Origin of the sequence: Burkholderia sp. BCC0097 (assembly GCF_902832985.1) — a bacterium.
GTDB classification, from domain to species: Bacteria; Pseudomonadota; Gammaproteobacteria; order Burkholderiales; family Burkholderiaceae; genus Burkholderia; species Burkholderia orbicola.
Map to the genome: position 1 here is coordinate 228,799 of NZ_CADFDM010000003.1, position 455,474 is coordinate 684,272.

At 66.1% G+C, this 455,474-nt stretch carries 426 protein-coding genes, 10 tRNA genes, 1 other RNA gene, 7 pseudogenes and 2 riboswitches (2 of these 446 only partly in view); of the genes and pseudogenes, 207 read left to right on the plus strand and 237 right to left on the minus strand.

Going from position 1 to position 455,474, the window contains the following annotated elements; translation table 11 throughout:
• The 3 genes in view from glp to HWX07_RS10640 are tightly spaced (at most 37 nt apart) and all read left to right on the plus strand, a layout consistent with a single transcriptional unit that may run on beyond the window.
• Positions 1-873 carry the 3' portion of a gephyrin-like molybdotransferase Glp gene (gene glp / locus HWX07_RS10630; protein WP_175876290.1) on the plus strand. 426 nt of this gene lie to the left of the window's left edge, so the window shows 873 of its 1,299 coding nt (coding positions 427-1,299); the start codon falls outside the window, past its left edge; it ends in the stop codon at positions 871-873.
• A 37-nt stretch (positions 874-910) separates the two neighbouring features.
• Positions 911-1,186 carry a hypothetical protein gene (locus HWX07_RS10635; protein ID WP_006476519.1) on the plus strand — a complete coding sequence of 92 codons (276 nt, stop codon included), beginning with the start codon at positions 911-913 and terminating at the stop codon, positions 1,184-1,186.
• On the plus strand, positions 1,183-1,668 hold the full coding sequence (locus tag HWX07_RS10640) for a GNAT family N-acetyltransferase (protein ID WP_175876291.1): 486 nt from the start codon (positions 1,183-1,185) through the stop codon (positions 1,666-1,668). Before HWX07_RS10635 ends, HWX07_RS10640 begins: the two co-directional genes overlap by 4 nt.
• 92 nt (positions 1,669-1,760) lie before the next feature.
• Here the strand turns inward: HWX07_RS10640 and rmuC are convergent, their stop codons facing one another.
• The 5 genes from rmuC to pncB form a co-directional block, all read right to left on the minus strand.
• Positions 1,761-3,236 (minus strand): DNA recombination protein RmuC, encoded by a 1,476-nt coding sequence (gene rmuC, locus HWX07_RS10645; RefSeq protein WP_175876292.1) that lies wholly within the window; start codon positions 3,234-3,236, stop codon positions 1,761-1,763.
• Positions 3,233-4,222, minus strand: a complete 990-nt coding sequence (locus HWX07_RS10650; RefSeq protein ID WP_012328142.1) for a D-glycerate dehydrogenase — start codon at positions 4,220-4,222, stop codon at positions 3,233-3,235. The genes rmuC and HWX07_RS10650 overlap by 4 nt, the downstream gene beginning before the upstream one ends.
• An 81-nt stretch (positions 4,223-4,303) precedes the next feature.
• Positions 4,304-5,734, minus strand: coding sequence for a sodium:proton antiporter (locus HWX07_RS10655; protein WP_175876293.1), 1,431 nt, complete (start codon positions 5,732-5,734; stop codon positions 4,304-4,306).
• A 43-nt stretch (positions 5,735-5,777) separates the two neighbouring features.
• Positions 5,778-6,440: a lactate utilization protein C gene (locus HWX07_RS10660; RefSeq protein WP_175807502.1), complete on the minus strand. Its 663-nt coding sequence runs from the start codon at positions 6,438-6,440 to the stop codon at positions 5,778-5,780.
• Between the two features lie 87 nt (positions 6,441-6,527).
• Positions 6,528-7,727, minus strand: coding sequence for a nicotinate phosphoribosyltransferase (pncB, locus tag HWX07_RS10665; RefSeq protein WP_027805402.1), 1,200 nt, complete (start codon positions 7,725-7,727; stop codon positions 6,528-6,530).
• A gap of 289 nt (positions 7,728-8,016) precedes the next feature.
• On the opposite strand from pncB, the gene fdxA reads away from it, so the two are divergent.
• From fdxA to HWX07_RS10705, 8 genes are all read left to right on the plus strand, one after another.
• A complete protein-coding gene (gene fdxA / locus HWX07_RS10670) occupies positions 8,017-8,340 on the plus strand; it encodes a ferredoxin FdxA (RefSeq protein WP_011544919.1) in 324 nt (107 codons plus the stop codon).
• A 102-nt stretch (positions 8,341-8,442) separates the two neighbouring features.
• Positions 8,443-8,518: transfer RNA gene (locus HWX07_RS10675), tRNA-Asn, on the plus strand.
• Between the two features lie 72 nt (positions 8,519-8,590).
• Positions 8,591-8,666: transfer RNA gene (locus HWX07_RS10680), tRNA-Asn, on the plus strand.
• A gap of 127 nt (positions 8,667-8,793) precedes the next feature.
• A complete protein-coding gene (locus HWX07_RS10685) occupies positions 8,794-9,279 on the plus strand; it encodes a CreA family protein (protein WP_175876294.1) in 486 nt (161 codons plus the stop codon).
• A gap of 61 nt (positions 9,280-9,340) precedes the next feature.
• The gene (locus HWX07_RS10690; protein ID WP_175876295.1) at positions 9,341-10,240 is read left to right on the plus strand and encodes an AraC family transcriptional regulator; all 900 of its coding nucleotides are present in this window, start codon (positions 9,341-9,343) and stop codon (positions 10,238-10,240) included.
• A gap of 127 nt (positions 10,241-10,367) precedes the next feature.
• Complete coding sequence (locus HWX07_RS10695) at positions 10,368-11,135, plus strand: AzlC family ABC transporter permease (protein WP_175876296.1); 768 nt, start codon at positions 10,368-10,370, stop codon at positions 11,133-11,135.
• Entirely contained in the window at positions 11,132-11,470 is a 339-nt protein-coding gene (locus tag HWX07_RS10700) for an AzlD domain-containing protein (protein WP_175876297.1), read from the plus strand. Before HWX07_RS10695 ends, HWX07_RS10700 begins: the two co-directional genes overlap by 4 nt.
• A gap of 160 nt (positions 11,471-11,630) precedes the next feature.
• On the plus strand, positions 11,631-12,407 hold the full coding sequence (locus HWX07_RS10705; RefSeq protein ID WP_175876298.1) for a DUF4088 family protein: 777 nt from the start codon (positions 11,631-11,633) through the stop codon (positions 12,405-12,407).
• 131 nt (positions 12,408-12,538) lie between these two features.
• Here the strand turns inward: HWX07_RS10705 and HWX07_RS10710 are convergent, their stop codons facing one another.
• Positions 12,539-12,940 carry a hypothetical protein gene (locus tag HWX07_RS10710; protein WP_175876299.1) on the minus strand — a complete coding sequence of 134 codons (402 nt, stop codon included), beginning with the start codon at positions 12,938-12,940 and terminating at the stop codon, positions 12,539-12,541.
• Between the two features lie 267 nt (positions 12,941-13,207).
• Here HWX07_RS10710 and HWX07_RS10715 point away from each other — a divergent pair, with 267 nt between their 5' ends.
• The 3 genes from HWX07_RS10715 to fumC all read left to right on the plus strand — a co-directional run bounded on the left by HWX07_RS10715 (position 13,208) and on the right by fumC (position 16,542).
• Entirely contained in the window at positions 13,208-13,426 is a 219-nt protein-coding gene (locus HWX07_RS10715; RefSeq protein ID WP_027783904.1) for an RNA-binding S4 domain-containing protein, read from the plus strand.
• Positions 13,427-13,564: 138 nt separating this feature from the next.
• Positions 13,565-14,953, plus strand: a complete 1,389-nt coding sequence (gene norM, locus HWX07_RS10720) for a multidrug efflux MATE transporter NorM (protein WP_175876300.1) — start codon at positions 13,565-13,567, stop codon at positions 14,951-14,953.
• A gap of 194 nt (positions 14,954-15,147) precedes the next feature.
• Complete coding sequence (gene fumC / locus HWX07_RS10725) at positions 15,148-16,542, plus strand: class II fumarate hydratase (RefSeq protein ID WP_175876301.1); 1,395 nt, start codon at positions 15,148-15,150, stop codon at positions 16,540-16,542.
• A 46-nt stretch (positions 16,543-16,588) separates the two neighbouring features.
• On the opposite strand, the gene HWX07_RS10730 is transcribed toward fumC, so the two are convergent.
• Together HWX07_RS10730 and HWX07_RS37165 are read right to left on the minus strand one after the other, a co-directional pair.
• A complete protein-coding gene (locus tag HWX07_RS10730; protein WP_011544912.1) occupies positions 16,589-17,101 on the minus strand; it encodes an acyl-CoA thioesterase in 513 nt (170 codons plus the stop codon).
• Positions 17,102-17,231: 130 nt separating this feature from the next.
• Positions 17,232-17,354 (minus strand): hypothetical protein, encoded by a 123-nt coding sequence (locus tag HWX07_RS37165; protein ID WP_279608436.1) that lies wholly within the window; start codon positions 17,352-17,354, stop codon positions 17,232-17,234.
• Positions 17,355-17,561: 207 nt separating this feature from the next.
• On the opposite strand from HWX07_RS37165, the gene HWX07_RS10735 reads away from it, so the two are divergent.
• Both HWX07_RS10735 and HWX07_RS10740 read left to right on the plus strand, forming a co-directional pair.
• Entirely contained in the window at positions 17,562-18,269 is a 708-nt protein-coding gene (locus HWX07_RS10735; protein WP_124463682.1) for a helix-turn-helix transcriptional regulator, read from the plus strand.
• 150 nt (positions 18,270-18,419) lie between these two features.
• Positions 18,420-20,870: a DUF6600 domain-containing protein gene (locus tag HWX07_RS10740; RefSeq protein ID WP_244129968.1), complete on the plus strand. Its 2,451-nt coding sequence runs from the start codon at positions 18,420-18,422 to the stop codon at positions 20,868-20,870.
• 99 nt (positions 20,871-20,969) lie between these two features.
• Here HWX07_RS10740 and HWX07_RS10745 read toward each other — a convergent pair whose 3' ends face one another.
• Together HWX07_RS10745 and HWX07_RS10750 are read right to left on the minus strand one after the other, a co-directional pair.
• Positions 20,970-21,941, minus strand: a complete 972-nt coding sequence (locus HWX07_RS10745) for a thymidylate synthase (protein ID WP_175876302.1) — start codon at positions 21,939-21,941, stop codon at positions 20,970-20,972.
• A 42-nt stretch (positions 21,942-21,983) separates the two neighbouring features.
• Positions 21,984-23,381, minus strand: a complete 1,398-nt coding sequence (locus HWX07_RS10750) for a sigma-54 dependent transcriptional regulator (protein ID WP_175876303.1) — start codon at positions 23,379-23,381, stop codon at positions 21,984-21,986.
• A 498-nt stretch (positions 23,382-23,879) separates the two neighbouring features.
• Here HWX07_RS10750 and HWX07_RS10755 point away from each other — a divergent pair, with 498 nt between their 5' ends.
• Both HWX07_RS10755 and HWX07_RS10760 read left to right on the plus strand, forming a co-directional pair.
• On the plus strand, positions 23,880-24,206 hold the full coding sequence (locus HWX07_RS10755) for a hypothetical protein (RefSeq protein WP_175876304.1): 327 nt from the start codon (positions 23,880-23,882) through the stop codon (positions 24,204-24,206).
• A gap of 317 nt (positions 24,207-24,523) precedes the next feature.
• A complete protein-coding gene (locus tag HWX07_RS10760) occupies positions 24,524-25,024 on the plus strand; it encodes a dihydrofolate reductase (protein WP_175876305.1) in 501 nt (166 codons plus the stop codon).
• Between the two features lie 85 nt (positions 25,025-25,109).
• Here the strand turns inward: HWX07_RS10760 and pmbA are convergent, their stop codons facing one another.
• Entirely contained in the window at positions 25,110-26,480 is a 1,371-nt protein-coding gene (gene pmbA / locus HWX07_RS10765) for a metalloprotease PmbA (RefSeq protein ID WP_006476538.1), read from the minus strand.
• Positions 26,481-26,607: 127 nt separating this feature from the next.
• On the opposite strand from pmbA, the gene yjgA reads away from it, so the two are divergent.
• Both yjgA and mog read left to right on the plus strand, forming a co-directional pair.
• The gene (gene yjgA / locus HWX07_RS10770) at positions 26,608-27,210 is read left to right on the plus strand and encodes a ribosome biogenesis factor YjgA (RefSeq protein ID WP_279608435.1); all 603 of its coding nucleotides are present in this window, start codon (positions 26,608-26,610) and stop codon (positions 27,208-27,210) included.
• Positions 27,194-27,802 (plus strand): molybdopterin adenylyltransferase, encoded by a 609-nt coding sequence (mog, locus tag HWX07_RS10775; protein ID WP_011544905.1) that lies wholly within the window; start codon positions 27,194-27,196, stop codon positions 27,800-27,802. Before yjgA ends, mog begins: the two co-directional genes overlap by 17 nt.
• A 34-nt stretch (positions 27,803-27,836) precedes the next feature.
• Here mog and orn read toward each other — a convergent pair whose 3' ends face one another.
• Positions 27,837-28,457, minus strand: coding sequence for an oligoribonuclease (gene orn, locus HWX07_RS10780; RefSeq protein WP_006476541.1), 621 nt, complete (start codon positions 28,455-28,457; stop codon positions 27,837-27,839).
• A 126-nt stretch (positions 28,458-28,583) separates the two neighbouring features.
• Here orn and HWX07_RS10785 point away from each other — a divergent pair, with 126 nt between their 5' ends.
• Genes HWX07_RS10785 through HWX07_RS10795 form a run of 3 tightly spaced genes read left to right on the plus strand, consistent with a single transcriptional unit; the run spans position 28,584 to position 31,159 of the window.
• On the plus strand, positions 28,584-29,843 hold the full coding sequence (locus HWX07_RS10785; RefSeq protein WP_175876306.1) for a M48 family metallopeptidase: 1,260 nt from the start codon (positions 28,584-28,586) through the stop codon (positions 29,841-29,843).
• Positions 29,840-30,781, plus strand: a complete 942-nt coding sequence (gene rsgA / locus HWX07_RS10790) for a ribosome small subunit-dependent GTPase A (RefSeq protein ID WP_175876307.1) — start codon at positions 29,840-29,842, stop codon at positions 30,779-30,781. The genes HWX07_RS10785 and rsgA overlap by 4 nt, the downstream gene beginning before the upstream one ends.
• Before the next feature lie 60 nt (positions 30,782-30,841).
• A complete protein-coding gene (locus HWX07_RS10795; protein WP_175876308.1) occupies positions 30,842-31,159 on the plus strand; it encodes a DUF2007 domain-containing protein in 318 nt (105 codons plus the stop codon).
• Between the two features lie 77 nt (positions 31,160-31,236).
• Here the strand turns inward: HWX07_RS10795 and HWX07_RS10800 are convergent, their stop codons facing one another.
• The 6 genes from HWX07_RS10800 to rpsP form a co-directional block, all read right to left on the minus strand.
• On the minus strand, positions 31,237-32,175 hold the full coding sequence (locus HWX07_RS10800; RefSeq protein ID WP_006476545.1) for a CobD/CbiB family protein: 939 nt from the start codon (positions 32,173-32,175) through the stop codon (positions 31,237-31,239).
• Between the two features lie 120 nt (positions 32,176-32,295).
• Entirely contained in the window at positions 32,296-32,982 is a 687-nt protein-coding gene (locus HWX07_RS10805; RefSeq protein WP_175807513.1) for a CoA pyrophosphatase, read from the minus strand.
• An 87-nt stretch (positions 32,983-33,069) separates the two neighbouring features.
• Positions 33,070-33,462, minus strand: a complete 393-nt coding sequence (gene rplS / locus HWX07_RS10810) for a 50S ribosomal protein L19 (protein WP_006486838.1) — start codon at positions 33,460-33,462, stop codon at positions 33,070-33,072.
• 133 nt (positions 33,463-33,595) lie between these two features.
• Positions 33,596-34,390, minus strand: coding sequence for a tRNA (guanosine(37)-N1)-methyltransferase TrmD (gene trmD / locus HWX07_RS10815; protein ID WP_006476548.1), 795 nt, complete (start codon positions 34,388-34,390; stop codon positions 33,596-33,598).
• Position 34,391: 1 nt separating this feature from the next.
• Entirely contained in the window at positions 34,392-35,069 is a 678-nt protein-coding gene (gene rimM, locus HWX07_RS10820; protein WP_011694218.1) for a ribosome maturation factor RimM, read from the minus strand.
• Positions 35,070-35,111: 42 nt separating this feature from the next.
• Positions 35,112-35,366 carry a 30S ribosomal protein S16 gene (gene rpsP, locus HWX07_RS10825; RefSeq protein WP_006476550.1) on the minus strand — a complete coding sequence of 85 codons (255 nt, stop codon included), beginning with the start codon at positions 35,364-35,366 and terminating at the stop codon, positions 35,112-35,114.
• Between the two features lie 152 nt (positions 35,367-35,518).
• Here rpsP and HWX07_RS10830 point away from each other — a divergent pair, with 152 nt between their 5' ends.
• Positions 35,519-36,658 (plus strand): PQQ-dependent sugar dehydrogenase, encoded by a 1,140-nt coding sequence (locus tag HWX07_RS10830; protein WP_175876309.1) that lies wholly within the window; start codon positions 35,519-35,521, stop codon positions 36,656-36,658.
• 111 nt (positions 36,659-36,769) lie between these two features.
• Positions 36,770-37,237 carry a TM2 domain-containing protein gene (locus HWX07_RS10835; RefSeq protein WP_023475835.1) on the plus strand — a complete coding sequence of 156 codons (468 nt, stop codon included), beginning with the start codon at positions 36,770-36,772 and terminating at the stop codon, positions 37,235-37,237.
• Positions 37,238-37,285: 48 nt separating this feature from the next.
• On the opposite strand, the gene HWX07_RS10840 is transcribed toward HWX07_RS10835, so the two are convergent.
• Together HWX07_RS10840 and HWX07_RS10845 are read right to left on the minus strand one after the other, a co-directional pair.
• Complete coding sequence (locus HWX07_RS10840) at positions 37,286-38,464, minus strand: PA0069 family radical SAM protein (RefSeq protein ID WP_175876310.1); 1,179 nt, start codon at positions 38,462-38,464, stop codon at positions 37,286-37,288.
• Positions 38,465-38,554: 90 nt separating this feature from the next.
• Entirely contained in the window at positions 38,555-39,043 is a 489-nt protein-coding gene (locus HWX07_RS10845; RefSeq protein WP_012492860.1) for an Lrp/AsnC ligand binding domain-containing protein, read from the minus strand.
• Between the two features lie 145 nt (positions 39,044-39,188).
• Between HWX07_RS10845 and HWX07_RS10850 the strand changes: the two genes are divergently transcribed.
• Complete coding sequence (locus HWX07_RS10850) at positions 39,189-40,475, plus strand: D-amino acid dehydrogenase (RefSeq protein WP_175807516.1); 1,287 nt, start codon at positions 39,189-39,191, stop codon at positions 40,473-40,475.
• 323 nt (positions 40,476-40,798) lie between these two features.
• On the opposite strand, the gene HWX07_RS10855 is transcribed toward HWX07_RS10850, so the two are convergent.
• From HWX07_RS10855 to HWX07_RS10875, 5 genes are all read right to left on the minus strand, one after another.
• Positions 40,799-41,734 (minus strand): electron transfer flavoprotein subunit alpha/FixB family protein, encoded by a 936-nt coding sequence (locus tag HWX07_RS10855; RefSeq protein WP_011544897.1) that lies wholly within the window; start codon positions 41,732-41,734, stop codon positions 40,799-40,801.
• Between the two features lie 16 nt (positions 41,735-41,750).
• Entirely contained in the window at positions 41,751-42,500 is a 750-nt protein-coding gene (locus tag HWX07_RS10860; protein WP_006496532.1) for an electron transfer flavoprotein subunit beta/FixA family protein, read from the minus strand.
• A gap of 229 nt (positions 42,501-42,729) precedes the next feature.
• Positions 42,730-43,524, minus strand: coding sequence for a MetQ/NlpA family ABC transporter substrate-binding protein (locus HWX07_RS10865; protein ID WP_175876311.1), 795 nt, complete (start codon positions 43,522-43,524; stop codon positions 42,730-42,732).
• 29 nt (positions 43,525-43,553) lie between these two features.
• Positions 43,554-44,207, minus strand: coding sequence for a methionine ABC transporter permease (locus HWX07_RS10870; RefSeq protein ID WP_006476559.1), 654 nt, complete (start codon positions 44,205-44,207; stop codon positions 43,554-43,556).
• The gene (locus HWX07_RS10875; protein ID WP_050011531.1) at positions 44,197-45,231 is read right to left on the minus strand and encodes a methionine ABC transporter ATP-binding protein; all 1,035 of its coding nucleotides are present in this window, start codon (positions 45,229-45,231) and stop codon (positions 44,197-44,199) included. The genes HWX07_RS10870 and HWX07_RS10875 overlap by 11 nt, the downstream gene beginning before the upstream one ends.
• A gap of 217 nt (positions 45,232-45,448) precedes the next feature.
• On the opposite strand from HWX07_RS10875, the gene HWX07_RS10880 reads away from it, so the two are divergent.
• Positions 45,449-46,357 (plus strand): alpha/beta hydrolase, encoded by a 909-nt coding sequence (locus HWX07_RS10880; protein ID WP_175876312.1) that lies wholly within the window; start codon positions 45,449-45,451, stop codon positions 46,355-46,357.
• Between the two features lie 37 nt (positions 46,358-46,394).
• On the opposite strand, the gene HWX07_RS10885 is transcribed toward HWX07_RS10880, so the two are convergent.
• Positions 46,395-47,318, minus strand: coding sequence for a histone deacetylase family protein (locus HWX07_RS10885; RefSeq protein ID WP_175876313.1), 924 nt, complete (start codon positions 47,316-47,318; stop codon positions 46,395-46,397).
• 43 nt (positions 47,319-47,361) lie between these two features.
• Between HWX07_RS10885 and mltB the strand changes: the two genes are divergently transcribed.
• Positions 47,362-48,705, plus strand: a complete 1,344-nt coding sequence (mltB, locus tag HWX07_RS10890; RefSeq protein ID WP_175876314.1) for a lytic murein transglycosylase B — start codon at positions 47,362-47,364, stop codon at positions 48,703-48,705.
• A gap of 76 nt (positions 48,706-48,781) precedes the next feature.
• Here mltB and cysM read toward each other — a convergent pair whose 3' ends face one another.
• The 16 genes from cysM to gyrA all read right to left on the minus strand — a co-directional run bounded on the left by cysM (position 48,782) and on the right by gyrA (position 66,538).
• On the minus strand, positions 48,782-49,684 hold the full coding sequence (gene cysM, locus HWX07_RS10895) for a cysteine synthase CysM (protein ID WP_006476564.1): 903 nt from the start codon (positions 49,682-49,684) through the stop codon (positions 48,782-48,784).
• Between the two features lie 213 nt (positions 49,685-49,897).
• Positions 49,898-50,245 (minus strand): helix-hairpin-helix domain-containing protein, encoded by a 348-nt coding sequence (locus tag HWX07_RS10900; RefSeq protein WP_175876315.1) that lies wholly within the window; start codon positions 50,243-50,245, stop codon positions 49,898-49,900.
• Between the two features lie 74 nt (positions 50,246-50,319).
• Positions 50,320-51,312: an ADP-glyceromanno-heptose 6-epimerase gene (gene rfaD, locus HWX07_RS10905; protein WP_175807522.1), complete on the minus strand. Its 993-nt coding sequence runs from the start codon at positions 51,310-51,312 to the stop codon at positions 50,320-50,322.
• A gap of 63 nt (positions 51,313-51,375) precedes the next feature.
• Complete coding sequence (rfaE1, locus tag HWX07_RS10910) at positions 51,376-52,326, minus strand: D-glycero-beta-D-manno-heptose-7-phosphate kinase (RefSeq protein ID WP_011694215.1); 951 nt, start codon at positions 52,324-52,326, stop codon at positions 51,376-51,378.
• Positions 52,327-52,333: 7 nt separating this feature from the next.
• Positions 52,334-53,734, minus strand: coding sequence for a UDP-glucose/GDP-mannose dehydrogenase family protein (locus HWX07_RS10915; RefSeq protein ID WP_175876316.1), 1,401 nt, complete (start codon positions 53,732-53,734; stop codon positions 52,334-52,336).
• 90 nt (positions 53,735-53,824) lie between these two features.
• Positions 53,825-54,997 carry a lipopolysaccharide assembly protein LapB gene (gene lapB, locus HWX07_RS10920; RefSeq protein WP_175807524.1) on the minus strand — a complete coding sequence of 391 codons (1,173 nt, stop codon included), beginning with the start codon at positions 54,995-54,997 and terminating at the stop codon, positions 53,825-53,827.
• A 53-nt stretch (positions 54,998-55,050) separates the two neighbouring features.
• Positions 55,051-55,344 (minus strand): LapA family protein, encoded by a 294-nt coding sequence (locus tag HWX07_RS10925; protein ID WP_012328123.1) that lies wholly within the window; start codon positions 55,342-55,344, stop codon positions 55,051-55,053.
• 221 nt (positions 55,345-55,565) lie between these two features.
• Complete coding sequence (locus HWX07_RS10930; protein ID WP_011544886.1) at positions 55,566-55,889, minus strand: integration host factor subunit beta; 324 nt, start codon at positions 55,887-55,889, stop codon at positions 55,566-55,568.
• A 22-nt stretch (positions 55,890-55,911) separates the two neighbouring features.
• A complete protein-coding gene (rpsA, locus tag HWX07_RS10935) occupies positions 55,912-57,642 on the minus strand; it encodes a 30S ribosomal protein S1 (protein ID WP_308054470.1) in 1,731 nt (576 codons plus the stop codon).
• A gap of 124 nt (positions 57,643-57,766) precedes the next feature.
• Positions 57,767-58,453, minus strand: coding sequence for a (d)CMP kinase (gene cmk / locus HWX07_RS10940; protein ID WP_006476573.1), 687 nt, complete (start codon positions 58,451-58,453; stop codon positions 57,767-57,769).
• A 13-nt stretch (positions 58,454-58,466) separates the two neighbouring features.
• On the minus strand, positions 58,467-59,771 hold the full coding sequence (gene aroA / locus HWX07_RS10945) for a 3-phosphoshikimate 1-carboxyvinyltransferase (protein ID WP_175876317.1): 1,305 nt from the start codon (positions 59,769-59,771) through the stop codon (positions 58,467-58,469).
• 13 nt (positions 59,772-59,784) lie between these two features.
• Entirely contained in the window at positions 59,785-60,711 is a 927-nt protein-coding gene (locus HWX07_RS10950) for a prephenate dehydrogenase/arogenate dehydrogenase family protein (RefSeq protein WP_175876318.1), read from the minus strand.
• A gap of 186 nt (positions 60,712-60,897) precedes the next feature.
• On the minus strand, positions 60,898-61,980 hold the full coding sequence (pheA, locus tag HWX07_RS10955) for a prephenate dehydratase (protein WP_175876319.1): 1,083 nt from the start codon (positions 61,978-61,980) through the stop codon (positions 60,898-60,900).
• Positions 61,981-62,013: 33 nt separating this feature from the next.
• Positions 62,014-63,096 (minus strand): 3-phosphoserine/phosphohydroxythreonine transaminase, encoded by a 1,083-nt coding sequence (serC, locus tag HWX07_RS10960; RefSeq protein ID WP_006496544.1) that lies wholly within the window; start codon positions 63,094-63,096, stop codon positions 62,014-62,016.
• 155 nt (positions 63,097-63,251) lie between these two features.
• A complete protein-coding gene (locus tag HWX07_RS10965; RefSeq protein ID WP_006486966.1) occupies positions 63,252-63,851 on the minus strand; it encodes a DUF2059 domain-containing protein in 600 nt (199 codons plus the stop codon).
• An 83-nt stretch (positions 63,852-63,934) separates the two neighbouring features.
• Positions 63,935-66,538 carry a DNA gyrase subunit A gene (gene gyrA / locus HWX07_RS10970; RefSeq protein WP_175876320.1) on the minus strand — a complete coding sequence of 868 codons (2,604 nt, stop codon included), beginning with the start codon at positions 66,536-66,538 and terminating at the stop codon, positions 63,935-63,937.
• A gap of 527 nt (positions 66,539-67,065) precedes the next feature.
• Between gyrA and ompA the strand changes: the two genes are divergently transcribed.
• From ompA to ssrA, 4 genes are all read left to right on the plus strand, one after another.
• The gene (gene ompA / locus HWX07_RS10975; protein WP_006476579.1) at positions 67,066-67,734 is read left to right on the plus strand and encodes an outer membrane protein OmpA; all 669 of its coding nucleotides are present in this window, start codon (positions 67,066-67,068) and stop codon (positions 67,732-67,734) included.
• Positions 67,735-67,886: 152 nt separating this feature from the next.
• Positions 67,887-68,585, plus strand: a complete 699-nt coding sequence (gene ubiG, locus HWX07_RS10980) for a bifunctional 2-polyprenyl-6-hydroxyphenol methylase/3-demethylubiquinol 3-O-methyltransferase UbiG (protein WP_023475819.1) — start codon at positions 67,887-67,889, stop codon at positions 68,583-68,585.
• Between the two features lie 13 nt (positions 68,586-68,598).
• Positions 68,599-69,312 carry a phosphoglycolate phosphatase gene (gene gph / locus HWX07_RS10985; RefSeq protein ID WP_175876321.1) on the plus strand — a complete coding sequence of 238 codons (714 nt, stop codon included), beginning with the start codon at positions 68,599-68,601 and terminating at the stop codon, positions 69,310-69,312.
• 17 nt (positions 69,313-69,329) lie between these two features.
• Positions 69,330-69,699: a transfer-messenger RNA gene (gene ssrA, locus HWX07_RS10990) on the plus strand.
• A 291-nt stretch (positions 69,700-69,990) separates the two neighbouring features.
• Here the strand turns inward: ssrA and HWX07_RS10995 are convergent.
• The 3 genes from HWX07_RS10995 to HWX07_RS11005 form a co-directional block, all read right to left on the minus strand.
• The gene (locus HWX07_RS10995; protein ID WP_011544878.1) at positions 69,991-70,344 is read right to left on the minus strand and encodes a DUF4148 domain-containing protein; all 354 of its coding nucleotides are present in this window, start codon (positions 70,342-70,344) and stop codon (positions 69,991-69,993) included.
• A gap of 355 nt (positions 70,345-70,699) precedes the next feature.
• Positions 70,700-70,969 (minus strand): hypothetical protein, encoded by a 270-nt coding sequence (locus HWX07_RS11000; protein WP_011544877.1) that lies wholly within the window; start codon positions 70,967-70,969, stop codon positions 70,700-70,702.
• Between the two features lie 101 nt (positions 70,970-71,070).
• The gene (locus tag HWX07_RS11005; RefSeq protein WP_175876322.1) at positions 71,071-72,177 is read right to left on the minus strand and encodes a substrate-binding domain-containing protein; all 1,107 of its coding nucleotides are present in this window, start codon (positions 72,175-72,177) and stop codon (positions 71,071-71,073) included.
• Between the two features lie 130 nt (positions 72,178-72,307).
• On the opposite strand from HWX07_RS11005, the gene HWX07_RS11010 reads away from it, so the two are divergent.
• From HWX07_RS11010 to HWX07_RS11025, 4 genes are read left to right on the plus strand one after another with little or no spacing between them, the layout of a single operon-like run.
• Complete coding sequence (locus HWX07_RS11010) at positions 72,308-72,808, plus strand: NAD(P)H-dependent oxidoreductase subunit E (protein ID WP_175876323.1); 501 nt, start codon at positions 72,308-72,310, stop codon at positions 72,806-72,808.
• On the plus strand, positions 72,805-74,382 hold the full coding sequence (locus HWX07_RS11015) for a formate dehydrogenase beta subunit (RefSeq protein ID WP_175876324.1): 1,578 nt from the start codon (positions 72,805-72,807) through the stop codon (positions 74,380-74,382). The genes HWX07_RS11010 and HWX07_RS11015 overlap by 4 nt, the downstream gene beginning before the upstream one ends.
• A gap of 17 nt (positions 74,383-74,399) precedes the next feature.
• Positions 74,400-77,351 (plus strand): formate dehydrogenase subunit alpha, encoded by a 2,952-nt coding sequence (fdhF, locus tag HWX07_RS11020; protein WP_175876325.1) that lies wholly within the window; start codon positions 74,400-74,402, stop codon positions 77,349-77,351.
• 7 nt (positions 77,352-77,358) lie between these two features.
• Positions 77,359-77,610, plus strand: a complete 252-nt coding sequence (locus tag HWX07_RS11025; protein ID WP_175876326.1) for a formate dehydrogenase subunit delta — start codon at positions 77,359-77,361, stop codon at positions 77,608-77,610.
• Between the two features lie 8 nt (positions 77,611-77,618).
• Here the strand turns inward: HWX07_RS11025 and HWX07_RS11030 are convergent, their stop codons facing one another.
• Positions 77,619-79,265: an FAD-dependent monooxygenase gene (locus tag HWX07_RS11030; RefSeq protein WP_175876327.1), complete on the minus strand. Its 1,647-nt coding sequence runs from the start codon at positions 79,263-79,265 to the stop codon at positions 77,619-77,621.
• A 58-nt stretch (positions 79,266-79,323) separates the two neighbouring features.
• Here HWX07_RS11030 and HWX07_RS11035 point away from each other — a divergent pair, with 58 nt between their 5' ends.
• Complete coding sequence (locus HWX07_RS11035) at positions 79,324-81,231, plus strand: tetratricopeptide repeat protein (protein WP_175876328.1); 1,908 nt, start codon at positions 79,324-79,326, stop codon at positions 81,229-81,231.
• An 80-nt stretch (positions 81,232-81,311) separates the two neighbouring features.
• Here the strand turns inward: HWX07_RS11035 and HWX07_RS11040 are convergent, their stop codons facing one another.
• Positions 81,312-82,607 carry an MFS transporter gene (locus HWX07_RS11040; RefSeq protein WP_012328115.1) on the minus strand — a complete coding sequence of 432 codons (1,296 nt, stop codon included), beginning with the start codon at positions 82,605-82,607 and terminating at the stop codon, positions 81,312-81,314.
• 292 nt (positions 82,608-82,899) lie between these two features.
• Between HWX07_RS11040 and HWX07_RS11045 the strand changes: the two genes are divergently transcribed.
• The gene (locus tag HWX07_RS11045; RefSeq protein ID WP_226209104.1) at positions 82,900-83,940 is read left to right on the plus strand and encodes a hypothetical protein; all 1,041 of its coding nucleotides are present in this window, start codon (positions 82,900-82,902) and stop codon (positions 83,938-83,940) included.
• Between the two features lie 78 nt (positions 83,941-84,018).
• Here HWX07_RS11045 and HWX07_RS11050 read toward each other — a convergent pair whose 3' ends face one another.
• Positions 84,019-84,717: a DUF2968 domain-containing protein gene (locus HWX07_RS11050; RefSeq protein ID WP_175876329.1), complete on the minus strand. Its 699-nt coding sequence runs from the start codon at positions 84,715-84,717 to the stop codon at positions 84,019-84,021.
• Between the two features lie 116 nt (positions 84,718-84,833).
• Positions 84,834-86,015: a type 1 glutamine amidotransferase gene (locus HWX07_RS11055; protein WP_175876330.1), complete on the minus strand. Its 1,182-nt coding sequence runs from the start codon at positions 86,013-86,015 to the stop codon at positions 84,834-84,836.
• A 281-nt stretch (positions 86,016-86,296) separates the two neighbouring features.
• Here HWX07_RS11055 and HWX07_RS11060 point away from each other — a divergent pair, with 281 nt between their 5' ends.
• The 7 genes from HWX07_RS11060 to HWX07_RS11090 all read left to right on the plus strand — a co-directional run bounded on the left by HWX07_RS11060 (position 86,297) and on the right by HWX07_RS11090 (position 94,420).
• A complete protein-coding gene (locus HWX07_RS11060) occupies positions 86,297-86,977 on the plus strand; it encodes a GntR family transcriptional regulator (RefSeq protein ID WP_027813414.1) in 681 nt (226 codons plus the stop codon).
• Between the two features lie 6 nt (positions 86,978-86,983).
• Entirely contained in the window at positions 86,984-88,360 is a 1,377-nt protein-coding gene (locus HWX07_RS11065) for an amidase (RefSeq protein ID WP_175876331.1), read from the plus strand.
• Positions 88,361-88,508: 148 nt separating this feature from the next.
• A complete protein-coding gene (locus HWX07_RS11070) occupies positions 88,509-89,021 on the plus strand; it encodes a disulfide bond formation protein B (RefSeq protein ID WP_011544863.1) in 513 nt (170 codons plus the stop codon).
• A 633-nt stretch (positions 89,022-89,654) separates the two neighbouring features.
• Positions 89,655-90,659, plus strand: a complete 1,005-nt coding sequence (gene xdhC, locus HWX07_RS11075) for a xanthine dehydrogenase accessory protein XdhC (protein ID WP_175876576.1) — start codon at positions 89,655-89,657, stop codon at positions 90,657-90,659.
• 18 nt (positions 90,660-90,677) lie between these two features.
• Positions 90,678-91,703, plus strand: coding sequence for an adenosine deaminase (locus HWX07_RS11080; protein ID WP_175876332.1), 1,026 nt, complete (start codon positions 90,678-90,680; stop codon positions 91,701-91,703).
• A 475-nt stretch (positions 91,704-92,178) separates the two neighbouring features.
• Positions 92,179-93,498 (plus strand): guanine deaminase, encoded by a 1,320-nt coding sequence (guaD, locus tag HWX07_RS11085; RefSeq protein WP_175876333.1) that lies wholly within the window; start codon positions 92,179-92,181, stop codon positions 93,496-93,498.
• 133 nt (positions 93,499-93,631) lie between these two features.
• Positions 93,632-93,769, plus strand: a riboswitch (yybP-ykoY riboswitch).
• 78 nt (positions 93,770-93,847) lie between these two features.
• Positions 93,848-94,420 (plus strand): TMEM165/GDT1 family protein, encoded by a 573-nt coding sequence (locus HWX07_RS11090; RefSeq protein WP_012328109.1) that lies wholly within the window; start codon positions 93,848-93,850, stop codon positions 94,418-94,420.
• A gap of 54 nt (positions 94,421-94,474) precedes the next feature.
• Here HWX07_RS11090 and HWX07_RS11095 read toward each other — a convergent pair whose 3' ends face one another.
• The gene (locus tag HWX07_RS11095; RefSeq protein WP_175876334.1) at positions 94,475-95,185 is read right to left on the minus strand and encodes a DUF4136 domain-containing protein; all 711 of its coding nucleotides are present in this window, start codon (positions 95,183-95,185) and stop codon (positions 94,475-94,477) included.
• Between the two features lie 187 nt (positions 95,186-95,372).
• Between HWX07_RS11095 and pepN the strand changes: the two genes are divergently transcribed.
• The 5 genes from pepN (at position 95,373) to HWX07_RS11120 (ending at position 100,533) form a co-directional block, all read left to right on the plus strand.
• Positions 95,373-98,066 (plus strand): aminopeptidase N, encoded by a 2,694-nt coding sequence (gene pepN, locus HWX07_RS11100; protein ID WP_175876335.1) that lies wholly within the window; start codon positions 95,373-95,375, stop codon positions 98,064-98,066.
• Positions 98,067-98,351: 285 nt separating this feature from the next.
• On the plus strand, positions 98,352-99,365 hold the full coding sequence (locus HWX07_RS11105; protein WP_175807527.1) for a class 1 fructose-bisphosphatase: 1,014 nt from the start codon (positions 98,352-98,354) through the stop codon (positions 99,363-99,365).
• Positions 99,366-99,571: 206 nt separating this feature from the next.
• Positions 99,572-99,647 (plus strand) — tRNA-Thr (locus HWX07_RS11110).
• Positions 99,648-99,787: 140 nt separating this feature from the next.
• The gene (locus tag HWX07_RS11115) at positions 99,788-100,150 is read left to right on the plus strand and encodes a hypothetical protein (protein ID WP_244129970.1); all 363 of its coding nucleotides are present in this window, start codon (positions 99,788-99,790) and stop codon (positions 100,148-100,150) included.
• Between the two features lie 128 nt (positions 100,151-100,278).
• Positions 100,279-100,533, plus strand: coding sequence for a GlsB/YeaQ/YmgE family stress response membrane protein (locus HWX07_RS11120; RefSeq protein WP_006476609.1), 255 nt, complete (start codon positions 100,279-100,281; stop codon positions 100,531-100,533).
• A gap of 79 nt (positions 100,534-100,612) precedes the next feature.
• Here the strand turns inward: HWX07_RS11120 and HWX07_RS11125 are convergent.
• The 3 genes and pseudogenes from HWX07_RS11125 to HWX07_RS11135 all read right to left on the minus strand — a co-directional run.
• Positions 100,613-100,756: pseudogene (locus HWX07_RS11125) on the minus strand (TlpA family protein disulfide reductase); the annotation flags it as partial.
• 5 nt (positions 100,757-100,761) lie between these two features.
• Complete coding sequence (locus HWX07_RS11130; RefSeq protein WP_175876336.1) at positions 100,762-103,035, minus strand: TonB-dependent receptor; 2,274 nt, start codon at positions 103,033-103,035, stop codon at positions 100,762-100,764.
• A 128-nt stretch (positions 103,036-103,163) separates the two neighbouring features.
• Positions 103,164-103,553 (minus strand): DUF2946 domain-containing protein, encoded by a 390-nt coding sequence (locus HWX07_RS11135; protein WP_175876337.1) that lies wholly within the window; start codon positions 103,551-103,553, stop codon positions 103,164-103,166.
• A gap of 239 nt (positions 103,554-103,792) precedes the next feature.
• On the opposite strand from HWX07_RS11135, the gene HWX07_RS11140 reads away from it, so the two are divergent.
• Entirely contained in the window at positions 103,793-103,897 is a 105-nt protein-coding gene (locus HWX07_RS11140) for a chorismate mutase (protein WP_162499609.1), read from the plus strand.
• Between the two features lie 223 nt (positions 103,898-104,120).
• Entirely contained in the window at positions 104,121-104,714 is a 594-nt protein-coding gene (locus HWX07_RS11145; protein ID WP_175876338.1) for a chorismate mutase, read from the plus strand.
• Between the two features lie 33 nt (positions 104,715-104,747).
• Here the strand turns inward: HWX07_RS11145 and HWX07_RS11150 are convergent, their stop codons facing one another.
• On the minus strand, positions 104,748-105,875 hold the full coding sequence (locus HWX07_RS11150) for an exonuclease domain-containing protein (protein WP_175876339.1): 1,128 nt from the start codon (positions 105,873-105,875) through the stop codon (positions 104,748-104,750).
• 141 nt (positions 105,876-106,016) lie between these two features.
• The gene (locus tag HWX07_RS11155; protein ID WP_006476615.1) at positions 106,017-106,220 is read right to left on the minus strand and encodes a cold-shock protein; all 204 of its coding nucleotides are present in this window, start codon (positions 106,218-106,220) and stop codon (positions 106,017-106,019) included.
• Positions 106,221-106,612: 392 nt separating this feature from the next.
• Here HWX07_RS11155 and HWX07_RS11160 point away from each other — a divergent pair, with 392 nt between their 5' ends.
• Together HWX07_RS11160 and HWX07_RS11165 are read left to right on the plus strand one after the other, a co-directional pair.
• Positions 106,613-106,879, plus strand: a complete 267-nt coding sequence (locus HWX07_RS11160) for a hypothetical protein (RefSeq protein WP_175876340.1) — start codon at positions 106,613-106,615, stop codon at positions 106,877-106,879.
• Positions 106,880-107,382: 503 nt separating this feature from the next.
• A complete protein-coding gene (locus tag HWX07_RS11165; protein WP_027808996.1) occupies positions 107,383-108,534 on the plus strand; it encodes a porin in 1,152 nt (383 codons plus the stop codon).
• A 94-nt stretch (positions 108,535-108,628) separates the two neighbouring features.
• Here the strand turns inward: HWX07_RS11165 and greB are convergent, their stop codons facing one another.
• Positions 108,629-109,192, minus strand: coding sequence for a transcription elongation factor GreB (greB, locus tag HWX07_RS11170; protein WP_006476618.1), 564 nt, complete (start codon positions 109,190-109,192; stop codon positions 108,629-108,631).
• A gap of 129 nt (positions 109,193-109,321) precedes the next feature.
• Here greB and HWX07_RS11175 point away from each other — a divergent pair.
• From HWX07_RS11175 to HWX07_RS11185, 3 genes are all read left to right on the plus strand, one after another.
• A tRNA-Arg gene (locus HWX07_RS11175) sits at positions 109,322-109,398 on the plus strand.
• Positions 109,399-109,464: 66 nt separating this feature from the next.
• A tRNA-Arg gene (locus tag HWX07_RS11180) sits at positions 109,465-109,541 on the plus strand.
• A gap of 61 nt (positions 109,542-109,602) precedes the next feature.
• A tRNA-Arg gene (locus tag HWX07_RS11185) sits at positions 109,603-109,679 on the plus strand.
• Positions 109,680-109,870: 191 nt separating this feature from the next.
• Here the strand turns inward: HWX07_RS11185 and HWX07_RS11190 are convergent.
• The 4 genes from HWX07_RS11190 to HWX07_RS11205 all read right to left on the minus strand — a co-directional run bounded on the left by HWX07_RS11190 (position 109,871) and on the right by HWX07_RS11205 (position 114,177).
• Positions 109,871-112,237 carry a bifunctional (p)ppGpp synthetase/guanosine-3',5'-bis(diphosphate) 3'-pyrophosphohydrolase gene (locus HWX07_RS11190; protein ID WP_006476619.1) on the minus strand — a complete coding sequence of 789 codons (2,367 nt, stop codon included), beginning with the start codon at positions 112,235-112,237 and terminating at the stop codon, positions 109,871-109,873.
• A 63-nt stretch (positions 112,238-112,300) separates the two neighbouring features.
• The gene (rpoZ, locus tag HWX07_RS11195; protein ID WP_006025620.1) at positions 112,301-112,504 is read right to left on the minus strand and encodes a DNA-directed RNA polymerase subunit omega; all 204 of its coding nucleotides are present in this window, start codon (positions 112,502-112,504) and stop codon (positions 112,301-112,303) included.
• Positions 112,505-112,562: 58 nt separating this feature from the next.
• The gene (gmk, locus tag HWX07_RS11200) at positions 112,563-113,246 is read right to left on the minus strand and encodes a guanylate kinase (protein ID WP_175876341.1); all 684 of its coding nucleotides are present in this window, start codon (positions 113,244-113,246) and stop codon (positions 112,563-112,565) included.
• A gap of 7 nt (positions 113,247-113,253) precedes the next feature.
• A complete protein-coding gene (locus tag HWX07_RS11205; RefSeq protein ID WP_012328100.1) occupies positions 113,254-114,177 on the minus strand; it encodes a YicC/YloC family endoribonuclease in 924 nt (307 codons plus the stop codon).
• Between the two features lie 173 nt (positions 114,178-114,350).
• On the opposite strand from HWX07_RS11205, the gene rph reads away from it, so the two are divergent.
• The 9 genes from rph (at position 114,351) to HWX07_RS11250 (ending at position 120,981) form a co-directional block, all read left to right on the plus strand.
• Positions 114,351-115,091 (plus strand): ribonuclease PH, encoded by a 741-nt coding sequence (gene rph, locus HWX07_RS11210; protein ID WP_175876342.1) that lies wholly within the window; start codon positions 114,351-114,353, stop codon positions 115,089-115,091.
• On the plus strand, positions 115,084-115,710 hold the full coding sequence (gene rdgB / locus HWX07_RS11215) for an RdgB/HAM1 family non-canonical purine NTP pyrophosphatase (RefSeq protein WP_175876343.1): 627 nt from the start codon (positions 115,084-115,086) through the stop codon (positions 115,708-115,710). Before rph ends, rdgB begins: the two co-directional genes overlap by 8 nt.
• A 34-nt stretch (positions 115,711-115,744) precedes the next feature.
• Entirely contained in the window at positions 115,745-116,959 is a 1,215-nt protein-coding gene (gene hemW, locus HWX07_RS11220; RefSeq protein ID WP_175876344.1) for a radical SAM family heme chaperone HemW, read from the plus strand.
• 44 nt (positions 116,960-117,003) lie between these two features.
• Positions 117,004-117,091 (plus strand) — tRNA-Ser (locus tag HWX07_RS11225).
• A gap of 141 nt (positions 117,092-117,232) precedes the next feature.
• Entirely contained in the window at positions 117,233-117,625 is a 393-nt protein-coding gene (locus HWX07_RS11230; RefSeq protein WP_175876345.1) for a hypothetical protein, read from the plus strand.
• A 369-nt stretch (positions 117,626-117,994) separates the two neighbouring features.
• Positions 117,995-118,288 carry a hypothetical protein gene (locus HWX07_RS11235; protein WP_175876346.1) on the plus strand — a complete coding sequence of 98 codons (294 nt, stop codon included), beginning with the start codon at positions 117,995-117,997 and terminating at the stop codon, positions 118,286-118,288.
• Between the two features lie 312 nt (positions 118,289-118,600).
• Positions 118,601-119,092 (plus strand): energy transducer TonB, encoded by a 492-nt coding sequence (locus HWX07_RS11240; RefSeq protein ID WP_175876347.1) that lies wholly within the window; start codon positions 118,601-118,603, stop codon positions 119,090-119,092.
• Between the two features lie 293 nt (positions 119,093-119,385).
• Positions 119,386-120,696, plus strand: a complete 1,311-nt coding sequence (locus HWX07_RS11245; RefSeq protein WP_023475198.1) for an MFS transporter — start codon at positions 119,386-119,388, stop codon at positions 120,694-120,696.
• Between the two features lie 105 nt (positions 120,697-120,801).
• Positions 120,802-120,981: a hypothetical protein gene (locus tag HWX07_RS11250; protein WP_006486620.1), complete on the plus strand. Its 180-nt coding sequence runs from the start codon at positions 120,802-120,804 to the stop codon at positions 120,979-120,981.
• Positions 120,982-121,000: 19 nt separating this feature from the next.
• Here the strand turns inward: HWX07_RS11250 and waaC (HWX07_RS11255) are convergent, their stop codons facing one another.
• Positions 121,001-121,999, minus strand: coding sequence for a lipopolysaccharide heptosyltransferase I (gene waaC, locus HWX07_RS11255; protein WP_175876348.1), 999 nt, complete (start codon positions 121,997-121,999; stop codon positions 121,001-121,003).
• A 190-nt stretch (positions 122,000-122,189) separates the two neighbouring features.
• On the opposite strand from waaC (HWX07_RS11255), the gene HWX07_RS11260 reads away from it, so the two are divergent.
• The gene (locus HWX07_RS11260; protein WP_175876349.1) at positions 122,190-123,725 is read left to right on the plus strand and encodes a chloride channel protein; all 1,536 of its coding nucleotides are present in this window, start codon (positions 122,190-122,192) and stop codon (positions 123,723-123,725) included.
• Positions 123,726-123,841: 116 nt separating this feature from the next.
• On the opposite strand, the gene HWX07_RS11265 is transcribed toward HWX07_RS11260, so the two are convergent.
• From HWX07_RS11265 to HWX07_RS11285, 5 genes are all read right to left on the minus strand, one after another.
• Positions 123,842-124,243: a YXWGXW repeat-containing protein gene (locus tag HWX07_RS11265; RefSeq protein ID WP_175876350.1), complete on the minus strand. Its 402-nt coding sequence runs from the start codon at positions 124,241-124,243 to the stop codon at positions 123,842-123,844.
• Positions 124,244-124,403: 160 nt separating this feature from the next.
• Positions 124,404-124,658: a cell division topological specificity factor MinE gene (minE, locus tag HWX07_RS11270; protein ID WP_006476634.1), complete on the minus strand. Its 255-nt coding sequence runs from the start codon at positions 124,656-124,658 to the stop codon at positions 124,404-124,406.
• A gap of 12 nt (positions 124,659-124,670) precedes the next feature.
• Positions 124,671-125,486, minus strand: a complete 816-nt coding sequence (gene minD, locus HWX07_RS11275; RefSeq protein ID WP_046545140.1) for a septum site-determining protein MinD — start codon at positions 125,484-125,486, stop codon at positions 124,671-124,673.
• A 59-nt stretch (positions 125,487-125,545) separates the two neighbouring features.
• Complete coding sequence (gene minC / locus HWX07_RS11280) at positions 125,546-126,331, minus strand: septum site-determining protein MinC (protein WP_012328092.1); 786 nt, start codon at positions 126,329-126,331, stop codon at positions 125,546-125,548.
• A gap of 170 nt (positions 126,332-126,501) precedes the next feature.
• On the minus strand, positions 126,502-127,125 hold the full coding sequence (locus HWX07_RS11285; protein ID WP_226108671.1) for a GNAT family N-acetyltransferase: 624 nt from the start codon (positions 127,123-127,125) through the stop codon (positions 126,502-126,504).
• A gap of 555 nt (positions 127,126-127,680) precedes the next feature.
• On the opposite strand from HWX07_RS11285, the gene HWX07_RS11290 reads away from it, so the two are divergent.
• Complete coding sequence (locus HWX07_RS11290; RefSeq protein WP_175876351.1) at positions 127,681-128,841, plus strand: alkane 1-monooxygenase; 1,161 nt, start codon at positions 127,681-127,683, stop codon at positions 128,839-128,841.
• Between the two features lie 253 nt (positions 128,842-129,094).
• Here HWX07_RS11290 and HWX07_RS11295 read toward each other — a convergent pair.
• Positions 129,095-129,185, minus strand: a tRNA-Ser gene (locus tag HWX07_RS11295).
• A gap of 116 nt (positions 129,186-129,301) precedes the next feature.
• Positions 129,302-130,603, minus strand: a complete 1,302-nt coding sequence (serS, locus tag HWX07_RS11300; protein WP_011544835.1) for a serine--tRNA ligase — start codon at positions 130,601-130,603, stop codon at positions 129,302-129,304.
• 248 nt (positions 130,604-130,851) lie between these two features.
• Here serS and HWX07_RS11305 point away from each other — a divergent pair, with 248 nt between their 5' ends.
• A complete protein-coding gene (locus tag HWX07_RS11305) occupies positions 130,852-131,121 on the plus strand; it encodes a DUF2164 domain-containing protein (RefSeq protein WP_124463746.1) in 270 nt (89 codons plus the stop codon).
• Positions 131,122-131,164: 43 nt separating this feature from the next.
• Here the strand turns inward: HWX07_RS11305 and HWX07_RS11310 are convergent, their stop codons facing one another.
• The 3 genes from HWX07_RS11310 to HWX07_RS11320 form a co-directional block, all read right to left on the minus strand.
• Complete coding sequence (locus HWX07_RS11310) at positions 131,165-132,475, minus strand: replication-associated recombination protein A (RefSeq protein WP_012328088.1); 1,311 nt, start codon at positions 132,473-132,475, stop codon at positions 131,165-131,167.
• Positions 132,476-132,670: 195 nt separating this feature from the next.
• Positions 132,671-133,360, minus strand: a complete 690-nt coding sequence (lolA, locus tag HWX07_RS11315) for an outer membrane lipoprotein chaperone LolA (RefSeq protein WP_175876352.1) — start codon at positions 133,358-133,360, stop codon at positions 132,671-132,673.
• A gap of 46 nt (positions 133,361-133,406) precedes the next feature.
• Positions 133,407-135,716 (minus strand): DNA translocase FtsK, encoded by a 2,310-nt coding sequence (locus tag HWX07_RS11320; RefSeq protein WP_012328086.1) that lies wholly within the window; start codon positions 135,714-135,716, stop codon positions 133,407-133,409.
• Positions 135,717-136,100: 384 nt separating this feature from the next.
• Here HWX07_RS11320 and trxB point away from each other — a divergent pair, with 384 nt between their 5' ends.
• The 3 genes from trxB to HWX07_RS11335 all read left to right on the plus strand — a co-directional run bounded on the left by trxB (position 136,101) and on the right by HWX07_RS11335 (position 138,589).
• Positions 136,101-137,063 (plus strand): thioredoxin-disulfide reductase, encoded by a 963-nt coding sequence (trxB, locus tag HWX07_RS11325; RefSeq protein WP_006476644.1) that lies wholly within the window; start codon positions 136,101-136,103, stop codon positions 137,061-137,063.
• A gap of 136 nt (positions 137,064-137,199) precedes the next feature.
• Positions 137,200-137,979 (plus strand): Smr/MutS family protein, encoded by a 780-nt coding sequence (locus HWX07_RS11330; protein ID WP_011544830.1) that lies wholly within the window; start codon positions 137,200-137,202, stop codon positions 137,977-137,979.
• Positions 137,966-138,589, plus strand: coding sequence for a trimeric intracellular cation channel family protein (locus HWX07_RS11335; RefSeq protein ID WP_011544829.1), 624 nt, complete (start codon positions 137,966-137,968; stop codon positions 138,587-138,589). The genes HWX07_RS11330 and HWX07_RS11335 overlap by 14 nt, the downstream gene beginning before the upstream one ends.
• 97 nt (positions 138,590-138,686) lie before the next feature.
• Here the strand turns inward: HWX07_RS11335 and ugpC are convergent, their stop codons facing one another.
• From ugpC to HWX07_RS11355, 4 genes are all read right to left on the minus strand, one after another.
• Positions 138,687-139,805 carry a sn-glycerol-3-phosphate ABC transporter ATP-binding protein UgpC gene (gene ugpC / locus HWX07_RS11340; RefSeq protein WP_006476647.1) on the minus strand — a complete coding sequence of 373 codons (1,119 nt, stop codon included), beginning with the start codon at positions 139,803-139,805 and terminating at the stop codon, positions 138,687-138,689.
• 112 nt (positions 139,806-139,917) lie between these two features.
• Complete coding sequence (locus HWX07_RS11345) at positions 139,918-140,775, minus strand: carbohydrate ABC transporter permease (protein ID WP_175876353.1); 858 nt, start codon at positions 140,773-140,775, stop codon at positions 139,918-139,920.
• Positions 140,765-141,703 carry a sugar ABC transporter permease gene (locus HWX07_RS11350; RefSeq protein ID WP_011544827.1) on the minus strand — a complete coding sequence of 313 codons (939 nt, stop codon included), beginning with the start codon at positions 141,701-141,703 and terminating at the stop codon, positions 140,765-140,767. Before HWX07_RS11350 ends, HWX07_RS11345 begins: the two co-directional genes overlap by 11 nt.
• Before the next feature lie 138 nt (positions 141,704-141,841).
• Positions 141,842-143,089 carry an ABC transporter substrate-binding protein gene (locus HWX07_RS11355; RefSeq protein ID WP_006476650.1) on the minus strand — a complete coding sequence of 416 codons (1,248 nt, stop codon included), beginning with the start codon at positions 143,087-143,089 and terminating at the stop codon, positions 141,842-141,844.
• A gap of 429 nt (positions 143,090-143,518) precedes the next feature.
• On the opposite strand from HWX07_RS11355, the gene zwf reads away from it, so the two are divergent.
• From zwf to HWX07_RS11390, 7 genes are all read left to right on the plus strand, one after another.
• Positions 143,519-144,988: a glucose-6-phosphate dehydrogenase gene (zwf, locus tag HWX07_RS11360; RefSeq protein ID WP_175876354.1), complete on the plus strand. Its 1,470-nt coding sequence runs from the start codon at positions 143,519-143,521 to the stop codon at positions 144,986-144,988.
• 88 nt (positions 144,989-145,076) lie between these two features.
• Positions 145,077-145,757: a 6-phosphogluconolactonase gene (gene pgl / locus HWX07_RS11365; RefSeq protein WP_175876355.1), complete on the plus strand. Its 681-nt coding sequence runs from the start codon at positions 145,077-145,079 to the stop codon at positions 145,755-145,757.
• The gene (locus HWX07_RS11370; protein WP_089439434.1) at positions 145,735-147,663 is read left to right on the plus strand and encodes a bifunctional transcriptional regulator/glucokinase; all 1,929 of its coding nucleotides are present in this window, start codon (positions 145,735-145,737) and stop codon (positions 147,661-147,663) included. Before pgl ends, HWX07_RS11370 begins: the two co-directional genes overlap by 23 nt.
• 315 nt (positions 147,664-147,978) lie before the next feature.
• Positions 147,979-148,206 carry a hypothetical protein gene (locus tag HWX07_RS11375; protein WP_175876356.1) on the plus strand — a complete coding sequence of 76 codons (228 nt, stop codon included), beginning with the start codon at positions 147,979-147,981 and terminating at the stop codon, positions 148,204-148,206.
• A 15-nt stretch (positions 148,207-148,221) separates the two neighbouring features.
• A complete protein-coding gene (locus HWX07_RS11380; protein ID WP_124699070.1) occupies positions 148,222-148,653 on the plus strand; it encodes an STM2901 family protein in 432 nt (143 codons plus the stop codon).
• Complete coding sequence (locus tag HWX07_RS11385) at positions 148,653-149,009, plus strand: DUF1493 family protein (protein WP_175876357.1); 357 nt, start codon at positions 148,653-148,655, stop codon at positions 149,007-149,009. The genes HWX07_RS11380 and HWX07_RS11385 overlap by 1 nt, the downstream gene beginning before the upstream one ends.
• A gap of 73 nt (positions 149,010-149,082) precedes the next feature.
• Positions 149,083-149,541: a type VI secretion system amidase immunity protein Tai4 gene (locus HWX07_RS11390; protein ID WP_175876358.1), complete on the plus strand. Its 459-nt coding sequence runs from the start codon at positions 149,083-149,085 to the stop codon at positions 149,539-149,541.
• A gap of 137 nt (positions 149,542-149,678) precedes the next feature.
• Here HWX07_RS11390 and HWX07_RS11395 read toward each other — a convergent pair whose 3' ends face one another.
• Positions 149,679-150,896: a Bcr/CflA family multidrug efflux MFS transporter gene (locus tag HWX07_RS11395; RefSeq protein ID WP_175876359.1), complete on the minus strand. Its 1,218-nt coding sequence runs from the start codon at positions 150,894-150,896 to the stop codon at positions 149,679-149,681.
• 245 nt (positions 150,897-151,141) lie between these two features.
• Here HWX07_RS11395 and HWX07_RS11400 point away from each other — a divergent pair, with 245 nt between their 5' ends.
• The 9 genes from HWX07_RS11400 (at position 151,142) to HWX07_RS11440 (ending at position 159,294) form a co-directional block, all read left to right on the plus strand.
• Entirely contained in the window at positions 151,142-151,594 is a 453-nt protein-coding gene (locus HWX07_RS11400) for a hypothetical protein (RefSeq protein WP_012328082.1), read from the plus strand.
• A gap of 181 nt (positions 151,595-151,775) precedes the next feature.
• A complete protein-coding gene (hemL, locus tag HWX07_RS11405; RefSeq protein WP_175876360.1) occupies positions 151,776-153,059 on the plus strand; it encodes a glutamate-1-semialdehyde 2,1-aminomutase in 1,284 nt (427 codons plus the stop codon).
• A 15-nt stretch (positions 153,060-153,074) separates the two neighbouring features.
• Positions 153,075-154,196: a bifunctional diaminohydroxyphosphoribosylaminopyrimidine deaminase/5-amino-6-(5-phosphoribosylamino)uracil reductase RibD gene (ribD, locus tag HWX07_RS11410; protein WP_175876361.1), complete on the plus strand. Its 1,122-nt coding sequence runs from the start codon at positions 153,075-153,077 to the stop codon at positions 154,194-154,196.
• A gap of 14 nt (positions 154,197-154,210) precedes the next feature.
• Positions 154,211-154,840, plus strand: a complete 630-nt coding sequence (locus HWX07_RS11415; protein ID WP_175876362.1) for a riboflavin synthase — start codon at positions 154,211-154,213, stop codon at positions 154,838-154,840.
• Positions 154,841-155,205: 365 nt separating this feature from the next.
• Complete coding sequence (locus tag HWX07_RS11420) at positions 155,206-155,724, plus strand: DUF1993 domain-containing protein (protein WP_175876363.1); 519 nt, start codon at positions 155,206-155,208, stop codon at positions 155,722-155,724.
• 157 nt (positions 155,725-155,881) lie between these two features.
• Positions 155,882-157,024, plus strand: a complete 1,143-nt coding sequence (ribBA, locus tag HWX07_RS11425) for a bifunctional 3,4-dihydroxy-2-butanone-4-phosphate synthase/GTP cyclohydrolase II (protein ID WP_006476660.1) — start codon at positions 155,882-155,884, stop codon at positions 157,022-157,024.
• A 53-nt stretch (positions 157,025-157,077) separates the two neighbouring features.
• Positions 157,078-157,593 carry a 6,7-dimethyl-8-ribityllumazine synthase gene (ribH, locus tag HWX07_RS11430; protein ID WP_006476661.1) on the plus strand — a complete coding sequence of 172 codons (516 nt, stop codon included), beginning with the start codon at positions 157,078-157,080 and terminating at the stop codon, positions 157,591-157,593.
• Entirely contained in the window at positions 157,590-158,027 is a 438-nt protein-coding gene (gene nusB / locus HWX07_RS11435) for a transcription antitermination factor NusB (RefSeq protein ID WP_006476662.1), read from the plus strand. The genes ribH and nusB overlap by 4 nt, the downstream gene beginning before the upstream one ends.
• A 70-nt stretch (positions 158,028-158,097) precedes the next feature.
• On the plus strand, positions 158,098-159,294 hold the full coding sequence (locus HWX07_RS11440) for a pyridoxal phosphate-dependent aminotransferase (protein ID WP_175876364.1): 1,197 nt from the start codon (positions 158,098-158,100) through the stop codon (positions 159,292-159,294).
• 113 nt (positions 159,295-159,407) lie between these two features.
• On the opposite strand, the gene HWX07_RS11445 is transcribed toward HWX07_RS11440, so the two are convergent.
• Positions 159,408-160,544 (minus strand): transglycosylase SLT domain-containing protein, encoded by a 1,137-nt coding sequence (locus HWX07_RS11445; protein ID WP_124463771.1) that lies wholly within the window; start codon positions 160,542-160,544, stop codon positions 159,408-159,410.
• A gap of 596 nt (positions 160,545-161,140) precedes the next feature.
• Here HWX07_RS11445 and HWX07_RS11450 point away from each other — a divergent pair.
• Both HWX07_RS11450 and HWX07_RS11455 read left to right on the plus strand, forming a co-directional pair.
• Positions 161,141-162,697: a UbiD family decarboxylase gene (locus HWX07_RS11450; RefSeq protein ID WP_175876365.1), complete on the plus strand. Its 1,557-nt coding sequence runs from the start codon at positions 161,141-161,143 to the stop codon at positions 162,695-162,697.
• A gap of 64 nt (positions 162,698-162,761) precedes the next feature.
• Complete coding sequence (locus tag HWX07_RS11455) at positions 162,762-163,430, plus strand: LysE family transporter (protein WP_175876366.1); 669 nt, start codon at positions 162,762-162,764, stop codon at positions 163,428-163,430.
• A gap of 121 nt (positions 163,431-163,551) precedes the next feature.
• Here the strand turns inward: HWX07_RS11455 and HWX07_RS11460 are convergent, their stop codons facing one another.
• On the minus strand, positions 163,552-163,848 hold the full coding sequence (locus HWX07_RS11460; protein WP_059836887.1) for a hypothetical protein: 297 nt from the start codon (positions 163,846-163,848) through the stop codon (positions 163,552-163,554).
• A gap of 508 nt (positions 163,849-164,356) precedes the next feature.
• Between HWX07_RS11460 and HWX07_RS11465 the strand changes: the two genes are divergently transcribed.
• Both HWX07_RS11465 and HWX07_RS11470 read left to right on the plus strand, forming a co-directional pair.
• Positions 164,357-165,286: a DUF2520 domain-containing protein gene (locus tag HWX07_RS11465; protein WP_175876367.1), complete on the plus strand. Its 930-nt coding sequence runs from the start codon at positions 164,357-164,359 to the stop codon at positions 165,284-165,286.
• 75 nt (positions 165,287-165,361) lie between these two features.
• Positions 165,362-165,925, plus strand: coding sequence for a YggT family protein (locus HWX07_RS11470; RefSeq protein WP_006488584.1), 564 nt, complete (start codon positions 165,362-165,364; stop codon positions 165,923-165,925).
• A gap of 13 nt (positions 165,926-165,938) precedes the next feature.
• Here HWX07_RS11470 and HWX07_RS11475 read toward each other — a convergent pair whose 3' ends face one another.
• From HWX07_RS11475 to HWX07_RS11495, 5 genes are all read right to left on the minus strand, one after another.
• Positions 165,939-166,289: a DUF190 domain-containing protein gene (locus HWX07_RS11475; protein WP_006476669.1), complete on the minus strand. Its 351-nt coding sequence runs from the start codon at positions 166,287-166,289 to the stop codon at positions 165,939-165,941.
• Between the two features lie 24 nt (positions 166,290-166,313).
• The gene (gene crcB, locus HWX07_RS11480) at positions 166,314-166,700 is read right to left on the minus strand and encodes a fluoride efflux transporter CrcB (protein ID WP_011544810.1); all 387 of its coding nucleotides are present in this window, start codon (positions 166,698-166,700) and stop codon (positions 166,314-166,316) included.
• Positions 166,701-166,887: 187 nt separating this feature from the next.
• The gene (locus tag HWX07_RS11485) at positions 166,888-167,757 is read right to left on the minus strand and encodes a Sir2 family NAD-dependent protein deacetylase (RefSeq protein WP_175876368.1); all 870 of its coding nucleotides are present in this window, start codon (positions 167,755-167,757) and stop codon (positions 166,888-166,890) included.
• Positions 167,758-167,940: 183 nt separating this feature from the next.
• On the minus strand, positions 167,941-168,321 hold the full coding sequence (locus tag HWX07_RS11490) for a DUF4406 domain-containing protein (protein WP_175876369.1): 381 nt from the start codon (positions 168,319-168,321) through the stop codon (positions 167,941-167,943).
• Positions 168,318-168,917 (minus strand): NUDIX domain-containing protein, encoded by a 600-nt coding sequence (locus HWX07_RS11495; RefSeq protein WP_175876370.1) that lies wholly within the window; start codon positions 168,915-168,917, stop codon positions 168,318-168,320. Before HWX07_RS11495 ends, HWX07_RS11490 begins: the two co-directional genes overlap by 4 nt.
• Positions 168,918-168,998: 81 nt before the next feature.
• On the opposite strand from HWX07_RS11495, the gene HWX07_RS11500 reads away from it, so the two are divergent.
• The 3 genes from HWX07_RS11500 (at position 168,999) to HWX07_RS11510 (ending at position 171,036) form a co-directional block, all read left to right on the plus strand.
• Positions 168,999-169,754: a DeoR/GlpR family DNA-binding transcription regulator gene (locus HWX07_RS11500; protein ID WP_175876371.1), complete on the plus strand. Its 756-nt coding sequence runs from the start codon at positions 168,999-169,001 to the stop codon at positions 169,752-169,754.
• 131 nt (positions 169,755-169,885) lie between these two features.
• Positions 169,886-170,497: a chromate transporter gene (locus tag HWX07_RS11505; RefSeq protein WP_175876372.1), complete on the plus strand. Its 612-nt coding sequence runs from the start codon at positions 169,886-169,888 to the stop codon at positions 170,495-170,497.
• Positions 170,494-171,036, plus strand: coding sequence for a chromate transporter (locus HWX07_RS11510; protein ID WP_077218809.1), 543 nt, complete (start codon positions 170,494-170,496; stop codon positions 171,034-171,036). Before HWX07_RS11505 ends, HWX07_RS11510 begins: the two co-directional genes overlap by 4 nt.
• Before the next feature lie 40 nt (positions 171,037-171,076).
• Here the strand turns inward: HWX07_RS11510 and scpB are convergent.
• A pseudogene (scpB, locus tag HWX07_RS11515) lies at positions 171,077-171,748 on the minus strand (methylmalonyl-CoA decarboxylase); the annotation flags it as partial.
• Positions 171,745-172,062 (minus strand): annotated as a pseudogene (locus HWX07_RS11520) (MFS transporter); the annotation flags it as partial. The pseudogenes scpB and HWX07_RS11520, both read right to left, overlap by 4 nt.
• Before the next feature lie 192 nt (positions 172,063-172,254).
• On the opposite strand from HWX07_RS11520, the gene HWX07_RS11525 reads away from it, so the two are divergent.
• Positions 172,255-173,175 carry a LysR substrate-binding domain-containing protein gene (locus tag HWX07_RS11525; RefSeq protein ID WP_012328063.1) on the plus strand — a complete coding sequence of 307 codons (921 nt, stop codon included), beginning with the start codon at positions 172,255-172,257 and terminating at the stop codon, positions 173,173-173,175.
• 77 nt (positions 173,176-173,252) lie between these two features.
• A pseudogene (locus tag HWX07_RS11530) lies at positions 173,253-173,836 on the plus strand (LysE family transporter).
• A gap of 3 nt (positions 173,837-173,839) precedes the next feature.
• Here HWX07_RS11530 and HWX07_RS11535 read toward each other — a convergent pair.
• Positions 173,840-175,006 carry an enolase C-terminal domain-like protein gene (locus tag HWX07_RS11535; RefSeq protein ID WP_175876373.1) on the minus strand — a complete coding sequence of 389 codons (1,167 nt, stop codon included), beginning with the start codon at positions 175,004-175,006 and terminating at the stop codon, positions 173,840-173,842.
• A 344-nt stretch (positions 175,007-175,350) separates the two neighbouring features.
• Positions 175,351-175,695 carry a cupin domain-containing protein gene (locus HWX07_RS11540; RefSeq protein WP_006496617.1) on the minus strand — a complete coding sequence of 115 codons (345 nt, stop codon included), beginning with the start codon at positions 175,693-175,695 and terminating at the stop codon, positions 175,351-175,353.
• A gap of 302 nt (positions 175,696-175,997) precedes the next feature.
• Here HWX07_RS11540 and HWX07_RS11545 point away from each other — a divergent pair.
• Both HWX07_RS11545 and HWX07_RS11550 read left to right on the plus strand, forming a co-directional pair.
• Positions 175,998-176,072 (plus strand) — tRNA-Gly (locus HWX07_RS11545).
• Between the two features lie 238 nt (positions 176,073-176,310).
• Complete coding sequence (locus HWX07_RS11550) at positions 176,311-178,167, plus strand: integrase arm-type DNA-binding domain-containing protein (RefSeq protein WP_004265627.1); 1,857 nt, start codon at positions 176,311-176,313, stop codon at positions 178,165-178,167.
• A gap of 32 nt (positions 178,168-178,199) precedes the next feature.
• Here the strand turns inward: HWX07_RS11550 and HWX07_RS11555 are convergent, their stop codons facing one another.
• The gene (locus tag HWX07_RS11555; protein WP_003454711.1) at positions 178,200-178,826 is read right to left on the minus strand and encodes a LysR substrate-binding domain-containing protein; all 627 of its coding nucleotides are present in this window, start codon (positions 178,824-178,826) and stop codon (positions 178,200-178,202) included.
• Positions 178,827-178,930: 104 nt separating this feature from the next.
• On the opposite strand from HWX07_RS11555, the gene HWX07_RS11560 reads away from it, so the two are divergent.
• On the plus strand, positions 178,931-179,236 hold the full coding sequence (locus HWX07_RS11560) for a helix-turn-helix transcriptional regulator (RefSeq protein ID WP_003454714.1): 306 nt from the start codon (positions 178,931-178,933) through the stop codon (positions 179,234-179,236).
• A gap of 26 nt (positions 179,237-179,262) precedes the next feature.
• Here HWX07_RS11560 and mobH read toward each other — a convergent pair whose 3' ends face one another.
• Complete coding sequence (gene mobH / locus HWX07_RS11565; RefSeq protein ID WP_031329115.1) at positions 179,263-181,110, minus strand: MobH family relaxase; 1,848 nt, start codon at positions 181,108-181,110, stop codon at positions 179,263-179,265.
• A 313-nt stretch (positions 181,111-181,423) separates the two neighbouring features.
• Here mobH and HWX07_RS11570 point away from each other — a divergent pair, with 313 nt between their 5' ends.
• From HWX07_RS11570 to HWX07_RS11580, 3 genes are all read left to right on the plus strand, one after another.
• On the plus strand, positions 181,424-181,741 hold the full coding sequence (locus HWX07_RS11570; protein WP_003454724.1) for a type II toxin-antitoxin system PrlF family antitoxin: 318 nt from the start codon (positions 181,424-181,426) through the stop codon (positions 181,739-181,741).
• Positions 181,741-182,205 carry a type II toxin-antitoxin system YhaV family toxin gene (locus tag HWX07_RS11575; RefSeq protein WP_003454727.1) on the plus strand — a complete coding sequence of 155 codons (465 nt, stop codon included), beginning with the start codon at positions 181,741-181,743 and terminating at the stop codon, positions 182,203-182,205. The genes HWX07_RS11570 and HWX07_RS11575 overlap by 1 nt, the downstream gene beginning before the upstream one ends.
• An 86-nt stretch (positions 182,206-182,291) precedes the next feature.
• A complete protein-coding gene (locus tag HWX07_RS11580) occupies positions 182,292-182,663 on the plus strand; it encodes a DUF3742 family protein (RefSeq protein WP_003454730.1) in 372 nt (123 codons plus the stop codon).
• 5 nt (positions 182,664-182,668) lie between these two features.
• Here the strand turns inward: HWX07_RS11580 and HWX07_RS11585 are convergent, their stop codons facing one another.
• The 21 genes from HWX07_RS11585 to HWX07_RS11685 form a co-directional block, all read right to left on the minus strand.
• On the minus strand, positions 182,669-184,186 hold the full coding sequence (locus tag HWX07_RS11585; RefSeq protein ID WP_003454733.1) for a conjugal transfer protein TraG N-terminal domain-containing protein: 1,518 nt from the start codon (positions 184,184-184,186) through the stop codon (positions 182,669-182,671).
• A gap of 15 nt (positions 184,187-184,201) precedes the next feature.
• Positions 184,202-184,555, minus strand: a complete 354-nt coding sequence (locus tag HWX07_RS11590; RefSeq protein WP_004265620.1) for a hypothetical protein — start codon at positions 184,553-184,555, stop codon at positions 184,202-184,204.
• Positions 184,552-185,955 carry an integrating conjugative element protein gene (locus HWX07_RS11595; protein ID WP_003454739.1) on the minus strand — a complete coding sequence of 468 codons (1,404 nt, stop codon included), beginning with the start codon at positions 185,953-185,955 and terminating at the stop codon, positions 184,552-184,554. Before HWX07_RS11595 ends, HWX07_RS11590 begins: the two co-directional genes overlap by 4 nt.
• 9 nt (positions 185,956-185,964) lie before the next feature.
• The gene (locus HWX07_RS11600; RefSeq protein ID WP_003454742.1) at positions 185,965-186,915 is read right to left on the minus strand and encodes a TIGR03756 family integrating conjugative element protein; all 951 of its coding nucleotides are present in this window, start codon (positions 186,913-186,915) and stop codon (positions 185,965-185,967) included.
• Positions 186,912-187,358 carry a TIGR03757 family integrating conjugative element protein gene (locus HWX07_RS11605; RefSeq protein ID WP_003454745.1) on the minus strand — a complete coding sequence of 149 codons (447 nt, stop codon included), beginning with the start codon at positions 187,356-187,358 and terminating at the stop codon, positions 186,912-186,914. Before HWX07_RS11605 ends, HWX07_RS11600 begins: the two co-directional genes overlap by 4 nt.
• A 156-nt stretch (positions 187,359-187,514) precedes the next feature.
• The gene (locus tag HWX07_RS11610) at positions 187,515-188,009 is read right to left on the minus strand and encodes a JAB domain-containing protein (RefSeq protein WP_004265610.1); all 495 of its coding nucleotides are present in this window, start codon (positions 188,007-188,009) and stop codon (positions 187,515-187,517) included.
• Between the two features lie 193 nt (positions 188,010-188,202).
• Positions 188,203-188,949, minus strand: coding sequence for a thioredoxin domain-containing protein (locus tag HWX07_RS11615; RefSeq protein ID WP_003454752.1), 747 nt, complete (start codon positions 188,947-188,949; stop codon positions 188,203-188,205).
• Positions 188,950-188,962: 13 nt separating this feature from the next.
• Positions 188,963-191,845, minus strand: coding sequence for a conjugative transfer ATPase (locus tag HWX07_RS11620; protein WP_004265608.1), 2,883 nt, complete (start codon positions 191,843-191,845; stop codon positions 188,963-188,965).
• Positions 191,845-192,279, minus strand: a complete 435-nt coding sequence (locus HWX07_RS11625) for a TIGR03751 family conjugal transfer lipoprotein (protein WP_004265606.1) — start codon at positions 192,277-192,279, stop codon at positions 191,845-191,847. The genes HWX07_RS11620 and HWX07_RS11625 overlap by 1 nt, the downstream gene beginning before the upstream one ends.
• On the minus strand, positions 192,260-193,729 hold the full coding sequence (locus HWX07_RS11630) for a TIGR03752 family integrating conjugative element protein (RefSeq protein ID WP_031329113.1): 1,470 nt from the start codon (positions 193,727-193,729) through the stop codon (positions 192,260-192,262). Before HWX07_RS11630 ends, HWX07_RS11625 begins: the two co-directional genes overlap by 20 nt.
• Positions 193,719-194,627 (minus strand): TIGR03749 family integrating conjugative element protein, encoded by a 909-nt coding sequence (locus HWX07_RS11635; protein WP_031329112.1) that lies wholly within the window; start codon positions 194,625-194,627, stop codon positions 193,719-193,721. Before HWX07_RS11635 ends, HWX07_RS11630 begins: the two co-directional genes overlap by 11 nt.
• An 8-nt stretch (positions 194,628-194,635) precedes the next feature.
• Complete coding sequence (locus tag HWX07_RS11640; RefSeq protein WP_003454780.1) at positions 194,636-195,328, minus strand: PFL_4703 family integrating conjugative element protein; 693 nt, start codon at positions 195,326-195,328, stop codon at positions 194,636-194,638.
• Positions 195,325-195,753, minus strand: a complete 429-nt coding sequence (locus HWX07_RS11645; protein ID WP_003454784.1) for a TIGR03750 family conjugal transfer protein — start codon at positions 195,751-195,753, stop codon at positions 195,325-195,327. The genes HWX07_RS11640 and HWX07_RS11645 overlap by 4 nt, the downstream gene beginning before the upstream one ends.
• Positions 195,754-195,765: 12 nt before the next feature.
• Positions 195,766-196,143 carry a TIGR03745 family integrating conjugative element membrane protein gene (locus tag HWX07_RS11650; RefSeq protein WP_003454787.1) on the minus strand — a complete coding sequence of 126 codons (378 nt, stop codon included), beginning with the start codon at positions 196,141-196,143 and terminating at the stop codon, positions 195,766-195,768.
• A gap of 21 nt (positions 196,144-196,164) precedes the next feature.
• Positions 196,165-196,404, minus strand: a complete 240-nt coding sequence (locus HWX07_RS11655; RefSeq protein ID WP_003454790.1) for a TIGR03758 family integrating conjugative element protein — start codon at positions 196,402-196,404, stop codon at positions 196,165-196,167.
• Positions 196,401-196,808: an RAQPRD family integrative conjugative element protein gene (locus HWX07_RS11660; RefSeq protein WP_004265602.1), complete on the minus strand. Its 408-nt coding sequence runs from the start codon at positions 196,806-196,808 to the stop codon at positions 196,401-196,403. Before HWX07_RS11660 ends, HWX07_RS11655 begins: the two co-directional genes overlap by 4 nt.
• A gap of 205 nt (positions 196,809-197,013) precedes the next feature.
• A complete protein-coding gene (locus HWX07_RS11665) occupies positions 197,014-197,490 on the minus strand; it encodes a Mov34/MPN/PAD-1 family protein (RefSeq protein WP_003454794.1) in 477 nt (158 codons plus the stop codon).
• Positions 197,478-199,106, minus strand: coding sequence for a ThiF family adenylyltransferase (locus HWX07_RS11670; RefSeq protein ID WP_003454796.1), 1,629 nt, complete (start codon positions 199,104-199,106; stop codon positions 197,478-197,480). Before HWX07_RS11670 ends, HWX07_RS11665 begins: the two co-directional genes overlap by 13 nt.
• Positions 199,103-200,245, minus strand: a complete 1,143-nt coding sequence (locus tag HWX07_RS11675; RefSeq protein WP_003454798.1) for a cyclic GMP-AMP synthase DncV-like nucleotidyltransferase — start codon at positions 200,243-200,245, stop codon at positions 199,103-199,105. The genes HWX07_RS11670 and HWX07_RS11675 overlap by 4 nt, the downstream gene beginning before the upstream one ends.
• The gene (locus HWX07_RS11680) at positions 200,239-201,240 is read right to left on the minus strand and encodes a CBASS cGAMP-activated phospholipase (protein WP_004265593.1); all 1,002 of its coding nucleotides are present in this window, start codon (positions 201,238-201,240) and stop codon (positions 200,239-200,241) included. Before HWX07_RS11680 ends, HWX07_RS11675 begins: the two co-directional genes overlap by 7 nt.
• A 5-nt stretch (positions 201,241-201,245) precedes the next feature.
• Positions 201,246-201,470, minus strand: coding sequence for a DUF2188 domain-containing protein (locus HWX07_RS11685; protein ID WP_003454802.1), 225 nt, complete (start codon positions 201,468-201,470; stop codon positions 201,246-201,248).
• A 276-nt stretch (positions 201,471-201,746) separates the two neighbouring features.
• Here HWX07_RS11685 and HWX07_RS11690 point away from each other — a divergent pair, with 276 nt between their 5' ends.
• Positions 201,747-202,133: a helix-turn-helix transcriptional regulator gene (locus HWX07_RS11690; RefSeq protein WP_003454804.1), complete on the plus strand. Its 387-nt coding sequence runs from the start codon at positions 201,747-201,749 to the stop codon at positions 202,131-202,133.
• A gap of 2 nt (positions 202,134-202,135) precedes the next feature.
• Positions 202,136-203,005 carry an ImmA/IrrE family metallo-endopeptidase gene (locus HWX07_RS11695; RefSeq protein WP_003454806.1) on the plus strand — a complete coding sequence of 290 codons (870 nt, stop codon included), beginning with the start codon at positions 202,136-202,138 and terminating at the stop codon, positions 203,003-203,005.
• A gap of 135 nt (positions 203,006-203,140) precedes the next feature.
• On the opposite strand, the gene HWX07_RS11700 is transcribed toward HWX07_RS11695, so the two are convergent.
• The 34 genes from HWX07_RS11700 to HWX07_RS11865 all read right to left on the minus strand — a co-directional run bounded on the left by HWX07_RS11700 (position 203,141) and on the right by HWX07_RS11865 (position 233,793).
• Positions 203,141-203,890 (minus strand): TIGR03747 family integrating conjugative element membrane protein, encoded by a 750-nt coding sequence (locus HWX07_RS11700; RefSeq protein WP_004265580.1) that lies wholly within the window; start codon positions 203,888-203,890, stop codon positions 203,141-203,143.
• Positions 203,887-206,046: a type IV conjugative transfer system coupling protein TraD gene (gene traD / locus HWX07_RS11705; protein WP_004265579.1), complete on the minus strand. Its 2,160-nt coding sequence runs from the start codon at positions 206,044-206,046 to the stop codon at positions 203,887-203,889. Before traD ends, HWX07_RS11700 begins: the two co-directional genes overlap by 4 nt.
• Before the next feature lie 20 nt (positions 206,047-206,066).
• Complete coding sequence (locus HWX07_RS11710) at positions 206,067-206,621, minus strand: integrating conjugative element protein (RefSeq protein ID WP_004265578.1); 555 nt, start codon at positions 206,619-206,621, stop codon at positions 206,067-206,069.
• Positions 206,618-207,202 carry a transglycosylase SLT domain-containing protein gene (locus HWX07_RS11715; protein WP_016451647.1) on the minus strand — a complete coding sequence of 195 codons (585 nt, stop codon included), beginning with the start codon at positions 207,200-207,202 and terminating at the stop codon, positions 206,618-206,620. The genes HWX07_RS11710 and HWX07_RS11715 overlap by 4 nt, the downstream gene beginning before the upstream one ends.
• The gene (locus tag HWX07_RS11720) at positions 207,187-207,918 is read right to left on the minus strand and encodes a TIGR03759 family integrating conjugative element protein (RefSeq protein WP_004265574.1); all 732 of its coding nucleotides are present in this window, start codon (positions 207,916-207,918) and stop codon (positions 207,187-207,189) included. The genes HWX07_RS11715 and HWX07_RS11720 overlap by 16 nt, the downstream gene beginning before the upstream one ends.
• A gap of 9 nt (positions 207,919-207,927) precedes the next feature.
• Positions 207,928-208,572, minus strand: a complete 645-nt coding sequence (locus tag HWX07_RS11725; RefSeq protein WP_004265569.1) for a hypothetical protein — start codon at positions 208,570-208,572, stop codon at positions 207,928-207,930.
• A complete protein-coding gene (locus tag HWX07_RS11730) occupies positions 208,569-209,180 on the minus strand; it encodes a PilL N-terminal domain-containing protein (protein ID WP_016451646.1) in 612 nt (203 codons plus the stop codon). The genes HWX07_RS11725 and HWX07_RS11730 overlap by 4 nt, the downstream gene beginning before the upstream one ends.
• 159 nt (positions 209,181-209,339) lie before the next feature.
• Complete coding sequence (locus HWX07_RS11735) at positions 209,340-211,622, minus strand: helicase-related protein (RefSeq protein WP_016451645.1); 2,283 nt, start codon at positions 211,620-211,622, stop codon at positions 209,340-209,342.
• 132 nt (positions 211,623-211,754) lie between these two features.
• A complete protein-coding gene (locus HWX07_RS11740; protein WP_004265560.1) occupies positions 211,755-212,870 on the minus strand; it encodes a DUF6094 domain-containing protein in 1,116 nt (371 codons plus the stop codon).
• A gap of 67 nt (positions 212,871-212,937) precedes the next feature.
• Positions 212,938-213,594 carry a hypothetical protein gene (locus HWX07_RS11745; protein ID WP_004265557.1) on the minus strand — a complete coding sequence of 219 codons (657 nt, stop codon included), beginning with the start codon at positions 213,592-213,594 and terminating at the stop codon, positions 212,938-212,940.
• Between the two features lie 500 nt (positions 213,595-214,094).
• Positions 214,095-214,922: a DUF932 domain-containing protein gene (locus tag HWX07_RS11750; RefSeq protein WP_004265548.1), complete on the minus strand. Its 828-nt coding sequence runs from the start codon at positions 214,920-214,922 to the stop codon at positions 214,095-214,097.
• Between the two features lie 137 nt (positions 214,923-215,059).
• Positions 215,060-215,329, minus strand: coding sequence for a hypothetical protein (locus HWX07_RS11755; RefSeq protein ID WP_054475729.1), 270 nt, complete (start codon positions 215,327-215,329; stop codon positions 215,060-215,062).
• A gap of 7 nt (positions 215,330-215,336) precedes the next feature.
• On the minus strand, positions 215,337-215,729 hold the full coding sequence (locus tag HWX07_RS11760; protein ID WP_003454873.1) for a hypothetical protein: 393 nt from the start codon (positions 215,727-215,729) through the stop codon (positions 215,337-215,339).
• Positions 215,730-215,830: 101 nt separating this feature from the next.
• Positions 215,831-216,460, minus strand: a complete 630-nt coding sequence (locus HWX07_RS11765) for a DUF3275 family protein (RefSeq protein WP_175876374.1) — start codon at positions 216,458-216,460, stop codon at positions 215,831-215,833.
• Positions 216,461-216,580: 120 nt separating this feature from the next.
• Positions 216,581-217,144, minus strand: a complete 564-nt coding sequence (locus tag HWX07_RS11770) for an STY4534 family ICE replication protein (protein ID WP_003454879.1) — start codon at positions 217,142-217,144, stop codon at positions 216,581-216,583.
• Positions 217,145-217,442: 298 nt separating this feature from the next.
• Positions 217,443-217,787: a hypothetical protein gene (locus tag HWX07_RS11775; RefSeq protein WP_003454883.1), complete on the minus strand. Its 345-nt coding sequence runs from the start codon at positions 217,785-217,787 to the stop codon at positions 217,443-217,445.
• A 143-nt stretch (positions 217,788-217,930) separates the two neighbouring features.
• The gene (locus HWX07_RS11780) at positions 217,931-218,296 is read right to left on the minus strand and encodes a DUF3085 domain-containing protein (RefSeq protein ID WP_003454886.1); all 366 of its coding nucleotides are present in this window, start codon (positions 218,294-218,296) and stop codon (positions 217,931-217,933) included.
• A gap of 75 nt (positions 218,297-218,371) precedes the next feature.
• The gene (locus HWX07_RS11785; RefSeq protein ID WP_003454887.1) at positions 218,372-219,169 is read right to left on the minus strand and encodes a hypothetical protein; all 798 of its coding nucleotides are present in this window, start codon (positions 219,167-219,169) and stop codon (positions 218,372-218,374) included.
• A 292-nt stretch (positions 219,170-219,461) separates the two neighbouring features.
• Positions 219,462-220,178: a hypothetical protein gene (locus HWX07_RS11790; protein ID WP_016451644.1), complete on the minus strand. Its 717-nt coding sequence runs from the start codon at positions 220,176-220,178 to the stop codon at positions 219,462-219,464.
• An 80-nt stretch (positions 220,179-220,258) separates the two neighbouring features.
• On the minus strand, positions 220,259-220,723 hold the full coding sequence (locus HWX07_RS11795) for a hypothetical protein (protein ID WP_004265538.1): 465 nt from the start codon (positions 220,721-220,723) through the stop codon (positions 220,259-220,261).
• 103 nt (positions 220,724-220,826) lie between these two features.
• Positions 220,827-221,219 carry a hypothetical protein gene (locus HWX07_RS11800; protein ID WP_003454890.1) on the minus strand — a complete coding sequence of 131 codons (393 nt, stop codon included), beginning with the start codon at positions 221,217-221,219 and terminating at the stop codon, positions 220,827-220,829.
• Positions 221,220-221,244: 25 nt separating this feature from the next.
• Positions 221,245-221,496: a hypothetical protein gene (locus HWX07_RS11805; protein WP_003454891.1), complete on the minus strand. Its 252-nt coding sequence runs from the start codon at positions 221,494-221,496 to the stop codon at positions 221,245-221,247.
• An 805-nt stretch (positions 221,497-222,301) separates the two neighbouring features.
• The gene (locus tag HWX07_RS11810; RefSeq protein ID WP_004265528.1) at positions 222,302-224,317 is read right to left on the minus strand and encodes a DNA topoisomerase III; all 2,016 of its coding nucleotides are present in this window, start codon (positions 224,315-224,317) and stop codon (positions 222,302-222,304) included.
• A gap of 277 nt (positions 224,318-224,594) precedes the next feature.
• Positions 224,595-225,044, minus strand: coding sequence for a single-stranded DNA-binding protein (locus HWX07_RS11815; protein WP_003454893.1), 450 nt, complete (start codon positions 225,042-225,044; stop codon positions 224,595-224,597).
• Positions 225,041-225,592, minus strand: coding sequence for a DUF3158 family protein (locus tag HWX07_RS11820; RefSeq protein ID WP_004265525.1), 552 nt, complete (start codon positions 225,590-225,592; stop codon positions 225,041-225,043). Before HWX07_RS11820 ends, HWX07_RS11815 begins: the two co-directional genes overlap by 4 nt.
• Positions 225,589-226,368, minus strand: a complete 780-nt coding sequence (locus tag HWX07_RS11825; RefSeq protein ID WP_004265522.1) for a PFL_4669 family integrating conjugative element protein — start codon at positions 226,366-226,368, stop codon at positions 225,589-225,591. The genes HWX07_RS11820 and HWX07_RS11825 overlap by 4 nt, the downstream gene beginning before the upstream one ends.
• 229 nt (positions 226,369-226,597) lie before the next feature.
• Positions 226,598-227,848, minus strand: coding sequence for an STY4528 family pathogenicity island replication protein (locus HWX07_RS11830; protein WP_040828142.1), 1,251 nt, complete (start codon positions 227,846-227,848; stop codon positions 226,598-226,600).
• A 3-nt stretch (positions 227,849-227,851) separates the two neighbouring features.
• Positions 227,852-228,412 (minus strand): DUF2857 domain-containing protein, encoded by a 561-nt coding sequence (locus tag HWX07_RS11835; RefSeq protein ID WP_003454899.1) that lies wholly within the window; start codon positions 228,410-228,412, stop codon positions 227,852-227,854.
• Positions 228,413-228,424: 12 nt separating this feature from the next.
• On the minus strand, positions 228,425-230,086 hold the full coding sequence (locus HWX07_RS11840; RefSeq protein ID WP_040828177.1) for a ParB family protein: 1,662 nt from the start codon (positions 230,084-230,086) through the stop codon (positions 228,425-228,427).
• Positions 230,079-230,336, minus strand: a complete 258-nt coding sequence (locus HWX07_RS11845) for a hypothetical protein (RefSeq protein WP_003454921.1) — start codon at positions 230,334-230,336, stop codon at positions 230,079-230,081. The genes HWX07_RS11840 and HWX07_RS11845 overlap by 8 nt, the downstream gene beginning before the upstream one ends.
• The gene (locus HWX07_RS11850; RefSeq protein ID WP_004265510.1) at positions 230,320-231,186 is read right to left on the minus strand and encodes a ParA family protein; all 867 of its coding nucleotides are present in this window, start codon (positions 231,184-231,186) and stop codon (positions 230,320-230,322) included. The genes HWX07_RS11845 and HWX07_RS11850 overlap by 17 nt, the downstream gene beginning before the upstream one ends.
• Positions 231,187-231,226: 40 nt before the next feature.
• On the minus strand, positions 231,227-231,445 hold the full coding sequence (locus tag HWX07_RS11855) for an AlpA family transcriptional regulator (protein ID WP_004265507.1): 219 nt from the start codon (positions 231,443-231,445) through the stop codon (positions 231,227-231,229).
• Positions 231,446-231,586: 141 nt separating this feature from the next.
• A complete protein-coding gene (locus HWX07_RS11860; protein WP_003454930.1) occupies positions 231,587-232,345 on the minus strand; it encodes a hypothetical protein in 759 nt (252 codons plus the stop codon).
• Between the two features lie 539 nt (positions 232,346-232,884).
• On the minus strand, positions 232,885-233,793 hold the full coding sequence (locus HWX07_RS11865) for a LysR family transcriptional regulator (RefSeq protein ID WP_012761385.1): 909 nt from the start codon (positions 233,791-233,793) through the stop codon (positions 232,885-232,887).
• A 139-nt stretch (positions 233,794-233,932) separates the two neighbouring features.
• Here HWX07_RS11865 and HWX07_RS11870 point away from each other — a divergent pair.
• Positions 233,933-234,362: pseudogene (locus HWX07_RS11870) on the plus strand (IS66 family transposase); the annotation flags it as partial.
• A gap of 135 nt (positions 234,363-234,497) precedes the next feature.
• Here HWX07_RS11870 and HWX07_RS11875 read toward each other — a convergent pair.
• Positions 234,498-234,758: a hypothetical protein gene (locus HWX07_RS11875; protein ID WP_157139402.1), complete on the minus strand. Its 261-nt coding sequence runs from the start codon at positions 234,756-234,758 to the stop codon at positions 234,498-234,500.
• A 283-nt stretch (positions 234,759-235,041) separates the two neighbouring features.
• On the opposite strand from HWX07_RS11875, the gene HWX07_RS11880 reads away from it, so the two are divergent.
• The 17 genes from HWX07_RS11880 to trmB all read left to right on the plus strand — a co-directional run bounded on the left by HWX07_RS11880 (position 235,042) and on the right by trmB (position 253,567).
• A complete protein-coding gene (locus tag HWX07_RS11880; RefSeq protein ID WP_082380429.1) occupies positions 235,042-235,323 on the plus strand; it encodes a helix-turn-helix domain-containing protein in 282 nt (93 codons plus the stop codon).
• A gap of 35 nt (positions 235,324-235,358) precedes the next feature.
• Positions 235,359-235,928 carry an Hsp20/alpha crystallin family protein gene (locus HWX07_RS11885; RefSeq protein WP_054475737.1) on the plus strand — a complete coding sequence of 190 codons (570 nt, stop codon included), beginning with the start codon at positions 235,359-235,361 and terminating at the stop codon, positions 235,926-235,928.
• Positions 235,929-236,020: 92 nt separating this feature from the next.
• Positions 236,021-238,870, plus strand: coding sequence for a heat shock survival AAA family ATPase ClpK (gene clpK, locus HWX07_RS11890; protein ID WP_128664145.1), 2,850 nt, complete (start codon positions 236,021-236,023; stop codon positions 238,868-238,870).
• Between the two features lie 17 nt (positions 238,871-238,887).
• Positions 238,888-240,318: a phospholipase D-like domain-containing protein gene (locus HWX07_RS11895; protein ID WP_054478921.1), complete on the plus strand. Its 1,431-nt coding sequence runs from the start codon at positions 238,888-238,890 to the stop codon at positions 240,316-240,318.
• 27 nt (positions 240,319-240,345) lie between these two features.
• Positions 240,346-242,163, plus strand: a complete 1,818-nt coding sequence (gene ftsH / locus HWX07_RS11900) for an ATP-dependent zinc metalloprotease FtsH (protein WP_128664146.1) — start codon at positions 240,346-240,348, stop codon at positions 242,161-242,163.
• A gap of 87 nt (positions 242,164-242,250) precedes the next feature.
• Positions 242,251-242,709: a small heat shock protein sHSP20-GI gene (gene hsp20-GI / locus HWX07_RS11905; protein WP_003454952.1), complete on the plus strand. Its 459-nt coding sequence runs from the start codon at positions 242,251-242,253 to the stop codon at positions 242,707-242,709.
• Between the two features lie 22 nt (positions 242,710-242,731).
• Positions 242,732-243,646, plus strand: coding sequence for a heat resistance protein YfdX1 (yfdX1, locus tag HWX07_RS11910; RefSeq protein ID WP_003454955.1), 915 nt, complete (start codon positions 242,732-242,734; stop codon positions 243,644-243,646).
• A gap of 102 nt (positions 243,647-243,748) precedes the next feature.
• Positions 243,749-244,636, plus strand: a complete 888-nt coding sequence (gene yfdX2, locus HWX07_RS11915) for a heat resistance protein YfdX2 (RefSeq protein ID WP_054478925.1) — start codon at positions 243,749-243,751, stop codon at positions 244,634-244,636.
• A gap of 96 nt (positions 244,637-244,732) precedes the next feature.
• Entirely contained in the window at positions 244,733-245,344 is a 612-nt protein-coding gene (gene hdeD-GI, locus HWX07_RS11920) for a heat resistance membrane protein HdeD-GI (protein WP_054478927.1), read from the plus strand.
• Between the two features lie 79 nt (positions 245,345-245,423).
• A complete protein-coding gene (locus HWX07_RS11925) occupies positions 245,424-246,569 on the plus strand; it encodes a hypothetical protein (protein ID WP_054478957.1) in 1,146 nt (381 codons plus the stop codon).
• Positions 246,559-246,999, plus strand: a complete 441-nt coding sequence (trx-GI, locus tag HWX07_RS11930; protein ID WP_023109331.1) for a heat resistance system thioredoxin Trx-GI — start codon at positions 246,559-246,561, stop codon at positions 246,997-246,999. Before HWX07_RS11925 ends, trx-GI begins: the two co-directional genes overlap by 11 nt.
• Positions 247,000-247,002: 3 nt before the next feature.
• The gene (kefB-GI, locus tag HWX07_RS11935; RefSeq protein WP_054478929.1) at positions 247,003-248,718 is read left to right on the plus strand and encodes a heat resistance system K+/H+ antiporter KefB-GI; all 1,716 of its coding nucleotides are present in this window, start codon (positions 247,003-247,005) and stop codon (positions 248,716-248,718) included.
• Positions 248,715-249,212, plus strand: a complete 498-nt coding sequence (psiE-GI, locus tag HWX07_RS11940; protein WP_012761374.1) for a heat resistance protein PsiE-GI — start codon at positions 248,715-248,717, stop codon at positions 249,210-249,212. The genes kefB-GI and psiE-GI overlap by 4 nt, the downstream gene beginning before the upstream one ends.
• Positions 249,190-250,155: a zinc metalloprotease HtpX gene (locus HWX07_RS11945; protein ID WP_054478931.1), complete on the plus strand. Its 966-nt coding sequence runs from the start codon at positions 249,190-249,192 to the stop codon at positions 250,153-250,155. Before psiE-GI ends, HWX07_RS11945 begins: the two co-directional genes overlap by 23 nt.
• Before the next feature lie 24 nt (positions 250,156-250,179).
• Entirely contained in the window at positions 250,180-251,331 is a 1,152-nt protein-coding gene (locus HWX07_RS11950) for a trypsin-like peptidase domain-containing protein (RefSeq protein ID WP_012761372.1), read from the plus strand.
• A gap of 232 nt (positions 251,332-251,563) precedes the next feature.
• Positions 251,564-252,472 carry a LysR family transcriptional regulator gene (locus HWX07_RS11955; RefSeq protein WP_054478959.1) on the plus strand — a complete coding sequence of 303 codons (909 nt, stop codon included), beginning with the start codon at positions 251,564-251,566 and terminating at the stop codon, positions 252,470-252,472.
• Between the two features lie 318 nt (positions 252,473-252,790).
• Entirely contained in the window at positions 252,791-253,567 is a 777-nt protein-coding gene (trmB, locus tag HWX07_RS11960) for a tRNA (guanosine(46)-N7)-methyltransferase TrmB (protein WP_175876375.1), read from the plus strand.
• 94 nt (positions 253,568-253,661) lie between these two features.
• Here trmB and HWX07_RS11965 read toward each other — a convergent pair whose 3' ends face one another.
• The 3 genes from HWX07_RS11965 to HWX07_RS11975 all read right to left on the minus strand — a co-directional run bounded on the left by HWX07_RS11965 (position 253,662) and on the right by HWX07_RS11975 (position 255,467).
• Positions 253,662-254,492, minus strand: coding sequence for an undecaprenyl-diphosphate phosphatase (locus HWX07_RS11965; protein ID WP_175876376.1), 831 nt, complete (start codon positions 254,490-254,492; stop codon positions 253,662-253,664).
• 79 nt (positions 254,493-254,571) lie between these two features.
• Complete coding sequence (locus tag HWX07_RS11970; RefSeq protein WP_175876377.1) at positions 254,572-255,153, minus strand: DUF1439 domain-containing protein; 582 nt, start codon at positions 255,151-255,153, stop codon at positions 254,572-254,574.
• Positions 255,150-255,467 (minus strand): YkgJ family cysteine cluster protein, encoded by a 318-nt coding sequence (locus tag HWX07_RS11975; protein ID WP_175876577.1) that lies wholly within the window; start codon positions 255,465-255,467, stop codon positions 255,150-255,152. The genes HWX07_RS11970 and HWX07_RS11975 overlap by 4 nt, the downstream gene beginning before the upstream one ends.
• Before the next feature lie 173 nt (positions 255,468-255,640).
• Between HWX07_RS11975 and hemN the strand changes: the two genes are divergently transcribed.
• The 16 genes from hemN to ureG all read left to right on the plus strand — a co-directional run bounded on the left by hemN (position 255,641) and on the right by ureG (position 270,309).
• Positions 255,641-257,032, plus strand: coding sequence for an oxygen-independent coproporphyrinogen III oxidase (hemN, locus tag HWX07_RS11980; protein ID WP_175876378.1), 1,392 nt, complete (start codon positions 255,641-255,643; stop codon positions 257,030-257,032).
• Positions 257,033-257,129: 97 nt separating this feature from the next.
• Positions 257,130-257,387: a hypothetical protein gene (locus tag HWX07_RS11985; protein WP_175876379.1), complete on the plus strand. Its 258-nt coding sequence runs from the start codon at positions 257,130-257,132 to the stop codon at positions 257,385-257,387.
• Between the two features lie 104 nt (positions 257,388-257,491).
• The gene (locus HWX07_RS11990; RefSeq protein WP_006476691.1) at positions 257,492-258,148 is read left to right on the plus strand and encodes a protein-L-isoaspartate O-methyltransferase; all 657 of its coding nucleotides are present in this window, start codon (positions 257,492-257,494) and stop codon (positions 258,146-258,148) included.
• A 14-nt stretch (positions 258,149-258,162) separates the two neighbouring features.
• On the plus strand, positions 258,163-258,486 hold the full coding sequence (locus HWX07_RS11995) for a rhodanese-like domain-containing protein (protein ID WP_006476692.1): 324 nt from the start codon (positions 258,163-258,165) through the stop codon (positions 258,484-258,486).
• 354 nt (positions 258,487-258,840) lie between these two features.
• Positions 258,841-260,148 carry an urea ABC transporter substrate-binding protein gene (gene urtA / locus HWX07_RS12000; protein WP_175876380.1) on the plus strand — a complete coding sequence of 436 codons (1,308 nt, stop codon included), beginning with the start codon at positions 258,841-258,843 and terminating at the stop codon, positions 260,146-260,148.
• A gap of 148 nt (positions 260,149-260,296) precedes the next feature.
• Positions 260,297-261,916, plus strand: a complete 1,620-nt coding sequence (gene urtB, locus HWX07_RS12005; protein ID WP_175876381.1) for an urea ABC transporter permease subunit UrtB — start codon at positions 260,297-260,299, stop codon at positions 261,914-261,916.
• A 1-nt stretch (position 261,917) separates the two neighbouring features.
• On the plus strand, positions 261,918-263,105 hold the full coding sequence (gene urtC, locus HWX07_RS12010) for an urea ABC transporter permease subunit UrtC (protein WP_175876382.1): 1,188 nt from the start codon (positions 261,918-261,920) through the stop codon (positions 263,103-263,105).
• Complete coding sequence (gene urtD, locus HWX07_RS12015) at positions 263,102-263,959, plus strand: urea ABC transporter ATP-binding protein UrtD (RefSeq protein ID WP_006476695.1); 858 nt, start codon at positions 263,102-263,104, stop codon at positions 263,957-263,959. The genes urtC and urtD overlap by 4 nt, the downstream gene beginning before the upstream one ends.
• 4 nt (positions 263,960-263,963) lie before the next feature.
• Positions 263,964-264,656, plus strand: coding sequence for an urea ABC transporter ATP-binding subunit UrtE (urtE, locus tag HWX07_RS12020; protein ID WP_175876383.1), 693 nt, complete (start codon positions 263,964-263,966; stop codon positions 264,654-264,656).
• A 185-nt stretch (positions 264,657-264,841) separates the two neighbouring features.
• Complete coding sequence (locus HWX07_RS12025; RefSeq protein ID WP_175876384.1) at positions 264,842-265,717, plus strand: urease accessory protein UreD; 876 nt, start codon at positions 264,842-264,844, stop codon at positions 265,715-265,717.
• A gap of 236 nt (positions 265,718-265,953) precedes the next feature.
• Complete coding sequence (ureA, locus tag HWX07_RS12030; RefSeq protein ID WP_006406310.1) at positions 265,954-266,256, plus strand: urease subunit gamma; 303 nt, start codon at positions 265,954-265,956, stop codon at positions 266,254-266,256.
• Positions 266,257-266,264: 8 nt separating this feature from the next.
• Entirely contained in the window at positions 266,265-266,570 is a 306-nt protein-coding gene (locus tag HWX07_RS12035) for an urease subunit beta (RefSeq protein ID WP_040126797.1), read from the plus strand.
• Between the two features lie 28 nt (positions 266,571-266,598).
• Complete coding sequence (gene ureC, locus HWX07_RS12040; protein WP_175876385.1) at positions 266,599-268,305, plus strand: urease subunit alpha; 1,707 nt, start codon at positions 266,599-266,601, stop codon at positions 268,303-268,305.
• 18 nt (positions 268,306-268,323) lie between these two features.
• Positions 268,324-268,980 carry an urease accessory protein UreE gene (gene ureE / locus HWX07_RS12045; protein WP_175876386.1) on the plus strand — a complete coding sequence of 219 codons (657 nt, stop codon included), beginning with the start codon at positions 268,324-268,326 and terminating at the stop codon, positions 268,978-268,980.
• A complete protein-coding gene (locus tag HWX07_RS12050) occupies positions 268,967-269,647 on the plus strand; it encodes an urease accessory UreF family protein (RefSeq protein ID WP_175876578.1) in 681 nt (226 codons plus the stop codon). The genes ureE and HWX07_RS12050 overlap by 14 nt, the downstream gene beginning before the upstream one ends.
• Positions 269,648-269,661: 14 nt before the next feature.
• Complete coding sequence (gene ureG, locus HWX07_RS12055) at positions 269,662-270,309, plus strand: urease accessory protein UreG (RefSeq protein WP_175876387.1); 648 nt, start codon at positions 269,662-269,664, stop codon at positions 270,307-270,309.
• Between the two features lie 63 nt (positions 270,310-270,372).
• On the opposite strand, the gene waaA is transcribed toward ureG, so the two are convergent.
• From waaA to HWX07_RS12075, 4 genes are all read right to left on the minus strand, one after another.
• Positions 270,373-271,734, minus strand: coding sequence for a lipid IV(A) 3-deoxy-D-manno-octulosonic acid transferase (gene waaA / locus HWX07_RS12060; protein WP_175876388.1), 1,362 nt, complete (start codon positions 271,732-271,734; stop codon positions 270,373-270,375).
• 37 nt (positions 271,735-271,771) lie between these two features.
• On the minus strand, positions 271,772-272,656 hold the full coding sequence (locus HWX07_RS12065; RefSeq protein ID WP_175876389.1) for a Kdo hydroxylase family protein: 885 nt from the start codon (positions 272,654-272,656) through the stop codon (positions 271,772-271,774).
• Between the two features lie 23 nt (positions 272,657-272,679).
• The gene (waaC, locus tag HWX07_RS12070; protein WP_006485129.1) at positions 272,680-273,675 is read right to left on the minus strand and encodes a lipopolysaccharide heptosyltransferase I; all 996 of its coding nucleotides are present in this window, start codon (positions 273,673-273,675) and stop codon (positions 272,680-272,682) included.
• Positions 273,676-273,847: 172 nt separating this feature from the next.
• Positions 273,848-275,242, minus strand: coding sequence for a phosphomannomutase/phosphoglucomutase (locus HWX07_RS12075; RefSeq protein ID WP_078040734.1), 1,395 nt, complete (start codon positions 275,240-275,242; stop codon positions 273,848-273,850).
• A 245-nt stretch (positions 275,243-275,487) separates the two neighbouring features.
• Between HWX07_RS12075 and HWX07_RS12080 the strand changes: the two genes are divergently transcribed.
• Genes HWX07_RS12080 through HWX07_RS12100 form a run of 5 tightly spaced genes read left to right on the plus strand, consistent with a single transcriptional unit; the run spans position 275,488 to position 280,926 of the window.
• Positions 275,488-276,744, plus strand: a complete 1,257-nt coding sequence (locus HWX07_RS12080; RefSeq protein WP_175876390.1) for an oligosaccharide flippase family protein — start codon at positions 275,488-275,490, stop codon at positions 276,742-276,744.
• The gene (locus HWX07_RS12085; RefSeq protein ID WP_175876391.1) at positions 276,741-277,565 is read left to right on the plus strand and encodes a glycosyltransferase; all 825 of its coding nucleotides are present in this window, start codon (positions 276,741-276,743) and stop codon (positions 277,563-277,565) included. The genes HWX07_RS12080 and HWX07_RS12085 overlap by 4 nt, the downstream gene beginning before the upstream one ends.
• 52 nt (positions 277,566-277,617) lie before the next feature.
• Positions 277,618-278,754: a glycosyltransferase family 4 protein gene (locus tag HWX07_RS12090; RefSeq protein ID WP_175876392.1), complete on the plus strand. Its 1,137-nt coding sequence runs from the start codon at positions 277,618-277,620 to the stop codon at positions 278,752-278,754.
• A gap of 15 nt (positions 278,755-278,769) precedes the next feature.
• Positions 278,770-279,792 (plus strand): UDP-glucose 4-epimerase GalE, encoded by a 1,023-nt coding sequence (galE, locus tag HWX07_RS12095; protein ID WP_175876393.1) that lies wholly within the window; start codon positions 278,770-278,772, stop codon positions 279,790-279,792.
• A gap of 27 nt (positions 279,793-279,819) precedes the next feature.
• A complete protein-coding gene (locus HWX07_RS12100) occupies positions 279,820-280,926 on the plus strand; it encodes a glycosyltransferase (protein ID WP_175876394.1) in 1,107 nt (368 codons plus the stop codon).
• A gap of 133 nt (positions 280,927-281,059) precedes the next feature.
• Here the strand turns inward: HWX07_RS12100 and HWX07_RS12105 are convergent, their stop codons facing one another.
• The 5 genes from HWX07_RS12105 to HWX07_RS12125 form a co-directional block, all read right to left on the minus strand.
• Positions 281,060-282,259, minus strand: a complete 1,200-nt coding sequence (locus HWX07_RS12105; RefSeq protein WP_175876395.1) for a M12 family metallopeptidase — start codon at positions 282,257-282,259, stop codon at positions 281,060-281,062.
• A gap of 586 nt (positions 282,260-282,845) precedes the next feature.
• On the minus strand, positions 282,846-284,729 hold the full coding sequence (locus tag HWX07_RS12110) for a nucleoside-diphosphate sugar epimerase/dehydratase (protein ID WP_175876396.1): 1,884 nt from the start codon (positions 284,727-284,729) through the stop codon (positions 282,846-282,848).
• A gap of 12 nt (positions 284,730-284,741) precedes the next feature.
• Positions 284,742-285,797: a glycosyltransferase family 4 protein gene (locus tag HWX07_RS12115; protein ID WP_175876397.1), complete on the minus strand. Its 1,056-nt coding sequence runs from the start codon at positions 285,795-285,797 to the stop codon at positions 284,742-284,744.
• Positions 285,767-286,732, minus strand: coding sequence for an SDR family oxidoreductase (locus HWX07_RS12120; protein WP_175876398.1), 966 nt, complete (start codon positions 286,730-286,732; stop codon positions 285,767-285,769). The genes HWX07_RS12115 and HWX07_RS12120 overlap by 31 nt, the downstream gene beginning before the upstream one ends.
• Complete coding sequence (locus HWX07_RS12125; RefSeq protein ID WP_244129976.1) at positions 286,729-287,550, minus strand: glycosyltransferase family 2 protein; 822 nt, start codon at positions 287,548-287,550, stop codon at positions 286,729-286,731. Before HWX07_RS12125 ends, HWX07_RS12120 begins: the two co-directional genes overlap by 4 nt.
• Positions 287,551-288,961: 1,411 nt before the next feature.
• Here HWX07_RS12125 and HWX07_RS12130 point away from each other — a divergent pair.
• A complete protein-coding gene (locus tag HWX07_RS12130) occupies positions 288,962-291,709 on the plus strand; it encodes a class I SAM-dependent methyltransferase (RefSeq protein ID WP_175876400.1) in 2,748 nt (915 codons plus the stop codon).
• 8 nt (positions 291,710-291,717) lie between these two features.
• Entirely contained in the window at positions 291,718-292,899 is a 1,182-nt protein-coding gene (locus HWX07_RS12135) for a glycosyltransferase (RefSeq protein ID WP_175876401.1), read from the plus strand.
• 322 nt (positions 292,900-293,221) lie between these two features.
• Here HWX07_RS12135 and HWX07_RS36945 read toward each other — a convergent pair.
• From HWX07_RS36945 to rfbB, 10 genes and pseudogenes are all read right to left on the minus strand, one after another.
• Positions 293,222-293,869: pseudogene (locus HWX07_RS36945) on the minus strand (IS3 family transposase); the annotation flags it as partial.
• Between the two features lie 19 nt (positions 293,870-293,888).
• The gene (locus HWX07_RS12150) at positions 293,889-294,611 is read right to left on the minus strand and encodes a methyltransferase domain-containing protein (RefSeq protein WP_175876404.1); all 723 of its coding nucleotides are present in this window, start codon (positions 294,609-294,611) and stop codon (positions 293,889-293,891) included.
• A gap of 292 nt (positions 294,612-294,903) precedes the next feature.
• The gene (locus HWX07_RS12155; RefSeq protein ID WP_175876405.1) at positions 294,904-295,905 is read right to left on the minus strand and encodes a glycosyltransferase family A protein; all 1,002 of its coding nucleotides are present in this window, start codon (positions 295,903-295,905) and stop codon (positions 294,904-294,906) included.
• A gap of 268 nt (positions 295,906-296,173) precedes the next feature.
• Positions 296,174-296,926, minus strand: coding sequence for an ABC transporter ATP-binding protein (locus HWX07_RS12160; RefSeq protein WP_175876406.1), 753 nt, complete (start codon positions 296,924-296,926; stop codon positions 296,174-296,176).
• Positions 296,927-296,936: 10 nt separating this feature from the next.
• Positions 296,937-297,719: an ABC transporter permease gene (locus HWX07_RS12165; RefSeq protein WP_175876407.1), complete on the minus strand. Its 783-nt coding sequence runs from the start codon at positions 297,717-297,719 to the stop codon at positions 296,937-296,939.
• Positions 297,720-297,762: 43 nt separating this feature from the next.
• The gene (locus tag HWX07_RS12170; protein ID WP_244129972.1) at positions 297,763-298,623 is read right to left on the minus strand and encodes a glycosyltransferase family 2 protein; all 861 of its coding nucleotides are present in this window, start codon (positions 298,621-298,623) and stop codon (positions 297,763-297,765) included.
• A 40-nt stretch (positions 298,624-298,663) separates the two neighbouring features.
• Positions 298,664-299,563 carry a dTDP-4-dehydrorhamnose reductase gene (gene rfbD / locus HWX07_RS12175; protein ID WP_175876409.1) on the minus strand — a complete coding sequence of 300 codons (900 nt, stop codon included), beginning with the start codon at positions 299,561-299,563 and terminating at the stop codon, positions 298,664-298,666.
• Entirely contained in the window at positions 299,556-300,107 is a 552-nt protein-coding gene (gene rfbC / locus HWX07_RS12180) for a dTDP-4-dehydrorhamnose 3,5-epimerase (RefSeq protein WP_011544743.1), read from the minus strand. The genes rfbD and rfbC overlap by 8 nt, the downstream gene beginning before the upstream one ends.
• Positions 300,092-300,985: a glucose-1-phosphate thymidylyltransferase RfbA gene (gene rfbA, locus HWX07_RS12185; RefSeq protein ID WP_175876410.1), complete on the minus strand. Its 894-nt coding sequence runs from the start codon at positions 300,983-300,985 to the stop codon at positions 300,092-300,094. The genes rfbC and rfbA overlap by 16 nt, the downstream gene beginning before the upstream one ends.
• Positions 300,986-300,996: 11 nt before the next feature.
• On the minus strand, positions 300,997-302,058 hold the full coding sequence (gene rfbB / locus HWX07_RS12190) for a dTDP-glucose 4,6-dehydratase (RefSeq protein ID WP_012328028.1): 1,062 nt from the start codon (positions 302,056-302,058) through the stop codon (positions 300,997-300,999).
• Between the two features lie 343 nt (positions 302,059-302,401).
• Between rfbB and HWX07_RS12195 the strand changes: the two genes are divergently transcribed.
• On the plus strand, positions 302,402-303,241 hold the full coding sequence (locus HWX07_RS12195) for a symmetrical bis(5'-nucleosyl)-tetraphosphatase (protein WP_175876411.1): 840 nt from the start codon (positions 302,402-302,404) through the stop codon (positions 303,239-303,241).
• A gap of 36 nt (positions 303,242-303,277) precedes the next feature.
• Here the strand turns inward: HWX07_RS12195 and HWX07_RS12200 are convergent, their stop codons facing one another.
• The 8 genes from HWX07_RS12200 to HWX07_RS12235 form a co-directional block, all read right to left on the minus strand.
• The gene (locus HWX07_RS12200; RefSeq protein ID WP_175876412.1) at positions 303,278-304,135 is read right to left on the minus strand and encodes a lysophospholipid acyltransferase family protein; all 858 of its coding nucleotides are present in this window, start codon (positions 304,133-304,135) and stop codon (positions 303,278-303,280) included.
• A 19-nt stretch (positions 304,136-304,154) separates the two neighbouring features.
• Positions 304,155-305,432, minus strand: a complete 1,278-nt coding sequence (locus HWX07_RS12205) for a dihydroorotase (RefSeq protein ID WP_175876413.1) — start codon at positions 305,430-305,432, stop codon at positions 304,155-304,157.
• Between the two features lie 61 nt (positions 305,433-305,493).
• Positions 305,494-306,525 (minus strand): aspartate carbamoyltransferase catalytic subunit, encoded by a 1,032-nt coding sequence (locus HWX07_RS12210; RefSeq protein WP_006476735.1) that lies wholly within the window; start codon positions 306,523-306,525, stop codon positions 305,494-305,496.
• A 73-nt stretch (positions 306,526-306,598) separates the two neighbouring features.
• Complete coding sequence (gene pyrR / locus HWX07_RS12215; RefSeq protein ID WP_175876414.1) at positions 306,599-307,123, minus strand: bifunctional pyr operon transcriptional regulator/uracil phosphoribosyltransferase PyrR; 525 nt, start codon at positions 307,121-307,123, stop codon at positions 306,599-306,601.
• Positions 307,110-307,559 carry a Holliday junction resolvase RuvX gene (gene ruvX / locus HWX07_RS12220; RefSeq protein ID WP_006476737.1) on the minus strand — a complete coding sequence of 150 codons (450 nt, stop codon included), beginning with the start codon at positions 307,557-307,559 and terminating at the stop codon, positions 307,110-307,112. The genes pyrR and ruvX overlap by 14 nt, the downstream gene beginning before the upstream one ends.
• The gene (locus HWX07_RS12225; protein ID WP_011544736.1) at positions 307,556-308,134 is read right to left on the minus strand and encodes a YqgE/AlgH family protein; all 579 of its coding nucleotides are present in this window, start codon (positions 308,132-308,134) and stop codon (positions 307,556-307,558) included. Before HWX07_RS12225 ends, ruvX begins: the two co-directional genes overlap by 4 nt.
• A gap of 182 nt (positions 308,135-308,316) precedes the next feature.
• Positions 308,317-309,618 (minus strand): hypothetical protein, encoded by a 1,302-nt coding sequence (locus tag HWX07_RS12230; protein ID WP_175876415.1) that lies wholly within the window; start codon positions 309,616-309,618, stop codon positions 308,317-308,319.
• Positions 309,619-309,722: 104 nt separating this feature from the next.
• Positions 309,723-309,893, minus strand: a complete 171-nt coding sequence (locus HWX07_RS12235) for a rubredoxin (RefSeq protein WP_004186709.1) — start codon at positions 309,891-309,893, stop codon at positions 309,723-309,725.
• A gap of 255 nt (positions 309,894-310,148) precedes the next feature.
• On the opposite strand from HWX07_RS12235, the gene HWX07_RS12240 reads away from it, so the two are divergent.
• Complete coding sequence (locus HWX07_RS12240; RefSeq protein WP_012328021.1) at positions 310,149-311,015, plus strand: hydroxymethylpyrimidine/phosphomethylpyrimidine kinase; 867 nt, start codon at positions 310,149-310,151, stop codon at positions 311,013-311,015.
• 145 nt (positions 311,016-311,160) lie between these two features.
• Here the strand turns inward: HWX07_RS12240 and groL are convergent, their stop codons facing one another.
• From groL to HWX07_RS12295, 11 genes are all read right to left on the minus strand, one after another.
• Complete coding sequence (gene groL / locus HWX07_RS12245; protein WP_012328020.1) at positions 311,161-312,801, minus strand: chaperonin GroEL; 1,641 nt, start codon at positions 312,799-312,801, stop codon at positions 311,161-311,163.
• A gap of 46 nt (positions 312,802-312,847) precedes the next feature.
• Positions 312,848-313,141, minus strand: coding sequence for a co-chaperone GroES (gene groES / locus HWX07_RS12250; protein ID WP_004186661.1), 294 nt, complete (start codon positions 313,139-313,141; stop codon positions 312,848-312,850).
• Positions 313,142-313,533: 392 nt separating this feature from the next.
• Complete coding sequence (locus tag HWX07_RS12255) at positions 313,534-314,046, minus strand: SRPBCC family protein (protein WP_175876416.1); 513 nt, start codon at positions 314,044-314,046, stop codon at positions 313,534-313,536.
• A 44-nt stretch (positions 314,047-314,090) separates the two neighbouring features.
• Positions 314,091-314,723, minus strand: a complete 633-nt coding sequence (locus HWX07_RS12260) for a DUF1571 domain-containing protein (RefSeq protein ID WP_175876417.1) — start codon at positions 314,721-314,723, stop codon at positions 314,091-314,093.
• The gene (locus tag HWX07_RS12265; RefSeq protein ID WP_175876418.1) at positions 314,720-315,142 is read right to left on the minus strand and encodes a quinol oxidase; all 423 of its coding nucleotides are present in this window, start codon (positions 315,140-315,142) and stop codon (positions 314,720-314,722) included. The genes HWX07_RS12260 and HWX07_RS12265 overlap by 4 nt, the downstream gene beginning before the upstream one ends.
• A 26-nt stretch (positions 315,143-315,168) precedes the next feature.
• Positions 315,169-315,951 (minus strand): anti-sigma factor, encoded by a 783-nt coding sequence (locus tag HWX07_RS12270; protein WP_175876419.1) that lies wholly within the window; start codon positions 315,949-315,951, stop codon positions 315,169-315,171.
• Entirely contained in the window at positions 315,948-316,463 is a 516-nt protein-coding gene (locus HWX07_RS12275; protein WP_011694183.1) for a sigma-70 family RNA polymerase sigma factor, read from the minus strand. The genes HWX07_RS12270 and HWX07_RS12275 overlap by 4 nt, the downstream gene beginning before the upstream one ends.
• Before the next feature lie 27 nt (positions 316,464-316,490).
• Complete coding sequence (locus tag HWX07_RS12280) at positions 316,491-316,850, minus strand: hypothetical protein (RefSeq protein WP_023475290.1); 360 nt, start codon at positions 316,848-316,850, stop codon at positions 316,491-316,493.
• A gap of 308 nt (positions 316,851-317,158) precedes the next feature.
• Positions 317,159-319,912: a hypothetical protein gene (locus HWX07_RS12285; protein ID WP_175876420.1), complete on the minus strand. Its 2,754-nt coding sequence runs from the start codon at positions 319,910-319,912 to the stop codon at positions 317,159-317,161.
• A gap of 510 nt (positions 319,913-320,422) precedes the next feature.
• The gene (locus HWX07_RS12290; RefSeq protein WP_175876421.1) at positions 320,423-321,667 is read right to left on the minus strand and encodes an FAD-binding oxidoreductase; all 1,245 of its coding nucleotides are present in this window, start codon (positions 321,665-321,667) and stop codon (positions 320,423-320,425) included.
• Positions 321,668-321,735: 68 nt separating this feature from the next.
• The gene (locus HWX07_RS12295; protein WP_175876422.1) at positions 321,736-322,515 is read right to left on the minus strand and encodes an ABC transporter substrate-binding protein; all 780 of its coding nucleotides are present in this window, start codon (positions 322,513-322,515) and stop codon (positions 321,736-321,738) included.
• Between the two features lie 379 nt (positions 322,516-322,894).
• On the opposite strand from HWX07_RS12295, the gene HWX07_RS12300 reads away from it, so the two are divergent.
• The 5 genes from HWX07_RS12300 to HWX07_RS12320 all read left to right on the plus strand — a co-directional run bounded on the left by HWX07_RS12300 (position 322,895) and on the right by HWX07_RS12320 (position 328,251).
• On the plus strand, positions 322,895-323,881 hold the full coding sequence (locus HWX07_RS12300; protein WP_175876423.1) for an ornithine cyclodeaminase family protein: 987 nt from the start codon (positions 322,895-322,897) through the stop codon (positions 323,879-323,881).
• A complete protein-coding gene (locus tag HWX07_RS12305; protein WP_175876424.1) occupies positions 323,878-324,672 on the plus strand; it encodes a PAS domain-containing protein in 795 nt (264 codons plus the stop codon). The genes HWX07_RS12300 and HWX07_RS12305 overlap by 4 nt, the downstream gene beginning before the upstream one ends.
• A 178-nt stretch (positions 324,673-324,850) precedes the next feature.
• Entirely contained in the window at positions 324,851-325,582 is a 732-nt protein-coding gene (locus tag HWX07_RS12310; protein WP_175876425.1) for a DsbA family oxidoreductase, read from the plus strand.
• 135 nt (positions 325,583-325,717) lie between these two features.
• A complete protein-coding gene (locus HWX07_RS12315; RefSeq protein WP_175876426.1) occupies positions 325,718-327,157 on the plus strand; it encodes a DHA2 family efflux MFS transporter permease subunit in 1,440 nt (479 codons plus the stop codon).
• Positions 327,158-327,462: 305 nt separating this feature from the next.
• Complete coding sequence (locus HWX07_RS12320; RefSeq protein ID WP_175876427.1) at positions 327,463-328,251, plus strand: sulfite exporter TauE/SafE family protein; 789 nt, start codon at positions 327,463-327,465, stop codon at positions 328,249-328,251.
• Between the two features lie 282 nt (positions 328,252-328,533).
• Here the strand turns inward: HWX07_RS12320 and HWX07_RS12325 are convergent, their stop codons facing one another.
• From HWX07_RS12325 to HWX07_RS12335, 3 genes are all read right to left on the minus strand, one after another.
• A complete protein-coding gene (locus HWX07_RS12325; protein ID WP_069232258.1) occupies positions 328,534-330,369 on the minus strand; it encodes a peptidase S1 in 1,836 nt (611 codons plus the stop codon).
• A 614-nt stretch (positions 330,370-330,983) separates the two neighbouring features.
• The gene (locus tag HWX07_RS12330) at positions 330,984-333,074 is read right to left on the minus strand and encodes a D-(-)-3-hydroxybutyrate oligomer hydrolase (protein ID WP_175876428.1); all 2,091 of its coding nucleotides are present in this window, start codon (positions 333,072-333,074) and stop codon (positions 330,984-330,986) included.
• Positions 333,075-333,212: 138 nt separating this feature from the next.
• On the minus strand, positions 333,213-333,578 hold the full coding sequence (locus tag HWX07_RS12335) for a BON domain-containing protein (protein ID WP_175876429.1): 366 nt from the start codon (positions 333,576-333,578) through the stop codon (positions 333,213-333,215).
• A gap of 432 nt (positions 333,579-334,010) precedes the next feature.
• On the opposite strand from HWX07_RS12335, the gene HWX07_RS12340 reads away from it, so the two are divergent.
• From HWX07_RS12340 to HWX07_RS12350, 3 genes are all read left to right on the plus strand, one after another.
• Positions 334,011-335,453 (plus strand): TAXI family TRAP transporter solute-binding subunit, encoded by a 1,443-nt coding sequence (locus HWX07_RS12340; RefSeq protein ID WP_175876430.1) that lies wholly within the window; start codon positions 334,011-334,013, stop codon positions 335,451-335,453.
• A 94-nt stretch (positions 335,454-335,547) separates the two neighbouring features.
• Positions 335,548-336,186 (plus strand): 2-hydroxychromene-2-carboxylate isomerase, encoded by a 639-nt coding sequence (locus HWX07_RS12345; RefSeq protein ID WP_175876431.1) that lies wholly within the window; start codon positions 335,548-335,550, stop codon positions 336,184-336,186.
• An 80-nt stretch (positions 336,187-336,266) separates the two neighbouring features.
• Positions 336,267-337,211, plus strand: coding sequence for a LysR family transcriptional regulator (locus HWX07_RS12350; protein ID WP_175876432.1), 945 nt, complete (start codon positions 336,267-336,269; stop codon positions 337,209-337,211).
• 61 nt (positions 337,212-337,272) lie between these two features.
• Here the strand turns inward: HWX07_RS12350 and HWX07_RS12355 are convergent, their stop codons facing one another.
• The 4 genes from HWX07_RS12355 to xdhA form a co-directional block, all read right to left on the minus strand.
• On the minus strand, positions 337,273-337,674 hold the full coding sequence (locus HWX07_RS12355) for a nuclear transport factor 2 family protein (protein WP_175876433.1): 402 nt from the start codon (positions 337,672-337,674) through the stop codon (positions 337,273-337,275).
• A gap of 135 nt (positions 337,675-337,809) precedes the next feature.
• A complete protein-coding gene (xdhC, locus tag HWX07_RS12360; RefSeq protein ID WP_175876434.1) occupies positions 337,810-338,478 on the minus strand; it encodes a xanthine dehydrogenase accessory protein XdhC in 669 nt (222 codons plus the stop codon).
• Between the two features lie 84 nt (positions 338,479-338,562).
• Positions 338,563-340,926, minus strand: coding sequence for a xanthine dehydrogenase molybdopterin binding subunit (gene xdhB, locus HWX07_RS12365; protein WP_175876435.1), 2,364 nt, complete (start codon positions 340,924-340,926; stop codon positions 338,563-338,565).
• Positions 340,927-340,944: 18 nt separating this feature from the next.
• The gene (xdhA, locus tag HWX07_RS12370; RefSeq protein ID WP_175808644.1) at positions 340,945-342,516 is read right to left on the minus strand and encodes a xanthine dehydrogenase small subunit; all 1,572 of its coding nucleotides are present in this window, start codon (positions 342,514-342,516) and stop codon (positions 340,945-340,947) included.
• 335 nt (positions 342,517-342,851) lie between these two features.
• Here xdhA and HWX07_RS12375 point away from each other — a divergent pair, with 335 nt between their 5' ends.
• Positions 342,852-344,066 carry an MFS transporter gene (locus HWX07_RS12375; protein ID WP_175876436.1) on the plus strand — a complete coding sequence of 405 codons (1,215 nt, stop codon included), beginning with the start codon at positions 342,852-342,854 and terminating at the stop codon, positions 344,064-344,066.
• Positions 344,067-344,112: 46 nt separating this feature from the next.
• On the opposite strand, the gene HWX07_RS12380 is transcribed toward HWX07_RS12375, so the two are convergent.
• The 3 genes from HWX07_RS12380 to HWX07_RS12390 all read right to left on the minus strand — a co-directional run bounded on the left by HWX07_RS12380 (position 344,113) and on the right by HWX07_RS12390 (position 346,422).
• A complete protein-coding gene (locus HWX07_RS12380; protein WP_175876437.1) occupies positions 344,113-344,742 on the minus strand; it encodes an RES family NAD+ phosphorylase in 630 nt (209 codons plus the stop codon).
• Between the two features lie 9 nt (positions 344,743-344,751).
• Positions 344,752-345,405: a hypothetical protein gene (locus tag HWX07_RS12385; RefSeq protein WP_175876438.1), complete on the minus strand. Its 654-nt coding sequence runs from the start codon at positions 345,403-345,405 to the stop codon at positions 344,752-344,754.
• Between the two features lie 126 nt (positions 345,406-345,531).
• Entirely contained in the window at positions 345,532-346,422 is an 891-nt protein-coding gene (locus tag HWX07_RS12390; RefSeq protein ID WP_175876439.1) for an EamA family transporter, read from the minus strand.
• 134 nt (positions 346,423-346,556) lie between these two features.
• On the opposite strand from HWX07_RS12390, the gene HWX07_RS12395 reads away from it, so the two are divergent.
• A complete protein-coding gene (locus HWX07_RS12395) occupies positions 346,557-347,492 on the plus strand; it encodes an AraC family transcriptional regulator (protein WP_124677448.1) in 936 nt (311 codons plus the stop codon).
• Between the two features lie 27 nt (positions 347,493-347,519).
• Here the strand turns inward: HWX07_RS12395 and HWX07_RS12400 are convergent, their stop codons facing one another.
• The gene (locus HWX07_RS12400) at positions 347,520-348,731 is read right to left on the minus strand and encodes an alanine--glyoxylate aminotransferase family protein (RefSeq protein ID WP_175876440.1); all 1,212 of its coding nucleotides are present in this window, start codon (positions 348,729-348,731) and stop codon (positions 347,520-347,522) included.
• Positions 348,732-349,503: 772 nt separating this feature from the next.
• Here HWX07_RS12400 and HWX07_RS12405 point away from each other — a divergent pair.
• From HWX07_RS12405 to HWX07_RS12425, 5 genes are all read left to right on the plus strand, one after another.
• A complete protein-coding gene (locus tag HWX07_RS12405) occupies positions 349,504-350,487 on the plus strand; it encodes a LysR family transcriptional regulator (RefSeq protein ID WP_175876441.1) in 984 nt (327 codons plus the stop codon).
• Positions 350,488-350,517: 30 nt separating this feature from the next.
• Positions 350,518-351,516, plus strand: a complete 999-nt coding sequence (locus tag HWX07_RS12410) for a 2-hydroxyacid dehydrogenase (protein ID WP_175876442.1) — start codon at positions 350,518-350,520, stop codon at positions 351,514-351,516.
• 172 nt (positions 351,517-351,688) lie between these two features.
• Positions 351,689-352,432 (plus strand): 5,6-dimethylbenzimidazole synthase, encoded by a 744-nt coding sequence (bluB, locus tag HWX07_RS12415; RefSeq protein ID WP_175876443.1) that lies wholly within the window; start codon positions 351,689-351,691, stop codon positions 352,430-352,432.
• 222 nt (positions 352,433-352,654) lie between these two features.
• Positions 352,655-353,824 carry an MFS transporter gene (locus HWX07_RS12420; RefSeq protein ID WP_175876444.1) on the plus strand — a complete coding sequence of 390 codons (1,170 nt, stop codon included), beginning with the start codon at positions 352,655-352,657 and terminating at the stop codon, positions 353,822-353,824.
• Positions 353,825-353,917: 93 nt separating this feature from the next.
• Positions 353,918-355,078, plus strand: coding sequence for an MFS transporter (locus HWX07_RS12425; RefSeq protein ID WP_175876445.1), 1,161 nt, complete (start codon positions 353,918-353,920; stop codon positions 355,076-355,078).
• A gap of 206 nt (positions 355,079-355,284) precedes the next feature.
• On the opposite strand, the gene fahA is transcribed toward HWX07_RS12425, so the two are convergent.
• From fahA to HWX07_RS12450, 5 genes are read right to left on the minus strand one after another with little or no spacing between them, the layout of a single operon-like run.
• A complete protein-coding gene (fahA, locus tag HWX07_RS12430; RefSeq protein ID WP_175876446.1) occupies positions 355,285-356,589 on the minus strand; it encodes a fumarylacetoacetase in 1,305 nt (434 codons plus the stop codon).
• Positions 356,586-357,920: a homogentisate 1,2-dioxygenase gene (gene hmgA / locus HWX07_RS12435; protein WP_175876447.1), complete on the minus strand. Its 1,335-nt coding sequence runs from the start codon at positions 357,918-357,920 to the stop codon at positions 356,586-356,588. Before hmgA ends, fahA begins: the two co-directional genes overlap by 4 nt.
• 15 nt (positions 357,921-357,935) lie before the next feature.
• Complete coding sequence (locus HWX07_RS12440) at positions 357,936-359,294, minus strand: MFS transporter (RefSeq protein WP_175876448.1); 1,359 nt, start codon at positions 359,292-359,294, stop codon at positions 357,936-357,938.
• Positions 359,291-359,521, minus strand: a complete 231-nt coding sequence (locus HWX07_RS12445; RefSeq protein WP_175876449.1) for a DUF2783 domain-containing protein — start codon at positions 359,519-359,521, stop codon at positions 359,291-359,293. The genes HWX07_RS12440 and HWX07_RS12445 overlap by 4 nt, the downstream gene beginning before the upstream one ends.
• A gap of 28 nt (positions 359,522-359,549) precedes the next feature.
• Complete coding sequence (locus HWX07_RS12450) at positions 359,550-361,211, minus strand: FAD-dependent oxidoreductase (RefSeq protein WP_175876450.1); 1,662 nt, start codon at positions 361,209-361,211, stop codon at positions 359,550-359,552.
• A gap of 356 nt (positions 361,212-361,567) precedes the next feature.
• Here HWX07_RS12450 and HWX07_RS12455 point away from each other — a divergent pair, with 356 nt between their 5' ends.
• Positions 361,568-362,371: an EAL domain-containing protein gene (locus HWX07_RS12455; RefSeq protein WP_006476784.1), complete on the plus strand. Its 804-nt coding sequence runs from the start codon at positions 361,568-361,570 to the stop codon at positions 362,369-362,371.
• Between the two features lie 190 nt (positions 362,372-362,561).
• On the opposite strand, the gene HWX07_RS12460 is transcribed toward HWX07_RS12455, so the two are convergent.
• Together HWX07_RS12460 and HWX07_RS12465 are read right to left on the minus strand one after the other, a co-directional pair.
• Positions 362,562-362,972 carry a GFA family protein gene (locus HWX07_RS12460; RefSeq protein ID WP_012327986.1) on the minus strand — a complete coding sequence of 137 codons (411 nt, stop codon included), beginning with the start codon at positions 362,970-362,972 and terminating at the stop codon, positions 362,562-362,564.
• A 151-nt stretch (positions 362,973-363,123) separates the two neighbouring features.
• Entirely contained in the window at positions 363,124-363,915 is a 792-nt protein-coding gene (locus tag HWX07_RS12465; RefSeq protein ID WP_027807486.1) for an IclR family transcriptional regulator, read from the minus strand.
• A 273-nt stretch (positions 363,916-364,188) separates the two neighbouring features.
• Here HWX07_RS12465 and HWX07_RS12470 point away from each other — a divergent pair, with 273 nt between their 5' ends.
• Entirely contained in the window at positions 364,189-365,376 is a 1,188-nt protein-coding gene (locus HWX07_RS12470; RefSeq protein ID WP_175808549.1) for an acyl-CoA dehydrogenase, read from the plus strand.
• Between the two features lie 117 nt (positions 365,377-365,493).
• Here the strand turns inward: HWX07_RS12470 and HWX07_RS12475 are convergent, their stop codons facing one another.
• The gene (locus HWX07_RS12475) at positions 365,494-366,132 is read right to left on the minus strand and encodes a peroxiredoxin (protein WP_006476788.1); all 639 of its coding nucleotides are present in this window, start codon (positions 366,130-366,132) and stop codon (positions 365,494-365,496) included.
• A gap of 318 nt (positions 366,133-366,450) precedes the next feature.
• Here HWX07_RS12475 and HWX07_RS12480 point away from each other — a divergent pair, with 318 nt between their 5' ends.
• The 3 genes from HWX07_RS12480 (at position 366,451) to HWX07_RS12490 (ending at position 367,748) form a co-directional block, all read left to right on the plus strand.
• Positions 366,451-366,753: a YqjD family protein gene (locus HWX07_RS12480; RefSeq protein ID WP_006494044.1), complete on the plus strand. Its 303-nt coding sequence runs from the start codon at positions 366,451-366,453 to the stop codon at positions 366,751-366,753.
• A 118-nt stretch (positions 366,754-366,871) separates the two neighbouring features.
• The gene (locus HWX07_RS12485) at positions 366,872-367,261 is read left to right on the plus strand and encodes a phage holin family protein (protein WP_069616657.1); all 390 of its coding nucleotides are present in this window, start codon (positions 366,872-366,874) and stop codon (positions 367,259-367,261) included.
• A gap of 43 nt (positions 367,262-367,304) precedes the next feature.
• Positions 367,305-367,748 carry a DUF3318 domain-containing protein gene (locus HWX07_RS12490; RefSeq protein ID WP_175876451.1) on the plus strand — a complete coding sequence of 148 codons (444 nt, stop codon included), beginning with the start codon at positions 367,305-367,307 and terminating at the stop codon, positions 367,746-367,748.
• 52 nt (positions 367,749-367,800) lie between these two features.
• Here the strand turns inward: HWX07_RS12490 and HWX07_RS12495 are convergent, their stop codons facing one another.
• The 7 genes from HWX07_RS12495 to glyA all read right to left on the minus strand — a co-directional run bounded on the left by HWX07_RS12495 (position 367,801) and on the right by glyA (position 372,592).
• Positions 367,801-368,247 (minus strand): type IV pilin protein, encoded by a 447-nt coding sequence (locus tag HWX07_RS12495; protein ID WP_175876452.1) that lies wholly within the window; start codon positions 368,245-368,247, stop codon positions 367,801-367,803.
• Positions 368,244-368,771 carry a pilus assembly protein gene (locus HWX07_RS12500; protein WP_175876453.1) on the minus strand — a complete coding sequence of 176 codons (528 nt, stop codon included), beginning with the start codon at positions 368,769-368,771 and terminating at the stop codon, positions 368,244-368,246. The genes HWX07_RS12495 and HWX07_RS12500 overlap by 4 nt, the downstream gene beginning before the upstream one ends.
• Before the next feature lie 143 nt (positions 368,772-368,914).
• Positions 368,915-369,748 carry a PilW family protein gene (locus HWX07_RS12505; protein ID WP_175876454.1) on the minus strand — a complete coding sequence of 278 codons (834 nt, stop codon included), beginning with the start codon at positions 369,746-369,748 and terminating at the stop codon, positions 368,915-368,917.
• Complete coding sequence (locus HWX07_RS12510) at positions 369,738-370,145, minus strand: hypothetical protein (RefSeq protein ID WP_175876455.1); 408 nt, start codon at positions 370,143-370,145, stop codon at positions 369,738-369,740. Before HWX07_RS12510 ends, HWX07_RS12505 begins: the two co-directional genes overlap by 11 nt.
• On the minus strand, positions 370,142-370,705 hold the full coding sequence (locus HWX07_RS12515) for a GspH/FimT family pseudopilin (protein WP_175876456.1): 564 nt from the start codon (positions 370,703-370,705) through the stop codon (positions 370,142-370,144). The genes HWX07_RS12510 and HWX07_RS12515 overlap by 4 nt, the downstream gene beginning before the upstream one ends.
• Positions 370,706-370,858: 153 nt before the next feature.
• Positions 370,859-371,338, minus strand: a complete 480-nt coding sequence (gene nrdR / locus HWX07_RS12520) for a transcriptional regulator NrdR (protein ID WP_011694173.1) — start codon at positions 371,336-371,338, stop codon at positions 370,859-370,861.
• Between the two features lie 6 nt (positions 371,339-371,344).
• A complete protein-coding gene (glyA, locus tag HWX07_RS12525) occupies positions 371,345-372,592 on the minus strand; it encodes a serine hydroxymethyltransferase (RefSeq protein WP_011544684.1) in 1,248 nt (415 codons plus the stop codon).
• 137 nt (positions 372,593-372,729) lie between these two features.
• Positions 372,730-372,830: riboswitch (ZMP/ZTP riboswitch) on the minus strand.
• Positions 372,831-373,010: 180 nt separating this feature from the next.
• On the opposite strand from glyA, the gene HWX07_RS12530 reads away from it, so the two are divergent.
• The 9 genes from HWX07_RS12530 to HWX07_RS12570 all read left to right on the plus strand — a co-directional run bounded on the left by HWX07_RS12530 (position 373,011) and on the right by HWX07_RS12570 (position 379,595).
• Positions 373,011-373,757, plus strand: a complete 747-nt coding sequence (locus tag HWX07_RS12530; RefSeq protein ID WP_175876457.1) for an SDR family NAD(P)-dependent oxidoreductase — start codon at positions 373,011-373,013, stop codon at positions 373,755-373,757.
• A 108-nt stretch (positions 373,758-373,865) separates the two neighbouring features.
• Positions 373,866-374,351: a tol-pal system-associated acyl-CoA thioesterase gene (gene ybgC, locus HWX07_RS12535; RefSeq protein WP_053525121.1), complete on the plus strand. Its 486-nt coding sequence runs from the start codon at positions 373,866-373,868 to the stop codon at positions 374,349-374,351.
• Positions 374,352-374,495: 144 nt separating this feature from the next.
• Complete coding sequence (gene tolQ, locus HWX07_RS12540) at positions 374,496-375,173, plus strand: protein TolQ (RefSeq protein ID WP_006476795.1); 678 nt, start codon at positions 374,496-374,498, stop codon at positions 375,171-375,173.
• A 10-nt stretch (positions 375,174-375,183) separates the two neighbouring features.
• Positions 375,184-375,633, plus strand: a complete 450-nt coding sequence (tolR, locus tag HWX07_RS12545; protein ID WP_006484943.1) for a protein TolR — start codon at positions 375,184-375,186, stop codon at positions 375,631-375,633.
• Positions 375,630-376,703, plus strand: coding sequence for a cell envelope integrity protein TolA (gene tolA / locus HWX07_RS12550; RefSeq protein ID WP_175876458.1), 1,074 nt, complete (start codon positions 375,630-375,632; stop codon positions 376,701-376,703). Before tolR ends, tolA begins: the two co-directional genes overlap by 4 nt.
• Positions 376,704-376,812: 109 nt before the next feature.
• Positions 376,813-378,108: a Tol-Pal system beta propeller repeat protein TolB gene (tolB, locus tag HWX07_RS12555; RefSeq protein WP_059574261.1), complete on the plus strand. Its 1,296-nt coding sequence runs from the start codon at positions 376,813-376,815 to the stop codon at positions 378,106-378,108.
• 17 nt (positions 378,109-378,125) lie between these two features.
• On the plus strand, positions 378,126-378,638 hold the full coding sequence (gene pal / locus HWX07_RS12560) for a peptidoglycan-associated lipoprotein Pal (RefSeq protein ID WP_006484980.1): 513 nt from the start codon (positions 378,126-378,128) through the stop codon (positions 378,636-378,638).
• Positions 378,639-378,657: 19 nt separating this feature from the next.
• Positions 378,658-379,407 carry a tol-pal system protein YbgF gene (gene ybgF, locus HWX07_RS12565; protein ID WP_175756266.1) on the plus strand — a complete coding sequence of 250 codons (750 nt, stop codon included), beginning with the start codon at positions 378,658-378,660 and terminating at the stop codon, positions 379,405-379,407.
• Positions 379,408-379,518: 111 nt separating this feature from the next.
• Positions 379,519-379,595: transfer RNA gene (locus tag HWX07_RS12570), tRNA-Lys, on the plus strand.
• Positions 379,596-379,927: 332 nt separating this feature from the next.
• On the opposite strand, the gene yiaA is transcribed toward HWX07_RS12570, so the two are convergent.
• Positions 379,928-380,371, minus strand: coding sequence for an inner membrane protein YiaA (gene yiaA, locus HWX07_RS12575; RefSeq protein ID WP_175683935.1), 444 nt, complete (start codon positions 380,369-380,371; stop codon positions 379,928-379,930).
• Between the two features lie 103 nt (positions 380,372-380,474).
• Positions 380,475-381,422 carry an AraC family transcriptional regulator gene (locus HWX07_RS12580; RefSeq protein ID WP_124633166.1) on the minus strand — a complete coding sequence of 316 codons (948 nt, stop codon included), beginning with the start codon at positions 381,420-381,422 and terminating at the stop codon, positions 380,475-380,477.
• Between the two features lie 129 nt (positions 381,423-381,551).
• On the opposite strand from HWX07_RS12580, the gene HWX07_RS12585 reads away from it, so the two are divergent.
• From HWX07_RS12585 to cysC, 3 genes are all read left to right on the plus strand, one after another.
• Positions 381,552-381,881 (plus strand): carboxymuconolactone decarboxylase family protein, encoded by a 330-nt coding sequence (locus HWX07_RS12585; RefSeq protein ID WP_006484989.1) that lies wholly within the window; start codon positions 381,552-381,554, stop codon positions 381,879-381,881.
• A gap of 201 nt (positions 381,882-382,082) precedes the next feature.
• Positions 382,083-382,916: a class II glutamine amidotransferase gene (locus tag HWX07_RS12590; RefSeq protein ID WP_011544669.1), complete on the plus strand. Its 834-nt coding sequence runs from the start codon at positions 382,083-382,085 to the stop codon at positions 382,914-382,916.
• Positions 382,917-383,650: 734 nt separating this feature from the next.
• Positions 383,651-384,214, plus strand: coding sequence for an adenylyl-sulfate kinase (cysC, locus tag HWX07_RS12595; RefSeq protein ID WP_054927404.1), 564 nt, complete (start codon positions 383,651-383,653; stop codon positions 384,212-384,214).
• Between the two features lie 119 nt (positions 384,215-384,333).
• Here cysC and HWX07_RS12600 read toward each other — a convergent pair whose 3' ends face one another.
• From HWX07_RS12600 to HWX07_RS12630, 7 genes are all read right to left on the minus strand, one after another.
• Positions 384,334-385,014, minus strand: coding sequence for a GNAT family N-acetyltransferase (locus HWX07_RS12600; RefSeq protein WP_175876459.1), 681 nt, complete (start codon positions 385,012-385,014; stop codon positions 384,334-384,336).
• The gene (locus HWX07_RS12605; protein ID WP_175876460.1) at positions 385,011-386,339 is read right to left on the minus strand and encodes an aminotransferase class I/II-fold pyridoxal phosphate-dependent enzyme; all 1,329 of its coding nucleotides are present in this window, start codon (positions 386,337-386,339) and stop codon (positions 385,011-385,013) included. Before HWX07_RS12605 ends, HWX07_RS12600 begins: the two co-directional genes overlap by 4 nt.
• Positions 386,340-386,403: 64 nt before the next feature.
• Positions 386,404-387,321 carry a UDP-3-O-acyl N-acetylglycosamine deacetylase gene (locus HWX07_RS12610; RefSeq protein WP_175876461.1) on the minus strand — a complete coding sequence of 306 codons (918 nt, stop codon included), beginning with the start codon at positions 387,319-387,321 and terminating at the stop codon, positions 386,404-386,406.
• On the minus strand, positions 387,318-394,955 hold the full coding sequence (locus HWX07_RS12615; protein WP_175876462.1) for a type I polyketide synthase: 7,638 nt from the start codon (positions 394,953-394,955) through the stop codon (positions 387,318-387,320). Before HWX07_RS12615 ends, HWX07_RS12610 begins: the two co-directional genes overlap by 4 nt.
• Positions 394,956-394,958: 3 nt before the next feature.
• On the minus strand, positions 394,959-396,470 hold the full coding sequence (locus tag HWX07_RS12620) for an LTA synthase family protein (protein ID WP_244129973.1): 1,512 nt from the start codon (positions 396,468-396,470) through the stop codon (positions 394,959-394,961).
• A 13-nt stretch (positions 396,471-396,483) separates the two neighbouring features.
• The gene (locus HWX07_RS12625; protein WP_012327962.1) at positions 396,484-397,269 is read right to left on the minus strand and encodes an SDR family NAD(P)-dependent oxidoreductase; all 786 of its coding nucleotides are present in this window, start codon (positions 397,267-397,269) and stop codon (positions 396,484-396,486) included.
• Entirely contained in the window at positions 397,262-398,470 is a 1,209-nt protein-coding gene (locus HWX07_RS12630) for a capsular biosynthesis protein (protein WP_012327961.1), read from the minus strand. The genes HWX07_RS12625 and HWX07_RS12630 overlap by 8 nt, the downstream gene beginning before the upstream one ends.
• Before the next feature lie 625 nt (positions 398,471-399,095).
• Here HWX07_RS12630 and HWX07_RS12635 point away from each other — a divergent pair.
• The 5 genes from HWX07_RS12635 (at position 399,096) to HWX07_RS12655 (ending at position 408,888) form a co-directional block, all read left to right on the plus strand.
• Entirely contained in the window at positions 399,096-400,262 is a 1,167-nt protein-coding gene (locus HWX07_RS12635; protein ID WP_041491945.1) for a capsule polysaccharide export protein, read from the plus strand.
• Positions 400,263-400,266: 4 nt separating this feature from the next.
• A complete protein-coding gene (locus HWX07_RS12640; protein WP_012327959.1) occupies positions 400,267-401,067 on the plus strand; it encodes an ABC transporter permease in 801 nt (266 codons plus the stop codon).
• Positions 401,067-401,735, plus strand: coding sequence for an ABC transporter ATP-binding protein (locus HWX07_RS12645; RefSeq protein ID WP_012327958.1), 669 nt, complete (start codon positions 401,067-401,069; stop codon positions 401,733-401,735). The genes HWX07_RS12640 and HWX07_RS12645 overlap by 1 nt, the downstream gene beginning before the upstream one ends.
• A gap of 157 nt (positions 401,736-401,892) precedes the next feature.
• Positions 401,893-406,893 carry a glycosyltransferase gene (locus HWX07_RS12650; protein WP_175876464.1) on the plus strand — a complete coding sequence of 1,667 codons (5,001 nt, stop codon included), beginning with the start codon at positions 401,893-401,895 and terminating at the stop codon, positions 406,891-406,893.
• A gap of 183 nt (positions 406,894-407,076) precedes the next feature.
• A complete protein-coding gene (locus HWX07_RS12655; protein WP_237666337.1) occupies positions 407,077-408,888 on the plus strand; it encodes an FkbM family methyltransferase in 1,812 nt (603 codons plus the stop codon).
• 21 nt (positions 408,889-408,909) lie between these two features.
• Here the strand turns inward: HWX07_RS12655 and HWX07_RS12660 are convergent, their stop codons facing one another.
• From HWX07_RS12660 to HWX07_RS12670, 3 genes are all read right to left on the minus strand, one after another.
• A complete protein-coding gene (locus HWX07_RS12660) occupies positions 408,910-410,286 on the minus strand; it encodes a hypothetical protein (protein ID WP_175876466.1) in 1,377 nt (458 codons plus the stop codon).
• Positions 410,287-410,346: 60 nt separating this feature from the next.
• Complete coding sequence (locus HWX07_RS12665; protein WP_175876467.1) at positions 410,347-411,654, minus strand: glycosyltransferase family 1 protein; 1,308 nt, start codon at positions 411,652-411,654, stop codon at positions 410,347-410,349.
• A 104-nt stretch (positions 411,655-411,758) separates the two neighbouring features.
• Positions 411,759-412,931, minus strand: a complete 1,173-nt coding sequence (locus HWX07_RS12670) for a polysaccharide biosynthesis/export family protein (protein ID WP_050780481.1) — start codon at positions 412,929-412,931, stop codon at positions 411,759-411,761.
• 129 nt (positions 412,932-413,060) lie between these two features.
• Between HWX07_RS12670 and HWX07_RS12675 the strand changes: the two genes are divergently transcribed.
• The 4 genes from HWX07_RS12675 to HWX07_RS12690 all read left to right on the plus strand — a co-directional run bounded on the left by HWX07_RS12675 (position 413,061) and on the right by HWX07_RS12690 (position 418,793).
• On the plus strand, positions 413,061-414,215 hold the full coding sequence (locus HWX07_RS12675; protein ID WP_156349288.1) for a glycosyltransferase family 1 protein: 1,155 nt from the start codon (positions 413,061-413,063) through the stop codon (positions 414,213-414,215).
• Positions 414,216-416,273, plus strand: coding sequence for a capsular biosynthesis protein (locus HWX07_RS12680; RefSeq protein ID WP_175876468.1), 2,058 nt, complete (start codon positions 414,216-414,218; stop codon positions 416,271-416,273).
• Between the two features lie 85 nt (positions 416,274-416,358).
• Positions 416,359-417,783, plus strand: coding sequence for a mannose-1-phosphate guanylyltransferase/mannose-6-phosphate isomerase (locus tag HWX07_RS12685; RefSeq protein WP_175876469.1), 1,425 nt, complete (start codon positions 416,359-416,361; stop codon positions 417,781-417,783).
• A 197-nt stretch (positions 417,784-417,980) separates the two neighbouring features.
• Positions 417,981-418,793 (plus strand): mechanosensitive ion channel family protein, encoded by an 813-nt coding sequence (locus tag HWX07_RS12690; protein ID WP_006497479.1) that lies wholly within the window; start codon positions 417,981-417,983, stop codon positions 418,791-418,793.
• An 85-nt stretch (positions 418,794-418,878) separates the two neighbouring features.
• Here HWX07_RS12690 and HWX07_RS12695 read toward each other — a convergent pair whose 3' ends face one another.
• The gene (locus HWX07_RS12695) at positions 418,879-419,562 is read right to left on the minus strand and encodes a DedA family protein (protein ID WP_174389351.1); all 684 of its coding nucleotides are present in this window, start codon (positions 419,560-419,562) and stop codon (positions 418,879-418,881) included.
• A 182-nt stretch (positions 419,563-419,744) separates the two neighbouring features.
• Between HWX07_RS12695 and mutL the strand changes: the two genes are divergently transcribed.
• Complete coding sequence (gene mutL / locus HWX07_RS12700; protein ID WP_175876470.1) at positions 419,745-421,748, plus strand: DNA mismatch repair endonuclease MutL; 2,004 nt, start codon at positions 419,745-419,747, stop codon at positions 421,746-421,748.
• Positions 421,745-422,719, plus strand: a complete 975-nt coding sequence (gene miaA / locus HWX07_RS12705; protein WP_175876471.1) for a tRNA (adenosine(37)-N6)-dimethylallyltransferase MiaA — start codon at positions 421,745-421,747, stop codon at positions 422,717-422,719. Before mutL ends, miaA begins: the two co-directional genes overlap by 4 nt.
• Positions 422,720-422,723: 4 nt before the next feature.
• Here miaA and tetR read toward each other — a convergent pair whose 3' ends face one another.
• Positions 422,724-423,356, minus strand: coding sequence for a tetracycline resistance transcriptional repressor TetR (tetR, locus tag HWX07_RS12710; RefSeq protein ID WP_175876472.1), 633 nt, complete (start codon positions 423,354-423,356; stop codon positions 422,724-422,726).
• Between the two features lie 55 nt (positions 423,357-423,411).
• Between tetR and tet the strand changes: the two genes are divergently transcribed.
• Complete coding sequence (gene tet, locus HWX07_RS12715; protein WP_175876473.1) at positions 423,412-424,611, plus strand: Tet(A)/Tet(B)/Tet(C) family tetracycline efflux MFS transporter; 1,200 nt, start codon at positions 423,412-423,414, stop codon at positions 424,609-424,611.
• Between the two features lie 99 nt (positions 424,612-424,710).
• Here tet and purM read toward each other — a convergent pair whose 3' ends face one another.
• Positions 424,711-425,766 carry a phosphoribosylformylglycinamidine cyclo-ligase gene (purM, locus tag HWX07_RS12720; RefSeq protein ID WP_069255850.1) on the minus strand — a complete coding sequence of 352 codons (1,056 nt, stop codon included), beginning with the start codon at positions 425,764-425,766 and terminating at the stop codon, positions 424,711-424,713.
• Between the two features lie 253 nt (positions 425,767-426,019).
• Here purM and hda point away from each other — a divergent pair, with 253 nt between their 5' ends.
• The 8 genes from hda (at position 426,020) to HWX07_RS12760 (ending at position 431,881) form a co-directional block, all read left to right on the plus strand.
• Positions 426,020-426,754, plus strand: a complete 735-nt coding sequence (gene hda, locus HWX07_RS12725; protein WP_012327945.1) for a DnaA regulatory inactivator Hda — start codon at positions 426,020-426,022, stop codon at positions 426,752-426,754.
• Between the two features lie 11 nt (positions 426,755-426,765).
• Positions 426,766-427,443: an HAD family hydrolase gene (locus HWX07_RS12730; RefSeq protein WP_175876474.1), complete on the plus strand. Its 678-nt coding sequence runs from the start codon at positions 426,766-426,768 to the stop codon at positions 427,441-427,443.
• A 5-nt stretch (positions 427,444-427,448) separates the two neighbouring features.
• On the plus strand, positions 427,449-428,993 hold the full coding sequence (gene pcnB / locus HWX07_RS12735; RefSeq protein WP_175876475.1) for a polynucleotide adenylyltransferase PcnB: 1,545 nt from the start codon (positions 427,449-427,451) through the stop codon (positions 428,991-428,993).
• Between the two features lie 35 nt (positions 428,994-429,028).
• Complete coding sequence (folK, locus tag HWX07_RS12740) at positions 429,029-429,571, plus strand: 2-amino-4-hydroxy-6-hydroxymethyldihydropteridine diphosphokinase (protein WP_006476832.1); 543 nt, start codon at positions 429,029-429,031, stop codon at positions 429,569-429,571.
• Positions 429,568-430,254, plus strand: a complete 687-nt coding sequence (locus tag HWX07_RS12745) for a deoxynucleoside kinase (RefSeq protein ID WP_175876476.1) — start codon at positions 429,568-429,570, stop codon at positions 430,252-430,254. Before folK ends, HWX07_RS12745 begins: the two co-directional genes overlap by 4 nt.
• Positions 430,255-430,297: 43 nt before the next feature.
• A complete protein-coding gene (panB, locus tag HWX07_RS12750) occupies positions 430,298-431,113 on the plus strand; it encodes a 3-methyl-2-oxobutanoate hydroxymethyltransferase (RefSeq protein WP_175876477.1) in 816 nt (271 codons plus the stop codon).
• A gap of 181 nt (positions 431,114-431,294) precedes the next feature.
• Positions 431,295-431,435, plus strand: a complete 141-nt coding sequence (locus HWX07_RS12755) for a BPSL0067 family protein (protein WP_244129974.1) — start codon at positions 431,295-431,297, stop codon at positions 431,433-431,435.
• Positions 431,432-431,881, plus strand: a complete 450-nt coding sequence (locus tag HWX07_RS12760; RefSeq protein WP_175876478.1) for an STY0301 family protein — start codon at positions 431,432-431,434, stop codon at positions 431,879-431,881. The genes HWX07_RS12755 and HWX07_RS12760 overlap by 4 nt, the downstream gene beginning before the upstream one ends.
• A 7-nt stretch (positions 431,882-431,888) precedes the next feature.
• Here HWX07_RS12760 and HWX07_RS12765 read toward each other — a convergent pair whose 3' ends face one another.
• The 5 genes from HWX07_RS12765 to grpE form a co-directional block, all read right to left on the minus strand.
• Positions 431,889-433,829, minus strand: coding sequence for a bifunctional anthranilate synthase component I family protein/class IV aminotransferase (locus HWX07_RS12765; protein WP_175876479.1), 1,941 nt, complete (start codon positions 433,827-433,829; stop codon positions 431,889-431,891).
• A gap of 4 nt (positions 433,830-433,833) precedes the next feature.
• A complete protein-coding gene (gene dnaJ / locus HWX07_RS12770; protein WP_175876480.1) occupies positions 433,834-434,970 on the minus strand; it encodes a molecular chaperone DnaJ in 1,137 nt (378 codons plus the stop codon).
• A 256-nt stretch (positions 434,971-435,226) separates the two neighbouring features.
• A complete protein-coding gene (gene dnaK / locus HWX07_RS12775; RefSeq protein ID WP_006476838.1) occupies positions 435,227-437,179 on the minus strand; it encodes a molecular chaperone DnaK in 1,953 nt (650 codons plus the stop codon).
• Positions 437,180-437,327: 148 nt separating this feature from the next.
• Entirely contained in the window at positions 437,328-437,786 is a 459-nt protein-coding gene (locus HWX07_RS12780; RefSeq protein WP_175876481.1) for a thioredoxin family protein, read from the minus strand.
• 10 nt (positions 437,787-437,796) lie between these two features.
• Complete coding sequence (gene grpE / locus HWX07_RS12785; protein ID WP_175876482.1) at positions 437,797-438,342, minus strand: nucleotide exchange factor GrpE; 546 nt, start codon at positions 438,340-438,342, stop codon at positions 437,797-437,799.
• 352 nt (positions 438,343-438,694) lie between these two features.
• Between grpE and HWX07_RS12790 the strand changes: the two genes are divergently transcribed.
• The gene (locus HWX07_RS12790; RefSeq protein ID WP_006476841.1) at positions 438,695-438,856 is read left to right on the plus strand and encodes a hypothetical protein; all 162 of its coding nucleotides are present in this window, start codon (positions 438,695-438,697) and stop codon (positions 438,854-438,856) included.
• On the opposite strand, the gene HWX07_RS12795 is transcribed toward HWX07_RS12790, so the two are convergent.
• The 3 genes from HWX07_RS12795 to hrcA form a co-directional block, all read right to left on the minus strand.
• Positions 438,828-439,235: an RNA-binding S4 domain-containing protein gene (locus tag HWX07_RS12795; RefSeq protein WP_027807182.1), complete on the minus strand. Its 408-nt coding sequence runs from the start codon at positions 439,233-439,235 to the stop codon at positions 438,828-438,830. The genes HWX07_RS12790 and HWX07_RS12795 overlap by 29 nt on opposite strands.
• Positions 439,236-439,319: 84 nt before the next feature.
• Positions 439,320-440,384 carry a ferrochelatase gene (hemH, locus tag HWX07_RS12800; RefSeq protein ID WP_175876483.1) on the minus strand — a complete coding sequence of 355 codons (1,065 nt, stop codon included), beginning with the start codon at positions 440,382-440,384 and terminating at the stop codon, positions 439,320-439,322.
• A gap of 140 nt (positions 440,385-440,524) precedes the next feature.
• Positions 440,525-441,547, minus strand: coding sequence for a heat-inducible transcriptional repressor HrcA (gene hrcA / locus HWX07_RS12805; RefSeq protein WP_011544637.1), 1,023 nt, complete (start codon positions 441,545-441,547; stop codon positions 440,525-440,527).
• 131 nt (positions 441,548-441,678) lie between these two features.
• Here hrcA and HWX07_RS12810 point away from each other — a divergent pair, with 131 nt between their 5' ends.
• On the plus strand, positions 441,679-442,581 hold the full coding sequence (locus HWX07_RS12810) for an NAD kinase (protein ID WP_011544636.1): 903 nt from the start codon (positions 441,679-441,681) through the stop codon (positions 442,579-442,581).
• Positions 442,582-442,600: 19 nt separating this feature from the next.
• Complete coding sequence (gene recN, locus HWX07_RS12815; protein WP_175876484.1) at positions 442,601-444,250, plus strand: DNA repair protein RecN; 1,650 nt, start codon at positions 442,601-442,603, stop codon at positions 444,248-444,250.
• Positions 444,251-444,402: 152 nt separating this feature from the next.
• Here the strand turns inward: recN and glnE are convergent, their stop codons facing one another.
• Positions 444,403-447,207 (minus strand): bifunctional [glutamate--ammonia ligase]-adenylyl-L-tyrosine phosphorylase/[glutamate--ammonia-ligase] adenylyltransferase, encoded by a 2,805-nt coding sequence (gene glnE, locus HWX07_RS12820; RefSeq protein ID WP_175876485.1) that lies wholly within the window; start codon positions 447,205-447,207, stop codon positions 444,403-444,405.
• A gap of 231 nt (positions 447,208-447,438) precedes the next feature.
• Between glnE and HWX07_RS12825 the strand changes: the two are divergent.
• From HWX07_RS12825 to tldD, 3 genes and pseudogenes are all read left to right on the plus strand, one after another.
• Positions 447,439-451,640 (plus strand): annotated as a pseudogene (locus HWX07_RS12825) (AsmA-like C-terminal region-containing protein).
• Between the two features lie 62 nt (positions 451,641-451,702).
• Positions 451,703-452,530, plus strand: a complete 828-nt coding sequence (locus tag HWX07_RS12830; protein WP_175876486.1) for a carbon-nitrogen hydrolase family protein — start codon at positions 451,703-451,705, stop codon at positions 452,528-452,530.
• Positions 452,531-452,614: 84 nt separating this feature from the next.
• Positions 452,615-454,081, plus strand: coding sequence for a metalloprotease TldD (tldD, locus tag HWX07_RS12835; protein ID WP_059574293.1), 1,467 nt, complete (start codon positions 452,615-452,617; stop codon positions 454,079-454,081).
• 110 nt (positions 454,082-454,191) lie between these two features.
• Here the strand turns inward: tldD and HWX07_RS12840 are convergent, their stop codons facing one another.
• The gene (locus HWX07_RS12840; RefSeq protein WP_175876487.1) at positions 454,192-454,437 is read right to left on the minus strand and encodes a hypothetical protein; all 246 of its coding nucleotides are present in this window, start codon (positions 454,435-454,437) and stop codon (positions 454,192-454,194) included.
• A gap of 41 nt (positions 454,438-454,478) precedes the next feature.
• On the opposite strand from HWX07_RS12840, the gene aroG reads away from it, so the two are divergent.
• A protein-coding gene (gene aroG / locus HWX07_RS12845) for a 3-deoxy-7-phosphoheptulonate synthase AroG (protein WP_006476851.1) crosses the window boundary here: on the plus strand, positions 454,479-455,474 show its 5' portion. The gene runs 78 nt beyond the window's last position; 996 of the gene's 1,074 nt are visible here — the first part of the coding sequence; the start codon lies at positions 454,479-454,481; its stop codon lies off the right edge, out of view.

Consider the following 455,474-nt stretch of genomic DNA (forward strand, 5'->3'; position numbering starts at 1 on the left):
GCCGCGCACGACGTCGCGCGCGGCGCGAATTGCCGCCGGGCCGGCGAGGATCTCGCGCGCGGCGCTTGTGCGCTCGCCGCAGGCCGCATCCTGAGGCCGTCCGATCTCGGCCTGCTCGCGTCGTTCGGCATCGCCGACGTCACGGTGCGCCGGCGCGTGCGCGTCGCCGTGTTCTCGACCGGCGACGAGTTGCGCGAGCCCGGCGAACCGCTCGGCCGCGGCGCGCTGTACGACAGCAATCGCGGGATGCTGATCGCGATGCTCGAACGGCTGCACGTCGACACGATCGATCTCGGGATCGTCCGGGACGACCCGGCCGCGCTCGAAGCCGCATTGCGCGCCGCCATCTCCGCGCAGGCCGATGCGGTCATCACGTCGGGCGGCGTGTCGGTCGGCGAGGCCGACTTCACGCGCGACGTGATGGCGCGGCTCGGCCACGTGACGTTCGCGAGTCTCGCGCTGCGGCCCGGCCGGCCGCTCGCGTGCGGCACGCTCGCACGCGCGGCCGACGGCGCCGGCCACGCGCTGTTCTTCGGCCTGCCCGGCAATCCTGTCGCGTCCGCCGTGACGTTCCTTGCGATCGTGCGCCCTGCGCTGCTCAAGCTGGCCGGCACGCAAACGCCGCCGCCGGCCATGTACACGGCGCTCAGTACGCAGCCGTTGAAGAAGCGTCCCGGCCGCACCGAATACCTGCGCGGCGTCGCGACGCGCGCCGCCGACGGCCAATGGCACGTCGCGCCGGCCGGATCGCAAAGCTCCGCGTCGTTGAGCGGTCTGGCCGCCGCCAACTGTTTCATCGTCCTGGGCCACGATACCGCGGCAGTCGACGCGGGCGCCCCGGTCGACGTCCTGCCGCTCGACGGCCTGATCTGAATTCCAATCGGTATATCTCTACGGGGGCAATCCGCACATGAAAAAACAAATCTCGTCGATCGCCGCGGGGCAGACCGCCAAGGCGCTGATCCTCGTCTACCTGACGTTCAGCGTGCCGATCGTGCTGCTCGGCATTCTGGTCGCGTATATCCGCTACGGGATGGTCGAGTTGAGCACGATCCTGAGCGCGCTGCTGCTGAACGCGATCCTCGGTTTCGTGCTGCTGTGGATCGCGTGCCATGCGTACAACTGGGTCGCATCGCGCTTCGGCGGCATCGAGATCGTGCTGTCCGATCCGCCGGAGGAAGCGTGAGCGGCACGACGCTGATCCGCGCGGCCGAATCCCGCGACGTCGGCGCGATCCTCGCGCTGATGCGCGAGCTGGCCGAGTTCGAGAAGCTCACGCATCTGTTCATCGCGACCGAAGCCGATCTCGCCGATGCGCTGTTCGGCGAGCACCCGGCTGCCGAAGCGCTGGTGGCCGAGCGCGCCGGCGCGATCGTCGCGTACGCGCTGTTCTTCCACAACTATTCGACGTTCCTCGGCCGCCGCGGGCTCTATCTCGAGGATCTGTACGTTCAGCCCTCGCAGCGCGGCACGGGCCTCGGCACCGCGATGCTGCGTCATCTCGCCGCACTCGCCGTCGAGCGCCGTTGCGCGCGCTTCGAATGGTCGGTCCTCGACTGGAACCAGCCGGCGATCGATTTCTACGAGAAGATGGGCGCGACCGTGCTGCCGGAGTGGCGCATCGTGCGCGTGACGGGCGACGCGCTGGACACGCTCGCCGCGCATTGAGCGCGAGCCGGCCGCGCCGGCGATCGCCGCAAAAAAGGAAACGGGCGCCGCGGCGCCCGTTTTTTCCGTCCGGCAGCTGCCGGCAACGCACATCACGCGTCGTCCGCATCGGCGCCTTCGGCCCCTTCCGCGCCAAGCAGCCCGGCCGCCGTGTCGCCCGGCAGTGCCTCGACCTGCTTGAGCTTGCGGCTCATCACGCGCGTGCGCTGCTCGGCGGACTCGATCGAACGCGTGACCGTCTCGAGCTGCGCCTTCGTACGCGCAAGCACGTCGCCGAACTTGCCGAACTCCGTCTTGACCGCGCCGAGCACCTGCCACACCTCGCTCGAGCGCTGCTCGATCGCGAGCGTGCGGAACCCCATCTGAAGGCTGTTCAGCAGCGCAGTAAGCGTGGTCGGCCCGGCGACCGTCACGCGATAGTCGCGCTGCAGCAGGTCGGTCAGCCCCGGGCGGCGCAGGATCTCCGCATAGAGCCCTTCGGTCGGCAGGAACAGCAGCGCGAAATCGGTCGTGTACGGCGGCGCGACGTACTTCTCGGCGATCGTGCGCGCTTCCATCCGCACCCTCGCCTCCAGCGCACGCGCCGCCTCCTCGACGGCCACCGCATCGGCGCGCTCCTGCGCGTCGATCAACCGCTCGTAGTCTTCGCGCGGGAATTTCGCGTCGATCGGCAGCCACACCGGCGGCGCATCGCGCATGCCGGCATCGCGGCCCGGCAGCCGGATCGCGAATTCGACGCGCTCGGTGCTCTTCGGCACCGTCGCGACATTCTTCGCGTACTGGTCGGCCGTCAGCATCTGTTCGAGCAGCGCTTCGAGCTGCACCTCGCCCCAGGTGCCGCGCGTCTTCACGTTGGTCAGCACCTTCTTCAGGTCGCCGACGCCGGCCGCGAGGGTCTGCATCTCGCCGAGCCCGCGATGCACCTGCTCGAGCCGGTCCGACACGAGCTTGAACGATTCGCCGAGCCGCTGCTCGAGCGTCGCGTGCAGCTTCTCGTCGACGGTGCGGCGCATCTCCTCGAGCTTCGCCGCGTTGTTCGTCTCGATTTCCTTCAGCCGCTGTTCGAGCGTCGCGCGTACTTCTCCGATCCGGCGATCGTTCGCCTCGGTCAGTTGCGTGAGCTGCCGGTGCAACGTGTCGCCGAACAACCGCAGCGCGCCCGTCTGCTCCTCGCGCGCCTGCTGGGCCTGGCGCTGCAGGCTCTCGCGCATCGCGTCGAACTGCTGCGCGTTGCCGGCGACGAGCTTGCCGAGCTGCTGCGCGAACCCCTCGATCTGGTTGTTCTGCACGGTCGCCACGCTCGTCAGTTGCGCGGCGAGCGTCTGCTGCAACTGGGCGAAGCTGCCGGCCAGCTCGGTACGCGAGCCGCGTGCGTTTTCGACGATCTCGCCACGCAGTTCGCGCTCGAGCCGCTCGACCGCGCGCGCCTGCGCATGTGCGGCATCCTCGATCTGATCGCCGAGCACGGCCGCATCGTCGTGGCGGCCGCCGCGCACGAGCGCGACGATCGCCACCGCGAGCGCGACGGCCAGCACGACGACCGCCGCCAGCAACAACGTCATCGTCATGCGCGCGGCTTCCCGATCACGTCAGGGTTGATCGGATTCGGCGGCTGCCCCGCACGCGGCCCCTCGCCGAGCGCGGCGATCAGGTTGTCGGCAGCGAGATTCGCCATCGCGCGACGGGTTTTTTCGGTCGCGCTCGCGATATGCGGCGTCAGCACGACGTTCGGCACCTCGAGCAGCGCCGGATGCACGCTCGGCTCGCCCTCGTACACGTCGAGGCCGGCTGCGGCGATCGTCCCGTCGCGCAGCGCGACGGCCAGCGCCGCATCGTCGACGATCCCGCCGCGCGCGATATTGGTCAGCGTCGCCGTGGGTTTCATCTTCGCGAGCTCGGCCGCGCCGATCGTGTGATGGTTCTCCTTCGTGTACGGCAGCACGAGCACGACATGATCGGCGCGCGCGAGCAGCGCATCCTTCGACACGTATTCGGCATTCAGCTCGGCCTCGATCTCGGGCGCGACCCGCGACCGGTTGTGATAGATCACCTGCATCCCGAAGCCGCGCGCGCGGCGCGCGAGCGCCTGGCCGATGCGACCCATCCCGATCACGCCGAGCGTCGAGCCGTGGATGTCGGTGCCGAGGAAGCCGTCGTACGCCCACTTCTGCCAGTGACCGGCGCGCAGCCAGTGTTCGGATTCGGCGATCCGGCGCGCGGCGGCCATCATCAGCGCCCAGCCGAAATCGGCGGTCGACTCGTTCAGCACGTCGGGCGTGTTGGTGCCGAGCACGTTCGCCGCGTTGAACGCGGCCATGTCGAAGTTGTTGTAGCCGACCGCCATGTTCGCGACGACCCGCAGGCGCGGCGCGGCCGCGAGCGTGGCCGCGCCGACCGGGTCGCCGGCCGTCAGCGCGCCGTCCTTGTCGGCCAGACGCGCGGCGAGCGCGTCGGGCGCGAGCGCGTCGCCGTCGTTCCAGTCGACGTCGAAATACTGCTTGAGCCGTTCGATCACGTCCGGAAAGATCGGACGCGCGACCAGGATCTTCTGCATCGCCATCTCCGCATGCCGCGGACGGATCGCGGCGCGCCATGCGCCGCCGGAGCCGCCCGCTTAAAGTTGAAAAACGTCAGCTTACGCCGTGAAGAAAAGCCACGACGTCAGCAGGAACACCGGTATCAGCACGACGAGCGCCCAGCCGAGGTACGCGAAGAAACTCGGCATCTTCACGCCGCGCGATTCGGCGATCGCCTTCACCATGAAATTCGGCGCGTTGCCGATATAGCTGTTCGCGCCCATGAACACCGCACCGGCGGAAATCGCGGCGAGTGTCGACGCGCCGGTCGTCATCAGCGTCCGCGCATCGCCGCCCGCGAGGTTGAAGAACACGAGATAGGTGGGCGCGTTGTCGAGGAACGACGACAGGATGCCCGTCGCCCAGAAGTACATCGCGTCGATCGGCTTGCCGTCGGGCCCGGTGACGAGATGGACGATCTGCGCGAACGCGCCGTCCGCACCCGCGCGCAGGATCACGATCACCGGCGCGATCGTCACGAAGATGCCCGCGAACAGCTTCGCGACTTCCTCGATCGGCGCCCAGTTGAACGCGTTGCCCTCGCGCGCGGAACGCGGCGTCAGCGCGAGCGACGCGAGCGTCACCACCACGAGCGCGACGTCGCGCACGAGATTCTGCAGCGCGACGTGCGTCCCCCACACGTCGAACGAGATGCCCGGCTTCCACACGCCGCTCATCAGCACGAGCGCGATCACGGCCGCCAGCAGCACGAAGTTGATCTTGCCGTCGATCGACAGCGCCGCGCCGTCGGGCGTCGGATCGAGCGCGGCCGGCCGCTCCTCGCCGCCCTTCCGGTAGAAGTACGTATCGAGCGCGAAGAACAGCGTCAGCAGCACCACGCAGATGAACAGCATCGGCAGCGCGAGATGCGTGGTCGTCCAGAAGAAGCTCACGCCGTTCAGGAAGCCGAGGAACAGCGGCGGATCGCCGAGCGGCGACAGCGAGCCGCCCGCGTTCGCGACGAGGAAGATGAAGAAGATCACGACGTGCACGACATGCTTGCGGTTGTCGTTGGCGCGCAGCAGCGGCCGGATCAGCAGCATCGCGGCGCCGGTCGTGCCCATCACGCTCGCTAGCAGCGTGCCGAGCGCGAGGATCGCGGTATTCAGCTTCGGCGAACCATGCAGGTTGCCGTTCACGCAGATGCCGCCCGCGACCGTGTAGAGCGCGGTGAGCAGCACGATGAACGGAATGTATTCCTCGAGCAGCGCATGCACGAGCGTGCCGAACGCGGTGCCGACGCCGAACGCGACCGCGAACGGCGCCAGGAATACGATCGCCCAGCCGGCGGCGATCTTGCCGAAGTGGTGATGCCAGAACACGGGGGCGACGAGCGGGAACAGCGCGATGGACAGCAGGATTCCCGCGAAAGGGATGCCCCAGAGCGCGGACAGCGTGGCACCGTCGAGCGTGGCGGCCGATGCGAGCGCGGGAGCGGCGCCAAGCGCGATTCCCGACGCCATGCCCGCCCAAGCGGCATGTCGTTTCATGCGGAACTTCCTTGTTCGAGTAGGGGTGAATGCAGCGGGCGCGTCAGGCGCCCCGTACGACGATCGCGTGCACGCGGTACGGGCCGTGCGCGCCCAGAATGATCGTTTGCTCGATATCGCCCGTGCGCGACGGGCCCGACACGAAATTGACCGCGCGCGGCAACTCGCCGCGCTCCGCGCGAATCAGTGCGAACGCGTCTTCATGACCGGCGACGATGCGTGACGCCGGCACGATCGCGATGTGGGTTTCCGGCAGCAGGCCGGCCGATGCGTAAGTGTCGGGGCCTGACAGCAACACCAGCGACCCCGTTTCGGCGGTCGCGCAAAAGCAGCCGGTCAGGCCGACGAGATCGCCGTCGCGCGGCTTGCGGCACTCGACCGACAGGCCGGCGCCGGCCCAGTCGAGATCGGCCAGCGTGCGCCATGCGACGGCCTGCGCCTGCAGACCATGAGCGGCAAGATAGCGGGCGGCGGCGGCGGGCACATCGGCCAGCGTCGCGACTTCGTCGACCGTGGTCGACAGGCGCCCCGCCTCGTCGACGAAAGCGGCGACGAGGTCGGCCGGCGCCGGCGGGCGCGGGCCCTCCGGATGACGGGCGAGATAGTCGGCGACGCCGTCGCGCTCCGCTGCATCGGGTTCGGCCGTGCGCCCCTGCGCCGCGCGGATGCGCGCGAGGATCTGGCGACGGGCAGCGGAAGTGTCCATGAACGGTCCTCGTGACGTTGGCGTGCAATACGTCGGATTATACCGGCCACCCCTGCCGCGACACACCTTCGGCCGAACGGCCGACTACTACTTCGACGCGTCTTCCTCGACCGGCTGCGCGATGCCGAACACTTGCCGCAGGTACGCGAGATACGCCTTGTCGTCGCACATGCTCTTGCCCGGCGAATCGGACAGCTTCGCGACCGGCTGGCCGTTGCAGCGAACCATCTTGATCACGATCTGCAGCGGCACGTAGCCGAGATCGTTGGTGAGGTTGGTACCGACGCCGAACGCGAGCTTGCAGCGGCCGCGGAACCGTTCGTACAGCTGCATGACCTTCGGGATGTCGAGCGCATCCGAGAACACGAGCACCTTGGTGCGCGGGTCGCACCGGTTCGCCTCGTAATGGCGCAGCATCCGCTCGCCCCACTCGAACGGATCACCCGAATCGTGGCGCGCGCCGTCGAACAGCTTGCAGAAATACATGTCGAAGTCGTTCAGGAACGCGTCCATCCCGTAGACGTCCGACAGCGCGATCCCGAGGTCGCCGCGATATTCCTTCGCCCACATCTCGAAGCCGTAGATCTGCGAGTCGCGCAACCGCGGGCCGAGCGCCTGGCACGCCTGCAGGTATTCGTGCGCCATCGTGCCGAGCGGCGTGATGTCGTGCTTCATCGCGTACAGCACGTTGCTCGTGCCCGCGAACTGCGGGCCGAGCCCGTCACGCAGCGTGAGCGCGACTTCCTCGTGCCAGACCTTCGAGAAGCGCCGGCGCGTGCCGTAGTCGGCGATCTTGCAGTCGGCGAATTCGGGCTTCGCGCCGAGCAGCTTGATCTTCTCGCGCAGCCGTTCGCGGCCTTCGCGATAGTCGGGCTCGCGCTGCGTGTTGCGGAAATAGACTTCGTTGACAATCGCGAGCACCGGGATCTCGAACAGGATCGTATGCAGCCACGGCCCCTCGATCACGATGTCGATTTCGCCGTTGCCCTTCGGCGACGGCGTGATCGAGATGTACTTCTCGTTCAGGTGGAACAGCGCGAGGAAGTCGACGAAGTCGCTCTTGATGAAGCGCATCCGCCGCAGGTAGTCGAGCTCGACGTCGGCAAAGCGCAGCGAGCACAGGCCGCGCACCTCGTCGCGAATCTCGTCGATGTACGGCACGAGATCGACGCCGGGCGTGCGGCACCGGAAGCGGTATTCGACGTTTGCAGCCGGGAAGTGATGCAGGACGACCTGCATCATCGTGAACTTGTAGAGATCCGTGTCGAGCAGCGAAGTGATGATCATGATGACGGCAGCGCCAATATCGTGACCGGGCCCCGGCGCACCGCGCGCCGCCCGGTCTGTCGGTCATGTTACCCGAATGCGGGCCGGACCATCGTGAAACCGCCCCGCCGCCTTGCCGCATCGTGCCGGCGCCCGACGTGCGCGTACCCGTCCTGCACATCCCATAAACTAATCACGAAACGATATAAGCCGGATAGCCGACCTCGTCATGCGGGTTTTGCGCTTCAGTTACAATGCCGCTTTTGGCGCAAACGCCACCCCATATATACCGCCAAGCAGGAGCGTTTTGATGACTCACGTTGTGACCGAAGGCTGCATCAAGTGCAAATACACGGATTGCGTGGATGTGTGCCCGGTGGATTGCTTCCGTGAAGGTCCCAACTTTCTCGCCATCGATCCGGACGAGTGCATCGACTGCGCCGTGTGCGTCGCCGAATGCCCGACCAATGCGATCTATGCCGAAGAAGACGTTCCGGGCGACCAGCAGCAGTTCACCGAGCTGAATGCCGAGCTGGCGAAGAACTGGCCGTCGATCACGAAGACCAAGCCGGCGCCGGCCGACGCGGACGAGTGGAAGGACGTGCAGGACAAGCTGCACCTGCTCGAGCGCTGATCGCGCGGCGGCCGCAAAAATTTTTATGCGCCGCGGCCCCAAAGTGTTGACAGGTTAGCGAACACTCCATACAATCTCGTTTCTCTGCTGTTGCTTGTTTGTTCCCCGATAGCTCAGTCGGTAGAGCGCCGGACTGTTAATCCGTAGGTCCCTGGTTCGAGCCCAGGTCGGGGAGCCAAAAACGCAAAAGCCCGTTGAAAGTGGACGGGTTTTTTGTTGGAAAACACAGCACGCAGATGTACCGATTTATTCCCCGATAGCTCAGTCGGTAGAGCGCCGGACTGTTAATCCGTAGGTCCCTGGTTCGAGCCCAGGTCGGGGAGCCAAATAGCGAAAGGCCCGTCATGCGACGGGCCTTTTGTTTTTCCGGCCACCGTTCCGCCTTTCTGCTTTTCGTGGCCCGGTCATGCGCATGCTAGAGTCTCTGTCCCGCATTCGCATCCGGTTCCGTCGATGAAGCATCGCCTCCTGCGCTCCGCGCCCCTCGCCCTCCTGCTCTCCGCCTTCGCCGCGGCACCGTTCACGCATGCGGAGGAAGTCGGCAGCGTCAACACCCATTTCCGCGTCACCGGCTCCGACCGCGTGGTCGTCGAGGCCTATGACGATCCGGTCGTGACCGGCGTGACCTGCTACGTGTCGCGCGCCCGCACCGGCGGGATCAAGGGCACGCTCGGCGTGGCCGAGGACCCCAGCGAAGCGTCGATTGCGTGCCGGCAGGTCGGCCCGATCAGCTTCAAGGAACCGGTCAAGCAGCAGGCCGACGTATTCAGCGAACGCATGTCGTTCATCTTCAAGACGCTGCACGTCGTGCGCGTGGTCGACAAGAAACGCAACACGATCGTCTACCTGACCTACAGCGACCGTATCGTCAGCGGCAGCCCGAAGAACGCCGTCACCGCGGTGCCGATGCCGGCCGGCACGACGATTCCGGTCAAGTAAGGCCGCACCGGCGGGGCGCGCGAGCGATACACTGTCGGTTCGACCGCTCCCGCGCCCGATCATGTCCGCCACCCGCCTCCCCGATTCCGCACGCTACTGGCGTACGCCGCTCGTGCCGGACGCGGATCTGCTCACGGCCACCTATCGCGATCACGCGTTCGCGCCCCACTGGCACGACGCGTACACGATCCCCGTGATTCTCGACGGCGCGGAACGCTTCACCTATCGCGGCGCCGGCCATGTCGCCGAAACGGGCACCGTGCCCGTCATCAATCCCGGCGAAGTGCATACGGGCTCGCGTGCCGCCGACGAAGGCTGGTGCTATCGCGTCAGCTACATGCCGGTCGAATTCATCCACGAACTCGCGAGTACCATCGCGGGCCGCCCGCAGGATGCGCCGTGGTTTGCCCCCGACGTGATCCGCGATGCCGATCTCGCCGCCCGGCTCACGCTCGCGCACCGGATGCTGGAAGCCGGCAGCGAGCGCGCGCTGTCGTCGCATGCGCCGGGGCAGCCGGCCGGCGATCCGGCGGCCGGCGCGCCGCGCATCTACGACCCGCTCGCCGCCGAAACCGCGATGCTCGACGCGCTGTCGACGCTGATCGTGCGCCACGCCGACGTGCGGCCGCAACCGGCGCCGCTCGCGGCCGACGAACCGCGCGTCGACGCGATGCGCGAGCGGCTCGCCGCCGACCTGACGTGCACGGTGACGCTCGACGACGTCGCGCAGACGGTCGGCCTGTCGCCATTTCACGCGGCGCGCCTGTTCACACGCACGACCGGCATGCCGCCGCATGCGTGGCGCAACCAGCTGAGGCTGCAGCGTGCGCTGGCGCCACTGCGCGCGGGCGTGCCCGTCGCCGATGTCGCCGCGGCCAGCGGCTTCGTCGACCAGAGCCACTTCACGCGGCATTTCAAACGGATGTTCGGCGTGCCGCCCGGGCGCTGGCAGGCAAGCTGACGCGAGGCTTCCTGTCGCCGGCAACCACGCTGCGACTCGCTCCGGCCTGCACTCGAGCCACGGCCTCGACCCGCCGAGCGCAAGAACATACAAGCCGGCTCGCCACCGCCCCGCTATCCTCCCGCTCATGGAGGAGCGCTTCTTGGACAAGACACCCGCATCGCCCCCGCGCCGCCCGCTCAACGAATGGCTCGACGGCGCGCGCGACACGATCCCGATGATGATCGGCGCCGCGCCGTTCGGCGTGATTTTCGGCACGCTCGTCGGCGGCGGCCCGCTCGCCGCCTGGCACGGCGCACTGATGTCGCTCGCCGTGTTCGCGGGCTCCGCGCAGTTCATCGCGCTCGGCCTGATCGCCGGCAGCGCGAGTTTCGCCGTCGTGCTCGCAACGACGCTGATCGTGAACCTGCGTCACCTGCTGTACAGCGCGACGCTCGCGCCCTATGTCGCCCACCTGCCGCTGCACTGGCGCGCGACGCTCGGCGCGTTGATGACCGACGAGGTATTCGCGGTCGCTTACGGCCACTACCGGCACTACCCGCCCGGTACGATCGGCCCTCACTACTTTTTCGGCTCCGGACTCGCGATGTACCTGAACTGGCAGGTCTGGACGCTCGCGGGCATCGGCTTCGGCGCGGCGTTCCCGGGCCTGCAGTCGCTCGGCCTCGATTTCGCGATGGCGGCGACCTTCATCGCGATCGTCGTCCCGCAGCTCGGCACGCTGCGCTACTTCGCGGCGGCCGCCACGGCCGGCACGCTCGCGTACTTCTGGCAGGGCTGGCCGTACAAGCTCGGGCTGCTCGGCGCGGTCGCCGCCGGCGTCGCGATCGGCGTCGTGCTCACGCTGCGGCACGATCGCACGCGCGCCAACGCTCGTTCGGAGGCCGCATCGTGAGCTACGCGCTGTTGATCCTCGGGATGGCCGTCATCACGTATGCGATCCGCTCGACGCTGTTCCTGTTCGGCGAGCGGCTGACGTTCCCGCCGCTCGTGCGAACCGCGCTCGCCTTCGTGCCGGTCACCGTGCTGACCGCGATCATCGTGCCGATGACCGTCTCGCCGCACGGCGGCACGGCCGAGCTGACCTGGCGCAATCCGCAGCTCGTCGGCGCACTCGCGGCCGTGCTCGTGTCGGCCGTGACCCGCCGCCCGCTCGTGACGATCGCGGCCGGGCTCATGGTGTTCTTCCTGTGGCAAGGGGTCGTCCTCCCGCACTGGCCGGCTACCTGAGCGCACGCTCCATCGCGCGCGCTCAAGTTTCCGCCCGGTGCGCCGATATAGGAGAGGAAGACCCGCCACCGGCCCCGGCGCGCACCGGTCAGTCGACGCTGCGCCCGCCCCGGTGCGCCGTGCCGGCGCCGGCTTGCGCGGGCCCCCATCGAGACGATTCATGGGCCAGATCACCCTTTCCCTCAAGGACGACACGCTCGAGTCCCTGCGCAAGGACTACGACGCGTTCGTCCGCGTGTCGCTGAAACTCGACCCGCAATTCGCGACGCCGTCGTTCGAGGATTTCCTGCGCGCCAAGCTGCTCGACAACATGGTGCCGCTCACCGAGCACGCGGTGCAGCGGATGCTGCAGGGCGGCCAGTACGCGTGGGCCAAGCGCACGCTCGACAAGGAATTCCCGGACGTCGTCGCGATCCTGATGCGGCAGGCCGGTGAATTCGGCTTCGGCTTCGCGTCGCGCTCCGAATGGACGCCCGACGAACTCGCGAAGGCATGCCGCGACTGGGCGAAGGCGATCGTCGCCGAAGCGCAGGGCGATGCGTCGCTGATCGACCCGCTCGCGTCACAGATCAAGGGCGCCGCGCAGGACATCCAGACGCTCGAGGAGCTGATGCAGACGCCTGCGTGGCGGCTCGCGGAATCGCTGCGACAGCGGATCTACGAGGCCAAGCTCGCGTGCGAGATGAGCGTCGGCAGCATTGCCCGCGACAAGCTCGGCGAACTGCGCGGGCTGCTGCGGCTCGGGCTCGCGCACGGCTCGTTCCAGAAGCAGGAAGCGCAGCAGATCATGGAATACCTGCGGCTGCTGAAGCCGGAGATCTTCGTCGAGGAACCGTACGACGTCTTCGCGCGGCTCGCCGCATGGCTGCGCAGCGTATTCACACCCGCTGCCGTGCGGCCGCCGCAGGGACAAGGACAAGGGCCGCGCCGGCCGTAAGCACGCGGCCCGCTGAACGCATCACCTCATGAAAATGGCCCGGTTCGCGCGAAGCGAGCCGGGCCGCCGGACGATCGCCCGTCGCGACACGCCCGCCGAAGACGAGCGTCGCGACAAGCGCCGGGCACCGCTTACTGCGTGGTGCCCTGGGCCGATGCACCGCCCTGCGCGCCGACCGATGCGCCGCCTTCGGTCGCCTCGTCGGCCTTCGCCTTGGCCGAACCGGCATGGCTCTTGGCCGACTTCGCCGCATGCTTCGTATGCTTCTTGGCCGAATGGACGGCCGACGACGTCGTATTCTTCGCGCCATCGGCTGCCGCGCCGACCGCATCGGTCGCACCGCCCGCCGCATTGCCCGACGCGTTCGCGCCGGCACCACCCTGCACGCCTGCACCGGCACCAGCGGCCGGCGTCTGCGCCTGCACGCCGGCACCGGCCGCGCCTTGCGCCGCCGTGCCCGTCTGGGCGAATGCGGCCGAAGTGGCGAACGCCGTCAGCGCGGCACCGATCAGCATCGTACGAATCTTGGACATGGCAATTCTCCTCAAGAAGTTGTGCGTCCGGTCCGCAGCGATGCGGTCCGTCGCGTTCCCCGCCGCAACACGCAGCAGGTACGACAGAAGACCCGCGGCCCGCGCGGCCGGTTCGCCAATCTCTCAGACTGTTACCCACCGTTTCATTTGCTGACGAATCGCTCACAGTCCTTTACAACGTGCGCCAGCCGCCCGCGCTCGCGTGCCGGCCCCTGGTGCCGTATGATGCGGAGCGTTTCCTCCCGCGCATCGCGCATCTTCCACGTCATGCCCAATCTGGATTTCACGCTGACCGGCGAATACGTCGAGCTGCACAACCTTCTCAAGATCACCGGCCTCGCGGACAGCGGCGGCACCGCGAAGCTGATCGTCGCGTCCGGCGCCGTTAAAGTGGACGGCGCGATCGAGCTGCGCAAGACCTGCAAGATCCGCGCGGGCCAGGTCGTGCTGCTCGGCGACACGCGCATCGCGGTACGCGAGGCGTAGCGCCCGCCGGGGTTCCCCCTGCCCGCGACATGGCCATCGGAGCACGCGTTCGACACGGTACGAATAAAGCCGTAAGCTAGCCGTCTCTCAAAATAAATACATATAGCGCGGGCCCGCACCCGCGCGAGCGCCCATTCCATGTCGCATTCCGGTCTTACGCGGACGGCCGCCGCGCCGCCGTCCCTGTCCAGTCATGCCGCCGATACCGCGCGCCTCGCCGCGCCGCTCGCGATCGCGCAACTCTCCCAGATGGCGATGAGCGTCACAGATACGGTGCTGCTCGGTTCGCTCGGCCCCGATTCGCTCGCGGCAGGCGGGCTCGGCGCGAATTTCTTCTTCGTGATCGTGACGATCCTGCAAGGCGTGCTGTCGTCGGTCAGCGTGAGCGTCGCGCACGCGCGCGGCGCGCAGGCCGAGGATCGCGTGCCGCACATCTACTGGACGGGCTTCGTGCTGTCCGTGCTGCTCGCGATTCCGGCGATCGTCGCGCTGTCGCTGGCCGAACCGATCCTGCTGATGTTCCACGAGCCGCCGCTGCTCGCGCATCACGTCGGCGAATACACGGGCATCCTGCGCTACGCGGCGCTCGGCAGCCTGATCGGCGTCGGGCTGATGCGCGCGTTCCTGCCCGCGATCGGCGCCGCGCGCCGGCTCCTGTGGGTGTCGATCGGCGGCGTCGGCGTCAACGGCGTGCTGAACTACGGGCTGATCCACGGCGCATTCGGGCTGCCGCGCCTCGGCTTTCTCGGCTCGGCCGTCGCAACGACGATCACGATCTGGCTCACCGCGCTCGCCCTCATCTGGCTGCTGCACGGCCGGCAGCGCTTCCGCCATTTCGTGACCGCCGCGCGCCCGAAGCTGCCCGTGATGGGCGAGCTGATCGGCATCGGCTGGCCGGTCGCGATCACGTACGGGGTCGAATCGACGCTGTTCCTCGCCACCGGCCTCACGGTCGGCGTGCTGGGCGCGACGTCGCTCGCCGCGCACCAGATCGCGCTGAACGTCGCGTCGGTGTCGTTCATGGTGCCGCTCGCGATCGGCCAGGCAGCCAACGTGCGCGTCGGCTACTGGATCGGCGCGGGCTCGCCCGTCGCCGCGCGACATGCGGGCTTCGTCGCGCTGGCGCTGGGCGTCGGCTTCATGTCGCTGTCGGGCCTCGTGATGATCGTCGCGCCGCACACGATCGTCGGCCTGTACCTGCATCTCGACGATCCGGCCAACGCGGCCACGGTGTCGCTCGCCGCGTCGCTGCTCGGCATCGCCGCGGTGTTCCAGATCGTCGACGGCATGCAGACCGTCGGGTCCGGGGCGCTGCGCGGCCTGAAGGACACGCGCATCCCGATGCTCGCCGCGACCCTCGGCTACTGGGGCATCGGCTTCCCGACCGGTTACTGGTTCGCGTTCCATGCGGGCATGGGCGCACGCGGCCTGTGGTGGGGGCTCGCGGCGGGCCTCGCGAGCGTCGCCGTGCTGATGGCATGGCGCTTTCACCGCAAGACCGCCTCGCTCATCGCGACGGCGCGCTAGGGGCTGGTCACGCTCGTCACGAGCTTGCGCCGCCCCCAGGCGCGACACGACGCAAAATCGCGACCGGCGCTATGCTTGTCGGTTGAACCCATCGAGACGCCGCGCAAGCGGCGCGCCTGCCTCACGATACGTCTGATTACGCCTGACGCCGCGCGACGACGCGCGGCCTTTCCCCTTTCCCGGAGGAGTGCATCATGAATGAAGCAGTTCGGATGGAACGCGACACGTTCGGCGAGATCGCCGTGCCGGCCGACCGGCTCTGGGGCGCGCAGACCGAGCGCTCGCTGCAGAATTTCCGGATCTCGACGGAGAAGCAGTCGCCCGAGCTGATCCACGCGCTCGCGATCGTCAAGCGCGCCGCGGCGGCCGTCAACCAGTCGCTCGGCGTGCTCGCCGACGACAAGGCACACGCGATCATCGAAGCCGCCGACGAGATCATCGCCGGCAAGCATCCGCGCGAATTCCCGCTGGCGGTGTGGCAGACCGGCTCCGGCACGCAGACCAACATGAACCTCAACGAGGTGATCGCGAATCGCGCGAGCGAGCTGATGGGCGGCGAGCGCGGCGAAGCGCGCAAGGTTCATCCGAACGACGACGTGAACCGCGGCCAGTCGTCGAACGACGTGTTCCCGACCGCGATGCACATCGCGGCCGCGTATGCGATCGTCAACCACCTGCTGCCGGCGCTGCGCACGCTGCGCGCGACGCTCGACGCGAAGTCGAAGGCGTTCGCCGACATCGTCAAGATCGGCCGCACGCACCTGCAGGACGCCACGCCGCTCACGCTCGGCCAGGAGTTCTCCGGCTACGTCGCGCAGCTCGACCAGGGCATCCGTCACGTCGAATCGGCGCTGCCGCACCTGTACGAGCTCGCGCTCGGCGGCACCGCGGTCGGCACGGGGCTGAACGCGCATCCGGAGTTCGCGGTGCGCGTGGCCGACGAGATCGGCCGGCTCGCGAAGCTGCCGTTCGTGACGGCGCCGAACAAGTTCGAGGTGATGGCGGCCGCCGACGCGCTGGTGTTCGCGCACGGCGCACTGAAGACGGTCGCGGCCAGCCTGATGAAGATCGCGAACGACGTGCGCTGGCTCGCGAGCGGGCCGCGCTGCGGACTCGGCGAGCTGTCGATTCCGGAAAACGAGCCGGGCAGCTCGATCATGCCGGGCAAGGTGAATCCGACGCAGTCGGAAGCCGTAACGATGCTGTGCTGCCAGGTGTTCGGCAACGACGTCGCGGTCAACGTCGGCGGCGCGAGCGGCAACTTCGAGCTGAACGTGTTCCGGCCGATGATCGCGCACAACGTGCTGCAGTCGGTGCGGCTGCTCGCCGACGGCGCGCAGAGCTTCAACGATCACTGCGCGGTGGGCATCGAGCCGAACCGCTCGCGCATCGACCTGTTGCTGAACGAATCGCTGATGCTCGTGACGGCGCTCAATCCGCACATCGGCTACGACAAATCCGCGCAGATCGCGAAGAAGGCGCACAAGGAAGGCACGACGCTGAAGGCGGCCGCGCTCGCGCTCGGCTACCTGACCGAGGCGGAATTCGATGCATGGGTGCGCCCCGAGCAGATGATCGGGACGCGATAAAGGCAGGATAGCGGGCGCGGCGCGTCGAGCGCGGCGCCCGTCGCGCTCAGACCGCGCCCTTCGCGACCTCTTCCGGCTTCATCTCGACGATCTTGTCGAGCGCGGCCCGCACGTCGGCCGCATATTTCGCGAGCACCTTCTGCTCGTCGGTCTCGGGCACGAACGGCGGCACCGGCACCGGGTTGCCGTTCTCGTCGACCGCGACGAACACGACGAGGCAGTCGGTCGTCTGGCGCAGCACGCCGCCCTTCGGATCGCCCGCGTGCACCGACACATGGATGTGCATGCTGGTCCGGCCCGTCGCGACGACGCGCGCCTTCAACTCGACCAGATTGCCGACCAGGATCGGGCGCTGGAAACGGATGTTGCCGACGCTGACCGTCACGCAATAGCGGCTCGACCAGACGGCCGCGCACGCATACGCGACCTCGTCGATCCACTTCATCAGCGCGCCGCCATGCACCTTGCCGCCGAAGTTCACGGACGAAGGCTCGGCAAGGAAGCGGAATACGGTTTCGGTGCGGTCGAGAGCGGCCGGCACGGGGGACGGTTGGGGCATTGTTGTGGCTCCAGGCGGCAGGGGCGCTGTGATCGGGCCATTATACGTTGCACTGCGGCAACGCGTCGCGGCAAGCCCCGCGTGGCGGGGCTCCGGCGGCCATGCCGGCTCGCGCGGGGCTCGGTGCCGGTCAGCGGCGCACCGTGATGCCCTGGTCGATCGTCCCGTACATCTCGATACTGCCGCCGCGCTCGCCGGTCGCACCCGCGCCACCCTGCGCACAGGCCGCGCAGAGGAATGCGGCCGCCAACATACAGAAAATCGTCTTCATCGTTGCATCGCATCACATGCGGCGGCCCGTTGCCGCCGCGTCCGGCCATTCTACGCGCGGCCCGCGACGGGCCGCGGTCCGTCCGGCCGCAGCGTCGAAACCGCTGCATCCGACATTTCATCCGGCAGCGAAACATCGAATGCGCGCACGGACTACACTGCCCGTCATCCCGCTCGACGAGACACGACGATGACTGACCAAGACGACCACCATTTCCCGGGCCTGAGCCGCATCGGCGCACTGATCGCCGACCCGGGCCGCGCCGCGATGCTGTGGGTGCTGATGGACGGCAGCGCGCGACCGGCCGGCGAACTGACGATGATCGCGGGGCTGTCACCGTCCGCGGCCAGCGCACACCTCGCGCGCCTGACCGAAGGCGGCCTGCTGGCCTTGGACGTACGCGGCCGGCATCGCTACTACCGCATTGCGTCGGCCGACATCGCGGCCTCGCTCGAAGCGCTGGCGAACGTCGCCCGCGCGGCCGCGCCGCACCGCCCGGTTCCACCGCCGTCGCGCGCGGTCCCGGCCGAATTGCGCTATGCACGTACCTGCTACGACCACATGGCCGGCGAACTCGCGGTACGCATCTTCGACGGCCTCACCGCGCGTGGCTGGCTGCTCGCCAATGGCGACGCGATCGAAACCACCGAGCTCGGCACGCAGGCGCTCGCGCAATGGGGCATCGACGTCGCGCAGCAGCGCGCGCGCCGACGCCGCTTCGCGTGCGGCTGTCTCGACTGGAGCGAACGGCGCTCGCATCTCGGCGGCGCCCTCGGCGCGGCGCTGCTCGACAGCTTCTGCGCACACGGCTGGATCGAACGCGCTGCCCGCCCGCGCGTGCTGCGCGTCACGGTGCCCGGGCAGCAGGTTTTCGACGCGTGGCTTACGTCGGCTTGACGCCGGCATTGCAGCTGCACGACAACGGCGCGCGATGGACAGGTTTTGTTACATCGCGTGCCATTCGACTTACAAAACACCGTGCCTTGAAACAGGCCAAGCGGATATCGTGAACTGGACGGCACGAATCGACGCGCCGCGATCACAACGATGACGCTCACCATGGCCTCCCTGTTCGCGCTCAAGCGCACCGCCCGCTACACGCTGCTTGCCTTCGCCGTACTGGCGGCGCTGCCGCCCGCCTTCGCGCAATCGGCCGATGCGCCGCCGAGCGCGGCCGCGGCAAGGCAACCGGGCGGCGATCCGCCCGGCCGCGTCGCGCGGCTCAATTACCTGTCGGGCGCCGTGACGACCGAACCGGCCGGCACCGATGGGTGGTCGTATGCGGCGGTGAACCGCCCGCTGACGACCGGCGACCAGCTGTGGAACGATGCCGGCGCGCGCTCGGAACTGCACATCGGCTCGACGGCGGTGCGGCTCGGCGAATCGACGAGCCTGTCGGTGCTGAACCTCGACGACACGACGACGCAATTGAAGGTGGGGCTCGGCACCGTGTCGACGCACGTGCGCGATCTGCCGGCCGGCGGATCGTACGAAATCGACACGCCGAACCTCGCGCTCGGCATCACCGGCCCCGGCGACTATCGCGTCGATGTCGCGCCGAACGGCGCGAGCACGACGGTTACGGTGCGCAGCGGCAGCGCGACCGTCTACGGCAGCAACGGCCAGTATCCGCTGTCGCCCGGCCAGCAGGTCGTGTTCACCGGCACCGACTTGCAGGTCGCGCAGCAATCGTCCGCACCGGGCCCCGACGCGCTCGACCAGTGGGCCGCCAACCGCGACGCGGCCGAAGCGCGCTCGGTGTCGGCCCGTTACGTGTCCCGCGACATTCCCGGCTACCAGGATCTAGACGCGAACGGCACGTGGCGCGAAACCCCGAATTACGGCGCGGTATGGGTGCCGAACGACACGCCGGCCGACTGGGCGCCGTACCACGACGGCCACTGGATCTGGCAGGCGCCGTGGGGCTGGACCTGGGTCGACGACGCGCCGTGGGGCTTCGCGCCGTATCACTACGGCCGCTGGGCGTACGTGGACGACAGCTGGGCCTGGGTGCCGGGCCCGATGGCAGTGAGCCAGCCGCCCGTCTATGCGCCGGCGCTCGTCGCGTTCGTGGGCGGCGGGGGCGGCGGCGGTTCCGACTGGAGCGTCGCGCTCACGGTCGGCGGCGTCGCCGCGGCCGGCTGCGCATGGTTCGCGCTCGGGCCGGGCGAGCCGTGGCATCCCGGCTGGGGCGGCTGGAGCCCGCACTACTACGACCGCGTCAACCGCAACATCGTGGTGAACAACGTCAACGTGAACAAGACCGTGAACGTGACGAACATCACCAATATCACCAACATCAACAAGACGTACGTGAACTTCCGCGCGCCGCACGCGATCACGGCCGTGCCGGCCTCCGCATTCGTGCACGGCCAGCCGGTCGCGCACTTCTCGCAGCACGTCGATCCGCAGCAATGGCGCAACGCGCACGTCACCCCGGGCACACCCGGCATCGCGCCGGTGCGCCAGAGCTTCACCGGCGGGCTGCGCAATGCCAGCTACCGTCCGCCGGCGGCGCTCGCGCAACACCCGTACGTCGCGACGCGTAATCCGGCCGTGCCGCCTGCGTATCGCGATCAGGCCGCCGCCCACCTCGCGCAGCAAGGCGGGCGCGTGCCGGGTGCCGGCGCACCCGTCGTCAAGACGAACGTGCCTGCCGACTATACGGCTCGCCCGGTCCGCGTTCCGGGCAAGCCCGGCGGCGGCGCCTGGGCGATGCACAACGTGCAGCTCGTGAATCCTCACGGCCCGGTCGTCCAGCCGCCCCGCGCGCCGCGCGAGGGCCAGCCGGCCGGCGTGCAGGCCGGACGGCCGGGCGCACCGGTGCCCGGCATGCCGAATGTCGCACGGCCGGCGAACGGCGAAACGCCCAACGCACCGCGTTTCGACAACGGCGGCACGCCGCGGGCGCCCGGCAACCCGATGCCGCATCAGGCGTTCGCGCCCGGCAACGGTGTTCCGCACCCGCCCGAAGCGAACAACGCCCCGCCGGGTAACGCGCACGCTGCCAACACGCCGTCGCCCGCGTGGATGCAGCCGCACACGCCGATGGAGCGTCAGCGCCCGGCTCCGCCCACCGCGCTGCACGCGGCAGGACAGAACGCGCTGCCGCCCGTGCGCAGCGCCGCGGTACCGCATCCGGATGGCGTGCCCGCACCGCAGGGCGTACAGCCCGGCGGCCGCAACGAAGCGCCTCGCACGCTGCCGCAACCGCAACCCGACCATACCGCGCAGATTCCGCAACCGCGTCCGGACTTCGCTCAACCCGCGCCGCATCGCGAAGTCGCGCCGCCGCGCGTGAACGAGTACCGTCCGCCGGCACCGGTCCTCCATGACGTGCCGCGTCCGCAGCCGCAGCCCGCACCCCGCATGGAGCCGCGCCCGTCGATGCCGGCCCCCCGGATGGAACCAAGGCCGCAGCCGGCGCCGCACGTCGAGGCGCCGCGTCCGGGCAACCCGCCGCCGCAGGGCGGCCACGAGGAGCGGCATCGCCAGTAAGTGCAGCAAACCTGAAACAAAAAGGCTCGACCGGTGTTCACCGGTCGAGCCTTTTCGCAGGGTACGGCTCGATGCAGCCGCGCGGCCCCGGCCGCGCGATCAGACCGCCATCGGCGCGGTCAACGGCTCATGGTGCCGGTAGCCGACGAGCGAGAAATCGGACGGCTCGACCTGCTCCAGCCATTCCGGCGCATAGACGCCCGTCTTCGCGTACTCGGGCACGCGCTCGGCAATCTCGAGCCGCGGGCTTTCGTACGGCTCGCGCGTGAGCTGCTGCTGCAGCATGTCGAGCTGGTTCTCGTAGATGTGCGCGTCGCCGATGAAATACGTGAACCAGCGCGGCGTGTAGCCCGTCAGCCGGCCGACGAGCGACAGCAGCGCGGCCCCTTCCGTCAGGTTGAACGGCGTGCCGAGGCCCACGTCGTTGCTGCGGATGTACAGACACAGCGAGATCTCGCGCTTCGTCGCGTTCGGCAGGAACTGGTACAACAAATGGCACGCGGGCAGCGCGATCTGGTCGAGCACGGCCGGATTCCACGCGTGAAACAGGATGCGGCGATCGGACGGGTTTTCCATGATCGTGTCCAGGCACTGGCGCAGCTGGTCGATCGCCTTGTACAGCAGCACCTTCGGTGCGCCGTCTTCGTCGAAACGCGTGACGATCCGGAAGCCGCGACGCGTCGCATCGGCGATCTGCGCGTCGGCGCTCGCATCGAGCACCTTGTAGCCCGGCCACTGGCGCCATTGCACGCCGTAGACGTCGCCCAGATCGTCGACGCCCTGGCGATACGGGTTCGCGAGCCACTGCGCGTTCTCGTTCGCGTTCGCATCCCAGACCTTGCAGCCGAGCGCGCGGAAATCGGCCGCGCTGCGCGACGCGCGCAGGAAGCCGACCAGCTCGCCGATCGCGGACTTGAACGCGAGCTTCTTGGTCGTCACGGCCGGGAAGCCTTGCTGCAGGTCGAAGCGCAGCATCGCGCCCGGCATGCTGATGGTGCGGATTCCCGTGCGGTTCTCCTGCCAGTTGCCGGTATCGAGAATGGTACGAACGAGATCGAGATACTGTTTCATGCGGGTTCCTTCGGCCGCGAGGGGCGACCGTACCCGCCAATTTTAGCAAGCGTGACGCGGAAGCTCCGGCAACGGTGCCGAAAACCCTCCCAGCGTGTCGCCGCGGTCGCGCATGCCGTGCGCGCACATCAGCCGGTAGAGCGTGACGCGCGACACACCGAGCTCACGCGCGGCATCGGCAAAACGGCCGCGATGGCGCAGCAGCGCCTGCTCGATCGCCTGCCGCTCGGCCGCCTCGCGCGCCTCCAGCAGCGACACCGGCGCGAGCATTGCATAGTCGTTCAGTTCGAGATCGGCCGCGGTGATCATCCGGCCTTCCGACATCACGATCGCGCGGCGCACGCGATTGATCAGCTCGCGCACGTTGCCCGGCCACGAATAGCCGTACAGCGACGCGACCGCGTCAGGCGAAAAACCGCGCAGGCGGCGATGCGCATCGCCCTTGAAGCGCTCGAGCATGTGACGCGCGAGCACCTCGATGTCCTTGCCGCGCGCGCGCAACGGCGGCTCCTCGATCTTCAGCACGCACAGCCGGTGAAACAGATCCTCGCGAAAGCGCCCTTCGCGCAGCGCCGCTTCCATGTCCACGTGCGTCGCGCAGATCACGCGTACGTCGACCGGCACCGACACGTGCGCGCCGAGCCGCTCGATCTTGCCTTCCTGCAGGAAGCGCAACAGGCTCGCCTGGCTTTCGAGCGGCAAATCGCCGATCTCGTCGAGAAACAGCGTGCCGCCGTTGGCGGCCTCGACGCGGCCGATCTTGCGCTGGTTCGCGCCGGTGAAAGCGCCGCGTTCATAGCCGAACAGCTCGGCCTGCAGCAGCGTCGACGGTATCGCCCCGCAATTGATCGCGACGAACGGCGCCTGCGCGCGCGACGAACGCTCGTGAATCGCGACCGCCGTCAACTCCTTGCCCGTGCCCGACTCGCCGGAGATGAACACCGGCGCATCGGTTGCCGCGACACGACGGATCGTCCGGAACAGCCCGAGCATCGCATCGCAGGTGCCGACCATCTCGCCTTCGCTGCGCCCGGCGCCGACGGGCGGCGCCACGGGATCGGTCAGGGCGACCATGCCGTGCGCATGACCGACGGTCTCGACGATCCGCGCCGTTTCGTACGGCATCGTCACGTAGTCGAAGCAATAGTCGCGAATGAGATGGCGCAGCGTCGCGTCCTGTAACTGGCCGCGCCGCGTCGCCGCGATCCAGCCGATGTGCTGGATGCTCAGGCAGGATTCGAGTTCGCGCAGGTCCGACGGCTTGAAACCCGGCGAGAAATCGAGCAGGCCGGCTGTGGCCACGCCGTGCTGCACGACGCGCCGCACATCGCGCACGGTCTCGGCGAGATCGACGCGCCAGCCGCATTCGTCGAAATGGCCGCGCAACGCGTCGTTCGGTTCGCGCGAATAGTAGATCACGTGCCGCTGATCGGCTCCCATATCCTCACCCCGTTCATCAACCGTCTAACGATTGCCGCACACGTAGGTCACGTGCAAAAGGATCGAATCGGGTCAGCCAGAGGTGGCTCGATTCGCCATGCCGATGCGCGGCAACGACAAGGCCTCGCATGATGGCGCTTATCTCGCGTCCAATAATTTTGATCAAGACAGCTAGGTTATAGGCACCGAATACGACAAACCCGTTTCAGTACCGACGGCGATGCGGCCCAATCGCTCGAGAGGTCGACGCAGGTCAATCATCTGCACATAGCGCATGCGCAGAAGGACTCCGTCATCAACACACGCGCCGATTTTCATCCTTGAAGCGTGTCGATTGAATCAGCAGTATTCCCGAGCCCCATCGTTTCAGGCCTGAAACATTTTCAGGCGTTTTCGGCCACCATTCGCAACACTCGAGCGCGAATCGTAATGACGGCAATGGTCCCGGTACGGTGGCATGTATTTCGCTGAATACGGAAACGACCGGAGACAGTCGCCATGCGAAAACATCTTTTACTTTCTTTCGTGCCGATGACGCTTGTGTTGTCGGCCGCCGGCCCGCCTGCACCGGCATGCGCGGATGAAGGCATGCAGCCGGATCGCACCGTGCTGCTTGCCGAAAGCACGCCGCGCGTCGCGCACGGCAACGGGTTCGGTATCGTGGCCGTGTCGGCGCCGCAACCGCTGCCCGCCGCCCAGGCCTCCGTGACGCTGTGGGACGAGCTCCCGCCGCCGCCCCTGTTGCCGATGCCGCTACCGGCGCCGCAATCGGGCGACCTCCGGCATGCGCTGGAAGGCAACGCGCGAGGCAATACGCATCCCTGAGTATATTCGCCGCCTCAATTCAATCAGGATGACATATTGAACTGACGATCCGGTCGAACGGGATGCCATCGAGCGGAATCGGTATCGCCGATCTCGCGACATAAAACGTTTTTGTGCTCCGTCCCCCGGCGGGCACTCTTTTTATTCGGACGGTCGTCGCGACGCGAGGCATCACGCGTCGCGACGCACGACGCACGACGCACCGCACAAGAAGCGCCGACGCCCGTGTGGATGCGGATGCCGGTGCGGGAAATCCGGTGCGCGCCACCGTTCCGGTAAAATCGGCCTCATTCCGTTCCCCCTCTTCCCCGACCTTCATGACGACGTTGACCCTGATCGTCGCGCGTGCCCGCAACGGCATCATCGGCCGCGACAACCAGTTGCCCTGGAAACTTCCGGAGGATCTCGCGTTCTTCAAGCGCACGACGATGGGCGCGCCGATCGTGATGGGCCGCAAGACCCACGAGTCGATCGGCCGGCCGCTGCCGGGTCGCCGCAATATCGTCGTCACGCGCGATGCCACGCGCCGTTTCGAAGGCTGCGACACGGTCACGTCGCTCGCCGATGCGCTGGCGCTTGCCGCGCGCGACGGCGTGCCCGAGGCATTCCTGATCGGCGGTGCGCAACTCTATGCGGAAGGTCTCATGCTCGCCGACAAACTGGTCGTCACCGAGATCGACGCCGATTTCGACGGCGACGCGTCGTTCCCCGCGCCCGACGTCGCACACTGGCAGGAAATCTCGCGCGACGCGCATCAGGCTGCTGCACCGAACACATTCGGCTATGCGTTCGTCGTCTACGAACGCAAGCGCGGCTGACATCTTCTTCGCACGATGAAAAAAGCCCGACCGGCTCGCGCCGGTCGGGCTTTGTCATTTCCTGGCGGCCTGCGCCGCGTGCGGCTTACTGCCCTGCGATCGTCATCTGCTCGATCAGCACCGAGCCGGTTTCCTTCGTGCCGCGCACGAGCGAATCCGCACCGATCGCGACGATATGGCGGAACATCTCCTGCAGCGTGCTGGCAACGGTGATTTCCTCGACCGGATACTGGATCACGCCGTTCTCCACCCAGAAGCCCGCCGCGCCGCGCGAATAATCCCCCGTCACGTAGTTCACGCCCTGCCCCATCAGCTCGGTCAGCAGCAGGCCCGTGCCGAGCTTCTTCAGCATCGCGTCGAAATCGTCGCCCGCCTGGGTATTCGAGCTGCGCAGCGCGAGGTTGTGCGAGCCGCCCGCGTTGCCGGTGGTTTGCGTGCCGAGCTTGCGTGCAGAATAGGTCGACAGGAAATAGCCTTCGACGACGCCGTCCTTCACGACGCTGCGCGCCCGCGTGCGCACGCCTTCCTCGTCGAACGGGGCGCTGCCCATCGCGCGCGGCACGTGCGGATCCTCGACGACCTGGATGTGCGGCGCGAACACCGGCTTGCCGAGACTGTCGACGAGGAACGACGTCTTGCGATACAGCGCGCCGCCGCTCACCGCCTGCACGAATGCGCCGAGCAGGCCGGCCGCGAGCGGCGCCTCGAACAGCACGGGCACCTTGCGCGTGTCGAGACGGCGCGCGCCCATCCGCGCAAGCGCGCGTTCGGCCGCGTAACGGCCCACCGCTTCGGGCGCGGCGAGATCGATCGCGCTGCGCTTCGACGAATACCAGTCGTCGCGCTGCATGTGACGGCCGCTACCCGCGATCGGCGCGCATGCGATGTAGTGGCGCGAGTACGGATAGCCGGCGAGGAAACCGCGCGACGTCGCCAGCACGAACTGCGAGTGCTGCGCCGACACGCTCGCGCCTTCCGAATTGCGGATCTGCGGGCTGACCGCGAACGCGGCGTCTTCCGCGCGACGGGCGAGCTCGACGGCCTCGTCGGCGCTCAGCGCCCACGGGTGGTACAAATCGAGGTCGCGCGGGTCGGTTTCGAGCAGCTCGGCTTCGGCGAGGCCGGCCGCTTCGTCCTCGGCCGTGAAGCGCGCGATGTTGTAAGCGGCCGCGACGGTATCCTTGATCGCGGCCGGCGAGAAGTCCGACGTGCTCGCGTTGCCGCGCTTCTTGCCGATGAACACGGTGACGCCGACCATCTTGTCGCGGTTGTGCTCGATCGTTTCGACTTCGCCGCGGCGCACCGACACCGACAGGCCGTCGCCCTCGGAGATTTCGGTCGCGGCGTCCGTCGCGCCGAGCGCCTTCGCATGGCGAAGGATGTCCGACGCGATTTCCTTGAGCTGGTCCTGCGTGTGCGGGAAATAGCGCGCTTGTACGTCGAGATTGGCTGCCATCGTCTTGGTATCCGGTGGCGGGCGGGCGCCCGCATGGTCAAAATGTTGCGTATCCCGCGATCATAGCAAGGTCCGGGGCCGGACACAGACAAGCTTGGGGTGTCCGCGCCGCGATACAATGCCGCCCATGACACGCAAAACCCGAATCCAGCCGATCGAACCTGCCGCCGAAGAAGACGACAACGGCTACGATCGCCCCAGCAAATCCCAGTTGAAGCGCGAAATGCACGAGCTGCAGGTGCTCGGCCAGGCGCTCGTCGACCTGCCGAAAGACGCACTGAAGCGCATGCCGATGCCCGAAAGTCTCGCGGACGCCGTGCGCGAGGCCCGCCGGATCACCGATCACGAAGGCAAGCGCCGCCAGCTTCAGTACGTCGGCCGCGTGATGCGCTCGCTGACCGACGACGAAACGGCCGCGCTGCGCACCGCGCTCGACGCGCAACGCGGCGTGAACAAGGCCGCCACCGCCCGCCTGCACTGGATCGAGCGCACGCGCGAGCAACTGCTCGCGAGCGACGACGCGCTGACCGAATTCCTGCGCCAGCATCCCGACGCCGACATCCAGGAAGGCCGCACGCTGATCCGCAACGCGCGCAAGGAAGCGCAGCAAGGCAAGCCGCCGCGCTATTTCCGCGAGCTGTTCCAGTGGATCAAGGCTGCGGGCGGCGCGTCCGACAGCGACGACGAAGCGGCCGACGACGCCGGAGACGACCATGACGACGAAGCGTAACCATCCGGACGAGCTCGTGGTCGGCCTCGTGTCGATCAGCGACCGCGCGAGTACGGGGGTCTACGAAGACAAGGGTATTCCGGCGCTGCAGGAATGGCTCGCCGGCACGCTGGTTTCGCCGTGGCGCGCCGAAACGCGCCTGATCCAGGACGACGCGCCGACGATCTCGGCCACGCTAACCGAACTCGTCGACGTCGCCGGCTGCGACCTCGTGCTGACGACGGGCGGCACCGGCCCCGCGCGCCGCGACGTGACGCCCGAGGCCACGCTCGCCGTGGCGACGAAGGAAATGCCGGGATTCGGCGAACAGATGCGGCAGATCAGCCTGAATTTCGTGCCGACCGCGATCCTGTCGCGGCAGGTCGCGGTGATCCGCGAAACGGCCGACCATGCGGCGCTGATCATCAACCTGCCCGGCCAGCCGAAGTCGATCCGGGAAACGCTGGAAGGGCTGCGCGATGCCGACGGCAAGTCGACCGTGCCCGGCATCTTCGCCGCGGTGCCGTACTGCATCGACCTGATCGGCGGCCCGTATATCGAGACCGACGCCGCGGTGGTCGCGGCGTTCCGGCCGAAAAGCGCGCGCCGCTGAGCGTTGGCCGAGCGTGGCGCGCGTGCCGGCCCGCTCAGGCGGCCGGCGCGGACTCGCCTGCCGACACCGACGCGGCCGGAATCAGGAAATGCTCGCGGTAGTACTTCAGCTCGTCGATCGACTCGTGGATGTCCGCGAGCGCCGTGTGCATCGCCCGCTTCTGGAAACCCTTGTAGATGGCCGGCTGCCAGCGGCGGCACAGCTCCTTGAGCGTGCTGACGTCGAGATTGCGGTAGTGGAAGAATCGCTCGAATTCCGGCATCCAGCGCGCCATGAAGCGGCGGTCCTGGCAAATCGAGTTGCCGCACATCGGCGACTTGCCGGGCGACACGTACTGCGCGAGAAACGCCTGCAACTGCGCGGCGGCTTCCGCCTCGGTCACGGTCGATGCGCGCACGCGGTCGATCAGGCCCGAGCGGCCGTGCGTCGACTTGTTCCAGTCGTCCATCTTCGCGAGCGTCTCGTCGCTCTGGTGGATCGCGAACACCGGGCCCTCGACAGCGATGTCGAGCGTGGAATTGGTCACGACGACCGCGATCTCGATGATGCGGTCGTTATCCGGGTCGAGGCCCGTCATCTCCATGTCGAGCCAGACGAGGTTCAACTCGTTGCGCACGAGCGCGGGCTGGCTGGCGGAAGCGGCGGTATCGGTCATGATTCATCCTGGAAAATGGCGGACCGGGCCTCGCCGATGCAGCGCCGCCCGGGCGGGCGGCATCGCATCAGCGGGGCCGGTCCGCAAGAACATATAATTCTCGCATAGAACCCTTTGGCGCCTTCGATGTCACCCTTTTCGTTCACCCTGCTGTTCGCGATCGCCGTACTCGCGATGGTCGTCACCAAGCTGTGGCTCGCGTCGCGGCAGATCCGCTTCGTCGCCGCGCACCGCAACGGCGTGCCCGCGCAGTTCAGCGCCACCATCCCGCTGACCGCCCACCAGCGCGCGGCCGACTACACGGTCGAGCGAACCCGGCTGACGATGCTCGAAATCGTCGTCAGCGCAGCCGTGCTGGTCGGCCTCACGCTGCTCGGCGGCGTCGGCGCTCTCGACACGCTGCTGACCGGCTGGCTCGGCCGCGGCTACGGGCAGCAGGTCGCGCTCGTCGCCGCCGTGCTCGTGATCACGGGCGTGATCGACGTGCCGTTCGAGTACTACCGCCAGTTCGGGATCGAGCAGCGCTTCGGCTTCAACCGGATGACGAAGCGGCTGTTCTTCACCGACATGCTGAAGAATTCGCTGCTCGGCGCCGTGCTCGGCCTGCCGCTGCTGTTCGTCGTGCTGTGGCTGATGAACCAGGCAGGCAGCCTGTGGTGGCTGTGGACCTGGATCGTGTGGGTCGCGTTCCAGATGCTCGTGCTGCTGATCTACCCGACCTTCATCGCGCCGCTTTTCAACAAGTTCGAGCCGCTGAAGGACGACGCGCTGCGCGTGCGCATCGAGTCGCTGATGAAGCGCTGCGGCTTCGCGGCGAAGGGGCTGTTCGTGATGGACGGCAGCCGCCGCTCCGCGCACGGCAACGCATACTTCACGGGCTTCGGCGCATCGAAGCGGATCGTGTTCTTCGACACGCTGCTCGCGCGCCTGTCCGGCCAGGAGATCGAAGCCGTGCTCGCGCACGAGCTCGGCCACTTCAAGCGCCGCCACGTGATGAAGCGAATGCTCGTGTCGTTCGTGCTGAGCCTCGTGCTGCTCGCGCTGCTCGGCTGGCTCGCGCAACGCACGTGGTTCTATACGGGGCTCGGCGTCACGCCGTCGCTCGACACCAGCAACGCGGGCGCCGCACTCATCCTGTTCTTCCTCGCGATTCCGGTATTCCTGTTCTTCGCGACGCCGTTCAGCAGCCTGACGTCGCGCAAGCACGAATTCGAGGCCGACGCGTTCGCGGCCAGCCAGACCGACGCGCAGGATCTCGTCAGCGCGCTCGTGAAACTCTACGAGGACAACGCGTCAACGCTGACGCCCGACCCCGTCTACACGGCCTTCTACTACTCGCATCCGCCCGCGTCGCAGCGGATCGACCGCCTGCTGCAGCACGCATGAGCCGGCCGACTTCCCGCAAGCAGGCCCCGCGCGCATCGGGCGCGCAACGGGCCGAAGGCCGCGTGATCGCGGCGCACGGCCGCCACTACATCGTCGCCCCCGACGACGGCGGCCCGATGCTGCAATGCTTCCCGCGCGGCAAGAAGAGTGACATCGCGGTCGGCGACCGCGTCGCGTACGAACTTGCGTCGGCCGACCAGGGCGTGATCGTGGAGATCGGCGAGCGGCGTAACCTGCTGTACCGCTCCGACCAGTTCAAGTCGAAGCTGTTCGCGGCAAACCTCGACCAGTTGCTGATCGTGCTCGCGACCGAGCCCTATTTCAGCGAGGATCTCCTCGGCCGTGCGCTGATCGCCGCCGAAGCGAACGAGCTGAAGCCGCTCGTCGTGCTGAACAAGATCGACGTCGAGGCCGCGCTGCCGGTCGCGCGCGAACGTCTCGCACCGTACCGCGCGCTCGGCTACGACGTACTCGAGCTGTCGGTCAAAGGCGCGCCGGACGACGCGCGCGCGCAGTTGATGCCGCACCTGGCCGGCCATTCGACGATCCTGCTCGGCCAGTCCGGGATGGGCAAATCGACACTCGTGAACCTGCTCGTGCCCGATGCCGAAGCCGCAACCCGCGAGATTTCGGCCGCGCTCAACAGCGGCCGTCACACGACGACGTTCACGCGCCTGTACCCGCTGGAAGGCGGCGGTGCGCTGATCGATTCGCCGGGCTTCCAGGAATTCGGCCTCTACCACCTGACCGAAGGCCGCCTCGAGCGTGCGTTTCCGGAATTCCGGCCGCTGCTCGCGGACTGCCGTTTCTATAATTGTCACCATCTGCACGAGCCCGGCTGCGCGATCCTCGAAGCCGTCGCCGACGGCCGCATCGCGCCGTCCCGGCACGCGCTGTACGCGCAACTCGTGCACGAGGCGAGCCAGATCGTCCGCTGACCGCGCGACGTGTGCGACGGCCGGCGTCAGGCGGGCCGACCTTCATCGACAGGAGCCGCGATGCGTTTCAAGGCACCCGACCTCGCGACCGCCCAGCATTGGGCCAACGTGCTCCAGGTGGCCGGCATCAGTTGCGAACTGCACAACTGCTACGCGACCGGCGCGCTCGGCGGCCTGCCCGCCGATGCGTGCACGCCCGAGCTGTGGCTCGACGACGAACGTGACGACGCGCTCGCCCGCCGGCTGCTCGATGCCGCGTCGCACGGCCCGTCGGCGGGCGCGGCGCCCTGGCGCTGCAGGCAATGCGGCGAAGCGCTCGAAGCGCAATTCACCGCGTGCTGGCAATGCGGCGCCGTGCGCGACCCGCTCGATGACTGAACGTACTATCCTGGCGCACAGCGAAAAGGCCGGCATCGAGCCGGCCTTTTCATTTCGTCGCGCGCTGCGCTAGCGCGTCACGATACCCAGACTGCCAGCGTCAGCATCAACAGCAGGATCATCCACAGAATCACCGCTCGCCACACGAGGCCGACCGCCGACTGCAGCGTGCGCGGCGTGCAATCGTCACCTACCGTCAACGGACCGCTGTCGCCGACCGCCAGCGCATCGAGGCTCGACGGTTCCGCGAGCGGCCCCGCGAGACGCGCGCCGAGCGCCCCGCTGCCGGCGGCCAGCAGTACGCCGTCGTTCGGGTCGGGCCACTGGCGCGTATGGTTGCGCCACGCGTAGATCGCATCCTCGAAATTGCCGACGATCGCGAAGCCGAGCGCCGTCAGTCGGGACGGAATCCAGTCGATCACGAAGAACGCGCGCTGCGCGAACGTCGAGAACGCGGCCGTGCGGTCCTCGCCCGGCGTCGACCAGCTGCGCGCGAGGTATTCGGAAATCCGGTACAGCACGGCGCCGGCCGGGCCGAGCGGCAGCACGTACCAGAAGAACACGCCGAAGACGTGGCGATGCGACGCGACGACCGCATGGATCAGCGTATGGCGGACGATTTCGCCGACCGGCATGTCGACCGTGTCGATACCCGTCCACTCGTGCAGGATTTCGCGCGCGCGCGGTACGTCGTCGTTGTTGAGCGCGAGATGGATATCGGTGAAGTAGTGGCTGAACTGACGGAAGCCGAGCGTGAAATACACGACGGCGACGTTCCACAGGAACGCGAGCACGAAGCTCACCTTGTACAGCAGGAAATAGATCAGCGCGACGATCAGCACCCACGGCAGCACGACCGCAAGCCATGCGAGGAGCCCGTGTTTCTGCTTGCCGGCGTCGAGGCCATGCGCAACGGTTTCCGCATGAAACTGGAACAGCGCGAACACCGGATTGCTCGGCGACAACGCGCGGACCTGTTCGATGATGAGAGCGAGGAGAACCGAAAAGAAAGTCATGCGTGGCGCCGTCTTCGGAGTTATGTCATTTTTTGCATAACGATAGCACAGCGTCAGCCGCGCATGGCTGCCAGTGCGGTGGCCCGACGGCAGCTCGCAAGCACCGGCCGGCACGCCCGCCTAGCCGGCGGCCAAGAAGCGATACAGATTGCGAAACATGGCGGCAGTTGCGCCCCAGATGAAGTAATGCCCGCCCGACTCGCCGTTCGGATAGGGCATGGCAAAAAAACGACGCTCGCCGCCTTCCCACCGGAACACGCGAACCTGATGGTTGGCGGGATTCATCACGAACGCGAGCGGCACTTCGAAAATCTCGGCGACTTCGAAGGTGTCGGCCTGCACGGTGAACGGCGGATGCACGAGGCCGACCACAGGCGTCACGCAGAAACCCGTGCCGGTCAGGTAGTCGGGCAGCACACCGAGAATTTCGACGCGTTCGGCGGCCAGCCCGATCTCTTCCTTCGCCTCGCGCAGCGCGGTGGCGGTCTCATCGCGGTCGAACGGCTCACGACGGCCGCCCGGAAAACTGATTTGCCCGGCGTGATCGTTCAAGTGATCGGCGCGCTGCGTCAGCAGCACGGTGAGGCCCGACTCGCGGACGACGAGCGGCACGAGAACAGCCGCGCTACGCGGGTCGACGCCCTCCTGCAGCCTCGCCTCGCCAGGCTCGACGCTCCATTCGAGCGTGCGCGTGAAACGTTCGCGCAGGCCGGACGGCGTCAGCAAGCGGGAATCGATGACAGGCAGGCCGGCACCGGTGCCTTCGACCGGCAAGACTTCGGGATCGATGATGGGGCGGCGATTCAATGGGGCTCTCGGGTTTGTGTCGTATCGAGCATATTGTCGCGCCAGAATGAAAAAAGCACCCGGTTGGGTGCTTTTTCCTTACAGCTCTTACTCTTGGGAAGCTGCTGCGGCGCGATCCTTCGACACCAGCTTTTCCTTGATACGAGCCGACTTGCCCGAACGCTCGCGCAGGTAGTACAGCTTCGCACGACGCACATCACCGCGACGCTTCACGACGATGCTTGCCAGCAGCGGCGAGTACGTCTGGAACGTACGCTCGACGCCTTCGCCCGACGAGATCTTGCGGACGATGAAGTTCGAGTTCAGACCACGATTGCGAATCGCGATCACGACGCCTTCGTAAGCCTGAACGCGCTTGCGGTTACCTTCAACCACGTTCACGTTCACGATCACCGTGTCGCCCGGGGCGAAATCGGGGATGGTCTTGCCGGCGAGCGCGCGCTCGATTTCTTCCTGCTCAAGTTTTGCGATCAGATTCATTACTGACTCCTTATGCCATCGTGTCGGCGTTGACACCCGCCTGCTTCCAGGCCTGGCCCCGATAGAGGATGGATTCACATCAGGCGCCGCACACGCATGTACGGCACCGCCAATTCCCGCTCGCGCAGCCGCCTCAGGAGGCGTCCTTCGCTTCGCGTGCGAGGTTCGCAAGCCAGGCCTCGTCGGCCCGGCTCAACAACTTTTCGCGGCGCGCCCGGACGATCAGGTCCGGCCGCTTCCGCAACGTATTCCTCAATGCTTCCTGGCGCCGCCACTTCTCGATCTCGGCATGATGCCCACCAAGCAGCACGTCCGGCACGCGCACGCCGTCGTATTCCTCGGGGCGCGTGTAGTGCGGACAATCGAGCAAACCATCGGCGAAGCTGTCCTGCACGGCCGACAACGAATCGTTCAGCACGCCGGGCAGCAACCGCACGACTGCATCCATCATCGCCATCGCCGGCAGCTCGCCGCCCGACAGCACGAAATCGCCGAGGCTGATTTCCTCGTCGACGCAACGGTCGAGCAGGCGCTGGTCGATCGCTTCGTAGCGACCGCACAGCACGACGACGCCGGGTTCCTGCGCCATCCGCACCGCGCGATCATGCGTGAGCGGCGCGCCTTGCGGCGACATCATCACGACGCGCGTGCTCGCGATGCCCTGCTCCGCCTGCGCCGCTTTGGCGGCGTCGATCGCGGCTTCGAGCGGCCTGGCCAGCATTACCATACCCGGGCCACCGCCGTACGGACGATCGTCGACCGTGCGGTAGTTGTCCGTCGTGAAATCACGCGGGTTCCAGGTGCGCAGCCCGAAGCGCCCCTGCTTGACGGCCCGGCTGGTGATTCCCCAGTCGGTCAGTGCGCGGAACATCTCGGGAAAGAGCGTGACGACGTCGAACTGCACCGCGCTCTCGGTTACCTGGTTCATTTCAGTAATCGGCTTCCCAGTCGACGACGATGCGACGCGCCGCCTGATCCACCGTTTTGACGTATACGCCGACGAACGGAATCAACCGCTCGTCGGTGGTCGGCTGACCGTCTTTGCCGGTTGCCGGATACTCGACACGCATGATCGAATGCACGCCGTTGTCGATCATCCCGCTCACCTTCCCGAGCGCCACCGATTGCTCGTTGACGACCTCGAGACCGATCAGGTCGACCCAATAGAATTCGTCCGCGGCCAGTGCCGGGAAATCTTCCCGGCGCACGAACACGCGAAAGCCGCGCATGGACAGCGCAGCATCGCGGTCGCTAACGCCCGCGGGTTGCGCAACGACAGTGTCGCTGTGCGTCTTCGACTGCATGATACGAACGGAAAGCCGCTCCGCACCGCGCTCCAGCCACCAGCGACGCGCGTTGAGCAGCGCGTCGCCGCCGCGACCGGCATCGGCATGCGTCGCCACCTTGACCCAGCCCTTCAGGCCGTAGGCGTCGACCACCGCTCCGACCTCGACGGCATCGTCGGGCCAGGCCTGCGTCGCTTCGGGACTACCTTGTTCGGCAGCCTGACCGGCGTTCGCGACCGAGTCGCGCTCGACCGGCTTGCGGACGAATGCGCCGAACGACGCACGCCCGCGCCTTGCATTACCGGAATCGTGACCCGCCATCAATGCACCTCACAGCCGGCACGACCGGCACACCGTGCCATGTTAGGCAGCCGGTTGCGCCTTTTGCGCTTCCTTCACGAGACGCTGGACGGTCGGCGACAGTTGCGCGCCAACGCCTTGCCAGTACGTCAGGCGATCCTGAGCGATACGCAGCGATTCGCCCTTCGTGGCGACCGGGTTGTAGAAGCCGACGCGCTCGATGAAGCGGCCGTCACGACGGTTGCGCGAATCGGTAGCAACGATGTTGTAGAACGGGCGCTTCTTCGAGCCGCCACGAGCCAGACGGATGATAACCATATGATGTCCTTCGGGAAAACCGGGTTCGAAACTACTGAAACACGCGATTATAGCCGGAAACCAGAGGCACAACAAACACTTACGCGTAAAAAACCGCAGACGGCCCGTCCGCCGGGCATACAATCGTCGTGTCCAGGACGTTCCCGACCGTCATGCCGCTCCTTCGCGCCGCCCCGATGCGCCGTGCCCAGCGCCAAGTCACGGCGCTGCTGGCCAGCCTTGCCTGCCTCGCGTCCGCATCGGCATTTGCCGCGCCGCTGCCGGTGAACGAACTCGTCGTACCGCCCGGCTTCCATATAGACGTGCTGACCGACGCCGTCCCGGCCGCGCGCGAAATGGCGTGGTCGCCACGCGGCATCCTGTATGTCGGCTCGCGGGACGGCCGCGTCCACGCGTTCGTCATGCACGAGGGCCGGATCAATGCGCACTATGTCGTCGCGTCCGGGCTCGACCTGCCCGTCGGCGTCGCCTATCGCGACGGCGCCCTCTATATATCCGCCGTCTCGCGCATCCTGCGCCTCGATCATATCGACGACCGGCTCGCAAAACCGCCCGCCCCCGTCGTCGTGACCGACGCACTGCCGACCGACCACCATCACGGCTGGAAATTCATCGCGTTCGGCCCCGACGGCAAGCTGTACGTGCCGACCGGCGCGCCGTGCAATGTCTGCCTCCCCGATCGCAATCGCTACGCGATCATTGCGCGGATGAATGCCGACGGCAGCGGACGCGAAGTGGTCGCCCGCGGCATACGCAATACGGTCGGCTTTGCATGGCACCCGGAGTCGGGCGAGCTGTGGTTCACCGACAACGGGCGCGACATGATGGGCGACGACGTACCGGACGACAAGCTGAACCGTGCGCCGCGCGCCGGCCTCGATTTCGGCTTTCCATACTGCCACGGCGGCGATACGCCCGACCCTGAATTCGGCAGCGCCGACGTCTGCCGCCGTTACGTGCCGCCCGTCCTGAAACTCGGCGCGCACGTCGCGGCGCTCGGGATGCGCTTCTACACCGGGCCGATGTTTCCGGCGTCGTATCGCAATAATGTCTTCATTGCCGAACACGGCTCGTGGAACCGCAGCACGAAGGTCGGCTACCGCGTGATGCGCGTGGTCGTCTCGGCGGACGGCCGCCACGCTCAGCAGACACCGTTCGTCACGGGGTGGCTGCGGCCCGACGGCACGGCATGGGGACGCCCGGCCGATGTATTGCCGCTGCCGGACGGATCGCTGCTCGTCAGCGACGATTACGCGGGCGCGATCTACCGCGTGACTTATGCGGCACCTTGACGCAGGCGAGGGGTGACCGGGCCCGACCGGGCATCGTAGAATGCGTGCCGGGCCGCGCGCCCGCGCCGGCCTGCCGGCCCCGCCCATGCCAACGACGATACGCCGCCATCCATGTCCAGCAGCACCGCATCGCCCCGCCGCTTCCGCTCCAAGACGCTCACCGCCGCCCTCGCGTTCCTGCTCGGGTCGATCGGGGCACACCGCTTCTATCTGTACGGCTTCCGCGACGTATACGGCTGGGCCCACTTGCTCGCCACGATCGTCGGCATCCCGGGCTTCCTGCTGCTCGCCGCAACCCAGCGCAGCGCCGGCCTTGGCTGGTGGCTCGCGGTACCTGGCGCCATCTCGCTGCTGGCGGCGTTCCTCGCCGCACTCGTCTACGGACTGCGCCCCGACGAAAAATGGGATGCGCAATTCAACGCGGACACCGGCAAGCACAGTCAGTCGGGCTGGACCGTGATCTTCGTCGTGATTTTCTCGTTGCTGATCGGCGCGTTCCTGTTGATGACCGCACTCGCGCTGTCGTTCCAGACATACTTCGAATCGCAGGTCGAAGCGGCCAAACAGATTTCGCAGTAAGCACGACCCATACCGTCGATACTGCACGCCGGCAACGTTGCCCGCCGGTCAGAACAGGTTCAACTGCATGTCGTCGCGCGACTTCGCGCCAGCTGCACGAACCGCAACACGCGGCGCCTGCACCGCGGCGGCCGGCGCACCGCTGAACCGCGACAGATCGAGAATGCCGTTCGTGCGTTCGTTCAACCCGAGCCGCTTGACCGCCTGACGGAAGCGCTGCCGCAACAGGTCGGCCCAGATCCCCTCCCCCTTCATCCGTTTCGAGAAATCCGAGTCGTAATCCTTGCCGCCGCGCATGTCGCGCACGCGGTTCATCACGCGCTCCGCACGATCGGGAAAATGCGCGGCAAGCCACTGCTTGAACAGCGGCGCGACCTCCCACGGCAACCTCAGGATGATGTAGCTCGCATGCGTCGCGCCGGCTTCCGCGCATGCCTCCAGCACGCGCTCCATGTCGGGCTCGGTCACGAACGGGATCACCGGTGCGATGCTCACGCCGACCGGCACGCCCGCATCGCGCAGCGCGCGGATCGTGCGCAACCGCCGCGACGGGGTGGCCGCGCGCGGCTCGAGCGTGCGCGCGAGTTCGGCATCGAGCGTCGTGATCGTGACCGCCGCCATCACCTGCCCGCGTTCGGCCATCGGCGCGAGCAGGTCGAGATCGCGCTCGATCAGCGACGATTTCGTGATCGCCGCGAACGGCAGCCCGCGATCGTGCATCACCTGGATCACGCTGCGCGTGATGCGCAGGTCGCGCTCGACCGGCTGGTACGCGTCGGTATTGACGCCGAGCGCGATCGGCTCCGGCACGTAGCGCTTGCGCGAAATCTCGCGCTCGAGCAGTTCGGCCGCGTTCACCTTCGCGTAGATGCGGCTTTCGAAATCGAGCCCCGGCGACAGGCCGAGATAACTGTGCGTCGGCCGCGCGAAGCAGTAGATACAACCGTGCTCGCAGCCGCGATACGGATTGAGCGACACGCTGAACGGAATATCGGGCGACTGGTTACGCGTCAGGATGCTCTTCGCCTGCTCCTCGAATACCTGCGTGCGCAGCGGCGCGGGGAAATCGGCATCGTCGGACGCGTGCGTCCAGCCGTCGTCCACCGCTTCGCGCAGCGCGATCTCATACCGCCCCTGCAGATTGTCGACCGCACCGCGCCCCTTGCGGGGCACGGGCGGCGCTATCGGAAATTCGTTGTCGGACCGATCGTCCATGTGCCCACCCATTCGCCTGCGCCCAATACTGTACATTTATACAGTATTGGGCGCAGCATGCCAAGGGCGGGATAAAGGGCCCGACGGCGAACCGCCGTCGCGTCACTCGCCGACGGCGATCGTCAACGTTTCCTTGATTTCCTCCATCACGACATAGCTCTTCGACTGCACGGCGCCGGGCAACTGCAGCAAGATGTCGCCCAGCAGTTTCCGGTAGTCGGCCATCTCGCCGATCCGCGCCTTGATCAGGTAGTCGAAATCGCCGGAGACGAGATGACATTCGAGCACCTCGTCGATCTTCATTACTTCCCGGCGGAATTGCTCGAACATGTTGCCGCCCTTGTGGCCGAGCGTGATCTCGACGAACACCAGCAGCGCGGCCCCCAACTGGCCCGGATCGACCCGCGCGTGATAGCCGGTGATCACGCCGTCGCGCTCCATGCGCCTCACGCGCTCGATGCACGGCGTGACGGTCAGTCCGACCTGTTCCGCGAGGTCTTTCATCGCCATCCGGCCGTCGTCCTGGAGCAGTTTCAGGATGCGCCGGTCGAGCTTGTCGAGCGAGCGTACGGGCTGACGTTGCGTTCTCATTTGTTTATGCTGAAAACCAGAAAAATACAATAACAAAAACTGCACATTCGACAATACCATAGCGCAAAAAACTAGATCAGCTAGAGGTTACACGGAGCCGCAGGTGCGCCCGGCCTCGACCTGATTCCTTCGATCTGGAGCAGCTATGCGAGTCGTCATTCTGGGCAGCGGTGTGGTGGGCGTGGCAAGCGCGTATTACCTTGCGCGCGCCGGCCATGAAGTCACGGTGATCGACCGGGAAGCCGGTCCGGCGCTGGAGACGAGCTTCGCGAACGCAGGCCAGATCTCGCCCGGCTATGCGGCGCCGTGGGCCGCGCCCGGCGTGCCGCTGAAGGCCGTCAAGTGGATGTTCGAGAAGCATGCGCCGCTCGCGATCCGCCTCGACGGCACGCGCTTCCAGCTCCAGTGGATGGTTCAAATGCTGCGCAACTGCACGGCCGAGCGCTATGCAATCAACAAGGGCCGGATGGTCCGTCTCGCCGAATACAGCCGCGACTGCCTGCAGGCGCTGCGCGCCGATACCGGCATCCAGTACGAAGGCCGCACGGGCGGCACGCTGCAGCTGTTCCGCACGCAACAGCAACTCGACGGCGCGGCGAAGGACATCGCCGTGCTGCAGGAAGCGAACGTGCCGTTCGAACTGCTGTCGCCGGCGGAACTGAAACATGCCGAGCCGGCGCTCGCCGCCGTCTCGCACAAGCTGACGGGCGGCCTGCGCCTGCCGGGCGACGAAACGGGCGATTGCCAGCTGTTCACGACGCGCCTCGCCGCGCTCGCCGAATCGCTCGGCGTCAAGTTCCGCTACAACACGCCGATCGATGCGCTCGCGATCGCGGGCGGCAAGATCGCAGGCGTGCAGTGCGGCAGCGAGACGGTGCGTGCCGACGCGTACGTCGTCGCGCTCGGCTCGTACTCGACCCGCTTCATCTCGAACCTGATGAAGATTCCCGTCTATCCGCTCAAGGGCTATTCGATCACCGCACCGATCGTCAACGAAGCCGCCGCGCCCGTGTCGACCGTGCTCGACGAGACCTACAAGATCGCGATCACGCGCTTCGACCAGCGCATCCGCGTCGGCGGCATGGCGGAAATCGTCGGCTTCGACAAGACGCTGCGCGCGGCGCGCCGCGAGACGCTCGAGATGTGCGTGAACGACCTGTTCCCGGGCGGCGGCGACACGTCGAAGGCCACGTTCTGGACGGGCCTGCGCCCGATGACGCCGGACGGCACGCCGATCGTCGGCCGCACGCCGGTGTCGAACCTGTTCCTGAACACCGGCCACGGCACGCTCGGCTGGACGATGTCGTGCGGCTCGGGCCAACTGCTCGCGGATCTGATCTCCGGGAAGAAGCCGGCGATCCAGGCCGATGACCTGTCGGTGCATCGTTACCTGAAGGACGCGCCCGGCCAGGCGCGCCCAGCCTACGCGTAAATCGGAACGGCCCGCGGCGATGCGGGCCCGTTGCATCAGCGAAAAAGGCGCCCTCGGGCGCTTTTTTCGTTTCGGCGACTGCGCGTGCGAGCGCCCGCTCGGCAGGAGGCTTCGGTCGACGTGTGCATGGCCCTCGTCGCGCGTCGGGCGAATCGACGCTACCGAACGGACGTACGTGCGCGACGATGCGTTCCGCACGGCACGGGGCGATCGCGGATCGTCCGGGCGAACGACGCGCGCGCCTCTTCAGCGACGACGCAACAAAAAGGGGCGCTCATCGCGCCCCTCGTGCTACATGCTTACCGCCGAAGCGTCACGCCGCGTCAGCCGAGCTCGGTCACGAGTTCCGGCACGAGCGAGAACAGATCGCCAACGAGGCCATAATCGGCCACGCTGAAGATCGGCGCTTCGGGATCCTTGTTGATCGCGACGATCACCTTCGAATCCTTCATGCCGGCCAGATGCTGGATCGCGCCCGAGATGCCGACCGCGATGTACAGCTGCGGTGCGACGATCTTGCCGGTCTGGCCGACCTGGTAGTCGTTCGGCACGTAGCCGGCGTCGACTGCCGCGCGCGATGCGCCGAGCGCTGCCGACAGCTTGTCGGCCAGCGGCTCCAGCACCTTCGTGTAGTTCTCGCCGCTGCCCAGACCGCGGCCGCCCGACACGATGATGCTCGCGCTGGTCAGTTCCGGACGGTCCAGCTTCGTCACTTCACGGCTAACGAACTGCGACTTGCCGGCGTCTGCCGCCGCTTCGATCTTGTCGACCGATGCGCTGCCGCCTTCCGCTGCCACCGGATCGAAACCCGTCGCACGCACCGTGATGACCTTGATCGGATCGCTCGACTGCACCGTCGCGATCGCGTTGCCCGCGTAGATCGGGCGCTCGAACGTGTCGGCCGAATCGACTGCCGTGATGTCCGAGATCTGCGCGACGTCCAGCTTCGCGGCGATGCGCGGCGCGATGTTCTTGCCGTAGGCCGTCGCCGGCGCGAGGATGTGCGAGTAGTCCTTCGCGATGTTCAGCGCGGTCGCCTCGACGTTTTCCGCCAGGCCTTCGGCCAGTTGCGGCGCGTCGGCCAGCAGCACCTTCGAGACACCTGCGATCTTCGCTGCCGCGTCGGCAGCCGCTTGCGCGTTGTGGCCCGCGACCAGCACGTGGATGTCGCCGCCAATCTTCGCAGCAGCAGCCACCGTGTTCAGCGTCGCGGCCTTGATCGACGCGTTGTCGTGTTCTGCAATCACCAGAATCGTCATTTCTTTCCGCTCCCTCTTACAGCACCTTGGCTTCGGTCTTCAGCTTCTCGACCAGCGTCTTCACGTCCGGCACCTTCACGCCGGCTGCGCGCTTCGGCGGCTCGACCACCTTCAGCGTCTTCAGACGCGGTGCGACGTCCACACCGAGGTCTTCCGGCTTCACGGTTTCCAGCGGCTTCTTCTTCGCCTTCATGATGTTCGGCAGCGTCACGTAGCGCGGCTCGTTCAGGCGCAGGTCGGTCGTCACGACCGCCGGCAGCGTCAGCGACAGCGTTTCCGCGCCGCCGTCGACTTCGCGTGCCACCGTTGCCTTGCCGTCGGCCACCGTCACCTTCGACGCGAACGTCGCTTGCGGGAGACCTGCCAGCGCAGCCAGCATCTGGCCCGTCTGGTTCGAATCGTCGTCGATCGCCTGCTTGCCGAGGATCACCAGCTGCGGCTGTTCCTTGTCGACCAGCGCCTTCAGGATCTTCGCGACGGCCAGCGGCTCGACGCTGTCGTTCGATTCGACGAGGATCGCGCGATCGGCGCCGATCGCGAGCGCCGTGCGCAGCGTCTCCTGCGCTTGCGTGACACCCACCGACACCGCGATCACTTCGGTCGCGACGCCTGCTTCCTTGAGGCGCACCGCTTCTTCAACGGCGATTTCGTCGAACGGGTTCATCGACATCTTCACGTTCGCGATGTCGACGCCCGTGTTGTCCGACTTCACGCGGACCTTCACGTTGTAATCGACCACTCTTTTCACTGGCACCAGGATTTTCATGCACACGCTCCAAAGTTACGAATACGACCAGAGGCCATTTTATAGTGAGGCCTCATGACTGCGCGGCCAGGCGGACCCAACCATCATGGTTGTCGAGGATACCGCTTCTTGGCGACGCGCCAATGATAGCGAACGGTCGTTCTATTTTAAAAGAGAAAAAACCCGGACGCAAAGCCCGGGTTTTCGATCATCGACTCTAATCCCGCCGGGCGTCCCGTGCTCCGCCCCGTTACCAGGCGGCGATGACCGCACCGCCGAACTTGCCTTCGATGAACTGCTTCACGTCGGCCGAGTGATAGGCCGCAATCAGCTTCGCGACCCACGGCTTGTTCCGGTCCGCCTCACGGATCGCAAGGATGTTCGCGTACGGGCCGTTCGGGCCCTCGATCGCGATCGCGTCCTGCTTCGGTTTCAACCCCGCTTCCATCGCGTAATTGGTGTTGATCGCGGCCGCGTCGACGTCGCCGAGCGAGTGCGGAATCTGCGCCGCGTCGAGTTCGACGATCTTCAGCTTGCGCGGATTGTCGACGATATCGAGCGGCGTCGCCTTCAGCCCTGCGTCCGCGCGCAGCTTCAGCAGCCCCTGCTTCTGCAGCAACAGCAGCGCGCGGCCGCCGTTGGTCGGATCGTTCGGCACCGCGACGCGCGCGCCCGGCTTCAGTTCGGCCAGCGACTTTACGCGCTTCGAGTAGATGCCCATCGGGAACGTGACGGTATCGGCGACCTTGATCAGCTTGTAGCCGCGATCCTTCACCTGCGCCTGCAGATACGGATCGTGCTGGTAGCTGTTCGCGTCGAGGTCGCCCGACGCGAGCGCGGCGTTCGGCTGCACGTAATCGGAGAATTCGACGATGCGGATCTCCAGGCCGTCCTTCGCCGCGACCTTCTTCACCACTTCCATGATCTGCGCGTGCGGGCCGCCCGTCACGCCGACCTTGATGGTTTCGGCCTGGGCATGCGCGCCCGCTAACAGCGCGGCCGCGCCCAGCGCCGCCGCGAATTTCAGCATGAAGCGTCGTTGCATCGTTTCTCCCCTGTCGGATCGGTTTGGTCTTATTTGTGGCTCAACCGGCGCACCAGCCAGTCGCCGAACGATTGCACGATCTGCACGAACACGATCAGGATCGCGACGACCGTCCACATCACTTCCGGCAGATAGCGCTGGTAACCGTAGCGGATACCGAGATCGCCGAGCCCGCCGCCGCCGATCGCGCCCGCCATCGCCGAATAGCCGACCAGCGACACGAACGTGATCGTCAGGCCCGCGACGATGCCCGGCAGCGATTCGGGCAACAACACCTTGAAGACGATCTGCGACGTGGTCGCGCCCATCGATTGCGCGGCCTCGATCAGCCCGCGGTCGACTTCGCGCAGCGCCGTTTCGACGAGACGCGCGATGAACGGCGCGGACGCGAGCGTCAGCGGCACGACCGCCGCGGCCGTGCCGATCGACGAACCGGTGACGAGCCGCGTGAACGGGATCACCGCGACCAGCAGGATGATGAACGGCGTCGAACGGACCGCGTTCACGATGCCGCCGAGCACGCGATTCACCGCGAGGTTCTGCAGCACGCCCTGGCGATCGGTCAGGTAGAGCAGCACGCCGAGCGGCAGGCCGACGAGCGCGCCGACCGCCCCGGAGATGCCGACCATGATCAGCGTCTCCCAGAACGACTGCACGAACATATCGAACATCTCACTCAACATACGAAAGCTCCTCTACCACCACACCTTGCTCGCGCAGGAACGCGAGCGCCTGCCCGACCTTGCCCGGCTCGCCGCCCGCGAGCACCGCGAGCGAACCGAATGCCTGCCCCTGGATCTCGTCGATCTGGCCATGCAGGATGTTGAAATCGAGTTCGTACCGGCGGATCGTCTCCGACAGGATCGGCTGGTCGACCCCCGAGCCCGTGAACGCGAGCCGCAGCAGATGCCCGCGGCCCGTCTTCAACCGCTCGGCCACGCGCGCCTTCAGCGCGGGCGGCAGTTCCTGCGCGATCACGTCGCCGATCAGCGCACGCGTCACTTCGTGATGCGGCTGCAGGAACACGTCGATCACGCGGCCTTCCTCGACCACGCGCCCCGCGTCGAGCACCGCGACGCGATCGCAGACCTGCTTGATCACTTCCATCTGGTGCGTGATCAGCACGATCGTCAGGCCGAGCTCGCGATTGATGCGTTTCAGCAGGTCCAGGATCGAGCGTGTGGTCTCGGGGTCGAGCGCGGACGTCGCTTCGTCCGACAGCAGCACCTTCGGCTGGCTCGCCAGCGCGCGGGCGATGCCGACGCGCTGCTTCTGCCCGCCGCTGATCTGCGCCGGATAGCGATCCTTCTGCGCGGACAGCCCGACCAGATCGAGCAGCGGCAGCACGGCGGCCTCGATGTCGGCACGGCTCGCGCCGGCCAGCTCCAGCGGCAGCGCGACGTTGTCGAACACCGTGCGCGACGACAGCAGGTTGAAGTGCTGGAAGATCATGCCGATCTCGCGGCGCGCTTCGCGCAGCGCGCCGGCCGACAGCAGCGTCAGATCGCGCCCGCCGACGACGACATTGCCTTCGGTCGGCCGCGTGAGCAGGTTGATGGTGCGCACGAGCGTGCTCTTGCCGGCGCCGCTTCGGCCGATGATGCCGAACACCTCGCCTTGCGGGATCGTCAGGTTGACGTTATGCAGCGCTTCAACCCAGCCGCCCGGGCCGGGGAAACGCTGCGAGAGATTGCGTAATTCGATCATGTAAACAAAACGGCGGCCGGCCGGCGAGATGGCCCGCCAGTCGGCCGCCGATGCATCTGGAATAGCCGGCGATTTTACCGCAAACCCCTCATTCCCCTTAATAATCGATTTCGATCTTTTCATAACCAGACGAAATTAGAGGGGCGCTGCTGGGCCTGCGCGGGAAGGCCGCGACTATGATCGCGAAACGCAGATCAACGAACAGGAGACCCGCCAGATGAGCGCCACCACCACACCGGCCGCCGCGCCCGCCCCCGCCGGATCGGCGCCCGCGCCGCGGATGGGCCGGCTGCGTACCGCGGACGGGGTCGAACTGGCGTCGTACCGCTGGCCGGCAAGCGACGGCACCGTGCCGCCGCGCGCGACGATCGCACTGGTGCACGGCCTAGCCGAGCACGCGGGCCGCTATGCCACGCTCGCCGGCCGGCTGAACGCGGCCGGCATCGACGTGCTGGCGGTCGATCTGCGCGGGCATGGCCAGTCGCCCGGCAAGCGCGTGTGGGTCCACCGTTTCGACGACTACCTGAACGATGCGGATGCGCTGGTCGCCGAAGCCGCGCGCGGCGCTGCGCCGCTGTTCCTGATGGGGCACAGCATGGGCGGCGCGGTCGCGGCGCTCTACGCGATCGAACGTGCGCCGGCTCGCGGCCACGCGCTGGCGGGCCTCGTGCTGTCGAGTCCGGCGCTTGCGCCCGGGCGCGACGTGCCGCGCTGGATGCTCGCGGTCAGCCGCATCATCAGCCGGGTGTGGCCCACTTTCCCCGCGATCAGGATCGATGCGGCCCTGCTGTCGCGCGATCCAGCCATCGTCGCGGCCAATCGCGCCGATCCGCTCGTGCATCACGGCGCGGTGCCCGCGCGCACCGGCGCGGAGATTCTCGACGCGATGGCGCGCATCGAGAGCGGCCGCGGCGCGCTGCGCGTGCCGGTGCTCGTCTATCACGGCACCGAGGACAAGCTGACCGAACCCGACGGCAGCCGCGCGTTCGGCGCGCGCGTCGGCTCGCCCGACCGTACGCTGACGCTGTACGAGGGCGGCTTCCACGAAACGATGAACGATCTCGAACGCGACCGCGTGATCGACGCGCTGATCGCGTGGATTCATGCGCGTGTGCCGGCGCGCTGAGCGCGCCGGGTCGGGGCCCGGGCCGGCCAACCGGGAATCAGATCCCAGCGAGCACGCGCAGGTGCGCGACGACGCTGCGACCGAGCGCGGACAGGTTGTAACCGCCCTCGAGGCAGCTGACGACGCGGTTCTGCGCATGCCGGCGCGCCACGTCGACGATCTGCGCGGTCAGCCATTCGAAGTCCGCCTCGACGAGGCCGAGATTGCCGATGTCGTCCTCGCGATGCGCATCGAAACCGGCCGACACGAACAGCATCTGCGGCTTGAACGCATCGAGGCGCGGCAGCCAGAACATGTCGACGGCTTCGCGGATCGCCATCCCGTTGCTGCGTGCGGGCATCGGCAGGTTGACCATGTTCGGCGCCTGGTGATCGACGCCCGAGAACGGATACAGCGGATGCTGGAAGAAGCTGCACATCAGCACGCGCTCGTCGTTCGCGAACGCCGCCTCGGTGCCGTTGCCGTGGTGCACGTCGAAATCGATGATCGCGACACGCTCGATGCCGTGTACGTCGAGTGCATGCCGCGCGGCGATCGCGACGTTGTTGAAGAAGCAGAAGCCCATCGCGCGCGCGGGTTCCGCATGGTGACCGGGTGGACGGACGCCGCAGAACGCATTCGCATAGCGCCCTTCGATCACCGCGTCGGTCGCCGCGATCGCGGCGCCGGCCGCGCGCAGCGCCGCGCGCCACGTGTCGCGATTCATCAGCGTATCGGGATCGATCTCGACGTGACCGTCGACCGGCGTCATGCTCCGAATGTAGTCGATGTGTGCCTGCGTATGCACGCGACCCAGCGCGACCTCGCTCGCGAATGGCGCGGTTTCGTGCACGATCAGGTCGTCGATGCGGCTCGCGATCAGTTGATCCTGAATCGCCGACAGGCGGGCCGGGCATTCCGGATGCCATTCCCCCATCTCGTGCAGCATGCAGTCGGGGTGCGTGTAGAAAGCGGTTGCCATAAGCTGTCGTCCGCGGCGCACGGTGCGCCGCAGGTCTCCGTCAATGATGTCCATCGTCTGCCGCGAATTCGCCGCTAACTTACCACAACGGGGGCCGCCTTCGGCCCGGAGCGCCGGATGCGTCGGGTATACTGCGCCGAACACAATCGCCCTGTCCGCCCGCTTCGACATGAATTCCAGCAAGCCCGTCGCCCTTCTTTCCGTGCTGTTCCGTGTTCGCGCTCCGCTCGTCGTCGCTGCCATCGCGGCGGCCCTCGGCACCGCGCCTGCCGTGGCACAGACGCAGCCGGCGAAGCCCGCCGGCACGCTCGTCGCCCAGGCCCAGCCGCAGCAGCCAACGCCGCAAGGCCAGACCTTCGAAGAGGAAATCGTTCCACAGCGTTACGCGAGCAACGCGAAGGTCGATGCCTTCATCGACGAGATGGTGAGCCGCAACGGCTTCGATTCGGCGAGCCTGCATGCGCTGTTCTCGCGCATCAGCTATTCGGCGACGGCCGTCAAGCTCGTGAAGCCGGCCCCGACGCCCTCGGTCAAGAACTGGCGCGTCTATCGCTCGCGCTTCATCGAGCCGATCCGCATCAACGCGGGCGTGAAGTTCTGGAAGGCGAACCGGGCGACGCTGCAGCGCGCGTCCGAACAGTTCGGCGTGCCGCCCGAGGTGATCGTCGGCATCATCGGCGTCGAAACCATCTATGGCCGCTACATGGGCAATTTCCGCGTGCTCGACGCGCTGACGACGCTCACGTTCGATTACCCGGACACGCCGAATCGCGACAGCCGTCAAGCCACCTTCCGCAAGAACCTCGAAGACTTCCTGGTCTGGACCCGCGACAACCAGCTCGACCCGACCACCGTGCTCGGCTCGTACACCGGCGCGATCGGGATTCCACAGTTCCTGCCGAGCAGCATCCGCGAATATGCGGTCGACTTCGACGGCACGGGTCACGTCGATCTGCGCAGCAGTCCTGTCGATGCGATCGGCAGCGTCGCGAATTACCTGAAGCAGCACGGCTGGGAAACCGACCGGCCGGTGGTCTGGCAGATCACGCCCGACACGGGCAGCCTGGGCATCGCACAGGCCGCCGCCGACGGCCAGCCCGAACCGCACTGGGCACTGTCGCAACTGCTGCGCGCCGGCATGACGCTGAACGAGCCGACGGTCAACATCACGACCGAAGCCGGCACGCCGGTGACGGTGGTCGACCTGCCGACGCCGGGGCGCGCGACCGAATACATGCTCGGCCTGAAGAACTTCTATGTGTTGACGCGCTACAACCGCAGCTTCTTCTACGCACTCACCGTCTACCAGCTCGGCGAAGCCGTGAAAGCGCAGATGGAAGCGAGCGGCGCGCTGCAACCCGCCGCTGACGACGCGCAGCCGCAGTAATCATCGGCCGCCCAAAGAAAAAACGCCGCAAAAGCGGCGTTTTTTTATCGATGCGCGCATCGCGCACCGATCTCGCTCAGGCGGGAAACACACCCGTGGACAGGTAACGGTCGCCACGATCGCAAACGATGAACACGATCGTCGCGTTCTCGACCTGGCGCGCGATGCGCATCGCGACTTCGCACGCGCCGCCCGACGAAATGCCCGCGAAGATGCCTTCGACCGCCGCGAGCCGGCGCGTCATCGTTTCCGACGCGGCCTGGCTCACGCTCTCGACGCGGTCGACGCGGCTGCGATCGAAGATGGTCGGCATGTAGGCTTCCGGCCACTTGCGGATGCCCGGAATACGCGAGCCGTCTTCCGGCTGCGCACCGACGATCTCGATCGCCGGATTCTGTTCCTTCAGGTAGCGCGACGTGCCCATGATCGTGCCCGTCGTGCCCATGGCGGACACGAAGTGCGTGATGCGCCCTTCGGTATCGCGCCAGATCTCCGGCCCCGTTGCTTCGTAGTGCGCGACGGGATTGTCGGGGTTGCCGAACTGGTCGAGGATCACGCCCTTGCCTTCACGCTGCATCTGCTCCGCGAGGTCGCGCGCCAGCTCCATCCCGCCCTTCACCGGCGTCAGGATGATTTCGGCGCCATAAGCCGCCATGCTCTGGCGGCGCTCGACCGACAGATCCTCCGGCATGATCAGCACCATCTTGTAGCCGCGGATCGCCGCGGCCATCGCGAGCGCGATGCCCGTGTTGCCGCTCGTTGCCTCGATCAGCGTATCGCCCGGCTTGATGCGCCCGCGCGCCTCGGCCTTGCTGATCATCGACAGCGCCGGGCGATCCTTCACGGAGCCGGCCGGATTGTTACCCTCGAGCTTCGCGAGCAGCACGTTGTTGCGCGCGCGAATCTCGTCGTCCGGCAGACGGACCAGTTGCACGAGCGGCGTATTGCCGATCGTGTCTTCGATAGTTTTGTAAGCCATGGATATACCGTGAGTGCGAGGCCGATCAATCGATCGATTGTAAACCAGCCCCGGCACCCGCGCCGGCAACCCCATTGCGACGATGGAATACGCGTGCCGCGCGGTTCGCGTTTCGCCCCGCACGCCGCCCCATGCAAAAAACCCGCGGCATGCCGCGGGAAGCCGTCGCAACGACGGCGACTGAAGGAGCGCTTGTGTCGGTTGCTTGACGCGTTATTTCTGCGCGGTGCGGGCCGGTGCGGCGGCAGGCTTCGCTGCCGCCGGTTTGGTTGCGGCCGACGGCGTGGCACCCTGGCCGGCCGCCGCACCGATCGTCAGCCCTTCCTGCTGAAGCCGCTCGACGGTATGCCCGCCCATGCCCTTCACGCGCGTGGCGAGATCGTCCGCATTCCTGAACGGACCGCGCGCGCCACGCTCGTCGAGAATCGCCTTGGCCCGCGCCGGGCCGATGCCCTTGATGCCGACGAGCGCATCCTCGTTCGCGGTGTTGACGTCGACGGCCGCCCAGGCCGACGCGACTGCACCGAGCATGACCGCTGCGGCAAACCATTTCCTGATCATGTGCTGGATCTCCGAAGAAAAACGGCCGGCGGCTGCCGACCGTGAGACCCAGTCTATCGATGCAACGCCTCGGTTTAAACCTGGCCGGATAGCCAACGCACGTAGCGGTCGACGCCTTCCTGCACGGTCAGGAACGGTGCGTCGTAGCCGGCCGCGCGCAGTTTCGTCTGGTCGGCCTGCGTGAAGCACTGGTACTTGCCGCGCAGCGCATCGGGGAACGGCACGTATTCGATCAACCCCTGCTCGACCTGCTGCGCGAGCGTCAGCGGCGCCTGGTTGTCGAGCGCGCGCAGCGTGTTCACGACCGTCGACGCGATATCGTTGAACGGCTGCGCGCGCCCCGTGCCGAGATTGAAGATGCCCGACTTCTCCGGATGATCGAAGAAGAACAGGTTCACCTTGGTCACGTCCTCGACCGACACGAAATCGCGCGTCTGCTCGCCCGGCGCATAACCGTTGTACTCGCCGAACAGCTTCACCTTGCCTTCCGCGCGGAACTGGTTGAAGTTGTGGAACGCGACCGACGCCATGCGACCCTTGTGCGTCTCGCGCGGGCCGTACACGTTGAAATAGCGGAAGCCCGCGATCTGGCTCTTCGCGCTCGGCAGCACGCGACGGATCACCTGGTCGAACAGGAACTTCGAATAACCGTACACGTTCAGCGGCGCCTCGACGTCGCGCTCCTCGACGAAACGCGTCGAGCCGCCGTAGATCGCGGCCGACGACGCATACAGGAACTGCGCGCCCTGCGCGAGGCAGGTATCGAGCACCGCGCGGCTGTAGCGGAAGTTGTTGTCCATCATGTAGCGGCCGTCGGTTTCCATCGTGTCCGAACAGGCGCCTTCATGAAATACCGCGCGTACCTTGCCGAAATCGCCGCGCGCGAAGCGTTCGACGAATTCGGTCTTGTCGAGATAGTCGTCGATCTCGCAGTCGACGAGATTGCGGAACTTGTCCGCGCGGGTCAGGTTGTCGACCGCGATGATGCGCGTCTCGCCGCGCTCGTTGAGCGCCTTGACGATGTTCGCGCCGATAAAACCGGCTGCGCCGGTGACGATGAGGGTCATGATCGTCCTGCCTGAAAAGTGCGAGCCACTCGTGCGGCGCGCTCGTCGCGCCGCCGAATGCGCTCAGTGAAACAGTTCGTCGTAATCCACCGTGGCCGTGCCGAGCTTGCCGACCACGATGCCTGCCGCGCGGTTCGCGAGCACCACGGCGTCGACGAGCGGCACACCGGCGCCGAGCATCGTCGCGACCGTCGCGATCACGGTGTCGCCCGCACCCGACACGTCGAACACTTCGCGCGCGAGCGCCGGCGCATGCAGTTCGCCACCCGCGGAAAAGAGCGTCATGCCCTCTTCCGAACGGGTGAGCAGCAGCGCGTCGATGCCGAGCTCCGCACGCAGATTCGCGACGCGCGCGCGCAGGTCGTCTTCCGATTTCCACTGTCCGACCACCTCGCGCAACTCCGCGCGATTCGGCGTGATCAGCGATGCGCCGCGATAGCGTGCCCAGTCGTCGCCCTTCGGGTCGACCAGCACCGCCTTGCCGGCCGCGCGCGCCTTCTCGATCATCGTCGTGACGTGCGTCAGGCCGCCTTTGGCGTAATCCGACATCAGCACGACGTCGTGCTGCGGCAATAGCGCATCGAAGCGCGCGAGCCCCGCGAGCAGCACCTCGTGCGTCGGCGTCGCCTCGAAGTCCACGCGCAGCAATTGCTGCTGGCGCGCGAGCACGCGCAGCTTGATCGTGGTCGGGAGTGCCGGGTCGCGCTCGAGATGCGGCGTCACGCCGCTGCTGCCGAGCAGCTCGACGATCCGCTCGCCCGGTTCGTCGCAACCGACGACGCACAGCAGGCCGGCCTGGCCGCCGAGCGTCACGGCATTGCGCGCGACGTTGGCCGCCCCACCGAGCCGCTCCTCCTGACGCTGCACGTGCACCACCGGTACCGGCGCTTCAGGCGAAATGCGATCGACGTTGCCGAACCAGTAACGGTCGAGCATCACGTCGCCGACGACGAGCACACGCGAGCGCGCGAGCTGCTCGCGCGGCACCGGAACGACTTCGCGAAGAGTATTCATCGTACGTTCAGCCACGGGAGGACGACTGGGGATCGACATACGGCCGGCCGATCGCGTAATAGTCGATGCCCAGCTCGGCCATCGCATCCGGCTCGTACAGGTTGCGCCCGTCGAAGATCACCGGCGCCTTCAGCTCGGCCTTCAGGCGCGTGAAATCGGGGCTGCGGAATTCCTTCCATTCGGTGACGATCACGAGTGCATCCGCGCCCGTGACCGCGGCGTCCTGCGTGTCGACGAGATGCAGCCGCGCCAGCGCGTGGGCATCGTCGCCGAAATCCAGCGCGAACACGCGCCGCGCTTCGTCGACCGCAACCGGATCGTAGGCGCGCACGGTCGCCCCGCGTTCGAGCAGCGCGGCGATCAGGCGGCGGCTCGGCGCCTCGCGCATGTCGTCGGTGTTCGGCTTGAACGCGAGGCCCCAGACCGCGAACTCGCGGCCCGTCAGGTCGGCGCCGAAGCGCTGCTCGATCTTGCCGATCAGCACGTCCTTCTGCGCATGGTTGGCGGCCTCGACGGCCTCCAGGATGCGCAGCGGCTGGCCGTTCTCGCCCGCGGTGCGGATCAGCGCCTGCACGTCCTTCGGGAAGCACGAGCCGCCGTAGCCGACGCCGGCGTACAGGAAGTGATAGCCGATGCGCGGATCGGAGCCGATTCCGCGGCGCACGGCCTCGATGTCGGCGCCGACCTTGTCGGCGAGATTCGACATCTCGTTCATGAACGAGATGCGCGTCGCGAGCATCGCGTTCGCCGCGTACTTCGCGAATTCGGCCGAACGCACGTCCATGTAGATCGTGCGCTCGTGGTTGCGGTTGAACGGTGCGTAAAGCTTCTTCATCTTCTCGCGCGCGATCGTGCCGGTTTCGTCGTCGTCGACGCCGATGATAATCCGGTCCGGGCGCATGAAATCCTCGACCGCCGCGCCTTCCTTCAGGAATTCCGGGTTCGACACGACCGAGAAGCGATGCGCGACGCTGCCCGCGAGCCCGCGTGCGGCAAGCGCCTCGTCGACCACGCCGTGCACGCGCCGCGCGGTGCCGACCGGCACCGTCGACTTGTCGACGATCACCTTGAAGCCCGTCATGTGGCGGCCGATGTTGCGGGCGGCCTCGAGCACGTATTGCAGGTCGGCCGAGCCGTCCTCGTCGGGCGGCGTGCCGACGGCGATGAACTGGATCTCGCCGTGCGCGACGCTCGCCTCGATGTCGGTCGAGAAACGCAGGCGCCCCGCCGTCCGGTTGCGCGCGATGATGTCCAGCAGCCCCGGTTCGTGAATCGGCGTCCCGCCGTTGTTCAGGATGTCGATCTTGCGCGGATCGACGTCGAGACAGAACACGTCGTGACCGATCTCCGCGAGGCAGGCGCCCGTAACGAGGCCGACATAGCCAGTGCCGATGATGGTGATTTTCATAGATGTTCCGGTACTTCCCGGTAATTGACTAACTTGGCCGCCGGGACTAGCCCGGCGGCAACCGCAGCGCGTTGGTGCCGCGTGCCGGGATCAGCCCGGCATCGCAGGTTCGACGCGGCGCGGCGCATAGGTTTCCCAGCCGCTGCATCCGGGGCACTGCCAGTAGAAGAGCCGTGCCCGGAAACCGCAATTCTGGCACGTATACCGTGGCAGATTTTTCGTGCGCTGCTTGATCAGCGCACGCATCATTTCAAGTTCCTTACGACGCGGTTCCTCGGCCGCCGCGATCTGCGCATCGAGCAGGTGCAGCATCCCCGACAGGTTCGGCGACTTTTCCATTTGCGTCCGCGCGAGCGTGTGCGCCGCATCCTGACCGCGCAACCCGGCGATATGCTGATAGGCGATGTCGAGCAGGTCGTTCGACGGATAACGATCGACGTACCCCATCAGCAGCTCGGCACCTTCGATGTTCTTGCCGAGCGCGACGTACGCCTTCATCAGCTTGTCGGCAACGAGCGGCAGATATGCCGGGTTCTGCCCTTCGACGCGCTTCCAGTGCTCGATCGCGGCCGCATGGTCGCCCGCCGCTTCCGCCGCGTCGCCGGATAGCACCGTCGCACGCACGTTCTGCGGATTCACGGTCAGCGCGAGGCGCAACTGTTCGGCCGCGGCAGCAGCATTCTTGCGCTGCAGCGCGTCCTGCGCGAGTTCGCAGTGAAACTGCGCAATTTCGATGCCGAGTGGCTTGTCGCTCATCGATTCGATGCGCTTCGCCGTATCGATCGACTTGTTCCAGTCCTTCTCGATCTCATATATCGTCAGCAGCGCCCGCTGCGCACCCAGTGCGTAGTCGCCGTCCGCGAGCTTGTGGAACGCCTCTTCGGCGCGATCCAGCAGGCCGGCTTTCAGGAAATCCTGGCCCAGTTCGTACAGCGCGTGGTCGCGCTCGTTGACCGGCAGGTCGGTGCGGCTCAGCAGGTTCTGGTGCACGCGGATCGCGCGGTCGGTCTCGCCGCGGCGGCGAAACAGGTTGCCGAGCGCGAAGTGCAGCTCGACCGTTTCGGGATCGAGCTTGGCCACCTCGATGAACGCATCGATCGCCTTGTCGGGTTGTTCGTTCAACAGAAAATTGAGGCCGCGAAAATACGAGCGCGGCAGGTTGGCACTCTCCGACAGGAGATTCTTCAGGTCATAGCGTGACGCCGCCCAACCGAGCGCGAACGCGACCGGAATCGCGAGCAACCACCAGAAATCCAGATCCATGCGAAATATCGAAGCAGAGACGAAAACCGCGCGATGATCGCGCGGCGTCCGTGTTAAATGACGGGCGGCATCGGCGGCTGGTCGATGACGGCAGGCGTTTCGCGCGCCGCACGCAGATCGCGCTTCAAACGCCCGTTCTCGAGACGCAGCCGGAAGATCGAAGGCAGCGCGGACAGCAGGCCGGCCAGCAGCCCCACGGCGAAGAATGCCAAGCCGATCAGGATCAGCGGCGCTTGCCATGCGTAGCCGGCAACGAAATTCAGCGTCGCGGTTTGTGTATTGGCCAGCGCAAGCACCAGCAGCAGGACGAACACCAATACCCGGATCAGCCAGACGATAAACTTCATGAAGCCCTCTCTTTGTTGAGGTTTGCCGCGGCGCGCGACTCCCCTTCGTCGCACCGAATCGACCCGTATTGTAAAGGAAGCGTTTCCGCGGCTGCGCACATCCTGTGCGCGGCGTTGCGCGTCGGTGGCCGGAAATGCCGCAGGAAATGAAAAAAGCGCCCGCAAGGGGCGCTTTTCTTTTCAGCCTTCGCCGGACAGGTTCCGGGCACACCGAACGACGCTCAACGGTCGTCGTCCGGATCGTCAGCCTTCAGCGGTTCACCGGCGCGGCCGTCGACGCGTTCCCGCAATTCCTTGCCAGGTTTGAAGTGCGGCACGAACTTCTCGGGCACCTGCACTTTCTCCCCCGACTTCGGGTTGCGTCCGACGCGCGCCGGGCGACGATTGAGGCCAAAGCTGCCGAAACCCCGAATTTCAATGCGATGCCCTTTCGCCAGGGCGTCGGACATCGCATCGAGCATCGTTTTCACCGCGAAATCCGCATCCTTGAGGACAAGTTGCGGAAATCGCGATGCCAGCTGCGCGACCAACTCGGATTTGGTCATACTTCAGCAGACCTCGTAAGGCTTACTGGTTCTGGCCGTCGAGCTTCGCCTTCAGCAGCGCGCCGAGGTTGGTCGTACCGGTCGCAGCAGCGCTGGAGTCCGACTGCAGGCCGCGGATCGCTTCCTGTTGTTCAGCCGAATCCTTCGCCTTGATCGACAGGTTGATGCCGCGCGACTTGCGATCGATGTTGATCACCATCGCGTTGACCTTGTCGCCTTCCTTCAGCACGTTGCGTGCATCTTCGACGCGATCCTGCGAGATTTCCGACGCACGCAGGTAGCCTTCGATGTCGCCCGTCAGCGTGACGACCGCACCCTTCGCATCGACCGTCTTCACGACGCCGTCGACGATCGAGCCCTTGTCGTTCATTGCAACGTAGTTGCTGAACGGGTCGCCTTCGAGCTGCTTGATGCCGAGCGAAATGCGCTCCTTCTCGACGTCGATACCGAGCACGATTGCCTCGACTTCGTCGCCCTTCTTGTACTTGCGAACGGCTTCTTCGCCGGTTTCGCTCCACGACAGGTCCGACAGGTGGACCAGGCCGTCGATGCCGCCCGGCAGACCGATGAACACGCCGAAGTCGGTGATCGACTTGATTGCGCCCGTGATCTTGTCGCCCTTCTTGAAGTTGCGGCTGAAGTCATCCCACGGATTCGGCTTGCACTGCTTCATGCCGAGGCTGATACGACGACGGTCTTCGTCGATCTCGAGGACCATGACTTCGACTTCGTCGCCCAGCTGGACAACCTTCGACGGCGCAACGTTCTTGTTGGTCCAGTCCATTTCCGACACGTGGACGAGGCCTTCGATGCCCGACTCCACTTCGACGAATGCGCCGTAGTCGGTGATGTTCGTGACCTTGCCGAACAGGCGCGTGCCCGACGGGTAACGGCGCGAGATGCCTTCCCACGGATCGTCGCCCAGTTGCTTGATGCCCAGCGAGACGCGGTTCTTCTCTTGGTCGAACTTGAGGATCTTCGCGGTGACTTCCTGGCCAACCGACAGGACTTCGCTCGGGTGACGCACACGACGCCATGCGATGTCGGTGATGTGCAGCAGGCCGTCGATGCCGCCGAGATCGACGAACGCGCCGTAGTCGGTGATGTTCTTGACCACGCCGTTGACGATCGCGCCTTCCTTCAGCGTCTCGAGCAGCTTCGCGCGCTCTTCGCCTTGCGTTGCTTCGATCACTGCACGACGCGACAGCACGACGTTGTTACGCTTGCGATCGAGCTTGATCACGCGGAACTCGAGCGTCTTGCCTTCGTACGGGGTCGTGTCCTTGACCGGACGCGTGTCGACCAGCGAACCCGGCAGGAACGCGCGGATGCCGTTGACCATCACGGTCATGCCGCCCTTCACCTTGCCGGTGATCGTGCCGGTGACGAGCTCGTTGTTGTCGAGCGCCTTTTCCAGCGACAGCCACGATGCAAGGCGCTTCGCCTTGTCACGCGACAGGATCGTGTCGCCGTAGCCGTTTTCGAGTGCGTCGATCGCGACGGACACGAAATCGCCCGACTGCACCTCAACCTCGCCCTGATCGTTCAGGAATTCCTCGATCGGAATGTAAGCCTCGGACTTCAGGCCTGCATTGACGACCACGAAGTTGTGGTCGACGCGCACGACTTCGGCGGAAATCACTTCGCCGGCGCGCATGTCTTGGCGGGTCAGCGACTCTTCGAACAGAGCCGCAAAGGATTCGGTATTCGGGGTGGAGGTTTGCAGGTCGGACATAAAAATCTGATTGTGCATGGCTCGCTGTGCCACGCCGGCCGGAATGGCAGGCTGAAAGGGCCAGATCGAGGACCACACGGGGTTAAGGGTTCGAAACACGCTCCGCGCTTGCGACGCGGAGCACCTACCGCTGCCCGCCTTCTCAGGCGGGCTGGCCGAGCGCCCGGTACCACTGCAGCACCTGGTCGACGGCTTCATCGACCGAAAGCGCCGACGTATCGAGCAGCTTGGCATCTGCCGCAGGCTTCAGCGGCGCGGCTGCGCGATTGCTGTCGCGCGCGTCACGTTCACGAAGATCCCGGAGCAAGTCATCTATATTAGCAGAAAAACCTTTTTGCATCAATTGCTTATGCCGTCTGGTCGCGCGTGCCTCGGCGCTGGCCGTCAGGAACACCTTCAGGACGGCGTCCGGGAAGATCACCGTGCCCATGTCGCGGCCGTCCGCCACGAGGCCCGGCGTCTTCCGGAACGCCCGCTGGCGCGCGACAAGCGCGGTGCGCACGGGGCCGTGCACGGCAATCGCCGACGCGCGGTTGCCGACCGCTTCGGCACGAATGTCGTTCGACACGTCGACGCCGTCGAGCTGGGCGCAACCTTCACGGAACGTGATGTGCAGATCGTCGATCAGCTTCACCAGCGCGTCGATGTCTTCCGCGGCAATGCCGTAGCGCACGCTCGCGAGCGCCGCGAGCCGGTACAGCGCACCGCTGTCGAGCAGGTGAAAGCCGAGGTGCGCGGCGACGAGCGCCGCGACGGTGCCCTTGCCGGAAGCGGTCGGGCCGTCGATCGTGATGACGGGAGTCGGGTGAAAGGGGCGGGTCGATTTCATCGGAACGGTCGGGTCAGGCCTTGGCGAGCGCGGCGAAGCGGTCGAAATAGTCGGGGAACGTCTTGCCGACGCACTTCGGATCGTTGATCCGCACGGGCACGCCGCCCAGGCTGACGAGCGAGAAGCACATCGCCATCCGGTGATCGTCGTACGTATCGATCGCCGCGTTCGGTGTGAGCTTCTCCGGCGGCGTGACGACGAGATAGTCGGGGCCTTCCTCGACGATCGCGCCGACCTTGCGCAACTCGGTCGCCATCGCGGCGATGCGGTCCGTCTCCTTCACGCGCCAGCTCGCGATGTTGCGCAGCGTGCTCGTGCCGTTCGCGAACAGCGCCGCGACCGCGATGGTCATCGCCGCGTCGGGAATCAGGTTGAAGTCCATGTCGATCGGCTCGAGCTTGCCGTGATCGTGGCCGATGCCGCGCACGTCGATCCAGTCGTCGCCCATCGTCACGTTCGCGCCCATCTGCATCAGCGCATTCGCGAAACCGACGTCACCCTGGATACTCGCCCGCCCCACGCCCTCGACCCGCAGCGGGCCGCCGCCGAGCGCGCCGGCCGCGAGGAAATACGACGCGGACGACGCGTCGCCCTCGACCATGATTCGCCCCGGCGAGCGGTAGCGAACGCCGGCCGGAACGACGAAGCGCTGCCAGCCGTCGCGCTCGACGGTCACGCCGAAGCGCGCCATCAGCCGGATCGTGATGTCGATGTACGGCTTCGAGATCAGTTCGCCGTCGACTTCGACGACGGTCTGGCCATCCTTCGCCTTCACGAGCGGCAGCGTCATCAGGAGCGCGGTGAGGAACTGGCTCGACACGTCGCCGCGCACGCGGATCGGTGCATCGACTGAAATCGTCGCAGGCTTGATCCGCAGCGGCGGGTAGCCTTCGTTCAGCTCGTAGTCGATCTGCGCGCCAATCTGGCGCAGGCCGTCGACGAGATCGCCGATCGGCCGCTCGTGCATGCGCGGCACGCCGTGCACGCGGTAGTCGCCGCCGTTCACCGCGAGCGCAGCCGTCAGCGGCCGAACGGCCGTGCCCGCGTTGCCGAGGAACAGGTCGGCCGTCTTCGCGGTGAACGCGCCGCGCGTGCCGGTGACGACACACGTGTCGCCGTCGCGCGCGAGCTTCACGCCGAGCTTGCCGAGTGCGTCGAGCATCACGCGCGTGTCGTCGGAGTCGAGCAGGTTGGTGATCGTCGTTTCGCCTTCGGCGAGCGCCGCGAGCAGCAGCACGCGGTTCGAAATGCTTTTCGAGCCGGGCAGGCGCACGGTGCCCGATGCGCTGGAGTACGGGCCGAGATCGAGGTAGTCCATGGGAATCGTCCTGTTATTTCTTGACCGGTTCGGCAGCGGGCGTGCCGCCGCGTTCCTGCCATGCCTTGCGTGCGGCGCGCGAGCGCGTGAATACGGCTTCGAGCGCCGCGCCGTCGCCGGCGTCGATCGCCGCGCGCAGCCGCGTGAGCACGCGCGTGTAGCCGTCGAGTTCGTCGAGCAGCGCCGCGCGGTTCGCGACGCACACGTCGCGCCACATTTCCGGGTTCGACGCCGCGATGCGCGTGAAATCACGGAAGCCGCCAGCCGCGTACGAGAATTTCAGTTCGGCGTCGGCCTCGCCGAGAATCTGCTCGACGAGCGCGAACGACAGCACGTGCGGCAGATGGCTGATCGACGCGAATACGCGATCGTGCTGTTCGGTGCTCATCGTGCGCACGTCGGCGCCGGTCGCGCGCCACATCGCGTCGATCCGGGCCACCACGTCGGGCGCGTTCTCCGGCAGCGGGCACAGCACGACGTTGCGGCCAACGTAGAGATCGGGCAACGCCGCCTCGACGCCGCTCGACTCGCGCCCCGCGATCGGATGACCCGGCACGAACTGCGCGATCCGCGCGCCGAGCGCGTCGCGCGCGGCCGCGACGACATCGGACTTGGTGCTGCCCGCATCGGTGACGATCGTCGCGCCGTCGAGCCACGGCGCGAGGCGCGCGAGCAACGGGCCCGTCTGCGCGACGGGCGCGGCCAGCAAGACGAGATCGGCGCCGGCAAGCGCGTCGCGCAACTGCGCGTCGTCGTCGAGCGCCGCCGCGCGATCGATCACGCCGAGCGACAGCGCGCGCTCGACCGACGTGCGCGAACGGCCCACGCCGACGATCTCGCCCGCGCCGCCCGGCGCGCGCTCGCGCAGCGCGCGGGCCAGCGATCCGCCGATCAGGCCGACGCCGAAGATGACCAGTTTGTTGAATGCAAAGCCTGACACGACAAGAGCCAAGTTACGCGCGCGAAACGACGCCCCGCACGCGGAATTCCAGATTTCGGGCAACGGGCCCGCACCCGGCGCAACCTGCACCGGATACCGCCCGAACCCGCCTTCGGCAGCGCCGACCGGCCTGCCCCGCCCGCCCGGCCACCACGCCTGCGCGAGCAGGCGACGGGCCGCCGCGCATCAGCGTGCGCGCGGATACGAACCGAGTACCTTCAGGAACGCGGCCTTCTGACCGAGTTCCGCCAGCGCGGCCGCCACCGCCGCATCGTCGCGATGCCCTTCGATGTCGATGTAGAAGTAGTACTCCCACGTGCCGACGCGCGCCGGACGCGATTCGAAGCGCGTCATCGACACGCCGTGTCGCGCGAGCGGCTCGAGGAGCTTGAACACGGCGCCCGGCTCGTTCTTCACCGACACGATCAGCGACGTCTGGTCGTGACCGCTCTGGCCAGCCGGCTGCTTGCCGACGATCACGAAGCGCGTGCGGTTGTGCGGATCGTCCTGGATCAGCGAGAACGCGATCTGCAGGCCGTAATGCGCGGCCGCGCGGTCGCCCGCGATCGCGGCGACGGTCGGATCGGCCGCCGCGAGGCGCGCGGCCTCCGCGTTGCTCGCCACGGCCTGCCGCTCGAGCTGCGGCGCATTCGCCGCGAGCCACTGCTGGCATTGCGCAAGCGCCTGCGCGTGCGCGCAGACGCGCTTCACGCCGTCGAGCGTGCCGCTCTGCGTGAGCAGGTTGTGATGGATCGGCAGCGCGAGCTCGCCGCTGATCACCAGTTGCGTCTGCAGCAGCAGGTCGAGCGTGCGCGATACGGCGCCTTCGGTCGAATTCTCGACCGGCGCGATGCCGAATGCCGACGCACCGGCCTCGACCGAGCGGAACACCTCGTCGATCGACGGGCAGGGCAGCCCTTCGATCGACTGGCCGAAATACTCGAACATTGCCTGTTCGCTATACGTGCCGACCGGCCCGAGGAACGCGACGTGGATCGTCTGCTCGAGCGCGCGGCTCGCCGCCATGATCTCGCGCCAGATGGCGCTGATGTGCTCGCTCGCGAGCGGCCCGGCACTCATGTCCTGCAGCCGCGCGATCACCTGCAGCTCGCGCTCCGGCCGGAACACCGGCGCGTTGAAATGCTTCTTGACCTCGCCCACCTCGAGCGCCACCGTGGCGCGCTGGTTCAGGAGCGCGATCAGCTGCGCGTCGATCGCGTCGATGCGGTCGCGCAGCGGTTTCAGGCGGGAATTCAGTTCGTCGTCCATGCGTTTTGCCGTGCTGTTTGAGCAGCGCCGCCGTCAGGCGCCGCGCTGCTCGAAGTCCTTCATGTACTCGACGAGCGCCTTCACGCCCTCGAGCGGCACCGCGTTGTAGATCGACGCCCGCATGCCGCCGACGGACTTGTGGCCCTTCAGCTGCAGCAGCCCGCGCGCCTTTGCGCCGGCAAGGAAGTCTTCGTTGCGCGTTTCGTCGGCCAGGAAAAACGGTACGTTCATCCGCGAACGTGCTGCCGGCTCGACCTTGTTCAGATAGAAGCTGCTCGCGTCGATCGTGTCGTAGAGCAGCTTCGATTTTTCGATGTTGCGGGCCTCGATCGCCTCGAGGCCGCCCTGCCGCTTCAGCCACTGGAACACGAGGCCCGCGATGTAGATCGCGTAGGTGGGCGGCGTGTTGTACAGCGAGTTGTTCGCGGCGATGGTCTTCCATTCGAATGCGGACGGGCAGATCGACAGCGCGCGATCGAGCAGATCCTCGCGCACGATCACGACCGTCACGCCGGCCATCCCGATGTTCTTCTGCGCGCCGCCGAACAGCACGCCGTACTTCGCGACGTCCATTGGGCGCGACAGAATGTGCGACGAGACATCGGCGACCAGCGGCACGTCGCCGAGATCGGGAATCTCGAACGTCTCGACGCCGTCGATCGTCTCGTTGGTGCACAGATGCACGTAGGCCGGATCGTCCGACAGCTGCCATTCGGCGCGCGCGGGTGCACGCGTGAAGCCGGCCTCGGTCTTGCCGCTCGCGGCCAGATGCGGCGTGCAGAACTTCTTCGCCTCGCCGAACGATTTCTGCGACCACGAACCCGTCACGACGAAGTCGGCCGTCTTGCGCGCGCCGAGCAGGTTCATCGGCACGATCGCGTTTTCCGCGATGCCGCCGCCCTGCAGGAACAGGATCCGGTGGCTCGCCGGCACGCCGAGCAGGTCGCGCAGGTCGGTCAGCGCGGCCTCGTGGATCGACATGAACTCCTTGCCGCGATGGCTCATCTCCATCACGCTCATGCCGCTGCCGTGCCAGTCGAGCATTTCGTCGGCGGCCTGCCGCAGCACTTCCTCGGGCATCGCCGCAGGGCCGGCGGAGAAATTAAAGACGCGCATCGTGAAAACCTCGGGAGGGACGCGACCGGCTTGCCGCCGGCAGAACGCGCCAGAAAAGAAATGGCCGCTTGCGCTCGCGCGCAAACGGCCATTATCGCACTGTCGTCAGGCTCCCGCCAAACCCGGCCGAACGGCCGGGGGCGCGCCCGGACGGCTTACTTGCCCGGCTTGACTGCTGCGACTTCCTTGTCAGCCTGCGTACGCGTTGCCTGGATCGCTTGCGGCATGTACTTCTGCATCAGGCCGTTGACCACGTCGCGACCGACCTGATCCTGAACCTGGATGAACTTGCGGCCCGTCGGGCTCTTGTAGAACGTCGTCAGATCCTTGATCTCCGACGTGCTGTAGTACTTCGCGTACGCGTCGTACTGAGCCGACATCGCGTCGCTCTGGAACTGTTGCGTACCGAACACCTTGCCCGCGCCGTCGACCAGCTTCGGCACCGCGTTCTTCTGCAGCGTCGGAACGGCAGCCTGCTTCTGCTTGTCGTTCAGCGTCTTGTTTTCCGACAGCGCGTCCGACAGGATGGCCGGCACGAGCTGCTTGGCCTGCATTTCGGCGCTGTTGCCGATTGCCGACACGAGCTTCGGCGCGTCGATCGCGTCGAGCAGATCCTTGATCGCTGCCTTCTTGTCGGCGTCGATCGGCGCAGCTGCCGCCGGAGCAGCCGGTGCGGAATTCGACAGCGCTTGCGCCATCGCGAACGTCGGCACCAGTGCAGCCAGCAGAACCAGTTGCTTGAATTGCTTTTGCATCATCACTCCCTTTTGGAAATATGAATGGTTGCTCGCCGGCCGCGGCGCTTTTCGCCCGCGGCGGCCAGAGTCTCATCCGTTCTTCAGGCTTCGCCGTCCGACGCCTCGTCGGCCTCGCCCTCTCCCTCTTCGGCCTCCGCGATCTGCTGCAGGCCAGAGAGCTTGGTGCCCTCATCGAGACTGATGAGTGTAACACCTTGCGTGGCGCGCCCCATCTCGCGAACCTCGGATACGCGGGTGCGAATCAACACGCCGGCCGTCGTGATCAGCATGATCTGATCCTCGGCGTCGACGAGCGTGGCAGCCACGACCTTGCCGTTGCGCTCGGACGTCTGGATCGCGATCATACCCTTCGTACCGCGGCCGTGGCGCGTGTACTCGGTGATCGGCGTGCGCTTGCCGTAGCCGTTTTCGGTCGCGGTGAGCACGGTCTGCTCCTCGCTGCCCGCGACCAGCATCGCGATGACCTGCTGCCCGTCCTCGAGCTGCATGCCGCGCACGCCGCGCGCCTCGCGCCCCATCGGACGCACGTCGTTCTCGTCGAAACGCACGGCCTTGCCGGCGTCCGAGAACAGCATCACGTCATGCGCGCCGTCGGTGATCGACGCACCGATCAGGTAGTCGCCCTCGTCGAGGCCGACCGCGATGATGCCCTTCTTCATCGGGCGGCTGAACGCTTCGAGCGGCGTCTTCTTCACGGTGCCGAGCGACGTCGCCATGAAGATGAACTTGTCGGCCGAGAATTCCTTGACCGGCAGCACGACGTTGATCTTCTCGCCTTCCTGCAGCGGGAACATGTTGACGATCGGGCGGCCGCGCGAGTTGCGCGAGCCCTGCGGCACTTCATAGACCTTGACCCAGTACACGCGGCCGCGGTTCGAGAAGCACAGGATGTAGTCGTGCGTGTTCGCGATGAAAAGCGTCTCGATCCAGTCGTCTTCCTTCATCTGCGTCGCCTGCTTGCCGCGACCGCCGCGCTTCTGCGCACGGTACTCGGACAGCGGCTGCGACTTCACGTAGCCCGCATGCGACATCGTGACGACCATGTCCTGCGGCGTGATCAGATCCTCGGTGTTCAGCTCGGTCGCGTTCAGCTCGATCTTCGAGCGGCGCGCATCGCCGAATTCGGCCTTCACCGAGGTCAGCTCGTCGCCGATCATCGTCGTGATCCGCTCGGGGCGCGCGAGGATGTCCAGCAGGTCGGCGATCTGTGCCATCACGTCGCGGTACTCGCCGATGATCTTGTCCTGCTCGAGGCCGGTCAGGCGCTGCAGACGCATCTGCAGGATTTCCTGCGCCTGCGTGTCGGACAGGCGGTACAGCCCGTCGGTCTGCATCCCGAATGCCGGGTTCAGGCCTTCCGGACGGTACGCGGAACGACCGCCGGCCGCCGCGTTTTCGCTCTCGGCACGCGTCAGCATCTCGCGCACGAGCGACGAATCCCACGGCTTCGCCATCAGTTCCTGCTTCGCGATCGGCGGCGTCGGCGCGGCCTTGATGATCGCGATGAACTCGTCGATGTTCGCGAGCGCGACCGCGAGACCTTCGAGCACGTGGCCGCGTTCGCGGGCCTTGCGCAGTTCGTAGATCGTGCGGCGCGTCAGCACTTCGCGTCGGTGCGACAGGAAGCACTGCAGGATTTCCTTCAGGTTCAGCAGCTTCGGCTGGCCGTCGACGAGCGCGACCATGTTCATGCCGAACGTGTCCTGCAGCTGCGTCGCCTTGTACAGGTTGTTCAGCACCACTTCCGGCACTTCGCCGCGCTTGAGTTCGATCACGACGCGCATGCCGCTCTTGTCGGACTCGTCGCGGATGTCGGAGATGCCTTCGAGCTTCTTCTCGTTGACGAGCTCGGCGATCCGCTCGAGCAGCGAGCGCTTGTTCACCTGGTACGGCAGTTCGTCGACGATGATCGCCATCCGCTGGCCGCGGTCGATCTCCTCGAAGTGCGTGGCCGCCCGCATCACGACGCGGCCGCGCCCAGTGCGGTAGCCGTCGCGCACGCCGGCAACGCCGTAGATGATGCCGGCCGTCGGGAAGTCCGGCGCCGGGATGATCTCGATCAGCTCGTCGATCGTCGCTTCCGGGTTGCCGAGCAGTTGCTGGCACGCGTCGACGACTTCGTTCAGGTTGTGCGGCGGGATGTTGGTCGCCATGCCGACCGCGATGCCCGACGAGCCATTGATCAGCAGGTTCGGAATGCGCGACGGCAGGACCGACGGCTGCATTTCGTTGCCGTCGTAGTTCGGCTCGAAATCGACCGTTTCCTTGTCGATGTCGGCAAGCAGCTCGTGACCGATCTTCGCCATGCGAATTTCGGTGTAACGCATTGCAGCGGCATTGTCGCCGTCGATCGAGCCGAAGTTGCCCTGCCCGTCGATCAGCATGTAGCGCAGCGAGAAGTCCTGCGCCATCCGCACGATCGTGTCGTAGACCGCGGTATCGCCGTGAGGGTGATATTTACCGATCACGTCACCGACGATACGCGCCGACTTCTTGTACGCGCGGTTCCAGTCGTTGTTCAGTTCGTGCATCGCGAACAACACACGCCGGTGCACGGGCTTCAGGCCATCGCGGACATCCGGGAGGGCACGTCCGACGATCACGCTCATCGCGTAATCGAGATACGAACGGCGCATTTCCTCCTCTAGGGAGGTGGGCAGGGTCTCTTTGGCGAATTGATCCATGTATCCGTATCGTTTCGGAGCGAAGACGGCGAACGCCTTTCGCGTGGGCGCTGCATGCGCAACGCAACGCGAGATTCTAACATGCGCCCATCAGCCGCCAATCCGCCTCCCCCTCTATATGTAAACAGCAAAAATCGCGGCCGCAGCGAATCGGCCGAAATCGCGTGCGACTCGACGTCGCAGGCAATCGCCTCTCCCGTGTTTCACGCGCACGAGTAAACAACTGCACGCATGCGCGCAATTTCGCCGCCCCGCTCTTGACAATCTCTAAAAGTTACGGCAGGACGGTGTTGCGCATGCACCACAAAGTTGAAGCGATCTTGGGGTGGGGAGGATTTTTTTTCGTAGGAAGGGAACGATATGGCAAAATGCCAACGCACTGAAAGTTAGACGCTGCTCGAAGTCTACACAGAGCGGTGCCGCGTTTTTTGTGCCGCACCAATGTTATACTTCGAGCAATGTATGACTTGTCACCGTCAACAGGCTCGCAGTAAACCTGCGGTAATCTCAATTTCGAGAGGAGAAATATGAATAAACTTTCAAAGCTCGCGTTCATTGCAGCTACCGCAGTTATGGCTGCATCCGCTTCGGCACAGTCGGTGCCGGCGTCGCGTCAAGCCGTCAACGACAACTGGGTGAACGGCACGGGCGAATGGGTGTGGATGAACGGCACGAACGAGCTCTGCTGGCGCGATGCGTTCTGGACGCCGGCCACCGCCAACGCGAAGTGCGATGGCGCACTGGTCGCCCAGGCACCGCAGCCGCCGGTCGCTCCGGTCGCTCCGGCCATCACGAGCCAGAAGATCACGTATCAAGCTGACGCACTGTTCGACTTCGACAAGGCAACGCTCAAGCCGCTGGGCAAGCAAAAGCTGGACGAACTGGCTTCGAAGATCGAAGGCATGAACACGGAAGTGGTCGTCGCAACGGGCTACACGGACCGCATCGGTTCGGACAAGTACAACGACCGTCTGTCGCTGCGCCGTGCGCAAGCCGTGAAGTCGTACCTGGTCAGCAAGGGTGTGCCGGCCAACAAGATCTACACGGAAGGCAAGGGCAAGCGCAACCCGGTTACGACTGGCTGCAACCAGAAGAACCGCAAGCAACTCATCGCCTGCCTCGCACCGGACCGCCGCGTGGAAGTCGAAGTGGTTGGTACGCAGCAAGTGCAGAAGACGACCGTTCCGGCAAACTAAGCCGCGGTTTTCGACTGCTTCAAAGCCCCGCTCCGGCGGGGCTTTTTCATTGACGCCCGTCCAGGCGCTCGCTGGCCTCGTCGTCCGCCCGCTTATATACTCGGGGCTGACGCACCGAAGCACCGCCCTCCTCTCGTAGCCCGTTTGCCGACATGACCAACGCCGATCCGCACGAACTCCAGAAATTCAGCGACCTCGCTCACCGATGGTGGGATCCGAATGCCGAATTCAAACCGCTGCACGACCTGAACCCGGTCCGGCTCGGCTGGATCGACGCGCATGCGCACCTGGCCGGCAAGCGCGCACTCGACATCGGCTGCGGCGGCGGCATCCTGTCCGAATCGATGGCCGGGCTCGGCGCCCAGGTGAAAGGCATCGACCTGTCGACCGAAGCGCTCGGCGTGGCCGATCTGCACAGCCTCGAAAGCGGCATTTCGGTCGAGTACGAGGCAATCGCCGCCGAAGCGATCGCCGCGCGCGAGCCGGGCACCTACGACGTCGTCACATGCATGGAAATGCTCGAGCACGTACCGTCTCCCGGCGACATCGTGGCCGCGTGCGCGACGCTCGTGAAACCGGGCGGCTGGGTGTTCTTCTCGACGCTGAACCGCAACCTGAAGTCCTACCTGTTCGCCGTGATCGGCGCGGAATACATCGCGCAAATGCTGCCGAAGGGCACGCACGATTACGCGCGCTTCATCCGCCCGTCGGAACTGGCCGGCTTCGTGCGCGCGACGGATCTGCACATCGTCGAGATCAAGGGCATCACGTACCACCCGATCGGCAAGCGCTTCGCGCTGTCGAACGACACCGACATCAACTACCTGGTCGCGTGCCGTCGCGGCGCGTGACCCTCCACCCGGCATGACGACTCCCCTTTCGACCGCGCGGATCGCAGACGAACCGCGCCTGTTGCACTGCGATGCGGTCCTGTTCGATCTGGATGGCACGCTCGCCGACACGGCGCCCGATCTCGCGGCAGCCGTCAACAAGATGCAGCGCGAGCGCGGCCTGCCCGAAACGTCGCTCGACGTGTTGCGGCCGCTGGCTTCGGCCGGCGCACGCGGCCTGCTCGGCGGCGCGTTCGGCATCGATCCTCACACGGCCGGTTACGAAGCGATGCGCGACGAGTTCCTGGCCAACTACGCGGCCGATCTGTGCGTGCATACGACGCTGTTCCCCGGCATCGGCGACGTGCTCGACGAACTCGAGGCGCGCGGCGTGCGCTGGGGCATCGTCACGAACAAGGCGATGCGGCTCACCGCACCGCTCGTCGAGTTGCTCGGCCTCGCGCCGCGCGCCGCCTGCGTCGTCGGGGGCGACACAACCCCGCACCCGAAGCCGCATCCGGCCCCGCTGCTCCATGCCGCCGGGCAACTGACACTCGCGCCCGAGCGTATCGTCTACGTGGGTGACGACCTGCGCGACATCCAAGCCGGCAGCGCCGCCGGCATGGCTACGGTCGCGGCCGCATACGGCTACTGCGGCGACGGTATCGCGCCGGCCGACTGGCAAGCCCAGCATCTCGTCGGCACGACGCAGGAACTGCGGCACCTGCTGCGCGATGTTGGGCTATAATGATCGATCTTATCCGCGGGGGCGACCTGGTTTCGACAGGGGTTGTGAAGCGGCTAGGGCATGTCGAGGACCCGTCACCTCGTTAATCAATGGGAAAATCGTAACTGCAAACGACGATACGTTCGCACTGGCAGCCTAAGGGCCGCCGTCCTCTGCCTAGTTCACTGACGGGCTAGTGTCGCAAGACCGGTAGCAATACCGCCAGAGGTCATTTACGTCAGTTAAGCCCTGTCGGCGTCGCGACGCCAGGGTCGAAAATCTAGCGAATCGCCGTAGTGCAGCGTGTTCGTCCGCGTCGCTGCGGTTAAATCAAAAGACTGGACTAAACATGTAGAACTAGTCGTGGAGCGCTTCTGGACGCGGGTTCGATTCCCGCCGCCTCCACCAAATACCCGCCAAACGTTCACCACGTTTCGCAAAGAAAACCCCGCCGAGCCTTGCTCCGCGGGGTTTTTTGTTGCCGGCGAAACGCACACGCCCCATCCCCTCCGAAAAAGCGCCCAGCCCCGGACGGGCCGGGCGGAATGCCGCCGGTCTCGCGGCGGCAGGAGGTGACGGATGTTCTGCCGCGCCAGCGCCATCATCGGTTGCGCCGAATGGCGGCCGGCCCGGGGGGGGCAGGCGTCGGGCACGACGCATCGCCGCGCCCGTGTTCGCCCATACCAGACGACGTGCGGCTTAGCTGCCGCGATACAGCGACTTCATTTCTTCCGCGCTGGCCGGCCGCACGCCCATGGCGCGCGAACCCGACGCCGAAGCGCCCTGTGCCTGCGCACCGTAGCCGCTGGCGTCGGCGCCTTGCGCTTGCGCCAGCGCGCTGCGCTGCTGCTCAGCGATGCGTGCCGTTGCGGCCTGGATCGCTTCCGGATAATGCGGATCTTCGCCGCGGGCGGTGTTGTAACCGGCCTGCTGGAGTTGAACCAGTTCGGCACGGACCTGCGCACGGGTGATCGTCGAACCCGACTGGGCGAACGACACGACCGGGGCAACGAGAGCAGCGGCAACGACAACGGCTTGAACGAGCGACTTCATGATGACCTACCTCCAGATTTGTCTGATTCGGCGGTGAACACCTTGATCAGCGCCGACAAACCGAAGTTTATGTAGGTGGATGCTTAAGAATAAGGCAGGTTTCAGGAAGACATCCTTCCTGATTTACGGGTTAACCCTAGATTCCTGTTGGAATGGCAACGCGGGCGATCGGCCGCTTCGTCCGTCCCCGCATTGCGAGAAGGCTCGCCGAAAAGCAGGAGCCCCGCGATGCGACGGGCTTCGCGGGGCTCGAATAAAGCGGGATCGGGGCAGAACGTGCGCAGCCGTCTGTCAGTCGATCAAATCACTGCGCAGAAGACCGCGCCCGTTCAGGCGCAGACGCGCCGCCTGCGCGTTACCGGGTATCCATCGGGCACTTCAGGTTGCAGCCGTTCGGGTCGCCCAGGTCACCCTTGCGGCGCAATGCCGACTTCTTGCCGCTCTGGTATTTCTCGGACGGCGCCGACGCCGCGAACGGCATCTGCGGATGTTCGTTCAGGCGGAACTGTTCGCTCAGGATCCCGCCGGGCACACCCGGGGAATTCTGCGCGAACGCAAGCGGCGAAGCGACGACCAGCAGCCCTGCGGTCAACGCTGCCGCGGCAAGGGGAACGGAAAATTTCATGGCGGGATGACGCCTGAACGGCGTGCTTGTTGGAACGTTGATCAAGCGGCAAGCGTAGCGCAAATCCCCCACTGCTGCAGCGCGGTCCGGTCGCGTCCTCGTTACCGGGAATTGCGGTCCGGCACGCTCGTGCCGTCGCTGCCGGCAAGCCCCGTCGCGATGGGTTCCAGCGCGCCGCACGCAGACGGATCGTAGCCGTCGAGATGCGCGACGCGCTCGACGAACCGCGCGTCGCGCAGCAGCGCCAGCACATCGGCGAGCGGCCGCACATCGAGCCGCGCACGTTCGCACGCGAAGTAATAATCCTCGTCGACGACCGGGATGAAGTCGAGCCCGAAGTGACGGGCGGCCGGCTCGACGCCGAAACCGAGATCGGCCATGCCGCTCGCGACGAACGCCGCGATCGCCGAATGCGTGAGTTCGGCCGACGCATAGCCGTCGATACGCTCCGGATCGATGCCGATCGCGCGCAACGCGAGATCCAGCAGCATGCGCGTGCCCGACCCCGGCTGGCGATTGACGAAGCGGATGTCGCTGCGCGCCAGATCCGCCAGCCCGCGCACCTGCTTCGGATTGCCGCGCGGGACGAACAACCCCTGCTGGCGGCGCGTCAGGTGGATCAGCACGTGGCGTGTGTCGTCCAGCCAGGGCCGGTAGATTTGCGCGCACTGCGCGCGAAACGCGCCGCGCGGCAAATGGAAGCCGGCGAGGTCGCATTCGCCGCGCGCGAGCGCCTGCACGGCCTCGACGCTCTCGCGATACTTGATGTCGACGGCCGCCTGCGCATCGACGAGCGCGGAGACCAGCGTCGCGACCGCATAACCATGCGACGCATGAATGCGCACGGCGCCGTCGCGCTGCGCGAGCCGCCGGTTCAACTCGCTGGCCACCTCGGCCGCGAGCGTGCGCAGGTTCCCGTCGAGGCGGCTGCGTGCCAGACGCTGCGCATCGACGACGGCCTGCCCGAGCGCCGACAACGTCGAACCCTTGCCGCGCGCGGTTTCGATCAACTCTCCGCCGATGCACGATTCCAACGCGCGGAGCATGCCCCACGCGTGCCGGTACGACAGCCCCTTGGCTTGCGCGGCCTGCGCGATGCTGCCCGTCCCGGCCACGAGTTCCAGCAGCGGAGCGACATCGGACAGACTGGCCGAGCGACCTTCCGTGTCGCGTACGGTCAGATACGCGTCGCATTCGATCCGAATCAATTATGTACTCCGATTTCCTATTGCGACCGCGAAATCTTCCGCTTATCGTTGGTCAAAATCAATCAGAACGAAGTCCCGCTGCGCACTATATGAATTGCGAGCGCATATGAGACTTTGGAGGAGCATAACGATGTCCCCGAATTCCCCTGCGCCCGACGCGCTCGTCGAGCGCCATGCGTGCGCCGGCCGGTCGCTCGTCGCGATCCTGCACGCGATCCAGGACGACGCGGGCTACGTGCCGCCGGGCTGCGTCGCGCCGCTCGCCAAAGCACTGAACCTGTCGCGCGCGGAAGTGCACGGCGTGCTCACCTACTACCACCACTTCCGCACCACGCCGCCCGCCCGCGTGACGATCCAGATGTGTCGCGCCGAAGCGTGCCGCAGCATGGGCTGCGAAACGCTCGCCGCCCATGCTGAAGCCCGCACCGGCTGCCGGTTCGACGCCGCGCACGGCGCTGCCGCCGCGGCCGGTACGCCGGACGCCGTCGCGCTCGAATCGGTCTACTGCCTCGGACTGTGCGCGCAATCGCCGTCGATGACGGTCAACGGCGTGCTCCACGCGAAGGTCACGCCGGAGAAGTTCGACGCGCTGCTGGCCGACGCGGTCGCCCACACGCCGGAGGCCGCATGACGACCCGCATCTACGTTCCGCGCGATTCGTCCGCGCTGGCGCTCGGCGCCGACGCGCTCGCCGCCGCGATCGTGGCCGAAGCCGAACGGCGCGGCGTCGCGGTCGAACTGATCCGCAACGGGTCGCGCGGACTGCTGTGGCTGGAGCCGCTCGTCGAGGTCGGGACGGCCGCGGGCCGCGTCGGCTATGCGAACCTGTCCGCCATCGACGTGCCGACCCTGTTCGACGCCAACTGGCTCGACGGCGGCACGCATCCGAGCAGTGTCGGCCTCGTCGACGCGTTGCCCTACCTCGCCCGTCAGCAGCGGCTCACGTTCGCGCGGATCGGCCTGACCGATCCGCTGTCGATCGACGACTATCTGCAACACGGCGGCCTCGCCGGCCTGAAGAACGCACTGGCGCTCGATGGCGACGCCGCCTGCGAAACGCTGATCGAATCGGGGCTGCGCGGCCGCGGCGGCGCGGCGTTCCCGGCCGGCATCAAATGGCGTACCGTGCGGCAAGCACGCGCCGCGCAGAAATACATCGTCTGCAACGCGGACGAAGGCGATTCGGGCACGTTCTCCGACCGCCTGATGATGGAATGCGATCCGTACTGCCTGATCGAAGGGATGATCATCGCGGGCGTCGCCACCGGCGCGACGGTCGGCTACATCTACGTGCGCAGCGAATACCCGCACGCGATCGCGACGCTCGAAGCCGCGATCGTTCGCGCGCGCGAAGCCGGCTGGCTCGGCGAGCACGTGCTCGGCTCCGCGCATGCGTTCGAGCTGCACGTCGCGAAAGGCGCGGGCTCGTACGTATGCGGCGAGGAAACGGCGCTGCTCGAATCGTTGGAGGGCAAGCGCGGCGTCGTGCGCGCGAAGCCGCCGCTGCCCGCGCTCGCGGGCCTGTTCGGCCAGCCGACCGTGATCAACAACGTGATCACGCTCGCGACGGCGCCCGTGATCTTCGCGCGCGGCGCGGCGTTCTATCGCGACTACGGGATGGGCCGCTCGCGCGGCACGCTGCCGTTCCAGCTGGCAGGCAACATCCGTCACGGCGGCCTCGTCGAGCTCGCGTTCGGCGTCACCCTGCGCGAACTGCTGTTCGACTTCGGCGGCGGCACGGCCAGCGGCCGGCCGGCACGCGCCGCGCAGGTCGGCGGCCCGCTCGGCACCTACCTGCCCGACCATCAGTGGGACGTGCCGCTCGACTACGAGGCGTACACGGCAATCGGCGCGGTCGTCGGCCACGGCGGCATCGTGCTGCACGACGACACGTCGAATCTCGCCGAGCTGGCCGAATACGCGATGAAGTTCTGCGCGATCGAATCGTGCGGCAAGTGCACGCCGTGCCGGATCGGCTCGACGCGCGGCGTCGAGACGATCGCGCGGATTCGCGACGGCGACACGTCGGAGCGGCAGGTCACGCTGTTGCGCGACCTGTGCGACACCATGCTCGCCGGCTCGCTGTGCGCGATGGGCGGCATGACGCCATACCCGGTGCTGTCCGCGCTCGACCATTTCCCCGAAGATTTCGGGCTCGCCGCCGGCAAGGATGCCGCGTCGGGCCCGGTCAAGGCTGCGGCCTGACCCAGAAGGAGCCCTGCATGTCCCTCGACACGAACAACGTCCGCCAAGGCGGCTGCGGCTCGGGCCAATGCGCGTGCAAGAGCGCCGCACAGGCGCGCGCATTCGATCCGTTCGACGACACCGACTACGGCACGCCGCAACGGCATGCCGACACCGACGTCACGCTCGAAATCGACGGCCAGCCGGTCACCGTGCCGGCCGGCACGTCGGTGATGCGCGCGGCGATCGAAGCCGGCGTCAACGTCCCGAAGCTCTGCGCGACCGATTCGCTCGAGCCGTTCGGCTCGTGCCGGCTGTGCCTCGTCGAGATCGAAGGCCGGCGCGGCTATCCGGCGTCGTGCACGACGCCCGCCGAAGCCGGCATGAAGGTGCGCACGCAGTCGGATCGGCTGCAGTCGCTGCGCCGCAACGTGATGGAGCTGTACATCTCCGACCACCCGCTCGACTGCCTCACCTGCCCGGCCAACGGCGACTGCGAGCTGCAGGACATGGCCGGCGTGGTCGGCCTGCGCGAAGTGCGCTACGGCTTCGATGGCGCGAATCATCTGAAGGACACGAAGGACGAATCGAACCCGTACTTCACGTACGATCCGTCGAAATGCATCGTCTGCAACCGCTGCGTGCGCGCGTGCGAGGAAACGCAGGGCACGTTCGCGCTGACGATCGCCGCGCGCGGTTTCGAATCGCGCGTGGCCGCCGGCGAAAGCGAATCGTTCATGGCATCGGAATGCGTGTCGTGCGGCGCGTGCGTGGCCGCCTGCCCGACGGCCACGCTGCAGGAAAAATCCGTCGTGCAGCTCGGGCAGGCCGAGCACTCGGTCGTCACGACCTGCGCGTACTGCGGCGTCGGTTGCTCGTTCAAGGCCGAGATGAAGGGCACGCAGGTCGTGCGCATGACACCGCACAAGAACGGCCTCGCGAACGAAGGCCACGCGTGCGTGAAGGGACGCTTCGCGTGGGGCTACGCGACGCACAAGGACCGCATCACGAAGCCGATGATCCGCGAGAAGATCACCGATCCGTGGCGCGAAGTGAGCTGGGACGAGGCGCTCACCTACGCGGCGACGCAATTCCGCAAGCTTCAGCAGAAGTACGGCCGCGATTCGATCGGCGGCATCACGTCGTCGCGCTGCACGAACGAGGAAACCTATCTCGTGCAGAAGCTCGTGCGCGCCGCGTTCGGCAACAACAACGTCGATACCTGCGCACGCGTGTGCCACTCGCCGACCGGCTATGGTCTGAAGACGACGCTCGGCGAATCGGCCGGCACGCAGACGTTCGCCTCGGTCGGGCAGGCCGACGTGATCGTCGTGATGGGCGCGAACCCGACCGACGGCCATCCGGTGTTCGGCTCGCGGCTGAAGCGGCGCATACGCGAAGGCGCGAAGCTGATCGTGATCGATCCGCGCCGCATCGACGTCGTCGACGGCCCGCACGTGAAGGCCACGCATCATCTGCAGTTGCGCCCGGGCACCAACGTCGCGATCGTCAATGCGCTGGCGCACGTGATCGTCACCGAAGGGCTGGTGGCCGATGCATTCGTCGCCGAGCGCTGCGACACGCGCGCGTTCGAGCAATGGCGCGACTTCGTCGCGCAGGCCGACAATTCGCCCGAGGCCACCGCCGACGTGACGGGCGTGCCGGCCGAGCGGGTGCGCGAGGCTGCGCGCCTCTACGCGACGGGCGGCAACGCGGCGATCTATTACGGCCTGGGCGTGACCGAACACGCACAGGGCTCGACCACGGTGATGGGCATCGCGAACCTCGCGATGGCGACCGGTAACGTCGGCCGCGAAGGCGTCGGCGTCAATCCGTTGCGCGGCCAGAACAACGTGCAGGGTTCGTGCGACATGGGCTCGTTCCCGCACGAACTGCCCGGCTACCGGCACATCAGCGATGCGGTCGTGCGCACGCAGTTCGAGCAGGCGTGGTCGGCTACGCTGCAGCCGGAGCCTGGGCTGCGCATCCCGAACATGTTCGACGCGGCGCTCGACGGCAGCTTCAAGGGGCTCTACTGCCAGGGCGAGGACATCGTCCAGTCGGACCCGAATACGCAGCACGTCGCGGCCGCGCTGTCGGCGATGGAATGCATCGTCGTGCAGGACATCTTCCTGAACGAAACCGCGAAATACGCGCACGTGCTGCTGCCGGGCTCGACGTTCCTCGAGAAGGACGGCACGTTCACGAACGCGGAGCGCCGTATCTCGCGCGTGCGCAAGGTGATGCCGCCGCTCGCGGGCTACGCGGACTGGGAAGTGACGCTGTTGCTGTCGCAGGCGCTCGGCTACGACATGCACTACACGCATCCGTCGGAAATCATGGACGAGATCGCCCGGCTCACGCCGACCTTCTCGGGCGTGTCGTACGCGAAGCTCGATGCACTCGGCAGCATCCAGTGGCCGTGCAACGAACACGCGCCGGAAGGCACGCCGACCATGCACATCGACGCGTTCGTGCGCGGCAAGGGCCGGTTCGTGATCACCAAGTTCATTCCGACGCCGGAGAAGGTCACGCAGCGCTATCCGCTGATCCTGACGACGGGGCGCATCCTGTCGCAATACAACGTCGGCGCGCAGACGCGCCGGACCGAGAACGTCCGGTGGCACGAAGAGGATCGCCTCGAGATCCATCCGCACGACGCGGAGGATCGGGGAATCCGCACCGGCGACTGGGTCGGCATCGAGTCGCGTGCCGGTCAGACCGTGTTGCGCGCGCTGGTGTCCGATCGCATGCAGCCGGGCGTCGTGTACACGACGTTCCACTTCCCAGAATCGGGCGCGAACGTGATCACGACGGAAAGCTCCGACTGGGCGACGAACTGCCCGGAATACAAGGTGACGGCCGTTCAGGTGATGCCGGTTGCGCAACCGTCCGACTGGCAACAAGCGTATGCGCGCTTCAACTCGGAGCAGCTCGAGCTGCTCGAGCGCCGCGCCGCTGAGCCGGCCGGCGTGACGACGGGCAAGTGAGACTGCGATGAACAACGAACACTTGATCGACATGGCCAACCAGATCGGCGCATTCTTCGAATCGATGCCCGATCGCGACGAAGCGCTGGCCGGGATCGCCGACCATATCCGGCGCTTCTGGGAGCCACGGATGCGCCGTGCGTTGCTTGCCGCGCTCGACGATCCATCGAGCGAAGCCGGGCAACGCGCGACGCCGATCGTGCGCGATGCGATCGCCGCGCATCGCGCGTCGCTCGTCCCGGCCGCGGCGCCCGCCTGACCGCGCGGCTACGCGGATACCGACATGCCCGCGAACCAGCTTTCGCAGTGGCGCAGCAGCGCGTTCGCGTCGGTCGCCGTGCGCCCGCGCGCGGCAACGTAGCCATCGGGCCGCAGCAGATAGAACGACGGGCGCGAGCGGCCGTATTCCTGCGCGAGCCCCGCCGTACCATCGCCTTCGGCATCGGCGACGCGCCACACGCGCACCGCTTCCGGCATGATCCGCTCAAGCCCCTGCACGAGCGCCTGCGCATCGGCCGGGATCGGCGGCACCTCGCCGGCGTCGGTATCCACCGGCTCTTCCAGCAGCAACAGCGTGAAGCAGGCCGGATCGTGAAGATCGTATAGCCGCGCCGTGCCGGGCGCGCGACCGAGCGGCCCGTCGACCACGTGCACGAGTGCGTCGGGCGCCCGCTCGCCCGCGCGCGGGGCGCCGTCGAGCACGCGCTCGAGCGTGAGCGGACTCTTCCGGTATTGCACGCCGAGTTCGCTGACCGTGCGCCTGACCACGTCGCGCATCGGCCCGAACGACGCCAGCAGCGGCACGACGTGATCGCGCAGCAGCTTCATCGCGCCGCGCTCGGCTTCGACGACCTGCGTGACGAAACCGGTCTGCCGCAATACGTCGCGCTCGATCGGGTGGCGCTCCACGTGATACGTGTCGAGCAACCGCTCGGGCGCGCCTGCCCCAAGGACGCGGGCGAGCTTCCAGCCCAGGTTGAACGCCTCCTGGATGCCGGTGTTCATGCCCTGTGCGCCGGCCGGGCTGTGGACATGCGCGGCGTCGCCCGCGAAGAACACGCGGCCGTGACGCAGCCGGTCGACCATCCGGCTGTGCAGGTGGAAATAGGACGACCACGCGAGATCGCACGGCGAGATCGATGCGCCGACGCGAGCGCGGATGATCGCGTCGCATTCGTCGAGCGACGGCGCCGGCGCGTCGGGCGACGCGTCACTGCGGGGCGGCCGGTCCGCGACGAGCCGGTAACGGCCGCCTCCCATCGGAAACAGGCCCGCGATGCCCGCGGGTGTCGTGAACAGGTGAATCTCTTCGTCCGGCCAGCCGGGTATCGCCGCGAAATCGGCCAGCAGGAAAGTCTGTTCGAACGCATGCCCGGCAAAGCCCAGGCCGAGCAGATGCCGGACAGTGCTGTGCGCGCCGTCGGCGGCAATCAGGTATGACGGGGCGAACGACTCGTCGCGGCCGTCGGCGCGGCGCAGCGTCACGTCGAGCGACGTGCCGCCCGCATCGCAGGCGGTCAGCGCCGTCCCGCGTTCGACGCTCACGCCCATGCCGGCCAGGTGCTCGGCGAGCAGCCGCTCGGTGATGCTCTGGTCGAGAAACATCAGATACGGATAGCGCGTTTGCAGCGGATCGAAATCGAGCCGTGCGATCACGCGGCCGTCGGCGTGCAGCTCGGCCGCATGCGCGCGATGACCGAGCGCGAGAAACGGCTCGACCGCGCGATGCTGCTCCAGCAGTTCGAGCGTGCGCGCCTGGATGCCGATCGCACGCGAAAACGGCGCGGGCGCGACGAGACGATCGATGATGCGCACCGGCACGCGGGCACGCGCGAGGCTCATCGCCGCGGCGAGGCCGGTGGGCCCCGCGCCGACGATCAGCACGGGCGGGATATCAGGCAGTGTGTCAGCCATGAGAACCTCGATGACACGCGACTCTGCAAGTCTACGCCGCTCCGCGTCACGGGGCCATATGCCAACCAGCCGATACGCGGCCCCGCCGCGCGGTGTGGGAAAATACGCGCTTTCCGCCAGTTTTCGCGTCATGGATTCCGCATTCGACCAGGCGTACGCCGCGCACCGTGCCGGCCGCCTCGCCGAGGCCGAGCACGGTTATCGCAACGCGCTCGCCTCCAACCCCGCCGATGCCGACGCGCTGCACCTGTTCGGCGTGCTGCGGCACCAGCAGGGCCAGCACGCCGAGGCGGCCGATCTCGTCGGCCGCGCCGTCGCGCTGCGTCCGGACGACGCCGCGCTGCACCTCAATCTCGGCAACGCGCTGAAAGCGCTCGGCCGGCTCGACGAAGCGATCGACCGCTTTCGCAACGCGCTGACGCTCGCGCCCGAATTTCCGCTCGCGCACTACAACCTCGGCAACGCGTATGCGGCACTGCAGCGTCACGACGATGCGATCGACGCCTTCGGCCGTGCGCTGCGGCTCACGCCCGACGACGCGTCGATCCACAACAATCTCGGCAACGCGCTGAACGCGCTCGGCCGCCACGACGATGCGCTCGCCGCGTTCGGTCGCGCGCTTGAACTCCGGCCCGGGCATGCGGGCGCGCATAACAACCTCGCGATGGCGCTGAGCGCGATGGGTCGCGCCGATGATGCGATCGCGCACTTCCAGGCCGCGATCGCCGCGCAGCCGCGGTTCGTCGCCGCGCATTTCAATCTCGGCAACACACTCGATGCGGTCGGCCGGCATGCCGAGGCAGCCGCGGCATTCGAAGCCGCGCTCGCGCTGCACCCGCCGTTTCCGCTCGCGCTGTTCGGGCTCGCGAATGCGCTCTGCGCGCAGGCGCGCCACCGCGACGCACTGCCCTACTACGAGCGCGCCGTCGGGCTCGATCCTTCGTTCGGGCTCGCATGGCTGAATCTCGGCAACGCGCATCACGCGCTCGGCGCGCACGAGATGGCGCTGCGCGCATTCGACCAGGCGCTGCGGGTCGCGCCCGATCTCACGCTCGCGCGGCTGCACCGTGCGGTCACGCTGCTGACGCTGCGCGACTTCACGCGCGGCCTGCCCGCCTACGAAGCGCGCCACGAGACGCCCGGCGCGACGCCGCTCGGCGCGCTGCCGCGCTGGCAGGGCGAGCCGATCGCGTCGCGCACGCTGCTGATCCGCGCGGAACAAGGGTTCGGCGACACGCTGCAGTTCGTTCGCTTCGTGCCGCTGGCCCGCGCACGCTGCGCGCGCGTCGTGCTCGAAGTCCAGCCGGAACTCGTCGCGCTGCTGACGCCGGCCGCGTCGCGCTGGCGCGTGACGCTCGTCCCGCAGGGCGCCGCGAAGCCGCCTGCCGCGGACGTCGCGTGCACGCTGATGAGCCTGCCGTTCCTGCTCGGGCTGCAGCCGGATGACATCGTCGGCTCGCGCTACCTCGACGCACCCGACGGCGCCCGCCGGCGCTTTCGCGGTTCGCTCGGCGGGCAATCGAAGCGCAAGTTGGGCCTGGCATGGTCGGGGCGTCGGCAGGCGCAGGAAAACCGCTCGATGCCGTTCGACGCGCTCGCGCCACTCCTCGCACTGCCGGACATCGACTGGATCGTGCTGCAGCCCGCCCTCGACGACGACGAACGGGCGCGCGTCGACGCGCATCCGCGCGTGCATCGTCTCGACGGCCGGCTGAACGACTTTGCCGATACGGCCGCGCTGATCGAGCGCCTGGACGGCGTCGTCACGATCGACACCGCGGTCGCGCACCTCGCGGGCGCGCTCGGCAAGCCGCTGTGGGTCATGCTGCCGTTCGCGGCCGACTGGCGCTGGTTCACCGGCGACGACTGCCCGTGGTATCCGCGAGCCAGGATCACCCGCCAGCCTGCGCCGGGCGCGTGGCTCGACGTGGCGGCCTCAGTGGCCGACATGCTGCGCGACGCATGACCGCAAGCGAAAAAAAGGGAGCGCATCGCGCTCCCTTTTCGATGTGATGCGCGGCCCGCCGCGCACCATGCCGGCCGCCGTCAGGCTGACTTGTACTGGTTGCGCGCATCGGCCGTGCGATACAGCACGAGCGTCGCGATCAGGCCGCAGATCGCGGCCACGCTCAGCCACAGCCCCGGCGCCGCCTTGTTGCCCGTCTGGTGGATCAGCAGCGTCGAGATCGCCGGCGTGAAGCCGCCGATCGTCGTGGCCAGGCTGTACGCGAGCGAGAAGCCGGCCGTACGCACGTCGGCCGGCATCACTTCGGTCAGCGCGACGACCATCGCGCCGTTGTACGACGCGTACAGGAACGACAGCCACAACTCGACCGCGAGCAGCCGCAGGAACGACGGATCGCCGACGAGCCACAGCACGGCCGGGTAAGCCGACACCAGCGTCAGCACGGTGAAGGCGATCAGCACCGGGCGGCGGCCGATGCGGTCGGACAGCGCACCGGACAGCGGCAACCACACGAGATTCGAGATCCCGACGCAAACGGTCACGACGAGCGCGTCGAGCGACGACAGGTGCAGCACTTCCTTGCCGAAGGTCGGCGTATAGGCGGTAATCATGTAGAACGACACCGTCGTCATGATCACCATCCCCATGCCGGCCACCACGACACCCCAGTTGTCGAGCATCGAGCGCATGATCTCGCCCATCGTCGGACGGTGACGCTTCGCAAGAAACTCGTCCGTCTCCTTCAGCGACCGGCGAATCAGGAACAGGAACGGCACGATCAGGCAGCCGATCAGGAATGGAATGCGCCAGCCCCACGCGGTCATTTCCTCGACCGGCAGCGTGCGGTTCAACACGACACCGACGAACGCGGCGAACACGACGGCCACTTGCTGGCTGCCCGACTGCCACGACGTATAGAACCCCTTGTGGCCCTTCGTCGCGATCTCCGACAGGTAGACCGACACGCCGCCGAGCTCGACGCCCGCCGAGAAGCCCTGCAACAACCGGCCGAGCAGCACGAGCACCGGCGCGAGTACGCCGATCGTCGCATAGCCCGGGATCGCGGCCACGGTGAGCGTGCCGATCGCCATCAGCCCGAGCGTCAGGATCAGGCCCTTGCGGCGGCCGTGATGGTCGATGTACGCGCCGAGCACGATCGCGCCGACCGGACGCATCAGGAAACCCGCGCCGAATACCGACAGCGACAGCATCAGCGACGCGAACGCGTTACCGCTCGGAAAGTACGTTTTCGCGATGGCCGACGCGTAATACCCGTAGACCATGAAGTCGTACATTTCCAGGAAGTTGCCGCTGACGACCCGGAAGACGGTGCGGACTTTCGATTCCTGCGCGATCGCAGGGGACGTTGTGGACATGTTTTCTCGCTCAGCTCGGGTGGCGCGAATACCGCACCGCATGAATCCAACGATGCGCGACGCGCAGGGTGAGCCCGCGCGCCCGGGCATCGCTGCCCGCCGGCGGCACGGCGCGTAACGACGCGCCACCGGCATGATTCGCGAATCATGCCACGCCAGGCCGACATTTGCCTTGTGGCGCCCCTTGGCGCCCCAGTCGTGGCCGTCGCGGCATCCGCCTCGTACAAGTCGCCCCGAAACGAGCACAAGAATCAGATTGATCTGATCGACCTGCCTTCGCCGGCTGACCACAATGTCACGATTTGCAACGACATTTCCGCGCCGCGCCGGCACGGTCGCCGATGTCGCACCGCGTACCCCTTTCATGATCCCATCGCCCCTCGTCCCGGTCGAAGGCGCGCTCGCCCGCCCTCGCATCAACCCGCTCGATCAGGTCCCGCCGTTTGGTCGCGAATGGCGATTTTTCGGTGCACTTGGCGCCGGGCCCCGCAGGGACTGCCTCGCGGCCCTGACGACGTCCTGCATCGATGTCGAGCGGCCGCACCATGCGTGCCAATGGCAGCCGCTATCCGTGGCGGCGACACTGCCGGCCTCGCCCGGATTGACTGTCACGCCGGCAGTCGTCCCCGGCCGGCGCTTGCGCCATCCGGCCGCCAGTCCTCGCGACCGGCGCGCGGTGTACGCCGCCTGCTGGAGCACCGGCGCCCTCGGCATCATCGGCTGGCTGATCGGCACGTACGACCCGCCCGCGGATTTCGGTCCCGCGTACGCGATTCAAGCGGCCGGCGGTGTGGCTGATCGCGTCACAACATCGACCGGCACCATCCATGTCGCCGCGACTCGACCGGCCACCTCGACGACCGCCATGCCGCAGCGCAAGGTCGCGGCGCCTGTCGCGAACACGACGAAAGCGCCGCCAGCCAAGCACCGCACCCCGCCTCGCCCCGCATCGCTTCACCCGCAAACGGCGCCCGACATGCGGCACGCCGCGCCTGCCTCGCCACGTCGGGCAACCGGCCAGCGCACGACGCAGGCACCGCCCCGCACGCCGGTCGTGCCACGGCTCGCCGCACATCCGCCGATCCAGCGTGCACCGCTCCAGCGCGCTGCGGCCAACACCGGCACAACCGATCGACTCGCTCCGCCGCGCACGGCAGACACGCGCGATACACGCGATGTGCTCGACGATCCGGCCACGCTGATCGCCATGGCGAACGCGCTGCGCGGCACGCAGCCGGCCCGCCCGGCGCACCCGAGCGCGGCCGGTTTCGACTGGACGTCGCAACTGTCGCACCGCCGCGTGACCGACGTGCCGGACGCGTTCGCGCACTGACGCCCGCGCAATAAAAAACCCGGCGAAGATCGCTTCGCCGGGTTTTCGTTCGTCTCGCTCCGTCCGTTCGACGAATCGTTACTTGTGCGCGGGCAGCCCCGTCTCGTTCTGTCTCTCGAGTTGCCGCACCTGCTCCTGCAGATCGCGCAACTGCAGCTGCGCTGCCCACTTCTCGACCTGCAGCGCCTGGGCCTGCTCCTGCGCCGACCGCTGCCGCTGCGCGACTTCGGCCTGCTGGCTGCGCGCGACGCTCAAGTCGGCCTGCAACTGCTGCGCACGATTCGCCTGCAGCGCGATCACGCGTTCGAGAAATGCCTTCTGCGCCTGCAGTTCGGTCCGACGGATCTCGATATCGGCGAGCTGCGCGGTCTGCTGGACGAAGTTCGCGTACACCATCTCCGCGCGATTCTTTTCCTGCGAGCGGATCACGCGCCACAGATTCTTGTCCTGAAACAGCGCGACGTAATACGTCATCTCGCGCGGATCGAACATCAGGCTCGCACCGTAGCTGCCGTTGTACGTCGTTCGCATCTCGACGATCCGGCCGTCGTGCAGCATCTGCGTCAGCTCGGCGACGTTGCCTTGTGCGGCGGCGTCCGTCTCGGCCGTGGCCGATGCCGCCGGCGACGCGCTGCCGCTCAGGCTCGTGACCGCCGGACGCGTACCGGCGACGGGGGCGGTCGCCTCGGCGGACCAGGCCGCGCCCGCTTGCGCGCAGGCAACCAGTGCAACGATCCACGTTGCGCATCGTGCAGGGGAAAAGTTTCGGAAAGCCAACGTCAGACTCCGGCGAACGAATCGGAACTCGCGATTATCGTTCAAAACGAAACGGCCGCATCTCGAATTAAACGGGATGCGGCCGGGGCTGCCTGTAATGCGAAAAATACGGCGTGCTACAGGCGCGTTTCGCGTGCCGCGCGCAGGAATGCATCGAGCAGCGGCGTGCAATCGAGCAGTTCCGAGCCGCCCGCGCGATGAAATTCCGGATGCCACTGCACGCCGACGACGAACGGCGAACGCCGATGGCGAATGCCTTCGATGATCCCGTCGCCGGCCGACACGGCCTCGATGTTCAGATCGCGGCCGAGATCGCGGATCGCCTGATGGTGAATCGAGTTGACGATCGCTTCGCTGCGCCCGGGGAACATGCTCGCGAGCGTCGACGAATCGGGAAAGCGGATCGCGTGACGATGCTGGTCGTAATGCTCGCTCACGTGCGCATTCGCGGTCGGCACATCGGTCGCGATGTCCTGGTACAGCGAGCCGCCGAACGCGACGTTGATCAGTTGGCAGCCGCGACACACGCCGAGCACGGGTTTGCCGGACTCGACGAATTCGTGCAGCAGCTCGAGCTCGTACATGTCGCGCACGCGATCGCCCGGCCACTCGGGGCGCGCATCCGACGCCGCGTAGGTCTGCGGCGATACGTCGGCGCCGCCTTGCAGCAGCAGGCCATCGAGATGCTTCGCGTAATCGCGCAGGCGGATGTTGCTCGGATGGATCATGCCTTGATGGCCGACCGTCGGAATCATGAACACGAGCACGTCGCGCGACATCACCCAGTGGGCGATCGATTCCTCGAGATACTGCAGCGTCTTGCCGCGCAGCCCCTTCGCGCCCGGCTCCGGATGGAAGATCCGCGCCGACACGCCGATGCGCAGCGTGCGCTGCGTGATGCGCTGGCCGGCACGGTCGAACAGCCGCCGCGCGCGGGCCGCGACGATCCGGCCGAACACCGACCACGGCGTGTCGCTCTGCTTCAGGTAGGCCGGCGGCGCATTCTGCGCGTTCGCGGGCGGCGGCCGAGGCGTGTCAAAATCGGGCGGCGCGCCGAAGCCGGGCGGCGGCGCGCCGGGCTTCGGCGGGGCGACCGGGGCGGAGCCATCGCTGACCGTGCCAGCCGCGCCCGGCTCGGATGCAGCCGTGACGGGCGACGCACCGTCATCGGCGACATTCTCCGCGGCGGCCTGCGTGGCCGGCGCATCGGGCGTTTTCGCCGGATCGGGGCGGGGGGAATCGGAAGAAGCGGAAGAGGTGCCGGGCAGACCGGCCGGGGAAGGCGTGTTTTCGCTCATGACGATGGTCTGATGCGTCGCTCGCGCGTAGGGATAGACGAGGATTCATTATGCTTCAGTGCACGATCGCACGGTAAACCTGCAACATCCTGTCGATATTGTTGCAAGTCGATGGCAAGGCGCGCCGCAGAGCGGCTGGCCTCACGCACCGGCGCTGCCCGTCTGACGTCACCCGCGCTGGACACCCGTGATATATCACAATAATATCCATAGGTCGCCCTACGCTTCCCGGGCATCCGCGCCATGATCGCGCCCCTTCCGACCCCGACGCCGCAACCGCCATGAGCACCCTGACCGACGTCACCCGCGATCGCCCAGCCGCGTCGCCGGCCAGCCTCGCCGACCGCGCGTACGCGCTGATCCAGCGGGACATCATCACGATGCGCCTGAAGCCGGGCGCCGCGCTCAACGAAGCCGACCTCGTCGCACGCACCGGAATCGGCCGCACGCCGGTGCACCAGGCCGTGCATCGGCTCGTGCTCGAAGGGCTGCTGTCCGTGATGCCGCGCAAGGGCTTGATGGTGCAGCCGCTCTCGCTCGACGACATCGTCGCGGTGATCGACGTACGGCGCATCAACGAAGCGCACTGCGCCGAACTCGCCGCGCGCCATGCGACGCCTGACGATCTCGCGCGCCTGGCCGCGCTGCTCGACGACGGGCAGGCCTGCGTCGACACGCACGACGTCGAGGGCATGATGGAGCTCGACCGCGCGTTTCATCAGACGATCGCCGCGGCCGCGCGCAACGCGGTGCTCGCCGACATCCTGCGGGCGCTGCACGAGCGCTCGCTGCGCTTCTGGTTCGTCACGCTGTCCGAACCGCACCATCTCGCCGACGTCCAGCACGAGCATCGCGCGCTGTTCGACCGGCTGTCCGCCCGCGACGCCGCCGGCGCGCGCGCGGCCGTCGAAGGCCATATCGATTCGTTCCGCTCCACGCTTCTTCAACATCTTCGCCCCTGAGCCGCCATGACCACTTTCACGCCGTTCCCCCCGCTCGCCCAGCTCGCCGCCGACCTCGCCGCCGGCCGGACCACGAGCCGCGCGCTCGTCGACACCGCGCTCGACCGGATCGCCGATCCGTCGGGCCAGGGCGCCGTCGTCTTCACCGAAGTCGACGCCGACAATGCCCGCGCGGCCGCCGACGCACACGACCGGCTGCGCGTCGCGGGCACCGTGCTGTCGCCGCTCGCGGGCATTCCGGTGTCGGTCAAGGACCTGTTCGACGTCGCGGGCCAGGTCACGCGCGCGGGGTCGCGGGTGCTCGACGGCGCGCCGGCCGCGCGCACCGATGCGGTTGCCGTCGCGCGGCTCAAGCGCGCGGGCGCGGTGCTGGTCGGCCGCACCAACATGAGCGAGTTCGCGTTCTCCGGGCTCGGGCTGAATCCGCACTTCGGCAACCCGCGCTCCCCGTATCACCGCGACGTGCCGGGCGACGCGCGGATTTCGGGCGGCTCGTCGTCGGGGGCGGCCGCGTCGGTCGCCGACGGAATGGCTGCGGTTGCGCTCGGCACCGACACCGGCGGCTCGATCCGTATCCCGGCCGCGCTGTGCGGGCTGACGGGCTTCAAGCCGACCGCGAGCCGAATTCCGACGCAAGGCGGCGTGCCGCTGTCGACGACGCTCGACTCGTTCGGCCCGATCGGCCTGACGGTCGCGTGCTGTGCGCTGGTCGACCGGATGCTCGCGGGGCTCGAGCCGCACGTGCCGGCCGCGCGGCCGCTCGAAGGCGTGCGGCTCGGCGTGCTGACGAACTACGTGACGGACGGCGTCGATGCCGACGTCGCGGCCGCGCTCGACACCGCGCTCAAGCATCTCGAAGCCGCCGGCGCGATCGTCACCGAAGTGCGCTTCCCCGCGCTCGACCGGCTGCCGGAGATCAACCGTTTCGGCTTCTCGCCGATCGAGGCGTACGCGTGGCATCGTCCGCTGCTCGCCACGCATCGCGACCAGTACGACCCGCGCGTGCTGACGCGCATCCTGAAGGGCGAACCGGCGAGCGCGGCCGACTATCTCGACCTGCTCGCCGCACGCGCCGCGATGCTCGACGAAGCCGCGCACACGGTCTGGTCGCGCTTCGATGCGCTCGTCGCGCCGACGGTGCCGGTCGTGCCGCCGCGCATCGCCGAACTCGAAACGGACGACGACGCGTTCACACGCACCAACGCGCTGATCCTGCGCAACCCGAGCGCGTTCAACTTCCTCGATGCATGCGGGCTGTCGCTGCCGTGCCATCCGCGCGACGCGGCGCCGGTCGGCCTGATGCTCGCGGCGGCGCCGCATCGCGACGACGCGCTGCTCGCGATCGGCCAGTCGGTCGAGGCCGTGCTGAACACGATCCGCTGACCGCGCCAGCCGACGGCAAGCGGAGCGGCGGCGTGCCGCGCCCGCGTGCGGCAGGGTGCCGCACGCGGGCTGTCAGTTTCGTGCCAGACCGTTCGCGCTAAAATCGCGCGATTGTTTTCCGGACCGACCGACGAGGAACCCCGCCGACATGAACGACTACACGCTTGCACTACGCCGCGAACGCCGCCTGCTGATGCTGCTCGGATGGGTGTGCATCGCCCTGCTGGCCGGCGCGCTGTACCTGCAGTACGTGAAGAACGAAGACCCGTGCCCGCTGTGCATCATCCAGCGCTACTTCTTCTGCGCGATCGGGATCTTCGCCTTCCTGGCCGCCGGGATCCGCAACTGGCGCGGCGTGTGGGTGCTCGAACTGCTGATCGCGATCGCCGCGGCCGGCGGTGTCGGCACGGCCGCACGGCACCTGTCGATCCAGATGAATCCGGGCTTCAGCTGCGGCTTCGACACGCTGCAGCCGATCGTCGACAGCCTGCCGCCCGCGCAGTGGTTCCCCGGCATGTTCAAGGTCGCCGGGCTGTGCGAGACCGTCTACCCGCCGATTTTCGGCATCCTGCTGCCCGGCTGGGCGCTGATCGGCTTCGCCGTAATCCTGGTCGCGGTCGTCGCGAGCCTCTGGCGTCATCGCCGCAAGCTGGCGAGCTGATCGGCCGGCCGTGTTGCCGGCCGCAAGGCCGGTGGCGCGGCTCGACCGAACGGGCCACGCGCCGCCGGCGGGCGAATCGTCACCCGGCTCCGGCCGACGCCCGCGCCGGCCCCGACCGGTCGCCGCACGTAAACACCTACCCTGCCGCCGCCCGGATTTCCGGGCCCGCGCGCATCGCGCGATCGCCGCGCCCCGCCCCGTCGCGCGTACGTTTCGGCACGATATGCATGCATCGGTACCCCGATCCCGCGCGGCCGGCCTATGATCGACATGATCGCCGCCTGATAGCCCGGATCACCGCCCGGCCATGTTCCCGCCGCGTGGCGGTGCTATCTTCGGGACTGGATGGCGATCTACGTGCGCGTGGCGAGGCGGTTTCACCGCTCCCTGCGTAACGCGCGCCCGATCCGCAATGTCGACTGGATTCATCATGACAACGCAAACCATCCGCATCCGTCACCCTCATGGCGTCCGCGCGTCCGGCGGCGCCGTTCGCGCACGCCGTCAGTCCGCGGCCGCCGCATGGCCTCGGCCGTGCAGCCGGCCGGCCCCGCTCCCGTCCATCGTCGTTGCCGCCGCGCCCGCCAGCCCGCGCCGCGCGTGGTGCCGCGTCGCCCCGAACAGAGCGTGCTGATGGAAGCCTGGCTCGGCGATCTGCAGCAACTGCTCGCGCACGGTGAAGCGGCCGTGCTCGTGACGGTCGCGCACACCGATGGCTCCGCGCCACGCGAAGCCGGCACCAAGATGCTGGTCACGCGCGACACGGCCCGCCATACGATCGGCGGCGGTCATCTGGAGTGGAAGGCGATCGAGATCGCGCGGCACCTGCTGAAGGACGGCGCGCACGTGCCGCACGCACGCCGGCTCGAGCGGCTCGCGCTCGGCCCGAGCCTCGGCCAGTGCTGCGGCGGCGCCGTGGTGCTCGCGTTCGAGCGGCTCGACGTCGGCGACCTCGGCTGGATCATGTCGCTCGCGAAGCGCGTGGCGGCCGGCGCCGCGACCGTGCGTAGCGTATCATTCGGCCCCTCGCCGGGCGCGCCGCTGTTGAGCGAGCCCGAATCGGAAGCCGCACGCGCCGACTGTCTGCTGTGGGAAACCGGCGGCGTATCGCTGATGACCGAAACGATCGCGCCGTATGCGTTCCCCGTCGTGCTGTTCGGCGCGGGGCACATCGGCACCGCGCTCGTGAAGGTGCTGGCGACGCTGCCGTGCCACGTGCGCTGGATCGACGGGCCCGATGCGGCGTTCCCGCCGGCCGATGCGCTCGCCGGCATCGGCAACCTCGCGATCGACGCGGCCGCTTCCCCGGCGGACGCGGTCGACGCGGCGCCGCCGCAGTCCTACTTCGTCGTGATGACGCACGACCACGCACTCGATTTCGTGCTGGCGGAGCGCATCCTGCGACGCGGCGACTATGCCTACTTCGGGATGACCGGCTCGCGCACGAAACGCGTGCAGTTCGATCATCGCCTCGCCGCGATCGGCATCGACCCGGCCCAGGTCGCGCGGATGCGCTGCCCGATCGGTGTCGAAGGCATCATCGACAAGGCGCCCGAAGTGATCGCGATCTCGGTGGCCGCGCAGTTGCTGCAGGCCGTCGAGGCGAATGCGTCCGCGCAGGCTTCCCCCACTTACTGACCGACCAAGAACGACGCCATGACCCCGACATTCAAGGACAAGATTGCCCGTGCGCCGAAAGCGGAGCTGCACATCCATATCGAAGGCTCGCTCGAGCCCGAGCTGATCTTCGCGCTCGCGCAGCGCAACGGCGTGAAGCTCGCGTACGACTCGATCGACGCGTTGCGCGCCGCGTACGCGTTCACCGACCTGCAATCGTTCCTCGACATCTACTACGCCGGCGCGAGCGTGCTGCTCACCGAGCAGGATTTCTACGACATGACGGCCGCGTACTGCGAGCGCGCGCTCGCCGACAACGTCGTCCACACCGAACTGTTCTTCGACCCGCAGACGCACACCGAGCGCGGCGTGCCGATCGAGACGGTCGTGGCGGGCATCGAGCGCGCACTCGCCGATGCCGAAGCGCGCGGGCTGTCGAGCAAATTGATCCTGTGTTTCCTGCGCCACCTGTCCGAAGAGGACGCGCTCGCGACGTTCGAATCCGCGTTGCCGCTGTTCGAACGCTATCGTCATCGCCTGATCGGCGTGGGGCTCGATTCGTCCGAGCTCGGCCATCCGCCGACGAAGTTCGCCCGCGTGTTCGAGAAGGCGCGCGCGCTGGGGCTGAAGCTCGTCGCGCACGCGGGCGAGGAAGGCCCGCCCGCCTACATCTACGAAGCGCTCGACGTGCTGAAGGTCGACCGGATCGACCACGGCGTGCGCAGCATCGAGGATGCGGCGCTCGTCGAGCGTCTCGCGAAAACGCGCACGGCGCTCACCGTCTGCCCGCTGTCGAACCTGAAGCTGTGCGTGTTCGACGACATGGCGAAGCACACGCTGAAGGCGCTGCTCGATCGCGGCGTGGCCGTGACGATCAATTCCGACGATCCGGCCTATTTCGGCGGCTACGTCAATGAAAACTACTTCGCGACGGCCGAAGGGCTGCAACTCACGGATGCCGAAGTCTACGCGGTGATCCGCAACGGCTTCGAGGCGTCGTTCATCGAACCGGCGCAGCGCGACGCACTGTACGCGCGCCTCGACGCGTACTGGCAAGCCGCGTGACGGCCCGCATCGAGGCACGCTGACAGATGAAACGCGGCAACGGCATCCGCTTCGCGATTCCCCGTTCGGCCTTGCGCCGGGCCGGCCGCCTGCGTGCATGCAGCGCGACGGCGCAGCCCGTCGTCGCCCGCACGCACCGGCCGTCGCGGCTTGCCGTGCCGTTCGCCGTCGCACCGGCTACGGGCATACCGGCTACGGGCATACCGGCTACGGGCATACCGGCTGCGGGCATACCGGCTGCGGGCATATCGGCTGCGGGCATACCGGCTGCGAGCGCAACGGTTGCAGGCGCAACGGCTGCGAGGTATGCGGACAACCACTCGCTGGCGGCTTCGGCCGCCAGATTCGCCCGCGCCATCGCCTCCGGCCGTGCCGCACGCCGCGTGCCGCCGCCGCTCGCGAAGCACCGTCCCGCCGCCGTGCGGCGTCGATCGCTTTCTTCTGTTCGCCTTACCTTGATGCAGGACCCTTCGTCATGACGCAAACCGCTTTCCGTTCCCAACTGCTGACCTTCAACGGCGACCCGGCGCAATCGAGCCAGGCCGCGAACTACGAGACCGACGGGCTCCTGATCGTCGACGACGGCAAGGTCGTCGCGGCCGGCCCGTATGCGCCGCTCGCCGCGACCCTTGCGCGCGACGCGGTGGTCCACGACCTGCGCGACAAGCTGATCGTGCCCGGCTTCATCGACACGCACATCCACTATCCGCAGACGGACATGATCGCGTCGCCGGCGCCGGGCCTGTTGCCGTGGCTCGACAAGTACACGTTCCCGACCGAACGCCAGTTCGGCGACCCCGAGCATGCGCGCGAAGTCGCCGACTTCTTCGTCGACGAACTGCTCGCGTGCGGCACGACGAGCGCGCTCGTCTACTGCACGGTGCACAAGCAGTCGGCCGATGCGCTGTTCGCGGCGAGCGACGCGCGCGACCTGCGGATGATCGCGGGCAAGGTGCTGATGGACCGCAACTGCCCCGAATTCCTGCGCGACACCGCGCAATCGGGCTATGACGACAGCGCCGAGCTGATCGACCGCTGGCACGGCAAGGGCCGCCAGATGTACGCGCTCACGCCGCGCTTCGCGCCGACGTCGACCGAAGCGCAGCTGGAAGCGTGCGGCGAACTCGCGCGCCGCCATCCGGACGTGTTCGTGCAAAGCCACGTCGCGGAAAACGTCGACGAAGTGAAATGGGTGGCCGAGCTGTTCCCTGGCCATCGCAGCTATCTCGACATCTACGACCGCTACGGGCTGCTGCGTCCGCGCGCGGTGTACGGTCACTGCATCCACCTCGACGACGAGGATCGCCGCCGGATGGCCGAGACGCGCACCGTCGTCGCGCACTGCCCGACCTCGAACTTCTTCCTCGGCAGCGGCCTGTTCGATTTCGACAAGGCCGGCGAACATGACGTGTCGGTCACGCTCGCGACCGACGTCGGTGGCGGCACGTCGTTCTCGATGCTGCAGACGATGAACGAGGCGCACAAGGTCGCGCGGCTGTCGGGCCATCACCTGACCGCCACGCGGATGTTCTGGCTCGCGACGGCCGGCGCCGCGCAAGCGCTCGACCTCGCCGACACGGTCGGCACGCTCAAGCCGCGCACCGAAGCCGACTTCGTCGTGCTCGATCCGCAGGCGACGCCGCTGCTCGCGCGCCGCACGAAGCGCGCGGATTCGCTCGAGGAACTGCTGTTCGCATTCGCGCTGCTCGGCGACGACCGCGCGGTGTACCGCACTTATGCGGCCGGCGAACTCGTGCACGAGCGCGGCGCCGCGCGCCGCCCGGCCGCCGCGTAACGTCCGCGGGTTGCCCGCGGGTCGTCCGGCATGTGCAGCCGCTTGGCCGCCGTGCATGCCGGCAATCGCAACCCTCCGGTGCCCGGCACGGCAGCCCGCCCGCTTTCCCGCGCGCAACGGGCCATGCTAGAATTCGCCGCTCATTGGGGAGTAGCCGCTCCGCTCGATGTCCCGCGCCCCCGGCGCGCATCGTGACGGAGGCGTCCGTCAACAGACTTGGCCGTTAGGCCATGGCGGACGCAGCCACGTTGGCCTGGCGAGACCGATGGTTCACTGCGCGCCGCATCAGGGCCCGGCGCGCGGCGGATCGTCGCTCGCACGCACAACAACGGCCCGTGGACCCCCATTCGTGTCTCAAGCCTTCCTGATCTCCACCGGCGCCGTCGCCCTCGCTGAAATCGGCGACAAGACCCAACTGCTTTCCCTCGTTCTGGCCGCGCGCTATCGCAAGCCGGTGCCGATCATTCTCGGCGTGCTCGTCGCGACGCTCGTCAACCACGGTTTCGCCGGCGCGCTCGGCGAATGGCTGGGCGTGCTCGTCACACCGTCGATCATGCGCTGGGCGCTCGCGTTCTCGTTCATCGCGATGGGGCTGTGGATTCTCGTACCGGACAAGCTCGACGAGGACGAAGCCAATGCGACCCGCTCGCGGCTCGGCGTGTTCGGCGCGACGCTCGTCGCCTTCTTCCTCGCGGAGATGGGCGACAAGACGCAGATCGCGACCGTCGCGCTGGCCGCCCGCTTCCAGGATTACATCGGCGTGGTGGCCGGCACGACGTTCGGGATGATGCTCGCGAACGTGCCGGCGATCCTGCTCGGCGACCGTTTCGCGCACCGTCTGCCGACGAAGCTCGTGCACGGGATTGCGGCCGTGCTGTTCGTCGTGCTCGGCGCGCTGGCGCTGCTGGGTGTCGGGGTCTGACGGAGAGGAAACAGGCCGGCGCGGCCGGGCAGCCGCGCCGAGAGGGATGCCGCTTTACTTCGCGACGGCCGCGCCCGAGGCAGGCGCCGCCGGCACCGCGCGCTCGTTGGCGGCCGGCGCCGCCGGCCCGCCGCGCTTGTCGACCGGCAACCGGACCGTGCGGACCGCGCCGTTCGACAACGGGAAATCGGCGAGCGCGCTGCGCGCGAGGAACGGCATCGCGTACAGCAGCGTGCCATTGTCGCCGGTCGTGCGCGCCGACACGTTGTAGACCTCCTTGCCCGTCGCGCGCTCGGTGATGCGGATGCCGAGCGTGTAGTCGAACACCTGGTAGGTCTGCGCGACATAGCCGGCCGGCATCGGCCCCCAGGGGCCCCACGGACCCCAGGGACTCCATGGCCCGCCCCGCCAGTACGGCCCGGGCCCCATGAACCACGGGTCATAGTAGACCGGCTGCGGCACCGTCACGAGATCGCTGCCGACCGCATAGGTCAGCCCGACGAGATAGCGTGCCTGCGACTGCGGCACCTGTCGGAACGCATACGCGGACAACTCGTTCGCGACGATCGGCTCGTAGGTCGACTGTTCGATGCTGTTCTTCTGCGCGTCCGTGCGCGTGAACGCATAGGTGCGGGTCGCGTCGCTACCGCTCCAGTCGGAGAAGGCCGTGACCTGGGTAGTCACGTAGCTGGTGCAACCCGTCAGCAGCGCGACGCACAGCGCCGCCGCCCAGCCCGCACCGCGAAAAATCCATTCGCGTTTCATGTTGATCCTCGTCGATCCGTCACCCGTTCGTCGCACCGCGCGAAGCACAACGGGATGCCGATAATACGCGGACTCCCGGAAGCGGTAAAAAGTTCGCGCGGCACGCAGCCGCAAGCCTTTGTACAATGGCCCGGTTCGCCTGGCCCGCGCGACGGGCCCGTCCCCCACTCCACCGATCTCGACGACCATGTCCGACAACGCCTCCTCCACCGTGATCCGCCGCGCCGACTACACGCCGCCGGCCTTCCTCATCGATTCCGTCGCCCTCGAATTCGATCTCGCGCCGGCCCGCACGATCGTCAGGAATACGATGCGCGTGCGCCGCAACCCGGATGCCGCGCCCGCGCCGCACCTGGAGCTGATGGGCGAGGCGCTCGAATTCCTCGACGCGCGGCTGGACGGCGCACCGCACGGCGCGGTGCGCGCGCACGAGCACGGCCTGACGGTCGAGAACGTGCCCGACGCGTTCGAGCTGACGCTCGAAAGCGCGTGCGCCCCCGACCAGAATACGACGCTGTCGGGCCTGTACGTGTCGAGCGGCAACTTCTTCACGCAGTGCGAAGCCGAAGGCTTTCGCCGCATCACCTACTTCCTCGACCGCCCCGACGTGATGGCGTCGTACACCGTCACGCTGCGCGCCGACAAGGCCGCGTACCCGGTGCTGCTGTCCAACGGCAACCTCGTCGATTCGGGCGACCTGCCCGACGGCCGCCACTTCGCGAAATGGGAAGACCCGTTCCGCAAGCCGAGCTACCTGTTCGCGCTGGTCGCGGGCAAGCTCGTCGCGATCGAGGAAACGATCACGACCGGCTCCGGCAAGGAAAAGCTGCTGCAGGTGTGGGTCGAACCGGCCGATCTCGACAAGACGCGTCACGCGATGGATTCGCTGATCCACTCGATCCGCTGGGACGAAAAGCGCTTCGGCCTCGAGCTCGATCTCGACCGCTTCATGATCGTCGCGGTCGGCGACTTCAACATGGGCGCGATGGAGAACAAGGGGCTCAACATCTTCAACACGAAGTACGTGCTGGCGAACCCAGAGACCGCGACCGATACCGATTTCGCGAACATCGAGTCGGTGGTCGGCCACGAGTACTTCCACAACTGGACCGGCAACCGCGTGACCTGCCGCGACTGGTTCCAGTTGAGCCTGAAGGAAGGCCTGACGGTGTTCCGCGACCAGGAATTCTCGGCCGACATGGCCGCGGGCGACGAGGTCGAATCGGCGGCCCGCGCGGTGAAGCGCATCGAGGACGTGCGCGTGCTGCGCCAGTTGCAGTTCGCCGAGGACGCCGGCCCGATGGCGCACCCGGTGCGCCCGGAGAGCTACGTCGAAATCAACAACTTCTACACGATGACCGTCTACGAGAAAGGCTCGGAAGTCGTGCGGATGTACCAGACGCTGTTCGGCCGCGACGGCTTCCGCAAGGGGATGGATCTCTACTTCAAGCGCCACGACGGCCATGCGGTGACCTGCGACGACTTCCGCCACGCAATGGCCGACGCGAACGGGCGGGACCTCGCGCAGTTCGAGCGCTGGTACAGCCAGGCCGGCACGCCGCGCGTGTCGGTGCGCACCGCGTACGACGCGGCCGCGCGCCGCTATACGGTCACCCTCGCGCAAGGCTACGGCGACGCGTCGCCGGCCGCGCGCGAAACGCAGCAAGGGCCGCTGCTGATCCCGTTCGCGATCGGCCTGATCGGCCGCGACGGCCGCGACCTGCCGCTGCGTCTGGACGGCGAAGCCGCCGCATCGGGCACGACGCGCGTGCTCGAATTCACCGACACCGAGCAGACCTTCACGTTCGTCGACGTGCCGGAAGCGCCGCTGCCGTCGCTGCTGCGCAACTTCTCGTCGCCGGTGATCGTCGAGTACGACTACAGCGACGACGATCTCGCGTTCCTGCTCGCGCACGACAGCGATCCGTTCAACCGCTGGGAGGCCGGCCAGCGCCTCGCGACGCGCGCGCTGCTGACGCTCGCCGCGCGTGCCGCCGCCAACGCGCCGCTCGCGCTCGGCGAAAACTTCGTCGCCGCGTTCCGCCGCGTGCTGACCGATGAAAGCCTGTCACCGGCATTCCGCGAACTCGCGCTGACGCTGCCGTCGGAAACCTACCTCGCCGACCAGATGGCCGAGGCCGATCCGGCCGCCGTGCATCGCGCGCGCCAGTTCGTACGTCGCCAGCTCGCGACCGCGCTGCGCGCCGACTGGCTCGCCGCGTACGAGCAGCACCAGACGCCCGGTGCCTACGAGCCGACACCGGAAGCTTCGGGCCGCCGCGCGCTGAAGAACCTCGCGCTCGCGTATCTCGCCGAACTCGAGGATCCGGCCGATGCCGTGCGCCTCGCCACCGCCCAGTACGACGCGGCGAACAACATGACCGATCGCGCGGCGGCGCTCGGCGCGCTGCTGTCCGCGGCCGCCGCGGGCGCGAACGAACCGGCCGAGAAGGCGCTCGACGATTTCTACCGTCGCTTCGAGAAGGAAGCGCTCGTGATCGACAAGTGGTTCGCGATGCAGGCGGCGCAACGCGGTACGCCCGCGCAGCCGACGCTCGCGAAGGTGCGCAAGCTGCTCGCCCACCCCGCGTTCAATCTGAAGAACCCGAACCGCGCGCGGTCGCTGATCTTCAGCTTCTGCGCGGCGAATCCGGCCCAATTTCACGCGGCCGACGGCTCGGGCTACGCGTTCTGGGCCGAACAGGTGCTCGCGCTCGACGCGATCAACCCGCAGGTCGCGGCACGCCTCGCACGCTCGCTCGAACTGTGGCGCCGCTTCACGCCGGCGCTGCGCGACCGGATGCGCGACGCGCTCGAACAGGTCGCCGCCGGCGCGAAATCGCGTGACGTGCGCGAGATCGTCGAGAAGGCGCTCGCGTAAGTCGCGCGTTCGACCTGTCGCGTCCGCACGCTCGAGCCGGTGCCGCGTCCCGCGGCGCCGGCTTTTTTATTGCACGAGCACGTGCTGTAACCGCACCCAATCGCGGGGTCGGACCGCTCGGGCGGCCTGCGCGACGACGCGCGCCGCCGCCCGGCGTCGCCGCCCGACCCCGCGCCGATTCGGCGGCCCGACCATGTAACCGGACGAAAAAAGCCGGCGGCACCGAAGGCGCGACGGGTAAAATTGCGGCCATTCAAGGATTCTTTTGGCCTTTCGGAGTCTGTCATGTCCATTGCCCGCCGCACCACGCTGTCGAAGTTCCTGATCGAACAGCAACGTGAGACCAACAACCTCCCCGCCGACCTGCGCCTGCTGATCGAAGTCGTCGCCCGCGCGTGCAAGGCGATCAGCTACAACGTGTCGAAGGGCGCGCTCGGCGACGCGCTCGGCACCGCCGGCAGCGAGAACGTCCAGGGCGAAGTGCAGAAGAAGCTCGACATCCTGTCGAACGAGATCCTGCTCGACGCGAACGAATGGGGCGGCAACCTCGCCGCGATGGCGTCGGAAGAAATGGAAACCTTCTTCCCGATCCCGGCGAACTACCCGCGCGGCGAATACCTGCTCGTGTTCGATCCGCTCGACGGCTCGTCGAACATCGACGTGAACGTGTCGATCGGCACGATCTTCTCGGTGCTGCGCTGCCCGGACGGCAAGCAGGCGACCGAGGAATCGTTCCTGCAGCCCGGCACCGAGCAGGTCGCGGCCGGCTATGCGGTGTACGGCCCGCAGACGGTGTTCGTGCTGACCACCGGCAACGGCGTGAACTGCTTCACGCTCGACCGCGAAGTCGGCTCGTGGGTACTCACGCAGAGCAACATGCAGATCCCCGCCGACACGCGCGAATACGCGATCAACGCATCGAACGCACGCCACTGGTACGACCCGGTCAAGCGCTACGTCGACGAGCTGAACGCCGGCAAGGACGGCCCGCGCGGCGACAACTTCAACATGCGCTGGATCGCGTCGATGGTGGCCGACGTGCACCGGATCCTGAATCGCGGCGGCATCTTCATGTACCCGGCCGACAAGCGCACGCCCGATCGTCCGGGCAAGCTGCGCCTGATGTACGAAGCGAACCCGATGTCGTTCATCGTCGAACAGGCGGGCGGCGCCGCGACGACCGGCACGCAGCGCATCATGGAAGTGCAGCCCACCGGCCTGCACCAGCGCGTGCCCGTGTTCCTCGGTTCGAAGAACGAAGTCGAGCGCGTGACCGGCTATCACGCCGAAGCAAAATAATTGCACTGCAGCACTGGACGAGGGTGCGAGACATCAGTACAATCGCGCCTTCGCGATGTGGCCCTAACGGGTCGCGTCGCAGTGAAGTGAAAGCGGAAAGTCCGCCGGATCGAAGGTTTCGCGAAGCAGCCGCAGCAAGCTGAAAAAAATTCGCAAAACCTATTGCCAAGATCGCGGATTTCACCATATAATTTCATTTCTCTGCTGCCGGTGTAGCTCAGTTGGTAGAGCAGCGCATTCGTAATGCGAAGGTCGTAGGTTCGACTCCTATCTCCGGCACCAAGATATAAAGGCCTGACAAGCATCGCTTGCCAGGCCTTTTCTCTTTTCCGGCGCCGAAATCCTGAAGTCGTTCGGCGACGCACTGCCCCATCACACCGTCCACGATCTTCGCGTCCGCGTTCGGCAACCGTACGCGCACGTTGTCCGTCGCGATCATCGTGGCGGCACATTGTCTGCTCAACCCCGCCGACACCTCCGCACGACATTTCCATTCATTCGCCCCTCATCGATCGTATCGACCACCCCTCGTGGTACGCGGTGGCACGACCAGCCGCGGCCATGACGACGATGGCCGACTGCTCGACGTGAACAGCGCACTCAACGGCATCCTCCATCTCGTGCGTCCCGACAGTCCCGTGCTCGACCACTGGCACGATGCACACGCCGGCGACATGGCCGTCACACTCGATCGCCTGCTCACCCTGCATAGCGCGCACATGAATCGTGCCGTACCCAGACAAATCCCCTGGAAAAACCGCTTAAGGGTGCATAACATTACTTAACGATCCTGACCCGTCTATCGCGTTACATTGCGTGGGCGGCGTGACGGCCGCATGCCGCTTTCAACCCGCTTGCGGCATGCGACAGCCGGTGCCCGGTCATTTCGACTCAACCCAAGGAGAGGACCACCATGACTCATGGCTTGATTATGTGGCTCATCATCGGCGCGATCGCCGGTTGGCTTGCCGGCTTGCTCGTGAAGGGCGGCGGCTTCGGGCTGATCGTCGACATCATCGTCGGGATCGTCGGCGCGGTGATCGGCGGCTGGCTTGCCGGACTGCTCGGCATCAGCATCGGCAGCGGCTTCATCGGCTCGGTGATCGTCGCGGTCATCGGCGCGGTGATCCTGCTGTTCGTGATCCGGCTATTCAGGCGAGCGGCCTGACGTTGCTCTCCACGCGCCTTCGGGCGCGTTTTCGCATCGGGCCGGCGCGCGGCCGGTTCGCCGCGCGCCACCGGCTCCGTCAGCGCTTCGCGTGCCGCAACCCGCCGTCGAGCACGTCGGCCTTCAGCAATCCGCTGCGCGCTTCATGCACACCATCGCGTCCGATCCACACGGTGCGCGACATCCCCCCTCGCCATCCCGCATCGAGCGCCTTCCGCAGCCTCGATTTCACAGCGACCATTTCAGTTCTCCATAGAACGTGCGGCCCGGATACGGGTGGAACGTGTAGTAGCGGCGGTCCGTCACGTTGTCGATGCCGGCCGACGCGGTCCAGTGACGATCGAAGCGGTAGCGCGCCTTCAGATCGACGACCGTGAACGAACTCGTGCCGCCGTAGACGTCCGGATTCACGTCGCTGTTGTCGAGCGTGTTGAACTGGCGGCCCGAGTAGCGCACGCCGACGCTCGCGAGCCAGTGCTCGTCGAAGCGATACGACGCGAGCAGGTTCGCGCGCATGCGAGGAATGCGCGGGAAACGCGAACCGACGTAGGCCGGGTTCGCGGCATCGGCAAGGATCTGCGCGTTGCTCGCCGATACGTTCGCGTCGAGATCGAGCCCGCGCACCCCGACGTTCTCGCCGCTGAACGCGAGTTCGGCGCCGCGCACGCGCACGCGGTCGACGTTCGAGATGTTGGTGACGGTGGTCGCGCCCGACACCGTCGTCTGGCTGTAGATCGAGTCGCGCAGATCGCTCTGGAACACGCTGGCGCGCACGACGCCGACGCCCATGTCGCGTTCGGCCGTGAAGTCCCAGTCGATCGCCTTCTCCGGCCGCAGATTCGGGTTGTTGTTGATGATCGCGTTGTTCGAAATCGTGCCCTGGAACAATTCACCGACCGTCGGGAACCGCGTGCCGGTCGCGAACGACAGCCGGAAGCGCCAGACCTCCGTGGCGTCCCACTGCAGCGCGATTTTCGGCGACAGCGCGTTCGCGCTCCGGTCCGCATAGCCGAGCGTCCCGTTTGCATTGCCGAGCGCGCCGCCGTACGCGTCCCAGCGCTCGTAGCGCAGCCCGAGCGTCGCGAGCCAGCGCGGCGTGAAACGCCACGCATCCTGTCCGAACAATGCCTGCGTGCGCGTGTCGCCGCGATAGACGCTCGCGAGCGACGTCGTCGGGCCGGCCAGCCAGTCGGCCGTGTTGTACGTGACGTTGCGCAGGAAGTAGTTGTCGTAGTGATAGCCGAACGTGAACGTATGACCCTTCACTGCCGGCGCCTCGGCCTTCAGGTCGAGCGTGCGCCAGCCGGTGCCGTCGCCCTGGAACAGCGTGCCCGCCCCACCCTGCACGGTCGAGGCCGCGCGCAGCACGTCGCGCGACACGTCGTACGCGGACACGACGCCCGACAGCCGCCAGCCGGAATCGAGCCGGCCGTTCAACCCGAGCGCGTACAGCCAGTTCTCCTGGTCGCCGCGCTGCGGCGCGAACGCGTTCGGCGCGACGGTCATGTTCTGACCGCCGATCGACACGTTGCCGCCGTAGACGGGATGGCCCGTCGCATCTCGCAGGAAGGTCTCGCCGTGCTGCCGGTAATGGTTCTCCCAATGCCCGAGCGTCAGCGTCGCATCGACGTGATCGGTGAACGCATAGCCCATCCGGACCGTCTCGTTGAGCTGTTCGGTCCTTTCGATCGTCTGCGCGCCGACGATGGTCCGCGGCTTGCCGTTGGGTCCGATGTCGGTCGCGGCGCCCGTCACGGGCACGGCGGCGCCCAGTTTCGGGTTGTAGGCCGAATTGGGGCTCGCGTACTGCATCGGCTGGCCGTTGTTTTCCAGCCGATCGAGCGATAGCGCGAACCAGAACCGGCCGACGCGGCTTGCGATCCGCGCGGTCTGGTGATTGCCGCCGAAGCTGTCGGCAAAGCCGTAGCCGTCGTGGTAGCGCTGGGTAAAGAACTGCGTCGACAGCGACGCCTCGAGCTGTTCCGGGCGGCGCGTGGTGAGCAGCACGGTCGAGCCGATCGAATTGCCCGGATACAGCGCGGAAAAGGGGCCATAGAGCACGTCGACGCGCGCGATGTCGTCGGGCGGAATCAGCGACCAGCGCGGCGGGTACGCATAGCTCGATCCGAGCAGGTTCGACAGCAGCACGCCGTCCGCATAGACGAGCCCACGCGCGCTCTGCAGTTCGTTGAAGTCGCGACCCGCGAATATGCTGTTGCGATCACCGATGTAGCGCTTGCGGACCATCAGGTTCGGCGCGTACTTCAGCGCGTCCTCGGTGGTGACGTTGGTGTGCGCATCGATCTGCTCGCGCGTGATCGACGTGACGACGCCCGGCGTATCCGGGTCGACCGGTCGCCGCTGCGCGGTCACGCTGACGGCGGTCAGCATATCGGCGGCCGGTGCGGCCGATGCCGCGTAAGCAGCCGGCCATGCGAAAGCGGCCGCGCAGGCGAGCGCGAGCCGGCCGCGCGAGGGCCGCGCGGCAAAGGTGAACGACATGAGTGAGTTCCTGAAAACGTGATCGGACGCCGCTGGACACAAGGGCGCAAGCCGCGCACGAACGGCGCGACGCGCGGACCGGGGCCGCGGGCGGCTCGCGCGCCACCGGGGCACGCGGACGACATCAGTCAGACCGGAACGTTTTCAGGCGGGGCGCGCGGCTGCGCGAGACGGATGCCCTTGCGGGGCACATCGGGAATGGCCGGCGCGGCCACTCGATACGCGAACGTGCGCACGAAGCCCGGCAGCGCGGGCAGGCTCGTGCCGAGCGCGACGTTGGCCGCGAAGCCGGGGCAGTACACGCAATGCGGGACGCCGGCATGGTCGAGCGACGACGTGTCGCCGTCGTCGCCCGCTTGCGCGAGCACGACCTGACGCGCGCCCGCTGCACTGCACAACTCGAGCGTGAGGGCGCCGGAGCCGCTCGATGCGAGACGCGCGTAGCCGACGACGGGCGACAGTACGTTCAGTACCAGCGCCAGCCATACGAGGCCGATCCATCGCGTCGTTCGTCTCATCGAGGTCCGGGAAAAAGTGCGCGCAAGTATAACAAGCGGCCCGATTGTTGCCGATCGCGCAGCGGCAATACCGGGCATCGCACCTCGCGTCGGAACGCATGTGCCGTTAATACAACAGAGACAAAATCTAACGATTCGCCGCTGGCATAAATTCGAGCGCGAGGTTGATAATCATTGAACCTGCTGGAGAAACGATCATGGACGAAAGACCAACTCGCATGCCACCGCCCGAGCAAGTGATGAGCCCGGATCCGGAACCCGTCGGCGTGGAATTCCTCGCCGAGTTGCCCGAGCACGTTCGGGCATTCTTCGACGAGCAGCACAAGCTGTACGCGCCGAAGTGAACGTCAGTCCGGTTCTGTAACCGCCACGTGTCGATCCTCGCTATCGTGCGGTTCCTCCGTGCGCTTCGAGCGCAATTCGCCTCGCACCCGGGCCGCAACAGCCTGACGGTGCCGGATCAGCACGCCTGCTGATTCTCCTGTCGCGACGCTACGCCGCGCGACTGTCTTCGTCTATTCTTCTGGTTTTCCACGTCCGGCCCGCCCGGCTCTCCCGATCGTTCCGATGAAGCAAGCCATTCGTGCCAGCCTCGCTGTCGCCGCGCTCGGCGTCGCCCTCCTTTCGTCGCCGCATAACGCCCGTGCAGACGGCGACGACACCGCCCTCACCAACGTCGTTGCGCTCGCGTCGCAGCGCCTCGCGCTCGCCGAACCCGTGGCGCGATGGAAATGGGCGAATCACAAGGCCATCGAGGACCGGCCGCGCGAAGCGGCCCTGCTCACCGAGGTCGAAAAACGTGCCGTCCAGGCCGGCGTCGATCCCGCGTTCGCCCGAACGTTCTTCGAGGATCAGATCACGGCAAGCAAGGACGTGCAGAACACACTGTTCGCGACCTGGCGCACGACGCGGCCGCCGGAAGGCGCGCCGCCCGATCTTGCGACCAGCACGCGGCCGGCACTCGACCGGCTGACGCAGAAGATGCTCTCCGGTCTCGCGCAGGTCGCCCCGCTTCGCGAGGCGCCCGATTGCCAGGCGCGGCTCGCACGCAGCATCGCGAACTGGAAGACACTCACGCGCTACGATTCCACGCAGACGCGGGCACTCGATACCGCGCTGTCGCATGTCTGCTCCGCCGGCGGAGCCAGCGCGATCGGTTGACACCGGTGCAGTGACGGAGGGCGGTCGCGGCGCTCAATCGGCCGGCGTGAGCGCCACGAGCGGAATTACCTGCAGGCCGCGCGCGAGATGCGTCTGCAGCAGGCGATGGGTGAACGGCTCGAACGTGCCGTCCGTCGCGTCGGCCACGAGCCGCGCGGCCGCATCGAGCGACTCCGCCGAACCGAGATAGCACCAGCGGTCGATTACATGGAACAAGCGGCGCTCGCCGTTCGCCTCGAACGCGACGGCGCCTTCGAACGGCCAGGGCGCCCCGCCCGCGCGGACGGCGTCGGCTGCGGGGCGCCGGTTGTACGACGGGCGCAACCGCGCGATCCATTGCGCTTCGGCAAGCATCGCCCCCAGCTCGTTGCCGGTCTCGCGCCATTCGACGCGCCGCACCTGCTGCGCGAGCCGCATTTCCTTCGACGAGCGGCGCTCGCCGGTCAGCAGCGCGCGCAGCCGCTGCCGCACGCGCACGCTGCGGCCGACATACAGCGCTTCGTCGCGCTCGCCGAACAGTGCATATGCGCCGCACCCTGCCGGCGCGGTATCCAGCCAGGCCTCGGTCAGATCGCCGCCCAGACGGAAGTGGCGCGTCGTCCGGGCGATCTGGTCGCGCAGCCGCTCGAGCGGCACGATGTCGTGCAACTGGCGCCAGAACTGCCAGAGCAGGTCGGCATCGGCCAGCGCGCGATGGCGGGCGGCCGGAACGAGCCCATGCCGTTCGATCAATGCATCCAGCCCATGCCGCGATTCGCGCGGAAACAGCGCACGCGACAGCCGCACCGTACAGAGCACATCGGGATTGAAGGCCAGCCCGGCGCGCTCGAATTCGGCGCGCAGGAAGCCGCGGTCGAAGCTCGCGTTGTGCGCGACGAACAGCTTGCCGTCGAGCCGCTCGAACAGTGCCGGCGCGAGCGACGCGAACGTCGGCGCGTCACGCACCATCGCGTCCGAAATGCCCGTCAGTTGCTGGATGAACGGCGGAATCGCCTGCCCCGGATTGACGAGGCTCGTCCACGTCGATACGCCGAGCGGTCCGATTTCGACCACGCCGATTTCGGTGATGCGATGATCGACGGATGAGCCGCCGGTGGTTTCAAGGTCGACGAAGACGAGCGGCTGTTCGCACGCGGGATCGGACGGACGGGAATCGGACATGAAAAGACTGGGAAACGATGCTGCCGTGAGTATGCACCGGCATGCGTGCTCGCGACCAGCCCGGACGGGGTCGTTCAGTCCCCGGAAAGCAAAAAGCCCCCGCGATGCGGGGGCCGGACGTGATCGGCAATGCGTGGCGCGTCAGACCGCCTGGATATTCGCTGCCTGCTTGCCTTTCGGCCCGACTTTGACGTCGAACGAGACACGCTGGTTTTCCTTCAGCGTCTTGAAGCCGTCCATCCGGATTTCGGAAAAGTGCGCAAACAAATCTTCACCACCATTGTCCGACGTAATAAAGCCAAAGCCTTTAGCATCGTTAAACCATTTCACGATACCGGTATCCATGTCTTCGTTCCCCACTCGATAAGATCAAAAAAGCTATTTTTATAGCCGTTACCCGAAATCCCGAAACATTGCGCCGGCACCCGCACCAGCACGCCGCCCGAGGACGGTGTGCTGACTTTATAAATTGGACAATCCGGGTGCGTCAAGAAAATTTTTAGCGACTCTTTTATCGAAAAGACGCTAATACCACTGGAATCGGTACACCATCGCCTTTGATTAATTGATTCGCATCAAAAACCTGTCAATATTACCGGGACCGGATCGCTAATAATGCAGGCCGTGAAATTCCTACCGGGGACAAATCGACTCGGTAAAATCCTCGGGTTTTTTCCGGGTTGCGGAAATCCGGGGACGTTGCGATCCTGAATCAACGCCGAATGAAGGAGAGGGTCATGTGGCTGGACGGAATCAAGCGCTTCGCGAGCCGGCTCGGACGCGTACGTCGCAAGTCCCGCGCCCTGGCCGAGTCCGCGCGCGAAGCGCCGTGCGATACCGAATTCGATACGACGTGGCACGGCGATCACTGGCAGAACCTGCTCGCATCTCCCCTGGATGCCCGTCACTACGTGATGGAAGACTGGACCTACACGCCGCCGCCGGTCGAAGCAGAAGATGCCGCGCCCGCGGGCAAGCGCAAGCGCCGCTCGCACACGCGGTAAGCGCACCGGGCAGCGGGGCAAAAAAAAAGCGCGACTGGGAAGTCGCGCCGACAAAGGTTTGGAGATCTTTTCCGTCAACGAAAAAGTCTGCTTCGGAAAGCAGAGATCGCAGTATAGCGAGAGAACTACCTTTCATTATCCATGCCCCACACAAACCTCTATTGCCGATGCGTCAATAATCGCTCTATGGCCGCTCCTGTCAGCTGCTGACCGCCTGTCGCACTTGCGCAACGCCCGTTACGTAGTCCTGATCGCCATTTCCCTTTTCCGCACTGCCGCAAACCCTTACCGGAAAAGGGTTTCCGCGATTTTTTCAATTTTTGCGGATTCCAAAATACACTATTTCTTAAAGCGTGAGCCGCGCCCGCTTCGCACCCTCCGTACACTGCGAATGACTTTCTGATAAGCGCACCGCCGCTCTGCCGGGCCGGCTACAGCGTCAAGCAAAACACGGCCAGTCCGCCGCAGGTTCGATCGACATCATCCTGTTTGGAGACAGATCCATGAAAAAAACCCTGATCGTCACCGCGTTGTCGGGTGTATTCGTTACCGCAGCCCATGCTCAAAGCAGCGTTACGCTGTACGGCCTGATCGATGCAGGCATCACCTACACGAACAATCAGGGTGGCCACAGCTCATGGTCGGAACGCAGCGGCCAGATCAACGGCAGCCGCTGGGGCCTGCGCGGCACGGAAGATCTCGGCGGTGGTCTGAAAGCAATCTTCGTGTTGGAAAACGGCTTCAACATCGCCAACGGCACGCTGGGCCAAAATGGCCGCGAATTCGGCCGGCAGGCGTTCGTCGGCCTGTCGCAAGACCAGTTTGGCTCCGTCACCCTCGGTCGCCAATACGATAGCGTCGTCGATTACATCGGGCCGCTGTCGCTGACCGGCACGCAATTCGGCGGCACCCAATTTGCCCACCCGTTCGACAACGACAACCTGAACAATTCGTTCCGGATCAATAACTCCGTCAAATATACGAGCGTTAATTTCGGCGGCCTGAAGTTCGGCGCGTTGTACGGCTTCTCGAACAGCAACCAGTTCTCGAACAACCGGGCATACAGCGCGGGGGTGTCGTACACCTACGCCGGCTTCAACATCGGCGCCGGCTACCTGCAGTTGAACAATGACATCTCGGGCCTCACGGCAGCTGCTGTCACCAACAGCGCCGGCGCGGTGGCAGGCGACAACACGTTCGTCGGCAAGCGTCAGCGCGTGTTCGGCGGCGGCCTGAACTATACGTTCGGCCCCGCAACGGCCGGCTTCGTATTCACGCAATCGCGTGTGAACCGGGCGCTCGGCATCTCCGCGGGCGCCTCGGGCGTGTCGAGCGGCCTGGGTCTCGACGGCACGTTCGCCCGCTTCAACAACTACGAAGTAAACGCGCGCTACGCGCTCACGCCGGCCTTGTCGCTGGCCGGGTCGTACACGTACACCGCGGGCTTCCTGGACGGCCGTCATCCGGGCTGGAATCAGTTCAACCTGCAGACCGACTATGCGCTGTCCAAGCGGACCGACGTATATGTGCAAGGCGTGTATCAGCGCGTCAGCACGGACGGCCTGGGTATCGGCGCCTATGTCAATGGCCTCGGTGGCGCCTCGTCGACCAACAAGCAGATCGCGGTGACCGCCGGCCTGCGCCATCGCTTCTGAGCAACCGGCAACGCCAAAGCCAACGCAACGTACACGCGAATAAAGAAGCGCCCCATCGGGGCGCTTTTTCTTGGCTGCGTCGCACCGCCGACGCTCAGGCATCACCCCGCGCCGGATACCGGACGTCGAGTATGTCGATCGGCTGCGGGCCGGCCGGCGTCATCAGCGTGACGGTATCGCCGATCTTCGCCTTGATCAGCGCACGCGCGACGGGAGAAATCCAGCTGACGCAGCCGCGATCGAGGTCGACCTCGTCGATCCCGACGATCGTCACCGTGTGATCCTCGCCGTCCGGCGTCTCGTAATCGACCGTCGCGCCGAAGAACACCTGGTCGACATTCTCCTGCCGGCTCGCGTCGACGACTTCGGCGAGGTCGAGTCGCTTCGTCAGGAAGCGGATGCGCCGATCGATCTCGCGAAGCCGCCGCTTGCCGTAGATGTAGTCGCCGTTCTCCGACCGGTCGCCGTTCGACGCCGCCCACGACACGAGCCGCACGACCTCGGGACGCTCGACGTCGATCAGGTTCAGCAGCTCATCCCGCAGCCGCTTGTGGCCGGCCGGCGTGATGTAGTTTTTCGCACCCGCCGGAATCGCGGGTTGAGCCTGGTCGAGATCGTCGTCGTCACCGTCCGACTCTTTGACAAACGCCTTGTTCATGATGCAGATTCAACGTGGATGACTGATCCCCCAAGGGTACACGAAGGGCGGCCGACCAAGGTCATGGCACCTAATTCGCGAATAAGGCTTCCCTTTTTATACGACTCTGCTATACTTCCGCTTCTGCGTGCGGCTGTAGCTCAGTTGGATAGAGTACTTGGCTACGAACCAAGGGGTCGTGGGTTCGAATCCTGCCAGCCGCGCCACTTTTTCGAGGGCCTTCCGAACCGAAGGCCCTTTCAGTTCGAAGCAGTAGAAGTTTGTTGTTGCGTGCGGCTGTAGCTCAGTTGGATAGAGTACTTGGCTACGAACCAAGGGGTCGTGGGTTCGAATCCTGCCAGCCGCGCCACTTTTTTGGGGGCCTTCCCATCGCAGAAGGTTCCGACAGTTGAAGCAGTACCGTTTTGCGTGCGGCTGTAGCTCAGTTGGATAGAGTACTTGGCTACGAACCAAGGGGTCGTGGGTTCGAATCCTGCCAGCCGCGCCACCTTAAAAGGGCTTTCCTTCGGGAAAGCCCTTTTTTCTTTTTGCGGCCGCCCTTCTCACTCGCACCATCGCCCGGACGCCTTCGGCAACGTGCCGGTAACGTCGCGCCCCCTTTCGTCGGCGTCAATGAAAACGGCGGCCATTGGCCGCCGTCCGTCGAGCATCGAATCCACCCGCCAGGGCACGTGAGCGTCAGTAGTCCTGCCGCTCCCGCTCGATACGCATGCCGCCGTCATGGCGCGCATGCGCACCGTCGTCGGTCGAGCGCTCGCGCATGATCCGCATCACGTCGGGATTGGTTCTCACGCGCCGCATCACGTTCGCGAGATGCACGCGGTCGCTGACCTGGATCACGAAGCGCAGCACCGTCGATTCGTGCGTCAGATCCTCGTCCATCGCGATATGGACGATGTTCGCGTCGGCCGACGTGATGTCCGCCGCGACGCGCGCGAAGATGCCCTTCGTGTTCTTCACCAGCGCCTTCACCGCGACATCGAACAGGCGGCCCGGCTGCGGCGCCCATTCGACGTCGATCCAGCGGCCCGGATCGCGGCGATGGATGCGCTGCGCGACACGGCAGTCCGTCGTATGAATCGCCATGCCCAGACCGATGCCGATGTAACCCATGATCGCGTCGCCCGGAATCGGCCGGCAGCAGGCGGACAACTGCACGGACATTCCTTCGGTGCCGGTGATCACGACCGGCGGCGCATGATGCGCGGGATGCCGCTCGGACTTCGGCAGATCGTCGTCCGCGTCGCGGCCGCTCATCAGCACCTCGATGCGCTTGGCCATCACTGCGGCGACGCGACGACCGAGGCCGATGTCCGCGAAGATTTCCTGACGGCTCTTGTTGCCCGTCCACTGCACGAGCTTCTCCCACACTTCCGGCTCGACGTCGGCCAGCGCGAGACCATAGCCCTTCAGGCTCTGGTCGACGAGCCGCTCGCCCAACTGCACGGACTCGTTCAGGCGCATCGTCTTCAGGTAGTGGCGGATCGCCGAGCGTGCCTTGCCGGTACGCACGAAGCCGAGCCATGCGGGGTTCGGTTTCGAATACGGCGCGGTGATCACCTCGACGATGTCGCCGCTCTTCAATTCGGTGCGCAGCGGCAGCAGTTCGTTGTTGATCTTCACGGCCACGCACTGGTTGCCGAGATCGCTGTGGATCGAATACGCGAAATCGAGCGCCGTCGCGCCGCGCGGCAGCGCCATGATCTTCGACTTCGGCGTGAACACGTAGACCGCGTCGGGGAACAGGTCGATCTTCACGTGCTCGAGGAATTCGCTCGAATCGCCCGCCTCGCTCTGGATGTCGAGCAGCGACTTCAGCCACTGGTGCGCGCGCTTCTGCACGTCGCTGAGATCCGCGCTGCCGTTCTTGTACAGCCAGTGCGCGGCGACCCCCGCCTCGGCGATCTCGTGCATCTTGCGCGTACGCACCTGGAACTCGATCGGCGCGCCGAACGGGCCGACGAGTGTCGTGTGCAGCGACTGATAGCCGTTGATCTTCGGGATCGCGATGTAATCCTTGAACTTGCCGGGCACCGGCTTGTACAGCGCGTGCAGCGCGCCGATGCACGTGTAGCAGTCGAGCGGGCTGTCGACGACCACACGGAAGCCGTACACGTCGAGCACCTGGGAGAACGACAGCTGCTTGTCGCGCATCTTGCGATAGACGCTGTAGATGGTCTTCTCGCGGCCGGTGATCTCGGCGTCGATCTTCGCGTCGGCCATCGCGCGCTGCGCGGCCTCGAGGATCTTGCTGATCACTTCGCGGCGATTGCCGCGCGCGGCCTTCACCGCCTTCTCGAGCGTCGCGTAGCGATGCGGGTTGAAGTTCGCGAAGCTCATGTCCTGCAGCTCGCGATACGTGTTGTTCAACCCGAGCCGGTGCGCGATCGGCGCGTAGATGTCGAGCGTTTCCCGCGCGACGCGGCGGCGCTTTTCCATCGGCACCGCGCCGAGCGTGCGCATGTTGTGCAGGCGGTCGGCGAGCTTGACGAGAATGACGCGCACGTCGCGTGCCATCGCGAGCAGCATCTTGCGGAAGTTTTCCGCCTGCGCTTCCTCGCGGCTGCGGAATTCCATCTTGTCGAGCTTCGACAGGCCGTCGACCAGTTCGGCGACCTTCGGGCCGAACCGCTCGGCCAGCTCGTTCTTGGTCACGCCCTGGTCTTCCATCACGTCGTGCAGCAACGCGGCCATCACGGCCTGCGCGTCGAGCTTCCAGCCGGCGCAGATTTCCGCGACGGCAACGGGATGGGTGATGTAGGGCTCGCCGCTCTGGCGATATTGACCGAGGTGGGCTTCGTCGCTGAAGTGGAACGCCGCCTTGACCTCTTTGATTTCGTCCGGAGCGAGATACTCGGCAAGCGCGGCCGTCAGTTTCGCGATCGAAACGACGCCGTGCTTGCGCGGCTGCTCCGGTGTGGCGGTCGGCCCGAACAGATGCCGGAAGGACTGTTCGAGGACCGCGTCGATGTACTGGCGCGCAGGCGACTGGGCCGTGGCTTCGGTGGTCGAATCCGCGGAGGCGGACGATGGGGTGGTGCTCATATTCGCCTCCAGGTCGAGTCGTTGCGCGCGTGGACTACATGGCTGGAACGGGCCGGATGCGCGTTACACCGGCACCTTCTTCAGCATCTCGACGCCGACCTGGCCGGCGGCGATTTCGCGCAGCGCGACGACGGTCGGCTTGTCGCGGCTTTCGATCTTCGGCGTATGGCCTTGCGCGAGCTGCCGCGCGCGATAGGTGGCGGCGAGCGCCAGTTCGAAGCGATTCGGGATTTGCTTCAGGCAGTCTTCGACGGTAATGCGAGCCATGTTGGTAATTCCTTCTGAATATAGTCCTTATTCTACCTTATGTCCCTCGTGCCCCGCGTCATTCCGCGTGGGGCAGATGGACACCGAGGTCGATGAACAGCTCCGTGTGTCGCGCGTACTGCGAAGCAAAACGCAGGCGCGTCGCCGCGACGATGCATTCGAGTTCCGCGAGCGCACGCTCGAAATTCTCGTTGATCACCACGTATTCCGCTTCCGACGCGTGCGCGATCTCGCTGCCGGCGGCCAGCAGGCGCCGCGTGATCACGTTCGGTTCGTCCTGGCCGCGCTTCTTCAGGCGCTCCTCGAGGGCATCGAGCGACGGCGGCAGGATGAAAATGCCGACCGCGTTGCGGAACTGCTTCTTCACCTGCAACGCACCCTGCCAGTCGATTTCGAGCAGCACGTCGTGGCCGTTCCTCATCTGCTCTTCGATCCAGACGCGCGACGTGCCGTAGTAATTGCCGTGCACTTCCGCGCTCTCGAGGAATTCGTGCGCCGCGTGACGCGCGCGGAAATCCTCGACGCTCGTGAAGTGGTAGTGCTGGCCGTCCTGCTCGCCCGGGCGCGGCTTGCGCGTCGTGTACGAGATCGACAGGCAGATGTCGCTGTCCTTCGACAGCAGCGCATTCACGAGCGTCGACTTGCCGGCGCCCGACGGCGCGACGACCATGAACAGGTTACCGGGATAGACGCCGCCATGCAGCGAATGCGACGCGTGGCCGTCGCGGGTGGAATCGGTCATGTTGCTTTTACTCCAGGTTTTGCACTTGCTCGCGCATCTGCTCGATCAGCAGCTTCAGCGCCATCGATGCGTCGGCGAGTTCCTTCGCCGCCGCCTTCGAGCCGAGCGTGTTCGCTTCGCGATTCAGTTCCTGCATCATGAAGTCGAGACGCTTGCCGACGCGGCCGCCCTTCTCGATCACGTGACGCGTTTCGTTCAGGTGCGCGGTGAGCCGCGACAGCTCTTCCGCGATGTCGATCCGGATCCCGTACATCGTCACTTCCTGACGGATGCGCTCCGCGGCTTCCTCGCGCGTGACGACCGTCGAGCCGCCTTCGGGCGCCGCGAGGCCGAGCGCTTCCTGCAGTCGCTCGACGATCTTCTGCTGATGCTTCGCGATCAGCTCCGGCACGAGCGGCGTGATGCGCGCGACGATCGCCTCCATCTCGGTGACGTTCGACAGCAGCATCGTCGCCAGTTGCGCGCCTTCGCGCGAGCGCACGACGACGAGTTCGCCGATCGCTTCCTTGCCGCAGGCGAGCACCGCGTCGCGGATCGCCTCGGCCGACACGCCGCTTTCGGCGAGCACGCCGGGCCAGCGCAGGACTTCACCCGCGCGCAGGCGGCCGACGCCCGGGAACGAATCGAGCACCGCGCGTTCCAGCTCGGCAAGCTGGCCGAGCGCCGACTGGTTCAGCGCGCCCGCGCCGATGCTCTGCTCGCCGCGCTGCAGGTTGATACGCACGTCGACCTTGCCGCGCGACAGCTTGTTCATCAGCATTTCGCGCAGCGCGGGTTCGCACGCACGCACGTCGTCCGGCATCCGGAAATTGAGATCGAGGAAGCGCGAGTTCACGGTGCGCAGTTCGACCGACACGCTGGTGCCGCCGTTGCCGGCAGCCGTCGCGAGTTCGCGCGTCGCGCTCGCGTAGCCCGTCATGCTGTAGATCATGGTTCGTCTCGCCGTCTGGTGCCCTCGCGGGCGGGGAATACATCGAGGCGCCCGGCGCATCGGAAGGCGCGGGGCGGGAAGCGCGCATTATCCCATTTTTGCGGACCACCCCGCCGGGCACGGCCGCCGTTCGGCGCTAAAATCGGGGTTTCCTCTCCTTCCGCGATTTCCCCATGACGTCTTCCGTTTCCCGCCCGAGCGGCCGCCGCGCCGACGAACTGCGCAAGGTCGCCCTCACGCGCCACTACACGAAACACGCCGAAGGCTCGGTGCTGGTCGAATTCGGCGACACCAAGGTGCTCTGCACCGCGAGCGTCGCCGAGCGCGTGCCCGAATTCCTGCGCGAGCGCGGGCAAGGCTGGCTGACCGCCGAATACGGGATGCTGCCGCGCGCGACCCACACGCGCAGCGACCGTGAGGCCGCACGCGGCAAGCAGACGGGCCGCACGCAGGAAATTCAGCGCCTGATCGGCCGCGCGCTGCGCGCGGTGTTCGATCTCGAAGCGCTCGGCCCGCGCACGATCCATATCGACTGCGACGTGATCCAGGCCGACGGCGGCACGCGCACGGCCAGCATCACCGGCGCGTTCGTCGCCGCGCACGACGCCGTGTCGACGCTGATCGCGGCCGGCAAGCTCGCACGCTCGCCGATCACCGACCACGTCGCCGCGATCTCGGTCGGCGTGTACGAAGGCGCGCCCGTGCTGGACCTCGACTACGCGGAAGATTCGCGCTGCGACACCGACATGAACGTCGTGATGACGGGCGCGGGCGGCTTCGTCGAAGTCCAGGGCACCGCCGAAGGCGTGCCGTTCTCGCGCGCCGAGATGAACGCGCTGCTCGACCTCGCGCAGGACGGGATCGCCGAGCTGGTGCAGTTGCAGAAAGAGGTCCTGGGTGCGAGCCATGCCTGAGGACCGTACCGTCGCGCCGCTGTCGCGCATCGTTCTCGCGTCGAACAACCCGGGCAAGCTGCGCGAATTCACCGCGCTGTTCTCGACGGTCGGCATCGAGATCGTCCCGCAGGGCGACCTCGCGGTGCCCGAGGCGGAAGAGCCGTTCGGCACGTTCATCGAGAACGCGCTGACCAAGGCACGCCACGCGTCGCGGCTCACCGGGCAGCCGGCGATCGCCGACGATTCCGGCCTGTGCGTGCGCGTGCTGCGCGGCGCGCCGGGCGTCTATTCGGCACGCTACGCGCAGCGCGCGGGCCGCGACAAGGGCGACGCGGCGAACAACGCGTATCTCGTCGAGCAACTGCGCGGCGTCGACGACCGGCGCGCGTACTACTGCTGCGTGCTCGCGCTCGTCCGCCATGCGGACGATCCGGAGCCGCTGTTCGCCGAAGGGCGCTGGGCCGGCGAGATCGTCGATACGCCGCGCGGCGAACACGGTTTCGGCTACGACCCGTATTTCTACCTGCCGTCGCTCGGCGCGACGGCCGCCGAACTCGAGCCGGCCGTGAAGAACACGCACAGCCATCGCGCGCTGGCGCTGAAGGCGTTGCTCGCGCGGCTCGCGGAGGAAGCATGAGTTTGCTCGATACCCATTCGCAGCGGGAGGTCGCATGAGCCAGGCCGCGGACACCGGCGCGCGCGTGGTCGCGACCTTCACGTCGCCCGGCCAGGTGCGTCTCACGTCGCTGCCGCCGCTCGCGCTGTACGTGCATTTCCCGTGGTGCGTGCGCAAGTGCCCGTACTGCGATTTCAACTCGCACGAATGGAAAGGCGAGCGGTTCCCGGAAGCCGACTATCTCGACGCGTTGCGCGCCGACCTCGAGCAGGCGCTGCCGCTCGTGTGGGGCCGGCAGGTGCATACCGTGTTCATCGGCGGCGGCACGCCGAGCCTGCTGTCGGCGGCCGGCCTCGACCGGATGCTGTCCGACGTGCGCGCGCTCTTGCCGCTCGACGCCGATGCCGAGATCACGCTCGAGGCGAATCCGGGCACGTTCGAAGCCGCGAAGTTCGCGCAGTTCCGCGCCAGCGGCGTAAACCGCCTGTCGGTGGGCATCCAGAGCTTCAACGAAGCACACCTGAAGGCGCTCGGACGGATTCACGACACCGCGCAGGCACGCGCGGCCGTCGAGATCGCCGCGAAGAACTTCGACAACTTCAACCTCGACCTGATGTTCGCATTGCCGAACCAGACGCTGGACGAATGCCACACCGACATCGAGACCGCGCTGTCGTTCGCGCCGCCGCACCTGTCGCTGTATCACCTGACGCTCGAGCCGAATACGCTGTTCGCGAAGTTCCCGCCCGTCGTTCCCGACGACGACGCGTCGGCCGACATGCAGGAATGGATCCATGCGCGCACGGCCGAAGCCGGCTACGGGCGCTACGAAGTATCCGCGTACGCGAAGCCGAATCATCAGTGCAAGCACAACCTGAATTACTGGCGCTTCGGCGACTATCTCGGGATCGGCGCGGGCGCCCATACGAAGCTGTCGTTCCCGAACCGGATCCTGCGGCAGGCGCGCTACAAGCATCCGGCGACCTTCATCGAGCAGGCGAAGGGCGGCACGGCCGTCCAGGAAGAGCGTGAAGTCGGCGCGCGCGACCTGCCGTTCGAATTCATGCTGAACACGCTGCGGCTCGTCGAGGGCTTTCCCGTGCACAGCTTCGCGGACCGCACGGGCCTGCCGATGAGCACGATCGAGCCGGCGCTGAAGGAAGCGGAACGGCGCGGGCTGATCACGCGCGATTTCACGCAAATCGCGCCGACGCCACTCGGCCAGCGTTTCCTCAACGACCTGCAGGAATTGTTCCTGCGCGACGACTGAACGCATGAACGCGGCGGCATTTCGGTTACAATGCCGCCTCGTGTGGAAGCGTGGCCGAGCGGTTTAAGGCACTGGTCTTGAAAACCAGCGACGGGAAACTGTCCGTGAGTTCGAATCTCACCGCTTCCGCCAGGAAGTTCGTCGAACCCCGTCCATTCGCAGAATGACGGGGTTTTTGTTTGTCCGCACACGTGCGCCTCGCACGTTCCGACGCGTCGCGCCGGATGCCGTTACAATCCCGCGCTCCGATTCGCGAAACGGGAAATCCACGTCATGAAGCCCTTCCTCGTCTCGTCGCTCGTCGCCGTGCTGGCCACCGTCAGCACGCATGCAGCGGCCGACACCGCCCCCGGCGGCGACGCCCAGGCGTCGTGCGCGATCGCCTACGTAACCGGCGTCGGCGGTTCGCCGCGCGGCCTGAGCGAATACCTCGCGAGCCCGTCGCCGTACAACTACCTGAAGGACAACGAGCTTCAGTGCAAGGTGGGCGACGACGGACGCACGTCGCACTGTACCGGCGTGACCTACCTGCGCAACGAACAGGTCAGCGTGTATGACGATTCCGATCCGGCGACGCTGACCGTCGTCGCGCGCGTGGAACTGGACCATGGCCAGAAGTATCCGGTGATCGTCGTCGTGCAGCGCAAGGACGCGCGCTGCAAGTAACGAAGTCGCGGTGCGACACGCGCCGTCGGTCGAGACGGAACGTGCGTTCACGCCGCGCCTCGCGCGACACCTCCGCAGTGGGCGCGGGCAGCAGCGCCCGGTCGATGCAAACCGGACGAGCACGTCAAGCAGCGCACCGGCGCCCGACGCGAAAAATACGATGATCCTCATTTCCGTCGCTCGCTCATGGAATCGGCGCCGGATCGACACGGTACGGGATACCCGCCGCCGCACACCGCCCCGGGACGCCTCCCGGCCCGCCCCGCCATCGCCTAGAATTCGTTCAACACGGCGACACGAACGCCGCCGCGTGTTCGATGTATTCGATGCCGCACGCGCCACCCCTGCGCGCGGCACACGGAGATCGCCATGACCGACCTGTCGACCGCGACGGAACCCGTCGATTACGAAGGTTTCGAGATCCATGTCGTGCCGGCCACGCTGCCAGGCAGCGACACGCGCTATACCTACACCGGCTACGTGTGCCATCCGGGCGTGAATCCGGCGCTGCCCGGCCATGCGGTGCCGTTTCACGCGGACGGCGAGGAAAGCTTCGCGAGCCTCGACGAGGCGACCCACGAAGCCATCCACATCGGCAAGAGCATCATCGACGGCACGCACCCCGACCTGTCGGTACTGTCGCTCGTCACGCACGGCTTCTGAACCAGCCGGCGCACATCGCCGGCGATTGCCCGGGAGGTGCGGTCGAGGTTGCCGCATCGGTGGACCGCTGCGCCAGCCGGACGATCGATCGCAGCGTGCCGTGGCTTTCAACCTTGCAACACGCGCGTCCGCCGCGGCCGCGGTCACATGTCGCGTCACATCCCGACGCACGTTGCACGTTGCTCGACGCGGCACCCGGTCGTCATCATCAGCGATCCCAGCGGCCGATCCAGCGCGCTATGCGTTTCTCCCCATATCGTCTCGCGTCGGTGCGCCTATCATTTTTTTATCGTCCCTGCCGGCCATTACCTCATGCGCCCCCTTCTCCGTCCGTGCGTCGCCCGGCTGCGTGTTGCCGCGCTGGCCGCCGTCGCCCTGCTTGCCGCGTGCACGATCACGCCGCCTTCGTCGCTACGCTCGGTCCTGACGATTCCGTCGGTCATACGCAGCGGCAACCTCGACCAGTATCGCGTCGAGGTCGCGCATCGTGTCGCCGAACGCAATCCGTCCGGCATGCTGCACGGCACACCGCAGGCCATGCTGCGTTCGCTCGTCGTCGTCGCCTTCACCGTCGATGGCAGTGGCCGCGTGGTCAACGCATCCGTCTATCGCAGCAACGGCGACAGCGAAGCAGAAGCGCTCGCGCTCGCATCGCTGCGCCGCTCGGCGCCGCTCCCCGCGCCGCCGTCGCGGCTGCTCGACGGCAACGGCCGGCTCGAACTGATGGAAGGCTGGCTCTTCAACGACGACGGCCACTTCCAGCTGCAAAGCACCGCCTCCGCGCAGGCGCAATCGATCGACTGACGCGCCGCCGCGGCCCGATTGCCGGTGAGCGGCGGCGCTGGCTATAATTTTCCGCACTCGCACGGCCATCACGCCGCGCGTGCGTTCGCACGCCCCACCCGGCAAGCGAGCCGACCACGCCGGCACCGGGCGGCGGCGACCTACCCGTCTCCATCGTCGACCGGCGGGTGACGTCTGCGCCACGCCGCCACCGCGTCATCCGCATCACTCATTTGCCCGGCCGCTCCCGGCAGGCCGTCGCCTGTCCGAGTGCACGCTCGGCCGAGCACCCCAACGACAAAACGGAGACATCCATGTCCGCATCCCCCCCGGCCGTTGCACACGCAACCGGTTCGGCAGGCGCCGTCAGCCACCGGCGCATCGTGTTCGCGAGCTTCATCGGCACCGCGATCGAGTTCTACGATTTCTACGTGTACGCGACGGCCGCCGCGCTCGTCATCGGCCCCGTATTCTTCCCGCACGGCTCCGCGACGGCGCAAGCGCTGTCGGCGTTCGTCACGTTCGGCATCGCCTTCATCGCGCGCCCGATCGGCTCGTTCCTGTTCGGACACTTCGGCGATCGCATCGGCCGCAAGTCGACGCTCGTCGCCTCGCTGCTCGTGATGGGCGTGTCCACCACCGCGATCGGCTTCGTGCCCGGCTACGACACGATCGGTGCGCTCGCGCCGGTGCTGCTGTGCGTGCTGCGCTTCGGGCAGGGGATCGGCCTCGGCGGCGAATGGGGCGGCGCGGCGCTGCTCGCGACCGAGCATGCGCCGCAGGGCAAGCGCGGCTGGTTCGGGATGTTCCCGCAACTGGGGCCGTCGGTTGGCTTCCTGATGTCGAACGGCCTGTTCTTCGCGCTCGCGCTGTCGCTGTCCGACGAGCAGTTCCGCAGCTGGGGCTGGCGCATCCCGTTCCTCGTCAGCGCGGTGCTCGTCGCGCTCGGCCTGTACGTGCGGCTCAAGATCACCGAAACGCCCGCGTTCCAGGCGGCCCTCGACCGCAACGAGCGCGTGCGCGTGCCGGTCGCGACGCTCGTCACGCAGCACTGGCGGCCGACGCTGCTCGGCGCGCTCGCGATGGTCGTCTGCTACACGCTGTTCTACATCTCGACGGTGTTCTCGCTGTCGTACGGCGTGTCGGCGCTGCATATTCCGCGCCAGAGCTTCCTCGGCCTGCTGTGTTTCGCGGTCGTCTTCATGGGGCTTGCGACGCCGCTGTCCGCATGGGCGTCGGACCGCTTCGGGCGCAAGCCGGTGCTGGTGGTCGGCGCGATCGCCGCGCTGTTGTCGGGGTTCGCGATGGAACCGCTGCTCGGCAGCGGCTCGATGCCGCTCGTCGCGCTGTTCCTGACGATCGAGCTGTTCCTGATGGGAGTGACGTTCGCGCCGATGGGCGCGCTGCTGCCGGAATTGTTCCCGACCAACGTCCGCTATACGGGCGCGGGCGTCGCGTACAACCTCGGCGGGATTCTCGGCGCGTCGATCGCACCGTATATCGCGCAACTGCTGGCCGCGCGCGGCGGGCTGTCGTGGGTGGGCGGCTATGTGTCGGTGGCGGCGGCGATCAGCCTGATCGGCGTCCTGCTGATGCGCGAAACGCGCGACGCGTCGCTCGTCTGACCCTCCGGGGCGACCCGGGTTGCAGGGCGGCGGGCGATGCCTATACTCGATCCTGGGCGCGCCGTCGCGCGCCCGGGGGACCCGCCCCGACAAGGAGCCGCCGCGATGAATATCCGCCTCGCCAATGCCGACCTCGTCCTGATCCTCGCGCTCGCACTGGGCGGCGCGCTACTGCTCGCGCTGCGGTTCCGGCCCAAGACCTGGCGCGGCCTCGTGTTCGAAGCGCTGCTGGCGAATCTGGCGGCCATCGCCGCCGTCGTCACGGTCGAGGCGTTGCTCGCGTGATCACGGCCGCCGCGCCGCGTCAGGCGGACAGCCGCGCCCGCAACGCCCCATAGGCAGGGCAGACCGCATCGATCGCGCCCAGCGCCTCGTCGACGGTCGGCATCGCGCCCGGCTCGCCGATCGACAGCGCATGCGGCGCGCCGCCGATGCCGCAATGGTGGCGCGACGTGGCGACGAAAATCATCACGGTCGGCCGCTGCAGTGCGTGCGCCATGTGCACGAACCCGGTATCGACGCCCACCACGAGCGCGGCCCGGCCAAGCGTCGCACCGAGCTCACGCACCGTCATCGCCGGTAACACGATCGCCCCCGGCGCACGCGCGGCGATATCCCGCGCGTCGTCGTGCTCGGCCGCCGATCCCCACGGCAGCAGCACGCGCACACCGCGCGCCGTCATCTCCGTGGCAAGCGCGGCCCAGTGCTCGGCCGGCCATTTCTTGTCGGGATTGGACGTCGCGTGGAACAGCAGCATGAACGGCCCGGCATCCGTCACGGCAGCCGGCAGGCTTGCATCCTGCGGGGCGACGATGCCGTACGTGGCAGTCCCTTCGGGCACGTAGCCGAGCGCTTCGCCGGCACTCACGCGCATCCCGTGCCATGCGTCGCAGTCCGGCCGCGGACCGAAGCGGTGCGAATACGCGAAGCGCGCGCCCGTTTCGCCGAGATCCTGCGTCTGGTAGCCGAAACGGCGCGCGGCACGCGCGAGCGACGCAATGATCGCGCTCTTGTAGACACCGTGCAGATCGATGACCGCGTCGTACCGGTGCGCGCGCAACGCCCTGATCGATGCCGAGATCGCCTTCAGGTCGCCGGCATTGCGCAGTTTCTTGAAGCGGCGCAGCGGCGCGCCCAGGACGGCGCTCACACCCGGATGCCAGCGTACGACCTCCGCGCACGATTCGTCCACGGCCCAGTCGACCGTCACGCCGGGGAACGCGCGATGCAGATCGGCGACGACGGGCAGCGTCTGGACGACGTCGCCGAGCGACGTCACTTTCACGATAAGGATGCGTTTCACGATTTGCGGGATTCTTGACTGGCCATCTTGGCATGCTAACGAGGTTGCTGTGCGCAGAAATTACGCCAACATTACATTTGCAACAAATTGCATCTCTTTGTGGATTTTTGTCGCTCACCAAGAACGTTTGACGCCCCCGCTGGCATCCCGTTCTTTTTATAATCCACTCTTTGCCCTCCGGCCCGAGCCAATGCCGCGCCCTGCCCTTCCCGCGCTGTTTCCCGCCCTCACCCGCCGCTCGCTGCGAATCTGGCGCCAATACGGTGTTTTCTGGCTCGGCGCGATCGTCGTCGGCCTCGCGGCCGTCCTGTACGCCCGCTTGATCGACTGGGGTTACGAGACGTTCCGCGCGATGCGCGATCACGCCGCCTGGCTGCCGCTGCTGTTGACGCCGGCGATCGCCGCGCTGTCGGCATGGATCACGCGGCGCTTTTTCCGTGGCGCCGAGGGCAGCGGCATCCCGCAGGTGATCGCGACACTGCATGCGCGCCCGAGCGCATTCGGCGCCCGGCTGCTGACGCTGCGCATCCTGTTCGGCAAGGTGCTGATCTCGTTCCTCGGCATCCTCGGCGGCTTCACGATCGGCCGCGAAGGGCCGACCGTGCAGGTCGGTGCGGCGCTGATGTTCAACCTGCGACGCTTCTACCCGCGCTCGAACGCGCAGATCGAACGCCAGCTCGTGCTGGCCGGCGCCGCGGCCGGGCTGTCGGCCGCATTCAACACGCCGCTCGCGGGCATCGTGTTCGCGATCGAGGAACTGACCCGCAGCTTCTCCGCGCGTGCCAGCGGCGTGCTGATCACCGCGATCATCCTCGCCGGCGTTGTCGCGCTCGGGCTGAACGGCAACTACACGTATTTCGGCACGATCAACGCCGGGCTCCATTTCCCGAAGCTGCTGGCGGTCGCGGTGCTGGTCACCGCGATCGTGACGGGCATCGCGGGCGGCCTGTTCTGCTGGTTGTTGCTGAATACGGGGCGCTGGCTGCCCGCGCAACTGCTGGGCCTGTATCGCGAGCGGCCGGTCGCGTTCGCCGCGCTGTGCGGCTTCACGATCGCCGTCGTCGGGCTCGTGTCCGGCGGCACGACGTTCGGCAGCGGCTATGCGGAGGCGCGCGGCCTGCTCGACGGCAGTCAGCAGTTGTCGGTGTTCTATCCGCTCCTGAAGATGGTGTCGATGGTCGCGTCGTACCTGCCGGGCATCCCGGGCGGGATCTTCGCGCCGTCGCTGTCGATCGGCGCCGGCTTCGGCAACGTGCTGCATGCCGTGTTCAGCAACATGAGCCTGCCGATGCTGATCGCGCTCGCGATGGTCGGCTATCTGGCCGCCGTCACGCAGGCGCCGATCACGTCGTTCGTGATCGTGATGGAAATGATCAACGGTCATGCGCTCGTGATTTCGCTGATGGCGACCGCGCTGGTATCGAGCCGCGTCTCGCGCTTTTTCGCGCCGCCGCTCTACGAAACGCTCGCGCAGCGCTATCTCGCGCCGGCCGCGGCAACCGCAGCGGCCGCTGCCAGCCACGCGACCGACGTGACCGAGCCCCAGGATGCAAACGCGGCCCCCGCCGATCCGCTCGACACGCTGCGCGACGAAGGCGGCGACGAGCCAGCCGCTGCGTCGGCGGCCGACGGCCCCGCGCATGCGCCGGGGCCGCACGATACCGGGCCGGCTGCGACCGACGCAAACGGCCCGGCGCAACAACACGGCCCGCGCGACGCTCAGTAGATCACGACGGGCGCTGGCCGGTAGTAGACCGGCCGCGCCGGCACGACGATGCATCCGGCCAGCGTGATCGCGACGAGCGCGATGGCGATTGCGGTTCTTTTCATCGCGCGTCTGCCTCAAGCCCAGTGGCCGCGCGTCCAGAACCAGTTCGGACCGCGCTGGTCCCAATGCCCCGGCACCCATTGCATGCCGACGCGCTCGGTTTCCCAGTGGCCGCCGATCCATACGTAGCGGCCATGGTCCCAGTGCCAGTGTCCGCGCTCCCACACGTAGCCCGAGCGCGTGGCCGGCACGACTTCATAGCGCACCGGCGGCGGCGCATTCGGCGCGACGACGACGATTTCCTCGGTGCGCACGGCGACCGGCTCCGCGACGACCATGCGCCCCTGCGGCACGATCACGGGCGTGCCGACGAGAATCTCGTCCGCATGCGCGGCAAATGGTGCGACGACGGCCGACAGGCCCGCGGCCAACAGCGCGAGCGAAACGATGCGACGTGAAACGGTAGAGACAGCCATCACAACCTCCTGGTTGAACAAGTGACGCGAGCGTATTCGTTCAATGCGGGAGGGTCGGTTGCGGCCGACAGGCACCGTGTTACGGCGTGCCCGAAAGTGCAACAGGGCGTAAGACGCGCACGGCGGCGGGTGCCGCCGTGCGGAGGGACACGCGCGAGCGTCAGGCTTGCGGAATCTCGATCTTCACTTCGAGGACTTCGAGATCGTCCTGGCGCTCGAGGCTCACGCGGATGTCATCGTCCGAAATATGGACGTACTTCGAGATGACCGCGACGAGCTCTTTCTGCAGCGCCGGCAGGTAATCGGCCGGCGGCCGGCCGCCGACCCGCTCGTGCGCGATGATGAGCTGCAGGCGCTCCTTCGCGACCGATGCGGACTTCTTCTTCTCGCCGAGGAGAAATGAAAGGATGGACATGGGCGGCCTCCGTTACTTGCTGCCGAAGAGGCGCTGCAGCAGGCCCGGCTTCTGGTAATCGGTGAAGCGCAGCGGCTTGTCCTCGCCGAGGAAACGGGCGACGACGTCCTTGTACGCTTCCGCGACGTCCGTGCCGTCGATATGCACGGCCGGCAAACCCTGGTTCGACGCGTGCAGCACGGCTTCCGATTCGGGCACCACGCCGATCAGCTTGATGCGCAGGATCTCGCTGATGTCCTCGAGCGACAGCATCTCGCCTTCGCTCACGCGCTTCGGGCTGTAACGCGTGATCAGCAGGTGTTCCTTGATCGGGTCCTTGCCTTCGGTCGCGCGCTTCGTCTTCGACGACAGGATGCCGAGAATGCGGTCCGAGTCGCGCACCGACGATACTTCCGGGTTCGTGACGATCAGCGCTTCATCCGCGAAGTACATCGCGTGCAGCGCGCCGGCTTCGATACCGGCCGGCGAATCGCAGACGATGTATTCGAAGTCCATCGCGACGAGATCGTTCAGCACCTTCTCGACGCCGTCGCGCGTCAGCGCATCCTTGTCGCGCGTCTGCGACGCCGGCAGGATGAACAGGTTCTCGCACTTCTTGTCCTTGATCAGCGCCTGGTTCAGGTTCGCTTCGCCCTGGATCACGTTCACGAGGTCATACACGACGCGACGCTCGCAGCCCATGATGAGATCGAGGTTGCGCAGGCCGACGTCGAAGTCGATCACGGCCGTCTTGTGGCCGCGCAGCGCGAGACCCGACGCGAAGCTCGCGCTCGTCGTCGTCTTGCCCACGCCGCCCTTGCCCGAGGTCACCACGATGATTTTTGCCATTTACCCAATACCCTGTGTTCGTCAATGAGAGCCGATCGATCCGGAGCGCACCGCGTGAATTACGTCAGGCGCAGCGGTTCGATCATCAGTTTTTCCTCTTCGAGCCGGATCTGTACCGATTTGCCCAGTACGTCGGCGGGCAGCGGGTTCTCGGTCGTTCGATAGATACCCGCGATCGAAATCAGTTCCGGTTCGAGACACGTGCAGAAAATGCGCGCGTCGTGATTGCCGTGCACGCCCGCGAGGGCGCGGCCGCGCAGCGGCGCGTAGATGTGGATATTGCCTTCCGCGATGATTTCCGCGCCGTGACTGACCGGCGCGAGCACCACGAGGTCTCCTTTCGCGTAAATCTGCTGCCCCGAACGCAACGGCCGGTCGATCACCAGCGTCTGGCCGCCGGCCTGCACGAGCGTCGGCGCGGGGTCCGACGACTGTTCGGGCGCCGCTGCGGCTGCCGGAGCGGCGGCGGTCTCGACGGCTGGCACGGCCGCCGGTTCCGCTTCGTCGGCAGGTTTCGCGGCCGGCGCGCGGCGATCGCGCGCCTCCAGCAACGGCAGGCCGGCTTCCCCCGCCCAACCCTGCGTTGCCAGCGCGACGACGCCCACCGGACGCATCCGCACGTCGTTCAGCATCTGGCGGATGTCCGCGAGCGCGACGCGTTCGCCGTCAGCCAGACGGCGGACGTCGATCGCGACGACATCGTCGGCGAAAAACTCGGGAGTCGCTTCGAAGCGCTTGACCAGTTCGGCACGCAACGCATCGAGATCGGTCGTCTTCACGGTGAACAGCAACGTATCGACCGATCCGCTGCGCAGCTCGAAGAATGGCGATTTTTTAAGCGACATGGACACTCTGCAAAAATTTTTTGCGTATTTTACAGGCGTCCACGCGTGCGGCCATTATTTTTGGGACTCGGGGTGGTGGCGGCCCGGGCGGACGGGCAACCGGCAGGCGGGCGGGCCAGCGGGCGATCGGGCTTTCATCGCGCCGCGCGGCTGGCGATATCGAGGGCGCGTCAGTGCTTCACCTGCGACACGAACAGCGATTTCATCGCGCCGGGCATCCGCGCGATCGGCGCATGTTCGCCGGTGTTGCCGAAACCCGCGCGCTCGTAAAAGCGGACCGCGTTGCGGTTCGCATCGGCGATCCACGCGTAGACGTCGGTGGCGCCGCGCTCGGCGAGCCATGCGGTGGCCGTCTCCAGCAGCAGCACGCCGCCGCGCAGGTGACGCACCGCATGCGCGACCCACAGTTCGCTGACGAACGCGCGCCGATCGGGCGTGTTGTCGAAATACGCGCCGATCATGCCGGCCGGATGGCCTTCGGTGTACAGCAGGAAAGTCGTCGACTCGTCGGACACGGCGCGCTGCGCGGCGATCGCCGACGCTGCGTCGGCTTCGACGGTCAGCAATTCGGCCTCCGGCGCTTCGCCGGGCGCGTAGGGCTCACGCAGCGATGCGGCGCGGAGTTCGCGATACACGCCGCCCTGATCGGCAGCGATACGACGAACGGTCAAGGTCGAACTCATGCAGGCACAGCCCCCTTCGGACAGCAAGCTATTAGCTTCAACCGAAAGCGGGGCATGAGTCAAATCGTAATTTTCAAACGCCGGCGCGGATCGAAAGGCGGCACAGGCCATCCGCCGCGACCCGCATCGATCGGTGTGCAGTTGCAGCATCGGTGCACGGACGCTGGCTGCCCGAGGGGGAACATACGGTCGTCATCGGACGGATCGTCTCGTTCTCCTTGCGATGCGTGGCCATCCGGTTTTGAGCCGCGTTGCATTGCTTCGCCGCGACCGTAATACTGCGTAATATAAGCACACAAAAAGCACGCTGCACCCCTGCTTTGCCGGGCGCTTTATTGCGATGCAACATTTGTTGCACCCCCTTCACGCCGGTGTGGACCGCCGCACGTCGAGCCATTCGTCTGACAAACGCCGCACCAGCCTGCCGGCCAATCCGCCTCGCCCGCATGTTTCAATCAGCACGCGTCGTCCCGCACCCGCGCGCATTGCGCGGGGCCCGTCGTTTGGAGCACCACGCCTAGCGCCGGGGTTTGGCAAGCGCGCGCACCGGTCGTATAACAGGCAGAACCGGACGACGATCCGGTGCCACCGCGCGCGTCGCGGACCACGAGGATTCGAACAAACTTGCATGCGGCCGCCCGCGGGCCGGCCGACTGGAGGGAGACAATGGCAATGACCAATGCACCGGCTTCGAGCTGGTCGGATGGCAAGCGTTATCTGTGGCTGCTCGGCGCGCTGACGATCACGCTGCCGATCCTCGCGGCACAGCTTGCGCTGTCGACGGGCCTTCACGTGTTCTGGTGGTTCGGCCCGTTGTTCGCGTTCGGCGTGATCCCGATCCTCGACACGCTGATCGGCGACGATCGCGACAATCCGCCCGAAGCCGTCGTGCCGCACCTCGAACGCGAACGCTATTACCGGTACATCGTTTATCTCGCGACTGTCGTCGAGTACGTCGCGTTCTTCATGTGCGTGTGGATCGTCGGCACGCACGCGCTCGCGTGGTACGACTACGTCGGCTTCGCGCTGTCGCTCGGCGCCGCGACGGGCATCTCGATCAATACTGCTCACGAGCTCGGCCACAAGACCGGCCGTTTCGAACGCTGGCTCGCGAAGATCACGCTGGCGCCGGTCGCGTACGGCCACTTCTACGTCGAGCACAATCGCGGCCATCACGTGCGCGTCGCGACCGCCGAGGATCCGGCGAGCGCGCGCTACGGCGAGTCGTTCTGGGCGTTCCTGCCACGCACGGTGACCGGCAGCATCCGCTCGGCGTGGCGGCTCGAAAAGGTCCGCCTCGAGCGGCTCGGACATTCGCCGTGGACCTGGCGCAACGAAGTGCTGCATGCGTGGGCAATGACCGCCGTCGTATGGGGCATCGCGATCGCGCTGGCCGGCAAGGTCGTGATCCCGTTCCTCGTGATCCAGGCCGTCTACGGCGCGTCGCTGCTCGAAGTGGTGAACTACGTCGAGCACTACGGGCTCGGCCGTCGCAAGCTGCCGAGCGGCCGCTACGAACGCTGCACGCCGCAGCATTCGTGGAACAGCAATCACGTCGTCACGAACCTGTTCCTGTACCAGTTGCAGCGACACGCCGACCATCACGCGAATCCGACGCGCTCCTACCAGGCGTTGCGCCACTTCGACGATGCGCCGCAATTGCCGGCCGGCTACGCGACGATGATCCTGTTCGCGTACGTGCCGCCGCTCTGGTATCGCGTGATGAACCCGCGCGTCGTCGCGCACTATCGCGGTGACATGGCGCAATCGAACATCAAGCCGTCGATTCGCGACAAGGTGCTCGCGCAGTATCCGGCGGCGGCGTGATGGTTCGGTGAGGGCTGCGTAGAAGCTGGTGGACGCCACTTGAAACGGTCGGCGTACCGGCTTCCGGTTTGGCACGCGTGCGCGGTGCGGCAGCCATGCAACAACTGTCAGGACTTCCGACGGCCGGTTCGTCACGGGGCGATGGTGTTCATCATGCAGCCACGCCGCATCGAAGATGCGACACGATCCGTGCGCGCCGACGACCCAAAACGAAAAACCCCTTGATCCTTCCGGATCAAGGGGCTTCGTATTTTGGCGGAGAGGGTGGGATTCGAACCCACGGTACGGGGAAACCGTACGCCTGATTTCGAGTCAGGTACATTCGACCACTCTGCCACCTCTCCTTCCTTACTGCATTTCGCGGCTGGTCGTTTCCGCGAGAAAAAGATTATAAGACGATCGCTTCGCGACTGACAAGCCCTTTCTGCAAATTTTTTGCGAGGGCGTCGAAAGACCCGCGTTACGACGCCTGTGCCGGCGCGTCGATCCGCTCCATGCCGCCCATGTACGGACGCAGCACTTCCGGCACCGTGACCGAGCCATCCGCGTTCTGGTAGTTCTCCAGCACCGCGACGAGCGTGCGGCCGACCGCCAGACCCGAGCCGTTCAGCGTATGCACGAGCTCCGGCTTGCCCTGCGCGTTGCGGAAGCGCGCCTGCATCCGGCGCGCCTGGAACGCCTCGGTGTTCGAGCAGCTCGAGATCTCGCGATAGGTGTTCTGCGCGGGCAGCCACACCTCGAGGTCGAACGTCTTCGCGGCCGAGAAGCCCATGTCGCCGGTGCATAGCGTGATCACGCGGTACGGCAGGCCGAGTTTCTGCAGGATCGCTTCCGCGTGGCCGACCATCTCGTCGAGCGCCGCGTACGACGTTTCCGGCGCGACGACCTGCACCATCTCGACCTTGTCGAACTGATGCTGACGGATCATCCCGCGCGTGTCGCGGCCGTACGAACCGGCTTCCGAGCGGAAGCACGGGGAATGCGCGGTGAGCTTGATCGGCAGCGCGGAAGCGTCGACGATCGACTCGCGCACGGTGTTCGTCAGCGAAATCTCGGACGTGGAGATCAGGTATTGCGTGACCGTGTTTTCCGCGCCGCCCTTCTCGACGCGGAACATGTCGTCCGCGAACTTCGGCAACTGGCCCGTGCCGTACAGAATCTCCGGGTTCACGATGTACGGCGTGTACGTTTCGGTATAGCCGTGCTGCTGCGTGTGCGTGTCGATCATGAACTGCGCGAGTGCGCGGTGCAGGCGCGCGATCGGGCCGCGCAGCATCGTGAAGCGCGCACCGGCGAGCTTCGCGCCCGTCTCGAAATCGAGGCCGAGCGGCGTGCCGACGTCGACGTGATCCTTCACTTCGAAGTCGAACTGGCGCGGCGTGCCCCAGCGGCGCGCCTCGACGTTGTCGGCTTCGTCCTTGCCGACCGGCACGCTCTCGTGCGCGACGTTCGGCATGCCCAGCATCAGGTCGGACAGGCGCGCCTGGATCTCGCCGAGCTTGGCTTCCGACGCCTTCATGTCGTCGCCGATCCCGCCAACCTCGGCCATCACGGCCGACGTGTCCTCGCCCTTGCCCTTCATCGCGCCGATCTGCTTCGACAGGCTGTTGCGGCGCGCCTGGAGCTCTTCGGTGTGGGTCTGGATCGCGCGGCGTTCCGCTTCGAGTGCGGAGAACGCGGCGACGTCGAGGGTGTAGCCGCGATCGGCGAGGCGCTTGGCGACGCCGTCGAGGTCTTTGCGCAGCAACTGGATGTCGAGCATGGGAGGACTTGGAAAATCGTTGTGTAAGACGGGAATTCTAACGCACCGCGCGCCTGCCACGGCACCGGCCGGATGGACAATGCCGCAAACGGGCGGCCATGGCAGTATCGCATTGGCGGTCCGCCGCATCGGTGACCGGCGAATTGCCGCGCGTCTGGCCATGACGGATCACGACACGACCGCGCCGGCTGGCAGCGACCGAATCAGGCGGAGCGCCGGCTCCGCGTCACAGCACACCTGGGAATCCGATGACCATCGAACTCGACAAGGACGTACGCGACCGCGCGATCGCGTCGCTGCAACGCTATTTCACAGAAAACATGGACGAGCCGATCGGCAACATCCAGGCCGGCGCGCTGCTGCATTTCTTCATCCAGGAAATCGCGCCGACCATCTACAACCTCGCGATCGCCGACGCGCAGGAACGCCTGCATGCGCGGGTGGCCGAACTCGACATCGAATGCCACGAAGAGCCGTTCGAATACTGGAAGCAACAGCCGTCGGGCCGCAAGCGCTGATGCATCCGGGGCTACGCGGATCGAACCGGCCTGCGGGGCGCCGTCAGTCCTTCTTGCCGGCCTCGCGATCGAGCTCGCGCAGCCATGCGAGCTTCTCGGCGATCTTCGATTCGAGCCCGCGCGGCACCGGCTGATACCAGCGCGGCTCGCGCATCCCGTCCGGCAGGTACGTCTCGCCGGCCGCATACGCGTTCGGCTCGTCGTGTGCGTAACGATAGGCGTGACCATAGCCGAGCTCCTTCATCAGCTTGGTCGGCGCGTTGCGCAGGTGGACGGGCACCTCGCGCGATTTGTCCTGCTTCACGAACGCCATCGCCTGGTTGAACGCGTTGTAGCCGGCGTTGCTCTTCGCCGCGCACGCGAGATAGATCACGGCCTGCCCGAGCGCGAGTTCGCCTTCCGGCGAGCCGAGGCGCTCGTAGGTTTCGGCCGCGTCGTTCGCCACCTGCAACGCGCGCGGGTCGGCCAGGCCGATGTCTTCCCAGGCCATCCGCACGATGCGCCGCGCGAGATACTTCGGGTCCGCGCCGCCGTCGATCATCCGGCAGAACCAGTACAGCGCGCCGTCCGGGCTCGAGCCGCGCACCGACTTGTGCAGCGCCGAAATCTGGTCGTAGAAGTTGTCGCCGCCCTTGTCGAAGCGCCGCGCGTTCAGCGTCATCGCATTGCTGACGAAATCGGCATCGATCGTCGCGACCCCGGCCGACGTCGCCGCCGTCTGCGCCTGTTCGAGCAGGTTCAGGAAGCGGCGCGCGTCGCCGTCCGCGTAGCCGACCAGCGTATCGATCGCCTTGTCGTCGAACGCGAGGCCGTCGAGCGCGATTTCCTGCGCGCGCTTGAGCAACTGGCGCATCTCGTCGTCGTTCAGCGACTTCAGCACGTACACCTGCGCACGCGACAGCAACGCCGAATTGACCTCGAAACTCGGGTTTTCGGTCGTCGCGCCGATGAAGGTCACGAGGCCCGACTCGACGAACGGCAGCAGCGCATCCTGCTGCCCCTTGTTGAAGCGGTGGATCTCGTCGACGAACAGGATCGTGTGGCGACCGGTGCGGTTCAGCGTGTCCTTCGCCTGCTCCATCGACTCGCGGATGTCCTTCACGCCGCCGAGCACCGCGGACAGCGCGATGAACTCGCAGTCGAACGCGAGCGCGGTGAGCCGCGCGAGCGTCGTCTTGCCGACGCCGGGCGGCCCCCACAGGATCATCGAATGCGGCTTGCCCGATTCGAACGCAAGCCGCAGCGGCTTGCCTTCGCCCAGCAAATGCGTCTGGCCGATCACCTCGGCGAGCGTTTTCGGCCGCAGCGCCTCGGCGAGCGGGCGGCGCGGCTCGACTTGAAACAGGTCGGACATGAACCCTCGCTCCACATCAAACGGTCGCGGCCGAACCGGCCGCCGGACCCGACATTATGACAGCCGCGCGAGCGCGCCGCCGGGCCCGGGGGTGCCCACGCCTGTTAGCCGCGTCTGCGTCTGTTGCACACGTCCCAAAACAACACGGGCCTGCCGTCGCCGGCAGGCCCGTGTCGGGAAAACGTGCAACGGAGATCAGCCGTTGATCACGTCCGCGCCCTTCGGCACGACGAACTTGAACGTATCGCCCTTCCGCGGCGGGTTCGTCTGGATGTTCGTGAAGGTCAGCAGCGTGACGTTGCCGAACACGTCGTGCAGTTCCATCGCGGCGAGCGTGCCGTTGCGAAAGCCGATGCCGATCCGCTGGAACTGCGTGTCCTGCGCCTTCGGCAGCATCTCGAGCCAGTCGATGCCGCCCTTCTCGCCCGCATCGCGCAGCGTGTAGTTCTTGTCGAGATCGTTGCTGCCGAACAGGATCGCGGCCGGGCTCGCGCCCAGCGCGCCGTTCAGCTTGCGCTCGGTGACCTGGTTCAGGTCGCGGTCGTACACGTAGAGCTTGTCGCCGTCGGCCTGCAGCACCTGCTGGTAAGGCTTCTGGTAGGTCCAGATGAACTTGCCGGGCCGCGCGAACACGAACGTGCCGCTTGAATTGTCGGTGGGCTTCGGCGCGGCCTGCGCGGCGCTCGCGCCCTTGGCCGGCGCCTTGACGATCTGCTGGGTGAAATCGCCCTTCGCCGAACGCACCTGCGACACGAAGGCCTTCAGTTGCTCGGTGCCGCCCGCGAACGCGTGCGTCGCCGCGAGCATCAGCGATGCGCCGGCGAGCGCCGCGCCGAGCCAGCGCCGCGTCGAACGAAGGGAAGGGACGAACGAATGTTGCTGCATATTGCGGTTTTCTCCCTGGGTGGCCGGCGCTGCGGGCGCCGCGGACTCATTCCGCGTCGCGCGCCGGCACAAGAATTTCGCGGTTGCCGCTCGACGACATCGCCGACACGAGCCCCGACTGCTCCATCTGCTCGAGCAGCCGCGCCGCGCGGTTGTAGCCGATTCGCAGATGGCGCTGCACGAGCGAGATCGACGCGCGGCGGTTCTTGATGACGATCTCGACCGCCTGGTCGTACAGCGGATCAGACTCGCCGCCGCCTTCGCCGGTTCCCGCGCCGGCCGAGCCCTCGTCGCCGTCGGCGGTGCCGCCTTCGAGCAGGCCCTCGACGTAGTTCGGCTCGCCCTGCTCCTTGAGCTTCTCGACGACGCGATGCACCTCGTCATCAGCGACGAACGCGCCGTGCACACGCACCGGCAACCCGGAGCCGGGCGGCAGGTAGAGCATGTCGCCCATCCCGAGCAGCGATTCGGCGCCCATCTGGTCGAGAATCGTGCGCGAGTCGATCTTCGACGACACCTGGAACGCGATCCGCGTCGGCACGTTCGCCTTGATCAGGCCCGTGATCACGTCGACCGACGGGCGTTGCGTCGCGAGGATCAGATGGATGCCGGCCGCACGCGCCTTCTGCGCGATCCGCGCGATCAGCTCCTCGACCTTCTTGCCGACGACCATCATCAGGTCGGCCAGCTCGTCGATCACGACGACGATGTTCGGCAGGCGGCCGAGCGGCTCCGGATCGTCCGGCGTCAGGCTGAACGGGTTCGGAATCTTCTCCTCGCGCTTCGCCGCCTCGTCGATCTTGTTGTTGTAGCCCGCGAGGTTGCGCACGCCGAGCTTGCTCATCAGCTTGTAGCGGCGCTCCATCTCCGCGACCGTCCAGTTCAGCGCATGGCCGGCCTGGCGCATGTCGGTGACGACCGGGCACAGCAGGTGCGGAATGCCTTCGTAGACGCTCATTTCGAGCATCTTCGGATCGATCAGGATCAGGCGCACCTGCTCGGCCGTGGCCTTGTACAGCAGCGACAGGATCATCGCGTTGATCCCGACCGACTTGCCCGAGCCGGTCGTACCGGCCACCAGCAGGTGCGGCATCTTCGCGAGATCCGCGCACACCGGCTTGCCGCCGATGTCCTTGCCGAGGCTCAGCGTCAGCGCCGACGACGCGGCTGCATACACCTCGGAGCCGATGATCTCGGACAGGTGCACCGTCTGGCGGCGCTGGTTCGGCAGCTCGAGCGCCATGTAGTTCTTGCCGGGGATCGTCTCGACCACGCGGATCGACACGAGCGACAGCGAGCGCGCGAGATCCTTCGCGAGATTGACGATCTGGCTGCCCTTCACGCCGGTGGCCGGCTCGATCTCGTAGCGCGTGACCACCGGGCCCGGATACGCGGCCACCACGCTCGCCTCGACGCCGAAGTCCTTCAGCTTCTTCTCGATCAGGCGCGACGTGAATTCGAGCGTATCGGCCGAAATCGCTTCCTGCGTCTTCGGCGCGGGGTCGAGCAGCGACACCGGCGGCAGCGTCGAATCGCCCGGCAGGTCGGTGAACAGCGGCACCTGGCGCTCGCGCTCGACGCGCTCGGACTTCGCCGGCGTGACGACCGGCGGCACGATCGTCACCGGTTCGTGATCCTCGATACGCACGCGCTCCTCTTCGACCTTGCCCTCGCGGCGCACCGCCGCGGCCTCGCCGAGCTTGCGGTCGCGCTCGGCCTCGCGGCGCAGCTTCGCGACGTTGACGGCGGACAGGATCGCGCCGCCGACACGCTCGGCGACCGACAGCCACGAGAAGCGGAAATACAGCGACAGGCCGATCGCGAGCGCGATCAGCAGCAGCAGCGTGCCGCCCGTGAAGCCGAACGCATGCGACATCGCGCCCGCGACGGCCTCGCCGACGACGCCGCCCGGCGCACGCGGCAACTGCACCTTCAGCGACCACATGCGCAGCGCCTCGATGCCGTCGCAGGCGAGCACGACCAGCACGAACGCAAAGATTTCGGTGAGCCAGCCGATCGGCCGCTCCGGTTCGTCGGGAATCGCCTCGTGGCGCGTGATGCGGCGGTAATTGACGGCGATGCGCCGCCCGAGCGGCACGATCAGCCAGTAGGCCGACAGGCCGAACAGCAGCAGGATGATGTCGGCTGTCCACGCGCCGACGCGGCCGGCCCAGTTCGAGATGTGATCGACCTGGGCGGCGTGCGTCCAGCTCGGATCGCGCCGGCTGTAGCTCAGCAGGGCCATCACCAGAAAGGCGCAGAGCGCGACCTGGAGAATCCAGCGGATCTCCGTGAGGAGCTTCGACATCCGGTGCGGCAACGCCTGTGCCGGGGCGGAATAAGGAGCTTTTGCCATGAATCCGTATAAAGAGGACGGGCCGTGCGCCCGCCTGTCGTTCGATCGCGCTTATTGTAAACGCTGCACCGGGCCACCAAGTGTAAATGACGGTTACATAACGGGGACGGGGCGCCGAACCGGCGCCGCCGGCCACCACAAGCCGGCCGGATGGCCTACACCCGCGACAACGCGCGTCGTCACCCGGCAGCGTGCGGTCCCGCGCGCTGGCCCGTACGGACGGCACGCCCCACGCTATCGGCGCGATTAAAACTCTCGTTCGGCAGCGCAGCAACGGGGCCTTTATAATGCGCGTCTGATACCCATCTATGACGGCATCCCGGTCAACCCGGATCGCACGGCGAGCCCTACCCCGCCCGCCGGCCGCCTTTTACGGATTCGCACATGTCCACGCCCAAACACGCCAAAGTCCTGATTCTCGGTTCCGGCCCCGCCGGCTACACGGCCGCCGTCTACGCGGCACGCGCCAACCTGTCCCCGGTGCTGATCACCGGCATCGCGCAGGGCGGCCAGCTGATGACCACGACCGACGTCGAAAACTGGCCGGCTGACGCGAAAGGCGTGCAAGGTCCGGAGCTGATGGCGCGCTTCCAGGAGCACGCGGAGCGCTTCAACACCGAAATCGTCTTCGACCACATCCACACCGCGAAACTGCACGAGCAGCCGATCCGCCTGATCGGCGACTCGGGCGAATACACGTGCGATTCGCTGATCATCGCGACCGGCGCGTCCGCGCAGTATCTCGGCCTGCCGTCCGAGGAAGCGTTCATGGGCAAGGGCGTGTCGGCCTGCGCGACCTGCGACGGTTTCTTCTATCGCAACCAGGAAGTCGCGGTGATCGGCGGCGGCAACACGGCCGTCGAGGAAGCGCTCTACCTCACCGGCATCGCGAAGAAGGTCACCGTGATCCACCGCCGCGACAAGTTCCGCGCGGAGCCGATCCTGATCGACCGCCTGCTGGAGAAGCAAAAGGAAGGCGTCGTCGACATCAAGTGGGATCACGTGCTCGACGAGGTGACGGGCGAGGAGTCGGGCGTCACGGGCCTGCGCATCAAGAACGTGAAGACCGGCGCGACGGAAGACCTGCTCGTACAGGGCGTGTTCGTCGCGATCGGCCACAAGCCGAACACCGACCTGTTCCAGGGCCAGCTGGAAATGAAGGACGGCTACATCCTGACGAAGAGCGGCCTGCAAGGCAACGCGACGTCGACGAGCGTGCCGGGCGTGTTCGCCGCGGGCGACGTGCAGGACAACGTGTACCGCCAGGCGATCACCAGCGCGGGCACGGGCTGCATGGCCGCGCTCGACGCGCAGCGCTACCTCGAAAGCCTGCACGACAAGAAGTAAGCCGGAAGCCTTTTCGCGGCGGGCGCTACAATGGCGTCCGCTGCCGCGAAGCAGGCTCGACCGGAAAGCCGCTGCCGCCGCGCAGCGGCTTTTTTTGTGCCCGCGCGCCCGAACGCGCCTGCCCCGTTACCGAATCATGGCGAAGAACCAGCCCCATCCGAGCGATCCCGCGAAGCGGAAGATCGCTGCCCGTCCCGTGACCCCGGCGCCCGAGGCGCCGCCGCCCGTGCCCGACGCGGCCGCGTTGCGCGGCCAGGGCCTCGCGGGCCTCGGCGCGTTGCGCAAGTCGCTGCAAGGCGAAGCCGACCGGCGCGAGCGCGCGCGCATCGAAACCGCGCAGGCCGAGCGCAAGGCGGAAGCCGACGCGAACCTGTTCCGCAACGAAATCGGCACGATCCGGCCGCTGAACGCGCCGCCGCGCGCGTCGTCGGGCCGCATGCCGCCCGACCCGGTGCCGAAACAGACGCAGCGCGACGAGGAAGCCGTGCTGAACGCGACGCTGTCCGACGAATTCGATCCCGAGACGCTGCTCGACAGCGACGACTCGCTGTATTACCACCGCCCCGGCATCAGCCGAGACGTCGTGCGCAAGCTGCGTAGCGGCGCGTGGATCGTGCAGGCGCAGATCGACCTGCACGGCATGCGGCGCGACGAGGCGCGCGATGCGCTCGCCGAATTCATCCGCGAAGCCGGCAAGAAAGGGCTGCGCTGCCTGCGCGTGATTCACGGCAAGGGGCTCGGCTCGATCGGCAAGGAACCGGTGCTGAAGGGCAAGGTGCGCGCGTGGCTCGTGCAGAAGGAAGAAGTGATCGCGTTCTGCGAGGCGCGCGGCCACGACGGCGGCGCGGGCGCGGTGCTCGTGCTGCTGCAGCCGCACGCGGCGCCGGCCGACCGGGGGCCGCGTGCCGCATCCTAGGCTGACGCTCGCGATCGCGATACTGGAGGCGATCGCCACGCTGGCCTTCGCGATTTCGGGGTTCATCGAGGCGCGCAAGAACCGCCTCGACTCGGTCGGCACGTTCGTCGTCGCGCTCGCGACCGCCTTCGGCGGCGGCACGCTGCGCGACATCCTGCTCGAGCGCCGGCCGTTCTACTGGGTCGTGCACGACGACTACGTGATCGCGATCTTCGTGCTCGCGCTGTTCGCACCGTTCGTGCTGCGGATGCTGTCGCGGCTGTCGGCCGAACGGCTGCTGCTGATCGCCGATGCGATCGGGCTCGGCATCTTCAGCATCTCGGGCACGTCGATCGCGCTCGACGCCGAGATGCCGCGCTTCATCGCGGTGATGATGGGCGTGATCACCGGCGTGGTCGGCGGGATCGTCCGCGACGTGCTGTGCAACGACATCCCGCTGATCCTGCGCGATTCGCGGCCGTACGCGACCTGCGCGTTCGTCGGCTGCTGGTTCTATCTGCTGCTCGTGTGGCTGCAGTTCGACTCGGTGTACAGCGTGCTGCTCGCGACCGGCTTCATCCTCGTCGCGCGGCTCGCGACGTTCAAGTTCGACGTGCGGTTGCCGCATTGACCGACGCATCCGCGGACGATGAGCCGCATCGCCGAAACGAAAAAGGGGCCGTTCATCGAAACGGCCCCTTTGTCTTTCGTTCAGCGCGAACGCCGCGTCACGCGATCCGCTCTTCCGACGCCGGATCGAACAGCACGGCCTTCGACACGTCAAACAGCAGCGACTGCGTCTGCCCCGGCTGCGGGTTCGCGGCCGGATGCACGCGGCTCACGATCCGCTTGCCGTTCACCTGCGCGAACACGTGCGTGTCCGGCCCGGTCGGCTCGGTGACGTCGACGCGCACGTCGATCGGCTGCAGGTTCGACGCCTCGCCGTTGTGCGCGTTGCGCGCGTCGGTGATGCGCTCCGGACGCAGGCCCAGGATCACCTCGCGGCCCACGTGCGACTTCAGCTTCGCCGCGTCGAACGGCAGGATCAGCGCGCTGCGCGCGAGCCCCGTGTCGATCTCGAGCGCGATTCCGCCGCCCTGCTCGACCAACTTGCCGTTGATGAAGTTCATCGGCGGCGCGCCGATGAAGCCCGCGACGAACAGGTTCGACGGCGAATCGTAGATGTCCTGCGGCGCGCCGAACTGCTGGACCACGCCGTCCTTCATCACCGCGATCCGGTCGCCGAGCGTCATCGCCTCGATCTGGTCGTGCGTCACGTAGACGATCGTCGTGCCGAGACGCTGGTGCAGCAGCTTGATTTCCGCGCGCATCTCGATGCGCAGCTTCGCGTCGAGGTTCGACAGCGGTTCGTCGAACAGGAACAGCGACGGATCGCGTGCGAGCGCGCGGCCCATCGCGACGCGCTGCCGCTGGCCGCCCGACAGCTGGCCCGGCTTGCGGTCGAGCAGGTGCTGGATCTGCAGCATCGCCGACACGCGGTCGACGATCTGCTGCTGCTCGCTCTTCGGCACCTTGCGGATGTTCAGCCCGAACGAGATGTTCTCGCGCACCGTCATCGACGGATACAGCGCATACGACTGGAACACCATCGCGATGTCGCGATCCTTGGGCGACAGGTCGTTGACGACCTTGCCGTCGATGCAGATCTCGCCGCTCGTGACCGTCTCGAGCCCGGCGATCATGTTGAGCAGCGTCGATTTCCCGCAGCCCGAGCCGCCGACCAGGATCAGGAACTGTCCGTCCTCGATCTCGATGTCGACACCCTTCAGGACCGGCACCCCGTTCGGGTAGGTCTTGTACACGTCACGGATGGAAAGGCTTGCCATGCTGTGAATCCTCTGTCTCGTCTCGCGCGGCGCACTCGGGCGCCGCGTCGGGTTCGTTTCGATGCGCCGCGCGTGGTGCGCGGCCGGTTCGTCGTATCGGATGAAGCCGCGCCTACCCCTTCACCGCGCCCGCCGTCAGCCCGCGCACGAAGTAGCGGCCGGCGACGATGTAGACGAGCAGCGTCGGCAGCGCGGCGATGATCGCGCCGGCCATGTCGACGTTGTATTCCTTCACGCCCGTCGACGTGTTGACGAGGTTGTTCAGCGCGACCGTGATCGGCATCGAATCGACGCCGGAGAACACGATCCCGAACAGGAAGTCGTTCCAGATCTGCGTGAACTGCCAGATCAGGCACACCATGAAGATCGGAAGCGACACCGGCAGCAGGATCTTCGTGAAGATCGTGAAGAAGCCCGCGCCGTCGATGCGCGCGGCCTTCACCAGTTCGGCCGGCACGCTCACGTAGAAGTTGCGGAAGAACATCGTCGTGAACGCGATCCCGTACACGACGTGCACGAACACGAGGCCCGGAATCGTGTTGGCGAGGCCGAGCATCCCCTGCAGGCGCGCCATCGGCAGCAGGATCACCTGGAACGGAATGAAGCAGCCGACCAGCATCATCGTGAACAGCGCGTCCGCGCCGCGAAAGCGCCAGTGCGTGAGCACGTAGCCGTTGAACGCGCCGATCAGCGACGAGATCAGCACGGCCGGAATCACCATCTGCAGCGAGTTCAGGAAGAACGGCTTCATCCCGTCGCAGCGCACGCCGGTACAGGCGCCGCTCCAGGCCTTCACCCACGGCTCGACGGTCCACGAGGTGGGCGGCGTCAGCAGGTTGCCGGTGCGCAGCTGGTCGAGATCCTTGAACGACGTCGACAGCATCACGTAGATCGGGAACAGGAAATACAGCGCGAACAGGATCAGCGCCGCATAGATCACTGCCCGGCTGATCGTCATCTTAGGCTGCATTGCGGGTGCTCCTCGATTCCATATACATCAGCGGCACCAGCACCGCGACCACGGTCGCGAGCATCATCACCGAGGACGCCGCGCCGAGCCCGAGCTGGCCGCGGTTGAACGAAAACGTGTACATGAACATGGCCGGCAGCGACGACGACGTGCCCGGGCCGCCCGCGGTCAGCGCGACGACGAGGTCGAAGGTCTTGATCGTGATGTGGCAAAGGATCAGCAGCACCGAGAAGAACACCGGGCGCATGCTCGGGATCACGATCTTGCGGTAGATGGTCGGCAGCGTCGCGCCGTCGACCTGCGCGGCCTTGAAGATCTCGCCGTCGACCCCGCGCAGTCCCGCGAGGAACAGCGCCATCACGAAGCCGGTCGACTGCCACACGGCCGCGATCACCACGCAGAAGATCGCCTTGTCCGGATCGTCGAGCCAGCCGAACGAGAAGCTCGTCCAGCCCCAGTCGTGCATCACCTTCTCGAGGCCGAGGCCCGGGTTCAGGATCCATTGCCATGCGGTGCCGGTGACGATGAACGACAGCGCCATCGGGTACAGGAAGATCGCGCGCAGCGCGCCTTCGTTGCGGATCCGCTGGTCGAGCAGGATCGCGAGGAACAGCCCGAGGCCGACGCAGATCGCGATGAACGGAATCCCGAACCAGCCGAGGTTCGCGGCGGAGGTCCACCACACGTCGTTCTGGAACAGGTCCGTGTAACGGCCGAAGCCGTCGAATTCGTAGTTGGGCAACAGCCGCGAGCGGGTCAGCGACAGATAGCCGGTAATCAGGATGAAGCCGTAGATGAACACCACGGCGATCGCGACGCTCGGCGCGAGCACGAGCTTCGGGATCCAGCGATCGGCGAAGGCCGACATCGGCGACGTACGCCGTGCGGCGGCAGCGCCGGATCCGTTTCCGCTAAGAGGGGCAGCCACTTGATTCGACTCCTGGAACGAGGGCGACGCAGGCCGGGCCGGCGCCGGGTACGGCACGGGCTCGCGGGCGAGCCCGTTTGCTGCACATGCAAAAACGCCCGGCCGATGAAGCGTGTCCGGCCGGGCGCCTGGCGCGCGTTACTTGACCTTCGCGGCCTTCGCGAGCGCGGCAACGGCGCTCTTCGAATCCTGCTGCGAGTTCATGAACTTCGTCACGACGTCGGTGATCGCGCCGGCGGTCGCGTCGCCTTGCGCCATGCCGTGCGCGAGCGACGGCACGAAGCCGCCCGACTTGATCGCGGTCTGCTCGTCGGCATACGACTTCTTCGCGCAGTCGTCGAACTTGTCCATCTTCACGCCGAGACGCACCGGCACCGAGCCCTTCAGCAGGCTGAACTGCTCCTGGAACTCGGGCGTCATGATCGTCTTCGCGAGCGCGAGCTGGCCCGGCGTCGCGTTCTTCTCGCCCTTCTGCTGGAAGAACACGAACGAATCGACGTTGAACGTGTACGAATTCGCGGTGCCCGGCACCGGGGCGCAGATGTAGTCCTTGCCCGCCTTCTTGCCGGCGTTCTCGAACTCGCCCTTCGCCCAGTCGCCCATGAACTGCATGCCGGCCTTGCCGTTGATGACCATCGCGGTCGCGAGGTTCCAGTCGCGGCCGTTACGGCCGGTGTCGAAGTAGCCCTGGATCTTGCGCACCGTGTCGAACACCGACAGCATCTGCGGCGACGTCAGCGTCGCCTGGTCGAGGTCGACCAGCGCCTTCTTGTAGAACGCCGGGCCCTGCGACAGCACGACGTCTTCCCACAGCGTCAGGTCCTGCCACGGCTGGCCGCCCATCGCGACCGGCTGGATGCCCGCGGCCTTCAGCTTGTCGGCCACCGCGAAGAATTCGGGCCAGGTGGTCGGCACCTTCGCGCCAACCTTGTCGAGCGCGGCCTTGTTGATGTACAGCCAGTTGACGCGGTGCACCGAGAACGGCGCGGCGACGGTATGGCCCTTGTATTTGATGATCTTGTCGATTTCCGGCGGCAGGTTCTGCTTCCAGTCGCCGGCGGCCGAATCGATGTTGACGAGCACGCCCTGATCGGCCCAGTCCTGGATCAGCGGGCCCTTGATCTGCGCGGCCGACGGGGAATCGCCGCTGATCACCTTGGTCTTCAGCGCGGTCATCGCCGCGGCGCCGGCGCCGCCCGCGACCGCGAAGTCCTTCCACACGTAGCCCTGCTTCTGCAAGTCGTCCTTCAGCACGCCGACGGCCTTCGACTCGCCGCCCGAGGTCCACCAGTGCAGCACGGTTACGTTCTCGGCTGCCTGCGCCGCCACGGCGCCAGCCATCAGGCCCGCGGCGCAGAGCGCGCCCATGATCGAGCGAACTTTCATTACTTATCTCCTCCAGACTGAATCAACTCGTGAGGTTCCCCGACGGGGAACCGGCTTCTTGATAAACGACGGGGAAATCGAGCCGCGGGACGCATGCAGCGTACGGGGCCGATGACCGGCCGGGCTCTTACAGAAAGCGTGAATCGAGATTCAACGGCGTGTCTCCTCTTTGTGTTTCTGGCCCACCGCGATGCCGCGGCGCGAGCCCGGGGGCGACGGCGCGCGATGATGCGCTCCGTCAATGTCCGATACCATTCGGCACAAGGCGCTCCCGAAGGCGAAGCTCGCGCAGTTCATCGACCGCACTTCTTTTTTTCTTCACCCAGGTGCTACCCCTTGCGGCGGATTGTAGTTAAACTACAATTCAGTGTCAAAAATATTTTTATCGCACTACGGATCGCTTCAAGCACCCCAACACGGCGGAGACACATGCATACCGATTCCAGCTTTACCTTCGTACTTTTCGGCGGCACCGGCGATTTGTCGATGCGCAAGATCCTGCCCGCGCTGTTCGAAGCGCACCGTGCGAACATGCTGGCGGACGGGGGGCGGATCGTGGCCGTCGCACGACACGAATCGGATCGGGCGGGCTATCTCGAATGGGTCGACACGCATGTGAAGCCGCATGCGGCGAAAGCGGCAGGCAACGCGTTCGACGACGCGGCATGGAAGTCGTTTCTCGACCGCATCGAGTACGTGAAGCTCGATCTCGGCCGTGCGGAGGACTACGTCGTGCTGCGCGACGCGATCGTATCGTTGCCCGGCATCCGCGTGTTCTATCTCGCCACCGGCCCGTCGCTGTTCGTGCCGATCTGCAAGGCGCTCGCGTCGGTCGGCCTGAACGAAGGCTCGCGCATCGTGCTCGAGAAGCCGCTCGGCTACGACCTGAAGTCGTCCAACGCGATCAACGACGCGGTCGGCGAGATCTTCGCGGAAGGCCAGATCTACCGGATCGACCACTACCTCGGCAAGGAGCCGGTACAGAACCTGCTGGCGCTGCGCTTCGGCAATGCGCTGTTCGAGCCGCTGTGGCGCCGCGAATGGGTCGAGAGCATCCAGATCACGATCGCGGAAGAGCTCGGCGTCGAGGCTCGCGGCGATTTCTACGACAACACGGGCGCGCTGCGCGACATGGTGCAGAACCACCTGCTGCAGCTGCTGTCGATCGTCGCGATGGAGCCGCCGCACTCGATGGATTCCGACTCGGTACGCGACGAGAAGCTGCGCGTGCTGCGCGCGCTGAAGCCGATCGATCCGCGCGACATCGGCAAGGTCGCGGTGCGCGGCCAGTATCATGCGGGCGTGATCAAGGGCGCGCAGGTGCCGGCCTACGCGACCGAGCCGGGCGTGAAGCCCGACAGCCAGACCGAAACCTTCGTCGCGCTGAAGGTCGAGATCGAGAACTGGCGCTGGGCCGGCGTGCCGTTCTTCCTGCGCACCGGCAAGCGTCTGGCCGACCGCGTCGCGGAGATCGTCGTCAACTTCCGCCCGGTGCCGCACTCGGCGCTCGGGCCGACCGCGCTGCGCCCCGGTGCGAACCGTCTCGTGATCCGGCTGCAGCCGAACGAGACGATCCGCCTGTACTGCCTCGCGAAGCAGCCGGGCGAAGGGATGAACCTCGCGAGCGTGCACCTCGACCTCGCGTTCGACCAGTTCTTCAAGGAAGGGCAGATGGAGGCGTACCAGCGCCTGCTGCTCGACGTGATCAACGGCCGGCTCGCCCTGTTCGTGCGTCGCGACGAGCAGGAAGCCGCGTGGCAATGGGTCGAGCCGATCCTGAACGAATGGGCGCGCACGCTCAAGCCGCCGAAGCCGTACGCGGCGGGCACGTGGGGGCCGGCCGCGTCGAGCGCGATGCTCGCGCAGCACGACACCTGCTGGCTCGAAGAAGAAAACTGATGCAAACCGTTGCGGCGTACGCCACCGTACGCGGCAACGCGCCTCACGATTCGTACGATTTGAACAGACAAAGCAGTCCGGAGGAGATGTGATCGAGATCCACGCTTTCGACACCCAGGAAGCGCAAAGCGAAGCGCTCGCGCGCGCCGTCGGCGATGCGCTGCGCGCGGCGCTCGCCGGCCCCGCGCGCCCGACGCTCGCGGTGTCCGGCGGCACCAGCCCGCGCCCGTTCCTGCACACGCTGTCGCACGCGGCGCTCGACTGGGCCGGCGTCGACGTCACGCTGGTCGACGACCGCTGGGTGCCGGACGACGACGCGGCCAGCAACGCGCAACTCGTGCGCGACACGCTGCTGCAGCACGCGGCGGCCCCTGCCCGCTTCCTGCCGCTCGTCGACACGCGTGTGTCGCTCGACGCGCAAGTCGCCGCGCTCAACGCGAACGCCGACTACCGCGTGCCGACCGTCGCCGTGCTCGGCATGGGCGAGGACGGCCACACCGCGTCGATTTTCGCCGACGCGCCCGAATGGGACCACGCGATCACGACGTCCGAGCGTTTCGTCGCCGTGCATCCGGGCGCGGCGCCCCATGCACGCGTGAGCTATTCGCTCGATGCGCTCAAGCGCGTCGATCGGCTGTTCCTGCTGATCGCGGGCGCCCGCAAGCGCGACGTGCTCGACGCGGCAGCCGCGTCGCTGCAGAAGAACGCGATTTCCCAACTGGCCAACGACAAGGGGACCCAGCTCGATGTCTACTGGTGCGCAAAGTAAGGCGGTCGTCGCGGGTCAGCATGCCGACGGCCCGCGCCTGCTCGCGGACGTCGGCGGCACCAACGCGCGCTTCGCGCTGGAAACCGGCCCCGGCGAGATCACGCAGATCCGCGTGTATCCCGGCGCCGACTATCCGACGATCACCGACGCGATCCGCAAGTATCTGAAGGATGTGAAGATCAGCCGCGTGAACCACGCGGCGATCGCGATCGCGAACCCGGTCGACGGCGACCAGGTCACGATGACCAACCACGACTGGAGCTTCTCGATCGAGGCGACGCGCCGCGCGCTCGGCTTCGACACGCTGCTGGTCGTCAACGACTTCACCGCGCTCGCGATGGCGCTGCCGGGCCTGACCGATGCGCAACGCGTGCAGGTTGGCGGCGGCGCGCGTCGCCAGAACAGCGTGATCGGCCTGCTCGGGCCCGGTACCGGGCTGGGCGTGTCGGGCCTGATTCCGGCCGATGACCGCTGGATCGCGCTCGGCAGCGAAGGCGGCCACGCATCGTTCGCGCCGCAGGACGAGCGCGAGGATCTGGTACTGCAGTACGCGCGCAAGAAGTTTCCGCACGTGTCGTTCGAACGCGTGTGCGCGGGCCCCGGCATGGAGATCATCTATCGCGCGCTCGCGGCGCGCGACAAGAAGCGCGTCGCCGCGACCGTCGACACGGTCGAGATCGTCGAGCGCGCGCATGCGGGCGACGCGCTCGCGCTCGAGACGGTCGAATGCTTCTGCGGGATTCTCGGCGCGTTCGCGGGCAGCGTCGCGCTGACGCTTGGCGCGCTAGGCGGCGTGTACATCGGCGGTGGCGTCGCGCTGAAGCTGGGCGAGCTGTTCACGCGCTCGTCGTTCCGCGCGCGCTTCGAGGCGAAGGGCCGCTTCACGCACTACCTCGAAAACATCCCGACCTACCTGATCACCGCCGAATATCCGGCGTTCCTCGGCGTATCGGCGATCCTCGCGGAGCAGTTGTCGAACCGTTCGGGCGGCGCGTCGTCGGCCGTGTTCGAGCGGATCCGACAGATGCGCGACGCGCTGACGCCGGCCGAGCGCCGCGTGGCCGATCTCGCGCTGAACCATCCGCGCTCGATCATCAACGATCCGATCGTCGACATCGCGCGCAAGGCCGACGTGAGCCAGCCGACCGTGATCCGGTTCTGCCGCTCGCTCGGGTGCCAGGGGCTGTCGGATTTCAAGCTGAAGCTCGCGACCGGCCTCACCGGCACGATCCCGATGAGCCACAGCCAGGTGCATCTCGGCGACACGGCCACCGACTTCGGCGCGAAGGTGCTCGACAACACGGTGTCCGCGATCCTGCAGCTGCGCGAGCACCTGAATTTCGAGCACGTCGAGAACGCGATCGAGATCCTGAACGGCGCGCGGCGCATCGAGTTCTACGGGCTGGGCAACTCGAACATCGTCGCGCAGGACGCGCACTACAAGTTCTTCCGCTTCGGAATCCCGACGATCGCGTACGGCGATCTCTACATGCAGGCCGCGTCGGCCGCGCTGCTCGGCAAGGGCGACGTGATCGTCGCGGTGTCGAAGTCGGGACGCGCGCCCGAGCTGCTGCGCGTGCTCGACGTCGCGATGCAGGCCGGTGCGAAGGTGATCGCGATCACGTCCAGCAACACGCCGCTCGCGAAGCGCGCGACCGTCGCGCTCGAGACCGACCACATCGAGATGCGCGAGTCGCAGTTGTCGATGATCTCGCGAATTCTGCATCTGCTGATGATCGACATCCTCGCGGTCGGCGTCGCGATCCGTCGCGCGTCGACCAACGGCGAATTGCCGGAGGCCGTCGCGCAGGCGCGCGCGCGGGCAAGCGACGACGAAACGGCCGACGTGCTCGACTGGCTGAGCCACGGTGCGTCGCCGGCGGCGAAGGACGTCGCGCGGGACTGACGCTTCGACGAAACACCGTCGATCCACGACACCCCGAACGCTGGATTCAGGCCCGGCGTTCGGGGTGTTTTGCATCAGCGGCACCGGCGCGAACCACAGCAGCCCGGCAGGCATCGATGACGGCACGTGACGTCATACGTTCGTACATCCCCACATTTTCGAACAAGTCCAATTGTCAGCAGTTGCTCAGGCTCGGTAACTTCCTTCACTCCGCGTGATGCCGCCATCCCGGTCCGACGCGAGAAATGACGCGTTTCTCACACAACCCCGATTGGCATCGACGGCATCACGTTCATCCAGTTTGCGGAGAGGGATATGACTAGACCTCGTTTTTCAGCCGCATGGGCAGCAGCAATGCGCATTTACGCGCCGATAAATTCCGCGGAGAAAGTTGCGCGAACGATTGGGGCCAACGTGGCCACCAATATCCAGCGATGGGACAAAGCAGAAGTGATCAAATTCCCGCCTTCGCTGGGAGGCAGCGCCCTGGACGATAGGCAGGGGACCGTTCTCTTCGAGATTTCAGCCTCGTCGATAGCCTGAGAGAGGAATACTATAATGAACAATACCTATGCCTTTGGTACACATCGAGATCTCACGCCGATGGAGCTGTTTTTCCTCGTCTTTATCGATGAGACATGCAAGGAACTTGGTGTTGACGATGTAGCAGCAGTGGTTGCCATTGTGGCCGGTCAAAATTGGATGCCAACACGAGCGAAGCCCTTTGGTACCACGCCGGGTACTTCTGTTGCGTCGATATTGAGTCGCAAGTATCTGGACTACGATTTGAAGAAGAAGATCCTCCCAACGCTGACCAATGCCAGCGTCAAGCGCTTGAAGTTCATTCTGGTAAGAAACATTGGGGTTTTCGTTGGGCGCGCGGTTCCTGTCGTTGGCTGGGTCATTGCTGCCAAGGATGTCACGATGATCAGCGTTCGTTCCGTGTCGCGCTATAACGCGCTTGTTAAGCCTGAGGACAAGGTGTTCTGATGAGCCAGTTTACATGGAACGAGTTTGAGGACTTTGTGAGAAAGGAGGCCGGTGTTAGTCCCAAAAAAATTCTCACAAAAAGTCATGCCATCGAAGGTGATTTGGATATCACTGGCGACGACGCGGTCGAATTTATGGAGCGCTTCTTCGATAAATTTCCGGTGCAAGTTGGAGATTTTGAGTTCAATCGCTACTTCTCAGGAGAGGGCTTTAGCTTGATTGAAGTGGCGCGGATGGCTTTCTCCAGAAAACGCCGAGAAAAATATGACAAAGTGCCGCTGACTCTAGGCATGCTCTATCAGGCTATTTTGGATGGAGAGTGGAGCAATCAGCGCTTGGAAAATCTGCCGCGTTGATTGCACCTCGCCAAATAGACCTGTTTATTTTTTAGGCGATGTGTTGGATCTGTGTCCACCTCTGGAGTCTGTCATGAGACAAAATCCGCTGGTCCGGGGTGTGATGTTCTGGGCCCTCATGTTCGCGGCACAACCGAGCCACGCCACGGATACGTCGTCGCCACAAACGGGCGCCCGAACCTACGCGCAGAACTACAAGGACATGGTGCTCGCCGAATGCATCGCGACCGCTTACCGGAATGAACCGTCCGCCGCGATGGACGCGGGAAGCAGCGCCAGTGCACTCATGGATTGGACCGACTTCGATTTGGAACGGAACCCCGACGCAGGCAAATCGCTGGTCAATCGTTTTCTTGCACGCGACTATCGCAATCCGATCGTCGAATCCGAAATCAAAGGCGCGCGGTTTGATTTTCTGAAATGCCTGGATCTGTATCACAGTCGGGAACTCGATGACCAAGTCAAACGGGTCGTGATCAACCCGAAGCGCAGCTATCGACTCGACAATCGCTCGTCAGACCGTTCAAGGTGATGCGGACGCGGAAATAACCCAATGCACGACTCGCGTCGCCGGCTGACCGGGTTACATCGGCATGGTGTTCGCTCGGGTTGCCGGTGGGGCGAATATCGTCGACATACTCGCGCCCTCCGTCAGTTCCGCCGCGCCGCTCAGGCGCCCGCCTTCACCGGCCGTCCATGCCAGCGCAGCACCAGATAGCGCCCAACGAAGCACAGCACGCCCGACACGCCGATCGTCACGCCCATCGCGAACGGCGTGCCGTCCGCGAGTGCGCCGATCGCGACGCTCGCCAGCGCGCCGAGCGCGAGCTGCATCGCGCCGAACACGGCCGCCGACGCGCCCGCGTTGTGCGGATAGCGATGCATCAGGTCGGTCGTGCAGTTCGCGGACAGGATCCCGACCACGCCGACGACGAAGAACAGGCACACGACGATCGACCACAGCCCGCCCAACCCGGTCAGCGCGACGAGCGCAACCGCGAGCGACGCGATGCAGCTCACGAGCGATGCAGCCGAGATGATGCGCAGCGAGCCGATGCGGCCGACGAGCCGCGTGTTCGCGAAGTTGCCGATCATGATCCCGACGACGTTCAGCCCGAACAGCAGCCCGTAGTGCTGCGGCGACACGTGGAAATACTCGATGTACACGAACGGCGTCGCGGTGATGTACGAGAACATCGACGCGAACGCCATCCCGCCGCACAGCATGTGCCCCCATGCGACGGGGTCGGACAGGATGCGCCCGTACGATGCGAACGACGCGAGCACGGCCGCGCTCTTGCGCCGCTCCTTCGGCCAGGTTTCGGGCACGCGCAGGTACGCGGTCGTCGCGCAGAGCGCGCCGAACACGGCCAGCACGACGAACACGCCGCGCCAGCCGGAAAAACGCAGGATCTGGCCGCCGATCAGCGGCGCGAGCAGCGGCCCGACCGCGGTGACGATCGCGACCATCGACAGCACCTTCGCCGCGTCGCTCGGCTCGTGCGCGTCGCGCGCGATCGCCCGTGCGAGCACCGACGCGGCGCCGGCGCCGAGCGCCTGCAAAAAGCGCACGACGATCAGCATGTCGATCGAACCCGCCACGAAACAGCCGATGCTCGCGAGCGTGAACAGCGCGATCCCGCCGAGCAGCACGGGGCGGCGGCCCCATGTGTCGGACAGCGGGCCGTACAGCAGCATGCCGATCGAGAAGCCGGCCATGAAGCTCGTCAGCGTGCGCTGCGCGGCGCCGGCACTGACGGAGAAGCCCGCGGCGATCGACGGCAGGCTCGGCAGGTACATGTCGGTGGCGATCGGCCCGCAGGCCGCGAGCGCGCCGAGCAACAGGATCAGCCGGGCATCGGGCCGGCGCCGGACGACGTGGGACATGGGTATCCGGAATGGGAGCCCGCGCGCATCGGGGCGCGCGTGGCGGTGAAGACGGGAAGCCGCACCGCAAGCGGCGCGTTCAGGCCCATGATTGTACGCGCAACTTTTTTGCGTGCCTCGGGCTGCATGGGCGGCGGGCAGGAACACGCCCACGCGCGTCGTGCGCCGAACCAGCGCGCGGGCGGATTCGATTAAGCTTGCTGCTTGCCTTTCTTGTCTGACCTATTCGACGTACGACCGACCCGATGACCGCTTTCCTGCTGATCTGGAGCCCCAAGAAATGGCCATGGCCCGAGTTGCCCGACGTCGCCGCGCGCGTGAAGGCCGGCGAGGCCGTGCATGACGTGTGGGGCTGCGGCTTCGCGCGCGGCATCCTGCCCGGCGACCGCGTGTTCCTGCACCGCGTCGCGAAGGAGCCCAAGGGCGTGTTCGGCTCCGGCTACGTGACGCGCGCGCCATACGAGGTGCCCGATCCGTCGACCAAGCGCGGCTACCGGCTGTGCATCGACTTCGTGTACGACTGGCTGGTCGACGCGCATCAGGACGTCGTGATCCCGCGTGACGCGCTGCGCGTGCATCCGTACTCGGTGCAGACGTGGGACGCGCAGAGTTCCGGCACGTCGATCAAGCCGATGGTCGAAGGTCCGCTCGAAAAGCGCTGGGCCGAGCTGACCGGCAAGCGCAAGCCGCCGCGCTAAGCGGAAACCGGGTCGAATCGGGGCAGCCTTTCTGTCCGGCCGATTCCCTCGGCGCGCCGAAAAGCCGCGGACCGGCCGGCGGGCTTGCCGCGCGTGTCTCCGGTACAATCAGACGATCGTTCCGCCCAGGCGCCGCGGCCCGTGCACAGGCCCCCGCGCCCTTCTCTCGCAGGTTTCGCTCATGTCCAACAATCAGATCCTCTTCGAACGCGCCCAGAAGACCATTCCGGGCGGCGTCAACTCGCCGGTGCGCGCATTCCGGTCGGTCGGCGGCACGCCGCGCTTCGTCGCGCGCGCGCAAGGCCCGTATTTCTGGGACGCCGACGGCAAGCAGTACATCGACTACATCGGCTCGTGGGGCCCGATGATCGTGGGCCACGTCCATCCGGAAGTGCTGTCGGCCGTGCAGAACGTGCTCGCCGACGGCTTCTCGTTCGGCGCGCCGACCGAAGCCGAGATCGAGATCGCCGAGGAAATCTGCAAGCTCGTGCCGTCGATCGAGCAGGTGCGGATGGTGTCGAGCGGCACCGAGGCGACGATGAGCGCGCTGCGTCTCGCGCGCGGCTTCACGGGCCGCAGCCGCATCGTGAAGTTCGAGGGCTGCTACCACGGCCACGCGGACAGCCTGCTGGTCAAGGCCGGCTCGGGCCTGCTGACGTTCGGCAACCCGACGTCGGCCGGCGTGCCCGCCGACATCGCGAAGCACACGACCGTCCTCGAATACAACAACGTCGCCGCGCTGGAAGAAGCGTTCGGCGCGTTCGGCGACGAGATCGCCGCGGTGATCGTCGAGCCGGTCGCCGGCAACATGAACCTCGTGCGCGGCACGCCCGAATTCCTGAACGCGCTGCGTGCGCTGTGCACGAAGCACGGCGCCGTGCTGATCTTCGACGAGGTGATGTGCGGGTTCCGCGTCGCGCTCGGCGGCGCGCAGGCACACTACGGGATCGCGGCCGATCTCACCTGCCTCGGCAAGGTGATCGGCGGCGGGATGCCGGCCGCCGCGTTCGGCGGCCGCCGCAACATCATGGCCCACCTCGCGCCGCTCGGCGGCGTCTACCAGGCCGGCACGCTGTCGGGCAACCCGATCGCGGTCGCCGCGGGCCTGAAGACGCTGCAACTGATCCAGGCGCCGGGCTTCTACGACGCGCTCACCGCGCAGACGAAGCGCCTCGCCGACGGCCTCGCGGCGGAAGCACGCGCGGCCGGCGTGCCGTTCGCGGCCGACTCGATCGGCGCGATGTTCGGCCTGTACTTCGCCGAGCGCGTGCCGACCAGCTTCGCGGAAGTCACGAAGAGCGACACCGAGCGCTTCAACCGCTTCTTCCACCTGATGCTCGACGAAGGCGTGTACTTCGCGCCGTCCGCGTACGAAGCCGGCTTCGTGTCGAGCGCGCACGACGATGCGGTGATCGACGCGACGCTTGCGGCCGCGCGCCGCGCGTTCGCGGCACTCGCCGCCTGACCCGGGGCCGCGCGCATGTTCTCGGATACCGATTTCGCCCACATGCAGCGCGCGCTCGCGCTCGCGGCGCGCGGCATGTACACGACCGCGCCGAATCCGCGCGTCGGCTGCGTGATCGTCAAGGACGGCGACGTGATCGGCGAAGGCTTCACGCAGCCGGCCGGCCAGGACCACGCGGAAGTCCAGGCGCTCAAGGACGCGCGCTCGCGCGGCTACGACGTCGCGGGCTCGACCGTCTACGTGACGCTCGAACCGTGCAGCCATTTCGGCCGCACGCCGCCGTGCGCGAACGCGCTGATCGATGCGCGCGTCGCGAAGGTCGTCGCCGCGATGGAAGACCCGAACCCGCAGGTGTCGGGGCGCGGCCTCGGTATGCTGCGCGACGCGGGTATCGACGTGCGCTGCGGGCTGCTCGCGCACGAAGCCGGCGAGCTGAACATCGGCTTCGTGTCGCGGATGACGCGCGGCCGCCCGTGGGTGCGGATGAAGACCGCCGCGTCGCTCGACGGCCGCACCGCGCTGCCCTCGGGCGAAAGCCAGTGGATCACCGGCGAGGCCGCGCGCCTCGACGGCCATGCGTGGCGCGCCCGGGCCTGTGCGATCCTCACCGGTATCGGTACCGTGCGCGAGGACAATCCGTTGCTGACCGTGCGCGGCATCGACACGCCGCGTCAGCCGCAACGCATCCTGGTGGACAGCCGCCTCGACCTGCCGCTCGACGCGCGGCTGCTCGAAGGCGCGCCGTTGCTGATCTTCTGCGGCCGGCTCGACGCCGCCGGCGAACTACGCGCGAACGTGCTGAAGTCGCGCGGCGCGGAAATCGTGCCGCTCGCGAATGCGCACGGCAAGGTCGACCTGCCCGCGATGTTGGCGGCGCTCGGCGCGCGCGGCGTCAACGAGCTGCACGTCGAGGCCGGCCACAAGCTGAACGGTTCGCTGCTGCGCGAGCGGTGCGTCGACGAATTGCTGGTGTATCTGGCGCCGAGCCTGCTGGGCGCCGACGCGGCCGGCATGTTCGATCTCGCCGCGCCGGCCAGCCTCGATGCGCGCACCCGGCTGTCGTTCCACGGTATCGAGCGGATCGGCGACGACCTGCGCATCCTCGCGCGTGTCGCGCCGCCCGACGCCGCTCACTGAACGGAATCGCCACGATGTTTACCGGAATTGTCGCGGCCGTCGGCCGCATCGAAACGATCGCCCCGCTCGGCACGTCCGCCGATGCCGGCGTGCGCTTGACCGTGCAGGCCGGCGGGCTCGATCTCGCCGATGTCGCGCTCGGCGACAGCATCGCGATCCAGGGCGCATGCATGACGGTGATCGAGAAGACCGACACCACGTTCGACGTCGACGTATCGCGCGAAAGCCTGAACCGGACGGTCGGCCTCGCGCAGCCCGGCGAAGTGAATCTCGAGAAGGCGCTGCGCGCGCATGACCGCCTCGGCGGGCATATCGTGTCGGGCCATGTGGATGGCCTCGGTACCGTGTCGCGCTTCGCACCGGTCGGCGAATCGCACGAACTGCGGATCGTCGCGCCGCGCGAACTCGGCCGTTATCTCGCGTACAAGGGGTCGATCACGGTGAACGGCGTCAGCCTGACCGTCAATACGGTCGACGATCGCGCGGACGGCTGCGAATTCTCGATCAACCTGATTCCGCATACGGTCGAAGTCACGACGCTGCGTCACGTGAAGGCCGGCGACAAGGTCAATCTCGAAGTCGACATGATCGCGCGATATGTGGAACGGATGCTGTCGGCGTCGCAGGGCGTTCATCAGGACTGAACAAGCAGATCCTCTGTATATGGAATGACGGCTGGCGATTCGGCATTGTTCGGTCGCCACGGCCCCCTCGCTCCTCCACTCACAGGCCGCCGTGCCGTGCCGATCGTGTGCGGTAACCGAGCTGGCGCCGCCGGGCATTGCTCGTGCCCTACTTCGTGCCGTGCCGCTACGGCGCCGGCCATCCGAAATGCCAGCATCGCGATCCCGTTCGCTCGATGGCCGTCGGGCCAGCCGGCACCTGGCCGAACGGCCAACGACGCGCACGGGGCATGCCGTCGCGCTAAGATGCGTCGACAGCGGTTTCCACGCCGCCACGTACGACGCGCCGCGTAGCGGCTGCCCTTCTTCCCACTGGAGTCGTCCCCATGTCCATCTCGATGTACCAGGCTTCGCTGCCCGTCCTGATCCGCGGCCTCACCAACCTGCAGCACATCCTCGGCAAGGCGCAGGCGCATGCGGCCGAAAAGCAGATCGATCCGTCGGTATTCGTCGGCGCACGCCTCTACCCGGACATGCTGCCGCTCGTCCGCCAGGTGTACATCGCGACCGATACGGCCAAGGGCTGCGCCGCGCGGCTCGCCGGCGCCGAGATCCCGAGCTACCCGGACGTCGAGCAGACCTTCGACGAGCTGCACGCGCGCATCCAGAAGACGATCGACTACCTGAAAAGCTTCGACGCCGCGCAGATCGACGGCAGCGAGACGCGCCAGATCGTGCTGAAGATGCGCGTCGGTCCGATCGAGTTCACCGGCCAGTCGTACCTGCTGAATTTCGTGCTGCCCAACTTCTTCTTCCACGTGACGACCGCATACGACATCCTGCGCCACAGCGGCGTCGAACTCGGCAAGCTGGACTACCTCGGCGGGCGCAACGAGCAAGCGTGACGCGCGGCCGGGCAACGCCCGGCCTGCAACCGTCCGCGCCCGCGCGCAGGCCGGCCGCAGCGCTTTCCGGAGCACGCGCCGGCCCCGTGCGGCCCGCGCCAGCCGAAACGCCGTCCGGCTGGCGTAAAATACGCACTTTCCTCTTTCTCGCCCCCTTATGACGCTCGCCTCCACGCTCGACATCATCGCCGAGCTGAAAGCCGGCCGGATGGTGATCCTGGTCGACGAAGAAGACCGCGAAAACGAGGGCGACCTCGTGATCGCCGCCGAATTCGTCACGCCGGAAGCGATCAACTTCATGGCCAAGTACGGCCGCGGCCTGGTTTGTCTGACGTTGACGCAGGAACGCTGCAAGCAGCTTCACCTGCCGCTGATGACCTACCGCAACGGCACGCAGTACGGCACCGCGTTCACGGTCAGCATCGAAGCGGCCGAAGGCGTGACGACCGGCATCTCGGCCGCCGACCGGGCGCACACGATCGCCACGGCGGTCGCGCACGACGTGCGCCCCGAGCACATCGTGCAGCCGGGCCACGTGTTCCCGATCATGGCGCAACCGGGCGGCGTGCTCGTGCGCGCGGGCCACACCGAGGCCGGCTGCGACTTCACCGCGCTCGCGGGCCTCACGCCGGCCGCGGTGATCTGCGAGATCATCAAGGACGACGGGACGATGGCGCGCCTGCCCGACCTGATCGAATTCGCGAAGGAACACAACCTGAAGATCGGCACGATCGCCGACCTGATCCAGTACCGCAGCCGCACCGAATCGATCATCGAGCGGATCGCCGAGCGCACGATGCAGACCGCGCACGGCACGTTCCGCGCGGTGCTGTACCGCGACCAGCCGAGCGGCTCGCCGCACATCGCGCTGGTGCGCGGCGCCCCGTCGCCCGACGTCGATACGCCGGTGCGCGTGCACGAGCCGCTGTCGGTGCTCGATCTGCTCGAGACGGGCATCTCGACCCACTCTTGGACGCTCGACGCCGCGATGCGCGACATCGCGGAACGCGATCTCGGCGTGATCGTGCTGCTCAACTGCGGCGATACGAAGGAACACCTGATCGACGTCTTCAAGGCGTTCGACGAGGAAGAAAGGGCTGCCGCGCTCAAGCGCCGGCCGGTCGATTTCAAGACGTTCGGCATCGGCGCGCAGATCCTGCGCGATGTCGGCGTCGGCAAGATGCAGGTGCTGTCGAATCCGCGCAAGCTGGGCAGCATGTCCGGCTACGGCCTCGAAGTCACGGGCTTCATTCCGATGCCCGGCGGCGAAGCCAAGTCCTGCCCGGCGTCCCACGCGTAACCCGCCACGGCGCTTTCGCCCTATAACCGTTCATCCACACCACGGACCAGATCATGGAAATCGGACAATACCAACCGAATCTCGAAGGCGACGGCCTGCGTATCGGCATCGTGCAATCGCGCTTCAACGAGCCCGTGTGCAACGGCCTCGCCGACGCGTGCGTCGAAGAACTGGAACGCCTCGGCGTCACCGGTGAAGACGTGCTGCTCGTGTCGGTGCCCGGCGCGCTGGAAATCCCGCTCGCGCTGCAAAAGCTCGCCGAAAGCGGCCAGTTCGACGCGCTGATCGCGCTCGGCGCGGTGATCCGCGGCGAGACCTACCATTTCGAACTCGTGTCGAACGAGAGCGGCGCGGGCATCACCCGCATCGGCCTCGACTTCAACCTGCCGATCGCCAACGCCGTCCTGACGACCGAAAACGACGAGCAGGCCGTCGCGCGCATGACCGAAAAGGGTCGTGACGCCGCGCGCGTCGCGGTCGAGATGGCCAACCTGACGATGGCGCTCGACCAACTCGGCGACGACGAGGACGAAGAGGAAGACGAAGACGACGAAGAGGAGCGCGCATGAAGAAGAGCGCCCGCCGACAATCGCGCGAGCTGGCGACGCAGGGCCTGTACCAGTGGCTGCTGTCGAACGCGCCCTCCGGCGAGATCGACGCGCAACTGCGCGGCGCGCTCGGTTACGACAAGGCTGACAAGGAACTGCTCGAAGCGATCCTGCACGGCGTGATCCGCGAGCACGCGACGCTCGTCGAAGCGCTGGCGCCGTCGCTCGATCGTCCGATCGATCAGCTGTCGCCGGTCGAACGCGCGGTGCTGCTGATCGCGACGTTCGAGCTCACGCACCATGTCGAAACGCCGTACCGCGTGATCATCAACGAAGCCGTCGAACTCGCGAAGACGTTCGGCGGCTCCGACGGCTACAAGTACGTGAACGGCGTACTCGACAAGCTGGCCGCGAAGCTGCGCCCCGCCGAAACGCAGGCGCGTCGCAACGGCTGACGCCGCCGGTTGGTCCACGGGCGCGCAAGCGCCCGTTTTTCATTCTTCTCTCCCTCCGCCCTGCCCGCCGATGAATACCACCGCCGATTCGCTCGTCACGCTCGCCGCACGCGTCGACGCGATCCAGCCCTTCTACGTGATGGAACTGATGAAGGAGGCACAGCGTCTCGAGTCCTTGGGGCGCGATGTTATCCACATGGGCATCGGCGAGCCGGATTTCACCGCGCCGGAGCCAGTTGTCGAGGCCGCCGCGGCCGCGCTGCGCCGCGGCGTCACGCAGTACACGAGCGCACTCGGCATCGCGCCGCTGCGCGAGGCGATCGCCTCGCACTATGCGCACGCGTACGGCCTCACGATCAGCCCGGAGCGGATCGTCGTCACGGCCGGCGCATCGGCCGCGCTGCTGCTCGCGTGCCTTGCGCTGGTCGGCCGCGACGACGAAGTGCTGATGCCCGACCCGTCGTACCCGTGCAACCGGCACTTCGTCGCGGCGGCCGAAGGTCGTCCGGTGCTCGTGCCGAGCGGCCCGGACGCGCGCTTCCAGCTCACCGAAAACGATGTCCGCACACGCTGGAACGAGCGCACGCGCGGCGTGCTGCTCGCGTCGCCGTCGAACCCGACCGGCACGTCGCTCGAACCGGACGAACTGAAGCGGATCGTCGAAGCGGTGCGCGCACGCGGCGGCTTCACGATCGTCGACGAGATCTACCAGGGGCTCAGCTACGACGTCGCGCCCGTGTCGGCACTGTCGTTCGGCGACGACGTGATCACCGTGAACAGCTTCTCGAAGTATTTCAGCATGACGGGCTGGCGGCTCGGCTGGCTCGTCGTGCCGCCCGCGCTCGTCGGCACGTTCGAGAAGCTCTCGCAGAACCTGTTCATCTGCCCGTCCGCACTCGCGCAACATGCGGCGCTCGCCTGCTTCGAACCCGCGACGCTCGACATCTACGAAACACGCCGGCTCGAATTCAAGCGCCGCCGCGATTTCATCGCGCCGGCGCTGGAGCGGCTCGGCTTCACCGTGCCGGTGATGCCGGACGGCGCGTTCTACGTCTATGCGCATTGCGGCGGCGTCGCGCACCCGGCGGCGGGCGACAGCGCCGCGCTCACGCAGGCGATGCTGCACGACGCTGGCGTGGTGCTGGTGCCTGGCATGGACTTCGGTGTCCATGCGCCGCGGGACTATATCCGCCTGTCCTATGCGACCGCCTACTCGCGGCTCGAAGAGGCGGTCGACCGGCTCGGGACGCTGTTCGGGCAGCACTGACACCGCGCCCGGCGCATCGGGCGCTTCACGCACCGCAAAAAGAAAAGGCACCCGAAGCGGGTGCCTTTCTCATGCCCAGTCGTGCCGGCCGAAGCCGCGCGGCGCCTGCGACGTTACGCGCCGAGCTCCGAATGATCGGCGTGCGACTGCTTCGCGGTATCGACGCTCGCGTCGTCCTGCGACGCGGCCTCCTTCGGCGCCGCCTTCACCGAGGTCGTGCCGTCGAGCGTCGCATGCACGCGCTTCGCGCCGCCGGCCGAGGCCGTCACGGCAGCAGCGGTGACGATCGGCTTCGCGGGTTGCGCGGGCGCCTGCGGTGCATTGATCGGCACGCTGCGGCCACGCGCGACGTCGCGCAGGCGGCCGCGCTCGGCCATCACCTTCGAGCCGTAGCCGTTGTCGTCGGGGTTCGTCGAGCCGTTGTACAGGCGCAGGCCGTTCGCGAGCGAGCCGCCGCGCGCAATGCAATCCTTCAGCACCAGTGCACCGACCTGCAGGTTCGCGAGCGGCTGCAGCGCGGTGTCGGTGCCGCCGAAATACTCGAACTTGTCGGAATGGACCTTCGACATGACCTGCATCAGCCCCTTCGCGCCGACGCCGCTTTCGGCATACGGGTTGAAGCCCGATTCGATCGCCATCACGGACAGCAGCAGCAGCGGATCCAGGCCGACGTCACGACCGGTCTGGAACGCGGCCTTGACGAGTTGGCCGAGCGGCTCCTGCGCGACGCGGTAACGGCGCGACAGATAAGTGGCAACGAGCGCCTGTTCGCGGTTCGACGCGAGCGCGCGGTCGTCGCGGGCATCGGCCGCCACGCGCTGAATCGGAATCAGCTTGGCCAGTGCGACCGGCGACGGGCCGGTGCGGGCAGGATCGGACGCATCGCCCTGCGCGCCTTGAGCGCCCTGGGCGGCGGTTTCCGGCGCGACATCGAGGCCGACCGCCAGCGCATCCGTTTCGGGACTATCTTCCTGCTGCGGCTGCGCACCGGCAGGCGCGAAGTTCGGCAGCGGATGGCCGGACAGCAGACGGGCCGGACCGGCCTGCACGGCCGCGGATACGACCGGCATCAGCTTCGCGGCAAGCGTGCCGCGGACGGTTGGCAGCAGCCACAGTGCAAGCGCAACCGCGACAGCGAAACAGCCGACAACGCTGAATAGATGGTGACTGACACGCGTCCCGCGACGCAGCAAGTTGCGCACGATTTGCGCATGCTGCTCAGTGGGACGCCACGATAACCAAGCGTTCATTCAGATCATCTCCCATGAACATGACTCGTGCGGCTCGCTCAGCTCGATGGCGAGACAGAAAACGCGCCGCGGAATCACGACGCCGCACGCCTTGGTTGGGACGCGCAAGCATCGGGGAAACGGTATAAGTACCGTTCGAGGCCACGGTGTAAGAGGGCCGGCGCCTTCGCACATTGGGCGAGGCGGGCATACGCGGTGGCACCCACGCAAAAAACCAGCGTCTGGTGGCGCTGGCTGGGACTACGACATAAGCCGTCGAAGACGCCGTGCAGGATTCGGCGGACGGTGACGCGCTGCGTCAAAGATCGGTGATTGGCGGCTCGAAGCCTTTTACCCTGCAGCCAATGTGAGCGGATTCTAGCAGGGTTTTATAGATCGTCAACACTATAAAAACTCAAATCTATAACAAAAAGTAATTTAAAACCCCTCTTCAGAACGCGAGCCCCGTGCCGTAGGGGGTTTGCGCGAGACCGACTTTTTCTCCGGCGGGCGGCCGCATGGCTGCCCGGGGTAAAATCGTCGGTCAATTCGGGGTCGCAGCCGGCCGCTGCCCCGCCCATCGCTGCCCGTTCATACGGGTGGCCCGGACCTTCTTCATGAAATACAAAGACTTACGCGATTTCATTCAGCGCCTCGAGGCGCTCGGCGAACTGCGGCGCGTCACGCAATCCGTGTCGCCCGTGCTCGAAATGACCGAGCTGTGCGACCGCGTGCTGCGCGCCGGCGGTCCCGCGCTGCTGTTCAACGCGCCGCCCGGCAATGCATTTCCGGTGCTCGGCAACCTGTTCGGCACGCCGCGCCGCGTCGCGCTCGGGATGGGCGTCGATGCGGGCGACGATGCCGCGCTCGGCTCGCTGCGCGATCTCGGACGCCTGCTGTCCGCGCTGAAGGAACCCGATCCGCCGAAGAGCCTGAAGGACGCCGGCAAGCTGCTGTCGCTCGCGAAGGCGGTGTGGGACATGGCGCCGAAGTCGGTGTCGTCGCCGCCGTGCCAGGAGATCGTCTGGGAGGGCGCCGACGTCGACCTGAACAAGCTGCCGATCCAGACCTGCTGGCCCGGCGATGCGGGGCCGCTCGTCACGTGGGGCCTGACGGTCACGCGCGGTCCGAACAAGTCGCGCCAGAACCTCGGCATCTACCGCCAGCAGCTGATCGGCCGCAACAAGCTGATCATGCGCTGGCTCGCGCATCGCGGCGGCGCGCTGGATTTCCGCGAATTCGCGCTGCAGAACCCCGGCAAGCCGTATCCGGTCGCGGTCGTGCTCGGCGCCGACCCGGCCACGACGCTCGGTGCGGTGACACCCGTGCCCGATTCGCTGTCCGAGTATCAGTTCGCCGGCCTGCTGCGCGGCAGCCGCACGGAACTCGCGAAGTGCCTGACGCCCGGCGTCGACACGCTGCAGGTGCCCGCGCGCGCGGAGATCGTGCTCGAAGGCTTCATTCATCCGCAGGAAGGCGCGCCTGCCCCCGCTCCGGCCGGCGCGCCGCCGCGACCGGCAGGCAACGCGGCGGCCGCGTACGAACACGCGCTCGAAGGGCCGTACGGCGACCACACCGGTTATTACAACGAGCAGGAGTGGTTTCCGGTGTTCACCGTCGAGCGCATCACGATGCGCCGCGACGCGATCTACCACTCGACCTACACGGGCAAGCCGCCCGACGAGCCCGCGGTGCTCGGCGTCGCACTGAACGAGGTGTTCGTGCCGCTGCTGCAGAAGCAGTTCACGGAAATCACCGATTTCTACCTGCCGCCCGAAGGCTGCAGCTACCGGATGGCCATCGTCCAGATGAAGAAGAGCTACGCGGGCCACGCGAAGCGCGTGATGTTCGGCGTGTGGAGCTTCCTGCGGCAGTTCATGTATACGAAGTTCATCGTGGTCGTCGACGAGGACGTGAACATCCGCGACTGGAAGGAAGTGATCTGGGCGATCACGACGCGCGTCGACCCCGTGCGCGACACGGTGATGGTCGACAGCACGCCGATCGACTATCTCGACTTCGCGTCGCCGGTGGCCGGACTCGGCTCGAAGATGGGGCTCGACGCGACCAACAAGTGGCCGGGCGAAACCAGCCGCGAATGGGGCCGCCCGATCGAGATGGACGCGGCCGTCAAGGCGCGCGTCGACCGGCTGTGGCAGGAGATCGGCCTCTGACGCCAGGCGGCCGGTGCCTGCCGGCCTGCGCATCGCAATCGCAATCGCCGCAAATACCCAGAAGATGAGCTTTCCGCCCGCCTCCATGCTGTCCGACGGATTCTTTCTGTCGCTATCGTTGTGTCTCGACATCGGCCTCGTGAACGTCGCGATGCTGTCGCTCACGCTATCGCACGGCTTCCGGCCGGGCTTCTGGCTCGGCGTCGGGTCGTGCGTCGGCGATCTCGTCTACGCGGCGCTCGCGCTCGCGGGAATGGCCGTGCTGCTGCAGTTCGAGCCCGTGCGCTGGATCGTGTGGATCGGCGGCGGCGCGGTGCTGCTGTTCCTCACGTGGAAGATGGCGCGCGAAGCGCTGGCGCCCGCCAAGGCGGCCGACGACAACGCGGACGATGCAGCGCCGCCGCGGGCGAGCGCACGGCGCAGTTTCGTGCGCGGGATGCTGCTCGCGATGTCGTCGCCGAGCGCGATCCTGTGGTTCGCCGCGGTCGGCGGCGCGCTGATCGCGAAAGCCGGTGCGACCACGCCGGCCACGGCGTCGGTGTTCCTGTCGGGCTTCTTCCTCGGCGGCCTCGCGTGGACGCTCTTCATGTGCACGCTCGCGAGCCAGGGCCGCAAGCGCGCGGGCGCCGGCCTGATGCGTGCGTGCCACATCGCGTCGGCGCTGCTGTTCGCGTATTTCTCGTACAGCGTGATCGTCGGCGGCTACCGCGACCTGATCGTGCACGCGGCGTAATCGCGGTCGCGCTGCCGCGCCGGCCACGGCGCCAAACAGCGGCCCCAATGAAAAACGGCGCAACGCCCCTCGCGGGACGTTGCGCCGTTTGGCCGCGCGCGGTCAGGCCGCGCGGGACGAATCAGCGACGCCAGTAGCCGTGATGGCCCCAGCCGCCGTAACCATGGCGCCAGTACGGGCGACCGTAGTAGCCCCCGACGACCACCGCGGGCGGCGGCGCATAGTAGGCCGGCGCCGGCGCGTAATAGACGGGCGGGGGCGGCGGCGCGTAATACACGGGCGGCGGCGGTGCATAGACGGGATACGCGGGTGCGACCGGGATACCGATGCCGACCCCGATCGACACGTGAGCCTGCGCGGCGCTTGCGGCGCCCAGGCCCAGCGCGGCGGCGGCGATGAACGGAACGAGCTTTTTCACTTCGATTCTCCTGCTGGAGCGGTATGTTAGGCGCTCCTGTCGGCAACGGCGGGCATGCACGTCGCATGCAAGCAATGTAGCGAAAACCCGCCCCGCGCGTATCGTGCATTTGTTGCAAATTGCAATTGCACGCGCCCGACACCGCCGTGCGGCGCGGCGTCCGGCCGGAGCGGCGAGCCTTGCAGGTCGCGCGATTCCGTCCGATGAGTCGGGTCGCAACAAAATGGGCGGTCAGTCTTACCGAATCGGCCGCGCGCAGCGGGCACGCTTGCGTAATGAACGATTACAAATTTGAGACAAGATGCCGACATTTCAAGCGGGATGCGAGGCACGGTGTTTGGGGTCCGATACTCCATCATGACTCGGCTGCGATGCCGAACTTCGACGCGTACACGGATCGCACCGTATACCGGTAATTCATACGTGCATCCGTCCCTGCGCCTTCCACGACACCGCCGTCATTCCTGCGATACTGGCGGTTGCTTCGTTTTCGCTTACATCCGCCGCCATGCCGCTTCCCGACATCCCCCGCCTCGGCTTTATCGGCGCCGGCCGCCTCGCGCGCTGTATTGCGCAGCGTTTCGCGCAGGCCGGCTTCCCGGTCGTCGCGATCGCGAGCCGCACGCCCGCGTCGGCCACCGGCCTCGCCGCACGCATCGACGGCTGCCGCGCGGTCGACACCCCGCAGCAGGTGGTCGACGCCGCCGACCTGATCTTCGTGACGACACCCGACGATCACCTCGCGTCGAGCGCTGCGGCGCTGCGCTTCGACGCATCGCGCGCCGCCGGCCAGGCCCTCGTCCATTGCAGCGGCGCGTCGGCGGTCGCGCTGCTCGATCCGGCGAAGCAGCAAGGCGTGGCCACCGGCGGCTTCCATCCGCTCTATCTGTTCGGCGGCACCGATGCCGACCTCGCGCGCATCGACGGCTGCTCGGTCACGATCGAAGCGGACGGTGCGCTGCACGCGACGCTGCTGCGACTTGCCGCCGCACTCGGCTGCCATCCGCTGTCGATTCCGGCCGGCGGCCGGATGCTGTATCACGCGGCCGCGCACTACGCGGCGAGCTTCGCGCTGTGCGGCCTGTCGGAAGCGGTCGAGCTGTGGCGCGGCCTGGGTTTCGACGAGGACGCCGCGCTGCGCGCGCTGTTGCCGATGCTCGCCGGCACGATCGAGACCGCCCGCGACAAGGGGCTCGCGAATGCGCTGGCCGGGCCGGTATCGCGCGGCGACACGGGCATCGTCGAGCGCCAGCTCGCGCTGCTCGAGGCACGGGGCGGCGATCATGCGGCGCTGTACGCGCTGCTGACGCGCCGCGCGGTCGCGCTCGCGGCGAAGCGCGCGACGCCGCCCGCGTCGTTGCCGGCGCTGGCCGAAGCCGTCGAAACCTCGCTCGCACGCGTGGCCGCGCCCCCCTCCCCGTCGCGAGACGAGGCGTGATAAGGTGTCGGCCGATGCGCCGCCAACCGGCGTTGGCGGCCGCACGCTACTGACTGTATAAAAAGGATGCCAACGATGTTCGGCGAGATCGCCCGTTTTCTGCTCAATACCGTCTTCACGCTATTCGGCGCCGCGCTGATCCTGCGCGTCTGGATGCAGGCCGTTCGCGTGCCGCCGTACAACCCCGTCACGCAAGCCGTGCTGCAGGCGACCAACTGGCTCGTGCTGCCGCTGCGTCGCGTGATCGCGGGCGTGCGCGGCATCGACTGGGCCAGCGTCGTCGCCGCGCTGCTCACCGCGCTCGTCTACGTCGTGCTGATGGTCGTGATGGCCGGCTTCGATCCGGCCGCCGTGATCGCGACGCTCGTCGTGGTCGCGCTGCTCACCGTCGTGAAGTGGGCGCTCAACCTCGTGATCTGGATGACGATCCTGATGGCGCTGCTGTCGTGGCTCAATCCGCGCTCGCCGGCGATGCCGATCCTCTACCAGCTCACCGCGCCGTTCCTGAACCCGCTGCGCCGCGTGATCCCGAATCTCGGCGGCATCGACCTGTCGCCGATCCTGCTGTTCGTGATCGTGCAGGTACTGCTGATGATCGTCACGCGCGCCGCCGTGTCGCTGACGATGTTCGGCATCTGACCGGCGCGATGCCCTATGCCGCCGGCCCCTGCGCCGGCGGTGCGCCAAGCGTGTCGATCACGCCGAACTGCGCCGGCATCATCGCGTAGCACACCCGCACTTTCTCGCGCGACAGCCGCTCGAGCAGCCGCTGCGCTTCGTCCTCGGTGACGACGAATTCGACCTCGATCGCGAGCGAACCCTGCAGTTCGAAGAAGCGATCCTCGTGCAGCACGCGATGCTGGCCGAAACCGGCCATCGCGCGAAACGCGGAACCGCCCGCGACGCCCATCCGGTTCGCCTCTTCCAGCAGCCATTCCCACAGCGGCTTGCGGTGCAGCCGGTGCCGCTCGTGCACATAGAAGCGTAAAAAGACCCTGTCCATCGCCCCCTCCGATGGCGGCCCCGCTCAGGCCGCCGCGAGCCACGCGCGCGCGGTCCACATGCCGAGCGCCGTCAGCGCGAACGATCCAGTCAAGTGTAGGGCAGCCACCGCCAACGCCCATCCGAATTCGCCCTCGAGCGCGTGCGTCATTACTTCGACCGAATAGGTCGAGAACGTCGTGAGGCCGCCGAGAAAGCCCGTGATCACGAACAGCCGCCACTCGGGTGGCAACCCGACGCGGACCGTGAACACGACGGCGGCCACGCCGATCACGTAGCCGCCGATCAGGTTCGACGCGAGGGTGCCGAGCGGCACCGCGGGAAAGAAGGCGTTAAGCGCGAGGCTCAGGAACCAGCGCAGCAACGCGCCGAGCCCGGCGCCGACGAAGATCGCGACGATCGAATAGAACAAGGGCACTCCCGGTCGATGACGCAGCGCGGCTCAGCCGCCGTCTCCCGGTTACCCCGGGACCCTGCCTGTTGCCGGACCGCGCGGCGCGCGGACCGGCGGCACTGGTCGAACTGTATGCGGATTCGGCGCGCCCACGCAACGATGTCGGCCGGCAACGCGCAGGCCGTGCGCGGGCCCGCCCGCACGTTCATGCGCGTTTCCAGGCCGCGTCGAGCATGCTCAGCGTCGCCAGCGCGCCGCCCTTCAGCCCGATCACGTCCGCCCGGCGCGCATGCGCCTCGCGCGCATTGATGCGGATCACGTCGGCGCCGAGCCGTTCGCTCAGCAGACGCACGGTCGGAATCGCGGTGCCCGCGCCGATCTCGACCACGGCGACGCGCCCGGCCTGTGCGATCCAGTCTTCGAGCGCGCGCTCTTGCGCGTCATAGCGCGCACCGAGCCAGCCGGTGTCACCAAACATCAGGATGTTCGGCCGCGCGAGCCCGCCGCAGTATGGGCAGCGCGGCATGTCGCTCACGAGGCGGCACGTCGCTTCGTCGACCACCGGCACGAACGGCGCCGCGTCCCACGTGTCGTCCGTGCACGAGCGCAGGCATTGCATCGCATGAATCGAGCCGTGGATCTCGACGATGCGCGCCGGATCGAATCCGGCCTTCTGGAACTGGCCGTCGACGTTGCTCGTCAGCACGAAGCCGCCGTTCGGCATCGCGTCGATCCAGCGGCGCAGGATCGCGAAGCCCGCGTGCGGCACCGTCGCACGGTACAGCGCGAGACGGTGCCCGTAGAAGCCCCATGCGAGCGGCGCACGCGCACGAAACGCGTGCGGCGACGCGATCTCGTGGAATTCGAAACGCTCGTGGCGCAGCGCCGGATACGCGCGCCAGAAGCCGTCCGTCCCGCGAAAGTCAGGCAGCCCGGAATCGACGCCGATGCCCGCGCCGGCCGTAACAAGCAAGGCGTCGGCGCGTGCGAGTGCATCGACGGCGGACGCGACGAGATCGGCCGGAAGCGGCGCGGCGACGAAGTCGGCGGAATCAGCGGGATCGGAAGAAGACATGATGGAGAAGCAGTGGCGTCGAACGTTGCACGAGTGGCGTCGCGATCATACGCCGGTTCGAGGGCTGCGCTGCATCGGCCACGCAACGCGGCATGACGCTGCACGCGCGGCTACCGACGATGCAAATGCGCGCCGTCCGCAAGCGCCGCATCGGCGATGCCGCAACCCCACGCCCACGCTTGCTCAGTGAGCCGAATCGTCCTGCGCAACCGGGATCTCGTCGACCGCGAAATAGACCGGCTTGCCGAGTTGCCGCGCAAGCGCCACATCCGCATCCGCCCCGCGCGACGCGCCGTCGATGCGCAGCACCGCATCGCAACGTCGCAGCAGCCGGTGCGCGGCCGGATACAGGAAGGTTTCGCTGACGGCGTCGCCCACCTGCGTCGACCCGGCCGCGGCCGCGAGCGGCAACGATACCCATTCGCCGATCATCGGCACGTGCCCGCGGCGATACACGGCGAGCGCCGCCGCTTCCAGCCGGTGCAGGTTCGCGGCGATGCGGGCAGGGTCGCCGTCCGTGCCGCTGCGATAGGGGCCGGCGACCAGCACGAGCCGCGGCGTCATGCTGCGCGCACGCCGGCGGTTTCCCGCAGCGCGACGTATTGCAGCAGCATGATCGTCTTCGCATCGACGATCTCGCCGCGCTCGATCGCGTCCAGCGCCGCCTGCAGCGGCATCTCGACGACTTCGAGATCTTCGCCCTCTTCCGCGATGCCGCCGCCGGCACTCGTGCGCAGCGACGCATCGTATTCGCCGACGAAGAAATGCAGCTTCTCGGTCACGGAACCCGGGCTCATGAACGCTTCGAACACCTTGCGCACGCCACGCACGCGATAGCCGGTCTCTTCCTCGGCCTCCGCGCGAATGCGCGCCTCGGGCGTGTCATCGTCGAGCAGGCCGGCCGCCGCCTCGAGCAGCATGCCGTCGTGCCCGCTCACGAACGCCGGCATCCGGAACTGCCGCGTCAGCAGCACGTCGCCGGTCTCGGCATGGCGCAGCAGGATCGTCGCGCCGTTGCCGCGATCGTAGGTTTCGCGGCTCAGGCGCTGCCACGTTCCGTCACGGCGCAGGAAATCGAACGTCACCTTCCGCAGCACATACCAGTCGTCGGACAGCACCGTCGTATCGACGATGCGCACCCGCTCCCGCGTTGCAGCCATTGCAGCCTCCGGTTCGACAAAGGACGGCGCCCATGGTAACGTGCAGCTTCGTGCAATTTCAAGAATTTTCGTGCAAACACGATGCTGACGACGCAACGCAAGAAGGCGATCCTCGATGCGCTCGCGCGCGACGGCCAGGTACTGGCCGCCGAGCTGAGCGTGCAATTCGGCGTGTCCGAAGACACGGTGCGCCGCGATCTGCGCGAGCTCGCGGCCGAAGGGCTGCTGCAGCGCGTGCACGGCGGCGCGCTGCCGGCGTCGCCTGCCATCGCGCCGTTCGCGCAGCGCGAGGCGCTCGAATCCGCGGAGAAGCGGCGCATCGCGCGGCGCGCCGCGCAGATGATCGCGCCCGGCCAGGTGGCGATCGTCGACGGCGGCACGACCTCCGCGCTGCTCGTCGAGCAGTTGCCGGCCGACCTGCGCGCGACGATCGTCACGCACAGCCCGAGCGTCGCGGTCGCGCTGGCCTCGCATCCGTCGATCGACGTGATCCTGATCGGCGGGCGGCTCTACAAGCACTCGATCGTCGCGGTCGGCGCGGCGGCGATGGAGAGCATCGCGCGCATTCACGCGGACCTGTACTTCATGGGCGTCACGGGCGTCCATCCGGTCGCGGGGCTGAGCACCGGCGATTTCGAGGAAGCGGCGATCAAGCGCGCGCTGGCCGAACGCGCGGCCGAGACGGTGGTGCTCGCGTCGCAGTCGAAACTGCGCGCGGCGTCGCAGTTCGTGATCGGTGACCTCACGCTGGCGCAGACGATCGTCGTCGAGAAGGAAACCGACGCCGCGCTGACGAAGCCGATCGAGGCCGCGGGCGTGACGGTGGTGCGCGCGTAGCACGCGGGGCGCTCGTACGCGCCGAATCGATTGCGGGCCGCACCGCGCCCGTGCCGAATCCATGTCAGCGTGCTGACAGGCACCGCTTGCTAACATGGGTGATCACCCGATCGCCACGTGCTAGCCGCCCGATGCCCCCGCCCTCCATCACGACGCCTCAGGCACCGCCCGCCGGCGACGCACCGCCGCCGGGCATCCTCGCGCTGTTCATCGCGTTCGCGCAGATCGGCCTGACCAGCTTCGGCGGCGGGCTCAGCGGGCGGATGATGCGCGACTTCGTCCACGAGCGGCGCTGGCTCGACGAAGAGGCGTTCCTCAACGGCCTCGCGCTGTCGCAGGCGTTGCCGGGCGTCAACGTGAAGAACCTCGCGATCTGGATCGGCTACCGGCTCGCCGGATGGCGCGGCGCGGTGGCCGGCTTCACCGGCATCATCGCGCCGCCGGCCGTGCTGATCGTGCTGTTCGGCATCGCGTTCTCGACCCTCACGCGCTTTCCGCTCACGCATGTCGCACTCGCCGGCGCGGCGGCCGCGGCGATCGGGCTGTCGATCTCGATGGCGATCACCGCGGTGCGCCGGCTGCCGCGCCGTGCGCTGCCGTTCGCGGTGATGACGCTCACCTTCGTGTCCGTCGTGGTGCTGCACTGGCCGCTCGTGTGGACCGTGCTGATCGGCGGCACGCTGAGCGTCGCGCTCGAATACCGCCGTGCGGCCGCCGCGCCGGTCGGGAGCGACGCACGATGAATGCGTCCGCACGTTACGCGGCACTGTTCGGCGTGTTCGCGCCGCTGTCGATCGCGACGATCGGCGGCGGGCAGGCGGTCATCGCGGATATCCAGCGGCAGGTCGTCGACGTGCATCACTGGATGAGCGCCACGCAATTCGTGAACGACTTCGCGATCGCGCGGATGGCGCCGGGCCCCGGCTCGCTGCTGGCGACGCTGATCGGCTGGCAGGTGGCCGGTTTCTGGGGCGCGGTGATCGCGACGCTCGCGCTGTTCGGCCCGACCGCGTTCCTGATCTATGGTGTCGCGCATCTATGGCGGCGACACCGAGGCGCACGCTGGCAAATCGCGCTCGAAGCCGGCCTGCGCCCGGTCGCGGCCGGCATGATCCTCGCGTCGGTATGGGTGCTGCTGCAGGCGCTCGACGGCGGCTGGGCCGCCCGCGCGATCGCGGTTGCGTCGACGCTGTGCGTGATCTACACGCGCGTTCATGCGTTGTTGCTGATCGCGGTCGGCGCGCTGCTGCTCGTGGGTGTGCACACGCTTGGCGGGGTGTAGCGCGTCGCCGCCGTCATTGCACCGGCCGTCGCGTAATCGTCTAGGCCCCACGAAACACCGGCGCACGCCGCTCCGCGAACGCGCGCAACCCTTCGTCGAAATCCGCGCCTTCGCACGCCAGACGACGCAGCTCGGTGATTCGTTCGAATGCGTCGGCCGGCAACGGCCGTGCATCCTGCAGCACGCGCAACTGCTCCTTCACCGCGTGCACCGCGAGCGGCGCCTTCGCGGCAATCGTGCGCGCGACGTCGAGCGCCGCGTCGTCGACCCCGCCCGCGTCAGCCAGCCGGTTCACGAGCCCGTGATGCGCGGCGCGTTCCGCATCGAGCGGCTGCGCGCAGAAGAACATCTCCTTGAGCACATGGATCGGCAGGTTGTCGTGGAAGCGCAGCAGGCCGCTCATCGAATACGGCAGGCCGATGTTCGCGGGCGTCATCGCGAAACGCGCGTCGCGCGCCGCGACGACGAGATCGCAGCTCATCACGAGATCGACCGCCCCGCCCCACGCCGATCCGGCCACCGCCGCGATCACCGCGCCCGGATAGGTCCGCACGCGCCGCAGCGCGCGTTCGAGCGGTTTGCCGTACGCGAGCGGATCGCGGTCGTCGGCCAGTTCGCGCAGGTCGTGCCCCGCGCTCCACACGTCGCCGCTGCCGTCGTTGGACAGGATCACGACCGGCGGCGGACGGTGCCCGGCCAACGCATCGAGATGCTCGCCGCGAGCGTGCGCACGCGGCCGAAGCGATCGGCGAGCGGCCCCCAGATGAACGACAGCCCCCAGCCGATCAGGAACAGCGCGAACAGGATCGAGCCGTACATCCCCAGGTTCGCGGGCGTCGCCGCGATGCCGGACGCCGGCAGCAATTCCGTCAGCGCGGGAATCAGCACGAGCGCGTAGATCACCGAATCCACGCCGTCGAGCACCCAGCCCGCGTACACCGCCCAGAAGCCCTTGACCTGCTCGCGCGTGAGCGGCGTGCGCCGCGGCTTCGCGCCGGCCGCCGGCGCGTCGATCGCCTTGAACATCTTCGTCTCCTTGCCGGCGGGGCCGGCTCTTGCGCCGCGTCCGGTCCGGAATGGCCGGCAGTCGGGCTCTTTTGTGAGACGAGTATAGAAACGCTATCGATCGCTGAAAAATATGATATTCATCTTGCTCGATCGGATTAGCTTATGGCTCGAATCGGGCACGATTCGGGCTTGAATCGGGAGACGGCGGCGATGGACTTGAGACAGTTGCGCTATTTCGTGAAGGTCGTCGAATGCGGCAACGTCACGCACGCGAGCGAGGCGCTGCACGTCGCGCAGCCGGCGGTGAGCCAGCAGATGCGCAATCTCGAGCAGGATCTCGGGATGCAACTGCTCGAACGAAGCGTGCGCGGCGTCGCGCCGACCGCCGCCGGCCGCACGCTGTACCGGCACGCGCTCGAGTTGCTGCGCCAGGCCGACGGCACGCGCGAGCTGCTGCGCCGCGACGCCGACACGCCGCAGGGCCGCGTGACCGTCGGCATGCCGTCGAGCACCGCGCGCGTGCTGGCCATTCCGCTCGCCCGCGCCGTGCGCGACCGCTATCCGGGCATCATGCTGGAGCTGATCGAAGCGCCGAGCGCCGACCTCGACACGCTGCTCGAACGCGCGCGGCTCGATCTCGCGATCGTCGTCGATGCGGTCGACACGCGCGGGATCGCGATCCACCGGCTGCTGACGGAAACGCTGTACCTGATCACGTGGCCCGGATTCCCGGTGCCGGACGCGCCCGTGCCGCTCGACGCGATCGCGCGGATGCCGCTCGTGCTGCCGAGCGCGCCGAACACGATCCGCAACCGCGTCGACTGGGCGATGCGCGAGGCCGGGCTGTCGTACGAGATCAGCTTCGAGGCGAGTTCGACCGGGCTGCTGTTCGCGGCCGTGATGGCGCAGCTCGGTGTGACGATCCTGCCGTGGACCGCCGCGCACGTCGAGATCGAGGAGCGCAAGCTCAAGCTGTCGACGGTCGCGCACCGGCTGTTCGCGCGCGACCTGTCGCTGTGCTGGCACGACACCGCTCTGGTCAGCAACGCGGTGCAGAAGGTGAAGGCCGAAATCGTCCGGCTGTTCGATACGCTCGGGCAGCGGCCGGAATGGGCGGCCGGGGGGCATTGACAATGGCCGCCGGCACCCCTTAACGTAGCTCCATCCTAACCATCACCGGTTCAGCTTAAGAGGTTGTCGGCCCGCTCGTGCTCGACACCTCCGCCTTCCTCGAAGGCCTGCTGCTTGGCGCCGGCCTGTTCACGTCGGTCGGTCCCAAGGACGCCTTCGTCATCAAGCGCTCGCTTTCGAGCCCTCACCTGCTCTCCATCGCGCTCGTCTGCGCAGGCAGCGACGCATTGCTGATCGTGCTCGGCGCGCACGGGCTGTCGGCATTGCTGTCGCGCCATGCCGCCGTGGTGGCGGCCGCGCTGTGGGCCGGTATCGCGTATCTCGCCGGCTACGGCCTGCTCGCGCTGCGCTCGGCGCTAGCGAACCCACGCGGTCGCGCACGCTGCTCGCGACCGCCGCGGTTTCGCTCCTCAATCCGTATGCATGGATCGATACGGTGCTGCTGCTCGGGACCGTGATCGTGAGCCACGCGCCGTCTGCCCGCGCGCCGTTTGCGATCGGCGCGATGACTGCGTCGCTGGCGTGGTTCCTGATGCTCGTCCATGGCGCACGCGCGTGCCGTGCGTGGTTCGCCCGTACGCTCGCGTGGCGCGTGCTTGATGGCTTCGTCGCGGTGATGATGCTCAGCTTCGCGGCGCGTTTCGCGATCGACGCGCTTTAGGCGTCAGCGGCCCGATACCGATATCGCGCGGAACGCGTCGTGCGCGCGGGCATGCAGCTCGAATCCGATACCGGGCGCCTGCGGCACGCGCGCGTATCCCGCGTCGACGATTTCGCCATCGGCGAGTCCGCTGAAGGGTTCGAATGCGAACGGGCTGACTTCCGCGCCGCCGAGCCCGAGCGCCGCGACGACGTGCAGCGAGAACAGATGGCCGCCGTGCGGCCAGAACGCGTCACGCCGCCAGCCGCGCGACACGAAGTGATCGACGATCTGCAGATAGCCCGGCAGCCCGTAGCTGTGCACCGGATCGAACACCAGTACGTCGCGGTCGTTGCGCAAGCGGCCGTAACGGTCAAGCAGCTTTGCTTCCGCGAGCGAGAACAGCGCTTCGCCCGCCGCGATCGGCGGTGCGTAGCGCGCGGCAACGTCTGCCTGAAGCGGCAGATCGAGCGGGTCGCAGATGTCCTCGAACCACCACAGATCGAACGGCGCAAGCATGTCGGCCGCCTCGAAGGCGGTCGTTGCGTCGTACGTGTTCATCGCATCGACCGCGAGATGCGAAGGGCCGGCCAGCTGCGCGGCCGCGGCATCGATGCGGCGCCGGTCCTGATCGAAATCCGCACCGCCGATCTTGATCTTCGCGTGCGTGTAGCCGAGATCGACGATCCGGCGCATCTCGTCCGACAGGCGCGCGAGGTCGTCATGCGGGTAGCGGTAGCCGCCACCCGCGTACACGCGCACGCGTGGTGCTGCCGTGCGTTGGAGGCGCTCGGCGAGCAAGCGATGCAGCGGCAGGTCGGCGATCTTCGCGGCGGCGTCCCAAATCGCCATGTCGAGCGTGCCGACCGCAACGCAGCGTTCGCCGTGCCCGCCCGGCTTCTCGCCGGCCATCATCGCGCGCCACGCGCGGAACGGGTCGAGGTTCGTGCCGGCTTCGTCGGCGAGCGTGTCGGCGGCGGCGAGCAGACGCGGCGCGAACCGTTCGCGGATCAGGCCGCCCTGCGCGAAACGGCCGATCGACGCGTAGCCGTAGCCCGTCACCGGGCGGCCGTCGCGCACGACGTCGGTGACGACCGCGACGACACTTGTCGTCAGGCCGCCGGACGGAATCGCGGGATCGGCATAGCGGGACACGGGAATCGCACGTTCGTGGATCGCGGTGATGCGCATGGTCAGGGCTCCGGTGGGGCGTCCGGCGTCCGGGGCAGGCGGAAGGTTCATGCGCTGCAGCGGAAACGATGGGCGGATCGCTGCATCTTAGGGGTTTGCGCGACGGCGTGCAGGGCCGGCGACGAGCGTATCGTGTCGTCGTCAGCGCACAACCCGGCGTCGCATTCGTCACGGGTTGCGGTCGGATAGCGGGCGCGGGTGCGCGCGCCGAGCCTGTGACCGGGCTCGGCGCACCGCTTCCGAACCGAGTCGAGTTGGGTCGAGCCGGAATCCTCGGTTGCCGTCCCGGCTTCGGGAACCGGGAAGATGTGTGGCGCGTGGGTTGAGTCGAATCGACCGACCCGTCAGGCAAAGACGAAGTACTTGCGCACCGTCTCCACCACTTCCCACGTGCCCTTCATGCCGGGTTCGATCACGAACACGTCGCCAGCTTTCAAGTGCTGCGGCTCCTCGCCTTCCGGCGTGATGATGCAGTAGCCATCGAGGAAGTGGCAGTACTCCCATTTTTCGTAGTTCACCTCGAACTTGCCCGGCGTGCAGATCCAGGTACCCATGATCTTGCTGCCGTCCTTCGAGACGTACGCGTTGAGGTTCACGGTGTGCGGATCGCCGCCAATGCGCTTCCACTTGGTCGCGTCAAGGACAGGCGTCGGGCAGGTTTTGCGCAGAACGGTAATGAAATCGGACATGTCGGCTCCAGACTGACGATCGTGTGAGAGGTCTGTCACGTTAGTTCGAAAGCCTTACCCCGGCTTGCATGCTTCCGACACCGACTCGTCTATTTTCGACATTGGGTGGCGTGTAAGCGCGCCGCCATCGCGTTTGTAGTCGGGCCTCGGCACCGCAGCGCCGCTCTCGTTACTGCCGACTTGCGGGCGCGTAGCCGGCGCATCGAGCGGCTGCGTGCACCCCGAGCCCGAAGCCCGTTTGCCGGCTGCTCCAACACATCACTTGTAACATCACGGCCAAACCCTGTACAATCACCCGTTCTGCGGGCGTCGTATAATGGCCATTACCTCAGCTTCCCAAGCTGATGACGTGGGTTCGATTCCCATCGCCCGCTCCACTGCATCGTTCCAGGGAATTCTGAGGAAGTCCAAGAGGCATCGTAAGTCGTTGATTCTGGTTGAGTTTTCGACACCTCGATGTTCCAGTGGGCTCCACGGAAATCCACCTGAAGCCACGACGTTTATGTCCATTTTTGTGTCCATTTTTGCGGGCACGACGGCTTCCGGATTGTTGCTAGGGCGCTGAGGTCGATGGGTTAAGCATCTGGTTCCTGACTCATGTTCAGGAGCTAGAGCATGGCACTCTCAGACTTGGTGGTCCGCCAAGCCAAAGCCACCGGCAAGGCCTACACACTTCCAGACATCGATGGTCTCTCCCTGGCCGTGACGGCCACGGGCAGCAAGAGCTGGCACTTCCGTTACTACTGGATGAAGGAGCCCAAGCGCATGTCGCTGGGCACCTATCCCGAGGTGTCCCTTCGTGAGGCACGCGCCCTGCGTGACGAGGCGCGCGCCTTGGTGGCCAAGGACATCAACCCGCGCCTTCACCGCAAGCAAAAGCGCGCCGCGGTCAAACTCGCCGGTGAAAACACCTTCGAGGCGATCTACAAGAAGTGGCTTGCCCACCGCGAACGCGGCCTCAAGAAGGGCCGGCAGACCACCCTCTCGATCCTCCCTCGCGTCTTCGCCAAGGATGTGCTGCCCTTGCTGGGCAAGCGCTCGATCTACGACATCAAACGCCCTGACCTGCTGGAAGTGATCGCCAGGATCGAGCGGCGCAAGGCGCTCTCCGTCGCCGAGAAAGTCAGGACGTGGTTCAACCAGATGTTCCGCTACGCGCTGGTGGTCGTGCCGGGCCTGGAGCAGAACCCGGCTTCCGACCTCGACGTGGTGGCGCTGCCGCTGCCCCCGGTGAACCACAACCCGTTCCTGCGCATGGCCGAGTTGCCGAAGCTGTTGCAGCGCCTGCGCAAGTATCGTGGCCGGCTGCAGACCCAGCTCGGTCTGCGGCTGCTGCTATTCACCGGCGTGCGCACGGGCGAGCTGCGCCTGGCGACGCCGGATCAGTTCGACCTCGATCGGGGCCTCTGGATCATCCCGCCCGAGGTCGTGAAGCAGCTCCAGGTGGACATGCGCAGGAAGCGCCAGTTGCCCAAGGACATTCCACCCTACATCGTGCCGCTGTCGGTGCAGGCCATCGAGATCGTCCGGCACCTGCTCGAACAGCTCAAACCGGCCCAGCACTATCTGTTCCGCCACGACAGCGAGTTGAAGAAGCGCATGAGCGAGAACACGCTCAACGGCGCGCTCAAGCGCATGGGCTATCGCGACCTGCTGACCGGGCACGGCATCCGGGGCACGATGTCCACCGCGCTCAACGAGATCGGCTACCCGAAGGTGTGGGTGGACGCGCAACTCTCGCACGTCGATCCCAACAAGGTCAGTGCCACCTACAACCACGCCGAGTACGTCGAGCAGCGGCGGCGGATGATGCAGGATTGGGCCGACCGGCTCGATCTCTTCGAGCAGAACATGGTCGAGGCAGCGAGCATGCCGCTCACCATTCATTTGGAGGGCGTGCCCGTCCTCTCGGATGAGGAAGCCGCGAGTGCGCCACCCAAACCAGCGGCCGCGTCGGCGCCGCTCCTGATCGTGACCAGGCCGGGAGACGCGATGCCACTGGTGTCAGCCGAGACGCATCGGCTGCCCGCAGTGCCGTTGCCGCGTTCCGTCATGGAGGAACCGCTGTCCGACATACAGCGCCAGCGGATGGAACTGGTCGATGTCTTCGAGGCACCACACAACCTGCCAGTCGCCGAGTACGCGAAGATGGCGGGCAAGTCCCGCCGGTGGATCAGCTACGAGATCAAGGCCGGCAACCTGCTGGCGCTGAACCTGGGCAACCGTGGTCAGCGCGTGCCGGATTGGCATCTCGATCCGGTCAAGCACGCGCTGATCCAGGCGGTCCTCAAGCTGACCAGGGGCGCCGACCCTTGGCAGATCTACAACGCGCTCCTGCAGCCGCGCGCGAAGCTGCGCGGCGGCTCGGCTCTGGAAAGCGTCAGTGCCACAAATCTCGACAAGATCATCATGGCGGTGAGCACGACGGTGAAGGAAAGCGAGTGGTCCCCGCAGCAGGTGGCGTTTGCGTAGCGCGCCAGCGCCCAGCAGTGCGCGCCCCTGTCTCAGGACACGGAGCGCGCGCGGCGGGCGAATCTTTCCTGGGGCTCGGTCAAGGACGAGGACGGGCGAAGCAGGTAGGCCATCACGATGATGGGTGCGCCAGCCAATGGCCGCGCGGCGATGCCGCGACGCAGGTAGCAGGTCAGTCTCGCGGCGGGTGCGACGGCAATGCCGTAGCCCGCGGAGACGAGCGTCATCGCCATGTCGAAGGTGCTGACGGTCTGCTCATGGCCCTGCGGTGCATCCTCGACCAGGCCATGCGCCACCGCGCGCCACGGCTCGTCGGCCGTTGACTGCGCGCAGATCAACGGCTGCTTGAGCAGCTCTTGGCGAGGCACTTCACGGTAGGACAGCAGGTGCGAGCGCTTGGCGACGGCGACTGCCAGCGTGTCATGCCACAACGGCTCGCACACCCAGCCTGGCCACTCCCAGGCGGCTGTGGACAGGGCCAAGTCAAAGTTATCGTGCGGCAGTTCCTGCGCCTGCGCTGTGGAACTGCATCCGATCAAGGCGGTGGCGGTCTCTGGCTCTTCGGCGCGCTGCAACGCCAGCAAGTCGGCAAGCGGTGAAGGCACCCACTCGCCGAGCACAGCCACCCGGATTTCAGTGGAGGCATCGCTCGATTTCACGTCCAGTTCCTCCAGGCAGTGAACTCGCGGCGACCGATGAAGTCGCTTCTATTGAGTTAAGTTTAACGTGGTTTATATCGTGTCAATCCTCGACGCTTTTGGCAATGCAAAAGCGTTCGATTCAAAGAGGCCGGCCCACCGGGACAACAACCTACGAAGCGGAACCAGCCATCGCGTTTGGGGCCTCCGTGCGCGAAGAAAGAACCAGTCAAGGCATCGCCCAGGAAACGCTGGCTCATCTGTCAGGAATCGAGCGTTCGCACATGGGAAAGATCGAGCGTGGCGAGCATGTCCCCACGCTCCCCCTCATTCTCAAAATCGCCCGTGCGCTGAAATGCAGTTCTGCCCACTTGATGGCGCTGACTGAAGCCAAGCTGGCAGAGACGGCTCCGCCTAAATCAGCGGACTGAAGCCGGCCCGCGCCGTGGCTCCTTGTCTACCCCTGTTCGTTGTCGTTCTTATTACCGGCGGCTGAATTTTCGCGCTTTACGGCCTCGGTGAGGAGGCGCAGGTATGGATTGTCCGGAGGCATTTCCTGGAACAGCGCTTCGGGAGCGCTCAGCAGGTAGCCGTGCAGTCGCCTGGATTTGCGCGGCCCCGTGACTTCGCAGGTCCAGATATTCAGCCCGCTGGCTTGCTTGCGGTGCAGGCCTAGCTTCTCGAAACGCTTCTGCACCCACTGCCATCCCTCCAGGTTCTCCGGTTTCGCCAGTGCGGCGATTTGCAGATGTTCCTGCGCATAGCGCTGGAAGACGCCGGGGCTCACCAGGTAGGCCGTTCCGGCGACGCTGTGCACCAAGGCTTTGGCGTCGTTGATGATGAGCTTGTGCGTCTGGATGCCCTGACGCAGCCAGGCCATGAAATGCTCGCCGGATGGCTCCGGCCGATCCTGAAATGGCGCGAGGCTTATCTGCGGCAGCACCGTAGGCGCCGGTGGCGAGGCAGGCTCGGGTTCGCTCGGGGCCTCCGGCGCTACGGGTGGGGCCGTGTCACTCAGCAGATCGAGCAGCGCAGCCACGCCGTTGTCGGTGGGCATAGGGACGGTCGGCGCGATGCTTGGTGGCGCCGTATCGGCGCTTTCCAAGCCTGGCGCTTCGGATGCCGGTGCCTGCGGTGTCGGCGCCCCTTGTTCCTCGTCGGCCTGCACGCGACCCGCGAACGGCGCCGGCCGGTCGGCCGCATCCCAGACCATGGCCGGAGACAGTTTCAGGAAGGTGAAGCTGTGCGACCAGCCGGCATCGCTGGTGACGGTGGCCTTCCAGATCGCCTTGCCGTCCGGTGTGGCCAAGGCGATGCCGTGATCCTGCAGCACGTTGAACACCGCCGTGTTGCTGGCCGGGATGCCGTCGATGCCCTGCGACAGCAGATGCGCGCGCAGCTTGTCCGAGACGGTCTTGCTCACCAGCCAGAGCGCGTCCTGGGTCAGCCAGCCATCCGAGGCCTGGGGCTGGTTCAGCTTGAATTCTTCCTTCAGGAGGTAGCGCAGGCCATCGAGCAGCTTGCGCTGCAGTGCGTGCCGGGGCGCTGCCAGGGCCTTGCTCGGATCGCCGCCGAGTTCCTGGGCGACGGATGCCTGGTCCGCCTGCACGACCAGTTCGCCGAGCATGCCGGCGTGCTCGTACTGGCCGGCCAGGACGTACAGCAGCGCGGCCCACAGGTCGGGGTAGTCGGCGAGCCAGTCGAAGATGCCCGGATCGAGCAGCCGGGCGTAGAGCAGCCCGGTGGCGGCGCTGTGCAGCCGGTATTCGCGCTCCCTGCGGTAGCGGAAGCGGTACGGCCGCCGCAGCGGGCCGTGCCAGGGATGCCAGACCGTGCCGTCCGCGTACTCGACGTGCAGGTCGACCGCGATCTTGCCGATGTCGTGCAGCAGCGCAGCATAGGCGGTGCCTGCGGTCCAGGCCTCGGCCTGGGCGGCTTGCGCCTCCGGCGTGGCGCCGGCGGGCAGCAGATGCGACTGCCGCAGCTTGAGCGCGTAGGCGACGATCTCCAGGCCGTGGTCCAGCATGCCGCCCGGATAGGCGTGGTGATGGGCCTCCGACGCGGGGAATTGCTGGACCAGCTCGGCGTAGCGTTCCAGCGGGGCGAGGTACAGCGTGGCGAACTGCCGGCGCGACAGCGAGGTGCGCTGCCAGATGTGTTCCAGCAGCTTCTGCCGGCGCGGCGTCGCCAGCAGCGATGCGGCCGGCTCCGGCCGCATCAGCCCTTTGCCGGGCTCGGCGGGAGGTTTGGGCGGTGGCGCACTGGCGGCAGGTGGCACCCGTTTGCGTTGGAACAGCGAGAGCATGGCGAACCCCAGACGGCGGGCCGGTCGGGAGAGCCTTTTGGCCTTTTCGGGTAGGGCCTTTCCCCTTGGCCCCATTCCCTTGCCCCTTCCCCAGCCCTTTGGCCTTTACGGAAACCTTTGGATATAGGGCAACGACGCCTGCCGAACCACAACCAATGCGGGTTTGGCCCAAGTCGGATTGATGCGGGAAGGCTGGCTGTGCCGCCCCTACGATGGAGCCGTTTCATCGACCGGACGGAGCACCATGCACACCCAGATTGACAAGGTAAGGAAATTTCCTTACCATCCAGGCATTGCCATCAGGAGTGCCGCCATGCCCGAAATCCACGAAGTCGCGACGCTGACCTCCAAGGGTCAGATCACGCTGCCCAAGTCCATCCGGCAAGCGCTGGGCGTGGACACCGGCGGCAAGGTGGCGTTCGACCTGCGCGGCGGCGAAGTCGTCGTGACCCGCGCCGACGCCGACCATGAAGACCCGGCCATCGGCGCCTTCCTGGGGCTGCTGGAAGCGGACATCCGGGCCGGGCGGCACGTCCAGTCCCTGCCGGACGATCTGGCGCGGGCCATGCTGGCCAACGCGCACCACGCGGTGAACCTCGATGAAGACATCGAAGGCGAAGTGGCGCTCTGATGCAGCGGCACGGTTGGACGCTCCTGTTCCACGAGGGCGTGATCGAGCAGTTGCGCAAGCTGCACGCGGCCGCGGAACGGGCCGAACAGAACGACCCGCAGGGGTTCGAGAGCAACGCCAACGTCAAGCTGTTCCGGGCGTTGAGCCAGTTGATCATGGATGTCGTGCCGAGCGATCCTGCGCGCGACGAATTCCGCCAGGGCAACACCTTGGGGCCGGCCTACCGGCACTGGCGGCGCGCAAAGATCGGGAGGCGGTTCCGGCTGTTCTTCCGCTTCGACTCCAAGGCCAAGGCGATCGTGTTCGCCTGGGTCAACGACGAGCAGACCTTGCGGTCGTCGGGCAGCAAGTCCGACCCCTATGCGGTGTTCGAGAAGATGTTGGGACGCGGCAACCCGCCGGACGATTGGGCGGCGCTGGTGGCCGCAAGCCAGGCCGACTGGCGCGCAGCAGACAAGGACTAGACCGCGGTTGAAGAACAGCACAGGTTTCAATCGCGACACGGACAGGGATCACAGCCACACGACAGGATGAACATGAGGTAGCCACCATGAAGACCGCCGCACAGACCACCTTCGCAGAACGCCTCGGCCGGACACTGGGCCGGGCGTGGAGAGGCTGCGCGCGTCTGGATCGGCGGGCGCAGGGCTGGCTGCTCGCGCAGGGATGGGCGCCTGGCATTGCCAAGGCCGCGCTGCTGGCCGTCAAGCTCGCTGCGATCGGTGTCCTGCTCTACACCGCGTTCTGGCTGGCACTGCTGCTTGCGTTCGCGCTGGTCGGCGCCTGGGTAGTCCGCAACGACGATGGGAGCTACGACGAGGAACACAAGCCGGAATGGCGATACGGCCCTGCCGGGTACGGCCTCTACACCCATGACGATTACCGGATCGACCCCCACGATCCAGAAGACGAGCAAGCCTAGAGGCGTTACTTCGCTGCTTTCATAGCGACACCCGCACCCCTGCCGCCAGCAGCTTGGGCATCCCTGGTTCCTGCCGCCAGCCCTTGAATTGCCGTTCCCGCGCGCACGCCTACCCAGCCCAGCGCAGCCACCCAGAAGGTAGGCAGCACGATGAACATCGTCGCCATGACGAAGTTCAGCAGCATGTCGCCGAAGGCGTTGTTCAGGCCGATCAGCGGATCGAAGTTGCTGTGCGGCCGGTTCGCGCCGAACCCCCAGCCGTAGAGCGCGTCGAGGATCGTGCTGTCCAGCCAGCGCGCGAGCTGGAACCAGAAGTCCACGAAGAACAGCGCGAACTGCACGCAGCTCACCGCGACCAGCGCCTTCAGCTCGTAGGTGCCGAAGACCAGCACCAGCGGGATGCAGATCACCAGCGCCATCTTGAGCAGCGACAGCACCATCGGCAGCGCCTGGCGTACCACGTCCATCGCCGGAAAGAAGCCCAGCGAGCCCATGGTCAGCCCCAGGTCGCCGGCGCCGCGCGTCACGACGTTGGGCAGCGTCTTCTCGATCTGGCCGCCGTAGTCGGTGTAGACCGAGCCCTGGTTCATCTTCTGCTGCCGCGGCGAGACCACGGCGCGGATCACCGAGTCGTTCACCTCGCTCTGCGACAGGAAGCCCGCCCAGCGGCCGATGCGCGTCAGCAGGTCGGGATCGACCTGGGCCAGCAGGCGCGCGCGCAGGCCGCTGCCGCCGTCCGACCACCACTGCCGGCACGTGGGGTAGCCCCCGCCGCTATCCACCTGGGCCAGCCCCGCATCGCGCGTCGCGTCGTAGGGCCAGGCCGTGCGTGGCGTGTTCGAGTGGTAGGTGTCGTAGAAGCCCGCGTTGTTCAGGAAGTAGCTCGAACCGATCCAGGTCACGTCATTCATCTGCTCGTCGGAGAGCGTGGGCCGAGACATGAACAGCTTGGCGCGCGAGGGGCCGTAGCAGTCATGCACGAAGTCGCCGACCTCCTGGGCCAGCACCGGGTCATCGATGCGCGTGGCATCCACGTCCATGCGCATCTGACGCAGATCCGTTCCGCAGGGGATGGCCGCCACCGCGCCGCCCGTCACCGCCTTCGAGATGGCGTGCATGAAGAACCACCACACCGGCACCAGCGCGCTCTGGTTGTTGAGCGTGGTGTAGGCGTTCGACCAGCCCGTGTCGGTGGGCTGCGGGACGCTGACCTGGCATTGCGCGGAGCGCGTCGTGTCGAACTTGATGGTGCTGAGGTCGACCGGAATGAAGGGGATGCCGGCGAACAGGATGACGACGATCGCCACCCACACGCGGTTCTCGATGCGCATCGATGACAGCACCCCCTTGTTGCCCTCGTCCGCACCCTCGGCCCGCGCGCGCAGCCATTCCTGCACCACCATGACCACGAAGGGCAGCGCGAATACGCCGCTGGCCACGAGGATGTTCCAGATGCCGTTGCTGACGATCCACCCGACCAGGGTCAGGTAATACTCCAGGTAGTCCGTTGTGTTGAGCGTCATGGCGTTCTCCAGGGCTCAGCCATTGCGCAGTAGCTGGCTGCCTTCGAGCAGCACGAGGGTGGCGACGGCCGCGATCTCGGCGCGCAGCAGGCGCTGATGGGTCTCGGCCAATGGCTCGCGTTCGCGCAGGCGCCGACGCATCCACCACCAGCCGTAGGCCGTCGCCGCGTAGAGCAGCAGCCGCCAGACGAGGAAGTGGCCCGAGTGCTCGCGCAGCCACTGCTCCCAGCCGTCGATGCTGCCGACGATGTGGAGGCCGACGACGTTCACGCCGACCGCGATGCCCGCCACCAGCAGCACCCACAGCAGCACGATGCCGACGCGGCGGCCGAGCAGCCGTGCCGGCCGCAGCCAGGCCCGGCTGGTCATGGCCCGCTCCGCGGCTTCTGCACTTCCTTGAGCCGGTCGCGCGTCGTGTCGCCCTCGAAGATGCCGCGCGAGCCCGCGGCGCGGGTGCCGTGGCGCTGCACGATCGCCATCGCCGAATTGCCGGCCAGCGTGCGCCGCAGCTCCAGCTCGGTCTTGAGGTTGTTGATCTCCTGCTCCAGCGCGTTGTTCTCCTGATCGACCGCCTTCACGGCCAGCTCGTTGGCGGCGACGTTCGGCTCCTTCTTGCCGGTCAGCAGCGTGCGCTGCAACAGCAGGGCCTTCTCCAGCACGCTCGACAGCGCGGCTTCGGACGCCAGGCGCTTGCCGAGCAGGTCTTGATCGGGCTCGTCGCGCAGCGCCTCGATCACGCCGCGCGTGATCGGCAGCGAGTTGCTGCCGGCGGCTTCGAGGTTTGCCACCGTCATCGGCGTCGAGCCCGTCACGAGGCCCTGCAGTGCCTGCAGCTTGGTCTCGTACTCTTCCTGGATCACCGGCGTCAGGCCGACGCCAGGCGTGGTCTGCGTCTTGGTGCAGGTCTCGCAGGTGCGTTGCTCGCGCTCGCCGAGCACGCGGGTTGCGAAGTCCGCTGCGGCCTGCGGCGAGGACCAAGTTTGGCAGGTCAGCCGGTTGCCGCAGGACGCGCGCGGGATGGATGAGGTGTCGCTGACGCCGCGGCTGTTGAGCAGGTTGTAGCCGGCACGGGTCACGTCGCCGACCACCTTGATGGAACCCTGGCCCGAGCCGCCCGCGTTGCCGCCGCCCACCCAGGGCACGCCGTTGTTGCCCTTGTTCGATTCGGCCTGCTCGACGGCGGACACCGCATCGGTGCTGCTCACCGCATCGCGCAGCGCGAAACCTTCGGCGAGCTGATCCCACCCGGCCTGGCCGCCGGCCATGTCCGCCATCCGGTTGGCCATCGCCTTGCACGTCAACTTGCTGCGGTCGAAATCGAGCCGAGCCTGCAGCACGCCGTTGGTCAGCAGGTTGTAGAGGCCCGGATCGGCGCGCTGGATGATCAGGGCCGGCAGCGACGCCACGGCGCTGGTGGCGCTCTGGATCACCGAGGACATGATCTGCTGAAAGCCATTGGTGAGGCCGTTCAACTGGTTCTGCAGCGTCGTCGTGATGCTCATGTTTCCGCAGATCAGGTTGCTGTTCCAGCCGATGCCCACGCCGATGCTCTGCATGTTCCCGGCGCCGCCCATGGACACGGCCCGGCCGCCGCCGATGCTGTAGAGCACGTCGTCGCCGATGACGCTGCCGCTCACGCCGACGCCGGTGGGGCTGATGCGGGTCTGCGCCCACGCGACGCCGGCTGCGGCCGTGACGGCGCAGGCGAGCGCGATGCTGAGCGCGTAGGGCCTGGCGCGCTGTGCGAAACGGGAGAGAGACGCTTTCATCGGAATACCTCAGAGGAAATCGACGCTGCCGAGGAAGACCTGCCCGCGGCGCTGGCAGCAGGCATAGGGCCGCCACAGCGCCCAGGCGTAGTCGCCTTGCTGGGCCTGCACGCGCGTGTTGGAGTGGGGGAACACGGCGCAGGAGTTGGAGAGGGTCGGCGTCAGCTCCTGCCACTTGCCGGTGGAGGCATCGCTCTCCACCAGGGCGCCGGCCGGCCAATAGCCGTCGCTCGAACTCGCGAGCAGCGGCTGGTAGACGTGCGGCTGCATGCGCCGCGTGACGACATCGCCCGCGCGCTGCGCGACGACGGCGCCGCTCTTGTAGTCGTCGGTCTGATGCAGGAAGCCGCCGCGCGGATAGACGTTGCCCCACAGGTTGAGCGTCGTGCGGCCGCCGATCTCGCGCATGCCGGGGATCACCGCCTCGGGGTACACCATCTCCGGGACGTTGTAGCGCCAGGCCAGCGTGTCGAGGGTGCTCAGCAGGTACGGCATGAAGGCCGTGCCTGCGCCCTGGCAGGCGTAGCCGGACGCGCTGGCGAACTGGCTGAACACCGAACCGCCGGGATGCCCGATCACGTCGGCGTTCTTGAACTTCGCCAGGTTGTTCTCGTTGTCGTGGTTCGTCGTCCCGTCGCCGCCGGCCTGCGCCGTGGGATTGGGCATGCTCATGGCGCGCACCTCGATCCACGGGTTCTCGCCGGTGTTGCTGTAGCTCGACACCACCGCGTCGGGAATGTAGTGGCGCACCTTCACCGAGGTGCGCACCGTGCAGCCCGTCCAGGTGCAGAACAGCCAGTAGCAGATGCCGACGACGCGATATTCCAGGCAGTCGGGCGACAGGGCCGAGGACACGATGGTAGCCGTGTTCAGCGCGAAGCTCGAAGCGGCGCCGCCGAGCAGCACCGAAGCGATGGCAAGGCGGGCCCGGCGCGACGACGCCGACAGCAGGCGGTTCATGGCTGTGCCCTCCGATGTGATTCGATGCGTGCCACGGCGCGCGCGACATCGGGCTCGCCGTAGACCACGTAGCGGCGATCGACCACCACGGCAGGCACCTTGGCCAGCCCCAAGCCCCAGGCATCGGCGACGCCCTGGTAGGCGCTGCCGATGCGGCGCTGTAGTGCCTGGCTGCCATCGCGCAGGCGTTGCTGCACGAGCGCGGCCGCGCGGCCCGGATCGGCAGGCAGGCCCGCGGCCAGTTCGGCCTCGATGCGCTCGGGCAGATCCAGCTCGATCACGCGCGCGCCGGATGCGGACTGCACGGGATGGCGGCTGTCGGTCACGACCAGCACGTCGGCTGCGGATGCGTCCTGGCCGAGCAGGCACAGCAGCAGCCCTCCCGCGCAGGCGATGCGCGTACACCGCAGCCGCGGGATGGGTTTCAAGAAGGGAGCCGTCATGGCGGGCGTCCTGGGAATGAGAGCAAGGCTCTAGTCGAACGCCGAAGGCAGTCCAACCGCGACAAGGAATGCGCACCGCGCGCGCTCCGCTTTGGGCAGACAGGCGAAAGAAAAGCGGCAGCCGAGGCTCCCGCGGGGACCAGGCGGTCAGCGGCGCTACAGCAGGCCGGATTCGGCGAAGGAGTACGGCGTGCCCTTGCCGACGATGAAGTAATCCACCACCCGGACATCGACTATCGCCAGGGCGGCTTTGAGCCGGTCGGTCAGCGCCTGATCGGCGGCCGAAGGCACGGTCATGCCAGATGGATGCTGGTGGGCCAGGATGACCGCCGAGGCGTTGAGGGCCAGGGCGCGCTGCACCAGCACCCGCGGGTACACCGAGGTTTGATCGACCGTGCCCTTGAACATCGGCTCGTAGGCGAGGACTTGGTGCTGAGAGTTGAGGAACACGACGGCGAAGACCTCGTTGGGCTCCGCGACCAGCTTCAGATGCAGGTAGTCGCGCACGGCGGCGGGACTGTTCAGCATCGGGCCGGCCTTGAAGATGCGTTGTTCCAGCAAGGCGATGGCCTGGCGGATGATCCAGTCTTCGTGCTGGGCGGCGATCAGGCTGAGCGACTCGGGACGCGAGTCGGCGACGACATAGGACATGGCGAACCTCCACGGGATGAAGTCGGAGGACGCCTGTCCCGGGAGGGACAAACCCTCCGGGGACGATGAAGAACAAGCGGCAGAAGAGCGGGCATCCGCCACCGCATGCACAGTGGCTGTTCGCGTCCAGGGATGCGCAGCGAACGGGGTCGATCAGCACGGCCAAGCCGCGTCGTAGCCTTGAAGATCGTGGCTACCTGGGCATGTCTCCGAGAGACTCGGCAGGCATTTCCTTCGATGCGGGCTCGGCCGCTGCACTGGCCGCCAGCAGGTCGATCGCGGACAGCAAGGCATCTCCTTCGACCGGGCCGTGCAGCAGCAGCGTCTTGCCGGACTGGCGATCCTGCAGGCGCAGCGTGGGCGTGACCTTGATGCCCTCCTGCGCCGCGCTCGCCGACTGTGCGCGGATCAGCGCATCGGGGCGGTCGCTGTCGAGGCACTGCTGCGCGGCCGGCGTGAGGTCGGGATAGCGCAGGCCCTCGGGCAGGCCCTGACCGTCGCCGCGGGTGTGCGTGTAGACCCACTCGGCGGCCTGCCAGAACGCGGCCTGGCCGCCGGCCTCGCCGACGCACTCCACCAGGCGCGCACCGGCAGACGCGGCCGGCTCGTGCAACGGCAACGGCAGGTGATGCCATTGCCAGCTCACGTCCGGGTGCGCGTCGATCCAGCGCTTGAGCACTGCGAAGTAGGCGCGGCAGAACGGGCATTCGAGGTCGGCGTACTCGACCACCGTGAAGCGCGCATCGGCGCGGCCATAGCGCCAGGGCGGGCCGGCTGGTGCCGTTGCCGGCGCAGGCGTTGCTTCTGCCGAAGGAAAATCGGGTTCGGCGGGCGGCGACTGCGGCCGCAGGCCGAGCCATGCGGCCGTTGTCAGGGCCGCGGCCATCAGCAGCGCGACGACAAGGACGGTGCGGGACGGCGCGAAGCGAGGGATGCGCATCGTGGACTCCCCGTCACGCCAGCGCATCGAGCACCAGCGGCTCGATGCTGCGGGCGCGGTCGATCTTCTCGGCGATCTTGAAAGCGGCGTCCAGTTCGCCGATGCCGTACTGCTGCATCAACTGGAAACGCTCGGCCTTCTCTTCCGGCTCGGTCTGAGCCAGCGCCAGGTACAGGCTGGGCGGCACCGCGCGGAATAGCACTTCCATGCTCTTGGAAAGGATCACGCCCTCGCTGAACTTGCCGGCCTCCTTGCGGGCCGACAGCATCAGCGCCTTCTGCGCCGCGTTCAGCTCGCGAAAGCGCGCGATCTTCTCCACCTCGTCGGGCGGCATCGAGAGGCAGATCCACCACTCGATCATGTTGAGCATGGGCTCGGCGGCCTTGGGCAGGTCGTCGATGTTCTGCGTCGCCAGCCAGTACCAGGCGCCGAGCTTGCGCCACATCTTCGTGATCTTGACGACGTAGGGCGCAAGCAGCGGGTTCTTGGTGATGATGTGCCCCTCGTCCGTCACGTTGATGATCGGCCGGCCGAGGAACTGGTCGCGCTCGGCGATGTTGTTGACCGTGTTGATAAGGCTGATGTAGGCGATGGAAAGCTGCGCGTTGTAGCCCTCGCGTGCGAAGGTCGCCAGATCGACGATGGTGATGTCGGCCTCGGGCCAGGGCGTGCCGGGCCGGTCGAACATCTCGCCGTCCACGCCCTGGCAGAACATATCCATCGCGTCGGCCATTTCCAGCAGCCGCGCGCGCCGCACCTCGGGTAGTGCCGTATCGCGGGCGCGCTCGCGCAGCGCATCGCGCACGTCGCGCGTCAGGACGGTGCGCTGGTTGGCCACGCAACGCTGGGCCGCATCGAGGATGCACTGGCGGATCAGGCTGCGGTCGGCGCGCGTCATGCGCGCCTCTTCCTTGTCCTCGCCGCCGGTGATCATCAGCCGCGCGGTGATTTCCAGTTCCCCCAGCACGTCACGCTGCTCGTCGGCATCCGCTGCCTGTGCCGCTTCGTCGCGGTCCTCGTCCAGGGCGTCGGCATCCAGCGTCTGCACCTGGCTGGGCGTTTCCACCAGCCGGTGGGCGTCGGCGAACGGCGCGAGGCTCACCCCGGCACCGGGGGCCAGCTTAACGCGATGCACCTTCATGCCTAGCCGCGCCGCGAAGTCGCCGAACAGGCCGAAGCTGTTGCCCGCCTCGACGATGAACAGCCGCGGCCGGTAGATCGCCGTCACCTGGTTCAGGATGTTGTTGAGCGTGGCGCTTTTGCCCGAGCCGGTGGGACCGAACAGGAACAGGTGAGCGTTCATCTGCCGGTCGAGCCGGTTCAGCGGGTCGAAGGTGATCGGCCCGCCGCCGCGGTTGAAGAACGTGATGCCCGGATTGCCGGTGCCCTGGCTGCGGCCCCACACCGGCGCGAGGTTCGCCGCGTGCTGCGCGAACATCAGTTGCGTGTACCACTGGCGCTTGTCGGTGGCCGGATCGAACACGCACGGGAGCCAGCGCAGGTAGCTGTTGAGCGGCGCCACCTCGTCTTCCTCGCGCACCGGCTGCAGGCCGGCGTTGAGCATGACGTTGACCAGTTGCAGGCCGCGGGCGTCGAGCTGCGCGAGGTCGCGTCCGCGCAGATAGAAGGCAAGCGCACCGCGGTAGAGCTTGTGCGCGCTGCCGATCAGCCCGCGCGCTTCCTGCACGTCGCGGCGCGTCTGCTCCGAAGCCAGCGTCTCGCCGACCGACTTCTTGCTCAGGTGGTTCAGGTGCCCTTCGAGCACGTCCTGCGGCGTCGCGACGACGGTCAGGCACATCACCGTGTCCTCGGGCATCTGGTCGAACAGCGCGTTGACGGCATCGCCGCCCTTGCGCGTTTCGCCGGTGACGTGGCCGGTCGCAGGCGGCATGCGCAACCGGTCCATCACGATGATCCGGTGCGGCATGCCGTCGAGCAGCCACGTGCCGTTCGCCACGTCCGAGCGCGGCTGGCCGAAGAACAGGCGCTGCGCGAAGTCTCCGCTGGCCAGCTCGATCTCGCCGTCTTCGACTGCCTCGGGGTAGCGCGTGAGCGCATAGAAGCGCTCGCGGTCGTCGGCGCTGGGGCCGAGCAGCGTCGGGTGCGGGTTGAACCAGCGCAGCAGCCAGTCGTGGATGTCGGCCGCCTCCATGCGGCGGGATTTCACGCCCGCGTTGGCGAGGCCGCCCACGAGCCGGTCGCAGATCGTCGTCAACGCCTGCTCGGGGGACTGGCCGCGCCGCGATGCGGTCGTAGCGTTCGCGCGCCGGTAGACCACCATTCGCACGCGCCGGACCTGGCCGCGCCACGGCAGCCGCGTCACCGTGGTGTCCTCGAACAGCCCGCCGGGCTTGGCAATGGCGCGCAGGTGGTGCCCAAAGAAACGCAGGTAGAAGTCCGTGAAGGCGCTGCCCTGGGCGCGCGGCCGCACATAGTCGGCCAGCCCGCGCAGGTAGGTGTCCCAGGTCGATTCGTCCTGGGCGTAGAGCTGCACGACCCACGGGTTCTCGTCGAGTTCGTCGAACGAGTCCTGCAGCGCGTTCTCCAGTGCATCGCGTGCCTGCCACAGCCAGGCCATCTCACGGCCTTCGGTGCCGACCGGGGCCAGTTCGAAGAAGCCCGCAACCGACTGGCCGTCTTCCAGCAACATGCTCTTGGAGCCGGGCAGGTACTCCATCCACGGCAACAGGTCGGCGAAGGACGGTGCCACGCCGTAGAGCGCCTGCAGGTCCGCTTCGGTGGTCGGCGGGCGCGGCTGGCTGCCCATCGCGCTGCCGGGCTCGGGAATGCCGTGCGCGGCCAGCGTCGAGACATGCTGCGACCAGGCGTCATCGGCATCCAGGTCGGGGCCGGCGGGCGTGACGGCCTTGCGTGCCCAGGGCAACGACCAAGCCATCAGTAGTCCTCCAGGCGCTCGCCAGGCATCGCGTACTGCACGCGCTGGTAGAGCGGGAACACGGTGGTGTAGCCGGGCACGGGCACCGGGTCGGTGCCGGCCAGGTGCGGGAACACGTACATCACTAGGTCCGGGTTCGGCAGGCGTCGGAACTGGCGGTAAATCTCGTTGGCCGCGGTGCGCGTGTAGGCGGCAGCGGCGGCGGGCACCGCCTGCACGTCGGCCTCGGTCAGCGGCCGGCGCAAGTCCTGGCGTGCATCGAGCAGTTGCCGCGCTGCTTGCCCACCACCGGCGCTGCCGCCCGTCTCCTGATTCCACACGTCGAGCATGGTGTGATCGCCGTGCGGCAGCAACTTGTCCTTGCTGGTGGCGCAGCCGCCCAGCACCAGGACCGCGCACAGGATCGCGGCCGATTCAATCCAAATCCGACGCATGCTTGCCTCCGATGCGTTGATTGACCCGGCGCCCCTTGGCGTCGTAGTCGATGTTGAGCGGCTGCTCCAGATGCACCGCGACCTTGGCGCCGGGCCGCACGTAGACGGCGGCGAAGGCTTGGCCGTAAAGCTTGTTGACCCAATCGGCCATGTCGCGGACGCCCCCGGCCAGGATGCGGCCCATCGCCTCGTTGCCGCTGATGCCTACCGTGCCAAGCGAGCCGTTGCTGTTAGCGACCACGGCCACGCTGCCGTTGTCCGACTTGATCAGTGAAGCGGCGCCGGCGCCGGCCGCGGTGATGAGGGCTTGCGAACCCAGGTACTGCTGCGCGTTGCTGCGCCGTTCGCCGCTGACGCAGGGGATGCCGTAGGGATCGCTGATCCAGCCCAGGCCGCCTTGCGTCGTGCTGTTTGCACCATTGCCCTGGCCGCCGCCGCTCTGGTTGCGGTTGCCGTCCTCCGGCATCGTGCGCACCGTGCCGTCGTTGAAGACGAACGTCACCGAGCGAATCTGGCCGCGCACGCAGGAAAGCGTCCAGTCGCCCGAGGCCGTGCCGCTGACCACCGCGCCCGCCACGTCGGGAATGTCGATGCCGTTGGCGGTGAGGTTGTCCGGGCCGATCAGCACCTTGAAGGGGTACGGGTCGTTGACCGTGCCGTCGATCGGCACGCGGCCGATCAGCGCGGTCATCGCGATGGAGCCCATCAGCGTCGAGTTCGACGGCACCGTGTAGACCGGCTTGGACGACGTGCCCACGGCGCGGCTGCCTGCATCCGCGACGGTGCTGGCCACGTTGTCGGCCGTGTCGGAAAGCGTCTTCTGCGCCGGCCCGAAGCTGGTCGGAAAGTTCAGGCCGCCGCTGCTGCCGTTCTTCGCCGAAGGCTTCGCATCGTCCGGTTCCACCCAGCGCGTGCCGCTGGTGCTGCGCGCGGCGCCGCCCTGGCTGCCGCTGAAGCCCTTGCCGTCGCCGTCCTCCAGGCCGAGCCCGACCGGCAGATCGGCCTGGCCGCCCTTGCCGGAAAGCCCATCCAGGCGCCGCTGCAGGTCTTGCAGCAGGCCCTGGGTCTGCTGGCGGTCGCCGGCCAACTGCTCGCGGTCCTGCTGCAGGCGGCCGCGTTCACCATCCAGCGCGGACTGGATGCGCTGGTCGATCGCGCTTTCCCGCGCGCGCATACGCTCGTTCTCGCTCTTCTGGTTCTTGTTGTCGTTGAGCGCCGTCTGCAGCTCGTTGCGCAACTGCTTGACCTGGGCCACCAGTGTGGCAACGGTATCGCGCGGCGTGTCGCCCTCGATGCCCAGCGCCTTCATCTCTTCGGGCGTGAGCGAGTTGGCGCTGCCGGCCGGAACGGGCTTGGCGCCGCGATCCCCGGAGAACATCTTGATGCCGACGAACAGCAGCACCAGCGCCATCGGGATCAGCAGCCACTTCAGGAGGGGGTTACTTTTCATGGCGGGCACCTCCTTCGGCCTGGCCGGCCGCCGCGGCCGGCGGCAGGTTCACCGTCGCGTCGATCGGTGAGAGCTTGGGCAGCAGCGACTCGGCCAGGCCGTGGCCACGGGTCACGAGGTAGACCACCGTGGTGTCGGCGGCGCGGCCGGCCGGCGCCAGATTCGGGTGCTGGAAGGTCGCGGCGAGAAAGTCGCCCTGCAGCGCGCGGGGATCGAGGTCGAGCCAGCGCCCGGAGGCGTTGGTGAGCTTCACCGCCGTCACCCACTGGTCTTCGAGCCGCCAAGCGGCCAGCGCCTGCGCACGCACCGGCAGTGTGGGCAGCAAGGTGGAAAGCTCCAGCCCACGGCGCAGATTGACGCGGCCGAGGCCGGGAACGGGCTCCACGGTGCGCAGCGGCGCGTAGAGGTTCTGCGCCGCATAGCGCGTGAGCACAACCGCCACCGGCGTGGCGCGCTTCGCTGCGGGTACGGTGCGCTCCGCATCGTCGTCCGCCGGCTTGGCCGGCTCGCCGTAGCGCGTCGCCGGCACGTCGCCTTCGACGATGCGCACGGGTTCGAGTGCAGGCTGGCCCGCCTTCGCCGGCTCGGCCGCGATGTCCAGCAGGATCAGCGCGCCCGACTCCACGTCCTGCAGTTGCAGCCGTGTGGGCGGGATCGGCGCGCTCGCGCGCAGGTAGATCGCGCCACCAGCGCTCTGCACGCGCAACTGCTCGCCAACCGTGGGCGGCACACCGATGCGCACGTTGCGCTCGATGAACACCACGCGCTCCTGGCCGACCACCAGCGGCACCGCCAGCGGCAGGCGCTCCCAGCGCAGGATTTCGACGGCATGGGCCGCAGGCACGAAGGCCAGGCACAGCAGCAGGCCAGCCAGGGCCGCCGCAGATGAACGCTTCACGAGGGACTTCATGGGGTGTCTCCCTGCAAGTTGGAGCCGGCGCTTGCGGCCCGGCCGGGCGGCGCCGCAGGCGGCGGGGTCTCGATGCGCTCCGGCGCGCGTGCATGGCAGTCCAGCGCCAGGCCGAAGGGGTTGCGCTCGGGGTCCACGTCCATGCGCACAACCTTGAGTGCATAGCGCACGAGCGCGCGCTTGACCTGCTCGGCGCCCAGGTACTCGTCGGCGCTCACGTCCAGCGTGACGATCCAGTTGTTGGCCGACACGGTGCGCACGCGCATGGCCGGCTCGTCGCCGTAGCCGCGGCCGGGAATCTCGTAGATGCCGCGCACGCGCTGGCGTAGCTCGCCGTTGCTGCGCCGGAATTCGTAGTCCTGCTGCAGGAAGGCACGGCAGCTCGGCGTGAAGTACGCAGACAGTGCATGCAGGTTGCGCGGGTAGTCCTGCTCGCCATTGGTCGGCCAGCGCTGGGCCTGCTGCCAAATGTAGAAGGTGAAGGCGTAGACGCTCTCCGGCGGCACGTCCCACCACTTGCGCGTGCTGCCCGAGCGCAGGTCGGGTGGCACGTGGATGGTCAGGCTCTTGGGTGCGCTCCACCAGCCGAAGCCGAGCAGCAGCGCCACGACGAACAGTGCGGCGCCAGCCAGGCGCAAGGTCTTCACATGCGCCTGCAGGTGCGCGACCTCGTTCTTGAATCGGCTCATGGTCTACCTCGACGCAGGGACGGATCGGGCCGCAGGCGCCGCGTGGACCACCAGCCCGACCGGGTGATGAGCTGGCCCCCGCCCGCATGCGCAGCCAGCGCGGGGTAGCGCAGCGCGAGGCGCCACTGGAGCTGGCGGTACAGCCAGGTGTCGGGCCGGCCGCGCTTCCACCGCCGCAGCAGGCCGCCGCCCACGAAGACACCGACACCGATGCCGGCGACGATCAGCGTGGGCACCATCGCGATGCTGTGCGTCAGCCAGGCCAGCGGTACGCCGGCCACGAGACCGGCCGCGCCGGACAGCCCGGCGCAGACCCACAGCTCGTCGGCCGTGAGCCCGCGCACGACCACCGGGTGGCGGTTGAGGCGGTGCGGCAGGAAGGTCACGAGCCCGTCGCGCGACGGACTCTCCAGGGCGCCGGCCATCGTTGCCGGGCCTTACAGGACGCCGGTAGCCTTGGTCAGCAGCCAGATGCCGACGACCAGCAGGATCGCGCCCACCGCGACGGTCAACCCGAACTGCCCCCACGTTGCGCGGCCGGTGTGGATCTCGGCGTAGCGCGTGTAGGCGTGGTAGCAGACGCCGACGAACATCGAGGCGACGACGAGCAGCGCGATCAGCAGCACGATGTCGTAGCCGTAGTTTTGCAGCGTCTGCATGATGCCGCTGCCGGTGCCGCGCGACGGGTCTTCCAGCGTGGGAAGGTCGGCGAACGACGGCAGCGGCGTGGCGGCGATGCCCAGCGGGATCAGCAGCGCGGCGATGCGCGCGGCGGGCCGCGACGTGGGACGGCGAGAAGTAGCGGGAGCGTTCATGGCGAAGTACCTTTCATGGGGTCAGGACAGGAGGAAAAAGCCCAGCACCAGGTACATCGCGACGAAGCGCACGATGACGCCGAGGAACTGGCGTTGGGTCAGGTGGTGCTCGGCCCAGCCGACATAGGCAGTGCGCATCGCCCACACGCCCCACAGCAGCAGGATGGCGAAGACGAAGCCGAGCACGACGGTGGAGACGGCCCCGGGCGCGAAGCCGCCGTTGGCCGTGAAGGCGGCGACCTGATCGGCGGAAGGCGTCATGACGACGGCGCCTCCTTGGGCGACGTCGCAGGCGCCGCGTTACTGCGCGTGTAGTCACCGGCCAGCGGCACGGGATCACGCGGCTGGGCGCGTTGCGGAACGAGGTAGTCGCGCACGCCGGTGCGCACGCGCTCCAGGTCGGCGCGCAGCCGCGCGTAGTCGAAGTGGTAGCGGGCGCGCTCCTGCGGCGCGGTGGTGGCGGCGTGCTCGGCGAGGCGGTCCAGCAGTTCGAGCTGGCGCGTTACCGCGGCGAGCATCTCGCGCTCCGCAGCGTTGTCGGAGGCGTCAGCGGCGATGGCGGGCTGCAATCCGGCAGCGGCAAGCAGCAGCGCGGCAACACGCACGGCCCAGGGTGCCTCGACGGCGAAGCGCCGAACCTGCGCGGGATTGCGAGTGGTTTCCATCGAGCCGTTCTCCGAGGGATGCGGATGGCTCGATGCTCAAACGGCCGGTCTTCCGGCGCCGCAATCAATCGGAACCGGCCAGCCACCGCTTTCCGCGGCAAACTCCGCTGCAGAGGAAGGAATTTCCCCGATGACGTCGTCTTTAATGCACTACCGTCTGAGTGGAGGTGCAAGTCAAGACGATGATGGTTGTTGCGCTAGTGCTCTACTCCACGGGGAAGAATATCGACCCTTCGCCTGATCTCGGCACCAACTCTGCATACAGAGATCTACGCCCGATGATGACAGCGAGCACTGGCCGCTTGTCCCGACGCTGCGCTGCCAACAAAGTCCATTCAGATCTGTCAAGGCTAGAAGGCTGGGGATGGTCTTCCGGGTGGGTATGCCATTCGCCTAAATAGCGGACAGTTCCCTGACTCGCCGTCCATCGCGACAACGCAATAGCCTCATGACCAAACGGCATCCGCTCGAACAGATAGCGAAACCGCTTGTCCCACGCGGTAGGAACCGTCGCCTGCTCAATGAGCAAATGGGCTCCATGTACAGAACCAAGCAAGAGTCCGCCCGCTTCGCAGTCGGCATCACTAGCCTGGATATGCTGACTGAATGTCTCCAGCGTCTGGGTCGAAAAATGCAGCAACCTGCTCTTGTCGCCAGTTGCCCAGGACCCTAGGAATTGCATAGAGGGCAATCATGATCTCGCAGAGGATCGCAGTCAGGCGTGGCCAGATGATGGGTCTGGTCGATCAGCCGGGTCCGCAATGCAGGAGAGTGGACGCCCTTGACCCAATCAAGGGCCATCTCAGCACCCAAGCTGGCTGCCTGCACCGACACCGAAGCCGGAAATGGCACATACAAGCCCTCGCACCCGTGGCCTGCCAAGATGTTAGGCAGAGCATCAATGGTCGAGCGAAGTTCGCCTCTTCTGTGGCTCTGCCATAGGCATCGGTAGCACGCACCCGATGCGTTCGTTCTCAGGAGCGCACGCACAGCCGTTCCCGGCCCTTCGATCCAAACAGAAAGCATGGGCGTGGGAGCCCTGTAGCGGCCGCACAGCCAATGCCCGAGGGATTCTTCGCCGGTGGCATCGATGAGTAGGTCCAGCTTTCCCAGTTGGGCCTGTCTCACGTCCACGGGGAGCGCATGAACCTCGACGCCTGGCGACAAGCGCTTGAGTTCCTTCGCCATCGCCTCAGCCTTGTTCGACAACAGGTCCGGGAAGCCGAGCCGATGCCGTCCGATGTTCTGTGGAAGGAGGCCATCAAAATCCACCAGCGTGAGTTTCCCTCCGCATGATCCTGCCCCGGCCTTGACCAGCATGTCCGAGAGGTATCCGCCGATCGTGCCGCAACCCACAAGTGCGATTCGTTTCCCCGCCAACGTTTTCGACTTGGGGATGTTGCGCTGGGCCAGATACCGGTCATCGATCCTGATCACTGAGACGGGCATTACCTTCAGCCCAAAACTCGAATCCCTGCGATCAGCAAGCTTGGTCTTTTGACTCACTTGGTGGTCAAAGAGCACGGCAAAGCCGTAGGTCATCAGTGGCGATTCGATGATGATCAGGACGCCATTTGCTTTTTTGCTTTGCCCTTCCTTGATTCGTTCGTGAATCTTGCGCCGACACCGTGGGTCCAGGGTGCTTTGCCAAGCCAAGACGTCCCCCACCGTTTCGGGGGGCCAGTGGCTGGTTAGTGGGCGGGGTTGCGCGGTGGTCTTGACCCGGTATGTCAGCACCGTTTTATCAGTGACCTGGTAGCCGAGTGAATGCAACTTTCTTGTTGTTCGATCTTCGTTGTCGGTGATGAACCAGAGTGGATTCCCATTGGCTTGCGCAACGATACAGTTTTGTCGCCCCAGATCTTCGCCTTGCATGTCCACAAAACAAAGCCAGCCGTTCCAGTAGGCAAAGAACTCTTCGGCGAGATCTTCGATCATCTCGCCCTTCAAGATCTGCCCGAGCACCGCTGCCGCCCGTTGCAGGCACGCCAAGGACTGCCCTACAGGATCGTAGATGTCCAGCACGACAGTTCCCTTGGCCAGATAGCAAAGGCCGCCCTCCGCGCCAAGATGAGGAACTGCATTGGGCAGTTCAGGCGGAATTTCGAGCAGCCGAATGCGAGGCAGGTCGAAGAAGGTAGGGTCGAGCTGAACCTCACATGGAATGCCATCGTCCGCGCCGCACGGGATCAACGGCCCCCTCAGCTTGAACCAGCCGTCGTCCGTCTTGCCGACAAACTCGAAGCCTTGCAGCCTGAAGGCTTCGACCACATCGGAGACCACGGCGACGCTGCTCATCCGGCCTTCGTGCGCCCGACCAATTCGCTCGGACCAGCCGTAGCCGGCGCTGCGGCAATGGTGGCGACAACGGATACCACCTTGACCCGGTCCGGCTCGTTCGGAAAACGCGGACCGAATTCGCCTTGCATCCAGACGCAGGCCTGTGAAGGGCTGCCGGCGTTGGTGGCTCCGCGCAGCACTTTTTCGAATGCTTCGAACGCTTTCGCAGCCTCTTCGACGCCCTCTTTACCAAGGCGTGCAGTAAGCGACTCCGACTCATCAACGGGGTTGTTCACCCCCGCGCGCAGCCGGGCCGGCAATGCCGCGACGACATCCAGCAACGCCAGGTCGTCGCGCCGATCCCGCTTCTCGAATAGCGGAGCCGCAGCGGCCATCAACAGAATCGAAGCCGGTCCACCGCTCGACCACCGCCAATCGCGAAACGCCTTCAAGTAGCGAATCACGCGGCGGAACTGTTCGCCCTTGGCCTCCACCTCGCCCAAAAACCATTCCTTCACAGGCCTGGGGTCGGAGGGCATCCAGTTGCACTCGCGGTGAGCCAGGAGCACTTTATCAGCGGGCAATGCCGTCCAGGCATCCCGCTCTGCCATGTTCACCGCCTCCGTCAGCGAGTCATAGCCGTATCGCTCCATCGAGGCTTTCGCGAGCGTGACGAATTCTTCGTCGGGGATGGCGTACAACGGAATGTCGATGTGGGCATAGGCCGCAATGACAATCCGGATGCATGTCGGCTTGTCGGTGACAAGCTTCCAGTGCTTCTCCTCGACCAACAGCCTCAAGGCTTCTTCAGCAGCTGCAAAGAACACCGTTGTGGCCCTGCTGGGACGCTTCGTCTGCGAGACAAAACTCAACGGCAGATAGCAACCATCATCGACATCCGCCTGCTGGGGCCGTTGTGCCGGGCCGTTCAAGGTCTTGTACGCCCACGATCCTTGCGTGAAGAAGCGTGGCTGCGGCACGTCGTCCGTGTACCCGCGTTCGCGCAGCACGCGCGGAATTCCGGTGCGAAGGCAGTTCCTGACATCATTTCGGGCGCTGGCGATCCAGGCTCGTTGCTCGGGCGACAGATCCAGCTCGTCATGCATGCAGGATTCGTCATCGACGGTGGTAAAGAAAAGCGGGCTCAGGTTCAGCATTCGGCCTCCGGCACATTCTTGTTGGGGCCGTGATAGAAGGTGGGTGCGCCGGCCTGGTGCGCTCGAAACGGTTGGAAAAGAGGGTCGCCAAGCGCGCGCTGCGCTGCATGATTGCCGCGGTCCTTCAGCGTATTCGTGGCGCCGATGGAAACCCGGTCCAGCGACTTTACGTCCTTGCTTTGATCGGGCGTGGCCTTGTCGTCGATCTGGAAGTAGTTGCTACCCAACGACTGGCGCAGCATGTAGTCCACCGACGACTCCTGGGCAGAGATCACCAGATCGAACAGCCCTCCGCGCCACTTGCCGAATCCGCGGTCGAGGCTGGCGCCGCCACGGACGGTTGCACCGATCGTCATCGTGCCGATGGACAGCACCCGGACCAGTGCATTCTGTTTCGGCGCGAGGAACGTATTGACCTCGTGCAGCCCGAACAGTCCTGGCGCATTGCCGACCAGTCCTCCATCCGCAAAGACGCCACGATCGTTGCGCGCTAGCGGAAAGTAAACGGGCGCAGCGGCGGTCGCCAACGCCACATCCACGATCCTCATGCGGTGGTCCATCTCAAATGAGGGATGGTGAGGCGTTTTGAAGAACTGGCCGCGCCCCGTCGAGTAGTTGACGGCTGGCACGAGAACGCGGTGCTTCAAGTTGCCGATCGTGGCGTCTTGAAAGCGCTCGGTCAGCACGCCCCGCAACCCTGCGGAGTCGTGCTTGGCGGTCAACCAGAAGCCCAGAAGGCGCCGAGCGAGACTTCGGCAACCAAAGATGCGGGAGCCCTGTCGTTCGAACAAGGCTTTGAGTTCAATGGCGGGGATTTCCGCGGCCAGCCCCAAGGCCAGCATCCCGCCTGCAGAGGTGCCGCAGATCAGGTCGAAGTGCGAAGCGATGGGGCGGCCTAGCACGGCTTCAAGCTCGGCAAGAACCGTCGCTGTGTACAAGCCGCGATAGCCGCCCCCAGACAGGGCGAGCACATGGTAGGTGGGCACGCCCATCATGGCACTCAGCCCTTCGGCGGGAAGGAGTCGTTACCGTGGCTGTCCTTGTCACGGATGCGACCGTCCGGACGGTGGATGACCAGTTCGGACTGCTGGTTGCGTGCGATGTCCCGCGCCGCGTCAATGGCCTGCTGCTGCGTATCGTGCACGGAGGTTGCCCGTTGATTGCCGGCACCCTTGACGGCCCAACCGTCCTGGTGAGGAACTACATGCTGATTTTTGCCTGTCATGGCGAATTTCCTAAAGTTGAACCATCGAGACCCCGGCCAGCCGGCCGGGTTGCCAATGACCACCGGTTGAAGCAAAATTCGTTGCTCTTGCAGACAACGGGCGAGTCAAGCCAAATCAACTTGCTGCAGTCGTAGAACTCACTTCTGTTGTCTGGCTGGACAACAATGTATCAGACTTGGTGCCAAGCTGCAAATGGTGGGCTTGGTGCCGCAGAACGCAACTGCTTCGGACCGGACACACACCGTTGTCCGCCGCAGCCACAAGGAACGGAACGGATGTCACAAACAGGCCTGGGCGTCGCCCTCAAGACGCTACGCGAGCGCAGAACCCTCTCATTGCGCGAAATCGGTCAACTGTCTTCGGTGGACCATGCCTATGTCCACCGGCTGGAGTCCGGCGAAAAGACAAATCCGTCAGTGGACTTAGTCGAGAAGCTGCTGAAGGTTCTCAAACCAGGTGAAAGAGATGCTGCGCTGGTGATGTGGCTTGTCGACCATGCGGAGGCCGATCCCCGCCTTGTTGAATTCGTGCTGAACGATCCTTCCATCAGCATCGACATCTTTTCGGCTGCAGCAGGCGTGAGGCATCGTGGAAATACAAGGCCCGATCCCGCGACACTGATCGCCCGGATACAGCGAGCATTCGAGGACGAGGATGACTGAATATGGATGAAGCGGATGTCACACAGAAAGCACGGGCCTTTGTTGCGAAGGTTGATGTGTCCGGCATCCGAGAAGACCTGACGCCCTATGTGGTCGCGGCCAACGCCAAAGTCAAGAAAGAGGAGCTTAGTGAGGGGGAGTCCGGCTACACGATCACCAAGCCGAATGGCAAGCACGTGATCACGGTGAATTCGCTGGAGACAGAAGAACGCCAACGCTTCACCATCTGCCACGAAATTGCGCATATCGTCCTTGCGCTGGAATCGAGCCACGAAGAGGTGCCGTCCTGGTCCTATGCGAAGCGGCATCCGAACGAAATCGCATGCGACACTTTCGCCGCCGAGTTGCTGATGCCGTATCAGCAATGGCTATCGCTTGTGCCCAAGGAAGAACCTTCGCTGGAGCTGATCCAGGGCATGGCGGCGCTTTTCAGCACATCATTTCCCGCCGCTGCGTCGCGGTTCGCCTCCCTCAGCGACATCCCTTGCGCCTTCGTCACCATGGAGCGCGGTGCAGTGCGCTACGCGGCACGCTCCACCAGTTTGCGACAGGCTGGGGCTTGGATATCTCCCAGGTCTGCCATTCCTGTCGGCTCTGTGGCTCACCGTCTCCGTTCTTCAGGCAGCAGTGCTGCCGACACAGATGAGGTTGCACAAGACATCTGGTTCGACAACTGGGAAAAGGGCCTCGATCTCTGGGAACTCTCCAGGCACTACGCACGTACTGACACCACGACCTCGCTGCTCTGGTTCGACAGCGACGATTTACCTGAGGTCGAAGTGAACCGCTTCGGTGTACGCGTCGAGGACGACGGTGGCTTGGCTGAACTCACTGGGCAGCTACCGTGGCCGGGACGCAGCAGGCGCCGCTGAGGCCATTTGCGTTCGTGTGTCTGAGTGGCCACATGGCCTCGAAGATGTAGGGTGGATGCAGTGTCAAAGGTCAAAGGATGTTTGGTGTCGATGAGTCGCCATGAAGAGTGAGACGGAGATTATCTTGAACCGCTTTCACAGATACTTCTTGAACGTCGCCGACGCGATGCACACCGCGACGCCGAGCAGCGCCGCGCTGGGCAGCAGGATCAGCAGCGGATGCACGCTGACCGGCAGCGCGAGGTAAGTGACCCAGGGCAGCACCGCCAGCGGCATCAGGCTGGCTCTCGCCCGGTGGTAGACGAAGCCCGATTCGCGGCCGGCGCCGAAGCCACGCACGTCGCGGCGCACGAGCCCGTCCACCAGGCCGGTGAAGGCCGCCATCAGGAACAGCGGCAAGGTCAGGACCAGCACCAGCAGCCGCACGAGGAACACCAGCACTGTGTACGCCGAGGCGATCAGGTAGCTCTCGACATGCACGTAGAGCTGACCGATGTAGTAGCGGAAGTCCTGCGCCTGGCTGCGCGCGCCGGCACGCGATTGCGCCGCCGCGTCGCGTATCCAGTCCAGCAGGCCCGTTTTCACGAACAGTCCTTGGTAGGCCCACTCGACGAGCTGGAGGGCGCTGCGCCCCGGCTCCTGCACCAGCACGCTTTGCGTGAAATGCTCCGAGACCTGCGACAGCTCGTAGTTCAGCATGCCCTGCGCATGGCGCCAGCCCTGCTCGGGCCAGAAGAAGTGCATGCCGATGCACTCGATCGCGATGCACAGCACCAGCGAACCGGCCAACACCCCGAACAGCCGGAACGGCAGCGTGATGAGGCCTGCGATCAGGCCCTGCTGGCGAACCTGCTGGCGCTGGACGGCGACGGCGGGGTCGCTCATGCCGTGGCCCCTTCATCCGCGCTGGCCATCTGCTTGAAGTCGGCGAGCAAGTCGTCGGGCAGTGCTTGGTCCTGCAGTCCGGGAAGCCCATTGTTGTCCCACCAATCGCCGGCCTCAACGTAGTGCTGGCGCATGTAGCCGGCCAGCTCCTGCAAATCCTTGGGCATGGCCTCGTCGGGGTCGGGCGCCGGCAAGGGCATGCGCACCTTCCAGAGGTGCCCGCCCTCGATCAGTGCAAAGCACTGGCCCTTGGGCAGCCCGACCACGTGCGCCGGTTCAATCAGCGGCACGCTGTTGCTGCTGATGCGGTCCTGCGTGTTGGAGGTGAAGGCGGTGTTGCCGGTCGGGTCCGAGCTGTCGGTGGCGCCGCTCATCACCGTCGTCGTGTAGACCTCGACCTTGGGCAGTTGCCGCGTCAGCAGTTCGGCCGTGGCGGTCTCGCGCACGCGCAGCATGAACAGGTTGTTGAAGTTGCCCACCACCTGGCCCGCCTTCGCGCGGTTGCCGATGCGTGCCTCGATGTCCGAGAGGGTCTGCGTGTAGGCCGTGACCTGGACGCCCGCGCCGCCGCCCTTGTTGACCATGGGTATGAACTCGTCGCCCATGAGTTCGTTGAACTCGTCGGCATGGACGTTGATGGGCACCTTGATGCCCGTCGCGGCACCCGGCAGGCCGTCGTCGATGCCGAACTTGTAGATGTGACCCGCGACGGATACGAGGTCGGAGAACATCGAATTGCCGACCGCCGCCGCGACTTCCGCGTCCGACAGTGCATCGAGGCCGACATAGACCACGGCCCGCTTCCTGATGATCTGCATCCAGTCGAAGATCGGGCGTGGGTCGGCGAGGTCCGAATAGTTCGGCGCCAGCAACTGCGCGATCTTGCCGGTGGTCAGCTTCTCCAGCAGCGGTAGGAGCGATGCGACGATCTTGTCGAAGTACGTCCTGTCGTAGCGCACCGCGCTGCGCAGGCCGTCGAGCACAGGGTCGTAGATGCGCACCTGCGACAGGTACTGCTCCAGCGCGACGACGCGCTTCTCGCGGCCGATCATGTTGCGCGGGATGTTCTTGTCGTTCAGCTTGGCTTCGAGCTGGACGATGACCTCCCAGGCCTTGGGCTCGTTCCGGGCGAAGTAGTGCTGGGCGTACTCGATGAACAGCGCATCGATGTTGATGACATGGCGCTGGATCAGCAGGTAGTCGGGCCGCTGCCCCAGCTCGACCAACGCCCGCGCGATGATGTTGACGAAGCGCCAGGCGAACTCGCGGAACGCCGCGCTGTTGCCTTCACCGGAAAGCTGGCCGGCGATGCGCGTGGCAACTTCCGAGATGCGTCCGAAGCGGCCCACCGCGTTGTAGCGGGCGCTGATGTCCGGCCAGCCCAGGTGGAAAACGTAGAACTCGCCTTCGCGTCCGGCGCGCTTGGCCTCCACGTACATGCGCTTCAACAGATCCGCATCGCCCTTGGGATCGAAGACGATCACGACCTCGTGCTGTCCATTGACCTTGCGCCGGATGTCCTGCGTGATGAACAGCTCGGCCAGGCGGGTCTTGCCGACGCGCGTGGTGCCTAACACCAAGCTGTGGCCGACGCGCTCGGCCAACGGCAGGGTGACGTCGACCTCGTGCGGCTCGATGCCGTGCAGCCGCGGCAGGCCGCCCACCGGCGGCAGCGGCCGCGCCGGGTTCAGCGGGCTGTCCCAGGCCAGGGCCTTCGCCATCTTGGACAACGGGTACGGCGCGAACTCCAGGCGCTCTTCCATGCGCCGTGCCATCCGATAGATTGCCGTCGGCTCCACGTAGCGACGGAACTCCGACCGATACGTCTGCATCAGTCGGTGCGTGTGACGCTGGTCCCAGTGGAAGCCCCGGCCGACGAACAGCCGCTGCTGGCTGACCGGCACGTCGCGGCTGGTCATCACGTAGCGCGGCAGGCGCCGGATGTTGCGCCGGTAGCGCAGGATGGCCCAGGCGTCGCGAAAGCGCAGCGCGCCGAAGGTGAGGAAAGCGAGCGCGCTGCCCAGGCCCAGCAAGGGACTCAGCGCGAGCGACCACGGGGCCACCAGGCACAGAAACGCGGCGCCCGCACAGACCGCGACGGTGTATAGCTCCACCGCTGGCCGCAGCAAGACTTCGACGGCTTGGGACTGGGGCATGGCGGGTGCTTCACGTCACGTCAGGGCTCGATGCCGGTGGCGGTGATCAGCACCGGGTAGTGCTTGAGCCCCAAGCGCTGCGCCAGCTCGTCGCCCGAGGCCGGCGACAGCATCAAGCCCGGTGCGAGGCGACGCAGCGCGGCCAGGGCTTCGGGCGTCGCCACGTTGACCACCAAGCCCACGGCGCGTAGCGCCTGCAAGTCCTTGCCCCGTCGTTGGAGCCAGGCTCGTGAGCGGTCGTCGTCGCCGATCAGGAACAGCGGCGTCAGGCCCGGCGCGCGGATCACGCGGCGCGGCTCGTCGCCGGGTGTCAGCCGCATCGAGCGCACCGGCAGCATGGCCGCCTCGGCTTCGGCCGGGCCGCCAATGCGCGGCTTGGTTTGCGGCGTGGCTGGCTGACCGGGCTGCGCATCCTGCGGATTCAAGGCCCGGTAGTACGGCAGCGCCGAGGTGCCGCCTTTGTCCTCGACCACGATCAGCGGCGGGGAACTGTTCTTGGTAACGGGGCCGCGGTCCTGCGCGTCTGCGGTGGTGGCCAGCAGCGCCGCAGTCGCGGCGACGAGGATGCGGTTCATGGCATGGGACTCCGGGCAGAGGGAAGTGAGGCTCCCGGCCCGAGCACGCGGGTCAGGTGCTGGTGGACGCTGCGGCGGTAACGGGCGGCGGGCGCCCCGCCCGCGGGGCGGTGGTAGCGGCCGATGGCGACCAGCCAGTCCTCGCCCGGCGTGTGCTGCTCCTGCAGGATTTCCGCGGCGATGGCGAGGTTGCGGTATGGGTCGAGCAGCTCGCAGGGATGCGCGTAGCGGTGCGCGTGGTAGCCGAGGTTGACCTGGCCGAGGCCGGCGTCGATGCGGTTGACCGGCGTGCGGGCGAGCGCCCGGCGGATGCCGGCGCAGGCCTCGGCCCGCGTGGCATAGCGTTCGGCGCGGCCGGCGACGTTGAGCGTCCACGGCCACGGGATCAGCCGGCCGCGCAGCCGGGCGCCGCTCTCCTGCAGCGCCACCGCATACAGCACCGGCGACGGCACGCCCGCCTGCTGGGCGGCGAGCTGGTAGGCGGGTGGTGGCACCTCCTGGCCGAAGACGATGGCGGCATGGGCGCTGAGGCCGAGGACCAAGGCCGCGCAGCCTGCACGGCGGGTTACTGCCGCTGCCATTGGCCGTTGACCTCGCGCACCACGGCGGGCAGATCGCCGGGCAGGCCGAGCGACAGCCAGCGCCCGGCGTCATGGTTGAGCGTGATGGTGCGGGAGCGCACGCGGCCGGCGTCGATGCCGGCCTGCGTCGCCCACTGGCGGATGCGGGCGTCCTCCTGGCGGCTGCCGACCATGTAGAGGTCGAAGGCGGTGCCGGCCACCTGCAGCTGGCGCACGCGCTGCTCGCACGACGGGCACTCGGCCTTCACGAAAACCGCCAGCCGGCCCGAGCCCCGGTTGCCGGCGCCCGGCGCCTTCGCACCCGGCATGTTCACGCGCTGCTGTCCCGGATAGAGCCGCTTCCACGCCGCGTCGTAGGCCCGCTGGTAGGCCAGCGTCTTGCCCACGCGCTTCGATTCCGCCTGCACCTGCAGCTCCGCATAGCGGTTGCGTTCCTCGTCGCTGCGCGCCTCGATGCCCAGCGCCGTGAGCGGATCGAGGTTCGGGGAATAGATGCCCAGCGGCCCCTGCATCAGTTGGCGGTAGCGCGCCCACTCATCGGAGCGCAGGCCCCAATCGCGCGCCAGCCGTTCGTCCAGCGCGGCGTCGCTGCTGTTCTGAATCTGGGCGGGCACCGTGCGCGAGGACGCGACCGGCGCCGACTGTGCCGAGGCCGTGCCTGCCGTTCCTGCGACAGCGGCGAGGATGGCGGCGAAGCAGATCGCGGCGTGCTTCATGGCCGGCTCCTACGGCAGCGCGAGGCGCTGGGTCTGTCCATCCACGCGGAACACGGCGGCGCGCGCCTCGATCGCCAGCAGATGCCACGCGCCCACGGCATCGCCTTCGCGCAGCAGCCACACGTCCAGCACCGACGACGCCTTGGGTGCCGCCACCGACAGGAAGCGCTCGCCGCCGCGCAGCTCCACGCCCACGACGTTGAACGGCGGTTCGGGCACCTTGGGCTTGGCCGGCTCGGCGGTGCGCCGGGGTGCCGCGGCAGGCGCGGCGGTTCGCTTCATGCGAGCTTCGAGGTCGCCCATGCGCGCCTGCAGCGCCTGCAAGTCGCCGGCATGGGCGTCTGCGCCCTGGGTGTGCTCCACCTGTGCCAGGCGTTCGTCCAGCAACTTGCGGGCGGCCTCGAAGTCGGGTTGGGTGACGGGCTTGGGCTGGTTCTTCGAGGCCGCCGCCTGCTGTTCGAGTTCGGCGACGCGCGTGTTGAGCGCCTGCACGTGGGCATCCTGGGCGCTGGCCTGGCTTTGCTCGCTCAGGCGCGACAGGCCCACGCTGTTGACCACGGCCAGGATGCTCACGAGCAGCAGCCATGCGGCCGCTGTGATCTTCAACCAGCGCGCGCGGCCGGCGTTCTCGTCGGGAAGCTGCGGGATGGTCATGGCTGGGCCTCCTGGGGCACGTGGGAATCGGCGGGTTCGGCGGCCGGCGCGCTCGGTGCCGGAGCCGCGGGAATCGGGCTTGCGCTCGGCGCACGCGCAGTCGTCACGCGCGTGAAGCACACCGCGCGCGAAGCGTCATCGACGGACAACTCCCAGGCCGGGCCGGCGAGTGCCAGCAAGGCATCGCGCAGCGGCAGCGGCCCGAGCCGCAGGTGCGCCGCCGGCAGCGGCAACGCGTACAGCGCGGTCGCCTCCGTCGCGTCGCAGAGCCGGTAGCCGGTGCGCAGCAGCACGTGCCGAAGGGCATCGCCGACGCTCGCGTCCAAGATCGGCGGAATCGAAATCTCGATCACCTGTCGCAGCAGGTCGCGCTGTGCCGGTTCCGGCACCATCTCGACCAGCGTGTAGCGCCCGTAGCGGGCCACCGGGATCAGGCCCGGCTCGGGCTCCGGGGCGATGGTTCTGACCAACACCGCAGGCTCGGGGAGCGAGTCATGGACAGTGGGAGGGCTCGTCGTGCCCGTGGCGGCGCAGCCGGTGATGAGCACGCAGCCGGCCAGCAAGGCAGGCACAGCCAAGCGGTGAGCGACGCAGGTGAGTGGTTGCATGGGGCAATTCCCTGGAACACGGAGCCCTCACCATCGCCGCCGCGAAGCGTTCGGGCAGCAAACAAAGGGAACTGGCAGGCGCCCGACTTCATCGCGCGCCATCGATGCACGGAAAAAAGAAGCCGGCGCCCCGAAGGGCAGCCGGCGTGGGTGGGTGGATCAGGCCGCGACGAGTTGCCGGGCCAGTGCCACCTCGACGGAATCACCGTCCTGGTTCAGCACGTCCAATCCCGACTCGGGCACGTCTCCCGACGTGCTCTGCGAGACCATGATCTTTCGCGCCATCAGCCCCAGGCAGGTCATCTGCGAGGAAGCCGCGTAGCCGAGGTAGATCACGCGAACCGGCAGCTTCTGGCCGATGCGCCATGAGCGCCGGGCCGCCTGCTGCAGGCTGTAGACGTTGTAGCCCGACTGCATGAACACGATCGTCGGAAACTCCAACAGGTCCAGGCCGGTTTTCACCAGCTCGGGGTTCGTGATCAGCACGTCGATGCCGCGGTCCAACTGCTCGGCGATCCAGTCCTCGCGGCGGGAGGCATCCACGCTTGCGCGCAGCACCGCCACCTTGAAGCCTTCCTGCTCCAGCAGCACCTTCAAGCGCGACGTGGTGTCGCGCGTGCCGGTGTAGACCGAATAGACCAGCGTCTTGCGACCCGCAGCCTTCTCCTGCTTGCAGATCTCGATCAGCTCGCGCTCCTTGGGCATCACCTCCAGCTCGTTGAACTGAGCCGGAACGAAGGCCAAGGTCTGGCGTGTGCGCGGGTGCACCACCGTCTCCGACCGGAAGCAGCAATCCGGCCAGGCCAGCAGCACGTTGAGGACCACACCGAGCAGCGTCGTGTCGCGCTTGGCCAGCGCCTGTTTCAGCGCCGAGGTCAGACGAAACGACAGATCGCGATAAGCCGCGGCTTGCGCCGTGTCCATCGCCACCTCGCGGAACTCCTCGTCGTAGGACGGCAGCACGTTGCCGCCGATGTCCTTCAACTTGAGGAATACCGTGAACGGCAGGACGCAACGCAGCACGCCCTTCGGGCCGAAGCCCGGCGCCTTGACCGTGCGCACCGAGACCTTGCTGCCCTTGGCCGTCTTGTGCGCCGTGCCCGTGCTCTCGGAATAGATGTCCTTGAGGATGCCGTGATCCCTCATGAACGCCATCGCGGCCGAGGTCATGCTGCCGCTCTTGGTCGGGCGGTAGCCGTCTTCGATCATTCGCCCAGGCAGGGCTCGGAACAGCAGGTGGAACAGGTCGTCGCCGTAGCCGCCCATCAGCGTGCCAGTGAGCAGCAAGGCCTTGCGCGCCTTCGCTGCGAGCACGCCCATGGCCTGGCCTTGGGCGCTACCGCCGTTCTTGTACTCATGCGCCTCGTCGGCGATGAGCAGGTCGAACGTGCCTTGCGGCAAGTACCTTTTGATGAATTCGCTGGGCTGATACCCGCCCTCGCCGAAGCCGAACTCCATGTTCGCCATCGCCCGCTCCATGCGGTGCGCCTGACGATCCGAGAACACCAGCTCACCGTTGGCATCCATGAGGTTGATGAACTCGTGGATGTTGTCGCCCAGCATTGAGGCCAGGAAGCCGTCGCCGAACTTCTTCATCAGCTTATGCGCCGTGACCTCTCCGATGGTCGGGATGCGCTGCAAGGCTTTGAAGACGGCCGTGGACTGGTCGCTGGCGGACAGGCTCCGCGGTCGCATCAGCGTCCACAGCGGTGCGGCGCAATGGCTGCACCGGCGGCGGTAGTCCTCGGCTTCGAGTTCGACCGGGTTGATCGGCTCGCCGTCGAGATTGGTGATGACCTGGCCGCAGTCCGGGCATGCGCCCACTTCGCCGTGCCGCGTGCGCCGCACGTTGAAGACGGGCTTCCAGTGGAAACCCATGCGCATCCGCACGCGACCGAGAACGTAGAACTCCTGGCCGCGTACCGGCACGCCCAATTGCTCGCGCAGTTTGATGAGCTTGACCAGCGTGTCCGGGCCATTGAGCACCCAGACCTTGGCGCCGGCCACCGTCTCCTGGATTTCCCGGCGCCATTTGTAGACCAGGTGAGGCGGCGAGAGGATCAGCGTGCGGCGATAGCCTTCGGCGTGCAGCACGGCCGCCGTGGCGATGCCGACCGTGGTCTTGCCGCAGCCCATCTCGCCATTGACGATCGCGGCGCGTTCGCCGCGGTCGGCCAGCAGCTCGGTAACGGCATGCACCACCTCGGCCTGCGCGCCGAACAGCTTGCGCTTGAGACTGGCCAGCACGAGCTGGCGATGCGGCCGGGCCTGGCCGGTGTAGACGGGAGGGTTGGCGCGGTTGAGCGAGTCCAGCAGCTCGTCGCCGAATTCGGCAACGAAATCCTGAAGGCTCATCGCCAGGGGAGAAGCAGTCGCTTCGAGCACGTCGCTCTGGACGGGCGTGCCATCAGCGGCGGGAACGACTTCGGTATCGAGGGACATGGTGATGCTCCAAAGAAGATGGGGCATGCACCTCCCCCTGCGGGGCGATGGCATGCCCCGGGGTGGGAAGAGAAGAACGGCGCGAAGCCGCAGTGGAAGAACAGATCGACGGCGACCGTCAGGGAACAGCGATCAGCGGATGGTCAACACCTCGCCGCAGGTCGGCGAGCCTGGTGTCATGTCCCAGGCACGGATGACCGGCACGAACTTGTCGGTCAGGATGCGCGTCTCGGCCACGGAACCGTCGTCGCGCTCGGTGTACTCCGTGTGCAAGGTCTTCTCCTTGTGGGTGTCGCCTTTGACGACGAGCACGCGGCCCGTCTTGGACTTCACCACTCCGGAGATCGCACCTGCGGCGAGTGCCAAGGCGAGATGCCAATGCGATAAACCTCGCGCCGGGGACCGCAGCGACTGCTGCGCGGCGCCCAGGTGCGTGTCGAGCGTCGGCCAGAGCCCTTGCAGTCGGCCGACTTCCTCGGCGAACTGCTCGGGCTCCATCGTCACGCGGTAGAAGTGCTCCGGCTCGGCCGTGGCAGGCACCGTGTAGGGCAGGAACGGCCATTCGACTGGCAGCTCTTCCGCTTCGGCGTCGCCAAGACCTATCTGCAGCAGCAGCGCGCGCGTGGCCTTGACAGACTCCGATGCCTGGTCGCGCTGGCGAACCTTGCGACCGAAGATCACGACCTGCTTGAACTGCGTGTCCACCGCGCGGTAGATGCGCAACTCGGCGAAGTGCCGGGTCAGCCATCCGACCAGCTCGGCGTCGAGCACGTAGTGCGGGACGATGTAGATCAGCACGCCGCCGTACTGCAACAGCGGCAGCGCCTTCTGATAGAACAGCTTTTCCAGCCGAGCGCGGCCCTGGCCCTGGTAGCCGACGTTGCCGTTGGTGTCCTTGGACAGGTCGCCATACGGCGGGTTGAGCCACAGCAGGCCGAAGCTCTGCCGGCTGATCAGTGTGTCCATCAGGTCGCCGTGGATGCAGCGATCGACCAGTTGCCGGGCATGGCGTGCGCGCTCGGCCTCGTACTCGACGGCGAAGGCCTGGACCTGCTCGCGCCCGAGGGCGTGCGCGGCTTCGGCGATCGCCACGCCTTCGCCGGCGCAGGGATCGAGGATGCACAGCGGCCCGGCCGAGGCCTCGGCGGGCGCCAGTGCGGTGAGTGCTCTTTCGAGCGTGGGTTCATCCGTGGGGAAGTACCCGTTCTTGACGAAGTTGCGGGCGAGCCGCGGGAACATGAGGGCCATGGGAATCTCCTGGCATTGAAGATGAAGGGATGCGGACATGCGCGCGTGCATGTCCGGTGAAGGAACCTCAAGCCACCGCTTCGAGCGGTTGCGCCGAGGGGGTGCGGCTGGCGGGTGCGCCGCCGACGAGCGCGCCGCTGCGGATCAGGCCGCCCAGCACCTCGGTCAGCGTCGGCACGTCGATGGCGAGCCGATGGCCTTCCAGAGGCCCGAGGGCGAACGGCAGGCGCGTCAGCATCGACTTCGCCTGCAGCAGTTCCAGTACGCTGTCGCGCCAGGGATCGAGAAGCGGCAGCGGGCACGTGTCCCGCACCAGCGTCCACAGCCGGTCGAGCCGGTGCGTGGAATCGCGAGGCAGGAGCGCCAGTGCGCTGGCGTTGGCCTTGTCGGGTTTGACGCAGCGCCGATCGAACAGCCAGATGTTGGTCAGCGAGCCGAACAGCGTGCGCCGGTAGGCGCGTGCGCTGCGTTTCTCCAGGTTCTCGACGTTGCCGACGAAGACCGGGATGCTGGCGCCCTGCTCGGTGATGACGTGGAACTGATCCAGTCCCTGTTCGTCCCGGCCCAGGGTGAGGCGGGCCAGGAATTCCTGGACGGCGGTGTCGCGCGCCCAGAGGGAGATGAAGACCAGGTTGCCGTTCTCGTCACCGACGACGCCATCGGCCATCAGGTCGGGGCATTCGTCGATGCGATAGAGCGTCTTGGGGGAAGAAGGTGCAGGCATGGTGATGTCCTCGAAGTGAGCGGAGACAGCACCAACCGCGAGGGCAGTCACTGCCCCAGGGGGATGGAAGAAGACGCGGTGAGCGTCGTGGTGAAGAATCAGACCGTGCGTCGCAACGCACCGTAGCCTTGAAGGTCTGGACTACCTGGGCATGTTGTCGGCAACGCCGACGGACATGGGACATAGCCTGCGCCAAGGTGCGCCTACAGCGGGAGCGGAAAACCGACCCAGCGTCCAACCCTGTTTGCGCTGGCGCATCGCCCGCGGCCTGGAAGGACGGCCATAAAAGAAAACCGCCCCGGGAACACCGAGGCGGCAAAGATGACTGCTTGGCTCAGGGAGGAAAAGCCAGGGAGGTATGCAGTCGAACCGCAATTTTCGCGGCGGCAGCGAATTGCCGCATTAGGGTTACACCGAACCAAACTGAACGTGGTGCGCTGGCAGCACAGCGCCGCCAAAGAAAAAGCGGACCATGCCGCGAGGCACGATCCGCTTGTGGGTCAGGCTTTGAGCTGACGCAGGCCATCCGCGAGCAGCCAAAGCGCCCGGTTGAGCCGGACGTTCTGGTCGATGCCCTGAACGGGTCGCGTGCGCTGCTGGCGCCCGTTGGCGGCACGGCCAGTCAGGCCGCCCTTGACCAGGTTCTCCTGAACCCGGTTGAAGACCGACCAAAGATCGGCACGGTTGTCGTCGAAACGACGAGGCCGCAGGATCTGCGTCTCCGTGATGGGCAAGGCCTTGCCCGACTCGTCGTACTTCAAGGTCAGCGCCGACCTGGCGAAGACTTCGGCCTCGCCGTCGTCGAGGGTGATGACGCGCATGGCGTCGCGCGAGTCCTGCACGCGCTCGAAGCCGTGCAGCACCTCGTAGGCGCCTTCGATCACGTGATCGGTGACGTTGCCCTTGTGGGGCACGCGCACGTCGGCGAAGGTGTCGCCGCACACCAGGCCGTTGTGGCAGACGAATCTGAACATGCCCGCGAGCATCTGGTAGCTGCTGGTGCCGTCGTGCGAGTTGAGCAGGATGATCTCGTTCGCCTCGGCGCCGTTGATCTGGCTGGCGTGGCGAAGGCGCAGCATGTGCTTGGTGTAGTCGCGGCGATCCTCGTGTCGCACGCGGGTCTGGCACACCATGAACGGCTGGAAACCTTCTCTGCGCAGTTCGGTCAGCACAGCCGCCGTGGGGATGTAACTGTACCGTTCGGAGCGGCTTTCGTGCGGGGTGTCCGCGAAGATGGATGGGGCCACGGTGCGAATCTGATCGTCCGACAACGGATGGTCGGCGCGCAGCACCGGGGAACGAGGGGCGAAGCGAGATGCGAGTTGCATGATGATCTCCTTGCGGAATGGAGCAATCGGCATCCAGCGGCCGAGGCCGGATGCGTGCGATTGCGTAGGACGAAGAAAAGCCCTGCTGAACAGGGCCTGATGAAAGGGATGAAGAAGTGCGCCGCGTGAAGGCCGGCCTATGGGTTCGGAACCGGCTCCCAGCCGCGGCTGTGCGGGTTGAAGCAAAGCGCTTCCTGGCCTTTGAGGATCGGCGTGAAGCCGTCGAGAAAGACGTGTCGCAGGTACAGCGCGCGGTAGGTCAGTGCCTGCCACGCCTGTTCTTCGCTCAGGCCGTTGGCGATGAAGTGCTCGCGCAGTTCGTCGTCGTCGGAAACCTCGTTGTTGGCCAACTGGTCTTCGACGAAGCGAAGCAGCTCGGGCCGCAAGGACGACATGAGGGTGTCCATGTTCGCCTCAGTCGGTGGCTGCATCGCCGGCCGCTTTGCGCGTCGGCTGCTGGTGGAAGGCATGCACCCTTGCGCGCCAGGTGGCGCAGCGCTGCGGCGCCATGTCGAGATAGCGCAGCGGGCACGAGTAGTAGTACGGGTGCTCGGCCTCGACCAGGAACTTGTAGCCCCATTCGCGGCCCTCGCTTTCCAGCAGATGGCAGCCGATCAAGGTGGCCGACTCGCCGGGTGCGAGACCCAGGACGCCGGCCTGCTTGGCGGTGACGCGCGCCACCGTCCACAGCACGTTGCCGACCAGCGTGTGGTCGATGACCTCACTGCGCGACCGCTCGGTTTCCTCGGTTGCGGTCAGCTCGCGGATCAACTGATCGCGCGTCAATCGAACGAATGTCCAGCCCATGGAATGACTCCTGTGAGAAAGGGCCGGAGTCCTCCCGCCGGGGAAGGAGCCCCGGCGGGTGGTGGAAAGCCGCAGGCATGCGGCGCGAAATGGCGATGGGATCAGACCCTGGTGAGGTGCCAGTCCTGGGACAGCGGAGCGAACTCGTAGCCCAGGTCGCCGAGGCGGTCGCGCTGCTGACGCAGCACGCGCCGATCCACGGTGGCATCGAGCTTGACGACATCGCCCAGCGGCCAGAGTGTGCCGAACAGCGCCGCGTCGCCGTCGTCGTCCGCATGGGCCGTAGCCTCGGCAGACGCAGCAGCCGGCTCGCTGCCGAACGGCGTGGTATCGACCAGCGGGTCGCGCGAGCTGCGCGCCTTCTTCCGGCCGGCCGCCTTGGGGGCGGTCGTCGGCGTCGGCGTGGCGGTCTGCGCTTCCTCGTCGATCGGATCGACTTCCTGCGGACTCAGCCGGCGGGCGTCGTCACGGCTCAGGGCGTCGATGTTGGACAAAGTCATCCCACCCAGGAGGGCGCGGATCTCAATGACCATGCGGCCGTTGGCGGCGTACGTGGACGGGCGAATCTCCGCGATGGCGAAATCGCCCTCGTACTTGCCTTCGGCGTACTGGTCGAGTTCGGCGTTCTTCACGACGAACTCGCCGATGGAGGTCGCAAGGCGCCCGACGTTGAAGTCGCCGTTACGGCCGTGGATGGTCTTGATGGCCAATTGGCCGGGAATGGTGATCATGAAGAACTCCTGCGGACGAAGCTGCGATCACGCACACGGCCGTCATGGCGACGGTCGCATGCGCACGCGAGTGGGAGAAGACAAGGCCCCGGACTCAATTCAGAGTCGGGGCCTTGCGGATCAGAACGACTCGGCAACTTCCAATGCAGGCGCATCGGCAGTGGCTTCGTCGGCAGCTTCGGCGGCGGGCCTGGCGGGCTCGAACGCAGCGGCTTGCGGCTCAGCGAACGTCGCGGGGACATCCGTGTTACGCACGTCGCGTTCGTCGCGCTGGTCGGCATCGGTCGGCTTGGGCTCGGCCTTGTAGACGAGCTTGCCGTCGACCTTGATCCAACTGACGAACAGCAGGCGGGCCTTGAAGCTCACCCCCTGCTCGCCGGCACGCTTGCCCTTGGAGTAGGTGAAGGTGTCGGCCCACAGGTCGCCCAGACGGAAGCCGATCATCACTTTCTTCTCGGCATCGACCGCTTGGATGCAGCGGCGCACGAGGTGCTGCGCTTCGGAGCCCGAGACGCGCGTGTCGAAACGCACGTAGGCCACGTCATCGCTGGGGCCGTTGAGCGCCGCGATGTCGCAGGCCAGGAACGCATCGCCTTTCTTGGGCTTCACTTCGCGGATGCGATTGAGATACCCGAGTCCGGTGATGTGCAGGTCGAAGTAGGACTTGTCGGTGGAAGTGGTCATGGTGAATCTCCTGAGAACAATGAGGCGGAGACACACCCGACCCAAGGCGGGGAAGGTGTGGAACCCCCGCGTGGGTTGAAGGAACAGCTTGGGTGGCATCACCATCGGGAGAACCGATGGCTGTTCGCGCTGGGATGCCGGAGCGAACTGGTTGATCAACGCGGTCGGAACCGCGTCGCAGTCTTGAAGATCGAGACTGCCTGGGCATGCTGCTGACGGGCGTCAGCGGAACATGGCGGCAGCGTGGCGCCAGGCGCGCGCCCGCGCGAGCGGCAATCGGCACCGGCGGCTGTCCGCATTAGTGGCACCCTCTCGCCACCGGGTTGGGCAGGTACTGCCGCTTGCGGACCAGCATCTCGAAGGGCTCGCCCGCGCGGCTGGCGGTATCGAAGTCCACCACCACGAAGCCCGGTTCGATGGGCCGGTACTCCAGCCAGTGGATCGGCACTTGCCAGTGCTCGGCGCAGTCGCGCACGAAGCGCAAGGTGGCTTCCACTTCTTTTCCGGTGTTGGCGAAGCAGACGACGGCATCTGCGGGCAGGCCGCCGTTGGCTTGCAGCACGCGCCAGAGCATGTACGCGCTGGTGCGGCCGCCGCTGAAGCTGATGCAGGTCGGTTGCTCGATCTTGAACGGGTCTCGCATGCAGGCGTCACCAGGCGGTGGCACCGGCAGATGCCGGCGTGAGCGGCCCGAGCCGGACTGGAGACGAGCGCGTGCGATGCGGCCATGGGCCGCGGCACGAGATAAAGAGAAGCCCCCGTGAAGGGGGCTGGGAAGCAGTACGGTCAGTGGCCGGCCGGTGCAGCGGATACCGCCTGCATCGACAGGTGCGTGACCGTGGCCGACACTTCGAGGTCGTCCTCGCTGTGCAGGATACGGGTGAGGACCCGTTCCTGCAGGGCGAAGAACTCGCCGAAGTCGTCGCCGCCGAATTCGGCGCGCGCCAGTTCCCACCAGTCGTCGAACGCATCGACATCGGGGTTGCAGCCCACGGCGTAGGCGATGGTCTTGCGCCGCCCATCGGGCCGGCTCTCGCCGTGCTCGGCCATGAAATACACGCCCTGGTCCTTGACCAGGATGACGCGGCACTGGTTGGCCGCCGCCTCGGCAAGCACGGGCCGAAGCTCGGTGCCTTTGAATCGAACAGTCATGGAAGTGGTCTCCAACGGTGAAGGAAGAAGGTTTCCCGCCGCGAGGACGGGAAGCCGCTTGGGGACGTGAGGGGATCAGTGCTGGACGGGCTTGCGACCGGACAGGCGCTGTACGCGGATGAGGCGCCAGCTCCCGTCGTCGATCAGCCGCTCCAGCACCTGGCCCAAGGTGTCGAAGAACACTTCATCGACCCGCTCGACCAGCTCGCCTTCGCGATGCAGCTCCACCGCGTAGGTGTCGAGGCCGCGTTCGTAGAGCACGGTGACGCGCCCCTGGAACTTCGCCGAAGCGACGGTGAAGCCGATGGCCGGCGGCGTGGCGATGATGTTGCTGGGGCTCGGATCGACCACCGTGAAGTCCCGCGCGCCGGCATCCACCAGCAGGTGCGTGATGCGGCGGAATCCATCGGGCGCGGGCAACTGCTCCAGTTGGTGGATCAGCTCCTGCAGCTCGGGGCACTGCGGCTCGGGGATCGGCAGCTTGGCCGGCGCGGAACCCAGGATGAGCCGCTTCACCGTGTACGGCTGGCCGTCGGCGGTGAACTCAGTGCTCTCCTCGGGCGTATCCGCGCGCAAGCCGTCGAAGCGGCGCCGCGCATACGGTTCGACCTGCACCTTGGCGCCTTCGTCGGGCACGTCGGTGACGAGGGCCTTGTCGAGCACCGCGAACTCGGCCCGCCCCGTCTTGACGACGATGGCCTCGTCGGTGGTGGCGATGACCTTGCCCTCGAAGGGCTTGGGATCAACGTGGAAGCCCAGCGTCGAAACCTTGGGCTGGCCGTCGAAGATGTTGAACTTGAAGCTGCGGACGTTGGAAGGCACGTGGCCGCGAACCAGCGTCGGCATCTGTGCGCGGATGGCTTGGGTATCCATGGAAGACTCCTTGTGGCAACCAAGGGACTTCCGCCCGCAAGGGAGGTGTGTCCCTTGGGGGTGAGGTGGATGGACGCGACATGCGCCCGGAGAAGGAATAGCAACCAGCACGGCGAACCGTGCCGCAGCCTCGAAGGTCTCGACTGCCTGGGCATGCTTGCCGGCAACGCCAGCGAACATGCGAGCAGCGTGCGTCAGGCGTGGGCCAGCGACGCGGGGGAATCGGCACTGCGCGTCCACCGGCTTCGTCCAGAAAGAATACGAGCCCCGCGTGGGGGCTCGAAAGGTGGTGTCAGTCGTCGTAGATCGGCAGGCCGTCCAGCACCTGCGCATCGGCATCGAAGACCAGCATGCGCACGTCGGCGAGCGCGGCCAGGTGCAGCACGTGCATGAGGGATTCCGGCATGCCCTTCTTGCGATGCTCCTGCATCAGCCGCTTGGCCGTGATGCCTTCGACCGCGCGCAGGTTCTCGTCGGTCCAGGGCGTGGCGATCAGCTTCAACCCGATGGCCGGGCCGTACGGGATGCGGAAGGCGACGAACAGGAACAGCGTCGGCGTGGCGATGTCCGCCAGTTCGGCGAGGAAGCGGTGTGCGTCGGCGTCGAGGTGCGCGCTGCTGATTTCCCAGCACCGGCTGTAGTAGCCGGTTTCATAGCGCAGGCGCCGCACGACTTCCCGCGCCGCTTCTTCGGAGTAAGTGTCGCCCACGTGCAGTGGCTTGCCGTCTTCCTCGGCCATCACGGCATAGACCACGTTGCGGGCGAGCCCGTGGCTGCGGCATTGCGCCTGCAACTCGTTGGGGACCACCTGGTCCTCGGTGATCAGCACGAAGTCGTCCGAGAAGATGCAGGCCCGCCGTTCGACCTGGCTGTCCGGCAGATTCGACTGCGAAGGATGCAGCGGCAGGTAGGTCAGCGGGCAGTCGTCGTCGTAGGAGATGGCGAGCAGCCGCTGGACGGACAGGCCGTCGTAGCCGCGGACAAAGGGATTGTTGTTCGAGTAGGACATGGGATTTCTCCAGCAGGGGATGGCCGAGGCAATCCCCTGCTGGGGATTGAACCCCAGCGGGTGGATGAAGTGGCAGCCGGTCAGCCGGCAGCGGTAGAGGACGGGTCGCCCAGCGCCTTCAACAGGTCGAGCAGGCCGCCATTCGCAAGCTGGTACAGGCGGTTGTAGTCGTCGCCGGTCGGCGCCTGCTCCAGGCGATCCAGCCGCGCATCCAGGTTGAGGATGCTCTGGTGCACGTTGCGGGCGATGCTCAGCGCGGAAGGTTTTCCGGCCGGCTTAGGTGCATCGAGCACCGAAAGGACTTCAGCGGGCGATGGGTAGCGGCAGTCGGGTCCGTACTCGACCGGGAACACCTCGCGCCCGGTCAATCCGGTATTCGGGGTTCCGCTGCTGACATGCAGCACATACTCGTCGGGCACATCATTGCCGGCGTAGTCGAACACCACGATGCGCGGCTTGCGCACGTCGGCCGGCCAGCCTTCAAGGATGACCGCATCGATGTCGTCGTCGGTCACGAGCAGACCGATGGAAAAGTCAGGGGACATGAATCACTCCTTTCAAGAAAAGGAGGGACATGGCCCCATGCAGGGACGCATGTCCCTCGTGGGGTGGGAAGAAAAGAAGAACGTCGGCAGGCCGCAGCGCGGCTCACCAGCCGTTGTAGTTCAGCGTCAGGTCGGCGACGACCTTGCGCCGTTCCAGGTCGAGGCCGCCCAGGTCGGACAGACCCTCGAAGCCGCAACGCTTGAGCATCGCACCGCCCTCGCGGGCGTTGTAGAAGCTCACCATCGCGGACAGGAACATCCGCTGGCCGCTGCTCAGGACGCCGAGGGCATCGTTGAGCATCAGCAGCTTCGGCCGCAGATCCCACTTGGTGGTGGCACGCTGCAGGCCTTCGCGGGTGCCGTCGCCGAACCATTCGGCTCCGGCGATGTCGACGCCGCGTTTCCACGCCTCGAAGAAGGCTTGGGGCGCGGCGGCGAAGTGCTGGTGTTCCAGCTCGATCTGATCAAGTACCTCTTGAGGCAGGGCACGGTTCATGACATGGGCTCCTGGTGGTTGGACATCACGGGTGGAGGCGCTGCTGCCAGCGGCCCGTTTGCAGGGCGTGCTCGGCGGCGTGGTGCGAGCGGAAGTAGCTGACCGACTCCCGCGAGACCGGGCCGTCCGCATCGGCGGTGCCGATGTAGTGGCCGGCTGCGCTGCACAGCACTTGCAGGGGCAGGCGCTTGCCGACGCAGGCCAGGGCCTGGTAGCCGATGGATTCGGCTCGGGCCTGTTCAGCACTCAAAGGTGCCGATGCGAGCGCAAGGGACATGGTTTTCTCCTGTTGGTTGAAGACCGGGAGCACCACGCCCTGACGGGAGCGGATACCTCCCGAAGGGTTGAACATGAAAAGCACCCGCGTCGTGGCGACGCGCGTCCGCGGTGGTCGGTGCGAAGCGGACTGGATCGGTCAACGCGGCGAACCGCGTTGCAGCCTTGAGGACCGGGGCTGCCAGGGCATGGTGCTGACGACCGTCAGCGACACATGCGGGAAGAATGAAAGCGCGGCGGCCCTCCGTCGCTGATCAAACGGAACCGAACGCCGTCCAGTTTGGGCCGAGCGCTGGCAAGAGCAGCGATGCACGATTCCGTTCGCCCACGACAAAGGCGCCGAAGCCTCGCAAGGCTTCGGCTGGAGAGAAATCAATCCACCTGTGGGCTGCAAGCAGGCCAGGCCATCGTCAAAGCCATTCGCTGCGTCAGCAATCTCACCCGGCCCGTTTCGTGGCTGGGGGCCGGAATCCTCTGGCGTGCATCCACACACAAAGGGAGCCCGTTGTTCCGCCGGCGGGCACCGGCACCGAATACCGTCGACCGCAAGCGGTCTCCTGGCGCCTCGCAGTTTTGCACACCAAGGCGTCAGGAGACCGCTCGCGTATCGGCGGAAGCACCTCGATCAGGGGAACCGCGGCGAACGCGATCCGGGGAGAAATGACCTTCTCGCCCAGCAGGCCGTGATGGGCCTGCAGGACGCGCACACCGTTGCAGAAGGGAACGCGCGCTGGGGAGTCCCGCGGGGTGCGGGAGGTTTGCCCCGCCGTCGGCAGCAGCCGGCGTGGCAGAGGGAAACGTGGGCGTCAGCTCGCCTTCGGAGACCGACGCCGCGGGCTTGGCGCTGCGGGCTTGCCTGTCGCGGTTTCGACCGGCTCCGTGCCCTTGCAGTCCGGGTAGCGGCTGCACGACCAGAACGCGCCGTTCTTGCCAGTGCGCTGGCGCATCGGGGCGCCGCACTGCGGGCAGCTCGGCGCGGGCGGCAGCTTGAGGGGGAGCGTTGCGCCGCGGTACTGCTGCACGAGCTGGGCGACCCAGGCCGATTGCTTGGCGATGAAGGTGTCCAGCGTCATCTGGCCGGCCTCGATCATGTCCAGCGCCTGCTCCCACACCGCCGTCGTGCCCGGATCGGCGATGGCCGCCGGCACCGCGTCGATCAGCGTGAAAGCCGCATCCGATGCGCGGATGGCACGGCCCTTCTTCACAAGATAGCCGCGTGCCAGTAAGGCGCTGATGACGTTGGCGCGCGTGGCCTCGGTGCCGATGCCCGTGGTGTCCTTGAGCTTCTGCTTCAGGCGTGGGTCGGTCACGAGCTTGGCGACGCCCTTCATGGCTTTGACCAGCTCGCCCTGCGTGTAGGGCTTGGGCGGCAGCGTCTTCAACGCCTTCAGATCGACCTGGCCGACCTGGCAGGAAGCTCCAGCACGCAGCGCCGGCAGCACCTGGCCGCGCTGCGCTTCCTCGCCGTCCGCGTCGTCGGGCTCCGGCGCCGCCAGTACCTGGCGCCATCCGGCCACCGCGATCTGCTTACCGACCGCGACCAGCGACTGCCCGCCGCACGTAAGCTGCGCCACCGTCCGGTCGAATTCGTGGTGCGGCAGGAACTGCGCGAGGTAGTGGGCGCGGATCAGCCTGTAGACGGCCAGCTCCTTGTCGCTCATCGCCGAGAGGTTCGCCGGTTCCAGCGTGGGAATGATGCCGTGGTGCGCCGTGACCTTGCCGTCGTTCCAGGCCCGCGAACGCTGCTGGCGATCCAGGCGGTCGATCAGCGGGCGCAGGCCGGGGTCGGTCTTGAGCAGGCTGTCGAGTACGGTGGGCACCTCGGCCAACATGCTCTCGGGCAGGTAGCCTGAGTCCGAGCGCGGATAGGTGGTCGCCTTGTGCGTCTCGTACAGCGCCTGGGCAATGTCCAGCGTCTCCTGCACGTCCAGACCCAACTGCTTCGAGCACACCTCCTGCAGCGTGCCGAGGTCGAACGGCAGCGGCGGCCCTTCGCGCACGCGCTCTGTTTCCACCGACAGCACCTGGGCGGCACCGGCCGCGCGCAGGCGCTCGGCAGCCTGCTGCGCCACCGGCTGTTGCAGGCAGCGGCCGGCGTCGTCGGTGCTGCCCTGCGGCGGCGTCCAGCTTGCGACGAAGGACTGGCCCGCATGTGAGAGTGCAACCTCGATGGCCCAGAACGGCACCGAAACGAAACGCGCGATCTCGCGGTCACGGTCCACCACCAGCTTGAGCGTCGGTGTCTGCACGCGCCCGACCGACAGCACGCCGGTGTAGCCGGCCTGGCGCCCGAGCAACGTGAACAGGCGGCTCAGGTTCATCCCGATCAGCCAGTCGGCACGCGATCGGGCGAGCGCGGAGAAGTAAAGCGGCAGCGTCTCGGCGGACGGCTTGAGCGTGCCCAGGGCCTTGCGGATCGACGCATCGTTGAGCGCCGACAGCCACAGGCGCTGGATCGGGCCGCGGTAGCCGCACAGCTCGATGATCTCGCGGGCAATCATCTCGCCCTCGCGGTCGGCGTCGGTCGCGATCACCAGTTCGCCCGCCTTGGCGACGAGCTGCTGCACGACCTTGAACTGCGCCGCGGTCGCCGCCTTGGGCTCGACACGCCAACGCTCGGGAAGAATAGGCAGTTGCTCGATGCCCCAGCGCTTGTACTGCTCGCCGTAGCCTTCGGGCGGAACCGCTTCGACCAGATGACCGATGCACCAGGTCACGACGACACCCGCACCGCTGTAGCAGCCGTTGCCGCGTTGGCCGGCGCCCAGCACACGGGCGATGTCCTTGCCCTGGGACGGCTTCTCGCACAGGAACACGCGCATGAAGCCTCCTTGGAAGTGTGCGGTCATCGGATGGCCCCAGCTTGGCCGGGCCAGCGGATGACGGCAGCAAGGAAGCCGATTGGCGCAGACACCGCTTTGTGATCGGCAGGCGATGCGTTGCCGCAGCGGCATGCGCGAAGCCGCAACGGCTGGCGCAGCGGGAGCGTCGTTTCGGGAGGGCGGCTGGAACCCGGTGGAACACCCTGGAGCTATCCCCTGGGGATAGCTGGTGCATGGCGGGCGTCTGACGGTTGCTACAGCCGCCCCCTGCGGGGAATCAGCCCTTGGCCTTGGTTTCCTTCGACGCCTTCGTCCCCTTGGTCTCCTTCGGCGGCGGTACTGCGGCCTCGGGTTCCAGCGTCCTGGCGCTGAGGGTCACGGCCTGGATGCGGTACGGCAGAATGCCGATGCGGCGGGCCTCGATCTTGAAGGTCGTGCGCTCGTTGTCGTCGGCGTCCTCCCACTCGTCCTTCACCGTGCGGCCTTCTACCAGCACGCGCATGCCCTTCTGGTACAGGTCTTTCCAGTGGTCGGCGTCGCGGTGCCACAGCTCCACCGGCGCCCAGAAGCCGCCGCGGTCCTCGAATTCACCGTCCTTCTTTGGGATCGGGTTGTCGAAGTAGACGTTCAGGCGCAGCAGCCGGCGCGGCTCGTCGTTGCCGTTAGGGAATTCGCGATAGTCCGGCGCGGAACCGATGTTGCCCTCGCCGACGAAGTGCGTGCTCATGGAGACTCCTTGGGGGTGGTGGATGGAACCGACGCGGCATGCCCGTGGACACGTCGCAGGTAAGCCGCTTCGGCCTGCGCGGCCTTGCTGGCGCACTCCTGGGCCTGGCGGCCCAGCGTGTGAAGGAGGCTGATCTGCATGTTCAAAGCGATGCGCTGCAGCTCCATCGCGTACAGGTCGTCGATCAGCGAGGCCGGCGTCGCCGGGCGGTCGAGCAGCGATTCCCACAGCGCCACGCCCATGGAAGAACGGTCGTGGTTGCGCCAGCGCAGGAAGGTCGTGCCTGCGCCAGTGGTCTGCTGGGCCAGTTGCACGTCGAGCAGCGAGAAGGGGTAGGCCCGCGCCTGTTGCAGCACGCGCCGCTGCGCCAGCCCGATTAAGTCGTCGCGCAGCGCCGTGCACTGGTTGGCCCAGGCCTCCAGACTCCCCTTACCTTTAAAAGGCTGTAAAAGGCCTTTTAGGTAGGAGCCGTGTTCCAGGCGCTGGAAGTCCGCCTGTTCCAGCGGCAGGAAGCGCGCCGGTTGGCCGTTGGAAGACGATGCTGTCATGCCTTCGTGCCTTCGCCGTCATGGTCGTGGTCGTCGTCCGCCACGTCGGCTGCGCCAGCGCTGGGTGCGGCATCCGCGGCTTTACCAGGCTTGCCCGACCGCCGTGCGATCGGTGGCGCAAAGCGCGAGCGGCGCGTGCCTTCGAGCACGTCCTGCGGCAACTCGCCGAACTTCTCCAGCGCCGCCCGCGCCACCGCGTTCTTCGAGGCGAAGTCGTCGCGCGTCGCGCCGGAGTAGCGGTACTGCTGTGCCAGCGAGAACAGGCTGCGCAGCGCATGCGCGCCGTCGTTGAGCCAGCGTTCCAGCGTGCTGCGGTCGATCAGCGCGGTGTGGTGGGCGAGGATCAGCTTGCGGGCCAGGTCGTCGTAGTCGGCCAGCAGGTACACCGCTATGAAGCCGAGCTGCGCATTGACGAACAGCGGCAGCTTCACGGGCTGCACGTTCATGTTCTCGCCCAGCGACAGCGCGGGCGGCACGTCGGCCAGCGCCTGGTCCACCTGCTCACGCAGCGCCTGCAAGCTGTCCTTGGTCTGCGTCAGCTTGTCCTCGATGCGCAGCATCCAGAAATCCGAGTAGGGATCGTCCTGCTCGGCGCCGCGCTTCATCTTGTTCATCACGCTGATGTAGCCGTTCAGGCCGATGATCCCGGGCCGGCCCTCGGCAGGCGCTCGGCCATGCCAGATGCGTGAAGCGTGGTGGGTGTGCAGCGTCAGCGACATCGCGCTGCGCAGCGATCCGAGATTCAACTGCAGGGGCGGCTGGGATTCATTGGCCATGGTGACGACTCGCGGTACGGGAACGAGCCGCCAGCATCGGCATCGCCCGGAAGGGCGTCAGTCAACAAACCGCAGCGGGTGCGCTCCCGGTTGTCGCCCCGGAAGGTCGCGTGTTCCGTCTATCCCCAGGGGATAGGTCCGCGCCGGGCTGCGACCGTGCGACGCATGACAGAACCGAAGCCGATGCCTGGAAGGCTTCGTGTCCCAGCTATCCCCTGGGGATAGCTGCTCAGGAATCGCCCAGGGTTGAACGCAGTTTCGCCAGGTAGGCCCGCGCTGCCTCGCGGCCAGGGCCGTTCGGCGCGGGCGGTGGCGGTGCAGACGGTGCCGGTGCGGCTGGCCGTGGCGGCGGCGCAGGCGGCGTCGATGGCGAACCGCCTTCGCCGGCCCAGGCCTTGAACTCGCCGCGCATCGCCTTCTGGATGATGCCGAACAGATAGCCGGCCGGGTTGCGTACCGCGCTTTTGCGGCAGCGCGCATCCCATTCGTCCAACACCGCCTGCCGCAGCGACTCGTCCACCTGCTGCAAGGCCACCATCGCGCCGCTTTGCTGCTCGTCCTTCAAGCGCAGCAGGCGCTCGGGCAGGCGCAGGTGCTGCAACGACTTCGCGCGCGGTACTGTACGTACTTGATTTATACGATCCATACGTACAGTACGGTCCTCCTTCGGATTCCGAAGTGAGCCGTCTGGCGCGGATTTCAGCCCTGCTTCGGATTCCGAAGACGGGCCTTCGAGATTCCGAAGCAGGCCGTCCTGGCCTTCTTCGGATTCGTGATCCACAGGCGCTTGTGGATAACTCGCGTCCGCCCATTCGTTGCGCGCCATGCGATGTGCCAGCACCTGCAGCCGCGTGGGCAGCGTGCGGCCGTTGAGCATCGGGTCTTCGGCGATCTCGCGCAGGGTGTTCATGCCGACGATCTGCACCGCCTTCGCCGCATGGGTCAGCGCCTGGCTGACCAGGCCGAGGTAGTCGGGGTCGAGCTGCATCGCCTCGAAGGGTGTCAGCGGTTCGTCGTGCAGCACGTAGAGGTTGCTCAGGATGCGCCCGGTCTTCGGGTCGCGGCGCCGTCGCACCAGGCTCAGCCAGCGCGTCAGCCGCAGCAGCGTCAAGGCGCGCGCCACGGTCTCGTGCGAGGCCTGCGCCGCGCAGGGCATCGAGGCGAGGTAGGGGCGAAGCTGGTCGTAGGTCGGGAACGCCGTCACGCCGTCGCTCTGGAGCTGCAGGCGGAGCACCTGCCAGGCGTTGCGCTCCAGCGGCGTCAGGCGCCGGTCGAGGAACAGCGCACGCGGCACGCTCTCGTGCCGGTTGCCGCTGTAGAGGAAGCCGTCGCTGACCGGCGCGGCCGGCAATGCAGCAGCAGCGCCGCGCGGGGCTGGCGGTGTCGGTGGTGCCCGTGGCACCAGTTCCCGCAGCGCGTCGTCGAACAGTGCCGACAGCGCCACGGGGCCATCGCGCCGGGGTGCGCCGCCGGTCGCCATGGCCTACACCAGCCCCTGGTCGATCCAGTTGCGTATCGCCGACCAGATCACCGACATCGGCAGGTTCAAGGTCTCGGCCAGGTCCATGGTCAGCGTCAGCATCGCCACCTCATCGTCCAGCGCGATGCCGCGCTCCATGACGCCGGCCTTCCACTGCTTCCACAGCGCCGTGTCCTGCGCCTCGTCCAGCACCGGATGCCGCCCCTTGCGCTTGGGCAGGCCGAGGATGTCGCGGCGCAGGGCCACCTCCTGGTGCGTAAGCCCGTAGAAGCGGCTGACCATCTCCGTGCTGGCGCCCAGGCGCAGCATGCGGTCGACCGTCGCGATCTCTCGCTCCACGTCGTGCACTTGGCTCAGCAGCCGCTTCAGCACATCGCGGTTCACCGACACCGAACACCACGACACCGTGGCGTTCACCAGCATGCTCACGAGTTCGGGGTGCTTGAGCGCGTCCAGCTCCTCCTCGCCGAAGCCCATCGCCTTGCAGCGCCGCAGTTGCCCATTGCGCAGGTCGTGCAGCGCCTGTGCGATGACGGCCTGGTTGAGCGGATGCGGTGCCGACATGATGGCCTCTGCTCAGGCGCCGTGGCCGGGGTTGCTGGAGGCCGCGCCGGTCTCCAGATCCAGCAGCCGGCGCGCCATGCGCAGCAGCCGGAACAGCTTTACCAGCCCGGCATCGCTCAGGCGCGGATATGCGCCGCCGCCATGCAGCAAGGCCGCTAGGTCGTCGGCCAGCCGGGCGCCATCGAAGCCGGGGGCGGGTCGGGGCGCGGCGCACAGCGCATGCAGCAAGGTCAGCACCGCACACGCGAACGGAGGCAATGCGCGCACCGCCGGGGGCGCCACGCAGACGAAGCCCATGCCGCCTTCGCTGGGTTCGACCTGCCCGGCCACGTCGGCTTCCTCGGCGATCTCGCGCGCGAACTGTGCGATGTGCACCCGCAGCCGATCCGGCACATCCAGGCCGGGCTCGATGTACCAGACATCCGAGATGGGGTAGAGCCCGCCCGCCTGCACAGGGATCGCGCGCAGCGCGTCGGCCTCGAAGTCGGGCAGCTTGTCGCCCATCTGATCGGCCACCATGCGCTGGATGGATTGCAGGCGTTCGGTGGTCGGGGCCGGGGACACGATGTGACCCTGCAGGCGTTCGTCATCCTGCTGCATGCCCTTGTCGCTGGCGGCCGGCGTGGAACCGGCCTGCGCAGCCTGGCCAGGGCCAGGCTCCGACGACTGCACCGAGGGGCCGGGCGGCAGCGAAGGCGGTGACGGTGGTCGCGGTGGCCCGGCCGGCACCGCAGGTCTTGCCGCCTGCAGCGGCGCAGGATCGCTGGTCAATGCGCGCTGCCGGCTCTCGCTGTCGTCGATTTCCAGGCTCAGCGTGTCGTAGTCCGCTTCCAGCAGCTCGGCCATCTGGCCGACCAGCTCGTCCTGCACCCGCTGCGGTGAGAAGTTGTCGGGCTGCGTGTCGAACTGCGCCAGCAGGTCCTGGAACAGCGTAGCGAAGTCCATCGACAGGTTGCGCCTCAGGGCATGCCGCTCCCAGGTGCGTTCGCAGGCCTTGCGCAGCACCGCGAGCCGTTCCACCTGATGCCGGCCGAGCCCGCCGTACAGCAGCATGGGGATCGCCGGGAGCAGGTAGTGCACGGCGTCCTGCATGCGGCTGATGTGCGACTGCGGCAGCGGGAAGCCATCGGCCGTAAGCCGCCGCGCCAGCTCGCTCTGCGACAGCGGCTGGCCGCTGTCCCGCCCCATTTCCTGCTCGTAGAACTCGCGCGCCTTCTCCACGCCCAAGGCCCGCTCGATGAAGCTGAGCCCGCCGCGCAACTCGTTCTCGGCCAGGTGCCCGGTCAGCATCACCACTTCGCCGCGCTGCGGCCACGGGCGGAACAGGCAGGGGATGCGGAAGAACCGTTCGTCTTTCGTCTCGCTCCACAGCTCGCGCAGGATCGCCAGGCGCGTGTTGCCGCCGTTGCGGATGATGTAGTGCGGTTCGCCGGGCCGGCGCGTGATCGCGGGCGGCGCATCGAGCCCGCGTTCGCGGATCGAGGCCTTGATGTCCTCGTAGGCCGGGTTGCGCGTCACGCGCGGGTCGTGGTCGTAGGGGCGCAACTGGTCCAGCGTCACCACCATCGGCGTGTCGGCGATGGGGTCGCTCAGGGCCGCGACCGAAGGGCCGTTGCGCTCGAAGCCCGAGGCCAGCAGATTGGCGGCCATGTCCTGCGGCGTCAGGTCAGCCACGGCCATTCTCCTGAGATGCTGCAACACCCTGGGCCGCCTGTCGGTCGGCGCGGCGAAGCTGCGCACGGGCGTTGCGCTCGGCGCGGTGGTCGCTCGCCGTCGAGCTGGTGTAGATCGGCGCGCAGCCTTGCTTCGTGAACAGCAGGTGCCCGCCGCGGGTGCGCACCACCTTCCAACCTTCTCCCAGGGCGAACTCGATCAGCCCTCGCAGCCGCTTGTGGCCGCGGGCCAGGTCATGTGCGCTGGCCATGGCCGGCCCCTCCCGCGTCGCCTCGGCCGGTGACGAGCGCAAAGCGCTCCTGCCACGCCGGGAACAGCTCGCCGGCCAGCGCGCGCATGGTCTCCAATGCGGCAGGTGCCGTGCGGCCCGCCGGCTGGCGGTATTCCACCCGATGCACCGGCAGTCCGCGCGTCGCGGCGCGCGGATAGGCTTCAATCGCCGGCACGTCGGTGTCCAGCACGCGCACGCCAGGCTGCTCCTGGAATACCTGACGCAGCGCCTGCTGGATCAGCCGCGCATTCGACGACACCGGATGCACGCGGTTGATGAGCAGGTGCAGCGGCGGCGGCTCGATGCCGAGGTGGCGGTACGGCGCGATGTCCTCGATGAGTTGCAGCGTGCCGCGCCGCAGCTCGCGCGCCGCGAGGATTTCCGGCGTCACCGGCGAAAGCGCCAAGTTCGAGGCCAGCACCGCCATCTCCAGCAGCACGCTGCGCGCGCCCTGGGTGTCGATCAGCAGCAGGTCGTAGTGCGGCGCCAGCGTGGGCAGCAGGTGGCGCAGCCGCAATCTGCCATCGGGCGCGTGCAGCAGCAGCGTGTTCAGCTCGCCGCGGTCGTCGTTCGAGAGCACCAGGTCAAGCCGCTCGATCGCGGTGCGCGACACCAGTTGCTCGGCGCGCTGCTCGTTGTAGGCCAGCATCTCGTAGATCCCGGCCGGCGCGCGCTCGGCCAGCGTGAAGTAGCTCGACAGCGTGGGCTGCACGTCCAGGTCCAGCAGCAGCACGCGCAGCCCGGTGTCGGCTGCGAAGCCGCCCAGGTTGGCCGCCGTCGTGGTCTTGCCGACGCCGCCCTTGGTCGAAATGATGGACACCACCTGCATGGGCCTCTCCCGGTTGAATGGCATGTACCGAGGAAAAGCGTCAGGCGCGCTCATCGAGGCGATCGGCGATCCATTGCTCGACCTCCTCCGAGTCCCAGCCCACGGCGCGCACGCCCAAGCGCAGCGCCTTGGGGAACTTGCCTTCTTTCATCAGGCTGTAGATGTGCGCGCGCTTGAAGCCGGTTTTGGCCTCGACTTCGGCGCGACGCAGGATGCGGTGCTCGGCCGGCACTGCCGGCGCGGTGGTCTGCGAAGACATGAGAGACACTCCTTGACGCTCACTGGCGCTGTTCGGAAAGTGCCTCGTATTCAATACACCGCGGTCGCCGAAATCACTGCAATTGCAGAAGCAGCGACTGCAATTGCAGTGCGCCGCATCGGCATCATGCTGGCCGCGTCGTCAGCGCGACGCCTCCAGGTGGCGCCGCGCCTGCGCGAGCTTGCTCCACAGCGTCCGCTCGCTGAGACCCGGCCGCCCCTCATGGTGTGCGATCAGCGCGCTGACCACGGCATCCATGCTGCGGAACGACGAATAGGCCGCGCCTGACGGCGAATTGCCCAGCAGCAGCGTCAGCAGTCCGCCGATGATGTTGAGGTAAGTCGTCTCGCTGCGCAGGCCAGGCTCGCGCGCCTGTTCGTCGTTGGCCGCGCGCGTGGCATGTTCCTTCGCCAGTGCTTCGTGCGCGGTGCGCAGCGTTTCATGCACCAGGGCAAGTTCGGCAAGTTGCGACTTCGCTGCTTCGCGATCGGCCAGCAGAATGTTGAGCGTGTCCACGCTCACCGCCGGATGCACCGCGCGTTCGATGCCGTCAAACAAAAACCCCGGCCGATCGCCGGGGTAGAACTGCGACATCCACGCTTTCAAGTCCACGTGGCGCACGGTCAGCTCGGGGTCGTCGAGCGCCGGCCGCTGCGAGTCCAGCACGATGCCGGCCTTGCCACCGGGCAATTCGCCATGCGTCAGCGCGTCGAAGATGCGCTCGGCATACAGGCGCAGCAGCGGCCAGCGCGGGAATTCGCCGGGCTCCGGCATGGCACGCTGCTCCAGCGCTTCCAGAATACGCTGCTCGAAGCGCAGGAGACCGCACCAGCGGACGGCCGCCTCGATCGGTCGGTAGTACGTCTTTGCGCCAAAGGCGTGGCTGCTCGATTTCGGCATATCGCGCTCTTCCCATCGTCGGATCGACACATGGCAAGCGCGCGCGGCCCACATGGGCGCAGCGATTGCCCAAAGAACCCGATGAAGCGCGAGCCGGTCGGCATCGTGGTGGACGTTGGGTGCGGCGATGTCGCCGAGCGTTACGCAGGGGGCAAACCTCCTTGCGGTGCCCGCTACACCTCAACCATAATGCACCTGCGAAAAATCTTGTTACCGGCGCAACGGTCTGAAAAGCCGCGCATCCAAGTTCGATCAGGAAGGGATGCCGCGCTTTACCGGAAAACCAGGGCAAAGTTTTCGTAGGAATACGGGTGGGGTAAAGCGCCAATGCGACTTCCGGCTGAGCCGGTTTGCATCCAGCAAGGGCTCATGCGTTCTGCGTCACTGCTGTGACCTCGACAGCTTGAAGGTGCCTTGCTTGATGCCGGGTGGATAGGCCCGATTCGCCATCCATGCCCGTGACGCAAAAGGTCGGCCGCCGATGCAATGCGGGTCAAGGTCCAGACCGAAAGGGAATCGTACCGTCCAAAATCCCCGCGTCACATCGGGCGTTGATCGGTGCCTTGCGGGCGTCCGACACGCTCCACGCGGTCGATGAACTGCCGCAGCGGCTCCATGATTTCGCCTTCGGGTCGCAGTAGATAGGTCGTCAGCGAAGCGGTCTCGTCGGCCAGCGGCCGCACGACGACATCGGCCTGATGGCAACCCGCCAGATGCGCCGCGCTCGAAAAGCCCACGCCGTAGCCGGCGGCCACGAGGGCCAGCATCAGGGAATGGGTCTTGACGTACTCGGCTACCGTCGGCTGCGCATCCACCGTGCGGAGCAGCCGTTCGCGCTGCCGGCTGCAACCTTCGCAGACCTGGGGATCGCACAGCACCAGCGGATAGCTCGCCACTTCCTCCAGCGGCACTTCCTTGAAAGCCAGCAGCGGATGCCTGGCGGGCAAAGCCACCACCAGCGGGTCTCGCCACACCGGCATGGCGACGATGCCGGCGTCCATTTCACCAGCCAATGCAAAACCTGCGTCATACAAGTCGTTGCGCAGTCCAGTCACCAACTGCGCCAGTGGCGTTTCAAATATCCGAATGCCGACCTGTGGTGCCTCCTCGCGGCAAAGCGCAAGCAACGCCGACAAGCGGGCCTGCCCCATGTCACCAGATAGTGCGATGCGCAGCGTGTTCCGCTGGTTCGCTGCGGCGCGTGCCTTGGTCTGCGCTTGCTCGAAGGCCAGCAGTACGCGCCGGGCTTCTTCGAGGAAGACCTGTCCCGCCGGTGTGAGACGAACACTGCGTGGCAAGCGGTTGAGCAGCGGCACCCCTAAATCCGCCTCCATCTGGCGGATCGTGCGCGACAGTGGAGACTGTTCGATGTGCAGCCGTCGAGCAGCCCGGCCGAAGTGCAGTTCCTCGGCTACGGCGATGAAGCAGCGAAGATGGCGTAAGTTCATGCTTTCTCCCTACCGATGTGATCAGTCCATATCATCGTAGGGAGCCGAATAGTGCGGAGGATTCACCTCTGTATCGAGATGAGAGCCATCCTGGGGGGTGATGCTCGGATGCTTTTCGCCCATGTCAGCGCCTACGGCGAAGCTCTCGTTCGAGATCGCCCAGCTGCGACGCCTGAAGTTCGGCAAGAAGAGCGAGCAGCTCGATGCCGAACAACGCGCGCTGTTCGACGAGGCTCTGGACGCCGACCTTGCCGCGGCTGAGGCGCAGCTCCAGGAACTGCTGGGCAAGAAGAAGCCGCCGGCTACGCCTGGCGCGATGCCTAAGCGCACCGCCTTGCCGGCGGACCTGCCGCGCGTGGACTGCCACCACGAGCCCGAGAACACTCGCTGCGCGTGCGGCTGTGCGCTCAAGCGCATCAGCGAGAAGCTGGACAACACACCGGGCGTATTCACGGTAGAGTGCCACATCCGCGGCAAGTGGACCTGCGCACAGGTGCCGAACGCTGACCCAGGCGCCAGTCCCGGCGGAGATCATCGCCAAGGGCATCCCCACCTCCGGGCTGCTCACGTAGGTGCTGGTCGCAAAGGACTCCGACCATCTGCGGCTTACATGGTCGTCCCTAGGCAAGCAGGAATCAGCTGCGTGAGTGAATCGGGAGGTTTGCGCAGCTGATGGGTGGTCAGCAGCGTCTGCGCCGGCGTCTTCACCGGCACGAAGCGCATGTGCGGGCGGGTTGCCCATCGGCCGAATCGTTCTTGCGTCCCTTGCCGGCCATGCGGTAGGGCGTGACGAAGTGGCCTGCGATCAGCCGCGCATCCAGCCCATAGCCGCGCAGCTTGCGTGCCCAGTGATGCGCACCGCCGCAGGCCTCCAGGGCCACCAGGCAGCCGGGAGGCAACTGCGCGCACCGGGCCGCAAACTTGTCAGCGGCCAGCGCCTTGGCAACCACCACGCGCGCATCCACCGCATGCACCTAGATAACCCGCTTAGCCAGATCCATCCCGACTCGCGCAATCTCGTTCATGGACTTCCCCTTCACATGGCTACAGATTGACGACTTGGGGAGCACCATCGCGGCGGCAGCCAACATTTGTTTCCTCGCTGCTTACGATTGATTCACATCAATCGGCCAGCAGATCGCTGGATGTTGGCTGTTGACTTTCTGCATGTTAGGTGCATCATCCAGCAAAGTCTTGCAAGAATTTCCTCGAGCGAGGCCGCGTGACGACGGAACTAGTGGGGGTGGTATGACAGCGCGCCAGCAGGCGATCTTCACACTCGACGAGTTGGCTGCCTACTTAAAAGTCGGCAAGCGGACGCTTTACCGGCTCGCCTCGCACGGGGAGATTCCGGCCTTCAAGGTCGGCGGGACGTGGCGGTTTCGTCAAAGTGAAATCGATCGATGGATCAATGATCAGACCCAAGCAGGCAGAAAAAAGGAGGTGATACGTACAGATGAGCAACCGAAGTCAGCGGAATATCCCGTGTCGCCTGGGCGCGCTGTCCATAGCCGCAGGCAAACGGAGTGAGCGAGATTCTTCAATTTTTCTTCTGGAGGTGTGACATGGACATTGATTTCAAGAAATTGGCTCCCTGGAACTGGTTTAAGAAAGAGCATGAAGAACAACAGAGCACTGCCTCGCTGCCCGTGCAGCGCAATGAGCTGCCGGTGGCAGGCGGTCCCGTCAGTCCCATCCTGCAATTGCATCGCGAGATCGACCGCCTCTTTGACGATGCGTTTCGAGGCTTCGGCTTCCCGGCGCTGGCCATGCCGCGATGGCCGTCGGACTGGCCGGGCATGCTGAAGCCGGCACTTGACATCCAGGAAACCGACAAGCAGTACAAGATTTCCTTGGAGGTTCCCGGCGTCGAGGAAAAGGATATCCAGATCACGCTCGACAACGACGTGCTGATGGTACGGGGCGAGAAGCGCCAGGAGCAGGAAAAGAAGGAAGGTGGCTTCCATCGCATCGAACGCTCCTACGGCAGTTTCCAGCGTGCCCTGAACCTGCCTGACAACGCCGACCAGGAATCGATCAAGGCCGCATTCAAGAATGGCGTGCTCACGATCACGATGGACAAGCGCGAGGCCAGTACGCCCAAGCAGGGGCGCTCGATCCCGATCAATGGCTGACGCTGGTCGGCTCGCTTTTCTCAAAACCACAAAAGGATGAGGCTTCGTGATCGGCGGCGTCTCATCAAATCCATCTTTACAGGAGCATCAGCATGGCCAGAAAACAATGCCAAGTCTGCGGCCAGCCCGCCACGGTGCGGGTGGAAGCCAATCTCAATGGTCGCCACAGCACCATGCTGTTGTGTGACGAGCACTATCGCCAATTGGTGCGCCAGCAAAAGCGCACCGTCTCGCCGCTCGAAGCGTTGTTCGGCTCACGTAGCGGCCTGTTCGAAGACTTCCTCGGCAGCGACTTCTTCCGCATCGGTGACGACGCACCGTCCATGGCGGCCGATACCGACGAGGTGGTCGATGCCTCGTTCGGCGAACCCGCCCCGGCTGCTACGGGCACTGCGCGCCGTCGCGGCAGTGGGCTCGCCAGCCGCATCAGCGAACAGTCCGAGGCTTTGTTGCAGGAGGCCGCCAAACATGCCGCCGAATTTGGCCGCCCCGAAGTCGATACCGAACACCTGCTGCTGGCGCTATCCGACAGCGACGTGGTCAAGACCATCCTGGGGCAGTTCAAGATCAAGGTCGATGACCTCAAGCGGCAAATCGAATCCGAAGCCAAGCGTGGCGACAAGCCGTTCGAAGGCGAGATCGGCGTGTCGCCACGTGTCAAGGATGCGCTCAGCCGTGCTTTCGTGGCCTCCAACGAACTCGGCCACTCTTATGTCGGGCCGGAGCATTTCCTGATCGGGCTCGCCGAGGAAGGCGAAGGTTTGGCGGCCAACCTGCTGCGCCGTTACGGCCTCACGCCGCAAGCGCTGCGCCAGCAGGTAAGCAAGGTGGTCGGCAAAGGGGCCGAGGATGGCCGCGCCGAGACGCCGACCAACACGCCGGAACTCGACAAGTATTCGCGCGACCTCACCAAGATGGCGCGCGAGGGCAAGCTCGATCCGGTCATCGGCCGCGCGCAGGAGATCGAGACGACCATCGAAGTGCTGGCCCGGCGCAAGAAGAACAACCCGGTGTTGATCGGTGAGCCCGGCGTCGGCAAGACCGCCATCGTCGAAGGGCTGGCGCAGCGGATGGTCGCCGGCGAAGTGCCCGAGACGCTGCGCGACAAGCGCCTGGTGGAACTCAACATCAATGCCATGGTGGCCGGCGCCAAGTACCGCGGCGAGTTCGAGGAGCGCGTGCAGAAGGTGCTCAAGGAAGTGACCGAGCACCAGGGTGAGCTGATTCTCTTCATCGACGAGGTGCACACCATCGTCGGTGCCGGCCAGGGTGGCGGCGAAGGCGGGCTGGACGTGGCCAACGTGTTCAAGCCGATGATGGCGCGCGGCGAGCTGAACCTGATCGGCGCCACCACGCTCAACGAGTATCAGAAGTACATCGAGAAGGACGCCGCGCTGGAGCGTCGCTTCCAGCCGGTGATGGTGCCCGAGCCGACGGTAGCGCAGACCATGATGATCCTGCGCGGCCTGCGCGACACGTTCGAGGCGCACCACAAGGTCAGTATCACAGAGGACGCGATCATCGCCGCCGCCGAGTTGTCCGACCGCTACATCACCGCCCGCTTTCTGCCCGACAAGGCAATTGACCTGCTCGACCAGGCTGCCGCGCGTGTGAAACTGTCGGCCACGGCCCGCCCAGTGGCCGTACAAGAGCTGGAGTCCGAACTGCACCAGCTGCGGCGTGAGCAGGACTATGTGGCCTCGCGCAAGCAGTACGACAAGGCCGCCGAGCTGGGCAAGCACATCGAGACCAAAGAGGCCGAACTCAAGAAGCTTGTCGAGGAATGGGAACGCGAGCGCGCCTCGGGCAGCGCCGAAGTCAAAGCCGAGCATGTCGCGCAGATCGTCTCGCGCCTGACCGGCATTCCGGTCAACGAGCTGACGGTGGAAGAACGCGAGAAGCTGCTGCATCTGGAGCAGCGGCTGCACGAGCGCCTGGTGGGCCAGGACGAAGCGGTGCGCGCGGTGGCCGATGCCGTGCGTCTGGCGCGCGCGGGCCTGCGCGAAGGCGGCAAGCCAGTGGCCACCTTCCTGTTCCTCGGGCCGACGGGTGTGGGCAAGACCGAACTCGCCAAGGCGCTGGCCGAGTCGATCTATGGCGATGAAGGTGCGCTGCTGCGCATCGACATGTCCGAGTACGGTGAACGCCATACCGTGGCACGCCTGGTGGGCGCGCCTCCGGGCTATGTGGGCTATGACGAGGGGGGGCAGCTCACCGAGAAAGTGCGGCGCAAACCCTACAGCGTGTTGTTGCTCGATGAGATCGAAAAAGCGCACCCCGACGTCTACAACATCCTGTTGCAGGTATTCGACGACGGGCGGCTCACCGACGGCAAGGGCCGGGTGGTGGATTTCACCAATACCATCATCATCGCCACCTCGAACTTGGGCTCGGACATCATCCAGCGTCGGCTGAAGGCCCGTGGCGCCGCCGGCGAGGAATACGAGAAGACCAAGTTCGAGGTGATGGACGTGCTGCGCGGACACTTCCGCCCCGAGTTCCTCAACCGCATAGACGAAATCATCGTCTTCCATGCGCTGGGCAAGGAGGAGATCCGCCATATCGTCGGCCTGCAGCTCGATCGTGTGGCCCGCAACGCCGCCAGCCAGGGCGTGACGCTGACCTTCGATCAGACCTTGATCGATCACTTCGCGGAGGAAGGCTACAAGCCCGAGTTCGGCGCGCGTGAGCTCAAGCGGCTGATCCGCAGCGAGCTGGAGACGGCACTGGCGCGCGAGATGCTGGGTGGCGGTATCGGCAAGGCCGATCACGCCAGCGCCCGCTGGGACGACAAGGCCGAACGGGTGGTCTTCGAGCGCCAGGAGCCACCCGCGAAGCCGGCCGAGCCTGAGAAGCCCGATGCCGCGAACGCGGCCGAGACGCCGCCTAGCGACGCGAGCAAGCCTGCGCGCAAGAAGAAGTCAGCGGGCGGCGAATCTTGAGTCATGGGGAGGCTGTCGTGTCCGACCCCAACGGGCTGACATGGGCAGCCACCCTCGTGTCGCTGGCGGTCGCTATCCCCACAGCGGGGCACGCGGTCATCTACAAGCGTGACCCTCGATCGGCCACGCTGTGGGTACTGCTGATCGCCTTGTTGCCGCTGGGCGGTTCGCTGCTGTATGGGCTGTTCGGCATCAACCGTTACCAGCGGCGGGCGCGGCGGCTCTTCCCGGGGGCAGATCCTGCTGTTCGGCAGGACCTCTCGCCCACGATGCCCGAGGCTGTATCGCCGCCGCTTGCCGGTCTGGCCCACCTGGTGGGACGCGCCACCGGCCAGTCGCTGACCGGCGGCAACCGCATCGAGCCGCTTGTCGATGGCGAGCAGGCCTACCCGGCCATGCTCGCCGCCATCGAATCGGCGCGGTACAGCGTCGCCTTGGCCTCGTACATCTTCGACAGCCAAGGCATCGGGGCGCAGTTCGTCGATGCGCTGCGCCGGGCTCATGAGCGCGGCGTGCAAGTGCGGGTGCTGATCGACGACGTGTATGCCCGCTGGACGCCCCGCAGCGCCTACCGCGCCTTGCAGCGCGCCGGCGTTCCGGCGGCGACGTTCAACCCGACGTTGATTCCCGCGCGCCTGCATGCCGCGCATCTGCGCAATCACCGCAAGCTGCTGGTGATCGATGGCGAGACGGGTTTCACCGGCGGCATGAACATCTTCAGCCCGTATTGGCGGCCCGATGCGCCGGGCCGGGCCTGTCACGATTTGCACTTTCGTCTGCGCGGGCCGGTGGTTGCGCATCTGATGCGGTGCTTCACCGACGATTGGTGCGATACCACGGGCGAGCGGCTCAACGAGGGTCTCTGGGGCGAACCGCCCGCAACGGCTGATGAGCAAGGAACCTCTTGGGCGCGCGGCATCGAGGCCGGTCCCGATGAGGCCCTGGACCGGCTGCGCTGGACCTTCATGGGCGCTTTGAGCGCGGCGAAGCATTCGGTGCGCATCTGGACACCTTACTTCGTGCCCGATCAGCCGATGATCGCGGCGCTAAGCACGGCCGCGTTGCGCGGCGTGCGTATCGACGTGCTGACGCCCGCAAACGGCGACCATCCCACGGTGCAATGGGCCGCACGCGCCCACTACTGGCAGGTGCTGGAGCACGGTGTGCGCATCTTCGAACGGCCGGGCCCGTTCGACCACAGCAAGCTGATGCTGGTAGACGGAGCGTGGTGCTGCCTGGGTTCGGCCAATTGGGATGCGCGCAGTTTGCGCCTCAACTTCGAGTTCAATGTGGAGGTGTACGACACCGTGTTGTCTACGCGGCTGTCATCCCTTTTTGATGCCGCTCGTGATGCGTCGGGCGAGATATCGGCGAAGGCGTTGCGCGCCCACCCGCTGGCCATCCGCTTGCGCGACGGGGTGGCCCGTCTGTTCACCCCCATTCTCTAGCGACACGACTTGCGAGGAACATTGCCCATGGAAAAGAAAGATCAATGGAACATTGGCTACTGGATCGTCGCCGGCCTGTTGCTGCTGACGCTGCAGAACTACTGGCAGGCGGCGAAGACGGTTGAACCCGTTCCCTATAGTGAGTTCGAGAAAGCGCTGGCCGAGGGGCGCGTCGCCGAAGTATTGGTGTCGGACCGCACGGTTACCGGGCGTCTGAAATCACCGGACAGTCGTGGCAAGACCACCATCGTGGCCACCCGCGTCGAACCCGACCTGGCCGAGCAGCTGTCGAAATACGATGTGTCCTACGCGCGAGTGGTGGAAAGCACCTGGCTGCGTGATGTGCTCTCCTGGATTCTGCCGGCCGTGGCCTTCTTCGGCGTCTGGTTCTTCCTGTTCCGCCGCTTCGCCGAGAAGCAGGGCATGGGTGGTTTCCTGAGCATCGGCAAGAGTCGCGCCAAGGTATTCATGGAGAAGAACACTGGCGTGACCTTTGCCGATGTCGCTGGCGTCGATGAAGCCAAGGCGGAGTTGGTTGAGATCGTCGATTTCCTCAAGAATCCGCAGGAGTATGGACGGCTCGGGGCGCGCATTCCCAAGGGCGTGTTGCTGGTCGGCCCACCGGGCACCGGCAAGACATTGCTGGCCAAGGCTGTTGCCGGCGAGGCGGCGGTGCCCTTCTTCTCCATCTCCGGATCAGAGTTTGTCGAGATGTTCGTCGGCGTGGGTGCAGCGCGCGTGCGCGACCTGTTCGAGCAGGCCCGCGGGCAGGCGCCGGCCATCATCTTCATCGACGAGCTCGATGCGCTGGGCCGCGCGCGCGGCGTCGGCGGCCCCATCGGCGGCCACGACGAGCGCGAGCAGACCCTCAACCAGCTGCTCACGGAGATGGACGGCTTCGACAGCTCGGTCGGGCTGATCATCCTCGCCGCCACCAACCGCCCCGAAATCCTCGACCAGGCGCTGCTGCGCGCCGGTCGCTTCGACCGTCAGGTGCTGGTGGACCGGCCCGACAAGAAGGGACGGCTGGACATCCTGAAGGTTCATGTCAAGAAGGTGACGCTGGCCCAGGATATCGATCTCGAACAGGTGGCTGCGCTGACCACGGGCTTCTCGGGTGCAGACCTCGCGAACCTGGTCAACGAGGCCGCGCTGGCCGCGACCCGGCGCAAAGCGTCCGCCGTGGAGTTGCAGGACTTCACCGCCGCCATCGAGCGCATCGTGGCGGGCTTGGAGAAGAAGAACCGCGTGCTCAATCCCAAGGAGCGGGAAACCGTGGCCTACCACGAGATGGGCCATGCGCTGGTGGCGCTGGCGCTGCCCGGCACCGACCCCGTGCACAAGATCTCAATCATCCCGCGCGGCATCGGCGCGCTGGGCTACACGCTGCAGCGCCCCACCGAAGACCGCTTCCTGATGACGCGCGCCGACCTGGAACACAAGATTGCCGTGCTGCTGGGCGGACGTGCCGCCGAAAAGCTGGTGTTCGGTGAGTTGTCCACCGGGGCTGCCGATGATCTCGCGCGAGCCACCGATATTGCCCGCGACATGATCACCCGCTTCGGCATGGACGAGGGGCTGGGCTACATCGCCTTCGAGGCGCAGCGGCCTCGGTTTCTCGATACACCGGAACTGGCCCACGGCGGCTGCCGGGTGGCCGAATCGACCCAGGCGCGCATCGATCAGGCCATCCGCGACATCGTGATGGGCGTGTTCGAGCGCGCCTACCGGATCCTCGACACCAACCGCGCGGTGCTGGAGCGTTGTGCGCGCGAACTGCTGGCGCGGGAAACGCTCGACGAAAGCGATATCCGTCAATTGACTCAAGGACTTGTTCGGAACTGAAAACAGTAGTAGGTGCCATTCAGAGTAAGCCGGCGGCTCTGTTCGGTGCGTCATCCAATTCGCCGGCATTGTTCAAGGAGAACCGATATGTCTGCATTGACTCCGTGGGACCCCTTCCGGGAACTGGATGAATTGCAAAACCGCCTGGCGACGATGTTGGGAGGGACACCCCAGCGACAGGGCGCCCGTACCGGCAACGAAGCCATGACCACGGCGGACTGGGCACCAATGGTGGACATCAGCGAGGATGAGAACGCATTCCTCCTCAAGCTGGATCTGCCGGAGGTCCCCAAGGATGCCGTGCGCGTCAGCGCGGAAAACGGCGTGCTCACCATCAGCGGCGAGCGCAAACTGGAAAAAGAGGAGCAGGGCAAGAAGTTCCACCGCATCGAACGTGCGTATGGCCGCTTTGTGCGCAGCTTTGTCTTGCCTGACAACGTTGATCCGACCAAGGTGACGGCTTCCATGAAAGACGGCGTGCTGGAAGTGCGGCTTGTCAAGGCCGAGCAAGCCAAACCGAAACAGATTGAAATCTCAGTCAACTAACTTCAATCAAGAGCCCAAGATCATGAATATCAAACAGCCACAATACACCTTCTCCGCACTTGCCCTGGCGGTCGTCGTCGGACTGAGCGGACCGGCTCTGGCCCAATCGGCGGCAGGTTCTAGCCCAGGTGCTGCAGCACCCTCTGCCGCATCCAAGGCGGCACAGCCACAGGTAGATGACAAGGCCGCCCGGGAAGCCGATAAAAAGCGTGCCGAGCTCACTCAAGACGCCATCACGGCGCTCACCAAGACCCAGGAGGCTTTGACCCTCCTTGATGCAAAGAAGACCAAGGAGGCGCTCGCTGCGCTGGAACTGGCCAGCGGAAAGCTGGAACTGGTATTGGCACGCGACGCCAAACTTGCTTTGGCGCCGGTCGATGTACGCGTCATCACCCACGATATCCATGCCAACGTGGAATCGGTAAAGAAAGCGGTCAAGTTGTCTCGGGAGTTGTTGGGTGATGGCGAGGTGCAAAAGGCCCGGCCCATCGTCGCCAATCTGGCCAGCGAAATCGTGATCGAAACCGGCAACCTGCCGATGGCAACGTACCCGGCAGCGATCAAGTCGGCCGCACGGCTCATCGACAGCGGCAAGATCGACGACGCCAAGGCGGAACTCGCCCGAGCACTGAACACGCTGGTGGTGACCTCGGTCGCCTTTCCTCTGCCCGTGCTACGGGCTGAAGCCGCGATGGCAAAAGCTGAAAAGCTGGCCGAGACCGACAAGCGCGATGCCAAGCAGAACGAGGAGCTCAGCACCTTGCTGTCGTCCGTGCGCACGGAGATCGAGATGGCGCAGATCCTGGGTTATGGCAAGAAGGCGGATTTCAAACCCATCTTCGATCATGTGAAGTCCATTGAGCAAAAGTCGGCTGGTGGCAAAAGCGGCAAGGGATGGTTCGACGAGTTGAAGACGCGCCTCCAAAAGCTGTTTTGAGATGATGAAGGGGCCGACTGTTCGGTCGGTCAGTCTCGCGATGTTCGCAGTCAGCCCCAATAGATTCGCCTATTTTCACTAACTCACACGAGGCATATCACCATGAATGAGCAAACATCGAATCCCAATGCGACGAACAAAGAAATAAACGAACAGGCCGCGGTAAGCAGCCTTCCTGTCAGTCCAGAGGCCAAGGCTGAAGTCGTCACGGAGGTACAGCCTGAGGTTCAGAAGGAAACGGACTCGCAGGCGGCAGACAAACGTAAACAAGTCCTCGATGAGGCCGTCTCGGCCTTGTCGCTGACCAAATCAGCGCTGGCCGCACTTGACGGCAAGGACGCTGCACGCGCATTGGCAACGCTGGCCGAAGTGACGGGAAAGCTGGAGCTGATCGTTGCGCGCGAACCCACGCTCGCCCTGGCCCCCGTTGATGTGCGCACCATCGTGCACGACTTGTTCGCCAACACGCAAACCATTGAGGCGATGACCGACGAGGCGCTGGATGCCCTCAAACATGGCGAGGTGCAACGGGCACGTCACGTGCTGGCTTTGCTGGCCAGTGAAATCGTGATCGCGGTCACCAACATCCCTCTGGCGTCCTATCCCGCAGCCGTGAAGTCAGTCGTGCCGCTGATCGATCAGGGCAAGATCGAAGAAGCCAAAGCCGCGCTGCAGTCAGCGCTCAGCACGCTGGTCGAGGAGCGCAGCGTGCTTCCGCTGCCCGTCCTGCGTGCGAAGCTGCTCCTGAAGCGCGCCGAGACCTTGGTAGAAGATGGTCAGCGGAGCGAAGCGTCCAATGAGCGCCTGGAGACATTATTGAACGAAGCGCGGCAGCAGTTGGAAATGGCAGAACTGCTGGGCTATGGAAAGAAGAAGGACTTTGAGCCCCTGTATACTGAACTCAAGAAAGTCAAGCAAAAGACGGCTGGGGGAGGCGGCGGAAAAGGCTGGCTCGATGAAATCAAGGCAAAGCTGTCCAAGTTGTTCTGAAACCGCTGGATAGGGCGTAAGAGGGGCGCGTCGCGCCCCTCTCTTGGCTCAGGAGTGTTTGCTTTTTCACCCCATTAGATCTTTAGGAGATATAGCATGAACACAGACACCATCGCCGATTCCAGTGCGGATGACCCCACCAAAGCACTGTGTTCGCTGAGCCAAAATTGGTGGCTTTTTACGTTGCGCGGTGTCTTGGCATTGATTTTCGCAGCCCTCGCGTTCTGGATGCCACAATCGGCTCTGTTGGCCATGACCATCATGTTCGGCGCATTTTCCTTGGTCAATGGCGCGTTCAACTTGTTTGCAGCGGTGCGCCATATCCAGAAAAAAGAGCGCTGGGGCTGGCTGCTGTTCAGCGGCATTGTCGGCATACTTACCGGCGTCGTCGTCCTGGTTGCTCCTTGGGTCGCCACGATGGTCATGGCTTCTTTTTTATGGGCTAGCGTGGGGTTCTGGGCGATTTTCACCGGTGTGCTGGAGATATCCGCCGCCGTTCGGCTGCGTCAAGAAATCAAGGGTGAAATCTGGCTTGCCTTCAGTGGACTGCTCTCGATTGTCCTTGGCGCTATCGTCTTGTGGATATTTTTTTCCCGTCCGGTCGAGTCATTCCTGGCCGCAGGCTGGCTGTTGGGCTTCTATGCGGCAGTCTATGGCGTCACGCTTTTGTTCTTGAGTTGGCGTCTTCGCAAAACGCGCCAGGGATAAGAGCGGGTCAAACTAAATTCTATGGATATGAGCATCCTCGATTCATACCTCCATAGAAATGACATCGAAGGAGTCATACATGCAGATGCAATATAGCTATCGAGCTATCGACAAAGAGTTTCATGAACCTTGGCAGAGAGCTTTGGGAAATGTGATCGAGCACGCCCTCAAGCCATTGCTCGACAAACACACTAAAGATTCAGTGCGACTTCAAATCGTCCTTGATCGCGACAAGATCAAGCGGCAATTTCTGGCCAGTGGCTATATGCACCTGCCCGGCAAAAAGACTGTCAGCGTTACTGCATCACATGACGAGCTGACGCCCCTCGCGCAGATGCTCGCACAGTCGTTGTTCCGTCAGGCCAAGAAGCATTTTGACCGACTGCATGCTCAGGATCAAATCAAGCGCAAAGCACGACGCGAGCGCTTGCGCGAGCTCAAGGTGCGGATTGCCGCAAAACCCGCGTCAGCCGCCCATGAGGCCGAGGCGACCCGAATGCCTCTACTGTCGAAACTTGAGGCTGTCGCAAGGCGTGAGCTGGCTTATCTGCGTGCCGTCGGCGATTTACCGCGCGATTATCCGACGCTGCGCGACGTGGTGGATGAAGCGATTGTCCAAGCTGAGGTGGAATGGCAATCCGTGCCGGAAGAAAAAGCGGCTTACATCGGTCTTCTGAAGCATCTGTTCGCCGTCCTGGATCACGAAGTGGCAAGCAGCCGGCAATTTGGCGAATTCGTTTCTCTGGACGCGCCGGTCGAACCGGATGCCCAAGACGTCGCCGAGGCCATGGTGGAAGAGGAAGTCTTCGAATTTTATCAGCCCGATGACACACTCAGGCTGGCCGATATCATCGCTGACAGTCAGCATCCCGATGCCGCAACGATCGCGGAACAGGAGGAGCTAGTTGATCGGTCGAGCGAGTTCGCTTTTGCATTCGACCTGCTGAAGGACATGCCGCGTTTGTGGCGGCGCATTTTTCTGCTTATCCGTGTGGACGGGCTGGATGCCAGCAGCGTCTCTGAAATCCTGCTGATTCCTAGTCAGGAAGATACTGTCCAAAGGTGGCTCATGCAGGCCGAAGCGTTCATCGCTGCTCATTTGGAAGAGGCCGGAGTAAGCAAAGACGGGAACGATTGGCTCCAAGGCGTTGATTGGTCGGCATTGTCTGTGACCCGAAGCGCGGCAGCCTCACTGTGGTCCAAGGAGGCGAACCATGAAGAATAATCTTCACCTCGTCTGTCCGCATTGCCAGTCCATCAACCGCGTACCGACTGCGAAGCTATCGGAACATCCCAACTGCGGCCGCTGCCAGCAGCCCTTGTTCACGGGCGAACCCATCGAGTTGACCACGGCGACGTTCTCGCGCCACGTGGAGCGCAGCGACCTGCCACTGTTGGTCGATTTCTGGGCACCTTGGTGCGGGCCGTGCAAGATGATGGCCCCGCAGTTCCAGCAAGCGGCGCGCCAGCTCGAACCCAGGGTCAGGCTGGCCAAGGTCAATACCGAGGCAGAACCCCACCTGGCCGCGCAGTTCGGCATCCGCAGCATTCCGACGCTCGCCCTGTTCCAGGGTGGGCGGGAGATCGGGCGTCAGGCCGGCGCCTTGGGCGCGCAGGACATCGTGCGCTGGGCATCTGCACAGGTGGGGCGCTGACCGATGCAGGACTTGCTCGGCGCCACCCTGATCCTGCTGGCGGCATGCAGCCTCGCGGCGGTGGCGACGGCGGCGTTCAGAGTACCCGCCTTGCTGGGTTACCTCGCCGTCGGCGCCTTGCTGGGCCCGTCGGTCAGCGGTGTAGTCGCGCCGGGAGAAGCGCTTGATTTTCTGTCCGAGCTGGGCGTGGCCCTGCTGCTGTTCATGGTTGGGCTGGAGTTCTCCCTCGGGCACTTCTGGCTTTCCCGTAAAACCGTATTGGCGGCCGGCAGCTTGCAGATGATCGCTGTCGCCACGCCACTGACCTTGATGTTGATGTGGCTGGGACAGCCAGTTCAGAGCGCTGCGTTGCTCAGCACTGCGGCGGCCATGTCGTCCACGGCGCTGGTCAGCCGACAGCTGGCCGACCAAGGCGAGCTCACCACCCGCCACGGCCGCAGCGCCATCGCCGTGCTGGTCTTTCAGGACCTGGCCAGCGTGCCCCTGCTGGCCCTGCTGGCGATCTGGGCGCGCGGCGAGTCGCCGAAGATCGAGAGCGTGCTGCTCGAAGTGTTGGGCGTGCTGATGTTGTTCGCGGCAGCGGCCCTCGCCTCCCGTCGTCTGTTGCATGGCCTGCTGGGCTGGGTGGCGCGGCAGGGCCACGAAGAATCCTTCGTGCTGGTTTCCTTGTGCGTGGTGGTGGCTGCCGCCGCTGCTGCACACGCGGTCGGCGTATCCGCCGCCCTGGGTGCGTTTTTGGCCGGCATGGTGCTGGGCGAGAGCGACTTCCGTCACCACATGGAAAGCCACCTCAAACCGTTTCGCGATGTGTTGTCGGGGGTGTTCTTCGTGACCATCGGCCTGCAGTTGGACGGAGCGCAGATTCTTTCGGCACCACTGGCGGTGTTCGCGTGGCTGGCAGTGCTGGTACCGGTCAAGATCGGGCTCAACACCCTGGCCTTGCGGGCGACGCGCCTGTCCGCCCTCGATGCCTGGCGCACGGGCATAGCGTTGGGGCATGGCGGCGAGTTCGCCCTGCTGTTGTTGGGCATGGTCTTGCAGCAGCATCTGATCCCCGCGACCGTCGTACAACCCATGCTAGTTGCGCTGGTGCTCAGCATGGCCCTGGCACCGCTACTGATCCGCCATCACGATGTACTTGCCCGGTTCTTGAGCCGCACCGGCGGCGTCATTCAGCCACCCCAGGCTGAAGAAGTCGAGATCGCCGCGCAGACGGCGCGATATCGAGACCATGTCATCGTTTGCGGCGCGGGCGAGCTTGGCCTGACAGTCAGCGAGATTCTTCGCCACGCCGGCGTGGCGCATCTGCTGCTGGAGGCGGACGCGCAGAAGGTCGAGGCCGCGCGTGCCGCCGGCGCGCCGGTGTTCCATGGCGATGCCAGTCGGCCCGATACCTTGCTGGCTGCCGGCTTGACGCATGCGCACATGGTGGTGCTGACGTTCGCCCATGCCCAGCAAGCGTTGCGCATCGCCCAGGCGATTGCCGAGCGCCGTCCGGCGCTGACCTTGTGGGTGTCATGCAGAAGTACGACCGCGGCCGATGCATTTCGCGCCATGCCCAACGTGCGTGTGTACCAGCAATCCTTTGCCGCAGGCCTTGGGCTGGCGGAACAAGTGATGTCGTCGCTTGGCATGTCGGCCAAGCTCGTCGAACGAAACATCAGTGCGATGCGCCGCCGTCTCGACAGCGGCAATGTCGCAGGGAGTCCATCTGCATGAAGTCAACAGGCCGCAATCCATTTCAGGTCTTCCGTGACCAATGGGCCATCATGAGTTTATACGAGCGCTTCGAGCAGGTCGTCGCCCTCGTTCTGTCGGCGGTAATTGCCGTCATCATCGTGGTGTCGCTGTTCCAGCTCATCGCCATCGTCTTCACGCTGCTGGTCCTCGATGCCTTCAATCCCCTGGATCACAAGGTATTCCAGAGTGTGTTCGGCATGATCATGACGCTCTTGATCGCGATGGAGTTCAAGCATTCCATTGTTCGCGTGGCGCTGCGTCGGGACAGCATCATCCAGGTCAAGACCGTGATCCTCATCGGTCTGATCGCGCTGGCGCGCAAGTTCGTGATCCTTGACCCCGAGGCGAGCCCCGCAAAGATAGCCGCGCTGGCAGGCGCCACGCTGGCTCTGGGTGCGACCTACTGGCTGCTGCGCAAGCGCGGCGACCGCGCCGCCGAGACCTCTGAGCATGACCCGTCATCATCCCAGTGATCCGCGCACGGCGCTGTTGCAACACCGCTGGCTCAACCGCCTGCAGACCGGGCTGTTGGTCCTGACCCTGGTCGGGATCGCAGCCGCAGCAGGGAGACTGCCGTTTGGGGAAGGCGGCCTGTGGCTCGCGCTGTTTGCCGTTACAGGTGCGTTGCTGCTGGAACCGGTAGCCGCGTCGGCGCTGAGCTTGCGCCTGTACCGCGTACGGGCCTTGCACCCGCAAGAAGCCCACGAGATGTGGGCCCTGTTGCGCGAGCTGCCCGCCCGTGCCGGTTTGCCCGCCACGCCGGTGCCGCACTATGTGCCCAGTGCCGTCGTCAACGCCTTCGCCACCGGATCGAAGCAGGAGGCATCGATCGCCCTCACCGATGGCCTGCTGCGCAGCCTGAGCCCACGCGAGCTGGCGGGTGTGCTCGCGCACGAGATCGCGCACATCACCAATGAGGATCTGCGCGTCATGAGGCTGGCGGATTCCGTCAGTCGCCTCACGAGCCTGCTGGCCCTCATGGGACAAATCGCCATCCTGCTCAACCTGCCCGCGCTGCTGGTTGGCGCGGCGGAGGTCTATTGGCCTGGTCTATTGTTATTGGCCGCATCGCCCCAGCTGGCCCTGCTCGCACAGCTCGGCTTGTCTCGCGTGCGTGAGTTCGACGCTGACCGCCTCGCGGCGGAACTGACGGGCGACCCGCAGGGGCTGGCGTCCGCGCTGGCGAAAATCGAGCGGGTCAGCCGCTCCTGGCGTGCCTGGCTGTGGCCGGGATGGGGCAATCCCGAGCCCTCCTGCTTGCGCACGCATCCGGCAACGCAAGAGCGTATCGCACGCCTGCTGACGTTGGCGCCTGGGCCAGCATCAGCGTTGCCATTCCACGCGCCCCATTTCTTGCCGGAATCCGCTGTGACGCCGCGCCCGCCGCGCTGGCACCCGAGCGGGCTGTGGCGCTGATTGCCTATCAACAGGAGACTTCTCATGGCCTACCCCGACCCGTACCCACGCCCCGCACCGGACCCCTTCATCCGGCGCTGGCTCTTCATCACCGCCTGTATTGCCACGCTCATGCTGCTGTGGCAGTTCCTGCCCGCCATCGAGGCCTGGTTCAGTCCGCGCGAGGCGGCAGATCGCACCGTGACGGCGCGTGGCGATCTGGCGGCGGACGAGAAAGCCACCATCGAACTGTTCGAAGAATCGCGCGCTTCGGTGGTCTACATCACCACCGCGCAGCTGGTGCGCGACGTCTGGACTCGCAATGTCTTTTCCATGCCGCGCGGCACCGGTTCGGGCTTTATCTGGGACGATGCCGGCCACGTCGTCACCAACTTCCACGTCATCCAGGGTGCTTCTGAAGCCACGGTCAAACTCGCCGATGGCCGCGACTACCAGGCCGCGCTGGTGGGGACGAGCCCAGCGCACGACATCGCCGTGCTCAAGATTGGCGTCGGTTTCAAGCGCCCGCCGGCCGTGCCGGTCGGCACCAGTGCCGACCTCAAGGTGGGTCAGAAGGTGTTCGCTATCGGCAACCCCTTCGGCCTGGACTGGACGCTCACCACCGGCATCGTCTCCGCGCTCGACCGCTCGTTACCCGGAGAAGCGGGCGGCCCGGCCATCGATCACCTGATCCAGACCGACGCCGCCATCAACCCTGGCAACTCCGGTGGGCCGCTGCTCGATTCGGCAGGAAGGCTCATCGGCATCAACACGGCGATCTATAGCCCCTCCGGCGCCTCGGCCGGGATTGGTTTCGCCGTGCCGGTGGACACCGTCATGCGCGTAGTCCCGCAACTCATCAAGACCGGTAAGTACATCCGTCCGGCGCTGGGCATTGAGGTGGACGAACAGCTCAATCAGCGCCTGCTTGCACTGACCGGAAGCAAGGGCGTGTTCGTGTTGCGTGTTACCCCTGGTTCGGCAGCGCACAAGGCCGGCCTCGCGGGTGTCGAAGTCACGCCGCAAGGCATCGTGCCGGGCGACCGCATCATCGATGTTGATGGCAAGGCGACGGACGATGTGGCCAAGCTGCTCGCGCGGCTAGACGACAGGAAGGTCGGCGATGTGGTGGTCTTGTCAGTGGAACGGGCCGGCAAATCGCGCGAGGTGCGTGTGGAGCTGCAACCCGGGAATTGATTGAACTGAACCTGTGGATCAGGCGGTAGTGCAGCGTCGCGGCGATTGAGGTTCTCAGGTCTTCGGCCAGGTAGCGTTCCGCCTCAACCTCCGTAATTTTCGGATGCGATCTGCCTATCCGAATAGGCAAGCATGCAACGCCGGAACCTCTTGCCAATCATCGAAGGAGAAAGCGAGGCGCAATCCGCATGAGGTGGACGCAGGCCAGGAACGAGGCAAACAGGAGGCCGCATTGGAACTCAGACTACTGCGCTATTTCGTTGCGGTCGCGGAAGAACTGCATTTCGCGCGAGCGGCCGAGCGCCTTGGCGTAGAACAATCGCCTGTGTCGCGCGCAATGCGAAATCTCGAAGCCACGCTCGGCGTGCAGTTGTTCGACCGCAGCGCGCACCAGACGCGACTGACCTGGGCCGGTCAAGTGTTCCTCGGTGAGTGCCGGCGCGTGCTGGCCACCGTGGAGCAGGCGGTGAGTGCCGCAAAGGCGGCGGCGCAGGGCTATCAGGGTTATCTGCGCATCGCCATCTGCGACAGCTTGGCGCAGCCCCACATTGCCACCTTGCTGGCGCGCAGCCGCGAGGAAGAGCCCGAACTGGAGATTCGCGTCTTCGAGCTGCCTTTCGCGCAGCAGCTCAAGGGCCTGCACAACGATCTGCTGGACATCGGTTTTGCGCTGTCGGACGCGGTGAGCGAAGGCCTTGTCGCCGAGCCCGTGTGGACCGATCCTCTGTCGGTGATCGTGCCCGTGCGCCACCCCTTGTTGGCGCACGCGGAAGTGCCATTGGATGAAGCCTTGAAGTTTCCGTTGGTACTGTTCCATCCGGACGCGGGATCGGGCTGCCACCACCAGATCCAGGCGGTGCTTCAAGGTGCGTCCAAGCCGCTCAAGCTGGTAGATCAGGTGACGAGCCTAGGCGTGATGCTGACTCTGGTCGGTGCCGGTTATGGCCTAGGTTTCGCCATTGCCTCGCAGGTGCAGACCCTGAACCGCCCCGACATAACCGTTCGCCCCTTGGCCGGCACGCCGCCCATGCTGTCCACCTACCTGCTGCGCCGCAGCGCCGAACCCTCTGAGCCCATGAAGCGGTTTCTGCAGCGCGCCCGCGAGGAGTTCCTGCCAAAGGGAGATGAACCGGCCTCGTGACGTTGAGCGCTCGGGTACATTGGCTACTGCTGGCTGTCCATGGCTCGCACTGGACTTGCTCGGAGCGCGCGTTGACCAAGCGTGGTTTTTCAGTCCATAATTATGTCCATCTCGGTTCGCCGAGTGCGGAAAACTCGTTATCAATCAACGAGTTGGGAACACGATGATGTTCCCTTCACCCGCTCCACTTTCCGGCTGCACAACAGCCTGCGCATGAGCCGCCTCGTCGAAGGCGGCTTTTTTGTACCATGCGCCGAATCGCCCGGCAGCACTGCTGCGCAACGGGCCCTCGCCCGAACCGAGCCTTTCTCTGTACCGATGATGCACGACGATCCGAACGAAGCCGGCCTGCCGCCGCACGACGACGCCATTCCCGACGAAGCCGACCAAGCTGGCGAAGGCGCCGACGAAGTCAACCCGCTGCACCACCGTCGCATCCGCAGCTTCGTGACGCGTGCCGGCCGCGTGTCGACCGGCCAGCGCCGCGCGCTCGACGAATTCGGCCCGCGCTTCGTGGTCCCGTATGCGCCGGAAATGCCCGACTGGGACGCGATCTTCGGCCGCAGCGCGCCGCGCATCCTCGAGATCGGTTTCGGGATGGGCGCGTCGACCGCGGAAATCGCCGCGCACCGCCCGGGCGACGACTTCCTCGGCGTCGAGGTGCACGAGCCGGGCGTCGGCGCGCTGCTGAAGCTGATCGGCGAGCAGGGTCTGTCGAACATCCGCATCATCCAGCACGACGCGGTCGAGGTGCTCGAGCACATGATCGCGCCGGCAAGCCTCGATGGCGTGCACATCTTCTTCCCCGATCCGTGGCACAAGGCGCGTCACCACAAGCGCCGGCTGATCCAGCCGCCGCTCGTCGCGCATCTCGCGTCGCGCCTGAAGCCCGGCGCGTACCTGCACTGCGCGACCGACTGGCAGAACTACGCGGAGCAGATGCTGGAAGTGCTCGGCGCGGAACCGACGCTCGAAAACACCGCCGCCGATTACGCACCGCGCCCGGACTACCGCCCGGTGACGAAATTCGAACGGCGCGGGTTGCGACTCGGCCACGGCGTGTGGGATCTGGTGTTCCGCAAGCGCGCAGGCTGAGCGCCCCGCCCCGCGCAGCATGAAAAAAGCCCGACCGGCATCTCACGCCGGTCGGGCTTTTTTCATGCTGCGGCGCATCGACCGCTCGCCAGCCTCACGCCCAGTTCAGCCACCCGCTGTAACCCACCAGCAGCACGAACAACCCGAACGCGATCCGGTACCACGCAAATACCGTGAAATCGTGCGTCGCGACGTATCGCAGCAGCCAGCGCACGCACACGAACGCACTGACGAACGCCGCGACGAGCCCGAGCGCGAACAGCCCGAGCGAATCGACGGTGAACGCCTGCCAGTCCTTCACGGTTTCATAGAGCGTCGCGCCGAAGATGATCGGGATCGCGAGAAAGAACGAGAATTCGGTGGCCACGCGGCGGTCGAGCCCGAACAGCATCCCGCCGATGATCGTCGAGCCCGAGCGCGACATGCCGGGCACCAGCGCGAAGCACTGCGCGATCCCGACCTTGAGCGCGTCGAGCGGCGTCAGCGCATCGACCGACATCACGCGCGGCGGCTCGCTGCGTTCGCGCTGGCGCGCCTCGGCCCACAGGATGATCGCGCCGCCCACGACGAGCGCGAACGCGACAGGCACCGGTGAAAACAGCACGGCCTTGATCTTCTTCTCCAACAGGAGACCGAGCGCGATCGCGGGAATCGTCGCGATCACGACGTTCAGCGTGAAGCGTTGCGCATCGGGCCGGCTCGGCAGCCCGGACACGACGGACACGATCCGTTGCCGGTATTCCCAGCAGACCGCGAGAATCGCGCCGAACTGGATCACGACGTCGAACGTCTTCGCGTGCGAATCGTTGAAATTCAGGAAGCTGCCCGCGACGATCAGGTGACCGGTGCTCGACACCGGCAGGAATTCCGTCAGCCCCTCGACGACGCCGAGGATCAATGCCTTGCAGATCAGGATCCAGTCCATCCGTGGCCCAACTCCGAAATGGTCGAAAGAAAAGGCCACTCTTGCGCGCGCGGCCCGCCCGGCCGTGCGCGCCCCATCGTCACTTTTCGACGATCGCCACGCGTATGCCGTTTGTAAGGATCGTAATTGTACCGGGTTCGTAGTTCACCCCGGCAAATTGCAGTTGTTCCGGCTTGAACGTGTAGATCGGGTAATTGGTCAGCAACTGCGTCGCGAGCAGGCCGGCGGCGGCACCGACCTGCTGCGCGTACATCTGCGCGTCGCCGTCGAGCACGAGGCTGTCGACGGCCGGCGCCTTCAGCACGACCGAGCGGCTCGGCGCGTCGTACGCGAGCTGGCCCGACACGGTGAACTTGCCGCTGACGGGCCCGCGCAGGAACGGGCTCGCGAAATTCGCGTCGAGCTGCACGGCGACGCGGTTCTGGTCGGGCAGCAGGTTGACGGCCGGGTTCGCGAGCGACACGTCGACGACCTGCGCGACCGTCTTCTGGTAAGGAAACTTGCGCGCGACGGCCTTCTGCACGTCGCCTCGCGAGAACGTGTAGTGATCGGGGATGAACGGGAACGTCGACGCGCACGCGGCAAGCGATACGCACACGCCGGCGGCGCCGACAGCGGCAGCGAGAAAACGGCGCCGGCCGGGCGCGCGAGGGACGGTCATGCTGATTTCTCTCCTGGATGCGCCGGCCGCGTCGCGACCTCGAGGCGCGTGAGCCACGCGAGCGCGTCGTCGCGCGACGCGCCGCACATGTCGGCGGACGGCTGCAGCCCGGAGCAGCACGCGGGGCGCTCGGGCCGGCCGAAGATCATGCAGCGCAGGTCGTCGCCGAGCTGCACGCAGCGCACGCCGGCCGGCTTGCCGTCGGGCATGCCCGGAATCGGGCTGGAAATCGACGGGGCGATGCAGCACGCGCCGCAGCCCTCGCGGCACGCATGCGGCGGCAGGGCTTCGGCGGGTGCCGGCCGGACAGGCATTTCGACGGACACTCGGCTCTCTCGACGAACAACGCAAAACGGTGCGGCAACCGGACGCGGCGTCCGGCAGCCCCACCCCGCATTGTGCCATCGCCGGCTGCGACGTTATTACACAATGCGGCCCGATCGCGCGTTCATATACTCGAAAGCATCTAAAAAAGCGCGAGACCGTCATGCATTCTGGTTCTGCCGACACGATGTTCCGTCCCGATTTGCTCACGAAATACGGCGCGAACGGGCCGCGCTATACGTCGTACCCTACCGCGCTGCAATTCCGCGACGATTTCGACCCGGCCGACTACGTCCGCGCGGCGGGCGACCCCGGTGCGTCGTCGAGCGACCTGTCGCTGTACTTCCACATCCCGTTCTGCAACACCGCGTGCTTCTACTGCGGCTGCAACAAGATCGCGACCAACAACCGCCGCCGCGCGCGCCCGTATCTCGACCAGCTCAAGCGCGAGATGGCGCTGCAAGCCGCGCTGTTCGATCCGTCACGCCCCGTCACGCAACTGCACTGGGGCGGCGGCACGCCGACCTTCCTGTCCGACGACGAAACGGCCGAACTGATGGCGGCCACGCGCGAGCATTTCGCGCTCGCGCCGGACACCGACGCCGAGTTCTCGATCGAGATCGACCCGCGCACGGTCACCCCGGCGACGCTCGTCCACCTGCGCACGATCGGCTTCAACCGGCTGAGCCTCGGCGTGCAGGATTTCGACCCGGTCGTGCAGCAGGCGATCAACCGCATCCAGCCGCTCTCGATGACCGCCGACCTGCTCGGCGCCGCGCGCGCGACGGGCTTCCATTCGGTGAGCGTCGACCTGATCTACGGGCTGCCGCACCAGACGGTCGCGGTGTTCGCGCGCACGCTCGAAACGATCATCGAACTCGCGCCCGATCGCCTGTCGGTGTTCGGCTACGCGCACATGCCGCACCTGTTCAAGATGCAGCGGCAGATCGACGATGCGGCGCTGCCGCCGCCGGAAACGCGCATCGCGCTGCTCGGCCTCGCGATCGACATGCTGACGTCGGCCGGCTACGTGTACATCGGGATGGACCACTTCGCTCGACCGTCCGACGAACTCGTGCGCGCACAGCGCAACGGCACGCTGCAACGCAATTTCCAGGGCTACAGCACGCGCGCGGATACCGACCTGATCGGCTTCGGCGTGTCGTCGATCGGCAAGGTCGGCGACGTCTACGCGCAGAACGCGAAGGACCTGCCCGCGTACGGCGCCGCGCTCGACGCGGGCCGGCTGCCGATCACGCGCGGCGTACGGCTCACGCCGGACGACCGGCTGCGCCGCGACGTGATCACGCAACTGATGTGCAACCTCGCACTGCCGTTCTCGCATGTCGAGGCCCCGCACGGCATCCGCTTCGCCGATCATTTCGCGCGCGAGCTCGACGCGCTGCGCCCGTTCGAGCGCGACGGGCTGCTGACGATCGCAGCCGACCGGCTGACGATCCATCCGGCCGGCCGGATGGTCGTGCGCAACATCGCGATGGCGTTCGACGCGTACCTCGGCCAGACGTCGCGGCAGCGCTACTCCCGTACGGTCTAGGAACGGTTCGCGCCGGCCACGGGCAGGCGCCGACCGCACGCGGGCGGCCGGTTTGATAGAGTGTGAGGCTTACATCCGCTTCGCCAGCCCCCCAAAGATGCGCACCACCAAAGCGACCCACGCGGTCGAACGCCTGAAGACCCGCTCCGGCAACCCGCAATACGCGGCCGTCGCGATGGCGGGCGGCCTGTTCTATCTCGTCGACCGCTCGGGCGGCACCGCCGAGAAGCGCTGCGAGCCGCTGCCGCTCGACGAATTCGTCAAGTTCGTCGACGAATTCGGCCCCAAAAAGCCGCGCAAGGCGAGCAAGCTCGACCTCGCCTTCGAGGCGCAGATCAAGAAGAGCAAGGGGTAAAGGTCTGTTGCAGGCCGCCTGAAGGCTTCGCGGCCGTGCCGTTTGGTACAATCACGAAGTTTCTCTATCCCCGCTGATGGCCGACCAGGCTGCGTGACCACACCATGAATATCGAAAACGCGCGTTTCAACATGATCGAACAGCAGATCCGTCCGTGGGACGTGCTGGATCTGGATGTCCTGGGCCTGCTGTCGATCGTCAAGCGTGAAAACTACGTGCCGGCCGAATACCGCGATCTCGCGTTCGCCGATCTCGAACTGCCGCTGCCCGGCGGCGCCAGCAAGATGCTGTTCCCGCGCGTCGAAGCACGCGTGCTGCAGGAACTGGCGGTCAAGAAGCACGAAAACGTGCTCGTGATCGGCGCGGGCTCGGGTTATCTGGCCGCGCTGTTCGCGCATCGCGCGCAGCACGTGACGGCCGTCGAGATCGATCCGACGATCGCGAAGTTCGCGGAAGACAACCTGCGCAACGACGGCGTGACCAACGCCGAAGTCGTGCTCGGCGACGGTTCGCGTGGCTGGGCCGCGAAGGCGCCGTACGACGTGATCTGCGTCGCGGGCGGCCTGCCGGTCGTGCCGCAGGAAATGCTCGAGCAGCTGAAGATCGGCGGCCGCCTGTCGGCGTTCGTCGGCGGCCGTCCGGTGATGAAGGCGCAGATCATCACCCGCATCGACGACAAGCAGTACCGCGTCGCCGACGTGTTCGAAACGTACATCGACCACTTGGTCAACGCGATCGAGCCGTCGCGCTTCAAGTTCTGAGCGGCGGAGCCTCCATGCAGATCCTGACGCCCGCGATGCTCGCGGAATGGCTCGGCGACACGGCGCGCCCCGCGCCGGTCGTGCTCGACGTGCGCGAGCCGTGGGAAATCGCGACCGCGCAGATCGCCGGCAGCGTGGCGATTCCAATGCAGCAGATTCCCGCGCGCAGCGAAGAGCTCGACGACGAAGCGGAAATCGTCTGCGTGTGCCATCACGGGATGCGCAGCGCGCAGGTCGCGATGTTCCTCGAATCGCGCGGCTTCACGAAACTGTACAACCTGCAGGGCGGTATCGACGCGTGGTCGCGCGACGTCGATCCGTCCGTGCCGCGCTACTGATCGATCCTTCCGGCGGCGCATCACGCGTCGCCGCGCCGCCCGGCACCCGGCCGCCGGCCGCACCGATCCGCCGAACGGGCGCGCACTGCGCGCCCGTTTCTCTTTCCCTCTCCCTGTTCCGTCATTTTCCGCGTGGCGACGCCGCAGCGCCGCCGTGCACCATTTGCGCCCGTGCGCCTGCACCGCAACGGACCGTACATGCCGCACAACGCGTCATCCGCACCGCCCCGATGCCCGCCAATGGGCCGCGCAGGCACGCCGGGCGTGCATCCGCGCGACTGGCACATGCCTTGCGTTACACGATGGCCGGCGCCGCCACGGCGCACGCACATCCAACACGACAAGGGGATCTCGATGAAACGTCGCAGTCTGTTGAAGTTCGGTTCGATGGCCGGCGCGCTCGCGCTGGCGGGCAAGAGCCCGTTCGCGCACGCGGCCGACGCGGGCACCGGCCCGATCAAGGTCGGCGTCCTGCATTCGCTGTCGGGCACGATGGCGATCTCGGAGACGTCGCTGAAGGACACCGCGCTGATGACGATCGCCGACATCAACAAGAGCGGCGGCGTGCTGGGCCGCAAGATCGAACCGGTGGTGGTCGATCCCGCGTCGAACTGGCCGCTGTTCGCCGAGAAGGCGCGCCAGCTGCTCACGCAGGACAAGGTCGCGTGCGTGTTCGGCTGCTGGACGTCGGTGTCGCGCAAGTCGGTGCTGCCAGTGTTCGAGGAGCTGAACGGGCTGCTCTACTACCCGGTGCAGTATGAAGGCGAGGAAATGTCGCGCAACGTGTTCTACACGGGCGCCGCGCCGAACCAGCAGGCGATTCCGGCCGTCGAGTACCTGATGAGCGCGGAAGGCGGCGGCGCGAAGCGCTTCTTCCTGCTCGGTACCGACTACGTGTATCCGCGCACGACCAACAAGATCCTGCGCGCGTTCCTGAAATCGAAGGGCGTGAAGGACGCCGACATTCAGGAGGTCTACACGCCGTTCGGCCACAGCGATTACCAGACCATCGTCGCGAACATCAAGACCTTCTCGCAGGGCGGCAAGACGACCGTGGTCTCGACGATCAACGGCGACTCGAACGTGCCGTTCTACAAGGAGCTCGGCAACCAGGGGATCAAGGCGACCGACGTGCCGGTCGTCGCGTTCTCGGTCGGCGAGGAAGAGCTGCGCGGGATCGATACGAAGCCGCTCGTCGGCCACCTCGCCGCGTGGAATTACTTCATGTCGGTGAAGAACCCGACCAACACGAAGTTCAAGGACCAGTTCGCCGCGTGGGTGAAGGCGAACAACCTGCCGGGCGGCGCGAAGCGCGTGACCAACGATCCGATGGAAGCGACTTACGTCGGCATCCACATGTGGAAGCAGGCCGTCGAGAAGGCGAAGAGCACCGACGTCGACAAGGTGCGTGTCGCGATGATCGGCCAGACGGTGGCCGCGCCGTCGGGCTTCACACTCACGATGGACGGCAACCATCACCTGCACAAGCCGGTGATGATCGGCGAGATCCGCGGCGACGGGCAGTTCAACGTCGTGTGGAAGACGAAGACGGCCGTGCGCGCGCAGCCGTGGAGCCCGTTCATCGCGGGCAACCAGGGCAAGCCGGACGTCGTCAGCTCGATTCCGGCGTTCCTGCGCCGGCAGCGCGCGGCGCTGGCCTGATGCCGTGCGGCGCGTCGCGCTTCGAGTGCGACGTGCCGCTCACTCGCCCGCCCGCTGCCAATGCGCCGGCCGCGCTTGCCGTGACCCATCGCCCGCGCCGGCGCCACGCCGCACCGCTCCCCTTTCCCACGCCCGACAGGATTCCCCGATGCCTACACGCTTTCGCCGAGCCGCCCGCGTGATCGTGGCATGCGCCACCCTCGCGGGCCTGCTGCCGCACGCCGCGTTCGCGCTGACGGCGGCCGACACCGCCGCGCTCGCCGGCGACGACTTCGACGCGAAGACGGCCGCGATCGACCGGCTCGCCACCGACACCGATCCGCGCGCCGTCGCGGTGCTCAACGCGCTGTCGAGCGGCGATGCGCTCGCGACCGGCGACGGCCACCTGCTGCTCCAGTCCGGCGACACCGCGCACGACGCGCTCACGCAGACCGCGACGCCGGCCGGCGACGCGCAGCCCGTGATGCTGAACAACCTGCTGCGCACGAAGATCGCCGGGGCGCTGTCGGGCCTCGCGCTCGCGTCGCCCGACCTGGCCGCGCGCCGCGACGCGATCGACGCGCTGCTGAAGTCGCCCGACCCGGCGCTCAAGCCGATGATCGACCGCGCCCGCGCAAAGGAAACCGATCCGGCGCTGAAACGCCGCCTCGATGCGCTGTGGGCGATCGCCGCGCTGCACGATCCCGATGCGGCGAAGCGCCTCGAAGCCGTGCAGGTGGTGGCCGCGCGCAGCGACCTCGACATGATCGAACAACTGCGCCCGCTCGTCGCGAAAAACGCCGACGGCAGCTACGCGGAACCCGACGCGCGCGTGCGCGACGCCGCGCAACACGGGCTTGATACGTTGCACGCACTGCAGCGCCGCGGCGAAATCGTCGGCACGTTGTTCGCGGGCCTGTCGCTCGGCAGCGTGCTGCTGCTCGCCGCGCTCGGCCTCGCGATCACGTACGGGCTGATCGGCGTGATCAACATGGCGCACGGCGAATTCCTGATGATCGGTGCGTACGCAACCTATGTCGTGCAGACGCTGATCCAGCGCTACGCGCCCGGCGCATTCGACTGGTATCCGCTCGTCGCCGTGCCGGTGTCCTTCGCGGTGGCCGCGCTCGTCGGCATCGTGCTCGAACGGCTCGTGCTGCGGCACCTGTACGGCCGCCCGCTCGAAACGCTGCTCGCGACCTTCGGCGTGAGCCTGATCCTGATCCAGGCCACGCGCATGCTGTTCGGCGCGCAGAACGTGCAGGTCGTGAACCCCTCGTGGATGAGCGGTGGCGTGACGGTGATGCAGAACCTGATCCTGCCGTACAACCGGCTCGCGATCCTCGCGTTCGCGCTCGCGGTGGTGTTCGTCGCGTGGGCCGTGCTGACGAAGACGCGGCTCGGCCTGTTCGTGCGTGCGGTCACGCAGAACCGCCGGATGGCCGCCTGCGTCGGCGTGAAGACCGCCCGCGTCGACGCGTATGCGTTCGCATTCGGCGCGGGCATCGCGGGCCTCGGCGGCTGCGCGCTGTCGCAGATCGGCAACGTGGGCCCCGATCTCGGCCAGAACTACATCATCGATTCGTTCATGGCCGTCGTGCTCGGCGGCGTCGGCCAGATCGCCGGCACGGTGCTCGGCGGCTTCGGGCTCGGCCTCGCGAGCAAGGCGATCGAACCATTCTGGGGCGCCGTGCTCGCGAAAATCGCGGTGCTCGTGATGATCGTGCTGTTCATCCAGAAACGCCCGCAGGGGATGTTCGCCCCGAAGGGCCGCAGCGCGGAGGCTTGACGTGACTTCATACACCGATTCGATGTCGAACCCGGTCGCCGACGCGTCGAAGCCCGCTGCCGCCGCACGCGCGGCGGACGGCTTCGCGCTCGGCCTGCCGCCCCGCCCCGCGCTGCTGTCGCGCCGCGCGTGGCTCGCGCTCGTCGCGCTGTGCGTGGCGATCGGCATCGGCGTACCGCTCGCCGCGCTGGTTGCGCCCGAAGCCAGCACGTTCCATCTGTCCGCGTACACGATGACGCTCGCCGGCAAGCTGATGTGCTACGCGATCGCCGCGCTCGCGCTCGATCTCGTGTGGGGCTACTGCGGCATCCTGAGCCTCGGCCACGGCCTGTTCTTCGCGCTCGGCGGCTATGCGATCGGCATGTACCTGATGCGCGAGATCGGCCGCGACGGCAAGTACGGCAGCGACCTGCCCGACTTCATGGTGTTTCTCGACTGGCACCAGTTGCCCTGGTACTGGAGCGGCACGCAGCATCTCGCATGGGCCCTCGCGCTGGTCGTGCTCGTGCCGGCCGTGCTCGCGTGGGTGTTCGGCTTCTTCACGTTCCGCTCGCGCGTGAAGGGCGTGTACCTGTCGATCATCACGCAGGCCATGACGTTCGCCGCCATGCTGCTGTTCTATCGCAACGAAACGGGCTTCGGCGGCAACAACGGCTTCACCGATTTCAAGCGCATCGCCGGCTTCGCGATCACGTCGCCGGGCACGCGCACGGTGCTGTTGCTGCTGACGTTCGCGACCCTCGTGCTCGCGTTCATCGCCGCGCGCGCGATCGTCACGAGCAAGCTCGGGCGCGTGGTGACCGCGGTGCGCGACGGCGAGACGCGGCTGATGTTCCTCGGCTACAGCCCGCTCGCGTACAAGCTGTTCGTGTGGACCGTGTCGGCCGTGCTGTGCGGCATCGCCGGCGCGCTGTACGTGCCGCAGGTCGGCATCATCAATCCCGGCGAGATGTCGCCCGGCAACTCGATCGAAATGGCGATCTGGGTCGCGGTGGGCGGGCGCGGCACGCTGATCGGGCCGATCGTCGGCGCGTTCGCGGTGAACGGCGCGAAGAGTTTCTTCACCGCGTACTTCGCCGAATACTGGCTGTTCTTCCTCGGCCTGATCTTCGTGCTCGTGCCGCTCCTGCTGCCGCGCGGGATCATGGGCCTCGTCGAAACCGTGCTCGCGAAGGGGAAACGCGCATGAACGGAACGGCTCTCTATCAGTTCACGCCGCCGCCCGAAGACGAGCTGCTGGCCGTCAGCGGCAGCGCGTCGATGGGACGCGTCGTGCCGGACGGCATCGATACGTCGCACGGCACGATCCTCTATCTCGAGGATATCGAGGTGAGCTTCGACGGTTTTCGCGCGCTGAAGAAGCTGTCGCTCGCGATCGACGCGGGCGAGCTGCGCTGCGTGATCGGCCCGAACGGCGCGGGCAAGACGACGATGATGGACGTGATCACCGGCAAGACGCGGCCCGATGCGGGCAAGGTGTTTCTCGGCCAGACGATCGACCTCGCGCGAATGAACGAGCCCGAGATCGCACGGGCGGGCATCGGCCGCAAGTTCCAGAAGCCGACCGTGTTCGAACAGCATCCGGTGTGGGAAAACCTCGAACTCGCGATGCAGACCGACAAGGGCTGGCTCGCATCGCTGCGCGCGCGGCTCGACCGCACCGCGCAGGGAAAGATCGAGGAAACGCTCGCGCTGATCGGCCTCGAAAGCCACGCGTATCGCGCGGCCGGCGAGCTGTCGCACGGGCAGAAGCAGCGGCTCGAAATCGGCATGCTGCTGATGCAACGCCCCGCGCTGCTGCTGCTCGACGAGCCGGCGGCCGGGATGACCGACCACGAGACGATGGAACTCGCCGAGCTGCTGAACACGCTGCGCGGCACCTGCTCGATGATGGTCGTCGAGCACGACATGGAGTTCGTCGCGGCGCTCGCGGGCGACACGGGGCGCGTGACGGTGATGGCCGAAGGCGCGGTGCTCGCGCACGGCACGCTCGACCAGGTCAAGCGCGACGACGCGGTGATCGAGTCTTACCTCGGACGATGATGCGATGCTGAAAATCGAAGCGCTGAACCAGTACTACGGCGGCAGCCATATCCTGCGCAACGTGAACCTCGTCGCCGACGACGGCAAGCTCACCGTGCTGCTCGGCCGCAACGGCGTCGGCAAGAGCACGCTGCTGCGTTGCCTGATGGGCGTCGTCGCCGCGAAAAGCGGGCACGTATCGTGGCGCGGCGCCGCGCTCGGTGCACTGCCACCGTATGCGCGCGTCGCGGCCGGGCTCGCGTACGTGCCGCAGGGCCGCGACATCTTTCCGCGGCTCACCGTCGAGGAAAACCTGCTCGTCGGCGCGGCGAGCCGCAAGGCGCCGTCGAAAGTGCCCGATCGCATCTACGAGCTGTTCCCGGTGCTGAAGGACATGCGCGCGCGGCGCGGCGGCGACCTGTCCGGCGGCCAGCAGCAGCAGCTCGCGATCGGCCGCGCGCTGATGAGCGAGCCGCAGTTGCTGATCCTCGACGAGCCGACCGAGGGCATCCAGCCGTCGATCATCCAGGACATCGGCCGCACGCTGCGCCAGCTCGTCGACGAATCGAACATGACCGTGCTGCTCGTCGAACAGTATTACGATTTCGCGCGCTCGATCGCGGACAGCTACTGGGTGATGAGCCGCGGCGAGATTGTCGCGGGGGGCGACGCGCGGGACATGGAGACGAATGGCGTACGGGAGCTGATCGCGGTGTGACGGGCGGCACGGCGGTAGGCACGGCGGTAGGCACGGCAGTAGGCACGGCGGCGCGCGGCGGGTGAACACTTGCCGCCGCGGGGAACGCCCGCACGCAGCGCTTTCAACGCACGCGGCATCTGCATTATTGTTCCGGTAGCATCCACGTTCTTCGCACCCGCTTCCTCGTTTCCCGTTCGCCGCCGATGTCCGCCCCCGATTCGCACGCCCCGCTGTCCCGCCCCGCCGTCGCCAAGTCGTGGCGCGGCCGCCTCGAACTCGGCTTCGAGCGGCACGGTGCGCGCACGACGCTCGCGCACAGGCTGCACGACGGCCCGCTGCGCGTGCAGCGGCCGCTGTACCCGGAAGGCGACGCGATCTGCCATGCGGTGATCGTCCATCCGCCGGGCGGCGTCGCGGGCGGCGACCGGCTCGACATCGATATCGCGCTCGGCGACGGCACGCACGCGGTGCTGACGACGCCCGGCGCGACCAAGTGGTACAAGTCGAACGGCCTCGATGCGACGCAGCGCATCGGCATCGCGGTCGGCGCGCATGCGAAGCTCGACTGGCTGCCGCAGAACAACCTGATCTTCGACGCGGCGCACGCGGCGCTCGACTTCACGGTGACGCTCGGCGAAGGAGCAAGCGCGATCGGCTGGGACGCGACGCAGCTCGGCCGGCAGGCGGCCGGCGAAACGTGGTCGGCGGGACGCATCGCGTCGACCACGGCGCTCGTCGCCCCCGACGGCCGGCCGCTATGGACCGAGCGCGCGCTGCTCGACGCGCGCGACCCGCTGCGCGGCGCGCTGCAAGGCCTCGCCGGCTTTCCTGCCTACGGCACGCTGTGGGCGGCCGGCGCCGCATGCGACGCCGCGCTGGCCGAAGCGCTCGCCGCGCGCATGCCGTTCGACGACACGCTGCGCGCGGGCGCGACCTGCGTGACGCCCGGCGTCGTGCTGGTGCGTGCGCTGGCGACGTCGATGGAGGCGCTGCAGCGCTACTTCACCGACTGCTGGCTGCAGTTGCGCCCGATCGTGCACGGCGTCGACGCGCGGCCGCTGCGTCTCTGGCAAACCTGAGCGCACACGCATCACGCACCGTTTCGGCGCAACACCACCCCGCACGACGCACACTCTCCATGCATCACGCACCACGAACGCGCATGACGGCACGTCGAATGCCCATGGCACGCACCTTGCTGCTTACATAAGCGATACACGACGCACGCAAAACAGCGCGGTGCTACGATGGTCCGCACCCCTGCCCGGTCGCTTACGCACCGATAAAAATTACGTTTTCCTGAACGCCTGCCTTCATGAAACTGACTCCCCGCGAAAAGGACAAGCTGCTGATCTTCACGGCGGCCTTGCTTGCCGAACGCCGCCGCGCCCGCGGCCTGAAGCTCAACTATCCGGAGGCGGTGGCCTTTATCACCGCGGCGCTGATGGAAGCCGCGCGCGACGGCAAGACCGTGGCCGAAGTGATGCACTACGGCACGACGCTGCTCACGCGCGACGACGTGATGGACGGCGTGCCGGAAATGATTCCCGACATCCAGGTCGAAGCGACCTTCCCCGACGGCACGAAGCTCGTGACCGTCCACCACCCGATTCCGTGAGGCCACGCATGATCCCCGGCGAAATCCTCACCGACGACGGTGAACACGAACTGAATGCGGGACGCGCGACGTTGTCGCTCGTCGTCGCGAACACCGGCGATCGCCCGGTGCAGGTCGGCTCGCACTACCACTTCTTCGAGGTCAACGACGCGCTGTCGTTCGACCGCGCGGCCGCGCGCGGCTTCCGGCTCAACATCGCGGCCGGCACGGCCGTGCGCTTCGAGCCGGGCCAGACGCGCACCGTCGAGCTCGTCGCCCTCGCGGGCGATCGCGCCGTCTACGGTTTTCAGGGCAAGGTGATGGGGCCGCTGTAAGCCACGCCCCGCTCTTCAGGAACAGCACATGACACTACGCTTGAGCCGCCGCGCGTACGCGGAAATGTTCGGGCCGACGACGGGCGACCGCGTCCGGCTCGCCGATACCGAACTGCTGATCGAGATCGAACGCGACTTCACCACGTACGGCGAGGAAGTGAAGTTCGGCGGCGGGAAAGTGATCCGCGACGGGATGGGCCAGTCGCAGCGCGTGGCCGCCGACGTGCCCGATACGATCATCACCAACGCGGTGATCCTCGATCACTGGGGCATCGTGAAGGCCGACATCGCGATCAAACACGGCCGCATCGCCGCGATCGGCAAGGCCGGCAACCCCGACATTCAACCGGGCGTGACGATCGCGATCGGCGCGGCCACCGAAGTGATCGCCGGCGAAGGGCTGATCGTGACGGCGGGCGGCATCGACACGCACATCCACTTCATCAGCCCGCAGCAGATCGACGAGGCGCTCGCGTCGGGCGTCACGACAATGCTCGGCGGCGGCACGGGGCCGGCCACCGGCACCAACGCAACCACCTGCACGCCGGGCCCGTGGCACATGGAGCGGATGCTGCAGGCCGCCGACGGCTGGCCGATCAACCTCGGCTTTCTCGGCAAGGGCAACGCCAGCCTGCCGCAGCCGCTCGTCGAGCAGATCGCGGCCGGCGCGATCGGGCTGAAGCTGCACGAGGACTGGGGCACGACGCCCGCCGCGATCGACAACTGCCTGTCGGTGGCCGACGACACCGACACGCAGGTCGCGATCCACACGGACACGCTGAACGAGGCCGGCTTCGTCGAATCGACCGTCGCCGCGTTCAAGGGCCGCACGATCCACACGTACCACACCGAAGGCGCGGGCGGCGGCCACGCGCCCGACATCCTGAAGGTGTGCGGCGAGATGAACGTGCTGCCGTCGTCGACCAATCCGACGCGCCCGTACACGATCAACACGCTCGACGAGCATCTCGACATGCTGATGGTGTGCCATCACCTCGATCCATCGATTGCCGAGGATCTCGCGTTCGCCGAATCGCGCATTCGCGGCGAGACGATCGCGGCCGAGGACATCCTGCACGATCTCGGCGCGCTGTCGATGCTGTCGTCCGATTCGCAGGCGATGGGCCGCGTCGGCGAAGTGATCATCCGGACCTGGCAGACCGCGCACAAGATGAAGGTGCAGCGCGGCGCGCTGCCGGAGGACACCGCGCGCAACGACAACTTCCGCGCGAAGCGTTACGTCGCGAAGTACACGATCAACCCGGCGCTCACGCACGGCATCGCACATGAAGTCGGCTCGATCGAGCCCGGCAAGTGGGCCGACCTCGTGTTGTGGGAGCCCGCGTTCTTCGGGATCAAGCCGTCGATGATCCTCAAGGGCGGGATGATTGCCCTCGCGCAGATGGGCGACCCGAACGCGTCGATCCCGACGCCGCAGCCGGTCCACTATCGCGAGATGTTCGCGACGCGCGGCGGGGCGCTCGCGCGCACGTCGCTGACCTTCGTGTCGCAGATGGCGGCCGATGCGGGCATCGCGGAGCGCTACGGCCTCGCGAAGCGGATCGTGCCGGTGCGCAACTGCCGCAACGTGACGAAGGCCGACATGATCCACAACGCATGGCGCCCGTCGATCAGCGTCGACCCGGAAACCTACGACGTGATCGCCGACGGCCAGTTGCTCACCTGCGAACCGGCGACGGTGCTGCCGATGGCGCAGCGCTATTTCCTGTTCTGATCCGGAATCCTCAGTTTCATGCGCACCCTCGACAAACGTATTGCCCCGAACGTGAAACTCGCCGCGTCGCTCGTCGCGCGCGCGCCGACGCTCACGCTCGCCTATGACGCCCGCTGCAAGAGCCGCCTCGCGGCGACGCTCGACACCGGCGAGGACGTCGCGGTGCTGCTGCCGCGCGGCACCGTGCTGCGCGACGGCGACGTGCTCGTCGCCGACGACGGCGCGCTCGTGCGTATCGCCGCGGCATCTGAAACCGTTCTGCTCGTGCGCGCGGCCGACCCGCTCACGCTGATGCGCGCCGCGTATCACCTCGGCAACCGTCACACGCCGGTCGAGATCGGTGACGGCTACCTGAAGCTCGAAGCCGATCCGGTGCTCGCGGACATGCTGCGCCGGCTCGGCACGCAGGTGGACGAAACGAGCGCACCGTTCCAGCCGGAGGCCGGCGCGTACGGCGGCGGCCACAAGCACGGGCACGATGCGACGTTCGCCGAAGACTACGCGCTCGCGCAGCAGGTATTCGGCGAGCACCATGGACACTCGCACTCGCGCTCGCACGATCACGATCACGATCACGATCACGATCACGATCACGATCACGATCACGATCACGATCACGATCATCAGCATGGTCCCGGCTGCACGCACGGCCACCACGGTCATGACCACCACTGAACTCGTCGCGCTGCTGCACCTCGCGTCGCCGGCTTTGCCGATCGGCGCGTACAGCTATTCGCAGGGCCTCGAAGCCGCGCTCGACGCGAACCTGATCCGCGATGCCGATTCCGCGTGCGACTGGATCGCGAGCGGCCTGACCGACGTGCTCGCGCATGGCGAGTTGCCATTCCTCGCGCACCAGCTCGCCCGCTGGCAGACGCACGACACACATGCGCTCGCCGCCGAAAATGCCTGGTTCGTCGCGAGCCGGGAATCGGCCGAGCTGCGCCGAGAAACCGAACAGATGGGCTGGTCGCTCGCGCAGCTGTGCGCGTCGCTCGAATGGGGCGACGCCGCACGCCGCGCGACGCTCGCGTCGCTGTCGCCTATCGCGCTGCCGACCGCGTTCGCGTACGCGGCTGCCGCTCACGACGCCGGCGCCGACGCGACGCTCGCCGCGTACGCGTTCGGCTGGGTCGAGAACCAGACGTCCGCCGCGCTGAAGGCCGTGCCGCTCGGCCAGCTCGCCGGGCAACGCATCATCGTCGCGCTGCGCGGCGCGATCGACGCGGCCGTGCGCCGTGCGCTCGCGACGCCGCCCGACGCCGTCAACACGTTCGCGCCGCAGCTCGGCATTCTGTCCGCGCGGCACGAAACCCAGTACTCGCGGTTGTTCCGCTCCTGAACTTGATCCACGCCATGAACGCACCCGCTCCCTCCTCCGCCCGCCGCACGAAGAAACTGCCGCCGCTGCGCGTCGGCATCGGCGGCCCCGTCGGCTCCGGAAAGACCACGCTGCTCGAAATGCTGTGCAAGGCGATGCGCGACCGGTACGACCTCGTCGCGATCACCAACGACATCTATACGAAGGAAGACCAGCGACTGCTGACGGTCGCGGGCGCACTGCCCGAGGAACGCATCATGGGCGTCGAGACGGGCGGCTGCCCGCACACGGCGATCCGGGAAGATGCATCGATCAACCTCGAAGCCGTCGACCGGATGCTCGCGCGCTTTCCCGATGCCGACATCGTGTTCATCGAGTCCGGCGGCGACAATCTCGCGGCGACCTTCAGCCCCGAGCTGTCAGACCTGACGATCTACGTGATCGACGTCGCCGGCGGCGAGAAGATTCCGCGCAAGGGCGGCCCGGGCATCACGAAGTCCGACCTGCTCGTGATCAACAAGACCGACCTCGCGCCGCTGGTCGGCGCGAACCTCGACGTGATGGCGTCCGACACGCAGAAAATGCGCGGCGAACGGCCTTACGTGATGACGAACCTGAAAGCGCTCGACGGCGTCGCGGACGTGATCGCGTTCATCGAGAAGAAGGGATTGCTGACGGTGTGAGCGGCATGGCGACGGCGCACGTCGCCGCCATGCGTTCGGGGGCGGCCTTGCGCCGCCCTTCGTCTATTCGTCTTCGGAAGCCGCGCCCGGCTGGTCCGGCAACGCACGCGCGCCAGCTGCAGCAGGCGGCAGCAGCGCGGCGAGCACGTCGACCGTGCGCGCGGTCGCGCCGCGATGACGCGCCGCGAAGGCCGCGCCGGCCGCACCCATCGCGATGCGCCGCGCCTTGTCGGCGAACAGCGCGTCGAGCACGTGCGCGAGATCGAGCGGATCCTCGACCTGCATCGCCGCACCGGCCGCGACCGCGTCTGCGGTCGCCTGCGTGAAGTTGAACACGTGCGGCCCGATCAACACCGGCACGCCGACCGCGCACGCTTCGATCAGGTTCTGCCCACCGAGCGGCAACAGGCTGCCGCCGATGAATGCGATGTCGGCCGCCGCGTAGTACGCGCCGAGCTCGCCCATCGAATCGCCGAGCAGCACCGTCACGTCATCCGCCAGCGGTTCGGCGGCCGGCCGGCCCGCCGCGAGCGCGGCCGCATCGGCCGCCCATACCGAGCGCCGCACGCACTTGAGCCCGCTGCGCGCGACGAGCGCCTCGACCTCCGCGAAGCGCTGCGGATGACGCGGCACGAGCACCAGCAGCGCGCCGGGCGTGCGCATTTCCGCGAACGCCTGCAGCACCAGCGCTTCTTCGTTCTCGCGCGTGCTGGCCGCGACCCACACCGGCCGCGCGCCGATCGCGTCGCGCCATGCATGGCCGCGTGCCGCGAGTTCCGGCGGCGTCGTCATGTCGAACTTCAGGTTGCCGAGCACGGTCACGTTGCGCGCGCCGAGCGACGTCAGCCGCTCCGCATCGGCCGGGCTCTGCGCGAGCACGCGCGAGAAGCCGCCGAACACGTCGCGCGTCGCCGTGCCGAACTTCGCCGCGCGCCGGAACGAACGCGCGGACATCCGCGCATTGGTCAGCACGAGCGGCACGTCCGCGCGGCGGCACTCGTCGATCAGCGTCGGCCACACCTCGGTTTCCATCACGAGGCCGAGCGTCGGCCGCCATGCATGCAGAAAACGCCGCACCGCGCCCGGCATGTCGTACGGCAGGTAGCAGCGCAGCACGCGATCGCCGAAGATCTGTTCGCCCGTCGCGCGGCCGCTCGGCGTCATGTGCGTGAGCAGAATGCGCGCATCGGGGCGCGCGTGCATCAGCGCGTCGATCAGCGGCTGCGCGGCGCGCGTCTCGCCGACCGACACCGCATGCACCCAGATCAGCGGTGCGCGATCGTCGCGCGAGCGGCCCGCGACGTGGCCGAAACGCTCGCCGATGTGCTCGCGATAGCCGCGCTCCTTGCGCGAACGCACGTAGAGCCGGACGACGGCGGCCGGCGCGACGAGCCACCACAGCGCGCGATAGATCGCCCTCAGCATGCGGCCGCCCTCGTGTTGCGTCGAAGCAGGTGCGCGCTCAAACCAGCGCCTTGCCCGTCAGGCGTTCGAGAATGCCGAGCGGCGCGCACTCGCGGCGCACCATCGCATCGACGGGCAGGAAGAAGGTCTGCTCGAGCATGAACTGGCCGGACATCACAGCGTGCGAAGTCTGATCGGAGAAACATATCCACACGCTGCCCGGCGGAAACGGCATCGTTTGCTGGGGACACGTCTTCTGGTAGTCGAGGTCGGCCTTCATCCCGTCGTGCAGGTTCAGCATCAGGTGGTCGTACGCGCTGCGCGGCGATTTCGTCACGTGCAGCAGGTTCAGCAGCCACGCCGAGCCCGGGAACTGCGGCCGGATCTTCGGCAGGAAGCGCTTCGCGACGTCCTCGAACGGCTCGCCGACGCGCCACACGCGCGGCACGCCGGCCGGGTTCACGTTCGTGAACACGCGCAGAATCCGCTCGCCGTAGTTCGGCCGTGACGGGAATGCGTCGACGTGCAAGCGGCTATCGTCCTTGCGCCACGACGTCTGGCGCGTTTCGACCTGCATCAGCCGCAGGCTCGTCGGCGCGACGCGCAGCTTGCCACGGTATTCGGGAAAGAGGCCGTCGACGAGCGTGCCGGCCTGCTGCTGGAAGCGCGCGACGAGCGCGCGCACGGCCGACTGCGTGACGCTGTCGCCGAGCACGCCGGCAAGCGCGCCGCCGTTCGGCGCGAGACTGATGTTCTTGCGTTTCGGATCGGCGAGCGCCGGATCGAGCAGCGCTTCCTCGCCGCCTTCGATCGCGAAGCGCAGGTGCGGGAAATACAGCACCTTGCCTTCCTCGACCGCGGCCAGCAACTGCTCGCGCGGCGCCGACAGGTTGTGTCCGCTCCAGTCGGCGGACGGGACTTCGATGATCTGGGATTCGCTCATGATCGGTTCGCGTGTGGACAGCGTTACAGGAGACCGAAGCCCGCGAGCGCCGACTTCACCTGCGCGATCGACGGGGGCTGCCCCGCCGTGCCGAGATTGACGACGTTCGGCGACCAGTAGCCGCCGGTGCGCCAGGCCGTCGCGAAATTGTACAGTTCGACCGTCGGACGCTTCAGCGCGGCCGCGATGTGAACCAGACCTGTATCAACCCCGACCGTCGCGGCCGCGCCGTCGATCAGACCGACCACGGCCGGCAGCGACAGCTTCGGCGGCACGATCGCCGCCGCACCGAATTCCTTCGCGAGCCGCTCGCTGGTCGCGCGCTCCGCGTCGTTGCCCCACGGCAGCACGAGCGACGCACCGCGCCGCACGAGCGCCTGCCCAAGCTCGATCCAGGCGGCGTCCGGCCATTGCTTGTCGGCGCGCGACGTCGCGTGGACGAACACGACGTACGGCACCGGCAGGTTCAGGCCGAGCGCGGCCACCGCGAGCGCCGCCGCCCGCGTGTCGAGGCCGAATTCGACCGGATCGGCCGGCGTCGGCGCCGGGTCGTCCAGCGCGGCCGCGACGAGCTGGCGCGAGCGCTCGACCACGTGGGTGCGCGGTGCGATCGGCACGCGCTTGCGATAGAAGAAGCGCACCGGCCATTCGTAGCCGGCGCCGTCGGTCCGGTTGCCGAGCCCGACGAGCGGCCCGCGCGCCCAGCTCGCGACCCACGCCGTCTTGATGAGGCCCTGGCAGTCGATCACGAGGTCGTACTGCTCGGCCGCGAGGCGCCGGCGAAATGCGCGAATCTCGCGCCACGTCGCGCCCGAGAACGGCTTCTTGCGCCAGCGGCGCAGCGAGAACGGCAGCACGTTGCGCACGCCGTCGACGAGCCGCACGAGGTCGACGAAGCTCTCCTCGACGAGCCAGTCGATCTGCGCATCGGGGTGGCGCCGCCGGATATCGGCGATCACCGGCATGTTGTGCACGACGTCGCCCAGCGACGACACGCGCACGATCAGGATCTTTTGCACGCTGAAAAAACGCCGGCTGGCAGCCGGCGACAAACATAAAGGGGGGATTTTATCCCGGCCGGACGACCGGACAGACAAAAAGCGGCCGCACGCCCGGGGCGCGCGCCGCTTTTCGAGATAAACACGGCCGGCGAACCGGCCGTCGTACGGGCGGCCCGCCGGCCGCCGGCGCTCAGAACGGCAGCTTGACGTCCGGCTTCGCGGCCGTCAGCACGCGGCGGAAGTCTTCCTGGATGCGCTTGAGCCCTTCCTGCGTCTCGGCCTCGAAGCGCATCACGACGACCGGCGTCGTGTTCGACGAACGCGCGAGGCCGAAGCCGTCCGGGTACTCGACACGCAGGCCGTCGATCGTCACGACTTCGTCGGCGCCGTCGAACTTCGCCTCTTTCTGCAACTGCTCGATCAGGCGGAAATTCTCGCCTTCGTCGAGCCAGAGCTGCAATTCCGGCGTGCTCATCGCGTCCGGCAGGCTGTTGAGCAGCGCGCTCGGATCGGCCGTCTTCGCGAGGATCTCGAGCAGACGCGCACCGGTGTACAGGCCGTCGTCGAAGCCGTACCAGCGATCCTTGAAGAACACGTGGCCGCTCATTTCGCCGGCGAGCGGTGCACCGGTCTCACGCAGCTTCGCCTTCACGAGCGAGTGCCCCGTCTTCCACATCAGCGGTTCGCCGCCCTTCGACTTCACCCACTGCGCAAGGTGGCGCGTGCACTTCACGTCGTAGATGATCTGGGCGCCCGGGTTGCGCGACAGCACTTCTTCCGCGAACAGCATCAGTTGGCGGTCCGGATAGATAATCTGGCCGTCCTTCGTGACGACGCCGAGGCGGTCGCCGTCGCCGTCGAACGCGAAGCCGAGCTCGGCGTCGGTGTCCTTCAGCGCCTGGATCACGTCCTGCAGGTTTTCCGGATGGGCGGGATCAGGGTGGTGGTTCGGGAACGTGCCGTCGATGTCGGTGAAGCGCTCGACGAGTTCGCAGCCGAGCGCCTTGAACAGGCGCGTCGCGAGCGGGCCGGCAACGCCGTTGCCGGCGTCGACGACGAGCTTCAGCGGTCGCGCGAGCTTCACGTCGCCGACGATGCGCGCGATGTACTGATCGGCGACGTCGATTTCCTCGTACGTGCCGCTGCCCGTCTCGAACCGCTCGTCGACGATGCGGCGGTACAGCGCCTGGATCTGCTCGCCGTAGATCGCCGCGCCGCGCAGCACCATCTTGAAGCCGTTGTAGTCGGGGGGGTTGTGGCTGCCCGTGACGACGATGCACGAATCGACGCGGCGCTCGCCGCCCTTCAGCGCCAGCGGCACGTTCGCCGCGAAATAGCCGACCGGCGTCGGCACCATGCCGACGTCGACGACGTCGACCCCGGCCGCACGCAGGCCGTCGGCCAGCGCGCCGACCAGTTCCGGCCCGGACAGGCGGCCGTCGCGCGCGACGACGACCGCATCGCCGCCCTGCGCACGCACTTCGCTGCCGAATGCCCGGCCGATTCCGCGCGCGGTGTCGACGTCGAGGGTCTTGCCGACCACGCCACGGATGTCATATGCCTTGAAGATGGATTGGGAGATCATCGATTCTCTTCTCTCAGTTGCGTGCATGGAAAATTGTCTGGCTTGCGTGGGCCGCCGCTCGCGGGTGCCGCGCATGATACATGCCTGCCGGCGGAACACGGGGCGTAACGGCTGGAGCAGCCGCGATCGCACTTATAATCGCGGGTTTTGATGACGCGCATACCGCCCATTTTAATGCCTAGCCGCTCCGCCGCCGCCCACCCGCCGCTTCCGGCCGCCCGCCGCGCGCGCCGCCGCTGCCGCGCATGCTGAAGCGCTTCGGCAACCCGGACGTCGCGAAGGCCGTCGCGAACCTCGTCTGGCTCGGGCTCGAACGGCTTACGCAAATCGGCGTCGCGATCGCGATCAGCGGCCTGCTGGCCCGTTATTTCGGGCCAGATGTGTTCGGCAAATGGCAGTATGCGAATACGCTTCTCCTGGTACTGGCGCCGCTCACCTGGGTGTGCGGCGCGGAAATTCTCGTCCCGACCATCGTCCAGCGCCCGCCCGCCCAGCTCGGCGCGGTGCTCGGCAGCGCGTTCGTGCTGCGCATCGCCGTCTCGGTCGCCGCGCTCGCCGCGACCTGGGTCGCAATCGCCGCGGGCGCCTTCGATCCGCTGGTCGGCGCGATGCTCGCCGGCCTGGCCGTCACGATGGTGTTCCGCGAGCCGTTCGTCGGCGTGATCAACGCGTGGCTGCAGAGCATGACCTACAGCAAGCCGCAGCTCGTCACCAGCATGCTCACCGCGCTCGCCAAGGCGCTGCTCGTCTGGCTGCTGGTGCGCGCGGCAGCCGGCCCCGCCCGCTTCGCGTGGCTATGGGCGCTGGAAGCCGCCGCGATCGGCCTCGCGCTGCTGCTGTACTACCGCCATCGTAACGGCGGCGCGCTCGGCTGGACGTTCGACAAGCCGCTGTTCCGGCACTTTGCCACGGCCGGCACCGTGTTCTGGCTCGGCCTCATCTGCATGTACCTGTTCCTGAAGCTCGACCGCCTGATGCTCGAGCGCCATGTTTCGTTCGCCGATCTCGGCCGCTATTCGGCCGCGCAGCAACTCAACGAGAACTGGATCACGCTCGCGCTGATGCTCGCGCAGACCATCGCGCCCGCGTTCGTCTACCGCGTGCAGGACGTCGCTCGGCTGCGCCGCAACATCGTCCGGCTGATCGCGATGACGGCCGGCCTGATGACGGCCGGCGCGCTCGTGCTCGACGCCGCCGCCCCGCTGATCGTCGGCAAGGTGTTCGGCCGCGGCTACGAGGCGTCGGTCGACATCTTCCGCTGGGCCGTCTGGCTGTCCGTGCCGGCCGGCATCGAGGCGATAGGCAATCTTATCGTTCTCAAATATCAAGCAAAATTCGTCTTGCTGACGAAATGGCTGCTCGCGCTGGCCATCGCCGCGCTCGTCAACCTGTTCACGATCCCGCGGCTCGGCCTGTACGGCGCGCTCGTCGGGCTGGCGGCCGGCTACCTGGCTGCTGCCGCCGTCAATTTTTATTACATCCGTTTCAAGCTGCGAACATGACGTCCCCTGATTGCCCGCCCCCGCTCGACGACGTGGCCGTGCTGATGCCGGCCTACAACGGGCACGACGACGTCGTCCGGACCCTCGCGTCGTTTCGCGAGGATGCGCCCGTGCACGTGCTGATCGTCGACGACGGCAGCACGCCGCCGATCGTCGCGCCCGACCTGCCGGGCCTCGCGATCGACGTGCTGCGCATGCCCCGGAACGGCGGCATCGAACGCGCGCTGGCGGCCGGCATCGACGCGCTCGCGGCCCGCGGCTTCCGCTACGCGGCCCGCATCGATGCAGGTGATCTCGCCGCGCCGCAGCGCTTGGCGAAAGAACGCGCCTATCTCGATGCCCATCCGCGCGTGGCCTGCGTCGGCATGTGGACGCAGGTCGTGTCGCGCGCCGGCGAGCCGCGTTTCATGCTGACGCCGCCCGCCGATCCGCGCACGCTGCGCCGCACGCGCTTCCTGCGCTCGCCGCTCGTGCATCCGTCGGTCATGTTGCGCATCGACGCCGTGCGCGAAGTGGGCAACTATCGGGCGAAGTACCGCGCGGCCGAGGATCTCGATCTTTTTTTACGGTTAATGCAACGCTACGATTGCGCGAACCTGCCGGAACTCGGCCTGTATTACGAGCTTAACGAGGGCGGGATCAGCGCGACCAAGCGCCGACGCCAGCTGGTGTCGACGCTCACGCTGCTGCTGCGCCACTTCAACGTGCTGAACCCGTACGACTGGGCCGGCCTCGCCAAGAACCTGCTGCATTTCGTGACGCCGTACCGTACGCTGCAGCGCATCAAGCAGACGCTGTTCGCCGCGCGGCCGTCCGCCTGACGCGTACCCGGCTCCGCTCGCCCATTTCGACGCTTTATTTTTTCTTTTTTTCATGTCCGCCACCTCCCCGCTGCGCATCGCGCTCGTCTGCAACACGGCCTGGGCGATCCATACGTATCGCCACGGGCTGATCCGTGCGCTCGTCGCGCGCGGCGCCGAGGTCGTCGTGATCGCGCCGCACGACCGCACGGTGCCGTTGCTCGAGCAGATGGGCTGTCGCTACGTGGCGCTTACCGTCGCATCCAAAGGCACGAGCCCGCGCGAGGATCTCGGCACACTCGCCGCGCTCGCGCGTCACTACCGCGCGCTGCGGCCCGATCTCGTGTTCCATTACACGATCAAGCCGAACATCTACGGCTCGGTGGCCGCGTGGCTCGCGCGCGTGCCGTCGATCGCCGTGACGACGGGCCTCGGCTACGTGTTCATCCAGAAGAGCCGCGCGGCCAGCGTCGCGAAGCGACTGTACCGGTTCGCGTTCCGCTTCCCGCGTGAAGTGTGGTTCCTGAACCGCGACGATCTCGCGACCTTCACCGACGAGCGGTTGCTCGCGCATCCCGACCGTGCGCGGCTGCTGCACGGCGAAGGCGTCGATCTCGAACAGTTCTCGCCCGTGCCGCTGCCCGCCGGCGACGCGCCCGTCTTCATCCTGATCGGCCGGCTGCTGTGGGACAAGGGCGTGCGCGAATACGTGGAGGCCGCGCGTCTCGTGCGCGAGCGCTTCCCGAATGCGCGCTTCCAGCTGCTCGGGCCGCTCGGCGTCGACAATCCGAGCGCGATCGGTCGCGCGGATGTCGACGCGTGGGTCGACGAAGGTATCGTCGAGTATCTCGGCGAAGCGCACGACGTGCGTCCGCACATCGCGGCGGCCGATTGCGTCGTGCTGCCGTCATACCGCGAAGGCGTGCCGCGCACGCTGATGGAAGCTTCGGCGATGGGCCGCCCGATCGTCGCGACCGACGTGCCGGGCTGCCGCGACGTCGTCGCCGACGGCGAAACGGGGTTCCTGTGCCGCGTGCGCGACAGCGCGAGCCTCGCAGAACAACTGAATCGCATGATCGTGCTCGGACCGCAAGGCCGGGCGGCGATGGGCGCACGCGGCCGGCACAAGGTCGCGGCGGAATTCGACGAGCAGCAGGTCGTCGAACGCTACAGGGAGACCATCCATTCGTTGACGGGATTCACACTCTGAAGGAGCGCATCAACAATGACCGCTAAAGGCACCATCCTCGTTACCGGCGGCGCGGGCTATATCGGCTCGCACACGGCCGTCGAGCTGCTCGACAACGGCTACGACGTCGTGATCGTCGACAACCTCGTCAACAGCAAGGCTGAATCGGTGCGCCGGATCGAACGGATCACGGGCAAGACGCCCGCGTTCCACCAGGTCGACGTGTGCGACGAAGCCGCGCTCGCGAAGGTATTCGACGCGCATCCGATCACCGGCACGATTCACTTCGCGGCGCTCAAGGCCGTCGGCGAATCGGTCGCGAAGCCGCTCGAGTACTACCAGAACAACATCGGCGGCCTGCTCGCCGTGCTCAAGGTCATGCGCGAGCGCAACGTCAGGCAGTTCGTGTTCAGCTCGTCCGCGACCGTGTACGGCGTGCCCGAACGCTCGCCGATCGACGAATCGTTCCCGCTGTCCGCGACGAACCCGTACGGCCAGTCGAAGCTGATCGCCGAGCAGATCCTGCGCGATCTCGAAATCTCGGACCCGTCGTGGCGGATCGCGACGCTGCGCTACTTCAACCCGGTCGGCGCGCACGCGAGCGGGCTGATCGGCGAGGACCCGGCCGGCATCCCGAACAACCTGATGCCGTACGTCGCGCAGGTCGCGGTCGGCAAGCTGGAAAAGCTGCGCGTGTTCGGCTCCGACTACCCGACGCCGGACGGCACCGGCGTGCGCGACTACATCCACGTCGTCGATCTCGCGAAGGGGCACATCGCCGCGCTCGACGCGCTGGCGAAGCGCGACGCGAGCTTCGTCGTGAACCTCGGCACCGGCCAGGGCTACAGCGTGCTGGAAGTCGTGCGCGCGTTCGAGAAGGCGTCGGGCCGCCCGGTGCCGTACGAACTCGTCGCGCGCCGCCCGGGCGACATCGCCGAGTGCTATGCGAACCCGCAGGCCGCGGCCGACATCATCGGCTGGCGTGCGACGCTCGGCATCGAAGAAATGTGTGCCGACCACTGGCGATGGCAGGAGGGGAACCCGCGCGGTTTTGTATAATCCGCTGTCCATTTTCCGAGCGATCCCATGCTCAGCTTCGCGTCCGGCTTCATCGTCTCCTTGCTCGTCACGCTGTTCATCGTGCGCTACGCGCACCTTCACGAGAAATTCTCGATCGACAGCGACCTGGCCGGCGTGCAGAAATTCCATGTGCGGCCGGTACCGCGGGTGGGCGGCATCGGGATCCTCGCCGGGGTCGTCGTTGCCGCGCTGGTGCTGTTCCGGCGCTATCCGACGATCTCCGGCAGCATTCTCGGGATCGTTGCCTGCGGGCTGCCCGCTTTCCTGTCGGGACTCGTCGAGGATCTGACCAAGCGCGTGTCGCCGCGCGCGCGGCTGCTGTGCACGATGGGCGCGGCCGCGCTGGCATTCTGGCTGATGAACATCGCGGTCACGCGCATCAGCGTGCCGCCGCTCGATTTCCTGCTCGGCTACGTGGCCATCTCGGCGTTCATCACCGTGCTCGCGGTCGCGGCGCTCGCGAATGCGATCAACATCATCGACGGGTTCAACGGGCTCGCGTCGATGGTCAGCTTCATGATGTTCGCGTCGCTCGCGTATGTCGCGTTCCACGTCAACGACCCGGTCGTGATGTCCGCGTCGATCATCATGATGGGTGCGGTGCTCGGCTTCTTCCTGTGGAATTTCCCGGCCGGGCTGATCTTCCTCGGCGACGGCGGCGCGTATTTCATCGGCTTCATGCTCGCGGAACTCGCGATCATGCTCGTGATGCGCAACCGCGAGGTGTCCGCGTGGTACCCGGTGCTGCTTTTCATGTATCCGATCTTCGAGACCTGCTTCTCGATCTACCGGAAGAAGTTCATCCGTGGGATATCGCCGGGGATTCCGGACGGCGTGCATCTGCACATGCTGGTGTACAAGCGGTTGATGCGGTGGGCCGTCGGGACGAAGCATGCGCACGATTTGACGCGGCGGAATTCGCTGACTTCACCTTATCTGTGGCTGCTGTGCCTCGTCGCGGTGATACCGGCGACGCTGTTCTGGCGGCATACCGTGCATCTGTTCGTGTTCGTCGTGTTGTTCGCGCTGACGTATGTGTGGCTTTATCTCAGCATCGTGCGGTTCAGGGCGCCGCGGTGGATGGTGGTGAGGAAGGAAAGGCGGGGACATTGAGGACAGCATCCGAAACGGAATAAACGCTCCCGCAGGGCACCGCTGCATGCGGGGCTTTTCATGACCGGCTGCCTGCGCCATTCGGCGCAAGGCAGCCCGGCCCTTCCCATCGGCCTATGTCACCTGCCGCTTCTCACCTGCCGTTTCGCCCTTCCGTAATACCGTATTCGATCCAGTGATTGAACCCGAGCACCGCGTCGTTCGCGTAGCTACTGAACGAATTCGTGTACTTGAATGCGTCGCGTAAATCCGGATACCGGTTGAAGTAGTTCGTCAGGCCGAATTCGACCGATGCCTGTCGCTGCTCGTTGAACCCGTTCCGGATCCAGTGACTCAGCGCTGCGCGGTAATCGCTCCCGAACGCGCCGCGCACATCCTCATACTTCGCGAGGTAATATTGGACATCGACCTCCCTCGAGCCCTGACGTCCTTCCCTGATCCCGTATGTGACCCAATGATTGAGCGCGGCTGCATAGTCGTTGCGAAACGCTTGGTAAAGATCGGGATACCTGCTGAGGTAGTAAGTGACGTCAAACTCGCGGGAAGCACGCCGCCCTTCCGCAATGCCGCTGGTCTTCCAGTGATTGAGCGCGGCCTGATGATCGGCACCGAAAGCGTTTCGCAGGTCTGGATAATGAGATAAATAAAACTCGGCGTCGAACGCGAAATTATCATCCCGCAACGGGGCCTTGTAGAACGTCTGCACGGTTTGAAGATCCGTACTGCTCAGCGCGCCTGCGCCGTTATAGGTTGGATTGCAGTAGTTCATCACCGAGTTCAGATCCCACGCGCCGATCATGATGTCGCCGTTCGATCCCTGAGGGCTGTCCTTGCAAGTAGCCGTAGGCGTATCTGGTCGATTCTGCTCATGAGCAAACCCCAGAGCATGACCGAATTCGTGTACGGCGATCGATTCGATGCATTGCCTGCGCGACGTATCAGATGCCCTGCAGGCGGGGCTCCAGTTCTGGAAAGCGAAATTCAGCGCCATGCCGGTTTCCGAATTGACGATGAATTTACCGAGCGCGCTGGCGTACGGCCCGACATCGGCAATCCTGATTCGAATCGCGTTCCCTGCGTTGGTGGAAGGACATTGTCCCCAGCCAGTGAAATATGCCTGCGAATTCCGCGCCCATGTACGCTCGACTGCCCGCTGAACCCACGCCCGCTCGCTGGTATCCGATGCCGTCGGATTGATCCAGCAGACCGGTATGCTCGGCTGTTTCCAGACTGCCCCGCCAAGCACATAGCCTTGCTCGTCCGCCCGGCCCGGCCCCGAGGCCAGCAATGATGCCAGCCCTACCCCGATACCCAGCGCCTTTAATTTTGTCATGATGCCCTTCGTCCTGTTGGTATGAATCGTTATGTCAGGCCGCGCCCCCGGCGGAATCGCGGTGTCAGTTAGGAATCGAATCGCCGGCGCGCAATAAAACAACGCGCCGACTCCGCACTCAAGCGACAAACACGGTGCGGAAAACGTATGTTATGAAATTGACAGGAATATTACAAATATTAAGCATCTGATTCGAAACGCTGACAGAGGAGATTTGCGAGTGTGCGGCTGTCACGCTTCAATATCCGACAAAAGGCCCGCATGGTGCGGTAGAGTCGTTCGGTTCAGGTAGGCAACACTAACTCAGACTGGCTGCCCCTTCGCCGACTGACCAATGACGATAGCTCGCCAGTACAATCGCCAGCCGGACCGCATGTACGGCAGGACAAGCGAAGGTCCAGCATCCGGCATGAAACTCCGGTGGTCGCTCAGCATCGCGCCAGAAGTTGACACCTCAGCACAGGGGGCAGTGTTACAACCGCAACCTCCTCCCAAAAAACAAAATGCCGTTCAGTTACCTAACTGAACGGCATCGTCCCCGCAGGGGGCCTTCGTCATGTTGTCTCTGTGTAGCGCCCGCTGGCGTTCATTCGCTCGATACCGCCCGCACCGTCGGCACGCTCTGCAGCACAGGAGCAACGGTCGTCCGATATTCCGGCACCCAGCGCCGCAGATCGCGCCGCACTTCGTCGTCGGACAACACGCGATGCTGCATCAGCCATGGCAACAGTTCGTCGAGCAAATTGTCCGGCACTTCGCGCGCACGCGCGATCCGCAATTTCGGGTGCGGCGTGCGCGTCGTCGCCTCGTCGTCCGCAAGCAACTCCTCGTAGAGCTTCTCGCCGGGCCGCAGCCCCGTGAACTCGATCCGGATCTGCTCTTCCGAGAAGCCGTACAGGCGAATCAGGTCACACGCGAGATCGACGATCTTCACCGGCTCGCCCATGTCGAGAATGAAGATCTCACCGCCATGCCCCATGCTCGATGCCTGCAGCACGAGCTGCGATGCCTCCGGAATCGTCATGAAGAAACGCGTGATTTCCGGGTGCGTGACCGTCACCGGGCCGCCCTTCGCGATCTGCTGCTGGAACTTCGGAATCACGCTGCCCGCGCTGCCGAGCACGTTGCCGAAGCGCACCGTCTCGAACTGCGTGCGCCCGCTCGTCTGCTGCAATGCTTGGCACGCCATTTCGGCGAGACGCTTGCTCGCGCCCATCACATTGGTCGGATTGACGGCCTTGTCGGTCGAGATCAGCACGAAGTGACGGACGTCGTGGCGAATGGCCGCGCGGGCTACGCGATAGGTGCCGAGCACGTTGTTGCGCAGCGCCTGCCATGCGTTGTGCTCCTCCATCAGCGGCACGTGCTTGTAGGCGGCCGCATGAAACACGATGTGCGGCGCATGACGCGACATCACCTGGTCGAGCAGCAGCGAATCCTTTGCGTCGCCGATGATCGGCACCACGGGCAGATCCGGAAAACGCTCGCGCAACTCCTCGGTCAGCCGGTACATCGCGTATTCGGACAAGTCGAACGCAATGAGTTGCGCAGGCGCGAAGCGCAGGATCTGCCGGCACAGCTCGGAGCCGATCGAGCCGCCCGCGCCCGTCACCATCACGACGCGGCCGCGCAGCAGCGCCTCGACGTGCGGCGTGTCGATCGTCACGGCGTCGCGGCCGAGCAAGTCCTCGAGGTCGATGTTCCGCACCTGCGACAGGAAGCCCTGCCCCGGCATCAATGCGGTCAGCGAAGGTAACACCATCGCCTTGACACCTGCCCGCACGCACAGTGTCGCGACGCGACGCTGCACCTCGACCGACGCCGACGGGATCGCGATGATCGCGTATTCGACCTTCATCGCATCGGTCCAGTGCTTGAGGTCGTTGAACGAGCCCAGCACCTTGTAGCCGTAGATTTCGCGGCCCTGCTTCGTGACATCGTCGTCGAGCAGGCCGACGAGGCGCCATTCGCCTGAACGCGACAGCTCGCGCGCGAGGCTCGCGCCTGCCGTGCCGGCGCCGAGCACCAGCACCGGCTTGCCCTTGCCGACGAGCCCGCCATACAGGTAGTACTCCTTCGTCGCGCGGTACAGCGCACGCGCCCCGCCCATCGCCAGGAACAGCATCAGCGGCGACACGAGCAGCACCGAGCGCGGAATAATCGGCTGCGGCTGGAACATCACGGCGCCGATCATCACGATCACGCCGCCGCCGACCACCGCCTTCGCGATGCGAACGAGATCGGGAAGGCTTGCGAATACCCATAGGCCGCGATACAGGCCGAACACGAGGAACATCAGTGCGTAGACGGGCAGCACCCAGACAAGCGCCGTCAACGCGCCGCCAAGGAAATCAGACGGAACACTGCCGTTGAATCGGACGAGATAGGCAAACAACCACGCGGCGGTGACCGCCGTCAGGTCAAACAGGAAAGCGCTTAGCGAAAGCCATGATGCTTTGGATCGCAACATCGGCGGGAAACCTCAAGAGTTATTTTCGGCGGCGGACTGAAACCGGCGCCAGCGCATGTCGACCACCAATCCGATGCATGCCAGGACGCCGTACCACGCGAAGAACGACAGCCACTGCTGCAGTTCCGGGCGGCCCTTTGCCCACATGGCGACGATTATGCCTGCGAGCATGATGAGGTACCAATAAAGAGCAGTCCGGCGGTGACCTACGCCCGCCCGGACCATCCTTTGATAATAGTGCTCCCGGTGCGCTTGCCAGAACTTTTCGCCTCGTAACAAACGTCTCAAAAGTGTTACAGATGCGTCCGCAATAAAGGGGGCGAACACGAGTGCCGGAAACCAGATCGGCCACACGTCGCCCCTCCAGCCCCAGTAGCCAAGCGCGCCGGCCAGAAACCCGAGCGGAATCGAGCCGGCATCGCCGAGAAATAGCCTAGCCGGGTGAAAATTCAGCAGCAGGAACCCGAGAGCGGCGCCGGAGACAGCCGCCCCGGCCACGACCAGATCCGGCGACGGCGCCGAGCCGGTCAACGCCGCAACCGCGTACGCGCCGAAGCCGAACAGCGCCATGCCGCCCGCCAGGCCGTCGGCACCGTCCATGAAGTTGTACAGGTTCGTCAGCCAGACCATCGCGAAGCCGATCCCGATCAGCCACCACCACGGTGCTTGGGCCGGAAACACAGCAATGAGCGCGACCACCGCCGTCAGGTGCGCCGAGAATCGGACACGGGCAGGCAGCCCGCGCCGGTCGTCGATCTGGGACATCGCGGCAAGTCCAGCGGTGCCGATGGCGATCAGCCACAAGTGCGGCGCCAGCGCGAGCAGCGCGACGACGCAGACCGGTACGACGCCCCATCCGCCGACGCGAGGCGTAGGCAGCGTGTGGAGCGAACGGTCGTTCGGAATATCGGTGGCAAGGCGCCACGCAAGGCCGGTCACGAGCAATACGCGCAGGACGGCCGTCGACGCGATAGCAGCGGCCAGTGCCACCGCGGCCGCTGCGGGCCACGTGGATATCGTGAAATGCATATCGACTATTATTGTTGTGTATCGCGCGAACGATACCATGCGGCGGTCGCTTCGAGTCCCTGTCGTGACGTATAAGGCGGATGCCAGCCAAGCACGCGCGTGATCCGGCCCGTATCAAGCTGGAGGCTGCCGGTCAGACGGTCGATCGCCGAGCGGCGGCCAGTCAGCGTACCAAGCGCGCGCAGCACTGCGGACGGGACGGCGATCAGGCGGGCCGGCTTGCCGAGTGCGTCGCCGACCAGACGCAACAGGCCCGTGACCGACGGCGAGTCGTCGTCGGCGACGTGGAAGCATTCTCCGGCCGCGCGGGGATCGATGGCGCATTGCAGCAGTGCGTCGGCAAGATTGTCGACGTAGACGATGCTGCGGCGCGCCGGGATGGAACCGAGCGGCAGCGGCATCCCGCGCGCGACCGCGTCCATCATGCGCAGGAAGTTCGCGCGGACGCTCGGACCGTAGACCAGCGGCGGCCGAACGACCACGACGTCGAGCCCATTAGCTGCACCGAACTGTGCCAGTTCCCGCTCCGCTCGTAGCTTTGAACGGCCGTAGGCGTCCTGCGGATCGGGGCTCGCGGTTTCCGACAGCGGTACTCCGCCATCACTCTCGCCAACCGCCTTGATGCTGCTTGCGTAGACGATGCGGCGCACGCCGTGATGGCGCGCGGCTGCGGCAAGACGCAGCGTACCGGTGACGTTGGTCGCGTCGAACGCGGCGTCGGGATCAGGCGAATCGTCGCGCATCACGTGTACGCGGGCGGCGAGATGGATTGCGCAATCGGCGTTGAGACCGGTCGGCCATCGCTCGTCGAGGCCGTCGAAATCGGTGCCGTCATGCACCCATTCGCGCACGCCCTCGATACATTCGCCCGGACGCCGCACCAAGGCTGTCACGGTATGCCCAGCCTCCAGCGCGCGGCGGCATACCGCACGGCCGACGAACCCGTTCGCGCCGGTGACGACGAGATGGCTCACCACAGCCTCCAGCCGAAACGGTTGTAGAACTTGAAGGCCGAGGCCGCGAACATGCGAATGTGTGCGAAGCCTTTGCGGGACGCTCCCCCACCGTGGTGGATCACCCGGACGGACGGGACATAGGCTACGCGCGCGACGTCGTGCGTGCGCAGGCTGAGGTCGTAGTCCTCGAAATAGAGGAAATAGCGCGGGTCGAAACCGTGCAGCTTCTTCAATACTTCCGTGCGAAACAGCATGAAGCAGCCGCTGACGATGGGCGGATCCCAGACGATGTCTCGGTCGTTGATCACGTCGCGCATTTCATAGCGGACGAGGCGTCCAGCGAACCATTGCCGGACGCGAGCCGGCAGAAAGCCCCGTACGAGCAGGTCGAACAGCGCAGGATAACGCCGACATAGGTACTGGATACAGCCGCCATCATCGCCTATTTGCGGCGTCAACAACCCGGCGTCGCGATGCGCATCGAGGAAATCAAGCCCCTTCTCGAGCGCATCGGGCACCATGTCGATATCGGGATTGAGGATGAGGTGATAATCGCTCTCCGCCATACTGATCGAGAGATTGTGGCCTTGCGCATATCCGACATTGCCGTGGCCGGTCAGTACCCTGCAATCGATTCCAGCGTTCGAGAACGCCTCTCCCGCCGATGCCAATTTTGTGGCGTCGCCGCCGTTGTCCACAAGACAGACGCTCACGGCCAACCCTGGGCGCGACGCCCGCAACCTCCCGACCGCGGCGATCAGACTCAAAAAAGTCTGCGCGAGCATGACCTCGTCGGAGTAAAAAGTCACGACGGAAACCGACAATGCATTGCCCACCGTCGTGGGCGGGGGTGAAAAAGACTTACCGAGAGGAGATGCCACGTTCTGACAGGATCGACGAAGGGACGAAACGCAGTCAAGTGTGCCACAGTCATCCGCTCGCGCAATCAGGCTTGCCGCATTTCACATTCATGGTCTCGCCGGACCGGTCGCCGACGTGCCATCGGTCAACGCATTCCGCGAGGTCGCGAAAGCCCGCGGGCTAGACGTCGCAGCGGAGTACCGCCACATCCGCATGCGAACCGATGTGGCGCACCAATCGAACTTTCCCGTGTTGCGAAGCGGCACGTCAGCAGCTCGTAGACCCTCGAATTTTCGGCACGGCCTTCGTAGTGACCCGCATATCCGGAAACGATCGGTGTCCGGTCCGTACAGTCGCGCGCGTCAATTCCCTATGCGTGTACCCCACAACGCGACCGTAGTCGACTATTAGCCGTGGAATGCCTCACGTTTCTTCGGCGGAGCGACGGTATAGAACAATCACAGCAACGATCTCTCGGTCGAAAACTGGTCCTGCTGTCCAAGCGGACCCATACATTATTCGGATGACGAATATCGACGACGTATGCGAGACGAACGGCCAGATCGACAGGAAGGGATTTCCAGACCGGGGAGCAATCGCGCAACCCGGGGATCCTCAAGCGCGAAGGCTCTCACTCGATGGTCTTGCATCGGATCTGATTTTTTGCATATTGGCATGCTCAGTCGAAGAGCTTCGTCATGCTAATGTCTTCAACCCGAGTGCACGGGCGTGGGCGACGACCAGCTCTCGCGATGCACCGCGCTGCCGCGCAGGCACTTTTCAGACATTTTCCTCATGAAGCGGCAAACCCGGGCGGTTTTATCGCATGCGACGAACCCGCAGGACCGCTCTTGATGAATCTGCACAGCCGAGAGCTTCGTGAAGACGATGTAGCTCGATTACGTGGCTTCATGCCGAAACCAGATTCGAAAACAGTGGTACAGAATACGGCCGCGGTGTTCGGGCATTACAACAAGAAACACCTCTATTTCGAGCCCAAAGCATACTCACCATGCAAGTTTCGACGCACCATGGGTACATCGATCGTAGTGTGAGGCCGCATCGATTACGATGTCGACTCCAGTCACCGAAGATTCTCGCTGTCGCAAATGCGCTTCTCGGAAGCAGCACTAGCACCGAGATCGCCAGAATTTCGAGGAGCAATCGGTACCGAACAGTAAGCGCCCCGGGAATCCCACCGTCATCGCGGTCGGAAGCTCCCGCTGCCGCATCTCCCGTGTCACTAGGCCCTGCCATCCGCGCGACGGCGGGTCACGCATCCGGGACGCGAAGCAATATCGAGCCTTTGCCCCCCAGTTTTCCTCACGACGATCTGATCGCTACGTCTCTATAATTAGGAGATCGTCAATTCATCACAAGGTGAGTATGAACCCTGCCGTACCTCACGCGATCACGTCGGATGCGGAGTCCGCCCCCTCATCGATTGAGCCCTTCCTCGCCCCTCAGCTCGCCTCCCTGTTCTGGCGAGCAGATCGAGTAGATGCGCATAGCGCCTGGTGTGGACATATCCCGTTTGCACACTGGTTGGTAGGCGTCACACGGCCGCGGATCGTCGTCGAACTCGGCACGCATACCGGCGTGTCCTATGCCGCGATTTGCACGTCGGTTGAGCGACACGCAGTGCCGGCACGATGCTATGCGGTAGACACATGGGCCGGAGACGAGCACGCAGGCAAATACGGTGAAGAGATTTTTGCCGACCTCTCCCAATATCACCGAGCACGCTTCTCTTCCTTCTCGACGCTGATTCGCTCTACATTCGACGAGGCAGTCGAGCATTTCGACGATGGCAGTGTCGACTTGTTGCACATCGATGGACTGCACTCGTACGAGGCCGTGAGTCACGACTTCGATACTTGGAAACGCAAATTAAGCGATAGAGCAGTCGTCCTGTTTCACGACACGAATGAGCGCCACCACGATTTCGGGGTGTGGAAGCTCTGGGCGGAACTTCGAACTGAATTCCCTGCATTTGAATTCATGCACGGGCATGGCCTTGGCGTCCTTCTTTTCGGTAAAAATCTGCCAGCCGATCTACTCGAGATCGCAAATTTGCCCGACCAACAGGCAGCAACTATTCGACATAGATTCTCGCTGCTGGGAGAACGCTGGGAGGCGGAGCAGCAGTTGCTGGCGAACGCCGAGTATTTTCAGTCGTTGCAACAGACCTTTCAGACGCAGTTGAACGACTTGCAGGCAACGCATGATTCGGAACTCGCAGCAGTCCACGAGAACACCGTCACGCAGTTGTCGACACAATTAGTCGATGCGGAAGCAAAAGCCCGTTCAGCAGAACGAGACTTGCGACGATTACGGTCCCAAGTCGAAGCGGAGTCTGATGCTCGAACTCATGCGATAGCCGGTCTAAAGGAGCACATTTCGGCACTTGAAGCGGCACTCGCATTTTCCGAGCAGGAACGCGACGCGGAGCGAACAACGAGAGCCATGATCGAGCACAGCACGTTCTGGCGTGCCACACGGCCGGTACGCGATTTTTTTGCGCATCATCCACGCGTCAGGCGAGCAGTCAGGGGGAGCGCGCGGCTGGCGGTATCCGCCCTCCGTGGCAATCTGCCGCGAATGCTCGCCACGCGGCGGGCGAAGCTGCGCGAGGCCGCGATCATCGAGAACTCGGAGCTGTTCGATGCGAACTGGTACATCACGCAGTACGAGGATGTTCGTCATTCCGGCCTATCCGCCGCAGTTCATTACGCGATCGTGGGGGGCTCCGACCATCGCAATCCGAGCAATCGATTCGACGCAAAGTGGTACGTTGCACAATATCGTGAAGTTGCAGCCGCCCAAATGAACCCGCTGGTTCACTACGAACTGCAAGGTAAAAGAGAAGGACTCCAAATCCGGCCGATTACGACACCGCAGCCCATGTCTGCCGTCGCCACGGCCATCGGGACCGCTACTCGGCAGCGACCTGCATCGAGCGTCGTGTTCGCGGATGAACTAATCGCCAACCATTTCAACAACACGCGCCCGTTGCGGGTCTATCCGGTTCCAGGCGAGCCGCGCCGCCTCACCATGGTCACCGACAGCATCAGCCCCGGCAGTCTGTTCGGCGGTGTGGGCACTGCGATCGTCTTCGCTACGTCGCTTGCCAAGCGACTCGGCGTCAAGCTTCGCCTCGTCACCCGCACGGAGGTCGCGGATCCAACTGCGTTCGGCACCATCTTGAAACTCAACGATATAGAGTGGGATGACAATATCGAGTTCATCTTTTCCCCGCCGAAAGACGGGTACGCCGTTCCGATCGGCAATGACGAGATCTTTGTCACCACGTCGTGGTGGACCACTCGCTCTGTTCGTCAAATTTGCGCACCATCGCAGATCGTCTATCTCCTGCAGGAAGACGAACGCATGTTCTATCCGTTTGGCGACGAGCGTCTACGTTGCACGGAAACCATCAGCGACCCCGATATTACTGTCGTGGTCAACAGTGAAATATTGTTCAACCACCTCACTTCCGGCCCAGATGCCCTGGCGAATATAGCCGCCAACGGCACTTGGTTCGAACCGTCATTCCCGTTTCTGCCTGACGTCGTGAATCGACGCCAGCCTTTGCCTGGCGATAAGAGACGCTTCTTCTTCTATGCCCGTCCCAACAATCTGCGAAACCTGTATTGGCGCGGGCTTGAAGTTATCGTTTCGAGCCTCAAGGACGGCACGCTCGATCCACGGGAATGGGAGTTCCACTTTGTTGGCAAAGACATGCCGGACGCGCTCCTTCCGCACAACATCCGCCCATACTTTCATCACAACCTTCCTTGGCAGAGTTACGTCGAGCTGATTTCGAGCATGGATATCGGTCTATCGCTCATGGATACCCCACACCCCAGCTATCCTCCGCTCGATCTCGCCGCAACCGGAGCAATCGTGGTGACCAATCAACATGGCTGCAAGACGGGCCTTGAGAAGTACTCCAAGAACATTATTTGCACAAAGACGGATATTGAATCCCTGCAAAACGGCATCAAAAGAGCCTTGAAGCTTTCCCAGGAAACGGAGCAGAGATCTGCCAACGCCAGCCAAAACTCCATATCGAAAAACTGGTCACAATCTTTCGACAAGGTATTTTCCTCGATCACCGGAAAAACGAACTAGGAATATAGATGTTTGAATCCGTCCCAACCGAGCAGATCGAATATAGCGATCCCTGGTCGCTCTCTTTTGAGAGGCGCTTGCGGATGCTGCGCACCGGAGAAACTCGCATCGCGTATTTCTATGACAGACCCGACAACAGCACTTTTCGATACCGTGCATTCAACATGGTCGAGGCCATCAATGACGAAAATGCGAATGAAATATCAGCATCGTGGTTTCATGTCGGCGATCTTCCCCAGATGGAATCCGTGATCAGCGCCAGCGACGTCCTGATATTCTGTCGAAGCAGATATACCCCTGCACACGCACATCTTGTGAGTATGGCGCGCCGCCGCGGCATTCGCATCGGCTTCGACATCGACGATCTGGTATTCGATACGCAATACGCACACCTGGTTCTGGACACGCTGGATCAGGATACAAGCAATGAAGCCGCATTAAACGACTTCTTTGCCTTTATGGCCCGACATGGCACCTTATTGAAATTATGTGATTTTGCAATCACCACCAATCAATTCCTGGCAAAAAAGATCGAAGAGTTTGCACCCCATTTAACAGTGAGAATTGTTCCCAATTTTCTAAATCGCAAACAGCAAGAAATATCCGAATCATTCTTTCATCATAAAAATGAAACGGGATTCAGGACCACCGGATCTTTTCACATCGGATATTTCAGCGGCACCCCCACCCACCGCCGGGATTTTGCTGTGGTTTCGCAAACACTCTCAAGGCTACTCGATCGTTACAGCGAACTACGATTAACCATCGTCGGCTTTCTCGAGCCAGGCCCATATTTGGAGCCTTACTCAGATCGAATTGATCGCCATCCACTACAGGACTTCTTGAACCTGCAGCGCCTGATCGCAGCGACGGAGATCAATATTGCACCGCTGATTGACAATACGTTCACGAATTGCAAATCTGAATTGAAGTATTTTGAGTCAGCCATTACAGGAACATTGACCATAGCCACCCCGACATATACTTTCGGCAAGGCAATCCGGGATGGTCAGACTGGGTACCTTTCAAAATCTCACGAATGGGAAGAAAAGCTGGAGATTGCAATCGCACGACTTAGAAACCCGGATAGCTATGCGGACATAGCGCTCAGGGCCTTCACCGAATGCAAATCGTTTTATGGGTGGGATCAACAGGCCGACAAGATACGTGCAGCCACGTTGAGCACTTGAAGGAAAATCGGCTGCAATTTCCGCCCCACAGCGTATCGCAAAAGACGGCCGAGCACCGTGATCGTGGTTTTATCGGTCACGCACCGTCACCAGTTCGAACCGCATCGATGCCATTATCATTTCGCCGATTGGCAAGCTGGCGCGAGCGCAACCTGATCCGGTGGTGTAGTTCAAGTGCCCGACGCTCGCTCGATCCGTGCCGTGGAGGGTGATCGACGCAGCGTCGATCACCCCTCGACCGCCAGCCGGTGGCCGACGTGATCATGCAAACGCTGCACCTGCCCAAGACTTCCGAGTGGCACTGCGACAGCCATTCGTATCACACGGTGCGGTTGAGTCGTTCGACATGTGCATTCTGCTGCCGGATCCCGCGGATCACGCGTTCGGACGGTAATGAGAAGTCGATCTCGATGCCGAGTGCCTCACGGTTGAAGTCGTCGAACACGGCGAACAGCCCGATACTGCGTCTGTCGGCCAGTAGGTCGTGCATGAAGATTGACGGCGGACGGTGCCGTCAGCGGTTCAGGTATTTACCTGACCGGCCGCTTGTGCGGCTTGATTCGCAGGTTCAGTTCCCGTTCGCGATAGATCCGATACACGCGCTTGCGATTCCAGCCGAAGCCTTTCACGTCGCGGAGGTACAGGAAGCACAGCCCGACGTCCCAGTTCAGGCGATGGTCAGTCAAGCGCAGCGGTCAGGTCGCAATCTCGTTGCTCTCGGCGCTGCACCAACCGACGTACCGATAACAGGCCCGGCTGATTCCGAACGCCTCACATGCCCGCCGGATCGATATGCTCCGGCTGGACACCGCATGCATGACCATCTCATGCGGGCAAGACAGCCTCAATCTGTTTTGCGAACACCTCCGCTACGATCTCGGCCTTGATCTTCTCCTCAACGTACATCGTTGCGCAGCGCGGCATTCTCAGCCTCCAAGTCCTTCATCCGAGCCATCAGCGACATGTCCATGCTCACTACGGCCCCTTATTCATTGCCCCGCATTGGAACTATCTCTCCGCTCTATATCCTCGAGCTTTTTTTTCAACCTCTCAATTTCTTTCCGAAAATACTCTCTCTCCCTTATATCCTGCGGCATGTTTTCAGGGTTAATAACATCATCCATCCCAAAAATCATACCATTATAAAATTCCCGTCGACTACTCAAAATCCGATTCGGATGCTCCGCAGCATATTCTATATTTTTAATGAATACCGCCAAATAATCATTCCAGTAGTCATCTTTTTGAGGAGTTACAAACGACTCCAGCACACCAGCGTTAGTACCCGTCCGCTTCGCCCAGGCGACCAGGGCATTCGCGGCATCCGGATAAAATCGCCAGCAATCAACGGGATATCGATGAAACGGCCCATTGGACGGAACATTGAGAAAGAATAGCCCCGATGGCCTGAGCACCCTCATTACTTCGCCGAATACCAGCCAAAACATCTCTGAATGCTCGAAACAAGACGAGCTCACCACTAGATCGACGGAAGACGTGTCGAACGGAAGCACGTAAGGATCTTCCAATAGAACGTCAACACCCCGCCCTTCGACAAAATCGACGCCGATATAATCCACGTTCGATGGTGCGACCGTACGAAGCGAGCCATTGACATCCTGTGAGCCAATCTCCACAAGCTTTACCGACCCCAGCCGCGAGACATAGGTATCGAAGAAAAGTTTGCCGTTTTCCATCGCAGACGGATGCATGCGGAATTTCCTCCACGTGAGTGTCGAGTATCGACGAGATAGGCGGCAGATGAATACTCGCAAACAGCCGCAGCAATACTGTCGGGCAGATCGACGAACCTGCCATACCGGCATGAAACACCAGCGCTAACGCTATATGAGAATACACATCTTTCTACACCTCGAGTCGTCACATATGCAGCAGACGTAAACACTGTAGCCACCAAGCAACGACGTCGCAATTACGATCGAGCCTCTCGTAACGATCGTGATCTTGTTGTGGTTAGTGTGCTCCGCACGCGCCTGCAGTTCATTACCGGATTCGTCGCAGCACAGGAATTCTAGGCAATACAACTGCCACAAGCGACACAAACCAACTGGGAGCAGATAGGAAACGAGTTATCATCCATAGCTTCAACTTATAGCGTCGACCAATATATTTATTCGCATAAACGATTGCTGCATACTTCTGCAAGATGCTGCAAATCTCGGGGCGATGCTCGCTACGCTTTCGTGCTGCCTTGAGAGCATCGGCAATGAACGCCCGACCGAAGCGTGGAACCAAGCAGTCCCGAAAATAAAAGCGCGCCTTTTCCTTGTCATCTGGAAACATCTCGGTGAGTTTGGTGAAGTACAGAAAACGACTCCGACTCATGCGAACGGTGTACGACGTGCTTTCCTCGTGAATACACCAGACGTATACCGGACGATCGATGAAATAGTTGGTGTATCCTTTCCGGAAAAGACGCATGAATAGATCGTCGTCCTCGTAGCCAGTAAGGCGTGGATCAAATCCGTCGACGGCTAGAAATGCCTTCCTGCAGATCAGCGATGCTGATGGCAACACGAACATGTCATCTCGCAGCATCTCGATAATGGCGCGCTTTGGATGGATTGGGTTATGCTCTTTGATCATTGACGACCGCAACACATTGCCGTCGCCATCTGCCTCTACGGCGTCACCATACAAGAACCCGAATCGCAGGTCCTTCTCTGGAATCGCATTGACCAATACTTCGATGTGGTCCGGTAGATAGAAATCGTCCTGATCCAAAAAGCAGATATAATCAGCGCCTGACGCTTGGACTCCAGCATTGCGAGCGGACCCTTGGCCGCCATTTTCCTTATCGATGATACGAAAGGAATAACGGCCTTCCAATTTCCCGAGCTCTACGCGTTCCTCGTCGCGGGACCCATCATTGACGACGATAACCTCGGTAGCGGGTATCGTCTGCGTTTCAACGCTGGCTAGTGCTCTCTCTATCCATTTTGAGCCGTTATAGTAAGGAATAACGACAGCGACTGTTGTGTTCATGGCCTTGTCTTTCAAATTAATGCTTCCGGACAGGTCTCGATCATTGACACAAAACGAATTGCACCGCCAAGCAGCCAATGAATTCGCGGTCTTTGCCTTGACCCGCTGAAGAGGCTACCGGGGATGATCGCTCTCTCCAGCATCCAGAAAATAGTGTCCGTTTAGATTGCCGAAATGCTCGACGTAGCCGAGCGCTTCGCGACCAGCACGGTTGCTCTCTCGATACGTGTATGGCATGCCCTGCATTATCTGCCCGTTGCACGACACGTCAGGCGCCGGTCTGTCGCTCATACTCGACAAGGACTTCCTCGACCGGGCCAAAAGCCCTCACCCGTCCGCGCTCCATCCAAAGCGCTTTGTTGCACACCTTCCGGATCTCAGAATTCGAGTGCATCGCGAGCACGACAATCTCTGCACGGCTGTGCAAATCTGCTAATCGCGTCTCCGCCTTGTGCATGAATGATGCATCACCAACCCCCATCACTTCGTCAAGCAACAGGATTTCCGCATCAACTGCAGTCGATACAGCGAACGCAAGACGCACCCTCATCCCGCTCGAATAAGTCCGAATAGGCAAATCCAGATAATCGCCGAGCTCACAAAAGTCGGCAATGTCTCGCTGCTTGGAACAAATCTCTTTGTCGGACATACCGAGAAGCAATCCCCGTAGCCGAATGTTTTGCATACCGGTTGAATTCTCGTCCATACCGAGACTGATATCGAGTAACGGAACAACCTTTCCTTCACGCAAAAGTGTACCGCCAGTGGGAGGGTAAATACCCGCCATCGCGCGAAGCAGTGTGGACTTCCCGGCACCGTTGTGTCCGATAAGGCCAATACGATCGCCACGTTCGAAACGCAAGTTAACGTCGTCAAGTGCACGGACGACGATCACCCCGTCATTGCTTTCTGCGATCCGGTTGCGTCTTCCGATCCGGAGCATCTGCTTTTTTAGAGAACGCCCCTGCACGTCATAGATCGGCAGGTCAAGGGTCACGTTCTTTAGTTCAATGTAGGCCACGTCGTGCTCCTCAAACCCAATATGGAATGCGCTTTAAATAGCGTCCCGTTAGAAGCAACGCGATTGGCCACCCGATTATGGCCATCCCTATCGTCACGCCCCATGTCAATGCGCTCGGCATTTGACCGATTAGCGGTCCGCGCACGACATCAATCAGATAAGCGATCGGATTCCAATCGACGATGAACGAAAAGCGGTTCAATGCGTTCGGCCGGAAAATGATGGGCGTTACGTAGAAAGCGACTTGGAGCAACGCACCGATGATCTGCGGCAAATCTCGGAAGCGGGCCGACAATAGACCCGCCACCATTGCAATCCAAAGGGCGTTCAGAATAAATACGAGCAATGCCGGGACGAATACTGGCAACACTTCCCAGTCTTTGACACCGAAGATCAGTAGTAGCGCAATTACAATGACGAAATTGTGCGCCAGCACGATCAGGTTCCTCCAGATCACCTGCAGCATATAGATCAGCTTCGGCGTAGCCATTTGCCGGATGTATGACCCACTGCTGATATAAGCCATACTTCCCTCCTGGACCGTCTGCGAGAAAAGTCCCCACAGCACGATACTGGACGCAAGGAACGGCAGGTATTCGTTCATCTTTTGTCCGAACAACGTACCGTAGACCACGCCGAGCGACGTAATCATCACGCCCATGCTGATGGTGAGCCAGAACGGCCCGACTCTCGAGCGGGCATAGCGCTGCCGGATCTCGAGCCAGCCAAGCAGCGTCCACAACCGCCATGAGGCAATGCTCTGTTTGAGGTCAGCAAGTGAAAGAGTCAGCATGCAAGCTTTGTAGTTGAATGAGATTGAAAAATGGGCCGGTACATCAGAGCGCACCGGTACGACCGGTCAGTCCATGCCAGATGCCGAGCAATGAGAGCCGCAGGTGCGCCACGCGAGGCTGCATGAACAACGCGTAGATCGCAAGCCGGACCGGCATCTTGACCAGTTCAGTCGACTTCCAGCTCCAAGGCACGTAGGAACGCCGGATCAGCGCGATCGCGTTGCGGAACAGATAGTAGTGCCGAACCGCGCTGTGCCCCGGGTAGCTCCGCCCGAACACCTTCACCGGCTCGCCGCCCAGTTCATGCTTCAACCGCAACGCCGGCGCGCCGAGCACCGAATACCCCTTCGAGCGCGCGCGGACACACCATTCGAGATCGACGAAGTCGATGAACAGCGAATCGTCCATCGGGCCGATGTCGCGCCATACAGCGAGATTCACGCACGATCCCGACGTAATCAGAAAGTCGACCTCGACCGGTTGCACACCGTCCGGCTGAACCCGGCGCAACTTCACGTACCCGAAGCGGACGAACGGCGCGACGCCGCCCAATCGCGCATCCTCGTATGCGGGCCCGACGAGCGCCACGCGACGATTACGCATGCGCTCGGCCGCCATTGTGCGAGGCAGTTCGACCAGCAATTCGTCTGACGGCTCGCTATCCTGATCGAACAGCAATACCGACGTACAGTTCGCCGCGGCCAGCCGTTCGATGCCCTGGTTGAGCGCCGTCGCGATGCCAAGATTGGCGCCGTTCGCGACATAGTCGATACGCGCGTCGAGCCCGAGCGCTTCCGGCGCACTGATGGTCTCCGTGTTATCCACCACCACGCATGGCCATACTTTGGCGAGCCGGTTCGCACGGGCTACGCAACCGCTATCCGGTCGGTAGAACACGATCACGACACCGGTCTGCTCCTGAACCGCGGAATTCTGATTCAAGTTACTCACTCAGGCACAGCGTCAACGCATCGGCCCAGTCCGGCAACCGCAATCCGAATGCTTCGGTCAGCTTGTCGTGCGACAGTCGCGAATTGGACGGGCGCTTGGCGGGAACCGGGTAGTCGCTCGCCGGAATCGGCAACACCTTCGGCGCATGCTCGCCCATCGCCTGGGCGAAGATTGCTTCGGCAAACCCGTGCCACGACGTGGCGCCCGCGGACGTGAAGTGATAGACGCCGGAACGCTGTGTCCACCAGTCCGCGTCATCGGCCGCCAACGCCTGCGCGACGATGTGCGCGGTCGCGGTGGCGATCGTCTTCGACCATGTCGGCGCGCCAACCTGATCCGCGACGACACGCAATTCAGGACGCTCGCTCCCGAGCTTCAGCATCGTCAGCAGGAAGTTCTTGCCGCGGCGGCCGTACACCCAGCTCGTCCGCAGAATCAAGTGTGCGCAACCTGTCGCCGCGATGGCCTGCTCGCCTTCCAGCTTGGTCAGCCCGTAGACGTTCTGCGGGTTGGTCGCGTCCGTTTCGACATAGGCACCCTCTTTGGTGCCGTCGAACACATAGTCGGTCGAGTAATGAACCAGCGCTGCACCGAGGCGCGCCGCCTCCTCTGCGAAAGCACGCGGGACTTCGGCATTCAGCCGGCGCGCGGCGTCGACGTCCGTCTCGGCCTTGTCGACGGCCGTGTACGCGGCCGGGTTCACGATGATCGACGGCTTCAGCTCGCGCACGACACTGCGCACCCGATCGAGGTCGGACAGGTCGAGCATCGAGCGGTCGCATGCCACCACGCGGCCGAGTCCTTGCAGCGAGCGCAGCAGTTCGAACCCGACCTGGCCATTCACACCCGTCACGAGGATCGTCGGCTCAGGAGTCACACCCACCTCACGCATAAACTTCGGCTTCGCTCAAACGCTTGCCGGCCGCATCCTTCGCCGCCAGCAGCGGCTCGAAATCGATCGGCCACTCGATCCCGATCTCCGGGTCGTTCCACACGATGCTGCGCTCGTGTTCGGGGAACCAGTAGTCGGTCGTCTTGTAAAGGAACTGCGCGGCCTCCGACAGCACGACGAACCCATGCGCGAAGCCGGGCGGCACCCACAGTTGCCGATGGTTGTCGTTCGACAGCACCACACCCACCCACTTGCCGAAGTTGGGCGAATCCTTGCGAATGTCGACGGCGACATCGAACACTTCGCCCTCGACCACGCGAACGAGCTTGCCCTGCGCGTGCTGGATCTGATAGTGCAGGCCGCGCAGCACGCCCTTCGACGAGCGCGAATGGTTGTCCTGCACGAATTCGACGCCGGGTGCGACCTGCTCAGCGAATTCCTTCCCGTTGAAGCTTTCGTAGAAGAATCCGCGCGCGTCGCCGAACACCTTCGGCTCGATGATCTTGACTTCGGGCAGCGCCGTTGCCGTTACTTGGATGGCCATGCGACTTGATCCGTAAGAATGTTCTTGAGGTACTGACCGTATGCGTTCTTCGCGAGCGGCTGGGCGAGCTTCAGCACTTGCTCCGCGTCGATCCAGTTGCGGCGATACGCGATCTCTTCCGGGCATGCGACCACGAGACCTTGCCGCTTCTGCAGCGTCGCGATGAAACTGGCCGCCTCGATCAGCGAATCGTGCGTGCCGGTGTCGAGCCACGCATAGCCACGCCCCATGATCTCCACGTTCAGCGCGCCGCTGTCGAGATAGCGCGAGTTGACGTCGGTGATTTCAAGCTCGCCGCGCGGCGACGGCTTGATGTCGGCCGCGATATCGCACACCTGGTTGTCGTAGAAGTACAGGCCCGTCACCGCGTAGTTCGAACGCGGCTTCACGGGCTTCTCCTCGATCGACAGCGCGCGGAACGACTTGTCGAATTCGACGACGCCGTAACGTTCCGGGTCGTGCACGTGATACGCGAACACGGTCGCGCCCGTTTCCTGCGCATGCGCGCGCTCGAGCTGCTTCGCGAGGTCGTGACCGTAGAAGATGTTGTCGCCGAGGATCAGCGCCGACGGATCGTTGCCGACGAACGCCTTGCCGATGATGAACGCCTGCGCGAGACCGTCGGGCGACGGCTGCACCGCGTACTGGATGTTCATCCCCCACTGGCTGCCGTCGCCGAGCATCGACTCGAAGCGCGGCGTGTCCTGCGGCGTCGAGATGATCAACACGTCGCGAATGCCCGCGACCATCAACGTCGACAGCGGGTAGTAGATCATCGGCTTGTCGTACACCGGCAGCAGTTGCTTCGAGACGACGTGCGTGATCGGATACAGCCGGGTGCCGGAACCGCCGGCGAGAATGATGCCTTTACGTGCCATCGCTTCTCTCCTCAAGTGCGTTTCGCGTAGTTCGTCTCGACCCACTTGCGGTACTCGCCCGATGCGACCTCATCGGCCCACACCTGGTTGTCGAGATACCAGTCGACCGTCTTTGCCAGGCCGGTCTCGAACGTTTCCGCAGGCTTCCAGCCGAGTTCGCGTTCGAGCTTGCGCGCATCGATCGCGTAGCGGCGATCGTGGCCGGGCCGGTCGGTCACATAGGTGATCTGGTCACGGTACGAACCTGCCGCCTTCGGCCGCGCCTTGTCGAGCAGGTCGCACAGCGTATGCACGACTTCGAGGTTCTTCTTCTCGTTCCAGCCGCCGACGTTGTACGTCTCGCCGGGCACGCCACGCGCGAGCACTTCGCGGATCGCGCTGCAGTGGTCGCCGACGTACAGCCAGTCGCGCACGTTCTGGCCGTCGCCATACACAGGCAGCGGCTTGCCCGCGAGCGCGTTCGCGATCATCAGCGGGATCAGCTTTTCCGGGAACTGGTACGGGCCGTAGTTGTTCGAACAGTTCGTCGTCAGCACCGGCAGGCCATACGTATGATGGTACGCGCGCACCAGGTGGTCGGAGCCCGCCTTCGTCGCGGAATACGGGCTGTTCGGCGCGTACGGCGTCGTCTCCGAGAATTGCGGGTCGGTGGCCGACAGCGAACCGAACACCTCGTCGGTCGACACGTGCAGGAAACGGAACGCGGCCTTGTCGGCGTCGTTCAGACCGTTCCAGTACTGGCGGGTAGCCTCGAGCAGCGTGAAGGTGCCGACGACGTTGGTCTGCACGAAGTCCGCGGGACCGTGGATCGAGCGATCGACGTGGCTTTCCGCGGCGAAGTGCAGCACCGCGCGGGGCTTGTGCTCGGCCAGGAGGGCGTCGAGTGCGTCACGGTCGCAGATGTCGACGCGCGCAAACACGTGCTTCGGGTTTCCGTCCAGCGACTGCAGCGTGCGCAGGTTCCCTGCGTACGTCAGCTTGTCAACGTTGAGCACGGCTTCGTCGGATGCGCGCAGCCAGTCGAGTACAAAATTGGCACCGATAAAACCCGCGCCGCCCGTAACCAGGATCATGAGGCTCCCTCAAATAATGTGCGGCAGACGCCATCAGGCGCCTGCCACCTCAGATTCGCAAATGCTAGTAGCTTGTGATTGCCACGTCCAACCGGGAATTTTAACCGGTCGACATGGCCTCCAAAGTCATGAAATGCTAATTTTGTTGGGGAAAGAGACAATTATAGGGAGCCGCCCCCTGCAAAAGCCATGCCGCTAACAACTTGATACAGCGCTTCGAACCCTTTCCAACTGTGAAATTTCCCTACCCGACCAGCCCGTTATGCGGAACAAAAATTGCGTCATGACGCCATGAATGGATGATTTTTCCCACCTTATCGATACTCGCAAAGTCCGCCACCTCATGACCCTCCCCCCCATCGCTATCGGCGACATCCAAGGCTGTCATTCCGCTTTCCAGTCGCTGCTCGACAAGCTCTCGCCCTCCGTCGACACGCCCCTCTGGCTCGCCGGCGACGTCGTCAACCGCGGCCCCGGCTCCCTTGCCGCGCTGCGCGCGGTCGTCGACCTCGGCCCGCGCGCGACCGTCGTGCTCGGCAATCACGATCTCCACCTGCTCGCGGTCTCCGCTGGACTGCGCACCGAGCGTCCGGGCGACACGATCGGCGAGATCCTCGACGCGCCCGACGCCGACGCGCTGCTCGACTGGGTCCGCCATCGCCCGTTCGTGCATGTCGAAGACGGAAAGCTGCTCGTGCACGCCGGCGTGTTGCCGCAATGGGACGCCACGCTCGCGCTCGAACTCGCGGACGAGCTCCAGCGCGCGCTGCGTGCCCCCGACTGGCGCGACATGCTGCAAGGCCTGTACGGCAACGAACCGAATCAATGGACGCCGAACCTGAAAAAACGCGACCGGATGCGCGTCGCATTCAACGCGTTCACGCGCCTGCGCTTCTGCACGCCCGACGGCGCGATGGAGTTCAAGGCGAATGGCGGCCCCGACAGCGCGCCGCCCGGCTACCTGCCGTGGTTCGACGTGCCGGGGCGCCGCACCGAGGACGTGACGGTCGTGTTCGGGCACTGGGCCGCGCTCGGCCTGATGTTGCGCGACAACGTCGTCGCGCTCGATTCAGGATGCGTATGGGGGAATCAGTTGTCGGCCGTGCGGCTCACGGCCGACCCGGCGCAGCGCACGGTCACGCAGGTGCAGTGCGAAGCGTGCCGTTCGCCGGGCGGCGAATGACGGCACGCTGATTCGCCAGATCCGGCCGGCCGCGCGTCAGCCCTCGCGCCCCGGCACCGGCGCATCGGCTGCCGCGTCGCCCGCCGCACCGGCACCAATTTCGGTCGCTGGAAACGCATGCTTCTGCAACTCGGCGAGCGACTCGGCCGTCGGCTTGCCGACCTTCTCCTGCAGCGTCGCCAGTGCGGCCGCGATCGCGTCGCGCGCCGCGGCAGACGTCGCCCGCCGGTCACCGCCCGGCGCGATCGGTTCGCACACGTACAGATGCGCGACGAGCGGGCCGCCGCGCAACACCATGTCGAGCGACGTGCCGAGCGACAGATCGCCCGTGTAGGCCGGCGCGACCGACTGCCGCCCTTGCGCGTCCTCGTACATCAGGCAGATCGGCTGCACCGCGCAGCCGGCCGATACCGCGGCCTGGAACAGGTTCGCATGGAACGGCAGCAGATCCTGGCCATCGGACGTCGTCCCTTCCGGAAACACGCACATCAGCCCGCCTGTGCGCAGGCGCTCGGCCATCTCGTGCATGATCCGCATTGCCTCGGTACGCTTCTCGCGCTGCAGGAACACGGTGTCGAGCTTCTCGGCGAGCCAGCCGACGACCGGCCACTGCCGCACCTCGGCCTTCGACACGAACGGCGTCGGCCGCCACGCGTTGACCGCATAGATGTCGAGCCACGACACGTGGTTGCCCACAACCAGCGCGCTCGCGTCGAGCCGCGCGCCGTCGTTGTGGACGACGAGGCGCATCCCGCAGATCCGCAGCAGCTTGAGCGACCAGCGGCGTATCAGCTCGGCGCGGCGCGCGGGCGTGACGTGCGCAAAACGCAGCGCGACGATCACCATGCCGCGCAACAGGTGAAAGGCGAGACGCAGCTTGCGAAAGGCGATCATGGCGAAGGTTCCGCGTGGTTCAGTGGCGCTCGAACGCGACCTGTCCGGTCACGAGCGTGGTACGCACGGTGGCCGGCAGTTCGTAGCCGAGGAACGGCGAATTGTGGCCCTGGCTCTTCAGCGCACGCGGCTCGACGCGCCAGTGCGCGCGCGGATCGAACACGCACAGGTCGGCCGCGCCGCCTTCGGCGAGGCGCCCTGCCGGCAGCTGCAGCACGTCGGCCGGCGCGGACGTGATGCGGCGCAGCGCCTGCGCGAGCGGCGTGCGCGTCTCGTCCGCCCACTTCAGCGTCAGCGACAGCAGCAGTTCGAGCCCCGTCGCGCCCGGCGTCGCTTCACCGAACGGCAACAGCTTCTCGTCGTCGTCGACTGGCGTGTGATCCGAGCAGATCGCATCGATCGTGCCGTCGGCGAGCGCCACGCGAATCGCTTCGCGATCGCGCTCGCTGCGCAGCGGCGGATCGAGCCGGAACTGCGAATCGAAGTAGCCGATATCGACGTCGATCAGGTGGACGTGGTTCACGCCGACGTCGCAGGTCACGGGTAGCCCCTCGGCCTTCGCCTCACGCACGAGCGCGAGCCCGGCCGCCGACGACAGCCGCGCGAGGTGCACGCGTGCGCCCGTCACGCGCATCAGTTCGAAAATCGTGTGGAGTGCGATCGTCTCGGCCGCGACCGGCACGCCGGACAGCCCGAGCCGCGACGCGAGCGCGCCGCTCGCGGCCACGCCGCCGCGGCCGATGAACGCGTCGAGCGGACGCAGCCACGTCGTGTAGCCGTAGGTGCTCGCGTACTGCAGCGCGCGCAGCAGCACCTGCGTGTCGCGCACCGGCACGTTGGCATGCGTGAAGCCGACGCAGCCGGATTCGGTCAGCGCGACCATCTCGGTGATTACCTCGCCCTTGAGGCCGACCGTCAGCGCGCCAAGGGGATGCACGTTGGCCTGGTGCAGATTGCGTGCGCGGAACTTGAGCATTTCGACGAGGCCCGGCTCGTCGAGCACGGGATCGGTGTCCGGCGGGCACACGAGGGTCGTGACGCCGCCCGCGACGGCCGCGGCCATCTCGGACGCGAGGGTCGCCTTGTGTTCGTAGCCCGGCTCACGCAGCCGCGCGCACAGGTCGACGAGGCCAGGTGCGACGATCAGGCCCGACGCGTCGATCGTCTGGTCCGCGTTGAAACCGGCGGGCGCACTGCCCAGCGCGGCAATCTTGCCGTCCGCGACGAATACGTCGGCCTGCCCTTCGGTGCCGGCGACCGGGTCGATCAGCGTGCCGCCTTTGATATGAATCTTCATGCGCTGTCTGTGAATGCGTTGATTGCGTTGAATGCCTGAACGAGGAGGCGCGAAAGCGGGCTCAGTCGCTGTTGCCGGCGACGATGCCCATCACCGCCATCCGCACCGCGATGCCGAACGTGACCTGGTTGAGGATCACCGATTGCGGACCGTCGGCGACCTGCGAATCGATCTCGACACCGCGGTTCATCGGCCCCGGATGCATCACGATCGCGTCGGGCGCGGCGAGCGCGAGGCGCTCGGGCGTCAGGCCCCACGTCTTGAAGTACTCTTGCGCGGACGGCAGCAGCGCGCCGCTCATCCGTTCGTTCTGCAGACGCAGCATGATGATCACGTCGACGCCCTTCAGCCCCTCGTCGAGGTTGTGGAACACCTTCACGCCCATCTGCTCGAGACCGCCCGGCAGCAGCGTGCGCGGGCCGATCGCACGCACTTCCGGCACGCCGAGCGTGGTGAGCGCGTGGATGTCGGAACGCGCGACGCGCGAATGCAGGATGTCGCCGACGATCGCCACGCGCAGCTTCGTGAAGTCGCGCTTGTAGTGACGGATCGTGTACATGTCGAGCAGGCCCTGCGTCGGGTGCGCATGACGGCCGTCGCCGGCATTGATCACGTGCACGTGCGGCGCGCAGTGCTCGGCGATCAGGTACGGCGCGCCGCTCGACGCGTGGCGCACGACGAACAGGTCGGCATGCATCGCCGACAGGTTGTTGATCGTGTCGAGCAGCGATTCGCCCTTGCTCGTCGACGACGCATTGATGTTCAGGTTCAGCACGTCGGCCGACAGGCGCGTCGCGGCAATCTCGAAGGTCGTGCGGGTGCGCGTCGAGTTCTCGAAGAACAGGTTGAACACGGACTTGCCGCGCAGCAACGGCACCTTCTTCACTTCACGGTCCGTCACGCTGACGAACTGCTCGGCGGTATCGAGGATGTGATTGACGATCGAGCGCGGCAGGCCCTCGATCGACAGCAGGTGCTTCAGCTCGCCGTTTTTCGTGAGCTGCGGGTTGCCCTTCAGGAAACCGTAGCGAAACCGGTCGGGGCTCGCGGCCGCCGCGGGATTGCCGGTGCGGCCAGTGGTGTCGGTGGTCATGGTGTGCGTGATTCCAACTATGCAAACGGGCCGCGGTGCAAACCAGCGGCCCGGGATACGGTTCGCGTGTCGTTCAGGCGCCGTGCGACTCGCTCTGTGCCTCGATACGCAGCGTGAACCGCGCCTCGTCGCGCGCGAGCACGAGCGTCGCGTCGGCCGGCACGTCGAGCGTCCCGCCCGCGAAGCGCGCGGCGAGCGGCAGCTCGCGGCCGCCGCGATCGGCGAGCACAGCGAGCTCGACCGCGGCCGGACGGCCGTAGTCGAACAACTCGTTGAGCGCCGCGCGCACGGTGCGCCCGGTGTACAGCACGTCGTCGACGAGCACGATGCGCGTGCCGTCGATCTCGAACGGCAGCGACGTCGGGCTGGCCTGGCTGTGCAGCCCCTTCTTCGCGTAGTCGTCGCGATGCAGCGCGACGTTGACGACGCCGAACGCCGGTGCGCCGAGATCGCGCGCGAGGCGCTCGGCCAGCCACGCGCCGCCGCTGTAAATGCCGGCGAGCCGCGGGCCGCCCGGTTCGGCGAACGCCGTGCCGTACGCGGCGCGGATCTGGTCGAGCAGGACGCGGTAAAGCGCCTCGGCGTCAATGGTGCTCATGGTCGGACAATTGATCGAGATACTGTTGAAGAATGACGCGCGCGGCCTCGGCATCGAGCATGTCGGTGCGAGCGCGGCCGCGCACGTTGCGCTCGCGCAGCCCGGCTTCCGCCTCGACCGACGAATAGCGCTCGTCCACCCACGTGACGGGCAGCCCGAAGCGGCCGTTCAGCTGGTTGCCGAAACGCTTCGCCTGCTGCGTCATGTCGTGCGGCGTGCCGTCCGGATGCATCGGCAGGCCCACGACGAGCGCATCCGGCCGCCATTCGGCCAGCAGGTCGCCGACCGCCTTGAAGCGGTGCTCGCGGTTCAGGTTCTGGATCACGACGAGCGCACGGGCCGAGCGCGTCAGCGCGTTGCCGATAGCGACGCCAATCCGTTTTTCGCCGTAGTCGAACGCCAGGAGCGTCGCATCGCGCGCGCTCGCGCCACTCATGCGTGCCCTGCCTCGCCGGACAGCATCGACGAACTGACGCCGAGCAGGCCGAGCGCGGCTTCGAAGCGCTCTTCGGCCGGCGTGTCGAACACGATGCGCGGATCGGCCGCGACGGTCAGCCAGCCGTTGCGGGCAATTTCTTCCTCGAGCTGCCCGGCGCCCCAGCCTGCATGGCCGAGCGTGAGCAGGAAGCGCTTCGGGCCGGTGCCCGTCGCGACCGCCTCGAGCACGTCCTTCGACGTCGTCATCTCGAGCCCGCCGTCCACGGACATCGACGAGTTGTAGCTCGCGCCCTCGACCGGCTCGTGCAGCACGAAGCCGCGCTCGGTCTGGACCGGACCGCCGAAGTACACCGGAATGTGCAGCAGCGGCTCGATGTCGAGCTTCAGGTCGATGCGGTTGAACAGCGATTCGAGATCGATGTCGGTCGGACGATTGATGACGAGGCCGAGCGCACCGCGCTCGCTGTGATCGCAAAGATAGACCACCGTTCCCGAGAACGTCGGATCGGCCATGTTCGGCATGGCGATCAGGAACTGGTTGGTGAGATTGATGCGATCGGAAGGCTTTGACATGGTTTGAATTTTAGCAAAGACGCCGCGACCTGACCGGGCCGCGATCAACAAGCAACGCCGCGCCACGCTGGCAACGGCGCGCGCGGATCACACGGCACTCTAACACGCGCGCGGGCGCTGTCGGCAGCGTGTTGCGGGCCCGCGCGGCAAGGGCCGCCGTCGCGTGTCCGTCCCCTTGTTCGTCAGGTCCGGCCGAGCGCCGTGCCGAGCGCTTCGGACGCGGCCGTGAGATCCGGCGGCGCGACGCCGGCCGCGATCTTCAGAAGCGCCGCGCGCAGCATGTCGGACGCGTGGCGGTGCGCATCGAGGCCGCCGTCGGCAAGCGGCACGCCATGCGCCGCACGACGCCACGCCAGACCGAGCGTGTCGGCCAGCAGCGCCGCGTGACCGAGCCCGAGCGCGCAGGCGGCCGTGCCGACCCGGTAGGCCGCGCCGGACGCGTGCCACGCGGCGCCGGCATCGGCCGTGGCCGGGTTGGCCGCCAGATCGGCCATCGATGCGTCGGCGGTCTGCAGGAAATCTTCATAGGCATGCGCGTTGACGGTCACGACGCCGAGCGCGCGGGTCGGCGCGGCGGCGACCGCCTCGTGCTCGGCCCGCGCGGCATCGGCCTCCCACAAGGCTTCGGAGGCGGGCGTGCCGGCCACGTGCCAGTCGACCGTCAATCCGTAGTCGTGCAGCACGTCGACGAGCGCGACGTCCTCGGCCGCGGCGCCGAACAGCGCGAAATCGCGCCACAGCAGCGCCACCGTCTCGCGCACCAGTTCGGGCGGCGCGCCGCGCCGGCCCTGCGCGTGTTCACCGAGCAGCAGGTTGGTCCGCGCGAGAAAGCGCTTCAGCTCGGGCGCGCCGCTTGCGCGCAGCGCGCGCGCGCAAGCGGCCGCGAGCCGCCAGAAATCGTACGGCCCGTCGTCGGTGAGCGCGGCCAGCATCGCGTCGAGTTCGTCGAGCGCCGCGCCCGGCGCGCCGTGCTCGGCACGCAGCACGCCGAGCAGCGCCTGCTCGTAGCGGGCACGAATCCGGGTCGCGAATGCATCGGGCAGCGCACGCAGCGTGGCAGGCGGCACCGCGCGGCCGACCAGCGCGAGCGCATCGAGCGGCGCGCGCGTGCGCAGGTCGGCGGCGCTTTGCGCGCGCAACGCACGGAAGTGCTCGAAGAGAACGGGCGAGCACGCAAGCTCGCGCAGGTTGTGGCGCCCGACGGCCGCACGAAAATCGCGCAGCGCGGCACGCCAGCCGGCCGTAGTCGGCTCGGTGGCGACGAGCGGCACGGCGGCCGACAGTTGTCCAGCGAAACGCGCGGCCGGCAGCCAGCCGGCTTCCGCCAGCACCGCCGCGGCCGCGGCAAGCGGCGCCGCTGCATCGTCGCGCCGCTCGAATGCGTCGGCGGCCGCCGCCAGCCATGCGTCAGCCGCGCGCACGGCCCCGCCACGCGGGTTGGGCAATGCGTCAGGGTGGGGAACGTTCGCCGGATCGGACGTCATGGACACGCGCGCCTGTCATCGTCAAGTCGCTCGCGCGAACCGCGGCGCGCGAGCGCCGGGCCGGTGCGAGGCCTGAGCGGAGTGTCCGTGGGCGAGGGGCCCGGTCAGATCTGGACCATCTCGAAGTCTTCCTTGCGGGCGCCGCATTCAGGGCACGTCCAGTTGATCGGGACGTCTTCCCAGCGCGTGCCCGGGGCAATGCCCTCTTCCGGCAGCCCGGCTTCTTCGTCGTAAATCCAGCCACAAATCAGGCACATCCAGCTCTTGTATTCCATCTTAAGCCGCGTCGGGGAAAAGTCGGTAAATTCGGGAGCCATGATGGTACCGTGTCGGGGCCGGACTGCCTAGCAATCGCGCTGGAGGACGGCGCCTACGTTGCGCTGCGCTAAAAAATCCGTCGTACCGGCCGGATTCCACCGCATAATGGTTGAAAAGTGCGGCCTGCCGGGCAACACAGGGCCGAACCCGCCCATTCGCCTCGCCGTCCGCATGTCCGTCGCTCGTCCGTTTTTCTCTTGCCCCATTTCTACATGTCCAGCAACGCCCCTCCGATCGTCCTCACCTTCGGCCTGTCCGATCCCACCGGTGGCTCCGGCCTCCAAGCCGATCTGATGACCCTGGCGAGCATGGGCTGTCACGGCGTGTCCGTCCTGACCGGCTATACCGTGCGCGACTCGGCCGCCTGCGATGAAGTTACCGGCCTCGACCCCGACGTCGTCGCCGCGCAGGCGCGCATGCTGCTCGAAGACATGCCGGTTGCCGCGTTCAAGATCGGCGCGGCGACGCGCGCGGAAGTCGTGAGCGCGATCGCCGAAGTCGTCGCCGACTACGACGGCGTGCCGCTCGTGCTCGCGCCGGACTTCACGCTCGACGACGAACACGTGCTCGCCGCCGACGACCTGCGCGAATCGATCGCCGACCTGCTGGCGCCGCAAACCACGTTGCTGGTCGCCGACCACGCGACACTGATCGCGCTCGCGCAGCCGGACGGCGATGCCGAGGCGCCGAATCTCGACGCGGCCGTGTCGCACCTGCTGTCGCAGGGCTGCGAATACATCCTGTCGTCGGAAACCGGTTCGCACCGGCTCGTCAATACGCTGTACGGCGAGGAAGGCCAGCTTCGCGAAGACATGTGGGATCGCTCGCCGCACCGGCTGATGGGCATCACCGATACGCTCGGCGCGGCCATCGCGGCACTGCTCGCGAACGGCCAGGAGCCGCCCGAAGCCGTGCGCGAGGCGCAGGAATACCTGTACCAGGCCGTGCGCGACGCGTTCCGGCCCGGCATGGGCGCGTACCTGCCCGACCGGTTCTTCTGGGCACGCAGCAACGACGAGTCCGACACGCCGCCGGCCGTGAAGGCCGACCTGGTCGCAAGGACGTCGCACAGGCATTGAGTTGCGCGCGGCGGGCAGGTCCCGCCGCCGCGAACGGCACGCCGAATTCCGCGTGCAAATAAAAAAGACCCGCATCGCTGCGGGTCTTTTCTTTTGGCTGGAACGCGCATCGCTGCGCGCTCCGGACATCTTCGACCGAAGTCGATTACATGTCCATGCCCATGCCGCCCATGCCGCCCGGCATGCCGCCCGGCATCGGTGCGTCTTCCTTCGGCAGTTCTGCGACAGCTGCGTCCGTCGTCAGCAGCAGGCCTGCAACCGAAGCTGCGTTCTGCAGTGCGGTGCGCGTGACCTTGGTCGGGTCGACGACGCCAGCTTCAACCATGTCGACGTACTCGCCCGTTGCTGCGTTGTAGCCGTAGTTGCCCTGGCCTGCAGCAACCGCCGCCACCACGACGCTGGCTTCTTCGCCGCCGTTCGTGACGATCTGGCGCAGCGGCTCTTCCATCGCGCGCAGCACGATCTTGATGCCGGCGTTCTGGTCGGCGTTCGCGCCGGTCAGGCCTGCGATCGCGGTGCGTGCGCGGATCAGCGCGACGCCGCCGCCTGCCACGATGCCTTCTTCCACAGCTGCGCGCGTGGCGTGCAGTGCGTCTTCGACACGTGCCTTCTTTTCCTTCATTTCGACTTCGGTCGCAGCACCGACCTTGATCACTGCAACGCCGCCTGCCAGCTTGGCCACGCGCTCTTGCAGCTTTTCACGGTCGTAGTCCGACGTCGCTTCTTCGATTTGCGCGCGCACTTGCTTCACGCGTGCTTCGATGTTCACGGCTTCGCCTGCGCCGTCGATGATCGTCGTGTTTTCCTTGCCCACTTCGATGCGCTTCGCCTGGCCCAGTTCTGCCAGCGTTGCCTTCTCGAGCGTCAGGCCGGTTTCTTCCGCGACGACTTGACCGCCGGTCAGGATCGCGATGTCTTCCAGCATCGCCTTGCGACGGTCGCCGAAGCCCGGCGCCTTGACCGCAACGGTCTTCAGGATGCCGCGGATGTTGTTGACGACCAGCGTCGCGAGTGCTTCGCCTTCGACGTCTTCCGCGATGATCAGCAGCGGACGGCCAGCCTTCGCGACTTGCTCGAGCACCGGCAGCAGATCACGGATGTTCGACACCTTCTTGTCGTGCAGCAGCACGAACGGGTTGTCGAGGACGGCGACTTGCTTGTCCGGGTTGTTGATGAAGTACGGCGACAGATAGCCGCGGTCGAATTGCATGCCTTCGACGACGTCGAGCTCGTCGGCCAGCGACTTGCCGTCTTCGACGGTGATCACGCCTTCCTTGCCGACCTTGTCCATCGCTTCAGCGATGCGATCGCCGATCGACGAATCGCTGTTCGCCGAGATCGAGCCGACCTGTGCGATTTCCTTGTTGGTCGTGCACGGCTTGCTGATCTTCTTCAGCTCTTCGACAGCCGCTGCGACTGCCTTGTCGATGCCGCGCTTCAGGTCCATCGGGTTCATGCCCGATGCGACGTACTTCATGCCTTCGCGAACGATCGATTGCGCGAGGACGGTTGCCGTCGTCGTGCCGTCGCCTGCGTTGTCGCTGGTCTTGGAAGCGACTTCCTTGACCATTTGCGCGCCCATGTTCTGGAGCTTGTCCTTCAGCTCGATTTCCTTCGCGACCGACACACCGTCCTTGGTGACCGTCGGGCCGCCGAAGCTGCGCTCGAGCACGACGTTGCGGCCCTTCGGACCCAGCGTGACCTTGACTGCGTTGGCGAGAATGTTCACGCCTTCGACCATCTTCGAACGGGCGGAATCGCCGAATACGACGTCTTTAGCTGCCATCTTCTAACTCCTTGAATTCTTGGGAATATGTACCGTCGGAGGACGCTTACTTGGCGTTGACCACGGCCATGATGTCTTCTTCGCGCATGACCAGCAGTTCCTGGCCGTCGACCTTCACGGTCTGACCTGCGTACTTGCCGAACAGGACACGATCGCCGACCTTCACGTCGAGCGCGATCGGGGCGCCCTTGTCGTCGCGCTTGCCCGGGCCGATCGCCAGGACTTCGCCCTGATCCGGCTTTTCAGCAGCGGCGTCGGGGATCACGATGCCCGAGGCGGTCTTGGTTTCCTGATCCAGGCGCTTGACGATCACGCGATCGTGCAAAGGACGAAGGTTCATATTCACTCCTCTCTTGACTGAGATTGAAGAACGCTTAGGGAATCTGCCCGGCTTATCGCCCGGCAGAGAATTGTTAGCACTCTCGTGCAGCGAGTGCTAATTATATGGACGGGTTTTGACAAATTCAAGAAGGGGAACCAGAGGAATTTTTGGGGCGACGACGCGGCGGGAAAATCCACGAAAACAACCAAAAACCCTTTCAAAACAAAGTCATGACGTACGCAGCCGCCCCGGCGGACGGGCTCGAGCGGCCCGCGCCTGTCATCCAGCCCCGTTTGGACACCGGGTAAGCCCGGAGTTCCTGAGACCGGTGACATCGCATCGAAAAAACCGTGCGGACGCCGATTTCGTCTGCCGCGACGTGCTCGTTCGCCGGCGTCGCCCGGCCGATCTCACGCGTCGGCGCAGTCCGCGTCCGGCAGCGGCCGGAAGGTCCGGCCCTCCGTCTCGACGGCCACACCCAGCCGCCGCGCGAGCCCCTTCGCCCCTTCGCGCATCACGACGTCGTGATTCCATCGGAACAGCGGCCGTGCCAGCGGCTCCAGCCAGTTCATCCACCCATGCGTGCGGATGTGCCAGTCGTAGCGCACGACGGTGCGCGCGCCGGCGGCGGCGAACGACCAGCGTCCGTCGCCCTCGATCGCGCCGCTCGCATGGCCTTCGAGCACATGCGGCCGCTCGACGCGCCGCACGCGCATGTCGAAGGTCAGCCGGTACGGCAGCGCGCCCTTCCATGTATACCGGTGCAAGGCGCCGACGCCGCGCGCGTCGCCTGGCTCGAGCTCGACGGTACGCACGGCGCCCTTCCACCAGTCGGGCCAGCGGTCGACCTGATAGATCGCATCCCAGACCGCCGCGAGCGGCGCATCCACCCGCCAGGTCGTCGAAAACCGGTACTCCGCCATGCAGCCTCCGGCAGGCGCGTTCGGGAACGCGGATCGGCGCGCCGTCAGGGCGCGAAGAAACGCTCGGGAAACGCGACGTCGATCTCCACGTCGTCGAGCGTCACGGTTTCGAGCGGCACGTCGTCATCGTCGGCGTAGCTGACGACCTTCAGCGGAAAACCGTCCGCGGCGTCGAGCCACAACCGGTAGCGATGCACACCGTCGATCGCGTGCGCGGGCGCGCCCGTGACCAGCACGCGCAGCGCGGTCCGGCCGCCGACGGTTTCCTCCCCTTCAGTCACCGTCGCACCGCCCTGCTGCAGCGCATGCACGTTGCGCAGCAGTTCGCCGACGTCCGAGCGGTCGACCCGGTGGCCGGCGCGGTCGCGCACGAGCGGATTGGACGGCGACAGCGTCAGCGCGGGGGGCGCATGCGTGCCGAACGGGCGCAGCCGCACCTTGCCGTCGCCGGGATCGTACGCCAGCACCGCGCCGCGATGCGGCGACACGAAATCCATCCGGACGAAGCCCGGCTTCAGGTACGCGTAGCGGATTTCGGTGCGCTCGCCGTCGCGCGCCGACGAGCGGATCGTCGCGCGGTACGAGCGGACGTGGTCGAAATGCGACTGCGCGAAGGTCACGGGATCGGCTGTCATGCTCGCTCCTATCAGGCTCGCGGCCAGCAACGCGGCGATCACGGCGCCGCCTCGACATCGAGCACGCCTTCCATCCCGCGCTCGCGATGGCTGCTGAAAAACAGCAGCCGGTGCGTGCAATAGTAGGCGAACCGGCCCGGCTGCTGCGGCGTGATACGAAACGTTCTCGGCGTGGTGCCGAGCTCGGTATGCACCGCGACGCCAGCCTGCGGCGGCGCGTCGATCTCGAAGCTGTGCGGCACCACGCCGGGCTCGGCCGATACGGTCAGCTCGACCGGCACGTGCGCGCGGACGATCACGTGGTTCGGCCGGAAGAAATAGCTGCCGCCGACGATCGTCACGCGCTGCACGCCATCGGCATCGACCGGCACGCGCACGGGCGCGTCGCCCTGCGCTCGCGCAAGCATCGTGCCCGCGACGACCGCCGTCAGCACCAACCCTTTCCTCATCGCCGTCTTCATCGCCTGCTCCCTGCGGGCGCCGCGCGTCATCCCTTCCACGCGTCGGTCGGCCCGCCCAGCGCACCGCATGCGTCGATCGCGAGTTCGCGCAGACGCCGTTCGTCGCCACGGCCGGACAGCGCAAAACCCATGCCGCGATCCGACCAGAAATACGTGTAGCGGCCGTCGGCCGACATCGCCTGCGGCGCGAGGCGACGCGCATCGTATGCGGTCATGTACAGCGTCACGCGCGCGCCGTCCGCGCGCTCGTACATAAGTTGCGCGGCCGGCCCCGCGTCGCCGGGCAGCAACCGGCCGCCCAGCAGCGCATAACCGTATTCGTCGAGCGACGGCGCGCGCACCGGCCGGCCGAGGCGCGCCGACAGCCATGCGGCGAAACGCTCGGGATCGGCCGCACCGACTTCCACCGGATGCTCGCGATCGGCGGCGTACATGGCATACGCGACATCGGCGCGCGCCGCGAACGCCGGTTCGCTGCCGAACGCCGCCCAGCCCGCATGCAGCGCGACGCCGATCAGCAGCCCGGCCGCCAGCCCCGCGAACGCCTGCGCGACGGTGCGCCAGCGCGGCGTGCGGCGCTGCACGAACAACGCGGGCGCGGCGGCCGGCAACGGGAACAGTGCTTTCAGCGCATCGCGCTGCGCACGGTAATGCGCGAATCGTTCGGCTTCCTGCGGATCGGACTGCAGGCGCTCGAGCATCTCGCGCCGCTCGTGCCCGGACAGTTCGCCGTCCAGCAGCGCGGACAGCAGTTGCGCCGACGCATCGTCGTCCTGCTGGTTCGAAGGCTTGCGCGGATCGTCCATCATGGCTTCCCGATCACCCGTAACGTGGCCGTGCCGTGCGACGACGGCGCGTCCGACAGCAACGCGCGCATCTGCGCACGCGCCCGCGCGAGCCGCGACATCACCGTGCCGACCGGCACGCCGAGCACTTGCGCGGCATCGCGATAGCTCAACTCCTCGAGCGCGACCAGCAACAGCACCTCGCGCTGCTCGACCGGCAGCCGGTACAGCGCGCGCTGCACGTCGCGCAACTCCAGGCCGCCGACCTCGCCGGCCGGCGCGGCCATCGTCTGCCACGGCGCCGTCGCGTCGTCGACCGCGATCTCGTGCCGCGCCCGCAACTGGTCGATGAAGCGGTGCCGCAACAGCGTCAGCAGCCACGCGCGCAGGTTGCCGCCGTCGCGCGGCGGCCGGTTCAGCGCACGCTCGAGCGTGTCCTGCACGAGATCGTCGGCCCACGCGCGCTCGCCCGTCAGCGCACGCGCATAGCGCGTGAGATGCGGGAGCCACACCAGCAGGTCCGACTCATAGCTCATCGGGATGCCTCGCGCGTCGCCGCGCGGTCACGGCCGTGCGACGTGCCACATGCCGCCGATTCCGTCGCCGCCCGCGTCGCCGGCCTTGTGGTCCATCTTCCAGCGATACAGCGGGCGGCCGCGGTATGCCCACTGCTTTTTGCCGTCGTCGCGGGCGACGAGGCTCAGCGCGCCCGACGCCTTGTCGTACGCGTCGGCGAGCGCGGGTGGCCAGTTGGCTGCGCACGTGCCGTCGCACATGCTCTTGCCCGGCGCATCTCGATCGAACACGTACAGCGTCATGTGCGCTTCGTCGACCAGTTTCCCGTCGCCGACCTGTGGCGGTTCCGCGGCCGCCGGTCGCACGATCGCCGCCGTCAGCGCGGCGGCGAAGAGCATCCGTTTCATTCCCGTTCTCCTTGACGTCGTGTCGCGACACGGTGCCGCCGAACGGGACGATCGGCTGCGTCACGATCATTATCCCGCCGGCCGGCGGTGCCGGAACTCGGTATGTAAACGGACGGCGACGGCCGGTTATTCCATGCCGCGATGCGCGGCGGCGATCATTCATGCGACGAAAGCGAGCGGAAGCCTGAAATGACAACGCGGCATGACATCGCTGTCATGCCGCGTTGCGCGCCCGCTGTTGCACGGGCCGTATCGCGCGAGCGTCTCGCACGACGGCCGATGCGGCGCCGTCGTGCGGGTTCGGCCGGTTACCTCGGCAATGCGCCAGTCAGCGACTGAAGCAGCGTCGTCACCGGTGCGAGCGGGTTGTTCGCCGAGCCGTTGCCCGAATGCGGCGTCACCGACAGGCCCGGTGCGGAACCGAGCACCGTGCCCACCGACGTGCCGGCCGCATTGACGACCGTCGCCGTCGAGTTGGCGCCCGTCGTCAGCAGCGAACCGACCGCGCCGGCCGTACCGCCGGCCGCATTCGCGCCTGCGCCGAGCAGGCTGCCGCCCGCCGCTGCCGTCGAACCGGCCGCCTGGCCGAGCGCCGCCGGACCGGACCCGAGTGCGCCCGTCACCGAACCGAGCGCACCGGTCAGTGCGCCGGCCGGGTTGCCGCCGCCCGTCAGGCCGCTCACGAGGTTCGTGATCGGGGCGATCGGGTTATTGCCGGCCGCACCGGACAGCGTGCCGACCACCTGGTTGACGACGCCTTGCACCGGCGCCAGCGGATTGGAGCCGCCGAGATTGCCGAGGGCGCCCGTCACCGAGTTCAGCGCGCCCGTCAGTGCGCCGGCCGGATTGCCGCTGCCGAGCGTACCGACGACCTGGTTCACGACACCCTGCACCGGTGCCAGCGGGCTCGTGCCGCCCAGTGCGCCGAGTGCACCGGCCACCGAGCCGACCGCGTTGCCGAGGGCGCCCGTGGCCGTCCCGACCACGTTGCTCAGCGTGCCGGCCGGGTTGCTGCCGCCGAGCGTGCCGACGACCTGATTGACGACGCCTTGCACCGGTGCCAGCGGGTTCGTGCCGCCGAGGTTGCCGAGCGCGCCCGTCACCGAACCGAGTGCGCCGGTCAGCGCGCCGGCCGGATTACCGCTCGGCAGTGCGTTCTGCAAACCATTGACGAGGTTCGTGATCGGCGTGATCGGGCTCCCGCCGCCCGCACCCGACAGCGTGCCGACGACCTGGTTCACGACGCCCTGCACCGGCGCCAGCGGGTTCGCGCCGCTGAGCGCGCCCGTCACCGAGTTCAGTGCGTTCGTCAGCGCACCCGCAGGATCGCCGTTGCCGAGCGTGCCGGCGAGTTGCGTGACGACGCCTTGCACCGGCGCGAGCGGGCTGCCGGCACCGCCGACGTTGCCCAGCGTGCCGGTGATCGTGTTGACCGCGTTGCTCAGTGCGCCAGTCGGGTTGCCGCTGCCGAGCGTGCCCGTGACCTGGTTCACGATGTTCTGGATCGGGGTGATCGGGTTCGCGCCGCCGCCGAGGTTGCCCAAGGCGCCGGTTACGGTGCCGAGGGCGCCGGTCAGTGCGCCAGCGGGGTTGCCGCCGCCGATGCCGCCCAATGCACCCGTCACCGTGCCGAGTGCGCCAGTCAAGGCGCCCGCCGGGTTGTTGCCGCCAACGCCGCCCAGTGCGCCGGTCACCGTACCGAGTGCGCCGGTCAAGACGCCGGCCGGGTTGCCGCCGCCAACGCCACCCAACGCGCCCGTCACCGTACCGAGCGCCCCGGTCAAGGCGCCGGCCGGATTGCCACTGCCAACGCCCCCCAGTGCACCTGTCACAGTACCAAGCGCGCCGGTCAATGCACCTGCCGGGTTACCGCCGCCAACACCGCCCAATGCGCCTGTCACCGTGCCGAGCGCGCCGGTCAAGGCGCCGGCCGGATTGCCACCGCCAAGCGCGCCCGCAACGCCATTCACTACGCCTTGCACCGGCGCCAGCGGGTTCGAGCCGCTGCCGAGGTTACCCAGCGCCCCGGTGACCGTGCCAACGACGCCGGTGAGTGCGCCGGCCGGATCGCCACCACCGATCGTACCCGTCAGCCCGTTCACGACACCCTGAACCGCTGCCAGTGGATTCGCCCCTCCGCCGAGATTGCCCAGTGCGCCGGTCACCGTGCCGACTGCGCCCGTCAGCGCACCCGCCGGGTTACCGCCACCGAGCGCACCCGTTAGCTGATTCACGACGCCTTGAACCGGCGCCAACGGATTCGCACCACCGCCGATACCACCCAGTGCGCCCGTTGCCGTGCCGAGCGCGCTGCTCAGCGTGCCGGTTGCCGTATTCAATGCGCCCGTCAGCGCACCGGCCGGATTGCCGCCGCTTAACGCGCCCGTCACCTGATTCACCACACCCTGCACCGGCGCCAGCGGATTCGCGCCGCCACCGATACCACCCAGTGCGCCCGTTGCCGTGCCGAGCGCGCTGCTCAGCGTGCCGGTTGCCGTATTCAGCGCGCCGGTCAGTGCACCGGCCGGGTTGCCACCACTCAGCGCGCCCGTCACCTGATTCACCACACCCTGCACCGGCGCCAGCGGATTCGCGCCGCTACCGATACCACCCACTGCACCCGTTGCGGTGCCGAGCGCATTGCTCAACGTCCCCGTCGCCGTATTCAGCATCCCCGTCAACGCACCTGCCGGGTTGCCGCCAGCGAGCGCACCCGTCACCTGGTTCACCACGCCCTGCACCGCCCCGAGCGGCTGCACCGTGCCGCCGCCACCGCCGAGTGCACCGGTCACCGCCCCCACGGCGCCCGACAGCACTTGCCCCGGCTCGCCGAACGACGTCTGGATCGCACCCGCCCCGCCCGCCGTCACGGTGACCGAGCCCAGCGGCGACGTGCCCGTCGCGACCAGCCCGACCGACACGCTGTTCGTCGGCGGATTGACGATCACCTGCGGGATCGGCAGCGAGTCGAGCGCCCCCGCCATCGCGGAACCCGAAGCCAGCACCCCGAACACCGTCGCGACCGACAGCGCCACGCCCGTCAATTTAAAATTCTGTCCCATCGTTATTTTCCCCATCTCGGTTGGCACTACGTTGACAAAGCATGGGGACGGATTGCACGAAGCGTGCCAATTCCAAAAACCGGATTGATTCCTCTGCCGATTTACTTGGAATAACGCTTTTTAATCGATTTCAGGCGAAATTAACGGGTGGCGGAGCATCAATCGTCTGATGAAAAAGACGCTCGGCACGCGGATGTAACGTAACGTTTGCGAGCCCCGTGGTAACGTGTTCCGGTACATTACGCGTAACGCCGGGACGCGTGGCCGCGACGATCCCTATACCATCAAAATCAGCTGCCCATTACGCATTTCATCAATATGAAAATGCATTGATAAATCGCGAATTTGCCGATTTTCTTTTATCGCGAAATTTTCTTTCTTGTCGATTACGCAGATCATTTCCGATTACGTGGATTTCGACAAGCCGGACAGCAGAATGAAAAACTGTGAAGCACGCACATTGCCGCCGGCGCGTGCCGGCGGCTGAAATCGCATCTGCGCGCCGGGGGTTCAGCCGAAACGGGCGGGCCGGTACGGATGGGGATCGATATAGGTCGGCGCGCCCGTCATCATTTCGGCGAGCAGGCGGCCGGTCGCGGGCCCCAGCGTGAGCCCGTGATGGCAATGGCCGAACGCGAACCACAGATGACGGTGCCGCGGCGCCGGCCCGATCACCGGACGCATGTCGGGCGTGCACGGCCGCATCCCGACCCATGGCTCCGGATCGAGCCGCTCGCCGATGCCGAACGCGTCGCGCGCCAGCGGTTCGGCGCGCGCGAGCTGCACGCCGGTCGGCGGCGCGTCGGGCAGCGCGATCTCGACGCCCGTCGTGAGCCGCAGGCGGCCACCCTCCATCGGCGCGACGACGAAGCCTGCCTCGGTATCGCACACGGGCACGTTCAACGGCGTGCGCGTCGGCCGGTAATGCATGTGATACCCGCGCTTCGCGCGCAGCGGAATCCGGTAGCCGAGCGGCGCGAACACCCGATCGGACCACGGCCCGAGCGCGACCACGGCCGAGCGCGCCGAGATCGGCCCGTGTTCGGTCCGGACCTGCCAGCCGTCATCGACCTGCACGAGCGTCGTCGCGTCGCCGCGCACGAACGTGCCGCCGCCGCGCTCGAACAGCCGCGCATAGGCCTTGGTCAGCCCGCCCGGGCTCGATACGGTCTTCGGGTCCTGCCAGTGAAAGGCGCCGCAGAACGCGTCGCCGATACCGGGCTCGCGCACACGCAGCGCATGCGCGTCGAGCACGGTCATCCGCAGCCCGTGCGCGGCGGCCACCCGCTGCTGCGCGCGCGCTTCCGCATCGAACAGCGCGGGCGAACGGAACGCCTCGATCCAGCCGCCGTCGTGCACGAGCGGCTGCGCGTCGGTGCGCGCGAGCAGCGCATCGTGCTCGACGACGCTCGCCGCGACGAGCGGCAGCAGGTCGCGCGCGGCGGCCGCGAGCCGCCGCGGCGAAGATTCGCGCCAGAAGCGCGCGAGCCAGCCCGCATACGCGGGCAGCGCGCGGTAGTCCCAATAGAGATCGACCGAGCGGTTGCGCGCATAGCGCAGCAGCGTGCCGAGCCGGCGCGGAAACGCATACGGCACGACCGACGAGCGCTCGATCAACCCGGCATTACCGTGGCTGGTTTCCTCGCCTGGCGCGCGCCGGTCGACGAGCGCGACGCGCAGCCCGCGATCCTGCAGATGCAGCGCCGACGACACGCCGACGATGCCGGCCCCCAGAACGATGACGTCGAAATCCATGGTTCCCCGCACTGCGTCGAGATGGGATGCGCCGTGCGCCGGCCGCCGCGGCCGGCACGCGGCGGCGCTTACTTCGCGATGATGTCGCGCTTGAAATACTTCTGCGACAGCGCGCTCAGCGTGCCGTCCTTCTTCAGTGCGTCGAGCGCGCCGACGATCTTCGCCTGCAGCACCTTGTCGTTCTTGCGCAGCCCGAAGCCCGTGCCTTCGCCGAGCGTCGCCGGATCCTTCAGCGGCTCGCCGACGATCTGGTAGTCGCGGCCGGCCGGCTTGTCGAGGAAGCCATCCTGCGCGGTCTGCGCTTCCTGCACGGCAGCATCGAGACGCCCCGCGACGAGATCGGCGTAGATCTGGTCCTGATCCTGGTACGACACGACGGCCACGCCCGCATTGGCCCAGTGCGCCTTCAGGAAATCCTCCTGCGACGAACCCTGCAGCACGCCGACGTGCTTGCCGCGCAGGCTCGCGACGTCGGGTTTCAGCGGCGAGCCGCGCTTCGCGACCATCACGATCGGCACCACGTAGATCGGCGGCGTGAAGTCGATGCTCTGCTTGCGCTTCGCGGTGATGTTCATCGCCGAGTTGATCGCGTCGAACTTGCGCGCCTGCAGCGCCGGGATCAGCCCGTCGAACGCATTCTCGACCCACACGCACTTCATGTTCAGCTTCGCGCACACCGCGTTGCCGACGTCGACGTCGAAACCCTGCAGCTGACCGGACGGCGTCTTGCTCTCGAACGGCGGATAGGCGGCTTCGATCCCGAAGCGCAACGTGGTCGGTTCCGCATGGGCCGTGACAGCCGCGCACGCGAGCGCCGCGGCGGCGCAGAGGGAAAGCTTCCGGTTCATGACGGTCCTTCTGTTCTGGATTGAGGCGATGAAGATCGGTCGCACGACGCCCACGGTCGGGCGCCGGTCGGCATTCGGGGCAGGCGGCCGCCGCTTGGCGACGTGCCGAGTTCTGCACGCAAAATATAGACTAAAAGTCTACTGTAGACTATAGGGGATACTAGGATGTGACGCTATCGCTCCACGCCAAAAATTCGCCGGCCAGCGCTAATCATCGTTGATTTCATGGCGCTTTTCGTACTCTCCGCAAAGAATCAAAGTCTCGAAAAGAAAAATCCCACCGGCTTCGTTTGTCTATATTAGACTTTTAGTCCATCACGAACCTCATCGGACGCCGTCTTTCGAGACTTTCTGTCCAGCCCGAACCGGAGATGCCCCCATGATGCAAACCGTCCCCACCCTGCCGCTGACGGTGGACGAAGCCGCGGTGCGCGCGGCGCTGCCGTCGCTCGACGTGCTCGGCACACTGCGCCGCATGTTCGCGTCGCTCGCCGCGGCGCGCGCGGTGCAGCCGCCGCAGACGCTCACGCTATTTCCCGACCACGCCGGCGACTTCATCACGTATCTCGGGGCGCTCGCCGACGAGCAGGTGTTCGGCGCGAAGCTGTCGCCGTACGTCGTGACGGCCGGCAGACCCGACGGGAGCGCCGACGGGAAACCGATCGTCACCGCATGGACCGCATTGATGTCGATGCAGACCGGCCAGCCGCTGATGTGGTGCGACGCCGGGCTGCTGACCGTCGAGCGCACGGCCGGCACGACGGCGCTCGCGGTCGATTGCCTCGCGCCGCGCGACGCGCGCCATCTGGCGATCGTCGGCGCCGGCGCGGTCGGCCTCGCGCACCTCAAGCACACGGCGGCACTGCGCGACTGGGACTCGATCCGCGTGTACTCGCCCGCGCTGGCCCGCAACGCGGCGCTGCAGGCGAGCCTCGCCGCGCTCGACCCGCGCGCCCGCGCGGCGGCGAGCGTCGAGGCCTGCGTGCGCGACGCGGACGTGGTGATGCTGTGCACGTCGTCGGGCACGCCCGTGCTCGGCGACGGGATGCTCACGCGCCCCGCGCTCGTCACGTCGATCAGCACGAACGTCGCACGTGCCCACGAAATCCCGCCCGCATGGCTGCCGGACATGGACGTCTACTGTGACTACCGGCACACGACGCCCGCGAGCGCCGGCGAAATGCAGATCGCGGCGGCCGAGCACGGCTGGGATGCCGGCCGGATCGTCGGCGACCTGCCCGCGCTCGTCGTCGGCACCTGCGCGGCGCCGTCGCGCACGCATCACGCGCTGTTCCGCTCGATCGGCCTCGGGCTCGAGGACATCGCGATCGCGCACGCGCTGTACACGCATCTGACGCACGCATGAGCGGCACGCGCGCGCGGGGCCGATACAATGGCGCAACCGCCGCGGCGGCCGCGCGCGGGCGCACGGGCATGCCGCCCCACGGTGCGCCGGCGCGCCGGCCCGACACGCTGCCCGGCTCCCGCCCACCCGAGATCGCGACACCGATGCGCAAGAAGAAATCTCCCGTCAAAGACCTGCTGCTCACCCGCTATGCGCCGATCGCCGACGGTATCGCCGCACTGTTCTTCCCGTACGCGGAAGTCGTGATCCATGACCTGCACGACCAGACCGTGCTGTATCTCGCGAACAATCTGTCGAAGCGCGAGGTCGGCGACGATTCCGCGCTCGAGGAAATCGATCATTCGGCGCGCGAGCGCGTGATCGGCCCGTACGAGAAGCTGAACTGGGACGGCCGGCGGATGCGCTGCGTCAGCAACGTGCTGTTCGACGACGAAGGCCGGCCGGCCGGGATGATGTGCATCAACTTCAACATCGCGGTGTTCGACGAGGTGCGCGCGACGCTCGACCTGTTCATCAAGGGCGCGGGCGTCGTCGCGCAACCCGACGAACTGTTCCGCGACGACTGGCAGGAGCGCATCAACACGTTCCTGCACGGCTGGCTGCGCGAGCGGCAGGTCGGGCTGAACGGGCTCACGCGCGAGCACCGGCGCGAACTCGTCGAGGCGCTGTACGCGGAAGGCGCGTTCCGCGGCAAGAGCGCGGCGAACTACGTCGCGAACGTGCTCGGGATGGGGCGCGCGACGGTCTACAAGCACCTCAAGCACCTGAAGGAGACGCAGGGCGACGCCTGAGCGCGACACGGGGGCGCAATGACGGCCGGACCCGGTCGTCGGTCCCGAGCCGCCGATGCAGCGTCCATGCTTCGCGATACGCGGGCGCAGCCCTTCCGCACGGCTCCGCGGACGACAAAGCGTCGACACATAAAGTGATATAGTCTCAGTTACACTTTTTTTGCCGCTCGAACCTCTCATGACGACCGCTTCCGCCCCGACCGCCCGCCCGACCCTGACCGTCGAAATCTGGTCCGACCTGATCTGCCCGTGGTGCTGGATCGGCAAGCGCCGCTTCGACGAGGCGCTGGCCGCGTTCGCGCACGCCGACCGCGTCGACATCGCGCTGCGCGCGTACCGGCTGATGCCCGGCCAGCCCGTCGAGCCGGTCGAGGCGATGCTGGCAGGCAAATACCGGATGTCGCCCGCGCAGGTCGACCAGATGCTGCGCCAGGTGACCGATGCAGCGGCGAGCGTCGGGCTGCGCTACGACCTGCCCGGCACGCTGGTCGGCGACACGCTCGACGGCCACCGGCTCGTGAAGCTCGCGGAAGCCACGGGCCGCGCGCACGCGCTGACCGAGCGACTCTATCGCGCGTACTTCTGCGAACACGGCTCGCTGTTCGATCATGCCGCGCTGACCGAATTCGCGGTCGAAGCCGGGCTCGAGCGCACGGCCGTCGAAGCGGTGCTGCGCAGCGATGCGTACCGCGACGAAGTCGAAGCCGACATCGCGCGTGCCGCGCAGATCGGCGGGCGCGGCGTGCCGCTGTTCGTGTTCGGGGGCCGCTACGCGGTGTCGGGCGCGCAGCCGGCCGACGCGTTCGCGCAAGCGCTCGACCAGGCGTGGCGCGACGGCATCGTCGCACTCGACGGCAGCGACGCGGCCGCCTGCGGCCCCGATGGCTGCGAACTGCCGGCCCGGTCGTAATCCGCATCGATTACCTCGCGCGCGTCCCGCCCGGACGCGCCACTACGCGACGCTCCTGCCACAAACCGGCAGGAAGCCCGCGCCGGTGACCTCTACAATGCATCCTTCAAATAACGATCAGAAGGCTGCAGGCCCATGACCCACGGGATTCACGGCGAGAAGCGCTGGTACGCGCTGATCGTGCTCTGCCTCGGCGTGCTGATGATCGTGCTCGACAGCACGATCGTGAACGTTGCGCTGCCGTCGATCAGTACCGACCTCCACTTCACCGAAACGGCCCTCGTATGGGTCGTCAACGCGTACCTGCTGACGTTCGGCGGCTGCCTGCTGCTCGGCGGCCGGCTCGGCGACCTGTACGGCCAGCGGCGCATGTTCCTCGCGGGCCTCGTCGTGTTCACGCTCGCGTCGCTGGCCTGCGGCCTCGCGCAATCGCAGGCGATGCTGATCGCCGCGCGCGCGGTGCAGGGGCTCGGCGGCGCGGTCGTGTCGGCCGTCTCGCTGTCGCTGATCATGAATCTCTTCACGGAACCCGGCGAACGTGCACGCGCGATGGGCGTCTACGGCTTCGTGTGCGCGGGCGGCGGCAGCATCGGCGTGCTGCTCGGCGGGCTGCTGACGAGCGCGCTGTCGTGGCACTGGATCTTCCTCGTCAACCTGCCGATCGGCGTCGCGGTCTATGCGATGTGTGTCGCGCTGCTGCCGCGCATGCGTGCGCCGGCCGGCGCCGCGCGGCTCGACGTCGCCGGCGCGATCACGGTGACGGCATCGCTGATGCTGGCCGTCTACGGGATCGTCGGCGGCAACGAGGCCGGCTGGCTGTCGACGCAGACCGTCGCACTGATCGGCGCGGCCGTCGTGCTGCTCGCGCTGTTCATCGCGATCGAGTCGCGCGCCGCGCATCCGCTGATGCCGCTCACGCTGTTCGCCGCGCGCAACGTCGCGCTCGCGAACGCGATCGCCGTGCTGTGGGCAGCCGCGATGTTCGCGTGGTTCTTCCTGTCCGCGCTGTACATGCAGCGCGTGCTCGGCTACGGGCCGCTGCAGGTCGGCCTCGCGTTCCTGCCGGCGAATTTGATCATGGCCGCGTTCTCGCTCGGGCTATCGGCGCGCATCGTGATGCGTTTCGGCATCCGCGGCCCGATTGCCGCCGGCCTGCTGATCGCGGCGTGCGGCCTCGCACTGTTCTCGCGCGCGCCGGTCGACGGCGGTTTCGTGTGGCACGTGCTGCCCGGCATGACACTGCTCGGCATCGGCGCAGGCGTCGCGTTCAACCCGGTGCTGCTCGCCGCGATGAACGACGTCGACCCAGCCGATTCCGGGCTCGCGTCGGGCATCGTCAACACGTCGTTCATGATGGGCGGCGCGCTCGGGCTCGCGACCCTCGCGAGTCTCGCCGGCGCCCGCACCGACGCGCTCGCGGCGGCGCAAGCCGCGCCGCTCGACGCGCTGAACGGCGGCTACCACGCGGCCTTCGCGTTCGGCGCGGCGTTTGCCGCCGTGGCGGCGCTGACCGGTTTCGCGCTACGCATCCGGCCGCCTCGCGCGGTCGAAGGTGCCGGCCCCGCGATGCACTGATCGTCGACGGGGGAGCCGGGAGCCCGCATCGGACCAGGGCGCGCGTTGTCGCGCCTTTTTTATGCACACCGGACTTGCAGCGCCTGCGCCCGATTCGTCATCGCTTTCGGGCCGATCATCACCGTCGGCCGCGCCCCTGCTCAAACGCCCGTTTCACGTCCCGCCGGCCGCCGCCGTGCGCGCCTCTCCGGCCGATTTTTAACGCAGTCGTACGTTGACGCGTCACTTTTGCGACAATGGCGGACTTTGATGCGCGCGCCGCGGCCGCGCGCCGCCGCCGAACGCCGCATAACCGCCTGCTCCCGATGTCGCTTCCCCATATCGATCTGCTGTACTCGCTGTCCGGCCTGTTCGTCGGCGTTCTCGTCGGCCTGACGGGCGTCGGCGGCGGTTCGTTGATGACGCCGATTCTCGTGCTGCTGTTCGGCGTCCACCCCGCGACGGCGGTCGGTACCGACCTGCTGTACGCAGCCGCGACCAAGGCCACCGGCACGCTCGTCCACGGCCTGAAAGGCTCGATCGACTGGCGCATCACGGGCCGGCTCGCCGCGGGCAGCGTGCCGGCCGCGGCGCTCACGCTGTGGTGGCTGCATACGCACGGGATGAACACGCCGGGCACCGCGCGGATGATCCAGCTCGTACTGGGCGTCGCGCTGCTGCTCACGTCGCTCGCGCTGATCTTCCGTCCTCAACTGACCGCGTTCGCCGCCCGCAACCCGCTCGCGCCGAACCCCGCGCGCACGCTGTGGTCGACCGTGCTGACGGGCGCCGTCCTCGGCGTGCTGGTGTCGATGACGTCGGTCGGCGCCGGCGCGATCGGCGTGACCGTGCTCCTGCTGCTGTATCCGCTGCTCGCGACGACCCGCATCGTCGGTTCCGACATCGCGCACGCGGTGCCGCTCACGCTGGTCGCGGGCATGGGCCACTGGCTGCTGGGCTCGGTCGACTGGTCGATGCTGCTGTCGCTGCTGCTCGGCTCGCTGCCCGGCATCGTGATCGGCAGCCTGCTGTCGGCGCGCGCGCCCGAGCGGCTGCTGCGCAACCTGCTCGCGTCGACCCTGGTCGCGGTCGGCGTGCGGCTCGTCCTGGCGTAAGCAGCGCCCCTTTCGGCGACAAATGCCGCCGTCGGCGCCCGCATTCGCTCATCCTCAATAGAGGGCCATTCATTCTCTTTTTAAGGATCGCGGTCACCGGGGACGTCCGCGGCGACGAGCGCTGCTCGAACACAAAAACCGATGCCCCGGGAGTCCATGACTCGCGGGGCATCTGGAACGACAGCGATTTCATCGACACACGCGACCCAAAGCACCGGCCCGCATTGCACGCGTGCACTTTTTCGTCGCGTCGCGGCGGGCGGCGCCCGCCGCCCTCGCCGCTTACTGCCCCTGCTGCTGCAGTTTCTGCTGCTTCAACTGCTGCGTTCGCGCCTGCAGCTTCAGCACGCGCTGCAGCGCGGTGCGGTTCGCGAGGATGCCGTCGTAGAAGTTGGCGAGATCGCCCTTCAGCGCGGTCCGCGACGCGTCGTTCAGGTAGATCATGTGGCCCGACGGGTAGTTCTTGATCGTCAGGTTCTGCGCCTTGAGCGTCGGATCGAGCGGCATCTGCGCGAGCGTCAGCTCCGTCTGGTGGAACGGCGTGACGGCGTCGAAATAGCCGTTCGCCGACAGCACCTTCAGGTCCGGGTTCACGCTCATCGTCGACGCCAGGTCACCCGCCGTGTACAGCGTATTGCCGCCGCCCTTGTTCGCGCCGGTCGGGTCGATGTGACTGAAGTCCCAGTTGTTGAAGACCTGGTCGTTCAGGTCCACGAACGACGACGTCGACGTGTACTTGAGGTCGGTGTTGATGTAGCTGTTCCACAGCACCGTGTACGCGCCGCCGACGTTCGTGATCGACGGATCGTTGCTGCCCGAGTTCGGCAGGATGTACGGCGCGATGCCCTTGCCCGTGAAGTTCGCGCGACCGTCGTACTGGCCGATCTGCGTGCCCGGTACCAGCGTGAGGAAGAACGTGTACGGCGGGTTGTCATCCGACGACGGCACGTTGCCGAGCGCGGCCGGGTTGCCGAAGGTCTGGATCAGCGACGTCGGGTCCGTGCCGATGTACGCGCCCATCTGCTGCGCGGTCGCGAGCTTCAGGTTCAGGCGCACGTTCACGAAGCCGCCGTCCTGCGGGTTCGGCTTCTGCGCGAGCGGCGCGAGCGTGTTGTCCGCGTAGTTGCGGGCCTGGACCATGTACGCGTCGAGATCGGTCGGCGTCGGGTTGAGCGTCGTCTTCTTCCAGTAGAACGCGTCGGCCGCGAGCGTCGGGAACGTGCCCGGCGCGGACAGCGCGTTCGCATAGTCGAGGATCGACGACTGCAGCGTGATCCCGTTCAGGTCGATGCCGTCCTCGTGCAGCACCCACGACACGACCGCGCTGCGCGCGGTGCCGTACGACTCGCCGTACAGGAACTTCGGCGAATTCCAGCGCGAGTACTTGGTCAGGTAACGCTGGATGAAGCGGTCGATCGAGCGCGCGTCCTGGTCCGTGCCCCAGAAGTCCTTGTTCTTCGCCGGCGCGATCGCAGTCGAGTAACCGGTGCCGACCGGGTTGATGAACACGAGGTCGGTACGGTCGAGCAGGCTGTCCGGGTTGTCGAGCAGCTTGTACGGCGCGGGCGGCGTGAAGTTCGGGAACGACGACTGCAGGCGCTTCGGCCCGTACGAACCGAGCAGCAGGTAGACCGACGACGAACCGGGGCCGCCGTTGTAGAAGAACGTGACCGGACGCGGCTTCGACGGGTCCGGATTGTCCTGCGTGTACGCGACGTAGAACATCTTCGCGTTCGGCGCCGACGTGACCGGATCGATCGTCGTCAGGTGGCCGGTGGTGGCCGTGTACTTGATCGTCTTGCCGCCGATCGTGACCTGGCGGTGCACGACCGCGGCGCCTTCCGTCGAATCCGTGACCGCGTCGTTCGGCCCGGTGCCGTACACGTCGGTGTCGACGTACGGCTGGTCGGCCGCGGCGGCGGTCGTTGCGTCGGTGGCGGCCGACGTGCTGCCGCTGGTCGTCGCGGCCGCGGTGGCGGCCGACGCGCTCGGGCTCGGCCCGTCGTCGCCGCCGCACCCCGTGACGAGCAGCGCCGCGGCCGCTGCGGCGGCGAGCGGTACGCTCAAGGTCGTTCCGAATAGCGCGAAACCGTCTTTCAAGGACTTCCGTGTCGTCATTATTGCCTCTCGAACAGAACGATAAATACCGCCGCCCGCAAAGGATCATTTGCGCCGGCGCTCCGCACCGGGAATGCATTCGTTATGCGACGCACTCCGAGTTTTTTACCGGATCGGCGAATACCGATCGGCACGATTTACCCCACCCATGTTTTTTGCAACCGCACAATGGAATCAATTCCATTGCCAACCACCATTCAATGGCTCGCAGCAATTCGAATTCATTTCGCGAATTCGCACACGCACAAAATCGACGGCCAAGAAACACCCCGCGAAGCCCGCCCACCAAGGCGCCTTCACTTCGAAAAGACGAGCAATCCCCCTCGGCGAGATACCGATTAATCGCGAAACAGCGATCAATCCCGACTCAAGCGGATTGAATAAAATCGAAAGGATCGATTAACTAAATGGAAAGGAATATCCTCGTATCCGGAATTTATTAAATTAAGTGAAAATACCGGCGCATATTAGGTGCCGGATTTATCGCCGTAAAGTAATAATTTGTTACAGCGCTCGCCATTCGGATAAAAGACCGTCCGGGACCGATTCCAGGCGACGTCGATAAAAAAGCCGGACGACGGTCCGGCTTGTTGGAGAACGCGGGGTGACCGCTGTCAGAGCGGCACGTCGATCGTGCCGACACCGACGGAAATCGCGTTCGCGCCCGGCGCGGCCGAGATCGCCGGCAGATTCGCACTCGTCAGCGCGGGCGCGGCGCCCGGCGTGCCGCCGCGGGGCACCGTGCGAATCACCTGCGACGGCGGCAGCGGCGCCCCGTTCTTCAGGTGCTGCCACATCAGGTTCAGCGCCTGCACGTTGTAGTAGTGAACCGGCACGAAGCGCGTGTCGAAGCCCGGCACCGACAGGAACGCGTCGAAGTGCTGGCCGTTCGTCACTTCGTAGAACACCAGCTGGCTGCGCCCGGCTTCGCTGATGCCGTTTTGCGCGACGTACGCGCGCGACGCATGGTTCACCGGTACGAGCGCATCGCTGCGGCCCTGCACGATGATCGCCGGCTTGCCGTGCAGGTTCGCGTTCACGCGCACCGCGTCGACGTTCGCGGGCATCCCGAGCATCCCGTTGGTCCACAGCTGGCGCAGGCACAGCGCGCCCGCGAAGCTCGCATCGGGCGTCGCGAGCCGGTGATCGGTGCCCGCGCCGTCGTTGAACACCAGATTGATGCCGGCCGTCGGCGGCACGCCGTTGCCGGCGCCGAACACGGCCGGCATCGGCGATGCAGCGGGCGCCGCGACCGCGCCCGTCGCCGGGTTCGTCGTCGCGAAGCTGAAGTTGCACAGGTTGTCGGTGACGCGCGAGCGCGTGTACGCGTTCGCATAGGTGACCGCGATCGCGGGAATCGCCTGCGAATCCCACATCGGCGCCTGCAGCAAGTCGGAATCGGCCAGATAGCCGGCCGCGTGGAGCTGCGCAAGCGCATCGGCCGCCTGACTCTGCGTGTCGGCGCCCGCCACCAGCCCGGCCGCGGCGAGCGTCGCGCAGCGCTGCGTGCGGATCGACTGCGTGGTCGCGGCCGGCAGCGCGCTCAGGTACGGCGCGCCGGCGAGCGACGCCGACGCGGCCGCGCACGGTTCCAGCAGGTTCGCGAGCGTCGCGTAATCGGCCAGCGGCCGGCCGAACGACGGCACCGGCTGGCCGCCCGAGCGAACCACCGCATTCGGCGCCATCCGCACGTTGATCTGCGGCTCGCCGACCACGACCGCGGTGATCCAGCCGCGGTTGTCCTGCTCGGCCGCCGCGAGCGACGCGCCGCCGCCGTTGCTGACCGACGCGGCGATCGTCGTGATGTCGCCCGCGCGATAGCGCACGCCGTGATGCGCGCCGTCGATCACCGGTCCGAACTGCTCGTTGAGCGCCCAGTACGCGAATTCGACCGACTGCAGCGTCACGCGCCCCCAGTCCTGCTCGGGATTCTGCTGCGAATGCGCATGCTTGAACGCATAACGGTTCGGGAAGCGGCTGTTGAACGCGGCGAGATCGCCGCTCGTCACGTTTGCGGTGAACAGGCTCGCGGTGCCGGCCAGCACCGCGTTCGCGAGCGTGCCGTCGATCAGCGTGACGGTGTCGGAGCCGAGCTCGTGCGCGCCGTTGCCACCGCCCTTGTCGTTGTAGGCCACCGCGCAGCCGCGCTTGAGCGCCCACTCGCCGGCCGCGGAAATCGCGCCGTACACGCCGCGCGAACCCGACGACGTCGCGGTGACGATGCACGGCTGCGCGGGGTTGAAGCTTGCAGGCACTTGCACGAGCAGCGTCACGTTCTTGGTGCCGCTGCCGTCATCGGAGTACGCGAGATATTCGGTGCCGGGGATCTTGCCCTCGCCGAGCGTGTCGTTGCCGTCGAGGTCGACGTTCGGCCCCCAGAAGCGGCCATAGCCGCCGTTTGCGCTCATGTCGACGAGCGCGCGATAGTTCGACCAGATCGCGAGGCGGCGCAATTCGGCGCTGGTCGGCCGCGATGGATTCGCGAAGCCGGGCGCACTCGCCGCCGCGAGGCCGGTCTTGCCGAGGCCGGCCGTCAGCAGGTCGTCGCTCGCGCCGTCGTAGGCCGTCGTGCGCACGCTGCCGGACACGAAGCCGGGCAACCGGTTGCGCTCGGCCGACTCGTCGCCGTTGCAGGCGCCGAGCATCGCGACCGCGGCCAGCGCCGCCCCCCACACCCCCCGCCTGCCCCACCCGAGTTTCGCCATCGCCGCCCCCTCGATATCGTTATCGGTCCGCCGCCACGTCGCGCGCGGCATTCGGCCTCTGAAGCGCAAACGGGCCCCGGCATGCCGGGGCCCGCCTGAAAACGGGCGCGCGCGGCGCTCGCGCGCCGCCGCCCGGCGTTACTGCTGCTGAACCGTCAGCTTGTTCGTGACCGACGTCACGCCCTTCACGCTCTTCGCCGCCTCTTCCGCCTTGTCGATCTGTGCCTGGTCGGGCACCGTGCCCTCCAGCGAGATCGCGCCGCCCTTCGAACGCACGACGATGTTCGCCACGTCGATGCCGCCTGCCTTCGTAATGGCCTTGCGCACCGCGTAGCCGAGCTTGCGGTTCGCCTTCTTCGCGGTTTTCGCGGCGGCCTTCGGCGCGCTGCTCGCCGCCGCCGGCGCTTCCGCAGCCGCTGCGTCGCTCGACTGCGCATACACGCTGCCCGACAGACAGGCCGCCACGGCGGCGACACCCAACGCTCTCAACACGATCGACTTCATGCTATCTCCTTATCACTCCGGAACGGCCGTGCACAGTACGGCCGAATACCCCCAAAAACAGCCGGCCCGCGCGCGAACGGGCGGGACAGCCGGTGTTTTCCACGGCGATACGAGAGAGGCGTCACGGGCCGGCGGCCGGCGCACGCGAAAGCGGGCCGGCCGGGCCGGACAGCCGCCGGCCGGACGCGCCCGGTCTCATGACGTGCCGGGTCGCGCGCGAATCGGGCGCGGCTGCGTCGCACAATGTAATCCAGCGCCCGCCGAAGCGCAAAGCTTTTGACGCGGGAGTGCCCGCCGCCGTCCCGGTGCCGCGGTGCAATACCGCCCCGACTCGCGCAGGCGCGGGGAAACCGGGTACCATCGCCGCGAGACTCCACCTCGTCCCGCGACGACCGTCACCGATGCGTCACGCCAGCGTCATCCGCCAACCCCATGAAGCCTGCCCGCCCTCGCCCGCCGCGCCGCATCCTCGCCCGCTTCGTCGCCGTCTCGTGGCGCGACCTCGCCCTGTCGATCGGCCCGACCGTGCTGCTCGCCGGCGCGGCCGTCTGGCTCGCGGTCAAGCTGATCCAGCCGGCGCCGCCGTCCACGCTCGTGATCTCGTCCGGGCCGCCCGGCAGCACGTACTGGAACGCCGCGCAGAAGTACAAGACGATTCTCGCTAAAAACGGCGTCACGCTCGACGTTCAATCGTCCGAAGGTTCCGCGCAGAACCTCGCGCGGCTGTCGAATCCGAACGCACCGGTCGACGTCGGATTCGTGCAGAGCGGCATCGGCCCGAAGGAGCGTGACGAGCATCTCGTGTCGCTCGGCAGCATCGGCTACGTGCCGCTCGCGATCATGTACCGCGGCCCGGTCGTCGCGCGCCTGTCCGACTTCAAGGGCAAGCGGCTCGCGCTCGGTGCGGAAGGCAGCGGCGCGCGCGAACTGAGCCTCGCGCTGCTGAAGATGAACGGCATCGTGCCGGGCGGCCCGACCGCGCTCCTGCCGACCGCCGGCGAGGACGCGGCGACCGCGCTGCTCGACGGCAAGATCGACGCGGCCTTCCTGTCCGGCGATTCGACGCAGATCCCGGTGATGGCGAAGCTGTTCCGCGCACCGGGCGTGCACGTGTATTCGTTCACGCAGGCCGAGGCGTACGCGCGGCGCTTTCCCTACCTGACCGCGATCACGCTGCCGATGGGCGTCTACGATCTCGGCCGCAACCTGCCGCCCGCCGATATCCACACGGTCGCGCCGACGATCGAACTCGTCGCGCGCGACTCGCTGCACCCCGCGCTGTCCGACCTGCTGATCGAGGCCGCGCGCGAAGTGCACGGCCACGCGACGATCCTGCAGCACGCGGGCGAATTCCCGTCGCCGGTCACGCGCGGCTTCCCGCTGTCCGACGACGCGTCGCGCTATTACAAGTCGGGCAAGACCTTCCTGTACCGGCGGCTGCCGTTCTGGGTCGCGAGCCTGGTCGACCGGCTGCTGGTCGTGCTGGTACCGCTGATCGTCGTGCTGATTCCCGGGCTGCGGCTCGTGCCGTCGCTGTACGGCTGGCGCGTACGCTCGCGCATCTACCGCTGGTACGGCGCGCTGATCGCGCTCGAACGCAGCGCACTCGGCGAACATACGGCCGAGGAGCGCGTGCAGTTGCTCGACCAGCTCGACGACATCGAGGAAGCCGTGAACCGGATGAAGATGCCGCTCGCGTACGCCGGACAGTTCTACGTGCTGCGCGAGCACATCGGCTTCGTGCGCGAACGGCTCACCGCGCACGACCAGGATGCGCCGGCGGGCCCGCCCGGCGCCGGCAGCCCGCCGGCACCCGCGGAAGCCGCACCGCCGCCGGCTGGCGACGCCCCCCGGGCGACTCCCGGTTCCGCGTGAGCGAACGATCCGCGATCATTGCTGCATGCGCGCGCCGCCGCGTAACATGGAGGCCGCCACCAGGCGCCGCACGCCCCACCTTCTGGAGAACGACATGACAACCGGCCTCGATACCGCCCAACCCGCCTGGTTCTTCGACTTCGTGTCGCCGTTCTCGTATCTGCTGCTGGAGCAGCACGACAAATGGCCGGACGTGCCGTTCGAACCCGTGGCCGTGTCGCTAAGCGACCTGCAGCGCCACTGGGGCCAGCGCGCGACCGCCGACGTGCCGGCCAAGCGCGTGTTCACGTACCGTCACGCGCTGTTTCGCGCGGAGCAGCTCGGCATCCGTTTCAAGATGCCGCCCGCGCACCCGTTCGATTCCGACAAGGTGCTGCGCCTCGCGATCGCGCTGCGCGCCGATATCGCGACGGTGCTGGAAATGTTCCGGTTCATCTGGCGCGAAGGCAACGATCCGTCGACACCGGAAGGCTTCGCCGCGCTGTGCGAACGCGTCGGCGTGAGTCACGGCGACGAGCTGATCGAATTCGAGGAAACCGCCGCGCAACTGACCCGCAACACGACCGACGCAATCGCGCTCGGTGTGTTCGGCGTACCGACGTTCTGGATGAACCAGCAACTGTTCTGGGGCGAGGACGCACTGCCGATGGTGCTGTACTGCGCGCGCATGCCGAACTGGCTCGAATCGCGCGAGGTCAAGCGGATCAGCACGCTGCCGAAGGGCCGCGCGTGATGGCGTGCGTGATGGCCGGTATCACGCACGCCAACGTGCGGCTGCGGTAAGGTTACGCGTCCCCCGAATCACCCGCCCCCATGGAAGACGACCGTACCGCCTCGCTCGACATCTGGCTCGTGCGCGTGCTGCGCACGCTGCTGCTCGAGCGCAGCGTCACGCAGGCCGCGCTGCGGCTGAACCAGACCCAGCCCGCGATCAGCACCGCGCTGCGCAAGCTGCGCGAGACGCTGAACGACCCGATCCTCGTGCGCGGCAAATCGGGCATGGTGCCGACCGAATACGGCGCGTCGCTGCTCGAAGCCGCGTCGCGTGCGCTGCGCGAGGTCGATTTCATCGCGACGCCGCACGGCGACTTCGATCCGTCGTCCGCGCGGCGCACGTTCCGCGTCGCCGCGCCCGACTACCTGAATGACTTCTTCATGCCGACGCTGATCGAGCGCTTTCGCGACGCGGCGCCGCATGCCCATCTGGAAATCGATTCGCTCAATCCCGCGCTCGACCACGCGGGCGCGCTCGAGTCGGGCGCGCTCGATCTCGTGATCGGCAACTGGCCGAATCCCGACCCGCAGTTCGCGCGCCAGGACCTGTTCTCCGACACGATCGTGTGCCTGATGCGCGACGCGCATCCGCTTGCCCGCGCGCCGCTCACGCGCGAAGCCTATGCATCGGCCGCGCACGTCGCACCGACGCCGTACACCGGCGACAAGCGCAACGCGATCGAGATCGGCCTGGCACGCGCGCGCCTCACGCGGCGTATCGTGACGACGCTGCCGTACTTCGGCATCGTGCCGCAGGTGCTGCTGCAGTCGGACCTGATCTTCACGACGACGCGCCGCTTCGCGACGCACTATGCGCAACTGCTGCCGCTCGTCGTCGTTACGCCGCCCGTGCCGTTCCCGCGCATCAAGAGCTACCTGCTCACGCATCCGCACCCCGATCGGCCGACCGACATCGCGTGGCTGTGCGCGCTGATGCAGAGCGTGTCCGACGAGCTGACGGTCGCCCGCACGCGCAAGCGCTGACGCGCGGCCCAGGCGCAGCGCGACGAGTCAGGCAGCGCGACGGTGCAGGCAGCGCAGCCGCTCAGGCCGTGCAGAAGGTTTCCTGCAGATGGGTCCAGCGCACGCCCCCCGCCGCATCACGCGTGAACACGGCGGTCGCACGGCGCGCGGGCAGCTCGCCCGCCGCCGCGTGCTGCGCTTCGAGATAGGTGAGCACCGCATGCGATGCGTCGGCCGCGAGCACGCGGATCTCCGACAGCGTGATACGCAGCCCCGGCTTCGCGCCAGCCAGCTTCGCGAACAGCGCGCGCATGCCGTCATGGTCGACCACGCGGCCGTCGGTCAGGATCATCGTGAAGTCGGCGGAAAACGCCGCAAGCAGCGCATCGAGCGCCGCGGGCGCGGTATCGGCGCCGGACAGCCAGCGCTCGATGGCGACGAGGCTCGCATCGAGCGCGTCGAGATAGACGGAGTGATCGGACATGGGTGCGTGCACGGTGAGATGAAGCGCGGCCCGCTGCCGCGCATGGTCGTGCAGTGTATGCAAAAACGCGCGGCCCTGCGCCGGCCGCGCGGCATGGCCGTTTTACCGCGGCTTTATCGCGGCTTTATCGCAGCTTTACCGCGCGCAGGACACGTCGTCGCGTGCGCGGCCGGCCACGGCCGCCTTCACATCGGCCACCGGCATGCCCGAGCGGGCCTGCAGCAGTTCCGCGCAGACGGCCACCGCGATCGCGCCCGGCGCCTTGTCGACGATGCCCGCGACGCCGATCGGGCACACCATCTCCACGAGCCGCGCCGGATCGACGCCGCGCGCGGCGAGCCTGCGTTCGAACTTCACGCGCTTGGTACGCGAGCCGATCATCCCGAAGTACGCGTAGTCGCGCCGCCGCATGATCTGCGCGGCGAGCGAGAAGTCGAGCGCGTGGTTGTGCGTCATCACGAGGAAGTACGCGCCGGGCGGCGCCGCGTCGACGACGGCCTCCGGCGTGTCGGTCGGCTCCGGCTGCACGTTCGGCGGACATTCGTCCGGGAACAGCTCGTCGCGCGTGTCAACCCACTGCACGACGCACGGCAGCGCGCCGAGCAGCGTGACGAGCGCGTGACCGACGTGCCCCGCGCCGAACAGCACGATGTGCATCGGCGGCGGTGCGCCGGTCGCGCGGTTGCGCTGGCCGGTGCCTTGCGCGAACGGCTGCATCGACGACGGCGCGCTGCCGCACGCGCCGTCGCAGCCGGCGGCCAGCGCGTGGGATGCGGGATGCGGTGAACGAGCGGGCCCGTTCATGTCGGCCTCCGCCGGGCCGTCCCGACGAGACTGCCCGCCCCGTCGGGACCGGCGCACGAAGCGAGCGTGAAGAGGCGGTTCATCTCAGCCTGCCCGTGCGGCGCCCGCCGCCCGCACCGCACCGATCGCGCGCAGGATCGACTCGCCGGTGGCCGGCGCATCGAGCGGCGGATTCACGCGATAGTCACCGACCGCGGCAATCGCGTCGCGCACCGCGAAGAACACCGAGAACGGCAGCAGCAGCGGCGGCTCGCCGACCGCCTTCGAGCGGTGGATGCTGTCCTCGACGTTGCGGTTCTGGAACAGCCGCACGTTGAACTCGGGCGGCGTGTCGTTCACCGTCGGGATCTTGTACGTGGACGGCGCGTGCGTCATCAGCTTGCCGCCCGCGTTCCACCACAGCTCCTCGGTCGTCAGCCAGCCCATCCCCTGGATGAACGCACCTTCGACCTGCCCGATGTCGAGCGCCGGGTTCAGCGATGCGCCCACGTCGTGCAACGCATCGACGCGCAGCGTGCGCATTTCGCCGGTCAGCGTGTCGATCACGACTTCCGACACGGCCGCGCCGTACGAGTAGTAGTAGAACGGCCGGCCCTGCAGCTTCGATTGATCCCAATGCAGCTTCGGCGTCGCATAGAAACCGTCGGACCACAGCTGCACGCGTGCGAGATACGCCTTCGCGACCACCTCGCCGAACGGCACGCTCGCGCCGCCGACCCACACGACGTCGTTGCCGAACTTCACGTCGGCCGCATCGACCTTGCCGTCGCCGAACTGCTTCGCCGCGAACACCGCAAGTCGCTCGCGCAACTGGCGCGCCGCATCCTGCGCGGCCTTGCCGTTCAGGTCCGAGCCCGTCGACGCCGCCGTCGCGGACGTGTTCGCGACCTTGCTCGTGTCGGTCGCCGTCACGCGGATCCGGCCGAAGCGGATGCCGAGCTCGTGCGCGACCACCTGCGCGACCTTCGTGTTGAGCCCCTGCCCCATCTCCGTGCCGCCGTGGTTCACGAGCACCGAGCCGTCGGTGTAGATGTGCACCAGCGCGCCGGCCTGGTTGAAGTGCGTGACGTTGAACGCGATGCCGAACTTCACCGGCGTGAGCGCGATGCCCTTCTTCAACACCGTGTTGCGTGCGTTGAAGGCGCGCACGCCCGCGCGCCGCGCACGGTAGTCGCTCGTCGTCTCGAGTTCGCCGAGCAGCTCCTGCAGCACGTTGTCCTCGATCGTCTGTCCGTACGGCGTCACGTTGCGTTCGGTCTTGCCGTACAGGTTCGCGTAGCGGACGTCGAGCGGATCGCGGCCGAGCGAACGCGCGATGTCGTCGAGGATGTATTCGATCGCGAACGCGCCCTGCGGGCCGCCGAAACCGCGGAACGCGGTATTCGACTGCGTGTTGGTCTTGCCGCAGTAGCCGGCGATGTCGACGTCGCCGAGCCAGTACGCGTTGTCGAAGTGGCACACCGCGCGCGTCATCACCGGGCCGGACAGGTCGGCCGAGAAGCCGCAGCGCGACGTCATGTCGAGCGCGACGCCGTCGATGCGGCCGTCGTCGTCGTAGCCGACGTCGAAGCGGTAATGGAAGTCGTGCCGCTTGCCGGTGATCATCATGTCGTCGTCGCGGTCCGGACGCAGCTTCACCGGGCACAGCAGCTTCCACGCGGCAAGCGCCGCGCAGCATGCGAACAGGCCCGACTGCGACTCCTTGCCCCCGAAGCCGCCGCCCATCCGGCGGCATTCGACCAGCACGTTGTGCGACGCGACGCCGAGCACGTGCGCGACGAGGTGCTGCATCTCGCTCGGGTGCTGCGTCGAGCAGTACACGTGCATCCCGTCGTCGTCCTTCGGCACCGCGTACGCGATCTGCCCTTCGAGGTAGAACTGCTCCTGCCCGCCGAGCAGCATCTCGCCCGACTCGCGGTGCGGCGCGGCGGCGAGCCGCGCGGCGGCATCGCCGCGCGCGAGCTTCAGCGGCGGGATCACGTAGGTTTCGGCCTTGCGCGCTTCCTGCGCGGTCAGGATCGCCGGCAGCTCCTCGTAGTCGACCTGCGCGCGGCGCGCGGCGAGCCGCGCGGTTTCATGCGACGTCGCGACGACGATGAACATCGGCTGGCCGACGAACTGCACGACGCCCTTCGCGAGCACCGGATCGTCGTGGATGATCGGGCCGCAATCATTGACGCCCGGGATGTCGTCGGCCGTGAACACGGCGACCACGCCCGGCGTCGCACGCACCGCGTCGAAGTTCATCGACACGATCCTCGCGTGCGGCTTCGCCGACAACCCGAGCGCCGCGTGCAGCGTGCCGGCGACGAGCGGAATGTCGTCGGTGTAGGTGGCGCGCCCGCTCACGTGCAGGTGGGCGGATTCGTGGGCGCGTGACACGTGCACCTGCGCGGCGTCGGCCTGCGGATCGAGGGTGCTCAGGAACGGTTCTGCTTGCTGGTTCATGTTCGGTGTTCTCCCTCGTCAGACGCGCGCCGCGTCGTTGGCCGCTTCAGCGGCGACTTCGGCGGCCACTTCGCGCACGTTCAAGGCTTGCGGCGGCAGCGGGTCGTGCGGACGCGTCTCCAGCCAGAATCGATACATCAGGTTCTTCGCGGTCTCGAGCCGATACGTGCTCGTCGCGCGCATGTCGGACAACGGCTGGTAGTCGCGCTCGAGCGCCTGCATCGCGGCCTGCGCGGTGGCTTCGTGCCACTGCGCGCCGTCGAGCACGGCTTCGGTATTGGCCGCGCGCTTCGGCGTCGCGGCCATCCCGCCGAACGCGATGCGCGGCTCGCGGATCGTGTCGCCGTCCGCGATGAACGCGAACGCCGCGCACACGGCCGAGATGTCCGAGTCGAAGCGCTTCGACAGCTTGTACGTGCGGAATTGCAGCTTGTCGCGCGCGCCGGTGCGGGTCGGCACCTTCAGGCCGACGACGAATTCGTGCGGCGCCATGTCCTTCTGCTGGTAGCCCGTATAGAGCGCCTCGAGCGGCAGCTCGCGCACCGTGTCGCCGCCGCGCAGCACCACGCGCGCGCCGAGCGCGATCAGGCCCGGCATCGAATCGCCGATCGGCGAGCCGTTCGCGACGTTGCCGCCGAGCGTGCCCGCGTTGCGGATCGGCAGCGACGCGAAGCGCTTCCACATCTCGGTCAGTTCCGGATACGTGCCGGCCAGCGCCGCATAGGCCTTCTCGACCGTCACGCCCGCGCCGATCCCGATCCAGTCGTCGCCGTGCACGACCTGCTGCAGTTCGGCGATCTGGCCGACGTAGATCAGGTCGTCGAGGCGGCGCATCTGCTTGGTGACCCACAGGCCGATGTCGGTGCTGCCGGCGAGAATGCGCGCGTCGGGGCGCTCGACCTTCAGCGCGGCCAATGCGTCGAGCGTGCGGGGCGCCGCGAAGCGCGCGCCGTCGATCGTCGTGTAGTCGAACGTGTCGTCGCGCTTGAGCGATGCAAGCGTGCGGGCGAGCGCCGCCGTGTCGACCGGCGCGGCCGGCGCCGGCGCACCTTCGCCGGTTGCATCAAACATCCGCACCGCCGCATCGACGATCGGGCGATAGCCGGTGCAGCGACACAGGTTGCCGGTCAGCGCATCGGCGATCTCGGTGCGCGTCGGCACGTCCTTCGCCTTCGCGCACGCACTGCCGCAGCCTTCGTGGCCGTGCTTCTCGTACAGCGCCCACATCGACATCACGAAGCCGGGCGTGCAGAACCCGCATTGCGAACCGTGGCAATCGACCATCGCCTGCTGTACCGGATGCAGCGTGCCGTCCGGCTGGCGCAAGTCCTCGACCGTCAGCAGCGCCTTGCCGTCGAGCGTCGGCAGGAACTGGATGCACGCGTTGACGGCCTTGAACTCGACCGCGCCGGCATCGGTCAGCTCGCCGACGACGACCGTGCACGCGCCGCAGTCGCCTTCCGCGCAGCCTTCCTTGGTGCCGGTGCAATGCGCGTCCTCGCGCAGGTATTGCAGCACGGTGCGGGTCACGTCCGCGCCGCTGACTTCGCGGATCGCGTGACGATGGTAGAAGCGGATCGGCTCACTCATGTCTCGGTGTTTCTTCAAATGGGGGGCAAGGCGGCCTGCGCGAAGCGCTCGACCGACGTTTTTCTGACAGTTTGCACGCTATCACCGTCAAATTCCGCAACCCATAGCCCATCACGCATGCGGCTCATATAACTGCCGCGATATGCGGGCCCGGCCGGCCGACACCCTTGCCGCACGGTGCGCTCGGGCCCGTCCCGGTCGCCCGCGACCGTCCGCGGTCCGCCAGAACGGGACTCGATTAACTAAATGGTACCTGCGGGAAAACCGGTTCCATGGGAAAATCCCGATTCCCTTTTCCGCCGTTTTCCGTTCGTTTCGCCATTCGTTCCGACCCCATGTCCTCCGATTCCGCCACACCGCCGCGCAGCGGGTTCGCGGTCACGCTGCAAATCGTGTCCGTCGTCTGCTTCACGTTCATCTGCTATCTGACCATCGGCCTGCCGCTCGCGGTGCTGCCGGGCTTCGTCCACGACGACCTCGGCTTTTCCGCGATCGTCGCGGGCGGCGCGATCAGCGTCCAGTACTTCGCGACGCTCGCATCGCGGCCGCTCGCCGGGCGCCTCGCCGATACGCTCGGGCCGAAGCAGACCGTGCTGCGCGGGCTGGTCGGCTGCGGCGTGTCGGGCGTGCTGCTGCTCGTCGCGCTGCTGCTCGCGCACTGGCCGGTCGCGAGCCTCGTGCTGCTGGTCGCGAGCCGGCTCGTGCTCGGCGTCGGCGAAAGCCTGTGCGGCACCGGCGCGATCCTGTGGGGCATCGGCCGGGTCGGCGTCGCGCACAACGCGAAGGTGATCTCGTGGAACGGCATCGCGACCTACGGCGCACTCGCGCTCGGCGCGCCGGTCGGCGTCGCGATCGCGCATACGCTGAATCCGGCGCTGATCGGCGTGATCGTGATCGCGCTGGCCGCGCTCGGCTTCTACCTCGCCCGCCTGATCGCGCCGGTGCCGCTGGTGCACGGCGAACGGATGTCGTATGCGAGCGTGTTCACGCGCGTGCTGCCGCACGGCCTCGGCCTCGCGCTCGGTTCGGCCGGCTTCGGCTCGATCGCCACCTTCGTCACGCTGTACTACGCGGCGCGCCACTGGCCGAACGCCGCGCTGTCGCTGACGGTATTCGGCACGCTGTTCATCGGCGCGCGCCTGCTGTTCGCGAACACGATCAAGACCTACGGCGGCTTCCGCGTCGCGATCGTGTCGTTCGCGTTCGAATCCGCGGGCCTTTTGCTGCTGTGGCTCGCGCCGGTGCCGCACGTCGCGCTCGTCGGCGCGGCGCTCACGGGCTTCGGCTTCGCGCTGATTTTCCCGGCGCTCGGCGTCGAGGCCGTCGCGCTCGTGCCGCCCGCGAGCCGCGGCGCGGCGCTGTCCGCGTACTCGGTGTTCCTCGATCTGTCGCTCGGCATCACCGGCCCGCTGGCCGGCTATGTCGCGGGTGCGTTCGGCTATCCGCAGGTGTTCCTGTTCGCGGCGGTGGCCGCCGCCGCGGGCGTCGCGCTGTCGATGGTGCTGTACCAGCGGCAGGCGCGCGTCGCGGGGCGCGGCGCGGCGGCGTAAGCCGCCGGGCATGGGGCTAGACGCTCGTTGACGCACGCAACACGGCTCAACGCGGCAGCACGTTGAAGTCCCGCAGGACGCGCAACGCATCGGGGTGGCGCCGGAACGGAACGGCGTTCCCGAGCGAGAGCTTGGGTCCGGCACGATCGAAGAGCACGAGCGCTTCCGACGTGTTGAGATGACGTGACATGTATAAAAACCCGTCGACGCGACGGGGATGCCGGTAGACGGCAAGCGACCACCGTTGCGGAACGTCGTATGGCATGGTGGTCGACAACGCGCCGTCGCCACCGAGGTTTTTCAGCGGCAAGCCGTGCAGGACGGCCACGGTCAGCGGCGCACCGTCAAATGAAAGCACGTAGCGATCGAGTTCGGTCGTCACAAATGAAAGCACGTAGCGATCGAGTTCGGTCGTCACGAGCGGAAAACCGCCCAACGCCAGATCGGCGACTTCGTCATGCAGCACCGTCTCGGCGAATGCGCAATGCAGATCGAAACCGAAATAGCTGGTGCCGTACCGCCGCCGCTTGCGCGGATCGTCGAAGCGATTACCGCCCGATCTCCCGAAGTAGGGTTCTCCGGTCGCATATCGCGAGATGCGTACCAGCTCCGTCGGTGCAACGTCGCGAGTCGTCAGTGTCGCGCTCGCAAAATGTTCCCCCGGCGCCGTCAGCAAACGCCCCTCCTAGCGCTCGGCGAACGCCATGGCGGCGCGCTCGACTTCGTCCACTTTCCCGCGTGACAGCGCGACGAGCGGCGTAACGTTGCCCAGGGATGCCTTCGGCGTGGTGAAGAACTGCCATTTGCTCCATCCCGGCAAACTGCCGAGACATTGGGTCACCCTGCCCAACGTCTTGCGATCGATCTCTCCCGTCAGATAGAAGGCCGGATAGTACTGGGCAGCGCCGACATCGACCGCGAAGATCCGCCCGGACGCCACAGCCTTGCTGAGCGCCTGCCGCGTCATGCCGAGGCCGGCCCATGTCTGCGCGGCCGGCAGCAGCTTGCCGTCGGTGACCAGCATGCGCCGCTCCGCCTGCACGTGCCGCTCCAGATCGGCGGTGACGCCGCCGCCCCCCCGCTTCTTCCCGCCAGCGGGCTTCCTGTCGCGCGTCGCCGCGGCGGCGATGCCGAACGTAATCGTGCCGGCCAGATCGATGACCTGCGCGATGCCGACCTTGAACAGGTGCCCCAATTGCTCGTCGGACAGCCTGAGCAGCGCGCGTGCGCGATCGGGGCCGAGCATGGTCGCCGCGCCAACAGCGCTGCGCAACGCTTCCTCCGTCTCGACATCAAGGACTGCAGCCGTCCCTTCCAGCGTATGAGCTTGCGTGACCATGCTCGACTCCCGTCACTACCGAAGTAATCGAGCGTAGCCCCGAATCGAAACCAAGTCAACTACGTCAACCGAATTACCTCAAGTACCGGTTCCTTCGAGCGTGCGCTCGCGCTGCCGCGGAATTCGTCAAGCCGTGCGCAGAAACAGCCTCCGCGTGAGGTCGAACGCGACGAGATTGCCGGCCACCACGAGCAGCAGCCCGAGCACCGCCAGCGGCGACCACTGGTAGCCCTCGAACACCGTCGACACGGCCAGCGCGACGATCGGAAACAGCACCGTGCAGTACGCCGCGCGCTCCGGCCCGATCCGGCCGACGAGCGTCAGGTACGCGGTGAAGCCGATCACCGACCCCGGCACGGCGAGATACGCCAGCGCGCCGAGATAGCGCGGGCTCGTGTCGAGCGTGAACGGCATCCCGGCCGCCGCGCTGCCGACGGTCAGGATCGCCGCGCCGATCAGCATCGCCCAGCCGTTGGTCACGAGCGGATGCAGCCCCATCGACTGCATCCGGCTCGACAGCAGGTTGCCCGCCGAGAAGCACATCGTGCCGGCGAACGCGATCGCGAGCCCCGTCCACGTCGCATGGTCGTCGAGATGGCCGGCCATCTGCTGCCAGAACAGGCATGCGATGCCCGTCAGGCCGAGCAGCGCGCCGGCGATCGCCGACGGCCGCAGCGGGCGGCCCATGAACAGCCGGCCGTTGATCGAGTTCAGCAGCGGCGCGGTCGAGAAGATCACCGCGACGAGGCCGCTCGGCACGACCTGCTCCGCGTAGTAGAAGCACAGGAAGTTCAGGCAGAACAGCGCGAAGCCCTGCGCGACGAGAAAGCGCCACGCCTCGCGCGGCGGGCGCACCGGGCGGCGCATCACGCGCAGCAGCGCGAACAGCACGGCGGCCGCGAGCCAGAAGCGCCACGCGATCGACACGGGCGGCGGCACCGAGCCGAGCTGCCACTTGATCGCGATCCAGGTGGTGCCCCAGATCAGCACGGTGACGAAATAAAGCGACAGGTTCATGGCGGCATTCCGGAAAATCGGGTGAATCGGGATCCCGACTATGCCGTCGCACCGCGCGCGCCGATTGTCCGGAATTGCGGTCTTTTTCGGCGCGCCGCGCGCAGCGCCGCGCACCCGCTTATACTCGGCGCATCATGAGTCTCTCCCTCTGCGCCCCGCCCGTCGACCGCGCCGCCGCCCTGGCCGGCGGCGATCTGCCGTTCGGCCTGCAGTCGGTCTGCCGCACGCTCGCCGACGCGAACGCGACGCTCGAGCGCTTCGCGTGGCTCGGCGATCACCTCGCGATCGCCGAATGGACGCGGATCACCGACGAAAGCGAGACGGTCTACGAGCAGCCCGGCCATCACACGCTGTCGTGCTACCTCGACGGCGGCTACCGGACCGAGCGCCAGCGCGTGCCGCGCTACGGCGCGCCGAGCCTGCTGTGCGCGTTGCCGGGCGACCATGAATCACGCTGGTGGGTGCGCGGCGAAATGCATTTCATCCACCTCTATTTCCTGCCCGAGCACTTCACGCAGCGGGCGATCCGCGAGCTCGACCGTGAGCCGCGCGAGCTGAAGCTCGCCGATCGCACCTATTTCGAGGATGCACGCGTCGCGGCGCTGCTGCGTTCGCTCGCGCTGGATGGCTGGGACGATGCCGACGAGCGGCTGCGCGTGAACGAGACCGCGCACGAAGTGCTGAGCCTGCTGCTGCGCGGGCAGAGCACGACGCGCACCGACACGTCGTTCCGCGGCGGGCTGGCGCCGGCCGTGCGCCGCCGCGTGCGCGACTACATCGACACGTATCTCACGCAGCCGCTGACGCTCGGCGAACTTGCCGAGGTCGCCGCGCTGTCCGAATACCATTTCTCGCGGATGTTCCGGCTGTCGTTCGGCCGCGCGCCGCACGCGTGGGTGGCCGAGCAACGGCTTGCCCGGGCCCGCGAGCTGCTGCGCACGACGGCGCTGCCGCTCGCGCAGATCGCGGCCGACTGCGGCTACGCGAACGCCGGCCACTTCAGCCATCGCTTTCGCGACGCGCACGGCACGACCCCGAATACGTATCGGCGCGCGATGCAAGGCCGCTGAGCGCGGCCTCTTTCCGCTGTTCCGCGCTTACGCGCCGCGCCGCGACAGTTCCTGTTCGAGCGCCGCGACGCCGGCCGGCAGGTCGACCGGCACCTTCAGGTCGACCATCGTGCGGCCGAACGCATGCAGCGTACGGAACAGGTTGTGTTCGCGGCACTGCTCGCCCATCTGCCCGATCCGCACGATCGGCAACCCGAACGAGCCCGAGATCTCGACCTGGTACTGCTTCGAGATATGGCCGCAGACCATCCCGGGCGTGAGCCCCTCCGGCGTCTCGATCCCGACCACCGAATTGAGCCGGCAGTCCTTCGGCGCATAGAGCTTGAGCCCCATCGATTCGACGCCCGCCTGCAGCGCCAGCGAGCAGCGCAGGTGGCGCGCGGAGCGGCTTTCGAGCGTCTCGGCGCAGACGAGCCGCAGCGCCTCGTGCAGCGCGAGCACACCCGACACGGGCGCCGTGTAGTGATAGCCGGCGTTGTGCCAGAAATTCTCCGCGAGCGCCATGTCGAGACACCAGTGCGCGTTCGGCTCGGGGCGCGTCTTCATGCGCTCCCACGCAGCGTCGGAGAACGCGATCAGCGACACGCCAGGGATCGACGACAGTCCCTTCTGGCCGCCGGTGATCACCGCGTCGATGCCCCACGCATCCATCTCGAGCGGCATCGTCGACAGCGTGCATACCGCGTCGACGACGACCAGCGCGCCGGCCGCCTTCGCGAGCGCCGCGATGTCGCGCAGGTCGCGGTTCCACACGGTGTTCGACGTCTCGCCCTGCACGATCGTGACGATCTCGGGCCGCTCGCGCGCGATCGCGTCGGCGATCTCGTCGAGGCTCGCGACCGCGCGATCGGCCACTTCGAGCGTCGCGACGTCGGCGCCGACGCGCGTGGCCATCTCCGCCATCCGCGCGCTGAAGAAGCCGTTGCGAATCGACAGCACGCGCGTGCCGCGCCATGCGAGGTTCGAGATCGCCATTTCCATCGCGGCCGAGCCGGGGCCCGCGACACCGAGCACCCACTTCGTGCGGGTCTGGAACACGTAGCGCGCCATCTCCTTCACCTGCTCGATGATCTTCGCCATCGTCGCGCCGAGGTGGTTGATCACGATCGTGTTCGCCTTGGCCACCGCGGCCGGGATCGGAACCGGGCCGGCCCCCATCATCAGCAGCGGTTCTTCGGGCAGGATCGCGTCGAGCGGCACGACGACGGGACAGGGAATCGGCGAGTAATCGATGGACATGGCTGGAAAAGGATGAGGAAAGGAAGTGCTCGAACGCCCGCAGCACGGGGCCCGTGGCGCGGCGCCTGTTGCACGCGGCGAACTGATCGATCATTCCGTGTTCCGCCGCCTCGCGCAAGAGGCACGCGCGTCCGGACAGCGCGACGGTGGCCCGGTCATCGAACCGGGCCAGCCGGCCGTGCACCGCGTGCGCCATGATCTTCGGGATTGAAAAAAGGATTGCCCCCGCTTGCGAAACGGTTCCATTCGGGTTCCGTATGCGCGATTTTCTCCGCCAATATCGAGACGATTCTACGAAACCGGCGGTTCACCCCAATTGGCGGATCGAACGCAATACACCGGCCACCTGATACAAATCACTGAGCGAATTCGATACACAAAATCCGAACGTGGAAAAAACATCCACCATTCCTGATCGTATTGGGGAACGACTCCGGAATTGCCGTGTACCGGCTCGCCCGCATCGCCCACAACACATTGATTAATTTGATAAATATTTCTCTAATCGACACATGCTCCAATACCGATTCGGTTTTGCCCGGTGCGTTCTTGCTGCGTTGCAGCGTTAACCGGTACCCGCGATTTCGATTTTACGCAAGCCGCCCATTTTCTCAGGTTGACGGATATCGGTTCTGTATTTAACAATTGTCTACGGAATCGAAAATCGATTTTTCGATACGAGAGCGAGATGGAACCGCGCGATGCGCTTTCGACGTTGCGCGGCGAAAAATCACAACCATAATCATTCAACCGGGCCAGAAATACGCAAGCCATGAACCAGATTCAGACCATGCGTGTATTCGTCTGCGTCGCCGAGCAGCAAAGCTTCCGGCGCGCGGCGCACCATCTCGGCGTGTCCAATGCGCTCGTCACGCGTTCGATCGCGATGCTCGAGGGCCACCTGAACACACGGCTGATCCACCGCACCACGCGCAACCTGTCGCTCACCGAGGCTGGCGTGCGCTACCTCGATGGTTGCCGCGCGCTGCTCGAGGAATTCGACCACCTCGAATCGTCCGTCGCGCATGCGGTGCGCGAACCGGCCGGCACGCTGCGCGTCGTCGCGTCGGGGCTGCTGTCGCCGCTGGCGCTGACGCCGCTCGTCAGCAGCTTCCGGCACCGCTACCCCGAGCTGCGCGTGCAGCTGACCGTCTCCGAAGGGCCGCTCGACGTGCTCGATTCCGGCTACGACGTCGGCATCGTCACCGGCACCCGGCTCGACGGCAACCCGACGCTGATCGGCCATGCGCTCGCGCCGAACCCGTTCGTCGCGTGCGCGGCGCCGGCTTATCTCGACCGCCGCGGCGAGCCGCGCGTGCCGGACGACCTGCCGGGCCACGACTGGGTCACGCTTGCGCCGCACCAGCACGCACCGACCTGGCAACTGGTCGGCCACGACGGCGTCGCCCATTCGGTCACGGTGCGCCCGGCCTGCACGGTCAACCAGCTCGCGCTCGTCCAGGCGGCGGCCGTCGCCGGCGCCGGTATCGCGGTGCTGCCCGAGCCGTGCGTCGCCGATGCGCTCAACCACGGCACGCTCGTGCGGCTGATGGCCGGCTACCGGATCGACGATCCCGACACGCAGTTGTCGCTCGTCTATCCGAACCGCCAGTACGTGCCGGCCCGCACCCGCAGCTTCGTCGAGCACGCGCTCGAGCACTTCAGCGCGCCGGCCGCCCGCGAGCAGGCGGATTACGGCTTCCTGCGGCCGGTACGCGGCCCCGATCGCTCCGACATCGTCACGGGCCTGCAGTAAACTGCGCGCGTCAGCCATCGGAGGTGCAGCGTGCGCGTGATCCTGTTCAGCAGCCGGCAGTACGACGACGATTCGTTCACCGCCGCAAACCGGCAGTTCGGCTATCGGCTGCACTTCCAGCCGTCGCACCTCGACGCGGAAACGGCGATTCTCGCGCACGGCTATGACGTCGTCTGCCCGTTCGTCAACGACACCGTCGACGCGGCCGTGCTCGAACGGCTCGCCGACGGCGGCACGCGGCTGATCGCCCTGCGCTCGGCGGGCTTCAACCATGTCGACCTCGCCGCCGCCGAACGGCTCGGCATCACGGTCGTGCGCGTGCCCGCGTATTCGCCGCATGCGGTCGCCGAGCACGCGGTCGCGCTGATCCTCGCACTCAATCGCCGCCTGCCGCGCGCGGTCGCCCGCACCCGCGAAGGCGACTTCTCGCTGAACGGCCTGCTCGGCTTCGACCTGCACGGCAAGACCGTCGGCGTGATCGGCACCGGCATCATCGGCAGCGTGTTCGCGAAGATCATGATGGGCTTCGGGATGCACATGCTCGCGCACTCGGTGCCGCCGTACAACGACGAGCTGATCGCGTTCGGCGCGCGCTACGTCGAGCTCGACGAGCTGCTGCATCGTGCCGACATCGTCAGCCTGCATTGCCCGTTGCTGCCGTCGACACACCATCTGATCAACGAGCGGACGCTCGCGCGGATGAAGCACGGCGCGATGCTGATCAACACCGGGCGTGGCGGCCTCGTCGATGCGCAGGCGCTGGTCGACGCGCTCAAGAGCGGCCAGCTCGGCCATCTCGGGCTCGACGTGTACGAGGAGGAGAGCGGGCTGTTCTTCGAGGATCACTCCGACCTGCCGCTGCAGGACGACGTGCTCGCGCGCCTGCTGACGTTCCCGAACGTGATCGTTACGTCGCACCAGGCGTTCTTCACGCGCGAGGCGCTGGCCGAGATCGCGCACACGACGCTGCTGAACATCGAAGCGTGGCATGCGGGCGCGCCGCAGAACGTCGTGACCGCAACCCGCTGAGAAACCGCCCGTTTGATGGCGTGCAACGCATCCGCAATCGTTTGCTCGTGCGTGCTGCCGCGCACCGCGCTCGCCCTCATCAACAATTCAGCGCATTGTTTCGGCTGAAGTAACGTTTCGCGCGCGCCGTCTGCTATCGTTGCGCCGACGTCCTTCCCTGCCTTTGCCGCTCATGCGTTTCGACGATTCAGACATCGCCGCCGTCTACCGTGCCATCTTCGAACGGCGCGACATGCGCCATTTCACGCCGGCGCCCGTCGATCCGGCCGTGCTCGCACGGCTGCTGCGCGCGGCGCACCACGCGCCGAGCGTCGGTTTCATGCAGCCGTGGCGCTTCATCCGCATCACCGATCCTGCCCTGCGCACCTCGATCCACGCGCTGGTCGAGGCCGAACGCCGCGCGACCGCCGACGCGCTCGGCGAGCGCCAGGACGAATTCATGCGGCTGAAGGTCGAAGGCGTGCGCGAATGCGGCGAGTTGCTGGTCGTCGCGCTCGCCGACGGCCGCGAACGCCACGTGTTCGGCCGCCGCACGCTGCCGGAGATGGATCTGGCCTCCGCCGCGTGCGCGATCCAGAACATGTGGCTGGCCGCCCGCGCGGAAGGGCTCGGGATGGGCTGGGTGTCGTTGTTCGACGTCGATGCGCTGCGCACGCTGCTGCGGATGCCCGACGGCGCAAAGCCGATCGCCGTGCTGTGCGTCGGGCACGTCGATGCGTTCTATGCGAAGCCGATGCTCGAAGCAGAGCGCTGGGCCGCGCGGATGCCGATCGAAGCATGCCTGTTCGAGAACGGCTGGGACGATCCGGCGGCGATCGATGGGGCCGGATCGGCTGCGGCGCCAGCGGATGGGGGCAGCGAAACGAAGCGCACGCCGGACGCGATGCGCGACGGGTCGTCCGAACGCATCGCGTGATCCGCTCCGGCAGCCGCCATCATCCCGGCCCTGGAGCTCCCGCGAATCCCACACTGTGAGCTTGCCGCTTACCACCCCGTCGCACGCCGGCAACACCCGTTTTGGCCCCGAGCATAGGGGTTTTCACTGAAGTAGAATCGCGGCTGACGTTCGCCTCACCGACCGCCCGCCCCGCGCCTCCCGCGCCTGGCTCGAGCGGCATCCTTTCCCGAGCCTACCGCGATGCCCCTGCCTCTTTTCGCCCTTGCCGTCGCCGCATTTGGAATCGGTACCACCGAATTCGTGATCATGGGGCTGCTGCCCAATGTCGCGCGCGACCTCGGTGTGTCGATTCCGGCCGCCGGAATGCTCGTGTCGGGCTACGCGCTCGGCGTGACGATCGGTGCGCCGATCCTCGCGATCGTCACCGCGAAGATGCCGCGCAAGCGTGCGCTGATGGGCCTGATCGGGCTGTTCATCGCCGGCAACCTGTTCTGCGCGATCGCGCCCGGCTACGCGGTGCTGATGGCCGCGCGCGTCGTCACCGCGTTCTGCCACGGGGCGTTCTTCGGGATCGGTTCGGTGGTCGCGAGCAACCTCGTCGCGCCGAACCGCCGCGCGCAGGCCATCGCGCTGATGTTCACCGGCCTCACGCTCGCGAACGTGCTCGGCGTGCCGCTCGGCACCGCACTCGGCCAGGCGTTCGGCTGGCGCGCGACGTTCTGGGCCGTCACCGGCATCGGCATCGCCGCGGCCGCCGCGCTCGCGGTGTGCCTGCCGAAGAACCTCGCGATGCCCGACACCAGCATCACGCGCGAATTCAGCGTGCTGAAGCATCCGCAGGTGCTGATGGTGCTCGGCATCAGCGTGCTCGCGTCCGCGAGCCTGTTCAGCGTGTTCACCTACATCACGCCGATCCTCGAGGACGTGACGGGTTTCTCGCCGCGTCAGGTCACCTACGTGCTGCTGCTGTTCGGCCTCGGCCTGACCGTGGGCGGCACGCTCGGCGGCAAGCTCGCCGACTGGCGCCGGATGCCGTCGCTGATCGCGACGCTCGCGCTGATCGGCATCGTCCTCGCGCTGTTCGCGGGCACGATGCATCTGCCGTTCGCCGCGCTCGCGACGATCTTCGTGTGGGGCATCCTCGCGTTCGCGATCGTGCCGCCGCTGCAGATCATGATCGTCGATCGCGCGAGCGACGCGCCGAACCTCGCGTCGACGCTCAACCAGGGCGCGTTCAACCTCGGCAACGCGACCGGCGCGTGGCTCGGCGGGATGGCGATCGGCTCGGGCGTGTCGCTCGTGAGCCTGCCGTGGGTCGGCGTCGCGATGGCGATCGCCGCGCTCGCGCTCACGCTGTGGTCGGCGTCGCTCGAACGCCGGCCGGTGGCCGTCCCGACCGAATACGTGTAACGCGACCCTGCCGGGATCGTTGCGTACGCAACCCCATTCGAACCTGATGGCCTTCATGGACCTTTCAACGGTCGCGGTGTAGCATCGCGGCCGATGAAAGCCATTCTCAATCGCGATTTCCTCGCGCTGATCCTAAGCGTCGCGGTGGTCGGCCTCGGGACCGGCGCCACGCTGCCGCTCACCGCGCTCGCACTGACCGAAGCCGGGCACGGCACCAACGTCGTCGGCATGCTGACCGCCGCGCAGGCCCTTGGCGGCCTCGCGATCGTGCCGTTCGTCACCGCGCTCGCACGGCACATCGGCGCACGCCGCGCGATCGTCGTGTCGGTCGTGCTGCTCGCGGGGGCCACCGCGCTGATGCAGTTCACGTCGAATCTGATCCTGTGGGGCGTGCTGCGCGTGCTCTGCGGCGCCGCGCTGATGCTGCTGTTCACGATCGGCGAAGCATGGGTCAACCAGCTCGCCGACGATTCGACACGCGGCCGCGTCGTCGCGATCTACGCGACCAATTTCACGTTGTTTCAGATGGCCGGCCCCGTGCTCGTCAGCCAGATCGCCGGCGCGACGAGCATCCGCTTCGCGCTGTGCGGCGCGCTGTTCCTGCTCGCGCTGCCGACGCTCGCGACGATCCGCCGTGCGCCGCTCGCCGGCGACGACGCGCATCACGCAGCGCACGATAGCTGGCGCGCGGTGCTGCCGCGCATGCCCGCGCTGATCATCGGCACCGGTTTCTTCGCGCTGTTCGACACGCTCGCGCTGTCGCTGCTGCCGCTCTACGCGATGGATCACGGTGTCGCGAGCGCGACCGCCGTGCTGCTCGCGTCGATCATGCTGTTCGGCGACACCGCGATGCAGTTCCCGATCGGCTGGCTCGCGGACAAGCTCGGCCGCGAACGCGTGCACCTCGGCGCCGGCTGGATCGTGCTGGCCGGCCTGCCGCTGCTGCCGTTCGTGATCGCGAATCCGTGGCTGTGCTGGCCGCTGCTGTTCGTGCTCGGCGCGGCGGCCGGCAGCATCTATACGCTGTCGCTCGTCGCGTGCGGCGAACGGTTCCGCGGCGCGGCGCTCGTCACCGCGAGTTCGCTCGTGTCGGCGTCGTGGAGCGCCGCAAGCTTCGGCGGCCCGCTGGTTGCCGGCGCGTTGATGGAGCAACTGGGCAGCAACGCGCTCATCGGCGTGCTGGTCGCCTGTGTCGCCGCGTTCGTCGTGGCCGCGCTGTGGGAGCGCCGCGCCGCGGTGCAACGCGCGGTCTGATGCGGGTTGGCGTTGGCGTTGGCGTTGGCGTTGGCGTTGGCGTTGGCGTTGGCGTTGGCGCGCAGCATCGTGCACCCGTACACGTCGGTCCGCTCGCGCCCATTCCCCGGTAAACGAAACCGCCCGCGCAATGCGGGCCGTCCTGTCCTTCCGGACTACGCGTGACCTGCGCGTGACCTATACGTCACATTTCGCGCCGCGATCCGTCACACGCTGCGCGCCGGCAAAATCTTGCCCGCACACGTACCGAAGCCGACGCGATACCCTTCGCCCTGACACCAGCCGGCGAGCGTCAGCTCGTCGCCGTCCTCGATGAACGTGCGGCTGCCTCCGCCATTCAGCGCGACCGGCTCCTTGCCGTTCCACGTCAGTTCGAGCAGGCTGCCGAACGAACCCTTCGTCGGCCCGCTGATCGTGCCCGAGCCCATCAGGTCGCCCACGCGCGTGTTGCAGCCGGCGACCGTGTGATGCGCGAGCTGCTGCGCCATCGTCCAGTACATGTACTTGAAGTTGGTACGGCAGATCGACGTGGCCTCGGCCGCGCCTTCGGCGCGCAGCGTCACTTCCAGCGCGATATCGAACGCATGCTTGCCCGCATGCCGCAGATACGCGAGCGGCTGCGGCGACTGCTCCGGCTGCGCGACGCGGAACGGTTCGAGCGCGTCGAGCGTGACGATCCACGGCGAGATCGTCGTCGCGAAGCCTTTCGAATTGAACGGCCCGAGCGGCACGTATTCCCACTGCTGGATATCGCGCGCGCTCCAGTCGTTCAGCAGCACCATCCCGAAGATATGCGCTTCCGCGTCCTCGCACGCGATCGGCTCACCGAGCGCGTTGCCCTTGCCGACGATGAAGCCCGTCTCCAGTTCGATGTCGAGCTTGCGGCACGCGCCGAACACCGGACGCTCCTGGTCGGGCAGCTTCAGTTGCCCGTTCGGGCGCCGCACCGGCGTGCCGCTCACGACCACCGACGACGCGCGGCCGTTGTAGCCGATCGGCATCTCCGACCAGTTCGGCAGCAGCGCATTCTTCGGATCACGGAACATCGAGCCGACGTTGGTCGCGTGCTCCTTCGACGAATAGAAATCGGTGTAGCCGGGAATCTCGACCGGCAGATGCAGCGTCGCGTCGCGCTGCGCGACGAGCACCTGCGCGCGCAGCGCCGCATCGTCACGCAGCGTCGCGTTGTCGCGCGAGAACAGCGCCGACAGCTGCGAGCGCACACTGCGCCATGCATCGCGGCCGAGCGCGACGAACGCGTTGAGCGTCGGCGCGGCGAACACGTCGGCGCCGGCCGGCAGCGTCACGACGCCCGCACGCGCGAGCGCCGCGAGATCGACGATCTGGTCGCCCAGTGCAACGCCGGCACGGCGCACGCCCTGCTTCGCATCGCTGAAGATTCCGAACGGCAGGTTCTGGATCGGGAAATCGCACGCGGGATCGTTCGCCGTGTCGATCCAGCTCTTGCGAGCCGGGTCGAGCGTCGCGCGCCAGTCTTGGATATCGCTCACTTTTGCTCCGGATTGAAGTGTTTCTTGATGCCTTGCCAGCATTCGAAGTAGTCGGCCTGCAGCTGCGCGGTGTCGAGCGCGTAGCGCGTCGGCCGGATCAGCGTGCGGGTTTCGAACATGAACGCCATCGTCGCGTCGACCTTGTGCGGCTTCGTCGTGTCGCTCGCCGACGCCTTCTCGAACGTGTCCGCATCGGGCCCGTGGCCCGACATGCAGTTGTGCAGGCTCGCGCCGCCCGGCACGAAGCCTTCGGCCTTCGCGTCGTACGCGCCGTGCACGAGCCCCATGAACTCGCTCGCGACGTTGCGGTGGAACCACGGCGGGCGGAACGTATCCTCGGCCGCGAGCCAGCGCGGGGGGAAGATCACGAAGTCGATCGTGTCGACGCCCGGCGTGTCGCTCTGCGCCTGCAGCACGAGGAAGATCGACGGATCGGGATGGTCGAAGCTGATCGAGCCGATCGTGTTGAACTGGCGCAGATCGTACTTATACGGTGCGTAGTTGCCGTGCCACGCGACGACGTCGAGCGGCGAATGGCCAATGTCCGCGCGCCACAGGCGCCCGTTCAGCTTCGCGATCAGCTCGAACGCGCCTTCGCGGTCTTCGTAGGCGGCCTGCGGCGTCAGGAAATCGCGCGGGTTCGCGAGCCCGTTCGAGCCGATCGGGCCGAGATCCGGCAGGCGCAGCAGCGCACCGAAGTTCTCGCAGATATAGCCGCGCGCATCGCCGTCCGGCAGCGCGACGGTGAAACGCACGCCGCGCGGAATCACCGCGATCTCGAACGGCTCGACGTCGAGCCGGCCGAATTCCGTCGCGATGAACAGCCGCCCCTGCTGCGGCACGATCAGCAGCTCGCCGTCCGCGCTGTAGAAGAAGCGGTCCTGCATCGAGCGGTTCGCCGCATACAGGTGGATCGCGCAGCCGTTCATCGCGGCGGCCGACCCGTTGCCGGCCATCGTCACGAGGCCGTCGACGAAATCGGTCGGCTCGACCGGCATCGGCAGCGGGTCCCAGCGCAGCTGGTTCGGCGGCGTCGGCGGCACGTCGGCCGAATCGCCGAATTCCGACACGAGCCGCTGCGCGCCCGCATACGGCTCGAACGGCCGGTGCACGGCGGCCGGGCGAATCCGGTACAGCCACGAGCGGCGATTGTGGCCGCGCGGCGCGGTGAACGCCGTGCCCGACAGCTGCTCCGCGTACAGTCCGTACGGCGCGCGCTGCGGCGAGTTGCGGCCGTGCGGCAATGCACCGGGCAGCGCCTCGGTCGCGAACTCGTTCGCAAAACCGCTCAGGTAGCCGGCGGTCGCCGGTTTCGACAGGTCAAGCGTCATCGTTTCCTTTCTCCATCAATTCAGGGCGGCGTTCGGCGCCTGCGCGCCGCTGCGCCGCGTGACCCCGGCCAAGCCCAGCACGAACAGCGCCGAGCACAGCACGGGCACCGCGGCCGCGTGGAACAGCGCGCCGTTGCTCCAGTTGAGCGCAATCAGTTGTCCGCCGACGAGCGGCCCGAGCACCGAGCCGATCCGGCCGATGCCGAGGCTCCAGCCGATGCCCGTCGAGCGCAGCGACGTCGGGTAATACTGGCCCGCGAGCGCGTTCACGGCCGGCTGCCCGCCGACCACACAGAACCCGCCCGCGAACACGACGACCAGCAGCCACGGCAGCGCATGCGCGACCGAGCCGATCAGTCCCACCGACATGGCCGCGCATGCGAAGCAGACGAACAGCACGCGCACGAAGCCGTAACGTTCGATGAACCAGCCGAGTGACAGCGTGCCGATCACGCCGCCCGTCTGCAGCACCGTGCCGACGATCACCGCCGTACCCGGCGAATAGCCGGCTTCGCGCATCACGGTCGGCAGCCAGTTCGACAGGAAGTACAGATCGATCAGGTTCATGAAGCTGATCGCCCACAGCAGCAGCGTGACCGGCAGGCGGCCATGGCGGAACAGTTCGGCCACCGGCGCGCCGCTCGCCGCGCGCTCGCGCACGACGAGCCGCGTATCCGCATCGATGCCGGCTTCCGGCGCGAACCGCGCGAGCCAGTCGCGCGCCTGCGCGACGCGCCCTTTCAGCACCAGGAACTGCAGCGACTCCGGCAGCCGCGCGACCATCGCGATCGTCAGCACGAGCGGCACCGCGCCGCCGACGAAGAACACCGAACGCCAGCCGAGCGCCGGAATCAGCGCCGCGCTGATGAAGCCGCCGAGCGCCGCGCCGAGCGTGAAGCCGCACGACACGATCATCATCCGCTTCACGCGATGCGCGGCCGGGCTGAACTCGCCGACCAGCGCCATCGCGTTCGGCATGATGCAGCCGAGGCCGAGCCCCGTGACGAAGCGCAGCGCCATCAGCACGGGAATCGAGCCCGCGAACGGCGTCGCGAGCATCGTCACCGCGAAGAACAGCGTCGAGCCGATCAGCACCGGGCGCCGCCCGATCCGGTCGGCCAGCACCGACAGCCCGAGCGCGCCGAGCAGCATCCCGAACAGGCTCGCGCTGAACACGGGCCCGAGCGCCTGCTTCGGCACACCCCATTCGGCGATCACGCTCGGCGCGACGTAGCCCATCGCCTGCGCATCGAAACCGTCGATCACGAGACACAGCCCGCACAGCGCGAGCAGCATCCAGTGAAAACCCTGGCGATGGGTCTCGTCGATCACGCGCTCGACTTCGAGCACGCGCGTATCGGCCGCCGCGCTCATCGCGCCACCTCGGCGGCCGGATGCACGGACGGTGTCACGCCCTGGCGCGCGAGCGCCATCGCTTCGCGCAGCACGTCGGCGTCACCGACCTGGTTCGCGAGCAACAGGATCAGCTTCGCGTTGACGAGCTGGCTGTCGGCATCCGACAGGTCGCGATGCATGTCGATCAGCGCTTCGTAGAACGCATCGGGGTCGGTCAGGCGCGGGCGGGTATCGAGTGGGGGCATGACGGTGTCTCCGGTGTCTTTGTCGTATTCAGCGTGCGCAGCTCGCGCGCGCCAGTGCGTCGGCGATCGCCTGACGGTCGAGCGTGCGCGTGCGGGCGCAGACGTGCTGGTCGGGCCGCAGCAGGTAGAACGTGCCGGGCTGCGCGTCGTAGCGCTGCGCGGCGAGCCCGTCGACGTCCTCCACGACGTCGACGCCGGCCGCCGGCTGCGCGTGCCCGGCCGGCACGACGAGCACCGGCCGCACCGGCAGCGCGAGACCGTCGACGGCCTGCGCGAGCGCGGCCGCATCGCCCGGCAATCCGAACAGCAGCCCGGTGAAGCCGCCGCGCAGATGCTGCAGCAGCCAGCCCGACGCGCCCTGCGCACGCACCGGCGCATCGGCCGCCGCCGCGCCCGGCCACATCGCGCACGCAAACGTGTCGCCGTTGCGGTCCGGCGTGTTGAGCGGCGAATCGGTCAGCACGGCCGGCACCGACAGGCGCCCGCTGTTCACCAGCTTGCGTGCGAACTCGCAGTCGCGCGCGAGCTTCAGCGTCGCGTCGCGGAACACGCGCGACACCGCGCTCTTCGGCGTGATGAAGTCAGTCGAGCGCGTCGAGTTGCGGATGTTCTCGTCGGCCGCGAACTCGCGCTCGCTCGCATAGGTGTCGAGCAGGCGGTCGTGCGCGCGGCCGTCGAGCACCAGCTTCAGCTTCCACGCGAGATTGTCCGCGTCCTGCACGCCGCTGTTCGCGCCGCGCGCGCCGAACGGCGACACGCCGTGCGCCGAATCGCCCGCGAACAGCACACGGCCGTGCCGGAACGTATCCATCCGCTGGCAGCGGAACGTATAGACGCTCACCCATTCGAGCTCGAACTCGACGTCCGCGCCGAGCAGCGCACGCACGCGCGGGATCACGCGCTCCGGCTGCTTCTCGGCGACCGGGTCGGCATCCCAGCCGAGCTGGAAGTCGATACGCCACACGTTGTCCGGCTGGCGGTGCAGCAGCACCGACTGGTTGCGGTGAAACGGCGGGTCGAACCAGAACCAGCGCTCGGTCGGAAACTCCGCCTTCATCTTCACGTCGGCGATCAGGAAGCGGTCCTTGAACGTGCGGCCGCGGCTTTCGAGACCCATCATCGTGCGCATCGGGCTGCGCGAGCCATCGGCCGCGATCACGTACTGCGCGCGCAGCGTCGCGACGCCGTCCGGCGTCTCGATCGTCAGCACCGCGTGTTCGGCCGACTGGTCGACGCCCGTCACCTTGTGCTTCCAGCGGATGTCGATGTTCGGCAGCTCGAACGCGCGATCGGCCAGATAGCCTTCGACGTAGTACTGCTGCAGGTTGATGAACGCGGGGCGCGCATGCCCCTCCTCGGGCAGCAGGTCGAACGCGTAAAGCTGTTCGTCCTGCAGGAACACCTTGCCGACGTGCCAGCTCACGCCCTTGTCGACGAAGCGCTCGCCGCAGCCGAGCCGGTCGAAGATCTCGAGCGTGCGCTTCGCGAAGCAGATCGCGCGCGAGCCGGTCGACAGCGTGTCGTCGTCGTCGAGCAGCACGACCGGCACGCCCTGCTGCGCGAGGTCGATCGCGGCGGCCAGGCCCACCGGGCCCGCGCCGACGACGATCACCGGGTGGACGGCCGCGTCGTGCGCGCGGGCGCGGTACTCGAACTTCAGCGTCTGGTAATCGATGCTCATGGTCGCCATCCGCGCGTCAACCCCGCCGTGCGCGCACCGCCGCGCCCGTCGCTCCGTCCGTCTCCTCGCGGCGCGCCTGCCCGCCTGTCCTGTCAACAACCGCCACGTCTCGCTCCTTGCTTCCTGTTGATTCGTAAACGGCGCCGTCTCGGGGCGCCCGCATGCCGCATTTCTTGATCGGCGACAAATACTGAATTTACGAATAGTAAAACCAATTACGAATAGTGAAATCAACGTAAACCCTAGGCGTTCGCTCGGGGACGGGATAACCATATGAGTGAAACGCCAAGCCGAGCGCGGCGCGCGCTGCTAATATCAAGTCAACGAGGCGGCCCTTTCGGCCGCCATTTTTCCTTTTCACGCCGATGATTCCGCCTACCATCCCCGAGCTGGTCACCCGTGCCGGGCAGCTGCCGTATCTGCGGGAACACCTCGCGCTTGCCGAAGGCGGCACCGCGTGCGCGAATCTGCCCGAGCGCACGCTCGCCAGCGCGTACGAGCCGATCTACGACGTGACGATGCCCGGCGCGCCGCAATCGACGTCGTTCGCCGACGCGATCGAGCGCTACGGCGACGAGCTCGGCTTCCAGGCCGTCACGCTCGTCACCGGCGCGCAGCACGACCCGGTCGACGCGGCCGTCGACGACCAGACGCTGGTCGCGATCGACCGCCTGTCGCGCGCGCTGCACGCGATCAATTTCTTCGGGGCGCAGCGTCACGGGCTGCTGTTCCTGCGCGTGCACGAGCGGCTGCTCAAGAGCGTGAAGTACGACCACGGCAAGCATTTCTCGTCGGTGCTGCAGCGCTTCGGACTGCCGCCCGAGCGGATCGTGATCGAGCTGCCGGCGGTCGCGGTCGCCCACAAGACGTTCCTCGGCTACCTGACGCGCAGCTATCAGCATCACGGCTTCAAGGTCGCGGACAAGCTGCCCGACCCGGGCCGCATCCTCGCGGTCGAATCGGACATGGCGCGCCCCGACTACATCAAGATGGATGCGGGCATCGCATTGCGCGACGGGATGGTCAAGGCGCTCGTCGCCTACGCGCAGCGCGTGCGGATTCCACTGATCTTCGACGGCGTGGTCGACGAGACGCAGTGCGAGCTGCTGCGCCAGCACGACGTGCGGTTCATGCAGGGGCCGGTGTTCGCGAAGGTGGTGACGGCCTGAGCGATCGGCGGGAGAAGCGCACGCGGAGCGCGGCGCGCCGGATGGCGGATGCCGGTGTCGGGTTGCCTCGGGAATCGGGTTTCAGTACACGCGTCGCTCGACGTCGGCCGGTTCCTCTTTCGTTCTCGCAGAAAAGTCGAACGCGCTTGCGCGCGAGCCCGGCACTGGCGCATCGGCGCCGATGTGCCGGCTATTCTGTGCCGCCGTCGTCGTACTTCGGTAGATCGTCGTCGATCTCGATGCCCGGGAAACGATCGCCGTACCAGACGTGCCAAGCCGGACGCAGCCGCGACGGCTCGTCGAGCGTCGCGTAATTGATCTCGACCGTCCGCGGCGCGTCAGAGCGCCGGTATTCGAGCTGCGCGCCGCAACGGCCGCAGAAGCGCCGCTCGCCCCATGCGCTCGACGCGTAGACGGTCGGTTCGCCCCGCAAATATTCGAATGCGTCGATCGGCACCGATGCCGATGCGACGACCGCCGCGCCGGTCGTGCGCTGGCAGAGCCGGCAGTGGCAGAAGCCGGCGTCGGTGGGAACGCCGGCGATACGGTAGCGGATCGCGCCGCACGCGCATCCGCCTTCCATCGGTTCGGGGTGCGCCATCGCAGACCTCGTCGTCGGGAAGCAGGCGAACGATGATGAGCGCGGTTCGCCCGTCGCGCAATACGCAACGACGGCGCATTGCCTCTGCGCCCACATCCGTCACACACGGATCGGTTGCCGCGCGACGGCAACGCCCGCGCGCTCGTCGCGCTCAGACCGTCTGCCCGAGCCGCTGCGCGAGCGCCTTCAGTTGCGGCCCGACCTGCGTGCGAAACACGTCTTCGTCCATCGACGACGCCGGGCCGCTGCAGCTCAGGATCAGCCAGCGCCCCTCGCGCGGCTCGCGAAACGGCACGGCCGCCGCGTTCACATCAGCGTGCCACGCGCGGAACGAATAGCAGCAACCGCCCGCCGAGAATTCGGCCACCGCCTGCTGCGCGGCGGCGACGAGCGCATCGGCGTCGGCCGCGCCGCCGGCCGCGCGGTGCAGTTCGGCATAGAGCGCGCGGCGCACGTCCTCCGGCTGCACGGCCAGATACGCGCGCCCCATCGAGCTCGTCAGCATCGACAGCCGCGAACCGGGCGCGAGCCCGAGCGTCAGCGCGGTCTCGCTGCGGATCGTCTCCAGATAGATCATGTCGAGCCCGTCGCGGCAGCCGAGCGACACGGCCGCGCCGATCTCGCGGGCGAGCGCCTGCATGTGCGGCCGCGCGAGATCGATCGTGCCAGAGCCCGACAGCAGCGCGTAGCCGAGCGACAGTACGCCCGCGTCCAGCGCATACTTGCCGAGCGTCTCGTCGTAGCGCAGATAGCCGAGTACGGTCAGCGTATAGGCCAGCCGGTTCACCGTCGCCTTCGGCAGCCCCGTGCGTTCCGCGAAATCGCGATTGCCCAGCATCGTCTCGCCGGGCCGGAAGGCGCGCAGCAGGTCGAGCCCGCGCGCGAGCGCGACGACGAACTTGCGCTCGTCGATCGTGGTGTCGTCGATGGTTGAAAGTGTCATCCGGTGCTACACTGAGGTCGATTTGCAAAACATTGTTCCGCACAGCGGAACGCAAGTCAAGCGAACTTCAGGCATCAGCCCGGAGCAAGCGCTGAAGCGCGACTTCTGCCCGACTGAAAGCACGGGCTCGGGGCCGGCGTCGAAGCGCCAGCTCCAACCGACCGTAAAGCATGGGGCCCGAGTCGGCGCTGAAGCGCCCACTCTGGCCGACCGCGAAGCATGGGGCCCGAGTAAGCGCTGAAGCGCCAACTCGGGCCGACAGGAGATGAGACGATGAGTGCTGCAACTTTTCATTGGGACGATCCGCTGCTGCTCGACCAGCAACTGACCGAAGAAGAGCGAATGGTCCGCGATGCCGCGCAGGCGTACGCACAGGACAAGCTCGCGCCGCGCGTCACCGAAGCGTTCCGCCACGAACGCACCGACGCGGCCATCTTTCGCGAGATGGGCGAGCTCGGCCTGCTCGGCCCGACGATTCCCGAGGAATACGGCGGCCCCGGCCTCAACTACGTGAGCTACGGGCTGATCGCGCGCGAAGTCGAGCGCGTCGATTCCGGTTACCGGTCGATGATGTCCGTGCAGTCGTCGCTCGTGATGGTGCCGATCTTCGAATTCGGCTCCGACGCGCAGAAGCAGAAATACCTGCCGAAGCTCGCGACCGGCGAATGGATCGGCTGCTTCGGCCTGACCGAGCCGAACCACGGCTCCGATCCGGGCAGCATGGTCACGCGCGCGAAGAAGGTGCCGGGCGGCTACGCGCTGTCCGGCGCGAAGATGTGGATCACCAACTCGCCGATCGCCGACGTGTTCGTCGTATGGGCCAAGCTGGAAGAGAACGGCAAGGACGCGATCCGCGGCTTCATCCTCGAGAAGGGCTGGAAAGGCCTGTCGGCGCCGGCGATCCACGGCAAGGTCGGGCTGCGCGCATCGATCACCGGCGAAATCGTCCTCGACGAGGTGTTCGTGCCCGAAGAGAACCTGATGCCGAACGTGAGCGGCCTGCGCGGCCCGTTCACCTGCCTGAACTCGGCGCGCTACGGGATCGCGTGGGGCGCGCTCGGCGCCGCCGAGTCCTGCTGGCACACCGCGCGTCAGTACGTGCTCGACCGCCAGCAGTTCGGCCGGCCGCTCGCCGCGAACCAGTTGATCCAGAAGAAGCTCGCCGACATGCAGACCGAAATCACGCTCGGCCTGCAAGGCGTGCTGCGCCTCGGCCGGATGAAGGACGAAGGCACGGCCGCCGTCGAGATCACGTCAATCATGAAGCGCAATTCGTGCGGCAAGGCGCTCGACATCGCCCGCCTCGCGCGCGACATGCTCGGCGGCAACGGCATCTCCGACGAATTCGGCGTCGCGCGCCACCTCGTGAACCTCGAAGTGGTCAACACGTACGAAGGCACGCACGACATCCACGCGCTGATCCTCGGCCGCGCGCAGACGGGCATCCAGGCATTCTTCTGATGATCCGGCCATGACGCGCGGCAGCGATGCCGTGCACGCCGCCCAAGCAAAAGCCCGCTCGGCATGACTGCCGAGCGGGCTTTTTTCATCGCAGCCGCGGCCGCGGGCCGCCGATGCTTACTTGTTCGGCTGCGGCGTCAGGCGCAGATACGGACGCACCGCGTTGAAGCCCTTCGGGAAGCGCTTCTTCAGCTCTTCCGGATCCTGCAGCGACGGCACGATCACGACATCGTCGCCGTCCTTCCAGTTGCCGGGCGTCGCGACCTTGTAATTATCGGTCAGTTGCAGCGAATCGATCACGCGCAGCACTTCGTCGAAGTTGCGCCCCGTGCTGGCCGGATAGGTGATCGTGAGCCGCACCTTCTTGTTCGGGTCGATCACGAACAGCGAACGCACCGTCAGCGTTTCGTTCGCGTTCGGGTGAATCATGTCGTACAGCTGCGACACCTTGCGATCCGCGTCGGCGATGATCGGGAAGCCCACGACCGTCGACTGCGTTTCGTTGATGTCGTTGATCCAGCCCTTGTGCGATTCGACGCCGTCGACCGACAGCGCGATCACCTTCACGTTGCGTTTCTCGAATTCGCCCTTCAGTTTCGAGGTCAGCCCGAGTTCGGTCGTGCACACCGGCGTGTAGTCGGCCGGATGGGAGAACAGGACGCCCCAGCTGTTGCCGAGCCACTCGTGAAACTTGATGGTGCCCAGGCTCGATTCCTGCTCGAAATCCGGTGCGATGTCGCCAAGACGCAGACTCATGATGTTCCCTCCTCGAACGATGCTGGTTGAAACCGCGCGCTGGACAGCGCGGGGCAGTCCATCAGCTTACGGGAAGCAATGGGTCGTGCGAACGATTATTCCGTTTGATATTCATACTTTTTTGTCATTTTTACCCGGCGTCATGGCAGGACGGAAGCTCGCGGTGGAAACTTTTCAACCCGTTTGCCGCTCTGTTCATGATTACAAGTCGTTTACCATGCAGTCTTGCGCTGCCGCCGTGTGTCTTCCCGGCTCGCCAGCAGGCAGGGGTTTCGCTACGATGTGAACCTGCAGCATGACAGCACGAAGGGAGTTGCAATGTCGGAAATCAACAAGGAGAAACTGATGTCGGATATCAAAACCGTTCTCTCGGACGCCGAAGACCTGCTCAAGCAAGCGGCGAGCAGCACGGGCGACCGTGCGGCCGAGCTGCGCGAGAAAGCCATGTCGCGCCTGAAGCAGGCCAAGGAAAAGGCAGCCGACGTCCAGGTCGTGGTGGTCGAGAAAGGCAAGAAGGCTGCACGCGCGACCGACGACTACGTGCACGAGCATCCGTGGACGTCGATCGGCGTGGCCGCCGGCGTCGGCGTGCTGATCGGCCTGCTGATCAACCGCAAGTAACGCGCTCTGCGCTGTTTCGTCCCGCAGGCCGCGTTGCGGCCTGCGGGCGTCGAAGCCTGCCGGCCCGCGCCGGCCGGCTTTGTCCTAGCTGCTTACTGCACGCGCAAGCACCTCACCCATGACGACAGACACCCCCTCGCAGCCGTCCGGTCAAGGACCGCTGCGCCGCCTCGTCGGCTCCGCCATCGGCCTTCTGCAGACGCGCCTCGAACTGGTGGGCATCGAGCTTGCCGAGGAGAAGGAGCGCCTGATGGGCGTGCTGTTCCTCGGACTCGCCGCGATGATGCTCGCGACGATGGCGCTCATCAGCCTGACCGTGCTGATCGCGATCGCGTTCTGGGATACCTACCGCTGGCAGGCGCTCGCCGCGATCACCGCGCTGTATGCCATTGGCGGCATCGCATGCGCGCTGAAGGCGCGCTCGGGCCTGCGCGACGCGCCGACCGTGTTCGAGGCGACGCTCGCCGAGCTCGAGAAAGATCGCGACCTGTTCCGCGGCAAGCCGTGAACGCCTTCGCGCTCATCCCTCCCACCTACTTCGCCGACGCGCCATGAGCCAGAACATCACGGGCAATCCCTCCCGCTCCCCTTCGTCGCGATCGAACTGGAGTGCGTCGCAGCATCGCGCGCTCCGCAAGGAATTGCTGATCCTGCGATCCGAAGTCGAGCGGCTCGAACTCGCGGAAGCCGCCGCCGAAATGCGTCAGGCCGTCACGCGCTTCAGCTGGCTCAAGGTGTTCATCCCCGGGCTGTCGACCAGCAGGTTCGGCCAGTCAGCCAAGAACCTGAACGCAAGCCTCGGCCAGCTCGTCAACCAGTATCCAATGTTGAGCTCGCTCGCGTCGCTCGTGCTTGCGAAACCCGTTCGCTCGCTGCTGCGTGCGAGCGCGGGCCCTGCGTTGAAGTGGGGCACGCTCGGCTTCGCCGCATGGGAGGTCTACCGGATCTGGAAGCAGTCTCGCGACGAACGCGGGCTCGACGCACATGACGACTGACCGTCAACATCCCGCGCACGGCCATGCGCCGCTGCGCGCCTTCCTTGCGCACTTAGCGCACGCCCCAGCAGACAGCGCCCGGTTCGTCGGCGCCATCGCTTCCTGCGTTGCCTTTCGTCCCGTCCGAGCGCAACGTGAACGTGCCGCATGCATCGTCGCGCATCGGACCGGTGTCGAGCGGCGTCGCCGCCAGTTCATAGCTCACCGGTGAACCGTCGCCATCCGGCCGCCCGAGCGTCAATCGATACACGGCATGCCCGTCCGGCGGCGCCTGCGCGAACGCGTCCGGCAACGCCGCAGGCGGCGCACCGTCCAGCGTTTCAAGATATTGGGCCGCACGGTACAGCGCAGACACCGCCGACGCACGGTGAACCCGAACGACATGTTCTCGATACGACGGGATCCCCCACCCGGCCAGCACGGCGACGATCGCGAGCACGATCATCAGCTCGATCAGCGTGAATCCGGCCGAGCGGCACCGGGGCAGGCGGCCGTTCATCGGAGTACCGCCGCGACACGACGCCAGCGCAACTCGACGATATGACCGTCGCGTATTACGACCTGATGTTGCAGCCAGACGGCGCTCGACGCGTGCGCGCCGACGCCACGCGCGGTGACCAGGTAAGCGCGGTCGCCGGCCTGCCGTGCCGGACGCCGCCACGCCTCGATTAGGCATCGCGGCGGCTGCGCGGCCATCGGCCATTCGGCGAATGGCGCGAACGCTTCGGCAACCGCCAGCGGCGGCATGTGTCGCCATGCGCCGGGCTCCGCGTGCGATACGCTTTCGTTCACATACGGCGCCGAGCCGCGCAGCAATCGTACGGTGCACGCGGCCAGCGCGGCATCGGCCGCGTGGAACGCGATCAACCGATCCGACAACGCGCGGGTACGGCGCGACTCCGTCAATGCGGCGTCGAACCATGTGCCGGTCAGTGCCGCGACTGCTGCGCCGACCGCGATCACCGCAGGCAAGGCAAGACCTGCGTCGCGACGCCACGCGCGGCGAGCAGGTCGGAAATGCATGCGTGGCTCGCGGGGACCCGCCGCCGGAACGCCGGCACATGCGGTCTGCTGCGGGTCGTCATCATTGGCGACGATGCGCTCATGGCCGTGCCGTGCCGTCACGCGTCGGGAGATGTCGTCTCGCGCGTACTGCGCTGCTTCAGTCATCGCGCCCCCTCGCGTGCTTGAGTCGCATCGAGCAACGCAACATCGGATGCGAGCGCGACGTTCCGCAACGCGATGATGCGATCGAGCGTCAACCGTGCGCGGCCGTCCGGTGCAACGGCGACGCGGCCGTCGCAGTCGATTTGCCGCGTCGGTTCGCGCATCGGTTCGCCGCGCGCCCGCACGCAGACATGCACGGCGACGACATCGCGCCAGTCGTCGGCACGTATCGCCTCGGCGTCGACGAATTGCATGGTGCCGCGACGCAAATAGCGCATGCGCAACTGATCGATTCCCGCCACGATAGGCTGCGGCGTACCCGGACGGCCGCTTCCCTCGCAGTACAGTTCGGGCTCGCCCGTCGACGGGCTGACATGCGCATCGAAGCGATTCTCCACCGGCGCCGGTTCGCCCGGCACGCCGACACCCTGCCCGAGGCAGTCCGACACCTGGCCGCTCACCGTCGCCCACGTCGAGACGGAATCGCCGACATACCTGACCAGCACCGCATCCGACGACAGACGCGCAGGCTCGCAGCGCACCTGTGCGCCACTACCGCGCACGCGCGCCGCCGAACAGCCGAACACCGGCGGCAACGACGAAGCCGCTTCGGCATCGAGCGGCCGGAATCCTGCCATCTGGATCTGCTGGCCGATCAGCATCAGCGCGGTCGCGGCGGCGTCGCGCATCCTGAACCCGTCTTCCGCGCGACGCTGCGCAATACGTTGCGCGTGGTACAGCGCACCGGCCGCTGCGAGCACGAGAAGCCCGACGGTCATCGCAATCAGCACTTCGAGCAGCGTATGGCCACGCGTACGGCGATCAGCGTTCATCGACGGCGCTATCCCGAAAGGGCATCCGGACACACGATGGCGGCTGCATCGACGTCCCCGTCGCACCGCAGCCCGGCGACGCACCCTGATTGCCGCCACGCCAGCCGACGACCACGTAACGGATACCCCCCGGCCCGCCATCGAGCGTCATCGCGCCGCCCGGCAACGATGCAGCCGCCAGCGCTACGAGGCCGTCATCGGCCGCGGCGGCATGCAGACGCTCGATACGTGCATCGGCCAGCCACAGCGCGCGTTCGCGCCAGATCGTCGTGCGCTGCACACGCGCCATCGTGAGCTGGCTGCCGACCACGGCCAGCATCACGGTAGCGAGCAACGCGATGGCCAGCGTCGCCTCGATCAGCGACGTGCCGCGCATGGCACTGCGCACGGCGATCACGCCGCGTCGCAGCGGCCGGCGACCAGCCGTGCGCGGCCGCCCGCCGCAATCCGGACGCAACGCGACGCGCGCGCATCGTCGGCGCTGGACACGCTGCGCCGTGGATGCAGTTCGAAACGCCGGATTCCGCCGATCGACTGACCGACCGGCGGAGCAAACGTCAGCTCGTGCGCGGCACCTGCGACGGCCACGTCGGCATCGCGCGGATAGCGCCGCAGCACACGCGACTGCCCGTTGACCTGCCCGCTGACAATCCACTCGCACGACCATTCGGCCGGATCGCATCGCTCACCGGCACGCAGGCATGCGCCGTCACGCCCGGCGCGACACAGCGTGACGCGCGCGCCGAGACGCGTTGCCTCGGTACGCGCAAACGACAGCGCCCCGAGCAGCGCCCGCGAGCGGGCATCCACGCGTTCGCGCATACGCCACTGGTCGAAGGTGGGCACCGCATAGAGCGCGAGCCCCGCCACCAGTGACATGGCGACCATCAGCTCGACGAGCGTGAATCCGCCCGGTCGTTGCAGCACATGCTTCAAGGGTTGAACGCCCCGTTCCATCGCAATCGTCCTCCGCCACGGTGATGCGATGACTGTAGCGGCGCGTGCGGACGGGCGCCATTTGCCGAACGGCCGACTGGCGACATGCGATCGCAACCGACACAATCGGCGCGAATCGAACCAACGGGGCAGACGATGAACGAACGCAGCGCGTCAGCGCTTACGTGGGGTCTTGGCGGGAGAGGCGCGACGGAACTCTTCGATCACGTCGGCAAATTCGGAAACGTCCTCGAACCGGCGATATACCGATGCGAAGCGGACATAGGCGATCGTATCGAGGCCGCGCAACTCGTTCATCACGAGTTCGCCCAGCTTCTCGCTACGCACTTCGCGCTCGCCAGTCGCGAGCAGTTGATACTCGATACGGGCGACCGCCGCGTCGATCGCGTCGGCGGCAACCGGCCGCTTGCGCAGCGCGAGTTGCATGCTGGCGACGATCTTGCGACGGTCGAATTCCGTGCGGCTGCCGTCCTTCTTCACGACGGCCGGCAGGTTCAGTTCGACCCGCTCGTACGTCGTGAAGCGCTTGTCGCAAGCCGAGCAGCGACGGCGCCGGCGAATCGCGGCGCCATCTTCGGACACGCGCGAGTCGACGACCTGCGTGTCGTCATGCCGGCAGAACGGGCAGCGCATCGGCGATCAGCGATAGACCGGGAAACGCTTGGTCAGCTCGGCGACCTGCGCGCGCACGCGCTCGATCGTCGCTGCGTCTTCCGGGTTCTCCAGCACGTCGGCGATCAGGTTGCCCACCTGCTCGGCCTCCGCCGGCCCGAAGCCGCGCGTCGTCATCGCCGGCGAACCCAGGCGCACACCGCTCGTCACGAACGGCTTTTCCGGATCGTTCGGGATCGCATTCTTGTTCACCGTGATGTGCGCCGCGCCGAGCGCCGCTTCCGCTGCCTTGCCCGTGATGTTCTTCGCGCGCAGGTCGACCAGCATCACGTGGCTTTCGGTGCGGCCCGACACGATCCGCAGCCCGCGCTTGACCAGCGTTTCGGCCAGCACGCGTGCGTTCTCGACCACCTTCTGCTGATATTCCTTGAACTCCGGCGACAGCGCTTCCTTGAACGCCACCGCCTTCGCCGCGATCACGTGCATCAGCGGGCCGCCCTGGATGCCCGGGAAGATCGCCGAGTTGATCGGCTTCTCGTACTCGGCCTTCATCAGGATCACGCCGCCGCGCGGGCCGCGCAGGCTCTTGTGCGTCGTCGTCGTCACGAAATCCGCGTGCGGCACCGGGTTCGGGTACACACCCGCCGCGATCAGGCCAGCGTAGTGCGCCATGTCGACCATCAGATACGCGCCCACCGACTTCGCGATCTTCGCCAGACGCTCGAAATCGATCTTCAGCGCAAACGCCGACGCGCCCGCGACGATCAGCTTCGGCTTGTGTTCCTGCGCGAGCTTCTCGGCCGCTTCGTAGTCGATGTCTTCGTTTTCGTTCAGGCCGTAGCTCACCACGTTGAACCACTTGCCCGACATGTTCACCGGCGAGCCGTGCGTCAGGTGGCCACCATGCGCGAGGCTCATGCCCATGATCGTGTCGCCCGGCTTGAGCATCGCGAAGAACACGCCCTGGTTCGCCTGCGAACCCGAGTTCGGCTGCACGTTCGCCGCTTCCGCACCGAACAGTTGCTTCACACGATCGATCGCCAGTTGCTCGACCACGTCGACGTACTCGCAACCGCCGTAGTAGCGCTTGCCCGGATACCCTTCCGCGTACTTGTTCGTGAGCTGCGAGCCCTGCGCGGCCATCACGGCCGGGCTCGTGTAGTTTTCCGACGCAATCAGCTCGATGTGATCTTCCTGGCGGCGGTTTTCCTGCTCGATCGCTGCAAAGATTTCGGGATCGACGTTCGCGATGGTGCTTTGGGCTCTGTCAAACATACGGTTTCCGTTAAGTGTGTACAGGTTGACCGGAGTGGCCGAGTACGGTGCGCTGCTGGCGAGACCAGCTCGACGTGGCGGAAGAATCCGTATGACGCGAGGCAGGACAGCCACCGGCGATGCACGCGACGGCGCACAACGGCTGCCCAGGCGAACGGCAAAAACGGCGCCCCGCGCTTCACGGTGGGATGCTCCACCTTGAACCCTGAGGGTTCTATCGCCAGTCACGCAGGGGTGATGAGCGCATTAGTGTATTGGATGCGTCATGAATAGGCAACCGCACGACAGGGCGCCTCAAACAATAAGGGCCAGACTCTACGCGCCCGTGCCGACACGCTTTGCCGTCTTGCCGCGGTGCGGCATTCTCAGTAGGCTTGCGGGATTCCACCCGCTATTCCGTTACCGACCAGGAGCAGCAATGATCGTGTTCGTCACAGGTGCGTCCGCCGGCTTCGGCGCCGCCATCGCCCGTGCCTTCGTCAAGGGCGGCCATCGAGTCGTCGCCACTGCACGCCGCAAGGATCGCCTCGATGCGCTCGCGGCCGAACTCGGCGACGCGCTGCTGCCGTTCGAGCTCGACGTGCGCGACCGCGCGGCCGTCGAAGCCGTGCCGGCCGCCCTTCCCGCCGAATTCGCGGCGCTCGACGTGCTCGTCAACAACGCCGGCCTCGCGCTCGGCGTCGAGCCGGCCCAGAAGGCGAGCCTCGACGAGTGGCAGACGATGATCGACACGAACTGCTCGGGCCTCGTGACCGTCACGCACGCGTTGCTGCCGGGCATGATCGCGCGCGGCCGCGGCCATATCTTCAATCTGGGCTCGGTGGCCGGCACCTATCCGTATCCGGGCGGAAACGTATACGGCGCGACCAAGGCTTTCGTCAGACAATTCAGCCTGAACCTGCGCACCGACCTGATCGGCACGCCGTTGCGCGTCACCGACATCGAACCGGGCCTGTGCGGCGGCACGGAATTCTCGAACGTCCGCTTCCGCGGCGACGATGCAAAGGCGGCGAACGTCTACCAGAACGTCCAGCCGCTCACGGCCGAGGACATCGCGGATACGATCTACTGGATCGCCACGCGCCCCGCGCACGTCAACATCAATACGATCGAAATGATGCCGGTCGCGCAAGCCCCGGCCGGCCTCACGATCCATCGCGGCTGACCCGTCGCCCGCAGCCGCGGGCCCGCCTCCGGCCGGCCTGCGGTGTGCTACGACGCACTACATTCCGTTACGAATCGGTTACGAATCGGGCCTTTGCCTTCCGGTAGAATGCGCGCCATGACTCAGCCTACCCGCTCCCCGGAAGCGCCGTCCGGCTTTACCTGGCCGGTGCGCGTGTACTACGAGGATACCGATGCAGGCGGCATCGTCTTCTATGCCAACTACCTGAAGTTCTTCGAGCGCGCCCGCACCGAGTGGCTCCGTGCATGCGGCGTCGACCAGCGTCGGCTCGCCGACGACACCGGTGCGATCTTCATCGTGCGCAGCACGTCGCTCGACTACCGCGCGCCGGCGCGACTCGACGACACGCTGACGATCACGAGCCGGCCCGGACGCATCGGCCGCGCCTCGGTGGAATTCACGCAGGAAGCCTGGTGTGGCGACACACTGCTCGTGGCCGGGCATATCCGCCTCGGCTGCGTCGACCGCCACGGCATCCGGCCCGCGGCCATCCCGCCGGTCGTGCTCGACGCGTTGCAACGCGGGCCCGTCATCGACGCCGGGCAGACTGGTTTGTCAACGAAGCGCGCATGAGCCCCGTTTAGACAAAGCCTATGAACTTGCCGTTCTGATTCGATACTAAGCAAGGTTCGGCGTCAGGCATGGCCGGCGCGCCGCGCCGCACGCACGCCGGACGCCCTTGCCGGGCACCCCCGAAGGGACGTTACTCAAACCTCTATGAATACTGTTCAAGACCTGTCGATCATTTCCCTCGTCCTCAACGCGAGCGTGCTGGCCCAGGCGGTGATGGGACTGCTGCTGCTGCTGTCGCTGATGTCGTGGACCTTCATCTTCCGCAAGTGGTTCGCGATCCGCCGCGCGCGTGCCCAGACCGAACGCTTCGAGAAGGATTTCTGGTCGGGCGGCGACCTGCAGGCGCTGTACCAGAGCGCAGCCAACAACCGCCACACGATCGGCGCACTCGAGCGGATCTTCGAATCGGGGATGCGCGAATTCCTGAAGGCGAAGGAAAAGCGCCTCAGCGATCCGGGCCTCGTGCTCGATGGCGCGCGCCGCGCGATGCGCGCGTCGTTCCAGCGTGAAATGGACGTGCTCGAAGCCAACCTCGCATTCCTCGCGTCGGTCGGCTCGGTCAGCCCGTACATCGGTCTGTTCGGCACGGTCTGGGGGATCATGAACTCGTTCCGCGGCCTCGCGAACGTGCAGCAGGCCACGCTCGCGAACGTCGCGCCGGGCATCGCCGAGGCGCTCGTCGCCACAGCGATCGGCCTGTTCGCCGCGATTCCGGCGGTGGTCGCGTACAACCGCTACGCGCACGACATCGACCGCCTCGCGATCCGCTTCGAGACCTTCATCGAAGAGTTCTCGAACATCCTGCAGCGTCAGGCCCAGTAAGGAGCGCGCCATGGCAGGAAGCCCCATCCGATCCAGCATGCGCGGCGGCCGCTCGCGCCGCGCGATGGCCGACATCAACGTCGTGCCGTACATCGACGTGATGCTGGTGCTGCTCGTGATCTTCATGGTCACCGCACCGCTCGTCGCCCCGTCGATCATCAACCTGCCGACCGTCGGCAACGCCGCGCCGCAGGAGCAGACGCCGCCCGTCGTCGTCAACATCAAGGCCGACCGCACGATGAGCGTCAAGTACAAGGGCGACTCGGGCGCGACCCAGGAAGACACGATGACGAAGGCCGAGCTCGACAGCTTCATCTCGGCCCGTCAGGCCGATCACCCTGACCAGCCGGTCGTGATCGCAGCCGACAAGACCGTGCAGTACGATGCCGTCATGACCGTGATGTCCGATCTGAAGGCGCGCGGCGTCAAGCGCGTCGGCCTCCTCGTCAAATCGCAATGAACCGGCAGCAATCCACGCGCAGATCCGCCTACCCGCTCCAGCCTCCTCGCGAGCGCGGGACGTGGCGCGCGTTCGCGCTCGCCGCGCTGATGCACGTGCTGCTCGCGCTGTTCCTCTATCACGGCGTGCAGTGGCAGAACAGCACGCCGGCCGGCGCCGAAGCCGAGCTGTGGACCGAAGTGCCCGACGTCCCCGCGCCGCGGCCCGTCGTCACGCCCGCGCCGCCCGTGAAGGTCGCGCCGCCCCCTGCCCCGGTGCGCGACGAGCAAGCCGACATCGCGCTGCAGCAGAAGAAGCGGCAGCAGGAAGCGGCCGCGCGCGAAGCGCAGCTCGAGCAGCAGCGCCGTGCGCAGCAACTGAAGGCCCAGCAGGAAGAGGAAGCCCGGCGCGCACAGCTCGCCGCGCAGCAGGCCGCCGCGCTCGCCGCCCAGAAGGCCGCGGAACGCGAAAAACAGAAACAGGCCGACAAGCTCAAGCAACAGCAGCTCGCCGAGCAGCAGAAGCTCGAACAGCAGAAACTCCAGCAGCAAAAGCAGGCGCAGCTCGAAGCGCAGCAGGCGGCGAAGGCGAAGGCCGACGCGGCTGCGAAGGCCAAGGCGGAAGCCCAGGCCAAGGCGGAAGCCCAGGCCAAGGCGAAAGCCGAGGCCGCGGCACGCGCGAAGGCCAGTGCGGCGGCGAACGCGAAGCTCGACCGCGAACGCAGCGCGCGCCTCGCACAGATGCAAGGCCTGTCCGGCGCCGGTGAAGGCGGCGGCGAAGGTCTCGCGAAAAGCGGCACGGGTACGGGCTCCGGCGGCAATGCCGCCACGCCCGGCTATGCGGACAAGGTGCGCCGTCGCGTCAAGCCGAACATCGTTTGGGGCGGCGAGCGGGCCGGCCTGACCACCGTCGTCAAGATTCGGTGCACGCCGTCCGGTGACGTATTGAGCGCATCGGTCTCCCGCTCGAGCGGGAATTCGGGGTGGGATCAAGCCGTGGTCAGTGCGATCCACGCATCGGTCCCGTTGCCGCCCGATTCTAACGGTCGTACCCCGTCTGACATTACGATTACCTTCAAGGCGGCGGAGTGAAACGAAATGCGCTTACACTCCGGGCGTCGCTGTCAGATGGGAACGAATCGGGTATTTTTACTGTCTCTGCCGTTGCGCAGCGATCCAAGCCATACGGGAAGCAAGAAGCATGAGTTTGATGACAAAGCTAGGTTTCAGGGCACTTGTGGCCTCGTGTCTGATCACGGCGGGCAGCGCCGCTAACGCCCAGGTCAACGTGCTGATCACCGGTGTCGGGTCGACCCAGTTCCCCATTGCCACCGCGAACTTCACGAACGAGGCGAACTTGCCGCAGCAGGTCACGTCGATCGTGCGCGCCGACCTCGCGCGCAGCGGCAAATTCACCAACATCGACGCGGGCAGCACGCCCGTGCCCGAGACCGCCTCGGTCGATCTCGGCGCATGGAAGGCCAAGGGCGCGAATGCGTTCGTCGCCGGCAGCGTGAACCGCGACGCGAACGGTCAGTACAAGGTCAACTTCATCCTGTACGACACCGTGAAGCAGCAAAGCCTCGGCGGCCTGTCGCTGACGGCCACCGACACCACGCTGCGCACGGCCGGCCACAAGATCGCCGATTACATCTATCAGAAGCTGCTCGGCGTGCGCGGCGTGTTCGCCACGCGCCTGTCGTACGTGATCAAGACCGGCAACCGCTACCAGCTGCAGATTTCCGATTCGGACGGCCAGAACGCGCGCATCGCGCTGTCGAGCACCGAACCGATCATCTCGCCGGCCTGGTCGCCGAGCGGCACGAAGGTCGCGTACGTGTCGTTCGAGCGCAAGAAGCCGATCGTCTACATCCATGACCTGCCGACCGGCCGCCGCTACATGGTCTCCGACCAGAAGGGCAACAACAGCGCACCGGCGTGGTCGCCGGACAGCAACACGCTGGCCGTCGCGCTGTCGCTGACGGGCAATACGCAAATCTATACGGTCAACGCGAACGGTGGCGGCCTGCGCCGTCTCACGCAGAGCAGCTCGATCGACACCGAACCGTTCTACTCGCCGGACGGCCGCTGGATCTACTTCACGAGCGACCGCGGCGGCGCGCCGCAGATCTACCGGATGCCTGCCCAGGGTGAAAGCGCCGGTGCCGCGCAGCGCGTGACCTTCACCGGCAGCTACAACACGAGCCCGCGCGTGAGCCCGGACGGCAAGCTGCTCGCTTACATCTCCCGCACGGGTGGGGGCTTCAAGCTGTACGTTCAGGATCTGCAGACTGGCGCGGCGAACGCCATCACGAATACCAATCGCGACGAATCGCCGAGCTTCGCGGCAAACGGCCAGTACCTTCTGTACGCTACCCAGTCGGGTGGTCGCAACGTTCTGGCTGCAGTGCCCTCCGACGGCAGCGCGCCGCCGCAGATCCTGTCCGTCCAGGGCGGCTCCGTTCGCGAGCCGTCGTGGGGGCCCTTCATGCAATGACCACAAGGAGAGTAACCATGATGTCGAATAAAGCTCGTCTGGCCCTGGCCGTGATGATGATCAGCGCGCTCGCAGCGTGCAAATCGGGCGTGAAGCTCGACGACAAGGCAAACAACGCGGGCGCAGTCAGCACGCAGCCGAGCGCCGACAACGTCGCGCAAGTGAACGTCGATCCGCTGAACGATCCGAACAGCCCGCTCGCGAAGCGCAGCATCTACTTCGACTTCGACAGCTATTCGGTGAAGGACGAGTACCAGCCGTTGATGCAGCAGCACGCGCAGTACCTGAAGAGCCACCCGCAGCGCCACGTGCTGATCCAGGGCAACACCGACGAACGCGGCACGAGCGAGTACAACCTCGCGCTGGGCCAGAAGCGTGCGGAAGCCGTCCGCCGTGCGATGGCACTGCTCGGCGTGAACGACTCGCAAATGGAAGCCGTGAGCCTCGGCAAGGAAAAGCCGCAGGCAACGGGTCACGACGAAGCATCGTGGGCGCAGAACCGTCGCGCCGACCTCGTCTACCAACAGTAAGTAACGGAAGAATCGCCGTATGACGCACCGTTTAACCTGGCTGCGCGTTACCGCAGCATTCTGCGTCGCCGGCGCGGCGTGGTCGGCCGCGCCGGCGCACGCCGGCATGTTCGACGACAACGAAGCGCGCCGTGCCGTGCTCGATCTGCGCAGCAAGAGCGACAACCTGTCGAGCCAGTTGTCGGCCGCCCAGCGTACGATCCTCGATCAATCCGGCCGTATCGACCAGCTGAACCAGCAGGTCGCGACGCTGCGCGGCGAGAACGAGGATCTGACGAACCGGCTGACGACGCTCGAGCGGCAGCAGAAGGAGTACTACCAGGATCTCGACACGCGGCTCAAGAAGTTCGAGCCGCAGCAGGCGACGATCGATGGTGTCGAAGGCACCGTGCAGCCGGGTGAAACGGATGCGCTCAGCGCGGCGCAGCAGCAGTTCCGCAACGGCAACTTCAAGGCGGCCGCGGCTTCGTTCCGCGCGTTCATCGCGAAGTATCCGCAGAGCCCCTATCAGCCGACCGCGCAGTACTGGTACGGCAACGCGCAATACGCGCTGCGCGACTACCGCGGCTCGACCGCCACGTGGCAAGGGATCGTCAGCAAGTTCCCGCAACACCCGCGCGCGGCCGACGCCCTCGTGGCGATCGGCACGAACCAGCTCGAGCAAGGCCAGAAGGCGGCCGCGAAGAAAACGTTCGAGCAGGTCGTGTCGCAGTACGCCGGATCGAACGCAGCGCAGACGGCGCAGGGCAAGCTCGAAACGATCAAATAATTATCGTGACGGGTTGTTGACAGTCCTATAACCCGTCGCTATAATCTTTTGCTCTTTGGGTCGTTGCCCAAGTTGTTGAAGCAACGAATCAAAAACAAGTTTCAAGAACGTGGGGTGGTAACTCAGTTGGTTAGAGTATCTGACTTTTAATCAGAGAGTCGAGGGTTCGAGTCCCTCCCACCCTACCAACTATCTTCGATAGTGCAAAAAGCCTCCCTCGCGGAGGCTTTTTTGCGTCTGTGGCCGGGTCGCATCGGGAACCCTTCTCTGACACCAGTGCGCGCGTCGATGAAAGCGCGCCCGGTACGCGCAGTCCAATGATTCATTCATCGCCGACTTCAACGAGCAGATCGCCGTACGCGTCGGCGCCGCGCTGTCAGTGAAGTTCGGCATCCGGAATATCTCCATCGTCATGCGCAACGGCATGGACTAAACGACAGGACGGCACGCCGGCGAATGCAGGCACTGCGAACCTCATCGCGCAACGGGCGCCCTCAGCGGGCGCCCGCCTCGCGGGCCGTCACTCCTGGATCGACGGCGCGGAATCGGCGTCGGTATAGCGAGGCTTCGCGTTCTGCAAGTCGCGCGTGTTCTTCTGCACGGCGACCGAGCCGAACAGCGCGAGCACGAACGACATCGCGTAAAAGCCCTTCTCGCTCAATTGCAGCGTCGCGTTGAAGAGGCCGACGATCAGCAGCGCGATCGACAGCAGCAGCGCCACCCAGCTGAGGCCGTAGTAGATGCCGGTGACGGAAATACCTTCCGCGCGGTCGCGCACGCTCTTCTGCAGCGAGATCGCCGCGTAGAGGCCGAACACCAGCACGGTGAAGTAGTAGCCCTTCTCGTTGAGTTGCATGCCGGCGTTCCACAGCCCGATCAGGAATGCCGCGAAACCGGCGAGCAGCGCGGCCCACGACGCGGCCACGAACGCGAACGACGGTTGCTGGATGGTGGTCTGGTTCATTGCTTTGCCCTCTCTTTCTTGTTGTTCGAAATCGTTTTCGTTGAACTGCGTTTTGCGCATGGTAGCAGCTTTGGCCCGCGTCACGGCAGGCGTGCTTGCACGCTCACGTTTCGCGCCGCGCGCGCCGCCAACGCCCCGGCGTCGTGCCCAGCACCGCGCGAAACGCCTTGCCGAACGCGGCCTCGGACTGGTAACCGACTGCCTGCCCGATTTCCGCCTGCCCGCGCTGCGTGTCCTGCAGCAGCGCGCACGCATGCATCATCCGGATCTGCGCGACGAACGCGCCGACACTCATGCCGGCTTTCTCGCGGAAATGTCGCGCGTAGGTCGCGCGCGACATCGCTGCCTCGGCGCCGAGCGATTCGACCGTCCACGGTTGCGCCGGCGCCTGCAGCACGGCCTGGACCGACGGGCCCAGCCGCGCATCGGCCGCAAGCGCGAGCCAGCCGGACGGTACGCGCGCACCGCGACCGTACGCGCGCAGCGCATACGCCAGCAGCGCCTGCCCGAGCGCATTCACGATCGCGCCGGCACCCGGCTGCACGTTCGACGCCTCGGTACGCAGCACACTCGTCAGCAATTGCAGCGGCGCGGCCCCCGAGGTGTCGCGCAACCCGACGTGCAACACCTGCGGCAGTGTACGCATCAGCAGTTCGCCCGCGCCGCGCGCATAGACGAACCGTCCGCAGAGCAGATCCACGCTCGCGCCGCCCGGTTCGGCCGGATCGAGATTCGACTTGACCGGCAGCACCGCGCCGTCGCCGGCATGCGAATCGCGCAGCGGCACGAGCGGCTTCGACTGGCCGCCCGCTACGTGGAGCAGATCATGCGCACCGCCTGCGGGCAGCAGCACGAAATCGCCCTCGGCGAGTTGCAGCGTGCGCCCGTCGGCGGCACGCAGCCGGCAGGCGCCGGCCAGCACCAGATGGAACGCCGCCTCGCCGGGCGGCAGCGGGTCGTGCGGCATCGCGAACGGACCGTCGAGCAGGCAGCGCACGTCGAGCTCGACATGGCTGCGGCCCAGCGACAGCAGTTGGCTCAATGCATCCATGAGACGATTACGCTAAAAATTGACACTCTAGCGTATCGAAACCCTCAGCGCGAGCGATCAGAATAGCCTTGCATCGCCCGAGATCGCGGCACCCGCCGCCCTCCTCACTCTTCTCGACAAGGACGCATCATGCTGAACTGGAACGAATACCGGAAGGAACTCTCGACCCGTATCGGCGACATCGCCAAGCTGTCGCCCGATACGCTGGCCGGCTACAAGGCGCTGTCCGGCGCGGGCGCCAAGACCGGCCATCTCGACGCGAAAACCCGTGAGCTGATCGCGCTCGCGGTGGCCGTCACGACGCGCTGCGACGGCTGTATCGCCGTGCATACGGCCGAAGCGGCCAAGCATGGCGCGACCAAGGAGGAAGTGGCGGAGGCGCTCGGCGTCGCGATCGCGTTGAATGCGGGCGCGGCGCTCGTCTATTCGGCGCGTGTGATGGACGCGCTCGGCGACTGAGCCGGCACGGTGCGGCACGGTCCACGTGCCGCACCGCACCGAACTGCTGCATTGCATGGCGCCGAGAGCCACATGGTCGCGCGGTCGCGTATCGCGCGGAGGCGGCCGCCACGTATGACGATTGTGGCTGAGCCGCCCGGACGCGGCGACGTCGCGGAGTCGGCTACCATGCGCGAACGATACATCGTGAAGGAGCGCTCCATGTGCCGCTGGCTCGCCTATACGGGTAATCCGATCCATCTGGAAACCGTGCTGTTCCGCGCGAAGCATTCGCTGATCGACCAGAGCCTGCATTCGGAGCTGGGCGCCACGACCACCAACGGCGACGGCTTCGGCATCGGCTGGTACGGGCATCCCGACGAACTCCCGTTCCGCTATCGCTCCGTGCATCCCGCATGGAACGACCGCAACCTGCGCGAAGCCGCGCGTGCGATCCGCTCGCGGATGTTCATCGCACACATCCGCGCGGCGACCGACACGCCCGTGCAGGAAACCAACTGCCACCCGTTCCGCCACGGCCGCTGGCTATTCGCGCACAACGGGCTGATCCGCGACTTCCACAAGCTGCGCCGCGACCTGACGATGAAGGTCGACCCGGCGCTGTTCCCGACGCTCGAAGGCTCGACCGATTCCGAGCTGATGTTCCGCCTTGCGCTGACGTACGGTCTCGAGCAGGCGCCGCTGCCGGCGCTCGAACGGATGGTCGGCGTGGTCGAGGAAACCGCCGCGCGGCATCGCGTCGCCGATCCGCTCAACATGACGATCTGCGCGACCGATGGCGAACGGATCGTCGCGGTGCGTTACTCGAGCGAACGGCAATCGCGCTCGCTGTTTCACAGCACGTCGTTCAAGCATCTGCACGAGCTGTATCCGCATAACCCGCGTATCGCCGAAGCCGGCGATGATGCGTTCATGGTCGTGTCGGAGCCGCTCGTCGACCTGCGCGGCGCGTGGGAGGAAGTGCCGGAGGGCATGGCGATCGTCGCGCATGGCGCCGATGTGCAGCAGCGGCCGTTCGGGCCGCGGCACAAGTGACATGCGGCAGTCCTGAAGAAAGCGAGCATATTCAGGGCACCGGATACTTCCACGCGATAAGACAATTGCGGCGATCCGGTTTTAAGGAGCGACGCTTGGGACTACCGATGCAATCAGAAGGGATGCCAATCGTCGCCCGACAAAGATAATCGGCCAGCACGCATCGAATAATCCCCATTCGATAATGAGCGACAGAGCGTCATCACGAAGCGAGCCCCGCACGCGCTCCCTCTCCGTGTTCGCCGAATAAAAAATTAATACTCTTGCGATTTCATACCCGCGAGGAACGGGGGCGATAATCGAAACACGGTCGACGACATATGTGCCGAGCGATTCGGCCACACGTCGACGGGCGACCGTCGCCATTCTTCTAACGATTCCGACGCAAGCGATTCCCGCTTCCCTCATGGCATCGGGCCCGGCCACAACATACCCAAACTCGGGGGCCATGAAACGGGGCGGAGATTGTACGCGCCTTTTACCTCGGCGCCGACACCTGCTCATTTCAAATTATTACGACGAATCGGCAATCATTACCGGGCAGAGGGAGGCCGAACCACGTCGTGCCACACGAAGGCGAGCGCTTATTCCTGATTAAAATATTCAAGTTACAAATTTAGAAAAGGCACGTTACAATCCGCCGACGGATGAATCCGCATCACAAAAAAGTACGACGCAGTTACCGGCACATCGAATCCGAGATGACTCAAGATCTCCAAAATTCCCTCCCTGTCATGCTGACGGGTAATCAATCCGTGCTTTCCAGCATGAAGCAGGACCATGCCTTCGCGGTATGGCTCACCGGCGTCTCCGGTGCCGGTAAATCGACGCTGTCGAACCTGCTGAAGGAACAACTCGATGCGCGCGGCCTGCGGACTTTTGTGCTGGACGGCGACCTGCTTCGCGAAGGATTGAATCAGGATCTTGGATTCAGCGACGCAGACCGCCACGAGAATATTCGTCGGACTGCCGAGGTCGCGCGCCTGATGGTGGATGCCGGGCTCGTCGTCATCGTTGCGCTGATCTCGCCGTTTCTGGAAGCGCGCGCCAAAGCGCGCGCGCGTTTCCCGGCGGGCATGTTTTTCGAAGTCTTTGTCGACGTTGCGCTGGATGTGGCGGAAGCGCGCGACCCCAAGGGGCTGTATGCGCTAGCAAGGCAAGGGGCCATTCGGCAGTTCACCGGCATCGAATCGACCTATGAAAAACCGGTATTGCCCGACGTGCACGTGCGCACGGGCGCAGCCAGCCCGATGGAATGCGTGCACGCAATCATGCAGAAATTGCCGTTGAACGGCTGATACCGATACTGGCGCGGCCACCGGCTCATCCGCGTCTCTACTACCCTCGTCTATTTCGGCGCGTCATTGCTGCGCGGGCGACGATTGAACCGTCCGCCTGACGCCACAGCGGCCCACGGTCATCGTTGGCCGCGACGCGCGAGCCGCATCCGGATCGAATCAAGCTCGCCCGGCAACCTGCGCGAACGCGCGCGCTGCCGCGGCAGCACAACGAACCCGAGGCGTTCGTACAGTGCACGAGCCCTCGCGTTGCGCGTCAGCACGTCGAGCACGACATCGCGACTGCCATCGACCGGCAACGCGCCAGTATCCAGCGCATCGCGAAACAGCGCGCTGAACACCCCCGTGCCGCGCTGGCGTTCGTCCGTCGCGCAATGCGCGACGAGAATCTGCGGACGCTTCGGCGCCGGGAGTTCCGTTTCCAGGACCAACCCGCGCAGCAACTGGCCAACCGTGCGGCGCACGCCGAAGAAGCGCGCGAGCGCCCACACGACGTGCACGTCGTCGAACGTCGTCCGCTGTCCGTCGTGAATCGCCATCACCGCGAGCACCGCGCCATCGTCCCCGACTGCAACCCGATGCCGGCGCCACGAGAAGCGTCCGTGACGCGACCGGAACGCTTGCTGCAGGAAAGCGATGCAGCGTGCGTCGCTTTCGCCGAGAAAGAAGCCGAATTCGGCCACGCCGGACGCAAACACGAGCGGCGCGCATGCTGCCGCATCATCCGCACTGGCCGCGCGAAACCGCACCGGCTCGCCCGCGCGTGGAACCGCTTGCGCGACCGCGGCGGCCTGCGTCACGCGCTGCGCCCCGCGAGGCACGACAACACGCCCACCGTCCGGCTGATCTGCTCCGGCTCGTGCGTCGAGCAGATGAAGAAACGCAACCGCGCGGCCTTTTCCTCGACGGCCGGATAGAAGATCGGCTGCACGTTGATCCCTTCGTCGAACATCGCATTCGCCCACTGCGCGGCCTTCAGCGAACTGCCCGTGATCACCGGCACGACCGCATACCCGGCGCTCGTGCCGGTATTCAGCCCGGCCGCACGCGCCTCGGTCAGGAACTGCCGCCCGCGCGCCTGCAACTGCGCGACGCGCTCCGGCTCGGCCTGCAGGCGTTCGAGTGCCGCCAGCGACGCTTCGGCGAGCGTGGGCGCGAGCCCGACGCTGTACAGGAAACCCGGCGCCAGATGGCGCAGCATGTCGACGAGCGGCTGGCAGCCGGCGATGAAGCCGCCGCAGCCGGCCAGCGTCTTGCTCATCGTGCCCATCCACATGTCGACCTGGTCGGGCGCGACGCCGGCATGCTCGCGAATGCCCTTGCCGGTCGCGCCGAGCACGCCGAGCGAATGGGCCTCGTCGACCAGCAGGAATGCCCCGTGACGCGTCTTTACGTCGACGAAGCGCTGCAGGTCGGGGAAATCGCCGTCCATGCTGTACAGCCCTTCGATCGCGATCAGCACGTGCCGGTATTCGCGGCGCACGCGCGACAGCAGCTCGTCGAGCGCCTGCCAGTCGTTGTGCGGGAAGCTCAGCCGCTTCGCGCCGCTCAACTGCGCACCCTGCACGATGCTGTTGTGCGCGAGCGCGTCGTGGACCACCAGATCGCCGGGGCCGAACAGCGCACCGATCACGGTCACGTTGGTCGCATGGCCGCTCACGAATGCGACGCAGTCGTCAGTCTCGTAGAACGCGGCCAGCGCGCGCTCGAGCGCGCGCTGCACCGGACGCTCGCCCGCGACCATCCGGCTCGCCGAAGCCGACGTGCCGTAGCGGTCGATCGCGGCTTTCGCGCGCGCGGACACCGCCGGATCGCCGGCCAGCCCCAGATAGTTGTAGTTGGCGAAGTTCAGGTATTCACGGCCGCCGATCTGCGTGGTGGCCCCGGCGACGCCGTCGTGCACGCGAAAAAACGGCGACTCGACCCGCAGTTTCTCGCCCATCTCGCGCATGATGCGGACCTGCTGATACTGCGGCATCGACTCGAAGCGGCTGCGTGCCGACGCGGTCTGCGCAGCCGGCGTACCGGGCACACCCGGCGCCGCCGCGGCGTCGGTCGCGCGCTCCAGTTGCCGTTTCAGCGCTTTCGCCGCCAGTTGCTGGCGAAGATGCTCTCCCAGTGCCATTGCGTCCTTCGCTCTATCTCGAAAAGACGCTATGTTACGCCGCGTATCTTGAAAAAGTGTGGTTTCAGGTCTCGAAAAACTCGGCCCACTGCCATGCATCGGGCGCGGCCAATAGCGCATCGACCAGCCGGAAATTCATCTCGTGGCTCGGCCGCAGCGCGCTCACGCGCGCGAGCAGCGGCGCGCCGGCCAGCGCGAGATCGCCGACCAGGTCGAGCACGCGATGCCGGACGAATTCCTCGGGCAGCCGCATTCCGCCCAGCACGCGATTGCCGACGATCGACGCGGTGCACGACGGCCGCGCGCCGCGCAGGATCGGCACACCACGAAGATAGCCGGCGACGATCGCGGGCACGGCCCACTTCACGCGCCCGTACGAGCGAGACGGCGCGATGTCGGTCGCGAATGTGGCCGGCGTCAGCGCGCCGTCCCAGTGCATGTCGCCGAAGCCGCGCAGATCGTTGCGCACGCTCAGTTCGTAACGCGGCGCCGGCTCGATCTGCATCTCGCGCGGCTGGTCGCCGTCGCCGTCCGTGACGACGATGGGCCGCAGCACACGGATGAAGCGTTTCGGCGCATCGAGCGCGACGCGGCCGCATGCGCGGATCGCGTCCACCCACGGCGTGGCGCTGCCGTCGAGGATCGGCACCTCTTCCGCGTCGAGCTCGACGATCGCGTGATCGATCTCGCACGCGAGCAGCGACGCGAGCAAGTGCTCGATCGTGCGCACGCCAATGCCGTCGGCATTGCGCAGCATCGTGCAGAGCGGCTGCGCGCGGCGCAGCGCGGGATCGACGGGCAGCGTCGCGAGCGTGCGGCCGTGCTCGACCCGACGGAACACGATGCCGGTCACGCCGTCTTCCGGACGCGCGGGCAGAATCCGCACGCCGACCCGGCGCCCCGTATGCAAGCCGTGCCCGTCGATCGTCAGCGGGCGCGCCAGCGTGCCCTGCCGCGTCGCCCAGCCGGTCGGCGCGCTCACCGCGCCACCTCCAGCGACGGCGATACCTGCTCGGCAACCGGCGCCGGCTGCGCATCGAGCATCGCGCGCGCTTCGCCGTCGATCGCATGCTTCGCGGCGAGTGCCGCGACGGCCTCCTGCGCGGCATCGGCCGCCGACGCGGCATCGGAGCCGGCGTCGGCCGACGCGCCGATCGAATCGACGATGCGCCCGGCCAGCGTCGTCACCGACGCGCCTTCCGCGATCGCCATCACCGACAGCTTGACCTCGAACGCTTCCTCGACCGCAAGGCCGAGCTCCATCCCCATCAGCGAATCCATGCCCATGTCGAGCACCGACTTGTCGAGCGCAATGCGATCGGGCGTCATGTGCAGAATCCGCGCGATCTGCGCCTGCAGCGTTCGCGCCACCAGCGCAATGGCTTCATCGCGCGGCAGGGCGAGCACTTCTTCACGCAGTTGCGTGCCGCCGTCGCGCGCATCGCCGCCCTTCGCCTGCGATTGCAGCAGCGCATACCGGCGCGCCTTCGCCGCCGGCATCCCGCGCGCTACCGCATGCCAGTCGAGCCGCACCACCGCTTCACCGGCCGCACCCGCCACCAGTACGCGCTCGAGCGCGGCCATCGCTTCGTCGGACGTGATCGACGCACCGCCGATCCGCGACTGCAACGCTTCGCGCGTATCGGCGTTGCGTGCGAGGAAGCCGACATCCTCGAGCGGCCCCCAGGCCATGAACATGGCGGGCAAACCTGCCGCGCGGCGATGTTCGACCAGCGCCTCGAGGAAGACGTTGGCCGCGACGTAGTTCGATTGCCCCGGATTGCCGAGATAGGTGGTCGCCGACGAATAGACGACGAACAGGTCGAGCGGCAGCCCGCGCGTCGCGCGATGCAGGTTCCATGCGCCGGCGACCTTCGGCGCGAGCACCGCAGTCATCCGCGCATCGTCGAGATTGCGCACGAGACCGTCGTCGATCGACATCGCGGAATGCAGCACGCCCTTCAGCGGATGGGCACGCCGGACGATCGCGGCAACCATCGCGTCGACTGCCGCCGCATCGGTCACATCGCACGACACGACGTCGACGGTGACACCCAGCGTGTCGCGCCAGCGCGCCACCTCCTCGCGCGCCGCGGCGGCGAGTTCGCCGGAACGGCTCGCCAGCGTCAGCCGGCGTGCGCCGTGCTCGACCATCCAGCGCGCGCTCGCGAAGCCCAGGCCGCCCGTGCCGCCGACCACCAGGTAAGCACCATGCGGATCGAGCGCGAGCGCTTCTGCCCGCGCGACGCCGCGCGTCGGCGCAGGCGTGCCCGACGGATAGGTCACGAGCACCTTGCCGATCTGGCGCGCCTGCTGCATGTAGCGGAACGCATCCTCGGCCCGCTCGGCCGGGAACGCGCGATACGGCAGCGGATGCAGCACGCCTGCCGCGAACAGCGCCATCACTTCGCCGAACAGCCGTGCGGTCAGCTCCGGCAACGCGCCCATCAACTGGTCGGCATCGATGCCGAAATAGCTGATGTTGTTGCGGAACGGCCGCAGCCCGATATGACTGTTTTCGTAGAAATCGCGCTTGCCGAGCTCCAGGAAGCGGCCGAACGGACGCAACGTATCGATGCTGCGCACCATCGCTTCGCCGGCGAGCGAGTTCAGCACGATGTCGATGCCCTCGCCGCCCGTCATCGCGCGGATATCGTCCGCGAACGCCAGGCTGCGCGAATCGAGCACGTGGTCAGCGCCGAGCAGGCGCACGAACTCGCGCTTCTCGTCGCTGCCGGCCGTCGCGAACACTTCCGCGCCGAAGTGGCGCGCCAGCTGGATCGCGGCAATCCCGACGCCGCCCGCACCGCCATGCACGAGCACGCGCTCGCCGCGGCGCAGCCGCGCGAGTTCAACGAGCGCGTAGTACGCGGTGAAGAACGTGGTCGGCACGGTCGCCGCTTCCTCGAACGACAGACGCTCGGGTTTCTGCGCGATGGCCTGCGCGCGTGTCCTGACGCGCGTCGCGAACGACGCCGGCGCGAAACCGAGCACCGCATCGCCCGCTGCGAATGCCGTCACCGCGCGGCCTACCCGGACGACGCGGCCGGACAGCTCCATGCCGATCGTCGCACCCGCGAAGCCGGTCTCCACCGCTTCATCGGACAGGAGCCCCATCGCGTACATCACGTCGCGGAAATTCAGGCCGGTGGCAACCGGCTCGATTTCCACCTCGTCGTCGCCCAGCGCGCTTTCCGGCAGCGCGAACCATTCGAGATTGCGCAACGAGCCCGGTGCGTCGAACGCCAGCACCGACGCGCGTGCAAGCGCGCCGTCGCTGCGCGCCGCGGCCTGTGCGGCCGTCAGCATGCGCGGCACCAGCCGCCCGTGCGCGCTCAGCACGACTTCTTCCTCGACCGCCGCGCCGGTCAGCTCGCGAATCAGCGCATCGGGAATCCCGTGCGCCGAACGATCGACGTCGATCAGGCGACACGCGAGTTCGGGATGCTCGTTCGCCAGCACGCGACCGAGGCCCCACAGCGTCGCCTGTTCCGGATGCGCGTTCGCGGCCCCGGCGAACGGCGCGCCGCCGCGCGTGACGACGGTCAGCCGCGTGCGTGCGTTCGGTTGCGCGCCGAGCGCGCGCACGAGCGCCGCCAGCGCGATCACGCCGTGACGTAGCGCGGCCATCAGGTCGTCTCCCGTCGTCGTGTCGGCGAGCGGCGTTTCCGGCGCGCAGAACACGACATGCGCCGGTTGCCCCGCCGGCAACGACGCAATGGCATCGGCCGCATGCGCGAGGTCGACGATATCGGCCGGGTAGCCCGCGTGCGCGAGCGCGTCGGTCAGTTGCCCGCCGAAACCGCCGGCCGCGTCCGGTGCGTGCATCACGAGCCATTGTTCGCTGCGGGCGAGCGTATCGAGATCGCTCGCGTCGCTGCCGCGTTGCGCGGCCGCGGCGCTTGCCGGGTTGCGTGCGATGACGAACGTCGGCGTGCCGTCCAGATCGAGCGACTGCTCGACATGCCGCACGACGTCGACGAAGCCCGCGCGCGCGAGCGCCGCCTCGAGATCCGTCGGCGCCAGCGGCGCGGGCAGGTCGACGCCCGTCGACGCAGGCTGCGCGCCGAACACGATGTCGGAGAAGCGGCCGCGACGCGGCTCGGCCAGCAGCAGCAAGCCGCCTGGCGCGAGCCACAAGCGCATCGCGTTCAGTGCATCGGCCGCATCAGGACGGCCGCTCAGCGCGCGGTTCGCGACGATCAGGTCGTACGGCCCGGCTTCGTCGGCGGACAGCGACAACCGTTCGCCCGGCTGCAGCGCCACCGTGCGCACCACGGCTTGCGCGTCCGTATCGAACCCGGCGAGCTGGCCGGCCGTCGCGGCGATCGTGTGATCGCAGCGGGCGGCGGCGAGATGCATGCCGAGCGTCTGCAGCACGTCGCCGTCCGTCGCGCCCAGTTCGAGCACGCGCAGCCGGCGCGCCGGCTGCCACGCGTCGACCGCCTGCTCGACGCCGGCCGCCAGCAGCGCATGCACGTGCTGCCAGGTCGGCGATGCCGCAAGCAACTGCTCGACCAGGCTGTGCCCGGTCGGCGACAGCCAGCGTGCGCCGTCCTTCGCGCCGCTCAGCACGTCGGGCAGCGCCGCGCCGCAATGAGCGAGCAGCGTCAGCTCGGCCACGTGTCCGGGCGATTCGGCCAGCAGCCCGCGCCACAGATCGTCGAGCGGCGGCAGCGCCGCGCACGCCGCGTCGTCGCGTACCAGACGCGCGCCGTCACGCGTGGCAAGACCGTCCTCGACGAGCATGTCGGCCAGGCGTGTAGCCAGCGCCGCCTGCTCCGGTGCGGGCTGCCACGTACCGGCGAATACGCCGAGCGCATCGAACGCGTGCAGCACGTACAGGCTGGCCAGCACGTCGAGCAGCGGCAGGATCTCGGTCAAATGCTGCGTCCGACGGCCGCCGAGCTCCGCGGCGTCGACGCGCGCGACCGCTTGCGCGAGCAGCGCGTCGGGTGCCGGCAACGCGGCCGCGTCGACGTCGTTCGGCAACGGCATCTCTTCGAGGCGGTAGACGAAACGCGAAGGCAGATTCTGCCGCCGGCCGACGAGGTCCACGCGCCGGAACCTGCAGCCGCCGAGCCGCGCGACGATCGCGCCCTGCGCGTCGAGGAATTCGAAATGCGCGACGATCGAATGCGGGCTGCGCCGGTCGACCCGTGCGAGCACGCGGGCGACCGCGTCGCCGCGCAAATAGTCGACCCGGCCGATCTGCACCGGCACGTAGGCCGGATGCTCGCCATCGCGCGCCTGCGCCGCCAGCAGCGCGAACAGCGGATGAAACCCGCTGTCCATCAGCGCCGGATGCAGCAGATACGCGGATAGCGCCCGCGCATCGCCGCACGCGGCCGGCGCGGCGACGTCGGCCAGCGCGGCGTCCTCGGCCGCGGCGACCCGCACGGTGCGGACCCAGCGGAACGCCGGCCCGTAGTTGAGGCCGATGGCTGCCGTGTTCGCATACAGCGTGTCGCCGTCGGCGGCCGGCAGCGCGAGCAGGCGTTCGAGCGTCGCGGCCGGCACGATGCTCGCGGCGCCGAGCGCATTGCCGCTTTCCAGCATCCGCCCCGTCACGTTCAGCGTCCATGCGCCGTCGGACATCCGGTCGCGCGTCTCGATCGTAAACGTCGCGGTGCGCGGCTCGATCACGAGCCGGAACAGCTTCGACTGCTGCGGCTGGAACACGACCGGCGTGCGGATCTCGACGTTTTCGAGCGCCGCATCCGGCGTATCGAAGAAGGTGCGTGCCGCGGCGAGCGCCATTTCCACGTAGCCGGCACCCGGGAACGCCACGCCGCCGTCGACGACGTGATCGGCCAGCATCGGCAGCTTTGCCGGATCGAGCTGGTTTTCCCAGCCGAATGCATGTTCGTGCAGCCGATAGCCGAGCAGCGGATGCTCGCGGCGCCGATTGACGAGACCGTAGCCTTCGACGGTCGGCGTGAGCCAGAAACGGTCGCGCTGCCACGGATACGACGGCAATGCCGCACGCGATGCGCCCGGCGCAAAGCGGTCGGGATCGACGCTCGCGCCGTGCGCGATCGCCGTGAGAATCGCTTGCCGCAACGTCGCGGCGCTGCCGTGATCGCGCTTGAGCGTCGGCAGCACCGCGCCGGTCACGCCGGCGCCCGTCAACGCCTGCTTCACGTACGTGCGCAGGATCGAATGCGGCGAGACTTCGATGAACAGCCGGACGCCCTGCTCGATCAGATACGCGATGCCATCGCCGAAGCGCACCGGTTCGCGGATATTGCGCCACCAGTAGCGCGCATCGAGTGCGTCGCCCGCGAGCGCGCCGCCGGTCACCGTCGACACGAACCTGCCGTTGCCCGGCTGGGGCCGCAGGCTGGCCAGTTCGGCCAGCACGACCGGCTCGATGCGGTCCATGTGGCTGCTGTGGAACGCATAGTCGAGATCGAGCATCTGGAAGAACTTGCCGCTGCCGCGCAGCGCTGCCTCCAGCGCCTGCAAGCCCTGCAGCTCGCCGGCGAGCGTCACCGCATCGGGGCTGTTGATGCCGGCCACCTCGACCCGGCGCGCCAGCCCATGGCGCGCGATCAGCTCGCGCGCGGCTGCCTCGCCGATGCCGACGGCCGCCATCCGGCCGCTGCCGCGCGTCATCGCCTGGGCGCGGCTGCGGATCTTGATCACGCGCACCGCGTCGGCGAGCGACAGCGCGCCCGTCACCCACGCCGCGGCGATTTCGCCGACGCTGTGGCCGATCGCCGCGTCGTAGCGCATGCCGCGCGCGTCGATCACCCGGATCATGCCGACCTGGATCGCGAACAGCAGCGGTTGCGCGTTCTCGGTCGCGGCGAGCCATTCGGCGCCCGCGCCGGCCAGCCATGTCGCACCCGGACCGCCGCGCATCACGTCGACCAGCGACGGGCTGCCGTCCGCGCACCACAGCGCGTCGACTTCGTCGAGCGCCGCCCGGAAAACCGCGTTCTCCGCATAGAGTTCGTTGCCCATCCCGACCCACTGGCAACCGTTGCCCGAGAACACGAGCGCGGTACGCAATGCGTCGGCGGGCGCCTGGCCGATCGCCACGCAGGCCGGCAACCCTTCCTGTGCCGGCTGGGCCAGTGCCGCAAGCGCCGCACGGCCTTCGGCCACGTCGGCCGGCGCGACGATCGCGCGATGTTCGAGCCACTGGCGCCGACGGGCGGCCGCGGCGGCAAGCGCCTGCCAGTCGCCGCCCTTGTCGAGCATGGCCAGATAGCGGCCCGCGAGTGCCGCGAGCGCGTTCGCACTACGCGCGGTCAGCGCGAGCGGGGACGGTTGCGCTCGAGTCGGCTCGGGCGCTGCCGTCGACACGTCGTGTGCGACCGGCGCCTCGGTCAGCACGACGTGGGCGTTCGTTCCGCCGAAGCCGAACGAGTTGACGCCAACCGTCAGCGGCGCGTCGCCCGCGTCGAGCGGCATGTAGCGATCGACGACGCGCAAACGCCCGCCGTCGAAATCGATCCCGGGATTGGGCGTGACGAAGTGCAGCGAGCGCGGCACCGCGCGATGCTTGAGGCACAGCACGGCCTTCAGCAGGCCGGCCATGCCGGAGGCCGTTTCGAGGTGGCCGATGTTGGTCTTCACCGAACCGATCAGCAGCGGACGATCGGCCGGGCGCTCACCCGACACGACGTCGATCAGCGCACGCGCCTCGATCGGATCGCCGACCGCCGTGCCGGTGCCGTGCGCCTCGAGATAGGCGAGCGACCGCGGATCGATGCCGGCGCGCGCATACACGCTGCGCAGCAGCGACGCCTGCGCGGCCGCGCCCGGCACGCTGATGCCGCCCGGCGAGTGGCCGACCGAGTTCACGCCGGAGCCGGCGATCACTGCGTGGATCGTGTCGCCGTCGGCCAGCGCGCGATCGAGCGGCTTGAGCAGTACGAACGCGCCGCCTTCCGAGCGCACGTAGCCGTCGCCGGTCGCGTCGAATGCACGGCAACGGCCGCGCGGCGACAGCATCGACGCCTTCGAGAAGCTGACGAAGCCGAACGGGTGCAGCAGCAGGTTGACACCGCCCGCGAGCGCCACGTCGGCCTCGCCGGACTGCAGTGCCTTGACGGCCTGATGGAGAGCGACGAGCGACGACGAACAGGCGGTGTCGACCGTCATGCTCGGGCCGTGCAGGTCGAACAGGTAGGACACGCGGTTCGACGCGATGCTCAGCGTATTGCCGGTCGCCGAATACGGATCGATCACGTTCAGATCGTCCATGTTGCGGTTGCCGTAATCCATGCTGGCCGCGCCGACGAAGACGCCGCAGTTGCTGCCGCGCATGTCGGCCGGGCGCACGCCGGCGTCCTCGAACGCTTCCCATGCGAGTTCGAGCAGCAGGCGCTGCTGAGGATCCATCTGGGCCGCTTCGCGCGGCGAAATGCCGAAGAACGCGGCGTCGAAGCCGGCGACGTTGTCGAGCACGCCGGCCGCGAACGTGTAGCTCTTGCCCGGTTCGCGTTTGGACGGGTGCTGGTAGAAATCGGTACCGAAGCGGTCGGCGGGGATTTCGGTCACCGCGTCGCGTTCGTCGCGCAGCAGTTGCCAGAAGTCGCCAAGATTGTTCGCGCTCCCGGGAAACCGACAAGCCACCCCAATTATTGCAATCTTACTGTTCATCTTTTATGTCGCTTTCTCGGATGCGTGCGGTTCTTCCGCGCGATGTCCGTCATCTTGTACCACATGCAAAAGTACCGACCCAAGCTCTTCGGCTGCCAAATTCCGGCATTCGGGCGTGTCCGTGCCGTAATTTCGCCAAATGAAGTAGTCGCTGGTTTGCGGGGAAACGCCCAACTTATCGAATACGTGAGGCAGAGCGGGAACGTGATCGCCGTAAAAACAAACGACTGTTTCACGATCGCTGGTGCGCAAATGATCGAGCAGGCGCCCGATCATTGCGTCTGCATTTTCAATGTGCCGCAGGTAGGCTGTCAGGTCGCGCCAACTGGCATCTTCGCCAAGAGTATGCCTCGAAGACGATTCTCCCGGTAATACCAGCTCAAGGTGCAGGGGGCCGTGGTTCTCCATTGTCATCGCGAAGATGAAGCGCGGCGCGTTCCGGGGTTCGTCCAGCACATCGATGACGGTATCCAATACGGCCGAATCGGCAATATACGGTCCGGCTCGCGGGGCGGCGACAAAGCTTTCAATATCCAGAAATCTATCGAATCCGAGCAACGGAAAGACCCGATTCCTTCCGAAGAAGTCTGCATAGTACGGATGAATCGCGACAGTCGTGTAACCGCCCCGCCGAAACCAGGCTGCAATCGTTGTACACGCGCGCCGTACGAAAGCGTAAGGGTAGAAACGGGCGTAGCCGAGACGCGCGGACGTCAGTCCGCTCAGCATCGCAAACTCTGTACGCATCGTGTTCGCACCCCAGGCCGGCACGAGCAGTTCACCGTGGCAGATGGATTCCCCGCGCGCAATGTCCAGATTCCGGTAGTTCGCCGAATCGATCGCCGAACCAAGACGCCTCGCGTCGAAATACGATTCGCTCTGGATCACGATCACATCAGGGCCCGCAGTTGGCGCGCCCGATGCGAACGGTCCAGTCCGGGCAACCCCGTCGAATGCGCGCAGCGTCGCGGGACGCAAGCCGTTCAGCAGATACGCAACGAATACTGCAAAAAATCCATGCCGCTGTTGGTCCGCGCCGGCATCCAGCGTAAGCGGCAAGCGTGTCGCCAACCAACAGGTTGCGACCGCAGACACCAGGAGGAGCGCCGTCACCGACCAGAGCGCCCCGTCGAACGGTTGCTCAGCAAAGAAGCCGGTCAACAGCGCCGCGACGCCAATCACGATTCCGATCACCTTGCCGACGCTCAGAAACGGCAGGTACAACCGGGGATGGGCGAACAACTGGCTGAACAGACTCAGATCCGTAAAAACGAATGGCTCGCGCAACGACTCGTACTTTGCATTGTTCACCGTCACCAACAGGCCGACCAGTGCCACTGCAATACAGACGGAAAATACGATGCGTCTTGTCACGATCAGCATCGCACCAGTCAGAAACACAAGTGCAACGACATGCAACATTAGCGCGACGCCGGAACGTTGCCGCACACGCGGCAACGCCAAGACATCCAGCGCAAACGACACGCCAAGCGCAATCAGAAGCGTGAGCAACATGCCAACGCTCAAGCTAGCGCTCCCGTCGAGGTAAGTAGGACAATCCGCCGAGTATCGCGTCACCCAATCGCGCCGGCAGCAGCGTCAACAGGCGCATACCGAGCGCGAGCAATCCCGGAAACGCAATCTCGGCCCGCCGCGCCGCCAGCTTGCGGCGAATATAGCCTGCGGCCTTATCCGCCGACCACATGAACGGCTTGTCCCCCGGGAATACATCGCTCATCGCAGTCTTGACGAAGCCGGGCAACACGATCGCGAGATGTATACCGTCACGCGCCAGCAACGGGCGCACCGAATCGCCGTACGCCTTGAGTGCCGCCTTGCTCGCGCAATACGCAGGCGAAATCGCCATGCCGCGTAGCGCCGCGATCGAACTCACCAAGGCAATCTGGCCGCTGCACCGCGCTCGCATGCGCGCAATCACCGGCAGTACCGCGTGCATCGCCCCATAGAAGTTGGTATCGACGACTGCAGCCATACGATCAAGCTCTTCCCAGTCGCAAGCTGACTCGAGCGTACTGGCAACCCCGGCATTGGCGATCAGCAAATCTATCGAATATGTGTCGTCAAACTGCCAAAGCCATACCTGCATCGCCGCTGCGTCTCGCACGTCGACCGGTGCGGTCACCACCTGAGCGCCAAGCGCTCGGCACGCGTCAGCGCAGGCATCAAGCCGCCGCACGTCCCGACCAACGAGCCCCAACACCACACCAGGCGCGGCGTAGGCAGTCGCGAGTGCGCGTCCGATGCCTGCACTGGCACCGGTGATGACAATGTGACGAGGGGTGGTACTAGTCATGCGATGCCTCAAGCCGTGACACGGCACCGCGAATCGCCCGCTCGATCCCCGTACGGGTATAGAAGTCGCCGTTGATTTGGGTATGGTGAATAACGTAGTCGAGAAATGCTTGGTAAAGCTCACGATCAGGTTCAAATTCAGCTTTCCAAAAATCATCAAGACTGCCTTGCCATGTCAGTCCCTGCATATCGTAGATCGCATGCCCGAGAGCAATTAGCGGCCGCCGATGATGAAGGGCTGACAACCCAACCGTACTGTTCACGACGATTACGCCGCGCGCATACTCGAGCAAGGTCGGCAAGTGCCCCGCGTCGATGAAGGTAACGCGGTCGGCAATTCCTAATTCCTGCGCGAGCAGCAGCACATGGCGCCGATGATCGATTAGCCCCGTATCTAACGGATGATTCTTGACCACCAGACGAACGTTGGAGTCGGCATGAGCAGCGAATGAGCGTAGTACTTGATCGACCGCCGGCCGGGTGCCGCCAAATGGGGAATGCACAACGAGTTGAGCATCCGAATTGAGTTGCAGGGGGAACAAAAAGTAGCCGCCAGTTGCGCGAAGCAGTTGATCCGTTACCCGGCCTGCATCACGCTCGAACCCACGCTGCGCAAGTGCGCGCCAGGCGAGCCCGGCATACTCTACGAACCCGTTATGTGGCCGGTGACTGCGATAGTGCGGGAATCGACGTGAAAATAGCGTGTTGGCGCCGCGATAGGCGATATCGTGAAAAGCTCGCTCACGAAGGTTATAGCCGGTCGGTGCGGCAGGCGGACTTGCTGGCGTCTCCTTGCGTCGGTCACGATACCAGCCCGGATCCCGGGGTAACAGGGAGCGTCCATTGACGCCGTGACGCTCCAGCGTCAGCCAGTGCGGCCGCACATAGCCCTCTTCGAAGACATGCACGCGCATGCCCGCCTTCTGTGCTATCGCGTGCGCGGGTACATGAACCTCGCGACAGTCGCCGAACATCAGCACATCGGTGAAATCACCTCCTCCGATTACGTCCGAATACCATGCCGGCAGTTCGCCAAGGCGCCCCTCATAATTTACCGCATGGCGGGCAGCCCCCCCGTATAGAAGATCTCCTCCACAAAAATTAACCTTCTGTACTGCATGGCCGCGCGTGCGCAAAGCCTCGGCCAGCTTGGAAAAAAAAGGGGAGGCCGTACCCTGAAGCGCAAGATATGAGCGACGCATGAAAGAATGTTGCGAGCGGTGCGGACACACAAGAAACCGGGACACTTTCGTCCCTCACAGCATCCACACTATATATATGAACCGGAAGTGGAAATCACACGGGCGCCACCGCTGGCAATTATCGCATTCGACGGTACCAAAAACATTAGCGCGAACAAAATCGTGAGCCGAAACAGAAATGCAGTGACGCGTGTCACGCAACATCGCTATAATACCGCGCCCCCTCGCCACCCATCCTCGCATACCGCCATCGAGCATGGCCAGATCCGACTACACCACCGACCGGCGCGTATACGCCGTCAGATCCGTCCCACGGCAACCGCCTGAATCTGGCCCGCAGAAATTACCACGCCGCCTGCAAGCCTTACCGCTCACATTCGAAAAAATTACACAAATGACATTGTTGAGTCAGGCGCGAAAAACCACACTTAGATAGCGCAAAATTACGGCGCTGGCTATAATCACTCGCCCGAATTTCGGTGTGAACGTCGCCTGCCAGAGGTGCAGCGGCACGAGCGCTGGGTCGCGAAGCAACCCACTACGCATACCTTGCGCTGGTGGCGCATGCCCTTGACGGTGGACGCGAGCGGCGCCCCCGGCATCCCAAGATCCTTGGCAATTGAGTTTGGACAAGACGTTGAAAACGCTATCGGAAAAGTATTCGGCGTCGTCGCTAGGCGGCAACGATAAAGGTGTAGTGGCACGGCTCAAACGAATCAACACGCTGTTTGCAGTTACCGTTCTGGCCCCGACCATCATCGCCACGGTCTACTACGGCCTGATCGCGTCGGACATCTATGTTTCCGAATCTCGGTTTGTTGTCCGCAGCCCGCAGCGCCAAAGCCAGACAAGCCTTCTCAGTTCTCTGCTACAAGGTACTGGTGCGGGCCGCGCGCAAGACGACACATACTCCGTAGTCGACTACATTCGGTCCCGCGACGCACTGCGTGAGCTGAATCGGGATAACTATATTCTCGACGCCTACAGCCAGCACGGCGACGTAGTCAGTCGCTTTTCACGTTATTTCGACGACAGTTTCGAAGCGCTGTGGCGCTACTACGGCAAACGAATCGTCTCCGTCGATCTGGATGCGACGTCGGCAATCACAACCCTACAGGTACGTTCGTATACCGCAAGTGACGCACAAAAGATCAATGAAGACCTGATTGCGATGAGCGAGCGCCTTGTCAACCGCATGAATCAGCGTGCGGCAGCAGATACGGTCAGATTTGCACAACAACAAGTGGACTCTGCAACGACAAAAGCGAAAGACGCGGCCGCAACCGTAGCGGCCTATCGCAATTCTTTTTCCGTGTTCGACCCGGAACGCCAGTCCGCTTTGCAGTTGCAGCAAATCACCGGTTTGCAGAATCAATTGCTTACAGCCCAAAACCAACTTATCCAGCTTCAGTCAATCGCTCCGCAGAACCCGCAGATTCCTGTGCTGAAGACGAATATTCAGACACTCGAAAAGCAAATCGCGAATACAACCGTCGGTGTCGCCGGAAGTAAAGATTCCCTTTCCGCAAAGGCCGCCAATTACGCACGCCTGCAACTCGATGCCCAATTTGCCGATCGCCAATTGGACGCGGCAATGACTGCCCTTCAAAACGCACGAGTGGAAGCAAATCGCAAGCAGTTGTATCTTGAACGTCTCGTCGAACCCAACAGGCCCGATGTAGCGATCGAACCTAAACGTATCCGCGGCATTGTTACTGTGTTTGTGCTTGGCATTGTAGCCTGGGCCTCGCTCAGCCTGCTGATTGCCAGCGTGCGCGAACATCAGCACTGACGTCATGTCGTCTCCTCAGCCATATCCTTCGCTGCTTACCTCGCTCAAAATCCAGATGCGAGTAGTGTTCGCGCTAACCATGCGTGAAATCATTACGCGCTACGGTCGTCACAATATTGGTTTCGCATGGTTGTTTGCAGAACCAATGTTGTTCACGGTCGGTATCGCGGCACTTTGGAACCTGCTACACGAAACGGGACAGGGACACGAGATTAACGTGACGGCCTTTGCGGTCACAAGCTACTCCACGGTTCTGGTCTGGCGCAACACAATTGGCCGATGCACGCTGGCTGTCGAGCCTAATGCAGCCTTGCTGTTCCATCGCAATGTTCGCGTTATCGACCTATTTTTTGCGCGCATCACACTTGAGATTGTCGGTACAACGCTATCGATGCTGGTGCTGACCAGCACACTGATCGCGATAGGAATAATCGACCCGCCCGCCGATGTCTTGAACATGGCAGCCGGCTGGGTGTTGTTATGCTGGTATTCGGCCGCGCTTGGCCTGCTGATCGGGGGACTGTGCGAGTACAGCGAACTTGTCGAAAGACTCTGGCACCCGATTTCCTACTTCCAGCTTCCTGTATCCGGCGCCTTCGTTATGGCGAGTTGGCTCCCCCCCAACCTGCGTGACATCGCAATGTTGTTTCCTGCGCCGAACTGCGTGGAATTATTTCGCTACGGATACTTCGGCTCGCAGATTACGCCATACTACGACGTTCCCTATACGATCATGGTCTGTGCTTTCCTCACGTGGATCGGACTTGCGGTTGTGAGAGACGTGTCGACGAGAGTGGAACACTGATGTTAAATCTTCAAGACGTGTCGAAACACTACAGCACACGTAACGGCAGACGGTTAATTCTCGACCATATCAATCTCACAATCGAACCGTCCGAACGCATCGGCATTCTGGGGCGCAATGGCGCGGGCAAATCGACACTGGTTCGCCTGATCAGTGGCTCCGAATTACCGACTTCGGGTACTATCGAGCGAGCAATGAGCGTATCTTGGCCGCTCGCCTTTTCAGGCGGATTTCAAGGAAGCCTGACAGGTCTCGACAATCTGCGATTCGCCTGTCGAGTCTACGGCGCATCCTACGAGGCCGCCCTACCTTTCGTAGAAGACTTCACCGAACTGGGAACGTATCTGCGAGAGCCGGTGAAGAAATATTCGAGCGGCATGCTTGCACGGCTTGCGTTCGCGATGTCAATGGCGATCGAATTCGACTGCTTTCTGATCGATGAGGTTATCGCAGTCGGTGACGCAAGTTTTCGCGACAAATGCCATCGGGAACTATTTGAAAAACGCCGCGATCGAGCGATGATTATGGTGTCGCACGATCCTCATATTATCCGTGAACACTGCACGCGCGCATGTGTACTTGAGAAAGGGGTGCTGCGTGAGTTCCTGGATGTAGACTCAGCATTTGATTTCTATCACGAAATCACGGGTCAACCTATTCACTCGTAAGTTTGGCCCACTTTCTTTCGTCGAACACGTGCCGCATCGTCAATGCACTCGACCCGACAACGGGTAGGCTAACATTTCACTTGTCGCCGTTGTGCGTTAGACAGCGCCCTGAGCAACACTATCGCAAATCCGATCACGCACGCATTGGAGCCCTACCGTGATTTTCAAGAAGCGCAAAACTGACGCCACCACAGAATCGGATCAGGCGTCGCAAGCCGACAACATCAACGTAGTGACAGATGACGCTACTACCGAAGGGTTTCAATCATCCTCGGCAATAATCCGCGAGAACGATCCAGCTGTTGACGAGCTCGTACGCGACCTGATCGAGGATGCGAAGCGGCGTGTGCACACGGGCGCCATCAAGGAACTGTGTGAAGAATATTTGAAGCATGAGAGCTATCGGATTGCGCGGCGAATTCTCGATCTCGCGAAAAACGCATTTCCTAATGACGCGAGCGTGCATGAACTCTTGGCACGCGCGTGTCACTTCCTTGGTGATCACCTCGCAGAAGCAGACGCTTGGCATCACGCCGCTAAATTGACGAATCGGGTCGAATTCAAGGTCTGCGAAGCGCACGCTCGGCTGCGTATCAGCGATTTCGCAACAGCCGAGACGATTCTCCAGGCAGTCTCCGGTGACGGCATCACTCGCTTCGATGTCGCCGCTGGCCTTGCGGAATGCGCATACCAGCGCCACGATCTAATGCGCGCTTTCGAGTACTGGACGCGTGCGGCGGAACTCGATCCGGAAGATTTGAATGCCTCACTGCAGCGAACCAATGTCCTGATCGAAATGGGAGACTTGCGTACAGCCGAGGCCATTATCGACGACGCGCAGGAAAGGTGGCCGGGCTCGGCGCTCGTTGCGGAAACGAAGGCACGCGTCCTGAAAAGCCGTGCCGATTATCCCGCAGCGCTCGAGTTCAGCCAGATCGCTGTCGTTATGGACTCGTCACCCAATCTGCATTTGACCCATGCAAGTGTCTTGCTGGCACTCGGTCGCGCAGATGACGCATGTCAAACGCTACGACAAGCACTCGCAAGGCAGCCTCGAGATACGAGTGTGCTTGCCATGCTCGCTGAATGCGAAGAGGCCGCTGGTCGCCGTTCGATAGCATTGGCAACCTGGCGCGGCTTGCTGCACTTTCAACCAGATTTTGTTCGAGCGCACATTGAGACGGCCAGGTTGGAAAACGTCGGGCGTTCTGCACAGGATTACCGCGACGCGTTGCTGAAGATTGCCGGACGCTATCCGCTGGCAGCAGAGCCTCTTGTAGCAGTGGCCGATATTGCACGCGACGCTCGTCAACAAACAGAAGTCGCGTCGCTTTGGAACCGAATCCTGACTATCGCACCTGGTCGCAAAGAATTCTGGCTACGGTGTGCGGCAGCCCTGCGCGAGTGCAACAAACTCGACGACGCAGAAAGAATGGTGTGGGATGCACTCGAACGTTTCCCAGAGGATCGTGATCTTCTGGAAGATGCGCTCGACCTAAGTACTGGCTTGGAACATCAGGCCCGAGCGGTAGAAGCCGGTAGGCGTCTGACCTTGCTGCTGCGCCGCACCCGTAGCGACGAGCCGGGATCCCCCGATATGGCCAATCCCCTGTTCAACGCATACACTCGCCTGACTTGGCTGCATTTCAACGTTGGGGATTTCAAGAATTCCCGAGCGATATGTGAAGAAATCGCGGAAATCTGGCCGAATTGCGCGTTCTATCTTGAACTGCGCGCGATGATGTCGATCCGGGAGCGTAACTGGCAGGATGCGCTCGACTCCGCACGTACCTACAACTACCTGTTCCCGCACTATCCGCGTGGCATTGAACTCGAGTACGAAGCATTGCTTGGCGCTCGAGAATTCAATGCTGCGGCAGAGCTACTCACTCGCGAAGACCTCGCGATGCGTTTTCCGGAATGGACCAGCCGATTCGCAGCCTGGCGCGACGCGGTTCGCTCCATTCGCCCTCCTGAACAGCCTACTGATACTCGTCTTGTCCTCGACGTCACGAGCCTCGCCACCGTTGTCGCGGCATCTGCCGCACCTGGCGGGATCGAGCGCACGATCGTCGAAGTCGTACTGGAATTGTTCGAAAGCTGGAAGGGCAACCTTGCACTCGTGAACTGGAAAACGATCGCCGTCGAAGTCGACCAGGCGGATTTCGCGTCGGCTATCTTCCCATCGAGCTTCGGCGAAGCATCACAGCAAAAAATCAATCCGTTCGTCCAACGTACGCTCACGAATGGAGAGAAAGCGTTCGAATCGAGCCCGCACGACATCGTCGTCATTCTCGGCTCGGCTTGGCACTACGATGCAAATAACGCGATTCTCAACGAATACAAGCGAGCTGGATCGCGTGTCGCAATATACATTCACGATCTGTTGCAGTTGTACTATCCAACGCTCGTCAGCGAAAAATGGGCAGCCATTTTCCGCTACTGGATCGGACCTGCGCTCGACCAGGCTGATCTGGTGATGGTCAACTCGAACCACTCCGGACGAGAAATTCAGCAGTTTTGCGCCGAAACCGGCCGCCAGCCGATCGAAGCCATCAAGGTCGAACTCGGTGACGATTATCGTTGCCTGCCCCGGAAACAACGTGTCGACGAGGCAAAAGTCGCGTCCGTTCTTCGCCTCTCGAAAAGTGCCGGGTACGTCATGTTCGTGTCAGCACTTGGCAAACGCAAGAATCATGGGTTCCTCGTCCGTGCGTGGGACAGACTGCGCAAGATGAGCGGTGAGGATTGTCCGACGCTCGTGTTCGTCGGCTCGCCAGGCGACGGTATGACTGCAATCGAGGCAGAACTTCGCGCAACGCAATACGCCGGTGGCAAGGTTGTCCTATTGCACAACGTCGATGATGCGAGTCTGGACAAGCTCTACGAGAATTGCTTGTTCACCGTGTTTCCGAGTCTGTGCGAAGGCTGGGGGTTACCGATTGCTGAAGCCTTGTCTCACGGGAAAGTTTGCCTCGCATCGGCGACGACATCCATGCCGGAAGTCGGCGGCGACTGCGCGGACTATTTCGAGCCGACCGACGAAGACGCATTCATTGCCCTGGCAACCCAATATGTCTACGATCATCCAAAGCGCACGGAGCGCGAAGCGTACGTCCGGGAGCACTACCAACGTCGCAAATGGAGCGCCACAACAGAGCATATCGTCTCCCTAGTCGATACGCGCCTGCTCGCATCGGGCGGCAAGCCGGTCCTGCCAATTCCGAGAACAACGCAAATTGCAGGCGTCATTCAGGTATGCGCGAGCTACGGAAAGCAATGCGGTATCGCTAGCTACGCATCTCACGTCGCAGCCGCAATGCGAGGACAAGGTAGGGATACCGTGATCGTCCGCGGGGTGGACGAATGTGAACCGTATCTGGCGACGGGTCGCTATGGCTATATATTCGTGCAGCATGAATACGGATTGTATGATTCCTTCAATCCAACTCTTGCCGGCCCAGATACGACTGGAGAATTGATCGAGCAACTCGAAGACTACGCAGAGCGTTACCCGAACGTGAGCTCAGCTGTCGTGATGCACACGATCGACATGAACAAGCCCGATCTACGTGAACGCAGTCAAATGCTGTTTAACTCTACGATTCCTGTCGTTACTCTGAGCAGTGCCGCTGCACGCAATACCCGTGCAATATTCGTTGAGCACGGCATTCATGTGACGTCACCGATCGCTTCAGTTGAAGCCCCGGCACGTGCTGAAGGAAATGCTCTAACCGTATCGTCCTTCGGCTTCCTGTCCCCTCATAAGCGCATCGATCGGATTCTCCAGGCGTGCGTCGAGTCGAATAGTCGTCTTGTCGCCAACTTCGCATGTGATTCCGCTGAGCGGGCACAGCGAGCTCGAGAACTGGTTGCAAGCATGGGCGTTGCTGGCAAGGTCACTTTTGACTTCCAAACCGACGAGGAAATTCTCGCAACGTTGCGCTCGGGCGATGTCGTGTATTTCCCGCAAGGTCCGATTTCTTATTGGGCGACTACCGGCTCCGCTCGTGTGGCAATGACGGCCGATCGGCCAGTCGTTACCTCCCCGGAAGATCAGTTCGAGGACATGGCCGCCGGCGTTATTTTTGCGACCGATGCTGATTTGCCGACCGTTCTTCGCAGATTGTCGAACCCAACCTACTACGCACAAGTTCTGGGCCGGTTAAGGGTGTTTCGTGATGAAAACACGATCGATGCGGTCTATCGCGACGCGTTGGCTATGTTGAACTCCGAAAATCGTGCCGCGCGCATTCCGAGTGCCCGATCCGCAATCATCGTCTCGGATCTACTCACGCTCCCAGCACGCACTGCAGTAAAGACCCTCTATACGTCTCAATTCGATCGACAACCCACATCGAACGAATTCGAATCGTTCGAAGCTACCGAAGGTGGCTCCGTTGACACTCGACTGGCAGCGATTTTTGGTGCTGCTCGCAATGCTCTGATGCAGGGACGCCCGATAGATCTGGCCCTTGATTCATGTCATGCAGATTTGCTCGCAAGTTCCGAGCTCTCCGCTATAGACGGCAACCGACTCGTCAGTGCACTTTCGCTATTGTTACTCGACCAAACTGACTTCATCGACACGGCCATGCTGGCCATCGCCAAGCGTCGTCCGTCCGATTTCGAACGCGCGGAACTGGATGCTATGCCCGTCGACGATGTCGCTGCACGAATGTCCGTTCTGCGCGCAATCGTACGCATTGCAAATAAGGCCCGCGCGACACGCAGCGCGGTCGGTGACTTGCAGGCTCACCTGTACCTCCAGGCACCGGTTCCCGGTCAAATTCAGCATTCGCGACGCCGTTATCATCTATCGGAATTGTGTGTGTATCCTGCTATCTACCGTGCGATCGCTGTTTATCGCAAGCTCTTCAAGCGCGATCCGTCACTAGAGGAGCATCTTGCGTTATCGTCGGTCGACTCATACGAGGCTATCGACAGAGTTTGTCAATTGGCGGCCACCACCGATGCAGTTCATGTGATCGACAACATCCCCGATCGCGCCGGCTGGTTAACGACAATGCAACGCGTACAGTCGGTGCTCGAGGAAATTAGCGATACACAGGCTGACGAGATGACCGGTGAGAATCTCTGTTCGCTCGAGAAGCGACGGTTGTCGCGTGCGTTCCCCAGCTTTGTGCTGCTCACCTGAAACCTCATCGTGCGCGCGAATCTATCGCGCGCACGATGTTCGTCACGATCGATTCAATCCAAGGCGCGGAAGATCCTCCACGTCCGGAAGACAATATCCCCGCGAACCGGCGCATGTTGTGCCGTTTTGCTACCACCGGTGTCTACCGCAGGACACGAATTGCGATCACACCGCTCTATTTCTATGAAGCTGATTCTCCACATTGGCACCGAGAAGACGGGAAGCTCTTCACTGCAGCTCACGCTTGCACATCAACGAGACCGCCTCGCCACCCAAGGTGTATGGTACTCGCGAGTGCTAGGCGAATATGCTCATCGCAAACTGTCGCTCTATGGGAGGGACCCACTAAATGTGATGACGGACGACCGACTTGCCTCATTCGGCGTCCAAGACTCACAACAGTACGCGGCGCTTTGCGCGTCGATTGAAAGCGATCTACAGAGCGATGTCGATGCGGCACTATCCCGCAACTGCCGATACTTTATCGTCAGTTGTGAGTATTTCAGCAGTTTGTATCGCAATACAAATGAAACAGCTCGACTCGCCGACATGCTCTATCGGCACTTTGACGAAATCGAGGTCGTTTGCTTTATTCGACCTCAGATCGATGTACTGATTTCCAGAATATCAACACTCGCCTGCGACGGGATCGAAATCAACGAGTCGATGATCCATGATCTCGCTGAAGACGAGCAGTATTTTAATTTCGACCTTTTACTTGATCGATGGGCAAATAGTTTCGGTCGGGATTCCATTAAACCGATTCCTTATAAACGGAATCGCGATACACTCGCATATCTAACGAACAAATTCGACATTCAGATTGAAGAAATTGGACTCGAACGTATCAACCAGTCTATTGACGTTGAATCGATTGCACTTCTGAATGCGGCTCGCTTATCGGGTAGCACACTCGAATCGGTTGCCACGTATCTCAAGGACTTCGGCGCGACAAACAAGCTCAGTTTGTCGCGCCACGATCAAGAGAGACTGCAATCAAAATTCGAAGAGAGCAACTTGGCACTTTGCTCGAAATGGCCGACGATTGCACCGGCGGATCTACAACCAAGCGATGTAGCGGAAGATGATGCCGGAAATCTCCATTTGCTCACTACAGCAGATCGGTTCGCACCGCAGCTTCGCTATGTGCTCGAACGCTTTCAGACCGAAGCGGCTTCACGCACTCGCCGGCACACCTTCGTGCGTGCGTGCGACTTCACGCTAGCCATTCCGGAGGGACACTTTGCAGCCCGCTATCTTCAGGATGGAGGGCTTTTTCGACCACGATTTATTCCCTTGTTCGAAAGATTGCTGCATAACGGTCACGTGGTCATCGACGTCGGCGCCAACATCGGTTTCTTCAGTTTGCTCGCGGCACGACGCGTTGGGCCGAGCGGAAGAGTCATCGCCTTTGACCCGAGTGCCAAGGCGATCTCCGCACTGTTGCACGCGTCAGCCATCAACAATCTCTCCAATATCGAGGTACACAACGTCGCGTTGTACGAGCGATTCGATACGCTGGCAATCGTTCACAACTTGGCATCGACCAACTGTGTCGTAAAGCCAGTCGGCGCGATACCGGGTCATTTGATTGACTACTCACAACTCGATCTTGTTTCCGCAATACAAGCTGACGCTGCACTCTGCGATCTCACGCGCTGCGATCTCGTAAAGGTCGCCGTAGGCGGCAATGAACTTCCCGTCATGCGAGGTGCGCAAAGATTACTCGATCGATTTAAACCGGTCGTCTTGTCGGAGTACTCCCCCGCCTATCAAGCTGACGTCTCGAACACTTCACCCGATGCCTACTGGCAAGTATTCGCCGAACTCGGTTACCACTGCCGTCTCATCGGCGCGGACGGCCAATACGAAACCATGGCGGATTTATCACAATTGCTCGAACGTTACGAAGCGGAAGAACGAGCATGTGGAGGCGTGACTCACCTTGAGCTCTGCTTCGACCATCCAGCCTCGTCATTGCGGCTATTCGAATAAACGTCGGTATGTGCCTGACGCTTAAAGATCCGCTTCCATCGTCGTCGCCTCGAGTTCCGAGGCTTCCCATTGCCGTCCTACGGCAATGAGTTTTGCATTAAGCTGGGAACTAATTGACTGAATCCAGCGCTTATCAAAACGATGCACATGTACGAAATGCCGGAACAAGCCTATCGTCCATGATCCGTGTCGTTCAGCACTGGCCAAGAGCAGCGACCGAGCGTAGTGTTGAGATCCGTTTCGAATATCCGCGCGCAGCTGGCGCACCGAAATCGGCACATCTTCGATTAGATCGCGAATCAACGTGCTGAGTCGACGACATTCGAATAGTGCAGTTGCACTGGGGTGCCCAGAGAAAGGCAATGCAATATCGTCGTGATTCGGAAACACAAATTTCAGGCACTCTACATGGCGCCGATCAGAGGCCATCCTCGAATCATAAATGAAATACGCGTGTTGCCTGACTGGTTCACGCCATCTATGGGAGTAGCCCATACGGTGACGCACGTCATGCCATCGATCTTCGAATGACGTATCTGCCGGCCTTGGCGAGTATTGCGGACTAATTGCAATGACTTTATCCACATCGAATGCTTGAGCGAAATACAACGCAGCATATGCACCCATACTCGATCCATACGAAATACGTCGACTATACCCTTTGAGCAAAGGGCGACAGTAATGCTCAATCATACCGGTGGTGATGTCCTGATACCAAATATTACGCTTCGGCTTAAAGCACAGTACATCCAAACCCAAGGATGAGAAATAATCCTCTCCAAATCCCGGCCTCTCGAAGCCAACATAGTCAAATGGCTGAAACGTAACAATAATCGTATCCGAACCAACAGATGTTAGCTCGGCAATCGTCTCCTCATTATCAAAAATTACTCGCTTGCAACGCTGACTATTAGCTTCCGTAGAAACGAGCTTTGTCACGCTAACCCGGTCAATGACCACCGTCGAGTGTGCGTCAACATGCGTGCGAATTTCGAGATCTTGACAAGGCACGTCGAGAGTGAAAATCAGGTTCCGAACCAACCCTCGGCTTGACGTGCTCGCTTCCATTTGAGCCACTACGTGCTTTCCAAGATCGACGGTCACCTCGACAAGACATATGCCGCCATCGGCAATCGTGCCCTCGCCGTCAATATCGACACGATATCGTCCCTTGTCCAAGGTCAAATACGGTCCGTAGGTCAACCAACCCGCGGCACCTGACGAGACGAGCCGACCGCCTTTGAAGGCACCCACGACAGACTTGATCTCCTGCTCAGCCGCCAATAATGAGCAAATTGTCTCGGCAGCCGATGCCGCCGCCGTGGTGGTTGCGATCCCATTCGACTCATCCGATCGATTACCACCGAACAACTTTGCAGCTCGCCTCAACAACATCATTGATATCTTGCCTCTATCGAAATATTTCGAAACGACCGTGCGCCCGGGTCGATATGAACATCAAGGCAATATACGGTTATACATTGCCTGCAGGCGGTCGGCATAAGCCGCTGAATCGAACATTTGAGCACGTGCGACTCCACGTACCGCAAGTTGAGCTCGCAACTCAGCGTCCTGTTCGAGTTGCCGCAAGCCATGAGCAATCGAGTTCACGTCGTACGGATCGACAATTACGCTGGCATCTCCAGCGATTTCCGGCAGCGAACCGCCCGTCGAGCATAACGTAGGGGTACCAAGCTGCATGGCCTCAAGAATTGGCAGGCCAAATCCCTCGTATAGCGACGGAAACACCACAGCCTTGGCCGCGCGAATAAGGCTGATCAGGAATGAGCGCGGCGTGTAGTCGAATACATGAATTCGACGCCTCAGGTCTGGCCGCTGCTTCAGCATTGCGTTAATGAGTTTCATTTCCTCATCTGCCTTCCATGCGAGCGAACCGACAATAACCAACTGCGTGTTCAATCGAGCAGAGAGAAATGCCTCGACCAGACGCCCAACATTCTTCTTCGGCTCAATTGCACCGAAGAACAAGAAATAACTCCGAGGCTCCAGTCCAAAAACCCCCTCGACCTCAAGCTCCGCATCATACAGACTCTTGCCAGCGGCCACGTCGCTTGTATCAACAGCCTGATAGGTGTTGCTGACGTGTTGCGGCGACGTACCGAACAATTCAATAATATCCGCCTTGGAACGCTCCGACACCGTACAGATGTGGGCGCTCGTTTCAAGGCAAGACTTGATCAATCGGTAGTAATAGCGCTTGTTGTCGAGAGTGGTATACGGCAATCGCAGCGGTACGAGGTCGTGAATCGTGTAGACGTTAGGTACACCCTCTATGCGAATAGGAAGTGGGTAGGTCCAATGCATCACGTCCGGCTTTTGTGGAAGACGAATCGTGAGGAATTTTCCATAGCGCCGGAAATGCGCACGCGCGACAGAAAAGAGATCTGTCACATTCCAAATATCGGATTCTCTCGGTAACCGCTCCGCAAAACGGGCAGTTTCCACCTTCCCCGAGATTGATATGGGGCTGGCTTCATAGCCGAACGGAGCCGACAGTGTCGACTTCACGTAAGACACGGTAGTCTGGAGCAACTTGCGATTCGGCGTTGTTCCACCAAGATAGTCGAAGAACGATATCTCACGCAGCAACGGAAGCAGCTTCGGCGAAATTGGGGCACCATATAGTGTCTGGGTACGCCCCCCCATCTGACTCACGTGATTCGCGAGATTGCGAGCGTAGGTGGCAACGCCCGTTCCGCGTTGGAGCGCAAGATTGTGTCCGTCGATAGCAACAACTTTATTCATTGAAACGGGTCACAACATAGATATCTTGATCAGATGGCCAGCGCATGGGCCGCTCGACCGCACAATAGGTGACGGCCGACATCCAGTGCGATGGACGTACACAACTATTTGAAATTCTGGACGCCGGTCACGACCGGATAGGCGACCGAAAATACAAGATTCAGCACCTTTTGAATTTCAGTAACCGGTGCGTTCGAGACATAGAGCAAGTCCTTATTATCCATCATGAAACTCTGCGCGACGAAGAATGCATTCGGATCGCGCAAATTCACTCGATAAATAACCGGAACTTTGCCGTCGGCCGTAGTTCGGACAGGTGAATTGGGCCATGTAATCGCATTCTGATCTTCCAGTCGGAAAATAAATACGCCCTGTGCATCGGAACGCGAGTCCTCCAATCCCCCGGCCCTCGCCAACGCTTGCGCCAGTGTGATCCCCTGCGCTTCGAAGTTAACCTCTTGATTCTTGCCGGTAGCTCCAAGCGCCGTAAAGCTGTATGGCTGATATAACGCTGTCACGACATCGCCGGCTCGCAACACGACATTTTGGCGAGGATCCCGGATGATCGCTTCCAGCGGCTGCGAAACGACGGTGTTACCCCGCGTAACTTGTATTGTCACTTTATTGATCGACTCGCGCACGCCGCCTGCCGTCGCCAGCGCGTCAAGTAGGCGCTCACCACGCGCGGTCAGTTGCATCCTGTTGCTGGCGGCGACATCGCCGACGATGGTCACATACGACGTCACATTCTTGGACAACTTGACAAGAACTTGCGGGTTGTGAGCCATGCCGCGCAGCCTTGCGGCGATACGCTCCTGCAATTGCGAGGACGTACTACCGGCGGCCTTGACCGCGCCGATAAAGGGCACATTTATATTGCCATCAGCGTCGATCATCTGATCCGGCAGGACCGTAACACGCGCGCCATTCACGCCGCTGGCCGACTCAAGCTGCTGGCCCGCACCAAACAAAGCCGCAGGCGGCGCCTCCCAAATCGACACGGAAACGGTATCGCCAGTCCCGAGTTGCTGCTGGAATTCCGCCCCTCCGCCAAGCGTCGAAAAAAAGTCAGTTTGCTTGCGATCTGCATACAACTGGCGTGCAACTTCATCCGTTACATCGACGATCTGGATGCCGGAAGCGTTATTCCGGGCCTGCCCTGCACCATCGATCTGAGCTCTACTTGGGCCCGACGTCGGAATTGCAGAACAGCCTGCAAGCCATACGACGCCGCAGCAGAGCAATCGCCCACCGATACCTCGAAACAAATGCAGCATTTTTGACACACGTGATTGAGTTCGGCGCAAATTGTCTCACGTAGTCCATTAGAATGAAGCGCAGAAGCAAAAAAACCACGCTCGAAGTGCGTACGCGTCTCGATTGACTAGCACACAAATGTAACAGCAGTGTTGAATATCTTCCTTGATGTCTCCCGCCTGATGACGCGGTTGTACGATGGACTGCGCCCTACCGGGGTCGATCGCGTCGGGCTCGCTTACATCCAGCGATACGGAACAAACGCGCGCGCGGTGCTAAGTGAGCAGGGCTTCTGTTCCATCTTGTCCGCCGCCGATACGCGCGCGACCTTCGACCTACTACTCTCCTCAAAAATCGACCGCTGGGCGATACGCAAAATTGTGGCGCGAGCATGCATGCAGAGCGTCTCGAGACAGGCAACGAACGGCGGCATATTGCTACATACCAGTCACAACGGGATGGAGCACGGCCGTTACTATGACGCTCTGGCGCGTCGAAATATTCGCCCGGTCTTCTTGATTCACGATTTGATTCCTGTAACTCACGCCGAATTTTGTCGCCCTGGCGTCGATACATTGCATCGTCATAGAATCGATACCGCGCTGCGACGTGCTGCTGGACTGATCGCGAACTCCGATGCCACCCTGGAGAGTCTTTTAGCAGAGGCAGTAAAAGCGGGCATAACAAAACCTCCACCTACTGTGGTCGCGCGCCTGGCGCCGGGTACAGTAGAGTGCTCGTCATCTCCGGCCCCCATCGACGAGCCGTATTTCGTTATGTTGGGCACGATCGAACCTCGCAAGAATCACTGGTTCATCCTTCATGTCTGGCGGCGTCTTGTTGAACAGATGGGTAACGACGCACCCAAGCTTGTCATTATCGGTCGACGTGGCTGGGAATGCGAAAACGTTATAGATATGCTCGAGCGCTGTGAGCCGCTGCGTCGAGTGGTCATCGAAGAATCGGACTGCAGTGATATACAACTCAACGCGTGGCTGCAGCACGCGCGCGCGTTATTGTTCCCTTCTTTCGTCGAAGGTTACGGCATGCCGCTTGTGGAAGCTTTGGGCCTCGGTGTACCAGTAATCGCGAGTGACCTCCCGGTGTTCCACGAGATTGCGTCGGATTTCCCCACGTATCTTGATCCGCTAGATGGTCCCGGCTGGTATGCCAATATCCGGGCCTATATGGAATATGACAGCCCTGAGCGTCGCCATCGGATTCAAAAAATCGCTAGCTTCCGCACGCCAACATGGAGCGAACATTTCGAGCAAGTTGATAGCTTTCTCGATTCGCTACGTTAAATGATGCCCCCGTCACACTCCTACTTCACGTCGGCGGCCGATCGCGAATTCAACGTGCGTTCGGTCGTTCGCGGCAGACGACTGATCGGATGGATGACCGGTAGGTCACCGCTGATCTGGGTAGACACGTTGGTGGGTCGCATTGCGGCTCGTTCGGCACTCGTCGTCGGAGCCGCAATGCAAGCGACCTATCCCGGACCGATACTTGGGCACCGCAAGCAACATGCACCGCCACTTTCGTGGTTCGTGTGTCCTGATGATTGCATCTCTCGCGGCGGATTCGTTGCCGCACTGGAGTCGCAACTTGTGCGCTCCTCAGATGCCACGCCAAAGGAACATATAGAGGATGCCATCGCCCGCGTTCTCGAAACGGATGCTCTCCATATCCGTCATCGCGTCAGCCCATTGCCGAAACAATGGCACGATTCATGTGCCACCTCGCGAGTCGTTTTGCTGGACGAGCGCACAACTACTCACATTGACTACTGCACGTCGCGCGTCTCTCGAAGAGCGGCCTTCACTGAAATGGTGGCCAATGCACGCCGTTCGCATCCTGACGCACAATTCTGGCTACTGAGGTCGGCAGACTCCGGCCAAGGCACTTGGCTGTCAAGCCAGACGACACTGCCCCCGGATACGGCCTTACTCGAAGTCGACCACTCACTATACGAAATGCTCGATCGAATAGATGCAGTGTATGTCGTCGGCGCCTCGGAAGGAATGGCCGCTCTGTTGGCAGGCATTCCAACTCATGTCTTTGGAACTCCTTACTATTCGGGCTGGGGTCTCACTCAAGACTATGCGGTGATGCCCGAACGCACGGCGCGCCCTACGCGCAACACGTTCTTCAACGTAGTGTTTCAACAGCTTGCTCGTTACCTCGATTCGACCACCGGTCAGCCGGGTTCGCTGGACGCGACGCTGGATAGTGTCGCCCTGCAGCACTCGGTCGCTACTCGCTTCTTCGACTTGACGGCGATCGCCGCTTTGCGCTTTCAGTGGTGGAAACGCTCCTATGCCACTCCTTACCTGCGTGCTGGGGGCAGCAACCTCCGTTGGGTTGGAAAAACCGGAGACGTTGGCTCTAACGAGACCGCAGCCGTTTGGGGTGGCCGCACCGCAGTCGGTTTGCCCACCGGCACGCGCGTGGTTCGTATAGAGGACGGCTTTCTGCATTCGGCGGGTCTCGGCTCGGACATGTCAGCGCCGTATAGCCAGGTACTCGATTTTCAGGGAATCTACTTCGACGCCACCCGTCCAAGTGACTTGACCACGATACTCAATACGGCGCAGTTTGATGAACGGGAACTCGAGCGCGCAGCAGCGTTGCGCCACGCTATCGTGCGATTCGGGCTGACCAAATACAATCTTGGCAGGCGAGCGCCCGTCTGGCGCGCCCCGTCGGGAAGACGCATTGCATTGGTTGCTGGCCAGGTTGCGGATGACGCTTCTATCCGGCTGGGAACCGGGAGTATCGCAACAGCCGAAGCCTTGCTTAAGGAGGTGCGTTCGCGCTATCCCGACGCGTTCATCGTGTATAAGCCGCATCCTGACGTGATGTCCGGAAATAGACCCGGTGTCATCGATGGCGCGAAACTCGCTGACATCGTCGATGACCGAGCAGACCTCGCATCGCTCATCGCCGCAGTAGACGAAGTCCATACGCTGTCTTCATTGACAGGCTTTGAAGCATTGTTACGTGGTAAAGAAGTGTACACCTATGGACTGCCGTTCTATGCTGGCTGGGGGCTCACCCACGATGCGCTACCCCAGCCCTGGAGAGCCCGAACGCTGACGCTCGACATGCTGACAGCCGGCGTATTGATCCGGTATCCAATCTATTGGGACTGGGATCTCGCACTATTCACCAGCCCCGAGGCGGTCGTTCTGCGGTTATCGCAGATCGCCAATCGCCCTCTTGGCGAAATCCGCAAGGACCACAAGCGCTTTTTCGTCAAAGCCGCACGATGGAGCCGTAATGTGCTTTGGCATGCGTTATGGCACTGTCGACACCGCCCAACCGACAACTCCCAACCGAGGTGGCGCAGGCAGACGTAAAGGGCTTTCAACGATATCGCATTTCACCCTTTCCTCTATGTCGGTCGAAAACTGATATCAGAGGTAATTCAACTCGAGGCATCCTATGATTTATCCGGTCATCCTATGCGGTGGTAGCGGCACTCGGCTCTGGCCGATGTCACGCGGCGGCTATCCCAAACAGTACCTGAAACTCACGGGTGACAGTACGCTCGTGCAGCAAACAGCGCTACGCCTGCGCAATATACCGAACGCTATTAACCCGATCGTCGTCACGAACAATGAGCAACGCTTCTTGGTCGCGGAACAACTTCGACAGATCGGCGTCGTGCCATCTTCGATCGTGCTTGAGCCGATCGCTCGTAACACAGCACCGGCGATAGCAATCGCCGCTCTATTGGCACAACAGAGCAATCCTGATGCACTGCTTCTAGTGCTGCCGTCCGATCATGTCATCCAAAACGAAGCTGCCTTTGTAGCAACAACCGCAGAAGCAGCATCGATTGCCAAGCAGGGGCATCTCGTCACCTTCGGCATCAAACCGGCCGAACCACATACCGGTTATGGCTATATCCGTCGCGGATTGCCCGTGGCCGACGGCATTTCGGCTTTTCAGGTCGACGCGTTCGTCGAAAAACCCGACGCACCGACGGCCGAACGCTTCCTCAGCGACGGCAACTACTACTGGAACAGCGGCATGTTCATGCTGAAGGCGTCCACGTACATGGAGGAACTGCATCGCCATGCACCGGAAATCGCCCGCCAGGCAGAACTCGCGCTCGAATCCGCCAAGCGCGACAACGACTTCGTCCGCCTCGACGCAGACGTGTTCGCCGCCTGCCCGAACGTCTCGATCGACTACGCGGTGATGGAGAAGACCGAGCGCGCCGCAGTCGTCGCGGCAGCGGACCTCGGCTGGAACGACATCGGATCGTGGAGCGCGCTTGCTGACATTGCAGAAGCTGACGAACAAGGCAACGCGCTGATCGGCGACATCTTCACCGACTCGGTAAAGAACTCGTACATCCGCGCCGAACACCGGATGGTCGCCGCCCTCGGCCTCGACAACATCGTGATCGTGGAAACCGCCGACGCCGTGCTCGTCGCGCATCGCGACAAAGCCCAGGACGTCAAGAAAATCGTCGAATGGCTGAACGCGTCCGGCCGCCACGAATCGGTCACGCACCGCCGCGTTGTGCGCCCATGGGGCTCGTACGAAGGCATCGACCAGGGCGATCGCTTCCAGGTCAAGCGCATCATCGTGAACCCGGGCGCACAGCTGAGCCTGCAGATGCACCACCATCGCGCCGAACACTGGATCGTCGTGAAGGGCACGGCGATGGTCACGAACGGCGACAAGGAGATCATGCTGACCGAGAACCAGTCGACCTACATCCCGCTCGGCGCGACCCACCGTTTGACGAACCCCGGCAAGATCCCGCTCGAACTGATCGAGGTCCAGTCGGGCGCGTACCTCGGCGAGGACGACATCGTCCGCTTCGAGGACACCTACGGACGCGCAGCGAAGTAAACACCGCAACTTCGGGGTCGCGCGCCGCAACCGGCGTCGATCCGATGCGCCAGACGGGCAGCACGCAGGCGTCCTGCCCGTTTTTCATTACGTCAACCAATGTCAGCCCGGTTGCCCGCCCCTCCCAGGTCAGGTTATAAAAGCGCCTCCCATTCCGGTGCATGCGCCGCCCCTTTACCCTTGACTTCGGAGAACGCATGATCGATCTCGCCACCGCCCAGCAATTCCTGATGACCCGCGGCCTCGACTTCGGCCTCAACCTCCTCGCCGCGATCGTCTTGTGGTTCGTCGGCCGCTGGGCGATCCGCATCGGTACCCGCCTGCTCGGCAAGGTCGTTCGCCGCAGCGGCAAGGTCGACCCGACGCTCACCGACTACCTGACTTCCGTCGTCGGCGTGCTGCTGACGATCCTGCTGATCCTCGCGATCCTGCAGATCTTCGGCGTGCAGACCACCTCGTTCGCCGCGTTGCTCGCCGGCCTCGGCCTCGCGATCGGCACGGCCTGGGGCGGCCTGCTCGCGCATTTCGCCGCCGGCGTGTTCATGCAGGTGCTGCGCCCGTTCAAGATCGGCGACGTGATCAGCGCGGGCGGCGTCACGGGCACGGTGAAGGAGCTCGGCCTGTTCGGCACGACGATCATCACCGCCGACAACATCGTGACGATCGTCGGCAACAACAAGATCTTCTCGGACAACATCGCGAACTACAGCGCGACGCCGCATCGTCGCGTCGACCTGACCGCGAAGATCGCGCACAGCGTCGACGCGGCCGATGCGATCAACCGCCTGAAGACGCAGATCCAGCTGGTGCCGAACGTGCTGAAAGTGCCGGCACCGGACGTCGGCGTGCTGCAGTTCACGCCGGAAGGCCCGCTGCTGTTCGTGCGCCCGTCGACTCAGCCGGAGAACTACTGGCAGGTGTACTGCGACACCAATCGCGTGATCCTCGATACGTTCCGCGAAGCCGGCTATCCGACGCCGGAAACCCCGGTCTCGCAACGCAACGCGTAACGGACGCGGCGGCCGAGCCGCATGGACGAAAAAAAGCGTGGCAGCCGCCACGCTTTTTTATTGCATCGAAAACGAAGCCCCCCGCTCAGCGCCCGCCCGCCTTCGGCACATTGTCCGACTGCTTCCCGCGCACGAGCTTCCACACCGCACCCAGCGCGACCGGCACGATCGCCGCGCCGATCCCGACCAGCACGATGACATTCAGGTACTGGCGAATGAACGGAATGTTGCCGAAGAAATAGCCGAGCAGCACGAGCAGCAGCACCCACACCAGCGCGCCAATCACGTTGAACAACTGGAAGCGCGCGACGCTCATCGACGAAGCCCCCGCGACGAACGGCGCGAACGTGCGCACGACCGGGATGAAGCGCGCGAGCACGATCGTCTTGCCGCCGTGCTTGTCGTAGAACGAGTGGGTCTTCTGCAATGCGGCGCGATCGAGGAACCGCTCGAGCACCGGGATATGCGTATTGAACACCTTCGGGCCGACCCAGCGGCCGATCAGGTAGTTCACGGTGTTGCCGGAAATCGCCGCGACGAGCAGCAGCACGATCAGCAGGCCGACGTTCATTTCGCCCGTGGCCGCGAACGCGCCGCCGATGAACAGCAGCGAATCGCCGGGCAGGAACGGGAACACGACGAGCCCCGTCTCGCAGAACACGATCAGGAACAGGACGAGATAGACCCACGCGCCGTACTGCCGGATGAAATCGCCGAGGAAAGCGTCGATATGCAGGACAAGGTTGACGAAATGAAGCAGCGTATCCAAATGCGATTCCTCGAAGGCGATGGGGCCGGAACGGCCGAACAGGCCAGACATGGCCGAGGCGCCCGCCAGTCAAGGCGGCGCGTGCAACGGGGTGATGATACCGAAACTACCTTAAGGCTCCGTGAAAAAACGTAACGGCCGGCCGCGCCGGCACGCGTTCGCCGCCTCGCTATAATTCGGCCATGTCCGATATCACCGAAACGGCCCCGGGCGCCGCGCCCGCCCCCGCCGCGCGCCCGCTGCGCGCGATCCAGCCCCTGCCCGACCAGCTGATCAGCCAGATCGCCGCCGGCGAGGTCGTCGAACGCCCGGCGTCGGTCGTCAAGGAGCTGCTCGAGAACGCGATGGACGCAGGCGCGACGACGTTGCGCATCGTGCTGGAAGAAGGCGGCGTCAAGCGCATCTCGATCACCGACGACGGCTGCGGGATTCCGCCCGACGAACTGGCGCTCGCGCTGATGCGCCACGCGACCAGCAAGATCCGCTCGCTCGAGGAACTCGAGGCGGTCGCGACGCTGGGTTTTCGGGGTGAAGCGCTCGCGTCGATCGCGTCGGTGGCCGACATGTCGATCACGAGCCGGACGGCCGATGCCGCGCACGCGATGAAGATCGATGCGCAGACGGGCGTGCTGTCGCCCGCCGCCGGCTCGATCGGCACGACGATCGAGGTGCGCGAGCTGTACTTCAACACGCCCGCGCGGCGCAAGTTCCTGAAAAGCGAGCAGACCGAATTCGGCCACTGCCTGGAAATGATCCGTCGCGCGGCGCTCGCGCGGCCGGACGTCGCGATCTCGGTGCTGCACAACGGCAAGGCCGTCGAGCACTGGAATGCGACGGAGCCCGCGCAGCGCGTCGCGAAGATCCTCGGCGACAGCTTCGCGACCGCGCACCTGCCGCTCGACGAGCAGGCCGGCCCGCTCGCCGTCTACGGCTGCGCCGGCCTGCCGACCGCGAGCCGCGGGCGCGCCGACCAGCAGTATTTCTTCGTGAACGGCCGCTTCGTGCGAGACAAGCTGCTGACGCACGCGGTGCGCGCGGCCTACGAGGACGTGCTGCACGGCGACCGCTACCCGTCGTACGTGCTGTTCCTCGACCTGCCGCCCGAAGCCGTCGACGTGAACGTGCATCCGTCGAAGATCGAAGTGCGGTTCCGCGATTCGCGCTCGATCCACCAGTACGTGTTCCATGCGGTCCAGCGAGCGCTCGCGCGCCACGCGGGCGCGTCGCCGGAAACCACCGCGGGCGGCCATGCCGCGCATCTCGAGCCCGCGTCGCGCGGGCCGGCGTCGTTCCTCGACACACCGCTCGGTCAGGGCACGAGCCACACGACCGGCGGCACGAGCGGCAGCGGCTTCTCGTCGCCGTCGTCTTCATCGTCGGCGGGCAACACCTGGATGCGCCAGGCGCGGATGACGCAGGGCACGCTGCCCGTCGCGCAGCCGCTCGCGCTCTACGACGCACTGTTCGGCCGCAAGGACAGCGGCGCGGGCACGCCGGACGGCACGACGCGCATCGCGCGCGATGCGGCCGATACCGCCGACGCCCCGATCGCGCCGCTGCCGGGCTTCGCCGCGGCGCCGCTCGCCGCCGGCGCGCACGACGAGCAGCCGCTCGGCTTCGCGCTCGGCCAGATCCACGGCATCTACGTGCTCGCGCAGAATGCGTACGGACTCGTGATCGTCGACATGCACGCGGCCCACGAGCGAATCCTGTACGAGCAGTTCAAGAACGCGCTCGCCGACCGCACCGTCGCCGTGCAGTCGCTACTGCTGCCGATCTCGATGACGGCCACGCCGGTCGAGATCGGCACGGTCGAGGAAGAGCGCGACACGCTCGAATCGCTCGGCTTCGACCTCGCGGTGCTGTCGCCGACGACGCTCGCGATCCGCGCGGTGCCGGCGCTGCTGAAGGATGCCGACCTGCAGTCGCTCGCGCGCGCGGTGCTCGCCGACCTGCACGCGTTCGGCGGCTCGCGCGTGCTCACCGAGCGCCAGCACGAGCTGCTCGGCACGCTCGCGTGCCATCACGCGGTGCGCGCGAACCGGCGCCTGACGCTCGACGAGATGAACGCGCTGCTGCGCCAGATGGAGGCGACCGAGCGCGCGGACCAGTGCAATCACGGCCGGCCGACCTGGTATCAGCTCACGCTGAACGATCTCGACCGTCTCTTCATGCGCGGGCAATGAGCGCTTCCTCGCAGTCCCGCCCGACGACGATCGCCTGCCTGCTCGGCCCTACCGCTTCCGGCAAGACGGCCGCGGCGCTGGCGCTCGCCGCGCGCCGCCCGATCGAGATCGTCAGCGTCGATTCGGCGCTCGTCTACCGCGACATGGATATCGGCACCGCGAAACCGTCGCGCGACGAGCGCGCGAGCGTGCCGCATCACCTGATCGACATCATCGACCCGGCCGACACGTATTCGGCCGCGGAATTCCGTGCGGACACGCTCCGGCTGATCGGCGAGATTCTCGCGCGCGGCCGCACGCCGTTGCTCGCGGGCGGCACGATGCTGTACTACAAAGCGCTCACGCAAGGGCTCAACGACTTGCCGGGCGCCGACCCGGAAGTCCGCGCGGCACTCGACGCCGACGCCGCGCGCGACGGCTGGCCCGCGCTGCACGCGCGGCTCGCGCAAGTCGACCCCGACACGGCCGCGCGGCTCGCGCCGAACGATTCGCAGCGGATTCAGCGCGCGCTCGAAATCTTCATGCTGAGCGGGCAGCCGATGTCGGCGCTGCTCGCCGCGCCGCGCCGCACGGACGATGCGGCCGCCGCGTACCGCTTCGTGCCGGTCGCGCTCGAGCCGTCGGATCGCGCGGTGCTGCACGCGCGGATCGCGCAGCGCTTCGACGCGATGCTCGACGCGGGCTTCATCGACGAAGTCGAACGGCTGCGGCGCCGCGACGATCTCCATCCCGACCTGCCGTCGATGCGTTGCGTCGGCTACCGGCAGGCATGGGAATTCCTCGACGGCGATACCGACTACCGGACGATGCGCGACAAGGGCATCTTCGCGACACGCCAGCTGTGCAAGCGCCAGATCACGTGGCTGCGCGCGATGCCGGAACGGACCGTGATCGACTGCATCGCGCCGGATGCGACGGCCCGCGCGCTCGACGCGCTCGAACGCGTGCTCGACGGCCGCACGCCGAGCTGACGCGTCAGCCGGCCCGACGCGCCGCCAGACGCGCACGGGCGCCGTCGACGATCCACGTGATGCCGCGCTCGAACGCTTCGTCGCCGCTGCGCTCGCGCAGCGCGGCCCAGCCTTGCGCGAACAACGGGTACTCGGCCGCATCCGGCAGCAGCGCATCGGTGTCGCCGTCCGGCCGCGCCTGCTCTTCCAGCACCCATCCGACCACGAAGCGCCCGATCGCGACCATCACGTCGACCGCCTCGTCCGGCTTGAAACCCGCTTCACCGAGCAGCGCGACCTTGCGCTCGATCGAACTGAAATGCAGCGCGCGCGGTCGCGTGCCGGCGTGCAGGCGCGCGCCGTCGCGATAGGCGAGCAGCGCGTGGCGGAAACTGCGCGCATTCTCGGCGAGCCATGCATCCCATGCGTCGCCCGGCTCCGGCAGCGACTCACCGTGGCGCTCCAGCATGATCGCCTCGGCCATCGCGTCGAGCAACTCGGCCTTGTTCCTGAAATGCCAGTACAGCGTCGGCGACTGCACGCCGAGCCGCTCGGCGAGCCGCCGCGTGGACAGCCCGTCGATCCCCACTTCGTCCAGCAAGTCCAGCGCCGCGCGCAATACCGTGTCGCGCGTCAGTCGCGCGCCTGTGTCCTTCATCTCTATCACCGATAGGGAAACTGTGGAATACTGTCACTCTATCATCGATAGAGTGATGCTCTTGAACCCGTCCCTGATTGCCATCCTGACCACGGTCCTGCTCGACGCGATCGGCGTCGGGATCGTGATGCCGATCCTGCCCGGGCTGCTGCGCTCGCTCGCCGCCGCGGGCAGCACCGACACCCACTACGGCATCCTGCTCGCGCTGTACGCGTTCGCGCAGTTCCTGTGCGCGCCGCTGCTCGGCGCGCTGAGCGACCGTTTCGGCCGCCGCCCCGTACTGCTCGCGTCGCTCGCCGGCGCCGCGCTCGACTATCTGCTGATGGCGCTCGCGCCGACGCTCGCGTGGCTTTACGTCGGCCGGCTGATCGCGGGCATCACCGGTGCGAACGTCGCGGTCGCGACCGCGTACGTGACCGACGTGACGGCCGAGCCCGACCGCGCGCGGCGCTTCGGCCAGCTCGGTGCGATGATGGGCATCGGCTTCATCGCCGGCCCGTTGATCGGCGGGCTGCTCGGCGTGCTGCATCTGCGTGCGCCGTTCGTCGCGGCCGCGTTGCTCAACGCGCTGAATCTCCTGCTCGTGTGGCGCGTGCTGCCGGAATCGCGGCCGCGTTCGGCCCGCGAAGGCCGCGCGGCCGGCGCGCTCAACCCGTTCGCGAGCCTGCGCCGGCTGAGCGGCGCGCCCGCGCTCGCGCCGCTGGTCGGCATCTACGTGATCGTGGCGCTCGTGTCGCAGGCGCCCGCGACGCTGTGGATTCTCTACGGCCAGGAACATTTCGGCTGGTCGACGCCGGTCGCGGGGTTGTCGCTCGCCGGTTACGGCGCGTGCCACGCGCTCGCGCAGGCGTTCGCGATCGGGCCGCTGATCGCGCGGCTCGGCGAGCGGCGCGCGCTCGCGCTGGGCCTCGCGGGCGATGCGCTCGGGCTGGCGATCATCGCGTTCGCGACCGCCGCATGGGTGCCGTTCGCGTTGCTGCCGCTGTTCGCGGCCGGCGGCATGACGCTGCCTGCATTGCAGGCGATGCTCGCGCGGCAGGTCGACGATGCACGCCAGGGCGAACTGCAAGGCACGCTGGCGAGCGTGGCGAGCCTGATCGGCGTCGCGGGGCCGCTGGTCGTCACCGCGACCTACGCGGCGACGCGTGCGACCTGGCCGGGGCTCGTGTGGGCCGCGGCCGCCCTGCTGTACCTGCTCGTGCCGCCGTTGCTGGCCGGCGCGCGCCCGGCGAATGCGCCGCGAGCGTCCGCATAAGCGTCGGCGTGCGCCGTCGCGCTGAGCCCGCGACCGTCCGAAAAAAAACCGCCCGGATCGCTCCGGGCGGCTTTTCCTGCTGCATCTGCTTGCCGTGCGTCAAACCACGACCGTCTGCGCCTCGCCTTCGCGGGTCGCACGCACGGTGCCGATCTTCCACACCTGTTCGCCGGCGGCGGTCAGGTCGGCGATCGCCGCGTCGGCATCGGCCGCCGACACAATCACGGCCATGCCGATCCCGCAGTTGAACACGCGGTGCATTTCCGCGTCGGCGACGCCGCCGTGCTCCTGCAGCCACTTGAACAGCGGCGGCAGCGGCCATGCTTTCTGGTCGAGCTCGGCGGTGAGGCCTTCGCGCAGCACGCGCGGGATGTTCTCGACGAGGCCGCCGCCCGTGATGTGCGCCATGCCCTTCACCGACAGCTTCTGCATCAGCGCGAGCAGCGGCTTCACGTAGATGCGCGTGGGCGCCATCAGCGCGTCGGCCAACGAGCGGCCATGGAAATCGGCGGACAGATCCGGGTTCGCGCGCTCGATGATCTTGCGCACGAGCGAGAAGCCGTTCGAGTGGATGCCGCTCGATGCGAGGCCCAGCACCACGTCGCCTTCGGCGATCGTGCTGCCGTCGATGATCTTGCTCTTCTCGACCGCGCCGACCGCGAAACCGGCCAGATCGTATTCGCCGTCCGGGTACATGCCCGGCATTTCGGCCGTTTCACCGCCGATCAGCGCGCAGCCCGACAGTTCGCAGCCCTGCGCGATGCCCTTGACGACGGTTGCGGCCGTGTCGACGTCGAGCTTGCCACATGCGAAGTAGTCGAGGAAGAACAGCGGCTCGGCGCCCTGTACGAGGATGTCGTTCACGCTCATCGCGACGAGATCCTGGCCGACCGTGTCGTGTTTGTTCAGATGAAATGCCAGCTTGAGCTTGGTGCCCACGCCGTCGGTGCCCGACACGAGCACGGGCTCCTTGTACTTCTTCGGCACTTCGAACAGCGCGCCGAACCCGCCGATGCCGCCGAGCACGCCGTCGCGCAGGGTTTTCTTCGCAAAAGGCTTGATCTTGTCGATGAGCGCGTCGCCTGCGTCGATGTCGACACCTGCGTCGCGATAGGACAGACCCTGAGCGTCGGGAGCGGATTTCGGAGGATTCATGGGGGAATGCGAGAAGGTCGGTAAAATGCGATTTTACCCGAAGCCGGCCCGTTGGCCGGAATTCCCAGCACCGAATCGTCAGGGATTGCATCTTGGTCAACACGTCCCCGTTTTCATCGCCGGGCGAAGCGCACCGAAACCTGCGCCGCGCCGCCGTGCGTACGGTCGCGCGTGAAGCCAGCCGAGGCGCCTTCCCCCGCGCGTGCCCGGCGTACGGCACGCGTTTTCTCAACCGATCCGCATTGTGACTGCTGTGTCCCGTCAACTGACGCTCGATCTCGGCACGCCGCCGCCCGCCACGTTCGACAACTTCATCATGAGCGACGAGAACGACGAGCTCGTCACGCGCCTGCAGAAGCTCGATCTCGCGCTCGCGGCCGGCCCCGTGCCGGACCGGTCGTTCTACATCTGGGGCGAGCCGGGCAGCGGCCGCACCCACCTGCTGCAGGCGCTCGTGAGCGACGCGTCGTACGGCTATGCGCGCTACCTGACGCCGCAGAGCCCGCTCGGCGCGTTCACGTTCGACCCGCGCATCGGCATCTACGCGATCGACGACTGCGACCGGATGAGCGACACGCAGCAGGTCGCGCTGTTCAACCTGTTCAACGAAGTCCGCGCGCACCCGTCGAGCGCGTTCGTCGCGGCGGGCCCGGCGGCGCCGCTCGCGCTCGACGTGCGCGAGGATCTGCGCACGCGCCTCGGCTGGGGGCTCGTGTTCCACCTGTCGCCGCCGTCCGACGCCGGCAAGATCGCGGTGCTCAAGCTCGCGGCGAAGGAGCGCGGGATCGCGCTCACCGACGACATCGCCGCGTACCTGCTGACGCATTTCCGCCGCGACATGCCGAGCCTCATGGCCCTGCTCGACGCGCTCGACCGCTTCTCGCTCGAGCAGAAACGCGCGGTCACGCTGCCGCTGCTGCGCCGGATGCTCGCGCGTCCCGGCGACGACATCACACCACCGGGCACGGGCCCGAACCGCTTCGAGTAAAATGCGCTTCCATGACTAATCTGGCACTCTTTGACCTCGATCACACGCTGATCCCGACCGATAGCGACCACGAATGGGGTCGCTTCATGGTGAAGCTCGGCATCGTCGACGCGGAAAGCTTCTCGCGTCAGAACGACCAGTTCTTCGCCGACTACAAGGCCGGCCAGCTCGACATCCACGCGTATCTCACGGCGATGCTCACGCCGCTCGCGAAGTATTCGCGCGCGCAGCTCGCCGAATGGCACGAGCAGTACATGCACGAGGTGATCCGGCCGGCGATGACGCCCGCCGCGCTCGAACTCGTGCGCCAGCACCTCGATGCGGGCGATCTGTGCTGCGTCGTGACGGCGACCAACGAATTCATCACGCGCCCGATCGCGACCGCGTTCGGCGTCGACACGCTGATCGCGTGCGAGGTCGAAACGACCGACGGGCATCCCGATTCGCCGTACACGGGCCGGCCGACCGGCACGCCGAGCTACCGCGAAGGCAAGATCGTGCGCACCGAAGCCTGGCTCGCATCGCTCGGCAAGCATTGGGACGACTTCGAACACAGCTATTTCTACAGCGACTCGCACAACGACATCCCGCTGCTCGAGAAAGTCACCGACCCGATCGCGACCAACCCTGACGACACGCTGCGCGCGCATGCAAGCAACCGCGGCTGGCGTATCCTCGATCTCTTCTGAACGTCGTGATCAAAAAATTCATTCGCAAGCTCCTCGGCCAGGACGAAACCGAGCAAACGCCCCCCGCAGCGGCCCCGGCCGACGAAGCGGCCCCTGCTGCCCCGCGCGCCCCGAAGGGCGCCCGCGGCGGCGGCGCAAAGAAACCGCGCAGCAACCATGAACCGACCGTCGTGCCGGCCAGCGTGCACGGCATCAACCCGGCGCTGATCTCGAAGAACGCAGTGCGCGTGACCGACACGCTGCAGCAGGCGGGTTTCCGCGCGTTCATCGTCGGCGGCGCCGTGCGCGACCTGCTGCTCGGCATCGCGCCGAAGGATTTCGACGTCGCGACCGACGCGACGCCGACCGAGGTGCAGCGCCTGTTCCGCCGCGCGCGCCTGATCGGCCGCCGCTTCCAGATCGTCCACGTGCAGTTCGGCCAGGAGCTGATCGAGGTGTCGACGTTCCGCGCGCTGGTCGACGCACCGCCCGAGGCGGCCGCGCCCGCGGCCGAGCCGCCGAAGCGCCTGAAGCGCGACGAACTCGATCGCCGCACGCATGCGGTCGACGCGAGCGGCCGCGTGCTGCGCGATAACGTGTGGGGCGAGCAGCACGAGGACGCCGCGCGCCGCGACTTCACGATCAACGCGATGTACTACGACCCGTCGACGCAGACGGTGCTCGACTACCACGACGGGATGGCCGACGTACGCGCCCGCCTGTTGCGGATGATCGGCGATCCGGCCACGCGCTTCCGCGAGGATCCGGTGCGGATGCTGCGCGTCGTGCGCTTCGCGGCGAAGCTCGGCTTCGAGATCGAACCGCATACGCGCGAGCCGATCCACGCGCTCGCCGACCTGATCAACAACGTGCCGGCCGCGCGCCTGTTCGACGAAATGCTGAAGCTGCTGCTGTCGGGCCACGCGCTCGCGTGCCTGCAGCGGCTGCGCAAGGAAGGGCTGCACCACGGGCTGCTGCCGCTGCTCGACGTCGTGCTCGAACAACCGCAGGGCGAGAAGTTCATCACGCTCGCGCTGAACAACACCGACGCGCGCGTGCGCGCCGGCAAGCCGGTGTCGCCGGGCTTCCTGTTCGCGACGCTGCTGTGGCACGACATGCGCCAGCGCTTCGAGCAATACACGGCCGCGGGCGAAATCCCGGTGCCGGCGCTCCATCGCGCGATGGACGACGTGCTCGACATGCAGACCGAGAAACTCGCGATCCACAAGCGCTACTCGGCCGACATGCGCGAGATCTGGGGCCTGCAGCTGCGCCTGGAGAAACGCTCGGGCCGCAGCGCGATGCGGCTGCTGGAACACCAAAGGTTTAGAGCGGGGTATGATTTCCTCCTGTTACGCTGCGAATCCGGCGAGCTCGATACGGAAGTCGGACAGTGGTGGACGGATTTCATCGAAGGCGACGCGGCCGCTCGCGAGGCCTTGCTCACGCAGGGCGGCTCGAAGGAAAAATCGCCCCGCAAGCGGCGCCGCCGCGGCGGTGCGCGAAACCGCCAGCAGGGCGAAGGTGCCGCCGAGCAGGCGCCGGACACCGCGAGCGGTTCCGACGACTGACGCGCGCGCCGGCGAACGACGTAGGAAGTGATGCCATGACGGTTGCATATATCGGACTGGGGGCGAATCTCGGCGATGCGCGCCAGACCCTGAAGGACGCGGTGGTGTGCCTCGCGCAGCAGCGCACCATCTCGATCCTCGGCAAGTCGAGCCTGTATCGCACGGCGCCTTTCGAAGCGGGCGGCGACGACTACTACAACTGCGTCGTCAAGCTCGACACGACGCTGTCGGCCCGCGAGTTGCTCGCGCTCTGCCAGAAGATCGAACATCACTTCGGTCGCGAGCGCCCGTATCGCAATGCGCCGCGCACGCTCGACCTCGACATCCTGCTGTTCGGCGCCGATTCGATCGACGAACCCGACCTGATCGTCCCGCACCCGCGCCTCACCGACCGTGCATTCGCGCTCGTGCCGCTCGTCGAGATCGAGCCGGCGCTCGACATCCCCGCGCGCGGCCGTGCCGACGCCTTTCTCGCTGCCGTCGCGGATCAGCGCGTCGAAAAGGTGCAAACCTGCCAGTGCCTGATGCAGAAGGCGCTCGCTGCCGGCGAAGACGCCGACAAGACCCGCTGCCGATGAACTCGACTCCGCTGACCGTCACCGCGCCCGACCTGCGCGCCCCGCACCGCTATCTCGTGATCGAAGGGCCAATCGGCGTCGGCAAGACGTCGCTCGCGCGCCTGCTTGGCGAGCGCTGGTCGATGCAGACGCTGCTCGAGCGCCCGCAGGACAATCCATTCCTCGAACGCTTCTACCGCGACACCGCGCGCTACGCACTGCCGGTCCAGCTGTCGTTCGCGCTGCAGCGCGCGCAGCAGGCGCGCGAGCTGATCGGCGCGCTCGACACCGGCCGCCCCGTCATCGCCGATTTCATGCCGCAGAAGAACGACATCTTCGCAAGGCTGAACCTGCCGGAAGACGAGTGGCAGCTGTATCGCTCGATCGCCACGCACGTCGACGTGCCGCAGGCGCCGTCGCCCGATCTCGTCGTCTATCTGCAGGCCAGCCCCGAAGTGCTGTTCTCGCGCATCCAGAAGCGCGGGCTGCCGATGGAACTGCAGATCAGCGACGCGTACCTGCGCTCGCTCGTCGACGCGTACAACGAATTCTTCTACCACTACGACCGCACGCCGGTGCTGACGGTCGCAGCCGAACACCTGAACCCGCTGGATTCCCCCGAAGATCTCGCCCTGCTGGTCGAGCGCATCGAGACGATGCGCGGCCGCAAGGAATTCTTCGTCAAGGGCGAGACGACGCGCTGACGCGTCCCGCCTGTCGTTCTACCCCCATCGACCCGGATTTCCCATGACCTATCTCCAGGAATCGAGCCGGCCTGCCGTGACGGTACCCAAGCTGCAGGCAATGCGCGACGCCGGCGAGAAGATCGCGATGCTCACCTGCTACGACGCGAGCTTTTCCGCGCTGCTCGATCGCGCCGGCACCGACGTGCTGCTGATCGGCGATTCGCTCGGCAACGTGCTGCAGGGCCACACGACCACGCTGCCCGTGTCGCTCGACGACATCGCGTACCACACCGCCTGTGTCGCACGGGTGCAGCCGCGCGCGCTCGTCGTCGCCGATCTGCCGTTCGGCACGTACGGGACGCCGGCCGACGCGTTCGCGAACTCGGTCAAGCTGATGCGCGCGGGCGCGCAGATGGTCAAGCTCGAAGGCGGCGAATGGCTCGCCGATACGATCCGATTCCTCGTCGAACGCTCGGTGCCCGTGTGCGCGCACCTCGGCCTCACGCCGCAGTCGGTGCATGCGTTCGGCGGCTTCAAGGTGCAGGGCAAGACCGAAGCGGGCGCTGCGCAACTGCTGCGCGACGCGCGCGCGATCGAGGATGCCGGTGCGCAGCTCGTCGTGCTCGAAGCCGTGCCGACGCTCGTCGCGGCCGAAGTCACGCACATGCTGAAGATTCCGACGATAGGCATCGGCGCAGGCGTCGACTGCTCGGGGCAAGTGCTCGTATTGCACGACATGCTCGGCGTGTTCCCCGGCAAGCGGCCGCGTTTCGTGAAGGATTTCATGCAGGGGCAGCCGAACATTCAGGCGGCCGTCGAAGCCTACGTGAGCGCGGTGAAGGATCGGTCGTTTCCCGGCCCCGAACACTCGTTCTGATTTGTGGCCGGCGGCGTCGTGGCGCGCTGCCGGCGTTCGCTGCAGCATGCTCGCCGAGCTGACCGGCAATGCGGTAGGCCGTTTCTCATACTGCATTACCGGACAACGCGTACTTTCTAACTCGTCCTATTTCTACTCGCCTTCGTCTCGGTAACCATCAGCGTTCTATCTGGGTCAGGATGTGCGCGGCATCCACGTCGTTGAACAATGGCGCTCGCTCAAGGCCATTCAGAGAAGATGCATACCGTTCAAAGGCAAGGACAAGAATGGCCGCTACATCGATCCGAGCAATAACGCCGATGCATTTTCGGTCGTGAAATGATGATGCGCTTCCGTCAAACACCGCATCGACTGCTCGCCATCGCCGCGCTCGCGTTCAGTGCGCTCGCCGCATTACCCGCGTCCGCTGCAATAGCCGATTGCCCCGCACGCGTTGCGGTTACCCAGCAGCTCGAAGGTCGGCCTCCCGATGGATGGAAAAACTTCGACACGCAAAGCACCTATCCGCTTGCCAGCGTCACCTTCTGGTCAGGGCCGCCGGACCGGATGATGTCGTTGCGGCCGACCCGTTCGCGCGCCGAGTCCAAAAGCGACATTTACGTCTGGTCGCTCGCCGACAACCGTGAAGACTACTGGGTCTCGTGTGACTACGGCAACACGAGCGTCGTGATTGCACGGCCGCTGGGCAAACAGGCGCAGACTTGCGTGGCGCGCTACCGACGTGGACACGCCATCGTACAAAGCTGGCAATGTACGCCGCGGAAATAATCCGCATTCAGGCCGGTGCGCGGCCGTGAAGCAACCGCGCTGCCATCGGCCCGCGCAATGCATTGCAAATCATCAACTCCTCCGCGTTCAGCACATCGTCGAGCGTCAGCACACGCTCCACCGCCCCAAATGCCGGATCATCGAGCAGCACGCCGCGCATCACGCCCGGCAGCACGCCGGAGGCCAACGGCGGCGTCACCCACTGACCGTCGAGCTTCACGAACAGGTTCGAGCGCCCGCCTTCCGTCACCTCGCCGCGCTCGTTGACGAACAGCATGTCAAACGCGCCGAGCGCCTCCGCCGCCTGCCACGCGCGGTCGTATTCGGCGCGGCGCGTGGTCTTGTGCAGCAGCAGTGCATCGCTCGCGCGGGTCGGCGCGAAGCCGTGCTCGCAGGCCAGCAGCGCGCCGACCGGCCCTGCCGGCAGCGGCTTGAGCGGCGCCGCCGTGATGTCGAACGTGCCGTCCTTCGCCAGCGCGAGCTTCATCCGGTACGCGCCGTCGCCGTCGAGCGCCGCGCAGCGTGCATCGATCTCGCGACGCAATGCGTCGGCGTCGAAGCGAAAGCCGAATGCATCGGCGCTGCGTTGCAGTCGCGCGAGATGGCGATCGAGATGGCGGATGCCGTCCACCCGCGTGGCGGCCGTCGTTTCGAACAACTGGAAGCCGGGGTCGGCATCCGTCAGGAATCGCGCTTTCAATTCGCACTCCGCATATTCGTCGGCCGCGACGCTGTCGAGCACGATACCCGCGCCGACGCCCATCGTGCCGCGCCGCCGCCCGACGGTGGCAGTGCCCGTGCCGTCCGCGCCGGCCGTGTCGTTGCCGTCGCCCTCGACCGCATCGAGCGTCAGCGTCCGGATCGCGACCGACAGGCAGAAATCGCCGCAACCGGTCGCGGCGCCGGACGCCGCAGCGCCTGCGGGCAGAGCCTCATCCTTCGGCGCATCGAGCCAGCCGATCGCACCCGTATAGAGCCCGCGCGGCGTCGACTCGATCGCGTCGATCAATTCCATCGTCTTGTACTTCGGCGCACCGGTGATCGATCCGCACGGAAACAGCGCGCGCAGCATCTGCGCGAACGTCGTGCCGTCGCACCAGCCGGCTTCGACCGTCGACGTCATCTGCCACACCGACGCATACGGCTCGACGGAGAAGAGCGCCGACACCTTGACGGTGCCCGTGCGCGCGATCCGCGACACGTCGTTGCGCAGCAGGTCGACGATCATCACGTTTTCCGCGCGATTCTTCGGATCGCTCGCGAGGAACGCGGCGGCCGCCGCGTCTTCACCCGGGTCGGCCGAACGCGGCGCGGTGCCCTTCATCGGCCGCGCGCGCAGCACGTCGCCCTGTTTCTCGACGAACAGCTCGGGCGAGCACGATACGACCCACGCGCCGCCGGGCAGCGCGATCAGCGCGCCGTACCGCACGGGCTGGCGCGCGCGCAGCCGCCGGTACAGCGCGAGCGGCGTGCCGAACACGTCGAAATTCAGCCGGTACGTGTAATTGACCTGATACGAATCGCCCGCCCGCAGCGCGTCGTGCACCGCGCCGATCGCCGCGTCGAACGCCTCGCGCGACACGCTCTTCGCGACATGCGCGACACCCGCGATCGTCGGCGTGCCGCCGCCGTCCTGCTGCGCGAGCCACGCGTCAACTTCGTCGCGCGACAGGCGCTCGCAGCGCGCATACAGCAAAAAGCGCAGCGGGGCATAGCCCGGCTGCGCTCTTTCCAGATTGCATCCGAATTCGTAATCGCCGACGACGACCGCATGCAGCCCGTCGCGCAGATCCTGCGCGAGCGCCGCATCGATGGCGTCGAGCTGCGCCGGGTCCGTGCACACGCGTTCGCGCACGAAGCCCGAATACAAACGACTCGACCGCGCGGACGCGGTCGAGTCGCAATCGTCCAAGAGCGCGAACGACGCGCTCTCGTTGCCTTCAGTCATGCCGTTACTCGAAGAAGCTCTTCACACGGTCGAACCAGCTCTTGCTCTGCGGGCTGTGACGCGCACCGCCTTCGGCCAGCGACTTCTCGAACTGCTTGAGCAGGTCGCGCTGCTGGTCGGTCAGCTTCACGGGCGTCTCGACCTGCACGTGCACGTACAGATCGCCCGCGATACTCGAGCGCAGCCCCTTGATGCCCTTGCCGCGCAGGCGGAACGTCTTGCCCGACTGCGTGCCTTCCGGCACCGGGAACGACGCACGGCCGGCCAGCGTCGGCACCTCGATCTCGCCGCCGAGTGCGGCGGTCGTGAACGGGATCGGCATCTGGCAGTGGAGATCATCGCCGTCGCGCTCGAACACCGCGTGCGGCTTGATGTGGATCTCGACGTACAGGTCGCCCGGCGGCCCGCCGTTGATGCCCGGCTCGCCGTTGCCGGCCGAGCGGATCCGCATCCCGTCGTCGATCCCGGCCGGGATCTTCACTTCGAGCGTCTTGGTTTCCTTCACCTTGCCCGATCCGTGGCAATGCGCGCACGGCTCGGGGATATAGGTGCCCGTGCCGTGACACTTCGGGCAGGTCTGCTGGATGCTGAAGAAGCCCTGCGACATGCGCACCGTGCCCTGGCCATGACAGGTCGGGCAGGTTTCCGGCTTCGTGCCGGGCTTCGCGCCCGACCCGTGGCAAACCTCGCACGACACCCAGCTCGGCACGCGGATCTGCGTGTCGTAGCCGTGCGCGGCCTGCTCGAGCGTGATTTCCATGCTGTAGCGCAGGTCGGCGCCGCGGTACACCTGCGGGCCGCCGCGGCCGCCGCGCGCGGCGCCGCCCGCGGCCTGGCCGAAGATGTCGCCGAAGATGTCGCCGAATGCATCCGCGAAGCCGCCGAAACCTTGTGCGCCCGCACCGCCCATGTTCGGATCGACGCCCGCGTGGCCGTACTGGTCGTACGCGGCCCGCTTCTGACCATCCGAGAGCATTTCATAGGCTTCCTTCGCCTCCTTGAAATGCTCTTCCGCATCCTTGCTGTCCGGATTGCGGTCAGGGTGATACTTCATCGCAAGCTTGCGATATGCCTTCTTGATTTCGTCGTCGCTCGCATTCTTCGCGACGCCCAGAACCTCGTAGTAATCCCGTTTCGCCATATCGATTCACTGTGCCGCCACGCATCGCGCACGCGGCGGCTCCTTTCGCCCGCAGTAAAGTCTCTCGACTCGTCTGGCGCTGCACCGTCCGCGGACGGCTCGCGCAGCACCCGCCAAAAAACAAATGTGCCCGGAGGGCCGCAAGGCCCGCCAGGCGTGGAGTCGATCCGGCCATCCGGAAGGAAAGACAGACCGCTTGTCAGCCGCGCCGCGCGCGTTTTCGCGCGCGCGGCGTACGGTGTCATTGCAACCCGGCTTAGTCCTTCTTCACTTCCTTGAACTCGGCGTCGACGACGTCGTCGGCAGCCTGTTGCGCACCGCCCGCGTGGGCCGCGCCTTCCGCCGCACCGGCCGCGCCGGCCGCACCCGCCTGCTGGGCCTGCATGTCGGCGTACATCTTCTCGCCGAGCTTCTGCGAGACCTTGCCGAGCTCCTCGACCTTCGCGTCGATCGCCGCCTTGTCGGCCGACGTGTCCTTCAGCACTTCTTCAAGCGACTTCAGCGACGCTTCGATGGCTTCCTTCTCGCCCGCGTCCAGCTTGTCGCCGTACTCGGTCAGCGCCTTCTTCGTGCTGTGCACCAGCGCATCGCCCTGGTTGCGCGAATCGGCCAGCTCGCGCAGCTTGTGGTCTTCCGCTGCATTCGCTTCCGCGTCCTTGATCATCTGGTCGATTTCAGCCTCGGACAGGCCCGAGTTCGCCTTGATCGTGATCTTGTTTTCCTTGCCGGTCGCCTTGTCCTTCGCACCGACGTGCAAGATGCCGTTCGCGTCGATGTCGAAGGTCACTTCGATCTGCGGCACGCCGCGCGGTGCCGGCGGAATGCCTTCGAGGTTGAACTCGCCGAGCAGCTTGTTGCCTGCCGCCATTTCGCGTTCGCCCTGGAACACCTTGATCGTCACGGCGCCCTGGTTGTCGTCGGCCGTCGAATACACCTGAGCGTGCTTCGTCGGAATCGTCGTGTTCTTGTTGATCATCTTCGTCATCACGCCGCCGAGCGTCTCGATACCGAGCGACAGCGGGGTCACGTCGAGCAGCAGCACGTCCTTGCGGTCGCCCGACAGCACCTGGCCCTGGATTGCCGCGCCGACCGCGACGGCTTCGTCCGGGTTCACGTCACGGCGCGGATCCTTGCCGAAGAACTCCTTCACCTTCTCCATGACCTTCGGCATGCGGGTCTGACCGCCGACCAGGATCACGTCGTCGATGTCCGACACCTTGACGCCTGCGTCCTTGATTGCGATGCGGCACGGTTCGATCGTGCGCTCGACGAGGTCTTCCACCAGCGCTTCCAGCTTCGCGCGGGTGATCTTCAGGTTCAAGTGCTTCGGGCCCGACGCGTCCGCCGTGATGTACGGCAGGTTGATTTCGGTCTGCTGGCCCGACGACAGCTCGATCTTCGCCTTTTCAGCGGCTTCCTTCAGGCGCTGCAGCGCGAGCACGTCCTTCGACAGGTCGACGCCTTGCTCCTTCTTGAACTCGCCGATGATGTAATCGATGATGCGCTGGTCGAAATCTTCACCGCCGAGGAACGTGTCGCCGTTGGTCGACAGCACTTCGAACTGCATTTCGCCGTCGACGTCCGCGATCTCGATGATCGACACGTCGAACGTGCCGCCGCCGAGGTCATACACGGCGATCTTGCGGTCGCCCTTCTCGACCTTGTCGAGGCCGAACGCGAGCGCGGCTGCGGTCGGCTCGTTGATGATCCGCTTGACTTCGAGGCCCGCGATGCGGCCCGCGTCCTTGGTCGCCTGGCGCTGGCTGTCGTTGAAGTACGCCGGCACCGTGATCACGGCTTCCGTGACCGGCTCGCCGAGGTAGTCTTCGGCCGTCTTCTTCATCTTGCGCAGCACTTCAGCCGACACCTGCGGCGGCGCGAGCTTTTCGCCGTGCGCTTCGACCCATGCATCGCCGTTGTCGGCCTTGATGATCGAGTACGGCATCAGGCCGATGTCCTTCTGGACTTCCTTCTCTTCGAAACGACGGCCGATCAGGCGCTTCACGGCGAACAGCGTGTTCTTCGGGTTGGTCACCGACTGGCGCTTGGCCGGCGCGCCGACGAGCACTTCGTTGTCGTCCATGTACGCGATGATCGACGGCGTGGTGCGCGTGCCTTCCGAGTTCTCGATGACCTTGACCTGGTTGCCTTCCATGATGGCGACGCACGAGTTCGTGGTGCCGAGGTCAATACCGATGATCTTTCCCATTTTTTCCTAATCTCCAGAAATGCTTGTTTGCTGCACGAAACGCCGCGTTTTTGGGCGGTTTCGCACGCCAGAATTCAACTCTGTTCCCGAAATGCGTCCGCCCGATCCGTTTTCAAGACCCGACGAGCGATGCGGATATTAAATTTTTTCAATCGCCGCCGGCTAGGGGATCGTGCTGACCGGCGGTGCGCTCGCCGGCCGGTGCAGCCGCCGCCGCGGCATCGGCCGCCGCGGCGATCTTCCCCCGCGCCGCCGCCACGGCTGCCTGAAACTGCGCGAGGCCGTGCCAGCCGGTCGCGCGGCCCAGCCGCTTGCCGCGGTGGAAGAAGAACCACGTCGGCACGCCGTGCAGCCCGAAGCGGCGCCCCAGTTCATGGTGTTCGTACACGTTGCAATGGAACCACTTCAGGCCCAGTGCGCGGATCGCGTCGGGCTGGGCGAGCATCGCCTTCTTCGCGATCTCGCAGTTGAAGCAGTCGACGCCCCAGAAGAACACCACGGCCAGCGCATCGCCCGCGCCGTCGATGGCCGCGTCGAACGTGCCGGCGTCGAGCGCCTGCATGTCGAACGCGTCGAACGCGGCCGGATCGACGCCGGCGGGCACCATGTCGGCCGCCTTACTTCGGCTGGGCGACGGTGACGAGCGCCGGGCGCAGCACGCGGTCGGCGATCGTATAGCCCTTCTGCAGCACCGAGACGACGGTGTTCGGTTCCTGCTCGGCCGGCACCATCGAAATGGCCTGGTGCTGGTGCGGATCGAACTTCTCGCCGACCGGGTTGATCGCGACGACGCGGCCCTTCTCGAGCGCGCTCGTCAGCTGGCGCAGCGTCAGCTCGACGCCTTCGCGCACTTTCGCGATGTCGCCGGAGGTATCGTTGACGGCCGCTTCCAGGCTGTCCAGCACGGGCAGCAGGTGTTCCGCGAAGCTCTCGATCGCGAACTTGTGCGCCTTCGACACGTCGTCCTGCGCGCGGCGGCGCACGTTCTCGGTCTCGGCCTTCGCCCGCAGGAAGCTTTCCTGGAGCTCGGCGACCTTGGCTTGAGCCTCCGCGAGCGCCGCGTCGGCAGCTTCGGCAGCGGGTGCGGCGCCTTGCGCCGCCTGCTTCTCGCTGCCGACGTCTTCGGCCGATGGGGTAGTCGGGTTCTCTTGCGTGTTTTCCATGTCGCTGAAAGTCGATTAGAGGTTGAAGCCAAATCGGCAACCGTCGGACGTATACCCGGCGGCACCGCACATTACTGGTGCAAATAAGGGCGAAAACTGCGATTTCAAGAGGGTCTTTCGCCGGCATTCGCCAATGCAGCGAAACAACCGCGCACTTTCCGGTGCAGGCTTCGCATAGTCCGCCGGATCGGGCGAAACGGCCTGTAACAACGCTTACCGGGCAAGTACTAGCTCCGCACAGGCCGGCTGCACTACACTCCATTCAAGCGTCGGAAAGCGTGTTTACCCTGAGCTGACCGTCGCCTGACATCCACCTGGCGCCGTTTTCACCCTTGTTATCGAGGGGAGTACCGTGAAACTGACCTTTGCGATATCGGTGGTCGCGCTGGTACTCATCGCCGGCACCACCACCATCTGCCTGTCGGGAGCCGTCACCGACCGCACGACCGAATACGGAAGCGCGCGGGCGACGTTCGACCAGATGTTCAGCTCCCACCAGAAAATCTGTCGATGATGCGCCGGTCGCGCTTCGTCGGCCGGCCGTGCAGTTCGGCCGCCGGCTCGCGATACGTGCGGCGCCGCTCCAGTTCGGCGAGCCGCGCGGCCCGCCCCGCTTCCGTTTCCGCGTAGAGCGTCTGCGCGACGCTCGCGGGCCCGCGCACGTCGCACACGCCCAGCACGGCAATGTGCCAGACGATGCCGTCGATCGCAATCTCCACCTCGTCGCCGACCCGCACGTCCTTCGACGGCTTGACCGCCGCGCCGCCGATCTTCACGTGCCCCTTGTCGACCGCATCGGTCGCGAGCGAGCGCGTCTTGAAGAACCGGGCCGCCCACAGCCATTTGTCGATGCGCAGCTTCGCGCCCGGCTCCGTGGAAATCTTGTAGTTCATGTCAGTCTCCGCCGGGCCGCCCTGCAAAGGCTGACCGCCCCCGACGGGGGCAGCGCGTGCAGTGAGCGCGGCAGTCGTTTCATCTCAGTTGACCGGTTCGGGCTGCGCGGCCTTGACCGGCCAGCCCTGCAGATTCTCCGCGACGATCTCGCCGAGCGCGCCGATCCACGCGGACGCGCCGTTCAGACACGGAATGCGGTGGAAGGTCTTGCCGCCGCCGGCGAGGAACTCGTCGCGCACCTCCATGCCGATTTCCTCGATCGTCTCCAGGCAATCGGCCGTGAAGCCGGGACAGAACACGTCGGCGCGCCGCACGCCGGCCTCGCCGAATTCGCGCAGCGTCGGCGCGGTGTACGGCTGCAGCCATTCGGCCTTGCCGAAGCGTGACTGGAACGTGACGCGGCATTCTGTGGTCGACAGCCCGAGCGCGGCCATCAGCAAGGCGCCCGTCTGCTGACACTGGTCGTGATACGGGTCGCCGAGATCGAGCGTGCGCTTCGGCACGCCATGGAAACTCAGCACGAGTTTGTCGCCGGCCGCGAAATCGGGCCGGCCGTGCTGCGCCCAGTACTGGCGTACCTGCTCGGCCAGCGCATGGATATAGGCCGGATGGTCGGCGTAGTGCCGCACCGTGCGCACTTCCGGCTGATTACGCATGCGCGCCAGCGCGTCGAACGCGGCATCGAAGGCGGTGGCCGTGGTCGACGCCGAGTATTGCGGATACATCGGCATCAGCAGCACGCGCTCGACGCCCGCCCGCTTGAACTGCGCGAGCGCGTGCGCGATGTTGGGGCTGCCGTAGCGCATCGCGTAATCCACCGTCACGTGATAGCCGTTCGACACGAGCAGGTGCCGCACGCTGTCGGTCTGGCGCTCGGTGTAGACACGCAGCGGCGAACCCTCGGGCATCCAGACGGCTGCGTATTTCTTCGCGGACGCGCGGCCGCGCAGCGGCAGGATCAGCGTGCGCAGCAGCACCTGCCAGACCGCCTGCGGGATTTCGACGACCCGCGGGTCCGACAGGAATTCGGCCAGGTAGCGCCGCACCGCACGCGGCGTGGGCGCGTCGGGCGTGCCGAGATTGATCAGCAGCACACCGATGCGATGGGCGGCCGCGACGCTCGAAGGCGGCTCAAGATCGAAACGCATGGGCAAGAACGTGCTCGAGGCACGGGACCGGACGGTCCTCGATTATAGCGGGCCGTCTCGATCGGGTCGGCTGGCCATTCGGCCGACTGGCCGCGCGCACGACGCCGCGGCACGATGGCGGGACGGCGTCGGTGCCGCGGTTACTGCTGGCTCAGCGTGAGCGACAGCAGGCGCGCGGTGATGTCGACGATCGGAATCACGCGGTTGTACGCCATGCGGGTCGGGCCGATCACGCCGAGCGTGCCGACGATCTGCCCGTTCACCTCGTACGGCGCGGTAACGACGCTCATTTCCTCGATCGGCACGAGCGTCGATTCGCCGCCGATGAAGATCTGCACGCCCTGGGCGTGGCTCGACACGTCGAGCAGTTGCAGGAGGCCCGTCTTTTGGTCGAATACGTCGAACAGCTTGCGCAGCCGCGCCATGTCGGAAGAAAGATCCGCCACCTCGAGCAGGTTGCGCTCGCCGGAAATCAGCACGGTGTCCTCGGTGTCGGGCACCTCGGTGCTGGCCGTCACGGCCGCGTGCATCAGCGTCGTCATGTCGCCGCGCAGCTGGTCGATCTCGTCGCGCAGGCGGCGGCGCACCTCGTCGAACGACAGGCCGGCGAAATGCGCATTGATGTAGTTGGACGCCTCGGTCAGCTGCGACGGCGAATAGTCGCGCGGGGTCGCGAGCATGCGGTTCTGCACGTCGCCCTCGGGCGTGACGATGATCAGCAGGATGCGCTTGTCGGACAGGCGCATGAACTCGATCTGCTTGAACACGTGGCTGCGGCGCGGCGTCAGCACGACGCCCGCGAACTGCGACAGGTTCGACAGCACGCTCGCGGCGGCCGCAACCACCCGCTGCTGCGGCTCGCCGGCCTGCAGCGTGTTCTGCACCTGGCGCGCGACGGCCTCGGCGTCGATCGGCGCCTCGACCGTCAGCATCGTGTCGACGAACAGCCGGTAGCCGCGCGGCGTCGGCACGCGGCCGGCCGACGTGTGCGGGCTCGACACGAGGCCGAGCTCCTCCAGGTCGGACATCACGTTGCGGATCGTCGCCGGGCTCAGCTCGAGCCCGGAGTAACGGGACAACGTGCGCGAGCCGACCGGCTGACCGTCGGCGATATACCGTTCGATCAGGGTTTTCAGGAGGGTTCGTGCGCGAGGATCTAGCATGGTGGAAAATTTTAGCGCAACCGCGCGAGCACGGCGAGTGGCGTCAGCCTCCGTTGCGCGGGCTGGCCCGATCCGGCCCCGTCGGCGCACAGCCGGTTCTTTTCGTCAACGAGCTATGGTGTAATGCCGGCATGAAAACCGGTAATCAGTTCAAGACTGTCGCGCTCGTCGGCCGGAGCAACACGCCCGGCATCGCCGAACCGCTCGCCACGCTGGCGGACAGCATCGCCACGCTCGGCTTCGAGGTCGTCTTCGAAGGCGATACCGCGCGGGAAATCGGCATCGCCGGCTATCCGGCGCTCACCCCGGCCGAAATCGGGGCACGAGCGGACGTGGCGATCGTGCTCGGCGGCGACGGCACGATGCTCGGCATCGGCCGCCAGCTCGCGCCCTACCGGACCCCGCTGATCGGCATCAACCACGGGCGGCTCGGCTTCATCACCGACATCGCGGCATCCGACATGCAGGCGCTCGTGCCGGTGATGCTGGCCGGCAAGTTCGAGCGCGAGGAGCGCTCGCTGCTCGAGGCGCGGATCGTGCGCGACGGCGAACCGATCTACCACGCGCTCGCGTTCAACGACGTCGTCGTGAACCGCAGCGGCTTCTCCGGGATGGTCGAGCTGCGCGCGTCGGTCGACGGCCGCTACATGTACAACCAGCGCTCGGACGGCCTGATCGTCGCGACGCCCACCGGCTCGACCGCGTACGCACTGTCGTCGGCCGGCCCGATCCTCCATCCGCAGCTGGCGGGCGTCGTGCTCGTGCCGATCGCGCCGCACGCGCTGTCGAACCGGCCGATCGTGCTGCCCGACGATTCGAAGATCGCGATCCAGATCGTCGGCGGCCGCGACGTCAACGTGAACTTCGACATGCAGTCGTTCACGTCGCTCGAACTGAACGATACGATCGAGGTGCGCCGCTCGAAGCACACTGTGCCGTTCCTGCACCCGATCGGCTACAGCTACTACACGACGCTACGCAAGAAGCTGCACTGGAACGAACACGCATCGAACGAAGACGACAAGGCGTCCTGACGCCGCTGCCCCCGACACCATGCTCCGCCACCTCTCGATCCGCGACTTCGTCATCGTCGCCGCGCTCGATCTCGAATTCGACAGCGGCTTTTCCGTCTTTTCCGGCGAAACCGGCGCCGGCAAATCGATCCTGATCGACGCCCTCGCCCTCGCCCTCGGCGAACGCGCCGACGCAAGCGTCGTACGCACCGGCAGCGGTCGCGCCGACATCACGGCCGAATTCACGCCGCACGACCGCGTCGCGCGCTGGCTCGACGAACACGCGTTCGACGCCGAGGACAGCGTGATGCTGCGCCGCGTGATCGACGCGAACGGCCGTTCGCGGGCATTCATCAACGGCACCAGCGCGACGCTCGCGCAACTGCGCGAACTCGGCGAGATGCTCGTCGACATCCACGGCCAGCACGCGCACCAGTTGCTGATGCGGCCCGACGCGCAGCGCGAGCTGTTCGACACGCATGCGGGGCTCGTCGCCGATGCGGCGAACGTCGCGCGCGCGTGGCGCGTATGGCGCGACGCGACGCAGGCGATCGACGCCGCGAAGGCGCACGAGCGCGAACTGCAACTCGAGCGCGAAAAGCTCGCGTGGCAGCTCGCCGAACTCGACAAGCTCGCGCCGCAAGCCGGCGAATGGGACGAAGTCAGCAACGAACACAAGCGCCTGTCGCATTCGGCGAACCTGATCGAAGGCGTGCGCGGCGCGCTCAACGCGCTGTCCGAGTCCGACGACGCGATGCTCGCGCAGCTCGGCGCGATCGTGTCGAAGCTGCGCAGCCTGGCCGACTACGACACCGCGCTCGGCGATGCGCTCGCGTCGCTGGAGCCGGCCGAGATTCAGTTGCAGGAAGCCGTCTATTCGCTGTCGCACTACGCGCAGCGCGTCGACCTCGACCCGGAGCGGCTCGCGCAAGTCGAAACGCGCCTCGACGCGCTGCACTCGACCGCCCGCAAGTTCCGGCTGCCGCCCGACACGCTGCACGAAGAGCATGCGGCGCGGCGCGCGCAACTCGCCGCGCTCGACGCCGCCGCCGATCTCGGCGCGCTCGAGGCGGCGCAGGCCAAGGCGCGGGAAGCCTATCTCGCCGACGCCAAGCGCCTGTCGAAGGCGCGCGCGCAGGCGGCCAAGGCGCTCGGCACGGCCGTTACGGCCGGCATGCAGGAATTGTCGATGGCGGGCGGCAGCTTCGAAGTCGCGCTCGTGCCGCTCGCCGACGGCGGCCCGCACGGGCTCGAACAAGTCGAATTCCGCGTGGCCGGGCACCCGGGCGTGCCGCTGCGGCCGCTTGCGAAGGTCGCGTCGGGCGGCGAGCTCGCGCGGATCAGCCTCGCGCTCGCGGTGATCGCCAGCGCGGCGAGCCCGACGCCGACGCTGATCTTCGACGAAGTCGACACGGGGATCGGCGGCGGCGTCGCCGAAGTGGTCGGCCGCCTGCTGCACCAGCTCGGGCGCGACCGTCAGGTGTTGTGCGTGACGCACTTGCCGCAGGTCGCCGCGCGCGGCGACCATCATTTCCAGGTGGCGAAAGGCGCCGACGAGCGCGGCGGCACGGTGTCGTCGGTCGTCGCGCTCGACAAGGCGAGCCGCGTCGAGGAAGTCGCGCGGATGCTCGGCGGGCTCGAAATCACGGCCACCACACGCAAGCACGCGAAGGAAATGCTGGCGGCCTGACGCTGGCACCGCGTTGGCCGAATGCAGGAAGACCGGCGCATGCGCCGGTCTTTTTTCACGGACGGACGATCGGCCGCTCGATCGCATCCACCTTGCACCTTGCGCCCTGCGCCCTGCGCCGCCGAATCGTCCGTCGAATTCGAACGCGCGCCTCAAACGCCCGTTTCAACCGCCCCGAACACGCGCTCCCACAGCGCCGTCACGGCCGCCCGCTCGTCCGCCACCACCGCCGGATCGACGCGCGCCTTCTCCATCCCGTCGAGCCGCAGCTTGTGCTGGAGCTTCCGGTACTTGCGGTACGCCGCGCCGACGCGCTCGGCCTCGTCCTCGCCCATCAGCCCGAAACGCGCGACCTCGCGCAGCAGCGCGATGTTGCCGGTATTGCGAATCAGCTCGGCGTCGCTCGACGCATGCAGCAGCACCCAGTACTGGACGATGAACTCGATGTCGACCATCCCGCCGCGATCGTGCTTCAGGTCGAACAGCTCGGTGTGGTTCGGATGACCGGCGAACACCTTGCCGCGCATGTCGACGATCTCCTTGGCGAGCACGCCGCCGTCGCGCGGCGTCGTCAGCACCTGCTGGCGGATCGCCTCGAAATCCGCGCCGATCTGCGCGTCGCCCGCGCTGTAGCGGGCGCGCGTCAGCGCCTGGTGCTCCCACACCCACGCGGTGTTCGCCGCATCGCCCTCGCGCAACTGGTAGCGGCGGAACGCGTCGAGATCGGTGACGAGCAGCCCGGCCTCGCCGTTCGGCCGCAGCCGCAGGTCGATGTCGAACAGCGCGCCCGCGCCGGTCGCGGTCGTGAGCCACGTGATCAGGCGCCGCGTGAAGGTCGTGTAGACGTCCGCCGAGCGCTCGTCCGGATCGTCGTACAGGAAGATCAGGTCGAGATCCGACGCGTAGCCGAGCTCCTTGCCGCCCAGCTTGCCGTACGCGATCACCGCGAACTTCGGCACGTCGCGGTGGCGCTTCGCGAGCTGCGACCAGACGACTTCGATCGTCACGTCGAGCACCGCGTCGGCCAGCTCGGACAGCCGGTCGCTCACATGCTCGACCGACAGTTGCCCGGCCAGGTCGATCAGCAGGATCCGGAACACCTCCGCGTGCTGCGCGTGGCGCAGCAGGTCCATCTGCTGCTCGGGGCCGTCCGCCGCCGCGAGCCGCGCGCGCAGCGCATCCTTGAACGCGGGCCAGTCGAACGGGCTCGCGATCGCCTCGTCATCGAGCAATTCGTCGAGCAGCTGCGGGTGGCGGATCAGGTAGCCGCCGCCCCAGCGCGTCGCACCGAGCACCGACAGCACGCGGTCGAGCGCCGCCGGATATTCGGTCAGCAGCGCGAGATAGACGCCGCGCCGGCTCACCGTCTCGAGCAGATCGAACAGGCGCACGATCGTGTCGTCGCGGCGCGCGGCGTCGATCGTCGGCGCGGCGTCGAGCGCGCGCTGCGCGACGCTGTCGAAGCGCTGCCGGCTCTTTTCCGGCAGCCCGGTATAGCGCGACGACTGCCAGATCGCGCGCAGCCGCGTGAGCACGGCGGCGGGATCGGCGAAGCCCAGGCCGTCGAGGCGCGCGACCAGCGCGTCGTCCTCGCCGTCGTCGGCCAGCGCGCCGCTCCAGATCCACGCGGCCGCCGTGTCGTCACCCGCCGTGCAAGGCCCGCCGCCCTTCACCTTGTCCGCGAAGATCTGGTCGAACTGCGCCTCGACGAAGTTCCGGTGCTCGTCCAGCACCGTCATCAGCGCCGCATAGTCGGCAAAACCGAGCGACGCGGCCAGCGCCGCGCGCTCGTCGGGCTCGACCGGCATCGCGTGCGTCTGCGCATCGTTGCGGTACTGCAGCCGGTGCTCGAGCGTGCGCAGAAAATTATAGGCGTCGGTCAGGCGCGCGCACACGTCGTCGCCGATCAGCCCGCGCGCCTGCGCATGCCGCAACACCGCGAGCGTCGGCCGCACGCGGAATTCCGCATCCTGGCCGCCGCGGATCAGCTGGAACACCTGCGCGCTGAACTCGATCTCGCGGATCCCGCCGCGCCCGAGCTTGATGTCGTCGGCCTTGTCGGGCCGCATCGACGCGCGCCGCGCGGCTTCGTGCCGGATCTGCTGGTGCAGCGAACGGATCGCGCCGATCACGCCGAAATCGAGATAGCGACGGTAGACGAACGGCTTGACGATCGATTCCAGCTGCGCCGCCAGCCGCTGCGCGGCGTCGCTGTCGCCTTCCGACACGAGCCGCCCCTTGATCCACGCATAGCGCTCCCACTCGCGCCCCTGTACGTAGAAATATTCCTCGAGCATGCCGATGCTGCAGACGAGCGGCCCCGAATCGCCGTTCGGGCGCAGCCGCATGTCGACGCGAAACACGTAGCCGTCGGCCGTGACCTCGGACAGCACGCCGATCAGGCGCCGGCCGAGCCGCGTGAAGTATTCCTGCGTGGACAGCGGCGAACGCGTGCCGCCGGTGGTTTCGCCGTCGTCCTCGTAGACGAAGATCAGGTCGATGTCCGACGACACGTTCAGCTCGCGGCCGCCGAGCTTGCCCATTCCGACCACGCCGAGCACGACGCGCTGGCCGTCGGCGCCGCGCGGCTCGCCGTACAGCGCCTCGAGTTCGGCCGACAGCAGCGCGAGCGAGCGCTGCACGGCCACTTCGGCGAGATCGGTCATCGCGCCGGTGACCTCGGCGACGTCCGCCAGCCCGCGCAGGTCGCGTTCCGCGACCGCGCCGAACGCCTCGGCGCGCAACTGCCGCAGCGCGCGCTTCAGTTGCTCCTCGCCCGGCGCGGCCGTGCCGGCCGGCGTCGCGAGCAGCGCGGTCAGGCGCGCATCGAGCTGCGCGCGGCCGAGCGGCGCGGCAGCCCACGCGGCAATCTGTTCGGCCAGCGCGGGCCGCGCGGCAGCCGCACGGGCAAGGTATCGGGAATAGGACGTGCTGATCAGGGCGGAAGCGTCGGTCATCGAGAAGCGGGCTTGGCGGAAAGGCTGGCCGGCAGCGAACCGGCGCATGCGCGCCCCGCCGCCGGCCAGCCCCATGGACTCGGCGCGGCCTCGCCGGACGCGCGTGCGCCCGTCGCGACACCGCGCGCCGGAAAGCCCGTGCCGTGCTGCCCCAACGGCCGCCGGTACGGACCCGTGTGATACATTTCAACGTCAGTCTGCAAAACTACCATATCGCCGCCCGTCCGCCGCATGTCCGACCGTCAGGAATCCGCCGTAGCTGCGCCCGAAGCGGGACCTCCGAAGCACGATCATCCGGTCCTGCGTCGCGTGTTCAGGGTGACGCTGGCAGTCGGGATCGGCACCTACTTCATCGCGTCCGGCGCCTTCCTCGGGCTGCGCTACGTGGTGCTGCCCCGCATCGACGAATTCCGCCCGCGCATCGAGCGCGCCGTGTCCGACAAGCTCCATGCGCAGCTTTCGATCGGCAAGCTTTCCCCGAACTGGTCCGGCATGCAGCCGGGCGTCGAACTCACGAACCTGACGATCCGCGGCCGTGACGGCAAGGTCGCGCTGTCGGTGCCGCACGCGACGGCCGCGCTGTCGTGGATGTCGCTGCTGCGGCTGTCGCCCGCGCTGTCGAGCCTGATCGTCGACCAGCCCGACCTCGTCATCGCGCGCGCGGCCGACGGCTCGCTGAGCGTCGCGGGCGTCGGCGTCGCCACCACCCACGGCGGCAACGACACGTTCGGCACCTGGCTGCTGAAGCAGGAGGCGATCGTGCTGCGCGGCGGCACGCTGCGCTGGCGCGACGCGCAGCACGACGCACCGGAGCTCGTGCTGTCGGGCATCCGGCTCGCGGTGCTCAACGACGGCCGCGTGCACAAGGCGGCGCTGCAGGCGCCGGCCAACGGCACGCTGCTGCTCGGCCCGCTCGATTTCCGCGCACGCTTCAAACACAAGCCGCTCGCGCCGATCGGCAAGCCGTCGAACTGGACCGGCGACGCCTACCTGTCGACCGGCCCCGTCGACCTGCAGACGCTCACGCGCTATCTCGACGTGCCGCTCACGATCCATGCGGGCCGGATCGACAACGCGATCTGGGCGACCTTCGGCGACGGCCATCTGCGCTCGGCGGGCGGCGACCTGCAAGGCGCCGACGTCGCGCTGCGCGTGCGCCCGACGCAGCCGCGGCTCGACGTGCCGACGGTCGGCTTCGGCTGGGACATGGTGCTCGATGCGGGCCACGACTACACACTGCACCTGACCCGCTTCAATGCGGAACTCGGCCAGCCGCCGCTGCCGGACGGCACGCCGCTCGCGCGCTCGCTCGCGCTGTCGACGCTGACGGCGCGCTACCGCGTGCCGACCGCGAACCAGGGGCAACTGCTCAGCGTGGTCGGCGACCGCGTCGATCTCGGCATCCTCAGCGAATTCATCCGCGGCCTGCCGCTGCCGGCGCGCCTGCGCAACGAGCTGATCAAGATCGACCCGCGCGGGATGATGTCGAACTATCACATCGAGGTCGAGCGCGCGAAACCCGCGCACCCCGATCTCGCCGACGAGGAGCGACGCATGGGCGCCGCACCGATCGTCCGCTACCGCTTCCTCGGCGACCTGCAAGGCATCAGCTTCGCCGCGCAGGAACCGCCGCCCGGGCTCTCGCCGCGCGGCCACCCGCGCGCCGGCTGGCCGGGCGTCGAGAACCTGTGGGGCCGCGTCGACGCGAACGAGACGGGCGGCTCCGCGCATATCGACACCGTCAAGGCGGCCGTCACCGTGCCCGGCGAATTCGACGAGCCGCGCCTGACGTTCGACCGCTTGCGCGGCAACGCCAAATGGACGATCACGCCCGCGCCCGGCGACAAGCATGCGCGCGTCGACGTGTCGCTGCCCGACCTGTTCGTGTCGAACCCCGATGCCGAAATCGCGGTGTCGGGCTCGTACACGAACCCCGGCCACGGCCGCGGCACGCTCGACCTGCGCGCCGATTTCGCGCGCGCATCGGTCGCGCGCATTCCGCGCTACCTGCCGACCGGGATGTCCGAGCACCTGCGCGACTATCTCGGCCACGCACTGCAGGACGGCAACGTGACCAAGGGCGCGTCGATCGTCGCGCGCGGCCCGCTCGAGAAATTCCCGTTCGAACACGAGCCGGACGCCGGCGTGTTCCATATCGTCGCGCCGTTCACCGGCGGCCGCTTCGAGCCGACGCCGTACCCGCCACGCAAGCTCGCAAACGGCACGCCGAGCGTCTGGCCGGCGCTCGACGGGATCGACGGCGTGTTCGAACTCGCGCAGAACAAGCTGCGTTTCGACATCCAGCGCGCGCACTACAAGCGCGTCGCGCTGACGAAGGTCGCGGGCCGCATCGACGATCTCGGCAATCCGTCGCACTCGCCGCTGATCATCGACGGCCATGCGCAGGGCCCGCTCGCCGACCTGATCGACTACGCGGACAACAGCTCGCTCGGCACGATGAGCCACCACGTCGGCCAGCGGATCGACGCGCAGGGCCCCGCGTCGCTCGCGCTCAAGATCACGATTCCGCAGCACGTCCCCCACCCGCACACGCACGTCGAAGGTGCGCTCGCGTTCGGCGGCAACACGCTGTCGACGAGCGGCGTGCCGCCGCTGTCGGCCCTGCGCGGCAGCGTGCGCTTCACCGAGGCCGGCGCGTCGCTGCACGACCTGTCGGGGCGCTTCCTCGGCGGCCCGGTGCGCGCGAACGGCAGCTTCCGGTCGCACGGCCCGTACGCGGTGGACGTCGACGGCCGGCTCGCGCTCGACGCCGCCCGCGGCCTGAACCTGCACGGCGCGGCCGCCGCGCTGCTCGAGCACGTGGTCGGCGACGCGCCGTACAAGGTCGCGGTGCGCGGCGCGCCGGGCCGCCTGCCCGACGTCAGCGCGCAATCCGACCTGACGGGCGTCGCGCTGAACTTTCCGGCGCCGTTCGCGAAACCGGCCGGCACGCCGATGCCGTTCCGCTTCACGCTGCAGCCGGCGCCGCAGACGGACGGCAAACGCCTCGAACATGCCGATCTGACGCTCGGCCCGGTGAGCGCGACCTACCTGCTCGACGCGACGCCCGGCCAGCCGCTGCGCGCGGTACGCGGCGCGATGGGCATCCACCGGATGCCCGACATGCCGCAGGACGGCGTGAGCGCGGCCGTCGACGTCGCCGAACTGGACGCCGACGCGTGGCTCGCCCTCGCCCACACGCTGCAGCCCGACACGCCGCGCGCACCGGCGCCGCCCGCCGCGCCGCGCGTGGATTTCGCGAGCTTCGCGCCGAAGCGCTTCGCATTCCATTTCGGCACGCTGAAGCTGCTCAAGCGCAACTGGGAGAACGTGATCGTCGGCGCGTCGCACGTCGACGACCTCTGGCAGGCGAACATCGCGTCGAACCAGGTCTCGGGCTACCTGTCGTGGGCGCCGGGCGGCGGTCACAACGGCGCGGGCGTACTGAACGCGCGGCTCGCGAAGCTGGTCGTGCCGCAGAGTTCGCAGCACGACCTCGTCGGCCGCGCGATGAACCTGCCGACGCCGACCGACCGCCCGATGCCGTCGATCGACCTGATCGTCGACCAGGTCGTCGCGCGCGATCACGACATCGGCCGGCTCGTTGTCAACGCGCGCAACATCGACGAAGACGGCACGCCCGTGTGGCAACTCGACAAGCTGGAACTGTCGAACCCGGCCGCGAAGCTCACGGCGACCGGCAACTGGCGCACCTCGCGCCGCGCGCTGGCCCGCGGCGCCGACGAAAACGACGCGCCGCGCCGCACCGTGTTCGACTTCAAGCTCGACATCGACAATGCGGGCGCGCTGCTCGACCGCGTCGGCCTGCCGCGCACGCTCGCGGACGGCCACGGCTCGGTCACGGGCAAGGTCGGCTGGCGCGGCGGCCCGACCGCGGTCGACTTCCCGTCGCTCGGCGGCCAGGTCGCGCTCGATCTCGAACACGGGAAGATCCTGAAGGTCGACCCGGGCGCGGCGAAACTGCTCGGCGTGCTGAGCCTGCAGAGCCTCGCGCGCTTCCTGACGCTGAATTTCCGCGACGTGGTCGGCAAGGGGCTGCCGTTCGACAAGATCACCGGTACCGGCCGGATTTCGAACGGGATCGCGCGCACCGACGACTTCTCGATGATGACGGGCCCCGCGAACGTCACCGTGCGCGGCGCGGTCGATCTCGGCACCGAAACGCAGGACCTGCATGCGCATGTCGCGCCGAAGATCAGCGCGGGCGCGGCCGCGATCGGAGCGGCCATCATCACAACCCGCTGCTCGGCGTCGGCGTGCTGGCCGCGAACTACGCGCTGTCCGAGACGCTGTCGCGCGCGTTCGCGCTCGACTACGCGATCACCGGCTCGTGGGCGCACCCGCACATCGAGCGGGTGGGAAGCGATCAGGGTAAGATGAATCACGGTCCGGCCGATGCCTCGAGCCATTGAGCGCGCATCGACCCGCGCAGCGCGCCGGGCCGCACCCCATTTATGACGCAACCGATTCCGCGATGACCGACTCCGCCCATTCCGCCACGCCCGTCCAGGTCGCCGCGCTGCAGATGGTGAGCACGCCGGACGTCACCCGCAATCTCGCCGAAGCGCGCCGCCTGATCGCGGAAGCCGCCGGTGAAGGCGCGCAGCTCGTGCTGCTGCCCGAGTACTTCTGCTTCATGGGCCACCGCGACACCGACAAGCTCGCGCTCGCCGAACCGTACCGGGACGGCCCGATCCAGCAGTTCCTCGCCGACGCCGCACGCCGCCACGGTATCTGGGTGATCGGCGGCACGCTGCCGCTGAAGGCACCGGAACCCGATCGCGTGCTGAACACGACGCTCGTGTTCGATCCGTCCGGCAACGAGGCCGCACGCTACGACAAGATCCATCTGTTCAACTTCGAGAAAGGCGACGAATCGTTCGACGAGGCGCGCACGATCCGCGCGGGCGACACGGTCGTCGCGTTCGACGCGCCGTTCGGGCAGGTCGGCCTGTCGGTCTGTTACGATCTCCGCTTTCCGGAGCTGTATCGCCGCATGGGCGACTGCGCGCTGATGGTCGTGCCGTCGGCGTTTACGTATACGACGGGCCGCGCGCACTGGGAAACGCTGCTGCGCGCGCGGGCCGTCGAGAACCAGTGCTACGTGCTCGCGGCCGCGCAGGGCGGCAAGCACGAGAACGGCCGGCGCACGTGGGGCCACAGCATGCTGATCGACCCGTGGGGCGAGATCGTCGCGGTGCGCGACGAGGGCGCCAGCGTCGTGCTCGGCACGCTCGATCCGCAACGCATCGCCGACGTACGCCAGAGCCTGCCCGCGTGGCGGCACCGCGTGCTGACCTGAATCCGCCGCACCGCTTGAAACGCCGCGCGGCCCACCCATCTGCCCGGCAGCACCCGACAACTTTTTGAGAATCCCGATATCCGCATGAACATCATCGAACCCGGCATCCGCAACCTCGCGCTCGCGAAGGACATCCTGCTCACGCCGTACGGCCTCGACGAAAGCCTGCTCACGCGCACGATCGCCGACATCTTCACGCATCGCGTCGACTACGCGGACCTGTACTTCCAGGCGACCCGCAGCGAAGCGTGGAGCCTCGAGGAAGGCATCGTCAAATCGGGCAGCTTCAGCATCGACCAGGGCGTCGGCGTGCGCGCGGTCGCGGGCGACCGCACCGCGTTCGCGTACTCGGACGACCTGTCGCCCGAGGCGATCGCGCAAGCCGCCGCCGCCACCAAGGCGATCGCGGCGGCCGGCGGCGGCCGCCAGAAGATCAAGGCGGCCACGTCGCTCACGGGCATCTCGGGCCGCGACCTGTACCTGCCGTCCGACCCGCTCGCGTCGCTCGACGCGACGGCCAAGGTCAAGCTGCTCGAACGCATCGAGCAGATGGCGCGCGGGCGCGACCCGCGCGTCACGCAGGTGATGGCCGGCCTCGCCGGCGAATACGACGTCGTGCTGGTCGCGCGCAGCGACGGCGCGCTCGCGGCCGACATCCGGCCGCTCGTGCGCGTGTCGGTCACGGTAATCGCCGAGCAGAACGGCCGCCGCGAGATCGGCTCGGGCGGCGGCGGCGGCCGCTTCGACTACGGCTACTTCACCGACGAAGTCCTGTCGCGCTACGTCGACGACGCCGTGCACGCGGCGCTCGTCAACCTCGACGCCCGCCCCGCGCCGGCCGGCGCGATGACGGTCGTGCTCGGGCCGGGCTGGCCGGGCGTGCTGCTGCACGAGGCGATCGGCCACGGCCTCGAAGGCGACTTCAACCGCAAGGGCTCGTCCGCGTTCGCGGGCCGGATCGGCGAGCAGGTCGCCGCGAAGGGCGTGACGGTGGTCGACGACGGCACGCTGCCGAACCGCCGCGGCTCGTTGAACATCGACGACGAAGGCAACCCGACGCAGTGCACGACGCTGATCGAGGACGGCATCCTGAAGGGCTACATCCAGGACACGCTGAACGCGCGCCTGATGAAGATGCCGGTCACCGGCAACGCGCGGCGCGAGTCGTACGCGGCGCTGCCGATGCCGCGCATGACGAACACGTACATGCTGAACGGCGACAAGGACCCGCAGGAAATCATCGCGTCGGTGAAGAACGGCCTGTACGCGGTGAACTTCGGCGGCGGCCAGGTCGACATCACGAACGGCAAGTTCGTGTTCTCGGCGTCCGAGGCGTACATGATCGAGAACGGCAAGGTCACCTACCCGGTGAAGGGCGCAACCCTGATCGGCAGCGGCCCGGAATCGCTGAAGTACGTGAGCATGATCGGCAACGACATGTCGCTCGACACGGGCGTCGGCGTATGCGGCAAGGAAGGCCAGAGCGTGCCGGTCGGCGTCGGCCAGCCGACCCTGCGGATCGACAAGATGACGGTCGGCGGTACGGCATAACCGCATCGCGGCGCAGACAATCCGCGCATTTTGACGAAAACGCGCGGATTGTCCGCATTTTTGAACGCCCCCGGTTGCCAGCCGCGCGCGGACCGGGTATAAATTCTGAATCAACTTTTTTGACGAGCCGAATTTCCGTCATGTCCGCCAAGTTTTACTTTTACTTTTTTTGGTATCTCAGACCGCTGGCGGATCGAGAGGGTTGATGGCGCGTAAAGCGCAACCGAAATTCCCGAAAAACCGCCGGCGAACCCGGCGGTTTTTTTTTCGCCCTTCGTCAGCTGGTCGCCGCCGCAGTGGGTCCCGCGGCCGTGACCGAAACCACTGAATTGCCTGAATTGATGAATCTGCCGCACGCCCACTGACCGAACGGCGCCCGGAACCAAGGAGAAACAACATGCCCCCGCACAACACCGACGACGTCCGCATTCGCGAACTCAAGGAACTGACGCCGCCCGCCCACCTGATCCGCGAATTCGCGTGCTCCGAAGCCGCGTCCGAGCTGATCTATCACTCGCGCCAGTCGATGCACCGCATCCTGCACGGGATGGACGACCGGCTGATCGTGGTGATCGGGCCGTGCTCGATCCACGATACGAAGGCGGCGATCGAGTACGCGGGCCGGCTCGTGAAGGAACGCGAGCGCTTCAAGGGCGAGCTGGAAATCGTGATGCGGGTGTACTTCGAGAAGCCGCGCACGACGGTCGGCTGGAAGGGGCTCATCAACGATCCGCACCTCGACAACAGCTTCAAGATCAACGAAGGGCTGCGCACCGCGCGCGAGCTGCTGCTGCAAATCAACGAAATGGGGCTGCCGGCCGCGACCGAATACCTGGACATGATCAGCCCGCAGTACATCGCCGACCTGATCTCGTGGGGCGCGATCGGCGCACGCACGACCGAGTCGCAGGTGCACCGCGAGCTCGCGTCGGGGCTGTCGTGCCCGGTCGGCTTCAAGAACGGTACCGACGGCAACGTGAAGATCGCGGTCGACGCGATCAAGGCCGCGTCGCAGCCGCACCATTTCCTGTCGGTGACCAAGGGCGGCCATTCGGCGATCGTGTCGACGGCCGGCAACGAGGACTGCCACGTGATCCTGCGCGGCGGCAAGGCGCCGAACTACGATGCGGACAGCGTGAACGCCGCGTGCGCGGACATCGGCAAGGCCGGCCTCGCCGCACGCCTGATGATCGACGCGAGCCACGCGAACAGCTCGAAGAAGCACGAGAACCAGATCCCCGTGTGCGCGGACATCGGCCGCCAGATCGCGGCCGGCGACGAGCGCATCGTCGGCGTGATGATCGAGTCGCACCTCGTCGAGGGCCGCCAGGACCTGAAGGAAGGCTGCGCGCTGACCTACGGCCAGAGCATCACCGACGCGTGCATCGCGTGG

Bases quoted from the DNA above. Each gene is read 5' to 3' on its own strand.
- HWX07_RS10635 (WP_006476519.1), top strand. From the start codon at position 911: ATGAAAAAACAAATCTCGTCGATCGCCGCGGGGCAGACCGCCAAGGCG.
- rmuC (WP_175876292.1), bottom strand. From the start codon at position 3,236: ATGACGATGACGTTGTTGCTGGCGGCGGTCGTCGTGCTGGCCGTCGCG.
- HWX07_RS10650 (WP_012328142.1), bottom strand. From the start codon at position 4,222: ATGCAGAAGATCCTGGTCGCGCGTCCGATCTTTCCGGACGTGATCGAA.
- HWX07_RS10655 (WP_175876293.1), bottom strand. From the start codon at position 5,734: ATGAAACGACATGCCGCTTGGGCGGGCATGGCGTCGGGAATCGCGCTT.
- HWX07_RS10660 (WP_175807502.1), bottom strand. From the start codon at position 6,440: ATGGACACTTCCGCTGCCCGTCGCCAGATCCTCGCGCGCATCCGCGCG.
- pncB (WP_027805402.1), bottom strand. From the start codon at position 7,727: ATGATCATCACTTCGCTGCTCGACACGGATCTCTACAAGTTCACGATG.
- fdxA (WP_011544919.1), top strand. From the start codon at position 8,017: ATGACTCACGTTGTGACCGAAGGCTGCATCAAGTGCAAATACACGGAT.
- HWX07_RS10685 (WP_175876294.1), top strand. From the start codon at position 8,794: ATGAAGCATCGCCTCCTGCGCTCCGCGCCCCTCGCCCTCCTGCTCTCC.
- HWX07_RS10690 (WP_175876295.1), top strand. From the start codon at position 9,341: ATGTCCGCCACCCGCCTCCCCGATTCCGCACGCTACTGGCGTACGCCG.
- HWX07_RS10695 (WP_175876296.1), top strand. From the start codon at position 10,368: ATGGAGGAGCGCTTCTTGGACAAGACACCCGCATCGCCCCCGCGCCGC.
- HWX07_RS10705 (WP_175876298.1), top strand. From the start codon at position 11,631: ATGGGCCAGATCACCCTTTCCCTCAAGGACGACACGCTCGAGTCCCTG.
- HWX07_RS10710 (WP_175876299.1), bottom strand. From the start codon at position 12,940: ATGTCCAAGATTCGTACGATGCTGATCGGTGCCGCGCTGACGGCGTTC.
- HWX07_RS10715 (WP_027783904.1), top strand. From the start codon at position 13,208: ATGCCCAATCTGGATTTCACGCTGACCGGCGAATACGTCGAGCTGCAC.
- norM (WP_175876300.1), top strand. From the start codon at position 13,565: ATGTCGCATTCCGGTCTTACGCGGACGGCCGCCGCGCCGCCGTCCCTG.
- fumC (WP_175876301.1), top strand. From the start codon at position 15,148: ATGAATGAAGCAGTTCGGATGGAACGCGACACGTTCGGCGAGATCGCC.
- HWX07_RS10730 (WP_011544912.1), bottom strand. From the start codon at position 17,101: ATGCCCCAACCGTCCCCCGTGCCGGCCGCTCTCGACCGCACCGAAACC.
- HWX07_RS37165 (WP_279608436.1), bottom strand. From the start codon at position 17,354: ATGTTGGCGGCCGCATTCCTCTGCGCGGCCTGTGCGCAGGGTGGCGCG.
- HWX07_RS10735 (WP_124463682.1), top strand. From the start codon at position 17,562: ATGACTGACCAAGACGACCACCATTTCCCGGGCCTGAGCCGCATCGGC.
- HWX07_RS10740 (WP_244129968.1), top strand. From the start codon at position 18,420: ATGACGCTCACCATGGCCTCCCTGTTCGCGCTCAAGCGCACCGCCCGC.
- HWX07_RS10745 (WP_175876302.1), bottom strand. From the start codon at position 21,941: ATGAAACAGTATCTCGATCTCGTTCGTACCATTCTCGATACCGGCAAC.
- HWX07_RS10750 (WP_175876303.1), bottom strand. From the start codon at position 23,381: ATGGGAGCCGATCAGCGGCACGTGATCTACTATTCGCGCGAACCGAAC.
- HWX07_RS10755 (WP_175876304.1), top strand. From the start codon at position 23,880: ATGCGAAAACATCTTTTACTTTCTTTCGTGCCGATGACGCTTGTGTTG.
- HWX07_RS10760 (WP_175876305.1), top strand. From the start codon at position 24,524: ATGACGACGTTGACCCTGATCGTCGCGCGTGCCCGCAACGGCATCATC.
- pmbA (WP_006476538.1), bottom strand. From the start codon at position 26,480: ATGGCAGCCAATCTCGACGTACAAGCGCGCTATTTCCCGCACACGCAG.
- yjgA (WP_279608435.1), top strand. From the start codon at position 26,608: ATGACACGCAAAACCCGAATCCAGCCGATCGAACCTGCCGCCGAAGAA.
- mog (WP_011544905.1), top strand. From the start codon at position 27,194: ATGACGACGAAGCGTAACCATCCGGACGAGCTCGTGGTCGGCCTCGTG.
- orn (WP_006476541.1), bottom strand. From the start codon at position 28,457: ATGACCGATACCGCCGCTTCCGCCAGCCAGCCCGCGCTCGTGCGCAAC.
- HWX07_RS10785 (WP_175876306.1), top strand. From the start codon at position 28,584: ATGTCACCCTTTTCGTTCACCCTGCTGTTCGCGATCGCCGTACTCGCG.
- rsgA (WP_175876307.1), top strand. From the start codon at position 29,840: ATGAGCCGGCCGACTTCCCGCAAGCAGGCCCCGCGCGCATCGGGCGCG.
- HWX07_RS10795 (WP_175876308.1), top strand. From the start codon at position 30,842: ATGCGTTTCAAGGCACCCGACCTCGCGACCGCCCAGCATTGGGCCAAC.
- HWX07_RS10800 (WP_006476545.1), bottom strand. From the start codon at position 32,175: ATGACTTTCTTTTCGGTTCTCCTCGCTCTCATCATCGAACAGGTCCGC.
- rplS (WP_006486838.1), bottom strand. From the start codon at position 33,462: ATGAATCTGATCGCAAAACTTGAGCAGGAAGAAATCGAGCGCGCGCTC.
- trmD (WP_006476548.1), bottom strand. From the start codon at position 34,390: ATGAACCAGGTAACCGAGAGCGCGGTGCAGTTCGACGTCGTCACGCTC.
- rimM (WP_011694218.1), bottom strand. From the start codon at position 35,069: ATGGCGGGTCACGATTCCGGTAATGCAAGGCGCGGGCGTGCGTCGTTC.
- rpsP (WP_006476550.1), bottom strand. From the start codon at position 35,366: ATGGTTATCATCCGTCTGGCTCGTGGCGGCTCGAAGAAGCGCCCGTTC.
- HWX07_RS10830 (WP_175876309.1), top strand. From the start codon at position 35,519: ATGCCGCTCCTTCGCGCCGCCCCGATGCGCCGTGCCCAGCGCCAAGTC.
- HWX07_RS10835 (WP_023475835.1), top strand. From the start codon at position 36,770: ATGTCCAGCAGCACCGCATCGCCCCGCCGCTTCCGCTCCAAGACGCTC.
- HWX07_RS10840 (WP_175876310.1), bottom strand. From the start codon at position 38,464: ATGGGTGGGCACATGGACGATCGGTCCGACAACGAATTTCCGATAGCG.
- HWX07_RS10845 (WP_012492860.1), bottom strand. From the start codon at position 39,043: ATGAGAACGCAACGTCAGCCCGTACGCTCGCTCGACAAGCTCGACCGG.
- HWX07_RS10850 (WP_175807516.1), top strand. From the start codon at position 39,189: ATGCGAGTCGTCATTCTGGGCAGCGGTGTGGTGGGCGTGGCAAGCGCG.
- HWX07_RS10855 (WP_011544897.1), bottom strand. From the start codon at position 41,734: ATGACGATTCTGGTGATTGCAGAACACGACAACGCGTCGATCAAGGCC.
- HWX07_RS10860 (WP_006496532.1), bottom strand. From the start codon at position 42,500: ATGAAAATCCTGGTGCCAGTGAAAAGAGTGGTCGATTACAACGTGAAG.
- HWX07_RS10865 (WP_175876311.1), bottom strand. From the start codon at position 43,524: ATGCAACGACGCTTCATGCTGAAATTCGCGGCGGCGCTGGGCGCGGCC.
- HWX07_RS10870 (WP_006476559.1), bottom strand. From the start codon at position 44,207: ATGTTGAGTGAGATGTTCGATATGTTCGTGCAGTCGTTCTGGGAGACG.
- HWX07_RS10875 (WP_050011531.1), bottom strand. From the start codon at position 45,231: ATGATCGAATTACGCAATCTCTCGCAGCGTTTCCCCGGCCCGGGCGGC.
- HWX07_RS10880 (WP_175876312.1), top strand. From the start codon at position 45,449: ATGAGCGCCACCACCACACCGGCCGCCGCGCCCGCCCCCGCCGGATCG.
- HWX07_RS10885 (WP_175876313.1), bottom strand. From the start codon at position 47,318: ATGGCAACCGCTTTCTACACGCACCCCGACTGCATGCTGCACGAGATG.
- mltB (WP_175876314.1), top strand. From the start codon at position 47,362: ATGATGTCCATCGTCTGCCGCGAATTCGCCGCTAACTTACCACAACGG.
- cysM (WP_006476564.1), bottom strand. From the start codon at position 49,684: ATGGCTTACAAAACTATCGAAGACACGATCGGCAATACGCCGCTCGTG.
- HWX07_RS10900 (WP_175876315.1), bottom strand. From the start codon at position 50,245: ATGATCAGGAAATGGTTTGCCGCAGCGGTCATGCTCGGTGCAGTCGCG.
- rfaD (WP_175807522.1), bottom strand. From the start codon at position 51,312: ATGACCCTCATCGTCACCGGCGCAGCCGGTTTTATCGGCGCGAACATC.
- rfaE1 (WP_011694215.1), bottom strand. From the start codon at position 52,326: ATGAATACTCTTCGCGAAGTCGTTCCGGTGCCGCGCGAGCAGCTCGCG.
- HWX07_RS10915 (WP_175876316.1), bottom strand. From the start codon at position 53,734: ATGAAAATCACCATCATCGGCACTGGCTATGTCGGCCTCGTTACGGGC.
- lapB (WP_175807524.1), bottom strand. From the start codon at position 54,997: ATGGATCTGGATTTCTGGTGGTTGCTCGCGATTCCGGTCGCGTTCGCG.
- HWX07_RS10925 (WP_012328123.1), bottom strand. From the start codon at position 55,344: ATGAAGTTTATCGTCTGGCTGATCCGGGTATTGGTGTTCGTCCTGCTG.
- HWX07_RS10930 (WP_011544886.1), bottom strand. From the start codon at position 55,889: ATGACCAAATCCGAGTTGGTCGCGCAGCTGGCATCGCGATTTCCGCAA.
- rpsA (WP_308054470.1), bottom strand. From the start codon at position 57,642: ATGCACAATCAGATTTTTATGTCCGACCTGCAAACCTCCACCCCGAAT.
- cmk (WP_006476573.1), bottom strand. From the start codon at position 58,453: ATGAAATCGACCCGCCCCTTTCACCCGACTCCCGTCATCACGATCGAC.
- aroA (WP_175876317.1), bottom strand. From the start codon at position 59,771: ATGGACTACCTCGATCTCGGCCCGTACTCCAGCGCATCGGGCACCGTG.
- pheA (WP_175876319.1), bottom strand. From the start codon at position 61,980: ATGGACGACGAACTGAATTCCCGCCTGAAACCGCTGCGCGACCGCATC.
- serC (WP_006496544.1), bottom strand. From the start codon at position 63,096: ATGCGCGTCTTTAATTTCTCCGCCGGCCCTGCGGCGATGCCCGAGGAA.
- HWX07_RS10965 (WP_006486966.1), bottom strand. From the start codon at position 63,851: ATGCAAAAGCAATTCAAGCAACTGGTTCTGCTGGCTGCACTGGTGCCG.
- gyrA (WP_175876320.1), bottom strand. From the start codon at position 66,538: ATGGATCAATTCGCCAAAGAGACCCTGCCCACCTCCCTAGAGGAGGAA.
- ompA (WP_006476579.1), top strand. From the start codon at position 67,066: ATGAATAAACTTTCAAAGCTCGCGTTCATTGCAGCTACCGCAGTTATG.
- ubiG (WP_023475819.1), top strand. From the start codon at position 67,887: ATGACCAACGCCGATCCGCACGAACTCCAGAAATTCAGCGACCTCGCT.
- gph (WP_175876321.1), top strand. From the start codon at position 68,599: ATGACGACTCCCCTTTCGACCGCGCGGATCGCAGACGAACCGCGCCTG.
- HWX07_RS10995 (WP_011544878.1), bottom strand. From the start codon at position 70,344: ATGAAGTCGCTCGTTCAAGCCGTTGTCGTTGCCGCTGCTCTCGTTGCC.
- HWX07_RS11000 (WP_011544877.1), bottom strand. From the start codon at position 70,969: ATGAAATTTTCCGTTCCCCTTGCCGCGGCAGCGTTGACCGCAGGGCTG.
- HWX07_RS11010 (WP_175876323.1), top strand. From the start codon at position 72,308: ATGTCCCCGAATTCCCCTGCGCCCGACGCGCTCGTCGAGCGCCATGCG.
- HWX07_RS11015 (WP_175876324.1), top strand. From the start codon at position 72,805: ATGACGACCCGCATCTACGTTCCGCGCGATTCGTCCGCGCTGGCGCTC.
- fdhF (WP_175876325.1), top strand. From the start codon at position 74,400: ATGTCCCTCGACACGAACAACGTCCGCCAAGGCGGCTGCGGCTCGGGC.
- HWX07_RS11025 (WP_175876326.1), top strand. From the start codon at position 77,359: ATGAACAACGAACACTTGATCGACATGGCCAACCAGATCGGCGCATTC.
- HWX07_RS11030 (WP_175876327.1), bottom strand. From the start codon at position 79,265: ATGGCTGACACACTGCCTGATATCCCGCCCGTGCTGATCGTCGGCGCG.
- HWX07_RS11035 (WP_175876328.1), top strand. From the start codon at position 79,324: ATGCCAACCAGCCGATACGCGGCCCCGCCGCGCGGTGTGGGAAAATAC.
- HWX07_RS11040 (WP_012328115.1), bottom strand. From the start codon at position 82,607: ATGTCCACAACGTCCCCTGCGATCGCGCAGGAATCGAAAGTCCGCACC.
- HWX07_RS11045 (WP_226209104.1), top strand. From the start codon at position 82,900: ATGTCACGATTTGCAACGACATTTCCGCGCCGCGCCGGCACGGTCGCC.
- HWX07_RS11055 (WP_175876330.1), bottom strand. From the start codon at position 86,015: ATGAGCGAAAACACGCCTTCCCCGGCCGGTCTGCCCGGCACCTCTTCC.
- HWX07_RS11060 (WP_027813414.1), top strand. From the start codon at position 86,297: ATGAGCACCCTGACCGACGTCACCCGCGATCGCCCAGCCGCGTCGCCG.
- HWX07_RS11065 (WP_175876331.1), top strand. From the start codon at position 86,984: ATGACCACTTTCACGCCGTTCCCCCCGCTCGCCCAGCTCGCCGCCGAC.
- HWX07_RS11070 (WP_011544863.1), top strand. From the start codon at position 88,509: ATGAACGACTACACGCTTGCACTACGCCGCGAACGCCGCCTGCTGATG.
- xdhC (WP_175876576.1), top strand. From the start codon at position 89,655: ATGGAAGCCTGGCTCGGCGATCTGCAGCAACTGCTCGCGCACGGTGAA.
- HWX07_RS11080 (WP_175876332.1), top strand. From the start codon at position 90,678: ATGACCCCGACATTCAAGGACAAGATTGCCCGTGCGCCGAAAGCGGAG.
- guaD (WP_175876333.1), top strand. From the start codon at position 92,179: ATGACGCAAACCGCTTTCCGTTCCCAACTGCTGACCTTCAACGGCGAC.
- HWX07_RS11095 (WP_175876334.1), bottom strand. From the start codon at position 95,185: ATGAAACGCGAATGGATTTTTCGCGGTGCGGGCTGGGCGGCGGCGCTG.
- pepN (WP_175876335.1), top strand. From the start codon at position 95,373: ATGTCCGACAACGCCTCCTCCACCGTGATCCGCCGCGCCGACTACACG.
- HWX07_RS11105 (WP_175807527.1), top strand. From the start codon at position 98,352: ATGTCCATTGCCCGCCGCACCACGCTGTCGAAGTTCCTGATCGAACAG.
- HWX07_RS11120 (WP_006476609.1), top strand. From the start codon at position 100,279: ATGACTCATGGCTTGATTATGTGGCTCATCATCGGCGCGATCGCCGGT.
- HWX07_RS11130 (WP_175876336.1), bottom strand. From the start codon at position 103,035: ATGTCGTTCACCTTTGCCGCGCGGCCCTCGCGCGGCCGGCTCGCGCTC.
- HWX07_RS11135 (WP_175876337.1), bottom strand. From the start codon at position 103,553: ATGAGACGAACGACGCGATGGATCGGCCTCGTATGGCTGGCGCTGGTA.
- HWX07_RS11140 (WP_162499609.1), top strand. From the start codon at position 103,793: ATGAGCCCGGATCCGGAACCCGTCGGCGTGGAATTCCTCGCCGAGTTG.
- HWX07_RS11145 (WP_175876338.1), top strand. From the start codon at position 104,121: ATGAAGCAAGCCATTCGTGCCAGCCTCGCTGTCGCCGCGCTCGGCGTC.
- HWX07_RS11150 (WP_175876339.1), bottom strand. From the start codon at position 105,875: ATGTCCGATTCCCGTCCGTCCGATCCCGCGTGCGAACAGCCGCTCGTC.
- HWX07_RS11155 (WP_006476615.1), bottom strand. From the start codon at position 106,220: ATGGATACCGGTATCGTGAAATGGTTTAACGATGCTAAAGGCTTTGGC.
- HWX07_RS11160 (WP_175876340.1), top strand. From the start codon at position 106,613: ATGTGGCTGGACGGAATCAAGCGCTTCGCGAGCCGGCTCGGACGCGTA.
- HWX07_RS11165 (WP_027808996.1), top strand. From the start codon at position 107,383: ATGAAAAAAACCCTGATCGTCACCGCGTTGTCGGGTGTATTCGTTACC.
- greB (WP_006476618.1), bottom strand. From the start codon at position 109,192: ATGAACAAGGCGTTTGTCAAAGAGTCGGACGGTGACGACGACGATCTC.
- HWX07_RS11190 (WP_006476619.1), bottom strand. From the start codon at position 112,237: ATGAGCACCACCCCATCGTCCGCCTCCGCGGATTCGACCACCGAAGCC.
- rpoZ (WP_006025620.1), bottom strand. From the start codon at position 112,504: ATGGCTCGCATTACCGTCGAAGACTGCCTGAAGCAAATCCCGAATCGC.
- gmk (WP_175876341.1), bottom strand. From the start codon at position 113,246: ATGACCGATTCCACCCGCGACGGCCACGCGTCGCATTCGCTGCATGGC.
- HWX07_RS11205 (WP_012328100.1), bottom strand. From the start codon at position 114,177: ATGATCTACAGCATGACGGGCTACGCGAGCGCGACGCGCGAACTCGCG.
- rph (WP_175876342.1), top strand. From the start codon at position 114,351: ATGACGTCTTCCGTTTCCCGCCCGAGCGGCCGCCGCGCCGACGAACTG.
- rdgB (WP_175876343.1), top strand. From the start codon at position 115,084: ATGCCTGAGGACCGTACCGTCGCGCCGCTGTCGCGCATCGTTCTCGCG.
- hemW (WP_175876344.1), top strand. From the start codon at position 115,745: ATGAGCCAGGCCGCGGACACCGGCGCGCGCGTGGTCGCGACCTTCACG.
- HWX07_RS11230 (WP_175876345.1), top strand. From the start codon at position 117,233: ATGAAGCCCTTCCTCGTCTCGTCGCTCGTCGCCGTGCTGGCCACCGTC.
- HWX07_RS11235 (WP_175876346.1), top strand. From the start codon at position 117,995: ATGACCGACCTGTCGACCGCGACGGAACCCGTCGATTACGAAGGTTTC.
- HWX07_RS11240 (WP_175876347.1), top strand. From the start codon at position 118,601: ATGCGCCCCCTTCTCCGTCCGTGCGTCGCCCGGCTGCGTGTTGCCGCG.
- HWX07_RS11245 (WP_023475198.1), top strand. From the start codon at position 119,386: ATGTCCGCATCCCCCCCGGCCGTTGCACACGCAACCGGTTCGGCAGGC.
- HWX07_RS11250 (WP_006486620.1), top strand. From the start codon at position 120,802: ATGAATATCCGCCTCGCCAATGCCGACCTCGTCCTGATCCTCGCGCTC.
- HWX07_RS11260 (WP_175876349.1), top strand. From the start codon at position 122,190: ATGCCGCGCCCTGCCCTTCCCGCGCTGTTTCCCGCCCTCACCCGCCGC.
- HWX07_RS11265 (WP_175876350.1), bottom strand. From the start codon at position 124,243: ATGGCTGTCTCTACCGTTTCACGTCGCATCGTTTCGCTCGCGCTGTTG.
- minE (WP_006476634.1), bottom strand. From the start codon at position 124,658: ATGTCCATCCTTTCATTTCTCCTCGGCGAGAAGAAGAAGTCCGCATCG.
- minD (WP_046545140.1), bottom strand. From the start codon at position 125,486: ATGGCAAAAATCATCGTGGTGACCTCGGGCAAGGGCGGCGTGGGCAAG.
- minC (WP_012328092.1), bottom strand. From the start codon at position 126,331: ATGTCGCTTAAAAAATCGCCATTCTTCGAGCTGCGCAGCGGATCGGTC.
- HWX07_RS11285 (WP_226108671.1), bottom strand. From the start codon at position 127,125: ATGGCCTGTGCCGCCTTTCGATCCGCGCCGGCGTTTGAAAATTACGAT.
- HWX07_RS11290 (WP_175876351.1), top strand. From the start codon at position 127,681: ATGGCAATGACCAATGCACCGGCTTCGAGCTGGTCGGATGGCAAGCGT.
- serS (WP_011544835.1), bottom strand. From the start codon at position 130,603: ATGCTCGACATCCAGTTGCTGCGCAAAGACCTCGACGGCGTCGCCAAG.
- HWX07_RS11305 (WP_124463746.1), top strand. From the start codon at position 130,852: ATGACCATCGAACTCGACAAGGACGTACGCGACCGCGCGATCGCGTCG.
- HWX07_RS11310 (WP_012328088.1), bottom strand. From the start codon at position 132,475: ATGTCCGACCTGTTTCAAGTCGAGCCGCGCCGCCCGCTCGCCGAGGCG.
- lolA (WP_175876352.1), bottom strand. From the start codon at position 133,360: ATGCAGCAACATTCGTTCGTCCCTTCCCTTCGTTCGACGCGGCGCTGG.
- HWX07_RS11320 (WP_012328086.1), bottom strand. From the start codon at position 135,716: ATGGCAAAAGCTCCTTATTCCGCCCCGGCACAGGCGTTGCCGCACCGG.
- trxB (WP_006476644.1), top strand. From the start codon at position 136,101: ATGTCCACGCCCAAACACGCCAAAGTCCTGATTCTCGGTTCCGGCCCC.
- HWX07_RS11330 (WP_011544830.1), top strand. From the start codon at position 137,200: ATGGCGAAGAACCAGCCCCATCCGAGCGATCCCGCGAAGCGGAAGATC.
- ugpC (WP_006476647.1), bottom strand. From the start codon at position 139,805: ATGGCAAGCCTTTCCATCCGTGACGTGTACAAGACCTACCCGAACGGG.
- HWX07_RS11345 (WP_175876353.1), bottom strand. From the start codon at position 140,775: ATGCAGCCTAAGATGACGATCAGCCGGGCAGTGATCTATGCGGCGCTG.
- HWX07_RS11355 (WP_006476650.1), bottom strand. From the start codon at position 143,089: ATGAAAGTTCGCTCGATCATGGGCGCGCTCTGCGCCGCGGGCCTGATG.
- zwf (WP_175876354.1), top strand. From the start codon at position 143,519: ATGCATACCGATTCCAGCTTTACCTTCGTACTTTTCGGCGGCACCGGC.
- HWX07_RS11370 (WP_089439434.1), top strand. From the start codon at position 145,735: ATGTCTACTGGTGCGCAAAGTAAGGCGGTCGTCGCGGGTCAGCATGCC.
- HWX07_RS11375 (WP_175876356.1), top strand. From the start codon at position 147,979: ATGACTAGACCTCGTTTTTCAGCCGCATGGGCAGCAGCAATGCGCATT.
- HWX07_RS11380 (WP_124699070.1), top strand. From the start codon at position 148,222: ATGAACAATACCTATGCCTTTGGTACACATCGAGATCTCACGCCGATG.
- HWX07_RS11385 (WP_175876357.1), top strand. From the start codon at position 148,653: ATGAGCCAGTTTACATGGAACGAGTTTGAGGACTTTGTGAGAAAGGAG.
- HWX07_RS11390 (WP_175876358.1), top strand. From the start codon at position 149,083: ATGAGACAAAATCCGCTGGTCCGGGGTGTGATGTTCTGGGCCCTCATG.
- HWX07_RS11395 (WP_175876359.1), bottom strand. From the start codon at position 150,896: ATGTCCCACGTCGTCCGGCGCCGGCCCGATGCCCGGCTGATCCTGTTG.
- HWX07_RS11400 (WP_012328082.1), top strand. From the start codon at position 151,142: ATGACCGCTTTCCTGCTGATCTGGAGCCCCAAGAAATGGCCATGGCCC.
- hemL (WP_175876360.1), top strand. From the start codon at position 151,776: ATGTCCAACAATCAGATCCTCTTCGAACGCGCCCAGAAGACCATTCCG.
- ribD (WP_175876361.1), top strand. From the start codon at position 153,075: ATGTTCTCGGATACCGATTTCGCCCACATGCAGCGCGCGCTCGCGCTC.
- HWX07_RS11415 (WP_175876362.1), top strand. From the start codon at position 154,211: ATGTTTACCGGAATTGTCGCGGCCGTCGGCCGCATCGAAACGATCGCC.
- HWX07_RS11420 (WP_175876363.1), top strand. From the start codon at position 155,206: ATGTCCATCTCGATGTACCAGGCTTCGCTGCCCGTCCTGATCCGCGGC.
- ribBA (WP_006476660.1), top strand. From the start codon at position 155,882: ATGACGCTCGCCTCCACGCTCGACATCATCGCCGAGCTGAAAGCCGGC.
- ribH (WP_006476661.1), top strand. From the start codon at position 157,078: ATGGAAATCGGACAATACCAACCGAATCTCGAAGGCGACGGCCTGCGT.
- nusB (WP_006476662.1), top strand. From the start codon at position 157,590: ATGAAGAAGAGCGCCCGCCGACAATCGCGCGAGCTGGCGACGCAGGGC.
- HWX07_RS11440 (WP_175876364.1), top strand. From the start codon at position 158,098: ATGAATACCACCGCCGATTCGCTCGTCACGCTCGCCGCACGCGTCGAC.
- HWX07_RS11445 (WP_124463771.1), bottom strand. From the start codon at position 160,544: ATGAACGCTTGGTTATCGTGGCGTCCCACTGAGCAGCATGCGCAAATC.
- HWX07_RS11450 (WP_175876365.1), top strand. From the start codon at position 161,141: ATGAAATACAAAGACTTACGCGATTTCATTCAGCGCCTCGAGGCGCTC.
- HWX07_RS11455 (WP_175876366.1), top strand. From the start codon at position 162,762: ATGAGCTTTCCGCCCGCCTCCATGCTGTCCGACGGATTCTTTCTGTCG.
- HWX07_RS11465 (WP_175876367.1), top strand. From the start codon at position 164,357: ATGCCGCTTCCCGACATCCCCCGCCTCGGCTTTATCGGCGCCGGCCGC.
- HWX07_RS11470 (WP_006488584.1), top strand. From the start codon at position 165,362: ATGTTCGGCGAGATCGCCCGTTTTCTGCTCAATACCGTCTTCACGCTA.
- HWX07_RS11475 (WP_006476669.1), bottom strand. From the start codon at position 166,289: ATGGACAGGGTCTTTTTACGCTTCTATGTGCACGAGCGGCACCGGCTG.
- HWX07_RS11485 (WP_175876368.1), bottom strand. From the start codon at position 167,757: ATGTCTTCTTCCGATCCCGCTGATTCCGCCGACTTCGTCGCCGCGCCG.
- HWX07_RS11490 (WP_175876369.1), bottom strand. From the start codon at position 168,321: ATGACGCCGCGGCTCGTGCTGGTCGCCGGCCCCTATCGCAGCGGCACG.
- HWX07_RS11495 (WP_175876370.1), bottom strand. From the start codon at position 168,917: ATGGCTGCAACGCGGGAGCGGGTGCGCATCGTCGATACGACGGTGCTG.
- HWX07_RS11500 (WP_175876371.1), top strand. From the start codon at position 168,999: ATGCTGACGACGCAACGCAAGAAGGCGATCCTCGATGCGCTCGCGCGC.
- HWX07_RS11505 (WP_175876372.1), top strand. From the start codon at position 169,886: ATGCCCCCGCCCTCCATCACGACGCCTCAGGCACCGCCCGCCGGCGAC.
- HWX07_RS11510 (WP_077218809.1), top strand. From the start codon at position 170,494: ATGAATGCGTCCGCACGTTACGCGGCACTGTTCGGCGTGTTCGCGCCG.
- HWX07_RS11525 (WP_012328063.1), top strand. From the start codon at position 172,255: ATGGACTTGAGACAGTTGCGCTATTTCGTGAAGGTCGTCGAATGCGGC.
- HWX07_RS11535 (WP_175876373.1), bottom strand. From the start codon at position 175,006: ATGCGCATCACCGCGATCCACGAACGTGCGATTCCCGTGTCCCGCTAT.
- HWX07_RS11540 (WP_006496617.1), bottom strand. From the start codon at position 175,695: ATGTCCGATTTCATTACCGTTCTGCGCAAAACCTGCCCGACGCCTGTC.
- HWX07_RS11550 (WP_004265627.1), top strand. From the start codon at position 176,311: ATGGCACTCTCAGACTTGGTGGTCCGCCAAGCCAAAGCCACCGGCAAG.
- HWX07_RS11560 (WP_003454714.1), top strand. From the start codon at position 178,931: ATGCAAAAGCGTTCGATTCAAAGAGGCCGGCCCACCGGGACAACAACC.
- mobH (WP_031329115.1), bottom strand. From the start codon at position 181,110: ATGCTCTCGCTGTTCCAACGCAAACGGGTGCCACCTGCCGCCAGTGCG.
- HWX07_RS11570 (WP_003454724.1), top strand. From the start codon at position 181,424: ATGCCCGAAATCCACGAAGTCGCGACGCTGACCTCCAAGGGTCAGATC.
- HWX07_RS11575 (WP_003454727.1), top strand. From the start codon at position 181,741: ATGCAGCGGCACGGTTGGACGCTCCTGTTCCACGAGGGCGTGATCGAG.
- HWX07_RS11580 (WP_003454730.1), top strand. From the start codon at position 182,292: ATGAAGACCGCCGCACAGACCACCTTCGCAGAACGCCTCGGCCGGACA.
- HWX07_RS11585 (WP_003454733.1), bottom strand. From the start codon at position 184,186: ATGACGCTCAACACAACGGACTACCTGGAGTATTACCTGACCCTGGTC.
- HWX07_RS11590 (WP_004265620.1), bottom strand. From the start codon at position 184,555: ATGACCAGCCGGGCCTGGCTGCGGCCGGCACGGCTGCTCGGCCGCCGC.
- HWX07_RS11595 (WP_003454739.1), bottom strand. From the start codon at position 185,955: ATGAAAGCGTCTCTCTCCCGTTTCGCACAGCGCGCCAGGCCCTACGCG.
- HWX07_RS11600 (WP_003454742.1), bottom strand. From the start codon at position 186,915: ATGAACCGCCTGCTGTCGGCGTCGTCGCGCCGGGCCCGCCTTGCCATC.
- HWX07_RS11605 (WP_003454745.1), bottom strand. From the start codon at position 187,358: ATGACGGCTCCCTTCTTGAAACCCATCCCGCGGCTGCGGTGTACGCGC.
- HWX07_RS11610 (WP_004265610.1), bottom strand. From the start codon at position 188,009: ATGTCCTATGTCGTCGCCGACTCGCGTCCCGAGTCGCTCAGCCTGATC.
- HWX07_RS11615 (WP_003454752.1), bottom strand. From the start codon at position 188,949: ATGCGCATCCCTCGCTTCGCGCCGTCCCGCACCGTCCTTGTCGTCGCG.
- HWX07_RS11620 (WP_004265608.1), bottom strand. From the start codon at position 191,845: ATGGCTTGGTCGTTGCCCTGGGCACGCAAGGCCGTCACGCCCGCCGGC.
- HWX07_RS11625 (WP_004265606.1), bottom strand. From the start codon at position 192,279: ATGCGTCGGATTTGGATTGAATCGGCCGCGATCCTGTGCGCGGTCCTG.
- HWX07_RS11630 (WP_031329113.1), bottom strand. From the start codon at position 193,729: ATGAAAAGTAACCCCCTCCTGAAGTGGCTGCTGATCCCGATGGCGCTG.
- HWX07_RS11640 (WP_003454780.1), bottom strand. From the start codon at position 195,328: ATGAGCCGATTCAAGAACGAGGTCGCGCACCTGCAGGCGCATGTGAAG.
- HWX07_RS11645 (WP_003454784.1), bottom strand. From the start codon at position 195,753: ATGGCCGGCGCCCTGGAGAGTCCGTCGCGCGACGGGCTCGTGACCTTC.
- HWX07_RS11650 (WP_003454787.1), bottom strand. From the start codon at position 196,143: ATGAACGCTCCCGCTACTTCTCGCCGTCCCACGTCGCGGCCCGCCGCG.
- HWX07_RS11655 (WP_003454790.1), bottom strand. From the start codon at position 196,404: ATGACGCCTTCCGCCGATCAGGTCGCCGCCTTCACGGCCAACGGCGGC.
- HWX07_RS11660 (WP_004265602.1), bottom strand. From the start codon at position 196,808: ATGGAAACCACTCGCAATCCCGCGCAGGTTCGGCGCTTCGCCGTCGAG.
- HWX07_RS11665 (WP_003454794.1), bottom strand. From the start codon at position 197,490: ATGCAATTCCTAGGGTCCTGGGCAACTGGCGACAAGAGCAGGTTGCTG.
- HWX07_RS11670 (WP_003454796.1), bottom strand. From the start codon at position 199,106: ATGAGCAGCGTCGCCGTGGTCTCCGATGTGGTCGAAGCCTTCAGGCTG.
- HWX07_RS11675 (WP_003454798.1), bottom strand. From the start codon at position 200,245: ATGCTGAACCTGAGCCCGCTTTTCTTTACCACCGTCGATGACGAATCC.
- HWX07_RS11680 (WP_004265593.1), bottom strand. From the start codon at position 201,240: ATGATGGGCGTGCCCACCTACCATGTGCTCGCCCTGTCTGGGGGCGGC.
- HWX07_RS11685 (WP_003454802.1), bottom strand. From the start codon at position 201,470: ATGACAGGCAAAAATCAGCATGTAGTTCCTCACCAGGACGGTTGGGCC.
- HWX07_RS11690 (WP_003454804.1), top strand. From the start codon at position 201,747: ATGTCACAAACAGGCCTGGGCGTCGCCCTCAAGACGCTACGCGAGCGC.
- HWX07_RS11695 (WP_003454806.1), top strand. From the start codon at position 202,136: ATGGATGAAGCGGATGTCACACAGAAAGCACGGGCCTTTGTTGCGAAG.
- HWX07_RS11700 (WP_004265580.1), bottom strand. From the start codon at position 203,890: ATGAGCGACCCCGCCGTCGCCGTCCAGCGCCAGCAGGTTCGCCAGCAG.
- traD (WP_004265579.1), bottom strand. From the start codon at position 206,046: ATGCCCCAGTCCCAAGCCGTCGAAGTCTTGCTGCGGCCAGCGGTGGAG.
- HWX07_RS11710 (WP_004265578.1), bottom strand. From the start codon at position 206,621: ATGAACCGCATCCTCGTCGCCGCGACTGCGGCGCTGCTGGCCACCACC.
- HWX07_RS11715 (WP_016451647.1), bottom strand. From the start codon at position 207,202: ATGGCAGCGGCAGTAACCCGCCGTGCAGGCTGCGCGGCCTTGGTCCTC.
- HWX07_RS11720 (WP_004265574.1), bottom strand. From the start codon at position 207,918: ATGAAGCACGCCGCGATCTGCTTCGCCGCCATCCTCGCCGCTGTCGCA.
- HWX07_RS11725 (WP_004265569.1), bottom strand. From the start codon at position 208,572: ATGACCATCCCGCAGCTTCCCGACGAGAACGCCGGCCGCGCGCGCTGG.
- HWX07_RS11730 (WP_016451646.1), bottom strand. From the start codon at position 209,180: ATGCAACCACTCACCTGCGTCGCTCACCGCTTGGCTGTGCCTGCCTTG.
- HWX07_RS11735 (WP_016451645.1), bottom strand. From the start codon at position 211,622: ATGTCCCTCGATACCGAAGTCGTTCCCGCCGCTGATGGCACGCCCGTC.
- HWX07_RS11740 (WP_004265560.1), bottom strand. From the start codon at position 212,870: ATGGCCCTCATGTTCCCGCGGCTCGCCCGCAACTTCGTCAAGAACGGG.
- HWX07_RS11745 (WP_004265557.1), bottom strand. From the start codon at position 213,594: ATGCCTGCACCTTCTTCCCCCAAGACGCTCTATCGCATCGACGAATGC.
- HWX07_RS11750 (WP_004265548.1), bottom strand. From the start codon at position 214,922: ATGCAACTCGCATCTCGCTTCGCCCCTCGTTCCCCGGTGCTGCGCGCC.
- HWX07_RS11755 (WP_054475729.1), bottom strand. From the start codon at position 215,329: ATGGACACCCTCATGTCGTCCTTGCGGCCCGAGCTGCTTCGCTTCGTC.
- HWX07_RS11760 (WP_003454873.1), bottom strand. From the start codon at position 215,729: ATGGGCTGGACATTCGTTCGATTGACGCGCGATCAGTTGATCCGCGAG.
- HWX07_RS11765 (WP_175876374.1), bottom strand. From the start codon at position 216,460: ATGATCACCATTCCCGGCCAATTGGCCATCAAGACCATCCACGGCCGT.
- HWX07_RS11770 (WP_003454879.1), bottom strand. From the start codon at position 217,144: ATGACCACTTCCACCGACAAGTCCTACTTCGACCTGCACATCACCGGA.
- HWX07_RS11775 (WP_003454883.1), bottom strand. From the start codon at position 217,787: ATGCGAGACCCGTTCAAGATCGAGCAACCGACCTGCATCAGCTTCAGC.
- HWX07_RS11780 (WP_003454886.1), bottom strand. From the start codon at position 218,296: ATGACTGTTCGATTCAAAGGCACCGAGCTTCGGCCCGTGCTTGCCGAG.
- HWX07_RS11785 (WP_003454887.1), bottom strand. From the start codon at position 219,169: ATGGATACCCAAGCCATCCGCGCACAGATGCCGACGCTGGTTCGCGGC.
- HWX07_RS11790 (WP_016451644.1), bottom strand. From the start codon at position 220,178: ATGTCCTACTCGAACAACAATCCCTTTGTCCGCGGCTACGACGGCCTG.
- HWX07_RS11795 (WP_004265538.1), bottom strand. From the start codon at position 220,723: ATGTCCCCTGACTTTTCCATCGGTCTGCTCGTGACCGACGACGACATC.
- HWX07_RS11800 (WP_003454890.1), bottom strand. From the start codon at position 221,219: ATGAACCGTGCCCTGCCTCAAGAGGTACTTGATCAGATCGAGCTGGAA.
- HWX07_RS11805 (WP_003454891.1), bottom strand. From the start codon at position 221,496: ATGTCCCTTGCGCTCGCATCGGCACCTTTGAGTGCTGAACAGGCCCGA.
- HWX07_RS11810 (WP_004265528.1), bottom strand. From the start codon at position 224,317: ATGCGCGTGTTCCTGTGCGAGAAGCCGTCCCAGGGCAAGGACATCGCC.
- HWX07_RS11815 (WP_003454893.1), bottom strand. From the start codon at position 225,044: ATGAGCACGCACTTCGTCGGCGAGGGCAACATCGGTTCCGCGCCGGAC.
- HWX07_RS11820 (WP_004265525.1), bottom strand. From the start codon at position 225,592: ATGACAGCATCGTCTTCCAACGGCCAACCGGCGCGCTTCCTGCCGCTG.
- HWX07_RS11825 (WP_004265522.1), bottom strand. From the start codon at position 226,368: ATGGCCAATGAATCCCAGCCGCCCCTGCAGTTGAATCTCGGATCGCTG.
- HWX07_RS11830 (WP_040828142.1), bottom strand. From the start codon at position 227,848: ATGGCGACCGGCGGCGCACCCCGGCGCGATGGCCCCGTGGCGCTGTCG.
- HWX07_RS11835 (WP_003454899.1), bottom strand. From the start codon at position 228,412: ATGTCGGCACCGCATCCGCTCAACCAGGCCGTCATCGCACAGGCGCTG.
- HWX07_RS11845 (WP_003454921.1), bottom strand. From the start codon at position 230,336: ATGGCCAGCGCACATGACCTGGCCCGCGGCCACAAGCGGCTGCGAGGG.
- HWX07_RS11850 (WP_004265510.1), bottom strand. From the start codon at position 231,186: ATGCAGGTGGTGTCCATCATTTCGACCAAGGGCGGCGTCGGCAAGACC.
- HWX07_RS11855 (WP_004265507.1), bottom strand. From the start codon at position 231,445: ATGTCTTCGCAGACCACCGCGCCGGCAGTGCCGGCCGAGCACCGCATC.
- HWX07_RS11860 (WP_003454930.1), bottom strand. From the start codon at position 232,345: ATGCCGAAATCGAGCAGCCACGCCTTTGGCGCAAAGACGTACTACCGA.
- HWX07_RS11865 (WP_012761385.1), bottom strand. From the start codon at position 233,793: ATGAACTTACGCCATCTTCGCTGCTTCATCGCCGTAGCCGAGGAACTG.
- HWX07_RS11880 (WP_082380429.1), top strand. From the start codon at position 235,042: ATGACAGCGCGCCAGCAGGCGATCTTCACACTCGACGAGTTGGCTGCC.
- HWX07_RS11885 (WP_054475737.1), top strand. From the start codon at position 235,359: ATGGACATTGATTTCAAGAAATTGGCTCCCTGGAACTGGTTTAAGAAA.
- clpK (WP_128664145.1), top strand. From the start codon at position 236,021: ATGGCCAGAAAACAATGCCAAGTCTGCGGCCAGCCCGCCACGGTGCGG.
- ftsH (WP_128664146.1), top strand. From the start codon at position 240,346: ATGGAAAAGAAAGATCAATGGAACATTGGCTACTGGATCGTCGCCGGC.
- hsp20-GI (WP_003454952.1), top strand. From the start codon at position 242,251: ATGTCTGCATTGACTCCGTGGGACCCCTTCCGGGAACTGGATGAATTG.
- yfdX1 (WP_003454955.1), top strand. From the start codon at position 242,732: ATGAATATCAAACAGCCACAATACACCTTCTCCGCACTTGCCCTGGCG.
- yfdX2 (WP_054478925.1), top strand. From the start codon at position 243,749: ATGAATGAGCAAACATCGAATCCCAATGCGACGAACAAAGAAATAAAC.
- hdeD-GI (WP_054478927.1), top strand. From the start codon at position 244,733: ATGAACACAGACACCATCGCCGATTCCAGTGCGGATGACCCCACCAAA.
- HWX07_RS11925 (WP_054478957.1), top strand. From the start codon at position 245,424: ATGCAGATGCAATATAGCTATCGAGCTATCGACAAAGAGTTTCATGAA.
- trx-GI (WP_023109331.1), top strand. From the start codon at position 246,559: ATGAAGAATAATCTTCACCTCGTCTGTCCGCATTGCCAGTCCATCAAC.
- kefB-GI (WP_054478929.1), top strand. From the start codon at position 247,003: ATGCAGGACTTGCTCGGCGCCACCCTGATCCTGCTGGCGGCATGCAGC.
- psiE-GI (WP_012761374.1), top strand. From the start codon at position 248,715: ATGAAGTCAACAGGCCGCAATCCATTTCAGGTCTTCCGTGACCAATGG.
- HWX07_RS11945 (WP_054478931.1), top strand. From the start codon at position 249,190: ATGACCCGTCATCATCCCAGTGATCCGCGCACGGCGCTGTTGCAACAC.
- HWX07_RS11950 (WP_012761372.1), top strand. From the start codon at position 250,180: ATGGCCTACCCCGACCCGTACCCACGCCCCGCACCGGACCCCTTCATC.
- trmB (WP_175876375.1), top strand. From the start codon at position 252,791: ATGATGCACGACGATCCGAACGAAGCCGGCCTGCCGCCGCACGACGAC.
- HWX07_RS11965 (WP_175876376.1), bottom strand. From the start codon at position 254,492: ATGGACTGGATCCTGATCTGCAAGGCATTGATCCTCGGCGTCGTCGAG.
- HWX07_RS11970 (WP_175876377.1), bottom strand. From the start codon at position 255,153: ATGACCGTCCCTCGCGCGCCCGGCCGGCGCCGTTTTCTCGCTGCCGCT.
- HWX07_RS11975 (WP_175876577.1), bottom strand. From the start codon at position 255,467: ATGCCTGTCCGGCCGGCACCCGCCGAAGCCCTGCCGCCGCATGCGTGC.
- hemN (WP_175876378.1), top strand. From the start codon at position 255,641: ATGCATTCTGGTTCTGCCGACACGATGTTCCGTCCCGATTTGCTCACG.
- HWX07_RS11985 (WP_175876379.1), top strand. From the start codon at position 257,130: ATGCGCACCACCAAAGCGACCCACGCGGTCGAACGCCTGAAGACCCGC.
- HWX07_RS11990 (WP_006476691.1), top strand. From the start codon at position 257,492: ATGAATATCGAAAACGCGCGTTTCAACATGATCGAACAGCAGATCCGT.
- HWX07_RS11995 (WP_006476692.1), top strand. From the start codon at position 258,163: ATGCAGATCCTGACGCCCGCGATGCTCGCGGAATGGCTCGGCGACACG.
- urtA (WP_175876380.1), top strand. From the start codon at position 258,841: ATGAAACGTCGCAGTCTGTTGAAGTTCGGTTCGATGGCCGGCGCGCTC.
- urtB (WP_175876381.1), top strand. From the start codon at position 260,297: ATGCCTACACGCTTTCGCCGAGCCGCCCGCGTGATCGTGGCATGCGCC.
- urtD (WP_006476695.1), top strand. From the start codon at position 263,102: ATGAACGGAACGGCTCTCTATCAGTTCACGCCGCCGCCCGAAGACGAG.
- urtE (WP_175876383.1), top strand. From the start codon at position 263,964: ATGCTGAAAATCGAAGCGCTGAACCAGTACTACGGCGGCAGCCATATC.
- HWX07_RS12025 (WP_175876384.1), top strand. From the start codon at position 264,842: ATGTCCGCCCCCGATTCGCACGCCCCGCTGTCCCGCCCCGCCGTCGCC.
- ureA (WP_006406310.1), top strand. From the start codon at position 265,954: ATGAAACTGACTCCCCGCGAAAAGGACAAGCTGCTGATCTTCACGGCG.
- HWX07_RS12035 (WP_040126797.1), top strand. From the start codon at position 266,265: ATGATCCCCGGCGAAATCCTCACCGACGACGGTGAACACGAACTGAAT.
- ureC (WP_175876385.1), top strand. From the start codon at position 266,599: ATGACACTACGCTTGAGCCGCCGCGCGTACGCGGAAATGTTCGGGCCG.
- ureE (WP_175876386.1), top strand. From the start codon at position 268,324: ATGCGCACCCTCGACAAACGTATTGCCCCGAACGTGAAACTCGCCGCG.
- HWX07_RS12050 (WP_175876578.1), top strand. From the start codon at position 268,967: ATGACCACCACTGAACTCGTCGCGCTGCTGCACCTCGCGTCGCCGGCT.
- ureG (WP_175876387.1), top strand. From the start codon at position 269,662: ATGAACGCACCCGCTCCCTCCTCCGCCCGCCGCACGAAGAAACTGCCG.
- waaA (WP_175876388.1), bottom strand. From the start codon at position 271,734: ATGCTGAGGGCGATCTATCGCGCGCTGTGGTGGCTCGTCGCGCCGGCC.
- HWX07_RS12065 (WP_175876389.1), bottom strand. From the start codon at position 272,656: ATGAGCGAATCCCAGATCATCGAAGTCCCGTCCGCCGACTGGAGCGGA.
- HWX07_RS12075 (WP_078040734.1), bottom strand. From the start codon at position 275,242: ATGATCTCCCAATCCATCTTCAAGGCATATGACATCCGTGGCGTGGTC.
- HWX07_RS12080 (WP_175876390.1), top strand. From the start codon at position 275,488: ATGCTGAAGCGCTTCGGCAACCCGGACGTCGCGAAGGCCGTCGCGAAC.
- HWX07_RS12085 (WP_175876391.1), top strand. From the start codon at position 276,741: ATGACGTCCCCTGATTGCCCGCCCCCGCTCGACGACGTGGCCGTGCTG.
- HWX07_RS12090 (WP_175876392.1), top strand. From the start codon at position 277,618: ATGTCCGCCACCTCCCCGCTGCGCATCGCGCTCGTCTGCAACACGGCC.
- galE (WP_175876393.1), top strand. From the start codon at position 278,770: ATGACCGCTAAAGGCACCATCCTCGTTACCGGCGGCGCGGGCTATATC.
- HWX07_RS12100 (WP_175876394.1), top strand. From the start codon at position 279,820: ATGCTCAGCTTCGCGTCCGGCTTCATCGTCTCCTTGCTCGTCACGCTG.
- HWX07_RS12105 (WP_175876395.1), bottom strand. From the start codon at position 282,259: ATGACAAAATTAAAGGCGCTGGGTATCGGGGTAGGGCTGGCATCATTG.
- HWX07_RS12110 (WP_175876396.1), bottom strand. From the start codon at position 284,729: ATGTTGCGATCCAAAGCATCATGGCTTTCGCTAAGCGCTTTCCTGTTT.
- HWX07_RS12115 (WP_175876397.1), bottom strand. From the start codon at position 285,797: ATGGTATCGTTCGCGCGATACACAACAATAATAGTCGATATGCATTTC.
- HWX07_RS12130 (WP_175876400.1), top strand. From the start codon at position 288,962: ATGAACCCTGCCGTACCTCACGCGATCACGTCGGATGCGGAGTCCGCC.
- HWX07_RS12135 (WP_175876401.1), top strand. From the start codon at position 291,718: ATGTTTGAATCCGTCCCAACCGAGCAGATCGAATATAGCGATCCCTGG.
- HWX07_RS12150 (WP_175876404.1), bottom strand. From the start codon at position 294,611: ATGCATCCGTCTGCGATGGAAAACGGCAAACTTTTCTTCGATACCTAT.
- HWX07_RS12155 (WP_175876405.1), bottom strand. From the start codon at position 295,905: ATGAACACAACAGTCGCTGTCGTTATTCCTTACTATAACGGCTCAAAA.
- HWX07_RS12165 (WP_175876407.1), bottom strand. From the start codon at position 297,719: ATGCTGACTCTTTCACTTGCTGACCTCAAACAGAGCATTGCCTCATGG.
- rfbD (WP_175876409.1), bottom strand. From the start codon at position 299,563: ATGCGTGAGGTGGGTGTGACTCCTGAGCCGACGATCCTCGTGACGGGT.
- rfbC (WP_011544743.1), bottom strand. From the start codon at position 300,107: ATGGCCATCCAAGTAACGGCAACGGCGCTGCCCGAAGTCAAGATCATC.
- rfbA (WP_175876410.1), bottom strand. From the start codon at position 300,985: ATGGCACGTAAAGGCATCATTCTCGCCGGCGGTTCCGGCACCCGGCTG.
- rfbB (WP_012328028.1), bottom strand. From the start codon at position 302,058: ATGATCCTGGTTACGGGCGGCGCGGGTTTTATCGGTGCCAATTTTGTA.
- HWX07_RS12195 (WP_175876411.1), top strand. From the start codon at position 302,402: ATGACCCTCCCCCCCATCGCTATCGGCGACATCCAAGGCTGTCATTCC.
- HWX07_RS12200 (WP_175876412.1), bottom strand. From the start codon at position 304,135: ATGATCGCCTTTCGCAAGCTGCGTCTCGCCTTTCACCTGTTGCGCGGC.
- HWX07_RS12205 (WP_175876413.1), bottom strand. From the start codon at position 305,432: ATGAAGATTCATATCAAAGGCGGCACGCTGATCGACCCGGTCGCCGGC.
- HWX07_RS12210 (WP_006476735.1), bottom strand. From the start codon at position 306,525: ATGACCACCGACACCACTGGCCGCACCGGCAATCCCGCGGCGGCCGCG.
- pyrR (WP_175876414.1), bottom strand. From the start codon at position 307,123: ATGAGCACCATTGACGCCGAGGCGCTTTACCGCGTCCTGCTCGACCAG.
- ruvX (WP_006476737.1), bottom strand. From the start codon at position 307,559: ATGAGTGGCGCGAGCGCGCGCGATGCGACGCTCCTGGCGTTCGACTAC.
- HWX07_RS12225 (WP_011544736.1), bottom strand. From the start codon at position 308,134: ATGTCAAAGCCTTCCGATCGCATCAATCTCACCAACCAGTTCCTGATC.
- HWX07_RS12230 (WP_175876415.1), bottom strand. From the start codon at position 309,618: ATGACGTCCGATCCGGCGAACGTTCCCCACCCTGACGCATTGCCCAAC.
- HWX07_RS12235 (WP_004186709.1), bottom strand. From the start codon at position 309,893: ATGGAATACAAGAGCTGGATGTGCCTGATTTGTGGCTGGATTTACGAC.
- HWX07_RS12240 (WP_012328021.1), top strand. From the start codon at position 310,149: ATGTCCAGCAACGCCCCTCCGATCGTCCTCACCTTCGGCCTGTCCGAT.
- groL (WP_012328020.1), bottom strand. From the start codon at position 312,801: ATGGCAGCTAAAGACGTCGTATTCGGCGATTCCGCCCGTTCGAAGATG.
- groES (WP_004186661.1), bottom strand. From the start codon at position 313,141: ATGAACCTTCGTCCTTTGCACGATCGCGTGATCGTCAAGCGCCTGGAT.
- HWX07_RS12255 (WP_175876416.1), bottom strand. From the start codon at position 314,046: ATGGCGGAGTACCGGTTTTCGACGACCTGGCGGGTGGATGCGCCGCTC.
- HWX07_RS12265 (WP_175876418.1), bottom strand. From the start codon at position 315,142: ATGAAGACGGCGATGAGGAAAGGGTTGGTGCTGACGGCGGTCGTCGCG.
- HWX07_RS12270 (WP_175876419.1), bottom strand. From the start codon at position 315,951: ATGATGGACGATCCGCGCAAGCCTTCGAACCAGCAGGACGACGATGCG.
- HWX07_RS12275 (WP_011694183.1), bottom strand. From the start codon at position 316,463: ATGAGCTATGAGTCGGACCTGCTGGTGTGGCTCCCGCATCTCACGCGC.
- HWX07_RS12280 (WP_023475290.1), bottom strand. From the start codon at position 316,850: ATGAAACGGATGCTCTTCGCCGCCGCGCTGACGGCGGCGATCGTGCGA.
- HWX07_RS12285 (WP_175876420.1), bottom strand. From the start codon at position 319,912: ATGGGACAGAATTTTAAATTGACGGGCGTGGCGCTGTCGGTCGCGACG.
- HWX07_RS12290 (WP_175876421.1), bottom strand. From the start codon at position 321,667: ATGGATTTCGACGTCATCGTTCTGGGGGCCGGCATCGTCGGCGTGTCG.
- HWX07_RS12295 (WP_175876422.1), bottom strand. From the start codon at position 322,515: ATGAACCGGAAGCTTTCCCTCTGCGCCGCCGCGGCGCTCGCGTGCGCG.
- HWX07_RS12300 (WP_175876423.1), top strand. From the start codon at position 322,895: ATGATGCAAACCGTCCCCACCCTGCCGCTGACGGTGGACGAAGCCGCG.
- HWX07_RS12305 (WP_175876424.1), top strand. From the start codon at position 323,878: ATGAGCGGCACGCGCGCGCGGGGCCGATACAATGGCGCAACCGCCGCG.
- HWX07_RS12310 (WP_175876425.1), top strand. From the start codon at position 324,851: ATGACGACCGCTTCCGCCCCGACCGCCCGCCCGACCCTGACCGTCGAA.
- HWX07_RS12315 (WP_175876426.1), top strand. From the start codon at position 325,718: ATGACCCACGGGATTCACGGCGAGAAGCGCTGGTACGCGCTGATCGTG.
- HWX07_RS12320 (WP_175876427.1), top strand. From the start codon at position 327,463: ATGTCGCTTCCCCATATCGATCTGCTGTACTCGCTGTCCGGCCTGTTC.
- HWX07_RS12325 (WP_069232258.1), bottom strand. From the start codon at position 330,369: ATGACGACACGGAAGTCCTTGAAAGACGGTTTCGCGCTATTCGGAACG.
- HWX07_RS12330 (WP_175876428.1), bottom strand. From the start codon at position 333,074: ATGGCGAAACTCGGGTGGGGCAGGCGGGGGGTGTGGGGGGCGGCGCTG.
- HWX07_RS12335 (WP_175876429.1), bottom strand. From the start codon at position 333,578: ATGAAGTCGATCGTGTTGAGAGCGTTGGGTGTCGCCGCCGTGGCGGCC.
- HWX07_RS12340 (WP_175876430.1), top strand. From the start codon at position 334,011: ATGAAGCCTGCCCGCCCTCGCCCGCCGCGCCGCATCCTCGCCCGCTTC.
- HWX07_RS12345 (WP_175876431.1), top strand. From the start codon at position 335,548: ATGACAACCGGCCTCGATACCGCCCAACCCGCCTGGTTCTTCGACTTC.
- HWX07_RS12350 (WP_175876432.1), top strand. From the start codon at position 336,267: ATGGAAGACGACCGTACCGCCTCGCTCGACATCTGGCTCGTGCGCGTG.
- HWX07_RS12355 (WP_175876433.1), bottom strand. From the start codon at position 337,674: ATGTCCGATCACTCCGTCTATCTCGACGCGCTCGATGCGAGCCTCGTC.
- xdhC (WP_175876434.1), bottom strand. From the start codon at position 338,478: ATGAACGGGCCCGCTCGTTCACCGCATCCCGCATCCCACGCGCTGGCC.
- xdhB (WP_175876435.1), bottom strand. From the start codon at position 340,926: ATGAACCAGCAAGCAGAACCGTTCCTGAGCACCCTCGATCCGCAGGCC.
- xdhA (WP_175808644.1), bottom strand. From the start codon at position 342,516: ATGAGTGAGCCGATCCGCTTCTACCATCGTCACGCGATCCGCGAAGTC.
- HWX07_RS12375 (WP_175876436.1), top strand. From the start codon at position 342,852: ATGTCCTCCGATTCCGCCACACCGCCGCGCAGCGGGTTCGCGGTCACG.
- HWX07_RS12385 (WP_175876438.1), bottom strand. From the start codon at position 345,405: ATGGTCACGCAAGCTCATACGCTGGAAGGGACGGCTGCAGTCCTTGAT.
- HWX07_RS12390 (WP_175876439.1), bottom strand. From the start codon at position 346,422: ATGAACCTGTCGCTTTATTTCGTCACCGTGCTGATCTGGGGCACCACC.
- HWX07_RS12395 (WP_124677448.1), top strand. From the start codon at position 346,557: ATGAGTCTCTCCCTCTGCGCCCCGCCCGTCGACCGCGCCGCCGCCCTG.
- HWX07_RS12400 (WP_175876440.1), bottom strand. From the start codon at position 348,731: ATGTCCATCGATTACTCGCCGATTCCCTGTCCCGTCGTCGTGCCGCTC.
- HWX07_RS12405 (WP_175876441.1), top strand. From the start codon at position 349,504: ATGAACCAGATTCAGACCATGCGTGTATTCGTCTGCGTCGCCGAGCAG.
- bluB (WP_175876443.1), top strand. From the start codon at position 351,689: ATGCGTTTCGACGATTCAGACATCGCCGCCGTCTACCGTGCCATCTTC.
- HWX07_RS12420 (WP_175876444.1), top strand. From the start codon at position 352,655: ATGCCCCTGCCTCTTTTCGCCCTTGCCGTCGCCGCATTTGGAATCGGT.
- HWX07_RS12425 (WP_175876445.1), top strand. From the start codon at position 353,918: ATGAAAGCCATTCTCAATCGCGATTTCCTCGCGCTGATCCTAAGCGTC.
- hmgA (WP_175876447.1), bottom strand. From the start codon at position 357,920: ATGACGCTTGACCTGTCGAAACCGGCGACCGCCGGCTACCTGAGCGGT.
- HWX07_RS12440 (WP_175876448.1), bottom strand. From the start codon at position 359,294: ATGAGCGCGGCGGCCGATACGCGCGTGCTCGAAGTCGAGCGCGTGATC.
- HWX07_RS12445 (WP_175876449.1), bottom strand. From the start codon at position 359,521: ATGCCCCCACTCGATACCCGCCCGCGCCTGACCGACCCCGATGCGTTC.
- HWX07_RS12450 (WP_175876450.1), bottom strand. From the start codon at position 361,211: ATGGCGACCATGAGCATCGATTACCAGACGCTGAAGTTCGAGTACCGC.
- HWX07_RS12455 (WP_006476784.1), top strand. From the start codon at position 361,568: ATGATTCCGCCTACCATCCCCGAGCTGGTCACCCGTGCCGGGCAGCTG.
- HWX07_RS12460 (WP_012327986.1), bottom strand. From the start codon at position 362,972: ATGGCGCACCCCGAACCGATGGAAGGCGGATGCGCGTGCGGCGCGATC.
- HWX07_RS12465 (WP_027807486.1), bottom strand. From the start codon at position 363,915: ATGACACTTTCAACCATCGACGACACCACGATCGACGAGCGCAAGTTC.
- HWX07_RS12470 (WP_175808549.1), top strand. From the start codon at position 364,189: ATGAGTGCTGCAACTTTTCATTGGGACGATCCGCTGCTGCTCGACCAG.
- HWX07_RS12475 (WP_006476788.1), bottom strand. From the start codon at position 366,132: ATGAGTCTGCGTCTTGGCGACATCGCACCGGATTTCGAGCAGGAATCG.
- HWX07_RS12480 (WP_006494044.1), top strand. From the start codon at position 366,451: ATGTCGGAAATCAACAAGGAGAAACTGATGTCGGATATCAAAACCGTT.
- HWX07_RS12485 (WP_069616657.1), top strand. From the start codon at position 366,872: ATGACGACAGACACCCCCTCGCAGCCGTCCGGTCAAGGACCGCTGCGC.
- HWX07_RS12490 (WP_175876451.1), top strand. From the start codon at position 367,305: ATGAGCCAGAACATCACGGGCAATCCCTCCCGCTCCCCTTCGTCGCGA.
- HWX07_RS12495 (WP_175876452.1), bottom strand. From the start codon at position 368,247: ATGAACGGCCGCCTGCCCCGGTGCCGCTCGGCCGGATTCACGCTGATC.
- HWX07_RS12500 (WP_175876453.1), bottom strand. From the start codon at position 368,771: ATGCATTTCCGACCTGCTCGCCGCGCGTGGCGTCGCGACGCAGGTCTT.
- HWX07_RS12505 (WP_175876454.1), bottom strand. From the start codon at position 369,748: ATGAACGCTGATCGCCGTACGCGTGGCCATACGCTGCTCGAAGTGCTG.
- HWX07_RS12515 (WP_175876456.1), bottom strand. From the start codon at position 370,705: ATGGAACGGGGCGTTCAACCCTTGAAGCATGTGCTGCAACGACCGGGC.
- nrdR (WP_011694173.1), bottom strand. From the start codon at position 371,338: ATGCGCTGCCCGTTCTGCCGGCATGACGACACGCAGGTCGTCGACTCG.
- glyA (WP_011544684.1), bottom strand. From the start codon at position 372,592: ATGTTTGACAGAGCCCAAAGCACCATCGCGAACGTCGATCCCGAAATC.
- HWX07_RS12530 (WP_175876457.1), top strand. From the start codon at position 373,011: ATGATCGTGTTCGTCACAGGTGCGTCCGCCGGCTTCGGCGCCGCCATC.
- ybgC (WP_053525121.1), top strand. From the start codon at position 373,866: ATGCGCGCCATGACTCAGCCTACCCGCTCCCCGGAAGCGCCGTCCGGC.
- tolQ (WP_006476795.1), top strand. From the start codon at position 374,496: ATGAATACTGTTCAAGACCTGTCGATCATTTCCCTCGTCCTCAACGCG.
- tolR (WP_006484943.1), top strand. From the start codon at position 375,184: ATGGCAGGAAGCCCCATCCGATCCAGCATGCGCGGCGGCCGCTCGCGC.
- tolA (WP_175876458.1), top strand. From the start codon at position 375,630: ATGAACCGGCAGCAATCCACGCGCAGATCCGCCTACCCGCTCCAGCCT.
- tolB (WP_059574261.1), top strand. From the start codon at position 376,813: ATGAGTTTGATGACAAAGCTAGGTTTCAGGGCACTTGTGGCCTCGTGT.
- pal (WP_006484980.1), top strand. From the start codon at position 378,126: ATGATGTCGAATAAAGCTCGTCTGGCCCTGGCCGTGATGATGATCAGC.
- ybgF (WP_175756266.1), top strand. From the start codon at position 378,658: ATGACGCACCGTTTAACCTGGCTGCGCGTTACCGCAGCATTCTGCGTC.
- yiaA (WP_175683935.1), bottom strand. From the start codon at position 380,371: ATGAACCAGACCACCATCCAGCAACCGTCGTTCGCGTTCGTGGCCGCG.
- HWX07_RS12580 (WP_124633166.1), bottom strand. From the start codon at position 381,422: ATGGATGCATTGAGCCAACTGCTGTCGCTGGGCCGCAGCCATGTCGAG.
- HWX07_RS12585 (WP_006484989.1), top strand. From the start codon at position 381,552: ATGCTGAACTGGAACGAATACCGGAAGGAACTCTCGACCCGTATCGGC.
- HWX07_RS12590 (WP_011544669.1), top strand. From the start codon at position 382,083: ATGTGCCGCTGGCTCGCCTATACGGGTAATCCGATCCATCTGGAAACC.
- cysC (WP_054927404.1), top strand. From the start codon at position 383,651: ATGCTGACGGGTAATCAATCCGTGCTTTCCAGCATGAAGCAGGACCAT.
- HWX07_RS12605 (WP_175876460.1), bottom strand. From the start codon at position 386,339: ATGGCACTGGGAGAGCATCTTCGCCAGCAACTGGCGGCGAAAGCGCTG.
- HWX07_RS12615 (WP_175876462.1), bottom strand. From the start codon at position 394,955: ATGAACAGTAAGATTGCAATAATTGGGGTGGCTTGTCGGTTTCCCGGG.
- HWX07_RS12620 (WP_244129973.1), bottom strand. From the start codon at position 396,470: ATGTTGCTCACGCTTCTGATTGCGCTTGGCGTGTCGTTTGCGCTGGAT.
- HWX07_RS12625 (WP_012327962.1), bottom strand. From the start codon at position 397,269: ATGACTAGTACCACCCCTCGTCACATTGTCATCACCGGTGCCAGTGCA.
- HWX07_RS12630 (WP_012327961.1), bottom strand. From the start codon at position 398,470: ATGCGTCGCTCATATCTTGCGCTTCAGGGTACGGCCTCCCCTTTTTTT.
- HWX07_RS12640 (WP_012327959.1), top strand. From the start codon at position 400,267: ATGTCGTCTCCTCAGCCATATCCTTCGCTGCTTACCTCGCTCAAAATC.
- HWX07_RS12645 (WP_012327958.1), top strand. From the start codon at position 401,067: ATGTTAAATCTTCAAGACGTGTCGAAACACTACAGCACACGTAACGGC.
- HWX07_RS12655 (WP_237666337.1), top strand. From the start codon at position 407,077: ATGAAGCTGATTCTCCACATTGGCACCGAGAAGACGGGAAGCTCTTCA.
- HWX07_RS12660 (WP_175876466.1), bottom strand. From the start codon at position 410,286: ATGATGTTGTTGAGGCGAGCTGCAAAGTTGTTCGGTGGTAATCGATCG.
- HWX07_RS12665 (WP_175876467.1), bottom strand. From the start codon at position 411,654: ATGAATAAAGTTGTTGCTATCGACGGACACAATCTTGCGCTCCAACGC.
- HWX07_RS12670 (WP_050780481.1), bottom strand. From the start codon at position 412,931: ATGCTGCATTTGTTTCGAGGTATCGGTGGGCGATTGCTCTGCTGCGGC.
- HWX07_RS12680 (WP_175876468.1), top strand. From the start codon at position 414,216: ATGATGCCCCCGTCACACTCCTACTTCACGTCGGCGGCCGATCGCGAA.
- HWX07_RS12685 (WP_175876469.1), top strand. From the start codon at position 416,359: ATGATTTATCCGGTCATCCTATGCGGTGGTAGCGGCACTCGGCTCTGG.
- HWX07_RS12690 (WP_006497479.1), top strand. From the start codon at position 417,981: ATGATCGATCTCGCCACCGCCCAGCAATTCCTGATGACCCGCGGCCTC.
- mutL (WP_175876470.1), top strand. From the start codon at position 419,745: ATGTCCGATATCACCGAAACGGCCCCGGGCGCCGCGCCCGCCCCCGCC.
- miaA (WP_175876471.1), top strand. From the start codon at position 421,745: ATGAGCGCTTCCTCGCAGTCCCGCCCGACGACGATCGCCTGCCTGCTC.
- tetR (WP_175876472.1), bottom strand. From the start codon at position 423,356: ATGAAGGACACAGGCGCGCGACTGACGCGCGACACGGTATTGCGCGCG.
- tet (WP_175876473.1), top strand. From the start codon at position 423,412: ATGCTCTTGAACCCGTCCCTGATTGCCATCCTGACCACGGTCCTGCTC.
- purM (WP_069255850.1), bottom strand. From the start codon at position 425,766: ATGAATCCTCCGAAATCCGCTCCCGACGCTCAGGGTCTGTCCTATCGC.
- HWX07_RS12730 (WP_175876474.1), top strand. From the start codon at position 426,766: ATGACTAATCTGGCACTCTTTGACCTCGATCACACGCTGATCCCGACC.
- folK (WP_006476832.1), top strand. From the start codon at position 429,029: ATGACGGTTGCATATATCGGACTGGGGGCGAATCTCGGCGATGCGCGC.
- HWX07_RS12745 (WP_175876476.1), top strand. From the start codon at position 429,568: ATGAACTCGACTCCGCTGACCGTCACCGCGCCCGACCTGCGCGCCCCG.
- panB (WP_175876477.1), top strand. From the start codon at position 430,298: ATGACCTATCTCCAGGAATCGAGCCGGCCTGCCGTGACGGTACCCAAG.
- HWX07_RS12760 (WP_175876478.1), top strand. From the start codon at position 431,432: ATGATGATGCGCTTCCGTCAAACACCGCATCGACTGCTCGCCATCGCC.
- HWX07_RS12765 (WP_175876479.1), bottom strand. From the start codon at position 433,829: ATGACTGAAGGCAACGAGAGCGCGTCGTTCGCGCTCTTGGACGATTGC.
- dnaJ (WP_175876480.1), bottom strand. From the start codon at position 434,970: ATGGCGAAACGGGATTACTACGAGGTTCTGGGCGTCGCGAAGAATGCG.
- dnaK (WP_006476838.1), bottom strand. From the start codon at position 437,179: ATGGGAAAGATCATCGGTATTGACCTCGGCACCACGAACTCGTGCGTC.
- HWX07_RS12780 (WP_175876481.1), bottom strand. From the start codon at position 437,786: ATGGTGCCCGCCGGCGTCGATCCGGCCGCGTTCGACGCGTTCGACATG.
- grpE (WP_175876482.1), bottom strand. From the start codon at position 438,342: ATGGAAAACACGCAAGAGAACCCGACTACCCCATCGGCCGAAGACGTC.
- HWX07_RS12795 (WP_027807182.1), bottom strand. From the start codon at position 439,235: ATGAACTACAAGATTTCCACGGAGCCGGGCGCGAAGCTGCGCATCGAC.
- hemH (WP_175876483.1), bottom strand. From the start codon at position 440,384: ATGCGTTTCGATCTTGAGCCGCCTTCGAGCGTCGCGGCCGCCCATCGC.
- hrcA (WP_011544637.1), bottom strand. From the start codon at position 441,547: ATGCTAGATCCTCGCGCACGAACCCTCCTGAAAACCCTGATCGAACGG.
- HWX07_RS12810 (WP_011544636.1), top strand. From the start codon at position 441,679: ATGAAAACCGGTAATCAGTTCAAGACTGTCGCGCTCGTCGGCCGGAGC.
- recN (WP_175876484.1), top strand. From the start codon at position 442,601: ATGCTCCGCCACCTCTCGATCCGCGACTTCGTCATCGTCGCCGCGCTC.
- glnE (WP_175876485.1), bottom strand. From the start codon at position 447,207: ATGACCGACGCTTCCGCCCTGATCAGCACGTCCTATTCCCGATACCTT.
- HWX07_RS12830 (WP_175876486.1), top strand. From the start codon at position 451,703: ATGACCGACTCCGCCCATTCCGCCACGCCCGTCCAGGTCGCCGCGCTG.
- tldD (WP_059574293.1), top strand. From the start codon at position 452,615: ATGAACATCATCGAACCCGGCATCCGCAACCTCGCGCTCGCGAAGGAC.